Origin of the sequence: Sulfurimonas sp. NW15 (assembly GCF_051132285.1) — a bacterium.
GTDB lineage: Bacteria > Campylobacterota > Campylobacteria > Campylobacterales > Sulfurimonadaceae > Sulfurimonas > Sulfurimonas hydrogeniphila.
In genome coordinates this window covers 1,604,930-2,066,302 of sequence record NZ_CP093237.1, presented here as the reverse complement: position 1 = coordinate 2,066,302, position 461,373 = coordinate 1,604,930, and the positions used below count along the sequence as shown (strand labels likewise).

General features: G+C 37.3%; 471 protein-coding genes, 13 tRNA genes, 6 rRNA genes and 1 CRISPR repeat array (2 of these 491 only partly in view). Of the genes, 291 read left to right on the top strand and 199 right to left on the bottom strand.

Annotated elements, in window-relative coordinates:
* The 5 genes in view from maf to MLC52_RS10630 are tightly spaced (each overlapping or abutting the next) and all read left to right on the top strand, a layout consistent with a single transcriptional unit that may run on beyond the window.
* A protein-coding gene (gene maf, locus MLC52_RS10650) for a septum formation inhibitor Maf (protein ID WP_346389649.1) crosses the window boundary here: on the top strand, window positions 1-149 show its end. It extends 409 nt beyond the left edge of the window; only the last 149 of its 558 coding nucleotides appear in the window; its start codon lies beyond the left edge, outside the window; its stop codon occupies window positions 147-149.
* Entirely contained in the window at window positions 149-1,165 is a 1,017-nt protein-coding gene (locus MLC52_RS10645; RefSeq protein ID WP_346389648.1) for a GGDEF domain-containing protein, read from the top strand. The genes maf and MLC52_RS10645 overlap by 1 nt, the downstream gene beginning before the upstream one ends.
* Window positions 1,162-2,259: an aminotransferase class I/II-fold pyridoxal phosphate-dependent enzyme gene (locus MLC52_RS10640; protein WP_434580379.1), complete on the top strand. Its 1,098-nt coding sequence runs from the start codon at window positions 1,162-1,164 to the stop codon at window positions 2,257-2,259. The genes MLC52_RS10645 and MLC52_RS10640 overlap by 4 nt, the downstream gene beginning before the upstream one ends.
* A complete protein-coding gene (locus tag MLC52_RS10635; RefSeq protein ID WP_346389646.1) occupies window positions 2,256-2,945 on the top strand; it encodes an ATP-binding cassette domain-containing protein in 690 nt (229 codons plus the stop codon). Before MLC52_RS10640 ends, MLC52_RS10635 begins: the two co-directional genes overlap by 4 nt.
* Window positions 2,942-4,939, top strand: coding sequence for a penicillin-binding protein 1A (locus MLC52_RS10630; protein ID WP_434580377.1), 1,998 nt, complete (start codon window positions 2,942-2,944; stop codon window positions 4,937-4,939). The genes MLC52_RS10635 and MLC52_RS10630 overlap by 4 nt, the downstream gene beginning before the upstream one ends.
* Here MLC52_RS10630 and leuA read toward each other — a convergent pair.
* Window positions 4,936-6,594, bottom strand: a complete 1,659-nt coding sequence (gene leuA / locus MLC52_RS10625) for a 2-isopropylmalate synthase (RefSeq protein ID WP_434580375.1) — start codon at window positions 6,592-6,594, stop codon at window positions 4,936-4,938. The genes MLC52_RS10630 and leuA overlap by 4 nt on opposite strands.
* 132 nt (window positions 6,595-6,726) lie before the next feature.
* On the opposite strand from leuA, the gene MLC52_RS10620 reads away from it, so the two are divergent.
* A complete protein-coding gene (locus MLC52_RS10620) occupies window positions 6,727-6,936 on the top strand; it encodes a hypothetical protein (protein WP_434580373.1) in 210 nt (69 codons plus the stop codon).
* A gap of 50 nt (window positions 6,937-6,986) precedes the next feature.
* Here MLC52_RS10620 and glnA read toward each other — a convergent pair whose 3' ends face one another.
* The 3 genes from glnA to MLC52_RS10605 all read right to left on the bottom strand — a co-directional run bounded on the left by glnA (window position 6,987) and on the right by MLC52_RS10605 (window position 12,016).
* Window positions 6,987-8,417 (bottom strand): type I glutamate--ammonia ligase, encoded by a 1,431-nt coding sequence (gene glnA / locus MLC52_RS10615; protein ID WP_151899515.1) that lies wholly within the window; start codon window positions 8,415-8,417, stop codon window positions 6,987-6,989.
* Between the two features lie 126 nt (window positions 8,418-8,543).
* A complete protein-coding gene (locus MLC52_RS10610; RefSeq protein ID WP_434580372.1) occupies window positions 8,544-10,304 on the bottom strand; it encodes a GGDEF domain-containing protein in 1,761 nt (586 codons plus the stop codon).
* Entirely contained in the window at window positions 10,304-12,016 is a 1,713-nt protein-coding gene (locus MLC52_RS10605) for a lysophospholipid acyltransferase family protein (RefSeq protein ID WP_434580371.1), read from the bottom strand. The genes MLC52_RS10610 and MLC52_RS10605 overlap by 1 nt, the downstream gene beginning before the upstream one ends.
* Before the next feature lie 133 nt (window positions 12,017-12,149).
* Between MLC52_RS10605 and MLC52_RS10600 the strand changes: the two genes are divergently transcribed.
* A complete protein-coding gene (locus MLC52_RS10600; protein WP_434580370.1) occupies window positions 12,150-13,433 on the top strand; it encodes a diguanylate cyclase in 1,284 nt (427 codons plus the stop codon).
* Window positions 13,430-15,616 (top strand): sensor histidine kinase, encoded by a 2,187-nt coding sequence (locus tag MLC52_RS10595; protein WP_434580368.1) that lies wholly within the window; start codon window positions 13,430-13,432, stop codon window positions 15,614-15,616. The genes MLC52_RS10600 and MLC52_RS10595 overlap by 4 nt, the downstream gene beginning before the upstream one ends.
* On the opposite strand, the gene MLC52_RS10590 is transcribed toward MLC52_RS10595, so the two are convergent.
* The 6 genes from MLC52_RS10590 to pstS all read right to left on the bottom strand — a co-directional run bounded on the left by MLC52_RS10590 (window position 15,613) and on the right by pstS (window position 21,394).
* Window positions 15,613-16,992 (bottom strand): ATP-binding protein, encoded by a 1,380-nt coding sequence (locus MLC52_RS10590; RefSeq protein WP_434580366.1) that lies wholly within the window; start codon window positions 16,990-16,992, stop codon window positions 15,613-15,615. The two genes, MLC52_RS10595 and MLC52_RS10590, sit on opposite strands and share 4 nt — an antisense overlap.
* A complete protein-coding gene (locus MLC52_RS10585) occupies window positions 16,993-17,652 on the bottom strand; it encodes a phosphate signaling complex PhoU family protein (protein ID WP_151899519.1) in 660 nt (219 codons plus the stop codon). It lies immediately after the preceding gene.
* A gap of 25 nt (window positions 17,653-17,677) precedes the next feature.
* Window positions 17,678-18,460, bottom strand: coding sequence for a phosphate ABC transporter ATP-binding protein PstB (gene pstB, locus MLC52_RS10580; protein ID WP_434580364.1), 783 nt, complete (start codon window positions 18,458-18,460; stop codon window positions 17,678-17,680).
* Between the two features lie 17 nt (window positions 18,461-18,477).
* Window positions 18,478-19,284 (bottom strand): phosphate ABC transporter permease PstA, encoded by an 807-nt coding sequence (pstA, locus tag MLC52_RS10575; protein ID WP_151899521.1) that lies wholly within the window; start codon window positions 19,282-19,284, stop codon window positions 18,478-18,480.
* The gene (pstC, locus tag MLC52_RS10570; RefSeq protein ID WP_151899522.1) at window positions 19,281-20,234 is read right to left on the bottom strand and encodes a phosphate ABC transporter permease subunit PstC; all 954 of its coding nucleotides are present in this window, start codon (window positions 20,232-20,234) and stop codon (window positions 19,281-19,283) included. Before pstC ends, pstA begins: the two co-directional genes overlap by 4 nt.
* A gap of 155 nt (window positions 20,235-20,389) precedes the next feature.
* Window positions 20,390-21,394 (bottom strand): phosphate ABC transporter substrate-binding protein PstS, encoded by a 1,005-nt coding sequence (pstS, locus tag MLC52_RS10565; RefSeq protein WP_346389637.1) that lies wholly within the window; start codon window positions 21,392-21,394, stop codon window positions 20,390-20,392.
* A 225-nt stretch (window positions 21,395-21,619) separates the two neighbouring features.
* On the opposite strand from pstS, the gene MLC52_RS10560 reads away from it, so the two are divergent.
* From MLC52_RS10560 to MLC52_RS10530, 7 genes are all read left to right on the top strand, one after another.
* Complete coding sequence (locus tag MLC52_RS10560) at window positions 21,620-22,948, top strand: hypothetical protein (RefSeq protein WP_434580361.1); 1,329 nt, start codon at window positions 21,620-21,622, stop codon at window positions 22,946-22,948.
* A 143-nt stretch (window positions 22,949-23,091) separates the two neighbouring features.
* Window positions 23,092-24,072: a fatty acid desaturase family protein gene (locus MLC52_RS10555; protein ID WP_434580359.1), complete on the top strand. Its 981-nt coding sequence runs from the start codon at window positions 23,092-23,094 to the stop codon at window positions 24,070-24,072.
* Between the two features lie 51 nt (window positions 24,073-24,123).
* Window positions 24,124-25,053, top strand: coding sequence for a branched-chain amino acid transaminase (locus MLC52_RS10550; protein WP_418640696.1), 930 nt, complete (start codon window positions 24,124-24,126; stop codon window positions 25,051-25,053).
* 252 nt (window positions 25,054-25,305) lie between these two features.
* Complete coding sequence (locus tag MLC52_RS10545; RefSeq protein ID WP_151899527.1) at window positions 25,306-26,391, top strand: prohibitin family protein; 1,086 nt, start codon at window positions 25,306-25,308, stop codon at window positions 26,389-26,391.
* 2 nt (window positions 26,392-26,393) lie between these two features.
* Window positions 26,394-27,074 (top strand): bifunctional phosphoribosyl-AMP cyclohydrolase/phosphoribosyl-ATP diphosphatase HisIE, encoded by a 681-nt coding sequence (hisIE, locus tag MLC52_RS10540; RefSeq protein ID WP_434580357.1) that lies wholly within the window; start codon window positions 26,394-26,396, stop codon window positions 27,072-27,074.
* 7 nt (window positions 27,075-27,081) lie between these two features.
* Window positions 27,082-27,594: a DUF2393 domain-containing protein gene (locus MLC52_RS10535; RefSeq protein ID WP_434580355.1), complete on the top strand. Its 513-nt coding sequence runs from the start codon at window positions 27,082-27,084 to the stop codon at window positions 27,592-27,594.
* Window positions 27,591-28,139 (top strand): DUF2393 family protein, encoded by a 549-nt coding sequence (locus tag MLC52_RS10530; protein ID WP_346389633.1) that lies wholly within the window; start codon window positions 27,591-27,593, stop codon window positions 28,137-28,139. The genes MLC52_RS10535 and MLC52_RS10530 overlap by 4 nt, the downstream gene beginning before the upstream one ends.
* On the opposite strand, the gene MLC52_RS10525 is transcribed toward MLC52_RS10530, so the two are convergent.
* On the bottom strand, window positions 28,136-29,095 hold the full coding sequence (locus MLC52_RS10525) for a TIGR01212 family radical SAM protein (RefSeq protein ID WP_151899531.1): 960 nt from the start codon (window positions 29,093-29,095) through the stop codon (window positions 28,136-28,138). The genes MLC52_RS10530 and MLC52_RS10525 overlap by 4 nt on opposite strands.
* The gene (gene purF, locus MLC52_RS10520) at window positions 29,095-30,450 is read right to left on the bottom strand and encodes an amidophosphoribosyltransferase (RefSeq protein ID WP_418640691.1); all 1,356 of its coding nucleotides are present in this window, start codon (window positions 30,448-30,450) and stop codon (window positions 29,095-29,097) included. Before purF ends, MLC52_RS10525 begins: the two co-directional genes overlap by 1 nt.
* A gap of 156 nt (window positions 30,451-30,606) precedes the next feature.
* On the opposite strand from purF, the gene MLC52_RS10515 reads away from it, so the two are divergent.
* Window positions 30,607-31,410, top strand: a complete 804-nt coding sequence (locus MLC52_RS10515; protein ID WP_418640690.1) for a J domain-containing protein — start codon at window positions 30,607-30,609, stop codon at window positions 31,408-31,410.
* Between the two features lie 9 nt (window positions 31,411-31,419).
* Here the strand turns inward: MLC52_RS10515 and MLC52_RS10510 are convergent, their stop codons facing one another.
* The 13 genes from MLC52_RS10510 to MLC52_RS10450 all read right to left on the bottom strand — a co-directional run bounded on the left by MLC52_RS10510 (window position 31,420) and on the right by MLC52_RS10450 (window position 44,419).
* Entirely contained in the window at window positions 31,420-32,337 is a 918-nt protein-coding gene (locus MLC52_RS10510; RefSeq protein WP_434580352.1) for a DUF234 domain-containing protein, read from the bottom strand.
* A gap of 144 nt (window positions 32,338-32,481) precedes the next feature.
* Complete coding sequence (locus tag MLC52_RS10505) at window positions 32,482-32,673, bottom strand: hypothetical protein (RefSeq protein ID WP_434580351.1); 192 nt, start codon at window positions 32,671-32,673, stop codon at window positions 32,482-32,484.
* A 94-nt stretch (window positions 32,674-32,767) separates the two neighbouring features.
* Window positions 32,768-34,537, bottom strand: coding sequence for a hypothetical protein (locus MLC52_RS10500; protein WP_434580349.1), 1,770 nt, complete (start codon window positions 34,535-34,537; stop codon window positions 32,768-32,770).
* 12 nt (window positions 34,538-34,549) lie between these two features.
* Window positions 34,550-34,975, bottom strand: coding sequence for a hypothetical protein (locus MLC52_RS10495; RefSeq protein ID WP_434580348.1), 426 nt, complete (start codon window positions 34,973-34,975; stop codon window positions 34,550-34,552).
* Window positions 34,965-35,873: an SAF domain-containing protein gene (locus MLC52_RS10490; protein ID WP_434580347.1), complete on the bottom strand. Its 909-nt coding sequence runs from the start codon at window positions 35,871-35,873 to the stop codon at window positions 34,965-34,967. Before MLC52_RS10490 ends, MLC52_RS10495 begins: the two co-directional genes overlap by 11 nt.
* 11 nt (window positions 35,874-35,884) lie before the next feature.
* The gene (locus MLC52_RS10485; protein WP_434580345.1) at window positions 35,885-36,721 is read right to left on the bottom strand and encodes a type II secretion system F family protein; all 837 of its coding nucleotides are present in this window, start codon (window positions 36,719-36,721) and stop codon (window positions 35,885-35,887) included.
* The gene (locus MLC52_RS10480; RefSeq protein WP_151899540.1) at window positions 36,718-37,653 is read right to left on the bottom strand and encodes a type II secretion system F family protein; all 936 of its coding nucleotides are present in this window, start codon (window positions 37,651-37,653) and stop codon (window positions 36,718-36,720) included. The genes MLC52_RS10485 and MLC52_RS10480 overlap by 4 nt, the downstream gene beginning before the upstream one ends.
* Entirely contained in the window at window positions 37,653-39,218 is a 1,566-nt protein-coding gene (locus tag MLC52_RS10475; RefSeq protein WP_434580343.1) for a CpaF family protein, read from the bottom strand. The genes MLC52_RS10480 and MLC52_RS10475 overlap by 1 nt, the downstream gene beginning before the upstream one ends.
* Complete coding sequence (locus tag MLC52_RS10470) at window positions 39,209-40,402, bottom strand: AAA family ATPase (protein ID WP_434580342.1); 1,194 nt, start codon at window positions 40,400-40,402, stop codon at window positions 39,209-39,211. Before MLC52_RS10470 ends, MLC52_RS10475 begins: the two co-directional genes overlap by 10 nt.
* Entirely contained in the window at window positions 40,402-42,273 is a 1,872-nt protein-coding gene (locus MLC52_RS10465; protein WP_434580340.1) for a hypothetical protein, read from the bottom strand. The genes MLC52_RS10470 and MLC52_RS10465 overlap by 1 nt, the downstream gene beginning before the upstream one ends.
* A gap of 13 nt (window positions 42,274-42,286) precedes the next feature.
* Window positions 42,287-42,562, bottom strand: coding sequence for a hypothetical protein (locus MLC52_RS10460; RefSeq protein WP_434580339.1), 276 nt, complete (start codon window positions 42,560-42,562; stop codon window positions 42,287-42,289).
* Window positions 42,559-42,960, bottom strand: coding sequence for a prepilin peptidase (locus MLC52_RS10455; RefSeq protein WP_151899545.1), 402 nt, complete (start codon window positions 42,958-42,960; stop codon window positions 42,559-42,561). Before MLC52_RS10455 ends, MLC52_RS10460 begins: the two co-directional genes overlap by 4 nt.
* 190 nt (window positions 42,961-43,150) lie before the next feature.
* Window positions 43,151-44,419, bottom strand: a complete 1,269-nt coding sequence (locus MLC52_RS10450) for a Y-family DNA polymerase (protein ID WP_434580338.1) — start codon at window positions 44,417-44,419, stop codon at window positions 43,151-43,153.
* Between the two features lie 101 nt (window positions 44,420-44,520).
* On the opposite strand from MLC52_RS10450, the gene MLC52_RS10445 reads away from it, so the two are divergent.
* From MLC52_RS10445 to MLC52_RS10345, 21 genes are all read left to right on the top strand, one after another.
* Complete coding sequence (locus MLC52_RS10445; protein ID WP_188110025.1) at window positions 44,521-44,679, top strand: hypothetical protein; 159 nt, start codon at window positions 44,521-44,523, stop codon at window positions 44,677-44,679.
* Complete coding sequence (locus MLC52_RS10440) at window positions 44,680-45,150, top strand: hypothetical protein (RefSeq protein ID WP_346389622.1); 471 nt, start codon at window positions 44,680-44,682, stop codon at window positions 45,148-45,150. It begins immediately after the preceding gene.
* Complete coding sequence (gene nfo / locus MLC52_RS10435) at window positions 45,150-46,040, top strand: deoxyribonuclease IV (RefSeq protein WP_434580336.1); 891 nt, start codon at window positions 45,150-45,152, stop codon at window positions 46,038-46,040. Before MLC52_RS10440 ends, nfo begins: the two co-directional genes overlap by 1 nt.
* Before the next feature lie 94 nt (window positions 46,041-46,134).
* Entirely contained in the window at window positions 46,135-47,418 is a 1,284-nt protein-coding gene (locus MLC52_RS10430) for an OmpP1/FadL family transporter (protein ID WP_151899549.1), read from the top strand.
* An 8-nt stretch (window positions 47,419-47,426) separates the two neighbouring features.
* The gene (locus tag MLC52_RS10425) at window positions 47,427-49,163 is read left to right on the top strand and encodes an ATP-binding protein (RefSeq protein ID WP_434580334.1); all 1,737 of its coding nucleotides are present in this window, start codon (window positions 47,427-47,429) and stop codon (window positions 49,161-49,163) included.
* A gap of 248 nt (window positions 49,164-49,411) precedes the next feature.
* Window positions 49,412-49,801: an NAD(P)H-quinone oxidoreductase subunit 3 gene (locus MLC52_RS10420; RefSeq protein WP_151899551.1), complete on the top strand. Its 390-nt coding sequence runs from the start codon at window positions 49,412-49,414 to the stop codon at window positions 49,799-49,801.
* Complete coding sequence (locus tag MLC52_RS10415) at window positions 49,783-50,292, top strand: NuoB/complex I 20 kDa subunit family protein (protein ID WP_346389619.1); 510 nt, start codon at window positions 49,783-49,785, stop codon at window positions 50,290-50,292. Before MLC52_RS10420 ends, MLC52_RS10415 begins: the two co-directional genes overlap by 19 nt.
* A gap of 1 nt (window position 50,293) precedes the next feature.
* Complete coding sequence (locus MLC52_RS10410) at window positions 50,294-51,100, top strand: NADH-quinone oxidoreductase subunit C (protein ID WP_418640680.1); 807 nt, start codon at window positions 50,294-50,296, stop codon at window positions 51,098-51,100.
* A gap of 13 nt (window positions 51,101-51,113) precedes the next feature.
* Entirely contained in the window at window positions 51,114-52,355 is a 1,242-nt protein-coding gene (gene nuoD, locus MLC52_RS10405; RefSeq protein ID WP_151899554.1) for an NADH dehydrogenase (quinone) subunit D, read from the top strand.
* Window positions 52,355-52,579, top strand: coding sequence for an NADH-ubiquinone oxidoreductase subunit E family protein (locus MLC52_RS10400; protein ID WP_151899555.1), 225 nt, complete (start codon window positions 52,355-52,357; stop codon window positions 52,577-52,579). Before nuoD ends, MLC52_RS10400 begins: the two co-directional genes overlap by 1 nt.
* Window positions 52,580-52,588: 9 nt before the next feature.
* Entirely contained in the window at window positions 52,589-54,625 is a 2,037-nt protein-coding gene (locus tag MLC52_RS10395; protein ID WP_151899556.1) for an FAD-dependent oxidoreductase, read from the top strand.
* A 12-nt stretch (window positions 54,626-54,637) separates the two neighbouring features.
* Window positions 54,638-56,881: an NADH-quinone oxidoreductase subunit G gene (locus MLC52_RS10390; protein WP_434580332.1), complete on the top strand. Its 2,244-nt coding sequence runs from the start codon at window positions 54,638-54,640 to the stop codon at window positions 56,879-56,881.
* Window positions 56,881-59,367: an NADH-quinone oxidoreductase subunit G gene (locus MLC52_RS10385; RefSeq protein WP_434580331.1), complete on the top strand. Its 2,487-nt coding sequence runs from the start codon at window positions 56,881-56,883 to the stop codon at window positions 59,365-59,367. Before MLC52_RS10390 ends, MLC52_RS10385 begins: the two co-directional genes overlap by 1 nt.
* Window positions 59,368-59,370: 3 nt before the next feature.
* Complete coding sequence (nuoH, locus tag MLC52_RS10380; protein ID WP_151899559.1) at window positions 59,371-60,360, top strand: NADH-quinone oxidoreductase subunit NuoH; 990 nt, start codon at window positions 59,371-59,373, stop codon at window positions 60,358-60,360.
* Between the two features lie 11 nt (window positions 60,361-60,371).
* On the top strand, window positions 60,372-60,989 hold the full coding sequence (gene nuoI, locus MLC52_RS10375; protein ID WP_346389614.1) for an NADH-quinone oxidoreductase subunit NuoI: 618 nt from the start codon (window positions 60,372-60,374) through the stop codon (window positions 60,987-60,989).
* Window positions 60,990-61,001: 12 nt separating this feature from the next.
* The gene (locus tag MLC52_RS10370) at window positions 61,002-61,568 is read left to right on the top strand and encodes an NADH-quinone oxidoreductase subunit J (protein WP_151899561.1); all 567 of its coding nucleotides are present in this window, start codon (window positions 61,002-61,004) and stop codon (window positions 61,566-61,568) included.
* Window positions 61,565-61,873, top strand: a complete 309-nt coding sequence (gene nuoK / locus MLC52_RS10365; RefSeq protein ID WP_151899562.1) for an NADH-quinone oxidoreductase subunit NuoK — start codon at window positions 61,565-61,567, stop codon at window positions 61,871-61,873. Before MLC52_RS10370 ends, nuoK begins: the two co-directional genes overlap by 4 nt.
* A gap of 3 nt (window positions 61,874-61,876) precedes the next feature.
* Window positions 61,877-63,796, top strand: a complete 1,920-nt coding sequence (gene nuoL / locus MLC52_RS10360; RefSeq protein ID WP_151899563.1) for an NADH-quinone oxidoreductase subunit L — start codon at window positions 61,877-61,879, stop codon at window positions 63,794-63,796.
* A 3-nt stretch (window positions 63,797-63,799) separates the two neighbouring features.
* On the top strand, window positions 63,800-65,359 hold the full coding sequence (locus MLC52_RS10355; RefSeq protein WP_151899564.1) for an NADH-quinone oxidoreductase subunit M: 1,560 nt from the start codon (window positions 63,800-63,802) through the stop codon (window positions 65,357-65,359).
* Window positions 65,359-66,867 carry an NADH-quinone oxidoreductase subunit NuoN gene (gene nuoN, locus MLC52_RS10350; RefSeq protein WP_434580327.1) on the top strand — a complete coding sequence of 503 codons (1,509 nt, stop codon included), beginning with the start codon at window positions 65,359-65,361 and terminating at the stop codon, window positions 66,865-66,867. The genes MLC52_RS10355 and nuoN overlap by 1 nt, the downstream gene beginning before the upstream one ends.
* A gap of 32 nt (window positions 66,868-66,899) precedes the next feature.
* The gene (locus MLC52_RS10345) at window positions 66,900-69,254 is read left to right on the top strand and encodes a tetratricopeptide repeat protein (RefSeq protein WP_434580325.1); all 2,355 of its coding nucleotides are present in this window, start codon (window positions 66,900-66,902) and stop codon (window positions 69,252-69,254) included.
* A gap of 1 nt (window position 69,255) precedes the next feature.
* Here MLC52_RS10345 and dapB read toward each other — a convergent pair whose 3' ends face one another.
* From dapB to trxA, 7 genes are all read right to left on the bottom strand, one after another.
* Window positions 69,256-70,023: a 4-hydroxy-tetrahydrodipicolinate reductase gene (gene dapB, locus MLC52_RS10340; RefSeq protein ID WP_434580323.1), complete on the bottom strand. Its 768-nt coding sequence runs from the start codon at window positions 70,021-70,023 to the stop codon at window positions 69,256-69,258.
* 37 nt (window positions 70,024-70,060) lie between these two features.
* The gene (locus MLC52_RS10335) at window positions 70,061-71,314 is read right to left on the bottom strand and encodes a hypothetical protein (RefSeq protein ID WP_434580321.1); all 1,254 of its coding nucleotides are present in this window, start codon (window positions 71,312-71,314) and stop codon (window positions 70,061-70,063) included.
* The gene (locus tag MLC52_RS10330) at window positions 71,314-71,538 is read right to left on the bottom strand and encodes a hypothetical protein (protein WP_434580319.1); all 225 of its coding nucleotides are present in this window, start codon (window positions 71,536-71,538) and stop codon (window positions 71,314-71,316) included. The genes MLC52_RS10335 and MLC52_RS10330 overlap by 1 nt, the downstream gene beginning before the upstream one ends.
* Window positions 71,528-71,968 (bottom strand): hemerythrin domain-containing protein, encoded by a 441-nt coding sequence (locus MLC52_RS10325; protein WP_346389608.1) that lies wholly within the window; start codon window positions 71,966-71,968, stop codon window positions 71,528-71,530. The genes MLC52_RS10330 and MLC52_RS10325 overlap by 11 nt, the downstream gene beginning before the upstream one ends.
* Before the next feature lie 10 nt (window positions 71,969-71,978).
* Window positions 71,979-72,920 (bottom strand): thioredoxin-disulfide reductase, encoded by a 942-nt coding sequence (trxB, locus tag MLC52_RS10320; protein WP_151899571.1) that lies wholly within the window; start codon window positions 72,918-72,920, stop codon window positions 71,979-71,981.
* The gene (locus tag MLC52_RS10315; RefSeq protein WP_230973293.1) at window positions 72,917-73,330 is read right to left on the bottom strand and encodes a hypothetical protein; all 414 of its coding nucleotides are present in this window, start codon (window positions 73,328-73,330) and stop codon (window positions 72,917-72,919) included. The genes trxB and MLC52_RS10315 overlap by 4 nt, the downstream gene beginning before the upstream one ends.
* A gap of 86 nt (window positions 73,331-73,416) precedes the next feature.
* Complete coding sequence (gene trxA, locus MLC52_RS10310) at window positions 73,417-73,737, bottom strand: thioredoxin (protein ID WP_151899573.1); 321 nt, start codon at window positions 73,735-73,737, stop codon at window positions 73,417-73,419.
* Window positions 73,738-73,869: 132 nt separating this feature from the next.
* Here trxA and MLC52_RS10305 point away from each other — a divergent pair, with 132 nt between their 5' ends.
* Complete coding sequence (locus MLC52_RS10305) at window positions 73,870-74,313, top strand: globin (RefSeq protein ID WP_434580316.1); 444 nt, start codon at window positions 73,870-73,872, stop codon at window positions 74,311-74,313.
* Here MLC52_RS10305 and MLC52_RS10300 read toward each other — a convergent pair.
* Complete coding sequence (locus MLC52_RS10300; RefSeq protein WP_346389606.1) at window positions 74,310-75,089, bottom strand: histidinol-phosphatase; 780 nt, start codon at window positions 75,087-75,089, stop codon at window positions 74,310-74,312. The genes MLC52_RS10305 and MLC52_RS10300 overlap by 4 nt on opposite strands.
* Before the next feature lie 73 nt (window positions 75,090-75,162).
* Between MLC52_RS10300 and MLC52_RS10295 the strand changes: the two genes are divergently transcribed.
* The 9 genes from MLC52_RS10295 to recG all read left to right on the top strand — a co-directional run bounded on the left by MLC52_RS10295 (window position 75,163) and on the right by recG (window position 86,468).
* Window positions 75,163-75,852, top strand: a complete 690-nt coding sequence (locus MLC52_RS10295) for a chemotaxis protein (RefSeq protein WP_434580314.1) — start codon at window positions 75,163-75,165, stop codon at window positions 75,850-75,852.
* On the top strand, window positions 75,849-77,147 hold the full coding sequence (locus MLC52_RS10290) for a peptidase U32 family protein (protein WP_434580312.1): 1,299 nt from the start codon (window positions 75,849-75,851) through the stop codon (window positions 77,145-77,147). Before MLC52_RS10295 ends, MLC52_RS10290 begins: the two co-directional genes overlap by 4 nt.
* A gap of 36 nt (window positions 77,148-77,183) precedes the next feature.
* Window positions 77,184-77,681 carry a 5-(carboxyamino)imidazole ribonucleotide mutase gene (gene purE, locus MLC52_RS10285; RefSeq protein WP_151899578.1) on the top strand — a complete coding sequence of 166 codons (498 nt, stop codon included), beginning with the start codon at window positions 77,184-77,186 and terminating at the stop codon, window positions 77,679-77,681.
* 24 nt (window positions 77,682-77,705) lie between these two features.
* Window positions 77,706-78,185 carry a DUF3972 domain-containing protein gene (locus tag MLC52_RS10280; protein ID WP_151899579.1) on the top strand — a complete coding sequence of 160 codons (480 nt, stop codon included), beginning with the start codon at window positions 77,706-77,708 and terminating at the stop codon, window positions 78,183-78,185.
* The gene (locus MLC52_RS10275; RefSeq protein ID WP_434580310.1) at window positions 78,182-79,039 is read left to right on the top strand and encodes a damage-control phosphatase ARMT1 family protein; all 858 of its coding nucleotides are present in this window, start codon (window positions 78,182-78,184) and stop codon (window positions 79,037-79,039) included. The genes MLC52_RS10280 and MLC52_RS10275 overlap by 4 nt, the downstream gene beginning before the upstream one ends.
* 40 nt (window positions 79,040-79,079) lie before the next feature.
* Entirely contained in the window at window positions 79,080-79,967 is an 888-nt protein-coding gene (gene glyQ / locus MLC52_RS10270; RefSeq protein ID WP_434580308.1) for a glycine--tRNA ligase subunit alpha, read from the top strand.
* A 153-nt stretch (window positions 79,968-80,120) separates the two neighbouring features.
* Window positions 80,121-83,969: a hypothetical protein gene (locus MLC52_RS10265; protein ID WP_434580306.1), complete on the top strand. Its 3,849-nt coding sequence runs from the start codon at window positions 80,121-80,123 to the stop codon at window positions 83,967-83,969.
* 15 nt (window positions 83,970-83,984) lie between these two features.
* Complete coding sequence (locus tag MLC52_RS10260; protein ID WP_434580305.1) at window positions 83,985-84,539, top strand: outer membrane beta-barrel protein; 555 nt, start codon at window positions 83,985-83,987, stop codon at window positions 84,537-84,539.
* Window positions 84,540-84,656: 117 nt separating this feature from the next.
* Entirely contained in the window at window positions 84,657-86,468 is a 1,812-nt protein-coding gene (gene recG / locus MLC52_RS10255; RefSeq protein ID WP_434580303.1) for an ATP-dependent DNA helicase RecG, read from the top strand.
* A gap of 138 nt (window positions 86,469-86,606) precedes the next feature.
* Here recG and hpf read toward each other — a convergent pair whose 3' ends face one another.
* The 5 genes from hpf to MLC52_RS10230 all read right to left on the bottom strand — a co-directional run bounded on the left by hpf (window position 86,607) and on the right by MLC52_RS10230 (window position 93,616).
* A complete protein-coding gene (gene hpf, locus MLC52_RS10250; protein WP_151899583.1) occupies window positions 86,607-87,140 on the bottom strand; it encodes a ribosome hibernation-promoting factor, HPF/YfiA family in 534 nt (177 codons plus the stop codon).
* Between the two features lie 68 nt (window positions 87,141-87,208).
* Window positions 87,209-87,667 carry a hypothetical protein gene (locus tag MLC52_RS10245; protein ID WP_434580302.1) on the bottom strand — a complete coding sequence of 153 codons (459 nt, stop codon included), beginning with the start codon at window positions 87,665-87,667 and terminating at the stop codon, window positions 87,209-87,211.
* Window positions 87,643-88,554, bottom strand: coding sequence for a type II secretion system protein (locus tag MLC52_RS10240; protein WP_434580300.1), 912 nt, complete (start codon window positions 88,552-88,554; stop codon window positions 87,643-87,645). The genes MLC52_RS10245 and MLC52_RS10240 overlap by 25 nt, the downstream gene beginning before the upstream one ends.
* Window positions 88,554-89,180 carry a type II secretion system protein gene (locus tag MLC52_RS10235; RefSeq protein ID WP_434580299.1) on the bottom strand — a complete coding sequence of 209 codons (627 nt, stop codon included), beginning with the start codon at window positions 89,178-89,180 and terminating at the stop codon, window positions 88,554-88,556. Before MLC52_RS10235 ends, MLC52_RS10240 begins: the two co-directional genes overlap by 1 nt.
* Complete coding sequence (locus MLC52_RS10230) at window positions 89,174-93,616, bottom strand: hypothetical protein (protein WP_434580297.1); 4,443 nt, start codon at window positions 93,614-93,616, stop codon at window positions 89,174-89,176. Before MLC52_RS10230 ends, MLC52_RS10235 begins: the two co-directional genes overlap by 7 nt.
* A gap of 229 nt (window positions 93,617-93,845) precedes the next feature.
* Between MLC52_RS10230 and MLC52_RS10225 the strand changes: the two genes are divergently transcribed.
* The 4 genes from MLC52_RS10225 to MLC52_RS10210 all read left to right on the top strand — a co-directional run bounded on the left by MLC52_RS10225 (window position 93,846) and on the right by MLC52_RS10210 (window position 97,983).
* A tRNA-Phe gene (locus MLC52_RS10225) sits at window positions 93,846-93,921 on the top strand.
* A 343-nt stretch (window positions 93,922-94,264) separates the two neighbouring features.
* Entirely contained in the window at window positions 94,265-95,002 is a 738-nt protein-coding gene (locus MLC52_RS10220) for an outer membrane protein assembly factor BamD (protein ID WP_418640661.1), read from the top strand.
* A gap of 18 nt (window positions 95,003-95,020) precedes the next feature.
* On the top strand, window positions 95,021-97,438 hold the full coding sequence (gene lon / locus MLC52_RS10215) for an endopeptidase La (protein WP_346389594.1): 2,418 nt from the start codon (window positions 95,021-95,023) through the stop codon (window positions 97,436-97,438).
* A 92-nt stretch (window positions 97,439-97,530) separates the two neighbouring features.
* Window positions 97,531-97,983 (top strand): YaiI/YqxD family protein, encoded by a 453-nt coding sequence (locus MLC52_RS10210; protein WP_151899592.1) that lies wholly within the window; start codon window positions 97,531-97,533, stop codon window positions 97,981-97,983.
* Between the two features lie 7 nt (window positions 97,984-97,990).
* Here the strand turns inward: MLC52_RS10210 and MLC52_RS10205 are convergent, their stop codons facing one another.
* Window positions 97,991-98,248: a hypothetical protein gene (locus MLC52_RS10205; RefSeq protein ID WP_346389593.1), complete on the bottom strand. Its 258-nt coding sequence runs from the start codon at window positions 98,246-98,248 to the stop codon at window positions 97,991-97,993.
* Between the two features lie 77 nt (window positions 98,249-98,325).
* Between MLC52_RS10205 and MLC52_RS10200 the strand changes: the two genes are divergently transcribed.
* Genes MLC52_RS10200 through MLC52_RS10185 form a run of 4 tightly spaced genes read left to right on the top strand, consistent with a single transcriptional unit; the run spans window position 98,326 to window position 100,730 of the window.
* Complete coding sequence (locus MLC52_RS10200) at window positions 98,326-98,781, top strand: low molecular weight protein-tyrosine-phosphatase (protein WP_418640660.1); 456 nt, start codon at window positions 98,326-98,328, stop codon at window positions 98,779-98,781.
* Window positions 98,781-99,704 (top strand): cysteine synthase A, encoded by a 924-nt coding sequence (cysK, locus tag MLC52_RS10195; protein WP_151899595.1) that lies wholly within the window; start codon window positions 98,781-98,783, stop codon window positions 99,702-99,704. Before MLC52_RS10200 ends, cysK begins: the two co-directional genes overlap by 1 nt.
* Window positions 99,697-100,278, top strand: coding sequence for an aminotransferase class IV family protein (locus tag MLC52_RS10190; protein WP_434580295.1), 582 nt, complete (start codon window positions 99,697-99,699; stop codon window positions 100,276-100,278). The genes cysK and MLC52_RS10190 overlap by 8 nt, the downstream gene beginning before the upstream one ends.
* A complete protein-coding gene (locus MLC52_RS10185; RefSeq protein ID WP_151899597.1) occupies window positions 100,272-100,730 on the top strand; it encodes a hypothetical protein in 459 nt (152 codons plus the stop codon). The genes MLC52_RS10190 and MLC52_RS10185 overlap by 7 nt, the downstream gene beginning before the upstream one ends.
* An 8-nt stretch (window positions 100,731-100,738) precedes the next feature.
* Here the strand turns inward: MLC52_RS10185 and MLC52_RS10180 are convergent, their stop codons facing one another.
* Window positions 100,739-101,641: a LysR family transcriptional regulator gene (locus MLC52_RS10180; protein ID WP_151899598.1), complete on the bottom strand. Its 903-nt coding sequence runs from the start codon at window positions 101,639-101,641 to the stop codon at window positions 100,739-100,741.
* A 127-nt stretch (window positions 101,642-101,768) separates the two neighbouring features.
* Here MLC52_RS10180 and MLC52_RS10175 point away from each other — a divergent pair, with 127 nt between their 5' ends.
* The 25 genes from MLC52_RS10175 (at window position 101,769) to rrf (MLC52_RS10055) (ending at window position 126,054) form a co-directional block, all read left to right on the top strand.
* Window positions 101,769-103,817 (top strand): ATP-dependent helicase, encoded by a 2,049-nt coding sequence (locus MLC52_RS10175; RefSeq protein ID WP_151899599.1) that lies wholly within the window; start codon window positions 101,769-101,771, stop codon window positions 103,815-103,817.
* Window positions 103,814-104,635, top strand: a complete 822-nt coding sequence (gene truB, locus MLC52_RS10170; protein ID WP_346389588.1) for a tRNA pseudouridine(55) synthase TruB — start codon at window positions 103,814-103,816, stop codon at window positions 104,633-104,635. Before MLC52_RS10175 ends, truB begins: the two co-directional genes overlap by 4 nt.
* The gene (csrA, locus tag MLC52_RS10165; protein ID WP_151899601.1) at window positions 104,629-104,862 is read left to right on the top strand and encodes a carbon storage regulator CsrA; all 234 of its coding nucleotides are present in this window, start codon (window positions 104,629-104,631) and stop codon (window positions 104,860-104,862) included. The genes truB and csrA overlap by 7 nt, the downstream gene beginning before the upstream one ends.
* Before the next feature lie 7 nt (window positions 104,863-104,869).
* Window positions 104,870-105,652, top strand: coding sequence for a 4-(cytidine 5'-diphospho)-2-C-methyl-D-erythritol kinase (locus MLC52_RS10160; protein ID WP_346389587.1), 783 nt, complete (start codon window positions 104,870-104,872; stop codon window positions 105,650-105,652).
* A gap of 94 nt (window positions 105,653-105,746) precedes the next feature.
* The gene (locus tag MLC52_RS10155; protein WP_151899603.1) at window positions 105,747-106,172 is read left to right on the top strand and encodes a hypothetical protein; all 426 of its coding nucleotides are present in this window, start codon (window positions 105,747-105,749) and stop codon (window positions 106,170-106,172) included.
* Window positions 106,173-106,267: 95 nt separating this feature from the next.
* On the top strand, window positions 106,268-106,720 hold the full coding sequence (smpB, locus tag MLC52_RS10150) for an SsrA-binding protein SmpB (RefSeq protein WP_151899604.1): 453 nt from the start codon (window positions 106,268-106,270) through the stop codon (window positions 106,718-106,720).
* Window positions 106,720-107,586, top strand: coding sequence for a M23 family metallopeptidase (locus tag MLC52_RS10145; protein WP_434580292.1), 867 nt, complete (start codon window positions 106,720-106,722; stop codon window positions 107,584-107,586). Before smpB ends, MLC52_RS10145 begins: the two co-directional genes overlap by 1 nt.
* Before the next feature lie 10 nt (window positions 107,587-107,596).
* Window positions 107,597-108,205, top strand: coding sequence for a tetratricopeptide repeat protein (locus tag MLC52_RS10140; RefSeq protein WP_346389584.1), 609 nt, complete (start codon window positions 107,597-107,599; stop codon window positions 108,203-108,205).
* The gene (locus MLC52_RS10135; protein ID WP_151899607.1) at window positions 108,202-108,924 is read left to right on the top strand and encodes a Nif3-like dinuclear metal center hexameric protein; all 723 of its coding nucleotides are present in this window, start codon (window positions 108,202-108,204) and stop codon (window positions 108,922-108,924) included. Before MLC52_RS10140 ends, MLC52_RS10135 begins: the two co-directional genes overlap by 4 nt.
* Window positions 108,925-108,971: 47 nt before the next feature.
* A complete protein-coding gene (locus tag MLC52_RS10130; protein WP_346389582.1) occupies window positions 108,972-109,685 on the top strand; it encodes a zinc ribbon domain-containing protein in 714 nt (237 codons plus the stop codon).
* Between the two features lie 2 nt (window positions 109,686-109,687).
* Window positions 109,688-110,854 carry a lipid IV(A) 3-deoxy-D-manno-octulosonic acid transferase gene (gene waaA / locus MLC52_RS10125; RefSeq protein ID WP_346389581.1) on the top strand — a complete coding sequence of 389 codons (1,167 nt, stop codon included), beginning with the start codon at window positions 109,688-109,690 and terminating at the stop codon, window positions 110,852-110,854.
* 14 nt (window positions 110,855-110,868) lie between these two features.
* Window positions 110,869-111,603, top strand: a complete 735-nt coding sequence (locus MLC52_RS10120; RefSeq protein ID WP_151899610.1) for a pseudouridine synthase family protein — start codon at window positions 110,869-110,871, stop codon at window positions 111,601-111,603.
* A gap of 59 nt (window positions 111,604-111,662) precedes the next feature.
* Window positions 111,663-113,018 (top strand): signal recognition particle protein, encoded by a 1,356-nt coding sequence (ffh, locus tag MLC52_RS10115; RefSeq protein WP_418640658.1) that lies wholly within the window; start codon window positions 111,663-111,665, stop codon window positions 113,016-113,018.
* Window positions 113,019-113,288: 270 nt separating this feature from the next.
* Window positions 113,289-113,510: a 30S ribosomal protein S16 gene (gene rpsP / locus MLC52_RS10110; protein ID WP_151899612.1), complete on the top strand. Its 222-nt coding sequence runs from the start codon at window positions 113,289-113,291 to the stop codon at window positions 113,508-113,510.
* A 2-nt stretch (window positions 113,511-113,512) separates the two neighbouring features.
* Complete coding sequence (locus MLC52_RS10105; RefSeq protein ID WP_151899613.1) at window positions 113,513-113,749, top strand: KH domain-containing protein; 237 nt, start codon at window positions 113,513-113,515, stop codon at window positions 113,747-113,749.
* A 13-nt stretch (window positions 113,750-113,762) separates the two neighbouring features.
* Window positions 113,763-114,278, top strand: a complete 516-nt coding sequence (gene rimM / locus MLC52_RS10100) for a ribosome maturation factor RimM (RefSeq protein WP_230973295.1) — start codon at window positions 113,763-113,765, stop codon at window positions 114,276-114,278.
* The gene (gene trmD / locus MLC52_RS10095; RefSeq protein ID WP_434580289.1) at window positions 114,279-114,980 is read left to right on the top strand and encodes a tRNA (guanosine(37)-N1)-methyltransferase TrmD; all 702 of its coding nucleotides are present in this window, start codon (window positions 114,279-114,281) and stop codon (window positions 114,978-114,980) included. It begins immediately after the preceding gene.
* Window positions 114,981-115,113: 133 nt separating this feature from the next.
* A complete protein-coding gene (gene rplS, locus MLC52_RS10090; RefSeq protein WP_151899616.1) occupies window positions 115,114-115,473 on the top strand; it encodes a 50S ribosomal protein L19 in 360 nt (119 codons plus the stop codon).
* 146 nt (window positions 115,474-115,619) lie between these two features.
* Window positions 115,620-116,723, top strand: coding sequence for a M20 family metallopeptidase (locus tag MLC52_RS10085; protein ID WP_434580285.1), 1,104 nt, complete (start codon window positions 115,620-115,622; stop codon window positions 116,721-116,723).
* Window positions 116,724-116,732: 9 nt separating this feature from the next.
* Complete coding sequence (locus MLC52_RS10080) at window positions 116,733-117,647, top strand: ATP-grasp domain-containing protein (RefSeq protein WP_151899618.1); 915 nt, start codon at window positions 116,733-116,735, stop codon at window positions 117,645-117,647.
* A gap of 32 nt (window positions 117,648-117,679) precedes the next feature.
* Complete coding sequence (locus tag MLC52_RS10075; RefSeq protein ID WP_346389576.1) at window positions 117,680-120,268, top strand: M14 family zinc carboxypeptidase; 2,589 nt, start codon at window positions 117,680-117,682, stop codon at window positions 120,266-120,268.
* A gap of 488 nt (window positions 120,269-120,756) precedes the next feature.
* A 16S ribosomal RNA gene (locus MLC52_RS10070) occupies window positions 120,757-122,277 on the top strand.
* Window positions 122,278-122,418: 141 nt separating this feature from the next.
* Window positions 122,419-122,494, top strand: a tRNA-Ala gene (locus MLC52_RS10065).
* 290 nt (window positions 122,495-122,784) lie between these two features.
* Window positions 122,785-125,677, top strand: a 23S ribosomal RNA gene (locus MLC52_RS10060).
* Window positions 125,678-125,938: 261 nt separating this feature from the next.
* Window positions 125,939-126,054, top strand: a 5S ribosomal RNA gene (gene rrf / locus MLC52_RS10055).
* Together the 16S, 23S and 5S rRNA genes with 1 tRNA gene alongside form the textbook arrangement of a ribosomal RNA operon.
* On the opposite strand, the gene aat is transcribed toward rrf (MLC52_RS10055), so the two are convergent.
* Genes aat through MLC52_RS10035 form a run of 4 tightly spaced genes read right to left on the bottom strand, consistent with a single transcriptional unit; the run spans window position 126,050 to window position 130,461 of the window.
* A complete protein-coding gene (gene aat / locus MLC52_RS10050) occupies window positions 126,050-126,742 on the bottom strand; it encodes a leucyl/phenylalanyl-tRNA--protein transferase (RefSeq protein WP_434580282.1) in 693 nt (230 codons plus the stop codon). The two genes, rrf (MLC52_RS10055) and aat, sit on opposite strands and share 5 nt — an antisense overlap.
* Window positions 126,742-128,919 carry an ATP-dependent Clp protease ATP-binding subunit ClpA gene (gene clpA / locus MLC52_RS10045; protein WP_434580280.1) on the bottom strand — a complete coding sequence of 726 codons (2,178 nt, stop codon included), beginning with the start codon at window positions 128,917-128,919 and terminating at the stop codon, window positions 126,742-126,744. The genes aat and clpA overlap by 1 nt, the downstream gene beginning before the upstream one ends.
* Before the next feature lies 1 nt (window position 128,920).
* Window positions 128,921-129,220, bottom strand: coding sequence for an ATP-dependent Clp protease adaptor ClpS (locus tag MLC52_RS10040; protein WP_151899622.1), 300 nt, complete (start codon window positions 129,218-129,220; stop codon window positions 128,921-128,923).
* A 5-nt stretch (window positions 129,221-129,225) separates the two neighbouring features.
* Window positions 129,226-130,461, bottom strand: a complete 1,236-nt coding sequence (locus MLC52_RS10035; protein WP_151899623.1) for an aminotransferase class I/II-fold pyridoxal phosphate-dependent enzyme — start codon at window positions 130,459-130,461, stop codon at window positions 129,226-129,228.
* A 120-nt stretch (window positions 130,462-130,581) separates the two neighbouring features.
* On the opposite strand from MLC52_RS10035, the gene MLC52_RS10030 reads away from it, so the two are divergent.
* The 4 genes from MLC52_RS10030 (at window position 130,582) to MLC52_RS10015 (ending at window position 131,660) form a co-directional block, all read left to right on the top strand.
* A complete protein-coding gene (locus tag MLC52_RS10030) occupies window positions 130,582-130,809 on the top strand; it encodes a hypothetical protein (protein ID WP_151899624.1) in 228 nt (75 codons plus the stop codon).
* A gap of 7 nt (window positions 130,810-130,816) precedes the next feature.
* Complete coding sequence (locus MLC52_RS10025) at window positions 130,817-131,035, top strand: hypothetical protein (RefSeq protein WP_151899625.1); 219 nt, start codon at window positions 130,817-130,819, stop codon at window positions 131,033-131,035.
* 66 nt (window positions 131,036-131,101) lie between these two features.
* Window positions 131,102-131,178 (top strand) — tRNA-Arg (locus MLC52_RS10020).
* Window positions 131,179-131,354: 176 nt separating this feature from the next.
* Window positions 131,355-131,660 (top strand): hypothetical protein, encoded by a 306-nt coding sequence (locus MLC52_RS10015; RefSeq protein ID WP_151899648.1) that lies wholly within the window; start codon window positions 131,355-131,357, stop codon window positions 131,658-131,660.
* A 59-nt stretch (window positions 131,661-131,719) separates the two neighbouring features.
* Here MLC52_RS10015 and MLC52_RS10010 read toward each other — a convergent pair whose 3' ends face one another.
* The 36 genes from MLC52_RS10010 to MLC52_RS09835 all read right to left on the bottom strand — a co-directional run bounded on the left by MLC52_RS10010 (window position 131,720) and on the right by MLC52_RS09835 (window position 161,832).
* Complete coding sequence (locus MLC52_RS10010) at window positions 131,720-132,847, bottom strand: leucine-rich repeat domain-containing protein (RefSeq protein WP_434580277.1); 1,128 nt, start codon at window positions 132,845-132,847, stop codon at window positions 131,720-131,722.
* Window positions 132,840-133,955 (bottom strand): AAA family ATPase, encoded by a 1,116-nt coding sequence (locus MLC52_RS10005; RefSeq protein ID WP_434580275.1) that lies wholly within the window; start codon window positions 133,953-133,955, stop codon window positions 132,840-132,842. Before MLC52_RS10005 ends, MLC52_RS10010 begins: the two co-directional genes overlap by 8 nt.
* A gap of 219 nt (window positions 133,956-134,174) precedes the next feature.
* Window positions 134,175-134,531 carry a hypothetical protein gene (locus MLC52_RS10000; RefSeq protein WP_151899651.1) on the bottom strand — a complete coding sequence of 119 codons (357 nt, stop codon included), beginning with the start codon at window positions 134,529-134,531 and terminating at the stop codon, window positions 134,175-134,177.
* Window positions 134,528-134,863: a hypothetical protein gene (locus MLC52_RS09995; protein ID WP_434580273.1), complete on the bottom strand. Its 336-nt coding sequence runs from the start codon at window positions 134,861-134,863 to the stop codon at window positions 134,528-134,530. Before MLC52_RS09995 ends, MLC52_RS10000 begins: the two co-directional genes overlap by 4 nt.
* Window positions 134,860-135,432, bottom strand: coding sequence for a leucine-rich repeat domain-containing protein (locus MLC52_RS09990; RefSeq protein WP_434580271.1), 573 nt, complete (start codon window positions 135,430-135,432; stop codon window positions 134,860-134,862). The genes MLC52_RS09995 and MLC52_RS09990 overlap by 4 nt, the downstream gene beginning before the upstream one ends.
* Window positions 135,413-135,781: a hypothetical protein gene (locus MLC52_RS09985; protein ID WP_434580269.1), complete on the bottom strand. Its 369-nt coding sequence runs from the start codon at window positions 135,779-135,781 to the stop codon at window positions 135,413-135,415. Before MLC52_RS09985 ends, MLC52_RS09990 begins: the two co-directional genes overlap by 20 nt.
* A gap of 1 nt (window position 135,782) precedes the next feature.
* Entirely contained in the window at window positions 135,783-136,028 is a 246-nt protein-coding gene (locus MLC52_RS09980) for a hypothetical protein (RefSeq protein ID WP_151899655.1), read from the bottom strand.
* Window positions 136,029-136,039: 11 nt separating this feature from the next.
* Window positions 136,040-136,264 (bottom strand): hypothetical protein, encoded by a 225-nt coding sequence (locus MLC52_RS09975; protein ID WP_151899656.1) that lies wholly within the window; start codon window positions 136,262-136,264, stop codon window positions 136,040-136,042.
* A complete protein-coding gene (locus tag MLC52_RS09970) occupies window positions 136,257-136,490 on the bottom strand; it encodes a hypothetical protein (protein ID WP_346389934.1) in 234 nt (77 codons plus the stop codon). Before MLC52_RS09970 ends, MLC52_RS09975 begins: the two co-directional genes overlap by 8 nt.
* 334 nt (window positions 136,491-136,824) lie before the next feature.
* Window positions 136,825-137,034, bottom strand: a complete 210-nt coding sequence (locus MLC52_RS09965) for a hypothetical protein (protein ID WP_434580266.1) — start codon at window positions 137,032-137,034, stop codon at window positions 136,825-136,827.
* 120 nt (window positions 137,035-137,154) lie between these two features.
* A CRISPR array of direct repeats spans window positions 137,155-139,043; the repeat unit is 36 nt; unit sequence GTTTCAATCCCCTTAAAATCGGGTCAATGTTGTAAT.
* A 109-nt stretch (window positions 139,044-139,152) separates the two neighbouring features.
* The gene (locus tag MLC52_RS09960; protein WP_434580264.1) at window positions 139,153-139,530 is read right to left on the bottom strand and encodes a hypothetical protein; all 378 of its coding nucleotides are present in this window, start codon (window positions 139,528-139,530) and stop codon (window positions 139,153-139,155) included.
* Complete coding sequence (gene cas2 / locus MLC52_RS09955) at window positions 139,527-139,811, bottom strand: CRISPR-associated endonuclease Cas2 (RefSeq protein WP_434580262.1); 285 nt, start codon at window positions 139,809-139,811, stop codon at window positions 139,527-139,529. Before cas2 (MLC52_RS09955) ends, MLC52_RS09960 begins: the two co-directional genes overlap by 4 nt.
* Window positions 139,798-140,031: a hypothetical protein gene (locus MLC52_RS09950; RefSeq protein WP_151899673.1), complete on the bottom strand. Its 234-nt coding sequence runs from the start codon at window positions 140,029-140,031 to the stop codon at window positions 139,798-139,800. Before MLC52_RS09950 ends, cas2 (MLC52_RS09955) begins: the two co-directional genes overlap by 14 nt.
* A complete protein-coding gene (gene cas1, locus MLC52_RS09945; RefSeq protein ID WP_434580260.1) occupies window positions 140,009-140,893 on the bottom strand; it encodes a CRISPR-associated endonuclease Cas1 in 885 nt (294 codons plus the stop codon). Before cas1 ends, MLC52_RS09950 begins: the two co-directional genes overlap by 23 nt.
* Window positions 140,890-141,159, bottom strand: coding sequence for a CRISPR-associated endonuclease Cas2 (gene cas2 / locus MLC52_RS09940; protein WP_151899675.1), 270 nt, complete (start codon window positions 141,157-141,159; stop codon window positions 140,890-140,892). Before cas2 (MLC52_RS09940) ends, cas1 begins: the two co-directional genes overlap by 4 nt.
* A gap of 1 nt (window position 141,160) precedes the next feature.
* The gene (locus MLC52_RS09935; protein WP_434580258.1) at window positions 141,161-141,844 is read right to left on the bottom strand and encodes a macro domain-containing protein; all 684 of its coding nucleotides are present in this window, start codon (window positions 141,842-141,844) and stop codon (window positions 141,161-141,163) included.
* Window positions 141,845-141,857: 13 nt separating this feature from the next.
* Window positions 141,858-142,457 (bottom strand): DUF4433 domain-containing protein, encoded by a 600-nt coding sequence (locus MLC52_RS09930; protein WP_434580257.1) that lies wholly within the window; start codon window positions 142,455-142,457, stop codon window positions 141,858-141,860.
* 74 nt (window positions 142,458-142,531) lie between these two features.
* The gene (locus MLC52_RS09925) at window positions 142,532-143,488 is read right to left on the bottom strand and encodes a WYL domain-containing protein (protein ID WP_434580255.1); all 957 of its coding nucleotides are present in this window, start codon (window positions 143,486-143,488) and stop codon (window positions 142,532-142,534) included.
* A gap of 2 nt (window positions 143,489-143,490) precedes the next feature.
* Window positions 143,491-144,270: an MYG1 family protein gene (locus MLC52_RS09920; RefSeq protein ID WP_434580253.1), complete on the bottom strand. Its 780-nt coding sequence runs from the start codon at window positions 144,268-144,270 to the stop codon at window positions 143,491-143,493.
* 57 nt (window positions 144,271-144,327) lie between these two features.
* Window positions 144,328-145,548 carry a TIGR02221 family CRISPR-associated protein gene (csx2, locus tag MLC52_RS09915; RefSeq protein WP_434580251.1) on the bottom strand — a complete coding sequence of 407 codons (1,221 nt, stop codon included), beginning with the start codon at window positions 145,546-145,548 and terminating at the stop codon, window positions 144,328-144,330.
* Window positions 145,549-145,625: 77 nt separating this feature from the next.
* Complete coding sequence (locus MLC52_RS09910) at window positions 145,626-146,939, bottom strand: RAMP superfamily CRISPR-associated protein (protein WP_434580249.1); 1,314 nt, start codon at window positions 146,937-146,939, stop codon at window positions 145,626-145,628.
* Window positions 146,936-147,811: a type III-A CRISPR-associated RAMP protein Csm4 gene (gene csm4 / locus MLC52_RS09905; RefSeq protein WP_151899682.1), complete on the bottom strand. Its 876-nt coding sequence runs from the start codon at window positions 147,809-147,811 to the stop codon at window positions 146,936-146,938. Before csm4 ends, MLC52_RS09910 begins: the two co-directional genes overlap by 4 nt.
* Before the next feature lie 2 nt (window positions 147,812-147,813).
* Window positions 147,814-148,446 (bottom strand): type III-A CRISPR-associated RAMP protein Csm3, encoded by a 633-nt coding sequence (gene csm3 / locus MLC52_RS09900; RefSeq protein ID WP_434580247.1) that lies wholly within the window; start codon window positions 148,444-148,446, stop codon window positions 147,814-147,816.
* A 1-nt stretch (window position 148,447) separates the two neighbouring features.
* Entirely contained in the window at window positions 148,448-148,843 is a 396-nt protein-coding gene (gene csm2 / locus MLC52_RS09895) for a type III-A CRISPR-associated protein Csm2 (protein WP_434580245.1), read from the bottom strand.
* Window positions 148,840-150,360, bottom strand: a complete 1,521-nt coding sequence (cas10, locus tag MLC52_RS09890; protein ID WP_434580244.1) for a type III-A CRISPR-associated protein Cas10/Csm1 — start codon at window positions 150,358-150,360, stop codon at window positions 148,840-148,842. Before cas10 ends, csm2 begins: the two co-directional genes overlap by 4 nt.
* A complete protein-coding gene (gene cas6 / locus MLC52_RS09885; RefSeq protein ID WP_434580243.1) occupies window positions 150,357-151,178 on the bottom strand; it encodes a CRISPR system precrRNA processing endoribonuclease RAMP protein Cas6 in 822 nt (273 codons plus the stop codon). Before cas6 ends, cas10 begins: the two co-directional genes overlap by 4 nt.
* Before the next feature lie 207 nt (window positions 151,179-151,385).
* Window positions 151,386-152,729, bottom strand: coding sequence for a reverse transcriptase domain-containing protein (locus MLC52_RS09880; protein WP_434580241.1), 1,344 nt, complete (start codon window positions 152,727-152,729; stop codon window positions 151,386-151,388).
* A gap of 275 nt (window positions 152,730-153,004) precedes the next feature.
* Complete coding sequence (locus MLC52_RS09875) at window positions 153,005-154,486, bottom strand: DnaB-like helicase C-terminal domain-containing protein (protein ID WP_434580240.1); 1,482 nt, start codon at window positions 154,484-154,486, stop codon at window positions 153,005-153,007.
* Window position 154,487: 1 nt separating this feature from the next.
* On the bottom strand, window positions 154,488-154,778 hold the full coding sequence (locus MLC52_RS09870) for a hypothetical protein (RefSeq protein WP_151899690.1): 291 nt from the start codon (window positions 154,776-154,778) through the stop codon (window positions 154,488-154,490).
* Between the two features lie 731 nt (window positions 154,779-155,509).
* Window positions 155,510-156,703: an AAA family ATPase gene (locus tag MLC52_RS09865; RefSeq protein WP_434580238.1), complete on the bottom strand. Its 1,194-nt coding sequence runs from the start codon at window positions 156,701-156,703 to the stop codon at window positions 155,510-155,512.
* Between the two features lie 138 nt (window positions 156,704-156,841).
* On the bottom strand, window positions 156,842-157,963 hold the full coding sequence (locus MLC52_RS09860; RefSeq protein ID WP_434580236.1) for an AAA family ATPase: 1,122 nt from the start codon (window positions 157,961-157,963) through the stop codon (window positions 156,842-156,844).
* Window positions 157,964-158,100: 137 nt separating this feature from the next.
* Window positions 158,101-159,159 carry a penicillin-binding transpeptidase domain-containing protein gene (locus MLC52_RS09855; protein ID WP_434580234.1) on the bottom strand — a complete coding sequence of 353 codons (1,059 nt, stop codon included), beginning with the start codon at window positions 159,157-159,159 and terminating at the stop codon, window positions 158,101-158,103.
* A gap of 216 nt (window positions 159,160-159,375) precedes the next feature.
* A complete protein-coding gene (locus MLC52_RS09850) occupies window positions 159,376-159,780 on the bottom strand; it encodes a hypothetical protein (RefSeq protein WP_434580233.1) in 405 nt (134 codons plus the stop codon).
* A gap of 329 nt (window positions 159,781-160,109) precedes the next feature.
* A complete protein-coding gene (locus tag MLC52_RS09845; protein WP_346389834.1) occupies window positions 160,110-160,406 on the bottom strand; it encodes a nucleotidyltransferase domain-containing protein in 297 nt (98 codons plus the stop codon).
* Window positions 160,375-160,848: a hypothetical protein gene (locus tag MLC52_RS09840; protein ID WP_346389835.1), complete on the bottom strand. Its 474-nt coding sequence runs from the start codon at window positions 160,846-160,848 to the stop codon at window positions 160,375-160,377. Before MLC52_RS09840 ends, MLC52_RS09845 begins: the two co-directional genes overlap by 32 nt.
* An 18-nt stretch (window positions 160,849-160,866) precedes the next feature.
* The gene (locus tag MLC52_RS09835) at window positions 160,867-161,832 is read right to left on the bottom strand and encodes a helix-turn-helix transcriptional regulator (RefSeq protein WP_434580231.1); all 966 of its coding nucleotides are present in this window, start codon (window positions 161,830-161,832) and stop codon (window positions 160,867-160,869) included.
* A gap of 410 nt (window positions 161,833-162,242) precedes the next feature.
* Here MLC52_RS09835 and MLC52_RS09830 point away from each other — a divergent pair, with 410 nt between their 5' ends.
* The 15 genes from MLC52_RS09830 (at window position 162,243) to MLC52_RS09760 (ending at window position 170,703) form a co-directional block, all read left to right on the top strand.
* Window positions 162,243-162,863 carry a porin family protein gene (locus MLC52_RS09830; RefSeq protein WP_346389837.1) on the top strand — a complete coding sequence of 207 codons (621 nt, stop codon included), beginning with the start codon at window positions 162,243-162,245 and terminating at the stop codon, window positions 162,861-162,863.
* A 61-nt stretch (window positions 162,864-162,924) separates the two neighbouring features.
* Window positions 162,925-163,000, top strand: a tRNA-Arg gene (locus MLC52_RS09825).
* 155 nt (window positions 163,001-163,155) lie between these two features.
* The gene (locus MLC52_RS09820; RefSeq protein ID WP_151899706.1) at window positions 163,156-164,388 is read left to right on the top strand and encodes a tyrosine-type recombinase/integrase; all 1,233 of its coding nucleotides are present in this window, start codon (window positions 163,156-163,158) and stop codon (window positions 164,386-164,388) included.
* Entirely contained in the window at window positions 164,385-164,924 is a 540-nt protein-coding gene (locus MLC52_RS09815; RefSeq protein WP_151899707.1) for a hypothetical protein, read from the top strand. Before MLC52_RS09820 ends, MLC52_RS09815 begins: the two co-directional genes overlap by 4 nt.
* A 228-nt stretch (window positions 164,925-165,152) precedes the next feature.
* Entirely contained in the window at window positions 165,153-165,329 is a 177-nt protein-coding gene (locus MLC52_RS09810; RefSeq protein ID WP_151901481.1) for a helix-turn-helix domain-containing protein, read from the top strand.
* A gap of 1 nt (window position 165,330) precedes the next feature.
* Window positions 165,331-165,597, top strand: coding sequence for a hypothetical protein (locus MLC52_RS09805; protein WP_151899708.1), 267 nt, complete (start codon window positions 165,331-165,333; stop codon window positions 165,595-165,597).
* Window positions 165,598-165,601: 4 nt separating this feature from the next.
* The gene (locus tag MLC52_RS09800) at window positions 165,602-166,243 is read left to right on the top strand and encodes a hypothetical protein (RefSeq protein ID WP_151899709.1); all 642 of its coding nucleotides are present in this window, start codon (window positions 165,602-165,604) and stop codon (window positions 166,241-166,243) included.
* A 99-nt stretch (window positions 166,244-166,342) separates the two neighbouring features.
* Window positions 166,343-166,762, top strand: coding sequence for a hypothetical protein (locus MLC52_RS09795; RefSeq protein ID WP_151899710.1), 420 nt, complete (start codon window positions 166,343-166,345; stop codon window positions 166,760-166,762).
* Between the two features lie 85 nt (window positions 166,763-166,847).
* A complete protein-coding gene (locus tag MLC52_RS09790; RefSeq protein WP_434580227.1) occupies window positions 166,848-167,084 on the top strand; it encodes a hypothetical protein in 237 nt (78 codons plus the stop codon).
* A gap of 15 nt (window positions 167,085-167,099) precedes the next feature.
* On the top strand, window positions 167,100-167,420 hold the full coding sequence (locus MLC52_RS09785) for a hypothetical protein (protein WP_151899712.1): 321 nt from the start codon (window positions 167,100-167,102) through the stop codon (window positions 167,418-167,420).
* A complete protein-coding gene (locus tag MLC52_RS09780) occupies window positions 167,417-167,845 on the top strand; it encodes a hypothetical protein (RefSeq protein WP_434580225.1) in 429 nt (142 codons plus the stop codon). Before MLC52_RS09785 ends, MLC52_RS09780 begins: the two co-directional genes overlap by 4 nt.
* 4 nt (window positions 167,846-167,849) lie before the next feature.
* A complete protein-coding gene (locus MLC52_RS09775; protein WP_151899714.1) occupies window positions 167,850-168,419 on the top strand; it encodes a hypothetical protein in 570 nt (189 codons plus the stop codon).
* Window positions 168,420-168,767 carry an HNH endonuclease gene (locus tag MLC52_RS09770; protein WP_151899715.1) on the top strand — a complete coding sequence of 116 codons (348 nt, stop codon included), beginning with the start codon at window positions 168,420-168,422 and terminating at the stop codon, window positions 168,765-168,767. It begins immediately after the preceding gene.
* Between the two features lie 139 nt (window positions 168,768-168,906).
* On the top strand, window positions 168,907-169,530 hold the full coding sequence (locus tag MLC52_RS09765) for a P27 family phage terminase small subunit (protein ID WP_151899716.1): 624 nt from the start codon (window positions 168,907-168,909) through the stop codon (window positions 169,528-169,530).
* Between the two features lie 252 nt (window positions 169,531-169,782).
* Window positions 169,783-170,703: an esterase-like activity of phytase family protein gene (locus MLC52_RS09760; protein WP_434580224.1), complete on the top strand. Its 921-nt coding sequence runs from the start codon at window positions 169,783-169,785 to the stop codon at window positions 170,701-170,703.
* Here the strand turns inward: MLC52_RS09760 and trpA are convergent.
* Window positions 170,700-171,440, bottom strand: coding sequence for a tryptophan synthase subunit alpha (gene trpA, locus MLC52_RS09755; protein WP_434580222.1), 741 nt, complete (start codon window positions 171,438-171,440; stop codon window positions 170,700-170,702). The two genes, MLC52_RS09760 and trpA, sit on opposite strands and share 4 nt — an antisense overlap.
* A gap of 1 nt (window position 171,441) precedes the next feature.
* Entirely contained in the window at window positions 171,442-171,843 is a 402-nt protein-coding gene (locus tag MLC52_RS09750) for an Hpt domain-containing protein (RefSeq protein ID WP_151899719.1), read from the bottom strand.
* A gap of 80 nt (window positions 171,844-171,923) precedes the next feature.
* Between MLC52_RS09750 and panB the strand changes: the two genes are divergently transcribed.
* The 3 genes from panB to MLC52_RS09735 are packed head-to-tail and all read left to right on the top strand — an operon-like array spanning window position 171,924 to window position 174,781.
* Complete coding sequence (gene panB, locus MLC52_RS09745) at window positions 171,924-172,715, top strand: 3-methyl-2-oxobutanoate hydroxymethyltransferase (RefSeq protein ID WP_418640645.1); 792 nt, start codon at window positions 171,924-171,926, stop codon at window positions 172,713-172,715.
* Window positions 172,715-173,728 (top strand): Holliday junction branch migration DNA helicase RuvB, encoded by a 1,014-nt coding sequence (gene ruvB / locus MLC52_RS09740; RefSeq protein WP_151899721.1) that lies wholly within the window; start codon window positions 172,715-172,717, stop codon window positions 173,726-173,728. Before panB ends, ruvB begins: the two co-directional genes overlap by 1 nt.
* The gene (locus MLC52_RS09735; RefSeq protein ID WP_418640643.1) at window positions 173,729-174,781 is read left to right on the top strand and encodes an AI-2E family transporter; all 1,053 of its coding nucleotides are present in this window, start codon (window positions 173,729-173,731) and stop codon (window positions 174,779-174,781) included.
* On the opposite strand, the gene MLC52_RS09730 is transcribed toward MLC52_RS09735, so the two are convergent.
* Both MLC52_RS09730 and waaC read right to left on the bottom strand, forming a co-directional pair.
* Complete coding sequence (locus MLC52_RS09730; RefSeq protein WP_434580219.1) at window positions 174,772-175,653, bottom strand: lipid A biosynthesis lauroyl acyltransferase; 882 nt, start codon at window positions 175,651-175,653, stop codon at window positions 174,772-174,774. The two genes, MLC52_RS09735 and MLC52_RS09730, sit on opposite strands and share 10 nt — an antisense overlap.
* Window positions 175,643-176,647, bottom strand: a complete 1,005-nt coding sequence (waaC, locus tag MLC52_RS09725; protein WP_434580217.1) for a lipopolysaccharide heptosyltransferase I — start codon at window positions 176,645-176,647, stop codon at window positions 175,643-175,645. Before waaC ends, MLC52_RS09730 begins: the two co-directional genes overlap by 11 nt.
* A 68-nt stretch (window positions 176,648-176,715) precedes the next feature.
* On the opposite strand from waaC, the gene MLC52_RS09720 reads away from it, so the two are divergent.
* The 7 genes from MLC52_RS09720 (at window position 176,716) to MLC52_RS09690 (ending at window position 182,841) form a co-directional block, all read left to right on the top strand.
* Window positions 176,716-177,621 carry a PDC sensor domain-containing protein gene (locus MLC52_RS09720; protein ID WP_151899725.1) on the top strand — a complete coding sequence of 302 codons (906 nt, stop codon included), beginning with the start codon at window positions 176,716-176,718 and terminating at the stop codon, window positions 177,619-177,621.
* The gene (gene hisH / locus MLC52_RS09715) at window positions 177,621-178,232 is read left to right on the top strand and encodes an imidazole glycerol phosphate synthase subunit HisH (RefSeq protein ID WP_151899726.1); all 612 of its coding nucleotides are present in this window, start codon (window positions 177,621-177,623) and stop codon (window positions 178,230-178,232) included. The genes MLC52_RS09720 and hisH overlap by 1 nt, the downstream gene beginning before the upstream one ends.
* A gap of 20 nt (window positions 178,233-178,252) precedes the next feature.
* Window positions 178,253-178,963: a 1-(5-phosphoribosyl)-5-[(5-phosphoribosylamino)methylideneamino]imidazole-4-carboxamide isomerase gene (hisA, locus tag MLC52_RS09710; RefSeq protein ID WP_418640640.1), complete on the top strand. Its 711-nt coding sequence runs from the start codon at window positions 178,253-178,255 to the stop codon at window positions 178,961-178,963.
* A gap of 69 nt (window positions 178,964-179,032) precedes the next feature.
* Window positions 179,033-179,407, top strand: a complete 375-nt coding sequence (locus MLC52_RS09705; protein WP_151899728.1) for a chemotaxis response regulator CheY — start codon at window positions 179,033-179,035, stop codon at window positions 179,405-179,407.
* 26 nt (window positions 179,408-179,433) lie between these two features.
* Window positions 179,434-180,240, top strand: coding sequence for a 50S ribosomal protein L11 methyltransferase (locus tag MLC52_RS09700; protein ID WP_230973297.1), 807 nt, complete (start codon window positions 179,434-179,436; stop codon window positions 180,238-180,240).
* A 2-nt stretch (window positions 180,241-180,242) separates the two neighbouring features.
* A complete protein-coding gene (ftsH, locus tag MLC52_RS09695) occupies window positions 180,243-182,219 on the top strand; it encodes an ATP-dependent zinc metalloprotease FtsH (protein ID WP_346389844.1) in 1,977 nt (658 codons plus the stop codon).
* Window positions 182,209-182,841: a phosphatidylserine decarboxylase gene (locus tag MLC52_RS09690; RefSeq protein WP_434580212.1), complete on the top strand. Its 633-nt coding sequence runs from the start codon at window positions 182,209-182,211 to the stop codon at window positions 182,839-182,841. Before ftsH ends, MLC52_RS09690 begins: the two co-directional genes overlap by 11 nt.
* Window positions 182,842-182,852: 11 nt before the next feature.
* Here the strand turns inward: MLC52_RS09690 and MLC52_RS09685 are convergent, their stop codons facing one another.
* The 7 genes from MLC52_RS09685 to MLC52_RS09655 all read right to left on the bottom strand — a co-directional run bounded on the left by MLC52_RS09685 (window position 182,853) and on the right by MLC52_RS09655 (window position 189,559).
* Complete coding sequence (locus tag MLC52_RS09685) at window positions 182,853-185,192, bottom strand: tetratricopeptide repeat protein (RefSeq protein WP_434580210.1); 2,340 nt, start codon at window positions 185,190-185,192, stop codon at window positions 182,853-182,855.
* Between the two features lie 393 nt (window positions 185,193-185,585).
* Window positions 185,586-185,777 (bottom strand): hypothetical protein, encoded by a 192-nt coding sequence (locus tag MLC52_RS09680; protein ID WP_151899733.1) that lies wholly within the window; start codon window positions 185,775-185,777, stop codon window positions 185,586-185,588.
* 86 nt (window positions 185,778-185,863) lie between these two features.
* Entirely contained in the window at window positions 185,864-186,757 is an 894-nt protein-coding gene (locus MLC52_RS09675) for a hypothetical protein (RefSeq protein ID WP_434580208.1), read from the bottom strand.
* 57 nt (window positions 186,758-186,814) lie between these two features.
* A tRNA-Met gene (locus MLC52_RS09670) sits at window positions 186,815-186,891 on the bottom strand.
* 67 nt (window positions 186,892-186,958) lie between these two features.
* A complete protein-coding gene (locus tag MLC52_RS09665) occupies window positions 186,959-187,177 on the bottom strand; it encodes a cold-shock protein (RefSeq protein ID WP_151901482.1) in 219 nt (72 codons plus the stop codon).
* A gap of 211 nt (window positions 187,178-187,388) precedes the next feature.
* Window positions 187,389-188,639: a serine--tRNA ligase gene (serS, locus tag MLC52_RS09660; protein ID WP_434580206.1), complete on the bottom strand. Its 1,251-nt coding sequence runs from the start codon at window positions 188,637-188,639 to the stop codon at window positions 187,389-187,391.
* 8 nt (window positions 188,640-188,647) lie between these two features.
* Window positions 188,648-189,559 (bottom strand): methylenetetrahydrofolate reductase, encoded by a 912-nt coding sequence (locus MLC52_RS09655; RefSeq protein WP_346389848.1) that lies wholly within the window; start codon window positions 189,557-189,559, stop codon window positions 188,648-188,650.
* 27 nt (window positions 189,560-189,586) lie between these two features.
* Here MLC52_RS09655 and serB point away from each other — a divergent pair, with 27 nt between their 5' ends.
* From serB to MLC52_RS09640, 3 genes are all read left to right on the top strand, one after another.
* Window positions 189,587-190,243 carry a phosphoserine phosphatase SerB gene (serB, locus tag MLC52_RS09650; protein ID WP_434581634.1) on the top strand — a complete coding sequence of 219 codons (657 nt, stop codon included), beginning with the start codon at window positions 189,587-189,589 and terminating at the stop codon, window positions 190,241-190,243.
* Complete coding sequence (locus MLC52_RS09645) at window positions 190,237-190,536, top strand: hypothetical protein (RefSeq protein ID WP_151899738.1); 300 nt, start codon at window positions 190,237-190,239, stop codon at window positions 190,534-190,536. The genes serB and MLC52_RS09645 overlap by 7 nt, the downstream gene beginning before the upstream one ends.
* A 66-nt stretch (window positions 190,537-190,602) precedes the next feature.
* The gene (locus tag MLC52_RS09640; RefSeq protein ID WP_193150379.1) at window positions 190,603-190,941 is read left to right on the top strand and encodes a cytochrome C; all 339 of its coding nucleotides are present in this window, start codon (window positions 190,603-190,605) and stop codon (window positions 190,939-190,941) included.
* Here MLC52_RS09640 and MLC52_RS09635 read toward each other — a convergent pair.
* The 4 genes from MLC52_RS09635 to rpsF form a co-directional block, all read right to left on the bottom strand.
* A complete protein-coding gene (locus MLC52_RS09635) occupies window positions 190,938-192,674 on the bottom strand; it encodes a hypothetical protein (protein ID WP_434580203.1) in 1,737 nt (578 codons plus the stop codon). The genes MLC52_RS09640 and MLC52_RS09635 overlap by 4 nt on opposite strands.
* Before the next feature lie 99 nt (window positions 192,675-192,773).
* The gene (gene rpsR, locus MLC52_RS09630) at window positions 192,774-193,037 is read right to left on the bottom strand and encodes a 30S ribosomal protein S18 (RefSeq protein ID WP_151899741.1); all 264 of its coding nucleotides are present in this window, start codon (window positions 193,035-193,037) and stop codon (window positions 192,774-192,776) included.
* A gap of 26 nt (window positions 193,038-193,063) precedes the next feature.
* On the bottom strand, window positions 193,064-193,624 hold the full coding sequence (locus MLC52_RS09625; RefSeq protein WP_346389851.1) for a single-stranded DNA-binding protein: 561 nt from the start codon (window positions 193,622-193,624) through the stop codon (window positions 193,064-193,066).
* Window positions 193,625-193,654: 30 nt separating this feature from the next.
* Window positions 193,655-194,101 carry a 30S ribosomal protein S6 gene (gene rpsF / locus MLC52_RS09620; protein ID WP_434580201.1) on the bottom strand — a complete coding sequence of 149 codons (447 nt, stop codon included), beginning with the start codon at window positions 194,099-194,101 and terminating at the stop codon, window positions 193,655-193,657.
* A 231-nt stretch (window positions 194,102-194,332) separates the two neighbouring features.
* On the opposite strand from rpsF, the gene MLC52_RS09615 reads away from it, so the two are divergent.
* From MLC52_RS09615 to MLC52_RS09600, 4 genes are all read left to right on the top strand, one after another.
* The gene (locus MLC52_RS09615) at window positions 194,333-195,373 is read left to right on the top strand and encodes an HD domain-containing phosphohydrolase (protein WP_434580199.1); all 1,041 of its coding nucleotides are present in this window, start codon (window positions 194,333-194,335) and stop codon (window positions 195,371-195,373) included.
* Window positions 195,345-198,494, top strand: a complete 3,150-nt coding sequence (locus MLC52_RS09610; RefSeq protein WP_434580198.1) for a transporter substrate-binding domain-containing protein — start codon at window positions 195,345-195,347, stop codon at window positions 198,492-198,494. The genes MLC52_RS09615 and MLC52_RS09610 overlap by 29 nt, the downstream gene beginning before the upstream one ends.
* A 63-nt stretch (window positions 198,495-198,557) precedes the next feature.
* Window positions 198,558-199,550, top strand: coding sequence for a divergent polysaccharide deacetylase family protein (locus MLC52_RS09605; RefSeq protein WP_434580196.1), 993 nt, complete (start codon window positions 198,558-198,560; stop codon window positions 199,548-199,550).
* Between the two features lie 7 nt (window positions 199,551-199,557).
* Window positions 199,558-200,334 carry a DNA-processing protein DprA gene (locus MLC52_RS09600; RefSeq protein WP_434580194.1) on the top strand — a complete coding sequence of 259 codons (777 nt, stop codon included), beginning with the start codon at window positions 199,558-199,560 and terminating at the stop codon, window positions 200,332-200,334.
* On the opposite strand, the gene MLC52_RS09595 is transcribed toward MLC52_RS09600, so the two are convergent.
* Window positions 200,324-201,199, bottom strand: a complete 876-nt coding sequence (locus tag MLC52_RS09595; protein WP_151899748.1) for an AraC family transcriptional regulator — start codon at window positions 201,197-201,199, stop codon at window positions 200,324-200,326. The two genes, MLC52_RS09600 and MLC52_RS09595, sit on opposite strands and share 11 nt — an antisense overlap.
* Window positions 201,200-201,325: 126 nt before the next feature.
* Between MLC52_RS09595 and MLC52_RS09590 the strand changes: the two genes are divergently transcribed.
* Complete coding sequence (locus tag MLC52_RS09590; RefSeq protein ID WP_434580193.1) at window positions 201,326-202,780, top strand: acetyl-CoA carboxylase biotin carboxylase subunit; 1,455 nt, start codon at window positions 201,326-201,328, stop codon at window positions 202,778-202,780.
* Between the two features lie 11 nt (window positions 202,781-202,791).
* Here MLC52_RS09590 and queA read toward each other — a convergent pair whose 3' ends face one another.
* Genes queA through hemW form a run of 4 tightly spaced genes read right to left on the bottom strand, consistent with a single transcriptional unit; the run spans window position 202,792 to window position 206,191 of the window.
* A complete protein-coding gene (gene queA / locus MLC52_RS09585; protein ID WP_434580191.1) occupies window positions 202,792-203,820 on the bottom strand; it encodes a tRNA preQ1(34) S-adenosylmethionine ribosyltransferase-isomerase QueA in 1,029 nt (342 codons plus the stop codon).
* Entirely contained in the window at window positions 203,813-204,664 is an 852-nt protein-coding gene (gene tatC, locus MLC52_RS09580) for a twin-arginine translocase subunit TatC (protein WP_434580190.1), read from the bottom strand. Before tatC ends, queA begins: the two co-directional genes overlap by 8 nt.
* On the bottom strand, window positions 204,657-205,076 hold the full coding sequence (gene tatB / locus MLC52_RS09575) for a Sec-independent protein translocase protein TatB (protein ID WP_151899752.1): 420 nt from the start codon (window positions 205,074-205,076) through the stop codon (window positions 204,657-204,659). Before tatB ends, tatC begins: the two co-directional genes overlap by 8 nt.
* A gap of 59 nt (window positions 205,077-205,135) precedes the next feature.
* Window positions 205,136-206,191 (bottom strand): radical SAM family heme chaperone HemW, encoded by a 1,056-nt coding sequence (gene hemW, locus MLC52_RS09570; protein WP_346389859.1) that lies wholly within the window; start codon window positions 206,189-206,191, stop codon window positions 205,136-205,138.
* A gap of 77 nt (window positions 206,192-206,268) precedes the next feature.
* Here hemW and MLC52_RS09565 point away from each other — a divergent pair, with 77 nt between their 5' ends.
* The 5 genes from MLC52_RS09565 to folP are packed head-to-tail and all read left to right on the top strand — an operon-like array spanning window position 206,269 to window position 210,251.
* A complete protein-coding gene (locus MLC52_RS09565; RefSeq protein ID WP_151899754.1) occupies window positions 206,269-206,739 on the top strand; it encodes an RNA pyrophosphohydrolase in 471 nt (156 codons plus the stop codon).
* Window positions 206,740-207,951, top strand: coding sequence for an aspartate kinase (locus MLC52_RS09560; RefSeq protein ID WP_151899755.1), 1,212 nt, complete (start codon window positions 206,740-206,742; stop codon window positions 207,949-207,951).
* 8 nt (window positions 207,952-207,959) lie between these two features.
* Window positions 207,960-208,508, top strand: coding sequence for a HobA family DNA replication regulator (locus MLC52_RS09555; RefSeq protein ID WP_151899756.1), 549 nt, complete (start codon window positions 207,960-207,962; stop codon window positions 208,506-208,508).
* Entirely contained in the window at window positions 208,495-209,115 is a 621-nt protein-coding gene (locus MLC52_RS09550) for a DNA polymerase III subunit delta' (RefSeq protein WP_434580186.1), read from the top strand. The genes MLC52_RS09555 and MLC52_RS09550 overlap by 14 nt, the downstream gene beginning before the upstream one ends.
* Entirely contained in the window at window positions 209,112-210,251 is a 1,140-nt protein-coding gene (folP, locus tag MLC52_RS09545; protein ID WP_434580184.1) for a dihydropteroate synthase, read from the top strand. The genes MLC52_RS09550 and folP overlap by 4 nt, the downstream gene beginning before the upstream one ends.
* A gap of 5 nt (window positions 210,252-210,256) precedes the next feature.
* Here folP and MLC52_RS09540 read toward each other — a convergent pair whose 3' ends face one another.
* The 8 genes from MLC52_RS09540 to MLC52_RS09505 form a co-directional block, all read right to left on the bottom strand.
* Complete coding sequence (locus MLC52_RS09540) at window positions 210,257-210,802, bottom strand: peptidylprolyl isomerase (RefSeq protein WP_434580182.1); 546 nt, start codon at window positions 210,800-210,802, stop codon at window positions 210,257-210,259.
* An 11-nt stretch (window positions 210,803-210,813) separates the two neighbouring features.
* Window positions 210,814-211,200, bottom strand: coding sequence for a peptide-methionine (R)-S-oxide reductase MsrB (gene msrB, locus MLC52_RS09535; RefSeq protein WP_151899760.1), 387 nt, complete (start codon window positions 211,198-211,200; stop codon window positions 210,814-210,816).
* A 132-nt stretch (window positions 211,201-211,332) separates the two neighbouring features.
* A complete protein-coding gene (locus tag MLC52_RS09530) occupies window positions 211,333-211,617 on the bottom strand; it encodes an HU family DNA-binding protein (RefSeq protein ID WP_151899761.1) in 285 nt (94 codons plus the stop codon).
* A 59-nt stretch (window positions 211,618-211,676) separates the two neighbouring features.
* Complete coding sequence (locus MLC52_RS09525) at window positions 211,677-211,910, bottom strand: hypothetical protein (RefSeq protein ID WP_151899762.1); 234 nt, start codon at window positions 211,908-211,910, stop codon at window positions 211,677-211,679.
* A 4-nt stretch (window positions 211,911-211,914) separates the two neighbouring features.
* The gene (locus MLC52_RS09520) at window positions 211,915-212,154 is read right to left on the bottom strand and encodes a helix-turn-helix transcriptional regulator (protein WP_151899763.1); all 240 of its coding nucleotides are present in this window, start codon (window positions 212,152-212,154) and stop codon (window positions 211,915-211,917) included.
* 201 nt (window positions 212,155-212,355) lie between these two features.
* A complete protein-coding gene (locus tag MLC52_RS09515) occupies window positions 212,356-214,035 on the bottom strand; it encodes a flagellar assembly protein A (protein WP_434580180.1) in 1,680 nt (559 codons plus the stop codon).
* 3 nt (window positions 214,036-214,038) lie between these two features.
* Complete coding sequence (locus tag MLC52_RS09510; RefSeq protein ID WP_418640596.1) at window positions 214,039-214,689, bottom strand: hypothetical protein; 651 nt, start codon at window positions 214,687-214,689, stop codon at window positions 214,039-214,041.
* Between the two features lie 34 nt (window positions 214,690-214,723).
* Window positions 214,724-215,365 (bottom strand): hypothetical protein, encoded by a 642-nt coding sequence (locus MLC52_RS09505; RefSeq protein ID WP_151899766.1) that lies wholly within the window; start codon window positions 215,363-215,365, stop codon window positions 214,724-214,726.
* A gap of 95 nt (window positions 215,366-215,460) precedes the next feature.
* Here MLC52_RS09505 and fbaA point away from each other — a divergent pair, with 95 nt between their 5' ends.
* On the top strand, window positions 215,461-216,540 hold the full coding sequence (fbaA, locus tag MLC52_RS09500; RefSeq protein ID WP_151899767.1) for a class II fructose-bisphosphate aldolase: 1,080 nt from the start codon (window positions 215,461-215,463) through the stop codon (window positions 216,538-216,540).
* Here fbaA and MLC52_RS09495 read toward each other — a convergent pair.
* Complete coding sequence (locus MLC52_RS09495) at window positions 216,537-216,884, bottom strand: hypothetical protein (protein WP_151899768.1); 348 nt, start codon at window positions 216,882-216,884, stop codon at window positions 216,537-216,539. The genes fbaA and MLC52_RS09495 overlap by 4 nt on opposite strands.
* A 51-nt stretch (window positions 216,885-216,935) precedes the next feature.
* Here MLC52_RS09495 and cmoA point away from each other — a divergent pair, with 51 nt between their 5' ends.
* Window positions 216,936-217,646, top strand: coding sequence for a carboxy-S-adenosyl-L-methionine synthase CmoA (gene cmoA / locus MLC52_RS09490; protein ID WP_434580177.1), 711 nt, complete (start codon window positions 216,936-216,938; stop codon window positions 217,644-217,646).
* A 3-nt stretch (window positions 217,647-217,649) separates the two neighbouring features.
* On the opposite strand, the gene MLC52_RS09485 is transcribed toward cmoA, so the two are convergent.
* A complete protein-coding gene (locus tag MLC52_RS09485; protein WP_346389865.1) occupies window positions 217,650-217,904 on the bottom strand; it encodes a hypothetical protein in 255 nt (84 codons plus the stop codon).
* A 25-nt stretch (window positions 217,905-217,929) separates the two neighbouring features.
* Window positions 217,930-218,571, bottom strand: coding sequence for an endonuclease III (nth, locus tag MLC52_RS09480; RefSeq protein WP_151899771.1), 642 nt, complete (start codon window positions 218,569-218,571; stop codon window positions 217,930-217,932).
* Between the two features lie 62 nt (window positions 218,572-218,633).
* On the opposite strand from nth, the gene MLC52_RS09475 reads away from it, so the two are divergent.
* The 3 genes from MLC52_RS09475 to MLC52_RS09465 are packed head-to-tail and all read left to right on the top strand — an operon-like array spanning window position 218,634 to window position 222,354.
* Window positions 218,634-220,598, top strand: a complete 1,965-nt coding sequence (locus MLC52_RS09475; protein WP_434580175.1) for a response regulator — start codon at window positions 218,634-218,636, stop codon at window positions 220,596-220,598.
* Window positions 220,599-220,656: 58 nt separating this feature from the next.
* Window positions 220,657-221,487 carry a peptidylprolyl isomerase gene (locus tag MLC52_RS09470; RefSeq protein ID WP_151899773.1) on the top strand — a complete coding sequence of 277 codons (831 nt, stop codon included), beginning with the start codon at window positions 220,657-220,659 and terminating at the stop codon, window positions 221,485-221,487.
* A 6-nt stretch (window positions 221,488-221,493) separates the two neighbouring features.
* A complete protein-coding gene (locus MLC52_RS09465) occupies window positions 221,494-222,354 on the top strand; it encodes a 1-aminocyclopropane-1-carboxylate deaminase (protein WP_434580173.1) in 861 nt (286 codons plus the stop codon).
* Between the two features lie 41 nt (window positions 222,355-222,395).
* Here the strand turns inward: MLC52_RS09465 and MLC52_RS09460 are convergent, their stop codons facing one another.
* The 6 genes from MLC52_RS09460 to MLC52_RS09435 all read right to left on the bottom strand — a co-directional run bounded on the left by MLC52_RS09460 (window position 222,396) and on the right by MLC52_RS09435 (window position 227,449).
* Window positions 222,396-222,710 (bottom strand): PIN domain-containing protein, encoded by a 315-nt coding sequence (locus tag MLC52_RS09460; protein WP_434580171.1) that lies wholly within the window; start codon window positions 222,708-222,710, stop codon window positions 222,396-222,398.
* Window positions 222,711-222,712: 2 nt separating this feature from the next.
* The gene (locus MLC52_RS09455; RefSeq protein ID WP_434580170.1) at window positions 222,713-224,338 is read right to left on the bottom strand and encodes an IS1634 family transposase; all 1,626 of its coding nucleotides are present in this window, start codon (window positions 224,336-224,338) and stop codon (window positions 222,713-222,715) included.
* A 183-nt stretch (window positions 224,339-224,521) separates the two neighbouring features.
* A complete protein-coding gene (locus tag MLC52_RS09450) occupies window positions 224,522-224,920 on the bottom strand; it encodes a PIN domain-containing protein (RefSeq protein WP_346389868.1) in 399 nt (132 codons plus the stop codon).
* Window positions 224,920-225,168: a hypothetical protein gene (locus tag MLC52_RS09445; protein ID WP_346389869.1), complete on the bottom strand. Its 249-nt coding sequence runs from the start codon at window positions 225,166-225,168 to the stop codon at window positions 224,920-224,922. The genes MLC52_RS09450 and MLC52_RS09445 overlap by 1 nt, the downstream gene beginning before the upstream one ends.
* A 145-nt stretch (window positions 225,169-225,313) precedes the next feature.
* Window positions 225,314-226,570: a hypothetical protein gene (locus MLC52_RS09440; protein ID WP_346389870.1), complete on the bottom strand. Its 1,257-nt coding sequence runs from the start codon at window positions 226,568-226,570 to the stop codon at window positions 225,314-225,316.
* A 42-nt stretch (window positions 226,571-226,612) separates the two neighbouring features.
* A complete protein-coding gene (locus MLC52_RS09435; RefSeq protein ID WP_346389871.1) occupies window positions 226,613-227,449 on the bottom strand; it encodes a DUF2806 domain-containing protein in 837 nt (278 codons plus the stop codon).
* Window positions 227,450-228,005: 556 nt separating this feature from the next.
* Here MLC52_RS09435 and MLC52_RS09430 point away from each other — a divergent pair.
* From MLC52_RS09430 to MLC52_RS09390, 9 genes are all read left to right on the top strand, one after another.
* Complete coding sequence (locus tag MLC52_RS09430; protein WP_346389872.1) at window positions 228,006-230,582, top strand: ATP-dependent Clp protease ATP-binding subunit; 2,577 nt, start codon at window positions 228,006-228,008, stop codon at window positions 230,580-230,582.
* 69 nt (window positions 230,583-230,651) lie between these two features.
* The gene (rpmH, locus tag MLC52_RS09425) at window positions 230,652-230,786 is read left to right on the top strand and encodes a 50S ribosomal protein L34 (protein ID WP_013327469.1); all 135 of its coding nucleotides are present in this window, start codon (window positions 230,652-230,654) and stop codon (window positions 230,784-230,786) included.
* Window positions 230,774-231,112, top strand: coding sequence for a ribonuclease P protein component (gene rnpA / locus MLC52_RS09420; protein WP_418641414.1), 339 nt, complete (start codon window positions 230,774-230,776; stop codon window positions 231,110-231,112). Before rpmH ends, rnpA begins: the two co-directional genes overlap by 13 nt.
* Window positions 231,093-231,416, top strand: a complete 324-nt coding sequence (gene yidD, locus MLC52_RS09415; RefSeq protein WP_434580169.1) for a membrane protein insertion efficiency factor YidD — start codon at window positions 231,093-231,095, stop codon at window positions 231,414-231,416. Before rnpA ends, yidD begins: the two co-directional genes overlap by 20 nt.
* A gap of 3 nt (window positions 231,417-231,419) precedes the next feature.
* A complete protein-coding gene (gene yidC, locus MLC52_RS09410; protein WP_434580167.1) occupies window positions 231,420-233,030 on the top strand; it encodes a membrane protein insertase YidC in 1,611 nt (536 codons plus the stop codon).
* Entirely contained in the window at window positions 233,030-233,902 is an 873-nt protein-coding gene (locus MLC52_RS09405) for a Jag N-terminal domain-containing protein (protein ID WP_434580165.1), read from the top strand. The genes yidC and MLC52_RS09405 overlap by 1 nt, the downstream gene beginning before the upstream one ends.
* A 3-nt stretch (window positions 233,903-233,905) precedes the next feature.
* Window positions 233,906-235,243 carry a tRNA uridine-5-carboxymethylaminomethyl(34) synthesis GTPase MnmE gene (gene mnmE / locus MLC52_RS09400; protein ID WP_434580163.1) on the top strand — a complete coding sequence of 446 codons (1,338 nt, stop codon included), beginning with the start codon at window positions 233,906-233,908 and terminating at the stop codon, window positions 235,241-235,243.
* 2 nt (window positions 235,244-235,245) lie between these two features.
* On the top strand, window positions 235,246-235,662 hold the full coding sequence (ruvX, locus tag MLC52_RS09395) for a Holliday junction resolvase RuvX (protein ID WP_434580161.1): 417 nt from the start codon (window positions 235,246-235,248) through the stop codon (window positions 235,660-235,662).
* 74 nt (window positions 235,663-235,736) lie between these two features.
* Window positions 235,737-238,238 carry a bifunctional diguanylate cyclase/phosphodiesterase gene (locus MLC52_RS09390; RefSeq protein WP_434580159.1) on the top strand — a complete coding sequence of 834 codons (2,502 nt, stop codon included), beginning with the start codon at window positions 235,737-235,739 and terminating at the stop codon, window positions 238,236-238,238.
* Here MLC52_RS09390 and MLC52_RS09385 read toward each other — a convergent pair.
* Window positions 238,222-238,959 (bottom strand): hypothetical protein, encoded by a 738-nt coding sequence (locus MLC52_RS09385; RefSeq protein WP_418640584.1) that lies wholly within the window; start codon window positions 238,957-238,959, stop codon window positions 238,222-238,224. The genes MLC52_RS09390 and MLC52_RS09385 overlap by 17 nt on opposite strands.
* Window positions 238,950-239,600: a hypothetical protein gene (locus MLC52_RS09380; RefSeq protein ID WP_151899786.1), complete on the bottom strand. Its 651-nt coding sequence runs from the start codon at window positions 239,598-239,600 to the stop codon at window positions 238,950-238,952. Before MLC52_RS09380 ends, MLC52_RS09385 begins: the two co-directional genes overlap by 10 nt.
* Window positions 239,601-239,756: 156 nt before the next feature.
* Between MLC52_RS09380 and ilvC the strand changes: the two genes are divergently transcribed.
* From ilvC to MLC52_RS09280, 20 genes are all read left to right on the top strand, one after another.
* On the top strand, window positions 239,757-240,779 hold the full coding sequence (gene ilvC / locus MLC52_RS09375) for a ketol-acid reductoisomerase (protein ID WP_151899787.1): 1,023 nt from the start codon (window positions 239,757-239,759) through the stop codon (window positions 240,777-240,779).
* Window positions 240,780-241,280: 501 nt separating this feature from the next.
* Window positions 241,281-241,928, top strand: a complete 648-nt coding sequence (bioD, locus tag MLC52_RS09370) for a dethiobiotin synthase (protein ID WP_418640581.1) — start codon at window positions 241,281-241,283, stop codon at window positions 241,926-241,928.
* 21 nt (window positions 241,929-241,949) lie between these two features.
* The gene (locus MLC52_RS09365; protein WP_346389881.1) at window positions 241,950-242,819 is read left to right on the top strand and encodes an aspartate carbamoyltransferase catalytic subunit; all 870 of its coding nucleotides are present in this window, start codon (window positions 241,950-241,952) and stop codon (window positions 242,817-242,819) included.
* The gene (locus MLC52_RS09360; protein WP_434580156.1) at window positions 242,816-243,754 is read left to right on the top strand and encodes an aminodeoxychorismate synthase component I; all 939 of its coding nucleotides are present in this window, start codon (window positions 242,816-242,818) and stop codon (window positions 243,752-243,754) included. The genes MLC52_RS09365 and MLC52_RS09360 overlap by 4 nt, the downstream gene beginning before the upstream one ends.
* The gene (locus MLC52_RS09355; RefSeq protein ID WP_230973299.1) at window positions 243,751-245,067 is read left to right on the top strand and encodes a sensor histidine kinase; all 1,317 of its coding nucleotides are present in this window, start codon (window positions 243,751-243,753) and stop codon (window positions 245,065-245,067) included. Before MLC52_RS09360 ends, MLC52_RS09355 begins: the two co-directional genes overlap by 4 nt.
* A 165-nt stretch (window positions 245,068-245,232) precedes the next feature.
* A complete protein-coding gene (locus tag MLC52_RS09350; RefSeq protein ID WP_151899792.1) occupies window positions 245,233-246,216 on the top strand; it encodes a transaldolase in 984 nt (327 codons plus the stop codon).
* On the top strand, window positions 246,213-247,403 hold the full coding sequence (locus MLC52_RS09345) for a type IV pilus twitching motility protein PilT (protein ID WP_151899793.1): 1,191 nt from the start codon (window positions 246,213-246,215) through the stop codon (window positions 247,401-247,403). The genes MLC52_RS09350 and MLC52_RS09345 overlap by 4 nt, the downstream gene beginning before the upstream one ends.
* 56 nt (window positions 247,404-247,459) lie before the next feature.
* Window positions 247,460-247,996, top strand: a complete 537-nt coding sequence (locus MLC52_RS09340; RefSeq protein ID WP_151899794.1) for a 50S ribosomal protein L25/general stress protein Ctc — start codon at window positions 247,460-247,462, stop codon at window positions 247,994-247,996.
* A 7-nt stretch (window positions 247,997-248,003) separates the two neighbouring features.
* The gene (gene pth, locus MLC52_RS09335) at window positions 248,004-248,558 is read left to right on the top strand and encodes an aminoacyl-tRNA hydrolase (protein WP_151899795.1); all 555 of its coding nucleotides are present in this window, start codon (window positions 248,004-248,006) and stop codon (window positions 248,556-248,558) included.
* On the top strand, window positions 248,552-249,628 hold the full coding sequence (locus MLC52_RS09330; protein ID WP_346389885.1) for an LptF/LptG family permease: 1,077 nt from the start codon (window positions 248,552-248,554) through the stop codon (window positions 249,626-249,628). Before pth ends, MLC52_RS09330 begins: the two co-directional genes overlap by 7 nt.
* A gap of 53 nt (window positions 249,629-249,681) precedes the next feature.
* A complete protein-coding gene (gene lysA, locus MLC52_RS09325) occupies window positions 249,682-250,893 on the top strand; it encodes a diaminopimelate decarboxylase (protein WP_188110035.1) in 1,212 nt (403 codons plus the stop codon).
* Window position 250,894: 1 nt separating this feature from the next.
* A complete protein-coding gene (locus MLC52_RS09320) occupies window positions 250,895-251,683 on the top strand; it encodes an HAD-IIA family hydrolase (protein ID WP_434580153.1) in 789 nt (262 codons plus the stop codon).
* The gene (gene pheA / locus MLC52_RS09315; protein WP_151899798.1) at window positions 251,683-252,765 is read left to right on the top strand and encodes a prephenate dehydratase; all 1,083 of its coding nucleotides are present in this window, start codon (window positions 251,683-251,685) and stop codon (window positions 252,763-252,765) included. Before MLC52_RS09320 ends, pheA begins: the two co-directional genes overlap by 1 nt.
* Window positions 252,762-253,856, top strand: a complete 1,095-nt coding sequence (hisC, locus tag MLC52_RS09310; protein ID WP_151899799.1) for a histidinol-phosphate transaminase — start codon at window positions 252,762-252,764, stop codon at window positions 253,854-253,856. Before pheA ends, hisC begins: the two co-directional genes overlap by 4 nt.
* Window positions 253,857-253,875: 19 nt before the next feature.
* On the top strand, window positions 253,876-255,585 hold the full coding sequence (gene fliF, locus MLC52_RS09305) for a flagellar basal-body MS-ring/collar protein FliF (RefSeq protein ID WP_151899800.1): 1,710 nt from the start codon (window positions 253,876-253,878) through the stop codon (window positions 255,583-255,585).
* A 2-nt stretch (window positions 255,586-255,587) separates the two neighbouring features.
* On the top strand, window positions 255,588-256,616 hold the full coding sequence (fliG, locus tag MLC52_RS09300; protein WP_151899801.1) for a flagellar motor switch protein FliG: 1,029 nt from the start codon (window positions 255,588-255,590) through the stop codon (window positions 256,614-256,616).
* Between the two features lie 3 nt (window positions 256,617-256,619).
* Window positions 256,620-257,399: a flagellar assembly protein FliH gene (fliH, locus tag MLC52_RS09295; protein WP_151899802.1), complete on the top strand. Its 780-nt coding sequence runs from the start codon at window positions 256,620-256,622 to the stop codon at window positions 257,397-257,399.
* A gap of 1 nt (window position 257,400) precedes the next feature.
* Window positions 257,401-259,224, top strand: a complete 1,824-nt coding sequence (dxs, locus tag MLC52_RS09290) for a 1-deoxy-D-xylulose-5-phosphate synthase (RefSeq protein ID WP_418641413.1) — start codon at window positions 257,401-257,403, stop codon at window positions 259,222-259,224.
* Between the two features lie 72 nt (window positions 259,225-259,296).
* A complete protein-coding gene (locus MLC52_RS09285) occupies window positions 259,297-259,728 on the top strand; it encodes a DUF4395 domain-containing protein (RefSeq protein ID WP_434580150.1) in 432 nt (143 codons plus the stop codon).
* Window positions 259,728-260,132 carry an RrF2 family transcriptional regulator gene (locus tag MLC52_RS09280; protein ID WP_434580148.1) on the top strand — a complete coding sequence of 135 codons (405 nt, stop codon included), beginning with the start codon at window positions 259,728-259,730 and terminating at the stop codon, window positions 260,130-260,132. Before MLC52_RS09285 ends, MLC52_RS09280 begins: the two co-directional genes overlap by 1 nt.
* On the opposite strand, the gene pgeF is transcribed toward MLC52_RS09280, so the two are convergent.
* A complete protein-coding gene (gene pgeF / locus MLC52_RS09275; RefSeq protein WP_434580146.1) occupies window positions 260,129-260,851 on the bottom strand; it encodes a peptidoglycan editing factor PgeF in 723 nt (240 codons plus the stop codon). The genes MLC52_RS09280 and pgeF overlap by 4 nt on opposite strands.
* A gap of 46 nt (window positions 260,852-260,897) precedes the next feature.
* Here pgeF and ovoA point away from each other — a divergent pair, with 46 nt between their 5' ends.
* From ovoA to MLC52_RS09255, 4 genes are read left to right on the top strand one after another with little or no spacing between them, the layout of a single operon-like run.
* Window positions 260,898-262,997, top strand: coding sequence for a 5-histidylcysteine sulfoxide synthase (gene ovoA, locus MLC52_RS09270; RefSeq protein WP_434580144.1), 2,100 nt, complete (start codon window positions 260,898-260,900; stop codon window positions 262,995-262,997).
* Complete coding sequence (locus tag MLC52_RS09265) at window positions 262,982-264,178, top strand: pyridoxal phosphate-dependent aminotransferase (protein WP_346389892.1); 1,197 nt, start codon at window positions 262,982-262,984, stop codon at window positions 264,176-264,178. The genes ovoA and MLC52_RS09265 overlap by 16 nt, the downstream gene beginning before the upstream one ends.
* The gene (locus MLC52_RS09260; protein WP_151899808.1) at window positions 264,171-264,392 is read left to right on the top strand and encodes a hypothetical protein; all 222 of its coding nucleotides are present in this window, start codon (window positions 264,171-264,173) and stop codon (window positions 264,390-264,392) included. The genes MLC52_RS09265 and MLC52_RS09260 overlap by 8 nt, the downstream gene beginning before the upstream one ends.
* Window positions 264,393-264,818: a hypothetical protein gene (locus MLC52_RS09255; protein ID WP_434580142.1), complete on the top strand. Its 426-nt coding sequence runs from the start codon at window positions 264,393-264,395 to the stop codon at window positions 264,816-264,818. It abuts the gene before it with no gap.
* Here MLC52_RS09255 and MLC52_RS09250 read toward each other — a convergent pair.
* The gene (locus MLC52_RS09250) at window positions 264,793-264,966 is read right to left on the bottom strand and encodes a uracil-DNA glycosylase (RefSeq protein ID WP_434580140.1); all 174 of its coding nucleotides are present in this window, start codon (window positions 264,964-264,966) and stop codon (window positions 264,793-264,795) included. The two genes, MLC52_RS09255 and MLC52_RS09250, sit on opposite strands and share 26 nt — an antisense overlap.
* 81 nt (window positions 264,967-265,047) lie before the next feature.
* Between MLC52_RS09250 and MLC52_RS09245 the strand changes: the two genes are divergently transcribed.
* Window positions 265,048-265,743, top strand: coding sequence for a dUTP diphosphatase (locus MLC52_RS09245; protein WP_434580139.1), 696 nt, complete (start codon window positions 265,048-265,050; stop codon window positions 265,741-265,743).
* 3 nt (window positions 265,744-265,746) lie between these two features.
* Window positions 265,747-266,319 carry an ABC transporter ATP-binding protein gene (locus tag MLC52_RS09240; RefSeq protein WP_346389894.1) on the top strand — a complete coding sequence of 191 codons (573 nt, stop codon included), beginning with the start codon at window positions 265,747-265,749 and terminating at the stop codon, window positions 266,317-266,319.
* Here MLC52_RS09240 and crcB read toward each other — a convergent pair.
* From crcB to MLC52_RS09205, 7 genes are read right to left on the bottom strand one after another with little or no spacing between them, the layout of a single operon-like run.
* Window positions 266,309-266,698 carry a fluoride efflux transporter CrcB gene (gene crcB / locus MLC52_RS09235; RefSeq protein WP_151899813.1) on the bottom strand — a complete coding sequence of 130 codons (390 nt, stop codon included), beginning with the start codon at window positions 266,696-266,698 and terminating at the stop codon, window positions 266,309-266,311. The two genes, MLC52_RS09240 and crcB, sit on opposite strands and share 11 nt — an antisense overlap.
* Window positions 266,667-267,365, bottom strand: coding sequence for a lysophospholipid acyltransferase family protein (locus tag MLC52_RS09230; protein ID WP_434580137.1), 699 nt, complete (start codon window positions 267,363-267,365; stop codon window positions 266,667-266,669). The genes crcB and MLC52_RS09230 overlap by 32 nt, the downstream gene beginning before the upstream one ends.
* On the bottom strand, window positions 267,343-268,389 hold the full coding sequence (locus MLC52_RS09225) for a hypothetical protein (RefSeq protein WP_151899815.1): 1,047 nt from the start codon (window positions 268,387-268,389) through the stop codon (window positions 267,343-267,345). Before MLC52_RS09225 ends, MLC52_RS09230 begins: the two co-directional genes overlap by 23 nt.
* The gene (gene purQ / locus MLC52_RS09220; RefSeq protein WP_346389896.1) at window positions 268,386-269,060 is read right to left on the bottom strand and encodes a phosphoribosylformylglycinamidine synthase I; all 675 of its coding nucleotides are present in this window, start codon (window positions 269,058-269,060) and stop codon (window positions 268,386-268,388) included. The genes MLC52_RS09225 and purQ overlap by 4 nt, the downstream gene beginning before the upstream one ends.
* Window positions 269,060-269,299, bottom strand: a complete 240-nt coding sequence (gene purS / locus MLC52_RS09215) for a phosphoribosylformylglycinamidine synthase subunit PurS (RefSeq protein WP_151899817.1) — start codon at window positions 269,297-269,299, stop codon at window positions 269,060-269,062. Before purS ends, purQ begins: the two co-directional genes overlap by 1 nt.
* A 3-nt stretch (window positions 269,300-269,302) precedes the next feature.
* Window positions 269,303-270,016 carry a phosphoribosylaminoimidazolesuccinocarboxamide synthase gene (gene purC / locus MLC52_RS09210; RefSeq protein ID WP_151899818.1) on the bottom strand — a complete coding sequence of 238 codons (714 nt, stop codon included), beginning with the start codon at window positions 270,014-270,016 and terminating at the stop codon, window positions 269,303-269,305.
* A 5-nt stretch (window positions 270,017-270,021) separates the two neighbouring features.
* On the bottom strand, window positions 270,022-271,332 hold the full coding sequence (locus tag MLC52_RS09205) for a S41 family peptidase (protein WP_151899819.1): 1,311 nt from the start codon (window positions 271,330-271,332) through the stop codon (window positions 270,022-270,024).
* Window positions 271,333-271,442: 110 nt separating this feature from the next.
* On the opposite strand from MLC52_RS09205, the gene MLC52_RS09200 reads away from it, so the two are divergent.
* The 10 genes from MLC52_RS09200 to MLC52_RS09155 all read left to right on the top strand — a co-directional run bounded on the left by MLC52_RS09200 (window position 271,443) and on the right by MLC52_RS09155 (window position 281,500).
* A complete protein-coding gene (locus tag MLC52_RS09200) occupies window positions 271,443-271,958 on the top strand; it encodes a shikimate kinase (protein ID WP_151899820.1) in 516 nt (171 codons plus the stop codon).
* Entirely contained in the window at window positions 271,951-272,385 is a 435-nt protein-coding gene (locus MLC52_RS09195) for a thioredoxin family protein (protein WP_151899821.1), read from the top strand. Before MLC52_RS09200 ends, MLC52_RS09195 begins: the two co-directional genes overlap by 8 nt.
* Window positions 272,385-273,674: a histidinol dehydrogenase gene (hisD, locus tag MLC52_RS09190; protein ID WP_434580134.1), complete on the top strand. Its 1,290-nt coding sequence runs from the start codon at window positions 272,385-272,387 to the stop codon at window positions 273,672-273,674. Before MLC52_RS09195 ends, hisD begins: the two co-directional genes overlap by 1 nt.
* A 261-nt stretch (window positions 273,675-273,935) precedes the next feature.
* Complete coding sequence (locus MLC52_RS09185) at window positions 273,936-274,571, top strand: 4Fe-4S dicluster domain-containing protein (RefSeq protein WP_151899823.1); 636 nt, start codon at window positions 273,936-273,938, stop codon at window positions 274,569-274,571.
* Entirely contained in the window at window positions 274,571-275,494 is a 924-nt protein-coding gene (gene nrfD / locus MLC52_RS09180; RefSeq protein WP_151899824.1) for an NrfD/PsrC family molybdoenzyme membrane anchor subunit, read from the top strand. Before MLC52_RS09185 ends, nrfD begins: the two co-directional genes overlap by 1 nt.
* A 13-nt stretch (window positions 275,495-275,507) precedes the next feature.
* Window positions 275,508-278,783 carry a molybdopterin-dependent oxidoreductase gene (locus tag MLC52_RS09175; RefSeq protein ID WP_346389897.1) on the top strand — a complete coding sequence of 1,092 codons (3,276 nt, stop codon included), beginning with the start codon at window positions 275,508-275,510 and terminating at the stop codon, window positions 278,781-278,783.
* 78 nt (window positions 278,784-278,861) lie between these two features.
* Window positions 278,862-279,512: a TorD/DmsD family molecular chaperone gene (locus tag MLC52_RS09170; RefSeq protein ID WP_346389898.1), complete on the top strand. Its 651-nt coding sequence runs from the start codon at window positions 278,862-278,864 to the stop codon at window positions 279,510-279,512.
* Window positions 279,509-280,609, top strand: a complete 1,101-nt coding sequence (locus tag MLC52_RS09165) for a 4Fe-4S dicluster domain-containing protein (protein ID WP_434580131.1) — start codon at window positions 279,509-279,511, stop codon at window positions 280,607-280,609. The genes MLC52_RS09170 and MLC52_RS09165 overlap by 4 nt, the downstream gene beginning before the upstream one ends.
* The gene (locus MLC52_RS09160) at window positions 280,606-281,031 is read left to right on the top strand and encodes a hypothetical protein (protein WP_346389900.1); all 426 of its coding nucleotides are present in this window, start codon (window positions 280,606-280,608) and stop codon (window positions 281,029-281,031) included. The genes MLC52_RS09165 and MLC52_RS09160 overlap by 4 nt, the downstream gene beginning before the upstream one ends.
* A gap of 10 nt (window positions 281,032-281,041) precedes the next feature.
* Entirely contained in the window at window positions 281,042-281,500 is a 459-nt protein-coding gene (locus MLC52_RS09155) for a hypothetical protein (protein WP_346389901.1), read from the top strand.
* On the opposite strand, the gene MLC52_RS09150 is transcribed toward MLC52_RS09155, so the two are convergent.
* The 3 genes from MLC52_RS09150 to MLC52_RS09140 are packed head-to-tail and all read right to left on the bottom strand — an operon-like array spanning window position 281,493 to window position 285,104.
* Complete coding sequence (locus MLC52_RS09150; protein ID WP_346389902.1) at window positions 281,493-282,644, bottom strand: hypothetical protein; 1,152 nt, start codon at window positions 282,642-282,644, stop codon at window positions 281,493-281,495. The two genes, MLC52_RS09155 and MLC52_RS09150, sit on opposite strands and share 8 nt — an antisense overlap.
* Window positions 282,625-284,196, bottom strand: a complete 1,572-nt coding sequence (locus MLC52_RS09145; protein ID WP_418640561.1) for a vWA domain-containing protein — start codon at window positions 284,194-284,196, stop codon at window positions 282,625-282,627. The genes MLC52_RS09150 and MLC52_RS09145 overlap by 20 nt, the downstream gene beginning before the upstream one ends.
* Entirely contained in the window at window positions 284,193-285,104 is a 912-nt protein-coding gene (locus MLC52_RS09140) for a VWA domain-containing protein (protein WP_434580128.1), read from the bottom strand. Before MLC52_RS09140 ends, MLC52_RS09145 begins: the two co-directional genes overlap by 4 nt.
* A gap of 45 nt (window positions 285,105-285,149) precedes the next feature.
* Between MLC52_RS09140 and MLC52_RS09135 the strand changes: the two genes are divergently transcribed.
* Entirely contained in the window at window positions 285,150-285,506 is a 357-nt protein-coding gene (locus tag MLC52_RS09135) for a c-type cytochrome (RefSeq protein WP_188110038.1), read from the top strand.
* Window positions 285,507-285,613: 107 nt separating this feature from the next.
* Here MLC52_RS09135 and MLC52_RS09130 read toward each other — a convergent pair whose 3' ends face one another.
* Window positions 285,614-286,111, bottom strand: coding sequence for a redoxin domain-containing protein (locus tag MLC52_RS09130; RefSeq protein WP_151899836.1), 498 nt, complete (start codon window positions 286,109-286,111; stop codon window positions 285,614-285,616).
* Window positions 286,112-286,175: 64 nt separating this feature from the next.
* Here MLC52_RS09130 and MLC52_RS09125 point away from each other — a divergent pair, with 64 nt between their 5' ends.
* The gene (locus tag MLC52_RS09125) at window positions 286,176-286,688 is read left to right on the top strand and encodes a nitrous oxide reductase accessory protein NosL (protein WP_346389904.1); all 513 of its coding nucleotides are present in this window, start codon (window positions 286,176-286,178) and stop codon (window positions 286,686-286,688) included.
* 21 nt (window positions 286,689-286,709) lie between these two features.
* Here MLC52_RS09125 and dnaK read toward each other — a convergent pair whose 3' ends face one another.
* Both dnaK and grpE read right to left on the bottom strand, forming a co-directional pair.
* Window positions 286,710-288,596 carry a molecular chaperone DnaK gene (dnaK, locus tag MLC52_RS09120; RefSeq protein ID WP_151899838.1) on the bottom strand — a complete coding sequence of 629 codons (1,887 nt, stop codon included), beginning with the start codon at window positions 288,594-288,596 and terminating at the stop codon, window positions 286,710-286,712.
* 108 nt (window positions 288,597-288,704) lie between these two features.
* Window positions 288,705-289,235, bottom strand: coding sequence for a nucleotide exchange factor GrpE (grpE, locus tag MLC52_RS09115; protein WP_151899839.1), 531 nt, complete (start codon window positions 289,233-289,235; stop codon window positions 288,705-288,707).
* Between the two features lie 192 nt (window positions 289,236-289,427).
* Here grpE and MLC52_RS09110 point away from each other — a divergent pair, with 192 nt between their 5' ends.
* Entirely contained in the window at window positions 289,428-291,449 is a 2,022-nt protein-coding gene (locus MLC52_RS09110) for a hypothetical protein (RefSeq protein WP_434580125.1), read from the top strand.
* Here the strand turns inward: MLC52_RS09110 and MLC52_RS09105 are convergent.
* The 7 genes from MLC52_RS09105 to MLC52_RS09075 are packed head-to-tail and all read right to left on the bottom strand — an operon-like array spanning window position 291,441 to window position 298,977.
* Complete coding sequence (locus MLC52_RS09105) at window positions 291,441-292,019, bottom strand: ComF family protein (protein ID WP_151899841.1); 579 nt, start codon at window positions 292,017-292,019, stop codon at window positions 291,441-291,443. The genes MLC52_RS09110 and MLC52_RS09105 overlap by 9 nt on opposite strands.
* A 10-nt stretch (window positions 292,020-292,029) precedes the next feature.
* On the bottom strand, window positions 292,030-293,820 hold the full coding sequence (gene lepA, locus MLC52_RS09100) for a translation elongation factor 4 (protein WP_151899842.1): 1,791 nt from the start codon (window positions 293,818-293,820) through the stop codon (window positions 292,030-292,032).
* A gap of 8 nt (window positions 293,821-293,828) precedes the next feature.
* Entirely contained in the window at window positions 293,829-294,755 is a 927-nt protein-coding gene (locus tag MLC52_RS09095; protein ID WP_151899843.1) for a ribose-phosphate pyrophosphokinase, read from the bottom strand.
* A 59-nt stretch (window positions 294,756-294,814) separates the two neighbouring features.
* Entirely contained in the window at window positions 294,815-295,222 is a 408-nt protein-coding gene (locus tag MLC52_RS09090) for a Fur family transcriptional regulator (RefSeq protein WP_434580122.1), read from the bottom strand.
* Window positions 295,223-295,260: 38 nt separating this feature from the next.
* Window positions 295,261-296,229 carry a DNA polymerase III subunit delta gene (holA, locus tag MLC52_RS09085; RefSeq protein WP_151899845.1) on the bottom strand — a complete coding sequence of 323 codons (969 nt, stop codon included), beginning with the start codon at window positions 296,227-296,229 and terminating at the stop codon, window positions 295,261-295,263.
* Window positions 296,222-298,168 (bottom strand): RNB domain-containing ribonuclease, encoded by a 1,947-nt coding sequence (locus tag MLC52_RS09080; RefSeq protein ID WP_434580121.1) that lies wholly within the window; start codon window positions 298,166-298,168, stop codon window positions 296,222-296,224. The genes holA and MLC52_RS09080 overlap by 8 nt, the downstream gene beginning before the upstream one ends.
* 5 nt (window positions 298,169-298,173) lie before the next feature.
* A complete protein-coding gene (locus MLC52_RS09075) occupies window positions 298,174-298,977 on the bottom strand; it encodes an HDOD domain-containing protein (protein WP_151899847.1) in 804 nt (267 codons plus the stop codon).
* Window positions 298,978-299,121: 144 nt separating this feature from the next.
* On the opposite strand from MLC52_RS09075, the gene MLC52_RS09070 reads away from it, so the two are divergent.
* From MLC52_RS09070 to MLC52_RS09055, 4 genes are all read left to right on the top strand, one after another.
* Complete coding sequence (locus tag MLC52_RS09070; protein ID WP_151899848.1) at window positions 299,122-299,448, top strand: hypothetical protein; 327 nt, start codon at window positions 299,122-299,124, stop codon at window positions 299,446-299,448.
* A 12-nt stretch (window positions 299,449-299,460) separates the two neighbouring features.
* Complete coding sequence (gene greA, locus MLC52_RS09065; protein ID WP_151901487.1) at window positions 299,461-299,985, top strand: transcription elongation factor GreA; 525 nt, start codon at window positions 299,461-299,463, stop codon at window positions 299,983-299,985.
* A 62-nt stretch (window positions 299,986-300,047) separates the two neighbouring features.
* Entirely contained in the window at window positions 300,048-302,264 is a 2,217-nt protein-coding gene (purL, locus tag MLC52_RS09060) for a phosphoribosylformylglycinamidine synthase subunit PurL (protein ID WP_418640554.1), read from the top strand.
* Between the two features lie 76 nt (window positions 302,265-302,340).
* Entirely contained in the window at window positions 302,341-302,928 is a 588-nt protein-coding gene (locus MLC52_RS09055) for a DUF302 domain-containing protein (RefSeq protein WP_151899850.1), read from the top strand.
* Here the strand turns inward: MLC52_RS09055 and MLC52_RS09050 are convergent.
* Window positions 302,925-303,902, bottom strand: coding sequence for a 6-phosphofructokinase (locus MLC52_RS09050; RefSeq protein WP_434580120.1), 978 nt, complete (start codon window positions 303,900-303,902; stop codon window positions 302,925-302,927). The two genes, MLC52_RS09055 and MLC52_RS09050, sit on opposite strands and share 4 nt — an antisense overlap.
* 90 nt (window positions 303,903-303,992) lie before the next feature.
* Here MLC52_RS09050 and purH point away from each other — a divergent pair, with 90 nt between their 5' ends.
* The 3 genes from purH to MLC52_RS09035 all read left to right on the top strand — a co-directional run bounded on the left by purH (window position 303,993) and on the right by MLC52_RS09035 (window position 306,922).
* Window positions 303,993-305,531, top strand: a complete 1,539-nt coding sequence (gene purH, locus MLC52_RS09045) for a bifunctional phosphoribosylaminoimidazolecarboxamide formyltransferase/IMP cyclohydrolase (RefSeq protein ID WP_434580119.1) — start codon at window positions 303,993-303,995, stop codon at window positions 305,529-305,531.
* Between the two features lie 104 nt (window positions 305,532-305,635).
* Window positions 305,636-306,532, top strand: coding sequence for a DnaJ C-terminal domain-containing protein (locus tag MLC52_RS09040; RefSeq protein ID WP_434580117.1), 897 nt, complete (start codon window positions 305,636-305,638; stop codon window positions 306,530-306,532).
* 15 nt (window positions 306,533-306,547) lie between these two features.
* Complete coding sequence (locus tag MLC52_RS09035; protein WP_151899854.1) at window positions 306,548-306,922, top strand: heat shock protein transcriptional repressor HspR; 375 nt, start codon at window positions 306,548-306,550, stop codon at window positions 306,920-306,922.
* 5 nt (window positions 306,923-306,927) lie between these two features.
* Here MLC52_RS09035 and murA read toward each other — a convergent pair whose 3' ends face one another.
* Window positions 306,928-308,190, bottom strand: a complete 1,263-nt coding sequence (murA, locus tag MLC52_RS09030; RefSeq protein ID WP_434580115.1) for a UDP-N-acetylglucosamine 1-carboxyvinyltransferase — start codon at window positions 308,188-308,190, stop codon at window positions 306,928-306,930.
* Window positions 308,191-308,500: 310 nt separating this feature from the next.
* Here murA and MLC52_RS09025 point away from each other — a divergent pair, with 310 nt between their 5' ends.
* From MLC52_RS09025 to MLC52_RS08915, 23 genes are all read left to right on the top strand, one after another.
* Window positions 308,501-309,865 (top strand): IS4 family transposase, encoded by a 1,365-nt coding sequence (locus tag MLC52_RS09025; RefSeq protein ID WP_434580113.1) that lies wholly within the window; start codon window positions 308,501-308,503, stop codon window positions 309,863-309,865.
* Between the two features lie 56 nt (window positions 309,866-309,921).
* Entirely contained in the window at window positions 309,922-310,353 is a 432-nt protein-coding gene (locus MLC52_RS09020; RefSeq protein ID WP_151899856.1) for a hypothetical protein, read from the top strand.
* Window positions 310,346-310,909, top strand: a complete 564-nt coding sequence (locus MLC52_RS09015) for a hypothetical protein (protein ID WP_434580111.1) — start codon at window positions 310,346-310,348, stop codon at window positions 310,907-310,909. Before MLC52_RS09020 ends, MLC52_RS09015 begins: the two co-directional genes overlap by 8 nt.
* Window positions 310,903-311,604, top strand: a complete 702-nt coding sequence (locus tag MLC52_RS09010; protein ID WP_151899858.1) for an exonuclease domain-containing protein — start codon at window positions 310,903-310,905, stop codon at window positions 311,602-311,604. The genes MLC52_RS09015 and MLC52_RS09010 overlap by 7 nt, the downstream gene beginning before the upstream one ends.
* Window positions 311,605-311,608: 4 nt before the next feature.
* Window positions 311,609-311,983: a hypothetical protein gene (locus MLC52_RS09005; protein ID WP_151899859.1), complete on the top strand. Its 375-nt coding sequence runs from the start codon at window positions 311,609-311,611 to the stop codon at window positions 311,981-311,983.
* Window positions 311,973-312,572, top strand: coding sequence for a 16S rRNA (guanine(966)-N(2))-methyltransferase RsmD (gene rsmD / locus MLC52_RS09000; RefSeq protein ID WP_434580109.1), 600 nt, complete (start codon window positions 311,973-311,975; stop codon window positions 312,570-312,572). The genes MLC52_RS09005 and rsmD overlap by 11 nt, the downstream gene beginning before the upstream one ends.
* A gap of 36 nt (window positions 312,573-312,608) precedes the next feature.
* A complete protein-coding gene (locus MLC52_RS08995) occupies window positions 312,609-313,655 on the top strand; it encodes a flagellar basal body P-ring protein FlgI (protein WP_151899861.1) in 1,047 nt (348 codons plus the stop codon).
* Complete coding sequence (locus MLC52_RS08990) at window positions 313,655-313,963, top strand: rod-binding protein (protein ID WP_434580106.1); 309 nt, start codon at window positions 313,655-313,657, stop codon at window positions 313,961-313,963. The genes MLC52_RS08995 and MLC52_RS08990 overlap by 1 nt, the downstream gene beginning before the upstream one ends.
* A gap of 76 nt (window positions 313,964-314,039) precedes the next feature.
* A complete protein-coding gene (locus MLC52_RS08985; protein WP_151899863.1) occupies window positions 314,040-314,246 on the top strand; it encodes a flagellar biosynthesis anti-sigma factor FlgM in 207 nt (68 codons plus the stop codon).
* Between the two features lie 23 nt (window positions 314,247-314,269).
* Window positions 314,270-314,698 carry a hypothetical protein gene (locus tag MLC52_RS08980; protein ID WP_346389917.1) on the top strand — a complete coding sequence of 143 codons (429 nt, stop codon included), beginning with the start codon at window positions 314,270-314,272 and terminating at the stop codon, window positions 314,696-314,698.
* Window position 314,699: 1 nt separating this feature from the next.
* On the top strand, window positions 314,700-316,580 hold the full coding sequence (flgK, locus tag MLC52_RS08975; protein WP_434580104.1) for a flagellar hook-associated protein FlgK: 1,881 nt from the start codon (window positions 314,700-314,702) through the stop codon (window positions 316,578-316,580).
* A gap of 4 nt (window positions 316,581-316,584) precedes the next feature.
* Entirely contained in the window at window positions 316,585-317,382 is a 798-nt protein-coding gene (locus MLC52_RS08970; protein WP_418640547.1) for an ABC transporter permease, read from the top strand.
* An 11-nt stretch (window positions 317,383-317,393) separates the two neighbouring features.
* On the top strand, window positions 317,394-318,437 hold the full coding sequence (locus MLC52_RS08965; RefSeq protein WP_418640546.1) for an AI-2E family transporter: 1,044 nt from the start codon (window positions 317,394-317,396) through the stop codon (window positions 318,435-318,437).
* A 61-nt stretch (window positions 318,438-318,498) separates the two neighbouring features.
* Entirely contained in the window at window positions 318,499-319,065 is a 567-nt protein-coding gene (locus MLC52_RS08960) for an anthranilate synthase component II (protein ID WP_151901488.1), read from the top strand.
* Window positions 319,062-320,255 (top strand): hypothetical protein, encoded by a 1,194-nt coding sequence (locus MLC52_RS08955; RefSeq protein WP_434580101.1) that lies wholly within the window; start codon window positions 319,062-319,064, stop codon window positions 320,253-320,255. Before MLC52_RS08960 ends, MLC52_RS08955 begins: the two co-directional genes overlap by 4 nt.
* Before the next feature lie 87 nt (window positions 320,256-320,342).
* Entirely contained in the window at window positions 320,343-321,683 is a 1,341-nt protein-coding gene (locus tag MLC52_RS08950; RefSeq protein WP_151899869.1) for an ATP citrate lyase citrate-binding domain-containing protein, read from the top strand.
* A 9-nt stretch (window positions 321,684-321,692) separates the two neighbouring features.
* Window positions 321,693-323,507: a citrate/2-methylcitrate synthase gene (locus MLC52_RS08945; RefSeq protein ID WP_346389922.1), complete on the top strand. Its 1,815-nt coding sequence runs from the start codon at window positions 321,693-321,695 to the stop codon at window positions 323,505-323,507.
* A 91-nt stretch (window positions 323,508-323,598) separates the two neighbouring features.
* A complete protein-coding gene (locus MLC52_RS08940; RefSeq protein ID WP_434580098.1) occupies window positions 323,599-324,309 on the top strand; it encodes a prepilin-type N-terminal cleavage/methylation domain-containing protein in 711 nt (236 codons plus the stop codon).
* 445 nt (window positions 324,310-324,754) lie between these two features.
* A 16S ribosomal RNA gene (locus tag MLC52_RS08935) occupies window positions 324,755-326,275 on the top strand.
* 141 nt (window positions 326,276-326,416) lie between these two features.
* Window positions 326,417-326,492, top strand: a tRNA-Ala gene (locus MLC52_RS08930).
* A gap of 290 nt (window positions 326,493-326,782) precedes the next feature.
* Window positions 326,783-329,675, top strand: a 23S ribosomal RNA gene (locus MLC52_RS08925).
* 256 nt (window positions 329,676-329,931) lie between these two features.
* A 5S ribosomal RNA gene (gene rrf / locus MLC52_RS08920) occupies window positions 329,932-330,047 on the top strand.
* 116 nt (window positions 330,048-330,163) lie between these two features.
* On the top strand, window positions 330,164-330,847 hold the full coding sequence (locus MLC52_RS08915; RefSeq protein ID WP_434580097.1) for a uracil-DNA glycosylase: 684 nt from the start codon (window positions 330,164-330,166) through the stop codon (window positions 330,845-330,847).
* Here MLC52_RS08915 and MLC52_RS08910 read toward each other — a convergent pair.
* The 8 genes from MLC52_RS08910 to MLC52_RS08875 form a co-directional block, all read right to left on the bottom strand.
* On the bottom strand, window positions 330,822-331,769 hold the full coding sequence (locus MLC52_RS08910; protein ID WP_434580095.1) for an endonuclease/exonuclease/phosphatase family protein: 948 nt from the start codon (window positions 331,767-331,769) through the stop codon (window positions 330,822-330,824). The two genes, MLC52_RS08915 and MLC52_RS08910, sit on opposite strands and share 26 nt — an antisense overlap.
* 53 nt (window positions 331,770-331,822) lie before the next feature.
* Window positions 331,823-333,775: a M3 family metallopeptidase gene (locus MLC52_RS08905; RefSeq protein ID WP_434580093.1), complete on the bottom strand. Its 1,953-nt coding sequence runs from the start codon at window positions 333,773-333,775 to the stop codon at window positions 331,823-331,825.
* A gap of 12 nt (window positions 333,776-333,787) precedes the next feature.
* Window positions 333,788-334,876, bottom strand: a complete 1,089-nt coding sequence (locus MLC52_RS08900; protein WP_151899875.1) for a trypsin-like peptidase domain-containing protein — start codon at window positions 334,874-334,876, stop codon at window positions 333,788-333,790.
* 3 nt (window positions 334,877-334,879) lie between these two features.
* A complete protein-coding gene (locus tag MLC52_RS08895; protein ID WP_151899876.1) occupies window positions 334,880-336,193 on the bottom strand; it encodes a hypothetical protein in 1,314 nt (437 codons plus the stop codon).
* A 23-nt stretch (window positions 336,194-336,216) separates the two neighbouring features.
* Window positions 336,217-337,857, bottom strand: a complete 1,641-nt coding sequence (locus MLC52_RS08890; protein ID WP_434580091.1) for a protein kinase domain-containing protein — start codon at window positions 337,855-337,857, stop codon at window positions 336,217-336,219.
* 58 nt (window positions 337,858-337,915) lie between these two features.
* Window positions 337,916-338,707, bottom strand: a complete 792-nt coding sequence (locus MLC52_RS08885) for a formate/nitrite transporter family protein (protein WP_151899878.1) — start codon at window positions 338,705-338,707, stop codon at window positions 337,916-337,918.
* A 74-nt stretch (window positions 338,708-338,781) separates the two neighbouring features.
* Window positions 338,782-340,704: a ferredoxin--nitrite reductase gene (locus MLC52_RS08880; protein WP_434580089.1), complete on the bottom strand. Its 1,923-nt coding sequence runs from the start codon at window positions 340,702-340,704 to the stop codon at window positions 338,782-338,784.
* Between the two features lie 20 nt (window positions 340,705-340,724).
* Entirely contained in the window at window positions 340,725-342,005 is a 1,281-nt protein-coding gene (locus MLC52_RS08875; protein WP_151899880.1) for an MFS transporter, read from the bottom strand.
* A 214-nt stretch (window positions 342,006-342,219) separates the two neighbouring features.
* Between MLC52_RS08875 and MLC52_RS08870 the strand changes: the two genes are divergently transcribed.
* From MLC52_RS08870 to MLC52_RS08810, 13 genes are all read left to right on the top strand, one after another.
* A complete protein-coding gene (locus MLC52_RS08870) occupies window positions 342,220-342,834 on the top strand; it encodes a hypothetical protein (RefSeq protein WP_151899881.1) in 615 nt (204 codons plus the stop codon).
* Entirely contained in the window at window positions 342,831-344,519 is a 1,689-nt protein-coding gene (locus MLC52_RS08865) for a cbb3-type cytochrome c oxidase subunit I (protein ID WP_434580086.1), read from the top strand. The genes MLC52_RS08870 and MLC52_RS08865 overlap by 4 nt, the downstream gene beginning before the upstream one ends.
* 166 nt (window positions 344,520-344,685) lie before the next feature.
* On the top strand, window positions 344,686-345,291 hold the full coding sequence (locus MLC52_RS08860; RefSeq protein WP_434580084.1) for a hypothetical protein: 606 nt from the start codon (window positions 344,686-344,688) through the stop codon (window positions 345,289-345,291).
* Window positions 345,269-345,772, top strand: coding sequence for a hypothetical protein (locus MLC52_RS08855; RefSeq protein ID WP_434580083.1), 504 nt, complete (start codon window positions 345,269-345,271; stop codon window positions 345,770-345,772). The genes MLC52_RS08860 and MLC52_RS08855 overlap by 23 nt, the downstream gene beginning before the upstream one ends.
* Before the next feature lie 174 nt (window positions 345,773-345,946).
* A complete protein-coding gene (locus tag MLC52_RS08850; protein ID WP_434580081.1) occupies window positions 345,947-347,512 on the top strand; it encodes a DmsC/YnfH family molybdoenzyme membrane anchor subunit in 1,566 nt (521 codons plus the stop codon).
* The gene (locus MLC52_RS08845; protein ID WP_151899886.1) at window positions 347,509-349,800 is read left to right on the top strand and encodes a molybdopterin oxidoreductase family protein; all 2,292 of its coding nucleotides are present in this window, start codon (window positions 347,509-347,511) and stop codon (window positions 349,798-349,800) included. Before MLC52_RS08850 ends, MLC52_RS08845 begins: the two co-directional genes overlap by 4 nt.
* 69 nt (window positions 349,801-349,869) lie before the next feature.
* The gene (locus tag MLC52_RS08840) at window positions 349,870-350,478 is read left to right on the top strand and encodes a GGDEF domain-containing protein (RefSeq protein ID WP_346389022.1); all 609 of its coding nucleotides are present in this window, start codon (window positions 349,870-349,872) and stop codon (window positions 350,476-350,478) included.
* A 66-nt stretch (window positions 350,479-350,544) separates the two neighbouring features.
* Window positions 350,545-351,255: a UMP kinase gene (gene pyrH, locus MLC52_RS08835; protein WP_151899887.1), complete on the top strand. Its 711-nt coding sequence runs from the start codon at window positions 350,545-350,547 to the stop codon at window positions 351,253-351,255.
* 19 nt (window positions 351,256-351,274) lie between these two features.
* Entirely contained in the window at window positions 351,275-351,496 is a 222-nt protein-coding gene (locus tag MLC52_RS08830; RefSeq protein WP_151899888.1) for a DNA-directed RNA polymerase subunit omega, read from the top strand.
* Window positions 351,497-351,515: 19 nt separating this feature from the next.
* Window positions 351,516-353,654: a RelA/SpoT family protein gene (locus MLC52_RS08825; protein WP_434581633.1), complete on the top strand. Its 2,139-nt coding sequence runs from the start codon at window positions 351,516-351,518 to the stop codon at window positions 353,652-353,654.
* Window positions 353,655-353,673: 19 nt separating this feature from the next.
* Entirely contained in the window at window positions 353,674-354,873 is a 1,200-nt protein-coding gene (gene tyrS, locus MLC52_RS08820) for a tyrosine--tRNA ligase (protein ID WP_434580078.1), read from the top strand.
* 1 nt (window position 354,874) lies between these two features.
* Window positions 354,875-355,966 (top strand): nitronate monooxygenase, encoded by a 1,092-nt coding sequence (locus MLC52_RS08815; RefSeq protein WP_151899891.1) that lies wholly within the window; start codon window positions 354,875-354,877, stop codon window positions 355,964-355,966.
* A 6-nt stretch (window positions 355,967-355,972) separates the two neighbouring features.
* The gene (locus tag MLC52_RS08810) at window positions 355,973-357,358 is read left to right on the top strand and encodes an N-acetylmuramoyl-L-alanine amidase family protein (protein WP_434580076.1); all 1,386 of its coding nucleotides are present in this window, start codon (window positions 355,973-355,975) and stop codon (window positions 357,356-357,358) included.
* Between the two features lie 14 nt (window positions 357,359-357,372).
* On the opposite strand, the gene MLC52_RS08805 is transcribed toward MLC52_RS08810, so the two are convergent.
* The 3 genes from MLC52_RS08805 to MLC52_RS08795 are packed head-to-tail and all read right to left on the bottom strand — an operon-like array spanning window position 357,373 to window position 361,074.
* On the bottom strand, window positions 357,373-358,452 hold the full coding sequence (locus tag MLC52_RS08805) for a DHH family phosphoesterase (protein WP_434580074.1): 1,080 nt from the start codon (window positions 358,450-358,452) through the stop codon (window positions 357,373-357,375).
* Window positions 358,453-358,462: 10 nt separating this feature from the next.
* Window positions 358,463-360,649, bottom strand: a complete 2,187-nt coding sequence (flhA, locus tag MLC52_RS08800; RefSeq protein WP_434580072.1) for a flagellar biosynthesis protein FlhA — start codon at window positions 360,647-360,649, stop codon at window positions 358,463-358,465.
* A 20-nt stretch (window positions 360,650-360,669) separates the two neighbouring features.
* The gene (locus MLC52_RS08795) at window positions 360,670-361,074 is read right to left on the bottom strand and encodes an RrF2 family transcriptional regulator (protein ID WP_151899894.1); all 405 of its coding nucleotides are present in this window, start codon (window positions 361,072-361,074) and stop codon (window positions 360,670-360,672) included.
* A gap of 162 nt (window positions 361,075-361,236) precedes the next feature.
* Here MLC52_RS08795 and rpsO point away from each other — a divergent pair, with 162 nt between their 5' ends.
* Entirely contained in the window at window positions 361,237-361,512 is a 276-nt protein-coding gene (gene rpsO, locus MLC52_RS08790; RefSeq protein WP_151899895.1) for a 30S ribosomal protein S15, read from the top strand.
* A gap of 63 nt (window positions 361,513-361,575) precedes the next feature.
* On the opposite strand, the gene kdsB is transcribed toward rpsO, so the two are convergent.
* The gene (kdsB, locus tag MLC52_RS08785) at window positions 361,576-362,292 is read right to left on the bottom strand and encodes a 3-deoxy-manno-octulosonate cytidylyltransferase (protein WP_418640534.1); all 717 of its coding nucleotides are present in this window, start codon (window positions 362,290-362,292) and stop codon (window positions 361,576-361,578) included.
* Window positions 362,293-362,347: 55 nt separating this feature from the next.
* Between kdsB and MLC52_RS08780 the strand changes: the two genes are divergently transcribed.
* The 35 genes from MLC52_RS08780 (at window position 362,348) to MLC52_RS08610 (ending at window position 388,355) form a co-directional block, all read left to right on the top strand.
* Entirely contained in the window at window positions 362,348-363,043 is a 696-nt protein-coding gene (locus MLC52_RS08780; RefSeq protein ID WP_434580070.1) for a tRNA1(Val) (adenine(37)-N6)-methyltransferase, read from the top strand.
* On the top strand, window positions 363,031-363,411 hold the full coding sequence (locus MLC52_RS08775) for a YkgJ family cysteine cluster protein (RefSeq protein ID WP_151899898.1): 381 nt from the start codon (window positions 363,031-363,033) through the stop codon (window positions 363,409-363,411). Before MLC52_RS08780 ends, MLC52_RS08775 begins: the two co-directional genes overlap by 13 nt.
* Window positions 363,404-364,699, top strand: coding sequence for a hypothetical protein (locus tag MLC52_RS08770; RefSeq protein WP_434580068.1), 1,296 nt, complete (start codon window positions 363,404-363,406; stop codon window positions 364,697-364,699). The genes MLC52_RS08775 and MLC52_RS08770 overlap by 8 nt, the downstream gene beginning before the upstream one ends.
* Window positions 364,696-365,499: an indole-3-glycerol phosphate synthase TrpC gene (gene trpC, locus MLC52_RS08765; RefSeq protein ID WP_151901490.1), complete on the top strand. Its 804-nt coding sequence runs from the start codon at window positions 364,696-364,698 to the stop codon at window positions 365,497-365,499. Before MLC52_RS08770 ends, trpC begins: the two co-directional genes overlap by 4 nt.
* Complete coding sequence (locus tag MLC52_RS08760; protein WP_151899900.1) at window positions 365,486-365,836, top strand: hypothetical protein; 351 nt, start codon at window positions 365,486-365,488, stop codon at window positions 365,834-365,836. The genes trpC and MLC52_RS08760 overlap by 14 nt, the downstream gene beginning before the upstream one ends.
* 3 nt (window positions 365,837-365,839) lie before the next feature.
* Window positions 365,840-366,943 carry a succinyl-diaminopimelate desuccinylase gene (gene dapE, locus MLC52_RS08755; RefSeq protein ID WP_346389039.1) on the top strand — a complete coding sequence of 368 codons (1,104 nt, stop codon included), beginning with the start codon at window positions 365,840-365,842 and terminating at the stop codon, window positions 366,941-366,943.
* On the top strand, window positions 366,940-367,371 hold the full coding sequence (locus tag MLC52_RS08750) for a DUF255 domain-containing protein (RefSeq protein WP_434580065.1): 432 nt from the start codon (window positions 366,940-366,942) through the stop codon (window positions 367,369-367,371). Before dapE ends, MLC52_RS08750 begins: the two co-directional genes overlap by 4 nt.
* Window positions 367,349-367,741 carry a RidA family protein gene (locus MLC52_RS08745; protein WP_151899902.1) on the top strand — a complete coding sequence of 131 codons (393 nt, stop codon included), beginning with the start codon at window positions 367,349-367,351 and terminating at the stop codon, window positions 367,739-367,741. Before MLC52_RS08750 ends, MLC52_RS08745 begins: the two co-directional genes overlap by 23 nt.
* A 97-nt stretch (window positions 367,742-367,838) precedes the next feature.
* A complete protein-coding gene (gene rplU, locus MLC52_RS08740) occupies window positions 367,839-368,147 on the top strand; it encodes a 50S ribosomal protein L21 (RefSeq protein WP_151899903.1) in 309 nt (102 codons plus the stop codon).
* A 19-nt stretch (window positions 368,148-368,166) separates the two neighbouring features.
* Window positions 368,167-368,424, top strand: a complete 258-nt coding sequence (gene rpmA, locus MLC52_RS08735) for a 50S ribosomal protein L27 (RefSeq protein WP_151899904.1) — start codon at window positions 368,167-368,169, stop codon at window positions 368,422-368,424.
* Window positions 368,425-368,573: 149 nt separating this feature from the next.
* Window positions 368,574-369,674 carry a GTPase ObgE gene (obgE, locus tag MLC52_RS08730; protein WP_434580061.1) on the top strand — a complete coding sequence of 367 codons (1,101 nt, stop codon included), beginning with the start codon at window positions 368,574-368,576 and terminating at the stop codon, window positions 369,672-369,674.
* 4 nt (window positions 369,675-369,678) lie between these two features.
* Complete coding sequence (gene proB, locus MLC52_RS08725; RefSeq protein WP_346389015.1) at window positions 369,679-370,440, top strand: glutamate 5-kinase; 762 nt, start codon at window positions 369,679-369,681, stop codon at window positions 370,438-370,440.
* Between the two features lie 2 nt (window positions 370,441-370,442).
* Window positions 370,443-371,357 carry a methionyl-tRNA formyltransferase gene (fmt, locus tag MLC52_RS08720; protein ID WP_434580059.1) on the top strand — a complete coding sequence of 305 codons (915 nt, stop codon included), beginning with the start codon at window positions 370,443-370,445 and terminating at the stop codon, window positions 371,355-371,357.
* Window positions 371,338-371,973 carry a biotin--[acetyl-CoA-carboxylase] ligase gene (locus tag MLC52_RS08715; RefSeq protein ID WP_230973304.1) on the top strand — a complete coding sequence of 212 codons (636 nt, stop codon included), beginning with the start codon at window positions 371,338-371,340 and terminating at the stop codon, window positions 371,971-371,973. The genes fmt and MLC52_RS08715 overlap by 20 nt, the downstream gene beginning before the upstream one ends.
* Window positions 371,970-372,752, top strand: a complete 783-nt coding sequence (locus tag MLC52_RS08710; protein WP_151899909.1) for a ParA family protein — start codon at window positions 371,970-371,972, stop codon at window positions 372,750-372,752. The genes MLC52_RS08715 and MLC52_RS08710 overlap by 4 nt, the downstream gene beginning before the upstream one ends.
* Entirely contained in the window at window positions 372,752-373,600 is an 849-nt protein-coding gene (locus MLC52_RS08705) for a ParB/RepB/Spo0J family partition protein (protein ID WP_346389012.1), read from the top strand. The genes MLC52_RS08710 and MLC52_RS08705 overlap by 1 nt, the downstream gene beginning before the upstream one ends.
* Window positions 373,601-373,684: 84 nt before the next feature.
* A complete protein-coding gene (locus MLC52_RS08700) occupies window positions 373,685-374,107 on the top strand; it encodes a FoF1 ATP synthase subunit B' (RefSeq protein ID WP_151899911.1) in 423 nt (140 codons plus the stop codon).
* 9 nt (window positions 374,108-374,116) lie between these two features.
* Window positions 374,117-374,629 (top strand): F0F1 ATP synthase subunit B, encoded by a 513-nt coding sequence (locus tag MLC52_RS08695; protein ID WP_193150191.1) that lies wholly within the window; start codon window positions 374,117-374,119, stop codon window positions 374,627-374,629.
* 1 nt (window position 374,630) lies between these two features.
* Window positions 374,631-375,164 carry a F0F1 ATP synthase subunit delta gene (locus MLC52_RS08690; protein WP_151899913.1) on the top strand — a complete coding sequence of 178 codons (534 nt, stop codon included), beginning with the start codon at window positions 374,631-374,633 and terminating at the stop codon, window positions 375,162-375,164.
* Between the two features lie 23 nt (window positions 375,165-375,187).
* Window positions 375,188-376,705: a F0F1 ATP synthase subunit alpha gene (atpA, locus tag MLC52_RS08685; RefSeq protein WP_151899914.1), complete on the top strand. Its 1,518-nt coding sequence runs from the start codon at window positions 375,188-375,190 to the stop codon at window positions 376,703-376,705.
* A gap of 10 nt (window positions 376,706-376,715) precedes the next feature.
* Window positions 376,716-377,606 (top strand): ATP synthase F1 subunit gamma, encoded by an 891-nt coding sequence (gene atpG / locus MLC52_RS08680; RefSeq protein WP_151899915.1) that lies wholly within the window; start codon window positions 376,716-376,718, stop codon window positions 377,604-377,606.
* Between the two features lie 11 nt (window positions 377,607-377,617).
* Window positions 377,618-379,012: a F0F1 ATP synthase subunit beta gene (gene atpD, locus MLC52_RS08675; protein ID WP_151899916.1), complete on the top strand. Its 1,395-nt coding sequence runs from the start codon at window positions 377,618-377,620 to the stop codon at window positions 379,010-379,012.
* Window positions 379,013-379,039: 27 nt separating this feature from the next.
* Window positions 379,040-379,432, top strand: coding sequence for an ATP synthase F1 subunit epsilon (gene atpC / locus MLC52_RS08670; protein ID WP_151899917.1), 393 nt, complete (start codon window positions 379,040-379,042; stop codon window positions 379,430-379,432).
* 7 nt (window positions 379,433-379,439) lie between these two features.
* Window positions 379,440-380,006, top strand: a complete 567-nt coding sequence (locus tag MLC52_RS08665; protein WP_346389011.1) for a MotA/TolQ/ExbB proton channel family protein — start codon at window positions 379,440-379,442, stop codon at window positions 380,004-380,006.
* Between the two features lie 4 nt (window positions 380,007-380,010).
* Entirely contained in the window at window positions 380,011-380,403 is a 393-nt protein-coding gene (locus MLC52_RS08660; protein WP_346389010.1) for an ExbD/TolR family protein, read from the top strand.
* Window positions 380,396-381,112: a TonB C-terminal domain-containing protein gene (locus tag MLC52_RS08655; RefSeq protein ID WP_434580055.1), complete on the top strand. Its 717-nt coding sequence runs from the start codon at window positions 380,396-380,398 to the stop codon at window positions 381,110-381,112. The genes MLC52_RS08660 and MLC52_RS08655 overlap by 8 nt, the downstream gene beginning before the upstream one ends.
* Before the next feature lie 3 nt (window positions 381,113-381,115).
* The gene (tolB, locus tag MLC52_RS08650; protein ID WP_434580053.1) at window positions 381,116-382,366 is read left to right on the top strand and encodes a Tol-Pal system protein TolB; all 1,251 of its coding nucleotides are present in this window, start codon (window positions 381,116-381,118) and stop codon (window positions 382,364-382,366) included.
* 72 nt (window positions 382,367-382,438) lie between these two features.
* The gene (gene pal / locus MLC52_RS08645; protein WP_151899921.1) at window positions 382,439-382,996 is read left to right on the top strand and encodes a peptidoglycan-associated lipoprotein Pal; all 558 of its coding nucleotides are present in this window, start codon (window positions 382,439-382,441) and stop codon (window positions 382,994-382,996) included.
* A 9-nt stretch (window positions 382,997-383,005) separates the two neighbouring features.
* Complete coding sequence (locus tag MLC52_RS08640) at window positions 383,006-383,911, top strand: tetratricopeptide repeat protein (protein WP_418640528.1); 906 nt, start codon at window positions 383,006-383,008, stop codon at window positions 383,909-383,911.
* 75 nt (window positions 383,912-383,986) lie between these two features.
* Window positions 383,987-384,511: an FKBP-type peptidyl-prolyl cis-trans isomerase gene (locus tag MLC52_RS08635; protein ID WP_151899923.1), complete on the top strand. Its 525-nt coding sequence runs from the start codon at window positions 383,987-383,989 to the stop codon at window positions 384,509-384,511.
* Window positions 384,459-385,262, top strand: a complete 804-nt coding sequence (locus MLC52_RS08630; RefSeq protein WP_230973305.1) for a Fis family transcriptional regulator — start codon at window positions 384,459-384,461, stop codon at window positions 385,260-385,262. Before MLC52_RS08635 ends, MLC52_RS08630 begins: the two co-directional genes overlap by 53 nt.
* A complete protein-coding gene (gene fabD / locus MLC52_RS08625; RefSeq protein WP_418640527.1) occupies window positions 385,259-386,197 on the top strand; it encodes an ACP S-malonyltransferase in 939 nt (312 codons plus the stop codon). The genes MLC52_RS08630 and fabD overlap by 4 nt, the downstream gene beginning before the upstream one ends.
* A 1-nt stretch (window position 386,198) precedes the next feature.
* A complete protein-coding gene (locus MLC52_RS08620; RefSeq protein ID WP_434580050.1) occupies window positions 386,199-386,921 on the top strand; it encodes a nitrilase-related carbon-nitrogen hydrolase in 723 nt (240 codons plus the stop codon).
* A 2-nt stretch (window positions 386,922-386,923) separates the two neighbouring features.
* A complete protein-coding gene (locus MLC52_RS08615) occupies window positions 386,924-387,616 on the top strand; it encodes a 5'-methylthioadenosine/adenosylhomocysteine nucleosidase (protein WP_346389004.1) in 693 nt (230 codons plus the stop codon).
* Window positions 387,617-387,632: 16 nt separating this feature from the next.
* Entirely contained in the window at window positions 387,633-388,355 is a 723-nt protein-coding gene (locus MLC52_RS08610) for a tRNA 2-thiocytidine biosynthesis TtcA family protein (RefSeq protein WP_346389003.1), read from the top strand.
* Here the strand turns inward: MLC52_RS08610 and MLC52_RS08605 are convergent.
* On the bottom strand, window positions 388,339-388,842 hold the full coding sequence (locus tag MLC52_RS08605; RefSeq protein WP_434580048.1) for an RDD family protein: 504 nt from the start codon (window positions 388,840-388,842) through the stop codon (window positions 388,339-388,341). The genes MLC52_RS08610 and MLC52_RS08605 overlap by 17 nt on opposite strands.
* Window positions 388,843-388,928: 86 nt before the next feature.
* On the opposite strand from MLC52_RS08605, the gene MLC52_RS08600 reads away from it, so the two are divergent.
* Together MLC52_RS08600 and MLC52_RS08595 are read left to right on the top strand one after the other, a co-directional pair.
* Window positions 388,929-390,980 carry a TonB-dependent receptor gene (locus MLC52_RS08600; RefSeq protein ID WP_434580046.1) on the top strand — a complete coding sequence of 684 codons (2,052 nt, stop codon included), beginning with the start codon at window positions 388,929-388,931 and terminating at the stop codon, window positions 390,978-390,980.
* Entirely contained in the window at window positions 390,974-392,317 is a 1,344-nt protein-coding gene (locus tag MLC52_RS08595; RefSeq protein ID WP_434580044.1) for a PepSY domain-containing protein, read from the top strand. Before MLC52_RS08600 ends, MLC52_RS08595 begins: the two co-directional genes overlap by 7 nt.
* Here MLC52_RS08595 and MLC52_RS08590 read toward each other — a convergent pair.
* The 6 genes from MLC52_RS08590 to ileS all read right to left on the bottom strand — a co-directional run bounded on the left by MLC52_RS08590 (window position 392,310) and on the right by ileS (window position 401,499).
* A complete protein-coding gene (locus MLC52_RS08590; RefSeq protein ID WP_434580042.1) occupies window positions 392,310-394,796 on the bottom strand; it encodes an EAL domain-containing protein in 2,487 nt (828 codons plus the stop codon). The two genes, MLC52_RS08595 and MLC52_RS08590, sit on opposite strands and share 8 nt — an antisense overlap.
* Before the next feature lie 80 nt (window positions 394,797-394,876).
* Window positions 394,877-396,322 carry an IMP dehydrogenase gene (gene guaB / locus MLC52_RS08585; protein WP_346388998.1) on the bottom strand — a complete coding sequence of 482 codons (1,446 nt, stop codon included), beginning with the start codon at window positions 396,320-396,322 and terminating at the stop codon, window positions 394,877-394,879.
* Window positions 396,323-396,387: 65 nt separating this feature from the next.
* On the bottom strand, window positions 396,388-396,738 hold the full coding sequence (locus MLC52_RS08580) for a hypothetical protein (RefSeq protein ID WP_230973306.1): 351 nt from the start codon (window positions 396,736-396,738) through the stop codon (window positions 396,388-396,390).
* 84 nt (window positions 396,739-396,822) lie between these two features.
* On the bottom strand, window positions 396,823-397,230 hold the full coding sequence (locus MLC52_RS08575; RefSeq protein WP_193150172.1) for a hypothetical protein: 408 nt from the start codon (window positions 397,228-397,230) through the stop codon (window positions 396,823-396,825).
* A gap of 51 nt (window positions 397,231-397,281) precedes the next feature.
* Entirely contained in the window at window positions 397,282-398,622 is a 1,341-nt protein-coding gene (gene gatA / locus MLC52_RS08570) for an Asp-tRNA(Asn)/Glu-tRNA(Gln) amidotransferase subunit GatA (RefSeq protein WP_418640520.1), read from the bottom strand.
* Window positions 398,623-398,730: 108 nt separating this feature from the next.
* Window positions 398,731-401,499 carry an isoleucine--tRNA ligase gene (gene ileS, locus MLC52_RS08565; protein ID WP_346388996.1) on the bottom strand — a complete coding sequence of 923 codons (2,769 nt, stop codon included), beginning with the start codon at window positions 401,497-401,499 and terminating at the stop codon, window positions 398,731-398,733.
* Window positions 401,500-401,613: 114 nt separating this feature from the next.
* Between ileS and MLC52_RS08560 the strand changes: the two genes are divergently transcribed.
* From MLC52_RS08560 to MLC52_RS08530, 7 genes are all read left to right on the top strand, one after another.
* Window positions 401,614-402,702, top strand: coding sequence for a CinA family protein (locus MLC52_RS08560; RefSeq protein WP_434580040.1), 1,089 nt, complete (start codon window positions 401,614-401,616; stop codon window positions 402,700-402,702).
* Window positions 402,703-402,776: 74 nt separating this feature from the next.
* Window positions 402,777-402,852: transfer RNA gene (locus tag MLC52_RS08555), tRNA-Lys, on the top strand.
* A gap of 15 nt (window positions 402,853-402,867) precedes the next feature.
* Window positions 402,868-402,943, top strand: a tRNA-Val gene (locus MLC52_RS08550).
* Between the two features lie 254 nt (window positions 402,944-403,197).
* Window positions 403,198-403,274, top strand: a tRNA-Asp gene (locus tag MLC52_RS08545).
* Between the two features lie 32 nt (window positions 403,275-403,306).
* Window positions 403,307-403,382: transfer RNA gene (locus MLC52_RS08540), tRNA-Glu, on the top strand.
* A gap of 28 nt (window positions 403,383-403,410) precedes the next feature.
* Window positions 403,411-403,486: transfer RNA gene (locus MLC52_RS08535), tRNA-Val, on the top strand.
* 253 nt (window positions 403,487-403,739) lie between these two features.
* A tRNA-Asp gene (locus MLC52_RS08530) sits at window positions 403,740-403,816 on the top strand.
* A gap of 139 nt (window positions 403,817-403,955) precedes the next feature.
* Here the strand turns inward: MLC52_RS08530 and MLC52_RS08525 are convergent.
* Complete coding sequence (locus MLC52_RS08525) at window positions 403,956-405,038, bottom strand: glycosyltransferase family 9 protein (RefSeq protein WP_188110043.1); 1,083 nt, start codon at window positions 405,036-405,038, stop codon at window positions 403,956-403,958.
* 92 nt (window positions 405,039-405,130) lie between these two features.
* Between MLC52_RS08525 and MLC52_RS08520 the strand changes: the two genes are divergently transcribed.
* The gene (locus MLC52_RS08520; RefSeq protein ID WP_188110044.1) at window positions 405,131-406,843 is read left to right on the top strand and encodes an ABC transporter ATP-binding protein; all 1,713 of its coding nucleotides are present in this window, start codon (window positions 405,131-405,133) and stop codon (window positions 406,841-406,843) included.
* Between the two features lie 9 nt (window positions 406,844-406,852).
* Here the strand turns inward: MLC52_RS08520 and MLC52_RS08515 are convergent, their stop codons facing one another.
* The gene (locus MLC52_RS08515; protein ID WP_434580038.1) at window positions 406,853-407,965 is read right to left on the bottom strand and encodes an FtsW/RodA/SpoVE family cell cycle protein; all 1,113 of its coding nucleotides are present in this window, start codon (window positions 407,963-407,965) and stop codon (window positions 406,853-406,855) included.
* Window positions 407,966-408,018: 53 nt separating this feature from the next.
* Between MLC52_RS08515 and MLC52_RS08510 the strand changes: the two genes are divergently transcribed.
* The 8 genes from MLC52_RS08510 to MLC52_RS08475 all read left to right on the top strand — a co-directional run bounded on the left by MLC52_RS08510 (window position 408,019) and on the right by MLC52_RS08475 (window position 416,200).
* Entirely contained in the window at window positions 408,019-408,993 is a 975-nt protein-coding gene (locus MLC52_RS08510) for an RluA family pseudouridine synthase (RefSeq protein WP_418640516.1), read from the top strand.
* Entirely contained in the window at window positions 408,941-410,326 is a 1,386-nt protein-coding gene (locus MLC52_RS08505) for a fibronectin type III domain-containing protein (RefSeq protein ID WP_434580036.1), read from the top strand. The genes MLC52_RS08510 and MLC52_RS08505 overlap by 53 nt, the downstream gene beginning before the upstream one ends.
* Window positions 410,326-411,498, top strand: coding sequence for a tRNA (guanosine(46)-N7)-methyltransferase TrmB (gene trmB / locus MLC52_RS08500; protein WP_346388991.1), 1,173 nt, complete (start codon window positions 410,326-410,328; stop codon window positions 411,496-411,498). Before MLC52_RS08505 ends, trmB begins: the two co-directional genes overlap by 1 nt.
* On the top strand, window positions 411,491-412,162 hold the full coding sequence (locus MLC52_RS08495; RefSeq protein ID WP_151899943.1) for a cell division ATP-binding protein FtsE: 672 nt from the start codon (window positions 411,491-411,493) through the stop codon (window positions 412,160-412,162). Before trmB ends, MLC52_RS08495 begins: the two co-directional genes overlap by 8 nt.
* Complete coding sequence (locus tag MLC52_RS08490) at window positions 412,149-412,961, top strand: cell division protein FtsX (protein WP_418640514.1); 813 nt, start codon at window positions 412,149-412,151, stop codon at window positions 412,959-412,961. Before MLC52_RS08495 ends, MLC52_RS08490 begins: the two co-directional genes overlap by 14 nt.
* Entirely contained in the window at window positions 412,961-414,187 is a 1,227-nt protein-coding gene (locus MLC52_RS08485; protein ID WP_346388989.1) for a murein hydrolase activator EnvC family protein, read from the top strand. The genes MLC52_RS08490 and MLC52_RS08485 overlap by 1 nt, the downstream gene beginning before the upstream one ends.
* A 40-nt stretch (window positions 414,188-414,227) precedes the next feature.
* On the top strand, window positions 414,228-415,700 hold the full coding sequence (gene thrC, locus MLC52_RS08480) for a threonine synthase (protein WP_434580032.1): 1,473 nt from the start codon (window positions 414,228-414,230) through the stop codon (window positions 415,698-415,700).
* Window positions 415,701-415,789: 89 nt separating this feature from the next.
* Window positions 415,790-416,200 (top strand): hypothetical protein, encoded by a 411-nt coding sequence (locus tag MLC52_RS08475; RefSeq protein ID WP_151899947.1) that lies wholly within the window; start codon window positions 415,790-415,792, stop codon window positions 416,198-416,200.
* 12 nt (window positions 416,201-416,212) lie between these two features.
* On the opposite strand, the gene MLC52_RS08470 is transcribed toward MLC52_RS08475, so the two are convergent.
* Window positions 416,213-416,971, bottom strand: a complete 759-nt coding sequence (locus MLC52_RS08470; RefSeq protein WP_434580031.1) for a pyrroline-5-carboxylate reductase — start codon at window positions 416,969-416,971, stop codon at window positions 416,213-416,215.
* 66 nt (window positions 416,972-417,037) lie between these two features.
* Here MLC52_RS08470 and MLC52_RS08465 point away from each other — a divergent pair, with 66 nt between their 5' ends.
* The 5 genes from MLC52_RS08465 to MLC52_RS08445 all read left to right on the top strand — a co-directional run bounded on the left by MLC52_RS08465 (window position 417,038) and on the right by MLC52_RS08445 (window position 420,920).
* Window positions 417,038-418,270, top strand: a complete 1,233-nt coding sequence (locus tag MLC52_RS08465) for a glutamate-5-semialdehyde dehydrogenase (RefSeq protein WP_151899949.1) — start codon at window positions 417,038-417,040, stop codon at window positions 418,268-418,270.
* Complete coding sequence (locus MLC52_RS08460) at window positions 418,267-418,914, top strand: Crp/Fnr family transcriptional regulator (RefSeq protein WP_434580028.1); 648 nt, start codon at window positions 418,267-418,269, stop codon at window positions 418,912-418,914. The genes MLC52_RS08465 and MLC52_RS08460 overlap by 4 nt, the downstream gene beginning before the upstream one ends.
* Before the next feature lie 86 nt (window positions 418,915-419,000).
* Window positions 419,001-419,348, top strand: a complete 348-nt coding sequence (locus MLC52_RS08455; RefSeq protein ID WP_151899951.1) for a hypothetical protein — start codon at window positions 419,001-419,003, stop codon at window positions 419,346-419,348.
* A gap of 8 nt (window positions 419,349-419,356) precedes the next feature.
* Window positions 419,357-420,595 (top strand): hypothetical protein, encoded by a 1,239-nt coding sequence (locus tag MLC52_RS08450; protein WP_418640509.1) that lies wholly within the window; start codon window positions 419,357-419,359, stop codon window positions 420,593-420,595.
* A gap of 22 nt (window positions 420,596-420,617) precedes the next feature.
* Window positions 420,618-420,920: a metal-sulfur cluster assembly factor gene (locus MLC52_RS08445; protein WP_151899953.1), complete on the top strand. Its 303-nt coding sequence runs from the start codon at window positions 420,618-420,620 to the stop codon at window positions 420,918-420,920.
* 10 nt (window positions 420,921-420,930) lie between these two features.
* On the opposite strand, the gene MLC52_RS08440 is transcribed toward MLC52_RS08445, so the two are convergent.
* The 4 genes from MLC52_RS08440 to ahbA are packed head-to-tail and all read right to left on the bottom strand — an operon-like array spanning window position 420,931 to window position 422,793.
* Window positions 420,931-421,224, bottom strand: a complete 294-nt coding sequence (locus tag MLC52_RS08440; protein ID WP_151899954.1) for a hypothetical protein — start codon at window positions 421,222-421,224, stop codon at window positions 420,931-420,933.
* Complete coding sequence (locus MLC52_RS08435; RefSeq protein WP_269138907.1) at window positions 421,221-421,355, bottom strand: hypothetical protein; 135 nt, start codon at window positions 421,353-421,355, stop codon at window positions 421,221-421,223. Before MLC52_RS08435 ends, MLC52_RS08440 begins: the two co-directional genes overlap by 4 nt.
* Window positions 421,356-421,371: 16 nt before the next feature.
* Window positions 421,372-421,776: a hypothetical protein gene (locus MLC52_RS08430; RefSeq protein ID WP_418640507.1), complete on the bottom strand. Its 405-nt coding sequence runs from the start codon at window positions 421,774-421,776 to the stop codon at window positions 421,372-421,374.
* 12 nt (window positions 421,777-421,788) lie between these two features.
* Window positions 421,789-422,793, bottom strand: a complete 1,005-nt coding sequence (ahbA, locus tag MLC52_RS08425) for a siroheme decarboxylase subunit alpha (protein ID WP_434580026.1) — start codon at window positions 422,791-422,793, stop codon at window positions 421,789-421,791.
* A 135-nt stretch (window positions 422,794-422,928) separates the two neighbouring features.
* Between ahbA and MLC52_RS08420 the strand changes: the two genes are divergently transcribed.
* From MLC52_RS08420 to MLC52_RS08400, 5 genes are read left to right on the top strand one after another with little or no spacing between them, the layout of a single operon-like run.
* Window positions 422,929-423,495 carry a precorrin-2 dehydrogenase/sirohydrochlorin ferrochelatase family protein gene (locus MLC52_RS08420; protein ID WP_434580024.1) on the top strand — a complete coding sequence of 189 codons (567 nt, stop codon included), beginning with the start codon at window positions 422,929-422,931 and terminating at the stop codon, window positions 423,493-423,495.
* Window positions 423,495-423,872, top strand: coding sequence for a hypothetical protein (locus MLC52_RS08415; protein WP_151899957.1), 378 nt, complete (start codon window positions 423,495-423,497; stop codon window positions 423,870-423,872). Before MLC52_RS08420 ends, MLC52_RS08415 begins: the two co-directional genes overlap by 1 nt.
* Window positions 423,873-423,903: 31 nt before the next feature.
* Window positions 423,904-425,106 carry a cytochrome-c peroxidase gene (locus MLC52_RS08410; RefSeq protein WP_434580022.1) on the top strand — a complete coding sequence of 401 codons (1,203 nt, stop codon included), beginning with the start codon at window positions 423,904-423,906 and terminating at the stop codon, window positions 425,104-425,106.
* Window positions 425,103-426,908 carry a multiheme c-type cytochrome gene (locus tag MLC52_RS08405; protein WP_434580020.1) on the top strand — a complete coding sequence of 602 codons (1,806 nt, stop codon included), beginning with the start codon at window positions 425,103-425,105 and terminating at the stop codon, window positions 426,906-426,908. The genes MLC52_RS08410 and MLC52_RS08405 overlap by 4 nt, the downstream gene beginning before the upstream one ends.
* Window positions 426,901-427,284 (top strand): thioredoxin family protein, encoded by a 384-nt coding sequence (locus tag MLC52_RS08400; protein ID WP_434580019.1) that lies wholly within the window; start codon window positions 426,901-426,903, stop codon window positions 427,282-427,284. Before MLC52_RS08405 ends, MLC52_RS08400 begins: the two co-directional genes overlap by 8 nt.
* A 20-nt stretch (window positions 427,285-427,304) precedes the next feature.
* Here the strand turns inward: MLC52_RS08400 and MLC52_RS08395 are convergent, their stop codons facing one another.
* Both MLC52_RS08395 and MLC52_RS08390 read right to left on the bottom strand, forming a co-directional pair.
* The gene (locus tag MLC52_RS08395; protein ID WP_151899961.1) at window positions 427,305-428,198 is read right to left on the bottom strand and encodes a glycosyl transferase; all 894 of its coding nucleotides are present in this window, start codon (window positions 428,196-428,198) and stop codon (window positions 427,305-427,307) included.
* A 55-nt stretch (window positions 428,199-428,253) separates the two neighbouring features.
* Window positions 428,254-428,601, bottom strand: coding sequence for a hypothetical protein (locus MLC52_RS08390; RefSeq protein ID WP_434580017.1), 348 nt, complete (start codon window positions 428,599-428,601; stop codon window positions 428,254-428,256).
* 65 nt (window positions 428,602-428,666) lie between these two features.
* Between MLC52_RS08390 and MLC52_RS08385 the strand changes: the two genes are divergently transcribed.
* Both MLC52_RS08385 and MLC52_RS08380 read left to right on the top strand, forming a co-directional pair.
* Window positions 428,667-428,861, top strand: coding sequence for a hypothetical protein (locus MLC52_RS08385; RefSeq protein ID WP_151899963.1), 195 nt, complete (start codon window positions 428,667-428,669; stop codon window positions 428,859-428,861).
* Between the two features lie 13 nt (window positions 428,862-428,874).
* Window positions 428,875-429,354: a tetratricopeptide repeat protein gene (locus tag MLC52_RS08380; RefSeq protein ID WP_151899964.1), complete on the top strand. Its 480-nt coding sequence runs from the start codon at window positions 428,875-428,877 to the stop codon at window positions 429,352-429,354.
* Here MLC52_RS08380 and cobA read toward each other — a convergent pair.
* The 10 genes from cobA to MLC52_RS08330 form a co-directional block, all read right to left on the bottom strand.
* A complete protein-coding gene (gene cobA, locus MLC52_RS08375) occupies window positions 429,351-430,085 on the bottom strand; it encodes a uroporphyrinogen-III C-methyltransferase (protein WP_151899965.1) in 735 nt (244 codons plus the stop codon). The genes MLC52_RS08380 and cobA overlap by 4 nt on opposite strands.
* Window positions 430,078-431,184 (bottom strand): cytochrome D1 domain-containing protein, encoded by a 1,107-nt coding sequence (locus tag MLC52_RS08370; RefSeq protein WP_346388980.1) that lies wholly within the window; start codon window positions 431,182-431,184, stop codon window positions 430,078-430,080. The genes cobA and MLC52_RS08370 overlap by 8 nt, the downstream gene beginning before the upstream one ends.
* Window positions 431,184-432,305 (bottom strand): radical SAM protein, encoded by a 1,122-nt coding sequence (locus tag MLC52_RS08365; RefSeq protein ID WP_434580014.1) that lies wholly within the window; start codon window positions 432,303-432,305, stop codon window positions 431,184-431,186. Before MLC52_RS08365 ends, MLC52_RS08370 begins: the two co-directional genes overlap by 1 nt.
* On the bottom strand, window positions 432,305-432,613 hold the full coding sequence (locus MLC52_RS08360) for a c-type cytochrome (RefSeq protein ID WP_151899968.1): 309 nt from the start codon (window positions 432,611-432,613) through the stop codon (window positions 432,305-432,307). The genes MLC52_RS08365 and MLC52_RS08360 overlap by 1 nt, the downstream gene beginning before the upstream one ends.
* Window positions 432,614-432,820: 207 nt before the next feature.
* Window positions 432,821-434,458, bottom strand: coding sequence for a cytochrome D1 domain-containing protein (locus MLC52_RS08355; protein ID WP_346388979.1), 1,638 nt, complete (start codon window positions 434,456-434,458; stop codon window positions 432,821-432,823).
* Window positions 434,459-434,515: 57 nt separating this feature from the next.
* A complete protein-coding gene (locus MLC52_RS08350; RefSeq protein WP_188110045.1) occupies window positions 434,516-434,668 on the bottom strand; it encodes a hypothetical protein in 153 nt (50 codons plus the stop codon).
* Window positions 434,669-434,677: 9 nt separating this feature from the next.
* Window positions 434,678-436,126 (bottom strand): cbb3-type cytochrome c oxidase subunit I, encoded by a 1,449-nt coding sequence (locus tag MLC52_RS08345; protein WP_346388978.1) that lies wholly within the window; start codon window positions 436,124-436,126, stop codon window positions 434,678-434,680.
* Window positions 436,116-436,769: a c-type cytochrome gene (locus tag MLC52_RS08340; RefSeq protein WP_151899971.1), complete on the bottom strand. Its 654-nt coding sequence runs from the start codon at window positions 436,767-436,769 to the stop codon at window positions 436,116-436,118. The genes MLC52_RS08345 and MLC52_RS08340 overlap by 11 nt, the downstream gene beginning before the upstream one ends.
* A 42-nt stretch (window positions 436,770-436,811) precedes the next feature.
* Window positions 436,812-437,138, bottom strand: coding sequence for a hypothetical protein (locus tag MLC52_RS08335; protein ID WP_151899972.1), 327 nt, complete (start codon window positions 437,136-437,138; stop codon window positions 436,812-436,814).
* Window positions 437,139-437,369: 231 nt separating this feature from the next.
* On the bottom strand, window positions 437,370-438,350 hold the full coding sequence (locus MLC52_RS08330; RefSeq protein WP_434580010.1) for a response regulator: 981 nt from the start codon (window positions 438,348-438,350) through the stop codon (window positions 437,370-437,372).
* 108 nt (window positions 438,351-438,458) lie between these two features.
* Between MLC52_RS08330 and rsmH the strand changes: the two genes are divergently transcribed.
* From rsmH to MLC52_RS08305, 5 genes are all read left to right on the top strand, one after another.
* Entirely contained in the window at window positions 438,459-439,385 is a 927-nt protein-coding gene (rsmH, locus tag MLC52_RS08325) for a 16S rRNA (cytosine(1402)-N(4))-methyltransferase RsmH (RefSeq protein WP_434580008.1), read from the top strand.
* Entirely contained in the window at window positions 439,382-439,660 is a 279-nt protein-coding gene (locus MLC52_RS08320; protein WP_151899975.1) for a hypothetical protein, read from the top strand. Before rsmH ends, MLC52_RS08320 begins: the two co-directional genes overlap by 4 nt.
* A gap of 9 nt (window positions 439,661-439,669) precedes the next feature.
* Window positions 439,670-442,771, top strand: a complete 3,102-nt coding sequence (locus MLC52_RS08315; RefSeq protein ID WP_434580006.1) for an efflux RND transporter permease subunit — start codon at window positions 439,670-439,672, stop codon at window positions 442,769-442,771.
* Window positions 442,772-442,773: 2 nt separating this feature from the next.
* Complete coding sequence (locus MLC52_RS08310; protein WP_418640498.1) at window positions 442,774-443,211, top strand: globin; 438 nt, start codon at window positions 442,774-442,776, stop codon at window positions 443,209-443,211.
* A gap of 64 nt (window positions 443,212-443,275) precedes the next feature.
* Window positions 443,276-443,352: transfer RNA gene (locus MLC52_RS08305), tRNA-Ile, on the top strand.
* A gap of 250 nt (window positions 443,353-443,602) precedes the next feature.
* Here MLC52_RS08305 and MLC52_RS08300 read toward each other — a convergent pair.
* From MLC52_RS08300 to MLC52_RS08275, 6 genes are read right to left on the bottom strand one after another with little or no spacing between them, the layout of a single operon-like run.
* A complete protein-coding gene (locus tag MLC52_RS08300; protein ID WP_151899978.1) occupies window positions 443,603-444,277 on the bottom strand; it encodes a HesA/MoeB/ThiF family protein in 675 nt (224 codons plus the stop codon).
* Window positions 444,277-445,092: a carbon-nitrogen hydrolase family protein gene (locus tag MLC52_RS08295; RefSeq protein ID WP_346388975.1), complete on the bottom strand. Its 816-nt coding sequence runs from the start codon at window positions 445,090-445,092 to the stop codon at window positions 444,277-444,279. Before MLC52_RS08295 ends, MLC52_RS08300 begins: the two co-directional genes overlap by 1 nt.
* A complete protein-coding gene (gene xseB / locus MLC52_RS08290; RefSeq protein ID WP_151899980.1) occupies window positions 445,089-445,277 on the bottom strand; it encodes an exodeoxyribonuclease VII small subunit in 189 nt (62 codons plus the stop codon). Before xseB ends, MLC52_RS08295 begins: the two co-directional genes overlap by 4 nt.
* Window positions 445,270-446,376, bottom strand: a complete 1,107-nt coding sequence (gene metX / locus MLC52_RS08285) for a homoserine O-acetyltransferase MetX (RefSeq protein WP_151899981.1) — start codon at window positions 446,374-446,376, stop codon at window positions 445,270-445,272. Before metX ends, xseB begins: the two co-directional genes overlap by 8 nt.
* A gap of 51 nt (window positions 446,377-446,427) precedes the next feature.
* Entirely contained in the window at window positions 446,428-447,693 is a 1,266-nt protein-coding gene (locus MLC52_RS08280) for an O-acetylhomoserine aminocarboxypropyltransferase/cysteine synthase family protein (RefSeq protein WP_434580002.1), read from the bottom strand.
* A 3-nt stretch (window positions 447,694-447,696) separates the two neighbouring features.
* Window positions 447,697-448,146 carry a hypothetical protein gene (locus MLC52_RS08275; protein WP_434580000.1) on the bottom strand — a complete coding sequence of 150 codons (450 nt, stop codon included), beginning with the start codon at window positions 448,144-448,146 and terminating at the stop codon, window positions 447,697-447,699.
* Between the two features lie 73 nt (window positions 448,147-448,219).
* Here MLC52_RS08275 and MLC52_RS08270 point away from each other — a divergent pair, with 73 nt between their 5' ends.
* Together MLC52_RS08270 and MLC52_RS08265 are read left to right on the top strand one after the other, a co-directional pair.
* A complete protein-coding gene (locus tag MLC52_RS08270) occupies window positions 448,220-448,930 on the top strand; it encodes a YebC/PmpR family DNA-binding transcriptional regulator (RefSeq protein WP_151899984.1) in 711 nt (236 codons plus the stop codon).
* A gap of 12 nt (window positions 448,931-448,942) precedes the next feature.
* Complete coding sequence (locus MLC52_RS08265; RefSeq protein ID WP_151899985.1) at window positions 448,943-449,521, top strand: YigZ family protein; 579 nt, start codon at window positions 448,943-448,945, stop codon at window positions 449,519-449,521.
* Here MLC52_RS08265 and MLC52_RS08260 read toward each other — a convergent pair whose 3' ends face one another.
* The 12 genes in view from MLC52_RS08260 to era are tightly spaced (at most 11 nt apart) and all read right to left on the bottom strand, a layout consistent with a single transcriptional unit that may run on beyond the window.
* On the bottom strand, window positions 449,522-450,769 hold the full coding sequence (locus MLC52_RS08260) for a type II secretion system F family protein (protein ID WP_151899986.1): 1,248 nt from the start codon (window positions 450,767-450,769) through the stop codon (window positions 449,522-449,524). It abuts the gene before it with no gap.
* Window positions 450,766-452,502 (bottom strand): GspE/PulE family protein, encoded by a 1,737-nt coding sequence (locus MLC52_RS08255; RefSeq protein WP_151899987.1) that lies wholly within the window; start codon window positions 452,500-452,502, stop codon window positions 450,766-450,768. Before MLC52_RS08255 ends, MLC52_RS08260 begins: the two co-directional genes overlap by 4 nt.
* Before the next feature lie 8 nt (window positions 452,503-452,510).
* Complete coding sequence (locus tag MLC52_RS08250; RefSeq protein ID WP_151899988.1) at window positions 452,511-453,056, bottom strand: hypothetical protein; 546 nt, start codon at window positions 453,054-453,056, stop codon at window positions 452,511-452,513.
* Window positions 453,053-453,877 (bottom strand): CDC27 family protein, encoded by an 825-nt coding sequence (locus tag MLC52_RS08245; protein ID WP_434579998.1) that lies wholly within the window; start codon window positions 453,875-453,877, stop codon window positions 453,053-453,055. Before MLC52_RS08245 ends, MLC52_RS08250 begins: the two co-directional genes overlap by 4 nt.
* Window positions 453,870-454,676, bottom strand: a complete 807-nt coding sequence (locus MLC52_RS08240; RefSeq protein WP_434579996.1) for an AAA family ATPase — start codon at window positions 454,674-454,676, stop codon at window positions 453,870-453,872. Before MLC52_RS08240 ends, MLC52_RS08245 begins: the two co-directional genes overlap by 8 nt.
* A gap of 3 nt (window positions 454,677-454,679) precedes the next feature.
* The gene (gene mshL, locus MLC52_RS08235; RefSeq protein WP_434579994.1) at window positions 454,680-456,320 is read right to left on the bottom strand and encodes a pilus (MSHA type) biogenesis protein MshL; all 1,641 of its coding nucleotides are present in this window, start codon (window positions 456,318-456,320) and stop codon (window positions 454,680-454,682) included.
* 9 nt (window positions 456,321-456,329) lie between these two features.
* A complete protein-coding gene (locus tag MLC52_RS08230; RefSeq protein WP_434579993.1) occupies window positions 456,330-456,776 on the bottom strand; it encodes a hypothetical protein in 447 nt (148 codons plus the stop codon).
* Complete coding sequence (locus tag MLC52_RS08225) at window positions 456,776-457,408, bottom strand: hypothetical protein (protein ID WP_151899993.1); 633 nt, start codon at window positions 457,406-457,408, stop codon at window positions 456,776-456,778. Before MLC52_RS08225 ends, MLC52_RS08230 begins: the two co-directional genes overlap by 1 nt.
* Complete coding sequence (locus tag MLC52_RS08220; protein ID WP_346388967.1) at window positions 457,405-458,940, bottom strand: hypothetical protein; 1,536 nt, start codon at window positions 458,938-458,940, stop codon at window positions 457,405-457,407. Before MLC52_RS08220 ends, MLC52_RS08225 begins: the two co-directional genes overlap by 4 nt.
* 11 nt (window positions 458,941-458,951) lie before the next feature.
* Window positions 458,952-460,244: a M99 family carboxypeptidase catalytic domain-containing protein gene (locus MLC52_RS08215; RefSeq protein ID WP_434579991.1), complete on the bottom strand. Its 1,293-nt coding sequence runs from the start codon at window positions 460,242-460,244 to the stop codon at window positions 458,952-458,954.
* Window positions 460,245-461,243: a L,D-transpeptidase family protein gene (locus MLC52_RS08210; RefSeq protein WP_434579989.1), complete on the bottom strand. Its 999-nt coding sequence runs from the start codon at window positions 461,241-461,243 to the stop codon at window positions 460,245-460,247.
* Window positions 461,227-461,373, bottom strand: partial view of a GTPase Era gene (era, locus tag MLC52_RS08205; protein ID WP_151899997.1) — the 3' portion only. 738 nt of this gene lie beyond the right edge of the window; 147 of the gene's 885 nt are visible here — the last part of the coding sequence; its start codon lies off the right edge, out of view — the gene reads right to left on this strand; the stop codon is at window positions 461,227-461,229. Before era ends, MLC52_RS08210 begins: the two co-directional genes overlap by 17 nt.

Below are 461,373 nucleotides of genomic sequence, written 5' to 3'. Positions count from 1 at the left end.
ACTTAGAGAGCGGAGAGTGGCGAGGCAAGGCTGGTGCCTGTATGGTAGAAGGGTTTTGCAAGCCCTACATCAAAGAAGTCAGAGGCTATGAGAGTACGGCAATGGGACTTTGTGTCGAAGTGCTGGAAACTTTTATGGAGCAAAACTGATGTATTTTTATAAAAGATACAGTTTTTTTATTAATATACTGCTGGCATATCTCTTCGTACTTTTTGTCACATTGCAATTAAGTCTGGTTTGGAATGTTATTCTTGTCACACTTTTGTTTATGGGTATCAGTATTCTGTTTTATCGCTATGCCAAGCAAAAACACTATTATAAAAGTATCATTGACAACTCTACAAATATTGTCATTGTCAGTAATGAAAAAAAGCTTGTTTCTGCAAATAAAACTTTTTTTAAATATTTCAAAGGCTATAAAAATATAGAAGAGTTCTCACAAAAACACCATTGTATATGTGAATTTTTTGAAGAAGAAGAAGGATATATCGGCGCTGTAAACAATGGTCTGGGTTGGATAGAATATATTGTCAAAAATTCTGAGGTATATCACAAAACGAAAGTCAGGATTTACGACAAAGAGTACTATTTTGCTATTTCTGCTTCGGTTCTTGACAAAAAAGACAATCTGTACGGAATTATACTGTCCGATATAACCGAACAGGAAAACTATAAAAAAGAGCTGGAGATTCTGGCTGTAAAAGATTCACTGACAAAGATCGGCAACCGGCGTTTTTTTCATAAAAAACTGGATGAACAGATTTTGCTGACACAGCGCTATCACCATCCGTTTTCGCTGATTATTTTTGACATAGATTTTTTTAAAAAAGTCAATGACAACTATGGGCACGATACAGGCGATAAAGTACTGGTAGAATATACAAAGTATATTGCTTCTATGTTGCGCGATACCGATATTTTTTGCAGAATCGGCGGAGAAGAGTTTATAGTGATCCTGCCAAATACTACGAAAGACAAAGCGTATGCCCTGGCACAAAAGATAAGAGAAAGTGTCGAAAAATACAAAGCTGTTCTGCCTATTACCATGAGCTTTGGTGTTGCAGAGTATGAAAAAGGCGACGATGATATTTCTCTGTATAAAAGAGTTGATTTGGCTCTTTACAAAGCAAAAGAAACAGGAAGAAACAAGGTAGTTCTTGGATGAATTTTTATGCTAAAGAGCTCAAAGCTCTTCAAAGAGCAGGGCGTTATCGGACACGTGAAATTGTTAACAACACCCTGCATGATTTTGCCTCAAATGACTATTTGGGACTTTCGCACAACAAAGAACTTCATACGCTTACATGTAAAGAATTAGCAGAGTATCCGCTCAATAATCCCAAGGCATCTATGCTGATAAACGGCTATCATCAGATACACAAGGATTTTGAAGAGGCTTTATGTGAAGCAAACGGCTTTGAGGCAGCAATAGTGCTTGGAAGCGGATTTAATGCAAATATTGCCTTGATTGAATCGCTTGTCCGTCGCGGTGATACGCTTTTTATGGATGAACTGTATCATGCCTCAGGTGTTTTGGCTTCCCAGTTACATAATATAGATGTAGTTTTTTTCAAACATAATGATATGCAGGAGTTGCAAAGCTTGCTAAAACATTCAACTGCCAAACGAAAGATCGTTGCAGTTGAGGGTATTTACTCGATGGACGGTGATTTGTGCGCAAAAGAGGTTTTTGATATATGTGATGAAGAGGAAGCGATTTTGATAGTTGATGAAGCGCACAGCAGCGGAGTAGTCGGAGACAAACTGATGGGTGTTTTTGATTATTACGGTATTGCCGTAAAGCAAAACCATATTAAAATGGGAACGCTCGGAAAAGCCTATGGCAGTTTCGGTGCTTTTATACTCTCATCAGAACATATATCACACTATCTTTTAAATCGTGCAAAACCGATTGTGTATGCGACTGCTCTCTCTTTGTATGATACACTGTTGGCGCATAACGGACTGAAATATATTTTGCAAAACAGTGAAACACTGAAAAAAGAGATAATGCTTCGCCAAACAATAGTCTCCCAAGAGTTAGGCTTACATGTAAAGGGTTTGATTGTGCCTGTTTGTATAGGAGACAATAGACAGGTCATAGATATTAAAAACAGGCTGTTGAAATCCGGTTACAGTGTGGGGGCGATACGCCAGCCTACGGTTGCTTCTGCAATAATTCGTCTGATTGCAAGACTCGGTGAAAAGAGTGATACGCTCAGACTGGTTTGCAAAGAGTTGGCAGGAATAGAGTCATGAAAATGTCCAAACTCAAAATTATCTACAACAATAAAGCCCTGGTGGACATCTCCTTTGACATTTCCTCTTCATTGGCATTAATAGGGCAAAGCGGCAGCGGAAAAAGCCTGACAATCAAGGCGCTTCTGGGGATGCTGCCCAAAGAGATGAGAGTAGAGCTTGCAGATAATTTTGATTTTGAACTCATAGCAGGAAAAACCCTCTCTTTTGTGCCGCAGAATCCTTTTACAGCACTCTCTCCACTGACAAAAATCAAAAAACAGTTTTTCAGTGAGCCAAAAAGAGTCAGGGAACTTTTTGATGAAGTCGGTCTGCATTACGATTTGCTCGAACGCTTCGCCCCCGAACTCTCAGGCGGACAACTTCAGCGTGTTGTCATTGCAATTGCGTTAGAATCAAAACCGAGGTTACTTTTACTTGATGAACCGACAACCGCACTTGATCCCCAGACAAAAGAGGTGATACTTCAGCTTTTAAAAAAGTTGCAAAAAAAAGAGCAGTTTCAAATGCTTTTTGTGACACATGACATAGCTTCTGCCAAGGCACTGTGCGAAGATGTTGCTATTATAAAAAACGGAAGAATAGTTGAAAGTGGAAAAATGCGTGAAATAATAGAGAATCCGCAACAAGAGTATACAAAAATATTAATAGAGGCCAGTTTTGCCAACAGGAAATTCAGAACATGAAAAAACTACTAAAAAGAACATTTGTAACCGTACTGATTTTAGGGTTTTTCTCACCCTTTATAATTCTTGGCTATTACCTGGTAAGCTATGATTATGATATCTCCTCCTTAGTAGACTACAAACCAAAACAGACAAGCAGAATATATGACAAAAACGGAGAAAAAATAGCAAATATTTTTGATAAACAGCATAGATATTATGCCTCTTTTAATGAGATTCCTCCAAGGGTGATTGAAGCACTTGTTGCCATTGAAGATACAACCTTTTTTGAACATTCCGGCGTTAATTTTGATGCAATTTTTCGGGCAGTTATCAAAGATATCAAAGCAGGAAAGATGGTTGAGGGTGCCAGTACGATTACGCAGCAGTTGGTAAAAAACAAATTATTGACCCGGGAGAAAAAACTTTCACGAAAAATAAAAGAGTTGATATACTCTTTTAAACTTGAAAATGCACTGACAAAAGAGCAGATTCTGGAACGGTATTTAAATGAGATCTATTTTGGGCACGGATATTATGGCATCAAAACAGCTGCAGACGGGTATTTTCACAAGAAGCTCTCTGATTTGACACTTAAAGAGATAGCAATACTTGTAGGTCTGCCAAAGGCGCCAAGTACCTATGCGCCTACAAAAAACTATGATATTTCCATGGGCAGAGCCAATCGTGTCATCACAAGAATGTATACACTTGGCTGGATAGACGACGCAACATACAAAAAGGCATTGGCTGAAAATCCGGTAGTATATAATGATACACTGACACAAAACAGAGCCCCTTTTGTTGTGGATGAAGTTGCAAGAAGATTCAGAAATATGGGAATTGATGACTTAAAAACAGGCGGATATGAAATATATACAACGATTGATTTGAAACTGCAGAATATTGGAAGAAAATCACTGCAGTATGCGTATGACAAAGCTTTAGAGAGAATTGAAAAATACAAAGAAAAAGAGGCACAGGAAACAGAAGACAAAACCTTTAAAGTCCAGGATGTCAATGTGTCACAGCTTAACGGTGCTTTGGTTTCTCTTGATTCCAAAACAGGGGATATTTTGGCACTGCTTGGGAGTGTAGATTATAAAAAAAGCTCTTATAATCGTGCTACTCAGGGCAGGCGCCAGCCCGGTTCCGCTTTTAAACCTTTTATATATCAGGTAGCTATTGATTTGGGATATTCGGGTGCTACAAAACTTGTTGATATTGCCCAGACATATGCCTATGAAAAAAATGGTGAGGAGATGAAATGGCAGCCTAAAAACTATGAAAAAAACTATAAAGGTCTCATTACTCTCAGAGAAGCACTTATTCATTCAAGAAATTTAGCGACTATCAATCTTGTAAATGACATAGGCCTGTCACAGTTGCTGCGGGAACTGAAAAAATTTCATATTAAAAATCTGCCAAATGACCTCTCTATCGCTCTTGGAACCATGTCAATGTCACCGCTTGAACTTGCACAGTATTATACGTCATTTTCAAACTACGGGATTCAGGTAAAACCTCACTTGATTACAAGTATTGACCAAGGCGGCAGTACTGTTTATAAAAAAGAGGATGTTTCTTATTATATAACGGCTCCGACTCAGGCTTTTATAATGACGACGATACTGCGTGATGTTGTCGCAAGAGGAACAGGACGAAGAGCAAGAGTGCGAGGCATAGAAATTGCAGGAAAGACAGGAACAACAAATAATAATATAGATGCCTGGTTTGCCGGCTATTCCCCTACTGTTGAGACGGTTGTCTGGTTCGGCAATGATGACAATACACCGATGTATCACAAAGAGACAGGAGGACGGGTTTCGGGTCCCGCCTTTGCTTATTATTTCAGAAATCTTTTGAAACTCTACCCTCAGATAAAGCGAAAATTTGATGTGCCTGAGGGAATTATTGAAGTGAAAATCAATGGAAAAAAAGAGTATTTCAGTGATATCTCAAAGCCGCCAAGAAGTGATTACAGTGATGAAACAGAATCTGAACTTCTTTTTTAGCCAAAGGTTCTGTTTAAAGCACAAAACATGGCTTTGATTGAGGCTACAGTGATGTCGTTGTCTATTCCGACACCAAAACGTGAGAGTACCTCTTTTGTCTGAATTTCTATGTATGCTACTGCCTGTGCACTGCTTTTGTCACCACACGAGTGTTCCGAGTATGACTTAACAGTAAAATCATTTTTGTACTTTTGCATCAGTGCATTCTTGCAGGCATCAATCGGTCCGTTGCCTTCGCCCTCAGATGTAATGACATCTCCATTGTATTTGTACGTTAAGGTACATGTAGCCTTCCCGTTATCTGAGGAGAGTGTAAAGTCTACAAAAGAGATATGCTCTTCAATATTGAAATAGGTATTTTTAAAAACTTCCAATATCTCTTCGGGTTCCAGTTCTCGTCCTTTTTCATCACTTAATGCCTGCACGGCACGACCGATTTCAGGATGCATGGCTTTTGGCAAATGGTAGCCGTAATTGTGTTCGAGTATATAAGCCACTCCGCCTTTTCCCGATTGTGAGTTAATACGGATGATACTTTCATACGTCCGTCCCACATCAGCCGGATCTATCGGCAGATAAGGCACTTCCCAAAAAGGGTCCTCTTTTGCCTGCTGATAGGCAAGCCCTTTGTTAATGGCGTCCTGATGGGAACCGGAAAATGCCGTATAGACAAGTTCTCCGACATAGGGGTGTCTCGGGTGTGTCGGCAGTTCTGTACATGTTTCGACAACTCGCACCACTTCGTTGATATCCGAAAAATCAAGCCCCGTATCTATCCCCTGGGAGGTCATATTTAAGGCAAGGGTGATGATGTCTACATTGCCTGTCCGCTCTCCGTTGCTCAAAAGTGTTCCCTCGACTCTGTCTGCCCCTGCCAAAAGTGCCAACTCTGTTGCAGCGATGGATGTGCCTCTGTCATTATGCGTGTGCGTCGAGATGATGACATTTTCACGATTATCCAGGTGTCTGCCCATCCATTCTATCTGGTCTGCATAAATATTAGGCGTCGCCATCTCTACTGTTGCAGGAAGGTTTATAATCACCTTTCTGTTTTCGTTTATTCCCCAGCGAGCCGTTACGGCATTGGAAATCCGTGCCGCAAAATCCAACTCCGTTCCCGTAAAACTCTCTGGAGAATACTCTAAGAATATTTCTCCGTTATGATTTGCTTCATATTTTTTGACCAAATCAACACCCTCCAGGGCAAGGTCAATAATTTCATCCTGTGTTTTTGAAAACACTATTTTTCTCTGGGCAACCGAGGTTGAATTATACAAATGTACCGTTGCTTTTTTTACGCCTTCCAAGGCTTCAAATGTTTTGGCAATCAAATGTTCTCTTGCCTGCACAAGTACCTGAATGGTCACATCATCCGGAATGAGATTGTCATTGACGAGTTTGCGCAAAAAATCAAATTCTATTTTGGAAGCAGAGGGGAAGCCCACCTCTATTTCTTTGAAACCGAGTTTGAGTAAGAGTGCAAATAATTCAAGTTTTTTCTTCATATCCATAGGATTGATAAGTGCCTGATTGCCATCGCGCAAATCGACACTGCACCATATCGGTGCTTTGGTTATACTGTTGTCCGGCCATTTTCTGTCTGGCAAGTCTATTTTCGGATAAGGCTTGTATTTGCCTTTAGGAATATTCTTCATAAAGAATCCTTGTTCTTGAATTATTTAATAGCTGCACTCTTATACAGGACTATTATGTTTGCAATTATATCGAATTTTTGATTTAATGGGCTTTTATTTGGAACCCGTACTTTCTATGCTAACGCATGACTTGTGAGAAAAACTAAATTTTTTTCTGCAGTGCGGGCTGAGAGTGTCATAAAAGTAGCAACAGTCGGCACTGAAGTACCGATTCCGAGCAGAGGGGTGTTGCTTTTTGGAACCCATCCTTCAGTGCGGGCTGAAAGTGTCATGAAAGTAGCAACAGTCGGCACTGAAGTACCGATTCCGAGATATTTTGTCGGAACCCATGCTTTAGCATAGAAAGTACGGGTTCCGAAAAAGCTTAGAACATATAGCCTAAGCAGAAACGCTTAGCACTGGTAGGTAGTTTTGAATTCGTATGCAGTCGGGCGACCTTCGTCCGGCCATACATCACGTTCAAATTTATAGTGCTGGTATGCTTCTATAAATTCAGATGTAAATACCGGCTTTAAGAATTCGTTGTCTGCAATAAGACCTTCTAATGCTTCACGAAGTGTGTGCGGCATTTGTGGAATGTTTTTTTCACGAATTTCATCAAGAGAAAGTTCAAACAGGTCTTCATCCATCGGACCGACAGGGATTGTAGCATGTTTGATACCGTCTAGTCCCGCCATCATCATTACAGCAAAAGCAAGGTAAGGACAAGATGAAGAGTCCGGGAATCTCATTTCAATACGTGTTGCTTTTTCACCTGCACCATACGGAATACGACAGGCAGCTGAGCGGTTTTGAGAAGAGTAAGTCAAAATGCTTGGTGCTTCAAACCCAGGAATAAGACGTTTGTATGAGTTTGTTGACGGGTTTGTAAATGCAGCAACTGCAGCAGCATGTTTGAAAATCCCGCCTGCATAATGAATTGCCATTTCACTTAGGTTTCCATAATTGCCTTCTTTATAGAAAAGGTTTTTGCCGTTTTTCCACAGTGACTGGTGAACATGCATTCCGTTTCCGTTGTCACCATATAATGGTTTTGGCATAAATGTAGCAGTTTTACCGTTGAGGTGCGCTATCATTTTTACAACATATTTGTATTTTTGAACATTGTCACCAGCAGTGATGATGTCACCGAAAACGATACCGATTTCACCTTGACCCTGGGCAACTTCGTGGTGTCCAAGAACAACTTCAAGACCAACCTGCTCTAACACCTGCATCATTTCAGCACGCATGTCTACCATAGAATCTGTCGGTGCTACAGGGAAGTAACCGCCCTTTGTTCCCGGTCTGTGACCTGTATTGTACATTTCGTCATATCCGGTGTTTGAATTCCATTCACCCTCTTCTGTGTCTACTTTGAATCCCATCTCATTGATATTGTCAACAAATTTAACATCATCAAAGATAAAAAATTCATTTTCCGGACCAAAGTATGCAGCATCAGCTATTCCGATCTCTTCAGCATATTTAAGTGCTTTTTTTGCGATTGAACGCGGACATCTTTCATATAATTCATTTTTGTAAATGTCATATACATCACAGATAAGAATCACAGTAGGATCGGCAGTAAAAGGATCAAGAAATGCAGTCGGAACATCTGCTTTTAAAAGCATGTCCGATTTGTTAATCGGTTGCCAGTTTTCGACAGAAGAACCGTCAAACGGGAAACCGTTTTCTAAATTTTCTGCATTTACTGCACTGTAACGGTATGTAAGGTGGTGCCATGAACCTTTAATATCACTAAATCTCAAATCTACAAATTGTACATCATTTTCATTACAAAATGTAAAGAACTCTTCTATGTTATTAACGAATTTTCCCATTAATTATCTCCTGAATTTTATCTGCATGTAGTATATCTTATTAAAACAAATTTATAACTTTGAGAATGATGAAAATATAATCAATTTCTCAGATTTGTTTCATATTGTGATAAAAATGAAAGTTTTTTAAATCAAAGAACTCACAGCAAGATGTTTTGGCTCATTTTTTGCAACTTTTTTTTGACAGGAGAGAATTGTATTTATACTCTCTTCACTTATGCATGATTTTTTCTCTGGAGTGATAAGCAAGGAGGCACTTGTTGTGAGAAGCGGAAACCTGCATGTTTGCTCTTTTCTGTTTTTGGAAATGATATAGCCATTCTCTTTATCTTTTTTGTTATAAAATTCTTTTGCCGAGGAAGCAAATTTTTCCAAAATATTTTCTATCATTTTCATGTCAAAAGAGTTATGGGTAAAATCTTTATTCTCCCAGGCAACAAAAAAGTCATCACCTCCTATATGGGCTTTGAAAACATCTTTTGGCAGTTCTTTTCTCATAATATCTGCAAAAAGCTGAATAATCCTGTCACCGTTTCGAAAACCGTACACATCATTAAAGGCTTTGAAATTGTCGAGGTCAAAATAGCACAGAAGATAGGATGCTGAGGATTGGGATACTTTGTATATGTATTTTTCAATCATTGTGTTTCCGGGAAGTTTTGTAAGCGGATTTTGGTCTCTGGCCTGAATCATGTTTTCCTGATGCATCATGTTGATAATTGCTTTTGCGGACAAAAATCCATAATAGCCTGAGTTTTTTGTAATAATAATGCCTGAAGATTCAGGATTGTTCGCAAAAAGTTCTATAAGGGTAGTGGTGTTGCTGTTGATATCTGCATGCCCGCAGGGGTGAAGCAGGTTTTCCAGTTTTGAGTTATTCTGTTCATTTAAGAGTAAAGACATGCCGTAGGGAGAGTAAAGAAACTCTTTGATGTCAGATTCAAGCAATATTCCCACAGGCTCATTTTGGGAATTTACAAGAGGAACAATGGGAACACTCTGATTCTTTTTAAAATACTCTATGACCAGATTCATTTTTGTTTTAAGTTTTAAAGGCTGAATTTTGTCTATATTGTTTTTCAGTAAAATATTTTTGTCACTTATCCGTCTGTCGAACTTTATAATGTCAATGATATTTGTGTATTGCTGATAAATTTTTTGTGTATTTTTTGTAGGTTTCTGAATAAGATAGCCCTGTGCCAAATGGCAGCCGATGTCTTTACATGTAAGGTACTCTTCTTTTGTCTCAACACCTTCGGCAATCACCTTAATGCCCAGTTGAATGGCAAGATGTGTGATGTTGCGAACCATAAGCTTTTTTTTCATATTGGTCGCAAGTCCCTGCAGAAAAAATCTGTCAATTTTGATGATATCGGGTGTGGAATCATAAAAAAGTTTGTATCCGGAATAGCCAACACCAAAGTCATCTATTGCAATGGAAAAATCTTCATTTTTATAATGCTGGAGTATTTTTTCAAGGTCAAATTCACTGGAAATTTCCTGTCTTTCCGAAATTTCAAAACAGAGATTTTCTTTCTTTATATTGAGCTCTTTGAGAATTTTTGTTGTATTTCCTGTAGAAAAATTTTCCATTTCCAAAACCCGGTTATCCAGATTATAAAAGAGCTTTATGTTCTTATAGCTTTGTATCTGTGTGTATTTTTTTAAAGCTTTTTCTCTCAGTGCCAAATCAAAAGAGTACAAAAGTTTCTCTTTATAAACAGCATCAAAGAGTGCAAAGATAGATTTAAATCCGACATCCTGAAAATTTCTCAACAGGGCTTCGACACCGTAGAGTGTTCCTGTATGGATATTGATGATAGGCTGAAAAGCCACATCAAGAATTTTAAGATTGTTTTTCCAGTGTTGGGTGAGCTCATTATTCATTATTTTAGATATCTCTTTTTTTGGGATTCTTTTATTTTTGAAATGTCGACGATTATAAAGCTGTCTATACAGTTGGAAAAATCACTGTCTATGTTGTAGGCGCAAAATTGTATGCCGCCTTTTTCACACAGATCGGCATACTGCTTGTAAAGCGTTGGAATATTTGTATTGATACTGCCAAGCGCTTTTTTGAGTGTTTTGAAATTCTCTTTGTATTCCGGTGCACTGAACTCTTTTTTAAGATTTGCCATGAGTGTTTCATCTGTTTTAAAGTTGTAGGGATTTTTTGCCCTGACAAGATTTTGTCTGTCTTGAAAGTTTTCATCATAAAAGTATAAAATCATATCTTTGGCTGTTTTGGCATAACTTTCACTCAGTGAAACCGGACCGTACATGTAACGGATATGCGAATTGTTTTTGAGATATGCACCTATGCCGTACCACAAATAATCAAGCGCCCGGGAACCCCAGTATTTTGGCTGGACAAAACTTCTGCCGAGTTCTATGGCATCAGGGAGGTAAGACAAAAATGCTTCGTTGTAGTCAAAAAGTGTTGTTGTATAAAGGGCATCAACGCCAAATTTTTTTATGATATCCGTACATTCGGCTATACGGTATGCCCCGACTATTTCAAGATCTTCCTCATCCCAGAGTATAATGTGTTTATAGTATCTGTCATATTTGTCTATATCTCTTTTTTTGTTGATACCCTCTCCGACTTTGCGAAAGGAGAGCTCTCTGAGCCGTCCTATTTCATTGATGATAATAGAGTTGTTGTCATTGCTGCTGTAGAGATAAATTTTTTTTCCGTCTTTTGTCTCTCCGAGCAGTTGTGATGATTTTAACTCTTTTTTGAGATCCCGTCTGTCTTCGGGATGGGCAATTGCTTTTTGGGTTTCAAAATAGCTCTCATTTCTTTTGAGGGCATACAGATGTTTTTTATAGAGTTTGAGGAGTTTGTCCTTTTGTATCCCCTTTGGCGTGATGTTTTCATAAGGAATGAGTTCGCCTACAATCATCTCAATAGCTTTGTGTTTTTGTTTAAACATTTCGTGTGCAAGAAGCAGGGCTGCAAGTTTTTTGTTCAGCGCTGATACGGAGTAAAAGGTTTTGGAATTCTTCCCTCCTATAAATACGGGAAGTATAGGAGCATTGCCTTTTTTGGCAAATTTTAAAAAACCTTTGTGCCAAACCTTGTCTTTTATTCCTGTCGGAGTAGCCCGGCTTACTTCGCCGGAAGGAAAAATGATGACAGCCTCTTCTGCATCAAGTGCCGCATATACCTGTGTAACGGCTTCTTTTTTTTGCCGTGCTTTAAAATTGTTGACATTGATTAAAATATTTTTTATGGGAGTGATGACTTCTAAAAAATCATTTGCAACAACTTTTATATCTTTTCTGATATTACTGACAAGTTTGATAAGTGCGAGTGCATCCAAAGAACCAAGCGGATGATTGGCAATAATGACAACGCGTCCGGAGGAAGGAATGTTTTGAAGATCCTTGTCGGAGACGGAAAAATCAAAGTTGAGGTATTGCAATGCTTCGTCAATAAACTCAAAACTGCCCAAATGCCTGTTCTTTTTGATAAATTCATTGATTTGTTTCTCATGGACTACAGAATCTGCAAATTTTGAAATTGCACCTTTGATCACCCTGGAGTTTTTAAGTTTGGGGTATTTTTTTATAATCATTTTTTCAACATCAATCATACATACTCTTTTTTGTATTGCGTTGAAAAATTATAGTAAAGAGAGGTTACACAGAGATTACATTTTTCCTTATATATAATTCAAGATAATTCTGTATACTTAATTTAGTGGAAAATATTGAAAAGGGATGCTCATGCCTGAATATGCAAAACAGATAAGGATTTTGTATGTAGAAGATGAAGATGACGTGCGCGAAGGCTATGCCCGTGCACTCAAACGGATAAGCAAAAAATTATATACAGCCAACAACGGTATTGTCGGACTCGAATGTTTTAAAAAGTATCAGCCTGATATTGTTGTAAGCGATATTAAAATGCCTAAAATGAACGGTCTTGATATGATTCGGGCTATAAAAGAGATGGACGAGGATGTAAAGGTTATATTTACAACAGCACACAGTGAAAGTGCCTATCTGCTGGAAGCGATAGAGTTGCAGGTGGAGGGGTATCTGCTTAAACCTGTGCAAAAAAAATCCTTAACCGCTTTGATAGAAAAACTTGCCAAAAATATCATTATTGAAAAAGAGTATGAAGAACAGAGAGAAATTCTGCAGTATATTATAGATTCTGAAAACAGTATGTCTGTTATTGCAAATATTGAACATGTCAGTTTTGCCTCAAAATCTTTTTTGAAATACTTTGGAGTAGAGAGTGTAGAAGAATTTAATGAAAAATTTCATTCTATTATTAACATTTTTTCAAATGAAGAGGACAGTATCAATACGAAAAACATACAGGCTTTCTTGGAAAAAGGCAGCAGTCTGTATGATTTTATAAACTCTTTGAATGAGACACAGAGAATTACAACGATTGTAAACACTAAACATGAGAAAAAATCATTTTTGGTCAATATTTCCAAGATTAATGAAACACAGTTTCTGATGAACTTTACAGATGTAACTGAAATAGAAAAACAAAGAGAAGCCATTACAAAAAAAGCCAACCATGATATGCTTACAGGACTCTATAACAGGAACAAGTTTGAAGAGATTTTTGCGTATGAGCTTTCTCAGGTCAAAAGATATGGCTATCCCCTCTCTTTGGCTATAGCAGATATAGACCATTTTAAACTTTTTAATGACAGATACGGACACCTGGTTGGGGATGATATTTTGAAACTTGTCGCCAATATACTGACTTCGTGTACCCGAAGTGCCGATACTATAGCAAGATGGGGCGGAGAAGAGTTTGTTATGCTTTTGCCGCAAACAGCACTTAATGACGCACAGCTGCTTCTTGAAAAATGCAGAAAAAAAGTTGAAGAACTTCATGCTCAGGAATATGGAAAGATTACACTGAGCTTTGGTGTCACTGCTTATAAAAAAGGGGATACGCTCAAATCAATGCTCCAAAGAGCGGACGAAGCTTTATACAGTGCAAAAGAGAAAGGAAGAAACCGGGTGGTAAGTAAAAAATGAAACAGAAAATAAAATTTTTACTTTTATTTTTACTTTTGTTTGTGGTAAGCCAGTACCTGAACAACTATCATAAAAACCACTTAATTCAAAGAGAGCTCTCTTCGGTTCTCAGGCATTTGAAAATAAATTATGAAATAGTAAATGAGACAGACAAGGCAGATGCAGCCTCTTTAAATGCCTTTGTGTCTAATGATGCAACGGTTTTGCGTATATTGCAGGAGGCTTTACATGTAACGGAGGCAAAAAGAGAGTTCCTGCGTAAAGAATTGTATCAACATTTGAAAAAGCAATACAGTGAAATTCGAAAACGCGGTGTTTTACAAATGCAGTTTGTATTCCCGGACAATGTCTCTTTTTTACGCATGCACAAACCGGACAGATACGGGGATGATTTAACAGGTATTCGCTATACTTTTGAGTATGTCAATAAAACACATAAAGCGATTGCAGGGTTTGAGCAGGGGCGTATTGCGCATGGTTTTCGTAATGTTTTTCCTTTGTTTGACGGGGGAAAGTATATCTGTGCCTATGAAATATCTTTTTCCTCAGAATCTTTTCAAAACAGACTTGCCAAAGTAAACAGACTCTACACACATTTTTTGGTCAATAAAAAAGTATTTGATGTGAAATGGTATAAAGACAAAGAATTTTTAGCACACTATAAAACAAGTATAGAATCAGATGACTACATGTTTGTTTATACAAAAGGGGTTCGACCACAGTATCTGCAGTATTTGAAAGAAAATATTATTCAAAAACATCAGCAGGAGATAAAAGAAAATATGCAAAAATGCAAGGCTTTTTCTTTGTATCAAAAAACAGGAAAAAGTGTCAAGGTTGTCTCTTTTTTACCTGTTAAAAATGTAAAATCAAAGCAGACAGTAGCCTATCTTGTGTTATATGCAGATAATTCAAATATTCAGTCTATTTTGTACAACTTCAAGCTTATCAGTCTGATTTTGCTTTTAGGCTTGTTTTTGCTTGTGTATCTTTTTTATCTACAGTTTATTCGAAAAAAAGCACTTAAAGAAACAGCTCAGGAACAACAAAAACTCCTGGAACTTTTTGACAAAGGAGATATTGCTCTTTTTAGATGGCAAAATGATATTCACTGGAGTGTCGAATATGTCTCAAACAATGTTGCCTCTTTGACAGGATATACAAAAGAGGCGTTTGTAAACGGTGAAATCGAATATCCTGATTTGATAGATGCAGAGGATTTGCAAAACGCCCTCCATGAACTTACAGAAGCATTTGAAAAGAATTTAGATATTTTAAAACATCAGCCATATCAAATCACGACAAAAGACAAAACAAAAAAATGGGTAGAACAGACAACGCTTTTTATTCGTGATAAAAAAGGGAGAATAACGCACTTTTTAGGCTATTTGATAGATGTCAGCAAAAGACAGAAACTTGAGACACAACTGCAACAGCTCAATGAACACCTCATAGAAGAGATAGAAAAACGTACAAACGAGATACTGCAAAAAGACAAAATGCTCCAGGAACAGGCAAAGCTGGCTGCGATGGGGGAGATGGTCGGAGCCATAGCGCATCAGTGGAGACAACCGCTGAATTCACTCAATATCAATATTCAAAATCTTGATGATGATTATGAGGAGGGTTTAATTGACAAAGAGTTTATAGATGAATTTATTGACAAACAGACACAGACAATAAACTTTATGAGTCAAACCATAGATGATTTTAGAAACTTTTTCAGAGTCGATAAAGTCAAACAGGATTTTTGGGTAAAACAGAGCATTGAAAACACTCTTTCTTTGGTAAATGCACAGTTAAAAAGTCACAATATTGAAATATCACTGCATGGAGAGGATTTTATGCTTCATGGGCTTGAAGGTGAGTTTCAGCAGGTTATTCTCAATATTATATCCAATGCAAAAGATGCCATTGTCCACAACCGTAAAGAGTATGGAAAAATAGACATTATACTGAAAAACAAAAAGATAATTATCACAGATAACGGAGGCGGAATACCGGAGGAAATTATAAAAAGAGTGTTTGAACCCTACTTTACAACAAAAGAGCAGGGTATGGGTACAGGTGTAGGACTCTATATGTCAAAGATAATAATTGAACAAAATATGGGCGGACATTTACATGCAAGCAATACAAAAGAGGGAGCTGAATTTATCATCGACTTTACGCAGGAGAGTTAAAAGACAATAGTAAAACTGGAGCCTTCATTCAGTTTGCTTCTGATGACAAGTTTAAAGTTGTGCAGCTGAATGATATTGTTCACGAGAAAGAGTCCCAGACCCAAAGAGTTGTTCCATCGGTTCGAGTGGACTCTGTAAAATTTGTTTGTAATGCTTTGCAAATCTTTTTCAGAAATACCTATTCCTGTATCAATAACTTCGAGTGAATTTTGACTGATATTGACTATGACTTCATCTTCGGAATATTTAAAAGCATTTTCTATCAGGTTTGTAATGACAATGCCAAAAAGTGTCGGATCAATCTCTATGGCCAGGGTTTTGTCTCCATTGACAATAATTTTTTTGTTTTTATAATGCAGTCCCAGGTTTTGTGCTGTTTCTTGTACCAGATTATATAAATTTACTTTGCGTGTATTTAAAGCCTGGTGCCCGCCATCAAGTTTCATGGAGAGTCTGAGGGTATCTATAAGCTCACTGAGTTTTGTACCGTTTGTATAGATTTTTGTAAGAAATTTTTTTCGTATACTCGGGTTGATGTTTTCATCATCAAGAAGTGTCTGTGAGTAGCCGTTTACAACCGCGATAGGGTTTTTAAACTCATGGGATATCGCAGAAATAATATCATCTTTTTGTTCATTGAGTTTTTGGAGTTTTTGCGTATATTTTGTTTTTTGTTTCTCTTTTTTGACAAGAATCTGTGAAACTTTTGTAAGCAGGTTTGTTATATGGGAAAATTCCTGGGAAAAGTCAGATTTTATATAGGTATCTTTTTTCTTTTTTGTCAAAGATTTTAAAAAGTCCACTATTCTTTTTGTTTCATGTTGAATCTGTATATTTATTCTGTAGGACATGTAAAGAACGATAAGAAAAAAGAGCAGTAAAACAAAGGCTATTTTAATGCCAAGGTTGATGATTTCACTGCGGACACCTTTGATTTCACGTGCAACCCGTACATAGAGAACTCTGCCGTCGATGGTGTATTTTTTTGCCACATACTGCAGATCTTTGTCAAGGGTATGTGAGTGGCGTATGGTGTAGCCGTGTTTTTCCCTGTTTGCCTGTACAATTTCGTCTCTGTATTTATGGTTGTCCATAGTATCTTTGTCTTTGTCAGATTCTGCCAGGATATTGCCCTCTTCGTCTATAATAGTTAGGCGCAAATGGAGCTGTTTTTTTACCTTTTTTGCAAGTGCATCAAGGTCTGTGTCTTTGTTGATAGTGAAAGAGACAAGCTCAGTGGCTTGCATAAGTGCTTCTTTTGAAGAGTGAAGATAAAATTCATATACCCAATAGTAGACTATAGCACTCACTATTAAAAAGAGTGCTAAAAAGAGTGCTAGAAACTTCTCTAATACTATTTGGGAAATTTTTTTCATTTAATTGTGGATGTTTCCACCGATCTTGATATATACCAGCAGGTTTGCCACGCTGATTGCCCTGCTGGCGATTTTTTCACTTTTTCGAAGTGCTCTGAGCATCTTGTGATATTTTTCAAAGGTACTCGAGCCTTCGGCCTGTTCTACAAGCTTTCGTTCTATCATTTCATACAGGTCATCAACTTTGTTTTCCTCGATAAGTACCTCTTCATACATCTCCTGAAGTTCATCCATGTCATCAACATTGATCATTCTTACTGTTGTTGTAATGGCTTTGACCGTTGAGGTCTGCATCAGGCTTGCATATTCGTTAATCTCTTTGACGTCAAGGTCTTTGCATACATCAGTAAATCCCCGTATGAAACTTCTTGTATTGGAGCATGCGCGTGAGAGTTCATTGCTTATTTTAAAGTAGGCAACAACCTGTCGCAGGTCTCTTGCTTCGGGTGTATACAGAGCAAGGACTTTAATGATTGCATTGTCAATTTCATCCGCTTTTGCCGTAATGTTTTTGATGCTGTTTCTTGCATCATTAAAGGTTTTTTCATCGCAGTTTTGTAATGCCTGGAGAATGAGTGTATTGGCAGTTACAAGATTTTCTCCGATATGTGTAAGTTTTTTTCTTATTTCATCGAGGCTTGTTCTAAATGTAGGTAACATTTTTGACTCCTTTGTTTTTTATAATTTATCCGAATCTACCTGTGATATAGTCTTCTGTTTTTTTCTCTTTAGGATTTAAAAAGATGTTTTCTGTTTTGTCAAATTCTATCAAATCTCCAAGGTACATAAATGCAGTATAGTCACTGATACGCGAAGCCTGCTGCATATTGTGTGTCACAATTGCAATGCTGACATCTTTTTTCAGTTCCACCAGCAGTTCTTCAATGGCACTTGTTGAGATGGGGTCAAGGGCGGAGGTCGGTTCATCAAAAAGAATGACTTCGGGTTTGACTGCTACTGCGCGGGCAATGCAGAGTCTCTGTTGCTGTCCGCCTGAGAGTCCCATTGCAGACTTGTTGAGCCTGTCATGGACTTCTTTCCATAATGCACTGCCCTTGAGTGCTGTCTCTACGCGGTCGGCAAGTTCACTTTTGTTTTTGATGCCTGCAATTTTCAATCCGTAGGCAACATTGTCAAAAATACTCATAGGAAAAGGTGTCGGTTTTTGAAAAATCATACCGACTTTTTGGCGGAGTTCTATAAATTCATTCTCTTTTTTAATTTCAAGAATATTTTGATATTTTCCGGTTGCTTCATTAAGTAACTCAATCTTTCCGTCATATTTATTACCGGGATACAGGTCATGTATACGGTTCATAGAGCGTAAAAGTGTTGATTTTCCGCAACCGCTCGGACCGATAAGAGCAGTAATTTTATTTTTCTCTATGGATAGATTTATATTTTTTAAAGAGGGTTCGTCGGCCCCAGGATAGGTAAAAGAGAATTTTTTAATATTCATTACAGGCATAATTTTTGTTTCCTTAGTTATTTGTGTTTGTTTCTTGTGATAAATCGACCCAGCAGGTTGATAACTAAAACCATCATTGTCAGTATAAATGAAGCAGCCCAGGCAAGATCACGACTCGACTCTTCAGGTTCATTGGCAAGATTATAAATACTGACAGTCAAAGAGGGAAAACTCTGTGTGAGATCGAGACTGAAATAGTTGCTTGTTTCACTTGTAAAGAGCAGCGGTGCCGTTTCACCGGCAATTCTTGCAAATGCCAAAAGAATACCTGTCATGATTCCCACTTTTGCGGCTTTTATAACGATGTCCAGGATAACACGGTATTTTGATGCACCAAGGGCAATACCTGCTTCTCGTAACTCCTTGGGGACAAGAGAGAGCATAGAGTCTGTTGTGTTGATGATGATAGGAACCATCATAATGGTAAGCGCTAAAATACCGGCAAATCCGTTGGCTCCTCCATAAGGGGCAACGGCTATGGCATAGACAAAGGCTCCGATTACAATAGAAGGTGCGGACATCATGATGTCACTCAAATCCCGAATCAGTTCCGGATATTTTCCTCTTCCGTATTCGCGTATATAAATACCTGCAAGCATTCCCAGCGGTATTCCTATAGCACCTGCCAAAGAGGCAAGAACAAGCTGCCCCACCAAAAGATTTCTGAGTCCCCCGTCAACAAGGTCATTGAGAAAGAGGCTTAAATGAAGCGAAGAGAGTCCTTTGATAAAAAGGACGGCAAGAATCCATCCTAAAAAACCAATGCCTATAAGTGCAGAAGTTACCGAAAGTGCCAAAAAGATTTTGTTTAGCAGAAGTCTCATAATTTAGCCTTTTTCAAAAAGTAAAATTTGGCAACTGAAATGATGATAAAACTCATTACAAAGAGAATCAGACCCAGATAAAAGAGTGCACTTTCTCCCAGTCCGCTGGCTTCGCCAAAGTTTACAGCCATAGCAACAGGAATGGAGATGGTAGGGTCAGTAATCTTTTCAGGCAGTGAATAGACTGCTCCAATCAAAAATGCAACAGCCATAGTCTCTCCCAAGGCGCGTCCGAGTGCCAAGATGATAGAGCCTATAATACCAACCTTTGAGTAGGGAAATATAATATCTTTGACCACTTCAAATTTTGTGGCACCAAGCGCATAGGCAGACTCTTTGAGGACATCAGGGGTTGTATTCATACTGTCACGGGTGATGGCTGCCATAAAGGGAAGAATCATAATGCCAAGAACAAGTCCGGCGGTCAACAAAGAGACCTGATAGCCGCCAAAGGTATCGGAGATAATGGGGGCAAAATAGTAGAGCCCCCACATACCAAAAATGATACTCGGAATTGCCGCCAAAAGTTCAATGGCCATACCGACAAACTTGGAGATGTTTTTTGAAGCGATTTCAGCCAGAAAAACAGCAATACCCATAGCAATAGGCAGTGCAAAAGAGAGGGCAATAAGCGTAGAAAGAATTGTTCCGACTATCGGAACAAGTCCGCCATAAAGTGTTTTTGTCTGAGACTCTTCATCTTCATCAAGAATCATATCATCTTCATCCTCGATGGCATTTTCATCTGCGATGTTTACAGCAGTGTTTATTGTGCCGGCAGCACTCTCCACAGGAACCTCTTTGTTCCATGTCGGATCAACAAGAAAATGGAGTCCAAACTCTTCAATGGCGGGCTTTGCAGCGCTAAAGAGAGTGATAAATATGCCAATAAGTATAACGAGCACAAGAGAAGCACTTGATAAAGAGAGCTTTTGAAATATTTTTTCCATATAAGAAAACCCTAGAGTAAATTTATTTTGATATTATATTGTAATTTCATTACAAAGAGATTACATTAAGGAAAGAAATTTATGCTACACAAAAAGTGTAACATAAAATAAGGAGAGAGTGAAATTTGAAATTTGTTTTTTTTTGAAGAAAGAGATTATCTAATCCCTTTTTCTTCCCAGTATTTTCTGATTTTGTCTGTAAGTGCGTCCGGTAATGGAACAAAACCTAAACTTTTTGCAATTTCTTGACCGTTTTTGTATGACCAGTCAAAAAATGCTGTTACTTTTTTATCCATTTCAGGTTTTTCAGCAGGCACCAGGATAAATGTAGCAGCTACGATAGGATAAGAGTCGGCACCTTTGGGATCGGCAATAATAGAGTAAAAATCTTTTTTGGGATCCAGGTTTGCTTTTGCAGCAGCTGTCTGAAATGCTTTTAATTCAGGTTTGATATAGTGCCCTTCTCTGTTTTCAACCGAAGCCATTACAATGCCGTTTTTCTGTGCATCCGCATAGTCGATGTATCCGACAGAGTAGGGAGTCTGTTTGATAAGACTTGCCACACCTGTATTTTTGTTTCCACCGATATGTTGGTTGCCAGGCCAGTTCAAAGATTTTTTTGCACCGTATGTATGTCGCCACTCTTTGGATACTTTGCTTAAAAAATATGTGTAGTTGAATGTTGTTCCCGACCCGTCTGCACGGTGAACAAATGTTACTTTTTCATGTGGCAGTTTCAATCCTGCGTTTGCAGCAGTGATCAACTTGTTGTCCCAGTATTTTATTTTCCCTTCAGAGATTGCAACGATTGCACTTCTGCTGAGTTTCAACTCAGAAACACCCGGAAGATTATAGCCCATTGTGATTGCACCGACAACACCCGGAAACTGATAAAGGTTGTTTTTCTTAAGTGTTTTAGGTGACAATGGTTTGTCTGTTCCTGCAAAATCAACCTGTCTTGCTTTCGCATCTTTGATCCCTTTTGAAGAACCTTTTGAAATATAGTCAACTTTGATACCAGTAGCTTTATAGTAGGCTTTTGTCCATTTTTGATATACCGAATATGGAAAAGAAGCACCACTTCCTTTGAGTACATCATTTGCACTGAGTCCGCCTGTAAGAACTGAAGCTACAAGAGCTAACTTGATTACTTTTGTCATCTGTTACACCTTTTTAATTTTAGTTATGAAAGTATAGACTTTTTTTATTACACTAAGGTTACAAAACGGCAAAAACTTTGTGACAAACCTCAAGAGTATTGTCACTTGAATTGTTTTGTATCATTTACAATTATAGTATAGGGTTGTTGCCTGTTGCCGTTTTGTAACCTTTATGTAACCTGGATATTTTATACTTCCGCCAACAAAACAAAAAGGAATTCAAAAATGAATAAAATCGTTTTATCAGCCTTAGCTGCTTTAACCCTCAGTTCAGTTGCTGTAAATGCTAATGAAATCAAACTGTATCAAGATGCTAACGGACAAGTATTTACACAGCCTGCACCGGACAGAACACTGTTGGATACAAACAGTCTTGGAAATACAAAACAAAATATTACTATAGTAGACAAGAAATCTCCAAACTTTTTATTAGGCAAGCAGACGCATATTAATATGAAATTTGTTGCACAGGACAATCCTGATATGTGGCTCAAAGCAGGTGTGCGTATTCAGGGTACATTTGAAAACAGAAGTGTGGAAGATTTGGCAACAGGTGCGACAACAAGTTATTATGATGCTTATTTGAGACGCGTTCGTTTTGAAGTGGCAGCGGGTTTTAACAAGTATGCTTCTTTTACAATGGATGTACGAAATGACAAAGCGAACTATAAAGACAAGGGAGAGCAGTCATTCAATGTCGGTGATGCCTATGTAAAAATCAAAAAACCTTTTGGTTCGTCACTGGTCAACTTTAAACTTTTCCGTGCAAAAATTGATATCTCCCGTACCGAAACGGTAAAATCAGCGCGCGTGCTACACTTTGACCGTCCTCATGTAGCGGATGAAGCGGCACAGTACATTACACATAACCGTCGTGGTACAAATGCACAGGTTTACGGTAACTGGAACAAGAAAGTACACTATCAGGTAGCTATAGGTGACGGTGTCTACTCTGGCAAACTTCATGATGCTTCGGGTGCAACTTTTGGCGGCAGTAATTTTATGCAGAAGAACTTCTTTTATGGTGGTAAAATTGTTCTTTCTCCGTTTGACGGCTGGGAAGAGAAAAAAAGAACTGAAAGTTACTTTGGGCAGGGAAAACACTTTGAAGTGGGTGCCGGTTACTGGGTAAGTCCTGATATTCAGTACACAACAACAGGTGGTGTAAATACTTCAGTGGATCACAAACTGTTAAATCTTGAAATGTCAGCACACTACAAAGGTGCTTTTGTTCAAGCAGAATATTTTGACTTTGACGGTGTTGCAAAAGACTGGGCGAGTACGACAAGAGGAAAATCCAACGGCTGGTATGCAACCGGTGAATATGTTTTTGCAGACTATGGTTTTGTTGCTCCCTTTGTCAGATATGAGTCTTGGGACAAATTTAAAGATTTGGACGGTTACGATTTGACATCCAAAATAGCCGGTGTAAACTGGTATTTAATGGGGAACTCAATCAAAGCCGGATTGACATTCCAGGAAGACAAATATGGTGCAAACATAGGAAACGAGAAAGAACGCAGAATAAAAGTTACTTCTCAGTGGTTCTTCTAAAAACAGATTTCAAATTTCATTTCTCCTTTTTTACATGTAAAGCATCACCGCTTTACATGTAACTTCTTTCTATTTTCTATTTTTTTAAAATCACAAATTTCATTTTATGCTATAATAAATAAATTTTAACAAAGTGAGTAAAAATGACGAAATCTTCGTATGATTTTGATGAATTAAAATCAAAAGTCCGTGCTTTAGGTCTTTTAGAACGTGTTCCTGTGAGAGGAAGCCTTGAAATGACAGCGATACTTTTAAGTATGGGAATTGTTTATGTGATACTTTTTTATCACAAAAATCTCATTGACAATTCTTTTGCAGCAGCTGCAGGTCTTGGTCTGTTTATGTCTCTGGTTTTTACGCGTGCCGTTTTTGTGTCGCATGATATTTTGCATACACAGTATTTTAAAAACAAGCGTCTGTCTTTTAAACTGAGCTATCCGTTTTCAGCGTTTATCCTTTCGAACTCCTCTTCCTGGTGGGATTTCAAACACAATGTCAACCATCATACCTGGTGCAATATTGTCCAAAAAGATGTTGACATATTGGCATTTGATGGAGCATTTACAAACAACAAAGGCAACAAAACATGGCTTCGCAAGAGCAAATATCTTGTTTTTTGGGGTGCTATGTTCTTTATGTATCCTGCTTTTATTATACAGTCTTATAATTTTGTCATAAAACGTAAAAAATGGGGTGAGCTTGGATTGATGCTTTTGCATTGGCCTGTAATCTGGGGAAGCGTTTTTTATTTTTTACCTCTGACTCAAGCATTTACTGTTTACCTGACACTGAATCTTACACTTTCTGTCTGGCTGGCATTTGGTTTTATAACAAACCATCTTGGCTGTGAAGTATTTGACAAAGAAGTGGGCGAAAAACTTTCATGGATGGAGTTGCAGATGCGTACCTCACGCTCTTTAAAAGGCGGGAAATTTGTACACTGGTTTTACGGAGGATTAAATACCCAGATAGAGCATCATCTCTTCCCAAAAGCACCCAGGTTCAATCTGCTGAAAATCCAAAAAATGACAAAGGAATTTGCACAGAAAAAGGGTATTGCCTATTTTGAAACAACACCGCTGCAGGCGTATGTACAGATAAACAATGTACTCAAATCCTATTAGGTAAATAGCAATTTAGATAAAATATCACCAATTAACAATTTGGAGATTTTAATGGACGCAGCCAAATATATTTGGATGAATGGAAAATTTGTTGCATGGGAAGATGCAAAGGTACATGTACTCACACATACAATTCACTATGGAAACGGTGTAATTGAAGGAACAAAAGCTTATAAAACTGACAGAGGGTATGCGATATTTCGTTTGAATGATCATACCAAAAGACTCAAAGAGTCGGCAAAAATGACACTGATTAATATTCCTTATACTGTTGAAGAGTTAAACATTGCACAGATCGAACTCATCCGAAGAAATGAATTTACCGGGGACAATGTCTATCTTCGTCCTTTTTCGTTTTTAGGCTATGGTATTATGGGGCTTTACCACAAAGACGCACCGGTTGAAACAGCTGTTGCCGCCTGGGAATGGGGTGCTTACCTTGGGGAAGAGGGTATGCGTAAAGGCATTCGTCTGAAAATTGTCTCTATGACACGCCCGGCAAACACATCCAATATGGGAAAAGCCAAAGCAACTGCAAACTATTTGAACTCCCAAATGGCAAAATATGAAGCGATTGACTGCGGATATGATGAAGCCTTGCTTCTGGATGATGAAGGTTATGTTGCAGAAGCAAGCGGGGCCTCGTTTTTCATGATAAAAGACGGGGAGATTATTACACCGCCAAGTGATAACGCCTTAGCTTCCATCACACAAAAAACTGTCATTGAAATGGCTGAAGACCTTGGATACAAAGTGACTCGACGCCGTATCACAAGAGAAGAGGTCTATGTGGCGGATGAGGCATTTTTGACAGGAACGGCTGCAGAAATCACGCCTGTTGCTTTGGTTGACGCCAGAGAGATAGGCAGAGGTTCCCGCGGGGAGATTACGGCAATTATTCAGAGCGGGTATTTTGACATTGTATTTGGTCGCAACAAGAAATACGAACACTACCTTACTTATGTAGATGAGATAAATTAAGAAGACTTTCGGAACCTGGACTTTCAATACTAAAGCATAACTTAGAGAAAACTAAATGTTTTCTGTAGTCCGGGCTGAGAGTGGCAAGAAAGTTGCAATAGCCGGCACTGAAGTACCGGTTCCGGGAAACAGCCTGTATTGGAACTCATTCTTTAGGGTCAATGCCCTTCAGTTAAGCGGTTTTTTCGGGACCCGTACTTTAGTGCGGGCTGAGAATGGCAGGAAAATTTAAAAAGTAAAAAAAGGAATACAATGGCATCAGATATGAATGACTATTTTAACAAGAAGAAAAGTGAAGGCGGAGGATTTAATAACTCTAACTCAGGCGGTGGCAGTGGTCCAAAAGGACCTCAGATGCCAAATTTGAATTTTAATTTTGGCGGGGGGAAAGCAGCACTGACATATTTCTTGATTGCTGTTGCTGTGATGCTTGTTCTGGCAAAGCCGTTTATTATTATTCAAGAGGGTGAACGGGGTATTTTAAGTACAAACGGAAAGTATCAGGACCAGGCACTGCTTCCGGGACTGCATTTTATTATTCCTGTGATTCAAAAAGTATATACGGTGGATACGAAGGTCCGTATTATCAACTATGCATCACGTGTAGAAACAAATTCAAATGCTTCGGGGATTATTTCAAAGCCTGCCATTACAGTGCTTGACAAACGTGGTCTGCCTGTCTCGATTGAACTGACTGTTCAGTACAGACTCAATGCACAGTTTGCCGCACAGACAATCTCAAACTGGGGATTCAGCTGGGAAGACAAAATAATCAATCCTGTTGTTCGTGATGTTGTGCGTAATGTCGTAGGAAAGTATGATGCCGAATCTATTCCTGTTATGCGTAATACAATTGCAACTGCGATAGAAGACGGCATACGAGAAAGTATCAAAAGTCTGAAAAACTCTCCGGTAATCCTGCAGTCAATTCAGCTTCGTGATATTATGTTGCCGGAAAAAGTAAAAGCACAGATTGAGAGAGTACAACTGGCTAAACAACAGGTACAACAGGCAGAACAGGAAGTACAGCGTGCGAAACAAGAAGCACTCAAACGTGCCGCAGAAGCTCGCGGTATCGCTGAAAAAGCAAGAATTGAAGCACAGGGTAAAGCAGATGCCGTAACGATTGAAGCAGATGCCAATGCCAAAGCAAATATTTTAATTGCAAAATCATTGACAACGAAGCTTTTACAGCTTGAACAGATGAAAGTACAAAACAAGTTTAATGATGCACTCAGAGTCAACAAAGATGCAAAAATATTCTTGACACCGGGCGGTTCAACACCAAATATCTGGGTTGATACAAAAAATATTCAGCAAAGAACGACGGCACGATAAGCATGCAGGAAATAGTCAATAGAGTAGATTGGGAGAAGCAGGAGCTTCTGCCTGTCATTGTCCAGGACAACACGACCAATGAAGTGCTGATGATGGCCTACATGAATAAAGAGGCGTTGGAACTTTCACTCAAAACAAAGCAGGCACACTACTTTTCAAGAAGCAAACAGCGTATATGGAAAAAAGGCGAAAGCAGCGGACATATACAGGAAATCGTCTCTTTTTTTATTGACTGTGACAATGATACGCTCCTGATAAAAGTCAATCAAAACGGCGTGGCATGCCATACCGGACGAAAATCATGTTTTTTTACAGAGCTGCAAAGCGGTGAGATTACTTCTGAAGTTGAGGTAAATACCGAGGCTGCATACGGTGTTATTGATACACTCTATCATACGATTCAAGAGCGAAAGAGTGCAGACCCTGCCACTTCATGGACGGCAAAACTCTTAAGCAAAGGGGAAAATACAATTTTGAAAAAAGTTGTTGAAGAAGCCGGTGAATACTGTTTTGCACATAAAGACAATGATGAGAAAGAGATGGTGTATGAAGCGGCAGATTTGACCTACCATATGCTTGTGGCGCTCGCTTCTAAAAATATATCACCAGACAGAATAAAACAGGAGCTTGCCCGTAGATTTGACATGAGTGGCATCGCTGAAAAAAACGCAAGAAAAGAGTAAGTAAAATATGAAAGAGAAGCTGTTGGCATTTATTCATGGATTAATAACGTATGATTATATCCTTTTTGGTATGTCATTTCTTCTTTTTCTTCTTTTTATTATTCTTGCACTTCTCCTTCGAAAAAAGATAATTCTTGCGATCTTTTTTGTTCTTTTTGGATTTGCAATACTTCTTCTCGGTCCTACGCTTGGTTATATCGAGATGCACAAATATCTTTTTAAAAATTCTGTCCAGTTGCTTTCGCAAAAAAGACTTCATTTTGTGGAGGCTTTGGTGGTTAAAGGAAGTATCACAAATGAATCCAAATTCGATTTTTCCGAGTGTAAAATCACTGCAAAAGTCTACAGGGTTACAAAGAACAAGTACAAAAACTATCTTTTACGATTAAAACCATTTCAAAAAATGTCGATTCTGGAACCTGATATAGCACAAGGGCAAACAAGAGAGTTTAAAATTATCATAGAACCGTTTGCATATAAAAAAGACTATAATGTATCTCTGGAGGGAAATTGTAAATGACACTCTTTAATTACTGGCACTATATAGTTTTCTTTGTAATCTTTTTACTGAGTATTGCCGGTATAGTGAGTGCAGTGAAACAAAAAAACAAAAAACTAGTCTATTCTATGATATTTTCTATTATTTTGGTGACTGTTTTTATGGCTGTTTTTTCTGTTATGATTGTTGATAAGTATACGAAAAAGGTGCAGTTGGAAAAACTGCACAACAAAAGGCTCTTGAGCACGGAAGAGATAGCCTATTACGGTATTGTTAGAAATGTCGGAAAATTTCCTGTAGGAAAAGTGACTTTTGAAATAAAACTGGTCAACAAAGGGCATGCAACAGGAAATGTAAAAGGCGGGAATTTTTATAAACCCAGCGGTTTTATGGACTTTTTTTCCGGAGGTTTTGGAATGGGATCACGCAAACCGCAAACCGTTACGAAAAAGTTTGTTGTTGCCAGAAATCTCAAACCCGGTCAGGCAAAGGCATTTAGAGTATACTTCAGATATCCGCCCTATTTCAGAAGTACTGCGGAATTTGCAAAAGCATACGGGCATTAATACTTTAGACCGACTTTTTTAAGTGCGGCGTTAATATTTTTTATCTGTTGGTTCTTGTTGCGGCACCATTTTGGAGCTAAGAGGGAATCATCATCAATGCCTGCTGTCACTCTTTGGACATTGACATTTTTGGGTTTCATCAGAAGAGATTTTACAAGCACATCAAGATATTCCTGCTCACTGATTGGGGTAAACTCTCCACGGTTAAATTCATTTGCCAAGGCAGTGCGTTTTACAACATACAGAGGGTGATATTTTACAGAATCAATTCCCCATGAATAAGCGGCTTTAGAGGTCTCAAGCATCATTTCCTGCGTTTCTCCCGGAAGACCAAAGATAAGGTGCCCGCAAACATTCAGACCTGCCTCTTTTGATTTGATAATCCACTCTTTAACATTTTCGCTGTCATGCCCACGGTTGATTTTTTCCAGTGTTTCATCATATACAGACTGAATGCCAAATTCAATCCAGATCTCTTTATCTTTGGCAAGGCCTGAGAGGTAGGCAAGTGTCTCTTCTGTGATGCTGTCAGAACGTGTGCCAATGCTTAACCCTACCACGTTCTCAAAAGAGAGCGCTTTTTCATAGAGTGCTTTGAGGGTTTCAAAAGGGGCATAGGTATTGGTAAATGATTGAAAGTATACAAGAAATTTTTTTGCGCCATACTCTCTTTTCTGGCGTTTTGATATGGCATCAAACTGCAGTTCAAGCTGTTTGAGTTGTTTTTGCAAAAAAGGATTCTCTTTTGATTCAAGATTTAAGTGAAATCCTTTGAGCTCCACAACGGCATCAGTACTGGCTGAAAAAGAGTCATTTTCGCAAAATGTACAGCCTCCTTTGGCCACGGTTCCATCAATATTCGGGCAGGTGAAGCCGGAAATATTGATGCCAACCTTGTGTACTTTTACACCAAATTTGTTTTTTAAATAATTACCGTATGTATAAATTTGTTCCATTAAACGATATATTTTCCAGTAAAACAGGCTGTACAGTAGATATCCTGTGTCGCATTCACACTTCTTAAGAGTGATGCTTCATCCAGATAGGCCAAAGAGTCGGCTTCTATAAAATCACAAATTTCCTGCACACCCATATTTGCAGCGATTAAATTCTCTTTGCTTGGTGTATCAACACCGTAGAAACACGGATCGGTAGTCGGAGGAGAAGAGACACGCATATGGACTTCTTTTGCTCCTGCTTCTTTCAGCATTCTGATGATTCTTCTTGAAGTTGTACCTCTGACTATAGAGTCATCTATAACGACAACTCTTTTGCCTTTGATAATGTCTGTCATAGGAGAGAGTTTCATCTTCACTTTTAAATCACGCATCTCCTGTGTCGGTTCTATAAAGGTACGCCCTATGTAGTGATTGCGCATAATTCCCATTTCATAGGGAATTCCACTCTCCTGTGCATAACCGATTGCAGCAGGTACACCACCATCAGGCACAGGGATAACCAAATCGGCTTCAACAGGCTGAATTTTTGCCAGCTCTTTTCCCATCTCTTTTCTGCATTCATATACAGATTGTCCGAAGACAGAAGAGTCAGGACGGGCAAAATAGACATATTCAAAGATACAGTGTTTTGGTGTCGGTTCAAAGATTTTTACACTTTGAGGGGCTTTGCCTTCTTCAAAAATCAGAAGTTCTCCCGGTTCCACATCACGGACAAAAGTAGCCCCCACAAGATCAAAGGCACAGGTTTCACTTGCCACAATATAGCCGCCGTTGGCCAAACGCCCAAGACTTAAAGGTCGAAATCCGAAACGGTCACGCATAGCGAACATTTTGGTTCTGCTTAAAAAGACAAGAGAAAAAGCACCTTCTATTTTTTGAACAGCATCTATAATTCTGTCTAGAAGTTTGTCCTGCTCACTTTTGGCGATAAGATGAATAAGATTTTCAGTGTCCATAAATGTCTGAAAAATTGCACCGCGTTTGATCAGTCTGGCACGTACTTCATCAGCATTTGTAAGGTTACCGTTGTGAACAATTGCCATCTCACCCAAATCGTATCTTGCAAATACAGGCTGTGCATCAAGAATGGAATCATTTCCCGCTGTGGAGTAGCGGGTGTGGCCTATAGCGCTTGATCCGCTTAAAGTAGCAAGTTTGTCTTCGTTAAAGACGCTCATGACAAGTCCGCGATCTTTGATAGTATGGAGTTTTTCTCCGTCAGATGAGCTGATACCTGCTGCTTCCTGTCCGCGGTGTTGGAGAGAATGAAGAGAAAAGTAGGCTAACTTTGAAGCCTCTTTATGACCAAAAATCCCAACAACAGCACACTTTTCATTCATATTTTCGCGCAATTTTTTTCCTTGATAAGTTGTAATTAAATTATGATGCAATTATACTCAAAATATCTATAAATATTCTCAAAGCTGTCTTAATTAATAGATATAATTTATTTTCAAAGTGGAACTGTTTTTGCTATAAATTATATATTTTCAAAAAAGGTAGGATATATGGAAATTGTTTTGCGCAATAATCTTATTCTTATCACTACAGGGTTTGATACCTTAAATACAAGTTGGATGAGAGAATTTTTAAATCATCATGCCCGTGGTATGCTCTTTTTACCTAAAGCTGTACTTGTATTTCAAAATCAGTCATTAACGCAGGTCAGAGAGAATTTCATAAGAGAGTTAAGTGAGTTTCATGCGAAAACACATGATTTCAATCATGAATTTTTCTTACGTTCCATGTTAAAGTTTGGCAATCAGCCGATTAAAATAGAACTCAACAGGATGGAAGAGCCTGAAACTATAAAAGTACATCTCTATGCATATGATAAAGATACGGTGCTTATTTCACTGGACAGTCCGAATTCATGGGTGCTCAACTATATGCGCTCACAGCTTGAAGTGTATGTGGAGCGGGGAACAGATATTTCTTTGGTGGTGGATGTCAGTGATTTTAGGTCAAAAGCAAGGCTGGAACGTGCTTTAAACAAGCGTCATATCTTGCATTATCAGATTCAGTATACCTATGACAATCATTTTATGTCCAAACTCTACTCGGATTTTGCAAATTTTTCTTTCGGAGATTTATGCAAAGCCTCTTTTGATGAAGAGAAAAAACATTTTTATACGATTTTAGAATGTCCGATCGGTGCTTCGCAGGATGCTTTGAAAAAAAGCTATAAAAAACTGACAAAAGTTTATCATCCGGACAAAATTTTTCATGAAAGTCCTTATCTGGTAGAACATTACACACAAAAATTTCAGCTGCTGCAAGAAGCGTACCAGGCACTGCGTGTTGTCAGTTAATTATACTTTTTACTTGAGAGAGCGTTTTTTAAGCAGTGCCTGAAAGTCCTCGCTGCTGTAAAGTGCCAGACCTGCACCGCTGAGCTGGGTGAGTTCTTTGGAGAACCCCCGTTTTGAGAACAAAACGATTTGGGTCGGTTCAATCCCGAGTTTCTGGCATTTGTCCCGTATTTTATGCAGCTCTTTTTTGTTGATGATGTGGTTTGTCCATTTGCACTCTCCGACATAGATACGGCCGTTTTGTGTGATGGTCAGAATGTCTATTTCTATTTTTGCATCCCAGTAGCTGCCGCTGCTGCGTATATGTGCGTCACGAAGATGATAGTTCAGCAGGACTTCGGAGAGTTCTTCGTATACCAGGCTGGTATAACTGTTGTGGCGCAGGGTAAAATCTTTGAAAAAGGCATCATATTTCTGTGCCTCAATCTCTTTGATATGGGGTATGACAAAGTAAAACCAGAACCTGACAAAAGGGTGGGTAAAAAGGACTTTGTGTGATATGCGGTGGCGTGCCTCTTCTCTTTTTAGCTTTATGTTTGGATATTTGTCTCGAGGATGCTCTTCCCGTGAATATTCTAGTTGAATCAGGCCCTTTTCCTGCAAAAAATTGAGTGCCGCTCCACCGTTGGCATTGTTGAGTCCGGCTTTGTTAAAGGCAGAAAAGATACGTCTGTCTCCTGTTGCAAGGGCTTTGAGAAGTTTACGGTTGAGGGTATTGTTGAGAGTGAGTTCTCTCATCTGTGCATCTATAGCTTCAAAATTGTCCAATACAAGCAGCCGGAGTAATTCTTCAATAGGCTTTGTCGTGTCAATTTCCCAGTCAAGTCCGCCAAATACTGCGAAGTAGGAGATCTGCGTCTCCATATCATCGGGGTAGTTTTTAAAATAAAAAGAGCGAAACTGCTCAAGAAGTTTTGTCTTTGTCATATGTTAATTGTAACATATTTTTGGAAGTGATGCTTTCGCCTCGCCTTTATGGTTTGTAAGTTAAGTAACTTTTTCGGAACCCGTACTTTCTAAGTTACGCTTTAACGTTTAAAACCTAGGTTCCGAAAAACTTTGTTAAGTATATTATGGTACAGTAATATTTTGATCTGCTAGCAGATTTGCTGAAGTCTTATCCGTAATAGCCTTTTTGGCTTTCCCTAAATATGTATCTACACCTGCTACCAATCCAACACCGACAATTACTAATAAAAGAGCAACTAAAACACCGCTCAGACCTTTTTGTGACTTAATACGTTTGAATAGATTTTTTATCATATTCTCTCCTTCTTTGTGATAAAGTTGTGATAAGTATATCACTTTTATATAAGAAAAGCAAATAATATTTACTTAAACCAATTATTAACCTAGCTTATAGTGTTTTTGTGTATTTTTGTGAAATCCATACACTTGTATTTACATCTTTACATGTACGGTAACAGTCCTGTTTTACTTTTAACCAGCTTGCACCGTTGATTGTTTTGGAGATGTCTGATGTAAACTTATGCCCTTCTTTCCAAACATTAACACGCTTTCCATTTACAGGTTTTTCTCTGAGAAATATCTTTTTCGCATTGACAGCATAGGTTTGCAGAGAAGGTTTTGTCTCTTTTTTTACTGCTGTTTCTTTCTTCTTTGGCATTGTCATTGTAAGTTCATGTGTCTTTTGTGCTGCTTTTTGTGTTTTTTGTGCTATCTTCTGTTGTGTCTGTTGTGTCTGTTGTGTCTGTTGTGTGGCATTCTCTTCCGGTGGAGTTTGCAGACTTTCTTCTTCATCTATTATAATCGGAGCGGGAAATGAAATATGTGATACTTCTGATGGTGCCGTTTCTGTAGTGTTTTGCTCTGTATCGGGAGTTTTTTTCGGAGTGTCAGTCACCTTTGCATGAAAAACAGTACTTTGCGCTTTAAAATTTTTGTAAAAGTCAGTGTCATCTATCTCTTCATTGGCATCCACAATCTCAGGGACAAGTAAAAAGATCAAATCTGTTGTGTTTAAATTTTCAACTTTATGCTTGAAAAGCTCGCCCAGGAAAGGAAGATCTCCAAACAAAGGGATTTTTTCTTCACTTTTGGAATTTTCACTGTGCAGGCGACCACCCAGGGCTATAACCTGCTCAGATTTTACAACGACATTTGTCTGAATGTTTTTACTGATAAAAGAGGGAATGGAAATGCCGGCTCCAAGAGCAACATTATTGGCAGGATTGGTATCTATGGCACTGTCTTGAATATCCACGTTTATATGCATATAGCCCTCTGTCTGCATAAACTTGCTTGTGAGTGTAAGTTTGAGACCATACTCTTTTTCTGTCACCTGAATGGTGGGTGCCGTTCCTGTGTTTTGTATAATACCTGTCGGGATATAAAGCTCCCCGCCTACGCGAAAGGTTGCATTTTTGTCTTCTGTTGTAATGAGCACCGTGTCATCAAGTATATTAGCAACGCCTTTTGTCTGTAAAAAATTGAGTGTAGCAAGAACGGATTTTCCGGTTGCTGTTGTAAAATTTCCCAGGTTGTCAAGTAAAAAACCACTAAATGTTGCAGAGTTTGCAGCACCCGCATTGGCTGTTGCATTGACATATTTGTTGAAAAATCCCAGTCCGGTAACACCACCTAAATCTTTTGCTCTTTGGTTGTCTACGGCAATGAGGTAGAGTTTTGTACGAATCATTTTGTTGACTCTGCGTGTTTTTGTCAAATCCATCAGTTTGTCTGTATCTACACCGCCTTTTTTCAAAATCTCATAAATTCTTTTTTTGTCATGCGGATCTTTAAATACACCGGTGATGACGGCAGAGTCGTTACCGACCATACTGAGTGAAAGATTCGGTTCAATGATATTGATCATTTTTTGAATATAGCCGAGATTCTCATTCACATAGACATGATAATTTTCTATGGAGTTGTCCCTGTAAATGATAAGAATAGAGGTGTTGCCTGTTTTTTTACCAAATATTTTAAGCAAACTTCCTTTTGCCGTACTCTCCAAAAGAGAAACGTTAATATTTTCTCTGTTACCGACAATGAGTTTTTTGATCTTTTTTTGCAAGGGTAGGACCTGGTACTCATTGTTAAAGACAAGAATGTCGTTTGCAAAAAGATGCAGACAGATTCCAAGATATAGTAGTATTTTTTTCATTTTTTCCCCTTTTTATTGGCAGGTGCCGGTGATTGATATGTTTTGATCATGATACGAATAGGTTTGCATCTGTGTACTTAAGGTTTTGTTTTTAAAATAGGGACCGTTATGGGTATATTTTATGGTTACAATGACCTGACCAGGCAAGGTTGCATCGGCCGGAGCAGAAAAGCTTATGGTTGTTCCTTTTGGACACAGTCTGCTTCCTACTTCTGTATCGAGTGTTGCATTGAGAGTATTGCTTCTGAGATCCTGTTCGCTGTCAAGTACGGTAGAGGTCTGATTGGCTATGAGTTTGAGTTTGTAATCCTCTTGCATGACACTCCAGTAGTCTGTCATCAGTGTTATGATAAATGCCAAAGTCGGTAGAACAACAAGCAGCATCGCCATAATCTGGCCCATACCGAATCCATTGCGAAAATTATGTTTAGTTTTCATAGGATATTTTCACTCTTTGTACATGTTTTTTTCTCTGTTTTTTTCTCTGTTTTTTAAACATTTTTCTGTCTACAAGGAGAAGTTCTTTTTGTTTTTGCAGCTTGACGTTGATCTCTTTGGGTGTTTTTATCATCCATAACTGCCCTCCGTAGTTGTGAAGATTATAGACTCGCTTACTGTTAAGCGCCTGTGTTTTATAGTAATACGCCAAAAAGTTTTTAATCTCTTTTGGTGCCATTTGGAATATGACAGTATCTGCCTTGGTAAGCATTTGCTTTTCATTGTAACTGAGAAGTTTTGTCTGTCTGTTCCCGTTGATGACAAAGGTATCTATCTTTACATGTAAAGCGACATATTTTGTATAAAAGAGATCTGGAGTTTTTTTGTTTGCAGAAGGAATGGCACAGGCTATATCTACAAAATCTCCCGAACGCAGAGATGTGTCCTGGTTTCTAAAAAGAGAGAGTGCGACTGAGAGTGTGTCTTTGGTGACCTGCTGTGGTGCTTCTGTCTTTTGAGGCTGTACCTGTTTTTCTTTTTTCTTTTGCTTTTTCGCCTCTGCTTCCTGCTCGGTTTTTGGCGGTGTCGCAACAATCTTTTCAGGACGTACAGGTTCCCCTTTGTAGATATCTACATTGGCATATCGGCCTATAATCTCCGCGTCTGTCAAAGGATTAAAACTGATATAGCTTTTGGCAAGATGTGCTTTTTTAAGTGAATCTGCATTAATAACATCCCCTTTGTGTATGTTTTTTGCCGCAACAAAAACTTCAACTTCTGCTTCTTTGTGCTCTTTTGTCTTTCCCTGTTTGAGGTATAAAAGCAGTGCTACGGAGGAGCTAAAAAGCACCAGTCCGACCATTATTCCCATGATTATTCTTGTTTTTCTGTTTTTCATATTACTCCCTTTTAAAATCCCGGCATTAAGGCATCTGCTGCCATTGGAAATGCTATCATTGCGATGACTGCCGGTAAGATGAATATAAACATGACCAGCGTAATGCCTATATTCATCGTTGCGGCTTTTTTCTCTATGTTTAGCATTTCCATTGATTTAAGCTCCTGCGCCTGATTCTCAAATATAGATTTGACACCGATTCCTGTTTCCTCGGAAAGTCGCATAAATCCGACAATAGTGGCAATTGCATCACTTCCTGTACGGTTGACAAGATTTGTAAACGCTACATCGCTTGAGTATGTTATAAACTCGTTTTTAAACTTTTTAGACTCACTTAAGAGGTCTGGACCTAAAACACTTGCACCTTCTGTTGTTACTTTGTCTATGGCATTGTTGAGTCCTCCGCCCCCTTCAAGAATGATAATCAGCAAATCTATAAAGATAGGCAAATCATTTTCTATTCTTTTGATTCTTGCCTTTATCTGTTCTTCAACATATACATAGGGCATAAATATTGCTATGGCAACACCTGATAGAACTAAAAAAAGCTCAGTTAAAAAACTAAAATCCATAATAAAAATCAGCGATATCAAAGAGATGCCTGCCAAAATACTTGCAAATACTATTTCATTAAACTGTTTGCGTGTAAGTCCCGCTCTTTGAAGCTTTAATTTAAATTCTGCTTTTTTTGCACTGAAATTGTCAGTGATAATTATGTCATCTTCTTTGGCAAAAATGGCGCTTAAAAGTCTCCTGTGCTTATAATGCACATAAGCATACAAAGAGAGGAAAAAAGCGATAATGCCAAGAGAGATGAAAAGAGTAATGTATGAAAACAGTTCTATCATTTGTGTACCCTTGTCAATACTTTATTGATCATTATGCCGGTAAATACCCAAAGAGCAATACCCAAAAGCTGAAATCTTCCGTATTGGGATTCCATAAAGTACTGATGCAGTTTTCCGTCAAAGTTCCCATTCAGCGAAAAGTATAAAAAGATGGTAATTAAAACAACGACATATGAGCCTACACTGCTTTCTCTTGTAACAACATCTACTTTTTCCTGCATTTTTTCTCTGTAGCTGATCGTTTTTTCAACCTTTTCCAAAGTATTGGAAAACTGTCCGCCGCTCGCGCGCCCTATTTTAATCGCCAAGGCAAAGATACGGAGTTCTTTGGAATGGATAAACTGGTTTAAATTGTTAAAAGCCTCCATCTCTCCGATAGTATTTTTTTCCTGGAAAAATTTTGCAAATATGTCACGAAAAAGCTTGGACCCTGAAACTGAAACTGACTTGCTGAGTGCCTGTTCAAACCCAATACCGTTTTTCATCATTTTTACAAGCACTGAAATGGCAACGGCAAGTGCTTTGTTGAATTTCTTTTTTCTGTTGTCTATAATGGCACGTAAAATCATGTAGAAGATGAACGAACCAAAGGGGATACCTATAAGATACCCGCTCCAGTGGCGTAGAAAAAGTGCAAAGAGAGACCCTGCCAGGAGAGAAAATGCGAAAAAAACAAGAACAAAAATGTAGGGAGAAAAATGAAATCCCGCCTGAAGCATCAGAGCGTTTATTTTGTTTTTCAGCGTGTTTTTGCTTTCTAAATGTTTTTCCCGTAAAATGTCATCTTCATCTACATCCACAAGTGATATGACATGCTTGATGTAATTAATGTGTTTTGTCCGTTTATACTCTGCCAAGAGAATATAGCCAAGTGCAGTAGCACTGCTTGTGATGACAAAGATAAGTAATATGTCTATTTGTAATTCAGTCATTATTTTAGGTTCGGCCATCTTTCTAATATGCTTTTGCTTGAGATATAGGAGGATTGTATAATCTCAGACATATAGTTTGTTTTCCATCCGCACATTCTTTTTGGATGAAACTCCTTAAGCTCGTTTGTAAGCATCTCTTTGCTGACAACATAATCATTGTCAAAGATACGGCTCTCCATTGTGACACCGTTTTGCATCATCTTTAATATAGCACGCGAAGAACCTGAAATTGCTTTGAAATTTCCGCTTGAATCCATTGGATTGTCACTGTTGGCATTGCGTTGAAATTCAAACAGGTCCAGCATGGAAACGACACCGTTTTCTTCTATGCGTTTTTCCGGTTCAGATATTTTGACGATGCGTCTTGTTCCGTCGGGAAAACGGACGATTTGTATTATCAAATCAACAGCAGAGATAATTTGTGAGCGTACAAAGGTCATATTTGCCGTAGGACGTGCTTCTAAAAACATATTTTCAATTCTTACAATTGCCTCTTTGGTGTCATCCGCATGAATTGTTGTCATAGAACCCGGATGTCCCGTGTTCATGGCATTGAGCATCGTGACAATTTCTGGACCTCTGCACTCCCCGACAATAATACGTCGTGGACTTGAACGCAAAGCCGTACGTAACAGGCTCTCAATCGTGATCGCTCCTGCACCCTCTTCGTTTGGCGGACGTGCCTCAAAGGAGCGAATTGCATGGCAGGGCATTTGCGGTTTCATCTCTTTTGTATCTTCTATGGTGAGCAGCTGGTCGCCCTCGTCTATAAAACGGGTAATGGCATTTAAAAAAGTTGTTTTTCCGCTTGATGTACCGCCGGAGACAACAATGTTAAGTTTGCCTCGTATGGCTTTTATGAGAAAATATGCCATTTTCAAATCAATCATATTTGAGTCTATCAAGGTTTCAAAAAGCAGAGGAATCTCGCGAAATTTTCTCACAGTGACATAGGAGCCGGGATTGCCGTCGCTGTCAAGGTTTGCAGAAACAGGCGGTATTTGTATCTCTATACGTGAGCCGTCAGGCAGTTTTGCAGAGGCAATAGGGTGTGACTCATCGATTTTTCTGTTTGAAGCCATGAGCATTCTGTTAATAAAACGGCGCAAATCTTCTTCATTCCTGAATTTAAACGGTGTTGCTATAGTCTGGCCGTTGTAAATAACATCAATATAATCTTTTGTGTTGACCAAAATATCATTGAGCCCCTGTCCTGCAAGACGCATAATCGTTGAAATCGGACCGTAGTTGAGCAGATTGTCTATAACAAAGTCGGCTATTTCCGTTTTAAGGGCAGGTTTTGGCAAAGTAAACTCAGAGATATGTTTGATGACAACTTCCCGTATCATTTTTTCTGTAAGTTTTCCGTTAATATTGAGTTTTTCGACAAAAGCATCATATATAGAACAGGCAAGCTGAAAATACTCTTCATTTCTGTAAATCAGCGGGAAACAAAACTCAGAACAGAGGTTCTCTTCAATATGTACAGTTGAAGCAGTACTCTTGATCTGTACATTCTCTTCAGTGCTATTGTGCCGTTCTTTGATTTTTTCTTTTAGAGCCATCGTTTCACCTTGGACCAGAAAGAGTGTTCGCCTTTGTGGGCATTTTCATACAAAGAAGCATCATGAATAAAAAAGTTTTCTCCAAACTCTTTGAGCTTTAGCATAAAAGGCGAATCCGGGTATTCGTCGCAGACAAGTTGCGCTTCATTCCAGCACTCTCGTAAATGAACAGCATCATTCGGCAAGGCAAAAGCAATTTCAAAGTTGTGTTTTAGGCCTTTTGAGAGTATCTTTCTTGCCTCCTCCTGGGTAACACTTCCAAAAGAGTCTGAACGGTTGGCTATGATGTGTGTTTTGGAGTACCATCCGCTTTTGTCAATGATATCTATATATGTTTTTAAAATAGACATGGAAGGAATGGAAAATTCGGTAATGACAAAAATATTGTCTGCGATCTCTTGAATATCTATCTCTAAATCGACATCTTCAAAAACCCCGACATCTATAATGATAAAGTCAAATTTTTCTTTGATAAACATGATAAAGTTTAAAAACATCTGTATGTTTTCAGGTTTTTCCAGCTCTTCTCTGTCTGTATGTTTTTGTACACCCGGCACAAAATAGAGGTTGTCATTCAGCTTTTCCAAACCGTTTTCAAAGAGTTCCTGCATATCCAGATTTTGCACACTAGATATGTCAACTATGGTTTTTTTAGGCTGCGGATAATTAAAAAACAGGTTAGAAACAGCTTTTGTGTAGGCAAAATCAAGATATAAAACATTTTTGTCTGGATGGTCCTGTGCCAGTGTTTTTGCAAGATTCATAGAAATTGTTGTTGTACCCACGCCTCCGCTGATACCTGTAAATACAGATATGTTACTGTTTCCGCGTCTTTGTTTTATAATGCTTTGTGACTTGATGATGAGGTTTGTGATAAGTCCCGAATTGGCTTCTTCTTCACTGAGGTATACATCTACACCGATTTTTCCTGCCAGCAGAGAAAATTTTGTATCATTCTTGCCTATAACGATCATATAAATATTATTGTTAAAATGGATATCTTTAATTTTTTCGATATCTTCAAGACTTTCAACTCTGTAAAGCAGTACCACATCGCGGTTTTTGCTTACAGCATAAAAACTGATAAAATCATTGATGGAGTTAAAGTTTTTGACATCGGTAAATTCGTCTTTTAGATCATTGTAGCACTCTTTGTCGACCTTTGATACATAGGCTATTATCATTAATGCATTCCTCCGTTTTGACTGTTACTGTTTTGGTTGTTGTTTTGGTTGTTGTTTTGGTTGTTGTTTTGATCATTTCTGTTCTGACTGCCTCGTGAGACTTTAATGATTTCAAACTCTGTTGTTGTTCCTGGAGTGGATGCGTTAATATCTTCAATGTCTATTTTTTTCAGATGGAGAATAAGTCCTTTGTGTACTTTTTCTTTGTATTCGACAACGCTCCAATCATCATCTCGTAATACTTTGTCAACCTGTGCGTCATACTCTTTTGTTGATTGTTTTCCATATAAGACAAAGCTGACAATATTCTCAACGTTCTCAAAGAACCGTCCAAATAAACCTTTCTTTTGCTTTCCTTGATTTCTTTTACACCAGTTTAGCCAGTCGTTTGTTGAAAGGTTGACGATGTCATGTGTTGAATACGAATGTTTCTCCTGCGTTACATTTAATTCATCGTATTGACTCGAAGCAGTTGCCCAACCGAACAAACCGGAATTCATATCAAACTCCGTATTTGTTGTGATACCTTCCGTAAACGTTTTTTTATCGTTGGTCCAGTTTAAAAATCCAAATAGACTTGCCGTATGTTTGACCGTACACTGCTGCACTTCTGTGCCGTAAACACTCTCAATGCCTAAAAGTTTAAAATAATCAAACCCTTGGACGATTCCATTTTCTACCCGCATAAATGTGAGCGGCATGTGATTTACAAAATCAAAATTAACACTGACGGTCTCTGTGAGATTTTTTGAATTTTCTCCAAAGAAAAAACGAAACATGGAACCCATCATGTATGTCATAGGTTTGAAAATTTGTCCAAGAAGACTTATTTTCCCGGTATTTGGATCAATTTTTGGCTGTACATAATTTTTATTGTCGAGTTTACTTGCTAGTGCTAGGAGTGTTGTTTCTGTATCTTCTAAAACCGAATTAGATTGTATGCTGTTTCCAACGATATCCTTACCAAATAAACTTGTATCGTTTCCAAAAAACGGCATCCATTGACTCATACCAAAGAAATTTTGAAATTTACATGTAAGGCTGTTTGGGCTAAAAGTAAAAAATATGCCGTCACATCCTGTGATATCATTTATCATTAAAGCATTATAATCAAGCAAAGAGGGCTGTTTTGTAGTAGAAGCCTGATTAATGCTAGTTGTATCAATGTTAGATTCTTTTTTTATTCTATAACTTTGCTGTAGTCCAAAAATAATGTTTGCCATATATCTGTTTCTAGATTCTATTTCATCTTGGGTTAAAGCATCTACTATCGTAGTGTCGTTTTGCGGAGAAAAATATGTTTTTATTAATTTTACCATATAACCAAAAAAAGTTCTTGGTTTTTCATTGTTATAATCATTTGTATTGTCATCCTGGTAATATTTGCCGTCTCGAAAAACATCCAAAGCATAAAAAGCATCATCATGGTCAGGATCATAGTTTTGTGCGGAATCAAAAGGAATTCTATATTCACCAGTAGGCAAAATTTGTCCCATGGCATCTTTTTGCAGTTGGGGATTAGCTAAAGTTCCATCATTAATCAAAAACGGTTTTTGCCCTGAACAGCCTTCTTCCGGTAGCCCGCCGTCTTTACATGTAAAGACATTTTCTATTGTAAGTTTTACATTTGCGGCAGTTGCAATATTTGTAAAATTGGACTGGTCCTGTGCGGCATCTGAAAATTTTCCCCAAAAATTGTTGATTTTAAAATTTTGCGTATTGATTTTGACATTCTGGTACATAATCTTGTCACCATAGTCATTTTGCACGTCCTCTTCTTCATACGGTGTCTGCAACGTCACATTTGTTGTTGTCTTCGCCGAGAGTACCAGCGTCAGTACAAACAGACTTACAAGTATGATTTTTCTCATTTTTTCCCCTTTTTTAGTTTTCATCTATGTTGTTTAACACCATAATATTATGAATGTATTGACTCACTTTTTCATTCAACTGCGCATCGGTGAGACTTCTGTTTGCATCATAAAGCTCCTGCTTCTTTTGGCAGGCTGCAATAATTAGACGCTCCTGCGTATGCTGCAGATTTTCCAGCTGATTTACTTTATGCAGATTGTCATTCTCTCCGCCCATAAACCAGATAAACCAAAACAGCAGCATAATTGCCAGGAACAATGGTACCAGTGCTGCAGAACCTCTTCTCATAATTTTCCTATTGTATAACTCAGTATTGCGGCAATGCTCATAGCCGGAGCAAAGCCATAGCTTTTCTTTTTCAGAGCAGCTAAAATCACAAGATGTATCAGCCCTGAAAATATGATAAAATACCCAACCTGTGACAAACCTACAAAAAGGGCACAAAAGGCACCAAATCGTAAATCACCGCCGCCAAAAGCCATATTTAAAATAACAGGGATGATAAATATGACAAGTACAATCAAGACCGCATATAAATCATACACAGACAGGTCTGCATCCCACCATTTTAAAATAACCAACACTGCAAATGCCGGAAGTATAATTCTGTCCGGAATAACTCTTTTTTTACTGTCAATATAAGAGAGAACAGAAGCAATAACTATAAAATAAACAAATATAATCATCACATTCCCCACACTCTTTTTTGATATTTTTGTGATATTTGAGCTATTGTATGGAAGAGAAGCTTAAATTAATTTGAAGTATGTGAAAAACAATGAATTTTAGTACAAAATAAGAAAAAATAATGATAATTGTTACTTTTCGAAGTAGTTTTTGTTTTTTTAAATATAAGTTTAGATTATGATGTTGATTTTAGAGTTCACTTGCAAATCTGAGGGCATCCATACCGTACTTTTCACGCAGTTTTTGTGTCTTACATGTAAGCATATACATTTTTCTTTCTTCTTCAAAGCCTAAAAGTGAGAGCTCTTTTTTTGAATCTCTCGTAAAGCTTGAACAGTTGATACTCAAACGAATGACACAAAGACGCTTGTGAATGTCAGCCGCATGAAAAAGAGAAATGCATAAGGCATCAAACTTTTTTTCGGTAAATATTTCTGCCTGAGAGATGTTTTTATGAGATTTTTGATGCATTTCATAGGCAATACCCAAATGAAAAACAGTGGGAATTACCTGAAGTTTTATAATGGCAAAGCTGAGATGTCTGGCAAGAATGTGCACCCGTCTGAGCAGTTCTGCTCTGTCATAGAGCGGATCAAAAGTTCTGGATATTCCGATGGATTTTCTTTGATGGGTCGTTTTAATCTGCGCATCACTTTCTCCGTTGACACGTTTATAGAGCTCTTTTGCATACGGTCCCCATGACTCCAGAGTTCCCCGTCTTTTTCGCAGTTCCCCGAGTGTTTTGATTTGTGCACTGTGCAGTTTGTTTTTCATACTTTTGCCTATGCCTGCGAAATCTTCTACTTTGATGGGGTTGACAAATCCGTCAAATTCGTATTTTGTAATCGTTTTGCATCCAAAAGGTTTGGCATAGCCTGTTGCAAGTTTTGCGATGTAGCGTGTGGATGCGGCACCGATGGAGACAGGAAGCTGGAGCTCTTTTTTGATTTCATGGCGCAAGCTGTCTATAAACTGTGGTATCTCTTCATCATCTATCCATCCGCTTACATCTCCGTAAAATTCGTCAATAGATGCCTGCTCGACAAGCGGAATTTTGCGTGTTAGAAAGTCATGGAGTCTGTGAGAAAGCTCCTGGTACAAAGACATATTTGGTGCTTTGATGATGAGATGCGGACAGAGTTGCAGAGCCTGTCGAATACTCATGGCGGTTTTGATGCCATAGGCACGGGCTTCATAACTTGAAGTTGTGAGAATACCGCGGATACGTCCGTCTTCGTCCTGAAAACTTTTGAGATCATCCCCGTTTTCATAGGCTTTATAAAAAGTCGGTACAAACGAACCGGAATTTTCAAAATTGACTCTCTGGTTCTTTGCGTCTTTGGTAAATATTTTTGTATCGCTTCTTCCGCCGATGGCAACAGGTTTGTGTTCCAAAGAAGGCTCAAGTATACGAGCTGCACTGACAAAAAAGCAGTCGATGTCAATATGGATTTTCATAATTTAATATTAGCAGAGAAAAAAGAAATCTTTTAAAAGTATTGCAAATTGACAAAAATATATTATAATTTCATCAAATTATTTTAATAAGGAAAGCGGATATGGCACAGGTACCCGAAGATATAGGATGTGAAAATAAAGAGTGTATAGCAAAAGACGAGTGTAAAAGACAGGTGATAGCAAAAAACGGTACAGCACGAGAAATCAGAGAATTCGGCGGCACTGCAACAAAAAAATGCGGTAAGTTTTTAGAAAAATAGATGAGATATTTTTTAGCGGTTTTTATACTTCTTCTCTTTGGGGGATGCAGTATAAAAAACTATGAACATACAAAGGCAAAAATAGTCATTATAAAATCTCCAAGACTAAAGTTTTCTGACATAGGCTATATACGGCACAGCAAAGATGCGATAGAACTGGAACTTTTTGTTGCGGGGCATGTGCTTCAGCGCATTCATATAAATCATCTGATCTGTGTGAATGAGGGATGTATGAGCAAAAGCAGTTTTAATCAAGAGTATTTGTCTGGTGTTTATCCTCCTTCTTTGCTGCAAAACGTAATATTGGGGAAAGAAATATATGACGGTAAAAACAGCTTAAAAAAAGATAACGGATTTATACAAAATATAAAAACTTCAGATGTAGATATAAAATATAGGGTAAACTCCCGAGAAATTTATTTTAAAGACAAAAAAAACCATATACTCATTAAAATTAAGGAACCAAACTGATGACAGGCCATAAATATGTAGGCGCACATGTAAGTGCAAGCGGCGGTGTGTACAATGCACCGCTTAATGCCAAAGCCATAGGTGCAAAAGCCTTTGCCCTTTTTACGAAAAACCAAAGACAGTGGGTTGCAAAACCTCTTGACAATGAGACGATACAAAAGTTTAAAACTGCTTTGCAAGAGAGCGGAATTTTACCAAAACATGTACTGCCGCATGACAGTTATTTGATAAATCTGGGGCATCCCGAAGCTGATAAACTTGAAAAATCACGCGTGGCTTTTATAGATGAACTGGAGCGCTGTGATGCTTTGGGACTAGACAAACTGAACTTTCACCCCGGCAGCCATTTGGCGAAACTTACCAAAAAACAAAAAGAAGACAAGGCCCTTTTAGAGGAAATCGAAAACAAATGTCTGGATGTGATAGCCGAGTCCATCAATCTGGCACTTGATAAAACACAAAATGTCAAAGCAGTCATAGAAAATACGGCAGGGCAGGGCAGTAACCTTGGGTATAAGTTTGAACATCTGGCATATATCATAGACAAGGTAGAAGACAAATCAAGAATCGGTGTCTGTATAGATACCTGTCATATGTTTACTGCGGGTTATGATATACGCACGCGTGAAGCCTATGAGAGAACATGGAATGCATTTGGTGAGATTGTCGGCTTTGAGTATCTGAGCGGGATGCATCTGAATGATTCAAAACCGCCTTTGGGGAGCAGAGTGGACAGACATCACTCACTGGGCAAGGGTGAAATCGGACTGGATGCGTTTAGATTCATCATGAACGATGAACGCATGGATGATATACCGCTTATCCTGGAAACGATAGATGAAACGATATGGGCTGAGGAGATAGCACTTTTATACTCGTTCCAGCTCTAAGCCGGCACTAAAGTGCGGGCTTTGTGTCTTTTATAGATATTTGAGGAAAAATAAGATAGTATTGTCCGCAGAAAATATCAAAAAGAGAAAAAATATGAAAAAAACAGTGTTTATGTCATTGATGGCAAGTTCGATAATAATGGCGGGCGGATATAAAATTCCGGAAACTTCTACAAACTCAGTTGCTCTTGGGGGAGCAAATATTGCCCATACAAAAAATGCCGATGCTGCATATGACAATCCGGCAAATATGGTTTTTATGGATGATGCACAACATGCAGAAGTGGATTTGATGTATGTAGGGTTAAGCTCTACAAACTTTAAGGGAACTTACGCAAAAACACTTACAGGCGCAGAAGAACTCAATTCGGAAAAACAGACTTTTATTCTTCCTTCACTCCATTATGTCTCTCCAAAACTTGGTCAAAACGGTGTGCGTGTCGGTTTGAGTATCACTGTGCCTGCCGGACTGAGCAGACAATGGGAAGAGGGTTCTGCCAAACTTGTTTCTCAGGAGTTTACATTAAAGATTGTAGAAGTGAGCCCAAGTGTTGCGTATAAAATTACAAACACCCTGGCATTGGCATTTGGTTTTAGAGCGGTGCATACAAGCGGGGTTGTAAAAAGCAGTGAAAGCGCAATTGTCAATGCATCTCCTTTGGCAACATCCTATATCAGCCGTGATCTTGAAGGAAGCTCTTTGGATTTCGGGTATAATCTCGCCCTGGCATACCACCCGACAAAAGCACTGGAACTGGCTGCCACATACCGTTCGAATGTAAATTTGACGGTAGAAGGAAGCGCGAGACTCTCATCAACGGCTGCATTGGGAGGAGCCATTCCTGCAGGTTCATATAACGGTGAGGCAAGTGTGAGTATTCCTCTCCCTGCAACATTGATGCTTGCCGGAGCTTATACATTTGAGAAGACAAAAACAACAGTAGAAGTTGTTTATGAAAAAGCATACTGGTCTGCCTATAAATCTCTTGATTTTGAGTATGACGGATCACTTACAAACCCGGTTTTGATTGCTGCCTTTGATAATCCCAAACCTAAAAACTGGAAAGATACAAACACATTTCGTTTGGGTATTACGCAGGAGTTGGACAAGGTAACTTTACGGGCAGGTGCGATTTATGATGAAACTCCAACGCCGGAGTCTACACTCAATTTTGAATCACCGGGAAGCAATGCATACTCTTTTTCATTTGGCGGACGTTATCAAATAAATGATAGTATGGATATAGGCTTGTCAGCATTGTACTCCATAAAAAAAGACAGAACAATTTCTGGAACGACGAATATAAACGGACTGGACGGTACATTCAGCAACTCTAGAGCGCTGCTTGTTTCAGCCGGTTTAGGGTATAAATTTTAAGGAAATAATTGAAAACACTAGTTAACTTTTTAAACGAAAAAGAGATTGAAAAATCGGAGATATTTATCCATCTAAAATGCAGTATCAATGAAGCAAAGATACTGCAGTATATTGCGCACAGGTATATGAAAGGACAGGATGATGTACTTGTCCTAGATTTGCTGCAGGATTTGTACAAAAGTGAAAACTATGAACATTTGGTACATTTAAGAGAACTGAAAAGTCTGCTTGAACTCGGTTGGCTGCATCAGCAAAGCTTTACTCCTGTAAAAATAGCGGATGTAACACCGCTTGAACTTTTAAACACTGCAGTAGGGCTCACACCTGCTTTTTTAAAACTCTTACAGGACGGCACACTGGATTTGGATTTGCCTGAAGTAAAGCCCTACTCTGACCATCTTGAGTACCTGCAGGATCAGTTTTTCCGGATTGAACTCTATCAGAAAATGAGTGTGATTCGTCAAAATGTACATGAACATTCTCTCGGTATTGACAGACTGCAAAACAAACTCGAACTGCTTGAAAAGCGCATTGAAGAGCGGGTAAAACAGAGCTCTGAAAATCTTGTGTTGGACAAATTTTTCAAACAGAAGAAAATGAGCAACTATGAGCAGGTAATTTTTATTGCACTGCTTCGTGAAGAGTACGGATCGACTGATTCTTCTTTGCGGGAGATGAATACGTTGATAGATTTGATTTCGCTTGATGAGTATGAACGTATTAAAAACCGTTCATTGTTAGAAGAGGGCTCAAACCTTTTAAGCAATGGGATTATAGATTATGAAGAGATGCTCAATCCTTTTGGCGGAATCAGCCGTTCTTTCTATATAGTAGACGATGTCTTACAAAAAATTATTCATCCGCAAAAAACAAAAAAAGTAACACGCTTAAAACTGAATGCTTTGGTAGAAGAACAGGATATTTTTGAACTGGTAGAACCTGAGACTTCTTTGGATGATGTCGTGCTTAATTCCAAAACAAAAGAGACGCTTGAAAACCTGATGAAACAGGTAGATAAAGAAGTTGTGAGCCGCCTTGTAAAATGGGGTATAAAAGATAAAAAAAGTGGTATAGATGCCAGAATAATCTTTTACGGACCTGCAGGGACAGGAAAAACAATGACGGCATACTCTCTGGCAAAATCACTCAAACGCCAGGTTTTGGCCTTTGACTGTTCTAAGATTCTTTCTATGTATGTAGGAGAGAGTGAAAAAAATGTCCGTAAAATCTTTGATACTTTTTATGAATTGAGCGAAAAAACAAAAACAGAACCTATACTGTTACTCAATGAAGCAGACCAGTTTTTAGGTGCTAGAAGCAGCGGTAATATCACAGGCTCGGATCAGATGCACAACCAGATGCAAAATATCTTTTTGGAACAGATTGAAAATTTCAGAGGAATGCTCATAGCAACAACCAACCTGCTCGAAAACATCGATAAAGCCTTCTCAAGACGATTTAATTACAAAATCGAGTTTAAAAAACCGGACAAAGAACAACGGGTACAGCTTTGGAAGAAAATGTTACCAAAAGAAGCACCTTATGAGGACAACTTCAATGTTGCAGCGCTTGCAGAATATTCTCTTACCGGTGGACAGATTAGTCTCATAATCAAAAACACAGCCTATAAAGTCGCTGTGCGGGAGAATCCGCTCTTTACGCTTGATGACTTTATTGATGAAATCAAGCGTGAAAAAGATGCGAACTTTGACAGTGAGAAATCTATGGGATTTTTAAACAAATAATTTTAAAGCTTCTTTTAAACTAACAAAATATTTACTCGTATCAGTGTTGCGATAAGTGACATTTGGTATGAGTTGTCTTCCACAAAACTTTTTTTTAATATTCATTTTGCTATAGTGCAGTAACTGTTTTTTCTAGTAACAAATGAAAATAGGTTTGTAACAAAAACCGTTTTTCATCGTTAGAAAACAAATATAAAAATCAGTTATATTTTTAATAAATATAACTTTTAAAATAAAAGGTAGGTTATATGGAGCATATAGTGACTTCAAATCCGTATTTTGGGGTATTTGTACTTTTTGTTATAACATTTGGTGCGTTTATTACAACGACTGTCGTCGCCCGATTGGCGAGTCGTGCATTGGCACGTAAAGACAGTGAAAAAATCAAACTTTCAGTGTATGAATGTGGACCTGAAATTACTAAGCAGCCAAACAGGGTATCACCGCAGTTTTATCTGTTTGCATTGCTTTTTTTGCTTTTTGATGTGGAAATAGTATTTATGTTCCCTTGGGCAGTAGATTTTAAAGTGCTTGGTTGGTTCGGTTTTGCTGAAATGATAATGTTTATATTGTTATTGGCAATAGGTTTTGTATATGCATGGAAAAAAGGAGCGCTGGAATGGCACAACATAAAGTAAATTATACACAGGACGGTGGTTTACCGATAGCACTGACAAGCGTGGATAAAATTGTAAACTGGGGACGTTCTAATTCTCTATGGGCACTAACATACGGTCTTGCATGTTGCGGTATTGAAATGATGGCATCAGGTGCTTCACGATTTGACTTTGACCGTTACGGAACAATTTTCCGTGCGAGTCCCCGTCAGGCGGATGTTATGATAGTTGCCGGTACACTTACCAAAAAGCATGCAGAGTTCATCAAACGTCTGTATGACCAGATGACCGAACCGAGATGGGTAATATCAATGGGTTCATGTGCAAATACAGGTGGAATGTTCAATACCTATGCGACAGTGCAGGGATGTGACAGAATTATTCCGGTTGATCTGTATCTTCCCGGTTGCGCACCGCGTCCGGAAACACTGCAGTACGGTGTAATGTTGTTACAAAAGAAAATTCGTGCAAACAAAGCAGGCAATGCACAAAAAGCTAAAAGGTTACTGTAATATGAGAGCGTATAAACCTAAAGACAATGTACAGGCAAAGGCATACTATACAGACAGATTTTATGTAGCGCCGCAGGTACCGAAAACAGCGGTAGAAGAAGATGCGGTTTTTGCTGCAGATTTAGAGGCGATTCAAGCAAAATTTGAAGTGAAAGAGGCCTATATTCAAGTGGAACAAATGGTCGTATACATCAATGCGCATGATATTTACGGTGTGCTTGAATTGATGCGTGATGAGTTGGAATATACACAGCTTTCAGAAATGTCTGCTATTGACTGGCTGGCAAAAGATGATACATTCGAAATTTTTTATCAGATGCTTTCCATGACAAAGCGCAAACGTATCCGTGTGAAATATTTCATTAAAAACGGAGAGGCTGTTGACAGTGTTGAAAAGCTTTTCAGAAGTGCTGACTGGAGTGAACGTGAAATGTTTGATATGTTTGGCATTGAAGCGAACAACCATCCGTTTATGAAAAGAATTTTAATGCCGTATGACTGGGAAGGCTACCCTCTTTTGAAAACATATCCTCTTGAAGGGGATGAATTCGCAGCATGGTATGAAGTAGATAAAATTTACGGAAAAGAAGCACGTGACATCATAGGTCCTGAACTTCGCGATACTGCAAGAGTGGACAGATACGATTCTGAGCGTTTTGCACGTCTTGGACATGAAGTTCCAAAGGGTACAAAAATTACCGGTGACGAGCCGGCAGTTACGCATTCGTATCAGGAAGAAGGCGGCGTTTTCCTCATCAAAAAACTTGATAAAGAGTCATCAGTAGTTATTGATGATCCGCAAAGATAAGGTGGTATAAAATATGGCACAGGTAAAAAACAGATTAACACCGTTTTTTGAAAATATAACATTTGACAGAGATGACAATGAACTAATATTAAACTTTGGTCCACAGCATCCGTCTGCTCACGGGCAATTACGTTTAATGCTGCATCTGCAACAAGAACAGATTGTAAAAGCACATCCTGATATCGGATACTTGCACCGCGGTATGGAAAAAATGGCTGAAAACATGATTTATAACGAGTTTATGCCGACGACAGACCGCATGGACTATATCGCATCATCTTCAAACAACTACGGATTTGCTCTGGCTGTTGAAAAACTTATCGGGCTTGAAGTCCCTCGCCGTGCAAAAGTTATCCGTATGCTGCTTTTAGAAATCAACCGTCTGATGTCTCACCTTTTCTGGCTGGCGACGACGGCACTTGACATCGGCGCTATGACGGTTTTTCTTTTTGCATTCCGTGAAAGAGAATACCTGATGGATATTATCGAAGGCTATTGTGGTGCACGTTTGACACATGCAGCAATTCGTATAGGTGGAGTCCCTCTCGATCTGCAGGATGGATTTTTACACCAGCTCAGAGTATTTTTAAATAAACTGCCGCAGAATATCAAAGATTATGAAGACCTTTTGGACTCTAACCGTATTTGGCTGATGAGAATGGAAGAGGTGGGCGTGATTTCTACAGAGATGGCACTTTCATGGGGCTGTACAGGTCCAATGCTCAGAGCTTCAGGTGTTGCATGGGATATTCGTAAAGAAGAGCCGTATGAACTTTATGATGAAGTGGAGTTTGATGTTCCTTTTTCAGACAAAGGTGACAACTTTGCCCGCTACCGTATTTATATGGAAGAGATGCGTCAAAGTGCGAAGATTCTGTACCAATGTATAGAAATGTATGAAAAATGTGAAAAAGACGGTCAGACTGACTTGATGGCACATGCACCGAAGTATATTTCGGCACCGAAAATCGACATAATGACACAAAACTACTCATTAATGCAGCATTTCGTTCTTGTAACACAGGGAATGAGACCGCCGGTCGGTGAAGTGTATGTTCCTACAGAATCACCAAAAGGTGAGCTTGGATTCTACATCAATTCCCAAGGCGGTCCGTATCCGTACAGACTGAAACTGCGTGCGCCTTCATTCTGGCATACAGGAATCTTAACCGACCTTTTACCGGGTCACTATATTCCGGATGTTGTATCAATAATCGGTACAACGAACATAGTTTTCGGGGAGGTTGACAGATAATGAAACGATATGATTTAAGACATTTAAAAGATAATTTTGAACCTCGTATGAAAGAGATTTTAGAAGAAAAACACAAACCGACGGAGACGTTGATATTTCTTTTTGAAATAGGAGATTTTTCTCCGATCCAAAGAAGTGCTGATTTGGTAAAAGAGTGTGGGTATGAACTGTATAACTCATTAAAATTTAACGAAGTCGACTGGACTATCGTAGTGAAAAAATAGGGATTGAATGTGAGCAAAGTATATTTTTCTACTTGGAATGGTGAGCTTGTTAACAATATCGGCAAACCACAAGAAGAGTGGGAAGAGTCAGCTTATAACTTACCGGCACAATATGATGATCACCGTGATTCAAAAGCTTTTATCGGCTGGGACGGTGTTTCGTTGTTTCATGAGGATGTGGATGTTATTCGTTTAGCGATGGAATATGCTGCACAGTATCAAGTCTATTCAGAAGCATGCGGAAGATGTGCTCCTGGAAGATGGGGTGGCCGTATTTTATATGACCAGCTTGATAAAATTGCTCGTGGTGAAGGTGAATTGGCTGATTTGGACCACTTAAAAGAGATTGGTAAAAGTATGCAGATAACATCCAAGTGTGAGATTGGGAAAACAGTTCCAAATCCTATTTTGGACTTAATGACGCATTTCGAAGATACATTTCTGGAGTGTATCAATGAAAAGAAAAAATCAAAACATTATGATGAAAAAATCGGCTATATAGCAAAAATAACAGCACCGTGTACGGATGCCTGTCCTGCGCATGTTGATATACCCGGATATATTGAAGGTGTCAGAGACTTGCGTTTTGACGATTCCCTGGAAGCAACACGCCAGACAATGCCGCTTGCACATACCTGTGGACGTGTCTGTCCGCATCCGTGTGAAGATGCCTGTCGAAGAACCAATCTTGATGAGCCTATTTCAATTATGGCACTCAAACGCCTTGGTGCAGACTGGGAAACAGACCATGAATATGAATTTTTTCATCCGATGGAGAAGAAGCCGCCGATTGACAAAAAAGTTGCTGTTATCGGTGCAGGTCCAGCGGGACTGACGACTGCGTATTATCTTGCTGCAGAAGGCATAAAAGTCGATGTATATGAGGATCTCCCTGTTTTAGGCGGTGAAGTGGCTGTGGGTGTTCCTGAGTACCGTATGCCGGTTGACAAATACAATCAGGATATAGAATGTGTCCGCGATATGGGTGTGAACTTTATCACAAATTCGAGAATCGGTGCCGACGATATGCGCAGATTTGAAAAAGAGTATGATGCAACGATGGTGGCTGTAGGGACAAGGATCTCCAAAAAAGTCCGTTGTGAAAATGAAAGACCAGAGATTAAGGGTTACTGGGGCGCTATTGATTTTCTTGACCGTGTGAATCTGTATGAAAAATACGGCATCACCATTCCTAAAGAGGTGCAGGAAGAGAATCTGCTTACTACAGACTATGTGGACCTGACAGGCAAAACCGTGGTCTGCGTGGGCGGCGGATTTACTTCAATGGATGTTGTACGTTGTGCAATTCGGGCCAATGCCAAAAAAGTCTATATGATATACCGTCGTGATGAAAAAACCATTATACGCAATACAACCTATGAAGAGTACCATGAAGCGGTTGAAGAGGGTGTCGAGTTTCTGTTTCACTCCGCTGTAAACAAAATTACGACAGATGAAAATGACATTTTACGAGAACTTCTGATTGACAAGTTTGAGCTTGTTCCTGATCCAAACGGCGGACGTGCACAGCTTGTAAAAATAGAGGGTGAATCCTATACCATTGAAGCAGACTATCTGATTCCTGCTGTTTCTCAGTCGGCTGATTTGGATTTACTGCCTGAAGAGTGGGACATTGAGATGACTTCATGGGCGACTATTAAGACAAACGGCAAAGACTATATGACATCACGCAAAGGTATTTTTGCCGCAGGTGACTGTGAATACGGTCCTATGACGATTGTCAATGCGGTCGGTCAAGCCAAACGTGCGGCTTCTGTTATGGCCCGATATGTACAGACCGGTGAAGTAAGCTTGACTGATGATGAGATTATGGAAGATCATCTTGTAAAACTGAAAGTTTATGATAAAAAAGAGAAAGTTACCGGCTGGTTGCCGGGTCTTCCTCGTGAGCACTCTTCTGTTTTGGATGTTGAAGTGAGAAAGCATAATAATGCGGAAGTAAATCTTGGTTTCACACAGGAACAGGCTTTAAGTGAAGCTGAGAGATGTATGCGTTGTTATTATATAGCAATGGTACAGGCATAAGGGGAGTCGTAAATGAGTAAAATTATAAATTTTAAAATTGACGGCAAAGATGTTACAGCAGTAAAAGGGGAGACAATTCTTCAGGCTGCGAGAAAAAATGATATCTATATTCCTACTATGTGTTATATTTCAAAAACGACACCCTGTGCATCATGCCGTATCTGTTCTGTCGAGGTAGAAGGTGTAGATGGGCTTGTTCTCTCCTGTAACACACCTCCGACAGAGGGTATTGAAGTCAGAACAAACTCTGCCGAGCTTGAGCTTGAACGTACAAATATCATGAAACTCTATGATGTAAATCATCCATTGGAGTGTGGTGTTTGTGACAAATCCGGAGAATGTGATCTGCAAAATATGACTTTGGAGTTTGGCGTAGCACAACAGGAATTTTCTGCAAAAGACCAACTCAGAAAAGTGGAACACTGGGGACTGATTAATTATGACCCAGCATTATGTATTATGTGCGAAAAATGTGTACATGTATGTAATGAAGTTATAGGCGATGATGCTATTGAAGTAAAATTCGGCGGATACTCTTCTGTGATTATCCCAAAAAATGCGGATACACTGGATTGTACTTTTTGTGGTGAATGTATTGCAGTCTGTCCGGTCGGTGCTTTGGTAAGCAGTGATTTCCAGTACTCTGCAAATGCATGGGAACTCTCCCGTATTCCTTCAACATGTGCCCACTGTTCTGCCGGTTGTGCTTTGGAATATGAAACACGCCACGTCGGTATCAACGGTGAAGATTCTATTTACAGAGTGAAAAACAATTATGAATTCAATTCATTATGTGGAGCAGGGCGTTTCGGATTTGATTTTGAAAATCGCGCCTCTAAAGACGAAGAAGCATTTAAAAAGGCAGTTGAAGCCATTCAAAATGCAAATGCTATACGCTTTTCTTCAATTATTACAAATGAAGAGGCACATATTTTACAGCTTTTAAAAGAGAAACTTGGGATAAAACTTTTTAATGAGGACGCAAGACTGTATGCTGAATTTATGAAATCTTATTCTTCAGTAAGCGGTAAACTGCATCACAGTGCTTCGATGGATGCCGTCAAACAGGCCGACGCGATTATTATTATCGGCACACGTTTGGCGACGGATAATCCGATGGTACGCTATGCTGTGCGAACAGCATCCCAGCATAATGGTGCAAAAATAGTATATGCGCATCCGCTTGAAGATGCGCTTATGAAAAATACCGCTACACAGTTTATGAAATATGAAGTGGGTACAGAAGAGGGTGTCATGGCACTTTTGGCAAATGAGCTTCTTCAAAACAGTGATGTGGACGAACAAACCAGATCATTTTTAGATGATTTGGATTTGGGCTACCTTGAAGCTGAAAGCAATGTGGGCGATGATGAACTTAAATTAATGACGAAGTCATTCAAGCGGGCACAAAAGCATGTACTTATCATCGGAAGTGATGTATTTGCACATAAGCGTGCAAAAAATATTGCGAAACTTGCAGCTTTGATTGAAAAATATACTGAATTTTCATTACTGATTATTCCTGCAGAAGTAAATACTGCAGGGGTTGCCCTTACATGTAAACTCGACACTGATGAAAATATAGGCAACATTGTTGCTTATAATGCAGAAGGTGACTTTATAATGTCATCTTTAAAAGATTCAGATTTAGCGATGCCGGCACTTAATCAAGTGGAAGGAACAGTTGTCAATGTTGACAATCAGGTACTTCCGTTGAATGTGGCACTTCCTTTTGAAGGATATACTTTGAATGATATAGCAAATGCTCTTGGTCTGAAAAAAGAAAATACTATTGACTATACAAAAGAGCTCGACACATCAAAAGGTTTTAAAGCAATTGCTTTTGATGATTTGGAGAATTTTTTAACACCTTACGGTGAAGACAAAAGGGGCTATATTTTAGATGAAGTTGTCTGTGAAGCAGATTCAGAAATAGCACCGATTGAAGAGTTGCCTGAGTTTAACGGAAGTGTAATTTATAATTGTAACCCTGTTTTGCAGTTTAATGCGTTTACAAATAAAACACATCAGTTGGAAAAAGACACAACATTAAGAGGCTCGGCTCAGTTTGCGGCAGCTGCAAAGATTGCAGATGGTGATGTAGTTGAAATAAGCTTTGCATCAAGAACAATACAAAGAGTTTTTAAACAAGATGAAGAACTAAAAGGAACTATAGCACTCAATCCTACCTTCGATTTAGGTCAGGATTTTAGCAGATATAGATTTGAAAAATCCAAAATAGCGAGAGTAATATAATGAGTGAAATTACCATAAACATTGACGGAAAAGATGTTCAGACAAAAGAGGGTGAGTATTTGTTAAATGCTGCCCGTGCAAATGACATATTTATTCCTGCAATATGTTATTTAACAAGATGCAGCCCGACTCTAGCCTGTCGTATATGTCTTGTTGAAGCAAATGGAAAACAGGTATATGCCTGTAATGCAAAAGCAAAAGAGGGAATGCAGGTAGTAACATCGACTGAGTCTATAGAAAAAGAGCGCAGAATCATCATGGAAGTATACGATGTGAACCATCCGCTTCAGTGTGGTGTATGTGACCAGTCAGGTGAGTGTGAACTGCAAAATTATACACTTGAGATGGGTGTTGATTCACAACATTATTCCATTAAAGATGTAGACAGAAGTTCTCATGACTGGGGACATTTACACTATGATCCGGGCCTTTGTATCGTGTGTGAACGTTGTGTTACTGCCTGTAAGGATATGATAGGTGACAATTCACTTAAAACAATTCCGCGCGGTTCTGATCCTATCAATGCAGATTATAAAGAGAGTATGCCAAAAGACGCATATGCAATGTGGAACAAACTCAACAAGTCTGTCATTGGTTTGACAAACGGAACTGATGTTCTTGACTGTACCTCATGCGGCGAATGTGCAGCAGTCTGTCCGGTCGGAGCACTTGTTGATACCCAGTTTATGTATAAGTCCAATGCATGGGAGTTAAAACAGGTTCCTGCAACCTGTGGACACTGTTCTGCGGGATGTCAGATAACTTATGATCTGAAACATACAAGTATTGACAATCCTGAAGATAAAATATACCGTGTTATGAACGAATGGAACTATGTTTCACTTTGTGGTGCAGGCCGTTACGGATTTGATTATCAAAATGCCGGTGTTACAAAAGACGAGACTGCATTTGCAAATGCAGTAGAGGCCTTTAAAAAGGCAGATACAATAGCTTTTACATCTACAATTACCAATGAAGAAGCCTACCTGCTTCAAAAAATGAAAGAAAAATTCGGATACAGACTTGTCAATCCGGAAGCAAAAGCATTTCAGGATTTTTTAAACAATTATGCACAAATCAGTGGACATAAACTCTATAAAGGCGATCTGGAAAAAGTGCATAGTACAAACTTTATAGTCTCTGTCGGTTCGGCACTCAAAACTGACAATCCAAATGCACGCTATGCATTAAATAATTCGTTGACAGTAAAAAAAGGCGCAGGAATTTATTTTCATCCTGTAAAAGATCCGATTATCGAGGGTATAGGGAAGTCTATCATGACAGTTGCCCATGCTCCTCTTCAAGAAGAAGCAGCATTATATCTTCTGCTTGATCTTTTTGCAGACAAATCAAAACTGCCTTCTGATATTGTGGACTACCTTGCTTCTTTTCATTCACAAAAAACCGTTACAGTTGAAGAAGTTGTGAAAGAAAAAGTTGTGGAACTTGTCAAAGAGACAAAAGTCAATGAAGAAACAGGGGAAGAAGAAGAAATTGAAGTAGAAAAAACCAAAATGGTTTCTACAAAGATTGCAAAAGAAATAGAGATTGATGATAACAGACTCTTGGAAATACTTGGTCTTGATGATAGTTTTATGCAAACACTTGAAAAGAACCTGAAGAAAAAAGAGACTTTTGCGCTTATGGTTGGACCAGATTTATATATGCATCCAAATGCAAAAAACCTGGCTCGTCTGGTTGCTTTGCTGGAAAAATACTCAGCTTTTGAAGTTACCATGATTCCAACACTTACAAACTCATTGGGTGTAGCGCTGATCTGTGACCTTGATGATGAGAAAGGCTCTTATACGGTTGCGTACAATACTGATGGCGATTTTGTACTCTCCGGGCTTGGCGACGGTGATTTGGATATGCCGGCGATCAATCAGCAGGAAGGAACATTGACATCTGTAAACAAACGTGTCAACCCTACAAATGCGGCTATCGGATATGAGGGATATGAATTAAACGATATTGCAAAAGCGCTTGATTTTGAAGCAGAAAATATTATAGATTACACTGTAGAACTTCCTGTTGCGAGAGGATTTAAAGCAGAAGAATTCGATAACCTGCCAAATCATTATGAAAATGACGGTACAGAAGTAAGAGGTTATGTGTTAGAAAATGTAGCAGTAGAGGCCAGTGAAGATGAAAGTGTAGAAAAATTCAGTGAAGATAAGTTAGAAGGGTGTATAATCTATTTAGCAAATCCTGTAAGACAGTTTACGGAATTTACCTACAAGACAACAAATCTTGACGAAGTAAGCGGTATTTACATGAGTGAAGAGTATTTATCCAAAACTGATTACAATGAGGGTGATACAGTCACAGTGAAAACTAAAAAAGGTGAACTGACTGCAAAAGTTGTGTGTGACAATAAAATTGCAGGTGATATAGTGGTTTTACCTACATTTGATAAAAAATTAAACTCAGAAGCACTCTTTGACGGCTACCGTTTTAGTACAGCTTCAATCCAAAAGGGGTAATATATGGATACAGCATATTTAATTGAAACGATCATAAAAGTCGTTGTAATTCTACTTATATTTTCTGCATTGGCAGGTATCGGTACATATTTTGAGCGGAAGATACTTGCATTTATGCAACGTCGTTTAGGGCCGATGTATGTCGGACCATACGGGTTGTTGCAGGTGGCAGCAGACGGTATAAAACTTTTTACAAAAGAAGATATTATTCCTACAAACGTAGTGGGTCCGGTATTTAAAATTGCACCTGTAATTACTGCGGCAACTGCATTTATGGCAGCAGCAGCGATTCCGTTTTTTCCACAATTCACAGTGTTCGGTTATACAGTACATCCTATTGTAGCTGATTTGAATATCGGTATTTTGTATATTCTGGGTGTAATGGCAGTCGGACTTTACGGACCTTTGCTTGGCGGTATGGCTTCGGCAAATAAATTTTCCCTGCTTTCAGCAGCGCGTACGGCAGCTGTTTTCATCTCTTATGAAGTTGTCAGCGGTTTAGCTATTCTGGCGCCGATTATGATGGTGGGTTCTTTGTCTCTGATTGATTTTAACAATTATCAGGCAGGCGGTATCAGTGACTGGATTATATGGTCTCAGCCTGTAGCCTTTGTTTTATTTTGGATCGCGGCTTTTGCTGAAACCGGACGTACGCCGTTTCACCTGATAGCAAATGACCATGAAATTATTGACGGTTTTGGAACAGAGTACTCTGGAATGAGATGGGGTCTTTTCTTCATTGGCGAGTATGCAAATATGTTCTTTATCTCCTTTGTGATTCCTCTTATCTTTTTAGGCGGATACGGTGACGGAAGTATGCTTGGCGCATTGGGGCTGATAGGAAAAGTGGCATTTTTCTTTTTCTTCTTTTTGTGGACAAGAGCTGCCTGGCCGGATGTAAGACCGGATCAGTTGATGTGGTTGTGTTGGAAAGTACTAATGCCATTGGCCGTGATTAATGTTGTAATCACCGGCTTTGTGATGATGTTTTAAGGGGATAATGAATGAAAATGGAACAATTTAATGATAGAAATGTAGCTGACAACGGTTACTTTTTAGTTGATATTGAAGATTATCCTACTGATGGTTGGGGTAAATTTAAACGTGTCGTAAAAAGAACTTTCAGAGCCGAACTTTTTGTAGGTTTATGGGTAGTGCTTCGTGAAATGATCAAGTTTGATATTCATACGGTACAGTATCCGCAGGAGAAACTGCCTATAGGTCCTCGTTATCGTGCCGTGCATGAAATGAAAAGACTTTGGGAAAGTGATACTGAACGTTGTATCGGATGTGGACTTTGTGAAAAAATCTGTATATCTGACTGTATTCGTATGGATACAAAGATAGATGAGAATTCACGAAAAGAAGTAACCGAATATACAATTAATTTAGGGCGTTGTATTTTTTGCGGTTACTGTGCGGAAGTTTGTCCTGAACTTGCTATTACTCATGGCGGAGAGTATGAACAGGCATCAGAACAGCGTGAGCATTTTGTTGACTATGCGTATATGTTGACGCCACTTGACAAAATGAAAGCCGGAACTCAAATGGAGTTTGAAGGTTTTGGTGCGATTACACCACATGAAGATGAGCGTGTTAAAAAAACACCTCTAGCATATTAAGGAGTTTGGATTATGTTTGAAGCGGTAGCATTTTACTTGTTTGCATTTCTGACGATAACGATGTTTTTCATCACAGTAACAACATCACAGGCGTTATATGCATTAAGTGCATTGGCAGCGGGAATGATTTTCATATCAGCATTTTTCTTTATTCTGGGTGCTGATTTTTTAGGTGCAGTGCAAATAATTGTTTACACTGGTGCAGTAATGGCTTTATATGCTTTTGGTATGATGTTTTTTGACACGACAAGAGAAGTTAAAGAGAAACAGGGAAACAAATACATTATCGTCGGACTCTCAACACTGGCAGCAGTTCTGGTAGTTGTTATTTTTGCAGCGCCGATGGTATCTGAAAATATTGTTGCTCTTTATCCGGCAATTGAAGGAGTAGGCAATACTCAAGAAGTAGGACTGATTTTATTTACAAAATATCTAGTACCGTTTGAAGTGGCTGCAATTATGCTGCTTGTTGCAATGGTAGCAGGTATCGTCCTTGCAGGGAAGAAAATGGATCTTTCAATTACACTGATGAATGATGCTGAAATTGAAGAACAAAATAACACAAAGGTACTTTCATGATGGAAATAGGTTTAAATCATTATCTTGTTTTATCTACTATTTTATTTGCTATTGGTTTAGTAGGTGTTATGCGTAGAAAAAACCTTCTTTTACTGTTTTTTGCAACCGAAATACTCTTAAATGCAGTTAATGTTGCTTTTGCAGCAATTTCGCATTATTATGGCGATTTGACTGGTCAGATGTTTGCATTTTTCGTAATTGCTATTGCAGCTTCAGAAGTTGCAGTCGGTCTTGGACTTCTGATAGTATGGTATAAACGCCACAGTTCAATTGACTTAGATGCGTTAACAGCGATGAAAGGATAAAGAATGGAAAAATATTTATACATAGCACTCTTTGCTCCGCTTGTAAGTTCTTTGTTTTCAGCGTTGTTTACAGCGACACCAAAGAAACTGTTTACGGGTATTGTTGCCAGTCTTATGATATTGACATCATTTGCAGCAAGTACAGTCCTGTTGATTTATATACTCAAAGGCGGAGAGCCTGTACATGTAGAGATGATGACATGGATGGCAACCGGAGATCTTTACATTCCTTTTGGTTTTGTTGTTGATCAGATTTCGGTAACTATGATGATGGTTGTTACCTTGGTTTCGACTATCGTACATATTTACTCTATCGGTTATATGGATCACGACAAAGGTTTTAACCGTTTCTTCGCATGGCTGTCAGCATTTGTGTTTTCAATGATGGTTCTTGTCATGAGTGACAACTTCGCAGGACTTTTTATAGGCTGGGAAGGTGTTGGTCTGTGTTCATGGGGTCTTATCGGTTTTTGGTATCATAAACAAATTGCCACATGGGCAGCCAATGAAGCGTTTATCATGAACCGTATCGCCGACCTTGGTATGCTTATCGGTATCTTTTTAGTCTATTGGAATACAGGTACACTGCAGTATGATGAAGCATTTGCCGTTATGCCATTGCTGGATACTGCCACATTGACATGGATAGGTATATTTTTATTTATCGGTGCAATGGGTAAATCAGCACAGTTTCCTCTGCATACATGGCTTGCAGATGCGATGGAAGGGCCTACTCCTGTATCGGCTCTTATTCATGCGGCAACAATGGTTACAGCGGGTGTTTATCTTGTAGTGCGTTCGAATGAGCTTTACAGTTTGATTCCTCATGTCGGATTGTTTATTGCTTCACTTGGTGCATTTGTGGCATTGTTTGCAGCTTCTATGGCCCTTGTGAATCGTGACATGAAAAGAATCATTGCCTACTCTACACTTTCTCAGTTAGGGTATATGTTTGCCGCAGCAGGTCTTGGTGCTTACTGGGTTGCACTTTTTCACTTAATGGCACATGCGTTCTTTAAAGCACTGTTGTTCCTTGGTGCGGGAAATGTAATGCATGCGATGCATGATGAACTTGATCCGTTTAAGATGGGTGGACTGAAAAAAGTAATGAAGTGGACATGGATTATGATGACAATTGCCTCATTGGCTTTGGCGGGAATCTTTCCTTTTGCAGGATTCTTTTCCAAAGATACGATTCTTGAAGCGGCATTTGCTGAGCATCACTTTGTGATTTACGGTGTACTGCTCTTTACGGCAGGTCTGACAGCATTTTATTCATTTAGACTTGTGGCACTGATCTTTCACGGTGAAGAACGTTACAAGATATTTGGTATTCATCCGCATGAAGCCTATAGATTTATGCTGATTGCAATGAGTCCGTTGCTTATTCTTGCTATGATAGCCGGAATTTTTCAAGAACCGTTCTTTGGCATGATCGAAGAAATTTTACGTGCGCATGAGTATCATATCCATTCCCATACAACACTATGGATTATGTTGGTCGGTACGCAGCTTTTTGTAGCACTTGCTATTTTGTATGCATATAAAAAATATGCTTCATGGAGCAGTGTTCCGGATGGCACAAGTCCGATAGAAAATTCATTTATCTATAAACTGCTGTTTAATCAGTACTATATTCCGTATTTTTACGAAGAGTACCTTGTAAAACCGTACAGAGAGGCTTCTGAACTTTTCTGGACAAAAGTAGATATGAAAATTGTGGATGCTACTGTTGACGGGATTGCAGGTATTGTGTATGGTACCGGTAAGAAAACTAGGAAAATGCAAAGTGGTAACTTATCTACTATGCTTAAATGGATGGTAGCAGGTTTAGTTGGTCTGCTCTCACTCGCTGTGGTGTTTGGGCTTGCAGCAAGATATTCTGATGAGATTGTACTATTCTTATCAGCTCTAGGAGTTTAGTATATGTTAGATCATATTTTATCGTTATTAATTTTCTTTCCGGCACTCGCAGCCGTATTTGGTTTTATGATACAAAAAGAGAGTATGCGTGCATACGGTATCTCTGTCGCTGCTATAGAGTTTGCACTTTCACTGTGGCTGTGGTATGTATTTGATGGCAATGTGTCCGGAATGCAGTTTATGGAGAGTCTGCCGCTTGTTCCTTCTTTTGGAATCAATTATATACTTGGAGTGGATGGTATATCTTTGTTTATTGTTATTCTTGCAGCTTTTTTTACTATGATAGGAATAGCCAGTTTAACAGATACGCCTAATGTAAAATATATGATTATTACATTGTTGTTTTTACAAATGACAATGGTCGGTGTTTTTGTGGCACTTGATGCAATAGTCTTTTACATTTTTTGGGAACTTTCGCTTGTACCTATGCTTTATATCATCGGTGCATGGGGCGGACCGTTGCGAATATATGCCTCTGTTAAATTTTTCCTGTATACTTTTACAGGTTCGCTTGTGATGCTTGTCGGTATGCTTTTTATGGCATATTTTTACTATCAGGCAACAGGTGTCTGGAGTTTCGCTATTTTAGACTGGTACAGACTGATTTTACCAGAGTCTTTCCAGCTTTGGCTTTTTGCAGCATTTTTTATCGGTTTTGCTATTAAAGTACCGATGTTTCCGTTTCACACATGGTTACCGTATGCGCACGGACAGGCACCGACTATCGGTTCTGTTATCCTTGCAGCAATTCTGTTAAAGATGGGAACATACGCGTTCATTCGTTTCTCTTTACCAATGTTTCCGGATGCTTCGGCATTTTTTATGGTTCCAATCGCAATCATCGCAATTATTATGATTGTGTATACTGCTATGGTTGCCTATGCGCAAAAAGACATCAAGCAGGTTGTTGCATATTCATCGATCTCGCATATGGGTGTTATTATTCTGGGAACATTCGCACTGAATGTGGAAGGTATCTCGGGTTCAATCTTTTTGATGATAGCACATGGTGTTGTTTCGGGAGCTCTGTTCCTGCTCGTAGGTGTTATTTATGACAGACGCCATACGAAGATGATGAGTGAATTTGGCGGCTTGGCACAGGTGATGCCAAGATATGCAACAATATTTGGTCTGATGTTAATGGCTTCTGTCGGAATGCCTCTTACAATCAACTTTGTAGGTGAGTTCTTGTCGCTTCTCGGATTTTACCAACAGTCTCACATTTTGACACTTTTAGCCGGAACAGCGATTATTGTCGGTGCCATCTATATGTTGGCAGCATACAAAAAAATGTTTTTTGGTGAGGTAACAAAAGAAGAGAATAAAAATCTTAAAGATGTCAATAAAAGAGAATGGGTTGCCCTCCTGCCACTTGGAGTAATTACCATATGGCTGGGTATATATCCCAAACCTGTGTTGGAACCGATTAACAACAGTGTGAAATCAATTGTACAGTTAATGCACAATAAAGCTACAACAGAATTAGGTAAAGAAAGAATTCCAAATTTAGTGAAACCTAAAGTTGTAATTATAGAAAAAACTATTATAGAGGAGGTTCACTAATGTTAGCGCCGATAAATATTTCAATGGAGTCGTTAAATGTAATGACTCTGGCGCCTATGCTGATACCGGTAGTAGGTGCATTGTTAATCTTAGTGATTGATGTTATCAAGGGTGGGCTTCACAAATCACTCTACGTCGTACTGAGCCTGCTCTTTTTGGCAATGGACTTTTTCTCTTTGCTTGATGCCTCAGAGATTTTTACCCAAAACGGTACAGTACTTGGTATGTTTGATGTAATGCTGATAGACGGTCTGGCTTTGTTGGCTCAGTTTATTATCGTTATAGCATCAATGCTCTTTATTCCGTTGGCTTTGACAAACAAACGCTTTCATGAGTTTTCCTATCCTGAGTTTTTTGCACTCTTTTTGTTTATGATTGCAGGTTTCCAGTTTATGGTTGCTACAGATAATCTGATCTTGATATTTGTCGGTTTGGAAACAGCATCTTTGGCATTGTACACGCTCATAGCTATGCATAACCGTGACAAATCTTTTGAAGCTGCTGTGAAATACTTTACAATGGGTGCCTTGGCCGCAGGTTTCTTCAGTTTCGGTGCCATGGTCTTTTATGCATTGACGGGTTCGGTAGAAATTAATAAAATTGCCTTGGTTCTTGCTGCAAACGGGTATGCTGACATTGGATATGTCCTTGTAGGTGTTTCGTTTTTGCTGGCAGCCTTTGCTTTTAAATTATCACTTATTCCATTTCATACATGGGCTCCGGATGTGTATGAGGGATCTTCTGCACCAATGGCCGGTTATATGTCAATCGTACCAAAAATAGCTGCTTTTGTCGTGGCTATGAGATTCTTTGAATTTTTAGTCCACAGTGGCATTATATGGCTTGATATTGTTTTATATGCCTTTGTCATTATTACGATGACAGTGGCAAATATGTGGGCACTGGTGCAAACAGATGTAAAACGTATGCTGGCATACAGTTCAATTTCGCATGCAGGTTTTGTGATGGCTGCTATTTTAATAGGAACGACACAGGCAAACAGCGCACTCTTTTTATACTGGGTTCTGTTTACATTCACAAACCTCGGGTCGTTCTCAATGCTATGGATCTCCCGTCAAAAAAGCTTACCGGAACATCAAATGTCAGACCACTCGTATGACAAATTTGCGGGGATGATTAAAACCGCACCGGTACCGGCAATGATTATGGGACTGTTTATGCTGAGCTTGGCAGGAATCCCTCCGTTTGCACTGTTTTGGGGTAAAATCTATCTGATCAGCTCTGCGGTAACAAGCGGTTATACAATCCTTGCACTTATTATGGCACTAAACTCAGCAATAGCAGGGTATTACTATTTAAAACTTATTGTATATATGTTTATGAAAGAACCGGTTGTCGGTGCGAGCGGACAGATATATGTTGCCAATGCGACATTGGCGCTCAAAACTATTATCGGTATAGCAGCAGTAGGAACTATATTTGCTTTTGTTGCTATAAACCCGCTTCTAGAGTTTATTACAGCTTTTGTATATAACAGTGGATATTAATAGTCTAAAATCTTAAACAAGGGGGAGAAAATTTGCTAAAATGGATACTCCTGGCCTTTGTTCTTACAAATTCTTTTGCACTTGAAATTTCCATAGAGAGTGCAAAGGACAACTTCATAAAATACTCTACACTTGATATTCGAAACACTGAACGCTTTACATGTAAAGAAATTAAAAACGATCTTGATACAGTTTTGGAAATTCGATGTATTTTTTTAAAAAGACCAGTGCGAAAACTTAAGCATATTCAAAATGATTTTTTTAAAGTAAATACAGTTTTTAAAGATGAAAAATTTATTGTTACAATCAAGCCTTTTTACAAAATAAAATTGATTCCGGAAATATTTGATCTCACAAAAGACAATGAAGTTTTTAATGCAAATGTAACATATTCAGACCATTGGAGTGTTCTAGGGTACAAAAAAACATTTCCTTTGTTTAAGCAGGAGGAAGCCTCTTCACTTGCATTGGATTTTCCTTTTTACCTTGACAAAGACAAACTGCCGTATGTAGGAAGTCTGGACCTGCAGGGAAACCCGGTATATATCAAAAATGTAGAAGATGTGAAAGAGTACTTGAAAATAAAAAAGTATTATAAACACAAAGAGTATGAAATGTGTCTTGAAAGTATAAATGACATATTGAATGATTATCCAAATACGCTTTTTAAAGCAGAGCTGCTCTATTATAAAATTAAAGTGTATGCAAAAATAAAAGACTGGGATAATGTAGTAAGTGCAGCAAAAGAGTTTTTAAGAGAATACTCTTCTGATGAGAATGTTGCAGAGGTCCTTTCCCTGGTAGCAAAAGCATATGCCAAACTCGGTGAAAATTCAAATGCTGACTACTTTTATGACCGATTGTTTACAGAACATCCAAAAAGTAAATTTACACAACTGGGATATATATACAAGGGAGAGATGCTTGAAGAGTCAGGTGGTACAAAACAAGCGCTAAAGTATTATAAAAAAGCATTGTATGAGACGAAAGATTTAGAGGTGGCAGCAAATGCCGCATACCATTTAACCTCTTTGTATCTTTCTTACAAGCCAAAAGAGGCTTCGCAGTATGCGATGAAAATTATTCAGGCAGATCCTGGCTTTTTTATGGAAGATTTTAAAGCATCACAAAAGATGATGGAGGAATTTGCAAATCAGGGGTATTATAAAGTTGCTGCAGCTATAGCCGATACTTTGCTGCAGGAGATCGATGCCACATATGATGAATATGAAGAGTTGCTTAAAAACAAAGCTTTATGGCTTGCTCAAACAAAAGAGAAAAAGAAGGCTCTGGCTGCTCTCAATGAATATTTGAAAAAGTTTCCTGACGGAGACTATGTGGATGCTGTTCAGGTTGCCAAAGACGCACTCTTTTTTGAAGTTTCTGATTTAAATACAACAGCAAAACTGGCAGAATTTGACAAGCTTATTCAAGAGTATCAAAACGATACTATAGGCAAACGCGCACTGTATGAAAAAGCAAAATTACTTTTAAAAGAGGGAAAATACAAAGAGGTGCTCTCTTTAAAAAAATCCCTGGAATCTCTGGATGGGACAGAGTATAAAGATATCCAAAAAATTATACAGGATGCTGCTATCGGAGAGATGAAACAGTCTCTGCGTAAGAAAAACTGTAAACAGGTTTTAATCATATCAAATGAATATAACATTACGCTTTCGGATAAATGGGATGACGGTATATATGAATGTGCAATGAAAGGCGGAGATTTTCAGCTTTCAAAAAGTATAGCACGTAAAAATTTAAAATCCAAAGATTTGGATAAGCGAAAAAAATGGCTCTTTCGCTACATAAAAGTTGATTTTGCTACGGGAAATTACAGTGATGTACTGGATGCAGCCAAAGATTTAATTACTTTGATAGAAGATGACAAAAATTCAAAATACAAAGAGGTTTACAGATATCTGTTTGATACATATGAACGATTAGAGCAAAAAGAGAAGATGATTGATGCAATGGCAAAAATCGAAGAAATCTTTGGCCTCGACTATAAAGATATAGAACGTTATGTTGCAATGGTAACACTCGGAAACGAACGACATGATGACAATTTGATAATAAAATATGCAAAAAAAGTAATGCAGATACAGAACAAATCAAATTCCTATGCGCAGAGTCCTTATGTGGAATTTGCACTGTACCAGGCATATATGGATAAAAAAGAGTACAACAAGGCTTTGGAAGTTATAAAATCATTGGATAAACTGGGATTAAGGCCTACATTACGTGCACGGCAAAAATATCTTTTAGGCAGTGTACTTGATAAACTATGGAGAGATGATGCAGCGAAAAAAGCATATAAGGAAGCAATAGCCGCTGACCCAAAATCTTCCTGGGCCAAACTGGCAAAAAGTGCATTGGAACTTTAAATTAAAGTTCCAAACAATCACTGATGCTGTAGAGACCGGCTTCTTTGTCTGCAAGCCATTTTCCGGCACGAAGGGCACCTTTAGAAAAAGTATTTCTTGAAGTTGCTGTATGGTTGAGTTCTATAAATTCTCCGTCATTGTAAAAGCCGACGGTATGGCGTCCTACGATGTCACCGCCACGCAGAGCCATAACTGCTATTTCATCTTTGCTTCTTTCGCCGATGTTCCCGTCTCTGCCGCTGATGCGTACTTTGTCAAGATCCAATCCTCTTGCGGCTGCTGCTGACTGGCTGAGTGTCAATGCCGTACCGCTTGGCGCATCTTTTTTGTGTCTGTGATGCATTTCTACAATTTCTATATCAAATCCCTCAAGGGCTGCTGAAGCCTGATAAACAAGTTTGTTCAGAAGTGCTACACCCAGGGACATATTTGTGGCATAAAGCACTGGCATGCGCTCACTTGCCTCTTTTAAAAGATTGAGTTGATGTGTATTGAGTCCTGTTGTTCCGATGACTAACGGTTTGGGAGTTTTCATTGCTTCTTCCAGAAGTATCTCACAGGCATCCGGTAGTGAGAAATCTATAATAATATCAGCCGCATGCAAAAATGCCTGCATATCAGAAGTAACCAGAACTGAAGGATCTATGGAAAAATCAAGTGAATTTCTGACAAATACTGTACTCAAACTCATTGCATCTGTTGTTTTTAAATCTTCTATTAAAAGTCTGCCAACTCTACCGCTCGCACCGAATATGCCTACTTTTATCATAATATATCCTCATTTTTTTTCTTATAATAGCAAAATATTACTCAAATACTACTTTCTTTTTCATATACTCATTGTAATACTTTTGCGCTTTGAGTATATTGAGCAGGAGCAGCAGGGACGAAAAGAAAAAGAGTATAGCAGCGGGTATTAAAAAAATACGCGAATAAGCCGTAAAAAGAAAAAGAAAAAAGGAAAGATAGTACAAATTGATCTGATACTGCATCTTTTTTTTTGGTATTACATTGCCCATTTCCGCATCAAAAACCATATTTGAACTTAAATGAAACCAGGTCAAAAAAGGGATGATTTTATAAAGCATTGCATTGATTAGGGCATATACAGCGCCAAAGAGAGTAAAAAAACCAATAGCAAAAGAAAGGTTTACATGTAAAATATTTGCACCTGTAAAAAGGAGAGACGCAAGAACAGCATTGCCCATGGCAAAATACCAAAGCTGGATGCTGGCATCTTTTCTTGCCCGTTTTCTTTTTCGTAAAATTTGTATACTCAACAGAGCAAAAATGATGACTGGTACGCAAAGCAGTATCTGTGTTAAAGTGAGAAGCAGCATTTTTTCTTGAAGTTGTGCATATGCAAATAAAAGTAAAAATACAAGTTGTGCAGGATAGAGTCTTTTTTGTAAAAATATCGGAAACTCTTTTGCAACAAAAAACATAGGAATAATTTTATATGATACGGAGACTATAAGTAAAAAGACCCAGCCAAAAAGCATAAAAGCAATATGAGTGTTTCCATAACGCAATGTGTCAACAAATCCAAAATGTCCAAGCAGTGCCAAAGCTCCAAACAGAGCTGCTGCAAAAAGAGCTATAAAAGAAGCTGCAAAATTTTGTACCAGCGTGTTTTTTTCCTGGCTGAGCAAAACTGTTTTAAAAGAGAGTATTGCAAAATAGAAAAATGTTCCGCTCAGCACTGCTCCTGCAAGATAGAGCAAGAGTGGCGTATTTGTGAGAAATCCAACAACAAAACTCAGAATTCCTGCATTTAAAGCAATGTGAACGATTGTTGCATTTTTTATGACATTTGTATAGGGTGTTGCCAGCATAACAGGCAACATTTGAAAGAGTGAGCCGAACATGACATGTGTGATAAAACCCAGAGTCAGCAGATGTGTCAAAGCAATAACTTCATAATCAAACCGTGAACCTATAGAAAATCCGTAGATTACAATGGCTACTGAAAGAAGTATAAGATAAAAGGCACCACTGAGATAAAATTTTATTGGAATTGCATAAGGGGGTGCCTGTTCAAGACTCAGACCTTGAAACATTATTTATAGATCCTCATTTCAAACTCATTTTCATTTTCTTTCATAATTTCATATTGCAAACCAAGGGACAAAATGTTTTGAAAAAGCATTTGAGGGTTCATCCGATGGCGAAATATCAGCACTTCATCATCCTGTAAAATATTAAGAGCATTGATGGCTTCTACCAGAGGGTAGGGCGCTTCAAGCTCACTGACATCCAGAATAATCTCTTTTTTAGTTTTCATAGTTTTGTAGTTTTTGAACGATTTCTTCTGCATTTTCTGCCAGGGCACTGTTCATCATGGTATAGAGCATCTGCTCCTCTTTGAGATTGTGCTGTTGCAGGAGAATATTCATGGATTCTCCAAGAGAAAAAGCTCTTTCTTTGTCTTTGGCATTATAGGCTTCATCCATTTTTTCAAAGAGTGACTTTGCCTGTGCATGCTCCATTCGCATAACATTTGTCGGTCCCATACTTCCCATCCCTGATTTTTCTTCAAGCATAGGAAAAAGATACTCCTCTTCCATTGTGAAATGCAGGAGAGTTTCATTTTTAAAGGCTGAATATTTGGAAAGAGCTTCGTCAAACTCTCCGCTTTCAAGAAAATCTTCTGCCTGAGTCAAAAGATGATCACACTCTCTGTGTTTACTTGTCATAAAATCTTTTATAGTCATATCGGTACTCCTAATTTAGTAATTCATCAACATATGAAATGGCAGAAAGCGCAGCAACAGCGCCGTCTCCGGCTGCTGAAACAACCTGTTTCGGTGCTTCTATCCGTATGTCACCCGCAGCGAACAGTCCAGGAACAGAAGTTTTCATGCTTAAGGTTACAATAACCTGTCCCTGCTCATTCACATCACACAGATAAGTTCCGTCTTCTTGGATAAGTGTCTGATTATTGACATTGTTCCCCACAAACACAAAAACACCGGGAACCTGTATATCTTTTATATTTCCATCTTTGTCTTTGACTTTCAATCCGTTTACTCCGCTTGCATCGCCATAAACTTCATCAGGAACAGAGTTGAGTACAAGTTCTATTTTTTCATTTTCTTTGACTCTTTTTACTGTATTTGGTGCTGCACGAAAGCTGTCGCGTCTGTGAACAAGATAGACTTTTGTGCATATTTTTGCAAGGTATAAGGCTTCTTCAAGAGCAGTGTCTCCGCCTCCTATCACTGCCACTTCTTTTCCTTTGTAAAAAAATCCGTCACAGGTTGCACAGGTACTGACCCCTTTGCCAAAAAATTCGTCTTCTCCCCTGAAACCTGCACGGCGGGGAGAGGAACCGGTACAAACAATAACACTGTGTGCCTCAATGCTTGTTCCGTCTGATTTGAGTACATGAAAGAGATCGCCATCTTTTGTTATACGGTTTACTTCTGCCATATCATGTTTGAGTCCAAATCTTTGACACTGCTCGGGCCATGGCATCATCAGATCCATTCCGGTTATCTCACCTGTTACGCCCGGATAGTTTTCTATTTCGGAACTCTGTGTAATCTGCCCGCCAGGCATACCTTTTTCAAACATTGTAACATTTTCAAGTCCGCCGCGTGTAGTGTATAGTCCTGCAGTAAGACCCGCCGGTCCCCCACCTATAATTGCACAGTCTAAAGTCATGATTTTATCTCCTCTAATTGGTCTAAATTGTCAAGCTTACGTATCATACTATTTTGCTTATAAAGGGAATCTTTTATTCTCTTTATGAAAAAAATAGATGGTGAGTTGTAGATATTGAAGCGCTGTATGAATTTTAAAGATGTGTTGGTCCCACTTCTTAAAAAAGTAGTTGTTTTTGTGTTTTCCCGGACCCTGTTATAGTAGTCAATGGCAAGTATCGGCAGGTTTAAATCTAAATTTGCAAGTCTGTTCATTGTGTGTTTATCTCTTGAAGAATAAAAAATGACGATATACTCTTCACTTACTGGCGTGAAAACATCATTTTTTTCATAATAAACGAACTCTTTAAAATTAATAAACTTATACTCTGAAAATTTGTAGTTGAAATAGGCAAAAGCGCCTGCTATCATTGCAGCACCAAAGAAAGATGCTAGAAGAGTGGAAAGAGAAAAGAGGCTTTTGCCTCCCTTTCCGGCCACTTTTGAAGTCCTTGAGATTACGCTAAAAGAGCGTCAAGTTTTTCTGCAAGAGCCTGTTTTGACTGTGCGCCTACGATTTGGTCTACCATTTCACCGTTTTTGAAAAACATAATAGTAGGGATTGAACGAATACCGAATTTTACAGCAATATCCTGCTCTTCATCAGTATTGACTTTACAGATTTTAGCTTTTCCGTCATAATCTTCCGCCAATTCTTCAATAACAGGAGCAATCATACGACACGGCCCACACCATGGCGCCCAAAAGTCTACCAGAGATACACCCTCTGCAAGAGTTGCTTCAAAATTTGCACCAGTTAGTTCTATATATTTACCCATTAGTAAATCCTTTTTATTTTGTTTGTTATAAAAGTATTATACAAGTGCTATCATTAATCCAAACTTTAAATTTAGTTATAGCAATAATTTGTATAATTCTCTATAATGAACTACATGTAAAGGAAAAAAGTTTTGAAGTTAGAAATTACAGCTGGAAAAATTGATGTACGACCTCCTGTGGCAAAGCCTCATCCGGGTTTTTTTAATGAAGTGGGAGAAGAAAGGTTTAGAAAACTGGTGTTTGAACATTATGAATCCATCAAGAGCAGTGATATTGCTTTTTTATTTCCTGTATTTGATGATGATGATTTTGCAGAGGCACAAAAACATGCAGCTGATTTTTTGATAGAAATTTCAGGTGGTCCTGATTATTTTACACAAAGCAGGGGAGAGCATCAAATGGTTGGGCGTCATGCACCCTTCCGCATAGATGAAAATGCGCGAAAAGTCTGGCTGGAACTTTACATTCCGCTTTTGAATGCGCTTGCAGAAGAAGGTATTTCTCCCAGATATATAGAATCTTTTTGGAACTATTTGGATCTTTTTTCTATGTGGGTGGTGAATACGAAAAGCTAAAACTGTAAAAACCTTCGCTCTCTGTTTATAAAGTAAGCACACTCTGAATAGCCGATATCTTTGGCAAGCTGTGTGACTTCTTTGTCAAACATAGCCACCTGTTCGGGTTTGTGGGCGTCAGAACTGAAAGTGATAGGTATATTGAGTTTATATGCCTCTTCAAGGAGTTCTTTTGAGGGATAAGCCTCACCGACAGGCTTTCTGTAGCCGGCTGCATTGATTTCCAACACCATGTCGGCATTTTTTATGGCATGCAAAGCATTTTTTGCTATCTCTTTGATGTCTTGCGTCGGCATAAATTTAAATACTTTTATAAGGTCCAGATGTCCGACAATGTCAAATAGTCTACTGTTGGCCATAGCCTCGACAGCATTGAAATATTTCTGCCATATCAGATTGATATCTTCATTTTGGTACTCTCCTATAAACTCCGGATTGTCAAAACCCCATTCGTCTATAAAATGTACAGAACCAATGAGGTAGTCAACATCGGCAGTGAGCACTCTTTTGTCCATATGCCCCTCAAGGTAGTCAACTTCATAGCCAAGCAAAACAGTAATTGTATCAGCATACTTTTTCTTTGCATCAAGAATGTCTTTTTCATATTTTTGCATCTCTGAAAATGACATTCTGTATTTTGGATCAAAGTCCATAGGCGCATGGTCGGAAAAGCCAAATATTTTCGTATTGTTCCTGATGGCAGCATTGATATACTCGTCTATTGTGCCCTGGGCATGGTTACACAATGGTGTATGGTTATGGAGGTCTACTTTCATATTTGTTCTCGTATTATATAATTTATGCTATTATAGTGTGAATTAATAAATTATTCAATTACGGAGACTGTTTATGACGCAAGAAGAACTGGACGCCTTAATGAGCGGTGGTGTGGATATGGATGATATGTCTGAAGAGGATGAGCATACCCAAGATGATGAAAATTCGCAGGACAAGGAAGATGAATCTTCCAAAGACCCGATAACAGCAGGCATTGAAGCAGCCGAACTTCCGCTTCCTGCGACAAATGAAAACAAAATGGTGCATCAGCTTGACGATGTTACCAAAGAGAGTGAAGAAAAAGCGAGTGAGATTTTTGATATTATTGACAATATCAGCAGCAATTTGATGGAAAAAGAAGAAAGTCTCAATACAGTAAGTGAAATTCTTCATTCAAATATAGAATTGTTTACAAAATTGTGTGAAAAATTCCCTGATGTGCAAACCTTCCAAACACAGCTGGAAAAAAATGAAACAGCTCTGAATGAAATCAACGGTGTCATAGAAGTTTTGCAAGAGAGCGGAGACGCTATCATGAGTGTTATGGATATCATGCAGTACCAGGATATTCACAGACAGAAAATTGAGCGGGTTATCAATGTCATGCGTGCATTGTCAAAGTATATGAATACGCTCTTTGAGGGTAAAATTGATGATGACAAACGTGTCTCTTCCGCCATACACATTGCGGGAGACACGCACAACGAGCTGGCTTCTACAGATGACATAGAAGCGCTTTTGGAACAGTTTTCAAAACAATGAATAATAAAAAAGTAGAATTGCTTTCCCCCGCAGGAACCTTGGAAAAATTAAAAATTGCACTAGATTTTGGTGCAGATGCCGTATATGGCGGAGTCAGTCATTTCTCACTGCGTATTCGCTCCGGAAAAGAGTTTAGTTTTGAAGATTTTGAAGAGGGTATCAAATATGCTCATGAACGCGGAAAAAAAGTCTATGCAACAATAAACGGATTTCCATTTAATTCCCAGCTTGATTTACTGAAAAAACATATTGTGAAAATGGGTGAACTGGGGCCCGATGCTTTCATCGTAGCGACACCGGGTGTGTTGAAACTGTGCCATGATTTGGTACCCGATATGCCTCTGCATCTCTCAACACAGGCAAATGTTATGAATGTACTTGATGCACAGATTTACCATGAAATGGGTGCGACACGCATTATTACTGCACGAGAAATTTCTCTACGTGACTTAAAAGAGATTAAAGCGGCTTTGCCTGACTTGGAACTAGAAGTTTTTGTGCATGGTTCTATGTGCTTTGCCTACAGCGGGCGCTGCCTGATCTCAACCCTGCAAAGCGGGCGTGTGCCAAATCGCGGAAGCTGTGCCAATGACTGCAGATTTCCTTATGAAATATATGCGGCAAATCCGGAAACAGGTACGCTTTTCAAGCTTGAAGAGGACCCGGGTGTCGGTACCTACATTATGAATTCAAAAGATCTGAATTTGGCTTCACACATACAAGAGATTTTAGACAGCGGTGCTGTGGATTCCATAAAAATAGAAGGACGTACAAAAACAGCATATTATGCAGCCACTACGGCAAAAGCATACAGAATGGCAATAGATGACTATTATGCAGGAAAGATTGACAGTGAACGGTACCAGTATGAACTGCAGTCTCTGCAAAACCGAGGATATACGGATGCCTATCTTGTCTCTCGTCCATTTGAAAGACATGATACCCAGAGCCTGGACTTCACCATGCAGCTTGGCACGCATCAGGTCAGCGGTGTTGTCAATGCCGAGGGCACACATTTTTTATGTAAATACAAAACATTTCCCGGTGATGAGATGGAAGTCGTTTTTCCTTTGGGCAGTGAAGTGGAAAAGGTTGATAACGATATAGGCTCGACATATGAAAGAGATGGGAAATTTTTTATGAAACTCAAACAGCTTAAAGCACAAAACGGAAAAATCTGGGAAGAAATTCACAGCGGCAATGTCAACCCTATAGAGTTGCCGACAAAATTTCCGCCCTATACATTCTTTAGAATACCGGCGAGTGCAGATATGAATACAGCTCCAAAAAAATAATGCAGAGTGTTAAAATTAAAAGAAAGGTAAAATAATATGAAGTTTGTATCTATAGTAATAGGCTCAAAAAGTGATTATGAAGTAATGAGATCGTGTTCTGACACATTAGAGGCATTTGGAGTTAGTTATGAGATGGTTATCTCATCAGCGCATCGTTCCCCTGAGCGTACAAAAGAGTACATAGAAGAAGCTGAAAAGAAAGGTGCGCAGGTCTTTATAGCTGCAGCAGGCATGGCTGCCCATCTTGCAGGTGTATTAAGTTCAAAAACCATCAAACCTATAATAGGCGTACCGATGTCAGCATCTGCACTGGCAGGCATAGATGCACTGCTCTCAACTGTGCAAATGCCTGCAGGTATGCCTGTTGCTACTGTTGCGATAGGCAAGGCAGGGGCTATTAATTCGGCATATCTGGCTATGCAGATACTGGCGCTTGACAATGAAGAACTCAGTATAAAACTCAAAGAAGACCGTATTGCAAAAGCAAAAAAAGTTGAGATGGATTCTTTAGAGATAGAAACTATTATAAAATAGCTACAGCAAAAGAGAGGTTTGGCAATGAAGTGGATGAGTGATGAGGAATACAGTCAACTGACGGGATTGGATATAACTTCTATTGAAGATTTGATTGAGAGGGGCAAATTAAGTGTAAAAATTGAAGACGGCATTCGTTACATTGATCCGTCAAAAGGTGCGACAGAAGCCGTTGTGCCTGCCAAACTTAAGGAACTTGCGAAAAAAAACACCCATGAAATGCTTGTTCAGCCTGAGTTCGTTGAAAAAACCATCGGGACTATCATCAATCTGCATGAAAAAGTTTTGGATGCAAAAGATGAAACACTCGAAGCCGTCCGGGTGGAAAATGAGTTTTTACGTGAAGCATTGGCTTCTTTGCAGGAACTGTATGATGAAGACAGAAAAACTATACATACTCTGCAAGAACAGCTCAAACTCTCACAGCAGGAAGTTGAATTTATGCGCCGCAAATATAAACTTATGTGGAACAAGGCTATTGATGAACATACTGGAAAAGCATGACCATAGATAATGAATGTGTCGGATGTATCATTAACCAAAGTGTGAAAGTCGCTGATGCAATTAGTGCAGATGAAACTTTAAAAAATAGACTCAGAACAACTGTGGAAAGCATGAGTAAAGATTTTTCTTTTTCAAAAACTCCTCCGGAAATTGCTGCAGATGTGTATGAAAAAATGTCAGAGATTGCAGATAAAAAAGACCTGTATGATGAGGTCAAAGAACTCTCAACAAAAAAAGCCCTGTCCTTTATTCCGTTTTTAAAAGAAAAACTCTTTACATGTAATGACAAACTTTTGACAGCCACAAAAATTGCTGTAGCAGGCAATGTTATAGATTTGGCTGCTCAGGTAGAATTTGATTTGCAGGAAGAACTTGAGAAAATTTTTCATACAGAATTTTCTCACAATGATTTTGAAGCGTTTGCAAAAGTATTGCAAACTGCAAAAAACATTGTAATTCTTGGCGATAATGTCGGCGAACATATTTTTGACTATTTGTTTATAGAGACTTTACAGGAACTCTATCCAAAACTTACATGTACTTATATGGTACGGGGTAATCCTATAATCAATGACGTTACATGTAAAGAGGCAAAAGAAGCCGGCTTTGAGAAACTCTGCAATCTGGTTGACAGCGGTGTCAATACTCCGGGATTTGTTTACGAACGTGCTGCAAAAGAGGCACAAAAGCTTTTTGATGAAGCGGACTTGGTGATAAGCAAGGGCATGGGAAATTATGAATGTCTCAGTCCAAGCCACAGAGATAATATCTGTTTTTTGCTCAAAGTAAAATGCAATGTTGTTGCCAACTCATTAGGCAAAGAAGTCGGTGATATAGTTTGTAAAATAGTTTAACTTAGCTATAATTGCAAAATTAATAAAATGAAGGCAAAAAATGATTACTTTTAGCGAAATGTTACTCAAATTACAAGAATTCTGGATGAAACAGGGGTGCAATATTGTACAGCCTTACGATATTCCTGCCGGAGCAGGGACTTTTCACCCTGCTACATTTTTGCGCTCACTCGATTCTACGCCCTGGGCAACGGCGTATGTCGCTCCCTCTCGCCGTCCGACAGACGGAAGATACGGAGAAAATCCCAACCGTCTAGGTTCCTATTACCAGTTTCAGGCACTTATAAAACCTTCGCCGGATAATATTCAAGAGTTGTATCTGCAGTCTTTGGAGTATCTGGGACTTGACCTGGCAAAACATGACATTCGTTTTATAGAGGACAACTGGGAGTCTCCGACACTCGGTGCATGGGGACTTGGCTGGGAAGTATGGCTTAACGGTATGGAAGTGACGCAGTTTACCTATTTTCAACAGGTCGGCGGGATTGAGTGTGATCCGGTTGCGGTTGAAATTACATACGGAACGGAGCGTCTGGCAATGTATTTGCAAGGCGTTGATACCGTCTTTGACATCGTGTGGAATATTGCACCAGACGGCAGTAAAACGCTCTATAAAGATGTGCACAAAGAGAGTGAAATCGAGTTTTCAAAATACAACTTTGAAGTAGCCGATACAGAAATGCTCTTTGCTGACTTTAATGCAAAAAGTGAAGAGTGTCTGAGAACACTTGAAGCTGGACTTCCGCTGCCTGCTTATGATTTATGTATGATGGCATCAAATACATTTAATGTTTTAGACGCAAGAAAAGCAATTTCACAAACAGAAAGACAAAACTATATTTTAAAAATTCGAGAACTTTCAAAAGGGTGTGCAGAACTTTACAAAGCACAGGAAGAAGAACGCAACAAAAGAGTCCATGCAAAGTAAAAAATGTAAAAACTTTTTAAAAGCTTAAATCTGACAGTGTAAACGTATCATTAAGTTACACTTGAAAGAATAAAAAAATATTTTAAAAAGTTATATTGAATTAAATATAATATAATGTTATTATAAATGAATTCTATGAAATAAAGGTTTAAGATGAATATAATAAAGATTTTTATTGCTTCAATGGTTTTGATATTTACAATAAGCGGATGTCAGGGTACTAACAGTGATTCCAGCGCTACAACAGCAGGTAATACCACTACAAACAGTACTAATACAACAACGTCAGTAGTATTAAACAAATTGACAATCAACCCTGATAATATTATCGTTACATCATCAAATTATACAAAAAATATAATTTTAGATGCCTACACGAATCAAAATACCAAAAATGTAAATACAACACTTTTGGTAAAATATCCTGCTGATATCATAAACAACAACATAAATGTCGGTTCTCTTCCTTCTCAAGTGAATGTAGTTGATGGTGAGGCCAATTTTCAATATACAGGACCTACAGATATAGTCGATACCATTAATGCCTTACAAGCAGCTGGACTCTCTAGCCTGGTTTCGCTAAATTTATATGACGAAACAACTGGTGTAAATGTAAATTTAGATCTTAACCTTACACAAAACAGTATTAAATATAACCTGGTTTCAGTACCGACAGGTTCAAAAATAACACAACCGAATCAATCAATTGCGATAGATGTTTATTTGGAAGATGATACAACCAGTATTAAAAAGCCAGTGGCTGATGAAAAAATTATAGTAGATTATTTTAATGGAACATTGGGAACGATGAACAGTTTTAGTGCAATCACGGATGCAAACGGACATGCTGTATTTAATTATACATCACCCGCTACATTAAAAGCTGACGGGCAAGATTATAATCTTACATTTAGAATGAGTAATGATACAACAGTTTTACACACTAGTTTGTTAACAGTCGATACGACACCGCCGCCGGAACCAGATTACAGCAATTATACATTATCTGTAGTTCCATCGGCAGTGACAATAACAGAGGCATCCCAAAGTAAAACAATAGATCTTTATTTGGAAGACAATAATTCAAGACCAGTGGCAAACGAGACAATATTATTGGATTACTTTGACGGTTCAAAAGGAACAGCGAACAGTTTCAGCGCAGTGACCGATACAAACGGACATGTCACATTTAACTATACAGCCCCAAGTTCAATAGCAGACGGTACACTCTTGACTATGACATTCAGGGGAAAAAACACTACATTAAACACTGTAAATACAGTTGTAACAGTCGATACGACACCGCCGCCGGAACCAGATTACAGCAATTATACATTATCTGTAGTTCCATCGGCAGTGACAATAACAGAGGCATCCCAAAGTAAAACAATAGATCTTTATTTGGAAGACAATAATTCAAGACCAGTGGCAAACGAGACAATATTATTGGATTACTTTGACGGTTCAAAAGGAACAGCGAACAGTTTCAGCGCAGTGACCGATACAAACGGACATGTCACATTTAACTATACAGCCCCAAGTTCAATAGCAGACGGTACACTCTTGACTATGACATTCAGGGGAAAAAACACTACATTAAACACTGTAAATACAGTTGTAACAGTCGATACGACACCGCCGCCGGAACCAGATTACAGCAATTATACATTATCTGTAGTTCCATCGGCAGTGACAATAACAGAGGCATCCCAAAGTAAAACAATAGATCTTTATTTGGAAGACAATAATTCAAGACCAGTGGCAAACGAGACAATATTATTGGATTACTTTGACGGTTCAAAAGGAACAGCAAACAGTTTCAGCGCAGTGACCGATACAAACGGACATGTCACATTTAACTATACAGCCCCAAGTTCAATAGCAGACGGTACACTCTTGACTATGACATTCAGGGGAAAAAACACTACATTAAACACTGTAAATACAGTTGTAACAGTCGATACAACCCCGCCGCCGGCTAAAATCCATTTAGAAAACAGTATTCTTGACATAAGTAGTAATGCTCAAACCGAACAAATCAAAGTTTTAGCTTTTGATGAGAATAATCAATCATTACAGACAGGTTCTATTTTTGTACGTTACCCAAGTGAAATTGTTGATCAAAATATCAGTGGTGGTAAATTTAATGAAAATGAAGTGAATATAGTTAACGGTGAAGCTATTTTTACCTTTGTAGGTCCAGATCCTTTAAAAGCTATGAATTCTTTAGATTTTACTTTTGTATACAAAGAAGATACCAATGTTACAGCAAGTTTGACAGTCAATTATAAACCAGCTGTACCTACTGTGATTTTAACAGATAACAATGTGACTGTCACAACCAACAGTCAAATTGTAAATATAGACGTAAGGGTTATATCTGAAGACAATACACCATATTTGGATGGAAATGTGAAAATATTTTATCCAGACGATGTGAGAAGTGGCCGAGATATAGGTGGTTTTGCAAGTTCAACTGTAGCTGTGTCAAATGGAATAGCAAATTTTGTATATACAGCACCAACTAGATTAGACGAGAATACTTCAGATATTGTCTTTAAATTCTATCATGAAGCCAATCCCTTGGAAGCAAAAACATTTACTGTAAAAATTGCCCCTGATGCAAATCAAACGGTTTTAAACAGCTATTTACTGAAAAGTACTCTTTCGGATGCAAATGCTACAATTGGAATTAGCAGTAGTAAATTAATGTCATTTTTTATTACTGATGACAGCAATACTCTTGTCCCTGATAGTAATGTGACATCTATTACTATTGAAATGCTAAATCCAATATTGGGGCAAATAGAGGATACAAAAGGCAACTCTGGCAGTAGTCTGACAATAGCAGACAAAAACAATGTGACTGTAAACCTTCAGACAAACACTGTTTCGGGTATTCTTCCATTAAAAGTTACAGCAGTTTTTACAGACTCAAATAATAATCAGCAAACATTAACGAAAGTTTTTAACATAGTTGTGCTTTCCGGTCCTCCGAGTGCTATCAGTTTTTCATACGCCGGAACAGATTCGCAGTCAAAACAAAATGATGCCAAGATGATAGAACACTGGGTTATCACGGTTACAGACCGATATAACAATCTTGTCAATACAAACCCTGCCGTTTCAATGGGTGCAATTGTCGGGTATGTTCAAAGTTCTCCATTTACAGCTTCTAACGCTGGAAATTATATTTATTATGAGCCTAATGAAGTAAACGGAACGCTCAGCAGTACCAATAATAATTTTACAACAACTGCAAATGTATTTGACAATGTGGATCAGACAAATGATTATTTAGTTACTTTCGGAGACGGATATACATATAATGCTTCAGGAAAGTGGGATATTAACACAAACAACAGCAATACATTGGATCTAAAAGATACCTATGAAGGGAATGATACTTCGAACTTGGGCTTTGCGGTAGGGCATAACTACAGACAGGACACTTGCGAATTTGGAACAGAATGGGTTGCGAATGTTTATCCGCAAGATGCAGGAAACTATGTTATTGACAGTACCGGAAGCATGCGAATAAATGTAGAATATGACTATTATCTTGTAGGAAAAGATGTTGTCCTTTGGGCAAACCTTATCGGAAAACAATATGATAACAATACTACTGTAAAGATAGGAGAGGCCCGTAAGATTACGCTTAGAGGTACGGGACTGGTTAGTCCTAGTTTTGCGTATTCAACAGGGTTTCAAGGTCTTGTTCACCTACCTATCATGATAAATGACACTTCTGAGTATTATAAAAATGCAAATTTTTCTGCAACTATTATTATAACTGGTGTTGATGTAAATTGGACAGTGGTTGGAACTTCAATGGATTTAGGTTCAAATGGACAAAATGTTAATATTAAACCATATACTGATGCCACTATGTATTCGTGTAATTATGGTGGTGTAGCATATGTTGATATTAATTTCACAAGTCCTTCTCTAATTAGCGGAACAGTGAGTTTGACAAATCTTAAAATAATGAATGAATTTTAACAACAAAGGAAAAAAATGAAAAAAAGAGTAAAAAAAATAATATTGGCACTGTCTTTGGTTTCATGTGCAGCTATGGCGGACGATACACAGTCTCTTGTTGGTCTTGAAGGCGGATACAGCAGTGTAAGTTATGAACAGAATACGCCTTATAATAATGATACCTACAAACTTGGAAGTGCCGGAGTTAAAGTCGGTGCACAAAATGAAAACTATAGAATATTTGCTGGTGCTCGTTATTATAATTCCAAAAATTTTGATTATATGACGACCTTTGGAGTTGAGTTGCAGTATCTTATAAATGTATCTCCAGCTGTTAATTGTTTTATTGGTTTAAATGCAGGAATAGTAAATATTGGTTTTACAAGAAATAATTTTTCAAGAACGATATCAGATAATTATTATGGTGGAGATTTAGGATTAAATTTCCATATTGCTGAATCAATGGATTTGGAATTAGGTTTACGGGTTATGGATATTGAAGCTGAAAATACGCAAAACAATATCACTTATAAATTTAATACTCTGGTTTCCGGATATGGCAGTATAATTTATAAATTTAAAATGAATTAGATCCTTTGAAAAGGCCAATGAACTGATTCGTTTTTCATAATATGTCATTTTGTAATAATATTGATAGTTTGTAATTTATTAATATATAATTTTTAAAATGAATTGTATGGGGAAATTATGAATTTATCAAAGGATGAAGAGGTAAAGTTTCGTAAGCTTGGAATTAATTCTGTTTTGGAACTTGCCTTGCTGGTGCCTCATACCTATGAAGATTACAGACTTCATGAAAAATTACTTCCACAAAAAGCACAGCTCATAGATGCGACGGTTGAGTCTGTCTATAAAGCCCCAAATTCTATTCAAATTACTTTTTTTGCACACAATCTCGGGCATACTGTTCAGGGAGTGCTTTTTCGCCCCAAACCTTACATGTTACATCAGTTTAAAGTAGGAGAGAGGGATTGTTATTACGGTGTTATAGACTGCAAGCAGGGGCACTGCAGTATGAGTATGCCAAAAAAAGTCTCTAAAGTGGGGATGATTACTCCAAAATATAAAACGGCACTCAGAAGCGATGTTATGCAACGGCTTGTACAGAATTGTCTTACTAAAGAAAACCTGTTACATGTAAAGCTGCGTGAAGATATTGCCGAGGAGCTGTTAGCACTCCATTTTCCAATAGATGAATTTTTACAAAATAAAGAGTACAGTGAAAAAACACGCAAGGCATTAAAATACACGGAACTTTTTTCCTATATGCAGATGTTAGCTGGAAAAAGACGTTATTTTGAATCACTCTCTTCACAGGCAAAAGAGTATACGCCATGGAGTAAAACGCTCCCTTTTGTGCTGACAGAAGAGCAGTTGAAAGCTATAGAAGATATTTATCAGGATTTGAAAAAAGATGTAGCGGCAAAACGGATGGTTGTCGGGGATGTGGGGAGCGGTAAAACAATGGTGATTCTGGCAGCTGCCTATATGAATATGCCAAACCGATCTGTCTTAATGGCTCCGACAACGATTTTGGCAAATCAGCTCTTTGAAGAGGCACAAAAATATCTTCCTCAACTCAAAGCTGCACTTGTAACAAATAAAACAAAAAAAACAGACTTGAGTCCTTATGACTTTATCATAGGAACGCATGCGCTTCTGTATCGAGAATTGCCGCAGGCTTCACTGATTATGGTGGATGAACAGCATCGTTTTGGAACTCTACAAAGAAATATGCTTGAAAAATTAGTGACAGAACAGGCATTAAAACCGCATTTTATACAGTTTTCAGCCACTCCGATTCCAAGAACACAGGCGATGATTGAGAGTGCACATATAGATGTCAGCCTCATTACTACTACGCCTTTTACAAAAGATATTTGTTCAAAAGTCATTCACAGAAATGATTTTCAAGCATTGCTCTTACATGTAAAGGTGGAAATTGCAAAAAACAATCAGGTTTTACTTGTCTACCCTTTGGTGGAGCAGAGTGAAGCTTTTGATTATCAGAGTATAGACGAGGCACGGGGTTACTGGGAGAAAAATTTTAAGAATGTTTATGTGACTCATGGAAAAGACAAAGACAAAGAGCAGGTACTGCTTGATTTTAGAGAAAAAGGCGACATATTGATAGCGACTACAGTTGTAGAAGTGGGTATATCTTTGCCTCGTCTGAGTACGGTAGTAATAGTTGGAGCAGAGCGTTTAGGGCTTTCAACGTTGCATCAGCTTCGTGGAAGGGTGAGCCGTACCGGTTTAAAAGGCTACTGCTTTTTATATACAAACAAAAAAAAGTCTGAGCGTTTAGATGAATTTATACATACCAAAAGCGGATTTGATATAGCAAATTTGGATTTGAAGTTTCGAAAGAGTGGTGATCTGCTCAAAGGAATTGTACAAAGCGGGAGCCGGTTTAAATGGGTGGATTTTGCGCAAGATGAAGAAATAGTTAAAATGGTAAAAAAAGATTTAAAAGCTGTTTCTAAACCTAAGTGTTAACCTGGGTCTTAGTCTTTAAAGACACAAAGCCCGCACTGAAGTACGGGTTCCGAAAACCCCTGGAACCGGTACTTCAGTGCCGGCTGTAACAACTTCTTTGTTATTCAAAGCCCGCGCTTGAAAGTACGGGTTTCGGGTTTAATAGAGCCCGAATTTTTTGTTCCCCATTTTAAAAAGAACACGTGTTTTGTTTTCATTGTCTAAAAAGATTTCAAATGTTTTATCACTGTTTTTAAGATCTTCTAAAACATCTTCGACTTCACGAGGCTTGTAGAGTTCAAGTTCTACCGGAATGATTTCATCTTCCATTGCCTCTGCAGCAGCTTTTACATCGACTTCTTCCGCTTTGACTTCATTTAAACCGACTTTTTGATGGTCTGTTACTTTGTCATGGAGACGGCGAAGTGATTTTTGTGCTCTGTTGGTTGCAAGGTCAATAGCAGCATAGGCATCCTCATCATTTTGCTTGATTACTATAGTATTTTTATGTGCAAGATTGATGACAAACTCAACAATAGCGTGTTCTTTGCCCTTTTTTGTCTGTGTAGAGACAACAACATTTACCGAAATAATATCTAAATTAAATTTTTTTAGTGTTTCGATAGAAGCTGAAATATGCTCTTTTAAAGCATCAGTAAGTTCTACATTTCTTCCTGTCATGCTGATATTCATGATTAAATCCTTTTTTATTCTATTGGAAAAAAATTATACCATTAAAAAGTTTAATAAAAAGTACGAATCTATAATTTTTGCAGAGTTCTTTTGAAATATCTGACAGGTTCACTGGCAACTGTTGTATCGTTTACATCTACTGTTATGTCCATAAGCACAGAACCGTTTTGTTCGGGTGTTGTGACAGTGGTATATAGAGTGCCTCCGTTTGCTATGCAAGAAGCATTAGAATCATAAATATAACGCAAATTGATTGTTATATTGTAGAGTGTGTCTTGTGTGAATGTTGTATTTAAATCAGTACAGGGGGGATTTTGAGAAATTCGCAAAAGTGTATACTCTGCTGCACTGTGCGCAAGAAGTACAGACTGCTCATACAGATAGACATCGGTCGTGCGTTTGGTTGTTTGGGAAGTAAGAGAAATGGCTAAAGCCATTATGGTTGCAATAATGACAATAACGGCAATCGCCATAATCATGGCAATACCTGAACGCTTCCTTTTTAAAATACTGTTTTTTCTTTGCATAAAGAGTACTCCTCAATCAAATTTGTTTTCGTGCATACCTGAATCTTCATAATAGAACCGATTGCCGTAAAACGAAATGTACTCACATTTTGCATAAGTAATGATTTGTGGAGGCTGTCATTGTTGTCATCATATTGTTCTCCCTGCCATGGCTGATAATTGTGATATAGATATAAATTACCCATTTTTGTAGTTGAATTATAGTCCTCCATAGCTACGGCATAGGCAGTCCACGCTAATTTGTAATACTCGTAAATATTGACACCGCTGAAGTCTGTACCTGTAGAAGATGTAAACTGTGTCGGTTGTCCGGCTACACTTTGGACAGGGTGCATAGCACCTTTTTGGGCATTTATTATCGTTGTACTTGTATCCCATCCATAGCCGGTACGGATGTCACTGTCTGCCCCTGTAAAGAAGATGGCGCTGTCATTTATTCCTGCAGTACCACTTGAGAGTATAGCAATCAAAGTATTTGTTTTTGTGGTATTAGTCTCCGGAGATACCAATGTATTGCTGTTTCCTGCATCCAGATCTATAATGCCACTCCAATTAGGAGTGGTATCTGAAATACCGCGAAAGCCGTCCGTATCACTGCCAATCCATTCTAACACTGCATACGTTTTTGAATTATTTACGTCTCCGATCGGATCAAAATTTTTATTTGCTTCTCTGGCAATCACAGAATCCTTTATGCGACCTTCGAGCCGTTTTGCTATGAGTTCAACCGCAGCTTCACTGTTTGACTGGAGTTCATGATTTATTTTTGAAAATATAAAACTGTTATAGGCCTGTGCCAAAAATTCCACGCCGAATTTTCCTATAATTCCCATAATGACAATGACAAATACTAATTCAAGCATAGTAAAAGCAAAACGATTCTTCATTAATAGGACCTTTTGTAGTAGTCTATGCCGCCGATATTTGCAACATAGGTAAACAAAGAAGTAACAACATTACCTTCTTCATCTTTAACTGTAATGGTTAATTTTTTCATATTAGGTCTTTGAATTCCGTCAAATACAGGGTTGTTGTTGATGGCAAGTGAAGAGTTAAAGTCTTGCTTGTACCCTTCCTGCCCCGGTGTTAAGTTTAAAAATATATTTCTGTATCCATGTGCTTTGTCTTCAACTGCATCAACGTCCGGGTTGGTATTGGAATGGAGTGCTGTTTGATTTAAATTGTTTAAACATTTTCTATGAAGCGGTTCCAGAATATGTCCGGGTTTTAATCGGTAGCGTTGACTGGATTGATTGTTTTCACATAAGCCGTCGAGGTTTATAACCTGACTGACAGTTGTACTTGCGTTTTCATCTATGGAAGCTTCGTCCCATTGGGCAGTTGTTGCTTCATTGAGTTCTGTTGCTGCTGCAAAAATGGCTTCTTGCAGCAGATTTGAATCAATTCCTTTTGAAATGGACTGATTCATCATTGGCAAAGAGATGACAGTAATTGCAATCACGACGATGGCAAAAATAAGCTCTATGAGCGTAAAAGCGCTTTTTTTTACCACATAAGTCTCCTGTTGGTATTATCAGAAGCATTTTTATTGGTTGTGGCATTTGTTTCATATATGCCGGCCCAGTTTGCATTAGGATTGACAAAGTCTACCTGAAACTCATTGGTTACGGCATTGGCATTGTATTTGTTATAAATGAGCCAGCCTGAGGCATTGTTTTCCATTGTTGCCTTGTACGGATATCCGCTGCTTCCATTGTAGTGTACTCCAATATAGTCAGGATGATTTCCGTTGGCTTCTCTGGTAATACTTACATTTACACCATTCTTTTGCACTGTGGCTGTTTGTGCAGCCGTTCCTGCATCGCTAGTATGGTTGGTATTGACAAACCAACGCGGATCGTCTGTTGATGTTGAACTGTTCCCGTCTTGAAGTAATGATTTGTTACATGTAGCTCCGTTGCAGAATACTTCATAGTATACAGAAACATTGCCGTCAGAACCTAAAACAGTCTGTCTCGGTGCATTTGTACGCCCGTAATAGTGCCTGACGGGTATTGTCGAATTTAAATCTTTAATCCCTTTTGTTGTCTTGCTGTTTATAAGGTCAGCATTAAAAGTACAATCAGCTACCGCATTTGTACAGTTGACCTGATACTTTATAAAGGTGAGTGTTGTCGGATTGACAGCAGTGTCTTTTTCTCTCACATAGTTCATATTTAAGCGTGTCTGCATAGTACCGTTTAAATTTTTAGGAAAATATGTTTGAACAGTTTGAATGCGTATGTCATTAGACTGCAGTGCGGGATTTGTTTCTGTAATATTAATATCCAATGCATTTATAATATTGCCACTCGAATTAATGTCATGAAAACGTATTCTGTAGGGAACATGATTACCGTTTGAGTTATTCAGGTCTCTGTTGCTTGTAGAAATGTTTATATCCAAAGGTACTGCATAACATTGGTCTACAAAGTTTGAAAGGGTGGCATTGTTTTCACCTAAAGCTGTAATGCTCCCGTTTAAATGGTAAGACATATTCTCATCCAGTGTATTGTTAATGTCTGCCATATAGATATACGGTGTGGTGCCTGGAACAGGGGTGAACAGCAAGCCGATAGTAGGGGTAACAGCTGTTCCTCCTGCAATTGCATTGAGATCAAATCTGTAAGGGTGATAAAATACAAGCATATCCTGAAAATCTTGAGGAATATCATCGATACGATAATCCGAAGATATGTCACAACCATTCTTGGAAGCAGAACTTTCATCTTCGACTGCAGATGAGTTTTGTATACAGTCCGCTCCTGTTTGAAAATACGGAGATGTATGATGATCAAGATAAAGAGAATCAACTGCTGTCCATTTTGTATCAATAATATGAAGTTTGTATTGTCCAACATTGTTCCATGTTATGTTCGTTTCTGCAACACCATTGACAAAAGGATGTTCGAGTGTAATATTGCTTTCATCGTTACAAACAAGTGAAGAAGTTCCCTGCCATGTCATATTGGCATCCAGATTACTTGTGGTATAACCGGGGACCGGTGTATTGTTAAGATGGTCCGTTGCATTCATGGTCAAGAGGTAATTGTACCCCGCAGCCAAGTGGGCAGTTTTTATGTTGCTGCCGTTATTGTCTATGATAAAACTTTTTTGTGACGGATTTGAGTGATTATAGTCTGTAAATTTAAAAGAGTAACTTTCCGGGCGAATGGCAAAGTTGTCTCTTGAACAGATGCTTTTCGTATTGTTGTTTTCATCTGTATAAATAATTCTAAAGGCCGCATTTTGAGAGGCTTTGGAAAAGACTGCTGCAGTACGCATTGCATCTTTATCAATACTGACGGTTGTATCATTAATATTAAAGTGTGTGCTTACAGGCGTGCCTATTACAATACTGTTGTCAGGATCTGTACAGGTTGCATTGGTATAATGAAAACCTGACATATTTACCATTGTAATATTGACATCCTGTGCCTTGCTGACAGCTTTTGATTTGTTTAAATCATTGGGATCCATTGATTCTAATAAAAAGTTCCCCACTCTGTTGACGACCTGTGTTGGAATATTAAAATAATAGTAAGGATCATCACTCTTTGTTTCTCCGGCTTGAACAATATTGAAAATATCCGGAACCGGTTCGTAGCCTGGAGTCGGCTGGCAAGGATCCATGTCACTTAATTTAGTGCTGTATGTCCCTAATCCAATACCGTCAACCGTCAAATCATAGCGAAACTCTATGTCAACCGGTACTTCTGAAAGAGTACTTTGATTCAGGTTTAAACTATAGTAGAGATAAAAATAATCCAAACTTCCAAAGCTACCAACAGGGATGTTCTTAACATAACTTTTGTCCGATGCAATATCTAAAATATTATCATCAATATTCGTCACAGTGGTGTCTGTTTTAGCTATTTTTGTAGAGTTTAAATGATAAACGGCTTCTTTAAGGTTTAGTATATCTATGTTCAGGTTGTTAATAGTAGTGTCAGAATTTTCTCTGTTTCTGAAATAGACTTTAAGGTCAAGTGGTGTACTTTTGTTGAAAGTTCCATCAATAAGTGCAGGTTTGATACTTGGTGCCGTAGTATAGTATCCGTTTTGTCCATAGGTGTAGTCATAACAGATATCAAGGGTATAAAGGTTTGTTGTGAAAACAAACATACTAGGGTAGTATGAATCTCCACTTGATGTAAAGCGTACTGTAGCACTGGTGTCTTTGTGCCCTAACAGGTCTGCTCCGGATGTACCGATATCTATATTTTGAATATCTATACCAAAATTGTTTGTTAAGCTTGGCTCTTTCTCAAATCCGCTGGTGTGCGAGTATATGGCATTATTGGAGTTTCCAATTTGAGAGCCGTTAAAATAGAGTTTATCTCCAGTATAGGCGAGATCCCCTTCCCCTGCAAAGAAAGAAAAAGTAGAGTTGATATCTCCTGCTTTTGGGGTTAAAAAACCACTAAGGTTTATTGAAACATCTCCCTCTTGTAAACATCCATCCCATCGACTATAATCAGCACATGATATATTCGTATAGCCATCAAACACAGTAATGTTACGAAAGCTTTCACTGCTGTCTTTATATATTACAACAAGTGTCCATGCTCCAAAATAGCCCAAGTTTGATGTATCTTTTCCTTCGCTAGCCTTGATATTTGCACCTGTCCACCAGCCGTTTATCTCACTCCCTTTTTTTCCAATGAGAGCATTGACGGTACTAAAGGTTGAATAGGTGTATCCATCCCACTGTAAGGAATCAATCACTTCCGGATACAGCGGGAAAAGAGTGTTATCCGGTGCTATAAGGTACATTGGCTGAGAATTGAGGTCTGCTCGAACTGTTTCTAGGGATTCATTTGTATATCCTTGTGCGTAAAACCCTGCCCATACAACCTCTGCAGTATCCGGAATACCGCTTATTTTTGCTTTTGAAGCATTGGTGAAACCATCTATCTCTTTAATGTAACTTAAAGTAGTGTTATTGTTTGGATCAGAGGTTTCCTTGCATTGACCATTACTGTCTTTTTCACACAGAACAGTGTTCCCGATGATTTTGACATTACCTCGAATATTTCTGGTGTCATCCGGATTTCTAATGGTAAAAGGACGACCATCTGAAGTCTCGTTTGTATCACTTTTGCATTGTGAAAGTTTTCCACTGTATGTCGTGCCGTCTTTCGTATATGTTGCCAATAAATCATAATCGTTACTGTTTAAAAAACTAAAGAGTGATTCAACATAAGCACTTTTTGAATTGTTTGATATAAGTGTTTGTAAATCATATGTGACACCACTGTTAAAGGCTGTAAAAGTATTGAAAAAACTCAAATCACTTGTTTGTGAACATGTTTCACTGCCGTCACCATCTAAAACATCACAGTTTGAAAAAGCTGAAAAAAGCGAATCAGATGCCAGAACTACCTGTACATCAGATAAATCACCATTTGAAATATTTCTGATAGGAATAGTTGTTTTGCTGAGAACATTTATAAATCCAAAATTTAGTCCACTGACTGAGATACTGTCATAGCATATATCATCACTGATAGAAGGGGTAAGAGATAAATTTAGTTTAAAGTTATCACTAGAATTCACGTAGTTTCTTATTGGCAAGTAATAAATAGTGTCTTTTACTACATCATAGGTTATAGTGATATTATCATTGTAAGAAGTGTCAGATGCTATATAGTTGTCTTGATTCTGACAGTTGGTAAGATTATCATAAAGCCAAGCGTCACTGTCATAATTCATATTGTTGGTAGTAATGGTTAGTACACCACTAGAAGCTGGTTTAAATTTATAATATGAATAGTAGTAATAAGAGTGCCTAGATCTCCCAGCACGATTATTTAAAATTTGATCCGTCGAACTGTTTATGCTTATTTCAATTGCATTGGAACAACTATCACCATCATCAGAAAAAAGAGTAGTGATTGAAAGTGTTAAAAATAGAAATATAAAAATAAGTTTCTTGTTATATGGCATACTTTTTCCTTATATTGCGAAAGTAAAAAAAAGCGCACCCAAAATCAGGGCTCACCCTCTCTTTTTACTTAATCTTACTTAATTGTAGCACTTTTTTTCAAGATTATTCTGAAACAGCTGTAAAGGAGATTGATTTTGATAACTTTTTGATGTGAATTAATGTTTGTCTTGTCTGTATAAGCTCAAATTTAGTAAGCGTCTGATAATATTTCATTTCTTTTAAACAAATGGCCTGTTAGCTCAGTCGGTAGAGCAAGTGACTGAAAATCACTGTGTCCTTGGTTCGATTCCGAGACAGGCCACCACTCCTATTTATTTTCAACTGTATTTTTTATCTGTTTTCTAATTTATTGTAGGTACACACGTAGTACAGTTTTTAGTATTTCATCATCGACACTATCGTATTCATAGGCTATAAAATTTCTAGCGGCATTTATCTCTCGTAAATCTTGTTTATCAATTTTTAAAAGTAGAGATAGGCAGGATAAATTAAAATTAAACAGATTTTTTGGAATCCGTACTTCAGTGCGGGCTTTGTGTTTTGTTTATACATAAACTTAATTATAACAAAATATTTCCTATTTAATCCCTATTATATAACTTTTGGATAAAATAACATTCAATTTAATTTAATTAGGATATTTTCATATGAAATCAAAATTCTCTTTTGTATTTGCTCTCTCTTTTATCATTTTATTTGCTTCGTGTTCAAAAGAGGTGGAGGAATACAACAAGCCGGCTGTTTACTGGTATGGCAAAATTGTGGAGTCTATTTCATCCGGAAATATTGACAAAGCGGATGACTATTATTCCTCTTTACAGGGGGAACATATCGGGTCACCTCTTTTGCCTGAGGCAACCATGATTCTTGCAATTGCGCATATGCACAATGAAGAGTATCTGCTTACTGAACACTTTTTAAATGAATATGTCAGAAGATATGCAAATGCCAATGAGAGAGAATTCGCGGAATTTTTAAAGATTAAAGCAAAATATATGGCCCTTCCAAATCCAAGACGTGATCAAGGGCTTATACTTGAGGCCATAAAAAATGCAAAAACATTCAAGCAAAATTATCCGCACTCTATGTACTACTCTTTGGTGGATACGATGCTGACAAATTTATATCTTGCTGATGCCTCTTTAAACAAGGAAATTGTCGATTTGTATACCAGGCTTGACAAGCCGGAATCGGCAGCATATTATCGCACCTTAAGAGTAGAACCGTGGATAAAATGGGATGAAGTTGAGCGTGCAAAAATACCATGGTACAGAGAAATATTTGAAGGAGACGGTACATCCAGCTGGTATGCTTTTATGATTCCGGATACACAGAGTGTCGTCTCTAGAAATACAGTTAAATCAGACAATAATAAAACAAAATAATATAAGGAAACTATATTTATGAAATTAAGCAACTACGGAGAATTTCCTGCTGACATCCCGGTGATAGCAGAAGATGAACTTTTTTTATATCCTTTTATGATTTCACCACTTTTTTTAAGTGATGAAAAAAATATTAAGGCGGCAACAAAGGCCATTGAAAACAATTCTTTGGTGATAGTCTGCCCGACAAAACCAGGACATGAAGGTGAAAGAGAGTATGACGCGCTGTATGACGCAGGTGTGGTAGGTTCAATTATGCGAAAGGTTTCGCTTCCTGACGGACGGGTCAAAGTACTTTTTCAAGGGCTTGCCCGTGCAAAATCTTTATATAAAGTTGCAGAAGATCCGCTTATAGCCCATGTAGACGTGATGCAGTCAACAGAGGTTGATTCTTTAAAAATTGATGCAATACTTGAAGTCGTGCGTGAAAAAGTGAGAGCTTTGGCTGCTGTAAGTAACTACTTCCCGCCTGACCTTTTGCGAACCATAGAAGAAAATCATGATCACAACCGTATCATTGATCTGATATGTTCAACAGTAAAACTCAAAAAAGAGCAGGCTTATAAGCTTTTTGTAGAAACTGATACAGAAAAAAGATTTTTGGATCTTATCGATCTGTTGATTGATGAGATAGAGGCAAACAAGCTTCAGCGCGAAATTCGTTCAAAAGTACATACACATATAGAAAAAGTCAACAAAGAGTACTTCTTAAAAGAGCAGCTCAAACAGATTCAAAAAGAACTCGGAACGGACACATCCCGAGAAGAAGAGATAGAAGAGTACAGAAAAAAGCTTGAAGCCAAAAAAGAAAAAATGGGAGAAGATGCCTACAAAGAGATAAGCAAACAGCTTGAACGATTTGCACGTATGCACCCGGATTCTTCGGATGCTTCTATGACGCAGACATATCTTGACTGGGCTTTGGATCTTCCTTTTGGCGATTTGGCAAAAAAACCGCTTCGCATAGAGAGTGTGGAGGAACAGCTCAACAAAGACCATTTTTCGCTAAAAAAACCAAAAGAGAGAATCGTAGAGTATTTTGCTGTAAAAGAATTGCTTGAACTTCGCGGTGTTTCAGCGAAAAAAAGTGCTGGAGCGATATTGTGTTTTTCGGGTCCTCCGGGTGTCGGAAAGACTTCTTTGGCAAACTCAATAGCAACAGCACTCAAACGTCCGCTTATCAGAATAGCACTGGGCGGTCTTGAAGATGTGAATGAATTGCGCGGACATCGCCGTACCTATGTTGGGGCTATGCCGGGACGTATAGCACAGGGGCTTATAGATGCGAAAAAAATGAATCCTGTGATAGTGCTTGATGAGATCGATAAAATTACCCGCTCACAAAGAGGGGACCCGACAGCGGCTCTTTTAGAGATTTTGGATCCTGAACAAAACAGCGAGTTTCGCGATTATTATCTGAATTTTGATTTGGATCTGAGCAATGTAATTTTTATAGCAACAGCAAATGATGTCGGGCGTATTCCTGCTCCTTTGCGTGACAGAATGGAATTTATCACCTTAAGTTCATATACACCGCAGGAAAAGTTTGAGATAGCCCGTCGTTATCTGTTGCCGCAGGAGATTAAAAAACACGGACTCAAAAAATCTGAACTCAGTATTTCAAAACCGGCGTTAAAAGAGCTGATACACAGTTATACACGTGAAGCAGGTGTGAGAAATTTACGCCGCCGTATAGCTGAAATGGCGAGAAAAGCAGCTATGGAACTGCTAAAACACAAAAATGTTGCAAAAGTATCAGTGACACTGAAAAACTTAAAACAGTTTTTTGATAAAAGTGTCTTTGAGATTGAAAAAACAGACAAAGTCCCTGTTATCGGTGTAGTCAACGGCCTGGCATGGACAGCAGTAGGCGGAGATGTTTTACGAATAGAGAGTATCCGCATCAAAGGCAAAGGCAATCTGCAGCTTACAGGCAGTCTGGGTGATGTTATGAAAGAGTCTGCAAGAATTGCCATGAGTGTTGTAAAAACACTTATAGACAAACGAAAGCTGAGAATTTCTCAAGACAATATTCCGCTGACCTTTAAAGAAAAAGAGGAGATTATAGAGGTTGATCCGAGTGAGGTTTACAAGCGGTATGATTTACATGTACATGTACCGGACGGCGCAACGCCAAAAGACGGACCGAGTGCGGGTATAGCTATGGTAACAGTTATATCTTCCATACTCGGCTCCTATAAAGTGCGCTCAGATGTCGCTATGACAGGAGAAGTTTCATTAACAGGGGATGTTTTGCCGATTGGCGGATTAAAAGAGAAGCTTATAGCTGCATATAAAGCAGATATGACTAAAGCTCTGATTCCTGCAAAAAATTATGAAAGAGATTTGGAAGATATTCCAAAAGAAGTAAGAGAAGCACTTGAGATTGTACCGGTCAAACGGGTAGAAGAGGTATTAAAACAGGTTCTTGTATAGAACCTGAAAAATCCAAATTTATAATTACATGTAACGATACGCCCTTTTTGAATGTTTGTTTATTTGTTATAATGTTTAAAAAGAGAAATATAATGCTGAGAATATATATAGACGGGGATGCCTTTCCTAACCTCTTAAAACCGATTATTTTTCGTCAAATAGAAAAGTACGGCATAAAAACCTGTGTGTTTGCAAATAAAAAAATCAATATTGGAAAATCAAAAAATATAGAGTATGTCATTGTAGATGCAGGTGCAGATGAGGCTGACAATAAAATTGTACAAAAAGTACATTCGGGGGATTTGGTTATCACTGCAGATATTCCCTTGGCGGACAGAGTTATAGATAAGAATGCCCATGCAATAGATCACAGAGGCGAACTTTACAGCAAAGACAACATCAAACAGTATCTTGCAATGCGGAATCTCATGGAGAATATCAGAGAAATGGGAGAGATGACGCAAGGTCCGAAGCCTTTTGGTTCAAAAGATGCCGAACTTTTTGCAAATCAGCTAAACATGTTTTTGCAAAAACATATGCGATGACACTGTTTTAGATTTCGTCATTTTTCCAGGAAAAAATGGCATCATTTAAACTTTCAAATCCACTTTCTTTGCCGATAATGAAAATTTCATCAAAAACATAACAGGTGACTCGTGTATTTGGTTCAAGCAAGAATACGGCATATTCTTCATTCTCTTTTTGATTGACAGATAAAACACGCATGTCATCAACTATATCTCCAACCTGTGGCGTTACATCAAACTCAACATTAAGTAATTTTTTGCCGTCGCTACTGTAGATTGCCATGATTGCCTCTATTTTTTTGTATAATAAGTATTGCTTTAAAATTGCAATACTTATTATACTCAAAGAATAGGAAATATATGAAATCCGTTATATTTGTATGTCTTGGCAATATCTGCCGTTCCCCGTTGGCAGAGGGGATTGCCAAAAAAATAGCACAAGAACATAAAATAGATATAAAAATAGACTCTGCAGGGACAGGAGACTGGCATATCGGCGAACCCCCATGTGAGGGTTCAATCAAGGTGGCACAAATGCACGGCATAGATATCAGCCATCTTAGAGCGAGACAGTTTACAAAAGAAGATATTGATGTATATGAGTTGATAGTTGTACTTGATGAAAACAACAGGCTGCATGTCAAGAAACTGGGTGCCAAAAATATACAAAAGCTGGGATGCTTCGCATTTAATTGTCAGGATGTTCCGGATCCGTATTTTTTTGACGGATTTGACGGATTTTTAGAAGTCTACAAAATGATAGAAGTTTGTGTAAATAATCTTTTTAGTGTAAAATTACTTCAAGAGGAAAAATAATGAAAATTGCAAAAAATATAACTGAATTAGTAGGCAACACGCCATTGGTAAGGCTGAATGAGGCATCAAAGCTGACAGGTGCTACGATATTGGGAAAATGTGAGTTTATGAATCCGACAAGTTCGGTCAAAGACAGAATAGGATTCAATATGATCCGCAGGGGTATAGAATCAGGACGTATTCAAGCAAATACAACGATTATTGAACCTACAAGCGGAAATACAGGAATTGCTCTGGCAGCCAACTGTGCAGCTCAAAATTTAAAACTTATTTTAACTATGCCTGAGTCTATGAGTGTAGAGAGAAGAAACCTGCTCAAGGCTTTAGGCGCTGAACTGGTACTGACTCCGGCTGCAAAAGGGATGAACGGAGCCATTCAAAAAGCACTGGAAATTCAGGAAAATACACCGGACTCTATAATTTTACAACAGTTTGAAAATCCGGCAAATCCGGAGATACATGAAATCACAACGGCACAGGAAATCCTCCGTGATACAGAGCAAAATCTGGATGCTTTTGTGGCAGCTGTAGGGACGGGAGGAACGCTTAGCGGAACTTCGAAGGTCTTGAAAGAACATATTGCAGATATTGCTGTTTTTGCAGTAGAGCCTGAAGCTTCGGCAATTCTCTCAGGAGAGAGCCCGGCTCCACATAAAATTCAGGGAATAGGCGCAGGTTTTGTTCCTGCAATTTTAGATACCTCCTGTTACAGTGAAGTGATAAAAGTGAGTAATGAAGATGCCATAGCAACAGCCAGAATGTTGGCAAAAAAAGAGGGATTGCTTGTAGGTATATCTTCAGGAGCAAATGTATATGCTGCCATGCAGGTGGCTTCACGGGAGGAATTCAAAGGCAAAACGATTGTGACCGTTTTATGTGACACGGGAGAAAGGTACTTAAGTACAGAACTTTTCAGTGAATAAAATTCAATATTTAGAAACAATCAAAGCAGTTGATGCAAAACTGTTTCATCTTGCATACCATCAAAAGCGGCTTGAGAAAACAGTTGGGCATTCCGGCATTATATTACAAGATATTTTACATCCTCCCGCATCAGGATTTTTCCGGTGCAGGGTTGTCTATGATGGCGAAGAGTACAGCATCACATACCATCAGTATAAAAAAAAGAGTATTCAAACCCTGAAACTTGTTTTTGATAATGAGATAGAGTATTGTAAAAAATATTATGACAGAAGCAAAATAGAGAAGCTGCTGGAAAAAAAATCTTTTTGCGATGACATACTTATTGTAAAAAATTCTCTTATTACAGATACATCCATTGCCAATATCGCTTTTAAATATAAAGATGAATGGATAACACCAAAAAACCCTTTGCTTCAAGGAACGACCAGAGCAAGGTTGCTCGAGAGCGGGAAAATCAGAGAAGATGATATATCCGTAGAGGATTTAAATCATTTCGAGCAGGTTGCACTGATGAATGCTATGATAGATTTTGATATAATACCAAATGAAAACATAAGGGATATAATTTGTTAGAAAATATAATACAAGACAGAGATTTTGCACACTTAATGAAAAAAAATATTCAGGAGTTGATTGTTCTGCTGTTTGAAAAAGAGCAGAATTTCGGTATTTTATGTAAAATTGAAGATGTGAGTTTTGCACCGGCACTACCGGAAAGTATAAACGCTGAGTTTCGTCCGTTGACACTTTTCTTTTTAGCAGGATATACATTTGAGACTGCCAGAATAGAGGATGATATTTTAATTTTTGAGGCAGGTTTTGGCAGTGAAAATTTTGGAAGTGTTGTACATGTACCCTTGCTGAGTATTTTACAGATTATTATCGATGAAACTCCGGTTTTGATTAATATATCTGCATATAAAGAGGAAACAAAGAAACAAGAAGCTGATATAGACGAAAGCGGAGTGAAAAACTCCATGGCATCTTTTCTCTCAAATCCGGAAAACTCCAAGTTTATAAAATAAGACGCTATCTACACTCTGTTAAGCGAGAGCAGATAATTGACTACGTTGTCTACAAAAGCATCATGTTTTCTGTCTTTGAGATAGGCTATGTAAAAACTTCTTGTAATTTTATGGTTTTTTAGTCTGGCTTCATAAAGTTGGCCGTTTTCGATTTCTGACTTGATGACATGACGGGACATAATAGAGACAAGAGGTCGTTCTGCATTCTTGTCTGCATGTAAAATAGACTCCTTGATGGAAGTCGGACTGGCAAGAACACCGATAACATTGAAATTATTACACTGCACTCCCATCTCTTCAAAAACTTCTGATGTCAGTTTTCTTGTGTGGGAGTCCTCATTGCGACAAATCCAGTCGAAATCGAGTAAATCATCTGCACTGAGATGTTTTTTCATCGGCTGGTTTGAAAAAACGACCAATTCATCTTCCACCCATTCTCTGTAAATGACACCATCTCTGAAAACAGGAGATTCGATGAGTGCGACATCTATTTTTTTATCTTCAAGCTGGTCAATAATGTTTGAAGAGAGATCCACATTCATAAAAACTTCATTGTTGATGCGTTTTTTTATTTCACTGAGATAATTCGGAAGCACATAATTACCGATTGCAAAAGAAGAACCCATGACAAAAGTGAACTCTTTGTTGATTATTTTTAACAACTCTTTTTCACTGCTGTGTATAGCTTTTTCAAGTCTTAAAGCGATTCTGTAGAGATCTTCGCCCTCTTTTGTGAGGATAATTCCGTTTTTCTTTCTATCAACTATTTTTGTATCAAGATAATCTTCAATGAACTTGATTTGCTGCGTGACAGCGGGCTGGGAAATCCCAAGTTTTGCTGATGCTTTAGAGAAGCTTTTCTCTTTTATAACCATCAAAAAAGTATGTAATTTCGCAAAATCTTTTAACATAATAATTCCTATAAGTATCAATAATAGTAAAATTATAACTCATAATTATAATTATTGCAATAGTTTTGTAATAATTTATGACATTTTAGCTATAATAAGTAGAAATACAACTTAGTAGTGAACATATATGGAAAAAATTTTTAATCATTTAAATGAGTCTCAAGCAGCAGCAGTAAAGCAAACAGAAGGACCTGTCCTGATTCTTGCAGGAGCGGGAAGCGGAAAGACGACAACAATTATTTCACGCTTGGCGTATCTTATTGAGGTTGTGGGTATTCCCGCTTCAAATACACTTACCCTGACATTTACAAACAAAGCTGCAAAAGAGATGAAAGAGCGTTCTCTCTCTATGATAGAAAATGTCGCCTATCCTCCTCTTCTTTGTACCTTTCACAAGTTTGGACTTCTTTTTTTAAAATTCAATATACATCTTCTGGGCAGAGCCAATAATTTTGTTGTGATAGATACAGATGATAAAAAGAGAATCATTAAAAAAATAAATTCTGAGCTGCCGACACCGCTTATCGCGAGTGAAATTTCCAGATACAAAAACTCTTTAATGAGTCCTGATGATGCCTACAAGCAGACTGAACTGTTCAGTTACAAGCAGATTGCCGAAGTTTTTGCAGAGTATGAAAAATATTTACTGGAAAACAATCTTGTTGATTTCGATGATCTCATCGCGCTTACCTATAAACTTTTGGATGAAAATCCTGAGTTGGCAAAGGCTACTTCGCAGAAATATCAGTACATTATGATTGACGAGTACCAGGATACAAACGAACTGCAGTTTAAGCTGTTACAAAAACTTTGTACAGTGCATAACAATTTGTGTGTAGTCGGTGATGATGATCAGAGTATATACGGCTGGCGTGGTGCGCATATTCGCAATATTATGGAGTTTGACCAGGATTTTTCAGGCACACATGTCTTTAAACTCGAAGAGAATTACCGTTCACGTGCGCCGATTTTAAAAGTTGCCAATGCGCTTATCGAGCACAACCGGTCCCGTTTGGGAAAAAAGCTCATAGCAACGCGTGGCAACGGGGATGATGTGACAACACTGAATTCTAATGATGAAAACGAAGAGGCAAGAAAAGTTGCCGCAAAAATACAAAAACTGCTTGAGAGCGGAGTACGTGCCAGAGAAATAGCTATTTTGTACCGTGTCAATGTTCTGTCACGTTCTGTAGAAGAAGGCTTGAACCGTTACGGGATTAACTATAAACTTGTGGGTGGTTTGCGATTTTATGACCGGGCAGAGATAAAAGATCTTATTTCTTATATCAGGGTGATTACAAATCATCATGATGACTTCTCCCTGAAACGTATAGTCAACAAGCCGAAACGCGGACTGGGCAAAGCAAGTTTGGATAAAATTGAACTTGCAGCTCAGAAAAAGGGAACTTCTATTTATGAATATATCACTCAGGCATCCATGGAAGAACTTGAAGGCTTGGTCAGAAAGAAAAATGCTGCAACGCTCAAAGAGTTTGCTAAAAACATTCAAGAGGTTGCCGGTATTGCGCAGGCGTCTACCTATGAGTTTATAGATGCTTTGGAAGAAACTTTTTCTTTGAAAGATATTTACAAAAACATGCAAGACTCACAGGAAAGAATTCTCAATATAGATGAGTTTTACGGTCTTTTTAGAGATTTTGTAAAAAAATCACCACAGAGTTCTTTGGATGAGTTTTTAAACGAACTGACGTTGCAAAGTGAGCAGGACCAGGTGGAGGGGGAGAGTATCTACATGATGAGTATACATGCCTCCAAAGGTCTGGAGTTTGAACATGTTTTTGTCATAGGAATGGAAGAGGGCTTTTTGCCACTGACAGGAGACGGAAGTGATTTGGAAGAAGAGAGACGACTTGGGTATGTTGCGTTTACCCGTGCCAAAGAGACCTTGACGCTTTGCCATGCCGGGAGCAGATTTTACAAAGGACGCAGAAGTGATTTGGAAAAAAGCCGTTTTTTCAATGAAGCCGGACTTTGCAAAGGCTCTTTAAAGTGTGAAAAAAACACAGCATTTAAAAAAGGTGATCTGGTACGGCATAAAATCTTTGGAACAGGGCGCATTATCGGTGTGAGTAAGTCGGGAAGAGAGTTTAAACTCAAGATTAATTTTGCAGGAACAAAACGCGATATTCTTGCATCATTTGTAGAGAAGTTATGAATCGTCTTTTTGTTGCATACAAACCTTCGGGAGTAGGCTCAAACAAGTATCTTTACAGTCTGAAAAAAAAGTATAACAATAAAAAAGCAGGTTTTGCCGGAACACTGGATCCTTTTGCCAAAGGCGTGCTTTTGGTAGGTTTTGGCTCACATACGAAACTTTTTAGATTTTTGAACAAAACACCTAAAAGATACAAAGCGACTTTGTGGCTTGGTGCAAAGAGTGATACCCTTGATACAGAGATGATCGAAGAAGTTGTACTTCCTGAACCTTTACATGTAAAGGAGATTGAAGCGGTGCTTTTGTCTTTAGAGGGGGAATTAGAGTATAAACCGCCGATTTTCAGTGCAAAACGGATAAACGGACAGCGAGCGTATGATTTGGCACGTGCGGGAAAAGAGGTTGTTCTCAATACTGTCAACTCAACTGTTTATGAAATGAAACTGATTCACTACTGCCATCCCTTTGTGACCTTTGAAGCAAGTGTCAGTGAAGGGACTTATATACGTTCTCTGGGAGAGATGATTGCGCATAAACTTGGTATAGCGCATGGAAGTTTAAGTATGCTTGAGCGACTGAATGAAGGACAGTTTGTTTATGAGGATGAAAAAGCCTTGAATATCAAAGAATCTTTAAACATTCCCCAGAATTACTATTTGGGTGAAAGTGATAATGTAAAGTATGGAAGAGTTCTTGCTTTAGAAGATTTAGAGTTGCAGGATGACGGCACATACTGGCTGGATAATGGCGAAAGCATCTCCATTATTACAGTAAATGAGGGCAGAGTAAAATATGAATTAGGCAGGATAGAATGTTAGTACTTGCAAGAAAAGCAGATGAATCTATAGTTATTGGTGAAAATATTGTTGTAAAAGTTATCTCTGTAGAAAACGGTGTCGTAAAACTCGGAATTGACGCGCCAAAAGAGATTTCCATCATTAGAAATGAGCTTATCGAAGAGGTCAAAGCGAGTAACAAGGCGGCTTCTTTGGGGACTGTAGACGAAAATGATATTCTGTCTTTGAACAAAATACTGGGAAAATAAAAAGCGGATGAAAAAGTATAAGGCCTATGCCAAAGTAAATATTTTTTTAAAAATAACAGGCAAGAGAAACGAGTACCATGAGATAGTCTCTCGATTTATGAAAGTCAATGATTTGTATGATGTCCTCTCCTTTGTATCAAAACAAGATGTTCAAGCCAAAGCAAATGAGTTTAAAATAATTGGTGATTTTGATTGTGATACAAAACAAAATACCATTTATAAAGCATATGTAGCCTTGAAAGAGGCTACATCAAGCGCTGCACTTGAAAAACTTATGCAAACGTATGCGGTGGCTGTTGAAAAACACATTCCCGCATTTGCAGGTCTTGGCGGAGGCAGCAGTGATGCGGCAACGTATCTGAAAATGTGCAATGAAGTACTGCATTTGGGTCTGAGTCTCAATGAACTCGCACAAATAGGTTTACATGTAGGGGCGGATGTGCCGTTTTTTATTTATGGATACAATAGTGCCAATGTCAGCGGAATAGGGGAAGTGGTAGAAGCCTTTGAGGAAACACCGCTCTCATTTGATATGTATACACCCAAGATACAAATCAGCACTCCAAAAGTCTATAAAGCATACAGAGAAAAATTTTACAGACCCATAGACGGATTTCAAGCCGATGCATTGAAAAAGAAATCTTCAGTAGAAATCTTGCAGGAACTCGATGCAAAAGAAGCAAATGATCTTTTTGCGCCTGCATTGCAGGAGTATACAGAATTGGAAAAACACTATAAAGAGGGCTACTTCTTCAGCGGCAGCGGCAGCAGTTTTTTTAGAGTAATTTAATAGTTTGCACCATTTTATTGGCATAAGAGAGTGTTTTTTGTCAAAGTATTCAATATTATGATACAATAAAAATTGTCAAAATAAGGGGGGCAAGATGAGAAAATTATTACTAATAAGTGTGTTTGCATTGACGTTGTCAGTTACTTCTGCATCAGCATATAATCTTAAGTCAAATATGATACTTTTAAACACAGAATTACGAGAAGTTCAACAAGGCTTTATAACTAGTGATAAAGAGGGTATAAAAGTTTCGATTGAACGGTTTGCAAAACACGCCAATGATTTATTGGCTGATAAAGAAAAATTTGAGGAGATGCTTCCTAAAAACAAGAAGCATAAAGCCAATGAAGCGATTATGAGTGCACAGATTATTGCACATAATGTTCAGATTATATTAGACGCTATTGCGAATAAATATAACCAGTCGGGTAAACTTCGAAGAGAAGAGTCTCAAAGAGCTTATACCTATATTGAGCATGCCTGTTTTCGCTGTCATAATATAGTTCGCGACGAAAACTAAAACAATAAACATCTCTTTAACAATCCAAACCTTAATGAATGCATGCTAAAATAGCAGAAATATTTTAGGCTATACAGTTTAGAAGGAAGTGGATTATGGGTGAAACAATAGCAAAAAACAAAAAAGCGTATCATGATTATTTTATTGAAGAGAAGTTTGAAGCAGGGCTGGTTCTTACAGGGAGCGAGGTCAAAGGCATACGTGCGCATCGCGTTAATCTTAAAGACAGTTTTATCCGCTTTGTCAACGGAGAGGCTTTTTTGTTTAATGCGCATATCGGCAGACTCGAGACGACGCACCATTATTACGGGCACGAAGAGCGCGGGGCAAGAAAGCTGCTTCTGCACAAAAAAGAGTTAGAGAAAATGCAAAAGGCTGTAGCACGTGACGGGTATACCATTGTGCCTTTGCAGCTCTATTTTAACAAACGCAACATTGCAAAACTGCAAATTGCCATAGCAAAAGGAAAACTGCTGCATGACAAAAGAAATGATCTAAAAGAGAAAGACCAAAAGAGAGACATTCAAAGGGCGATGAAGGATTATTAATGAAACTTTTGCTTTTTTTGTGCTTTTTTGTCTCCTCTCTTTTTGCTTTACATGTAAAGATAGTCAATGATGAGGTAGGTAACGGCAAGACAGTACTGGTGAAGTTTGCAAAAGAAAAAGGCATTGAATACAAAGCACTCTTTTTTGAAGAAAAAAAGATAAAAATTTTTCCGAATCCTTTGAACAGGAGTGAATATTATGCCTTGATTCCCGTCTCCTACTACGACAAACCTGCTCAAAAAACCGTGAAAGTTATTTATCTGCAAAACGGGATAAAAAAGCACAAAGAGCTTTCTCTTACAATCAAAGATGCAAAATACAAAAAAGAAACCATCCGTGTAAGCGCTTCGAAAGTAAATCCGACGCTGCCCAAGATAAAAAAAAGAATCGCAAAAGAGTACAAGGAAGCTATGAAAATTTATCATACAATAACAAACAAAAGCTATATGCATTCAGATTTTATCTTGCCGGTGGAGAGTAAAATTACAAGTGCTTTTGGTACAGCAAGAATTTATAACGGAGCCTTGAAAGGGTATCACAGCGGGACGGATTTTCGGGCGAAAACAGGCACACCGATTAGAGCGTCCAATGACGGAAAAGTCGTTTTGGTCAAAAAAAGATTTTATTCGGGAGGCACTGTTGTCATTGATCACGGTGAAGGCATTTATACCTGTTATTTTCATATGAGTAAATTCAATGTCAAAACAGGTCAGCTTGTCCAAAAAGGAGAACTTTTGGGCTTATCAGGAAAAAGCGGCAGGGTAACAGGTCCTCATTTGCATTTTTCAGCTAGAATTGCCGGTGTACAAGTTGATCCGTTGCAACTTATAACATTACTTAATAATAATTTAATTTTAAATAAATAGGAAAACAATTATGACACTTTTTCAGTTACTTATGCTTGGAGCCTCTGCTTTTTTTGCATACAAAATTTACGAACATATACAAACACTTAAAGATCCGCAGGACCAACAGCACACAGGTGCTCAGGGTGAACGAAGTGCTGAGGCATTTTCCCCTTTTGATGCCTCCTCTTTGGTGGAAAAAGCCGATGAAGAGATGCAAAAGGGAGATTTGCAAAAAGCGCTTGCCATTTACAGCGAGGCAAATATTAAAGATCCAAAGAACCCTGAAACACTCTTTAAAATGGGTTATACACTTGCACAGCAAAACAGGGATGATGAGGCTATGGAGTATTACAAAGAAGCGTTGGAACTGGACCCGAACAATACCTATATCCATCAGGCGATGGCATCCCTGTATAGAAAAGCGGGTGAATATGCGAGTGCAAGAAATCATCTCAACAAGTCGCTTGAAATTGATGCCACAAACCCTATTACCTACTATAATTACGGGAATCTGCTTGTTGATATGAAGCATTTTGATGAAGCAAAAGGAATGTATGAAAAAGCGATAGAACTTGACCCTGAATTTAAAGAAGCAAAAGAGGAACTGAAAAAAATCAAGAAGGGAGAATCGCTGTGAAAATATTGGAAATATACAAATATCTCAATGAGCTTTCTCCTTTTGATATTCAGGAGTCATGGGATAATTCCGGTCTTTTGATAGGTGATTTCAAAGATGATATTTCAAAAATTGCTTTGAGTATTGATGTAGATGAAAAACTGATTGATTCTTTGGATGAAAATACGCTGCTTATTACGCACCATCCTATTATTTTTGGCGGACTCAAACAACTTGAGTTCTCTAAATATCCTGCAAATTTGATTCAAAAAATGATTAAAAAAAATATTTCAAATATTGCGATGCATACAAATTTTGACCAGACACACTTAAACGAATATGTTGCAAAAGAGATACTCGGATACGAAATTTGTAAAAAAGACGGTTTTGTTGCATACCTGGAAGTGAATGAAGATTTTGATATATTCGCAAAACATGTTTCAAAAGCATTTGGACTTAAATGTGCAAGAACAGTTAAGTGTGCGCAAAGAGTAAAAAAAGTGGCCCTGACAACAGGATCGGGATGTTCTTTGATGAAGAGTCTGGATGCTGACTGCTTTTTGACAGGTGATGTAAAATATCATGATGCAATGGAGGCAAAAAGTATAAAATTGTCTTTAATTGACATCGGACACTATGAAAGTGAGTACTTTTTTGCACAAATTATGCAAAAGCATTTGAAAATTTTAGGTTTAGAAGTTATAATTGCATCATCAGAAAACCCATTTACATATATTTAGGTCTAATAATACAGGTAATGGTAGAAGTAAACCCCTAAAGGATCCCAATGAACAAGCACTTAAAACAATTAATCGATCTGTCAATTATAGATAAAGAGATAGACGCATTTGAACCTCAGATTGAAGAAGCAAATGCAAATTATGAAGCGGCTCTTGCAAAAACAAAGAGCATAGAGTCAGATATTGAAAATTTAACGAATGAAATCAAAGACGAAGAAGTTAAAAAAGCAAAAAACGAACTGCATCTCTCGGAACTTTCACAAAAACTTGAAGAGAATGTAAAAAAAAGCTCTGAAGTAAAAACAGAACGTGAGATGAAATCGCTGCAGCTTGAAGAAGAGATTGCCAAAGAGCAGGTCACATTTGCAAATGAAGAGATTCAAAGACTTGAAAAAATCATTGAAGCAAAAAAAGAGCAGATTGAAGCTGCAAAAAATGCTCTGGAAGAGTTAAATGCAAATTTGGAAAGTGTAAAAGCTGATGTAGATACAAAACTTGAAAAAATACACAAAGAGAGACAAGAGGTTTTCAAAAGAAAAGAGACTCTTTTGTCAGATATCAATCAAAAAGGGCTTGCTTTTTATCAAAAAATCCGTCGTTGGGCAAAAAACACAACAGTGGTTCCTGTTGAAGAACAGGCATGTATGGGATGCCATATGATAATAGGCGATAAGGTTTATGCTGATGTCATAAAAGGTGAAGATATCACTACATGTCCCCACTGCGGACGCATCCTTTATGTGAAAGTTAACGAAGAGTAGGCTTGAAGCCGTTTTTCCTTTTCTATTATGTACTGAGTGTAATGCTGTTTATAACAGCATTGCCTCTTTTGATATTGCTTGCTTTTAAAAAAAAATACAAAGAATCAATTCCTGCACGTTTTTTTCTTTTTAAGAACCCTCCGTTTCGCAGTACAAATGCAATTTGGTTTCATGTCTGCTCTTTAGGTGAAGCCAGAGCCCTTAAACCGCTTCTGGATCTATTGGCAAATAAAAAGATACTTGTGACAACGATTACACAAACCGGACACAATGAAGCAAAAAAATATAATGCAGAGGTACGTTATCTTCCGTATGAAATGTATCTGCCGTTTTGGGTCAAACCGCAGAAAAAGCTTATTGTACTTGAGGCAGAATTTTGGTATCTGCTCTTTAGCATAGCGCGTTCACGCGGTGCAGAAGTTATTTTGCTTAATGCCAGAATTTCAGATAAAAGTGTCAAAAAATATATGAAGTTTGCCTGGTTTTATAAAAAACTTTTAGAGAATGTAGATATGGTCTATGCTCAAAGCGAAAGTGACAAAAACAGATTTTTGGCCTTGGGTGCAAAACACATTGAAGTGATTGGCAATATAAAATTGGCAGGTGAAATCAAAAAAACAAAAGAATACGAAAAGCCCGATGCGGAAGTAATTGTAGCTGGAAGTACCCATCCTGGTGAGGAACAAAGCATTTTAGAGGCATTTTTTGCCTATGAAAAGAGCAAAGAGGCAAAACTTGTAATTGTTCCCCGTCATCCGGAACGTTTTGCAGAGGTATATAGCTTAATGGAACGATACGGCAGGCAAAATAATGCCACTGTTTCCCGTTTTTCAGAAGGAAAGAGTTTTGCAGGTGATTTGATTTTAGTCGATATGATGGGTGAACTCAACAATATTTATGCCATCAGCGACATAGCCATATTAGGGGGTGCTTTTAAAAATGATGTCGGTGGGCACAATCCGCTCGAACCGGCTTATTTCGGATGTAAAATAATTACAGGAAAGCATTTTTTTCACCAAAAAGAGTTGTTTAAATATGTCCATCACGTGCAGTATGTTGAGCCGGATGAAATAGCCGATGCACTTGAGATGACAAAGGAGTTGCCGCCTTCAATGGTAGAAGAGCAGATAAACCTGGAACCCGTGGTTCAAAAAATATTAAAAAATTAAAAGGAGCTGGTAAAATGGCAACAGAAAAAGCGTATAAATTATTGGCACAGCAAGAGGGAATTTCCAATTCCAATGCAAAGTCTATGATAGACAGAGGACTTGTGTATGTCGGCAACAAAAAAGTGATGATTGCCCGTGGTGAAATTGATGAGCGAACGATATTCAGAGTAGAAAAAGTAGAACACGTTAAGCCTATTTTTGAAAATGATGACATTGTTGTAGTCGATAAGCCGGCACATGTAAACTCGGACGAGATAGAGCGTCAATTTAAACCGGCGGTACTGTTGCACAGACTCGACCGCGAAACAAGCGGTGTTTTAATGCTTGTAAAAAATGAGGAATTTCGTCAGCGTGCTATCAAAGAGTTTCGTGATGACAAAGTCTACAAAGAGTATATCGCCTGGGTTGAGGGAATAATGACCGAGCCGATTGAAGTAGACAAAGCAATTACTACACAGAAAAAAAACAACAAAGCCTACTCAAATGTTTCTCCAAAAGGAAAACCGGCGAGAACGGAGTTTTTTCCTGATATTGTCAGTGCCAAAAAAACAAAAGTCAAATGTATTATTCACAATGGGCGCACACATCAGATAAGAGTCCATGCACGTTATATTGACCATCCTATAGTCGGTGACGAGCAGTATGGCGGGCGTCGTGCAAAACGCGTGATGCTCCATGCCCATAAAGTCAGACTTCTTGGAATGGAGTTTGTGGCAAAAGAGCCCAAAAGCTTTGTTACATTTGAATAATTAAGAAAAACTTAGTTACAATTTCGAAAAAATTTATATAGAATAAAAGAGGTGTTTTCATGTTCGGTACTTTAACAGATTCGTTTACAAATGCAATAAAAAAGATTCGTTTTCACGATGATGACAAGGCACTCTCCAAAGCACTCAATGAACTGAAAAAAAATCTTTTAAAAGCGGATGTCAACCATAAAGTCGTCAAAGAACTGATTCAAAAAGTACAACTGCGTACAAAAGAAAAAGGGATAGGCAAAGACCAGTTTCTTGAAGCCTTACGTGAAACTCTCAACGAACTCTTAGATGTAGGCGGCAACCGAGGATTCGTCTTTGCTCCCAACCCTCCGACTGTGATTTTGATGACAGGACTGCAGGGGTCTGGTAAAACAACTACAACCGGTAAGCTTGCAAATTATCTTAAAAACAAAGGCAAAAAAGTACTTGTTGTTGCAGCTGACTTGCAACGTCTTGCCGCGGTAGAACAATTACGCCAGATTACCGCACAAATTGAAGTTGAATTGTATGAAGATGAAGCAACAAAAAATCCTGTAGATGTTGTACAGTCTGCATTAGAGTATGCTGATTCCAAGATTTTTGATGTTGTGCTTATAGATACGGCCGGTCGTCTGGCTATTGATGAAGAACTTATGGATGAGCTTGAAAATGTAAAAAAAGCGGCAAATCCTGATGAAATCTTTTATGTGGCAGACTCTTTGACAGGGCAGGATGCCGTACGCACAGCAACGAGTTTTAAAGAAAAAATCGGGATTGACGGCGTAATTCTTTCCAAGTACGACGGAGATGCAAAGGGCGGTGTTGCTTTGGGTCTTTCATCTCAGGTACAGGTACCGCTTCGTTTTATCGGTCTGGGTGAAAAAATGGAAGATTTGGAAGTCTTTTTACCGGAGCGTATTGTCAACCGTCTGATGGGTTTTGGTGATGTAGAAGGACTTGCGGAAAAAGTAACGAATGTTATTGATGAAAAACAGGCGAAAAAACTGACAAAAAAAATTCAAAAAGGCAAATTTAACTTTAATGATTTTTTAGAACAGATGGAACAGATGAAAAAAATGGGAAGCATGAGTTCTATCATAGGAATGATTCCGGGCATGGGCAATATGTCCAAAGCGATTAAGGATTTTGATTTTGAAAACTCCGGAGAGCTTAAAAATATCAAAGCCATGGTTGCTTCAATGACAAAAAAAGAGCGAGAAAACCCCGACCTGTTAAATAACTCAAGAAAGCAAAGAATTGCAAAAGGGTGCGGCCTTGATATCGTTGAAATAAACAGAATGATCAAGCAGTTTAAAAATGCAGGGAAAATGGCAAAGAAATTTTCCGGCAAAAACGGTATGAAGCAGCTTCAGTCGATGATGGGTCAGGCAGGCGGACCAGGAGGTATGGGTGGCCTACCAAGATAGAGATTGTAATTTAAGAAAAAAGTGGATATAATTCCATTTCAAATAAATCTTTTTAAACAATACCTCTGTGATAAAAAGATTTGTAGCCTGTTTACCGGTTACATGTGTACATCCAACTATAGAGATGGTAAGAGGGAAGCAAAATTATTTAAGAGAAAAAAGACTCTTCTGCATTTATACCTTCCCAAAAAAACTTAGCATTTATAGTAATAAACTCTCAATATGTATACATGTAACCGGTAACAGGTAAATAAAAAAACAGGAAACAAAATGACAGTAATTAGACTTACTCGTATGGGAAGAAAGAAAAGACCATTTTACCGTATCGCGGTAACAGACAGCCGTAAACGTAGAGATGGCGGTTGGATAGAACTTATCGGATATTACAATCCAATGACAAAAGAGCTGAAAGTTGACAATGAAAGAGTTGATTACTGGTTGGGTGTCGGTGCTCAGATGAGTGATCGTGTGAAAAAGATCACTGGTCGTTAATTATGATTGCTGATTTTGTCGCACAATTTGCAAGACTGATAGCATCACACCCCGATGATATCAGAGTTGAAGTTCAAGAGGGCGATGAAATAACAGAAATAGTTCTCTACGCAAACCAGGCAGATATAGGGAAATTAATAGGAAAAAGCGGTAAGATGATTGGTGCTATTAAAACTGTGATTTCCGGATGTAAAGCAAAAGATGGTGTGAGTTACCGTATCAATGTCGAAGCAGTCTAGTAAAGAAAAGTTGTTGCATATAGCAACGATTGGTAAAACTGTCGGCATTCATGGAGATATGAAATTGCATCTTAAGTGTGATTTTCCTGAACAGTTTGTTAAGGGAGCCACTTTTTTAATCAATAAAAGTGAGCGCATTACTTTAAGTGATGTTGATTTGAATCGTGGATTGGTTCGCATTAACAGCATTGCAAATCCTGAAGATGCCAAAAAGTTTACAAATGCAAAACTTTTTACCACCTACGAAGAGACAAGAAAAAACTGCCATTTGGAAGAGGGTGAGTATTTCTGGTTTGATTTAGAAGATTGTGAAGTCTATGAAGATGGCAAATGTCTTGGCAGAGTAAAAGAGATAGAGAGATTCAATACTACCAATTATTTAAGTATTGTTACGGATGCAAGTTTAGTCGAAAGCGGTTTGGCCAAGAGCTTTTTGGTTCCTTTTATTGAACCGTTTAAAGTGGAAGTTGACATTGAGAACAAACGCATCACACTCAGTGGTGCTGTTGATATCCTGGAAGCTTCTTGAATGCGCTTTACTTTTGTTACTCTTTTTTCTGCTCTGATTGAAGGCTATTTTAAAGATTCGATTTTGAAACGGGCCATTGAGAAGGATATCATAAAGATAGACTATTTGAATCCTCGGGATTACTCAAAGAACAAACACTCTAAAGTTGATGATACGGCAGTAGGCGGCGGTGCGGGAATGGTAATGAATCCACAGCCGCTTTTTGATGCACTGGATGATTTGAAAAATAAAGATGAAAATGTTCATATCATTTTTTTGACTCCGGTTGCCAAACCTTTTGTACAGAATGATGCAAAGCGTTTGGCAAAGAAAACCCATATAGCTTTTGTGAGTGGAAGATATGAGGGAATAGATGAAAGAGTTATTGAAAAATATGCGGATGAAGTATTTTCAATCGGTGACTATATTCTGACCGGAGGCGAACTGGCCTCACTGGTACTTTGTGATGCCATAAGCAGAAACAAAGAAGGTGTTCTCGGAAATGCCCAGTCTTTGGAGATTGAGAGCTTTGAAACGCCGCTTTTGGAAGCACCGTCATTTTCAAAACCACAAAACTATGAAGGTTTAAGTGTTCCATCAGAATACTTAAAGGGAAATCATAGTAAAATTCGCTCACTAAAATTAGCCTTGTCTGAAGCAAAGACCAAATTCTTTAGACCAGAACAGCTATTAAAGCACAAATCGGAAGAACGATTACGCTAAATCGCACCAGTGCGATGGGCTTTTCGCCGAGAAAAACAAAGTGTTAACGTAGAGAAAGGAATTATTTCCATTCTCGTTATAAATCAAATGGAGGGTTTCCTTCATTTATGAAATAAATTAAGGATCTAGTCTTATGAGAAATAAGTATATTGAAAACTTTGAAAAAGCACAAACTGCTGAGAAAAATATTCCAGATTTTCGTGCCGGGGATACTGTAAATTTAGCAGTAACAATTAAAGAAGGTGACAAAACTCGTGTACAAAACTACGAGGGTGTTTGTATAGCTAAGCGTGGTCAGGGAACAGGGCAAACTATTACAGTACGTAAAATCGGTGCTAACGGTGTTGGTATTGAGAGAATTTTCCCAGTTTATTCTGACTCAATCAATGAAATTAAAGTGATTCGTCGCGGTCGTGTTCGTCGTGCGAAACTTTTTTATCTTCGTGCACTTGCCGGTAAAAAAGCCCGTATTAAAGAACTTAGAAGAAAATAATTCTTCTAGGCTCTTGCCTTCTTCATATTTTATAACATTCCCACATTACACATATTTTTTAAACTCCGTAAAAATTAATCTAACTTTTTAGCATAAATAAGAAATTCATAGTATAATCAATAAAAATAGACATTATTTGGATAACAATGAACTACATAGCAGACTTAAAAAAGGTCGTAGAAATAAATTCCTATACAAAAAACACAGAAGGTGTGAACCTTGTCGGTGAAATTTTTGATGAATGGTTTGGGGCATTGGGTTTTGAAACTGTCATTTACAAACGCAACAATGTCGGTGATCATCGTTATTACAAGTCTTTACATGTAAAGAATTCTCCAAAATTACTTTTGCTCGGACATATTGACACGGTTTTTCCTCCCGGAAAATTTGAATATTTTACAGAAGATGACACCTGGGTATACGGGCCGGGTGTATGTGATATGAAAGGCGGCAATATTGTACTGCTTGAAGCACTGCGCCAGCTTACATGTAAAGGCGTGAAAATTCAAAATATTGATATTCTTTTGGTCAGTGATGAAGAGACTGGGAGTGATGATTCCAAATATCTGACTGCTGAACTTGCCAAAGAGTATGCGTATTGTTTTGTGTATGAAGCGGCGGGTGCGCATTTGGAACTTGTAACCGGACGAAAAGGTGTAGGAACTTTCTTTGTTGACATAGAGGGCAAAGCAGCCCATGCAGGCAATCATTACAGTGAGGGCTGTGATGCAAATTTAGAACTTGCATACAAGCTGCAAAAACTTGTGCAGTTGACAGACCTGGACAAAGGTACAACCGTTAATGTCGGAAAAATTATGGGGGGAATAGGGGCAAACACTGTCTCTCCGCAGGCACAATTGGTTTTTGAATTGAGATACAAATATTCTGCTGAGAAAGAGAGAGTGTTGAAAGCCATAGAAAAGATTGTGCAAACCTCTGTTGTTGATGGCGTAAAAGCAACATTAAGCGGTGGTATACAAAGAGATGTGATGCAGACAACAGAGGATTCAATCGCTCTACTTAAAAAAATAGAAAAGATTACACAACAGCAGATATCCGCAGAAGAAAGAGGCGGTGTGAGTGATGCAAATATTGTCAGCGCATGTGGTGTTGTGACACTTGATGGTTTCGGACCGTTTGGTGACGGAGATCATACAGTAAAAGAGCGGGCGAGCAAGGAGAGTTTTGTCCGTCGCATAGAGATGAGCAGAAAGCTCTTTGGGTATTTTATAAAAAATTTAAAATTTTAGGGGATGTCAATGAAAAAAAGAAAAATCGGCATGTGGTTATACAAGAATGGCGGCGGAGATAAAATAGCAAAAAAAATAATTAAAAAACTCAAAGAAAGAAACATTGAAGTATTAAACGATATTAATTTGCGTCATGCGATTGCAAAAAATGCGCATATACTCTATCACGGAAAAGAGTATCATGGAGAAAAACTTGATACACTGGATCTGTTTTTTTCCTATAATGCAGGGGAACAGACACAGTATCAAATGTACCTGTATCAGGCATTAAACCGAATTATTCCGATGATTAACTCTTATGAGTCTTTTGCTTTGACAGAAGATAAGTTTCAGACCTCGTTTGTTCTGAGAAACAGCGGTGTGAAAACAGCTGATTATAAGCTGTGTCATCGGGATGATGGGCATGAACTTAAAAAAATCATTAAAAAATGGGACAAAATGGTCTACAAGCCTACTGATGGCTGGGGTGGTGTGGGACTTACCAAAATCGAGAATGAAGCAAGCCTGGATATGCTTATGCCTTTTTTAAATCAGATGGATCTGCGCTATTTTTATGTAGAAAAATTTATTGATTATGACAATACGGATTTCAGAGTTGATATTGTTGACGGAGAATTTGTTTCGTGTTACGGAAGAAAAGCCAGCGGAACTGACTGGCGTACAAATGTGACAAGCGGCGGCAGTGTTTTTGTACGTGAAGCAAATGACGAAGTTGTCAGTATTGCAAAAAAAGCATGCAAAGCAACAGGTGTGGATATTGGTGGCGTAGATATTATTTATGACAGAGAAAAAGAAGAGTATATTGTTTTGGAAGTAAACGGTATTCCCGCTTTTGCTACTCCTGAACAGGAAAAAATGGGATTAAACTTTAATGACAAAAAAATTGATTTAATTGTGGATTTAATTGACAGAAAAACGAAGTAAGAGTATCATTTCAAAAAAATGAAGGCAATGGCTTGAGACAACAATATAGTTCATATGATGAATGTATAAATTTTTTTAATTCTGCTCAAAAGAGACATCCAAATCTTGTTAAAGTAGAAACAATAGGACAAACATGGGAAAGCAGAGATATCATTGCTGTCTCAATTACTAAAAATGTAGAGGCACATCTGAAAAAACCTGCACTTTTTTACACAGGTACAATTCATGCAAGAGAATGGATTGGAATAGAACTTTCTCTTGCTTTTGCAAAATATATTTTAGAACATATTGATTATGAACCACAACTTAACAAAATATTGGACAATACAACACTCTATATGGTCCCCTGTGCAAATCCGGATGGTTTCGAATACTCAAGAAACCATTTTTCTTTTTGGAGAAAAAATCGGAGAAAAAATCCTGACGGAAGTTATGGTGTTGATTTAAACAGAAATTTCAGTGTAGGTTTTACCCCGAACAAAAATTATACTTCGAATGTCTACTCTGGTCCGAAACCGTTCAGTGAACCGGAAACCGCAGCCATTAGAGATTTTATACTCGAACGCAAAAATATTACAATTGCTTTGGACTACCATTCTCAGGGCAATGTATTTTTTCCTGCACACAATTTTATTCATGAAGATGCGGAGGATGCTGTTGACTTGAATCTTCTGGCGGGAAATATGGCAGAAGAAATAAGAAAAGAGTCTTCTCGTGAATACGGCATTCATATGGGAAAACCGCCTGTGCATCTCATTTCAGGAAGCGGACGCGAGTTTTACTATTCTCAGGGAATCCTTTCGCTAGTAGCAGAAGTCGGAACGAGAAACATCAGTGACTATATTGAGAATATGAGTGAGAATATCCAGGAAAATATTCCAGCTTTGATTATGGCTCTCTCCGAAGTAAACAATTACAAAAAAGAAAACAATTTACAACGTGTTGAAAATTTTGTGGCAACAGGCATTGGGGCAAAAGAGGTAGAACTTAGCTGGGAGTATATAGAAGACGAAACAATTTATTTTGAAATTTATCGTTCAACAAAACTCAAAGGGTTTGCGCAGGCCTCCAATCGAATTGCCATGACAAAAATGAAAAGTTTTACAGATTCCAATTTAAAGAGTTCGACAAATTATTATTATTATATTCGTGCGGTCTGCAAGGACAAGTCAATTAAATCACCTTATGCTCAGCTTGTTGCGGTAAGAACAAAACCGGCTGAAAATATGTTTTCCAAAATTTTATATCCCATTGCAAGCAAAATAGGATATGTCGGAGAAAAGACACAAAAGAACAAAGATCATTTTGGGAACAATTCTCTGTTTGTCGGAATTTCAGAACAAAAAGGGGAGTGTTACGGAGTGTGTGGATTTTCCTTAATGACAATTCCGGAAAATGCGATTATTACAGCAGCAAAAATTTCATTTTATCCGATGAACCGGGTTGCTGTACAGGTTGAGCGCTATGGTCAGTGGCGGGTTGGACAGATGGATGAGCGTACAATAGACAAAATAGACAGTTTTGATGATATAAAAAATGCAAAAATGCTTTCTTATATAGATCGACCAACCTCTTCACATCAATTGGCTCAGGGTATATGGAGAGAATATCAATTTGCAGAACAGGAAATAAAAGTTCTTGAAAAAGCTTTAAAAAGACGAGAAGCATATTTTAGAATGCAAGGACCGACCTCTTTGCCGCTTGACAGGTCTTCTCAGTTGATGCAGTGGGATATCGGATATGGAAAATTCAGTGGAGGATTAACCTACAGACCAAAGCTTGATATTTCGTATACCATACATGAAGCAAAACTGGATATTCAATCTTCTTATGAGTTTACAGTCAATCATGACAATATAAAAGATAATGCGCTTAAATCCGGATATGACGCAAGTGGCAACCTGAAATATGCATGCATTGAATTTGATTTATTGAATTTACCGGATATGGAAAATACCGTAGTATCTGATGCGTATATAGATTTACAGGCATATCAGGTGAATGCAAAAGAGAATAATTTACGTTTTCATATAGAACTGGTGGAACCGATTACAGGTGAAATTACCTATGAGAAGATAAAAAACCGAAACATTATTGAGAGAATCGGATATGACGTAAGTATTACAGAGATCAAGAGATCTTCAAAACAGAGATTTGTTTTTGATACATATGCAATTCAGGAAATGCTTGAGTTGGCAAAAGAAAAGAAGAAAGCCTTTTTTGTAATTTCCGCTTCATCAGAAACTGAGATGTCCAAAAATGCTGATGTAAACTGGATAGACAATAAAAAAATAGATAAACCGGTTTTAACTCTGGATTACATCCGTAAAAGGAAAAATCCGCCAAAACAGGTAGAGAACTTACGGGCAAGTATGGAAAACGGAATAATAAAACTGCAGTGGGAAAGTCCTGAAGACGATGGCTACAGAGGTGTGATTGTTGTAAAAAACAGATTCAAGGTTCCATGCTCTCCTTATGATGGACAAAAACTCTATGGCGGCAGTGATAATTATACGTATGATAATTTTGGTGATTTGAATGTTCATAAATATTATGCAGTATTTTCATATGATGATGTTCCAAATTTTTCTGAACCTGTATATATTGAAGTAAACAGTTAGAAGTTTGTTTGAGTCAAACTTCTATAAAAAGTAACAAATAAAAAACTTCAAAAACTTTTTAAAAAACCCACCAAACATTAAGCAGTCTCTAAGCAATACTCCCCTATAATTCCCATCCACAAACAGAGAGACCTGATTTAAAAGGCCTGAAGAGACTTCGAGTAGAAGCTTTTAAAAATGTTTGAGATCATTGAAAACTAAGCAAGTAAGAGACTTTTTAGCTTTAGAGTTAAAGAGATAAATTACTTAGAAATAACTAATAAACAACAACCGTCTATTCTATTTTGAAATCCATACAGGCTTGCCTGTATGGTTCCCTTAATAGTAATAGATAACTATTATTCTGTGCTTGAAATGGCACAGAACATACAACAGTCTAGTAATAGAACCTTAAGCAGTTTTATTAAGACTTAAAATAACAAAGCCAATGATTTAATAATCTTGGGCAAAAGATCAGTAATAAGTTTACTTATCTTTCTGTAATAACAATTATGGAGAGTTTGATCCTGGCTCAGAATGAACGCTGGCGGCGTGCTTAACACATGCAAGTCGAACGGTAACAGATGGTAGCTTGCTACTATGCTGACGAGTGGCGCACGGGTGAGTAATATATAGATAATGTGCCCCTTGGACCGGGATAGCCATTGGAAACGATGATTAATACCGGATACTCCTTCTTATCACAAGATAAGTCGGGAAATGGATTCCGCCAAGGGATCGGTCTATATCCCATCAGCTAGTTGGTAGTGTAAGAGACTACCAAGGCTATGACGGGTAGCGGGTTTGAGAGGATGATCCGCCACACTGGTACTGAGACACGGACCAGACTCCTACGGGAGGCAGCAGTGAGGAATATTGCACAATGGGGGAAACCCTGATGCAGCAACGCCGCGTGGAGGATGACGCATTTCGGTGTGTAAACTCCTTTTATATGTCAAGAAAATGACGGTAGCATATGAATAAGCACCGGCTAACTCCGTGCCAGCAGCCGCGGTAATACGGAGGGTGCAAGCGTTATTCGGAATCACTGGGCGTAAAGGACGCGTAGGCGGGTTGGCAAGTCAGATGTGAAATCCTACAGCTTAACTGTAGAACTGCATTTGAAACTGCCGACCTAGAGTATGGGAGGGGGAGATGGAATTAGTGGTGTAGGGGTAAAATCCGTAGATATCACTAGGAATACCGAAAGCGAAGGCGATCTCCTGGAACATAACTGACGCTAAGGCGTGAAAGCGTGGGGAGCAAACAGGATTAGATACCCTGGTAGTCCACGCCCTAAACGATGTTCACTAGTCGTCGCTCTGCTAGTCAGGGCGGTGATGCACTTAACAGATTAAGTGAACCGCCTGGGGAGTACGGTCGCAAGATTAAAACTCAAAGGAATAGACGGGGACCCGCACAAGTGGTGGAGCATGTGGTTTAATTCGAAGATACGCGAAGAACCTTACCTAGCCTTGACATTGAGAGAACCTGCCAGAGATGGCGGGGTGCCCTTTTGGGAGCTTGAAAACAGGTGCTGCACGGCTGTCGTCAGCTCGTGTCGTGAGATGTTGGGTTAAGTCCCGCAACGAGCGCAACCCTCGTCCTTAGTTGCTAGCAGGTTAAGCTGAGCACTCTAAGGAGACTGCCTTCGTAAGGAGGAGGAAGGTGAGGACGACGTCAAGTCATCATGGCCCTTATGGCTAGGGCTACACACGTGCTACAATGGGGCGTACAGAGTGTTGCGATACCGCGAGGTGGAGCTAATCACTTAAAGCGTCTCTCAGTTCGGATTGGAGTCTGCAACTCGACTCCATGAAGCTGGAATCACTAGTAATCGTAGATCAGCAATGCTACGGTGAATACGTTCCCGGGTCTTGTACTCACCGCCCGTCACACCATGGGAGTTGATTTCACCCGAAATCGGGAAGCCAACCTTCGGGGGGCTACCGCTTACGGTGGAATTAGCGACTGGGGTGAAGTCGTAACAAGGTAACCGTAGGAGAACCTGCGGTTGGATCACCTCCTTTCTAGAGTAAAGAGCACTCATTCGATTGAGTGGCTCAACACAAGAAAATCTCACACGAGAAATAGTTTATTGGTTGTTTCAAAAGTTACTTACTTGCTTAGTTTTCAGTGATCTGTGTTCATTTGAATTACGATTATAAAATGGGGAATTAGCTCAGCTGGGAGAGCGCCTGCCTTGCACGCAGGAGGTCAGCGGTTCGATCCCGCTATTCTCCACCATTTTTGAGAATTTGCACTTGAAAAATCTACTTACGTACAAAAGTACGCTACGCAGATTTTTCAAGCACAACTTCTTCAAAAATCAAACAAGTTTTAAATTAAATATAAGTTCTTAAAGTCATAAGAATTTATATTTGGTTTAAAAACCAAACGATCATTAAATTACAATTGTTAAAGTCAACAACTTTAATTATAGAGATATAATTAAAAACTAAATAACTACAATAACAGATCATTCATCTTGTTTAATGTATTCATACATTAAATAAGGTAGTGAACGCAACATAGAATAAAAAGATATTAAGGGCCATAGGTGGATGCCTTGGCTAGTAGAGGCGATGAAAGACGTACTAGGCTGCGAAAAGTCTCGGGGAGCTGCCAAGAAGCTTTGATCCGGGAATTTCTGAATGGGGCGACCCAGCACGGAGCGATTCGTGTTACCACCTTCGGGTGGGGCGAACCTAGGGAAGTGAAACATCTCAGTACCTAGAGGAAGAGAAATCAAACGAGATTCCGAGAGTAGCGGCGAGCGAAATTGGAATAGGGCGCATACATTTAGCATATTTGTTAGCAGAACATTCTGGAAAGGATGAGCATAGAGGGTGATACTCCCGTAAGCGAAAACATTTATGTGGAACTAAGGTATGGAACGAGTAGGTCGGGACACGTGTTATCTTGACTGAATATGGGGGGACCACCCTCCAACCCTAAATACTACTACTAGACCGATAGCGAACAAGTACCGTGAGGGAAAGGTGAAAAGGACCGCGGTGAGCGGAGTGAAATAGAACCTGAAACCTATGGCTTACAATCATTCGGAGCACTATTAAATAAGTGTGACGGACTGCCTTTTGCATAATGAGCCTGCGAGTTGTGGTATCTGGCAAGGTTAATCGAACGAGAAGCCGTAGCGAAAGCGAGTCTTAATAGGGCGACATAGTCAGATGCTGCAGACCCGAAACTGAGTGATCTATCCATGAGCAGGTTGAAGCTGGTGTAAGAGCCAGTGGAGGACCGAACCCGTAGAAGTTGAAAATTCTTGGGATGACTTGTGGATAGGGGTGAAAGGCCAATCAAACTCAGTGATAGCTGGTTCTCTCCGAAATATATTTAGGTATAGCCTCGAGCATTAGCGTATAGGGGTAGAGCACTGACAGGGCTAGGGCTGCTTACCGCGGTACCAAACCCTATCAAACTCCGAATACTATACGTGTAACCTCGGGAGTCAGGCGTAGGGTGATAAAATCCTATGTCGAGAGGGGAACAACCCAGACTAACAGCTAAGGTCCCAAAGTTTTATCTAAGTGGAAAAGGATGTGGAGTTGCTGTGACAACCAGGAGGTTGGCTTAGAAGCAGCCATCCTTTAAAGAAAGCGTAACAGCTCACTGGTCTAGCGATTCTGCGCCGAAAATATAACGGGGCTAAGATAAACACCGAAGCTTTAGATTTACAGTTTACTGTAAGTGGTAGGAGAGCGTTCCATTCAGCGCTGAAGGTATACCGGTAAGGAGTACTGGAGCGGATGGAAGTGAGCATGCAGGCATGAGTAGCGAGAAAAGAAGTGAGAATCTTCTTCGCCGTAAACCCAAGGTTTCCTACGCGATGCTCGTCATCGTAGGGTTAGTCGGGACCTAAGTCGAGTCCGAAAGGGGTAGACGATGGCAAATCGGTTAATATTCCGATACCGACATTACATCGTTTGAGTGATGGGGGGACGCATAGAGTTAAAGGGGGTCACTGATGGAATAGTGGCTCGAAGGACGTAGGTCGTAGCGTAGGCAAATCCGCGCTACATGAGACCGAGATCTGACAGGCTGGTCAATCTTTTCGGAGAGCGACCAGAACCCTTGATACTGTCGTGCCGAGAAAAGCCTCTAAACGAGATGTAATGTTGCCCGTACCGTAAACCGACACAGGTGGGTGAGATGAGTATTCTAAGGCGCGTGGATGAACCCTTGTTAAGGAACTCTGCAAACTAGCACCGTATCTTCGGTATAAGGTGTGCCCTAAGTGTTATGGGATTTACTCCCAGAAGCACTGACGGGTCGCAGCAAAGAGTCCCTCCCGACTGTTTACCAAAAACACAGCACTCTGCTAACACGTAAGTGGATGTATAGGGTGTGACGCCTGCCCGGTGCTCGAAGGTTAAAAGGATTGCTTAGCTTCGGCGAAGGCATGAATTGAAGCCCGAGTAAACGGCGGCCGTAACTATAACGGTCCTAAGGTAGCGAAATTCCTTGTCGGTTAAATACCGACCTGCATGAATGGCGTAACGAGATGGGAGCTGTCTCAACAAGGGATCCAGTGAAATTGTAGTGGAGGTGAAAATTCCTCCTACCCGCGGAAAGACGGAAAGACCCCGTGCACCTTTACTATAGCTTGACACTGCTATTGGGATATTCATGTGCAGGATAGGTGGGAGCCGTTGAATCCAGGACGCCAGTTCTGGAGGAGGCATCCTTGAGATACCACCCTTGAATATTCTGATAGCTAACTCCGTACGATTATCTCGTGCGAGGACAATGTCTGGTGGGTAGTTTGACTGGGGCGGTCGCCTCCTAAAAAGTAACGGAGGCTTACAAAGTTCGGCTCAGAAGGGTTGGAAATCCTTCGTAGAGTATAATGGCATAAGCCGGACTGACTGTGAGACATACAAGTCGAGCAGAGTCGAAAGACGGTCATAGTGATCCGGTGGTTCTGTGTGGAAGGGCCATCGCTCAAAGGATAAAAGGTACGCCGGGGATAACAGGCTGATCTCCCCCAAGAGCTCACATCGACGGGGAGGTTTGGCACCTCGATGTCGGCTCATCGCATCCTGGGGCTGGAGCAGGTCCCAAGGGTATGGCTGTTCGCCATTTAAAGCGGTACGCGAGCTGGGTTCAGAACGTCGTGAGACAGTTCGGTCCCTATCTTCCGTGGGCGTAGGAACGTTGAGGAGAGCTGACCCTAGTACGAGAGGACCGGGTTGGACGTGCCACTGGTGCACCAGTTGTCCTGCCAAGGGCATAGCTGGGTAGCTACGCACGGATGAGATAACCGCTGAAAGCATCTAAGCGGGAAGCCAACTCCAAGATGAACGTTCCCTGAAGTACGCTTGAAGACTACAAGCTTGATAGGCTGGATGTGTACGCACAGCAATGTGTTTAGCTGACCAGTACTAATAGTACGTTTGTCTTTTTACCAAGTTCTTAAATGAACACAATTGCTTCACTACCTTATTTAGTGTATATATACTAATAAGAGATATGTTAGTAGTTATTTGGAACCGGTACTTTAGTGCCGGCTGTTGTTGATTTTACCAATTCTAACTTAATGAGCAATCATTAACTCACTCAACTGGTCCTTGTAAGATCAGATATAAGTATATCTGGCACTAAATGCCGATACTCCCGTCGCTAAAGCGTAAGTGGAGTATTTACCGATATCTTTATATCTGATCTTGTCTAGGTGGCTATAGAGAGAGGGAAACGCCTGGCCCCATTCCGAACCCAGAAGCTAAGCCTCTCATCGCTGATAATACTGCAGGTTTCACTTGTGGGAATGTAGGTCGCTGCCTAGTTGATCAGATTTTTATCAACAATCCATTCATTTTTTACAATATCCATATTTACTTTATACAAACGTTCAAGATAATAATCTCTTGAAACTTCTTTTGCTCCTAATGATTTAAGATGTGGTGTCGGTACCTGACAGTCAATAAAATCATATCCCCATACTTTTAAATGTTTTACCAATACCGCATATGCAGCTTTTGACGCATCACTGACTTCTGCAAACATTGATTCTCCACAAAACACTTTTCCTATTGTCAATCCATACAACCCGCCTACCAGTTTGCCATCAAGATAACTTTCAACTGAGTGAGCTATACCCATGCCGTGCAAAACATTGAATGATTCTGCCAGATCTTTATTTATCCATGTACCATTTTGATCTTTTCTTGCAACAGAAGCACATTTATGCACAACTTCTTGAAATCTGCTATCAAATGTATATTCAAATTTTTTCAATTTTTTTTTCAATGAACGTCTTAGTTTAAAGTCATCAAGCTCCATAATAAGACGCGGATTCGTTGACCACCACAGTATAGGGTCTTGCTGTGAGTACCAGGGGAAAATACCATTTTGGTATGCTTTTAATAATCTAGAGGGATTTAAATCTCCTCCCCATGCTACTATACCTTCTTTGTTCGCATCATGGGGATCAGGAAAGGAGAGTGAATAATTGTCAAGCTGCGGCAAATACATTAAGCTTCTTCGTATACATTCTCTAAAGTGTCATTTTGTATTATCACTTCTACTTTTCCGCCATTTTTAAGTTTTCCGAATAAAATTTCATCACTGAGTTTATCGGTAATATTATTTTTAATATACCTTTTAAGCGGTCTGGCTCCCATTTCCGGTGAATAGGTTTTCTCAGCAATAAATTTTATAACTTTATCGGAAACAGTTACAATTATTTTTTTCTTTTTTAACTCTTTATTGAGTTCTGTTATGAATTTTTGTACAATTTTTTCGACTATTCCATGACTCAATTGCCCAAATTCTATAATAGCATCTAATCTATTTCTGAATTCCGGAGTAAAAAATGATTTTAGTTCTTCGTTTTTAGAAATAGATTCATCTTTATTGAATCCCATAACATTTCTGGCCTGAGCTCCAATATTTGATGTCATAATCAGTATAACATTCTGAAAATCGGCTTTGTAGCCATTATTGTCAGTGAGTGTTGCGCTGTCCATTATCTGTAGTAACACATTTATGAGTTCAGGGTGTGCCTTTTCTATTTCATCAAGCAGTAAAACTGTATAAGGATGCTTTTTGATGGCTTCTGTAAGCAGTCCTCCCTGCTCATATCCTACATATCCAGGAGGCGCTCCTACCAAACGGCTGAGAGCATGTTTCTCCATATATTCGCTCATATCAAATTTTTCAAAATTGATCCCTAAAATTTCACTTAATGCAATTGCCAGTTCGGTTTTTCCAACACCTGTCGGTCCTGAAAACAAAAATGAAGCTATGGGTTTGTTCGGAGGTGTTAGTCCTGCTTTTGATATTTTAATAGCTTTTGTCACCATCTCTACAGCTTTTTCCTGACCAATAACTCTTTGTCTGAGTTTATCTTCTAAATGTTGCAAAGATGCCGTTTCATTATTAGATATTTTTGAATTGCTGATACCCACAATGGATGCTATAGTTTTTTGAATATCATTTGCGGTTACTTTTTCTTTTTTTCTTTTTTGAAGATGAAATGATGCTGCTGTTTCATCAATTAAATCTATGGCAATATCTGGTAAAAATTTGTCAGTAATGTAGCGTTTAGAGAGATCTACTGCTGTTTTTAATGCCTTGTTTGTATATTGCACAGAATGGTGTTTTTCATATTTGCCTTGAAGTCCCTTGAGAATGAGATAGCTTGTTTTTTTCGATGGTTCATTAACATCTATTTTGGAAAATCTTCTGCTGAGTGCCTTGTCTTTTTCAAACCCGTTTCTGTATTCTGCAAAAGTTGTAGCTCCCATACATTTTATTTCGCCTGAAGCAAGAGCAGGCTTGAGTTGATTGGCTGCATCCATTGTTCCGCTCGTGCTTCCTGCTCCTATAAGTGTATGGATTTCATCTATAAATAAAATTGCTTTAGGTTCACGTTTGAGTTCGTCCATAACACCTTTGAGGCGTTTTTCAAAGTCTCCTCTGTACTTTGTTCCTGCAAGCAATGCCCCTAAATCAAGCGCATAAAGATTGGAGTCTTTGATTATGTCAGGAACATCATTCGCTGCAATACGCAGAGCCAGTCCTTCTGCTATTGCTGTCTTTCCAACGCCTGGTTCACCTACAAGTACAGGGTTGTTTTTCTTTCTTCTGCAAAGTATCTGTGTGACTCTTTGAATTTCATTATCTCTGCCTATTACAGGGTCAATTTTTCCTTCTTTGGCTTTTTCTATAAGGTTTATTGTGTATTTTCGTAAATTAGACTCTTTTTCTTCTTCATCCTGGTCTGTGTCAGGATGTGAAATTACTTCCAATATATCCAGTTTTGTTATTTGGTATTTATTGAGCAAAGCATAGGCAAATGTATGTTTCTCTTCAAAAAGAGTTGCCAAAAGATCCCCTATATCCGCATTCGTTTGACCGGATGACTGAACATGGCGCACCATCTTATCAATCAAACGGGAAAGCGCTACGCTTTCATAAGGGTCCTGTATTATATCGGCAGGAAGTGTTTCCATATTTTTTTTGATGTATTCGCCAAGTTCTTCTTTCATTTTTGACACATTCCCGCCACATGTTTCTATAATTGATGCGCCCTCATCCGAACTTAACAAAAGGTAAAATATATGCTCAATTGTCAGGTATTCATGGTGGAGCTGTTTTGCAAATATTACAGATTTTTGAAATATATCATTGAGTGATGAGCTTATCATGTTATTCTTCCTCCATTGTGGCTTTTAGGGGAAAGCCGTTGTCTTTCGCTTTGCGACGTACTTGCTTAAGCTTTGTCTCTGCGATTTCATATGTGTAAACACCACACAAACCTCTGTTTTTTTTATGTACTTCAAGCATAATATCCTGCGCTTCTTCATATGTTTTATGAAAAATTTCCATGAGAATATCGACTACAAAATCCATAGGCGTATAATCATCATTGAGTAAAAATACAAAATATTTTTTTGGATATTTCAGTATTGTCTGTTCATCTATTTCTAAGTCTGTTTTTGTTGCCATTTTTTCTACTTTGCTGCTTGAATAAAATCATTTATAATTTCTACCGGGTTTTCAAGTCCGATAGAAATTCTAATAAGACCGTCGGTAATTCCAAGAAATTCTCTGGTTTTTTCGTCAAAATCACTGTATATAGTTGATGCCATATGCAGGGCGAGTGTTCTTGAATCGCCTATGTTTGCAGTAATTGTTGCTATTTTTGTTTTACGTAAAAAGTCGTATGCACGCTCTTTGCTTTGCATATCAATTGTCAAAAGGGTTCCGCATCCATATTGAAAATCTTCTTTATACCGTGCATGGTGAGGATGAGACTGAATACACGGATGGTTTACCGCTATACCATGTTTGGCAAGTTCCAGGGCCACTGTTTCAACACTTTTGACTATTCTTGGAAGTCGGAGTGCCAGTGTTTCGAGTCCGAGTAACGTTTGATAGCTGGCATGTGCATTTGCGCTCATTCCCAAGTCTCGTAAAGCCCGTTTTTTTGCATTAGGTATGAGAGCCGTTTTCCCCGCTCCTTTGATAAACTTTTCAAGGAATGCGTAACGTTCTGTCTTAAATTTGTCAGCATTTTCATGTATGGCGCGAAAAACCACACAACCGCCTAGTGCAGAGGAATTTCCAGAGATGATTTTCGTAGTTGAATAAACCGTGATGTCAGCACCAAGAGCCAAGGGCGAAACACTTAAGGGAGTAATAGTGTTGTCAACGATGAGCGCTACATTTGATTCATTCGCAATTGCAGCGATTCTTTTAATATCAGGAAGCCTCATATTCGGATTACCGACACTTTCTAAAAAAATTATTTTTGTATTTTTGTTTATGGCATTTTCTATGCTGTCAAATTCGTCAACATCAAAAAAGTGAGTTTTTATACCAAATCTGCTGAGAGTTTCATCAAACAGTGCGTATGTCCCGCCAAACAATCCGCCTATGCTAATGATTTCATCTCCTTGAGAAAGCAGGGACATTACGGCAAGAGATGTTGCTCCCATCCCTGAGCTTGTTGCAACAGCTCCAATACCACCATCCATCTCTGCCATGATTGATTCAAGTTTTGCTGTTGTTGGGTTGCCCATTCTTGAATAGAGAGGCTTTTTTACACTGCCATTGAAAATCCCTTCTGCTGTTTCCGGACTTCCATAAGAAAAAGAAGCTGAGGATACTATACTCGGAGAGACCGCTCCTTCTTTACTTCCGATACTTTGTACAAATTTTGTGCAGTAGTCTTCAAATTTATTCATATTTCATGCCTTTTAATTATCTATAAATTATAGCAAATTAGAGATAATATTTATCCTATGTACTTTAATTATGTTAGAATTCTAAAGAAGAAATTTATTAATTAATATTAGGAAACGCAAATGGATAATCAAACAGCTTTGAATAAACTCAGTGAAAAAGTTTCAAGTATTCTTGAAAAATATCATACGCTCATAGATGAAAATGAGAAGATGCGAAATGAAATCGTGACACTCAAAGCAGATTGTGCATTGAAAAATCAGGAAATTGAAAGACTGCATGAAGAAAATGCTCAAAAAGATATAGAAATAGAAGAAATTGTAAATAAAATCGAAAGTATTTTAGGTTAATAATATAATGAGTAAAAAAATTGGACTACATATCGGAGGCCGCAGATTTGATGTTGATGTGGAAGATAAATTTGCCAATTTTTTACAGAAACAGATGATGAAAGATTTTAACATGGAAGGAAACAATGATATTAAAGTTTTACTCCAGGCATATGTACGAAAAAACCATGAATTGTATTTGCAAAATCAAAAAGTAGAAGAAATATTAGTAAAAATTGAAGATTAGACACTGTTTTATAATTATATAAGTTATAAGTGATATAATTTCAGCCTCTCAATCAGAGAATGGTGTGCGCTCGTAGCTCAGCTGGATAGAGCACTGGTTTGCGGTACCAGCGGTCACATGTTCGAATCATGTCGGGCGCACCATACTTAAACTTCCTCACCTATTTAACCAATAAATTTTAATGGTATGTTATTCAGTATAACTCTTCTCAAATAAAAATAACACTTGATGTCAGAATTGGCATAAGAATTTATTAATTGACAAAACTTGTCCATCTAATTTCCTATAATCCTTACACTTCAAAAAAAGGAACAAGAAGATGAAAAAAATAATAATAGGTGCAGTTTTGGCATCAACAATGGCATTGGCAGGTAGTTACACTTTAGCTCCAGATGGTAGTTATGTTAGCGGGGATACTGCAACTTTAGCTCCTGACGGCACATATGCAGGAGGTAATAGTGCAACACTAACCCCAAATGGTTCTTATGTAGGGGGTTCGAGCAGTACTATGACGCCAAATGGTAATTATGTAGGTGGATCAACAAGCACTTTGGCACCTGATGGCTCTTATGTTGGTGGTAACACTGCAACTTTGGCGCCTGACGGTTCTTATGTAGGGCAATGATTTTTAGCATAGCTTTTATTGCTATGCTCATATAAAAGTTCTTTGTATGCAAAAATAAGCTATCGTTGCGGCACCCAATTCTCTTTCACATCACCAAACTCTTCTTCTTTATCAGTATGCAGAAATTTTTTTACCATCTGCTCAATATATCTATCCATTTTTTGGTACTCTTGTGCAAACTCTTCATGTGAAATATACTTGACAAGAGGTTCTTGTTTGTAGCGATGGGTGATTATTTTCATCTGCTGTGCCTCTTGAATATACTCATCATGGCGGCTTATAACTTCAAAGCCTTCTTTTAACAGCTTTTTGTTGGGTAATGTGTCAATTATATATACTGTTTCTGAATATTTTATCTTGATATAACCACGGGAGATAAGCTTGTCTATAGATGCTGGGAGTACATCTAATTCCCTTTTTCCATAATTAAAAGCTTTTAGCTTTGGTAAGTGACATAGATCTTCTCGTATCTCTGTAAGCGAATCACATATAAGCACTTCTAAGTTTTTTAGATTTGCTATCTCTGATGGCAGTTTTTTGATTTTAGTTGCTTGCATATTTAACTCTCGTAGATGTTTTAATTCGCACAGCGATATAGGAAAATTTACAAAAGGGATTCTACACAAACTTACCTCTTCAAGCTCCGGGAATTGTTTGATAAAATCTAATATACAAAGCCTTTTAAAAGACTGTATAACGAGCTTTTTAAGGTTATGCAGCGGTTTTTGCGATATTGGCAAAATCTCAAGGTCTAAGCAATTCTCTAAAACAAGCATTTCCAAACCTGGTATCTCTACAAGACAAAGCGGTAAAGATTTAACATGAGTACAGGCAGCTATAACAAACTCTTTTAAATTGGTTAATTGTCCAATCTCTTCGGGAATCATTTTTAGTTTCAGTGAAATGAGCTTTAAACTCTGCAGCTTTTTCAATCTTGTAATTTCAAGCGGCAGAGCTTCCAATAGATAAACAGTATCTATAGTGAGATCTTTGAGGTTTTGCAGATACTCTATCTCTGGTGCTATAAAGCCGTCTAATTTTTTTGATGCTTCAAAGCTGATCTTTAAAGTTTCAAGTGAGAGCAGTTCCTCTTTACTTTTTCCTATAAGGTCATCTATTTTATACTCGTCTGCCCATGCTAAAAGCTTCTCTGTCCAAGTTTGTTCGTTGTGTGATGTCTCATTCATAAAATTGCTCTTTGTTGTATCTAATGGTATGTGTTGTATTTCCGGGATTTGGCGCTAAAAAGAGTGCCTCTGCAAAAAGTTTTTTAAGAATTTGCCGAATGGAGCGAACACCCAGATCACTTTTTGATGCATACTCGGCTATTGCATGAATAACTTTATCCTCTATCTCAACATAATCTCCATGAAAATTGATTTTGTCAATAAACTCCTGAAGTGGTGATGCGGCACTTTGCGTTAAAATCTTGTAATAATCCTCTTGCGTGAGCGGATAGAGATTTACGATTGTATGCATTCTTCCAAGCAACTCCTTTGGAACATCTTCTTCATAAAGATCTTCAAGGCTAACCCCTTTGCGTTTTTTATTGTTAGGGATATCATTGTTATGTAAAAATCCCATATTTTTGCCTGAACTGCTCTGCTCTTTTTTATCAAGTATCCATTGAAAGGCACCGCCTAAGATAAACTGCATTTTATGTGTAGAAAGTGCAGTGGCTTCACTGCCATTATGCAGGTCCTGTTTAGGAATATTTACTGTGGTACCCTCTATAAATCGTAAAAGCTGATGAGAAACTTCCGAACCGTATTCATCATTGTCCGGATGAAACAGTTTGTCCATCTCATCGAAAAAAACAACACAATGCTCTGCTTTTTTTAAGTCATTTTCTGCTTTTTGCAGTATATCAGCCGCGAGTTTTCCTATATTGTACCCAACTATCCCTTCTGAAACCATGCTTGATGTATCTACATGTATATAGACAGTATCTATGAGTTTGCACGCTTCTTGCACTATAAAAGTTTTTCCTGATCCAGTCGGACCAATCAGCATAACAGGTCCACTTGAATCTGTCCCGTTTGCATCAAGATAGTACATTTTGAGGCTATGGTAGTAGAGTGCTACAGCTATCTCTTTTTTTGCATCATCTTGTGCAATGACAAGCTTGTTAAGATGCTGCAGTATAGATTCCGGAGTGTGTTGTATTACTTGATTTGTTGTTTGAGATGTTCTTATAATGGTAGTTCCTGGATTTTTTTTGGCATACTCTTGTGCAGAGAGCGGATTAGAAAAATAAATTGATTCGCCAACAACTTGAAAACACGCATTGTTCATTCTTTGCCCCTCTGTCATAAATTCTAAAAAGTATAACAACAATAATGGACACATTATGTCTTTTTTGTTGATTTGAAATTTTTAGAATCAATAAAAGAGCTAATACAATAACTATTTACAAATAGCATCCTTTATCGCATCATAGCTCTCAAGTGCAGCATCTCCGCCTCCGCCAACACGGATAACAACTATTTTTCCTTTTGCATTGTTTTATTCCTTTTATTTTTCGATAAGAAAAACGGTAATGCCATACTCTTTGGCAATGAGTTTTAATCGCTTTAAATAACGACGCTCTTTTTCTCTATTGATAATGAATCCTACTGCAGGTTTTTTCCCTGTCATTTTTGCATAGTAAAGTGACTGTCCTATACTCTCTGCCCATTTTTTTGCAAAATCTACCTCTATGGCATACTCAGGTGTTAAACAATCAACCCGTGTTCTGTCTTTGAGGGTGTATTCCATTATACCATCCATCTTCTTACAAAGCTTAGTTTGGTAGTAGCGCTCATGATGCACCTGTGTATCTGCACAGCCAATAAATAACCATGAAAATATGACAACAGCTATAAGCTTCATATTTTCTTCCTAAGTGAGAGTTGTTGGATCTTCTCCTCTAAAGCTTTTTCTCGCTGCTCTTTTTTATACTCTTTCCACTCCGTTTCAATCTCATTGATAAGTTCTCTTTTTATAGCGGCTGTTGCTACTACAACTTTTGGTGCATTCTTTATAGCACAACCGGTTGCACTGAGTGTGAGTTTTGTGAGAGATGCCCCAAAACGAAAGAGACTCTTGGCAACATCCCTTTTCTTTTTCTTCTCATCAACCATGTTTTCCAGGCACTTTGCAAAATCTGAAAAAGTTCCTTCTGCTTTTGAAAGCAACACTTCGCAATCACTTCTGTTTTTCATGACAAATCTCCTATAAACGGGAATGGTTCATCAAGCATCACACAGCATTGGGTCTCTTTTTGAAGCCTTTGTATAAGGTCACTCTCATAAAGAGTTGTTTGTGTCATCTGAAGATAGAGCAGATTTTTTAACTCCAACAACTCGTTAGGAAGCTCTTGTAAAACATGGAGGTTTCTGATATCTAAAATCTCTAATTTTTGAAGATTTTTAATATCTGCAGGAATTTTCTCTATGGGATTGCCTCCTGCAATATGATTTCCGAGTGTCAACTCTTTGAGATTACCCATGCTCCAAACCCACTGCGGAACTTCTTCTATATAGTTTCCAGCCAAATTGATATGTTCTAAAGTTGTGAGGTAGCTCAATGCAGATGGCATTTCTATTAGCAATGAGTAGCTTAAGTCCAACTCTTTGATGGTGTATAAATCTTCAATGCCCCAAGCAATAATCCCTTTTTTTAACCAAAGGTCATATTGATATTTACTGCCGCCTTGAAGGGATCTTTCATAGAGTGCCTGATCAAGATCTTTGAAAAAATCGATTACTATTTCATATGATTTCGTTATCATGTTTTGCCTTTACATATTTTTCCATGATCTGTTCACTCTGCGTGAGTAACTTTTCCTTTGAGAGCAAATGCTCTTTTTTGGAATCGGTTTTTTCTTTTGAGAAAGGTTGTGAAGCCATAGTGAAAATCCGGATAATTTTTAAAACTATCAGCCACAAAAGAGCAAATACAATTACCCATTTAATGAGCAACATAAAATATGCCACACTCTCCTGAGAGACACTTATGAGGTCATTCATAATCAGACTCACAAGGAGCAATACAACGCCATAAAGTATGAGCATGCCGATATGACTTTTTGCTTTTTTGTAAAAGTTCGCCAAATAGAGATATTTTAATATTCGCAACATCTTACACCCCCGCTATCAATGAAATAGCCACAGCAAATGCAGCTCCCACACCAAAACCTTTGAGGGATGTCTGCATATCTTTTACCTGAGCTGCTACAAGTGTCTCTATATCCTCATCACTCACTTCATCAATCTCAATCCCTTTTTCTTGAAGCTTGTTTTCTACTTCCATATAGGCTTTTTCTCGCAGAAGTGTCTCTAAACTCTTTTTCCCTTTGCTATAAAGTTTTTGTGTTTTTTCCAGCATTGCCAACTCCTTTATATACCAGTAACTAGGCTAATCAAAATTCCAATTCCAATCCCAGCACCCACTTTTTTGCTGTCACTTTTTAGAATTTTTATCTCATCGGCTATAAGCTCTTTAAACTCTTCTTCATCTAATAAAGTATAGTCAACTCCCTGCTTTTGAAGTTTTTTGATGATATTTTGGCGAGCAAACTTTTTGATTTCTTTGTCAAAGGTTTGTTTCGTTTGATTAAACATGAGCTTCTCCTTTTGGAACAATGGTGATGAGCGTATTTGCTCTATAGATTGCTTTGTAGTTTTCAAACCCGGGGAGGACAAATGGTTTGGCATAGGATGAAACCACAACATTTTGAAGCAGTTTTTCCAAGTATCTTATAGAAAAATTTACATCTCTGTATGTATAAGTGGATTTTCGCATGACTCTTTCTAAAAACCGTTGTGCTGCGTGTACTGTAACTTTCATCTGCTATCCTTTTTGTTTTGATAATAGCAGTATATGAAATATTATGGTCGTATTATGTCTAGATAGTCATTTTATTTCTAAGAAAATGTTTTTCATATTTGAAGAGTAAAAATATAAAATCAGTATTCAATTTTGAAGTTTTTTCTAGTGTAGATTTTTTTACTTTTTATAACTCTGCTAACAGGGTTAAAACCCCAAGTTATTCTTTTTTTTACTTTTGATATTTTTACTGTAGTTTTCATGAATTATCCCTATAAATATTTTAGAAATGATATGAAATTATTTGGACTTATTTTGTCTTAACATAAAGTTTTTACTTTAATAATAAATATCACTAATCAAATCCAGGTAACTTTCCATCTATAAAGGATTGTTTGTTTTTTATATCACCAATAATTTTTTCTAAATTTTTATTTGTCAAAATCATAGTACTGCTATTCTCTTTTATTAACAGTCTGTTTAGATCAAACATAGGATTGTTGTTGTCAATATTGTCATTATACATAACAGCACATGTAATATTGTACTTTTTTGCATCTCCCATGGCTAATCTAGCGCCACTGTCTAGTTTTTTATTATGTATGTTCCATCGACTTGCTGAATCTTGTGCATAACTTGCAATTAAAATTATAGGGTTCGTTTGACACGCGCTCCAGCTCTTTTAGTTTCAATCCCCTTAAAATCGGGTCAATGTTGTAATTTGATGCCTACATGGCATCCAACCCACGATGGTATCGGTTTCAATCCCCTTAAAATCGGGTCAATGTTGTAATCGCAAGGCTCAAGGCCTTGGGTATGCTAGTAAGAGCGTTTCAATCCCCTTAAAATCGGGTCAATGTTGTAATCGGTAACGACAAACCAGCAGTCAACCCTATATTAGGTTTCAATCCCCTTAAAATCGGGTCAATGTTGTAATTAAACTACTTGCCTCATAAATAGTCATAGCACTATGGTTTCAATCCCCTTAAAATCGGGTCAATGTTGTAATATCTGGGAACTGATCAACATGATCAACCCAGGTGATGTTTCAATCCCCTTAAAATCGGGTCAATGTTGTAATAGTTAGTAGACCAATACATAACAAGTAACCCACGATGGTTTCAATCCCCTTAAAATCGGGTCAATGTTGTAATAAAGGATATAAAATGTGTAACACAAATGTAATAAATGTTTCAATCCCCTTAAAATCGGGTCAATGTTGTAATAATGCCGAGCAGTGTCAGTCGCAGAGTTGAAAGGTTTCAATCCCCTTAAAATCGGGTCAATGTTGTAATACGCTTAGAAAAACAACTAAGAAAGCTGTAATAGGTTTCAATCCCCTTAAAATCGGGTCAATGTTGTAATCTGAAGACGATCCAGGGTATATGTTTAATCTATAGTTTCAATCCCCTTAAAATCGGGTCAATGTTGTAATGCAAGAACCAAAAACTTGCCGACCTCATAGCATCAGTTTCAATCCCCTTAAAATCGGGTCAATGTTGTAATAAGATGGGGCATATGTAGACAGCTTAGCATTAGCTGTTTCAATCCCCTTAAAATCGGGTCAATGTTGTAATAGGCGCCAAGTTCACTACTGAGCCAGTAGGTGGTTTCAATCCCCTTAAAATCGGGTCAATGTTGTAATTGCCAAACTATAGCACCGACTTCTTAGTGGGCATAGGTTTCAATCCCCTTAAAATCGGGTCAATGTTGTAATTACCAGCATGAGCTTATCTCTCACTAACTTATACAGTTTCAATCCCCTTAAAATCGGGTCAATGTTGTAATCATGTATTTAGGTTTAGTAAGAATCAACGGTCGTAGTTTCAATCCCCTTAAAATCGGGTCAATGTTGTAATTAGAGGAGAAATAATAGTAGTAGGGGGCAACCCTTAGTTTCAATCCCCTTAAAATCGGGTCAATGTTGTAATATAGGTGGCAACCCTTACTGTAATAGTAACATAGAGGTTTCAATCCCCTTAAAATCGGGTCAATGTTGTAATATGGTAAGTATAGGTGGTTCAGTAGAGCAAGACTCTTGTTTCAATCCCCTTAAAATCGGGTCAATGTTGTAATGATAGCGTCAGCTATATACTACTTATAAGTCCTGAGTTTCAATCCCCTTAAAATCGGGTCAATGTTGTAATTGGTAAAGAGTTTATCAGTATTGAATTGGCAGTAGCGTTTCAATCCCCTTAAAATCGGGTCAATGTTGTAATTGGCAATAGTAATATTGCCAGACGGTACGGTGTTACGTTTCAATCCCCTTAAAATCGGGTCAATGTTGTAATCTAAAAGTATCGCTAGAAGTGCGGTATCGGTAAGTTTCAATCCCCTTAAAATCGGGTCAATGTTGTAATTTGAAAAAACTTTTTAGACTTGGACTAGAAGAGGGGTTTCAATCCCCTTAAAATCGGGTCAATGTTGTAATTCCAGGACTGTTCCTCCGAGAAAGAGAATTAAAAAGTTTCAATCCCCTTAAAATCGGGTCAATGTTGTAATTGTAGAAGGCAGTCGTACTGCTACAAAACAAGAAGTGTTTCAATCCCCTTAAAATCGGGTCAATGTTGTAATCTATCAAAGCCCCAATAAACAGGGCTTTTATTTCTTAAAAAAAACTTTTATAAAAAATAACAATAATATTTCAAAAAACTATGTTTTGCGAGTATTTATTATATCCAAATTATGCTGAATGTTTGTTGTTTTTTTCCATATTGTAAGCATATTTGTATACCATATAGGCTTCACTTCTTGAAAGCAATTTCAAATCTTTTTTATCATATAATAAGCCTTTAAAGTCAATACCTATTTTTTTGCCATTATATTCAAAAGTAGGATAAATTTTGTTTATAACATCCGCTTTCATTTTTTTTCTAAATCTATTGATGAAATCATAGAACTCTCTCTTGCTACTTGTATGCACTTGTTGATTGGACACATTTTTTTGATTTTCTAACATATTTCTTATCTCTTTTAATTCTGTTAATATTTGTTCTGCCCATTTTGGAATTTCTTCAGATTCACCACTGAAGATAGTATCAATTTGTTTATATATATTCATGCATCACCCTTTATAATATTTGGTTGTTTAAGGTCTATTGCACTTTTAAGGTGCAAAGATGAGCTTTTATCAACTTTGTATATTCTTACATCATCATACTCTTCATCTATAATTTCTTCTAAAATTTTAGCAATCTCTTTAATCTCGTTTGTTGTTGTATCCATAAGATAAAAAATGGACTTTTGTATGCGAATTGAAACTTTTTCTAAAACTTTTGCAACTTTTGCTAATCTTTTGGAATCTGCTATATCATAACAGACAAGAGCATTAAATTTCTTCATATAGTTTCACCTCTCCTAAAAGATTGCCATATCTATCGATGAAAAATACCTTGAAAATAGATGAAAGTTTTAAACATTCAGATATAGAGATATTTAACAGTTTATTGATATATAAACTTTTTATGTATCTATATGCTATGACATTATCATCCACTATCATATAGTTTTGCTTTACATGTAACTTTGTTTTCGAGTTTTTAATTACAATTATTTGTTTCATTTATCATCTTTTTTAAATTGGCTATTTCATTATCTAATTTTGGTTTAAGAGTATCTACAAGTTCAACAAACTCGCTCCAAACTTTTTTTCTACCCTCATATTTTAGATAAACTCCACCCTTTTTTGTAAAATCTTCCAGTGTTAAGGTATTATGTTTAAAAACAGATAGAACAGCTTGATTTATTGCTGAACGAAAAAGTTCCAATATATCTGAAGATAGAGCATTGTGTGAACGAAATGGAGTGTGCAAATACCCCATAGCAGGCTCAAAACCATAACTGAGCAGTTTTACTGTAATAATGTTGTAGTAGAGTGAATACCAATATGACATCAAAGCATTTACAGGGTCTTGTGGTGGTTTTTTACTTCGTTTGCCTTTATGATATTCACGAGGTAATATGTTAAAAAATTCTTGAAAATATAACCTTGCAAATGAACCTTCAATACCCATTATCGCATCTATTTGAGTTGCATTTTTTAACTGCTCTAACTGAAATTTTATATCTATATTTTCTACACCATTGACTTCTAGTTGCTCTTTATGTGAAATTAGTTTTTGTGTTATAAAATATTTTGCAAATTCTATTTTTTTATCAAGTGAAGTATATTGAGCTAATTTTATATCACCGTTTTTTGTATTTGCACTGCTTGTGAGACTGAAGCTATCATTATTGTATGAGATTATGAGTATAGATATATTTTCTTTAGTCAATTTTAGTATATCTTTTGTATGGAGTGTTGCTCGATGATTGAGTATGAGTATATCCATAAATCTAAAAGGGATGGTTTGTTCTTCAAATTTTATAGCATTGTTTTGGATTTGAAGTGTTATGTCTTTTTTATCTATTATGGCTATTTTCATAGTATGATGACTCCATTTTTTTCAAATGCTACCTGTTTTGCTTTACCAAGCAGTATGGTTTTATTTGCAACTTTTACTATGTTTACCTTGTCTTCATCTTCTAAAATATCCTCTAACTCTTTTATGAGTGAAGTCATTAGAGATTTATCTAGTGGTGCTTCCAAGGCTGATTTCTGACCACCAAGTGCATATGAGTATGCAATTTTTTTAATTTTTGGTAATCGTTTTTTGTCAAATATATCATATATTATGAGAAAATTTTGCATCTTAAAAGTCAAAAAGAGTTTTTTCTTTTTTGTAATTATCTATATATATAAATAATTTTTCTAAAGATCTATCTCCAACCCCTTTGACTCTTAGCAGTCCACTTAGTGAATTTATCTCTGGAATTTGTAGTGCATTTTTTATCTTTTTGAGTATATCTGCTCTTATTTTTGATTCTTTTTTTATAACATCTTCTTCTAATGATAAAAATATATTCTTAAAATTATTATACAAATCATCTTCTGCTGTTGGATCAAAGTGCCATATTTCCACATCAATGTCGCATTGACTTAAATATTTTGTCATAATTTCAAGGGATTTTTCAGGTTTTAAACCACCTTTGTCGGCTCCAAGTAGCGGAAAAGCTATGGATGTAATCCCTTTTTGTTTATAAGTTGCTACAAACTTTTCTAAACCTTTGGTAAGATACTCCTCTTTAGACGGAAATTTCCAATCTTTTTTTGTTGGAAAATTGAGTATATTTTTCTCTTTGCTTTTGTATATCCAGAGTTTTCCTATTGTTATTTGTTTATTGTCACAAAGAGCTTGATATTTAGTGAACATATCATGGTGTCGCAGTCTAAACTCATAAGCTATTCCAGCTCCCATAATACCTACACAGTTTACTGTATTTACGATTGTTTGTGCTTTTGTTGTAAAAATATTTCCTTTTTTTTCTGTGACCATTTTTGACTCCTTTTTAGTTAAAAAACATATCTGGTTTTATCATAATCTGAGATTCTTTTAAAGCATATCGTTGCATAATATAATTTTTTTGTGTATGATTTTTTACATAAATACCTAAAAGATTTTGTATACCCACTTTATTATAGACTAGCACTTCAGCCATCATTGTTTGCTTTACAATTTCTGGTTTGTTATTCCAATGCTTACTCCATACTAAATTCCAATCTATTTGTTGTAAGTCATTTACATCATAAAAAAATCTAACGCCATTTGTCGCAGCATTTCTATCTGTAATGATAGTTTTCTCAAAATTCAAAAGTTTATTGCTAAAAGCAAGCACAACTATGTCTTCATTTTTGTTTTTCCACATCATAGCATTGCGAGGATTAAAGTAAAATGGAACATAATCATGAACATTATGATAAAAAATAGCCTCATTTTTATCTCTTCTATTATTGACTTCTCTATTACTGATGTCTCTTTTTTTGTAAGGATTGTTATGTGAGAGGAGTCCATATTTAAAAATAGAATCAAGATTATCTATATGTGTCATATGTTTAAGTGAACCAATTTGAAATCTTTTTAAAAGTTCTTTTGTTAGCATTTTGTTCATCTTCTATCCTTTGTTTTGATAGAAGAAGTATAGAATTTTAAATAGACATTAATTGTCTAGTTGAAAAGATTGTTTTATTTATTAGATAAATTTTTTATTCCATTTTGAAGTTTTTTTTCATAAGCCTCTTTTAACTCTTGTGGTTCAAGTATGATCAAGTCAGGCAGCCATTTTTGAACAAATGGGAGAATCTCTAACTCTTGTGTATATGTAACACTAAAGAGTATGCTACCATCTGCCAACTCCTCTAAAAATGTTTGAAATGTTAGAAACTTTTTCATATCTTTTTTGAAGTATTTTGCTATGGGTGTTAAGGCTTTTAGTGTGGCTACTTTTTTCTCTACACCGTACAGTGTCATAGAGTTTTGCACTTCATTTTCTAAAAAGTTTAAATGTTTTTGCACTGATGATGGCTGAAAATGTCCTACTTTTGACCCAAAATCAACTCTTTTTATAAAACTTATACGACCAAATCTAAGTTTATCTTCACTATCTGCATAGGCAACATACCAATTGTTGTCCATAAAAACAAGTTTTAAACACTTGAGGTTGTCATACACTGTTTCATCATACATAAAGGTAAGCTTTGCATACTCTCTTGCTTCTATGATTCTTTTTAGTCTTGAAAAGCTTTGTTTTGATTCTAAGTTGCTTATATCTTCAAAAGGGGTATTTTTAAACATATATAGATGTTTGTCTTTTTTTGTAAGTTTTTCTAAATCTTTAAATATTTCGGGATCACCCTCATGAGCCATCTGTAAAAGCCAACCTATTTCTTGAGAATTTTCAAAGGCTTCTGTAAAGATGTCTATGGGTTTTATAAGTTTATAAATATTTTTTTTACCATTTTTAGATTTTTCTATATTATCAAAATGTTGTTTTAACTCATCTAATAACCTTCCAAGCTGTTTAGGACTTAGGTTTAATTCATAGAGTAGCACTTCATCATACGCATCAAGTGTTTTGTTCTGTCGTCTTTCAAACTCTTCTAATAAAAATATATATTTTTCAAATGTTGATATTTGTGCCATGTCTATATCTTTCCTTCTAAATATTCACTCATTGTTTCTCTATCTTTTGCAACTGCAAAAAAACCAGCACTATGTACAAACTCCATACTTCCATTTTGTGGTAGTCTTCTAGCATTTAACTCAAATGAACCAACTTTTTTTGGTGCAATTTTTATCTTGTAACTTCCATCTGCTTCATCTTGCCAAACTACTGCTTTTATATGTGGAGTTTTTTCTCCATTTATATAACTTGACCAATGTTTAGTAAACTTTTCTAACTCCAAGATAGAGCTATTAGCGTTAAATAGATATGAGTTTGCTACTATCTCTTTTGCTTCATATATCTCATCTTGTGCATCTTTTAAAGATTTTAAAATCCTCTTAGCAAACAAAACTGCATCTCTAAATGCTTCATCTTGTTTTGGTGAGTTTATATCATCACTATTAAAACATCTAATAAGACTAGAGTATTCAAAAGGCTCTGCTTTTTTTACACCTGTATCGTTAGCATCTACCAACTTTATAAGTTTCGAGATTTTAGGATACTCTTTTGCAACTTCTAAATAGTCCCAAATAAGTCCAGCACTACTTTTGCCACCACTATATTGATGATGATCAAAAAACTTCACACCATCAAACTTTTGTCCAATATCTATAACCATATCAAACTCACTAAAATCTTTAGTATTGTGTTCTACTCTCTTTACTACTATCTCATCATCACTAAAAAGCTCTAGTAATGCTATGGCTGTTATCTCATCTGAATGAAATATACCATTATGTGTAGATATATATTTTTTCATATGTCTAGTTTCCTTTTTATGGAAGTATAGAGAAAGTTTTAGACATAAAGTGACTAGCTATTTATCAAAATACTTTTCAAATAAATCAATAAAATATGAAAGCTTTTTAATATCTTGATTGACCTTATCTTTTCTATTATCTAGTTGATGCACTATACTATGCCGTATAGAAGATAAACTATCTAAATTTTCATTTTTATTATCTTTATTTTCTAAAAATTCTATATTGTAAGGGTAATCTACCCTCCCTTTTATTTTATCTCTTACATCTTTATCAGAACTATCTAAATTTGGTTCTTTTAATTCACAAGTTTTTGTTACAACAGCTTCAAACAAAGCCATATAACTAAGTGCATAATTATGATTTTTAAAAAACCATTTTGCTAATGCAAACTGAAAATCTGATTTTTTATCATAATTTAATTCATCTATAATTTTAATTATCTCAGGTGCTAAAAGTTTTACAATTTTATTTGAAGAAGTTTCAATACTATTTAATTTTTTATGTGCTGTTTGAATGAATTGTTGCATAGCCGACATATTTGCGATATTTATTGTATTATTCAAATTTACAAAAGTATTTTTTACTTGTTTTTCTAAAGAGTTATCTTGTTCAAGAAGTTCTATTAAAGCATTAAAGTCTCCATATCTTTTAATAGCTTCTATAGATTTTATCCAATCTTGCAATTCTAATAATATTTTAATATCTACTATAGGTGTAATACCATCTTTATTTTCATAGCTATACTCGTACATTCCATAATATACTGCTTTAACAGTAAAGTTTTTATCTGATACAGATGAAGCAAATTGTGTCATAACATAAGACATTAAAGATAAAGAACGAAAAGAGTGTGTTATGTCTAAATAAATTTCATCTCCATCTTCAATAAATTTTGAAATTTTAATGAATTTTTCAAAATTGCTCCATATCTCATTCTCATTTAATCCATAATCAATTAAAAATGGTTTGATCTTAAAATCAGTATCTTTTTCGATCTCTTTTAGAAGTGCTAAAGTTGTTTCTCCTAATTCTTTTTTATCGTATAACTCTTCATGAGTTTCACTGTTATCACCATCAAAAACAATATATGCTTCATCCCAAATAGATTTTATAGTACCTATTAAAAATATCTTGTCTAAATTTATATGTTCATCTATTGCTTTAGCTATAAAAGATGTTTCATAAACTTTGTCGTCTAATCTATATTTTGCTTTTTTGTAAGAACCTTCCTCTTTTCTTCCTGTACCTAACGAACTAATTAAAATTTTTGCCATTTTTTCATCTCCTAAATTTTTTTAATACAAAAACCAAAATAACCATAAAGGCAATTAGTGATTATAAAATGTCTAATTTATAAGCTTAACATCTCCATAATTTTTAAAGTTCTTTTATAAGCTGATTTTTTCTTAGGTTTGTCCCAAACTTTTTCTTCTATCATCTTTGATTTCACAAACTCTAAAGCTTCTTGCTTAAACTCATCTATTTGTTCATTTTCAATAGCTTGAAATACAACAACAGACTCACTTGCATTTTTGTCTGGATAGTTTTCTTTTAGCTCAACTATAAATCTTTCAAAAGGTGTCATGCTATTTAACTCTTCTTCTATTCTTATAGCTTCCTCATTTAGCCTTTTTTGTTCCTCTTCTAACTCTTTTTGCTTTGCTTCTTCTTTGGCTTTTAGTTCCTCTTTTTTTTGTTTTAGAATTTGTTTTATATTATATTGTTTATGAGATAGTTCATCGAAATATTTTTTCTCATTTTGCTCAATAGTTGCTAATGAATTTTTATACTCATTTTCACTAATTAGTTCAATATTTACCCAACCAAAAGGTGAATTATCTTCAAAAAGTGTATGTGTGGCAATTGGTTTATCATAAGTATTTAGAATATTATGCCCGTCATCTACCATAAAAGCTTTACCGCTAAATTTTCCAACTCTTGCTACAAAACTACTGTTTGTAGTTTTAAAGTAGCTGTTTTCTCTACTGTTTTGATTGAAATATTTTTTAAATTTTTCTATGATTGTATTAAATTCATAAATTGTTTTTATACTAAATATAAAATTAGAGTCATTATCTACAACCTCTACAATTTGAGGTATATCACTTCTTGCTTCTTTGTTTGGATTTTTGTGTTTTCTGTAACTATATCCTATTTTTACATTTGCATTTAGTGAAATTGTATCTGAAATAATTAACTTTTGTCTTACACTATTTTCAACTCTACCACTTCTATCCGGATATATTTTAAAAACAGTATCTAGCATACCTTTTATGCTACTACCTGGTATAATTGGAGTATGAATATTTACATTTTTAAAGGTTTTTTGTATTTCAAAAAGGTTTTTATTTTTACTGCCATCTTTGTTTCTTATAGTTTTAAATTTTGCCTCTACTTTTTTAGATACTTTTACTTTTGAAAATGCTATCTCTTTTACTTTTGATTTAATCTCATCTTTCTTATAAAAATCTATTATTTGCAAATAATCATCAAGCTTTGATAAAAATGAATTTTTTGTTATTAAATCTAAACTTTGCATAAACAACATCTCATCAAACTCATACAAATAGCCATCATCTATGATGAAATTTGTAGGTTCATAAACTTCACCTGTTCCTACATGTAATGGTGTTAGAGCTGTTAGTTTTAAGTAGTAAGTCTTCACAAAATCTCCTTTATAGGTATAACCATGCTATATCCCTGATGAACAGTATTGTTGTGGGTAGATATACCTTTTATAGCTTTGCCTACAAACTCTAAGTTTGTTTTATCTTTAAAGTTTATAACTGCCTTAGTATCTGCTAAAATAATTGGCTTTTTAAATGGATTTGTGTTTGATAATTCTGCTCCATGTTTTCCAAACCTAGTAAATGGCTCATAATAAACATTTTTTGCATTTATGCCATTTAAAACAGATGGTGATAATGTCATAAATGTTTTTGAAGTAGTGTTTAGTTTTATCTCTTCAAACTCACCTATAGTAAATCTTCCTTTTCCAATAGTAGCTTTTTTGCCATAACCCATTTGAGAAACAGTATTTAAAGAAGTTTCTAACTCATCTAATGAAAAATTATCATCAATTAAAAAGTATATATCTTTTTTAGAGAAATACGCTTCAGTAATAGAGTATGGGTCAAATCCATTGCCCGTTGTGTTGGTTCTGTAATTTATAGCAGTTTTAACACTACTTTGAGTTTGGTCTTTATTATCGACCTGTATATCTGTTTTTGCTTTTTTATAGTTCCCATTTTGTAACTCATCTAAAGTAAGCCAGATTTTCTTACGATTTTGTTTTTTTAAATTGCCATCTTCTTCTAAAAGTAAGCTTGGCATATTTGGTTTTGGTAAGTATCCACTTGCAAAACCATCAGATACAATTAAAAAAGGATTTGTTTCATAGTTATTTAATAGTTTATTTAGTCTATCTTCACTAAATTGATACCTTATGGCCCAGCAGATCTGACCAAATAGAGTATCACCTTTTAGAGTTGTAGCAAAATTTGATGTTGGAGTTATGGTAGTTTTATAAAGTATCATAACTAATCCTCTATATGAAATTTTACTCTACCATAACCACGACTTCCACTACCACCAAGATAATCATTTGCTACCAAATCAAGCCCCTGTTTTACCATAGATACGAGCTCATCTCCATTATCATCATCTAGCACTTTTACTCTTATATCAAAATCAAACTTCACCCCTGCAGGCACCCTTTCTGTTTGTCTTGGGTTAGATGCAGTTCCTGTTTGTCTATCTATAACATTTTCATACTTTGCTTCACTAAGTTTTAACTCTTTATCTACTGTTTCTTGAGAGAGTGAACAATCTCCCACACTTATGCGAGTTATACCAAAAGCACACTCCTTGTCTCCAAAAAGTTTAAGTAGATTCTGAGCATAATTTTTTTTGGCATCATCATTAAAGATACTATCATTTAAAAGTTTAGAACTAAATGGATTGCCGTCACCAATTCCTACAACTCCTATATGCCACTCTAAAAGGCTTCTCATCTTACCTTTTAAACTACTTCCTGGAATATATGGTTTATCTGTATTTATATCTTTTATAACACCATTATCAATTCCACCTATTTTCATAGTATCATCTCCTCCACCTATGTGAAGACCGCTAAGTAGTTCGATTTGACCTTTTATATTTACTATTTTCATCTTATTTTCTCCCTTCTAAACTTTTGTGAAATCCTACAACTGCTTCAAAAAATAGTTTAAAAATATCTAGTTTATCTTTTGAATTTACCTGCTTTATACAGCTCTCCATCATATCTACAAATGCTTTATTTACTAAGTTTCCACCTGCACTTTTTCTTGTACTTGCATAGGCTACTTTTGAGTTTAACATCTTTACAAATGGTAGTAAATCTGTTTTAAACTCATCTTCACTTAAATCTTTTGACTTTTGTTTTAAATCTAAAACTTGATCATAAAATTTTCTTATTTGAGTATTTTGCACTCCACCTCTTCCTGTGCCAATATCGTTTGCCCATTTTTTTGCAGTTTCATTAAACAGTTCAACATCTTTTTTATAATCTAAAATTATATTGCTCATACTTCTCTCCTTTTATAAATAAATTCATTTAAAAACATCTTGCTCTCCTTTGGATTTTTCTCTATCATCTCATCTAAAACTTTTAACAACTCTAAATGCTCTTTACCTACATTTCTCATAAATGTATAGTTTAGTTTTGATTTCCACATAGTATTTTTGATATTTTTTTGTATATTTTTACTCATATCACAAAGCTCTAAAAGTCTATATAAAAACGAAGTGTTATTTACAACTTTTTCAAACTCTCTAAAACTATTTTGCAATTTATCATACACTTTTAAGTAGCTATCCCACTTAACTGTTTCACCAAATAGTGAGATTGCATTTTTATCTTCATCTATCTCTTTTGCACTCTCTAAAAGCTCCTCTGTATGGTTTGCTAAATAACTAATAGGGGTAGATGGTTTTGCTAAAGATATACCAAAAGATATACTAAGCTTACCTTTTATGAATTTTTCAAAATCTTTATGAATTTCTCTTGCTAATTTTAAAACCTCGTCCCAACTTCCAACTAAAAACAGGTCATCTCCACCTGCAAAAACTGTATATGTATTTTTATAGTTTTCTCTCATAAGTTTTGGAACATATAAAGAGAAAAAGTTATCTAGGGTTTTTGAAAAAGTATCAAAATTTTCAAAGCTATCTGTTACATCACTATTTTGTAGAAAATTACCCATGCTATCAACATCAGCTTTTAGTATAGCTAAAGATCTTACTCCACTCTCAAGCTCACTACAACTATTTTTAGCCAAAGTCTCAAAAGTAGCTGGGTTTTTACCATCTTTTAAAATATAAGATTTTAATTTTTTATCTATGAGTATGGTTGTAGAAAAATCTTTTAGATAATCTACTTTATAGTTTGTTTGCTCTTTTAGAGTTAAAATTCTTCCAAGCTTTATAAATTCATCACAAATTTTACAATTATCTGTAATCTTTTTTCGTATGTTACAAATAGAACATAAGTTGTGATTGTCTATATTGTTATCATAATTTAGCACAAATTCATCTCTTGAGATGAGTGAGAATTTACTAAATTTTTGCATCTCAACTTCATTTGCTATTTTTGTTCTAAGTGCTTTATATCTTTTTTTATCATTAAAATCATCTTTACTACATGTAACACTACAAATATTCATACCACTAAGCCCATAAAAATTAGCTATGAAGTAGTTATTTATCTTTTTTTGAATATTTTGCAATATAGCTTCATCTCTTATGGGTGAAATTATTTCAAACTTACCAGCATTTGAAATTAAAATATAGTCCTCGTCTATGCCTAATTTATGGCATATATATTTTGCAATATACTTTGTAAAAACTTGAATAAAAGCAGATTTTGCTCTTAAAACTTTACTTGCATTTTTAGCACTTAATCTTTCGAATATAAACTTTTGAATACCATAAAAATCCCCACAAATTATAAACATATCATAATCTAAAAGATGTGATATTTTTTTAGTTTCATTTTTAACTATATTGTCAAAATTTTCATCAAAATATTTTTTATATATACTCACTTACTCTCCTTAATTTCAATCTTGCCAAGCCCAAAGACTGTACTTTTTCCAACACCTACAAGTTCGCCAATTCTTAAGATATTGTACTCTTCTTTTGTTAAGCCTTCTATGGCTATCTCACCTATTAAGCCATCAAGGTTCATAGTAGTTTTTTGTCGGTTGCTTCTTCTGGTTAGTTGTTTATAGTTTAACCCTTTTTTTACTATTTTACCCTTCATCTTGTAAGGAAATTTTCTATAATCTTTTCCCAAGAGTTTCATCTGCCTTTGATAGATTGAATTGATTATATCTTTTAACTCTATGTTATCATCTCTTAAAAATCTATTGTTCTTTTTAATCCTTAAAGGTGTGATGAATTTGATTAAAACATCTTGGTAATAATTTTCTATTGTAAAGGTTTTTGTGTAGTTTTGTGGAAGTTGGATTGTGCCATTTTTGTTTATGAGAGTATTATTTACAAATATATCAAAATTGCTAAATTTTAATCTGTCTCGACCAAGTCCAACTTCACCCAAAAGTTTAATAAAAGCCGAAATTACATAAGGTAGTTTAGAAACTGCATCTTCAAAAAGATAAAGATTGAAATCATAATAATTCAAACCTAACTCAAAATCAAACCTATATGAATGAAAAGAGTTCTTTTTCTCGTAAAAGTCATAGTAGAGACAACTATCTTTTGCAAAACAGCCATCACATGTAAAAGAAGGATTTATACAAACAACTTTTTTAAGAGCATACCCAAATGCACCACGAAGTTGTGAACCTATAAAATATGGAGGTTTTGCATTTATAATAATAGATAATTTTGTAAAAATCATAATATTTTCACAATAACTTTATTTAAAGTGATTTTTTGTTTTTTCCATTGCATAATATATTATATCTTTTTATTATAAAAATAGTTTAAATAAAGTTTAAAATATTATACAATAGTTAGTTATTTAACACTTTATAAACTTTTTAAGGTTGTACTCTATTGTAACTAAAAGCACCATATCTTGATAGATTTTTTATATACTCGTATTTCAATAAAATTCTACATCATTTTTTAAATCTATTATCACTTTTTTTATTTCTTTATCAACATTAAGCGATAATAGTCCTTCTGTATTAAGTCTTATCTTTGATATTTTTACACGACTTTCTTGGTCTGGATCTTCAAATTCATCACCTTTTGTTTTTGTAAAGTTTGGAATGTAGCTTTTTGAATCTAATTTTTCTACGTTGTAACTTTTTAGAAAATAGTATGTTTTAGTAAACTTCTTGATTTTTTTCTCATCATACTCTCTGTGAAATCTTTTAAAGAGTTTTTTTGTAAAATCATCTAATGAGTAGAGTAAAGTAAGATTGTCTATTTGTCTGAAAAAATATATCCAGCCATATTGTTTGTTTTTGTAAACACAGCCTGATATCTTTAGATTTAATTCTCTATAAAGTGTGGCATCATCATTTTTTATATTTTTGTAAAATACCCCAACAATTCTTTCCCTGAGTCTATCTACTGAGCTTTCTCTTACAGATATTTTATCTTTAAAAAACTCAAATCCCAGGTATTGAAATTTATCTTCTTTAAGTGAGCCGACAGTTGATTTGTTACTGTGAGTTTTTATCTCATGCATAGTTAGTTTCAACAACTTCATTTGTTCAGATATTTCAGAGATTATCTTCTCTACATCATCTTTATTGCAAAATATTAAAATATCATCAACATATCTAAAATATTTTAAGTTGCTTTTTGCAACAAATATTTTGTCTAAATCACTTAGATATATTTGAGATAAAATACTTGAAATAGATAAACCTTGAGGAATGCCTTTTCCATTTGTTTCATTCTGTTTGTTCTTTCTTCTTCCTTTGGAGATAGTTATCTGTTTTATGGCTTTGTTTACAACATAAATCGCTTCTTCATCGTTTATGTAACTTTCCATTTTTTCAACCAAAATCGCATGGTCAATATTTGGGAAAAAGTTTTCAATATCTACTTTTATAAAACTATCATACTGCTGTAGTTTTAAAGTTTTTATAATCTTTGAAACTTTTGTGTTTACATTATCATCAGATATGCTATCTTTAATTTCATCTTTTAAAAATTTTTGCAAGGCAGCAAGAGTCAATCTGTCTCTGTTAGTTGGTATAGATATTATTCTAGGATTTGAATCTTGACCTTTTAGTATGAGTTGTTCTTTGTAGGGAGAAAATTTATATGTATGATTTTTAATTTTTCTTTTTATGATATTTATTTCATCATCTATAATATTACTAAATTTTTTTGTAGAGATTCCATCTGTTCCTGTTATTTCACTGTTCTTTATTTTTTTTTCAAAAATCTTGTGAAGTGCTTTGCTTTTTAAATACTTTTTAAATTTCATTTAATCTCCATTTAGCAAGCAAAACATATAAAGTTTTCTATTTTATACCTAATAATAAATATTAAGCTTATTATATCTAAATGCCTAAGCATTAATTTTATCTATTTATATCTCTGATTAAACAGAGATCTACCAAATCAAAAGATAAGGTAATATGTTTTGCTTAATGTAATTATACATTACAAGGTTGGTCATATTTTGTCTAAAATTATATTTTATGGAAATGTTAACTTCTTATCTTCTTCTAACAGTTGCATATTCAAATCAAAACTATATTAAGTCATCATTTCATAGGTAATATTTTCCAAATTTCTTTCACAGCTTTTTATTGTAAGATTACCTATAGATCTAGCAATAGTATTATTTTCTATAGAGATAAATTCAATTTTTCTAAGATGCACAAGTTTTGCTAAAAATTTAAATACTTCTTCTGATAATAATCCACCATGGATAACAACTTCTTGAAGTGTATATATATTTTCTATAATTGTAATGTCTTTATTTAACAAATTTCCATCTATACTTAGATATCTGAGAGATAGTTTAGAAAAGTTTTCAGGAATAACCTTGAGTGTAGGATTGTTACTAATATCCAACTCTCTTAAATTATGCAATCGATCTATATCTGCAGGTAATGATTCAAGATGGTTGTTAGCCAAAGACAATATAGCTAATTTTTTTAGTTTGTATATATTTGGAGATATAGTTCTAACAGTATTGTTTTTTAATATTAATTCTTTTAGATTTACAAGAGAAAACACATCTTCAGGAATATTTTCTATATCTTTTTTATCAACATATAAAATCGATATATCTTTTATAATTTCTTTTGATAATCCAGATGAATAACAAAAAGTTGCATTCATTTTTTGTAATAGAGACATTATCTCTTTATCATGTATCATTATTTTATCATCAAACTCAAAAGAGAAAAATTTTCCAGTCTCAAATTGAAATACAAAATTTAAAGTTGAAGTTCCATATATATTTTTAATAATTGAAATAGTAACATCTGGCTCCCGTTTTTGGATATAACAATTATTTGGCTCTTTGCCTTGCAACAATGCGTTTTCCTCTTTAGTAAGTGCTATATCTTCTTCATAAAACTGGGGAATATATATCATTATAATTGTATTTGCTTCCATTTCAATATAATTATTTTGAATATCTCTGATGTATGGTCTTTTATTTATTCTATTCTCTATACTTTTATCTAACTGTGACAGCAATATTATGGGTAAGTCTAATTCAATTGCCAATTTTTTAAATTCTCTTGCAAGATTTGAATTATTATGATTTTCAATAAGTTGAAAATAATCTATTACAATCATCTTAATATTGTTCTTTTCTACCATTTTTTTAGAAATTTTTTTAATATAATCAAATGTGATGTATTTTGAATCATCTATATACAAATTATTGATACTAGCTCCAAATTTTTCTATCTCTTTGATTAAAAAATCTGTGGCATTTTTTAAATTATTTAATGGAATATTAGTTGTCATACTAATTATTTTTTTTAACAATTGAATCTTTGTGAGATCTAATGAAAAATAGAGTACATTGTTGTTCTGCTGTATATTTTCTAATACACTACTTAGAATGAATGATGTTTTTCCAAAACCAACCCTTGCAGCAATTACATTTAGCTCTTTATTTCTAAATTTATTAATCCTGTTATCCAGTTCATTGAACCCAGTTGTTATCCCAGTATCTTCGCTATTTATAACAGAAAGTTCTTTTTTTAATGTTTTCATTTTATTTATAATTCAACTGCTTTCTAAGGATAGTTGGAACATCATAATCTATATCTTTTGCATTTCTTTTTTTCCTTCTTAAAGAGACATCACCTATAATTGGTTTTCTTATCTCCAATATTGTCTCTTTGGAGATATTGCCATAAGCAATTAATATCTGCTCTAATGTTGTACAATACCCTTTTATATGCGCTAAATCAACGTTGTCAGATCCAATTGCTAAGCACTCTTTATATTCAATATACCCAAGTTTTAAACTCTCTAGTAACTCTTCTGTTGATATTTGTATCACTTTCCTCTCCTCTAATGAATAAATTTTAATGTAAAACTATTCTTCTGTGCTATATTAGATCAGTTTTTTTATGATAGATGTGATTATACTATTTTTTTAAGCATTTCTTTTATATCTTCATAACTCTCTAAGGCTGAAGCTCTTCCAACTTCAGGATTCATACCGGCACCTTTACCATCCGTTATATTCTTACCGATTTGGAGCTTATGTTTGGCATTTGAATGAACTAGGAGTCTGTGTTGATGACTATTATTTAAGTATCTAACTAATATGACTTTGTTAAATATAGTTTTCTTCCTTTTTTTATTTTGTGGTAGTATAGAATTTTAGATGGTCATATTTTGTCAATTTTTAATTATTTTGAGAGTATCGTATATAATGTGTTCTGTACTCTCCTTCGGTAACATTAAAAAGAGCTTCATTCCAAAATTTAAATCTGAAGTGCAATTTTTTTAGAATTTGAAAATAAAAAGTTGTAAACTTAGATTTGAAGAGGTTAAATGTTAAAATCTTACTTCAAATTCTAACCACAGAATATAGGAGAAGTAAAGATGAGTTATAAACATTTAACCATAGAAGAACGATACCAAATATAAGCTTATAAAGAGGTAGATTTTTCTAAAAGTGAAATTGCTAAAAAATTAAAAGTACATCGTATTGTTTTAGAAATAATATGAAAAATGTTAGACTTATTTTGTCTATAAATTATCTTTTATAGATTAAAGAGCATCTTAGTATAAAAACCCAAACAACCATATGGGCACTCTGTTTCCACTACCCACTTCTATATCATCGGCTACGATAAAAGAGTTTGGTATATCCTTTATCTGTTTGTATTTTTTGTTTTTACCACCCACTTCCAAAGTGTATTTTTCATCTACAAGCAAATCACCTTTTTTTGCTGCTTGGATGGTGTGAGCTTGGCTCAACATACTTGCGACAAAAACCTCTCTGAGTGTGCCTGTGTTGTTATGGCTGCAGTAGGCATAATGTAAGTTTGTATTGTTTAGGTAGATTTTATCTGGTTTGACAAAGATGTTATCCCCTTTTGATGCAGGTTTTAAAGTGGTAAATATTTTTGCACGACTGAGATACTCTATAAACCTGTAAAGCCCTTTGTAGTTGTCTTTCATATCCATTTTTGCTAAAAGCTCTTTGATGTTTGGAGTGTATGGGTGTGATTCACAGAGGAGTCGTACTAATTTTTTTAGATTTTGTACACTGCTGTAGTCTATAGGAAAAATGGAAGGGATGTCCACTTCTATAACGGTATTTATTGTCTCATTGAGTCTGATGAGATAATCCTCTTTATCTTCAAAGTAAAAGGGATAGTAGCCACTTTTGATATACTCTCTAAAAAGTAGTGTGAGATTGAATTTTTGTAAAAGTTTGTACGCTATATCTATATGATTTGTCAAAATATCTTCAAGTGCAAACGCGGGGAGTTCGATGCCTTTTTCTAGCTCTACAAACTCTCTAAAACTTAAACCATACACACTGTAAAGTCTTGCCCGTCTGCTAAGGTCTGCTTTTGCATTATTTATACTTAATGCACTGCTTCCACTAAAGATAACTTTGAGACTTAACAAGTCATAAATCTTTTTTAACTCTATCTCAAAGTTTTTATATTTGTGTATCTCATCGATGATGAGCACTTCACCTTCCTCTTTACTAAAAGAGTTGGCTACTTCAAACAGGGATGGAATGGTTATGATATCTGCACTGATGTAGAGTTTTTTAGAAAATGGCAAATCAAGCTCTTTGAGGTACTGCAAGAGGTAAGTAGTCTTCCCAACCCCTCTAGCCCCTACAATACCAACAAGCTTTTTATCAAGATTTATAGTTTTATGAAAATATCTTTTATATGTGAAGTTGTTATTTTCAAAAAGTTTTCGCTGATACTCTCTAAGTTCATCCAACTGCATCTGAGAACCTTTTTTTGTTTTATTGTATCTAAATTGGACTTATAAACCTAATTTAGTTATATTTTTTTGGAAATGTTTATCTAAATCAATCTCATATATTTCTTTTAATAATGCTATTTCTTCTTTCATTTTACTTTCTCAACCTATCGTTTCTAACCAATACTTCATAAATGGATCTACAAGGTAGTACCTGTCATCTTTTTTATCGCATATATCTTTTTTTAAAAGTGCTTCAAGTGTACTTTTTAGTGTTGTTGCACTGAAATTAAACTCTTGCAGATGATCGTTGCTATAGAGATTAAGCCCATCAACATGAACGATGTATTTTAATGTATTTTTTTGATTTGGAGTTAAACTTGACCAGATAAAACTATATAAATCATACTCTCTTTGTATGATCAGCTCTAAACTCTGTTTTAAAATATCATCATCTGCATTTTGAGATGTTTTTTCCCATATCATCGACATTATCTGTTGCATATAGTATGGAAAACCATCTGTTATATCAAAGACTTGTTTTATGTATCTTTTTTCTATCTCTTTGTTAGTCTGTTTAAATTTATTCTCTATAAAAACTATCCACTCATCTAATTTTATCTGCTCTATATGAAAATGTTTTACAGATTTGTAAAAGGCTCTTGAATTGTCGCTAAACATCTGGTTCAGTATGGACTTTTTGCTACCACTAAATATATACGAAACTTCTCTTGAGTGTGATTGTAAGATGGTTCTTAGCTTTTTTTCAAACTTTAATTGCTCTATCTCTTGAAATTCATCAAAGATTACTACTACTTTTTTATTAAACTTTTTAGCATATATTGATGGTAAGTTCAAAACATCTTCTAAAGTTTGATTTTGCTCTTTTTTACTAATTGAAAGAGAGTAGGAGATATTACCCGTCTCATTTATACTCATAGTAACATTTGGTCTTATGTTTAATACCTCTTTTATATTTCGTAAAGCTTTTTGGGTGTTGTTTTCAAAACTATTGATTATGAGATTAAAATATTTTTGTATAAACTCATCTATGCTCGATACACTAAAAAGGTCTATAAAAATAACCTTATAATCTTTTTGCTTATCTAATTTATGTTTCAATTTTTTTAGAAGCGATGTTTTACCAAATCTTCTTGGAGCATAAAGTAAAAGATTTTGCCCACTAGATACATCTTGTGCTAACTCCTGCAACTCTTGAACTCTATTGCAAAAATCATCATCATATACTTCATTCCCATAGTAAAATGGATTGGGTGTTTTCATATTAGACCTTTTAATATTATAGTAATTAGTATTATACCTTTTAGTATAATTTAAGTCAAATAAAAAGTTTTCTTTGATACTCTCTAAGTTTATCTAACGCATCTGAAAATTTATGATTCAGATACCTATTTTTTTTATTAAATCAATATCTCTTGCACTAAAATATTCAAAACATCCTTAAATGCAACAGCAGCAGTCTCAGATGCATACTGACTTGTTTGAGGTTCTTGAACAAGTACAGCTATTGTATAACTTTTTTTATTTCCATTAACAAATCCGACAAAGGAGCAATTGTACTCTTTGATGTATCGCCCATTTTTCGCAACATGAGCAGTACCAGTCTTTCCGCCTATTTCTAAGCCTTGCGCCTTTGCATTTTTACCTGTACCTTTTTCTACTGTCTCTATCAAAATCTTCTTTACTGCATTGGCAGTTTTGGTATCTATCACTTTTTGAGGTTTTTGTGCTGTGCTACTGGCAACTATTCTAGGTTTTATGAGTATGCCATCATTGTTAAAAACATTGTAGGCTTGCAGGAGTTGCAGAAGATTAACTTTTACTCCATATCCATAACTGGTAGTCGCTTTATAGATTTCATATTTCAAACGCTTACTATCAGGAATAAAACCACCGTTTTCACCACGCAATCCATCTATGGAATGTTGTGTAAAACCAAACTTTACAAGCCCGTCGTGATAATCTTGTGCGGGCAACTTCTGTGCTATTTGTACTATACCTATATTTGAAGAGTATATCACTACATTTGCAGCACTCAGCCAATCAAATGGATGATGGTCAGTTATAGTTCTTCCTTTAACCTGATAACGCCCTTGGTGTCCATTAATAAGATCATCTGGAGTAATAAGTTTTTTCTCTAATGCTAAAGAAAATACAACCGGTGCCATAACAAACCCAGGTTCATATGTGAGATTTGCTATGCGGTTTTTTGGAAAATCTTTCACTACATTACTGTTAGAATCAGCCAAACTAAGAATCTTTCCTGTTTTTGAATCCATAACAGCTACTGCAACAGCCTTTGCCTGAAACCTCTTTTTCATAGATTGTGTGAGAGATTGTAGTTGTTTTTGCAGTGAGGCATCAAGTGTGAGTGGTATCACTTTTGTAACAGTTACATTCTCTCTTGCGCTAATAATAGAAGCCAAGAGTAAAAGTAGAACGAATATATTTTTTTGCATAGTGAAAATCCTTTTTTAAATTTTGTTCGTATTTATAGCCTAAAATGGATTTTCATCATCCATATCCATATCTTAGAACCTTTGAGAATATCTTATCTCTATATCTCTTGTGCGATTTCCCACCAATATGATTTTGTTGTACATTTTGATTTTCCTATTTGTTTACGATGATATAGTATTCTTTACTATGGAGAGATATTGTCAAGAAAGTTGTTTTTATTGCTGAAATACGATGTTGTTTGTATATATGCTCTCATTACAAGATTGATATTTTTCATAAAAACTATGTAACATTATTTTATTTGCTTTTATGTTTCGTTCATGAAGCTTATCTTCTTTTTCAAAATATGGAATGAGTTCCTGTGCATGGTAAAATATCGTTTTGTCACATATCTCTTCTATATGTTGCCACACATTTACAAATATTTTTCTACTAACACCTTCCCAATAAATACAAGGTTCTATACCAATTACATTTACACATTTATCCATATCTTTTGCTATTTGAGCCAATACTTCTGTAATCACGATAGTATACATTCCTCTGATTTGCAGGAGTAAAATGTTTTGTTCATTTACACTTTGCAAATATTTTGTAATCTCATTGCCATATTCTTGCATAGTTACTTCAAAAACTTTTTTTGGAGCTGGAAAACCAGCACCACCACCTGCATAAGAGTGCAGGTCTAAAATTTCTGTTGCTTTTATGTCAATACCAAATTGAGTAATATCAATAGCTTGATCTTCTTTATATGTCAGTCCAAGTATACCTAAGATTAAGTATACCTAAGATTTTTGTGATACAGGGAACTCTAATTCTAAAATAGTGTGTTGAGCAAGATAATTTAGCATGTTTGTTTTTCCTTATTTGTATAATGAGGAGATTGTAACAGGAAAAATAGGCATACTATGTCTATAAGATATATTTGTTATAGTCTTGAGCAAAAAATTTATGAAAGCAAGATACCTTTTTTTCTAATTTCCTCTTTTAAAAGTTCACTTGCACTATTAAGATGTATCAAATCAATTGGCAAATCTAAATCTTTAAGCAAAAGGTATTTAAAAAATTGCACTTTCGCTTTTTTAAAACCATCTTTTGAGATGTTTGCATCAACTGCTATATCAAAATCACCTCCTGCTTTTGCATCATCTATTCTGCTTCCAAAAAGTATGAGTTTACATACTCCAAAAGCCTCTTGTGAAGCTTTTTGAAACTCATTTTTGAGGTAGTTCGATACTCGCATCATATCTCCTTATAAAGGCAAAAACTTTAAAAACAACATCTTCTAAAAACACAAATTGCTCTACACAATATTTCAGATCATTTAAAGCCTCTTGAAGTTCATCTGGATAATCATGTTCTAAATCATTTCTGACATTTCTAAACTCTATCCATCTGTCTAAAGAGATAATCTCCTCTTTTTCAACGAGTGTCAATACCTCACTCATTTTAGAATAACTAATACCTGCACTATCAAGTAAACTTGAAAAAACTTTTGCTCCAAGATAGTCTTGCAGGGCAGAAAACCGTTTTAAATATGCCTCTAAAACAGCTTTTTGAGGAGTATTCAGATAAAAAAACTGCTCCTTAGAAAAATCAAATTTCATTGTTTCAATAAACTCTTTATACTCTTTGAGTGCATCATAGTGTTTTTTGACTTTTTGAAGTTGCCTGTGTAAAACATTCATACGATTTCCTTTGAAGTATTATAGCAAATATGCTCTTACATCAGTTTCAATCTTCTCTCTTAAAGAATCAGGTGAAACAACTTTCATATGTGGAATCCACTTTTTTACAAGATCTTCTATCTCCATCTCCTGTGTTACCGTAAATGAGAACAATATACTTCCATCATTCTTTTGCTCTATAATCTTTTGAGAAGGTAAAAATTGTTTCATCTTGAAATATTTTGCTTTCTTTGGGCTTACTTCTACCACTACCTCTATAAGGTGTTTTCTAAAAGATGGCGTATATTTGGGGTAGGGGGTTTGTATGGTTTTTACAAAGTCAACTATATCTGGATTATGATGAAATGTTTTTTTATGAAGCACAATATCTGTAATATTTGTAACTCTAAAAATACTAAAAGGATATGCCTCATTTGCATTCTCACCCACAAGATAAAAGTTTTCATTGATAAAGAGAATTTTATAAGGTTTGAGCTCATAGCTGTTTTCCCCTTCGGATTCTTGTTGTGTGATGGTGATATATTGCTTGTATGTGATTGCTCTCTCCATCTCACGCAGAAGCTTGACATCCTGTTTCTTTGTTTCAAAAGGTTTTGTGACAAATTCATAACACTCTTTTGATTTTTGGATTTTTGTATTGATAATTTTCTTATCATTCTCATCTATATTTAAACTCTCTAAAATATTGTTTCTTTGTGCAATATTAAAAGTCTGTACCATTAAAGCTAAGGTGTCTTGATCTAAAAAGTTGTTAAAGATCTCTTTTGTTATCGCTTTATAACATCCCTTTTCACCCTTGCCACCGCGAATAAGATCAAAACTCTCAGGAAAATACTCTTTGATTACATCAAGATCTCTACGGATTGTTTTTTCACTTTTTCCAAACCACATTGCATCGTTTTGTAAAACATCAATACAAACTTTTTCTCCACTGTTAAATCTTTTTAAAAGTTCTAAAACTCTCGCTGTTTGATTGGTTGTCATAACACACCTTCAAATTGTTTTAGAAAATTATAACCTTATTTTTGGTCATATTTTGTCTAATGGTGATATGAGTAAGATTAAACCCAGAAAAAACTATATCTTTTTCTGGAAAAGATAAGAAGGAATTGCCCTAATGAAGCTCTATGATAAGGTATTTAATTTTATTGCTGGTCATGGTAGGGGAGGTGGGTATATTCTCCAAGTGATTTATTTGAAAATTAATCCTTGCCAAGCATCAGGAATGTCTAATAAAGCATCTTTAATGCTTCTTAGACTGCATCCGTTAAGAATCTGTTTGGAGTGACCTTGTTTTTGCATTGATTTTCGTAATGTATCCATTGCAACTTGGCGGATAAGCTTTATTTCTATAAAAAAAGATTACAATACGTTTATAATTCTAAGGAGAAACAATGAAAATACGAAATCTTTTATGTCTGAGTGGAATGCTTCTGCTTTCTACAACACTCTTTGCCGGCGAAGTTCCTGAGGAAGCGGATGCTTCTCGCGCACATATTGAGGCAAAACACCATGAAGAAGGAAACCTTTATATCGTTGCCAAAGGACTGTTGAGTTTAGGTGACAATTATACGGAAGAAGCAAAAGGCACAGAACCTGAAGCGATTTTAAAAGGTGACACCGGACAGGGTTTCGGAATTGATTTGGGATATAGACTGGGCTATGGTTTTGCTACAGAATTTGATTTTTCATACACACATACTACGGTTACAAAATCTGTTGTTGGTGAGGCAGATGTAAGTGCGGGAGCAGATTATTACAGTTACGGTATAGATTTGCTGTACGGATATCATGTAAATGAGGAAATTGTTCTTTTTGGAAAAGCAGGATGGGAAATTGAGAAAGAAAAAATCAGTGCTTTTGGTATTGACGGAACCAATGACGGATTTACCTATGCTGCCGGAATGGAATACGGTCTCTCTTCGCATTGGGCACTCATAGGAGAGTATGAAGGCTCTTTAATAGACGGTCCGCGCGGAAATAACATTTTTGCCGGTGTCAGTTATACTTTTTAAAACATTCAGACAGTATCTGTGAGCAGAATCTTTCTGCTCATATAAAAAAATACTGTTTCTTCTCCTTATCGCTTAACTGGATAAAGCAGTCCCCTCCTAAGGGATAGCTCGTGGTTCGAGTCCACGTAGGGAGACCACCTATCAATTTAATGCAATCCAATAAATACATTTTAACCCCTAAAATACGAACTTTTAAGTACTTATTCTATAAAATACAAACAACTGCAATATAATACAATTAACAAATTTAAGGGATAACTTTAGGGATTAGTGGTAATATACTGTTATCCTTATGAAAAGAGTTATCCCTATGGCACGAAAAACGACACCTTTAACAGATACAGAAATAAGCAAAGCAAAACCAAAAGCAAAAGAGTACAAGCTTTTTGATGGTGGAGGACTTTATCTCTCTATAAGCCCTAAGGGTGGTAAATGGTGGCGATTAAAATACCTATTTGAAAACAAAGAGTATAGAATATCTTTAGGTACCTATCCAAGCACACCGCTAAAAGAAGCAAGAAAACAAAGAGATGAACTAAAAGAAAAAATAGCTTTAGGGATAAATCCAAGTTCAGAACGAAAAGCAGAAAAGTTATCCCTTAAAACAAAACAAGATGAAGCAAAAAACACTCTTAGTCATGTAGCTGATGAGTTTTTTATGCAAATTATAGAGAGTGTTACACCTAAGTATCATAAGAAGTTGAGAAGTTACTATGATAATCACGTGAAAGCCCCGTTAGGAACAAAACCAATCAAAGAGATACAAAGGGTTGATATTTTATCAATTGTTGATACAATGCAAGATAAGGGTATATTTGAAAGCACAAAAAAAACAATAAATCTTTTAGAGAGAATTTACAAATATGCAATAGTTAGGGAGTATGTAGAGCATAATATTGTTGCCGATTTTGATAAGAAAATAGTTATCAAGAAAAGGGCAGTGAAACATCATGCATTTTTTAAAGATGATAATATGATAAAGATACTGTTAGAAGCTGTAAATAATTATCAAGGCGAGATAGTTACAAAGTATGCTTTAAAAATTATTCCATATTTAGCAGTAAGACCGATAGAGTTGAGATCGTTAAGATGGGAGTATATCAACTTTAAAGATAATCTCATAACAATACCAGCTGATAAAATGAAGATGAGAAAAGAGCACTTAATTCCTATGACTTCAACAGTTAAGAAGATGATACAAGAGCTACAAGAGTTCACAAGTGATAAGCCATATTTATTTGCAAACGCAGTCTATAAAGATAGATACATGAGTGAGAACACGATTAATGTAGCACTTAGACGAATGGGATTTAGTAAAGATGAGATAGTATCTCACGGTTTTAGAAGTATGTTTAGCACTATTGCAAATGAAAAAAGCCCTTTTAGTCGTGATGTAATTGATACGCAATTAGCTCATAGTGTAGGAAGCAGTGTAAGCCAAGCATATAACCGTGCCAAGTATCTTGATGAGAGAGTGGAGCTTATGCAGTGGTGGAGTGATTATCTTGATGAGGTGCAAAGATGATAACACAATGGATTAAAAAAATTTCAGAGCAATATAATTTAATAGACTCTCTTGTACTAAGGAGTAATGATTTTTATAGTTTAAATTCAAAAATAAAAGATATTCAAAAAAGAGAAATCTTTATAGTTCCGCCAGCAGATATAAATAAAATTGCAAATAATATCACTAAGTTAGCGGATAGAATTCCAGATGTCAGGAAAGGCTTAGATGTTTTAAATAAAACAGCAGCAGGTGCTTTTTTTTGGGAAGATGAACAAGAACAAGCTGAATTTGTTATAGAACTTATAAAGTTAAATATTTTAGTTAGAAATATTAGTAAAGAGATAGGGCTTGATAATGCGATGAAAATACAGTTTTATTATGTTATTAAAATATTTAAACATTATCTTAATATTAAAAAAAGAGTTCCATTAGAAAAGTATGCAAATATCTCTATTACTTTGATGTTTGGAGAGTTGAAAGAGCGACAATATAAAATTACAAATGATATTTTAGAAAAAACTTGCATAAATATCACATTTAGATACTACAATTAAAATCAATTTCTTAAATATTTAAATACACAGCACACACTACATACTTTAAAACTTAAACTTACTTAAGCTTAGATAACTCCTTGTTTAAGCTTTGTAGTAAATCACACTCTCAAAAAAAATATAATACATTACAAATAAGTTTAAACAAATACATCAAAAAACTATAATTGATGTATAGCCACCCTTTGGCAAGGGCGAACACTTTTAAGAGTGTTTGGAGTTATTACAATGGAAAAGCGATATTACAGAGCTAAAGAAGTAGCGGTGTATTTAGGCGTATCAATTACAACAGTATGGAACTATGCAAAAGATGGGAGATTAACTCCTAAGAAGTTATCTAATCACGCAACAGTTTTTGATATTAAAGAAGTAGAAACACTTTTTGATAATGTAGAGGTGGCTTAATATGAAAACTTTAAGTCATAAACTACACATATTAAAAACGCTACTTGAAAGTGATGTAAAACTCACGGCTACAGACTTTAGCTATGTATCAAATGCAAATCAATACTTTTGTGAATTGGAACTTCAAGGGCTGATAAAAAGCGAATGGGGCAAAAAAGGAAATGCAAAAGTAAAACTTAGATATGTGCCAAATGAGATAAGAGAAAAAGCGAGTAAATTTCTCTCAACTCACATAAAATCAAATGAAGCCCAGAACGGCAAAGATTGACTCAATGAACTTTAGTAGCAAAAACTTAGAAGCATATTTTATCAATGATGATTATATCATAGAAACAGTCAAAAGCATAGGTGTATTCAATCCTGATGCCTGGTTGGAAGCATTTAAAAAGCCTCTCACTAAAAACATAGTGGAAGCTAAAATCTTGCATACATCAACAGGCTTGACGCTGCCTATCAAACGACACAGCAGAAGCCAGACAAAGCAAACTTTAGAGTTTGCAGGGCTACACAGTTACAATGAGAAATCAAAGCTTTTAAGTGAGCTACTAAGCAGTTTATTGGAGCATATACAAAACGAGCAGGTCACACGGCTTGATGTAGCGATAGACTTCAAAGGAAAGATACCGAACAGAGTGATAAAAAAACTTTGTGAAGATAGAGATCCTCTTAGAAGATGGAATACGACCTACTACAAAAGCAAGAGTGAAAAAAAGCAAAACTATTATATGAATATCAAGACTTATTCTAAGTCAAACAAAGAGAAACTTAGAGAAGAAATAAATAGGCTTGAGTTTGTATTTATGAGAGATTATCTCAAAAAAGTACAGGTCAAAGATATTGAAAAATCTTTTAAAAGAATTGCAAAAAGTATAAAGAAATTTAGCGGTCTTGATGTGCAAATCTCATACCTTTAAGTTATATACTAAGAAATTCTTGCAAAACATCCACTTAAGCCCAAGAAATAGGGCTTTATCGGGTGTTAAAAACTGAACACAAAAAAAGGACAAAAAAAGATGAAAAATACAGCAGTAAAAACAAAAGAAAAATATGAGAGAAAACTTGCAAAAGCGATCTCTAAAAGTGGCGGGATTACTCTTACAAATAATGGTGCAAATATTGACTATGTTTCACTTGCAGAACCAAAAGGATTATATGCAGTCGATAACTTTGATATTGAACTCGTAGCAGTAGAAGCAATAGTGCAGGAAGTATCAACAGGCAAAGTTTTTGCATTTAACGAAGAGTTTGGAGTGATGGGCATAGAGTTTGATTTTATGGGGAGTAAAGAAGATTGTTATAAATATCTACTTGATGATGCAGGAGAGAGTAAAAAAGAAAATCTGGCAGAAACAATTGCAAGTATCTATTTTAATGTTCACAAAGGCAAAGAGAAAATATACCCAAATGAGGTTATTAAGTTTGAAGAAGTGTAGCAAAGAGTAAATACATACAAATCTACTTCTAAGTTTAAATAATGGCTTAGAGGTACTTTAAATGCAATATTACAAGGCAAAAACAATGAACGACAATAGCCGAATAAGACCGTATATTGATACAAGGATTGTTATCCTGCTGGAACGGTTGAGAGAGATACAAGGCGTATCAGTTGGCAAAATATTAACGGCTCTTCTCTATGAGTCAGAAACATTTAAAACGCTGATTGAAAATTATTATGATGCAACAGATAAAGAACTGAAAAAGATATTTTTAGGACTACCCTTTGATGCTGATAAATGTAAGAATAAACAATCTTAAAAAAGGACAGAAAAAATGGATAAAAATTTAGTGATGATGGCACTCAAAGAGATACCACGCATAAGTAAAAATCTCAATAATGGCAATGATGATGCAAAATCAGAGATGCGAGTAATAATTGCCGCATTAAAAAATGCACAGCCTGAACAGGGAATGGCAATGGCAATGGCAAGTACATCATTTTTATTAAAAGCAGTTGAGGGAAGACCTATAAGTGAGGATATGGCACGAACTATAAAAGATAGTGCCTTAAAAGAGTTGGCTTGTAAATTCAATTGTGAAGCTGATTTTAAAGATGAGAATAAAATACAAATGTTAAAAGGACTTTTAAAATGAGTGAACACAGAGAAATAATCGCAGCACTTCAAAAAATACCGAGCTTGATAAAAGAGTTTAATAAGCTTGATAAGTCAATCGCTGGTACAGATGAGAAGAAAAAAGCATTATCAAAAGAAGATTATCAACTTCTTATATTGAATTTCGATGCAAAAGATGCAAGAGGTACAGGCTTAAAAGCAAAGATATTGAGAACAGGACACGAACTATCAAGTGCAAAACCTGATTTTAATTTGTCGTGTCAAAACATCAACGCTCTGCATAACTATGTGAAAGTCATTGGTAAAGATGCGATGAGTGAGAGAGTCTCAAAACAATTAGAGTTGTCGGAGTTGTTGGAAGTTCAAAAAGAGTTTCAATCAATCAATGATTTTTTAGATGATGCAAAGATAAAAGCATTAAACACATACTTAAAAGGGAAATAGAAAAATGACTTACAGAGAAGCCGCAACTTACACAAACAGAAGCACGATAGAGATTAAAACAGAGTTTGAGGACATCCTCGAGGCATTAGAAGAAGCAGGGATTAAACAAGAGATTACAATAGAGTTGTTAGATTTTTGGCTCAATGGAAGCGTACTTGTAAATTATGATATTTATCTCACACGGCTTGATGCTGAAAAGCTATTGAAAGATAAGGGAATTCCGACACGACACATAAGTCAGGCACTAAGAAGCGATGCACTTGATAAGTATGTACTCTTTAAAAATGTTTGTTTGAATTTTATCGGAGAAGAGCTTACAGCAGATTTTAAAACTCTTATACTTGATCCGATTAATGAAATGTATGTGAAGCCCTATGAAGCAAGCAAAGCACACAAAGCGAAACAGCTCAAAGTTGCCAGAGATTTAATAGTGAAGTTCAAGCCAGACTTAGGCAAAGCTATTGAACAGCTGCGAGGATTAGATCCTCATACAATAGCGGGAACTTTTGAAGAGACGATCCTCTTAAAGATGGAACAGATGCAGCACTTGATTATAAATCAGTTGGAAGCATAAATGCCAAGCATATCAAGAAAGATATGTGGCAAGCACGGCATCTATACAGGTGCCAAGTGTAGTGAGTGCAAAGCTGAAAGAGACAAGCACTACAACAAGACATCAAGAAACGAAGAGGCAACAGCCTTTTACAACTCTACCAAGTGGAGAAAGGTTAGGAAGCAGGTACTTATTCGAGACGGTGGCGTGTGTTGTGTTTGTGGTTGTGCAAATCAAAAGATGATAGTTGATCACATCAAAGAGATTAGTGACGGCGGGTGCAAACTATGTTACGACAACTTAAGAACGGTTTGTGTCTCATGTCATAACACAATCACAGCTGAAAATAAGAAGAACAGAGGACAATGAGAGTACACGGGGGCAGTATAAAATTCTGGGAAACTAAAGGCTGTTGTTTATCGAACATACAGTCACGAAGAAAAGAACTTGAAATTTCAAAATATTTGAAAAGGTAACATAAATAATAACATATAAGGAGGCTAAGAAGATGCACACGCAAAAAGAAGCTTTGATTATCTTAAATTGTAGCAAGATGACTCTATCAAGATATGTGAAAGAGGGTAAACTTGAAAGAGTGAAAAATGGAAGACGCACTTATTATGATGAACACGAAGTGGCGGTGCTTGTTAAAGAGATAGAGAACAAAAGAAGCAAATATCGAACAGACCTGCCCAAAAGAGAAAAGAAGAGAATAGAGCTACCTGCTGAAGTTAAAGAAGTATGTAGAAATATTGCATCCGCTGATAATTTAACAAAAGTTGGATATGAGTATCTTGCAGAAACAACATCATACTTGCAAAAGCTTAATTTGTACGAAGAGTGCGACAAAGAGATAATAGTCTTATATGCTCTATCTGTTCAAATGTATCATAAATATTTGCATTTAGCGACAGAGGCACAATGTACTTTTGTTAGCGATACAGGGGCGATTACATTACATCCTTATTTTAAAGTATTGCAACACCACGAGAAGATGATGTTAGCTTACGGCGATAGATTAGGACTTAATCCACTTGCAAGACAAAAGCTTGAACTAAAAAAAGACAATCGGACAGAGAAAGAGAAACAAGAACAAGAATTAATGGACTCTATTCTGTTTGGAGATGATTAATCTTTAAATAATCATAGTAGGTTTGGCAACCTACTACCTACTACACAAAACTACTCACATATAAATAAAATCCAAGTTATGCTAAAATACACAAATAACTGCTATAAGAAAAAAATAAATAAATTTAGTCACATTGATTTTTAGGGATAATTTTAGGGAGTATAATATTTAACAATTAAGAAAACTCCTATAAATAGGCATTATATTAACTTCTTTGGTTTCACGTAGGGAGACCAAAAAAAGGCAAAACTTTTGAAATACTTTTTCTTTGCTTTATTGTTTTTTTTACAACTTCATGCACAAATTACTGCGTATAAAATTACCCCAGACAATACTTTACATGTAACAAAACAAAAAATAAAAATACTTGATGCAAAAGTGCTGCTTTTTCAAAAGAAAAAAGGGATTCCTCTTCATGAAATTTCAGATCTTGTGTATGAAAACGGGTTTGTTTATTTTGTCAGTGACCAGGGATATTTATATAAATTTTTCATAAATATTCGAAAGAATAAAATCAGCAGTTTGCAATATCTGGATGCCTATGTTTTGAAAAATAAAAAAGGGCAGACGTTAAAAAATAAAAAAAGGGATGCGGAAGGTTTGGCACTTTGCAAAGACAGACTGCTGGTATCGTTTGAGAGAAAACAGCGTGTTGTTTGGTACTCAAAAAACGGATTGAAAATAAAGAAAATAAAAATTCATAAAGATCTGCAAAACAAAAATAATTATGCCAGTAAAAACAAAGGGCTCGAAGCCGTTACATGTAATGACAAATATGGTGTTGTGACGGCACCGGAACTGCCGCTGAAAAATACAGATGTAAAATATCATACACTTTATACGAAAGATCAAATATTTAAATTCAGTGCTGGTGGCAGTATAGTAGGCATGGAGTTTTTTTCAGAAAATACTGTTTTGGTACTGCTGCGTGATTTTAGTTATTTGACACGCAGACGGGTAACTGCTTTGATGAAAGTATACTTAGATACATGCAGTGAGTTCAGAGTGTGCAAAAGTGAAGTTTTAGCTAAACTTGACTCCTCAAACGGTTGGAAACTTGATAATTTTGAAGGCTTGACACATATGTATGCAAACAAATATTTGATGGTCAGTGATGACAATGAGAATATGCTGCAAAAAACACTTTTGGTGCTTTTTGAAATAAAGCCCTAAGTGTTGATTTTATCTTTAATCACTTTTGCAAGTTCACAGCATTGAGTGATTTTTTGCGTATAGTTTATATCATTATTGAGTAAAATTTTTACAAAAGCACTCCCGACTATGACCCCGTCAGCACCTTGCACTTTTTCTTTTGCTGTTTTTTCGTTTACACCGAAACCTACATATACGGGTGTTTGTGTGTATTTTTTGATAGAGTGCAAAAAAGGCTGCAGATCTTCTGCCGTACCTGAGCCTGTAATACCGGTGTAAGCAACCATATAGATGAACTTTTGCGCATCGCTGACAACAGTCTGTATCCTCTCTTCGCTGTCTGTGGGGGCAACAAAAGAGATGTTTGCAATACCGTTGCTTTGAAATAAATCTTTGTATGTCAACGCCTCTTCATGGGGAACATCCGGAATAATCAGTCCGTTTATGCCAAGTTCTTTTGCCAAAGGAATGAGATTTTGCATGTTTTGCTGGTAAAAACTGTTGAAATAACCCATCCAGAGTGTATCTACCTGAGGGGCAATCTCTTTGGAAATTTCAAGCAAATCTTTAAATTTAAATCCAAGTTCAAGTGATTTGTGATTTGCTTTTTCTATGAGAGGACCATCAGCTACAGGGTCTGAAAAAGGAACACCGAGTTCCAAAGTGTCGACACCGCTTTGTGCAAGGGCGAGACTCAAGTCAACTGTAAAAGATTTTTCCGGATAGCCGGATGTTATGTATGCTACTAAGTTTTTCAAATTATTTTTCCAAGTCAGGGATTTTTAATAAGGAGTATTTTATTTTACTGAGTTTGTTGTTCTGTCTCAAGTCGTCATTCCAAACAGCAAACATATCACTGATATTTAACAGCCAGTCTGTTGTTTCATCACTGACAGGCGGTTTTTTTTGACGTAAAGATTCAAGCTCATCTTCAACAAAAGCAGCCAGTTTATTCATTGGTATGATTTTCAAATAACCGCTTGCTGATTTTATATTATGAAATACACGAAAAAGTTCATTGACACTTCTTTCGTACATATTGGGTTTTGAAAGGTCAAGAATCATAACTTCCATGCTCTCAACCATCATAGCATAGTGATCCAAAAACTCATCAATAATTTCAAAATCAAAGTTTTCTTCTAAATCACTTCTTACACCCATAAAATAATTCTCCTGTATAGTTCAGATTATAGCAATTTTTGGCTAAAATACATCTATATAATATAATAAAGAGTTTTAAAATGAGTAAAAAATTAACGATAACAGCTATAAAAAAAAGAAAGGGTGAAAAGCCTTTGGTAATGATAACGGCCTATGACGCACTCTTTGCAAAACTGCTCGAACCAAGTGCAGATATGATTTTGGTTGGTGACAGTTTAAATATGAGCTTTGCAGGCCGCAATGATACAATCAGTACCACATTGGAACAAATGATTTATCACACAAATGCCGTTTGTAAAGGGGCACCAAACAGTTTTGTGATTTGTGATATGCCTTTTGGAACCTATACATGTAAAGAAGATGCTTTACGTAATGCTATAAAAGTTTTTCAAAAGACACCGGCAGACTGTGTGAAGATAGAAGGCGGAACAGACAAAGCAGAGATTATTCAACATTTGACAGAGAACGGCATTGCAGTATGTGGACATATAGGACTTTTGCCACAGTCGGTAAGAAGTGAAGGCGGATACAAAGTCAAAGGGAAAAGTGCTGATGAAAGAGAACAACTCCTCAAAGATGCCAAGGCAGTTGAAGAAGCAGGTGCCTTTTGTATGGTGATAGAAGGAACAAAAGCCGAGGTTGCAAAAGAAGTTGCACAAAGTGTGACGATACCGGTTATAGGAATAGGTGCAGGTGCTGATGTAGACGGCCAGGTTTTGGTATTTTCTGATATGTTGGGATTTTTTGAAGAATTTACTCCAAAATTTGTAAAAAAATATCTTGATGGGGCCACTCTGGTTAAAAAAGCTTTGCAAGAGTATGCGGATGAGGTTGTGAACCGTAAATTTCCGACAGAGGAACATATATACTAATGGAAAGAGTTGTAGATATTGAAACTTTTTCTCTTGAAGAAGAGAGCAGCGAAGTTACATTACGTCCTGATGCCTGGAGTGAATATATAGGGCAGGAACAGATTAAAAAGAATCTTGCTGTTTTTATAGAAGCTTCAAAAAAAAGAGACGAAGCACTTGATCATGTTTTGTTCTACGGACCTCCGGGACTTGGTAAAACAACTTTAGCCTTGATTATCGCCAATGAAATGAATGCAAATATTAAAGTGACAGCCGCACCGATGATAGAAAAAAGCGGTGATTTGGCAGCAATTCTGACAAACCTGGAAGAGGGGGACATTCTCTTTATCGATGAAATACACAGGCTCTCTCCTGCCGTTGAAGAAATCCTATACTCTTCTATGGAAGACTATAGAATAGATATTATCATCGGCAGTGGTCCTGCTGCACAGACGGTCAAGATTGATTTGCCTCGATTTACGCTTATAGGAGCGACAACACGGGCGGGAATGCTTTCAAATCCATTAAGAGACAGGTTTGGTATGAGTTTTCGCATGAATTTTTACAATCAGGAAGAACTGGCAAAAATCATTGTGCAGGCATCGAATAAGCTCGAATGCCAAATCATTCATGAAGCGGCTCTGGAGATTGCAAAAAGAAGTCGTGGAACACCACGTATTGCCCTGCGTCTGTTGCGTCGCGTGAGAGATTTTGCGGAAGTTGCCGATGAAAAAAATATAAATCATCAGCGTACCCGATATGCATTGGATGAACTGGGCATCAATTCACACGGTTTTGATGAAATGGATCTGCGTCTGCTGACGCTTTTAGCAAGTGCCAAAGGACGTGCAATGGGGCTGAGCACTATCGCGGCAGCCTTGAGTGAAGATGAGGGAACGGTAGAAGATGTTTTGGAACCGTATCTGCTTGCAAACGGTTATTTGGAACGGACAGCAAAGGGCAGACGGGCAACACCCGCAACCTACGATGTCTTAAATATGTCATGTGTAAATGAAGACGGGACACTTTTTTAGATGAAATCACAATATTTTATAGCTGTTTTGTTTGCTACTTCTTTGTATTGGATGTATCTTCTGTATGAACCTTTTTTGCTTGTGATGACTATTGCCGCTTTATTGGCAATTTCTACGGCTACGATCAATAACTATTTTGAAGAGTTGTTTTCCTCTCGTTTGTTGGCGGCATTTGTATCAAGTCTGCTGCTTGCCATGCTCTTTTTTGCACCGCTTGGTTACTTTTTGGCAACACTCACAATCAAGCTGAACAATTTGGAGCCGAGCAGTTTGCAAAATATAGAACTCTATATAAACGGGCTGATTACCAATCCACCGAAATTTCTGCTCTTTTTAAAACCTTATCTTGCAGATTCTTTAAAAGGAATAGATATCAACAGTTTGACTACAAATGCTTTACATGTAGCTGCAAAAATTGGAACATTCAGTGCAGGTTTTGTAAAAAATGCTTTTTTGGTCATTGTTTTTTACTTTTTTGCTTTGTATAACGGTTCTACAATTGTAGAGTTTCTCAAACGTGTTGTCCAGATGTCTGTTGAAGACAGTACTTTACTTGCACGGGAACTCTCCGCTGTTATGAGTGTTGTTTTTTATTCCATCATCGCTACGGCAATGTTTGAAGGTGCACTCTTTGGTATAGCAGTCTCTTTTATGGGCTATAACGGCCTGCTCTTTGGCATTATGTACGGATTTGCTTCTTTACTTCCTGTTATAGGAGGAATTTTAATGTGGCTTCCGTTTATGATTTATGAATTTTCGGTAGGACATAATGCAAATGCTGTTTTTATAGCACTCTATTCAATTATTGTGATTTCCATTATAGCAGATACTTTTGTGAAGCCTTTGATAATTAAGGAGATAAACAATCGACTGCTCAAAGAGAGTGATGCACAGCTCAACGAACTTGTTATTTTCTTTGCAATTATTGCAGGGCTGACAACTTTCGGATTTTGGGGAATGATTTTAGGGCCTGCAATAACAGCTTTTTTTCTTGCAATTTTAAAACTTTTTGAAGCCAGAACGCAAGAGTGTGAAACAAAAAATCAGGTATAAATTTCGGGTTTGTCGTTTTTCCATCGACGATGGAGCCAAAACCAAAACTTTGGCTCTTTTTTGATGATGGAAGTGAGCCAGTCGGCTTGGAGCTGTGTTGCTTTTTGTATATCTTCTTTTTCATTCTCTGTTTTATCAACTTTTATCTCATCAGCTATAATTATTGTGTAATTTTCTTCATCATCAGTTCGTATGTGTACGGGCACTATGGCGGCATTGAATTTGCGTGCCAAATAAGCAGGCGTTGCCGTCATACGCAGCGGTTTGCCTAAAAAATTCACCATAACACCCTCTTTCTCATTGATATTGGTATCTATTAAAATCCCGCTGGCTTTTCCCTGTTTTATAAGGCGTATAAGAGGTTTGACAACATTTGTTTTTTCAAGATTGGTGTTGCCAAATCTTGCTCTTGCATCGAGCAGCCATTTTTCATAGATTCTGTTTTTGAGCTTTTTGTAAACAGGAGCAATGGGTTCTACATGTAAAGCAAGTCCTGCCGCACCAAGTTCCCAGGCACAGTAATGCGGAGTCACATAAATAACGGCACGGCCTTCTTTGTGAATTCTCTCAATTTCTTTTTTATTTATTACTGTAATTCTCTTGGCAATTTCTTCTTTACTCAAATGGCGCATTTCCATAAGGTGTAAAAAGTTATAGAACAGGTTTTTAAAACTGTACCGTGTAATTTTTTCAATTTCTTCTTCACTCATTCTGTGGTCAAAAGCATAGTTGAGGTTTTGTTTGACAATACGGCGATATTTTTTTGATGTTTTATAGCCGATAAAGGCCAAAAATGTAAAAAATGCTTTGCGTGCCTTATGCGGCACTAGCATTAAAATATGTTCAATGACGAGGAGGAAATTATAGCCCATTAGTTAACAGCTCCTTTGCTTTTTGTGTGACATCTTCAGGACGAATTTCTTTAATGGAGAAGTCATTTTTATTAATTTTAAGAATATTTACCTTTGAGGGTGATTTGAGTGCTGTATTTTTTGGCGTTTCGTAAATCATTCTCGTGGTAGTCGGACCCAAAAGTGTAATGGAGGGAATATTTTGCGCCCATGCCAGATGTGTCGGACCGGTGTCATTCCCTATAAGCAGATCCATGCTCGATATAAAAGATACAAGTTCTCCCAATGTGAGTTTTGGTGCCAGTTCGGCATACTTGGAGTGTTGCACAATCCACTCAGCATCCTCTTTTTCAGATGCATTGCCCCAAATAATGTAACACTGCTCCTGGAGTCTATTGCAAATGTCCGCAACAGACTCTTTTGGATAAATTTTTGAAGGCCAGGAAGCGCCTATCACAAAGGCAATGTTTTTTTTCTCACGTTGCAGTGAAAATTCTTTTGTTTGTGAAAAAACGGGTTCTTTGTTTAAAATCATAGCATCCGTAATCTCAAATCCGAGAGCGTCAGCAACAACAAAGCAGTTGCGCTTTATAACATTTTCTTCATACGGGACAGAGGAGGTCGTTTTATAAAAAAGTGCGGCCAAAGATTCACGTATTGAATTTTTATCAAAACCATGGGTATTCTTCCCTATGATTCTGGCAACTGCTGCTGACTTTAAAAGTCCTTGCATATCTATTATAATATCATAATCGGGCAGCATAGAGAGCTCAGCGAATGTTTTTTGTAGCAAGGAAAAGCTTTTTGTCTTTTTGAGTTTTTTTAGATTGACAGTGTGAACTGTATGCAGGTGTTTGTTGTTTTGTAAAATATCTGAAAAAATCTCTTCACTTATCCAGTCTATTTTTGCATCAGGATACTCTTTTTTGATAAACTGCAATACAACTGCACTGTTGATTATATCTCCGAGTGCGGAGAGTCTGACAATAGCAATATTTTTAATATCTTTTTTCATCAATGACATTATACCAATAATAGTAAATCTTTGATATAATTCAAATAAATTAAGAAGGAGTGACTTGTATGGTTCCTATAGATATTCAACATTTTGCCGAAGGCAGAACAAAAGCCAGAGCATATTTTTGTTACCTTTTTTCAAAGAATATTCCCAATAGACTTCCTTCTTTAAGTGAAGATATGATTATGCCGAGACTGCTTAAAATAAAAGCAGATCTTGAAAACTGTGAGGGAGTGTATCTTCTTGACCACAAGGGTGTACAGGTAAGTCCGACTTTTACAAAAGATGATCGGATAGATGATGATATAGGAAAGATTCGTGCTGACCGTGCATACTACTATCGTGCAGTCAGAGAAGGCAGATGTACGATTACCGATCCATATCCGTCACTCATTACAGGTGATTTGACTGTAACGGCATCAGCGCCTATATTTGATGAAAACGGTTCGCTCAGGTATGTGGCATGTATTGATATGCCGCTTGAAGAAGTGTTGAAAATTGCACATCTCAATAAAATGGATATATTCTTTGGAGAATTTTTCAAGTGGACTTATGGTGCTTTTGCATTTGCTTTGGTGGCTATAGCACTTTTGCTTTTCGTAAAAGGGATAGAGAGTTTTTTTGAATATGGAATTTCAATAGGTCATTTTCAGATTAAAGATGTTTTTGAAGCAACAATTTTGCTTACACTCTCTTTGGCAATTTTTGATCTTTCCAAAACCCTTATTGAAGAGGAGATATTAGGACGCTATAAAGAACATGACATAGCAGGCCCGCACAAAACGATGGTCCGCTTTTTGGGTTCTATCATTATTGCACTTTCCATTGAAGCATTAATGCTTGTATTCAAGTTTGCAATTACGGATCCAAACAAGCTGATCTATTCTATGTATATTATTGCGGGTGTAGGTATTCTGATAGTCTCTTTGGCAATATATATCAAATTTACAAAATTAAAGATAGATGAATAATGATAGCAATAATTGATTATAACATGGGAAATTTGGCAAGTGTGAAAAATGCGTTTGCCAAGCTTGGACAAGAGACAGTAGTTGAGAGTAATCCTGATAAATTTAAAGAGTATGACAAGCTGATATTGCCCGGTGTCGGTGCTTTTGGTGATGCGATGCAGCATTTGCATGAACGGAATATGGTAGAGTCCATAAAGGAATTTGCAAAGAGTGACAAACCGATGCTTGGAATTTGTCTCGGAATGCAGCTTTTGTTTGAAAATTCCGAAGAGTTTGGAAAACATGAAGGGCTCGGGCTTATAAAAGGCAGTGTTGTAAAGTTTGATACGAAAAAATTCAATGAACCTTTGAAGGTTCCGCATATGGGCTGGAACAGAATGTTTACAAAAGAGCATCCTCTGTTTGCAGGACTGGATGATGAGCATTATCTGTATTTTGTACATACATACCATGTTGCATGTAAAGATGCCAATGACATTATCGGAGAAACATATTATGGCTATAAATTTACTTCTGCCGTTGCTCACGGTAATATAATGGGAATACAGCCCCATCCTGAAAAAAGCCATAAAAACGGTTTGAAAATTTTAGAAAATTTTATACAACTGTAAGAGAAAAGGAAGAGAGAAATATGACATTATATCCGGCAATAGATTTAAAAGACGGCAAAGCAGTCCGTTTGACAAAAGGTTTGATGGAGAGTGCGAAAATCTACTCAAACGAGCCTTATGAATTAGTGAAAAAATTTGAAGAAATGGGTGCGGAGTGGGTGCATCTGGTTGATTTAAACGGTGCATTTGCGGGAGAGCCTAAAAATCTTGAACAAATCATCAAAATTCGTCAAAACTCAGATGTAAAACTTGAACTTGGCGGTGGTATTCGTGATGAAGCAACGATTCAAAAGATGTTGGATATCGGAATTGACAGGATTATTTTAGGTTCTATTGCGGTAAAAGATCCTCAGTTTGTAAGAGATATGGCGGCAAAATATCCCATCGCAGTAGGCATAGATGCCATAGACGGATATGTGGCAGTCGAAGGCTGGGGCGAAGTCAGTACCATGCGTGCGACTGATCTGGCAAAAGAGTTTGCAAATGCCGGTGTAGAGGCGATAATATGCACAGATGTCGGCAAAGACGGTACACTCAGCGGCGTCAATGTAGATTTTACACTTGATATCGCAAGAGCCGGTAAAATAAGCACAATTGCAAGCGGCGGTGTGAAAGATGAAGATGATATAAAAGCTTTGATAGCCACGGGTGAAGTGGATGGTGTTATCATAGGAAAAGCTTATTATGAGGGCAGGTTGGATTTAGCCAAAATGTTTAAATTGGTAAATTAATAGCAAAACAAACAGAATTTTGCTATTATTAGATATAAATTATGCAAAATATTATGTAAAGGATTTCAATTGAAATTACTTGTTGTTGATGATAGTTCTACAATGCGCCGTATTATAAAAAATACATTGGCTCGACTTGGTTATAAAGATGTACTTGAAGGTGCAGACGGTGTTGAAGGCTGGGCGCAAATGGACGCAAATCCTGATATTGATATGCTGATCACAGACTGGAATATGCCTGAGATGAACGGGCTTGAGCTTGTCAAAAAAGTTCGTGCGGATGAGCGCTTTAAAGATACACCTATCATTATGGTTACGACTGAAGGTGGAAAAGCAGAGGTTATTACAGCACTTAAAGCCGGAGTAAACAATTATATTGTAAAACCGTTTACGCCTCAGGTTTTAAAAGAAAAACTTGCTGCCGTGATGGGTGTATCTGAGTAATGCAAGAGCATTACTACGAATTAGTAGTGAAAGTCTCTTCACATCATGAACTCTTTGCAGATTTTTTGGCAGATACTTTACCGATCGGGTTTGAAGAGACAGACAACGGATTCATTATAAGAAGTGAAGAAGAACTCGACACTATAATGTGGGGGATTGAGCAGTTTGCAGAGGCCTTACAAAAAGCACTCGGCAAATCTGTAGACGTAGAGTGTACACAAAAAAAACTCCAAAACAATGATTGGGTAGAATCTTATAAAAACAGTATAGAGCCCCTTGTTATAGATAAATTTTACATCCATCCTACATGGAATGACAATCATCCAAACCTGATAAACATAGTAATAGATCCGGCGCTTGCTTTTGGTACAGGGCATCATCCGACAACTGCTTCTTCTTTGCGCGCAATTTCTCAACATGTGAAAAAGAATGACAGAGTTTTGGATGTAGGCTGCGGCAGCGGTATACTGGGCATTGCAGCTATGAAACTTGGAGCTGTCGTGGATGCTTGTGATACGGATCCTGTATCGGTCGAAAATTCTATAAAAAATGCAAAGTTGAATAATTTGGAATTTCACTCCATATGGGAAGGTTCTGCTTCAAATTTGGATGAAAAGTACACTATAGTCGTGGCAAACATAGTTGCAGATGTGTTGACTTTTATTGCAAATGATCTGAAAAAAGCAATGGCAGAGGACGGAATCTTGATTTTATCAGGTATACTGAATAAGTATGAAGAAAAAGTTCTCAATGCTTATAAAGACTGTAAAATAACACAAAGAATAGCCCAGGACGAATGGGTTACATTAGTTTTAAAAAGAGAGAAAAAATAAAAATGGCAGATAACGAAAACAAAAACAACAATAACAACTTTTTTAATCAAAATCCACTGATAACATTTGCAATATTTTCAGTAGTAGTAATTTTGTTGTTTAAAGTAATGGTTGGAGAAGGTGCCGGCAACAGTTCTGTGATGGGAACATCAACAACAAGAATTAAGCCGGTTGACTATTCAGAGTTTAAAGCGCTTGTGAAATCAAAAGCAGTAAAAAAAGTTGAAATAGGCCAGACATATATCAGGGCTATATCAACAGACGGTTCAAAAATCTACACAACAAGAGTTGTCAAAGGGGACAATGAACTAATAAAGCTTTTGGACAAAGAAAAAATCGACTATACAGGCTTCAGTGAAACAAACTGGTTTACCGAGATGTTTGGCTGGCTGTTCCCATTTTTGATTATCATTGCCATCTGGATGTTTTTTGCCGGCCGTATGCAAAAAAGTATGGGTGGGGGACTGCTCGGAATGGGAAATTCCAAAAAGCTGATTAATTCGGAAAAACCGGATACAAAGTTTGATGATGTAGCCGGTGTGGAAGAAGCGAAAGAAGAGGTGCAGGAGATTGTAGATTTCTTGAAATATCCCGGTCGTTATGTGGAAATCGGTGCAAAAATTCCAAAAGGTGTTTTGCTGGTCGGAAGTCCCGGAACCGGTAAAACACTGCTTGCAAAGGCTGTTGCCGGAGAAGCGGAAGTACCTTTTTTCTCAGTCAGCGGCTCGAGTTTTATAGAGATGTTCGTCGGTGTGGGTGCTGCGCGTGTAAGAGATCTGTTTGAACAGGCTAAAAAAGATGCGCCGAGTATTATATTTATAGATGAGATAGATGCTATCGGTAAAAGCCGTGCAGCCGGCGGTGTTATGGGCGGAAATGATGAACGGGAACAGACACTCAATCAGCTTTTGGCAGAGATGGACGGTTTTGGAACAGATACGCCTGTCATAATTTTAGCTGCAACCAACAGACCGGAAATTTTAGATCAGGCACTGTTGCGTCCCGGACGTTTTGACAGACAGGTCCTTGTTGACAAACCGGATTTTGAAGGGCGTGTCAAAATTTTGAAAGTACATGTAAAGAATGTCAAAATAGACAAAGATGTGGATTTGGAAGAGTTGGCCCGTTTGACAGCGGGACTCGCGGGAGCAGACCTGGCAAATATAGTCAATGAAGCAGCACTGCTTGCGGGAAGAAAAAGTCAAAAAACAGTGAAACAAAAAGATATGTATGAAGCGGTTGAGCGTGCCTTGGCAGGACTTGCTAAAAAATCTCGCCGTATCAATCCTAAAGAGAAAAAAATTGTTGCTTACCATGAAAGCGGACATGCTTTGATGGCAGAGACAACAGACGGAGCAAAAAAAGTTTCCAAAGTCTCTATAGTGCCTCGTGGTTTGGCAGCACTTGGTTATACACTGAACAAGCCTGAAGAAAACAAATATATGATGCAGATGCATGAACTGTGGGCAGAAGTAGATACTCTGCTTGGCGGGCGTGCTGCCGAAGAAGTATTTATCGGTGAAATTTCTACAGGTGCGGGCAATGACCTGGAACGTGCCACAGACATTATAAAATCAATGGTTCAAACATACGGGATGAGTGATATTGCAGGACTTATGGTGCTTGAAAAATCCCGTCAGTCATTTTTGGGCGGTCCGCAGCAGGCGACACGTGAGTACAGTGAAAGAATGGCAGAGGAGATGGATGAATACATCAAAAAGTCATTGGATGAGCACTATAAAGCCGTTGTCAACCGCTTAAAAGAGTACAGTGGGGCGATTGAAGCAATGGTTGCACTGCTTTATAAAAAAGAGAATATTACAGGGGACGAAGTCAGAGAAATTATTATAAATTTTGAAAAAGAAAATGGCATAGAGTCTAAAGTTGTAGAAAACAGCGAGAGCATTGAAGAAGAGCTAAAAGCAGATGCCACCATGACAGACACCGAGAACAGTGACGGAAAAAGTGATGAAAAATAACCTTTTTATTATAAGCAAAAACGGGTATAAATATATTTTTTATGCTTTGCTTGCCGCCCTGGTATTTGGGCTTTTGGATTTAGAGTTTTTTTCATTTTCTGCTTTTGTTCTTGCACTGTTTTTTATGTACAGTTTCAGAAATCCGGAAAGAGAGAATACTTTTTTGGATGACAAAGCCGTAGTCTCTCCTGTTGACGGCACTGTAAAATCTATAGATACACTTGAAAGCGGTGAGTATGCCTACAGAATAGTTATAGAATCAGATTACAGAAATGTCGGTATATTGCGGATCCCTTTAAGCGGACGTCTTGAGAATGTCAAAACCACAAGGGGGGCAAGAACATCAAAAAAATCAAAGCTCTTTTATGATTTAAATGAACGTGCAGAACTTTTGTTTGTAGATACCCATAACAATAAAATAAAAGTTCTCCATAGACTCAAGCAGAGTTTTGCGCCGATTGCTATAGAAATCCCAGTCAGAGAAACCTTGCACAAAGGGACAAGATACGGGTTTGCAACGAACAGTGTTACCGAACTGTATCTTCCAAAGAATTTCAGACTGGACACTAAAGTAAACAATGAAGTCCAGACAGTTCACTCTCTAATCGGTTATTTTACTTAGAAAGCAGTTTATTATCCATTGGGATGCTCTTTCATAAACAAGAGTTTGTCTGTATCGATATTAAATTCAAAATATTCTGATTCGAAGCTGTCATCATCTATTTTTTGCAGTTGAATGGCTGCTCCTTCATTGTTCTTGATCTCCATATACAAAAGGGCGAGTGCATATCTGGCTTCATAAAAATTTTCATTTTTCATTTTTGACAACTCAAGCAATGCTATTGCATTGGCATGATGTTTGGCCGCAGTTGATGCAACAGCTCCCAAATAGAGTGTATAAGCATCCTGTACTTTCAACTCGTCAATTAAATGATTGTAATGGGTATAGGCTTCTTCAAAGTTTTTATTATACAGGAGTGTCAAAGCCAAAGCACTTTCTATGTCCTGTATATCAGTATCTTTTGTCTGTAAAACATACTTTAGCTGCTCTTGTAGGTAGTAAAGCCTTCCGGTGATTAAATGTTCCTGTATATATGTGTATCTTGTAATGAAAGGGCCGTAATATAAATCAGTATAGGTGAATTGCTGAGTGTTTAAGTATTTCAAGACCTCTTCTGCGTATTTTGGTATGCTATACCCAGTAAAATGCGTATCTATATAGATCATATGCGGCAGGATATCATGAGGAAAGATGACTGTGAGTTTGGATGCAGCAGATTTTGCTCTGTCCAAATTTTTTGTTTTCATTCCAATAAGTACCTTGAGCATAAGATACAAAGGTCTTTGTTTGTAGTCTTTGTCAAGCCATTCAATTGCTGAGAGATAATCATTGTCGTTGATATGTAAAAGAGTATTGTACAAGTCAATCTCTTCACTGCTGTTTTCGCCGGAGAGGGAATCTTTCAAAATAGATTCCAGTTTTGTGTAATCTTTATTTATAAGTTTACTGGTCATGACAGCATAAACACCGGAAAGATAGTTTTTGGCATCTAAGTGATAGGAACGTAAAAAGTGTTTGTTTGCCTGGAGCATATCTCCCATTTGTGCATAGGTCAAGGCTAAATTATAGTGTAAAATAGAGTGTTTGGGCTGTATTTTAACAAGTTGCTGCAAATCCTGGTTTGCCTCTCGAATTTTTAAAGAAAGAGCCTTTTTAATGGCTTTTGTTATGCCTATATCAACATTTGATGCAGAATAGCTTTTTTTCAGGTATTGCTGGGCAGATTGGATATTGTCAATATATATATTTGCATTTCCTTTTCTAATGTAGCTGATTGTCTGATTTGCATTAAAAATTTTATAGGGTGAAAAATAAAATATTTTCTGAAAATTAAGAAATTTTGAATTCTGAATTTTTTTCCTGTAGAGGGTTTGAGCTTTTTGGGGGTCAAATAAAGCATCTTTGAGTTTGACACTTACCGGATAAATCTTATAAATTTTTTGCGGATATTCATCTGTAACTTTTTTGAGTTGTGATGCCGCTTTTTTTGTATGTCCTGCTTTAAGGTTTATATAACTGCGTGCCAATTTTGCCCTGAGTGGCTGATTGTTTTTTGCGATAGCAGTGTTGAGATGGTCAATTGCAAGATTAAAGTCACCTATCCGCGCATACAGCAGAGCCAGACTGAAATCATCTACCTCTTCATTTATTTTTTCCAAAGCATCAATTGCATCATAGTTATTGTTATACAAAGCATTGATTTTCGCGCTTAAATGATTTTGTATAACCGGATATGCAGGATGATCTGTATTTTTGAGAGCATTTAAAGCACCAAGATAGTTTTTGTTATAATAGCTTATAAGGGTATAGTAATATGAGTACAAAGGCGAATTGATCTCATATGGCAAATAGGCATAAGCCAGGTCGATGTAGTATTTAAAACTGGATTGATCCTTTACATGTAATGAACATACTGCCGCATTTATAGCGCTTACACATCTTTTCTCATCATTGAGTATCGCATTCTGAAATGTTTTCAATGCCAGTGCATACTGCTTGTTTTTCATTTGGGCAACACCAAGATTGTATTGTGAGATGGCCTGCGAATAGTAGGCAATATTTTCATAAAGAGCCAGAGCTTTTTCTTTTGCGCCTGTTGCATAGAGATAATTTGCTTTGGCAATCATATTTTCAAGTTTACTCTGTTCTATAACGGGAGCTTTTGCTTCTTCAAGCTTGTTTTCCAGGAGACTGAAATTGTCAACTTTTTTTGTAGAGGATTTTTTTATCAGCAAGAGTGCAGTAACAGCAATAAGCAACACAACAATAACAGCTATTCCTCCAAAAAGAATGATTTTTTTCTGTTTGGATTCTTCATCATTTTCATCAAGAAATTCGTCAGTTTGCTCATGCGAATGTAATACTGCATCGCTGTCTTCTATGATTATTATCTCTTCTTGTGCATCAGCCATTGACTACCCTGTTAAATATTGCATCTTTTGTATTGAATAAGCAAAAAAAGTACCAATGCTCTGATCTCTCAAACAATATCATTATATCTTATATTTAAGGAGTATTATAGCAGTAACTACCTGATTTGATGCATACATGTAATGTATGAAGCGAGGTAGATTATGAAAGAAATTATTTCAATATACAAAAAGCAATATTTATTAGACTTCTTGCATAACCTATCATTTAACCACAAATCCTCTATTTAAAATCGCTTTGAGTGATTATGAACAAATGATACATGCATTTTATCTGATAGCAGGGGTAGGTATCATGGTTGCAGTACTGAGTCTTTTTATATTTGTGGTGCGTTATTCAAACACGAAAGAGTAAATAAAACTCTTTCGCCTCTTTTAGCATTGTGTTGGGTCTTTGAGACAAATTTGTCTTTGTTTTTCTATTTTTGCTTTTTTCATTTGTAAACTTGATCCTGTTGCTACATCATTGAGAACAAAGGCAAAAGATACAAGATATAAAAAGGAAAATCCGCCAATTAAAGCAATGATGACATAAATGTTGAAATATTTTGAGAGTCTTTTTTTCATAGCGTCCTCCTTAAAGGATATGCTACTATCTTATTGCAAAGAAACTTAATAGTTATAAATAATTTTAATATAATTGCAGTTCTTAATTAATCTCTTTTACTGCACTCCTGCAGAATATGCTTAATGATTGCATCATAATCAAGGTTAAGTCCTGCTGCAAAAGTTTCAATAAAGGAGCTGTTTTTGTCAGTAATATCAGGATTGAGATTTGTCCGCATAAAAAAACACTGACCGCTTTGGTTTGTTCTTATACTGATTTGCCCAAAATCTCTGATACCAAGATCAATATAGGCATCTATTGCAAGATTTTCAACACTCTCTTTGATTGTTTGGTCTTCAATATTTTCCAGAATTTTTTTATTTCCGTTGTTTGATCGTAAAACCTTTGCAGTGGAGATCAGCATAGCATCTTCTTTTGTTTTTATGATGGATACAAGATAGTCTTCTCCATCGAGATACTCTTCAATCAAAACAGGAACATTATATTTATTAGAAAGAGAAGAAACACTTTTTTCAAATTCGCTGAAACTATTGACAGTAAAACATTTGTTTTCTTCTTGACATTGCAGGGAACGGGCAGGTTTAACAACCAGGGGATAATTAATAGGTATGTCGTAATCACGCAAATATTTTTCTGCATCGGCAATAAAATATCTTGATGTACTGATGCCTTTTTCTTTAAGATAGGATTTTGCCAGTTCTGTATCTGCATCAAAGAGCAAAGCTTTTTTATCTGAACCGGTAAAGTTGATATTGTGTTTTTTGAAAAATTCACAGAGCCAAATTTTTTCTCCGTCTTCAGTGACAATATTGTTAAGAGTAAGGATAGCCAAGTGAGGTTTTCTTTGTACTGTCTGGTGTAGGTCTTGTATGGTGTGGCATTCATGAACTTCAGCAGTATATCCGAGGGATGCTATAGCATGTAAGATGGTATTTTCTTGTAAATGTTCATTTCTTGCTGTTATGATTTCTATATTCACTACTGCGTATCCTTGGTAAAATTAACTGGCTACATAAGTGTTGTAATTTTTGTGATTTGGTTGCGGAAGCAAGATTTGAACTTGCGACCTTCGGGTTATGAGCCCGACGAGCTACCGAACTGCTCTATTCCGCGATATTTGAGTCTAAAGTGGATGTTAAAAAGAGCAGACAGTTTTGATAAACTGCCCGCTGTGAAGATGTTACAGACCTGTAACGTTTTCTGCTTGTGGACCTTTGTCACCCTGACCGACTTCAAAAGTTACTTTTTGACCTTCGTCAAGTGAAACACGAGAGTGTCCGTTGTCATTAATTTGACGATAATGTACAAATACATCTTTGCCGCCATCTTCTACTTCGATAAATCCGAAACCTTTGTCGCTGTTGAACCATTTAACTGTTCCATTTTGTAATGTTGCCATTGTAAATCCTTGTTTGTTTGAGTACATCAAATTTCTTTGATGATAAAAATCTAATATAAAGTTTTTCTTTTAGGTGAATGTACTGGAAACAAAGAAGTTATCAATATAAAGCAATCTAAAGATGTAACTAGAATCATCTTTTCTTGTTGGAAGTATATCTTAAAAAAAATTTAAATGCAAGGAATGTGAACAATTCTTTTTTGTAAAGTATTTACATCCCTAGATAAGGATGTAAAACTTCAGGAATATTTATGCTTCCGTCTTCATTTTGAAAGTTTTCCATAATGGCTACAAGTGTGCGGCCAACGGCAAGAGAAGAACCGTTGAGGGTATGTACGAGTTCATTCTTTTTCCCGTTTTTAAAACGGATTTTGGCACGTCTTGCCTGAAAGTCTCTTGTATTGCTTACAGAAGAAATTTCACGGTATTTGTTTTGCCCGGGCAGCCATACTTCAAGATCGATTGTTTTAGCCGCGGAAAAACCCAAATCTCCTGTACACAGAGTTACCAGTCTGTGCGGTAATTCCAAAGCAGTGAGTAAATCAGAGGCACATGTGACCATATTCTCAAAAATTATATCGCTTTCACCCGGTGTAGAAATGCTTACAAGTTCTACTTTATGAAACTGATGCTGGCGTATCATGCCTCTTGTGTCCCGTCCTGCAGCCCCGGCTTCTTTTCGAAAACATGAAGTATAGGCAGTCATTGTTTTTGGCAGTTCCTCTGTTGTGAGTATCTCATCCTGATAGAGATTTGTAAGAGGAACCTCGGCTGTAGGAATGAGGAAAAGCTCAGGATCCTCTACTCTGTATAAGTCATCTTCAAATTTTGGAAGCTGTCCTGTTCCTTCAAGGGCTTTTCTGTTGACAAGTGCAGGAACGCTGACCTCTTCAAATCCGCGTTCACGGTTAAAGTCAAGCATAAAGTTTATAAGTGCGCGTTCCAGTCTTGCACCCATGCCAAAGCTGACAGAAAAGCGCGAAGTTGCCAGTTTGACACCGCGTTCAAAGTCTATCCAGCCGTTTTGTTCTGCCAGTTCCCAGTGCTCTTTTGGGGTAAATGAAAATTCCCTTGGTGTGAGCACTTTTTTGATTTCGACATTGTCATCTTCATCTTCGCCGTCTGGCACATCATCATCAGGCATATTGGGTATAGCCATTGCAAGCGCTTCGAGTTCTTCTTGACGAAGGCGTTGCACTTCCAAAGCATCAGCAATACGGATTTTATTTTCATCGACTTTTTTCTTCAGCTCTGAGACATCTTTGCCTTCACGTTTGTATACACCGAACTCTTTGCTCATAGCATTTTGCGCAGCCTGAAGGGTTTCAAAGTGGGCTTTTGCCTCTTTGAGTTCTTCAAATTTTATTTTCACTTTTTCCAAAAGCTTTGCATCAACGCCTTTGCGCATCAGTTTTTTGCTTATACCGTCAAAATCTTTTTGCAATAGTTTTAAATCAATCATTTTATTCCTTATACTAATATGTCTTTGGCTATTTGAAACTGGTTCGCTGTCATCAGGTGAATCTTAGGATGGAGCTGCTTAAGCTCTTCAAAGAGTTTTTTACTAAGCTCAAATCCCACTTTATACTCCTCCTCTGCACCTTTTGTATTTGCCTCTCGGAGTTTGTCTATCCAGCAGGGAGGGACGTTGATTCCCGGTACATGGGATGATAAAAACTGTGCAGTGCGCAGCTTCGTGATAGGAAAAACTCCTAAAATAAGTTCTGCATTTTTATTTTCACGGCAACACTCTTTGTTTGCTTTTTCTTTGAGTTCCAAAAGCTGTTTTGCATTTTCAACATCATATACCGGCTGTGTTATGATACCTACTGCTCCATGTTTAATTTTCTTTTGCATCTTTTTTTGGAGTGTTTTTGGGTTTTTTGCATAGGAGTTGACAACTGCAAAGGGGTGTATCTGTTTTGGTGCAACATTAAAAGGTTTTGCCGCATAATCCATACCGGAGTTTAAAGCGGCAATGATGTCCAGAAGCAAAGAGCTGTCACCTTCAAAAACACCTTTTGTATTGGGTTGGTCAGAGATGGTGGCAGGGTCTCCTGTGAGTGCCAGGATGGCTCTGATGTCAACTTCGTTTGCCCCGAGCAAATCAGACTGCAGGGCAATTTTGTTTCTGTCGCGCATACTCATCGTTGCAATAACAGGCTTGTGAAATCTCTCTTGGAGCAGTTTGGCGGCAAAAAGAGCATTGTACTTGAGTTTTGCCAAAGGATTGTCTGTGGTGGAAAATCCATCGACTAAATCTGCAAGCCCGAGTGTTTCTATTTTGTCTATCGTCGGTGTAAAAGTTGCCGAATGCCCGGGTGTAGTTTCAAGAGTAATATATCTGTCGTTTTTTAATTTATGTATCAGTGTGTCAAACAAAAAAAATCCTAATTCGCTATAATTGCGATATTATATACAAAAGAGAGAAAATTTATGCTAAAACTTGCAGTATTTGACTTTGATTCTACATTAATGGACGGTGAAACAATTGATTTTTTTGCGGATGAATTGGGAATAGGCGAAGAGGTCGCCCGCATCACAGAAGAGGCCATGAGTGGAAGACTTGATTTTTTTGAATCTTTACAGCAAAGAGTAGGGCTGCTAAAAGGGCTGGATTATACAGTTGTTGAAAAAATAGCACATAATCTGCCTTATATGCCAGGAGCACGTGAGACCATAGCAGAATTGAAAAACAGAGGCATGAAAGTTGTCTGTTTCAGCGGCGGTTTCAGAACAGCGACTTCCTATGCAAAAGATATTTTAGGATATGATGCTGATTTTTCCAATGCTTTACATGTAAAGAACGGAAAGCTTACCGGACTTGTGGGCGGCGATATGATGTTTAACTTCTCAAAAGGCGATATGTTGGTAAGACTTCAAAATATTTTGGGTGTAAGCGAAGAAGAGACATTGGTTTGCGGTGACGGCGCAAATGATCTTTCAATGTTTGCCCATGCAGGGACTCGGATTGCTTTTTGCGCAAGAGAGATTTTAAAACGTGAAGCAAATATAATAATACAAACAAAAGATTTAACACAAATATTAAAGGAAATACAATGCTAGAGAGTACAGTGTGGAGACAATATCATAATGACAACAGTTTTAGAGAAAAACTTGCAGAGTTTTGTAGACTTGATACTGTAGATCTGATAGAAGATGACAAAGAACTTTATGCGGCGCTCAAAGCAAAATTGACAAAAAAAGAGCTGAAACTTTTTGCAATGGATACGGCAGGGATTGCTCAAGGGATAATTAAAAAAGAGTTTGCATATACTGATGAAGAGTTGGAAAAAGCAAAATTCAAGCTCTATAAAAAGTTAATTCAGGATAAAACAAGGCTCAGTTTCAGAGTATAGATTAATCTATAATTTATGAAGATGTCAGTAACATATCACAATGTTATAAGATGTAAAGGAAAGTAAATGAAAAAAATGACTTCATTGTTATTGGCTGCTGCAGTGGCCGGGTCTGTTTTTACAACAAGTGCGACAGCTGATGCAAGCAAAGGGCAAAGGTTTTATTTAAAAAAGCTGAAAATCTGTAAGAAAGACGGACTGAAAAATGGAGCTGTATTTGCGATAAAACATGACCGTAAAGGTTGGACTTCTTTAAAAGAGTCTGGAAAACTTCAAGAAGAATGGATGAAAATTTGTCCTCATGGCGTGAAAAAAATTAAGAAAATGAAAGAAAAAGATGTGAAAAACCTTTATGACTTTGTCTGGAAATATGCAGCAGACGGTGAAGTCCCGACCTGTGGTTAATGACGAGAGTGTTTGTTTAAAATGATTTTTAAACTTACTCTTCTTGATTTTTCTTTATGCTCTGTGTGATTGGTTATAATTCTATTTCTATAGTTAAGACCGCTCCCCTTTAAAATATGCGTTAAATATTTTTGCTTTGTCGGGTTTTGTACCAAGAAAAGCGACTTGAACGCTTCATAGGAGCGTTTCATAGAGAGCTCTTCATTGTTTAAAAATCTCCCTGAAAAGGTACTGTTTTTCCACTCGCTGGAAGTATGTCCATTGATCTCTAAAGTTTTTACCTGCATTCTGTGTGTATATAAAAAATTTACTAATTTTGTAAAAAATTCTCTAAAAAACTTTTTTTGCTGTTTGCCGAGTTTGTATTCTCCTGCCTTAAAATAAAGATTTTTAGCAGTAAATTCAATAGTTAGATCTTTTTTTATGATAACTTTTTTCGTGTCTATTTCTTTTTGAAACAACTGACGCAGCTGCGTGTAGAAATCCAGTGTGTTTCTTGCAATCTGGGCAATTGTAGCATCTTTGTTGAGTTTGAGAATCCACATATTGTTTTCATTGGAATTTTTGTCTGTATGTATACCGGCTACACCTACCTGGGAGTTTGCTAAAATGACAGCTTTGTTAAAAACATCATAATTTTCTCCTCCGTAATGTTCCTGTTTTAAAAGTTTCAGATTTTTGCTGATTATCATCGCCAGACCATCAGTATTGAAACTGTCCCGGACAAAGCCAACTCCAATTAATGTGCCGTCACTGAACTCCTTGAGATCGTTGATTTGGCTTGAGTATGTTGTACTGATTTCACTGTCAATCAAGATGTTTTTATATATATCAAATTTTACAAGGCGTATTTGCTTTTTGTGCATGGTATCTGTTTTGGCTAATGATATGACAAAATTATGATCTTTGAGCCTGAGTAAACTTACAGGTTCATTAAAACCATTGTCCGGAATCTCTTTGAGCCATATATTATCGCCGTTTTGGGTTAATCTTGAGATGTTGACAGCTGTTTTCATTTTTGTATGTGTTGTGCTGAGAACTATTATTGAACCGTCATCGGCTTCTGAAGCATCTATCCCCTGATCATCATACTGTGTGCCGTATTTTTTAGTCCACAGCAGATGTGCATCTTTGTCAAACCTGCTTATGCATACATCATCATTGCCCAAACCGCTTTGAAACATGTTGTCTTGCGTTGATCTGGAAGTAAAAGAGGTGCCTATTGCTAATACTCCGCCGTCTTTCAAGCTAACAAGTTTATGGATTGTATTATTGTTTTTAGTACCAAAGGAGACTGATCGCTGCAGATGCAAAGCAGCGTCGAGTAACACCAAGAGTTGTGACCCACCCATTGTGTATCCGCCTATAATATATCCATTCGCAGGTGTTTTTACAAAGGAGGCCGGTTTTGCAAATTGTGTAAGGGGAATGATTTTCGACTGTATGATTTGTGCTTTGTCATTCACTTTAATAAGTTCTATTTTGGCACCGTATTTATTTGAAATGTTCTGCAGGTATGCAAAAGGATCATTATATGTTTTGTCAGCATGTAAACTTTGTTTTTTGAAGTCATATGTAAAACCAAGAGCACTCAAGGTTCCGTCATAATTTTGGGTGATATCAACCAAACCTGACTGAAAAGGTTTATGAATAATGAGTGCAAAATCATCAGATGTTTTTGCATGAAGCAAAAAATTATGGAATATCAGTAAAATAAATAAAGTTAGTTTCATAGGACTGCTTTTTTAGATAAACTATAGCAATAAATATTCCTAAGTGGTGTTTGTCGGGAAAGTTTAAGGGATGAAGTGGTGCAAAAGCACCAGGAAAACCTATTTCAGGTTTTCAAATGGTGCAGTTACAACTTGCTTACGGCTTACAGTATAAGGAACTAAAGCTGCTGCACGAGCACGTTTGATTACTACTGTAATCATATCTTGGTGACGTTTACAGTTTCCTGTTAAACGACGTGGCATAATTTTATATCTTTCTGATAATGAAAAACGTAAACTTGCTACTTCTTTGTAATCCATGAAGTCAACTTTTGCTTCACAGTATTTACAATATCTTTTTTTGTATTTTCTTTTTTCTGACATGGTATACCCTTTGTATCTATTTTTTTCTAAAACGGAATTTCATCTTCATCTATATCAATTTCAGGAATAGAGCTGCTGCTTGGCATTTCACGACTCTGAGACGCTGCTTGATTGTTATTGTAACTGTTTTGCTGCTGTGGTGCCTGGTAACTTTGCTGTTGTTGCACAGGCGGCTGTTGATACCCTTGCGGTTCTCCCTGTGCAGGTGCGCTATATCCACTGTTTTGTTGTGCCGGTGCATTATAACCGCCGCCTTGGTTGTCACCCTTGGAATCAAGCATTTGCATAGTTTCTACAATAACAGAATGTTTCGATCTTTTTTGTCCATTTTGGTCAACCCACTGTTCAAAGTTTAATCTTCCCTCAACAAGGATTTTACTTCCTTTTCTGAGGTATTGGTTTGCAACTTCTGCACTTCTTCCGAAGAATGTGATATCTACAAAACAGACTTCCTCTTTCTTTTCTCCATTGCTGGTGAATTTACGGCTTGTAGCAATTGCAGTTTTTGCAATTCCCATTCCCCCTTGAGAATATCTAAGTTCGATATCACGCGTCAAGTTACCAACTAAAATTATTTTATTGAACATAAGTTTTCCTTCATTTTATAGCGAATGCTATTACTCAGCTGCTGCTTCTGTTACCGGAGCTTCTGTTGCTTCTTCTGCTTTTGGAGCTTCTTCTGCTTTTGCTTCAGCTGCAGGAGCCTCTTCTGCTTTTGGAGCTTCAGGTGCTTTGTTTGCTTTTTTTACAAGTTCATTCCATGCTTTTATTTCACGGTTTGAATCATATTTGATCGTTATAAATCTTAAAAGGTCTTCGTTGATACGGAAACGTCTTTCAATTTCAGCGATTGCAGCAGGTGCTACTGAGTAGTAGATTACATAGTAGTAACCACGTTCGTTTTTTTCAATTGGGTATGCTAATTTTCTCATTCCCATAGCGTTTGTCGCTGCAATTTCTCCACCGTTTGAAGTAATAACTTCTTCAACTGCTTTGACGCTGGCCTGGATTTCTTCTGCAGTAAAAGTAGGTTTTACGATTACTAGGTTTTCGTAGTGTCTCATATAGTATGATCTCCTCTTGGTATTGCCTAATTCTAGGCTTTTGTTTCCCTTTCGGATCTGAATATAGTGCCAATTCTGACATTACAAAGAGAAAGGAACTCGAAATTATACATAAGTTTTGCTTAAAAAAAGCAAATTGAATATATTTATCTTCTTTTAAGTGGTTCTTTATTTGTTTTTAGTTTAAATAGATTAATTTAAATTATACAGTATGAAGGGCATGATGAGAGTATGAGTTATAAAGTTTTGATTGTGGATGATGTGATAGAAAATATTCAGGTAGCGATGAATATTCTCAAAGAAGAGGGGTATGACTTTTCATATGCCAAAAACGGGGAAGAAGCTTTAGCCCTTCTGGATTTTAATAATTTTGATTTGGTACTGCTTGATATTATGATGCCTGGTATAGACGGATATGAAGTATGCCGACGGATGAAAAACGATCCAAGACTCGTAGATATTCCTGTTGTCTTTTTAACTGCAAAATCAGATATAGACTCTATGACCAGAGCATTTGAAGTAGGCGGGGTGGATTACCTTACAAAGCCTTTTCATGCGAATGAGCTTCTGGCCCGAACAAAAACACATCTTGAACTTTATACTGCAAAAAAAATACTTCAAATTCACAACTTGTCTTTGCGGACAAAATTAAAAGAGGAACAAAAACGTATATACAGTGAACTTGAAGAGAATCAGAAGGAGATGATTTTTATTTTAACAGAACTTGTTGAATCTGTATCGGATGAGACAGGCAGACACATAAAACGTGTGGCGGAGTACAGCAGACTTTTGGCACAGTATCATCCTGCTGTTTCGGAGGGAGATGCTGATGTGATTTATCATGCAAGTCCTATGCATGACATTGGGAAGATGGGCATTCCTGAAAATATTTTGCACAAAAAAGGTTCCCTCACAAAAGAAGAATTTGAAGTGATGAAAACGCATACTGAAATTGCCCATAAATACCTGAAAATCTCAAACAGAAAACTGATGAAAGCGGCAGATATAATTGCTTATGAACATCATGAAAAATACAACGGAGCGGGCTATCCTCGCGGGCTTCAGGGCAGAGATATTCACATATTTGCCCGTATTGTAGCCTTAGCGGATGTGTTTGATGCTTTGACACATAAAAGGGTCTACAAAGATGCCTGGAGTATAGATGATGCAGTCAATTATATACAAGAACACAGTGGAGATCATTTTGATCCGGAATTGGTTGCTATTTTTAAAGAACATCTTGATGAATTCATTGCAATTGCACAGGATTAGTTTTCTTTTTTTTGTATTTTTCTATACTTCGGCTCTTTTTGGAGTTACATTTTCTTCGCAGGAAAAAGAGTGGATAAAAGAGCATCCCGTCGTTCGTTTGGGAGCAGATTACAGTTGGCCTCCGTATGAATTTGTAGATAAACAGGGAAGACATACAGGGATTGCAGCTGATTTTTTAAAGCTCATAAGCCAAAAAAGCGGTTTGACATTTGCTGTTACATCAGAAGTTTGGGCTGATGTTATGCGCGATATGAAAGCAGGAAAATTTGACGGTCTGAGTTGTGCGGCAAAGACACCAAAAAGAGAAAAATTTTTAAAATTTACAACACCCTATGTTGAGATGCCCTTGGTTATTGTTACACAGGCTACGCGGCAAGATATAAAAAACATGGATGCACTGAATAACAAAACGGTTGCGGTAAACAGGGGCTCGTATCTGCATGAATGGTTGCAAAAAAACTATCCGAATATTCATCTTTACCTTACCTCCTCAAACCGAGAGTCTCTCAAAGCACTCTCTTTTTCAAAGGTTGATGCCTACATAGGCAATATTGCAGTGGCTTCTTATATAATGAAACAGGATTATCTTTCAAATTTAAAAATTGTAAATAATGTTCCGGGAATGGATACAAAAGTTTCTATTGCTATAGACAAAAACAAGCCTGTGCTGTTTGCAATAATAGAAAAATCATTACAGGATATCAGTGATAAAGAACGGCAAAAAATTACAGATAAATGGTTTGAGGCTTCTCAAACAGATACAAAAGTCTCCCGGAGTTTGCAATGGAGTGAGAAAGAGCAAAGGTGGTTGCAACAGCACAAACAGATTACTCTGTGTATAGAACCTGACTGGATGCCTTTTGAAGCTTTTGACAAAGATGGAAAATATATTGGCATCAGTGCCGAATATTTTAAAGAGTTTCAAAAAAATATTCCTGTTCCCATAAAAGTAGTCCGGACAAAAACATGGAGCGAATCACTTCTTTTTGTACAAAACGGGAGGTGTGAAATACTCTCTTTGGTTGCAAAAACGCCGCAAAGAGAAAAATATCTGCACTTTACAAAGCCGTATCTGCATACTCCTTTGGTAATTGCCACAAGACCGGATGTTACCTATATCAGCAGTATGGAACAACTCGAAGGTAAAAAGGTGGCAATAGTAAAAGACTACTCTTTTAACGAAAGCTACAGACAAAAATATCCAAAAATAGATTTTATTGATGTCAAAAGCATAACGGAAGGGTTGCAAAAGGTGCAAAATGGAGAGTTGTTCGGTTATATAGGCACGCTTATAGGTGTTGGCTATCAAGTGCAGACAAAATTTCCAAACCAGTTGAAAATATCCGGACAATTGCAGGACACTCTTTCGTTCAGTGTGGGTATAAAAAAAGATTTGCCGGCACTCGCATCTATTTTTGAAAAAGTAATCAGCGCAATAAAAGAAGAAGACAGGCACAGAATAGAGTCACGCTGGATAGCTGTAGAATATGCACATGGCTTTGATTATAAACTTTTATGGAAACTTCTGGCCGGTGTTGTTTTTATCATTGCTGTTTTTGTCTATTGGAACAGAAAACTGGCATTAGAGATTAAAAAAAGAGAAAAAGCACAGGAAGAACTTTTGCAAACACAGCACAGGCTGCAAATAGAAAAAGACAAGGCCGAAGCGGCAACAAAGGCAAAATCTGAATTTCTTTCAAATATGAGCCATGAAATTAGAACACCGCTTAATGCTATTATCGGCTTTTCGGATATACTCAGTGAAAAGATACAGGATCCAAAGTTAAAAAGCCATATAAAAACTGTGAAAAATGCAAGTCATACGCTTTTGACACTTATAAATGACATACTTGACCTTTCCAAGATAGAAGCAGGAAAACTGATTATAGAGACAAAACCGACAAATCTCTTTGCATTGGCTGATGAAGTGGGTTCTATCTTTGCAGTTGAGGTGGAGAGGAAAAATTTGGATTTTGTAGTACATGTAAACACCAACATTCCTAAAAGTCTGTTACTCGATGAAGTACGCATACGCCAAATTTTACTCAACCTGATAGGAAATGCAATCAAATTTACGCAAAAAGGTTTTGTAAAGTTAAGCGTAAAAGCATTTGATATTGATCAGCATCTCTCAAAATTAAACCTGGAGATTTCTGTCGAGGACAGTGGTATCGGTATACCAAAAGAGCAGTTGGCAAAAATTTTTAATGAGTTTGAGCAGATGGACGGACAGGATACACGCAAGTTCGGCGGTACAGGACTTGGACTGAGTATATCAAAACGTTTGTGTGAAATGATGGGAGGCAATATTTCTGTAGAGAGCCAAGAGAAAAAAGGGACTGTCTTTAAAGTGCACCTCTATAATGTAAGCATAGCATCAATAGCAGAGAATGATGCACAGGACGATATTCGTATAAAAAATTTAAAAAATATAAAATTTAAAAAAGCAAAAATACTGGTTGTTGATGATATTGAAAGTAATCGTGATTTGATAGTGAAAATTTTTGAAAACACTGCAATTACAGTGATAACGGCAAAAAACGGTTTGGAAGCGATAGCGCTTTGTAAAACAGAGCAGCCGGACTTGGTTTTAATGGATATAAAAATGCCTGAGATGGATGGCTATGAAGTGACAACTGCATTGCGAAAAATCTCCAAGTGTCCTGTTATTGCATTAACAGCTTCGCTTATGGAAAATGAGCAGGAGTACAAAGATACCCATTTTGACGGTTTTTTACGAAAGCCTGTTTTGAAGTATGATCTTTTTGTGGAATTAAGCAAATTTTTGGCAGTTGATGAGGCGGAAATGCCTGATAAGCCAGATAAAGAGGTATTTGAACTCAGTGAAAAAGCAAAACAAAACAGTGCTGAGATACGAAAAACTATAGAAGAAGAGATACAGACTCTTTATAAAAAAGCACTGCAGACGCATAGCTTTTCTGATACAAAAGATTTTAGTAAAAGACTTTGTACCCTGGCAGCAGAGTATGATATAAAACCTCTTGAGCAGTATGCATTGCAACTTCAAGAGAGTATAGAAGCGTTCGATATCAAAGAGCTTGAAAAACTGCTTTACCGTTTCGATACCACTGCCGAAGATCTATATGACAAACTGCAATAAAATTAAGATTTTTATTTTTTTAGGATATAGTTTCAATAAATTTAACTTTAAGATGAAGAGTAGATGGCAAAAAGAAAAAAAAGAACAAGAAGAACGAAGAAAAAAACCGGTTCTTCTTTATTAAAATATACAGCATGGTTTTTAGCACTGACAGCCCTTGTTTTAATATCTTTAATTACAGGGTATTATTTTGGAGCAAATGATGGAAAAATGCATAAAAAAGAAAAGTCAATAACAAAGCACAAGTCAGCACAAACAATTCCAAAAGCACCAGCTGTAAGTGTAAACAAAAGACTGCAGGAGGTACTGAAAAAAGAGACAAAAACATACGTTTCCGCAGCACATGAAATAGATAATGAAACCCTGGCAAACCCTCCAAAGCAAAAACCGAAAAAAGTGCAGATTTATACATCAAAACCGAAATTGGCTATCATCATAGATGATATGCAGACCGCATCTCAGGTAAGAGCCGTAAAACGTTTGCATCTCAATGTTACTATGTCTTTTCTGCCACCACGTGTAGCAAGACCCGACTCTGCGAAACTTGCATCACATGAAAAGTTTTATATGGTACACTTACCGATGGAAGCAATGCACTTTAGTGCTGAGGAACCGCATACTCTCCGCATACATGATTCTCAGCAAAAAATCTCCGCAAAAATAAAAGATATTAAAAAACTGTTTCCAAAAGTCGCTTATATCAACAATCACACCGGCAGCAAGTTTACATCAAATGAAATAGCAATGAACAGACTGGTTTTTGCTCTAAATGCAAACCATATACGCTTTATAGACAGCAGAACGACTGCTAAAACAATGGCGCCAAAAGTACTGAAAAATTTCGGACTGAAATATGTTGCGCGCGATGTTTTTTTGGATCATCACATGGACAAGCCATATATATTAAAACAGATAAAAAAAGCTATTGCAGTTGCAAAGGCACATGGTAGTGCCATTGCAATAGGCCATCCTCATAAAAATACACTGCAGGCACTCTCTGAATCTAAGGCTTTGTTTAAAGATGTTGAGTTAGTGCAGATAAATAAAATATATTGACTTTGCAATGCAGCAAATAAATTTTCATATACCCGAACTTGATGCTATGAAGCACTATCCGGAGAAACTTTTTTACAAAGGAAACAGTGAATTATTGCATAAAAAGAAAATTGCAATTGTAGGAAGCAGAAAACCAAATCAATATGCAAGAGAATTGACACACCGGCTTTCTCACAAACTTTCTTTAGAGGGTGTCTGCATAGTAAGCGGCGGTGCTTTGGGCGTTGATGCCATTGCACATAAGGCTGCCGGTGCAAAAAACACCATTATGGTTGCAGCAACAGGACTTGACAAGCGCTATCCTGCAATCAACAAAAATATTATTGCAGATATTGAGACAAGCGGTTTGGTACTCAGTCAGTTTGAAGAAGGGACTCCTTCTCGCAAATATCATTTCCCTTTGCGAAATGAAATAGTTGTTGCTTTGGGAGATGTGCTTGTAGTGACTTATGCAGATTTTAACTCAGGAACGATGCGCAGTGTTGAGTATGCTTTGAAAATGGGAAAAGAGGTATATGTTTTACCACATCGTATAGGAGAGAGTGAAGCGACAAATAATTTACTTGCAAAAGCAAAAGCAAAAGCTATTTATAATCTAGATGCTTTTGTAGCAGAGTTTGCAGGGTTTACATGTAAAGAAGTGGCTTTGGATGAGTTTTTGTACTATTGTCAAAGCAATCCGACCTATGAGGACGCTTTGCAAAAATATCCGACAAAAATTTTTGAAGCAGAACTGGCCGGAACCGTAGAGATAAAAAATGCAAGAGTCTATCTTAGTAACTGATTGATAAATAAAGACTGATGTCAAACTTATTGTCTTTGGATAAATACTTGTTTTTTTTATAAACGACATAAGGGGGTTTTGTTGTGGTTTCATACTCATTTTGCGGCAGCCAGCTGTGATATACCCAATGAATAAATTTCAAAAAGTCTCCGGATTCTCCCTGCAGATCAAATTTCGCGTACACCCCTCCTGAGATTTTAAAGTTTGGCAATCTGTCATTCACGGTAATATTTGGATCCTCATTGACGATGCAGGCAACATATTGGCACTCGTCAAGCGGTGTAATTGCCGGATTGTCATGCAGAAGTGCAATCTCTTTGTAGTTGGTGAGATTGTTGCTAAACACCCATGTTTGGAGTTTTTGCCAAGTCTGTTTTATGCTGTCGTTATATCCTCTGTGTCTTATGTAGTATGCTGAAAGTTCAGGCATCTTCACAATTTCAGGTGTAATGGTATGAAACTGTGCCTTTGATTTTGTGGCTATTAAAGACTGTTTGAGGATTTTGCTCGAATACTTTTTGTAGCCCCCTTTTCGCCACTCTTTGGGTGTCATGGCAAAGCGGATTTTAAAAGCGCGTATAAAAGAAGTCTGCGAAGAGTATCCACAGGAGTTTGCAACTTCGGATATTGTGGAGTATTTGTTGGTTAAGAGCAGATTGGAAGCTTTTTGCAGGCGTATGGATTTTATACTTTCATATATATTTCGGTTGAATATCTCTTTGAAAATCTTATGCATGTAAAATTTATTGATTTTCAGGTTTTGGGCAAGTTCATCCATATTGATATCTGTATCTATATTGGTATAGATGTAATACATAATATAATTGGAGATTTTTATCTTTTTTTCTAAAGTTGTTTTTTTCATAATTCTTATTATAGCAAAATTAGAAAATAAAAATTACAAAAATAGATAACTTTAATGCCAATTAAAGTATAGAGATAATTTTTTTAAAACTTTATAATACTGCAGTTTAAAATATTGGAGAATCACATGAAGCAAAAAATATCTAAAATGTTGATCGCAAACAGAGGCGAAATAGCGCTGAGAATTATTCGTGCGTGTAAAGAGTTGGAAATAAAAACAGTCGTTGTGTTTTCAGAAGTTGATGTGGAAGGCGTCTGGGTTGCCAAGGCAGATGAATGCTATCCTATAATGGGGAATCCTATTGAAGCATATTTGAACTATGACAGAATAATTTCAATGGCAAAAAAAGCAAACTGCGATGCCATACATCCGGGATACGGATTTTTATCTGAAAGTGCTGAATTCGCCAGAGCCTGTGAAGAGAACAGTATAATTTTCATAGGTCCCAAACCAGAGCACATTGAACTTTTTGGTGACAAAATGGCTTCCAAAGTTGCGATGAAAAAAATCGGTGTTCCTGTCTTAGAAGGGACTGACACACCGGTTATAGATGTTAAAGAGGGTGAAAAAATTGCCAAAGAGATAGGATTTCCTGTAATTATCAAAGCTGCATTCGGCGGCGGCGGCAGAGGAATGAGAATTGTCAAGCAGGCAAAAGAGTTTTCTAAAATGTTTGAATCTGCTACAAATGAAGCGGTGAAATATTTTGGAAAAGGGGATGTTTTTATAGAAAAATATGTTGAAAATCCTCGTCATATCGAAGTCCAGATTGTTGCTGACAAATATGGCAATATTGTGCATTTGGGAGAGAGAGACTGCTCGATTCAGCGTCGTCATCAAAAAGTTATTGAAATTGCACCGTCGCCACTGCTTAATGATGCGGTTCGCAAAGAACTCTACAGAGTTTCCATCAAAGCAATGTTCAGACTGGGGTATGAGAGTGTCGGAACAGTAGAGTTTTTGGTTGACGAACAGGATAATATTTATTTTATAGAAATGAACACCAGAGTGCAGGTGGAACATCCTGTAACTGAAACGATTACAGGTGTGGATATTATACAGAGAATGATAGAGATTGCCGGCGGAGACAAATTGAAATTTTTACAAGAAGAGATACAGTTTCGAGGCTATTCCATTGAATTTAGAATCAATTCTGAAGATCCGCAAAACAACTTTATGCCGACTGCCGGTACGGTTACAAAATATCTGACACCTGGAGGACCGGGCGTGCGTCTTGATACAAGCCTTTATGCAGGCTATGAATTGCCTACATGTTATGATTCTATGCTTGGAAAACTCATAGTCTGGTCTCTGGACTGGGAGGGTGCTGTGAGAAAAGCCAAAAGAGCACTGGATGAGTTCTATATTGAAGGATTCAAAACAAATATTGTTCTTCACAGAGAAATTGTACGGGATGAAGAGTTTAGAGCAGGAAAATTTAATACAGGCTATTTGGATTCCAAAATGGAAAAATTCAATCTTGGTGCAGTCTCTCTTCTTGCTGATGAAGAGAAGAAAGTCTCTTTTTTAAGCAGTATTATCAAAAAAATCAAAGAGAATAATTTAATTACAAGAAGCTGAAACAGCGGTGCTTAGAGAATAAGCATCGCATCGCCGTAGGAGTAAAATCTGTATTTTTCCTGTATCGCTTCAGCGTAAAGCTGATGCGTTTTATCAAGCCCGACAAAAGATGCAACGAGCATAAGCAGTGTTGATTTTGGCAGATGAAAATTTGTCAAAAGATGATTCACGCGTAAGGGTTTGTTGTTTGGATGTAAAAATAGATTTGCTTCACCCCTCATTTGTCCTTTGTGTCTTGCATAAAATTCTATAGTTCTTGTTGATGTTGTTCCAACACTCAAGACAGGAATATCAGAATCCAAAATCTCTTTTGCTTCCTTTGAAATATCATAGTACTCCGAATGCATTGGATGGTTTGTAATCACTTCAGCTTCCACAGGTTTAAAAGTACCGCTTCCTACATGTAAAGTAATATAGGCATGCTTGTGTTTTTGACAAATTCTTTTATGCTGCTCGGATGTAAAATGCAGCGAAGCGGTAGGTGCGGCAACGGCTCCTTCCTGCGAAGCAAATACGCTTTGGTATTCATCAGCATCTTCATCCTCATCTGGTCTTTGAATGTAGGGAGGAAGAGGGATATGCCCTATTTTGTCTATCACAGGAAGCAAATCTTCAAACCGTAAGAGTATGCTATTTTGGTAAAAATTGACTTCACGACTGCCGTCCTCATTTAATTGTGTCACTTTTGCCATGAGATTGTCATCAAAAAATATCTCTGTGTCTCTCTTCACTTTTCCTCGAATATATACATTGATATTGTGTGCAGTAATGGCTCTGTTTATGAGAAGTTCTATTTTCCCGCCACTCTGTTTTTTTCCAAAAAGTCTTGCTTTTATAACTTTTGTATCATTAAAAATGAGAGCACACTCCGGAGAAAGAAAGTTTTCAAGATTATAAAAAAAGGTGTGTGTAATTGTGTCCGTGGCTCTGTCGTAGACTAAAAGTTTTGCATGATCACGGGGAGAAGCAGGATAGTTTGCTATAAGTTCATCAGGAAGAGTGAAGTCATAGCTTGCAGTGAGTAACTCCTGGTTACTCATCTTTGTCCTTTTTGTCTGTAAGCTCATCATATTCATCATGATGCTTAACACTTAAACTGCTTTCATCTTCTTCCTCTTCATCATCATCTTCTTCTTCTTCTTCCAAAGGCGGGGCAGGGTTTACCATTTTCACTATCAAAATAGAAAGCAGATAGAGTATCACAAGCGGACCGGCCATAAGCAGCTGTGTTAACACATCCGGTGGAGTCAGCAGGGCTGCAACTATAAAAATAATAATGATTGCATATTTGAAAAATGCCGTCATCTGTCTGTCATCAACAAGTCCGAGAAGTGCCAAAAAGTAGGCAAACACAGGCAGTTCAAAAGCAAGACCGAAACCAAACATGATTTTTGTAAAAAATCCGACATAATCCTCGATGTTAATAAGCGGAGTAAATTTAAATGAACCGAAGGTAATGAGGAAGTCAAATCCAAAAGGTGTCACAATATAGTAGGCAAAAAGAACACCCACAAGAAACATAACTGTACCACCGACAATAAAAGGAATGATCATCTTTTTTTCGTGGGCATAGAGTCCAGGCGCGATAAAAAGCCAAATTTGCGAAAGTATAATAGGCAAGGCTCCGACAATCGCTGCAAAAAAGGAAACTTTCAATGCGACAAAGAATGCGCCGCCAACCTGTGATGTGGTAATCATACCGTTTGCCGCATTGACAGAGACTTTGCCGACTTCTGTCAGAGCATCATTGAGTGGCTGTACCATCCATGTAAGTATAGGTTCATGGAAGTAAAACATGACAAAAAACATAACTATTAAACTTGCTGCTGAAATAGCCAGCCTCTTTCGGAGTTCTACAAGGTGCGGTCTTAATTCATCAAACATTTTTATTTTCTTCTTCTTTCTCTGTATTTTCTTTTTCTTTCTCTTTCTTCTTTTTCTTAAAAGTCACTTCCTGCGTCTCTTTAGGTGCTTTTTCGATTGTATCTTCATCATCTTCTAAAAGATTGTCTGTGAGGTTTGTAAGTTTTGCACCGGCCTGCGCAGGAATGTCTGTAACTTTGTTCAGGCTTTCGCTGGCATTGAGAAGCTCTTGTTTATAAGCAAGTGCTTCCTGTTTTATCTGACTTAAATTCATCTCTTCTTCAAGGGAGTCTTTTACTGTTCCTATCGTGTTTTTAACGTTTCTAAAAAATTTAGCAATTTCGACCATTGTACTAGGCAGTTTGTCCGGACCTAGAAATAAAATAGCGACAACTGCTATGAGTAGCATCTCTGTAAAACCCATACCAAACATATTCAGCCTTCATAGTTTATTGATAGTGAGATTTTATCCAAAGAATCATTAAAAAATCTTCAAGAGGTCAAAAAGAGCGCAATTTCATCTGCCAAAAGGTAATCTGTGTTGTATAAAATATTATTTTTTAACACGATTTTGTTTTCATTGAGCAAAATTTCTGCTTTTTGCCGTTCCTGTGCATTTAATATATCCTGATCTACGCCGACAACAGAGCGCAGACCCAAAAAGATCTGTTCGAGTCTTTTGTCTTCTCGTGTGAGTATCTCTTGTCTGATTGACAGAGGATCGCTGATATATGCTTCTATATCAGTTAAGGGATAAAATCTTGTTAGTCCAAGTTTGCCGACAGCTCCGGCTCCGGCACCGATATAGTCTTTATATTGCCAATAGCCAAGATTGTGAAGAGATTGATAGCTTCCAAAATTGCTTATTTCATACTGTGAAAACCCATGCTTTTGAATCTCTTTGAAAATCCATTTTGTAAGTGAGAGCTGTTCACTTGACATTTGAGGACGGTTTTCAAAGGCCGTACCCTCTTCAATCATTAAGGCATAGGCACTGATGTGATTGATTGGCAGAGACAGCGCTGTTTGTATGTCATGTGAAAGAAGTTCTTTTGTATCACCCAGGGTAGCATAAATCAAATCCAATGAGATGTTTTTAAAGCCGACAGCAGAGGCATTGTGAACAGCATCTGAAGACATCTGCGGGGTATGTGCTCTGTTTAAAATTTTGAGTTTTTCCTTATCAAAAGTCTGCGTTCCGAAGCTGATACGGTTCACTCCGAGAGTATACATGCCCTCAAGCCACTCTTTTGTTGCAGAGTTGGGATTTGCTTCACTGGTTATTTCTGCGTTTTTCACAAGATAGGGATTAAGCAGGTCGAAAATTTCTTCATAAAGCTGCGGGGCAACGGTTGAAGGCGTGCCTCCTCCTATAAAAACAGTTTCTATAGTCTCTTTTTCTGCCTGAAATCTTTGCAATTCATACTGCAGCTGTTTTTTAAGGGCATACATGTAATTCTCTTTGAGGTGAAACTTGTCAACATAAGAGTTGAAAGCGCAGTAAGAGCATTTGGAATCGCAAAAAGGAATATGAATATAAACTAACATAGTGAAATTATAGCCGGATAAACTTATTTTAATTGCTATTGCTGTATAATCGCGTACAATTAAATACAGGTGCTTATATGAGTAAAGAAGAAATATACCGTCCCAATGTTGCTATGATAATCGTCTCAAATGAGTATCCGCAAAAAAAAGATGTTTTTATCGCACAAAGAAATGATTTGACTGACATTTGGCAGTTTCCACAGGGTGGCATTGATGAAGGCGAAGAGGTCAAAGAGGCTCTTTTCCGTGAAATGGAAGAAGAGATAGGGACAGACTCTGCTGAAATAATAGCAGAATATCCAGAGTGGATTTCTTATGATTTTCCTCCTAAAATTGCGAGTAAAATGAAGCCGTATAAGGGACAGACACAAAAATATTTTTTACTCAAACTCGCAAAAGATGCCAAAATAAACCTAGATACAAAGCATCCCGAGTTTATAAACTATAAATTTGTGGCAATAGAGGATGTTTTAGACTTTACACCGCATTTTAAGCAGTCTGTATATGAAAAAGTTATAAATCATTTTAAAAGAGAGGGGCTGTTGTAAATGCTAATAGTTCAAAAATTCGGTGGGACCAGTGTTGGTGATTTGGAACGCATACAAAATGTAGCGAATCGTGTGGCAAAAACAAAAGAAGCCGGGCATGATGTAGTAGTTGTTGTTTCGGCAATGAGCGGAGAAACAAACAAACTTGTTGGATATGCCGAACATTTTTCAAAAAATCCTGCCCGTGCAGAGATGGATATGCTTTTGAGTTCAGGTGAAAGAGTGACATCGGCACTCCTCTCTATTGCACTGCAGGAGATGGGAATTGATGCTGTTGCAATGACGGGGAGAAAAGCGGGTATTGTAACTGACAAGCAGCATACCAAAGCGCGTATTGAAGAGATTGATCCCAAAGCTATGAAAAGTGCGTTGCAAAGTGGCAAAGTTGTTGTAGTTGCCGGTTTTCAGGGAGTAAACACAGACGGAGATGTCACAACACTCGGACGTGGAGGAAGCGATCTCTCAGCTGTTGCTATCGCAGGTGCATTAGAAGCTGACTTATGTGAAATTTATACGGATGTGACAGGTATTTTTACAACAGATCCGCGAATTGAACCAAAAGCAAAAAAACTTGATAAAATCTCTTATGAAGAGATGCTTGAACTTGCATCATTAGGCGCAAAAGTATTACAAAACCGCTCTGTAGAACTGGCAAAAAAACTCAATGTCAATCTCGTAACACGAAGCAGCTTTTGCGATGATGAGGGAACATTAATTACAAAGGAAGAAAATATTATGGAAAAACCACTAGTAAGCGGAATTGCGTTAGACAGAAACCAGGCACGCATCTCTTTAATGGGTGTCAAAGACAGACCGGGCATTGCTTCTGATATTTTTAATGCATTGGCAGATGCCGAGGTAAATGTGGATATGATCATTCAGAACAAAGCGGTTGATGATACAACAAATATTGACTTTACTGTACCTGTGAGTGATCTGCATGATGCAAAATCTGTTGTAGACACCTTTGTACAAAGCGGTGAAATCAAAGATGATTCTTATAATGAAGATATCTGCAAGGTTTCTGTAGTGGGTGTTGGTATGAAATCGCATGCCGGTGTTGCTGCCAAAGCCTTCTCGACGATGGCAAAAGAAAATATCAATATCAATATGATTTCAACATCAGAAATAAAAGTATCCATGGTTATAGACGAAAAGTATGCAGAACTTGCGGTGCGATCTCTGCACAATACCTATGAGCTAGACAAATAAGTACTTACATGCCGGATTTTGCACAATGGAGCCTGGATGCCATAAGAGAAAAGGGCGGCAGTCTCAGCTGGCTTGAAGAACACCGGTTTGAGTGGTCTAAAACAACTGCATACGCATTGGAACAGATTCTTAATGGCAAAACAATTATTCTAATTACTGACGAAAAAAGAAAGTGGTTTGAAAATTACATTTTGAGTTCTTTAAACGGAGTATTGCTTGAACGCCCTATGATACCTATCATCAGCATTGACAACATTTATACCCATTACAACAGTGTAGGCAGTGGTGAAATGATAGATATTATAGACGATATGATTTCACTCTCTTTTAAGGGCGATTACTTTTTTTGGTACATCGGCAAAGGAGATGATAAACGCAGCGATATCGCCAAAAGAAAAGATGAAAGTTATTTTTGGATCTTTGATGAAGATTTCAACAATGCGTTTACACTCAAATCCTATGATACGGATTTGGATATCAAACTGTTACAGCTCTACAAACTTTTTGATGCTTCGTTGAATGCTGCAATGTTTGGAGAGGTTGATGCAAGTTCCTGATGCAATAAAAGGGCATATCCTCATTGCAAATGATGTGGAGGAAGCTGCTGAAAAACTGGAAAATGAACTGCAGGGCTTCCGGGTTGTAAAGTTTATAGAAGAAAATTTTAAAATTGAACATGCAAAACTTGTAACGGCTGAAGCGTACATCAGCGAAGCACAGACAAAGTATATCATCATCGCAGCTTTTGAGTTTACTGATGTGGCACAAAACTCTCTGCTAAAACTTTTGGAAGAACCGCCGGCAAATATAGAGTTTATTATAATCTCCCCGACGAAATCCAACTTGCTGCCTACCGTACGCTCACGACTGCCGATTTTAAAGAACCAGCTCCATCACAGTGTTATGGAGTTGGATATTACACTTGCACGACTTGACTATAAAGAGGTTTTTGCATTTTTAAAACAGCATGCCAGAGTCTCTAAAACAGAAGCCAAAGCTTTGGTTGAAGCGCTTTTTTACAGAGCAACTGTTATAGACAGGCTCATACTTTCTCCATTGCAGCTGGATAATTTTGACAAGGCCTACAGATTGCTTGATCTGAATTCACGGCCTCAAAGTGTTTTGGCAATGCTGCTTATGAGCTTTGCACAGGAGAGACAGTGAGAGTAGAAAAACTGTCAAATGAAATAAATATAAAAGATGCATTGCAAAAGCTTGGTGTTGATTCGGGCGGTATTACAATTTTGGCGTCAAAAGCAACAATGCATATTTTATATATATATGATTTGCATGTAGGGGCTGCCAATATTTTGAAACAGGATGCTCTCTCCATCGGGGCTGATTTGGCTGTTCCCCGGGGGACAGTTATCGCAGCAAAGCCAAAAGTTGACTGCATACTCATTGCGAATACAAAACAGCTGAAAGTTTTGGCAAAAAAAGAGTTGGCACAACCTTTTGGACTCAAAGAGTTAGCAAAAAAACTCAAAGAGTTTGCGCAGGTTCGTCAGCCGGATGCAGTAGAAATTATGGGTATTGTTAATGCGAATGATGACAGTTTTTACGCACAAAGCAGGCTCAAAGAAAAAGAAGCAATACAAACCATAGAGACTATGATTCAAGAGGGTGCAGATATAATAGATATCGGTGCTGTCTCTTCTCGCCCAAATGCTCCACATGTGAGTGTAAAAGAGGAATTGGCAAGAATAGAACCGCTTTTGAGACTTATAAAAGAAGAAAAACTGTATGAAAAGGTAAAATTCAGTTGTGACAGTTATGAACCAAAAGTTTTACAAAGGGCACTGGAGAGCGGTTTTAGTATTGTAAATGACATAACCGGTTTGCAAAACGATGAGGTATGCAGGCTTTGTGCGGCTTATAATGCAACAGCGGTAATCATGCATATGAAAGGAACGCCACAAACGATGCAGAAAAACCCCCATTATGAAAATGTTATAGAGGATGTATATGATTTCTTTAGCAAAAGAGTAGAAAAAGCTGAAAGTTTTGGAGTGAAAAAAATTGTGCTTGATGTAGGCATAGGTTTCGGAAAAAGAGTAGAAGACAATATAAGACTTTTAAATAGCCTTGAGCACTTTTTAACGCTGGGCAAGCCATTGCTGGTCGGAGCTTCCAGAAAATCCATGATAGATAAAATTTCACCTTCTTCTGTTGAAGAAAGGCTTCCCGGCACACTGACTCTTCATCTTGAAGCAGTAAAAAACGGTGCATCCATTTTACGGGTGCATGATGTCGCCCAGCACCTGCAAGCGCTTAAAGTTTTTAAGGCCTTGCATACATAAAGTATCTATTTTATGTATGCTTTGATTATTTCCTGACGTTCCAGCGGTCTGTCTCCGCCAGAACGCCCGGAAGTAGCGACATTGTTTAGTTTTTGCAAAGTTTGCATGGATTTTTGATCTGCAACCTTTCCAAAAATTGTATAGCCGCCGTTAAGCCATGGTGTCGGAGCTGTTGTGATGAAAAACTGACTGCCGTTTGTATTTGGGCCTCTGTTTGCCATTGCCAAAATACCGGGTTTGTCAAAAACAAGATTTGCTTTGAATTCATCCTTAAACTCTTTATGCCAGATGCTTTCACCGCCTCTGCCGCTTTCAGTCGGATCACCGCCTTGAATCATAAAATTGTGAATGATTCGGTGAAAAGCAACACCGTTGTAATAGCCTTCCTTTACATGTGTAAGAAAGTTCTCAACCGCCAAAGGTGCCGCATCTGGAAAAAGTTCAAGTTCTATATTTCCCTGTGTTGTTTGCAGGACAACATGCGGATTATTCTCAGTTGAAAACAAAAGAGTCGTATAGAGTAATACCAGTGCCAGTAAAATTCGTTTCATTAAAAAGCTCCTTATTCTTCTTCAAAGTCTAAACATACAGAGTTGATGCAGTATCGCAATCCCGTAGGCTCAGGACCATCAGGAAAAAGATGGCCTAAGTGAGCATCACAACTGCTGCATCTGACTTCTGTACGAATCATACCGTGTGACATATCCTTTATTTCAGTGACAGCCCCTTCAACAGCTTCATAATAACTTGGCCAGCCTGTTCCTGAATCAAATTTTGTACCTGATTCAAAAAGCGGGGCACCACAACAGATACATTTGTAAATACCATCACTTTTGTTATCATAATATTTTCCGGAAAAAGGGGCTTCTGTGCCGTTTTTTCGGCATACCGAAAAAGCTTCAGGACTCAGAATTTTTTTCCATTCATCTTCACTCTTTGTTATTTTCATTGAATTTCCTTATGCTTTTTGCGTAGTATAGCAAGTCTGTTTTGTATTTTATATAAAAGGAGGGTTTTGTTCAAAAATTATAGGGGAAAAGAAAGAATAGTACTGCTTCTCAAAAGCAATACTATTAAATAGTTATTTACCAGCTGCAACGCGGTCTTTAAGACCTTTACCTGCTTTAAACTTAGGAACCATTTTATCTTGAGTCGTATAAGTTTTATCTGTACCCGGAACTTTACCGGTTTTACCTTTTTGAAGTACTGCCGCAAAACTACCAAAACCAACAAGAGAAACATCTTCCCCTTTTACTAAGGCTTCTATTACTGCTTCAGTGAAAGCTTTAATTGCATTTTCAGCTTCAACTTTAGTTTTGTAGTTTCCGTGTTCTTGTACTAACTCAACGAATTGTGCTTTATTCATAAATTTACCCTTGGATTAAGATTTGCCCTGAAATAATTCAGCTACAGATACTTTATAGTTTATTTGCTTAAATTTTTCTTCTTTTTGGTGTATTTAAGAAGAAAATCTGAAATTTTTGTTTCTTTTAGTCCACATTTAGCCTGTTTTAAGAGCTTTTTGAAATTTAGAGTCGTTTTAGGCATCATAATTAAAGCTGATAAATCTTTGATTTTTTTGTATTTATTTGTTGATGTATGTATTGATAAAAACACATCTTCAAGACCATCTCTTTCATTTTTAGTCAGTATCCCCATTCCGCTACTCCTCTAATCTGTTGATTTTTCTTACAGCCCTGATAATTTCATCATCATCTAATTTACCTAACATTTTTATAACAGTTGCCGCAGCCTGTGGTTTGGCACGTCCCAGTTTCCAGTCCTGATATGTACGCATAGAAATCCCCAGACTTTTAGCCATATCTTTAAGGGAAATCTTTTTCCCATTGTATTGAGACTCTATTGAGTTATGGAGGATGTTAAATAAATCATTTATTTGCATAAAAAATATTATACGGAATAAATACTTAAATATACATTTTTTATAATATAAATTGATAATTATCGTATGATAAATATTGATTAATGTGTATTATATAATTTATATATATTATAATGATGTATTTAATGTATTTTGTATACGGATTACCGTATGTAAAGAGTATGGAGTTTTGAAGAATAAACAAAGAAAATTAAAAAAATACTATTTTTCTTCGATAACTATGGATTTTGCGACAGGGTGAAGGGTGATGATGTTTTCTTGTATTTCAAGATAAAAGGGAGGATAGAATTTTGCATCTGTTTTGTAGGCTATTTCATGGGCATTGTCAATAGTAAAGACAATGTTGTTTAAACCTTTGAAAGGTTCTTTGACAGTAATTTTTGCATTTTTGTAGGCGTTGTGTATTGCCTCTTTTTCTTTTTTAAGGCGTGTAATCTCTTTTTCCAGCTCTTCAACTTTACTTAAGTTGTGTCTTTTTGCTCCTTCTAATTTATGCCTGAGTTCCTTGATATCTTTGTCTATAAATTGCATTTTGCTTTGCACTATCGGGACATCACGGTAGTTTATTTTAAAGAGATTGTCTTCACCGGATACAAGCCGGACGGTAATAGAATTCGAAGCATAAACTTTTAGATTGTTTTTCACGTGCTTGATGGTAACATCCTGGGCGTAAACAGCACCCCCTATGGAAGCCTCAATTTCTACAGTGGTTGCATGTACCACACCGCCTTCAAGCAGAGAAATTTTCCCCTCATGGCATCGTAATGTACCTTTATGTCTGTTAATGGTTGCATATTTTGCATACTGGAGTGAGTCCTGGTGGGTAGCTCCCTCAATTTCAAGGGTTATCGCTTCAAGACGGCTTTTTGCTCCCACAAAACCGTTTACATGTATTCTCTCTGAAACAAGTGTCACCCCTTCTTTTATGGTATCCCTTGCTGTATCATGCTGTGTCACCACTATTTCAATATTATTGTCTTCGAGGTCTTCTACAAGGTCTTTGTGCTTTGTGATTTCACTGACTTTTATGCGATTGTCAACAAGAAGTTCTTTGCCGTCATAATGTACATATCCGCGTATTTTGCTTATATATTTTTTTGATGTTGCATTTTCCTCTATTCTAATAGATTTTTCATCAACATCTGCCTGTAGGTCATCCATGTTGTTGGCAAAATTTGCGTCTATATATTCACCAAAAGCATTGAGTCCGTTTTGTCCGTATACAGGCTTTTTATACTCAACAAGAAGTTCATTTTCATCTACTTCAATAACTTCGCCTGTATGTGCTTTTTCTTTAAACCAAAAAATAAGTTTACCCGGACGTGTGAGAACAGGCTCTATTCCTTCAAACAGAGGAATTTTGACACGTTTGACAAATTTGCCTGCATATATGTACTTCACTAAAATTTTCAGAGATTTTTTCATCTCTTCATCAAATATGTTCACAAGTATTTTATGATACGCTTTGATTTTGTTGCATTCTCTAAAGAGTATTTTTAACAACTCAACAGGCTGATGTGATTTATAGGGAATTTTTGAATCCGGTGACAGTATCAAAAAAGGATGTGTGAAAAATTTTGAAAAATCTATAGTATATTCAAGTTCAAGATCTCTTTTTTCTTTTTTCATCAGCGTGACAGTATAGCGCTGTTGAAATTCCACATGTTCATTGAGTATTTTTTCTTTATCTTTGTATTTTTCCTGTATCTCTTTGCTGTAAAGTTCAAAAGAAGTGCTGGCATTGCTTTTTATATATGTTTCTGTCTTGTTTATAACAAAGTCACATTCTGACGGAAGAATAAAATTTTCTTGCGCAAATGTCTGCAATGCTTCTTTGATATGACGGGTTTTTATAATTTTATGTTCTGTTTTTTTTGGCATTCATTAATACTCTAACAAATCACTGTAATCATACTTCGCAAAATCGAGGTAGAGTTTACCGTTTTGTTTAATGACTCTGATATCGCTGTCATACACGGCTAAAAATCTTTTTTTGATGATTTTTCTCTGGTAGGGCTCCAGATCAAGTGTTTTCAAATAGGTTTTGAGTTCAACAATCTGGTTGTCTTTTTCCACCTCTATGGTTTTTTGTGTTTGCGGCAAAGGTTCGACATCATGTACCGTGTTGCTGTTTTGGGCAAGAAGTTTTGTGTTGAGCAGTTCCAAAACCTGCTTTAACTGCTCGTCTTTTGTGGCATAAACTCTTTCTATTTTACTCATCTCATCACGGAGCATCTGCTCTTTGTCATTGATGAGTTTGTCTATTTTCTCTTCGAGTTGGACAATTTTAGCTTTGAGCTGCAGGTTCTCTTTTTGGTACAATGACAAAACCATGGCAACCGTTGTCCGTGGTTTTGCAGGCGGAGTGTTTTGCTGAGGTCTTTGTTGTGGTTGCGGTGAGGCTTCCTCGGGAACAATTATGTAAACAGTGTCATCTTCAACGATATAATTTAACTTTTTGCTGCGAAGTTTTGAACTGATCATCTCTTTTGACATTTTAAATTTTTTTGAATATTCATCGAGTGTAAATTTCATATACTGTCCTTTTTGAAACACCGGGTGTTAAAATTTAGAGGTGCCCTTTATAAATTGGAGGAATAATTATACCTGATTTTCTCAGCCATACACGGTATCCCTTTTTTTCATTGCCATGCTTGTCCTGAAAAGCAAAGAGGGTGGACTTTTTAAATTCTCTTTCCTGAAGAAGTTGGTTGTATTCTTTATGCACAGAAATGAAACGTTTAAAATTGTAATATGCTTCATGAGAGATCATTACCGTTGAAATACTGAAGTCTTTAATTTCCAAGTATCGGGCACAGTCATTGAGTCCTGTGCCTATAAAATTCTGATGCCCTAAAATGTCTGTAAATTTATTGATTCTCCCCGTATGCACTGCTATACGCAAGCCATGAAAATAGGAAAATTTCTTTGAAAGCTGCTCCGAAAAGTGATGAAAGCTCAGCCCTAAAATTGTTCCGTAGCCTCTGAACTTTGGTGTGAGTATGCAGTAAAATCCGTCTCCTGTCGGGATATACCCCAAAATAAGTTCTTCTACAGGAAGTTTTGCACTTTCAAGCAGACGTTGTATGATTTTTTTGTAACTGCGTGTCAAAAAATTGATGATTTCAAACTGTTGCTGTATGGTAAGCATTGAAAAATTAATGATATCTATTAAAACTATATCAGTATTGATTTCTTCACAAGCACTCATCTTTATGTATCCTTTGGGATTCTGATTTTAGCATAAAGTTCTTTTAAATGAACTATATATTATAATTGTAAAATTAAATTTTTTAGGGAATTATTATGAGTAATGGTGTATTGGATATTGTTAAACCCGGGGTCCTTTTTGGTGATGATGTTTTAAAAGTCTATGAATATGCAAAAGAAAATGGTTTTGCTATACCTGCTGTCAATGTTGTAAATACTGACTCTGTCAACGGTGTATTGGAAGCTGCTGCAAAAGCCGACTCTCCTGTGATTATACAATTCAGTAACGGGGGTGCTTCCTACTATGCAGGCAAAGGTTTAAGCAATGATGGTGAAAAAGCGGCAATTATTGGTGCGGTGGCCGGTGCGATTCATACACATATGATGGCAGAGGCTTACGGTGTTGCGGTGATTCTGCATACTGACCATGCCTCAAAAAAGCTGCTTCCGTGGATAAATGCTCTGCTTGAAGCAGGTGAGAGTTATTATAAAACACAGGGAAAACCACTGTTTTCTTCCCATATGCTTGATCTTTCAGAAGAGTCTTTAAATGAAAACATCGGTACATGTAAAGCCTATTTTGAAAGAATGAACAAAATCGGTATGAGCATCGAAATAGAGCTAGGCTGTACAGGCGGAGAAGAAGACGGTGTGGACAACACAAACATTGACAATGCACTTTTATATACCCAACCCGAAGAGGTGGCTCTTGCCTATAAAGAGTTGAGTGAAATTTCTCCAAATTTTACAATAGCCGCTTCCTTTGGAAATGTACACGGTGTTTACAAGCCGGGAAATGTACAGTTGACACCTAAGATACTAGACAATTCACAAAAATATATTCAGGAAAAACTGCATACAAAAGAGAAACCTGTCAACTTTGTATTTCACGGCGGTTCAGGATCTTTGCCTTCAGAAATCAGTGAAGCGATCAGTTACGGTGTTGTAAAAATGAATATCGATACCGATACTCAGTGGGCAACATGGAACGGCGTTCGTCAGTATATAGAAAAGTATCATGATTATCTTCAGAGTCAAATCGGAAATCCGGAAGGTGAAGACAAACCGAACAAAAAATACTATGATCCAAGAAAATGGCTGCGTGCCGGACAGGAAGGTCTGGTTGAGCGTGTTATTCAGGCCTATAAAGACTTGAATGCCATGAACAGAAACTAAGAGTGCAGTTTTTTGTGAATATCCCTGATACTTTTTGTATCAGGATTTTTTGTATAGTGTATATGTAACAGCTGTCTTAGTTTGTTTTCATTAAATCTCCAAAAATGCTCTTTGTCAAAATCTTCGTGTTTTGTGACCATTTCATGCAACTCTTTTTCTGTGAGTTCTCCATGACTGCCTTTTATGATTTTTAAAATCAAATCCATTAATTCTGTCTGTGCCTGAGGGGTTGTGTCATCATCTTTGAGTTGTTTTGTCGGCATAAATTTATACATTTTCCATGCACTCAGACCGAGACCGAGTAAAAAAGCAATCATCATCCAAGAAGAGAGTGAAAGTTCCATTAATATCCTTTTTTTGCTCAATTATAGGCTTATTTTGATAAAATTCCAGTTATGAATGATAAAGTATTTACAAAACCGATAAAAAAACAGTTTGAATTTGATGAAGAAGTGGCAGCTGTCTTTGATGATATGCTTGAGCGGAGTGTTCCTTTTTACAAAGAGGCGCAAAAAATTACAGAATTTTTTGCACTGAAAAACCTGAATGAAAATGGGAGAGTCTATGATCTTGGCTGTTCAACCGCATCAACACTGCTGAGTATTCACAGAAAACTCTCAAACAAGGCAGAGCTTATAGGTCTTGACAACTCTGAAGCAATGCTCACGCGTGCAAGAAAGAAATGTGAAGCGTATGGTGCCGACATAAAAGTTTGCAATGCGGATATACTGAGCTATGATTATAAAGAGGCAGATGTTTTTATCAGTAACTATACTCTGCAGTTTATTCGTCCTCTTGTTCGTGAAGAGCTGGTAAAAAAAATAGCCGTTTCATTAAAAAAAGAGGGTGTATTTATATTTAGCGAAAAAGTCATCTCTCATCATCCCAAACTTAACAAAGAGTTGATTGAATGTTATTATGATTTTAAAAAAACGCAGGGCTATTCCGAGTATGAAATCATGCAAAAACGCGAAGCTCTGGAGAATGTACTGGTGCCTTACAGTGAAGAAGAAAATATAAAAATGGCATTAAATGCAGGTTTCTCTCATTGTGAAGTACTTTTGCGCTGGGCAAATTTTGCTACTTTTATTGCTGTAAAAGAGTAGAACCTACCAGACGTTTTTTTCTGCTTTTGGCTGCTCTTTTGCACCAAAGAAACTTTTGACTTTTGCGCTGCTTTTTTTTATTTCTTTGCCCATTGTCTCATAGGTAATGATGTCATCATCTCCGCACTCTTTGTGATAATATCCCTGAAAATCGTAGTACTCTTTGCAGTCACTGTAGTATTTTGCAGAAATCCCGTGTTTGTTTAGACAGCCGTTAAAAAAAAGCATGAATAAAACTAATAAATATATGCGTATCATAATAATCTCCAAGCACTTTGCATACCTAAACTTTGAAACTCTCTTTTGTTCTGCAAAACTCTGTTAAAAAACATTCATCGCATTTAGGATTTTTGGCAGTGCAGATGTACCTTCCAAACAAAACCATTGCCTGATGGAGTACATGCAGGTCGGTTTTGAATTTTTTTACCAAAGTGGCTTCTGTCGCCTTGGCTGTTTTGTCATCGCTCAGACCAAGTCTGTGTGCGACACGAAATACATGGGTATCTACTGCCATTAGGTTCGCACCGGTATACTCTATCATCACAACATGGGCTGTTTTTTGTCCGACGCCTGCCAGGGTCTGCAGGTCTTTTTCATTCATTGGTATTTCACCGTCATACACTTCCGCAACACGTTTTGCCATGGCTATGAGGTTTTTTGCTTTGTTGTTAAAGAAGGAGCAGGTGTTAATAAGCTTTTTCACCTCTTCTATATCAGCATCTGCCAAATCTTGAGGCGTCGGATACTTTGCAAACAGGGCAGGAGTAATAAGGTTGACTCTTTTGTCGGTACATTGCGCTGAGAGTGCTACGGCAATTACCAGTTCATAGGCATTTTTATAATGCAGTTCTGTGACCGCATCACTGTAGCGCTCCATAAAGCGTTTTTGGATCTCTTGGATCTCTTTTTTTGTTGCTTTTTTCATAAATGTATTTTAGCAACTTATATGTTATAATCAAAGCAATGACTTTTAAAAAGGGGTAAAATATGGGCATATTTTCACTGTTTTCAAAACAAAAAAACACGCATGTGTATGATACAGGCAAAAAAAAGGAGACACTTTTTTCACAATTGGACAAAGATTTCTTTATTGAAGTGGCAGACAGCAGTGATACAATGATGCTCTATTTTTTACAAGGTGAAGGATGGATAGGTGCGAATAAAACTTTTTTCACTACAATGAATTATTTTGATATAAAAGATTTTAAAAGAGCCAATGAAAGTATTCGTGATATGTTTTTGAGTGAGAGTGAAGAGATTTTTACCGAGTCTGACAAAAGTTGGCTGGATTATATTAAAAAGTACAAAAGCGATGGTTACAGGGTAAATATGACTGATGCTAAGGGACAACTTCTCAGTATTGAAGCAAAGTGTCACAGGTATTCAAAAAACATGAAGCTGTATATTTTGGAATTAAAAGATGTTACAGAGTTGGAAAAAGCACGTTTACAGGTGAAAGAGGTTGAAAAGCTGAAAACAAAATTTTTGGCCAATATAGGGCATGAATTTAGAACTCCGATGAATGGTATTCTCGGATTTATAGAGCTGCTCAAAGAAACCAGTCTCAATGAACATCAAAATGAATACCTTGATATGATTGATTACTCTTCTAAAAATCTGATGAATAATATTGAAAGTCTCTTGGATTTGGCGCAGTTGCAAAGTGGGCGTCTTACAGTGGAGTCAGAACCTTTTAATCTTCTTGTCGCAATGGAAAAACTCATATATACATGTTTTGACAAGGCAAGCAACAACGGGGTACAGGTTATGAGTTTTATAGATCCGAAATTGCCACAGGAACTCGAAGGTGATGCAAACAAAATTTTGCAGGTTATGCGTTCTATCATTCAAAATGCAATTAAATTTACACCGCATGGCGGCAAGGTTATTATAGAAGTAAAACTTTTAAAACGACTCCAAAACGGAGCCTGTTCTGTCGGTTTTAGTGTCAAAGACAATGGTCAGGGGATGTCTCAAGAACAGATATCTCTTATGGATGAACCTTTTACCGCAGGCAGTCATGCAGATGAGAGACTCGGCATAGGATTGAGCCTCTCAAGCGGTCTGGTACGGTTGATGGGATCAGAATTACGTATAAAAAGTGAATTAGACAACGGTACCTACGTGAATTTTGTTCTTGATTTTAAAGCTTCAAGAGGGCAAAACTACAAAATGATGCCAAATAAAAAAGCAAAAGTGCTTTTACTGGATAAAGAAAAAGTTGATGATGCCAATTTCTTAACGACCTATTTGCGTTCTTTTGCTATTGATGTGACAAAATCTTCCGAACTCAATGCTGATATTTATACAGATATAGATGAGCTTTATGTGGTAGGTGACCAGGGTGATTCATCGTGGATACTGGATCTGGCGACATATAAAAAGCAGGCACCTGTTGTTTTTCTTTTGGATGAAGATGAAAAACTGCAAACAAAGATGACACACATTATTGATGAAGTGATAGAAAAACCATTGCTGGCCAGTGTGATAGCCAAACATCTGTATATGGCAAACAGCTACAAATATACCAATGAAGATAAAAATGAACTTACTCTCAAAGATAAAACCGAGGCTTTGGTTGTGGAAGACAATCTTATCAATCAGCGTCTGATAAAAATACTCCTGGAAGAGTATAACATAGATGTTTCTACCGCCTCTAACGGACTTGAAGCGGTAAAAATGTATAAAGAGAAAAAATATGACATTATATTTATGGATATAGATATGCCGTATATGAACGGGATTGTTGCAACCAAAGAGATTAAAGATATGATGCTCCTAAAATCACAGGCGCCGATTGTTGCCCTGACAGCAATGACAATGGAAGGGGACAAGGAGATGCTTTTGGAAGAGGGGCTTGATGATTATCTTTCAAAGCCGCTAACAAGAGACAAACTGGAGTATATTTTAGACAAATACCTTAAAATAAGCTATGAAAATGAATCTGTTTAATAACTATTAATATATTGTTATTAAACTTCTCTTTATCAATTTAGTAAGGAACTCTATAATGAATAAAATTACAATGCTATTATCTGCCCTGTTGTTGACAGGTTCAGTCGTCTGTGCAAAAACATTAGTGACAGTAAACGGAAAACCAATTACCCAAGAAGAAGTTGACCAGGAGCTGATGCAGGCGACACAGGGGCGTTTTAACCAGGTACCGGCTGATCGCCAGGCTGCATTCAGACAACAGGTTTTACAACAGCTTATAGGCAAAGAGTTGATTTATGATGATGCAAAAAAATCCGGTATCATCAACTCTGCGGAGTATAAGAATGAATATAATAAGCTTGAACAAAGAATGAAAAAAGAGCTTGCTATTCAGGTTTGGCAGAAGAAACTGCTAGACGGCATTAAAATTTCAACAAAAGAGTTAAAAGACTACTATAACAAAAACAAAGAAGAATTTAATGAAAAAGAGAGCGTGCATGCCCGCCATATTTTAGTAAAAACCAAAGAGGAAGCAGAAAAAATCATTGCGCAGTTGAAACATTTAAGCGGAGAAAAACTCAAAGAAAAGTTTATAGAGCTTGCGAAAAAAGAGTCAACAGGACCTAGCGGATCAAAAGGCGGAGATCTTGGATATTTCAGTAAAGGGCAAATGGTACCTGCTTTTAATGATAAAGTTTTTTCTATGAAAAAAGGCGAAGTGACATCAGAGCCGGTTAAAACACAGTTTGGATACCATGTTATTTATGTGGAAGACAAAAAACCTTCATTGACACGAAGTTTTGATGAGGTAAAAGCATTTATAGAACAGCGTCTGAAAATGGAAAAATTTAAAGCTGTTATGAAGAAAAAAATGGATGAACTGCAGAAAAAAGCATCTATTAAGTAGTTAGGCATGCAAAACTCTCCTCTTTCTAAAATTATTTTAGAAGAGAGAGAGTTTTTTGTCAAACGCGATGACCTCATTGACCCCTGTTTGGCAGGGAACAAATACAGAAAACTCTACACGCTCTTAAATACTCCAGACAACATTTATGATACGCTGATATCCTACGGCGGAACACAGTCTAATGCTATGCTGGCGTTGGCCGCCTTGTGTCAGAAAAAAAAATGGAAATTTCTTTACTATACAAAAAAACTCTCTGCAACACAAAAAGAGCAAGGCAGCGGAAACTATGCGCATGCGCTGAAATTAGGTATGCAGCATAGAGAGATAGAAAATGATTTTTATAAAGAGTTTATTGCTTCTTTGCGCTTACATGTAAATGCAAAAACCTGTTTTGTTGATCAGGGTGGCGCAGTACAGGAAGCAAAAACAGGATTGGAAGTTTTAGCGCAGGAGATACAGGAACAAAGCAGAGACTTACATGTAAAGGCAGTTGCAACACCTTCTGGTACAGGGACAACAGCACTTTTTTTAGCACTTGCTTTACCTGAGTACAGAGTTTATACAACACCCTGCATAGGGGACAGCAGCTATCTCAAAAAGCAAATGCGTGCTTTGGCAGAAATTCCGGACAATCTTGTTATCCTGGAACCAAAGAGAAAATACCATTTTGCAAAACCCTATAAGGAGTTTTATGAGATATACAAGGCTTTACATGTAAAGGGAATTGAGTTTGATTTACTTTATGCTCCGGCAATGTGGCAGGCACTTTTGGAACAAACTGATGAAAACATTATGTATATACATAGCGGCGGAGTGAGCGGTAACAAAAGTATGCTTGCTCGTTATGAGAAAAAAGGACTCATATAAACGGCGAAGCTGAGCGGCACGTTTAGGGATCCTCGTACTTGTTATAGCTTTGGTTTAAGTTCTAGGTTTTGTATTCTGTCAAAGTGCTTAATATTATTACTAATGAGAGTACAATCATTAGCAATAGCTATACTTGCTATCATTAAATCCATGTCAGCAATTATATTGCCATTTTTTTTCAATCTAGCTTTTTCTTTTGCAAAAACTAAACTTGATGCTTGAGTGAATTCTAATATTTTAAAATTTTCTAAAAAGGGCTCTATAATTTTTAAATTTTGATTGATTTTTGAAGAGTTGTATGCACCATAAATCAATTCAGTATAATTTATTCCTGACTTCCGCGATAAGGCACACATTTTCAATTTTCAAAAATATCAAGGATTTGCTTCTGAATCGGTGATGGATTTATAGGCAGTAATTCATCATCAATTTTTAAAGCTGTAATATGTTCAATAATTTTTCTTAGTAATTTCTGCGAGAACTTAAATCTGACATCATGCAACTTTAATCTTCTTTCAAACTCTTTGTAAACTGCATATGATACAAACGAAATAAGTACATGTGCTTTTATTCTCTCCTCAACGCGATGGTATATTGGCCGAATGCGTAAATCTGTTTTTGAGATTCTAAAAGCTCTCTCAACATCATACTGATTCTGATAATGTGCTATAACATCATTGGCATTGAGTGAAAAATCATTTGTTGCAAACCCTTTAATACCATCAAGTCTTTCATCTTGCATTACTTTATTTGGGTTGAGTTTGTATTTAATACTGCACTTCTCATCTATATCCAAATATTTTGCATAATATGAAAGCTTTAAATCACTTTTTGTAATATTTTTCTTTGAGAGTTTTGCTTTGATTTTCTCTAACGCTTTCTCTCTTGTTCTTTTATCTTTTTTTGCTCTTTTGGAGGAGTAGGTAAGAATCAGTTTCTGTCTGATAGGGAGTTGCTGTTTATTGCCAAATTCATCTATATAATTTATCGTTTTATCTATATCAATGGTATGGATAGTCCCATCATCAATAAATGTCAAATTTGCAATTTGCTCTTTGAGTACATTGTCAATATTTTTGATTTTATAGGCAAGGATATATTTATAACCGTTATTCTCTAAAAAAGCAATATTTGCATGGGTGAGCATCCCTCTATCCGCAACTACTATCGGTTTTTCTTTGAGTTGAAACCGTGTTTGAAACTTTTGAAGTATATCGATAAGGGTATGCCCTTCATATTTATTTCCCTCGTATATTTCAAAGCTCAGTGGATACCCTTCTAGAGTTGTAAAAAGACCAAGGAGTATTTGGGGACGGGCAAGTTTTCCCTCTTTGGAAAAACCGATTCTTCTTAAATCATCTTCACTCTCACTTTCAAAGTAGAGTGTTGTTACATCATAGAAAGTTACAGTGATAGTTCCTGACATCACTTTTTGGGTGTGTTCAAATACACATTGCTCTATTTGTGTCTTTATCTCCTCTTGATAGATAGTATCCAAGAAGCGATAAATTGTATCTGTTGTCATCTCTTGATGTTTGAAGTAGTCCAAATAGTGTATCAGCTCCAATTTGCTGCCGGGGTAAAGTATTCTTGATATTACCAATGAGCGAAATAAAAACTGTTTTTCTGAAACTTTACGAATGGATGTTGTTTGTAACTTTTCAAAAACTTTATTACACCCTATATCATCAAACAATCTCCCAAATATTAACTCATCACCAATAGGTATAAAATCTTGTGTTGTATATTCTGCAAGCAGCTTTTTTAACAACTCTTTTTTACTGTTAGTTTGTAAAAAATAGAAAAGATTATACTCAAGTTCATCAATACGCCCCAGTGCTTTTTGGTAAAGTTGCTCAATCTCATCTGGATCTTTACTGCTACCCAAAGTTTCAACTACTTTATAGCCTCGATTGCTTCTGTCAACAATATGAATACTGATACTTCCACTGCTATTTTTCTTTTTTCTGACTTTTAATCTCATATAAAATGATAACAAATTCTATGAATATATTCCCGAGGCACACAAATCGTGCCTTTTTATCCTCTGAAAGTACCTATTTTACGAGGTTAAGTTTTATTTAAAAAGTTATCGCGGAAGTCAGGAGAAAAAAGGACTCATATAAACGGCGAAGCTGAGCGGCACGTTTAGGGATCCTCGTACTTGTTATAGCTTTGGTTTAAGTTCTAGGTTTTGTATTCTGTCAAAGTGCTTAATATTATTACTAATGAGAGTACAATCATTAGCAATAGCTATACTTGCTATCATTAAATCCATGTCAGCAATTATATTGCCATTTTTTTTCAATCTAGCTTTTTCTTTTGCAAAAACTAAACTTGATGCTTGAGTGAATTCTAATATTTTAAAATTTTCTAAAAAGGGCTCTATAATTTTTAAATTTTGATTGATTTTTGAAGAGTTGTATGCACCATAAATCAATTCAGTATAATTTATTCTCGAAATATATAAATCATCTATTGGAATTTGAGATAGCATTTGAACAACTTCTTGTTTCCCTTTTAAAAAATATATTAATATATCACTATCAATTAAATATTTTTTCATTAAAGGTTTAACTCAAAGTCTTTAGAATTCTTATCTTCAGTAATACTTTGCAACATAGTATCAGCATCATTACTTTTTAATTTACCTGCAAACTGTAATAATTGATTATGCTTTAAATTATTTTGTTTTGAAAAAAAGATTATGGCTTTTTCTATTACTTCTGTTTTGGTTGTATCTAATTCTTCTGTTAATTGATTCAGTGTCATAATCACACTTTCTTCTAATCTTAAGTTAACTGCTCTTTTCATAGTCAATCCTTTATCTTTACAATATTGTACAATAATAATATAAATTTGTAAAGATAAAAATATTTAATTCCATTAACGGTTGAAGATAGCCGATAAATTGCCGCTAGGTAATTTATTGGTTACGAGGTTTTGTTGGGTATTTCGACTATAATCCATATGGCTTTATCTCATCTAAATGTACATCAGTTTTAGATAAACTATCCCATTTTAATTCTCGTAATAAAACTCGTTCAATTAAGATTTGCCATTCATCAGATAGTTGAAATAATTTATCTGTTTTTACATCATCACCATGTGCAATAGTATTTCTTATATCAATTAAATCTTGTATTGGTGATAAATCAAATACAAATATATTCATCTGCTTGATAAGTTCCTCTTTTAATGCATCTTTCTTCTTTTGAAAATTATTTTTTAATACTTTTTCAAGAATTGAATTCCAGAGAATTATTTTTGCATTAACTGAGTAGTCTATGCCTGAAAGATATGATAGTAACAGCTTTGTAATATATTTAATATTTTTCAATTCAATATTTTGTAAACTATTTTTCAAAAATCTTTCAAAAGCAGGTTTACTAATCAACCTTACTGTTCTTTCATCTTTATAAAAAGAAATTCTAGTATGATAATTTTCAATATAATTTGTACCTATTGAACCTTCACATTTATACCAATTTAATCTACGTCTTTCAGCAAATGATGTTAAAACTAATATCAAATCAGCGATAGGTTGAATATTTTTATAAAATGCCATCAATGAGTTAATAGGTGAATTAGGAATTATTTCTAGTATATTTGAGCTTTTTAATCCAATATATTTATCAGTAATTATAGACTCTATACCTAAATGCAATACTTCTTCTCTAATTTGGATACTAGAATTTATACTTCTTTGAACTTCACCTGTAAAATGTTTTATTGTAGAGACATTTGAGGATAATAATTTACTTTCTGATATAAAAAAACAAAATTTGCTTTCCTGTAATTCATCTTGTGTAGTTTGGGTTAATGCATATTTTGGAAAATTATATTTAACAAAAGCTTCATACCAATCTTCTGCGATAATTGTCATTTGTGAATTTGAAAAAGATGCTTTTTTTATTATATGACATTGATAAGGTGTACCTTCTAAGGTTGTTATATTGATTTTTATATTTATAGTATTAAGATGTTTTTTAAGTAATTGCTGAAAATACTTATACTCTTTGTAATCTTCAATAAGTAAATAAAAATGTGGCTCTTCGCCAATATCTTTTGGAAACCATAAAAGACATTTCATTTTTGTTTTTTTTACTGACTTTGTTCCAACAAATATTTCAGCAAAATGTCTTGTATACTCTTCAAAAGGCTTTTCTAAATAATTAATAATTACTCCTTTGTACCCAACGGTTTTCGTGAGCAATAATTTTTCCGCTAGGGTAAATTATTGGTCTCCTCGTACTTGTTATGTTTGTACTTCTTTAATTTCTAAACCTTCTTCTGATTTTTCTTTTATCATTTCTTCTGTATATTGAGTATTCTTTTTTATATTTAAAAGCCTACACAATTCTTCACCTGCAACTGTTAATTTTATTTGTTCAAATCTATATTCTTCTCTGTTTGGATTTTTACTATCTGTAATTTGGTATATCTTATCTCCCAAATGCCATATGGTAATGTTGATTTGAGGAATCTTTTTTAATATGCTAACCAAATTATCATTATCATAAATTAGCCCAGCATCTCTTAACAAAATAATTTGACTATATGTTAAACCAAATTTATCAAATGCAGTTTGATTTTTAAATTTGTATATTGAAGTATTATTACTTGTTAATGAACATGCTGTTTGAAAAATTTCTGCTTCATTTTTTGAAATATTAGAAACAACTTCCAATGTTCTTAAGCTAATTCTTCCTGGTTTTGATACTTCATTTGCAAGAATTTGAGACCAAATTTCTTGCATCTCATCACTAGATACATCTTGTGCTTTTTGAAAAAATCTCATTCTCCAATCATCATCAACTTCTTCATCTGTAACATTTTCATCTAAATGAGGAATTGATTTTTCTATAATTTCTTCAAGATTAATTTGGCGATTTATTTCCTGATTAACAACTCTATTTTGAACTCTTGAAAGTAATTCTAATTTTGCTTCACCTTCAATAAGAATTTTTTTTGCTTCAGCATCTGCTTCTTTCCTAATAGCACGAGGTTTGTATAGTGTCCCAATTCCTTTACTTGCAACTTCTACAAGTTTCGTAAGTGGTTTACTTAATCCTGTTAAATCTTTTATTTCCAAAATATATTACCTTTTATTTACTTCGTATAACGGGGGCGCGGGTGAATGACGGCGACATCTGAAAATTTATTTTCTGATGTTGTTGCTCATTCCTCCCGCTTGTTATCTGGCGCTGTGCGACAGATGACTAGCGGGTGTTCAACCCGTGCCCCCGTTATCCGGTCACGCAGTGAGCGGATAACTATTCTATCAACGAACATTATAACACAAATGACTCATATATTAAAAAATAAATAAACACCAATAATGTTAGTTTATTGGAAAATTTATTGTGGTTTGTCATGTTTTTGATGATTTATAAAAATAATGACTGTTATGCTTAAAAATAAAGTGTGCTTTTATTGCTGAATTGACTAATATTTGAACAAAGTGTTTGTTCCTTTAGGTAGGAGAGATTATTATGAGTGCTAAAAAATCTAATGAATGATTTTGTTTAACTTCCTTGACAAATAAAGACTCAGGTCGGTATAATTGTAACGCTTTGCAACTAAAGTAGCAAAATGATATTTTGCAAAAAGGTATACTTTCAGCATAAATAAAAAAAAAGGATTGAGAGATGAATAACATTTTTGAGAAACTAACACATAATATGACAGAGGCGATTGAGAGTGCGTTGTCTTTAGCTTTACATAACAAAAATCAGGAAGTGACACCGGTACACTTTTTGTGGGCACTTTTAACAAATTCGGATTCTGTACTGAACCAAATGTTTAACAAGTTGGGTATAGATAAAGTCGCAATGGAATTAGATATTAAAAGTATGGCAGAAAAACTGCCAAAATCTTCAAGTGTGACAAAAGAAAATATCAAACTTTCCCAGGATTTTGTACGAACACTTGAAAACGGTATAGGTCTGATGACAAAAAACGGAGATTCTTATCTTGCTGTAGATACATATATATTGGCAAACTTAAATACAGAGCCGTTTTCAACAATACTGCCAAAATATGTTGATGTCATGCAGTTGAGCAAAGAGCTTGAAGCAGCTCGCGGCGGTGCGAAAATTGATTCGCAAACAGCGGATGAAACATTAGAAGCACTTTCCAAGTATGGTATTGACTTGACAAAAGAAGCAGCGGAGGGAAAACTCGCACCGGTTATCGGACGTGATGAAGAGATAGCGCGAACAATGCAGATTCTGATCCGTAAAACGAAAAACAACCCAATGCTTCTAGGAGAGCCTGGGGTTGGTAAAACAGCACTGGTTGAAGGACTTGCACAGAGAATTCAAAGTGGCAATGTTCCAACTTCTTTACAGAACAAGCGTGTGGTTGCGCTTGATATGTCGGCATTGATCGCCGGTGCAAAATACCGTGGTGAGTTTGAAGACAGACTCAAAGCGGTTATAGATGAAGTCAAAGAAAACGGGAATATTATTCTGTTTATTGACGAAATTCATACTATAGTCGGTGCCGGAGCATCAGAGGGTTCAATGGATGCGGCAAACATCCTGAAACCTGCGCTTGCCCGTGGAGAATTACATACAATCGGTGCAACGACGCTCAAAGAGTACAGAAAATATTTTGAAAAAGATGCTGCATTGCAACGTCGTTTCCTGCCGATCGCTGTGGATGAACCAAGTGTAAACCAGTCACTGCAGATTCTTCGCGGAATCAAAGAGAGATTGGAAGCTCACCATAATGTCAGTATTGCAGACAGTGCATTGGTCGCTGCGGCAAAACTCTCTGACAGATATATAGCAGACAGATTCTTGCCGGATAAAGCGATCGATCTGATCGATGAAGCAGCAGCGGAACTCAAAATGCAAATAGAGTCTGAACCAAATGAACTGAGTGCTGCAAAACGCAAGCTCTCAGAGCTTATGGTTGAAAAAGAAGCACTGAAGATGGAAGAGACACCTGCGAATAAAAAGCGACTTGAAGAGATAGAAAAAGAGTTGGCTGATATTGAAGAAAAAGTAAGAAAACTTGAGTCTCAGTTCCAAACAGAAAAAGAGGTGTTTGAAAAAATCTCAGCTATTAAAGCTGAAATAGAAGCAAAACGCCGTGAAGCAGAGCTTGCAAAAAGCCGTTCTGAATTTAACCGTGCTGCAGAAATTGAGTATGGAGAAATTCCAAAACTCATTGAAGAAGAAAAAGCCTTAAATGAGCAGTGGAACAGAATGCAGGCAGAGGGAACTCTCTTGAAAAATTCTGTTGATGAAGAATCAATTGCTTCTATTGTCAGCAGATGGACAGGTATTCCTGTAAATAAAATGCTGCAAAGCGAGAAAGACAAAATCCTGCATGTGGAAGATGTGCTGAATGAAACAGTTGTAGGACAGTCACAGGCGACGCATGCTGTTGCTCGTGCTATTAAACGCAACAAAGCAGGTCTGAGTGATAAGAACAGACCTATAGGCAGTTTTATGTTCCTTGGGCCTACAGGTGTCGGTAAAACACAGACTGCAAAAACTTTGGCAAAGTTCTTGTTTGACTCTGAGGATGCGCTCATTAGAATTGATATGAGTGAATATATGGAGAAACATGCTGTGTCACGCTTGGTGGGTGCAGCTCCTGGATATGTCGGCTATGAAGAGGGAGGACAGCTTACAGAGGCTGTAAGAAGAAAACCTTATTCTGTTGTACTTTTTGATGAAGTGGAAAAGGCACATCCTGATGTGTTCAATATGCTTCTTCAGGTGCTTGATGACGGGCGTTTGACAGACAACAAAGGTGTTACGGTTGATTTTAGCAATACTATTATCATCCTGACATCAAATATTGCAAGTGACAAAATTATCACTCATTCAGGAAGTCCTGAACTTGAAGGCATGGTTATGGCCGAACTCAAAAAAGCCTTTAAGCCTGAATTTTTGAACAGACTTGATGAAGTGGTAATCTTTAATGCGCTTGGCAAAGAACAAATTAAAGGGATTGTCGATATATTCTTTAACGAGATTGTCAACAAAGTTAAAGAGAGAAATATTGAACTTTCTTTAAGTGAAGAGGCAAAAGAGTATATTGCAGAAGCCGGATTTGATCCTGTATACGGAGCACGTCCGCTCAAACGAGCATTGTACGAAATTGTGGAAGACCGTTTGGCTGACTTGATTCTTGAAGGTACAGTGAAAGAGGGCTCTCATGTTGAATTTACCGTTGTAAACGGTGAGGTGGAAGTTAAGGTTTCTTAAGAATCTTAACCACGCTTTAAGTAAAGTTTTTGTAAACTTCCGAACTTAAATCAGATAAGGATATGTCGAATGAAAAGAACATACCAGCCACACAATACACCTAGAAAGCGAACACACGGTTTTAGAGCCAGAATGGCTACTAAAAATGGTCGTAACATCATTAATCGTCGTCGTGCCAAAGGTCGTAAAAAATTGACAGTATAGGCGGATTCAACACACTGAAACTCCATAAAGAGTTTCAATATGTTTACAACAAAGGAAAAAACCAGCATTCTCAGAGTGTTGTCCTCTTTTTCCTTCCTCAACCAGGAGTACGCAAAGTAGGTTTTACCGCCACCAAAAAACTTGGCAATGCGGTAAAGCGTAATCGGGCGAAGCGTCGTCTTCGTGCGCTTTTTTGTGAGTACTCCTATTCACTAAAAGATGGTATCTATGTATTTGTTGCAAAAGCGGCAATCTTTGACGCACCATTTGAAAAACTCACCAATGATTTCCATAAAGTATTAACCCGTGCGAAAACTTTTACTTAAGCTTTTATGGTTCTATCAGAAATTTTTTACACTTATCGGCTATGGATCATGCCGCTATTATCCTACATGTAGCGAATATGCACGTATAAATTTCGAAAATAATTCAATTTCAAGTGCTTTTTACCACTCTTTTACTAGAATACTACGTTGCAATCAATTTTTTGACGGCGGAATAGAGTATCCACTCCTGGACAAACTCTCTTTAGAGCCCGCTAAACTTGAAATTGATACTGTAAAATATTGGTTGGTTCCAAATAAAAAAAACCGCTATTACATCATAAAAAATTTTTTATATAAAGGGTAATTTGTGTTAGACAAAATGTCACCAAACCAAAGACTGATAGTCGCCGTACTATTGTCAATAATTTTTTTCGTAGGCTATACTGCGATATTTCCGCCAAAAGAACAAAAGGTAGCAGAGAATGCTAAAACAGAAAATGCTGCGTCTTTAACAGATACACAGAACAAAGATGTTGCATCACGAGTAGAAGAGGCGTCAGGACATGCTGTATCTGAGTTAGAAAAAGCAGATAAAAGCATATCCAATACCATCGTTACAATTACAAACAAGAATTTTATCTTAAAAATTGACACGCTCGGACGTATCTCTTCAAAAGAGTTGCTTGAAGAAAAGTTCCGAAATGATGACAATCTGCACGCACAGGTTATTCCGGAATTTGGAACGAAACCGCTTTATATCCGTTTCAGTGATGATGCTGTTAATGATGAAGCTACAAAAGTGGCATATAGTGCAAATGTAAGCAGTGTGGAGCTATCCGACAAGCCGGTTACTGTTACGCTGACACAAAAGTTGTCAAATCTTACCGTTACAAAAGTACTGACATTTTATGCAGATGGGCATTATGATGCAAAAATATCTACATCGCAGGATGTCAGATATTATGTTTATCTGGGAGACAGACCTCAGGTTTCCAAAAAGCTTATGGCAGTTGCCGGTGCACTCATCTATACAGATGATGATGTTGTGCATATTATTGAAGACGGTGATGCCGAGGGCAGAAAAGTATTTCAGGGTGTAAAACTTGCATCATCATTTGACCAGTACACTGCGATTATACTCTATGGATTTAAAAAAGATACGAATGTCATCGTTGAACGCGGAAAAGATGACAACCCTGTTGTCTACTTTGAAGCAGGCAAAGAAGAGAACATACACGGATACATCGGACCAAAAGAGCATAAAGTCCTTAAAGCGATTGATCCGATGCTGACAAATGCTATAGAGTACGGCTGGTTTACTTTTGCTGCCAAACCTCTTTTTGCACTGCTTTCCTGGTTACACGGAATTTTTGGAAACTGGGGATGGGCTATTATTGCATTGACGGCAATTATCAGAATTGTACTTTATCCTTTGACATACAAAGGTATGGTTTCTATGCAAAAAATGAAAGAACTGGCACCGAAACTCAAAGAGCTCAAAGAAAAGTACAAAAAAGATCCGCAACGTCTCAATGCGGCTACGATGGAGATGTATAAAAAACACGGTGCCAACCCATTGGGCGGATGTCTCCCTATGATATTGCAGATTCCTGTGTTTTTCGCGCTTTACAGAACACTTTTGAATGCTGTTGAACTGCAGGGTGCGCCATGGATTCTGTGGATTAACGATCTGTCCCGTATGGATCCGTACTATGTGCTGCCGATTTTAATGGGTGCGTCTATGTTTTTACAGCAACGTATGACACCAAACAACTTTACAGACCCTATGCAGGAAAAAGTATTCAAATATCTTCCTGTCATATTTACATTTTTCTTTGTAACTTTTCCTTCGGGATTGGTGCTGTACTGGTTTACAAACAACCTGTTCTCAATTGCACAGCAGTATATTGTAAATCAGCAGTTCAAAAATGCCAAAGATGCAAAAGCGGCAATTGAAAAAAGCAGTGAGAAAAAGTAATGATTAAGATTGAGGCAGTAACCCTGGAAGGTGCATTCAAAGATGCAGCCACTGCACTGGACTGCTCTGTAACGCAGCTGGCTGTTGAAGTTGTACAGGCTCCAAGCAGTGGCTTTTTAGGCTTTTTTAAAAAGAAAGCCATAATAGTTGCAACAATAAAAAATGAGATTTCCAAAGAAGAAAAAGAACCGCAAAAGACTCCTCAAAAGGCTCCGGAAATTTTGCCGGATACAAATGATGATATACAACAGCATACAATGCTCAACGATACAATTATGCCTACGTCATTTGTAAGTGATCAGGATGAAGATGAACTCGAAGAAGATTTGGCGAGTGGGCTTGCATATACAGCAGACTATGATGATGAATATGATGACATAGCAATAGAAGAAGTGAGCGATACTCCAAATATAGAAACAATTGTTACAGAGGTTAAAAAAGACATTAACCAACTCTTTGCTCTTATCTGTTTTGACATAGAAAAAGTTGAAGTTTCAGCCTATGACAAAGAAACACTTTTGGTTGAGTTTAAGGGTGAAGATGCAGCACTTCTTATAGGAAAAGAGGGCTATAGATACAAGGCGCTCTCTTATATGCTGTTTAATTGGATTAATACAAAATATGGTTTGCAAATACGTCTTGAGATAGCAGAGTTTTTAAAAAACCAGGAAGAGTCGGTTGGGAGATACCTAACAAATGTTTATGAAAATATTGACAGAGACGGACGGGCACAGACAAAAATACTTGACGGTGTACTGGTACAAATTGCACTCAAAGAGTTGCGTGAACGGTATCCGGACAAATACGTAGTTATCCGTTCTACAAAAGACGGTCTGAAATACATAATCATTAATGATTATCACAACAACTAGACTATGAATGAAACTATAGCTGCCATTGCAACAGCAAATGGCATTGGCTCTATTGCTATTATTCGTCTGAGTGGTGAAAAAGCTCTGACAATAGCAAAACAGCTTACATGTAAAGAGAATTTCATCCCCAGACATGCCACACTCACAAATATTTACAATAATGAAAATGAGCTTATTGATGAAGCGATAGTTATTTACTTTCAGGGACCATACTCTTTTACTGCTGAGGATGTTGTAGAGATACAGTGTCACGGCGGTTTTATAGTTGCACAGAGTATTCTCAGAGCAACACTCAAAGCAGGGGCACGTCTTGCCAATGCCGGTGAATTTTCAAAACGGGCTTTTCTAAACGGAAGAATTGACTTGAGTGAAGCAGAAGCCATAGCACAGCTTATAGAAGCCAAAAGTGAAGATGCGGCAAAAATTTTGGCTTCTCAGATGAAAGGTTCTTTGAAAGAATTTATAGAGCAGGTCAGAGATGAGATTATTCATATTCTGGCATACAGTGAGGTTACTATAGATTATGCAGAAGAAGACTTGCCTCAGGATTTGGTAGCACAGATAGAATCAAAACTAGAGGAACTCTATACACTGCTCGAAAAAACCCTTATTGCCTCAAAGTCAAGAGAGGGATTGATGCAAGGGTTTAAGGTGGCTATTATCGGGAAGCCAAATGTTGGTAAAAGTTCACTCTTGAATGCCCTGCTTAATTATAACCGTGCGATAGTCAGTGATATAGCCGGCACAACACGGGATACAATAGAAGAACAGGTCAGAATAGGCACACATCTTATACGAATTGTAGATACTGCCGGTATTCGTGAATCAAACGATGAAATAGAGCGTATTGGAATACAGCGTAGCCTTGAGGCAATCCGTGAAAGTGATATTGTTATAGCTTTGTTTGATGCTTCGCGCGTTGCAGATGCACAAGACAAAGAAATAGTAAAACTTATTGCCTCAAACAAAGAAAAAAAAGAGATACTTGTTGTTAAAAATAAAATAGACCTGGAAGAAAAATTTGACTTGCCGGGTTTGGCTTTTGATTTGGCATTGAATTCCAAGAGTGATGTGACGGCTTTGGTTAAAAAGCTTGAAGAAATTATGGACTCAAACAATGTAAGTGATGAGATTATGCTTATCTCTGAGCGTCAAATTTCTGCAGTTGAAGCGACAATGCAAAATATACAAGAGGCTTTTGAACCGCTCAAGGATCAGGAATTGGAAATATTTTCTTTTCATCTCAATGAAGCTGTAAAGGCAATGGCAGGCATTACCCGTCCGTTTGAAAATGATGAAATGCTTGATAAAATGTTCGGCTCTTTTTGTCTGGGTAAATAGTTTTGAAATATATTGCAATAGATTTGGGGCTCAAACGTATCGGATTGGCATATTCAGCACATAAAGAGATCGTTACACCTCTTCCCGCCATTATAAGAAAAAACCGCAACCAGGCTTCACTGGAAGTAAAAAAAGCCATAAAAGAGTGGGAAGCTGATGCGGTTGTCATAGGCATTCCTCTGGGCGGGAGCAGTGAAGATGAGATGCGCAGACGTATTGAACATTTTATGAATCTGGTTGCTTTTGAGGGAGAAATCTTTTATCAGGATGAAGCCGGCAGCTCACTTGAAGCGGAGCAGATGATGAAAGGTAAAATAAAATATATCCGCGATGGTCGAGTGGACTCACTTTCAGCAATGATTATTTTACAAAGATTTTTACAACTTAAAGGCACCTCTAAAACCCCTGAGATATCTTAACATTCACAGCAATATTCCTACTGCTTTGCTATGGTATCAATGATATTAAAGCTTCAGTTTACTACAATATAACTATGTTAAATAAAACTATAACGTTTCAGAATATATCAGAATTAAAAAAAATGAAGCCTTTTGCTTCAGACTCTAAAACACTTATACAAATATTTTGTGCAAATAATAATCTACAAGAGATAAAAGAGATACAAAACTATTTTGCAACAACTTATCCCCAGACTACGATTATCGGGACAACAACAGATGGTGCCTTGCACAATACAGATATTTATATTGCATCAAAGCATGTTGTAACCTTTACGAAATTTGAAAAGACAGAGTTGAAGGCTATCCTTGTTGAGCATGCCGATTCTACACAAATGAGCTATATCTGCGGTAAAAAATTATTAAGAAAAATTCTTCGTCCCAATACAAAAGCACTCATCAGTTTTGCTGACGGACTCCACACAAACGGGGAAGAGTTCCTAAAGGGCATTAACAGTATTAATCCAAACATCGTAGTTTCAGGCGGGTTGGCCGGTGACAACGGAGAACTCAAAAAAACTTTTGTATTTAACAATAAGCATATTACTGAGAATGGAGCAGTCGGTGTTACTTTGAATTCTGATGCATTGAATGTTTTTACCCACTACAGTTTTGACTGGACACCTATAGGCAAGAAGCTTACAATTACAAAAGCAGTTAAAAACAGAGTATATGAAATAGACGGTATAAGCGCCGTAGATATGTATGCAAAATATATGGGCAAAGAACTGGCTCAAAATCTTCCTAAAATCGGTATAGAATTTCCACTTATATTTGAAAAAGACGGGGTGAACATAGGCAGGGCAGTACTGTTTAAACACGAAGACGGTTCGTTGACCTTTGCCGGCAATCTTGACGAGGGTGAGAAAGTCCGTTTTGGTGTAGGCAATGTTGATAATCTGCTAAAAAGCGGTGAATATCAGCTGGATAAAATATTTGACAGACTTCAATTTCAACCCGAAGCCGTATTTGTTTACTCCTGTATGGCAAGAAGACGTTTTATGGAAAAATATATAGAGTATGAATTAGAAGGACTCTCTACGCTTGGCGACATAAGCGGTTTTTTTACTTATGGAGAATTTTTTTCTAATCAAAAAAGTGATTTGCTTAATGAATCCATTACTCTGCTTGGTCTAAGCGAAAGCAATAAAACACTCGAGAGTGTTCACAGAAAAAGTGTTATACACAAAAAAGATTTCGCAGTGAGTACAGAATATGCCCTTGCAAACCTTGCAAACAGCGTATCGCAGGAGTTGGCTGAGTTAAATGCCGAACTTGAAAAAAGAGTGCAAAGAAGTGCGGAGTTTATCTACAAACAGGCATATTTTGATAAATTGACAGAGATGCCAAACAGATTGAGTCTGCTTCACAGGATAGATGAGTGTGTGGGTGAAACAGTTTTTTTGGTAAATATTGATGATTTTACTACTATAAATGATTTTTACGGGCATGCGGTAGGCGATACTGTGTTGGTGAAAATGTCGCAATATTTACATGAATTTACAAAACGTGAGGGAATGGAGTTATTTAAGTTACCTTCGGATGAGTTTGCCATTATTTCAAATAAAGAACAAACCTATACTGTTATTGAAAATACCATTCAACAGCTTATAAGTAATATAGAACAAAAAGAGTTTTTGGTAAAAGATCAGGTTATTCATGTTTCGGTGACTGTTTCAGCAGCATATATCAATGAGAAAAAAACCGGTCTGGCTAATGCCGATATGGTGCTTAAAGCTGCGAAAAAAGCGCACAAACCCTATTTGATTTTCAATAAATCTTTAGAACTTGCAAAAAAATATGAGTCAAATCTGCAAATGGCAAATGAGATTAAAAGAGCGATAGAGAATGATGACATTATTCCGTACTATCAGCCTATTTTTAGTATAAAAACAGGAAAAATTGAAAAATATGAAGCACTTGTACGCCTGAGAAAAGCTGATGGAAAAATTCTTTCTCCCTATTTTTTTCTTGAAATTAGTGAAAAAATAAGGCTCTACCCTCGAATAACCGAAATTATGATAGAAAAAACATTTTCTTTTTTTGCCGGCAACGGTTTGGACTTTAGCATCAATCTCTCCTTCAGTGACATATTCAGCGAAAAAATGCGAAATTTTCTTTTTGAAAAAATCAAAGAGTATAATATTGCAAAGCAGTTAACAATAGAAATTCTGGAAACACAGGAGTATACGAACGAAAATATCGTAAACGATTTTACAAAAGAAGTCTATGCATCAGGCGCATCTATTGCCATTGATGATTTTGGAAGCGGATTTGCCAATTTTCAATATATGACAAGTATTTCATGTGATTATATGAAAATAGACGGTTCGCTGATTAAAAATATTCATCAGGATCAAAATTCGCGCTTGATTGTCGAAACAATTGTGGTATTTGCAAAAAAACTTGGGAAAAAAGTCATAGCAGAGTTTGTGCACTCTGCCGAGGTGTTGGATGTTGTCAGAGAAATTGGTATAGAATATGCGCAAGGGTATTACCTTGGCGAACCACAGGAAAAGCTTATTGAGCCATTATGAAAAGATTATTACTTGGATGGGTTATTTCGCTGAAACGTTCTTTTAATTCTCTGTCAAAAGTCAAAATAAAGACATTTGTATTTTTTAATCCGGCATCTTGAAAATTCTGCAGTAAAACATCATCTGCCACATTTTTTCCATGATCACACTTTATAAAATTAAATGAGTTGAGTGTTTTGCCGTAATCATATAAATTTGCCTCCCATTCCGCTCGTTTAAGATAGAGGGAATCAGGGTTTGCTGCTAAAAAAATATTGGTATCAGAAATTTTGTAAGGCTCGATAATATCATTGAAAATCGAGGCAATACTTGAAAAATTTTCTATATCCCAAAAAAGATAACTTTGTTTGGCCTGTGATTTTTGTTTTTTGTTGATAAGTTTGAGCCTTTTTGTAATATTGAAACTTGAATGTGCCGTGTCGTTGATAATTTGAATACGCTTTTTTAACTGTTGGGCGTCATTTGTGGGAAAACCCAGAATTTCACCCAGGTTTATATAAAAATCCAGGTTCAGCAGCTCTTTTTCTGCGCCGCCTTTTTGATACTTTTTTAATTTTGCCAGTTTTGCATCACAAAACAGAAGGTTTATGCTCATTTTTTCATGATTCGCATAGGCCTGTTTTGTTTTAAAAAAAATATCTTTCGCTTCAGGAGTATCTGGAAACTCTATTGATCCTCTGTATTTATACTCTATAGTAATTTTTTGTTTGTTTAAAGACATTTGAAATACTCAGCTGCTTCTTTTTCATCGTCAGTAAGTTTCTCTGTTGTATATAAAGGATTTTCGCTCATTAATTTTTTAATCTCATTTTGACAGTAGGAAAAAAGAATTTCTTTTGCATGTGTGTTATCATCCAAAAAACCCAGTCCGCTGAATTTATACGGATCTTCCTGTTCTATGCACAGCAGTGTTCCCTCACACTCTTTTTCAAGGATATCAACAAGCGTTCTGTAGTTTATGTCAAATTCTGTTGCATTCCAGCCTATCTCTTCAAGTGTTTCATCGGCAAATTTGTCAACACCGTCGCCTGTTGTATCATCATAGGAGGCACGGGGTGTATTCACTCTAATCAACTCCTGCCAATTGGAAAATGCTTTTATAAGTACCTGCTGTTCATTTTCGGTGATTTGATAATTGTTACCAAATATTTCTGCAAGAGAAGGTGTTTTTGCCGATGAGAGTGCATTCATCGGCAGAGGTGTATGCCTGCCCTGATAAATGAGGATTTCTGTTTCGTTAAAAGGCGCATATTTTATTGCTCCGTCTATATTGATGCCGTACTCTTTTGCAGAGTTTATTGCTTTAAGCAGTTCCGATTTATCAACTGTAATGATTTCATTAAAAAGGTTGAATTTTTTCATTTTTTCTCCAAATTTTTTCATATTATACAGAGTATGAGATTAACTCAGATAATTTAACAGAAGTTATAAGTTTAGTATAATAAAAGTTTTACTATTAATAGAGTATAATGCGACAAATTTTTCAAGGGATATACCCATGAAGCTCAAGGAAATGTAATGGCATTAAATGTTTACTATGATAAAGATTGTGATATTAATATAATCAGAAGCAAAAAAGTTGCAATGATAGGATTTGGTTCTCAGGGGCACGCACACGCTGAAAACCTTAGAGACAGCGGTGTAGATGTTGTTGTCGGTCTTCGTAAAGGCGGCGCAAGCTGGGCAAAAGCCGAGGCAAAAGGATTTGAGGTCTTAACAGTTGCTGAAGCTACTGCAAAAGCAGATGTTGTTATGATTCTTCTTCCTGATGAAGATCAGGCAAGAATTTACAAAGAAGAGATTGAACCAAATTTAAAAGCGGGCGATACGATCGCTTTTGGTCATGGTTTTAACATTCACTACAAGAGTATTATTCCTGCTGCAGATATTAATGTTACTATGATTGCACCAAAGGCTCCGGGACATACCGTACGTTCTGAATTTGTACGCGGCGGTGGTATTCCGGATCTTATTGCTATTGAAAATGATCCTTCAGGAACTACAAAAGAGTTGGCACTCTCTTACGCTTCTGCAATCGGTGGCGGGCGTACTGCGATTATTGAAACAACTTTCAAAGATGAAACAGAAACTGACCTTTTTGGAGAGCAGGCTGTTCTTTGCGGCGGTGTTACTTCTTTGGTTCAAGCCGGTTTTGAAACATTGACAGAAGCCGGATATGCTCCTGAAATGGCTTACTTTGAGTGTCTTCACGAACTCAAGCTTATCGTTGACCTGATGTTTGAGGGCGGAATCGCTGATATGAGATACTCTATCTCAAACACTGCTGAGTATGGTGACTATGTTTCTGGCAAACGTGTTATCAACAAAGAATCAAAAGAGGCAATGAAAGAGATTCTCAAAGAGATTCAAGACGGCAGATTTGCAAAAGACTTTATACTTGAAGGTCAGGCCGGGTATCCTCGTATGAATGCAGAAAGAGCAAATGCCCGTGCTTCATTGATTGAACAGACTGGTGTAAAGTTACGTGAAATGATGCCTTGGATTTCAGCAAATAAAATTGTCAACCAAGATACAAACTAATTTTATTCTCAGCACTTGCCATTTGGCAGTGTGCTGATGATCATCTGCATATATTTTCATCATTTTTCCAAATATTTACAAACTTCTCTTTAAAAAGATACCCCTGTATATAGTCAACACCCATCTCTTGTGCTATTTTTAAATCATTGCTGTTTTCAATACCTTCACTATAATAGAACCGATATATTCTTTTATCTTCATGCTATACAAGAGACTTTGTGAGTGTATAAATTTTATTTTTTGAAAGATATGGATATCTCATAGAAAGTATTTTAACAATAGGACAAATGAGTTTAACACTTTTGTCATAAGCAGATTGCTGCAGCAGAGTCTGTATTTTTGATTTTAGTATTGTGTCTGACATAAGAAGCCTTTTAATGATAATTAGTATCAATTTTTGAAATTGTAGCATGCTCTTTCTTAAGTATATATTAATATCGATAGTGGTTATCAATATATAGTTTGGTTTTCTATGATATAATTTGAAAAAAGGAAATAGATTTGGCAAAACGTATTTTTGTAACAGCTACCAATACCGATATAGGCAAAACATATACTACAAAACTTCTACTGGAGTCATTTGCTTCGCGAGGTTTGCGTGTAGGTGTGATGAAACCGATAGAAACAGGTGTTGTTGATGGTTTTTATCCTGATGGAAGTGAACTTTTGACATTGGTGCAAAAATTAAATCCGGAGTTTTTGGGTTTACATGTAGAAGATATAGTTCCTGTATCATATGAACTTCCTGCCGCTCCTTTTGTCGCATCAGGCGGTACGGCACTTGATAAGAGCAGATTACATGTAACTGTGCAAAAGCTTGAGAAACTGTGTGATGTATTGATAATCGAAGGGGCGGGCGGATTATATGTGCCTGTGGATGAAAAATATATGATTATTGACCTGATAGCAGAGTTTGAAGCACCCGCACTCCTGGTAACACACTGCTCTTTGGGCTGCATTAATGATACTCTGTTGAGTAAAAAAGCTTTGGAAGATAAAAATATTGCGCATGTAGTTGGATTTAACTGCCGGGATCAAGAGGCTGGTTTTGATAAAATCAGTCGGCCTTATTTTGACAAAAGCGGATTTGGTGTGTTGAAAATTCAAGAGGATATTGACACTATAAGCCAACTCCTGTATAATTTGTAAATTATATAATTTAGGATAAAAATGCAGCATTTAATACGTACTGATGATTTTACAAAAGAAGAGATACAAAGGTTGTTGGCAGATGCAAAAAAATTCAGTGACGGCCGTTTTGAAAGAATTTTAGAAGACAAGATTATTATTACACTTTTTTTTGAAAATTCGACACGAACAAAAAGTTCGTTTGAAATAGCCGCAAAAAGACTCGGTGCTGAAATAGTGCATCTTGATGTTGCAAAAAGTTCTACAAAAAAAGGTGAAACACTTGTAGATACGGCAATGAATCTTGATGCTATGGGACCACATGCCATCATAGTCCGTCATGAAAATGCGGGTGTGCCCCAGATTCTTTCAAAGCATACCAAGGCTAGCATTGTCAATGCCGGCGACGGTGCCCATGCCCATCCTTCTCAGGCGCTTTTGGATTTGTATACACTCAAGGAGCACTTTGGCTCACTTGAAGGAAAAAAAATCGCTATTGTCGGAGATATTAAAAACTCCCGTGTTGCAAACTCAAATATAGAACTTTTAACACGTTTTGGAATGGAGGTGATTTTGGTGGCACCACCGCATTTTTTGCCAAAAACCCGTCTAAGAACAACTCATTATTTGTCAGAGATTATTGACGAGGTGGATGCTATTATGAGTCTTCGTACACAGACAGAGCGACACTCTTCGCAAAGTTACGCTTCGTTAAAAGACTATGCAAGCGATTTTTGTATAACGGAGGAACTCATTGGAGACAGAGAGATTATACTCCTGCACCCGGGACCAGTTCATCGAAATATCGATATCAGTGATGCAATGCTCGAAGATAAGCGTTGCAAGGTCTTGGAGCAGGTGAGTAACGGGGTTAATATACGAATGGCTATACTCAAAAAACTGATTGCATGAGTTTTGAGAAAATAAATGTTTTGGCAAAACAGAAAAAGCCGTTTTTGTTTATAAGTGACTTTAAAGGGGAAAATGTTGAGGTAATTCTTCTTGAAGACCTGGAAAAAGAAGATATAGAGTTTTGTATTAACGAAAAATACAGTTTCAAAAAACATTTGCATATTCTTCAGACTGATCCCATAAAATTTTCAGAGTATAAAAAAAAATTTGATGCTGTTATTGAAAAGATTAAATCAGGTGAGACCTATATCCTCAATCTTACCCAACAGACACCTGTAAAAACAGACCTTACTTTAAAAGAGATGTTCAGGGTGGCAAATGCGCATTATAAACTGCGATATAAAGATGAGTTTCTCTGCTTTTCTCCTGAAAAATTTATACAGATTGCTGACAATACGATTCATACCTTTCCTATGAAAGGCACTATTGATGCTGCCAAAGTCAATGCCGAGAAAAAAATATTAGCCGATGAAAAAGAGATGGCTGAGCATATTATGATAGTAGATTTGCTTAGAAATGATCTTTCCATGGTCGCTTCTGATGTTACAGTAGAGAGATTTCGTTATATACAGACAATAGAAGCCGGGGAGAAGAAACTTTTACAGATAAGCTCCCATATACGCGGTTCTTTACATGTAAACTGGCAGGAAGAACTCGGTACAATATTGCAAACACTTCTTCCGGCGGGGAGTATAAGCGGTGCACCCAAAAAAAGTACCGTCAATATTATTGAAGATATTGAAGGCTATGCCCGCGGATTTTTCAGTGGAGTATTTGGTGTGTTTGACGGGGACAGCCTGGACAGCGGTGTGATGATACGTTTTATACAAAAGAGTGCCAAGGGGTACTTCTATAAAAGCGGCGGTGGAATTACTTTGGACAGTGATGTACAAAGTGAGTATAAAGAACTGCAGGATAAGATATATTTACCATGAAAAACAAATTGTTAGAGAACTTTTTTACCAGTGGCTGGGATTTTAAAGAAGATGAAAGTGAATTAAAAAATAAATTTCAAATGGTGAATATTGTTTTTTTACTCTCTTTTGCCGGATTGATTTTTGGGATCAGTGCAAATATTCTCAGAGCAACGCCGGCGCTTATTCCTGTAGAAACTGTTTTATTGTTAAGTGCTGTTGGACTCATGTTGGCTTTACGTATCAATAAAAAGTATTTTAAAGTCATATCTTTTTTGATGACTCTGCAGTACAGTATACTGTTTTTACTCCTGGTTTATATGAGCAAGCCTGAAGAATTAAAACATATATGGATTTTTACCTACCCTATTATTCTTCTCTACTTTGGAAGTGACAGGTATGTGTTTTTTTGGGTTGCGGCAATGGTGTTTTTCTTGCTCATCGCACCGCTACAGCCTTTTGTACATGTATCGTATTCTCTGTTTCAGGTGACGTATATCTCTTTTGTGCTTATTCTTGTAAGTATCATTATCTATTTTTATCAAAAGCGTATGAATGAAGCGGCAAGTTTAATCATTGAACAGAAAAATATGCTCAAAAAGCAGCTGGATGAACTGACGAAAAAAGATAAAATATTGTCTGTACAGTCCAAACAGGCGGTTATGGGCGAGATGATAAGCATGATAGCCCACCAATGGCGTCAGCCTCTTTCAACTGTCACCCTCAATATATCAAATTTACAGATAAAACGCCTGTTGGGAAAAGAGATCAGAGAAAAAGAATATGAAACCGCTTTTGAAGAGATAAACAATACTATTGCCTACCTTTCGGCCACGATTGATGATTTTCAAACCTATTTTCATCCCAAAAAAGAGATAAACTCCATAGAGATAAACGAGTTGATACAAAAAGCGATTAATTTTACTAAACCGAGACTCAAAGAAACATATATAAAAATTTTATATATGCAAAAAAACAGTGCAGTTATCAATACATATACCAATGAACTTATTCAGGTACTGTTGAATATTTTAAATAACGCCGTTGATGAACTGATTGCAAGAGAGATTAAAGATCCGAAAATAATTATTCGTGTACAGAACCGGGGAGATGCCTTGCAGTTAGAAATTGAAGATAATGCGGGAGGGATAAAAAAAGAGCATATTGATTCTATTTTTGAACCTTATTTCAGTACAAAAGGCAAGAATGGGACAGGACTTGGCCTTTACATGTCACAAATGATAATGCAAAAACAGTTTCATACAACAATAGAGGTTGAGAGTGAAAATAACAGTACTGTATTCCATTTTACAGTACCAAAGAAACTAGCTTAATTTTAGATTGATTGGGTTATAATAGATGAATGGCACCTTTACTGCCATTAAGTTAAGAAAATTAATGCTTTCTCGGAACCGGTACTTCAGTGCCGGCTCCAATAAATACTTAACCTAATGGCAGTGAAGGTGTTCTTAAATAAATTACAAAAGAGCGGAGATAAAATGTATATAGAAGATTTGAAGTTTTCATTATGGGCTGATTTTATAGAAAGAGATTACCTGGACAAAGAATTTAAAGAACTTATAGACAAAAAAATAATCAATGGAGCCACTTCAAATCCGGCAATATTTAAGAATGCAATTTTAAGCTCTCCTGCATACAAAGAGCAACTTGCATCACTGGATGCGCTTTCTCCAAAAGAAAAATATGAAGCAGTGGCAATATATGACATACGAAAAGCAGCAGATATTTTAAAACCCTTATACGACAAAGGGGATGACGGATATGTCAGTATAGAAGTTGATCCTTTTTTGTGTGATGACGCACAGGCAACTGCTGCAGAGGGAAAAAGGCTTTTTAAGGCGATAAACAGAGAAAATGTTATGATAAAAGTTCCGGCCACAGAAGCTGGGTATGAAGCGATGCAGGCGTTGACATCTGTTGGAATCCCTGTGAACGCAACATTGATTTTTAAAAAATCCCAAGCCATATACTGTGCGCAGGCTTTTGAAAAAGGAAGTGAAATATATGGCAAAAGCGTGCCTACTGTTATCAGTATTTTTGTCAGCAGAATCGACCGGGCACTTGATATACTCTTAAAAGAAAACGGTATAGAAACAGGATTGACAGGCATATACAATACTTCTGTCATCTATGAAGAGATACAGAGTATGAATGTAGAGGGATGCAGGGCTCTTTTTGCCAGTACCGGAGTAAAAGACGACTCTCTGCCGCCCTATTATTACATCGAAAAACTGTTGGCGTATAACAGTGTCAATACAGCCCCTGTAGATACCATAAAAGCGTTTCATGCGCATAATGGTTCTAAAAAAGCAGCTTTGCCGATTGATAAAAAAATCATTAACAGACATTTTACACAGATAGAAGATACCGGTGTTAAAATGGATGAAGTACTGCAAAAGCAAATAGATGATGGTTTGGAAGCATTTAAAAAAGCATTCCAAGAGATATTGGAGGCATTATGAATACAGAGGTTGATGTCAGTAAGCTGACATTTGAGCAGTTAAAAAAAATACGCCTGCATCTGAAAAAAATGATTGAGGTGGGAGGCAGTGACTTACATGTAAAGGCCAATGCTGTAATTCGGGCAAGGATTAATGGAAATATTGTCCAGTTTTCCGGTGGTATTTTAACAAAAGAGGATGCCCTGATATTTGCAAAAGAACTTTTAAAAGGGCGTTTTGCCGAGTTTGTTGAAAAAAAAGAACTCGATTTGGTATATCCTTATGATGAAAACAACCGTTTCCGTGTCAATATATTTTTTCAGATGGACGGAGTGTCGGCAGTATTTCGTGTGATTCCTATCAAAATTCCTTCATTTGAAGAACTCTATTTACCGGATATTGTCAAAAGTTTTACACAAAGAGAAAGAGGCTTGGTTCTTGTGACGGGTGTGACCGGAAGCGGTAAGTCTACAACACTTGCAGCACTTGTCAATGAGATTAATCTTACTAAGAAAAAGCACATAATTACCATTGAAGATCCGATCGAATTTGTGCACAAGGACAGAAACTGTATCATCAATCAGCGTTCTGTAGGCCAGGATACCCTCTCTTTTGGAACAGCTCTGCGTGCAGCACTTCGTGAAGACCCTGATATTATTCTGGTAGGGGAAATGCGGGATCAGGAGACGATAAACCTTGCCTTGCACGCGGCAGACACCGGTCACCTTGTTTTTTCAACACTGCATACAGTGGATGCGAAAGAGACGATCAACCGTATAATTGCCCAGTTCCCGACAGATGAGCAAAATCGTGTGCGTCTTTCACTTGCAGGTGTTTTGCAGGGAGTAGTTTCTCAAAGGCTGATACCTACTGTAGACGGAAAGCGCCGCGCCGCTCTTGAAGTACTGGTACGGACTCCGACAATTGAAAAACTTATTTTGGAAAACAGAGATTACGAAATTCGTGATGCAATTGAAGCAGGAAAAGAGCATTACAAATCACAAAGTTTTGACCAGGCTATTCTGGATCTCTACAATGAAGGTGTTATTTCCAAAGAAGAAGCGCTTAACAATGCGACGAGTGCTTCTGATGTAGAACTGAAAATGAACGGACTTATAAGCGGGACAATGGCAGATATGGCTGAAGAAAATGAACTGCCAAAAGTTGAAATATCTTCTGACGATGATGATATTTTTGATTTAAAGTAAAGTTTAATCCATAAAACTGTATAATTGCGCCTATTTTAAAAGACAAAGGACTTCATATGTTAGAAGGTATAGTTAGAGAGAGTATTGGCAAAAAGGGCACAAAAGCGCTTCGCCGTGATGGTTATCTAATTGCGAATATTTACGGAAAAGGGCTTGAAAATATCAATGCTGCATTTAAAGAAAATGAGTATATCCGTACTGTTCGTAATAAAAACACATTGGCATTTCCTGTTTCAATTGATGGAAAAGAGATGCAGGTTGTTGTTCAGGCATATGAGTCTCATCCGGTAACAGGAAAACTTTTACATGTAGATTTAATGGTGGCACAGCCAGGTGTTGTAACACACTATATGGTTCCTGTTGAAGCGGTCGGTGATTCAATCGGTGTGAAAAACAAAGGACTTGTAAATATTTCAAAAAGACGTTTGAGAGTCAAAGCAAAGATTGAAGATTTACCAAAAGCAATTACAATTGATGTAACAGATATGGATATTGGCGACGCTAAGCTTATTCGTGACATCGAAGTAACTGAAAATGTACAATTTACAGATGCTGACCGTGTTGCCGTACTAAGTATTATCAAAGCTAAGTAGTAGCAATATGCTTATAGTTGGGCTGGGAAACCCTGGATCCGACTATGAGGCTACACGCCATAACATCGGTTTTATGGTTATAGATGAATTGATTCGTCGTCATAATGCCAGTAAGATTTCCTCCTCATCATTTCAAGGTGAACTCTATAAATTTCAAAATCATTTTTTATTAAAACCATTGACATATATGAATCTTTCCGGAGAATCTGTTGTAAAAGTAAAGCAGTTTTACAAAATCGAAGATGTCGTTGTAATACATGATGATTTGGATCTTCCCTTTGGTGCCTTACGTTTTAAAAAAGGCGGAGGACATGGCGGGCACAACGGTCTTAAATCAATAGATTCAAAAATATCCCGTGAATATGTCAGAGTAAGAATGGGCATAGCAAAACCAGCGCATAAGGGAGAAGTGGCCTCTTATGTATTAAGCCCTTTCAGTGCAACAGAACAAAAATGTCTGTCGGAATGGATAGATAAATGTTGTGATGCAGTGGAGTTTTTACTGACACATTCATTGGAAGAGACACGGTGCAAATACTCCCAAAAGGCAATGGAATGTTAGCATTCAGATATATTTCATGGCACTATATAAAATATTTTTTGATTATACTGACAGCTTTGGTTCTGTTTGTTGTCGGTTTTGACTATATGGGCAGTGCCCAGGATTTATCCAAGTCATCGGCAAACCTTATTTTGATTTATCTGGTGTACAAATCATTTTCTGCCATAGATATTTTACTGCCAATCGCACTGGTATTTGGAATGATATCTACAAAAATATATCTTATTCGCTCCAATGCACTTGTTTCATTCTTTTCTTTGGGATATTCAAGAGTAGATGTTTTGCGTCCCTTTGTTCTTGTTTCTACCGCTGTTATTGTTCTGTTTATAGCGCTGCATGCCTGGTCGAATTTTGCCAGAGCAGAAGAGTTTTCCAGAAATATTAAAAAGAATTCGCAATATTTAAGTCCCACACGCGATCTTTTTTTTGCGTACAAGGGAAAGTATATATATTTTTCAAAACTGCTTCCTTTGCAGGAAACTGCGAAGAATATTCGTGTGTTTAGTGTTACAAATGAGTCTTTAAAAGAAGTGGTTGTTGCCAAGTCAGCCAGATACATAGATAACTACTGGTTTATCAGGCAGGCTGATATTATTACAAAGCCTGATGATTTGTCTCTTGCCTCACCCGGAATAAAAGTCACTAAAGCAAAAGATTTGAAAATTTTAGAAGGGTTTCGCCCTAAAATGCTTGACCAGGTATATGAGGGAAAAGTGAACTTTACAATTATAGATGCCGTGGATGCTATGCTTTTACTGAATAAACAAAACATTAATACGGATAATATCAAGTCAGCACTTTATAAAATATTTATCTATCCTTTTTTTGTTCCGTGTCTCATTGTTATAATATTTTTCTTTGTCCCAATGAGTGTACGATTTTTGAATGTTTCTCTTTTTACATTTGGTGCAATCCTGGCAACGTTGCTCACCTGGGGAATTCTCTTTTTTCTGATAAAGCTTGCAAACAATAAAGTGATACCGAGTGAAGTCGGGATAGTTCTTCCTGTTGCGATATTGGCTCTATTGGCCTTTTTTCAGTGGTATAGACACAGAACACTACTGTCTTAGGCACTTCTAAGCACATTTTAGATAAAATCATCTAAAAAATATTTGGAATTTTTATGATTGATTTTAAAGCATTGGCAGATGAGTATGGAACACCCTTGTACGTATATGATTTTGATTATATGTCCGCACAGTATACAGAGTTAAAAGAAGCATTCAGGGGACGTAAGTCTATTATTGCTTATGCAGTAAAAGCAAATTCAAATTTAAGTGTTGTTCGTCATTTTGCAAAAATGGGCAGTGGTGCTGACTGTGTTTCTATTGGTGAAGTGCGTCGTGCTCTTTTGGCAGGAATTCCCGCATATAAAATTATATTTTCTGGTGTCGGCAAAAGTGATGAGGAGATACGTGAAGCGATAGAAAAAGATATTTTATATATCAATGTTGAAAGCGAAGCGGAGCTTGATCGGGTTGAGGCTATTGCAGAGAGACTGGACAAGCCTTCACGCATAAGTATCAGAGTGAATCCCAATATTGACCCGCAGACACATCCTTATATCTCTACCGGACTGCATGACAATAAATTTGGTGTGGATCTCTCAAGTGCTAAACGTATGTATATCAAGGCTAAAAATTCTCAATATTTGGACCCTGTCGGTATTCATTTTCATATAGGCTCACAACTGACACAATTGCAGCCGATAAGAGAGGCTGCCGAAATAGTTGCAGATTTGGTGCGTTCACTGCAGGCTATTGATATAGAGTTGAAGTTTTTTGATGTTGGTGGCGGACTTGGCGTCAAATATGATAATGAAGAGACGATAAAGCCCTATGATTATGCACAGGCCATTCTGGGGACACTCACTGCTCTTGACTTGACAATTTTGTGTGAGCCAGGCAGATTTTTGACGGCAAATGCAGGATACTTTGTGACGAGAGTTCTCTATGAAAAACAAAATGGTGATAAAAAATTTGTTGTTGTTGACGGTGCAATGAATGATCTGCTGCGTCCGTCACTCTATAATGCATATCATAAGATAGAAGCAATTACAGACAATAATGGTCCGGTGAGAGAAGTAGACATAGTCGGTCCGGTGTGTGAAAGCGGTGACTTTTTTGCGAAAAACTATCCTCTGCCGGAGCTAAAGAGAAATGATTTGCTTGTGATTCACAGTGCCGGTGCCTATGGATTTGGAATGGGGAGCAATTACAATACACGTGGACGAAGTGCGGAAGTCGCTGTTGAAAACTCCAAAGCAAGACTTATCAGAAAAAGAGAGTGCTTTGAAGATCTTATCTGTCTAGAACAAGAATTTTTAGTAGATTAAAATGTATTTTATAGATGTGCAGGGAACGCTTATCAGTGATGAAGACAAATCTCCAATAGATGGAAGCAGGGAATTTATACAAATGCTCAATCGTGAGCATATTCCTTATATGATCATAACAAATAATACAAAAAAAGCATCACAGAATTTTTTGGCATATCTAAACAGACTGGGTTTTGAATTTGACGCGACAAAGTACCTTGATCCTTTAATGCTTCTGGAATCCCGTGTCGAAAAAGAGGCTGTGGCTGCATATGGTGCAAAAGAGTTTTTACAAACACTGCAAAGCATGGGATACAAACTTGACTACAAAAACCCCAAAACCGTACTGATTGCCATAAAAGAGGATTTTTCTGCGGATGAATATGCACAAATGATAGATTTTTTACTTGATGGTGCGAAACTTGTCGGTATGCATGAGACATCTATTTATGCAAAAAATAACAGGCGCTATCCTGGAGTAGGTGCGATTTTGAAGATGCTTGAATTCGCGACAAGCTGTTCTTATGATGTTGTAGGCAAACCAAGTCAGGCATTTTACAATGAAGCACTTAAAAGAATTAAAAGACAAAACCCTGCCGCAGATTTTCAAAATATAACTATTATCAGTGATGATGTAAAAGGTGATTTGGGCGGAGCAAAAGAGCTTGGTATGAAAACACTCTTTGTAACAAGCGGAAAATATAAAAGTGCCGAGGAAATTGTCCCTTTTTTAAAAGAAGCAAATATCCCCGATTTTATATATAAAAATATGCAGGATATTTTAATCCGCCACAAGATGGAGCAATAATGAAAACTTTAGATGACTGTAGAGAAGCGATAGATGCGATCGACAATGAGATGCTTACACTGTTGAATAAGCGTATGAAAGTTGTCCAGAGAGTCGGAGAAATCAAAAAAGAGACCGGTGGCGCAATCTATAGACCAGAACGTGAAAAAGCAATTATTGACAGACTGGTTTCTTTGAATGAAAAAGAGGGCGGACTGTTAAATAACAAAGCGATAGAAGCAATATTTTTAGAAATTTTTGCTGTGGCAAGAAATTTGGAACTGCCGGAACGTATAGCCTATTTGGGGCCTGAAGGGAGTTTTACGCATCAGGCGGCTGAAAGCCGTTTTGGGGCTATGAGTGACTATCTTTCGTTAAATTCTATCGCTTCTGTATTTAAAACACTTGAATCCGGCCGTGCCAAATTTGCAGTTGTGCCTATTGAAAATTCCCGTGACGGAATTGTTGGAGAGACACTTGATCTGCTTGCAAAAAGTCCTATGAAAATTGTTGCAGAACTTTATATGCCGATTCACATGTCTTTTGCAACAAAGGCGGAAAAACTTGAGGATATTACAAAAATCTACTCAAAAGACAAAGGCTTTGGGCAGTGTCGGGAATTTTTAAATGAACATGGTTTGATCAATGTTGAACTGATCCCGGTAGAATCGACGGCAAAAGCAGCCATTTTGGCGGCACGTGAGCCAAATTCGGCTGCAATATGTTCTCATATTGCAGCAAAACTGTATGGACTTCCTACTCTGTTTGAAAACATTGAAGATGCCATAGACAATACAACGCGTTTCGTCATTTTAAGTGATTTTAAAAATTCTGTCAGCGAGAATGATAAAACTTCGATACTGGTACGATTAAAAGACGCTGTTGAAGCTGGTTCTCTGGTGCGTTTTTTACAGGATTTTGAAGAAGAGAAGATAAATCTTTCAAAAATTGAGTCTCGTCCCTCAAGAGACAAAGGTGGTTTTGGCTACTGGTTTTATATAGACTTTTATGGTCATATAGATGAGGAAAAGATTCAAAAAGTCATACAGAAACATAAAGACGAAGTCACTTGGCTTGGAAGTTACGTAAAGGGTGAAGAGTGAAATTTAATAAAAAACTACAAAATATCAAAACTTATGAGGCGGGCAAGCCTATAGAACTTGTCGTACGTGAATTCGGCATAGAACCAAAAGATATTGTAAAACTTGCTTCAAATGAAAATCCGTATGGATGCTCCCCCAAAGTACAAAGTGCCGTGGCAAAAATTCTACCGAATATGGCACTTTATCCTGATGACAGTATGCTTAAACTTAAAAATGCGTTAACAAAAAAATATGCAACAGAGCACAAAAATCTTATTATCGGCAGCGGAAGTGACCAGGTTATAGAATTTATTATGCATGCAAAAGCTGATGAAAATTCCAAAATACTGATGAACAGTGTGACTTTCGCAATGTATGAGATTTATGCGAAACATGTCGGGGCAGAGATTGTGAGAACTGCATCACAGGAGCATGATTTAGATGAATTTTATGGGCTTTATAAAGAGACAAATCCTGCGATAATTTTTTTGTGCACACCGAATAACCCGACAGGGGATGCAATAGATGCAGACAAATTGATGAAGTTTATAGAAAAAATCGACAATGATACTTTGGTTGTTGTAGACGGTGCCTATATGGAATATGCTGCATATAAAGACAAAAGTAAAAAAATCATGCCTCAAGAGTTGGTTGAAAAATTTGAAAATGTCATTTATCTGGGTACTTTTTCAAAAGCCTACGGACTTGGAGGCATGCGTGTCGGGTATGGTATTTCGTCAGAAAATATTATAAAAGAACTGTATAAACTGAGACCGCCTTTTAACATAACGACATTGTCGCTTGAAGCTGCCAGTGTTGCACTTGAAGATGAGGAATTTGTAAATAATTGTATCGCTTTAAATTTCCAGGAGATGAAACGCTATGAAGAGTTTGCAAATGAGCAAAAAATAGATATAATAGAGAGTTATACAAACTTTGTTACTTTATGCCTGAATAACACACAAAATTCGACAGAAATTTCTAATGCTTTATTGCGTAAAGGAATGATAGTACGGGATTTAAGTGGTTATGGGTTGAATGCAATTCGTGTAACTGTCGGAACAAAAGAGCAAAACAGCCGTTTTTTTGAACTTGCATCACTGTTATTATAAAATTTAAGATGGGAAGTTGATGGATTTTAAAGTACTTTTTTCGCAATTATCAGTTTTGTATGCAAAACTTACAAAACAGCAAAAAATGATTATAGCAGCTGCTGTAATAGGTATTGTTGCTTTTTTGATTTTTTTAGTTGTTTTTACTGCTAAAAAAACTTCACTTGACAGATATGAAGTACTTTTTGATTCTCTGACACCCTCTGAAGCTGCAAAAGTTGTAGAACAGCTTGACAAAGATAATATTCCTTATAAAATTGAAGCAAACAATGTTATCAAAGTGCCTCGTGATATTGTGTACAAAGAGAGGATTTCTATTGCCTCTTTGGGTATTCCAAAAAATAGAGGCGTGGGATTTGAACTTTTTGACAAACAGGAATTCGGTGCTACAAATTTTGATCAAAAAATCAAGCATCTGCGCGCATTGGAAGGTGAACTCTCCCGTACTATCAGTGCACTTTCCCCTGTAGAAAAAGCAACAGTGAGCCTTGCTCTGCCGAAAGAGACTCTTTTTGTCTCCAAACAGGTTGATCCGACAGCCTCTGTAATGGTGCAGCTGGTTGAGGGAAGGATGCTTACTTCCAAGCAAATCAGGGGAATTAAAAATCTTGTCGCAGCAGCTGTGCCAAAACTAAAACCTTCTAATGTAATGTTGATTGACAGTGACGGCGTAACACTTGGTGATGACGATGAAATGGCGCAGATGAGTGAACTCTCTATTGCTCAGCAAAAATATAAAATAAAAGAAGAGAAAAAAAAGCAGGAAAAAATCATTGATGTTATCGCACCTTTTGTAGGCGGCAGTGACAAGGTTGTGGCACAGGTAACCATAGAATTTGATTTTTCACAAAAAAACTCTACTTCCGAAAAATATGATCCTGAAAATGTTGTGCGAAGCGAACAGGTTAATGAAGAAAAAAGAGAAGGAAGTGCCCCAAAAGAAGTCGGAGGCGTTCCTGGAACTGTAAGCAACATTGGTCCGGTACAGGGACTTGCCTCAAATAAAATGGTGGAGAAATATTCAAAAAACTCCGGCACAACGAATTATGAAGTCGGAAAAACCGTCAGCACTACAAAGAGTCAGTTTGCAAGAATCAAAAGGATAACGGCTGCAGTTGTCGTTGACGGAAAATACAAACCAAAACTGGACAAAGAGGGGAATCCAACTGATGAGATGGAGTATGTGCCTTTGGATGCTGCGGACATAAATGCCTTAACCTCTCTTGCCAGTCGTTCTATCGGTATTGATCCTAAAAGAGGCGATCAAATCAGTGTACAAAATTTGCAGTTTGAAAGAGCATCTGTAAGCGGAGGGGCTCAGGGAGTCAACAAAGCTATTGCATTCAGTGAAACATATTTGGCTCCATTTTCCGGTTTGCTGAAATATCTGTTTGTGTTTATCCTGTTGTTTGTTTTGTACAAAAAAGTCATTGCTCCGTTTGCGGATAAGATGCTTGAAGTGTCAAAAGAAGAAGAAGAACTTGTTGCGCCTTCACTGGAACTGGATGAAGAAGAGGGCGATGATTTGGTCGAAAAAGTACAAAAAATGCGTAAAAAAGTTGAAGAGCAACTTGGTATGGGAAGTAATTTTAATGAAGATGACCTCAAACATGAGGTTATCCTGGAAAAAGTAAAAACTATGGCGGAGGATAGACCTGAAGAGGTGGCTTCTTTGCTGGAGGCTCTTTTGAGTGAAGAGTCTGAAGTTCCATCTAAAGAGAGGAAGTAAGTATGGCTACTTTAACACAGCAGCAACAGGCCGCACTTGATGAAATGAGTATGGCAGAAAAAATTGCCATACTTCTGCTGCAGTTGGGTGAAGACGCAACAGCGGCAATATTTTCAAATATGGGTGTTGAGGCTATTACTGAAATATCAAAATATATTGCAGCAAACAGAACTATTGACAAGGCAATAGCAACTGCTGTTTTAGAAGAGTTTCATGCGATATTTCAGTCGGGTCAGTATATGACATCAGGCGGTATGGAGTATGCAAGAGAACTACTCTACAGAACACTCGGTCCCGAAGAGGCAAAAAAGATTTTAGACAAACTCTCAAAAAGCATGCAAAATACACAAAACTTTGCCTATCTTTCAAAAATCAAACCACAACAGCTTTCAGACTTTATTATCAATGAACATCCACAAACAATTGCTTTGATTTTGGCACATATGGACCCTACTGAGGCTGCCGACACATTGCAGTATTTTCCGGATGATTTGCGAAGTGAAGTTGCGATGCGTATGGCAAAACTCGGAGACATTTCCCCTTCGGTCATCAAACGGGTTTCTGCTGTTCTTGAATCAAAACTTGAATCGCTTGCTTCTTATAAAGTAGAAGTTGGCGGAACACGTGCGGTTGCAGATATCTTTAACCGCCTTGGTGCAAAAAGCTCTAAAGCGACTTTGGCAAATATTGAGCAGGTCGATGAAGAGTTGGCAACACAGATTAAAGAGATGATGTTTACTTTTGAAGATATTGTGACTTTGGACAAGAATTCTATTGCAGAGATTTTAAAGGCTGTAGACAAAGCAGAATTGATGCTGGCACTCAAATCTGCTCCGGAAGAGTTAAAAGAGAAGTTTTTCTCTGCAATGAGTGAGCGGGCTCGAGAAGCCTTTGAAGAAGAGATGCAGTTCCTGGGAGCAGTCAAAATGAAAGATGTTGAGGCGGCTCAGAGAAAAATTGTGGAAGTGGTCAATCAGTTGGCTGAAGCGGGAACTATCCAAATGGGCTCCAGCGAAGAGATGATAGAGTAAAAAATGGCAACTATAATATCTGAAAATGAAATTAACGAGCATAATGTGCAAAAATACAGTTTTAAAGTTATTGCAATGGGCTCAAAAGAAGAGCAAAAAAAAGAAAATAAGGTATTTACACAAGAAGACAATCCAAAGGCAAGAGCTTCGGATGTTGATTCGAGTGCTCTGAGTACGAGTTCTAAAGATTCACTTATAGAGTCTTTAATGAAAAAAACAGATGAAATGTCATCAAACTTTATAAAATTGCAAATGAGACTCGAAGCCAAAGAAGAAGAGTTTCAAGAAGAACTGAAAAAAGCCAGGGAAGAGGCTTTTGCTGAAGGCTTGAAGGCCGGAGAGGCAAAAGCAAGAGAAGAGATTGACAAAACACTGCGTAGTAAACTCGAGCTTTTGACAAACTCCATACAAAAACTTGAAGAGAGTGCGAGTGAATTTGAAAAAGCTTTAGAAGGGATAAAGAACGAATTGCTGCATGCGGCCATAGACATTGCAAAAGAGGTTGTACAGATTGAAGTCAGTGAAAATTCCTCACAGATTGCTAAAAAACTCAGTGATGAGTTGATACAGGAATTACAAAATGCTTCTAAAATAACACTGAAGGTCAATCCAAAAGATCACAGCGCTATCGCAGAACATTTTACCAAACTTGAGCATGTAAAAGTTTTGCCTGAAAGTGCAGTAAGTGAAGGCGGTGTTATAGTTTTGAGTGATGCAGGCAATATTGATGCACAAATATCAAAAAGATTTGAGAGAGTAAAAAAGGCAGCTTTAAGTGAGTAGAATGAATATAAAAGAGAAAAGTATTAAAGAGCTTGAAGCTCTCAGTGAAGATATAAGAAAACGAATTTTGGAAGTTGTGAGTAAGAATGGCGGACATTTGAGTTCTACTCTCGGGGCTACAGAGATAATTGTGGCAATGCATAAAGTATTTGATTCTCAAAAAGATCCTTTTATCTTTGATGTATCACACCAGGCGTATGCCCACAAACTGCTTACAGGAAGATGGGAAGAATTTGATACACTCAGACAGTTTAAGGGAATATGCGGTTATACAAAACCAAGCGAAAGCAGCGATGATTATTTTGTGGCAGGACACAGTTCCACGTCCATATCTTTGGGAGTCGGGGCTGCCAAAGCCATAGCGCTTAAAGGTCAGCAAAATGAACGTATTCCCGTGGTGCTTATCGGTGACGGTTCTATGACGGCAGGTATGGTGTATGAGGCGTTAAATGAGTTGGGTGAGAGAAAGTACCCGATGATTATTATTTTAAATGATAATGAGATGAGCATAGCAAAACCTATTGGTGCAATCAGCAGAATGCTCAGCTCTGCCATGGCATCTCCTTTTTACCAAAGATTTAAAAAAAATACGGAGAGTTTTGTCGACAACTTTGGTGACGGTGCCAGATATATTGCAAAGCGCATGGAAGAATCTTTGAAACTCATTACTCCGGGTATACTCTTTGAAGAGATGGGGATTAATTACATTGGTCCAATAGACGGGCACAATATTGCACAACTTGTAGAGATACTCAAAACGGCAAGAAAACTCAATGAACCGGTTATAATTCATGCACAGACTCTTAAAGGAAAAGGGTATGAAATTGCAGAAGGCAAAGAAGAAAAATGGCATGGTGTCGGTCCGTTTGATCTCTCCAGCGGCAGTTCTGCCAAAAAAGCCGCAACAAAAAGCGCTACACAGATATATACCGAGTCTCTTCTTTCTTTATGTGAAAAAAATGAGAAGATTGTCGGTGTTACAGCAGCAATGCCAAGCGGTACAGGGCTAAGTGAGCTTATAAAAAAATATCCGACACGTTTTTGGGATGTGGCTATTGCAGAACAGCATGCCGTGACTTCTATGGCAGCACTGGCAAAAGAGGGATTTAAACCTTTTTGCAGTATTTATTCTACATTTTTGCAGCGTGCCTATGATCAGGTAATTCACGATACCTGCTTGATGGATCTGCCTGTTGTATTTGCACTTGACCGTGCCGGAATTGTTGGAGAAGACGGAGAAACCCACCAGGGTGTATTTGATGTCAGTTATTTGCGGACTATTCCAAATATGACACTGTTTGCACCTAGAGATGAGAAGAGTTTTCATCAGGCAATGGGTTTTGCCGCAAAATATGAGCATCCGTGTTCTTTGCGTTATCCAAGGGGTTCTTTTACAGAAACTGATTTGCCTGAGTCTGCACCTTTTGAACTTGGAAAATCCCAGCTTTTACAGACGGCAAAGAGCAATATTCTTTTTATCGGTTACGGAAATGGTGTCGGACGGGCATATCAAACAGCACAATGCATGAAGGAAGATGTAAGTATTCTCGATTTACGTTTTGTAAAACCGCTTGATGAAGAGATGCTCAAAGATTTGTCAAACAGGTATAACAAATGGTTTGTTTTTTCAGATACGGCAAAGTATGGCGGTGTCGGCTCTGCAATTTTAGAGTTTTTGGCAAAGGAGAATATTTTAAATATATCCGTTGTATCTTTTGAATACGAGGATGCATTTATCACACACGGCAATACCAGAGTTGTAGAAGAGTCTTTAGAACTCTTGCCTGAACAACTGGCAAAAAAAGTCATAAACCATAAACCTTAGTAACCTACTATGTTTACTTGACTTTAAGCGACTTCTTTATTATTATTCCAACAATCAATACAAGGAGTCGGCATGAGTCAAAAGTCCTGTCCTATATCATTTATCAAAGTTGATGCTAATATTGTCAGAATTAATGCATCTTATATTTTACTGCTTTTCAGTCTTTATCTTGGTACATCATCCAGGGGTATTGTGCTTTTTTTAATTGCAGATTTTATGATAAGACTTTTTATTGACAAAAACTACAGCCCTTTGTACTTCCTGTCTGCAAGAACTAAAGAGCTGTTACATGTAAAGAGTAAATTTGAAGATGCTGCGGCTAAAAGACTGGCTACATATTTTGGGTTGATATTTTTAGTATTTATAGTATTATTTGATCTATTGCATGCACAAATGCTGTTTTATATTATGAGTGGTGTTTTTCTTGTATGTCTGTTTTTGGAAGTTGCTTTTAACTACTGTCTGGGATGCAAAATGTATTATTTATATAAAAGATTTATGTAATGGTAGGAGTGTCTACAAAAAGCCTGTATGGTGTTGCAGCAATGCATGCGTTGTACAATTCTCCCAGAAACAAGCTGATGCAGATAAAAGAGATAGCTGCGATGACGCAAATTTCGCACGGTTACCTTGAACAAATTCTTTCAAGCTTGAAAAAGCACGGCTTTGTTGTAAGTATAAGAGGTGTAAACGGCGGGTATAAACTGGTCACAGATGCTTCTAATATTATCGTTCTAGATATTGTAGAAGCCTTGGAAGGAGAACTTTTTGTAGTAGGGCAAAATGTTGGAGCAAGTGTAGTGCTGGACTCTTTTTGGAAAGATATTCAGGAGAAAGTCCGTGCTGTTTTTCATGTAAAACTCTCTGAACTTGACAAGGCATATGCAACATATTTTTATGAAATTTAAAGCATAATAATCCCTGCAAATCTTCCGGTAGGGTTGTTTTTTCTGTAAGAATAAAATCTGTCAGAATGACAACAGTTGCAAATATCTGATATCTCAATATTCTTGGCTAAAACACCTGCTGCACAGAACTGTTTCTGGAGTATTGCTCTGATGTCCAGGTAGAATTTCTTTCCTTTTTTATCAACAGCATAACTGACTTCTTTCTCTTTTGCCTCTTTGTAAATCTGCTCATTTATTTTATAACATTTCTGACATATTGCAGGTCCGACGGTGACTAGAAGATCCTTCATATCTGATGCGAAACTACTGACAAAACTGTTAAGAACATTTTGAACAATATTTTCAAAGGCTCCCGCTCTGCCGGCATGTGCTGCAGCAATGACATTTTGTTTGGGATCATAAAAAAGGACCGGAGAACAGTCGGCTGCCATTACCAGCAGAGGGGTGTTTTTTTTATTTGTAATCACTGCGTCACAGGTAGGAGGATTGAAAAAGTTGTCGTTTTTATCAACTGTTTTTACAATATTTGAGTGAATCTGTTTCATGTGTACAAGTGTTTTATAGTCATAATGGAGTTTTTTTGCCAAAGTTTTATGATTTTGCAGTACATTTTTTGGATTATCCTGAACATGAAAGGCTAAATTCCCGCTTTCCTTACATGTAAAGGCATGTGTGAGTTTTGAGTAGTTGTTTAATAATTTACTTTGATAAAATTTCATATAATGATTATAACATAAGCCATGATAAATAGAAAAAGGAAAAATATTGAGTAAACTAAGTATGTACCCGGTCACACTTGATGGAGAAAATATTGAGAAAAAACGCAAAGAGATACGCGAGTACTTCCATAATACCTTTGATCTGTTTGAAAAAGTTTTTGAATTGTTGCAAGATGAGTCTGTGTTTTACAAGAAAAGCGAACCGACCCGTCATCCAATGATATTTTATTTTGGACATACAGCGACCTTTTTTGTAAACAGACTTGTAAGTATGCAAATAATTTATGAAAGAATAAATCCTGAATTTGAGTCTCTGTTTGCTGTAGGCGTAGATGAAATGCGTTGGGATGATCTGGACGAGTCACGCTACAGGTGGCCTGAAGTCTCTGCAGTGAAAAATTACCGGGATGCTGTTCGAAAACTGGTAGACAGATTGATCATGCAGTTGGAGTTTAGTTTACCGATAAAACAGGACTCACCAATGTGGATTATACTGATGGGGATAGAGCATGAGCGTATTCACATAGAGACATCTTTGGTGCTGCATCGTCAAATGCCTCTGGAATATATCAAAGATGTTCCTGAATTCAATATCTGTACACACTCTTCAGATGCGCCTCAAAATGAGATGATAACACTCAAGGGCGATACAGTTACTCTGGGAAAAGCCAAGAATCATCATCTGTATGGATGGGATAATGAATATGGCAGCTATGAAGAAGTTGTTAAAGATTTTCAGGTTTGTAAATTTCTTGTCAGCAATGGCGAATTTATGGAGTTTGTCAATGACGGCGGATATGAGACAAAAGAGTACTGGGATAAAGAAGGGTTGGTGTTTTTAGAAAAATCCAATGCAAAGCATCCTCATTTTTGGGTCAAAAAAAACGGAGTCTTTAAGTACAGAGCGTTAAGCAAGATTATAGATATGCCGCAAGATTGGCCTGTGGATGTGAATGCTCTTGAGGCAGAAGCATTTTGCAGATACAAAAGCAAAAAAGAGAACAAAGAGTATCTCCTTCCAAGTGAGGCAGAATATGAATTGATATATAAAAGAGCCAATCTTAAAGATGTTCCTGCCCTGCATGAGAGTCGTGCAAATATCAATTTTTATCATTATGCTTCCTCCTGTCCTGTTGATGAGTTCGGTTTTAACGGGATTTATGATGTTATAGGAAATGTATGGCAGTGGAGCAGAACACCGATACGCCCTTTTAAAGGTTTTGAAGTGCATGCGGCCTATGACGACTTTTCTGTGCCTACTTTTGATGACAAGCATGCTATGATACTCGGTTCATCATGGGCCAGCAGTGGAAACCTAATCATGAAACACTCTCGGTATGCATTTAGAAAACACTTTTTTCAAAATGCCGGTTTTCGCTATGTTATAACACAAAACAGCAAAGATGACCGTGGAGATATCTATGAGAGTGATGAACTTGTTTCACAGTATTGTGAATTTCAGTATGGTGACACGCATTTTGGTGTTGAAAATTTTGCCATAGCCTGTGCAAAGATTGCTGCAAAATATGCAACAAATACAACAAAAGCACTGGATTTAGGCTGCGCAACAGGAAGAGCCAGTTTCGAGCTTGCAAAAATATTTGACAAAGTTGAGGGTATAGATTTTTCTGTACGTTTCATTCAGGTCGGTTCCAAATTACAAGAAGCAGGCTATGTTGCGTTTACATGTAAGGAAGAGGGTGAACTCAGTATCAATAAAAAAGTGACTCTGCAGGATTTGGGATATGAGCAGTTGGCTGAGAAAGTCTCTTTTTGGCAGGGAGATGCCTGTAACCTGAAGCCTGATTTCACTGCGTATGATTTGATAATGGCGACGAATCTCATAGACAGACTTTACAACCCAAGACTCTTTTTGGACACGGTAGACCAAAGACTCAATGCCGACGGTATACTGATGCTTACCTCTCCCTATACATGGCAGGAAAGCTCTACAAAAAAAGAGTTTTGGCTTGGCGGATACAAAGATGAAAACGGGAATGCAGTCAGAACAATAGAGCGCCTGAAAGATATTCTGCATGATAAATTTGAGCTTTTACATGTAGAAGATTTGGAGTTTGTCATAAAAGAAACAGCAAGAAAATATCAACATACCGTTTCACAGGTAAGTGTATGGAAAAAGCGTTGAAGAAGTACAGTTTTGATACAGCCAGTGAACGTGAAGGCAGCAATGCGGAAAAATATGTTTTAAGAGAACAGCTTTTCGGTACACAGGATGTCCTTCCTGTATGGGTAGCAGATATGGATATAGATACACCACAGTGTGTTTTGGATGCTGTGAAAAAAAGACTCCGACATCCGGTGATGGGATATGAAGAGGTACCGGAGTCCGCATTTATGGCACAGATTGCATGGATGAAACAAGAGCATAATGTTACTTTTGCATTGGAAGATATGTTCTATTCCCATTCTGTTGTAGCATCGATGCATACTGCTATAGAGGCTTTTACAAAAGAGGGAGAGGGTGTTATCGTACAAACACCTGTCTATCCGCCTTTTTTCCACAGTGTTTTGCAATTAAACAGAAAACTTGTCAAAAATCCGCTTACATGTAACAAGCAGGGAAAATATGAATTTGATATAGAAGATTTGAAAGCAAAAATTGATGAAAATACAAAGCTTTTACTGCTGTGTTCTCCTCATAATCCTGTGGGAAGAGTATGGAAAAAAGAGGAACTTGAACAGATACTGGAAGTTTGTCTACAACATAATATTGTCGTTTTTGCGGATGAAATACATGCTGATCTGGTCTATGCACCATACAAACATACTCCGTTTGCCGCATTAGGCTCACGGGCAAAAGATATTACACTTACCGCAATTGGCGTAGGAAAAACTTTTAATATGGCAGGTTTTGCAATAAGCACAGTAGCCATCCCGAACAAAGAGCTGCGGGAAAAATTTAAAAAAGCATATGACAAAGTGCATTTTGCCCAAGGCTCATCTTTGTCACATGTAGCATTTGAAGCTGCCTACAAAGAAGCAAAAGAGTGGCTTAGAGCATTGAAAATTCATTTATATGAAAACTATTCAATGCTGAGCGCACTTGCAAAAAAGTATCCGCACTTTATAAAGGTAACACCGATTGAGGCGACCTACCTGGCATGGATTGATTGTCGCGGTATGGGCTTAAAAGACAAAGAGCTCCGTAGCTTTTTTATCAAAGAAGCAAAACTCGGACTTAATCCCGGTATCAGTTTTGGCAGAGAAGGCAGTGGGTTTATGCGCTTGAATTTTGCGCTCAGCTCTGCTAAAATGGCAGAGGTCGTTCAAAGACTTGAAAATGCATTGAGGAAAATAAGTGGCTGATATAAACTGGAATGAGTATAAAGAGTACAAAAGATACACAGCAAAAAATGACAATTTCGCAATATTGCTTGATTTCATTAAGAGTTATTATAACATGACAAACCCTTTTGAAATATTTGAAATACTTGTTCAGGATGAAACGGCAAAAATGATGCTCGATAAACGCAATATAACAGATCCGGAAAAACTGGAAAATTTTATGTTCCAAAACTAAATGAAGAAAGAGTTAAAAAAAATTACTGCGTTTATTCAAAAACATCATGTGATGAGCCTGGCAACAACAGACAGGGACCGACTTAGCGTTTGCAGCCTTTTTTATGCGTATGACACGAAGAGTCTCTCTTTTATCGTAGCAAGCAGTGAAGAGACATTACATGTAAAGCATATTTTAAAAAATCCGTTTATTGCAGGGAATATTTTACTTGAAACACAGGAAGTCGGAAAAATTGAGGGTTTACAGTTTCGGGGGGAAATGAAGCAACTGCAAAACAGTGCTTTGAAAAAACTTTATTTTAAAACCTTTCCGTATGCATTGGCAATGATGCCCAAACTCTGGCAAATAGAAGTGCATTATTTTAAATTGACTGATAACAGACTGGGTTTTGGAAAAAAAATTATTTACGAACCGTTTTCACTTTAAACAAGGAGCAATCAGCCCCACTGCTGTTTAAAACCACCATAGAGGGAATCTGTGCGGATTTAAATCCGTACGCTTTGCATCCATGCGGTTTTGATGCTTCCCAGGTTACATAATAGTATTCACATTTTCTACAATTAATTCTTTTCATAAATCTCTCTCTTTAAGTAAGTAATTCTAGCATATTAGATAAAATAAAGAAATGAATTTCTTCCAGATTAAAAGGAAACAGATGAATAATAAAATTTTTTTGATGCTGCAACTGCAAAATCAGCTCAACGATGCAACCAATGGTGAAGAGTGGACAAAAGGCATAACAAAAAACGGCAAGTCTATTAACTGGAAACGCTGTATATATATGGAGTGCGCAGAGATGGTGGACAGTTTTGGCTGGAAGCATTGGAAGAGTATAGATGTCGAGCCTGACTGGCAAAATCACCAGATTGAAGTTATAGATGTCTGGCATTTTATTATGAGCCTGGCAATAGAAGAATACAGTAAAAATTTACAAGGCGGCATCGAAGATATAGCGATAGACATATCAGCTTTGAAAGCACTCGGTGGCATAGAATCCGATACTGCAGCATTTGCATCGCAGGAGGATGTGATGCAAAAAATTGAAAATCTTATACGCATTGCTGTCTCAAAAGAGAGCATTGCTTTAGAAGAACTGGTATCAGAATTTTTTGATTTGGTCAGTATGAGCGGTCTGAATCTAGAGACGCTTTATCGTCTTTATGTAGGAAAAAATATACTCAATCAGTTCCGTCAGGATCACGGATACAAAGAGGGCAGTTATATAAAAATCTGGAAGGGTGAAGAAGATAACGTTGTGATGAAAAGAATATGGGAAGAGCACGCTGATGTGACTCCTGATGAGCTGTATAAAAAACTTGAACAGGCCTATCCTGCAGAAAGTGAGAGCTGATTTTTGCAAGATACTGTTTTAGAGATAAAAAATGTAAGCTTTGGCTATACAAACAAGAAGCCTCTTTTTGAAAACTTTTCACTGTGTTTAAAACAGGGAGAGTTAAAGGCTATAGTCGGAGAGAGCGGAGCCGGTAAAAGTACACTTTTTGAACTTATACTCGGAAATCTCAAACCACAAAACGGTACGATTAAAGTTTCAAGGGTGTCTGAGATTTTTCAAGATCCTTACAGTTCCTTTCATCCGAGTTATACATTATTGCACCAAATAAAAGATGTGGCATCTTTGGATAATCTCAACAGTTTGATGGAAAATATGAGTTTTGAGTATGATCTGCTTTTAAAACTGCCGCATGAACTCTCAGGCGGACAGCTTCAGCGTGCATCTATCATAAGAGCTATGCTTATGAAGCCGCAACTCCTCTTACTGGATGAACCGACATCGGCACTTGATAATGTGATTCAGCTTGAAGTGATGAAAATGCTTATAAAAAATCTTGACTCAATGGGAATGCTTTTGATTACCCATGACATGGACTTGGCATCCTGGTGCGCAGATGAGGTCATCAGGATTTGAAAAAATGGTTGATGAGATAATAACCGCTTCCCGCCATAAATACTGTTCCAAAAACATTCAGTGCCATATTTAAAAGCCCCAACGCGATACTCCCTCCTTCCAAAAGCAAAAAACTTTCAATGGCAAAGGTGGAATAGGTGGTCAATGCACCTAAAATTCCTGTTGAGAGAAAAGATTTCATATGGGGTGTTAAAAAAGTTGAATACATAAAATATGCCAAAAGCGCACCCATAATAAAACTTCCTATGAGGTTGACACCAAGTGTCCCAAAAGGGAGTTCATGCGGTACTCTGTGGGAAATAAGCCCGTTAATGTATGAGCGTAATACTGCTCCGATAAATCCGCCGCTACCTATTGCAAGTATTGTTTGCCAGCTCATGATCATATACCTTTTGCATTTTTTTTCTTAGTTCATTTAACCAGTCCGGATCATTTTTATCAGCAATAAAAGAGTCAAGAAAAACAACTTTTATATTTCGGGGAACATAATAAAAACGTTTCAGATCATAGCACTTTGCAGTCTCTATAAGAACGATAGGCTGCACTTTGAGCTTGTATTGATCTGCGATGACTTTGGCTCCTGACTTGAAAGGGAGCATTTTGGCTCCTTTTGAACGTGTGCCTTCTGGAAACATTGTAATGACTCTTTTCTTTTTCAGCCTGTCTTTGGCAGCACGAAGCAGTTTGATGAGAGATGTTTTGCTCTCCCTTTCTACTTCTATATCTTCTGGCATACTCATTGCCAAACCAAAAAACGGTACATCAAAAAGAGACTTTTTTGCAACCCATGTTATATCTTTATTTGTAACAGTCTCCAAAATACCGATATCCAAATCACTTTGGTGGTTTACTAAAAACATTTGTGCATCGGGGTCTTCTTTTCCTTCGACTGTTGTAGAAAAAAATGTAGTGAGCTTGATAAACCATGCTACTGCTTTTCTTGCATAGGGACGAGGTAAAATCGGATATAATATTATGGAAAAAGTCAGCCCTGTAAAGATAATAAACGTGGCATAAGCCCAACTAATATGAGCAAGTATCTTCATTTTTCACCCAGCCTATTTTATTGTTTTTCAGTTTTACTTTTATAAAGTTTCGCACCTGTCCTTCTTTCGTTAAATGGTATTGTGTTTGTGTTGTTTCAAATACAGTAGAGTTGTCTACCGGCAGCAGATAAAGAGGTGTACCCTCTTTGATACATACTTTTTTCTGGGGTATTGCCAGATAAATTATATAAATTAATGGTATGATAATAAAAATCAGATAGAAATATTTACGACGCACAAGAATTAGAATAAAACCTAAGAATGCCACAGCAGCCGCTATATACATCTTGATCGTATCATGTGACTGGTCTCGCGGTCGCAAGTCACTTTGTGTGGTAACACTGTCATCATTGACTATAATCGGGATTGTGACTAAAGCATAATCATTTTTAAGCAAATTAAAATAGGAAAAAGAAAAATTTTCTATTTTTTTGTCAATAATAACAAAATATATAATCTTCCCTTCCCTGTAGTTACCGGAAATTGATTCAAGTCCCTGCTTGTATACATGTTTAAAACGGATTTCATTCAGATCAGCGTTTTGTGCTGAGGCAACAAATATAACAATGTTGTGTGTATCGTCATACACTGTTGTTTTATACTCTTGAACAGTAAAACTATTGGCTATGATATTGGAAAAGTTTTCCCCGGGATTGAGTGTAATTACATTAAGGTTCGGACCTTGAAGCGTTGTGCTGTTGTAATCATGGGGTGCCATTAAAAAAGCTTCAATATCGGGAAGTTTTGCCTGTTTTTGTGTTGCCTGCATATGAAAAGTATCAAAATAATACTTTCCTTTTTGCACTCTCTGGGGTGCTTCATCAAGGATTTTGATACCTTGATGATTTGAAAATTCATACAAAACATCATCAAAGTTTTTTACTGTTGAGAGTGTTTTGTAAGTTACGGGAAATATTTCACCTTTAATAACTCTTGTCGGAATTTCATCGTAGCTGAGATAAATCACTTTATTTGCAAAAAGTGATGTGATGAAAATGAGAGCAATTAAAAGTGCTTTGATCACGACGCTAAAAATCCTTCTAGCATTTTTATTCCGTCATCGCTTCCCAAGAGAGATTCCATAGCGCGTTCTGGATGCGGCATAAGGCCAAAAATATTTTTTTCTTTATTGCAAACACCTGCAATGCCTGCAACACTTCCGTTAGGATTTTGTATTTCACCGTTTGCGTCAGTGTATTTCAAAAGTATTTGTCCGTTGGCTTCAAGCTCTGCCAGACCCTCGTCATTTATGTAATAGTTTCCGTCATGGTGTGCTATTGGTATATTTACAACATCGCCGGTATGCAGTTTTTTTAAAAAAATATTGTCACAGTTTTCTACACGAAGATGGTGATGTTTTGAAATGAAGTGCAGCCCTTCGTTCCGCTTCAGTGCGCCGGGAAGAAGTCTTGCTTCTGTTAAAACCTGAAAACCGTTACAAATACCTAAAATTTTTCCGCCATTTTCTGCATACTCTTTTACTGCAGACATAACAGGGCTGAATTTCGCAATAGCACCGCTTCTGAGGTAATCACCATAGGAAAACCCTCCTGCTACTACAAGCAAATCAGTATCTTCGGGTATTGTTGTAGATTTGTGCCATACTATCTGTGTTGTCGCACCAAGTTTTTCAAAAGCATACTGTGTATCATATTCACAGTTCGTTCCCGGAAATTGTAAAATAGAAACTTTCATTATACAAGCTCTATAGTATAGTCTTCAATTACGGTGTTTGCCAAAAGATCTTCACACATTTTTGTCACATCAGACATTGCTTTTTCTTTATCTGTTTCATTAATTTTGAGTATGATCTGTTTGCCTACACGAACATCTTCAACATTACCAAATTGCAGAGAGTTAAGGGCATGATGTACAGCTTTTCCCTGCGAGTCTAATACGCCTGCTTTTAAAAATACATTTACTATTGCTTTCATTTGTTATTTTCCTAAAATTCTGTTTAATACCTGCTCGTAAGCTACTGTAACGCCACCTAGTCCTTGTCGGAATCTGTCTTTATCCATTTTTTCACCACTTTGTATGTCCCAAAAACGGCAGTTGTCCGGTGAAATTTCATCAATGAGAATGATATTTCCCTCTTTGTCTTTTCCGAATTCAAGTTTAAAATCAACTAAATTCAAACCTTTCTGAGCAAAATAAGGCTTTAAAATATCATTTACCTGTCGAGCCATACGGCGAAGTTTGTCAAGCTCATCCTGAAAATCAACCAGTCCAAGAATCAGTGCATGCTGGTCATTGAGTTTAGGATCACCAAGTTCATCATTTTTGTAGTCAAATTCTACAAGAGTAAAAGGAAGAACTGTACCGTCTTCAATACCAAGATTGCGGGTAAGACTTCCTGTTGCAATATTGCGAACAATGACCTCTATGAGAATAACATCAACTTTTTTATGAAGCATGTGATTGTCATCAAGCATTTTCACAAAATGGGTAGGAATGCCATTCTTTTCCAAGAGTTTGAACAATTCTGTAGAAATTTTATTGTTCAGTGCTCCTTTTCCGACTTCGCTGGATTTTTTTTCGCCATTAAATGCTGTTAAGTCATCTTTAAATTCAGAAATGACTAAATTTTCATCTTCTGTCGCGTAGAGTTTTTTTGCCTTACCTTCGTAAAGTAATTCTTTTTTTTTCACGTTTTTTATCCTTTCATTATAACAAGAGCTTTTATGATGTCAACGGCTTCTTTGAGTTGAATGTCTTTGTTGAGCATTTCTGGCGTAATTATATCTTTTTTATCTTTTTTATCTTCTTTAGTCTCTTCTTTTTTCCCGTCAACTTTTTCAAGTTCTTCCTGCAGATGTTTTTTCAGGTCTGCTTCTTTTATGGCAAACTCATTTTTATGTGTTTTAAGCTCACCTGGAATAACGACTACGTCAGGCTTCACGCCTACCGCCTGAATGGTTCTTCCGCTTGGGAGGTAGTATCTGGCAATAGTAAGTTTTATTGCTTCTGTTTTTGTAATAGGCAGGACAACCTGTACACTTCCTTTGCCAAAAGTGTTTTCTCCTACGAGCACAGCGCGTTTGTGGTCTTGCAGAGCCCCACTGACAATCTCGCTGGCACTGGCACTTCCCCCGTTGACCAAAACAACCAAAGGAACCTTTGTCAGAGTGTTTGAGGCATGAGCGCTGTAGGTTTTGTTTTCAATTTTTCGTCTTCCTTTTTGGGAAACTATCACGCCGCTGTCTACAAAAGAGTCAACCAGACCTACTGCCTGGTCAAGTAATCCGCCAGGATTGTTTCTTAAATCTAAAATAATACCTTTAGTGGAAGCTTTGCGTTTATTTATCTCTTTCGTAACATCTTCTACAACTTTTTTGTCAAAACTGGCAACGCGTATGTATAAAATATCATTATTTATTACTTTTGCGTGTACAGATTCTATTTTGATTATATCACGGACAATATGGATAGAAAGAGGCTTGAGTTCTCCCTCTCTGACGATGAGCAAATCAATAGGTTCTCCGACTTTTCCCCGCATAAGGGATACCGCTTCATCTATGGTCATGCCAATAGTAGATTTGTCGTCAATTTTTAAAATTATATCACCTGCTTTGAGCCCTGCTTTATCTGCCGGTGTTCCGTCAATAGGGGATATAACTGTGAGTGCACCGTCTTTCATACCAACAGTAATTCCCAGCCCGCCAAATTCACCTTCTGTCTGTACTTTTAATCGTTTGTAATCTTTTTCTGTCAGATAATTTGAATGGGCATCAAGATTTTTCATCATACCGTCAAGTGCTTTGTCTATAAGCTCTTCTATCGTTACATCATCAACATCATATTGTTGTACTATGCTGATGACTTTCGTGAATTTCTCCAAAGCCTGAAGTCTAGAAGCCTGTGCATCTTTTATGGAACTCTCTGCAAATAAAGAAGAAGAAAGCATAAGCGCTATTGATGTCGCAACCGATGCAAATCCTAGAGTGATAAACTTTTTGTTTTTCATAATAAACCTACTGTTGATTTTTTAAAGAAGATATTATACCAACAGTTGATAAATGGAAAACTTTTATGCTAAATATGATAAAATCATTTTAAATTTGTATGGGATATCAAATGAAAAACATTGTACTAATAGGTTTCATGGGTGTAGGCAAAGGAAGTATAGCGCGCGAAGCGCTCAAATATTCTTCGTATATGACGATAGACACTGATGACATTATAGAAAGCATGGAAAACAGAAAAATTAAAAAGATATTTGAAGAAAACGGTGAAGAGTATTTTAGAAAACTGGAAAAACGGGTTGCAAAATGGCTGGAAACAAGTGTACATGATACGCTCATTTCTACCGGCGGCGGTTTCTACAAACAGACAAATTTACAAAAAATAGGTACAATTGTTCTATTGGATTCTCCTTTTGATGCTATCATTAAACGATTAAAAGAACACCCCAATGCAACAAGAAAATTGAAAAAAAGACCGTTGCTTGCTGATTTGAAAAAAGCAAAAAAACTTTATGATGAACGACGACCTCAGTATCTGAAGTTGGCAGATATCATCATAGATGTTACTGGAAAATCAGCACAGGAATGTGCAAAAGAACTCTTAAAAAAGGTAAAAAAACATGGGTAAATTATTATTGGTACTGGCATTTGTATTCACAACATCTCTGATGGCTGATGAGATACACTGGGCAAAAGACTATCAAGAAGGGATGGTTCAGGCACAAAAAGAGCATAAACCTGTTCTTTTTATTATTTCAAGTCACTCTTGCAAATACTGTCTGCTTCTTGATAAAACAACACTTAAAGATGAAAAAGTTGTGCAAAAGATAAATAAAAATTTTATTGCTGTTCGTTCATGGACGGACAAAAGAGATTATATTCCGGCTGTACTGGCACAAAATACTCCGGGCCTTCCGGGAATATGGTTTTTGTTACCAAACGGTGATCCTATGTTTCAGCCACTTTTGGGATATGCAAAAAAAGATGTGTTTTTACAGGCATTAGAGATAGTGCAAAAAGAATTTAATACAAATCAAAAGAGAGTGAAAAAGTAATGATATTTGTAAAATCCAGTGATAATGATTTTGATGGAAAGTTTGAAGAACTTTTAGCGCGCGGAAAGATGGATATTGCCCATGTAAGCGGCATAGTAAATGATATTATTGAAGATATAAAAACAGATAAAAATCTGGCTTTGCGATCACATATCAGTAAGTTTGACAACTGGACACCAAAAAATGATGCAGACTTGAAAATAACGACTGCATCTATGCAAAAAGCCTATGAAAATATTGACAAAAAGCTTAAAGATGCCCTGCATCTTGCCTATGACAGAATAAAAGCATATCATGAAAAGCAAAAACCGAAATCATGGTTTGATACAGAAGCAAACGGAACGATTTTGGGACAGCAGGTGACTCCGGTTGAGAGTGCAGGGCTCTACATTCCGGGAGGAAAAGCAGCTTACCCCTCATCTTTGCTTATGAATGTTATTCCTGCGCAGGTTGCAGGTGTTGAAAATATTATTATCTGTACGCCGACACCGGATAATGAACCAAATGAGCTTTTACTCGCTGCCTGTCATCTTTGTGGTGTGAGTGAGGTATATAAAGTGGGTGGTGCAAGTGCTATTGCCGCAATGGCGTATGGAACCGAGACAATACCGAAAGTGGATGTTATAACAGGACCCGGAAATATTTTTGTGGCAACTGCAAAAAAAATGGTTTTCGGTGAAGTCAATATTGACATGATAGCCGGGCCAAGTGAAATAGGTATTTTGGCAGATGAGAGTGCAAAGGCCAACCACTTGGCTATAGATCTGCTTTCTCAGGCAGAACATGACGAAATGGCAAGTTCTATTTTGATTACACCCTCGCAAAAACTGGCCGATGCTGTAAAAGATGAAATCGAAATATGGCTAACAAAACTTTCACGCCAGGAAATAGCCAGAAAATCCATAGAAGAAAGAGGGGCAATCATCGTAACAAAAGATATGGATGAAGCCGTTGATTTGATGAACAAAATAGCGCCCGAACATCTTGAAGTCGCTACGATGAGCCCTTTTGAACTTTTGCCGTATATCAAGCATGCCGGAGCAATATTCTTGGGACACAACACACCTGAGGCTATAGGCGACTATGTTGCAGGACCAAACCACACGCTTCCTACTGGGGGTACAGCAAAATTTTATTCACCGCTTGGTGTTGAAAATTTTATGAAAAAAAGTTCTATTATTTCATTCAGTAAAAATGCTATCAATGAGATTGGAGAAGAGTGCGCTTTGATTGCAAATACAGAAGGATTAACGGCTCATGAACAGTCTGTCCGTGTTCGCCTAAAATAAATAATTATCTGATTATAATATATTAGTTATAAAATTTTATTTTATAACTAATATAAATCTTTGAAATATTAATTTTCCCGATATACCCATTACAAAAAAATTATCAAAAATATATCACTCTTTTATTACTTCTTTAAGGTTCATGCGTTAATATATCTACAGTAAAAAAAGCCTGAAATGCCGTGCATAAGGGCTTCTTTTAGTGTTAATAAGTCGTAGTTATAAATCTTAAAAAAGCCACTGAAGGCCAAAGGAGAATATATGCAATTAGGTTTCCTAGTTGATTTACACCTGTGTATGGGTTGTAAAGGTTGTGAGATCGCATGTAAAGTGGAAAATGAAGTTCCGCTTAGTACATGGAGACTTCGTGTTAAATATGTAGATGTGGGAACTTTCCCTGAAACTAAGAGAACATTCACCCCTCTTAGATGTAATCATTGTGAAAATGCACCATGTGAAAGAATTTGTCCGGTATCCGCTCTTCACTATATTGAGAATGGTATTGTAAACATTGATAAAGAGAGATGTATCGGCTGTGCCGGTTGTGTAATGGCCTGTCCGTACGGTGCAATATACATTGATCCTGAAACGCAGACTGCTGATAAATGTACCTACTGTGCACACCGTATTGCATCTTCGATGATGCCGGCCTGTGTGGTTGCATGTCCGGTAGAAGCAAATATTTTTGGTGACTTGGAAGATCCTGCATCAAATATTTCAAGATATATTCAAGATCACAGAGATGTACAGGTTCGTAAACCTGAGAAGGGAACAAATCCTCATCACTATTATGTCGGAGCAGGACAAGCGAGTCTTAATCCTCTTGCATCAAGAAGAGAAGAAGGGTATAACCTGTTTAACAATATTACAACACTTCCACTAGGGGGGCATCACTAATGGTACATGAAACTTTAGCAGCAACAAATGCTGTAGTAACTCTAGATGTTGCAATTCCTGATATATTCTGGGGTTGGTATGTAACAATGAATATGTGGGCAAAAAGTATCGGTACCGGTCTGGTATTTATGCTTTTTCTTTTATTAAAGAAAAATCCGAGTGAAATGAACGGACTGCGAACGCCGGTTATGATTGCTTCTTTTATCTTTATGAATATTTTCCTGGTTTTCACATGGTTGGACCTGCATCAAATGTGGAGAATGTGGCATATATTCTTTTATCCTCACTGGACATCAGCAATTACAGTGGGTGCCTGGATGGCAACACTCTTTGTAGGTCTTGAATTTGTCATGATTGCAGTAATGATCAGAAAAGAGAAATGTTTGCTGACAAAACAGCCTACCGCCTTTTTTGATAAAACACTTTTTTGGGTAACGCTGCTGGCAATTCCAGTAACACTTTATACTGCCGGTATTATGGCTGAAGCAACAGCAAGAGAATTATGGCAGATGCCGACAGAATCAGCACAAATGATTTTGGCAGCAACACTTTCCGGTTCTGCGGCAATTATCCTTCTCGGCGGTTCTAAATTAAGCGACGAAACGAAAAATTTCTTTGGAGCGATTTTAGGATTAAGTGCTTTAATGGCATTTATTATTTATATGTCAGAGTATATTTTCGGTGCTATGAAAGCTGAAGAAGTTGCAGCTATCTTAGGCTATGTTAAAGGCGATGGTGAGTATGCTACAATGTTCTGGATTGGACAGTGGGTTGCATATATCTTACCAATGATACTGGTTGCGCTTTCACGAGTAAGTAACAGTAGCAGTCTTTTAAACCTCGCAGCTATTTTAGCTATCGTAGGTCTGTGGGTAGTGAAGCATGTTTGGCTAGTTATTCCACAATTATTACCAATGAGTTAAGGAGAAAGTATAAATGTATTTACAAAGTAGAAGAACATTTTTAAAAGGTGCTGCATTCAGCGTAGCTGGTGTAGCTATTGCTAAAGGGGTATTTGCAACAGATGCAATTGCCGAATCTGTTAGCCAAAGTAAGTTTACAAACACTCCTGATACAATTTCTTTTTATCCTGACCAATCAGAGTGGGACAATTTTGCGGAGCTCGACGGAGATGACTGGAAACGTGGCGGTATCGAACGCCATGGCGTCCGATCTGCCGACAATCCTGACGGTATCCAGGTAAACAACTATACAATTGTTCCAACAGTCTGTTCAAACTGTGAAGCGGGTTGTGGTCTAACTGCATGGGTTAACAAAGATACTATGACGGTAAGAAAGTATATGGGTAACCCATTACACACAGGTTCTCGAGGCAGAAACTGTGCCAAAGGGTATGCTGTAACTTCTCAAATGTACGATCCTGATCGTATTCCGTTTCCTATTAAACGTGCGCCGGGTTCAAAACGTGGTGAAGGAAAGTGGGTTCGTGTAACATGGGATGAGGCAATGGCTGCTATCGGGAAGAAAATGCATGACACACTTGCAAAAGGTGATGAGATTTCTAAAAAATCTATCATGTATCATGTCGGTCGTCCAAACGAAAACGGCTTTGGTCCGCGTGTTCCGCAATCTTTAGGAATTGACGGATACAATTCACATACCAATATCTGTTCAGCAGGGGCTCGTCAGGGAACTATCCAATGGGCAAATGATGACAGAAACTCACCGGATTGGGCAAATGCAGATCTGATATTCTTACAGTCTTCACATGCAGCAGATGCGGGTCACTATTTCCAACAGTCAGCCGGTTTGATTGCTGAAGCGCGCAAACGTGGTGCAAAAATGGTTGTTATTGACCCTAGAATGAGTAACTCAGCGGGTATGGCGGATTTATGGATTCCGTGTTGGCCGGGAACAGAAGCAGCACTTTATCTATATTTGACAAACCGTATTTTAAATGAAAAGAAAAAAGACGGGTCAGATATTGTAAATCATGAATTTGTAAAAGAGTGGGTTAACTGGGACAGACTGATGGCCAACAAAGATTATCTGCAAAAGATGATTGGATACGGATATATCTCTAAAATGCCAAAAGATGACAGTTATGAGTCTTTTATAGAAGTTGCAAAAGAGTTGTACGCTCCGTATACTAAAGAGTTTGTTGTTAAAGAGTGTAAACTCGAAGGTATGGAATATAAACTGGATGAACTGTGGGAGATGTTTGTACCTGCAGGAGCTAAAGTTGCTACATATTTATGGCGTGCAGGACCAATCGGTCACCGTGGTGGCTGGATGAATACACGTGCAGGTTTCCTGCCTCTTGTTTTTGTCGGAGCTATGCGTGGAGATATCGGTGGAGTAGGTATGCACCACTGGCATGAAATTTCAGTTGCAGGAAAAGGTGACAAAGCCACAGTTGCAGGAAAACACCCTGAAAAAACTGATGCATGGAATGAAATTGCATGGCCGCCGGAGTATCCTATTTCAACATATGAGATGGGTTACATGATGCCACAGATTATGATGGATGATGCATGGCATGAGAAATGGACGAAACGCGGACTGAAGATTCCTAAATCTATGGCTGTTTATGTTCCAAGAATGCACAATCCTTTATGGATTAATCCGGATGGATTCAGATGGATAGAAGCACTCAAGCGTGAAGATAAATTTGAATTGTCATTTAACCTCTCTCCTACCTGGTCTGAAACAAACTGGTACTGTGATTATGTACTTCCTGTTGGACTTGCGGGTGAGAGAAACGATCAACAGTCAACGCCTTCAAAACCGGAACAGCGTATAGAATTCCGTCAGGCGGTTCTTCGTGTTGCTGCTGAAAAATCAGGTTGGAAAGCAAAAAGACCGGAACGTGCTACACTTGAAGCACACATGAAATTCGGTCTGGGTGAAGTATGGGAAGAGAGTGAATTCTGGCCAAATCTAATTGTAGATTATGTAGATCCGGATGGTTCATTGGGCATCAGAAAATACTGGGCAAGTAAAAAAGATCCGTCCCGTGCGGTAACTGTTCCTGAGTATTTTGATGCGGCGATGAGTCTTTTACCGAAATTAAAAGCCGAAGCGACAAAACTGTATGCAAAAGAAGAGTTCCCTGTTTACAGCTACATGAGAGATCATGGTGCCTGGACAGAAAAAACTGATGTATACAAGCCTCAGGAAGAAGAACTTGAATTTGACGGAACATATTACCATGCACACGGTCATAAATATTCCAAAGACGAAGTTACCAAGGATGAATTCGGTGCATTATGGGTACAAGACGGAAACTTCAAAAAATCTATCGGTGCTGAAATTGACGGAGAACTTCGTGAAGGTTTCCATACATTGAGTAAAAAGCTTGAATTTTTCTCTGAGTGGTTGGCTGAAGAATGGAAATGGCCGGAGTATGCTATTCCAATTTATCCGAGAAATGATGCAGAGAGCGACAAAATGGTACACCTTGTAACACAGGTTCACCATAAGCATATGAAAGCGGACAATGAATTTGCACTCAATACGATTTATCGTCTGCCGTACAATATTCATACGCGTTCTGTGAACTCTAAACACTTGATGGAGATTTCACAAAACCACAATCCTATTTGGATCTATACAAAAGATGCTGAAAAACTCGGTATCAAACGCGGAGATGCAGTTAAAGTACAAATACAGGATACTCTTACAGGTATTAAAAGCGGTTACTTTATTGCAATGGCTGTGCCAACTGAAGCAACACGTCCTGGTGTTCTTGCATGTTCACACCATGCAGGCCGCTGGAAACTCAAAGACTCTGTAACTATTCCGGGATTTGAGCATCAGCTTGGTATTATGAGTTTGGGTTCTCCTAAATATGAAATGACTGATGACGGAAAAGTCGGAACAATGAAACCGACTGAAGGTATCAAACCGCATCATGCATGGCAGTTTAAAGAGTACAACAAAGATCTTGACAATATCTGGTGGGATGGACTCAGTGGTGCATGGCAAAATGCGGTAGCCCCTTGTCATCCGGATCCTATTGCCGGAAACCACGGCTGGCACCAAAAAGTTATCATTACCAAAGCAGGTGCTGATGACAAAATAGGTGATATTAAAGTGAACTATGAAAACAACTTTAAAGTGTATCAGGCATGGAGAGATCAGTTGACTCGTCCGTTGACTGCGGCAGACAAACTACGCCGTCCATATCATATTAAACGTCCGGTGAAACCAAGCCAAAAGGCTTATGAGTTCAATATAAAAGACGTTTAACAACAAAGGTAAAGCCCACTTCAAGTGTGGCTTTACTATACTTCTAATATAAGAAAATTTCCAAAAGGCACATTTTTAATGAATAATGATTTAAAACAAGAGCAGATTGCAAGAATAAATTTGTATGCACTTATCTCAAGAATAATGATGAGTGAAATTGATGAAGGGCTATTAAAATCAATAGAAGAAGACGAAAATATGCTCTCTTTTTTTCCAACATTCAAAGAATGGAAAAAACGAAAAGAGCTTGATTCAAAAGATTTGATAGAAAGATATCTGAATGTTGATTTTACTAACCTTTTTTTACTCCATCTTATTCCGTATGAATCATTTTACACGAGAGATGATCAGATGCTTGAAACAGGTGGCGACAATCCTGTACAGGCCATTTTTAATGCTTTTGAATTTAATGTACAGCTTGACAAAGCACGGGTTATGGCTGCTGACCATATAGCGATTGAACTTGAGTTTATGTATGAACTCTGCAGAGCAGAGCTAAAGGCACTTGAAGAGGGGAACTCTAAAGTGGCACAGGAGATAGCACAGATTCAGTACGGTTTTATGCGAGACCATATTTTGGAGTGGGCGCCAATGTATCTGTTAAATGTGAAAAGTGAAGCAGGCACGGCTTTTTATTTTGATGCGGCTGATTTGGCTTTGGAGTTCATTATGAGTGACTTTGAATACCTCACAGAATTAAAAAACAGCGGATATAATCACCAAGCATGAGCCTTTTAACTTTAGATGTCAGCAAATGCGTGCATACTTCAAACAAGTTTGCAATATGTGACAAATGTGTGCAGGCATGTCCTGTTCAAACAATTCATCTGGAAAACTCTGCAATCTTTTTTACACCGAGTGAATGTGTTGGATGTGGAGGCTGTAATGCAGTTTGCCCTACTGCGGCATATACACTGGATGATTTTAACCCAATGAATTATATTTTCCAGTTTTTAGAAGATGAAAAGAGTGTGCTTACATGTAAGGACGAAAATTTCCCCTGTATAGCCTCATTGAGTGTTGAAGAGTTATTGAGTGTTGCATTGATATCTTCAGAAAAAATTACTTTGGATGTGGGACCCTGTGCAGAGTGTGAAATAGCAAAAACAAATCTTGCTGTTATAAACAACAGAGCAGAAGAGGTGAATTTCCTGCTTGAAGCGATGCAACAGGAAAAAAGCCTGAATGTTGCAGCATTGAATTTTGAAATAAAAAAAGAAAGTGATACTTTAAGCCGGCGTAAACTGCTCTCAAAAGAGGGTGTCAAAACTGCAATATCCATCAAGCAGCAACTCCAAAATGAAGTTGATGCGAGTGATACGAATGTAAAGACACATACAGTTACAGCAAAAGATATTATGAAAATCAAAGAGAAGAATATACCGGACAGGCGAAGTCTGTTGCTTATGGCTATGAAACGTGCCAAAGTGCCTGAAATGTATCATACGATTTCTGTAGAGGACATCTCATTTATTTCACAAAAGGATCTGGATGAGACTACATGTACCAATTGCCAGATGTGTTACAGAATTTGTCCGACCGGTGCTCTGAGCTCAGATCACAGAGGCAGTAAAATTGATTTTAATCCGCTCGCCTGTGTACAGTGTCACAGCTGTCATGATGTCTGCGAACCGCATTCTCTCACACTGAGAAAAACATTTTCGCTCAGTACTTTTTTTGAACCGAAAATTGAAACCCTGGTGCGTTTTGACATTAAAAGATGTGATGAATGCGGGAACTTTTTTGCCTATCAGGGTGGAGAGAAAATCTGTAACAGATGCAGGATTGAAGAAGAAGAAGCAAAAGAACTATGGGGGATACAATGAGTGAAAGAATGGCAGAAGTCGAGACAATGAATGCTGATGACGGGATCAAAAAAGAGACAAAGCTCTTTGGGCTTATTGCTGAACATGCCAGTCCAAACAGACTGTTTATTTTACTTAACAAAGAGATAAAAGCAAATAATGCCGATGCCATGATGATACCGATGAATATACGCGAAGATGATTTTTATTATACACTTTCAAATATGAAAAAGTCTCATGTCAACGGTGCATATATAGCAGAAGAATATCAGGAGAGTGCAGTAGAACTGCTGGATGAAGCAGATGAATTTGTACAGGTGTATAACAAGTGTGATTTTGTTTTAAGAGACGGTGAACGACTGATCGGAACGTATCTTGAGAAAAACAGTACATTGCTTGGCGAAGATTTAGCAAAAGAAATATTTGAAAAATATATAAGATAGGAAGACAATTATGGATATAAAAGATTTAAATGAATTAAGAAACGAATTTGAAATGATGCAAAAACAGGCAATGCAGGCTGCCTGTGATGACGGAAGCTGTGCAGAAGATGAGTATGAAGACTATCCAGACTATTTAAAGGCCATTTATGCAGAGATTATGCCTCCGGCAAAAAGCGGTATCTATTTTTCAAGATGGGATTTAAAACGCATAGCAGCTGAACTGGGCGAATCTTTTGCCATAGATGTACGTGAGAGAATGTTTAAAAATTTCATGCAGTGGATTGCTACACCCGAAGACATGCAGGCTGTTGTCAATGAATTTAAAAAACACATGGATATGAAATGTGATTTGTATCAAGAATATATGCAAAACTATCCGGCAATGAAAGAGATTTTCGAACCGAAAATTCAAAAAGCGGAAAAAGCAAAAAAATATCTTGACAAAGTCTATATCGAGTTTTTTACTTAAGCTTTTTCAGTATCTCTTTTTTTATTTTTCCGAGATTGAGGGGATGTTTTTTATGAATATCCGCCTCAAGCTTTGCAATCTCCTCATCTAAACCTCTGTTTTGATAATTCATTATTAAGAGCAAGAGCAATTCTTTTGCATCTTTTGCGCGTTTAATATCTGCAAACTCTTCTTCTTGTTTTTTGGTAAAAAATGATTTTTGACTGATTTTTGCGGTGAAAAATCCGGCTAAAAAAATCAGGGTATAGATGAAAAAAGTTTTTATCTGCGCAAAATTTATCCATGCTTCATTTTGTGGGGCATTTGTTTTGTCTAACAAGAGTGCAGGATTTGTTTTTTTTACTTTGACTTTATATGCTTTTGTATGGAGTGTGTAATAGCTGTTTTTGCGCGGGGAATAAACTTCTAACGCAAAAGAGGGGATTGTAAAATTATCTGCCGCGCTGAGGGCATATATATATTCTGTATTGATAATATACCCATCTTCTGTAAGCCTGGAAAGTTTGTCTTTTCTTTTTGAAAATATGCTTACATTTTCAATTTGCGTATTGAGGATATTCAATGCTGTTTCTTTGTAACCCGTACCGGAGAGTATATAATGCAGATTGACAATCCCGTACTGGTCAATTTCATCGGTGTCAATTGTAGAGCTGATTTTAAAATCTCCTACCAGGTCAACATGTTTTTTAAATTTTTCTACCTTGAGTGTTAAAGGTTTGAGCGCTATTTTTGTATCATAGGTGCTGATGGCTATACTGTCATCATGGTCATCAACATAACTTTGTTTGACAGCTTTGTCACTGGCGGTGCGAATAATAAAATCAAAATTTACATGCAGTGTTTTTGCTTTGAGTGCAAAGAGAATAAACTTAAAGATTGTCTTCGTGTTGTGGTAGCCTTTGTCCTGTATGCTTTTTTGTAAAAGTTTTACTTCATAATCAGGGCTTTTTTGCACATTAAAGGAAAAAAACATATGATCACTGTGGTTTTTCTGTTCCGCCTGAAAGGTAATGAGCAGAGGTTCTTTGATGTGGACACTTTTTTTATTGGTTGTAAGTTTGTAGGTTGCCAGCTGGCCTGCACCAAAAAGTGAGACAGTAAAAAGTATAAAAAGCAAAAATATCTTACCAAGGGTGTTTTTCATTTGTATATCCTTTGTTTATGAGTTCATAAGCTCTGTATCCCAGCTTGTATTTTGATTTGTTTTTCTTCTTTACATGTAGAAGATTTTGGTTCTCTTTTTTCTTTTTGCTGTTTTTTCCGCTGCCGCTGCTTTTTTGTGAAGCTTTTTGCTGTGAGTTGGACGATGAGGCACTTTTGTTTGTGCTTTTTTTCTGCATTTGTTTTTTATCGTCTTGCTTTTTGCGCTGCCTGTTGGTTTTTGGAAGCATTTGTCCGAGATTTTTTTCATCCTGAAGTCCCAGTTTATACAGAAGGCTGAGATTGTAAAAAGCATCTTTGTCAAATCCAAGTGCCAATGATTTTTGGTAGTAGCGTATTGCTCGGCTGTATTTTTTCAAGGCAACAGCACAATTGCCGAGATTGTAAAAAATATTTTGTTTGAGTTTTGGATCAGTGGAACGTATTTGTGAAAAAAGTTCTACAGCTTTTTTGTAATTTTTTGCTTTGCAATAGGCAACTGCACTGTTATAGTAGCTTGCAGGGGAGGGAGAAAGCTTGAGAAACTCCTGTGCAGCAGCTGCATAGTTTTTATGCCTGTATGCCTGATTTGCTTTGTTGTGATGGTAAAAATCCAAGAGCGAGGCCGCATGAACAGGGTACGGCAGAATGATAAAAGGCAGAAGAACAAAGAGTTGGTGCAGTTTTGTTACAGCAAGAAAGAAACTAAGCAGCGCTATAAAAAGCGGAAAAATAAAAAGTTCCCGGTAGCTGAGTACCTTTGTCGTTGATTCAACAGCAGTATCCTGTTCTTGAAGATCGCTGATGATTTCCTTTGATATATCTGCATCTGTGTCTAATTCATAATATTTTCCTCCGCACTCCTGTGCCAACGGTTTTAAAAGTGGATTTATTCTTGAAATTACAAGATTCTCGTTATTATCCAAAATAGGTTTGTTGTTCTTTTTCAGTGTGGTTCCTTTTGTTGAACCTGTTGCAACGATATAGGGAATGATGCTATTTTTTTTACATATATCTACGAGGCTGGCAAGATCTTTGTCCTCGCCCCCGTCAGTGAAAATAATGAGATTTTTTTGTTTATAGGAAGTCTTGGCAATACTTTGAAACAAAGAGAGCAGGGAGGTTCCTTTTGTTAATATATATTTTGGCTCCAGAGAGTTGAGTGCCATCATACTGATGGTACTGTCTGTTGTCGGAGGTGAGATGAGCATGGCATTGGAGGTGAATGCAAAAATACTGAACCGATCCTGATTCAGTTGCCTAAGCAAAGAGGCAATATTTTTTTTTGCCACTTCATAGCGTGTTGGCTTCAGGTCATCCGCCTGCATTGAAAAGGATGCATCAAGGGCTATAATATAATCCTGTGCATCAAATTTTTGCTCGATCGGTTTGTTTGTAATGACCGGTCGACTGAGTGCGATGAGCATAAAAAACAGAGAAAGGTAGAGCAGGTTCTTTTGCTTTTTTGTCTTTTGCTGTGTCTCTTTTATATCATTCTTATAGTAAAAATACAGTGGAATCAGAAAAGAAAGAATCCAGGGATACAAAAGTGTCATAAAACTTCCTTTTTCTGTTTTGTAATAAGATAGAACAGCAGGAGCAATGCCAAAGTAAGCGGATAGATAAAGAGATTTTGTTTATGAAGATAATGTTTTGATCGAATGGCACTTGGTTCGAGTTTGTCTATTTCCTGATAAACTTCTTGCAGCATCTTGACATCTTTAGCCGCAAACATTTTTGCACCTGTGTTTTTTGCTATGAGTTTGAGAAGATTGGCATCAAAAGAGGAGGTGTCTCCTATACCTATGGTATAAATTTTCACATGCTGCTTTTTTGCCCTTTGTACCGCCTCTTTTACAGAAACAGCACCACTGTTCTGATAGCCGTCTGTCACTAGAATAATCACTTTTTCTTTTGCTTTTCCTTTTTTGAGGATTTTGAGTGCAGTTGCCAGTCCTTCTCCTATAGCGGTACTTTCTCCTGCAATGCCCACATCAAAAAAATCCAGTAAAAATGCAACACTCTTCATGTCATAGCTCAAAGGAATGGCAGGATAGGCATAGCTTCCAAATATTGCTACACCGACATTGTCGTTGTAACGTTTGGATATAAATGAAGCTAAAAGTTCCTTGAGTGCATCAAATTTTCTTTTTTGCGGATTTTCTGAGTCAAATCCACTCTCCGCCATGGAACCGCTGGTATCAAGAGCAAAAACCAAATCTCTTCCTTTTCGCTTGGAAGAACTTTTTTGGTCATATACAATTGGTGAGGCAAGTGCAAAAATCATAGAGGAGAGAATCAGGGAATAGAGCAGTTTTTCTTTGTTGATGAAAGAGGTTTTTTTTGAAAAGAGATGTATGTGCGGGAAAATAATTTTTTTGAGCGTAAGAGGACATTTATATATGCAGATTACCAAAAGTAAAAGGATGAAAACATAAGGATATTCAAAGGTAAAATTATTCAATTTGTCACTACTTTTTGATACAATTATAGCAAAGAGGAGATGAGAATGAGATTTATTTTTTTATTTGTTATCCTGCTAACGAAAATATATGCAGATTCAGATGCTTACAATCGTGGTGAAATGCTTTTCTTTGCCAATGCCTGCTCAAGCTGTCATGGACCATCTGCCGAAGGAAGCAGTACCTATCCGAGACTTGCAAACAAAAAAAGCAGTTACCTGAAAAAGAAACTGATTGATTTTCGCGCAGGAAAGGCCAGCAGTGTTTCACAGCAGATGATGGCGCAGTTTGCGAAAAAACTGAGTGATCAGGATATTAACGATTTATCCTTTTTTCTTTCCAATCACAAAGAAGTCCCTGTTGAAGATGTACAGGACGATATACTGGGCGGATTTGGTTCATAAATCTGTTCCGGTACAAATAGATCCTGCAAATACAAAAGAGTACATAAAAACCATACGGGGAATTGGATATATGATGCTTTAGTGTAAGCGTGTTTGAGACGCTACATCTATTTTTCTGCCCACAGCATTCTTAGATAGAGCCCCGGCGTTGAAGTGTATCCAACCTCACTAAATACCAGTTTTTTGTGTTTGTCATAAATAAAAGTTGTCGGAAATCCGGAAATATGAAATATTGAGGAGAGTTTTCCATTTTGGTCGTTGACAACTTTGAAAGTGTAATTATTTTCATCAAGATATTTTTGAAGCTTTTCATCACTCCCTGACTTCACAGCTATGGTAATGACTTCAAAATAGTGCGATAAAAATTCTATATTTGAAGCTTCAAGCTTACATGTAGGACACCAGCTAGCCCAAAAGTGTACTAAAACCGGTTTGTTTTTTACTACTTGATATTCTTGATTATTTATAAGTTTAAAGCTGTCAACAGTTAAGGGACTCTGTGATAAATCCTGACTTCTGTACAAACTTAAAGCATTTGCAAAAAGAGTCATCGTAATCACAAAAAAGATAATTTCTTTGAGGTAGTGTTTCATTTTTTTTAGCATAAGACAAGCTTAACACTATTGTAATAATAAACTGATAAAATGCTAAAAAAATAAAGGAAAATACATGGTTAAAGCACTACTTGTTTCACTGTCTCTCGTATTGATGACGGGATGCAGCACTTCATTGCACAAAGCAACTCCTCATAAAACAAAAAAAACGGTGCATAGAATGTTCCAAAGTGTTTCTAAGGAAAAAGCTGTTTTGTTGCAAAAAGGAAAGCATAAAGAATCTTGCCATATATGCGGCATGAATTTGGTAAAGTTCTATAAAACAAATCATGCGGCAAAAGAGAATGGGATAACACATCAGTACTGTTCTATTCATTGTTTGACAAAAGATATTAAAGAAGGTGCTGAACTGGAAAATCCTCAAGTTGTTGATGTGAGTTCTTTGAAATTTGTTCCTGTAACAGAAGCTTATTATGTTGTTGGAAGTAAAAAACCCGCTACAATGAGTAGAATAAGTAAATATGCATTCAAATCTTTAAAAGACGCACAGGCTTTTCAGGCCCAATATGGTGGGAAAATAGTTGATTTTTATTCTGCCTGGCAAATAGCCAGGAAGGATTTTAAATAAGAAGGGGTTGAGACAGAGTGTTTACTCTATCTCAGCGTCGATAACATCGTCATCGTCTTTTTTCTTTGCTGCATCTGCTGCTCCGGCTTCACCGCCTTGCTCTTTTTTATACATCTGCTCTGCCATTTTATGGCTTGCTTCTGTAAGTACTTTTACTTTCTCTTCAATTTGCTCTTTTGTAGAGTTTTCATCTTTTAGAACATCTTGAAGATCCTTGATAGCCGCTTCTATTTTTGCTTTTTCGTCAGCTGCAAGGTTGTCTCCCATCTCTTTCATTGATTTTTCAGTTTGTGCAATCAATGCATCTGCCTGATTTTTGAGTTCAACAACAGCTTTTCTTGCTTCATCTTCAGCTTTATGTGCTTCTGCATCCTGAACCATTTTTTCAATCTCTTCTTCGCTTAATCCTGAAGCACCTGAGATTGTAATTTTTTGCTCTTTACCAGTTCCCTTGTCTACTGCTGAAACTGTCAGTATTCCGTTGGCATCAATATCGAACGTAACCTCAATTTGAGGTACACCACGCGGTGCCGCCGGAATATCAGTCAGTTCAAACAGACCTAAAGATTTGTTGTCTTTTGCAAATTCTCGCTCACCCTGCACAACGTTAATGCTAACAGCCGGCTGGTTGTCTTCTGCAGTTGAGAAGATTTGAGATTTTTTTACAGGAATTGTAGTTCCTTTTTCGATAACTTTCGTTGCAACACCACCAAGTGTTTCAATACCAAGTGATAACGGTGTAACATCAAGTAAAAGAACATCTTTAACATCTCCTCGTAATACACCACCTTGAATAGCTGCACCTGCAGCAACAACTTCATCAGGGTTTACTGATTTATTTAACTCTTTGCCGTCAAAATAGTCAGAAACTCTTTTTTGTACCAAAGGAACACGAGTAGAACCACCAACCATGATGATCTCTTTGATGTCGCCTTTACTTAAATCTGCATCTTTCATTGCAATTTGAACATGATCCATTGTTTCATCTACAAGTGGTTCAATCATCCCTTCAAACTTAGCACGGGTAAGTTTTACAACCAAGTGCTGCGGACCTGCTTCTGTCATTGTGATAAACGGCAGGTTGATTTCTGTTTCTGTTGCCGAACTTAACTCTTTTTTCGCACTTTCTGCAGCATCTTTCAAACGCTGTAGGGCCATTTTGTCATTTTTAAGATCAATTCCGTGACTTGCTTTGAATTCACTTGCTAACCAGTCAACAATTTTGTTGTCAAAGTCATCACCACCAAGGAATGCATTTCCGTCTGTTGAAAGAACTTCAAATGTTCCGTCAGAAATTTCAAGTGTAGTTACATCAAATGTACCACCACCCAGGTCATATACCAAAACATCTTCATCAGATTTTTTCTCTAAACCATATGCAAGTGCTGATGCAGTCGGTTCATTGATGATACGAAGTACATTCAGTCCCGCAATAGTACCGGCATCTTTTGTCGCTTTTCTTTGGCTGTCATTAAAGTATGCCGGAACGGTAATTACAGCATCAGTAACTTTTTCTCCAAGATACGCTTCAGCATCTTCTTTTAGTTTTGAAAGAATTTTTGCTGAAATTTCCTGTGGTGTGTAGATTTTTCCTGCAACATCAACTGCTGCCATACCGTCTTTGTCTACAATCTTATATGTTACTTTTTCCTGTGCAAGTTTTGCATTTTCTTCATTCATCATAAGACCCATGATTCTTTTGACAGATGAAATTGTTTTTTCCGGATTTGTGATAGCCTGACGTTTTGCAGGGTCTCCTACTAAAACCTCTCCCTTGTCTGTAAATGCAACAACTGAAGGTGTTGTGTTTTTTCCTTCTGCATTTGGAATGATTTTCGCTTCACCACCCTCATATACTGCCACACATGAATTTGTTGTTCCTAAATCTATACCTATTACTTTGCTCATTTTTTCTTCCTTTTTTTAAGTTTAATTGAATTTTATATTTTTTAAAACAGTGTAATTGTACGCTCTTTTAAATTTTTTTTTTGCAACCTAGGTTGCATTTACTCAAAGCTAGTTTGCAACAACAACCATAGCTTCTCTCAATGGTCTCTCTTTATATTTGTAACCTTTTTGAAAGGTTTGGACAATCTGTCCGCTTTCAACTTCATCACTGTCAACACTCTGTACGGCATTGTGAATATTCGGATCAAACGGCTCTTCATGTGATACCATTGTTACACCGTGTTTTTCCAGTGCTGTAGTAAATTGCTTGAGTGTAAGTTCAATACCCTCTTTGAGCTTTTCTATAAGTTCCTGAGGTTCGGCATCTGCATTAGCAGACTGCAGGGCCATCTCAAGAGAATCCACTACAGGGATCATATCTTTTGCAAATTTTTCGTTTGCATATTCAACCGCAGTGTATTTTTCACGTTCAAGTCTCTTTTTAATATTGTCAAAATCAGCATGAACACGTGCATACTTGTCTTTTAGTTCTGCCAGTTCTTTTTGCAGTAAATCTAATTCGTTTTCAACTGCTTCAGCTTCAGCAGCGACTTCATCATTCTCTATTTCGTTATTATTTGTATTTTCTTTTTCAGACATAATGATTCATATCTCCTTTTTCTTGAAAAGATAACGTATTATACACATTGAGTGTAATAATGTCAAGTAATGGTTGTGTGATTTATATAAAATAACTTTAGTCACATCCTGTCAAGTTTGTTTTCATCTTCTTAAAACTGTAATGAAGCTTCACTTGAGTATTATTATACTACAAATTTATGGAGAAATATTATGAAATATTTAACTTGGTTCTTTATTGGCGTTGTAGGTATATTTATTTTCGTGTATGTCATACTCTTTACAGGCTTTGGCAATTCATTGATAAAACCCGCTATAGAGAGTAAAATCAGAGAAGAGACGAAACTTGATTCTAAACTAAAGGTTTTTTCTTTATCAATGAGTGATTTTCAAATAATTTTGCAATTAAATGAGAACAATACAATTAAAGCTGCAGGAACCTATTCGATTCTTTCAAAATCTTTTGATATACAATACAGTGTTGATTTAGGAGAACTGGCAACGCTGCAGCCTTTGACTGTAATGCAGTTGCAGGATGCCTTTTTTACAGAGGGAAGGGTACAGGGGAATGACAAACTGTTTACTGTTTTAGGAAAGAGTGATGTTGCCAAAAGTAAAACAGACTACAAAATTGTTATGACAGACTTCAGTCCCACTGCAGTTATTGCCAAAGTAGCGCGTGCCGATTTAGCCTCTTTACTGCATATGATCAATCAAAAACCGTATGCGAGTGCCCAGGTGAATCTGAATGTCAATTTTACAAACATTACGCCGCATCAACTTGACGGTGATATTCTTCTTGTTACAAAAAATGGAAAATTAAACGCAAGCGTGATGAAAAAAGATTTCAATATTACTATTCCTCCAACAGCATTTGCAATGAATTTGGATGCAAAGCTCAAAGGCGATGCAATTGATTATAGATATAATCTCAATTCTAACCTTGCCAAAATGACATCGCAAGGCAATATAGTTCCGGCACCGTTACATGTAAAGGCAAAATACGCATTACATGTAAAAGAGCTGGCTGTTTTAAAACCGATAACTTCGGCTGATATAAGAGGAAAATTAAATCTCAACGGAACAGTAGTCGGCAATAAAGAAGAAATGATTCTCAAAGGAAAAAGTGACTTGGCTGCTTCAAACACAGCATTTACAGCAACACTGCATGATTTTGCACCCAAAAGCATTGAAGCGGATATAAAAGGTCTCAAGCTTCAAAAACTGCTTTATATGCTCAAACAGCCTCATTATGCAGATGCGCTGTTTACCATGCATGTGAACATCAGCAATGCTGATCCGAAAAATCTGCAGGGTGTTGTGACATCTCAGATTACAAAGGGGCTGGCAGACACAAGGTACATTACCCAAGCGTATAAATTTAAAAGTATGATGCCAAGAACAAAGTTTCATGCTGAAACCCATACAGTACTCAGTAAGAATATCATTGACACGAAATTAAATTTTTCTTCAACGCTTGCGAATTTTGTGATTAAAAAAGCACGTTTTGATACAAAAGAGGCTTCTTTGCAGACGGACTATACCGTAAAAATTCCTAATCTTGAGCAACTCTATTTTGCAACGCAACGGCATCTCAAAGGTGCTTTGGCTGCCAATGGAATACTGAAAAAAGCAAAAGATTTGGATTTTACACTTTTTTCAAATATAGCCGGCGGCAAACTTGATGCAAAACTGCACAATGATGACTTTGTTGCAAATTTAAAATCACTGCAGACTTTGGATGTTCTTGATATGCTGCTGTATCCTAAAATATTCAAGGCCTCTGTAGACGGAAAATTTCTTTATAATCTCGCAGATGAAAAAGGTGACTTTAAAGGATTGCTTTTCGATGGTACGTTTATGCCTAACCAGGTACTTGACTTGACAAAAAAATATGCACATATAGACCTGTATAAACAGCGTTTTAAAGGAGATGTAGATGCAAAAATAAAGAAAGAAAAAATTGTTGCCTCGTTGGATTTAAAGTCAAATACATCTTCCATTGTGGCAAAAAATACAAAAATTGACACAAAAGCCAATACAATTGATGCAAAAATTGATATTAATGCGAACGGCAATCCTTTGAGTGTTACGCTAAAAGGAAATATCAACAGACCGAAAATCGGGGTAGATGCAAAGCAGATTATCAAAAAGGAGGCAACAAAAGCGATTAAAAAAGAGATACAAAAAAGAATAGGAAAAGATGTCGGAAATCTGTTGAAAGGATTATTTTAGACTTACATCAGTCAGGGTAAGGCAAAAACTGACGGTTTGGCCCTGTTCTTCAACTTTTGTACAGGCCTGTGCAAGTGTTTGCCCTGTTGTGATAATATCATCAACTAAAATGATACTCTCATCATCTTTGAACTTTTTCAGTTGAAAGTTTCTTGGATTTTCCTGTCTGAATTGTTTGCTTTTACCCGAATACGAAACACTGTTTTGTGCCCGAAGTTTATTGTAAAGCGGACGGATATTGTATGTTTTAAGTGCATGGTTTAACAGTGCTGTGTGCGAATAGCCACTTGTACTTTTGTCATCTATTGCCAAAGAGAGATATTTCTCTTTTGTATGAAATTCTTTGGCAAATTTTTTAAAGCTGAGTTTTGCTAAAATAGTATAAATATAAAAACCGATATCGGTATGTTTCGTAAACAACAGTTCTTTTATCTCCTCATATTTGTAAAAAGAGAGGATGTCGGTACCGTTAGGGAGTTTTCTTCTGTAAAGAGCAGGGGAGAGAAAGTTTGTCTGGCAGGCGGAACATATGTGTGTAAAAGTATAACTTTCACACACTATACATTTCATAAAATCTGCTTTAGTCCATTTTTAAAACAGACATAAAAGCCTCTTGCGGCAGCTGCACCTTGCCTATGGATTTCATTCGTTTTTTCCCTGCTTTTTGTTTTTCAAGGAGTTTGCGTTTACGGGTAATATCTCCACCGTAACATTTGGCAGTAACATTTTTTCCCATTGACTTGACTGTTTCCCGGGCTATGACCTGATTGCCCAGTGATGCCTGTACGGCTACTTCAAAAAGCTGACGGGGAATAAGCTCTTTCATATTTTTTACAAGTGTTCGCCCGCGAGAAAGCGCAGAGGTTCGCGGGACAATTACACTGAGCGCATCCACGACCTCTCCGGCAACTTTGACATCAAGTTTGACAAGGTCGCCCTCTTTGAATTCGGTCGGTTCATAGTCAAAAGAAGCATAGCCTTTTGAAATGGACTTGAGCGTATCATAAAAATCCACGACTATTTCATTCATAGGTATTTCATACTCAAGCATTACTCTTTCTTCGTTGAGATAGGTCATTTTGTTTTGGATACCTCGTTTTGAGACCAAAAGATTCATGATATTCCCTAGATACTCACTGGGGGTTATCACTGTGGCTTTCACATAAGGCTCTTCGATTCTGTCAATATGATTGATTTCGGGCAATTCTGACGGGTTTTGCACTTTTACCATCTTCCCGTTATTAAGGTACACATGGTAGACAACCGAAGGGGCTGTGGCAATTAGATCAAGTCCGAATTCTCTCTCCAGACGCTCTTTGATGACTTCCATATGCAGCATACCCAAAAAGCCTACACGAAAACCAAAACCGAGTGCTATAGATGTTTCAGGTTCATAAGAGAGGGAGGAGTCATTGAGTCTGAGTTTGTCAAGTGCATCTCTTAAGTCTTCAAATTTGTCGGTATCTATAGGGTAGAGTCCGGCAAATACAAAAGGTTTAGCAGGTTCGTAATCTCCAACCGGTTGGGCAGTGGGATTTTTCGCATCAGTGATGGTATCACCGACACTCACCACACTTACCTCTTTAAGCCCTAAGACTACAATGCCGATTTCACCACTCTTTATAGCCTGTGTTTTGATTTTTTTCAAAGGATGCGGATATAATAAATCAAGGACTTGATGCTCTTCACCGTTTGACATCAGTTTAATCGTCTGATTTTTTCTAATTTCTCCGTCAAAAACACGTACAAGTGCCAGGGCACCAAGGTACTGGTCAAACCAGGAGTCATAAATAATTGCTTTGGTAGGTGCATCCGGATCACCGACAGGTGCCGGAATTCTCTCAACAATGGCATCAATAAGGTCACGAATCCCGACGCCTGTTTTTGCACTCACAAGGACAGCATCTGTGGCATCAATACCTATAGAAGTTTCTATCTCTTCGGCGACTTTATCAGGATCGGCGGCAGGAAGGTCAATTTTATTAATAACGGGAATGAGTTCAAGGTCGTTGTCAAGCGCCAAATAGACATTGGCAATTGTCTGTGCCTCAACACCCTGTGCGGCATCAACGATAAGCAGGGCTCCGTCAGAAGATGCCAAAGATTTACTCACTTCATAAGAAAAATCAACATGACCCGGTGTGTCTATAAGATTGAGAATATAATGTTCCCCGTCTTTGACATAGTCAAGGCGAACGGACTGTGCCTTGATGGTAATGCCGCGTTCCTGTTCTATATCCATGGTATCCATCATCTGTGTACCCATTTCTCTCTCGGTAACAGAACCGCACTCTTGTATGATTCTGTCAGCCAAGGTGCTTTTTCCATGGTCAATATGGGCAATGATTGAGAAGTTCCTAATATTTTTCAATGATACTCCTATGCAAAAAGACTGTTCACACTCTCGTTGTGATAGACTCTGCGAATTACTTCGGCAAAAAGTGGTGCAACACTCAAGACTTTTATTTTTGAATGAGGTTTTGATTCTAAGGTATTGGTTATAATGAGCTCATCAAGCTCACCGTTCTCAAGATTCTGGTAAGCATTTCCACTGAGAACACCGTGTGTAGCGCATGCCATCACAGAAACAGCTCCTTTGTTCTTAAGAGCAGTGGCCGCTTTGACCATTGTTCCTGCCGTGTCAACCATATCGTCTATCATAATAACATCATGTCCCTCGACATTTCCGATGATATTCATGACTTCACTTTCATTTGCTTTTTCACGGCGTTTGTCAACGATAACCATTTCAAGACCCATTCGGGATGCAAAGTATCTCGCACGCGCAACCCCGCCGATGTCAGGAGAAGCAATAATAGGATTTTTGAGGTTTTTGCTTTTTATATACTGCTCAAAGGTAATAGAACCGTAAAGATTGTCAACCGGAATATCAAAAAATCCCTGAATCTGTCCGGCATGCAGGTCTATAGTTACGACTCTGTCTATGCCGGCAGTTTCATAGAGGTTTGCTACAAGCTTAGCCGTAATCGGGACACGGGGAGCCGCCTTTCTGTCTTGTCTCGCATAACCGTAGTAGGGAACAACAGCGGTAATACTTGAAGCTGATGAGCGTTTGAGGGCATCAGTCAAAATTAACAGTTCCATAAGATTGTCATTTGAGGGAGCACCGGTTGACTGTACGATAAATACATCACGACCACGGACAGATTCTGCAATCTGGACCGAAATTTCACCGTCGCTAAACTTTTTAACATCAGCTTTCGCTAAGGGAATATCTAAAATACTACAAATTTCTTTCGCAAAATCAACACTGGCAGATCCTGCAAAAATTTTATAACCACGCATAGGAGTTCCTTCTTGGAAAAATTAATGTTGTATTATACAGCAATTGTACTGAGTATATGTTAAAGTTCTTGGCACTTTTGACAAAGTCCGGATAAAACCAGGTCGGCTTTGTCAATTTTAAAATGAGAAGTCTGTGAAGCGAGTTGGGCAGTTTGTGACAGGTCCAGTACAATATCCTGAATTGTATGACATTGTCTGCAGATTACATGGGAGTGTGTTTCTTTTGTCAGTTCAAATACTGATTTCTCATTTGGAATTTTTACTTCCTGTATAAAAGCATTCTCCATCATAAGATTAATATTTTTATAAATAGTAGCCAGTGAGATAGAATTGAATTTTTTCAGCATGACTTCATACAGGTGCTCTATTGTCATGTGTCCATTGTCATGAAGTGCATTTGCAATTTCCAGTCTTTGCGGTGTTGCTTTTAAATGATGTTGACGTAATATATCTGTATAATTATTCATAATAGAATTATACACTACAAATATTTAAAAATAGTTTTCTAAAGCAGTTTTTGTAATCGGATTAAGCTGGAAAAGAGAATCGCGCTTTTGTCACCACTTGAACTTTTCATCTGAAGTTCACTGTTTAAGAGTAATTCATGCAGTTTTGCATATGTCTGCGGTTTTATTTTAATTGCAGCAGAGGCTTTTTGTTCTACCACAAAAGAGGGTGCAGGGTAACCTAAAATTTCTAAAGCATTAGGCGCACCGTTTATTCGGATATATATGTTAAACATATAAAGCTGTGTCAAATAGGCGGTAATTGCTGTAATAATTCTTATTTCATCTTCGCCATGTTCGAGTATATTAAGTAAATCAGGACGAAAATCTTTTTTGTCAAGCAGTTTTGTTATAAAGTCGTCAAGGTTGATACTTGCAAGTCCATATACCAGATTGTCAACATCTTTTGTTGTAATGGCTCTGTCATAAACACGAAACTTTTCTATTTCATTCGATGCAAGCGCAACATCTCCATTGTGAATTTTTAAGAGATGGGAAATTGTAAATTTATCAATATTGACATGCTTTTCTTGGGCAAGGGCATAAATAATATTTTGTGCTTCATACTCTTTTGGGTGAAAAAATCTTACACTCATGACATTTGTTTTGGCAAAAGCTTTTTTATTGTTGTAGGTTTTATGGTCTGATCCGTAATAGGCATAGACAAAAATATTTTCTGTATTTTTGTCACATAAGGATAAAAACAGATCAAGCTCTTTTTTGGGAATTTTTTTTTCGCTTTTTATGACAAGGATATTTCTGTCTCCAAAGAGTGAACCCTGCGAGAGATGTGCCTTTGCAGAGTTAAAATCATATTCGTCATGGTAATAGCTGAGAATATTTGCTTCTTCTATATTTGTCAGCATTTTTGTATACATATCTATCAAGAAGGTACTTTCTCCAAAAAAGATAAAGCTGTTGGAGATACTCTTGTTTTGTATATGTTTGTCAAACTCGTTTTTATACATTGTTTTCTATTTTCCCGACTACAGAGGCATATATTCGGGCTCTTGCTATATTCACTTTATCAATGCGAACAATGACATCTTCAAAAAGTGTTACATCCGCACCCGATGTAAAATGCAGTCTTGCACCTATGATTTTATCATGCAACTGGGCACGCAGTTCCGGATCTGTAGAGGTAATTCTTGCTTTAAACTCTTTGTGCAGGTTTTGTTCTGCCCATCTTGCATATTTGCGTGCTTTGTATTCGGACTCTATAATCATAGCCTCACGCTCTTTTTCACTGATAGCCATACTGAGTGATTCTATATTTCTTAAAACATAAGACTGCTCCTGTGTGTCGCCTCTGTTAATCGCTTTTAAAAGTCTGTGCACAATTAAATCACTGTACCTTCTTATGGGTGAGGTGAAATGGGTGTACTCTTTAAAACCCAGTCCAAAGTGCCCGACATTTACAGGGGAGTATCGTGCCTGCATCTGGGACTGAATAATCAGTGTATCCACTTCCGCTTCAATACCCATCTCTCTGGCCTGTTTTTGGATGGAGTCTATTGTTTCTTTGATAGTGTTTTTTATCTCTACATGTATGCCTATGCCGGCTAACTCCTGGTAAAGCTTCTGAAGTTTTGCCTGACTTGGCGGTTCGTGGATTCTAAAAAGCCCTCTTTTGTAACGTTTTGCCGCTTCTTTGTTTGCTAAGAGCATACAGTCCTCTATAAGTCCGTGAGAAGGTGTCTCCTGGGCAAGGGTTGTGGCGACAAGGTTTGTGTTTTCATCCAGAGTCATCTCTATTTCTGTAGAATGAAAGTCAAAACCTTCCTGCAGACGTTTTGCCCGTAATCTGTCGGTAACTGTTTTGAGCTTTTTTATCCAGGCAAATATCTCTGTTTCTTCTTCTGTTTTTGCCTGCAGCTTATTTTCTAAAAAGAGGTCAATCTCTTCATAGTTAAATCTTCTGTCAGAGTGCATAAGTGCCTCATACACTTCAGATTTTACGACTTCAAGAGTTTTTACATCAAGTTTGATTTCAAATACATAAGCAAGTCTGTCTACATGGGGTTGAAGGGAACATAAAGTTTCGCTGAGTTCTCTCGGGAGCATAGGAATAGAACGATGCGGCAGGTAAATAGAAAAACTTCTGTAGATTGCTTCGGTATCTATGGGACCAAAAGGTGTGACATATTCACTGACATCTGCGATAGCAACATAAAGGGTTGTGTTCTTGTCATCCCAGTAGATGGCATCGTCAAAATCTTTTGCAGTCACAGGGTCTATTGTACAAAATGTCAAATCTCTTAAATCTTTTCTTTTTGGATACTTTGAAGCATCAACAGGCTGAAAAGAGCGAGCGATTTTTAAAACTTCCTCATCAAATGCATCATGCTTGTTAAACTGGGCAAGGACAATTTTCTCATCAGATTTCGGGTCTTTGATGTTGCCTATTTTTTCCATGATTTTATTTTCATTGTTGTCAACTTTAAAAAGGTCACCCACTGCATAGTTATTGAGCTCTTCTGTTGACATCTCAGCACCGACGGGATACTCGGTTTTAAGATCAACTAAAGATTTGTGTCCCTCTTTTTCTATGATGTAGGCGACACTGTAAGTCTGTTCTTTTCCGACTATTTCTACTATTTTGGCACTCGGTTGTCCTCTGTGCCCTAAAAGTCTCTGAGCAATAACCAAATCCCCTTCATTGGCAAGTCCGAGATTGTTTTCATTGATATAGAGGTCTTTAATATTCTCGCCTATTACATGTAAATAGGCTGTTCCTTTTTGGACAAGTCCTAAAACTCCGGCACGGTATTTGGAATTGAATTTGTATATATTATGCTTGTGTGTCAGGTATTTTTTTGCAAGCCATTCGCGTACTACAGGAAGTTCCTCTTCCGTGATGTCTTGTTCATTGAGTCCATGAGTGAGTCGTATAAGTAGTGATTTCAATGCATTTAACTCTTTATATGTTCCAGGGCTTGATCGAAACTCTCCATATCAAGTCCGTATTTTTCTATTAACTCTTTTGCAGCTTGAATGCTCTCGTTTGTGATTACACCGTTTATAGGAACAGTGATACGAACTACATGAAGAATCTGTGCAGCTTTTTTATCTTCTTCCTTGGCTGCATCGGGGTTTTGACAGTTGCGTATAACATCAACAAGTCCCTCTTCAAATTTCCATTGTGCAAATATTGTAGCACTGACTTCAGGTGTATCTACACCTACAATCTCTTTTTCGGCAGCTTCAACATCCTGTAACTCCTGCATAACTGCTTTGAACTCTGCTTCTTTTTTGTCCGCTATAATCTGCTGTGCAATAAGTACTTTTCCGATTTCTACCAAAAAGGCAGCAGGGGATAAAATACCCATAAGCCTGTTTTCTCTTTTTAGACACCAGGCCGTAGTAAGCGCATGCTGTTTTTTTGAGAGTTCAGAGAACATTTCGTTTGTAATGCCGTAGGGCGACAAATCAAGATCAAAGCTTTTTTTCACGATTGAAGCTAATGCAAATCCGCGAACAGTACCCATACCAAAGAGACCGACTGCCTGACTGATAGCATTTATTTCTCTGGAGAAACCGTAAAGCGGTGAATTTGCCGCTTTAAGGATATCGGCTGTCAAAAGAGGGTCTTTTTCTAAAATTTTTGCCATATCATTAAATGTAGAGTTTGGATCTTTGTAAACTTTCTCTATTTGAAGAGCAGATTCCGGAAGTGGCGGGAGTTGCTTGATTTTTTTTAATATATCTTCAGTCATTTAATTTCTCTCTTGTTAAATATAGTCTTTGTAGTGTAATTATAGTCTCAATAGCTAAATACATACTGAAGTAATCATTTTTCTTGATGTTTGTTTACAAAAAACTGTTATTATTTTTCATAAAAATTTTAGAAGGAAACAGATATGCAAAATGATGCAATGTTGACGCAACTGCGATATGTACCAAATGAAGCTTTGGTGCAGCAACTCAAAAGAATTCAAAAAAATACTCCGGGATATGAAAAAATAGAGAAGCATATTTTGGATTTAAATGATCATCTCAAAGTAAATAATGCCTATGTCGCTTTATCCAATACAAAAGATTACTTTAAAATAAAAGTAGAGTCACCTACTCCTGAGTTAGCACAGGAAGCACATGAAAAGATAGAGCATTTCAGCAGAAAATTCAAGGTAAAAACAGACAAATTACCAAATAAAGAAACATATTATATTATAGGGTACGAGCATTAGGAACAGCAGTTGATGAAAGAACCTATGAGTATCGAAGGGTATGATAAACTTACAGAAGAGTTTAAATATCTGCTCGAAGTTGAAAAACCCAAGGTGGCGCATGAAAAACTTGTAGCTGCCGCACTTGGTGACCGAAGTGAAAATGCTGACTATCAGGCGGCAAAAGAGAAATTGCGTTTTATTGACAAAAGGCTTTTTTATCTCAACAAAATGATTCAAAACTCACAAATCATTGATCCCTCTTTACATGTACATGAACGTATTTCTTTTGGAAGTACCGTTACATTGGTTGATCTTGAAACCGATAAAGAAGAGGTGTATACTTTATGCGGTGTGCTTGAGAGCGAACCGGAAAACGGACTGATATCCGTTCATTCTCCTATAGCAAAAGCATTGCTTGGCAAAAGTGCAGGCGACGAGGTCAAAGTCAGGTTGCCAAATCAGATAAAAGAGTATGAAATTGAAAAAATAGAGTATAAAAATATCTTTTCTCTGAAAAAGAATATTCGCACAAAAAGTGATTTTTCTTTTCATTAAAACAACTTTTACCATTGCTTGGATATAATTCATTTTTAAAAACCAATTTTTAGGAAACCCCCGTGAGCCAACAATTACAAAACATTGATGAACAGTTAGCCAACCATAAGCTTTCGCAAGAAGACTATATACATATTAAAGAGATCTTAGGACGTGAACCGAATTTGGTTGAATTAGGTATATTTTCAGCCATGTGGAGTGAACACTGTTCGTATAAGTCTTCCAAAGTCCATTTAAAAGGGTTTCCTACAAAAGCACCATGGGTTATTCAGGGACCTGGTGAAAATGCCGGTGTTATTGATATTGGTGATGGATATGCGGCAGTTTTTAAGATGGAGTCACATAATCATCCGAGTTTTATAGAACCCTATCAGGGCGCGGCAACCGGTGTCGGCGGAATTATGCGTGATGTTTTTACAATGGGTGCCCGTCCTGTGGCAAACTTGAATGCACTGCGTTTTGGCAATATTTTGAACAAAGATGATATTTCCAAGCATCAGCGTTATTTGGTGCGCGGTGTCACTGAGGGAATCGGCGGTTACGGCAACTGTATGGGTGTTCCGACCATCGGCGGTGAAACCAGTTTTGATGAGTGTTACAACGGAAATATTCTTGTCAATGCTTTTACTCTGGGAATTGCAAAAAGTGACGAAATATTTTACGGCAAGGCAGAGGGGACAGGAAATCCAGTCCTTTATGTAGGTGCTAAAACAGGTCGTGACGGTCTTGGCGGAGCTGTTATGAGTTCGGACAGTTTTACCGAAGAGAGCAAATCTTTGCGTCCGACGGTTCAGGTAGGGGATCCTTTTACCGAAAAACTGCTTTTGGAAGCATGTCTGGAGCTTTTTAAAACGGATCATGTCATCGGAATCCAGGATATGGGAGCTGCCGGACTTACATCTTCTTCTTTTGAGATGGCGGGACGTTCAGGTTCGGGAATGATTATGCACCTTGACAAGGTTCCTGCGCGCGAAGAAAATATGACTCCTTATGATTTTATGCTCAGTGAATCGCAAGAGCGTATGCTTTTGTGTGCCAAAAAAGGTTCAGAACAGGCTATTATCGATATTTTTGAAAAATGGGATCTGGATGCTGCAGTTATAGGCGAGGTAACAGATACCGGAAAAATGGAGCTTTTTTGGCATGGAGAAAAATGTGCTGAGGTTCCTGTTGACCCTGTTAGTGAAGAAGCTCCGGAACTGAACCGTCCTATGAAAAAACCTGCTTACCTTGATGATATTCACAAAGTAAGTATTGATGATTTTGACAGAGTGTCAAATCAGGAAGCGTTTGAAAAACTGACAAAATCTATGGAAGTAGTTGATAAATCATGGATTTATACACAATATGATTCTATGGTACAGACAAATACTGTTAAAAACGGAGGCATGCTTGATGCTTCCGTCATCCGCGTAAAAGAGAATAAAAAAGCTTTGGCAATGTCAGCTGACTGTAATGTGCGTTATTGTTATATAGATCCGAAAATGGGAGCAGCGGCAGCGGTTGTTGAATCCGGGCGTAATGTTGCCATGAGCGGAGCAAGACCGTTGGCAATTACCGACTGTCTTAATTACGGAAATCCGGAAAACCCTGAAGTTATGTGGCAGTTTGGCCAAGGCTGTTTGGGTATAAAAGAAGCATGTGCAGAGCTGACAACTCCGGTCATTGGCGGAAATGTTTCTCTTTATAATGAAACAAACGGTGTTTCTGTTTTTCCAACGCCTTCTATTGCAACCGTAGGTGTGAATGATGATGAAAACAATGTGTTAATGTCAAGTTTTCAATCTGAGGGAAATGCGCTTTATCTGATAGGCGAAAGCAAATCAGAATTCGGCGGTTCTTTATATATGAAAGAGCTTTACGGTACTGTTGCCGGAGTTATACCTGAAATTGACTACAAGAAAGAGCTTGCACTTTGGGATTTGGTTATAGAAGCAAACAAAAAGCATTTGCTGGAGTGCGCAAAAGATGCAAGCAGCGGCGGTGTTGCAATAGCATTAGCGAAAATGGCAGCCACAAGCGGACTTGGCTGCGATGTAGATATGAGTGTTGCTGATGATCGGGATATCTTTGCAGAAAGTATGAGTCGAGCCATTATTGAAGTAAAGTCTGAAAACTGTGAAGCTTTTGAAGCGATGCTTGATGAATCAATGTCTGTTGAAAAAATTGGAACAGTCGGCGGAGATACTGTACGAATAAATGATGTAAATATGAGTATAAAAAGCCTCAAAGAGAATTATTTTACTACTTTTAGAAAAATAGTTGAACAAGATTTATAGTAATAGCAAAATCTTATAAAACTTTAATCCGTTTAGGTATATAATAATCACGAAAATATCACAAAGGAAAAGATAAATGAGAAAAAACATAATTACTGCAATAATTGCACTGAGTGTTGCATTTTTTGCAACAGGATGTTCTACAATGCATATGGGCTGGGTGGCAGTTACGAGTCAACACAAACTTGACGACAAAGCTATGGATGCGTATGATGAAATGTTTACAAAAGTTGCAAAATACGGTGACCCTGCACGTGCAATGATGAAAGAGTGGAAGGTTGAAGAAGGTGTGAGCGGTGATGATGTAAAAGAGTCAATAGCTGCACTTACTGAAGAGTATAACATGAGACTTACAGGCTATGTTAAGATGTATACAAAAGAGGATGCAAAACCAAATGAAGTGGCAGAAGCAAGAATCTGGTCTTTGTGTAACCTTACGACTGCAAAAATATTCTTGAATTATTCACGTTATTATGGTGGTTTTATGCCATGTAGAATTATGTATGTTCGTTATGGTAATGGAGACGCTTTCTTAATCAGTATGGATATGACTCTTGCAATTCATGGCGGATACCCGTTACCTCCAAAAATGCTGGAAGCTGCTTTAAAAGTAAAAGACGCAATGGAAGGAATTCCTGCTCGTGCTGCACAAGGTGATTTCTAGTCACCTGTTGCTTCTGGAGAGTTTATAAATTTTATAAGCTCTTCATCTAACTGATAGGGTGTATTCACAACCGCATCAATCTCTTTATACCTGAACCCCTCTTTTGTATAACAAACAATAGTTTCGTTTTTATTATCCAGCAAAGCATCTATCGCATACGTAATAAATTTATATGCCATAAGTCTGTCTTTTACTGTCGGATTTCCTCCGCGCTGCAGGTGACCAAGTACATTTACTCTTGATTCAATGCCGATTTTTTCTTCAAACCATCGTGCTATCTCTTCAGAATCCTCATTTATCCCCTCTGCTACAATAGCAATAAAATATCTTCGTCCGTTTTGTATCTCTTGTTTGAATTTTTGCTCATACGCGTTTAAATTATAGGCTGTTTCAGGAATTAAACAAAGCTCAGAACCGGATGTCAAATGAGATACAAGTGCAAGGTAACCGCATTTGTTTCCCATGGTCTCAATAATGAAAGCCCTTTTGAAAGAAGATGCCGTATCTCTGATGGAGTCTATTGAGAATTTTATCATATTGAGTGCCGTATCTACTCCTAAACAGTAGTCTGTGCCTGAAATATCATTATCAATAGTAGAAGGAATACCGCAAAACTTTATGTTATGCTCTTTGTAAAACTGATGTAAACCACGAAAAGAACCATCTCCCCCAAGCACAATAAGCATTGTTACATGTAATGCATCAAGGTTTTGTTTTGCTATGTTTCTATACTTCTCCTGCATAAATCTTTTGCTTCTGGCACTTCCTATTTTAGTGCCTCCACGGTTAATAATGCCCGAAACATCACAATAACTCGCTTTATGAATATTGTTGTCAATCAGTCCTTCGTATCCGTCATACACGAAGTAGGGCGTTAAATTATTTTGTAAACTGTATTCAACAAATCTTTTCAATGCCGGATTCATGCCGGAGACATCTCCGCCAGAACAGAGTATGGCAATATTTTGCTTCATTATAGCTTCCTTAAATTGTTTTTTTAAGTTTACCATCTTCTAAACTCTATTTGGATAAAATAGCAGTAATATTTTAAATCAAGGCGTCAAATGAAAAAAAGAGCATTAGTAAGTGTAAGTGATAAAAACGGTGTTGTAGATTTTTGTAAATCATTGGTAAAAAATGAGTATGAGATAATTTCTACCGGCGGAACATACAGGTTGTTGAAAGAAAATGGGGTGGATGCTATTGAAATTGATGAGATAACAAAGTTTCCCGAATGTTTTGAAGGGCGTGTGAAAACTTTAAATCCTTTTGTTCACGGTGGGATTTTGCATCGTCGTGACAAACAGTCACATTTGGACCAGGCAAAAGAGCTTGGGGTTGAAGCGATTGATCTGGTATGTGTCAACCTTTATCCGTTTAAGGAAACAATAGAAAAAACGGATGACTTTGATGAAATTATAGAAAATATTGACATCGGCGGTCCGGCAATGGTTCGCTCGGCTGCAAAAAACTTTGATGCTGTTCTAATTGTAACAAATGTACAAGATTATGACATCGTTATTGATGCGATTGAGAATGAAAAAAATACAAAAGAGTTTCGCCGCGGTTTTATGATTAAGGCGTATGAACATACTGCAGCCTATGATTCAATGATTGCAAACTACATGAATGAACGTTTCAACGAAGGTTTCGGCGAAAAACAGTTTATTGTAGGCAATAAAGTAATGAACACTCGTTATGGTGAAAATCCTCATCAAAAAGGTGCCCTCTATGAATTTGACAAACATTTTTCAAATAATTTTAAGACACTCAAAGGCGAAGCAAGTTTTAACAACCTAAATGATTTAAACGGTGCGGTTAAAATTGCAGCTGCCTTTGGGGATGAAAATGCTGTTTGTATCTCAAAACACGGTAATCCCTGTGGCTTTGCAATTAAAGATACATTACTCGAAGCATATACAGAAGCACTCAAATGTGACCCTGTATCTGCTTTTGGCGGTGTGGTTGCCGTTAATGGCACAGTTGACAAAGCATTGGCAGAAAAAATGAATGAAATATTTATTGAAGTGATTATAGCAGGACGTATTACCGAAGAAGCACAGGAAGTATTTGCAGCAAAGAAAAGAATTAAACTTTTTGAGATGGGTGCGGAGAAGTTGATTTTGGCAAATGATACAAAAGATTTTAAACATATTGACGGCGGATTTATTTTTCAGGACGCGGACAGGGTGCAGGATGATGAAGTGAAAAATGCAAAACTTATGAGTAAAAATGCAGCAACACCTGAAGAGATGAAAGATCTTGAAATTGCCTATAAGGTAGCATCCCTGACAAAATCAAACTGTGTCGTTTATGTGAAAAATTCCGCAATGGTTGCTGTCGGTATGGGAATGACCAGCCGTGTAGATGCTGCACAGTGTGCGCTTAAAAAAGCAAAAGATATGGGGCTTGACGTAACAGGCGCAGCCCTTGCCAGCGAAGCATTCTTTCCGTTTCGTGACTCTATAGATGCAGCCGCGGCAGCAGGAGTTAAAAATATTATAGAACCAGGAGGCTCTATTCGCGACGAAGAAATAATAGCTGCAGCCGATGAATTTGGTATGAGTCTCTACTTTTCAGGTATCCGCCACTTCTTACATTAAATCTATCAAGGTTCCTTTACCTTGATTGACATACACTCAAGTAATATGATATAATTCCACTAATGAGAATCTATGAATAATTAAATAAGTTAGAAGGAATAAATATGAGCAAATCATTATACGAAACATTGGAAGTATCTCCAAATGCAAGTGAATCAGAAATCAAAAAAGCCTACAGAAAGTTAGCCCGCAAATACCATCCGGATGTTAATAAGGATCCGAGTGCGGAAGAAAAATTTAAAGAAATAAATGCAGCCTATGAAGTGCTGAGCGACAAAGAGAAAAAAGCACAGTATGATCAGTACGGTGATGCAATGTTCGGTGGTCAGAATTTCCATGATTTTTCTCAAAGTCAGGGTGGAAATGTAGACCTTGATGAAATACTGCGTCAGATGTTTTCCGGTGGCGGCGGATTTGGAGGTTTTAGCGGTGCAGGAGGCGGAGCCTCTGGCTTCAGCAGTTCCGGATTTGGCGGAGGGCAACGCTATCAAGAACCAAACCTTGATATAGAAGCAAATGTAACCATCCCGTTTGCCGTAGCAATCTTAGGCGGCTCTCACTCTGTTTCTGTAAACGGCGAGCGTTTTGACATCAAAATTCCTGCCGGTGTAAAAGACGGTGAGAGAATGCGCGTCAAAGGCAAAGGCCATGCACAAAACGGCAGAGTCGGAGACCTCTTTTTGCGCATACATGTAGCACCGAGTCCGGAGTATGAGAGAGAGGGAGATGATTTAGTCAAAACTATTGATGTGCCTTTGTATGCGGCACTTTTTGGTGACAAAATATCTGTACAGACTCTGGAAAAAGAGATTAAACTTAAAATACCGCAAAATACGAAAAACGGACAGCGCTTTCGTGTCAAAGGCATGGGGGCTATGAATCGTAAAACGAAACAAAGAGGTGATTTGTATCTAAAAGCAAATATTGTATTGCCAAAAGTTGAAGATCTGGATCCTGAATTAGTAAAAATTATGAAAGAAAAATTACCAAAGACAGTATAAAAGGAGGGTATTGCTATGCACCATTATGATGAACCAGTCTATTTAATAAGCATTGTTGCAAAAATATTAGATATACACCCTCAAACTCTACGACAGTATGAGAGGGAAAACTTAATAAATCCATCTCGTTCTGACGGACGAATACGACTCTACTCGCAACGGGATATAGATAAAATTAAATTAATTTTGCGATTGACACGTGAACTGGGTGTGAACCTTGCAGGTGTGGATATTATTCTTAATTTGAAAGAAACAATAGATGCAATGGAAAAAGAGATAGCAGAACTTCGTCACGAAGTTGAAGTAGTCAAAAATGCACATTCTGTTGCTCCGGAAAAGTCACTTGTCACGAAAAAGAGTTTATATGAGATGATAGTTTTTAAAGAGTAGAAGATCTACTCTTTGAGTCTTTGTATATTGGCACCGACCTGGTAAAGTTTTTTCTCAAGTGAGTCATATCCACGATCCAGGTGGTAGATGCGGTGTACATGTGTTTCTCCAGTTGCAACAAGTGCAGCGAGAACCAATGCGCTTGATGCACGTAAATCCGTTGCCATGACATCAGTCCCACACAGATTGCTTTTTCCACTCACTGTTGCAATATGACCGTTTAATGTTATATCTGCACCCATACGCTGTAATTCACTGACATGCATAAATCTGTTTTCAAAAAGTCGTTCTTCTATAATTGAAACACCGTCTGCCTGTGTTGCAAGTGCCAAAAACTGTGCCTGCATGTCTGTTGGAAATGCGGGATATTCCTGTGTGACAATTTTAACAGGTTTGATATGCGCGGCAGGGTGAATTGTAATTGTGGTGTCTGTGAGGGTAAAAGTACTGCCCATCTCTTCGAGTTTGGATAAAACTGCGCCCAAATGTTTCGGTTCAACATTCGTCAATGTGAGTTGCGATTTTGTAATGGCCCCCGCACAAAGGTATGTTCCGGCTTCTATCCTGTCCGGAATGATAGAAAACTCATTGATATTGAGCAGTTGTCCGTCTGTACCGTGTATTTCGAGTATTGCTGTGCCTATGCCGTTGATTTTCACGCCGCTGGCATTGAGTACTTCGCATAATTGGACAACTTCAGGTTCTCTGGCTGCATTTGTAATCGTTGTTACCCCCTTGGCAAGAGCGGCGGCCATAACAATATTTGCAGTACCTGTAACGGTGACTTTGTCAAAAATTATTTCACATCCGTGCAAGCCATTTGGCGTTCTTGCTTCGATGTATCCTGCTTTAATAGCTATTTTTGCACCCATCTGTTCCAAGGCTTTAAGATGCAGATCAATTGGACGCTGTCCAATTGCACATCCTCCGGGTAAAGAGACTTCACAATGCCCAAAACGTGCTAAAATCGGTCCTAAAACCAAAATAGAAGCACGCATGGTTTTTACTATATCATAGGTGGCTTTTGTTTCGTGTAGATCAAATGTATTGACGATAACACTTTCTTGCGAAAATTCACAGGTTGCACCAAGATTTGACAGGAGTTTTAAAAGCGTTTTTATATCTACAACCTGTGGTAAATTTTTCATATGTACACTGTTTTTGGCCAGTATGCACATAGCAATAAGAGGTAGAGATGCATTCTTTGCACCTGAGATATTTATAGTACCTTCGAGTGAAGCACTGTTTTTTATTTTTAAATAATCCATAGGTCTCTTTGTATTTTCATAAATTTTATAATTGGCATTATATCTAAGGGCACCTCTAAAAACCCTGATATATCTCAACATTATAGCAAAAGTGCTAATGCAAGGCAAAACTATGCAGGAGCTACGAGTAGCTTCTCTTTTTGGTTTTGAGGTATATCAGGGTTTTTAGAGATGCCCTGATTAATATGATTACTCAACTTTCGCACATAGATTTCAATAAATTTACGAACTTAAGTTGAGTCTAAAAGCCCATAAATAGCCACTTTTTAGTATAATTTTGTTCCTACAACATCATTATAAAGGCTATTTTATGGAGCTTGCAAATTATATCAATTATGCTATGAAGAGTTTATTAAAGAATCCAATACTTGAAGTGCTTCAAGAGATAAAAATCACAAAGATTTTAAAGCAAAGTAACTTCATAAAAAGAGAAGTTGGATATCCACCCTTTCAAATAATTCTGCATTTTCTCTATATGCTTGTGATGCAGAAACGCCAATCAAGCTTTATCAAACAGAGTGAGAGTGCATTTGGTAAAGATGCCTACTATCGATTTATAAAAGAGAGTCGTTATAACTGGCGAAAACTTTTACTCTTAAGCACAACAGCACTTTTGCAAAAGATAAAACCACTGTATAAACAGGGTGAACATCGTCTGCTTATTATTGATGACACAGTAGAGCCAAAGAGAGGCAAACTCATTGAAGGTAGCTGCAAATATATATGGAGCAATAAAGAACACCGAACCATCAATGCACTCAATATAGTATCTCTCAATTATGCAGATTCACATTCAACTTTTCAACTTGACTTTTCTTTTCGGATGAATGATAGCAGAAGAAAAGATATATCAGAGTTTACAACAAAACTTCATCACAGAAGCAACGCTCATCAGCGAAAAAATGAGATTACCAAAGGTAAAAACATCCTTGCAATTGAGATGCTCGAGCGAGCCTTAGATAACGGTGTAGAAGCTGATTATCTCCTTATAGATAGTTGGTATGCTAAACCAAATTTTATTCAACAGGCAGAGAATTTAGGTATGCCTGTGATTGCAAGATTGCCGAACAACAACCTCATTTGGAATTTTAAAGGTAAAAATAAAACTCTCAATACGATCTATGACAGTTTAAAAAATATCCGCCACAAACAGAGTGGCAAGCACGGTAAAATTTCTTACAAATACTTTGATAAAATTGTAGAGCATGCTGTTTTAGGCAAGGTGAAGTTGGTATTTCTTCATACAGGTAAAGATTTACTTGTTTTTATCTCTACAGACTTGCAACTCTGTGCTAAAGAGATTTTAGCAACTTATAAAAAGCGATGGAATATTGAACAAGGCTATAAAGACTTACGAAACCTCTTTGGTTTGGGTCAAGAGGAGAATAGAATCTATGAAGCACTCATTGCAAAAATTACACTCTCAATGTTTGCATATAACATTGTAAGCTATATCAACCGCTTAAAACATGAGCCTCAAACACTTGGGGAACTCTTTAGAGATTTAGAATGTGAACTTGAATCCTTGGCAATATCGATGCAACTTTTTATAAAAATACTCACAAAAATCTCTGAAATACAAAATGTTGTCAAGGACAATAAAAATTTCTTACAGATTATCGCTGTTCTCAGTGCTTATACACAAAAAGAGTTAGGTTTTATGTGCGAAAGTTGAGATGATTATATAAACAGTTTATTTTTGATATACTTAATTTTTTAAAGGATTTACACATGAGTTCCGCATTAGACAGATTGAAACATTTAACAAATAAAATTTCCAGTTATGAGACGGCGAGAAAGCAAAATTTAAAAATATTACAAAAGCTGTTTGGGGAGTTGGATATAGACAAAAAAGTAGCAAAATTTGAAGATTTATTTCATTTTAAAGCTGTGAACCTTTCGGGTGTATCGCTAAATGAGGAGGATCTTGGTACAATTAAAAAAGGAAAATATTTACAGATTTTAGCAATTCATTATGACAAAAACGCAATACAAAAAAGTAAAAATATCTCTTTGGCCTATTTTGGAAGAGTTGAGAATGTTGCCACTGAACTAAAAGAGAAGGTAGTGGAATTTGTCATTCGCTACAGGTTTGAAAAAAGTTTTATGACACTTGAACATTATCATGATATGCTAAATAGATTCGGGCAGGAGAATGAGTAGATTTTATTTTTTTATATGGTTGCAGTGGGCGGTAAAACTGACATTGTATACAGCGTTGCTGACTTTTTTTATTGCTGCTTTTATAACACTGGTAATATATATAAGCCAGGGAACAACAGGTACATTAGACAATGAAATAACAAGGGCACTTTTGACTATATTTAAATTCTGGTTTATGGTGTCATGGAATTTTGCGCTTTTGATTGTTTTATTTAGAAGTCTGAAATATATTTTTAATAAATGCATAAAAGGGTATGTGTTTGTCCTGTTAGGTTGTCCCAAAGAAGAGACGAATGAAGAAACAGGAGAGATTATAGATGAGATTGGATATGGTGATTTGTTGAAAGTATGGCGAAAATGGTTTATGCTGATGATATGGACAGTTGCAGGAGAAATGATTGTGGCAGTGATTGTTATGAAGCTTTTTAGCTCATATGAGAGCGTGTTTACATGGTTTAATATGTATGTTCTGCATATATTTATACTAATTGCCGGTTTTTTTTCTTTCATTGTCCTCAGTGTAAAATGTAAAAAAGTTCAGGTAAAAAAATGTTGATTTTTACAGATGTGCAGACTACAGGGATTGAAGCAGGCGATGTTGTGTGCTCCGTTGCATTATTAAAAGATGAAAAGGTATTTTACGAACTTATAAACGAAGGAAAAAAGATACCGCCGTCAGCTTCAAGTATTCATCATATTACAAATGAAATGATCAAAGATAAAAAGCTTTTTAAAATGACGCAAGTATATGAAATATTACAAAAAAACAATACTTTTGAAAATACTTTAATTGCACATAATGTACAATTCGTTTTGGAAAAATTTGCTGTTTCGGGTCTGCAATGGCAAGGAGCTGTAATAGATACATTAAAAGTCACAAAACATCTTATCAAAGAGTGCGAACAGTTTTCATTGCAGTTTTTACGCTATGAACTCAAGCTGTACAGACAAGAGAATGCGCTTAAACAGCAGTATGGAATTAAAGATGCTTTATGCTCCAATAATGCACTCAATGATGTATTTGTAACAAAATTATTGTTTGAATATCTGCTTGAGTATGCAACAGTAGAAAAGATGAAAGAATTAAGTTTTCAAAAAGTGCTTTTAGAAAAATTTCCCTTTGGAAAATATATGGGAAAATATATAGAAGAGATAGTCCAACATGATATTAATTATGTGAACTGGATGTTGTGTCTGGAAGATTTGGATGAAGATTTAAAGTACTCGCTTGAGTATTATTTGAGAGGATAGTTTTATGAAAGTAGCTGTTGAATGCCAGTCTCCGCTTTTGCAAAAGTCATTAGAACTTTTTTTGGCAAAGTATTTAAGTTCATCAAAAAAAAGTGACATAATCATTCGTGATGAAGAGTGTTTGAATGAGAGCCGATGTTTTTATATTTCAACGAAAGAAGGAGCAGACTTATTGAAACCTTTTTCAAAGTCACAGCTTATTTTGGCCTTGGAAAAAAAATATAATGAACTCTATCCTGAGAGTACAAATACTCAGCCTGAAGATGAGAACACGAGTGAGAGAATGAACTTTGAAGTATTGGAAAAAAGAATTGAGTTGTTAACAAAAGAGTATCAGGAAAATATTCTAAGAGCGGTGAAAGCATTTTATGAAAAGTAAACAACTGAGCAAGAAGATTATTGCAGGAAAATATAAGGGAAAAAAACTTTTGCTCCCGTCAAAAGTCACTACACGAAGTTCCAAGTCTATAGTTTTGGAATCTTTTTTTAATACTTTACAGTTTGATATAGTTGATGCAAACTTTGTTGAAGTTTTTTCAGGAAGTGGATCAATAGGTCTTGAAGCACTCAGCCGTGGTGCAAAAAAAATATACTTTATGGAAAAAGACAAAGAAGCATTAAAAACACTTCAAAAAAATATTTCACAGACAGACCCGTCTGCCTGTGAAGTCTTTGCCGGAGACAGTTTTGAAAATATTGAGTTAGTTCTCTCAAGACTGAAAAAATCGAATGAAGATGCATTCTTCTACATTGACCCTCCGTTCAGTATCCGTGAGGGTATGGAAGAGATTTATGAAAAAACTATGAAACTTATAGAAAAACTGCCTGCCTTACATGTAAAGATGATTATTGTAGAACATATGAGCGGTCTGAAGATTCCTGAACTCTTAGGCATATACAAGGTAAAAAAATCAAAAAAATTTGGGAATACTACGTTAACATATCTTACAAACAATAATATGGAATAAAATTTGCTGGTTTATCTTTACATGTAAGGATTGCTAATGAAATTTATTTTACTGTTTATACTTTTTTTCTCTACTCTTTATGCTACAAAGATATCGGATGTGTCAAATATTGTAGGAGTAAGAGACAATCAGGTTATAGGCTATTCCCTTGTCGTCGGATTGAAAAAAACCGGAGACGGGACTACCTCAAGGTTTACTCTTCAGTCTATCTCCAATATGCTTCGTGCAATGAATATAAACATGGACCCAATTGACATCATGTCGAAAAATGTTGCTGCTGTTGTGGTAACTGCTACTATGAAACCTTTTGCCAGACAGGGTGATAAAATGGATGTGACCGTTTCTTCTATAGGAGATTCAAAATCTTTAGAAGGGGGAACACTTCTGATGACACCTTTAAAAGGGGTTGACGGAAAAATTTATGCTTTGGCACAAGGAGCCATCAGTATAGGCGGACTGAACACAAGAGGTGCAGGAAATGCGTCACACCCTACTACAGGAATTGTTTTTAACGGAGGGATAATTGAAAGAGAAATCAATATTGATCTGTTTCATCAAAAATATGCAACATTATCTCTTAAAGAATCAGGATTCAGGAATGCTGTTGGAATTCAAAAGGCAATTAATGATTATTATCATACACAGTTAGCAATAGCTATGGACTCAAGAAGTATAAAACTGAAATGTCCACAAAATCGTTCTATGATAGAGTTTTTGGCTGAGGTTCAGGAGATCGACATGGATTATCATCCAAAAGATAAAATCATAATAAATGAAAGAACAGGAACAATTGTTGCTGGAGTAAATATAGAACTCAAACCGGTAGTTTTAACACACGGAGATATTACGATAAAGATTGTTGAACAGAAAAAGATTTCAAAGCCTGCAGGTTCAATGAGTGTTGATAATAATCTGGTTATCGGTTTAAACGAGAATGAAGTCTATACCAAAGAGGGAACAACAACAGTGGCAAATCTTGTAAGATCTTTGCAAAAACTCGGAGCTTCACCAAAAGATATTATATCTATACTTGAAGCGATGAAAAGTGCAGGGAGTATATCTGCAGAATTGAAGGTGATATGATGAGTTACTCAATGAATGCTGTCAATGCCCAGGCACAAATGGCTACAGCGAATAAAGCAATACCCAGGATTGACGAAAAGGTGCAGGATAAGGCTCTGAGAGAACAGACAGATGCTTTTGAAGCCGTTATAGTAAAAATGCTGATGGATAATGCGATGAAAGATGATAAGAATCTTTTTTCATCACAAAATGATCCGGGAGATAAAATATATAAATCAATGTACAGAGATGAGCTTTCTAAAGCAAGTGCCGGAAGTTTCGGATTTTCGCAAATGCTTTATGATTATTTATCTCAAAAGAATTCATAAAATCAACTTAATAAGTTCTGGTTATTGCCGATATAACAATAGCAATAAAACAAACTTATTATATAAAGGATGAATTATGATTTCAAAAGTAAATAATTCAGTGTTGGGGAGTGCCTATGTGAACAATACACTTTCAAACACACAAAAAAAAGAGAATACTTCAGTAACTGCTGTGGAAAACAAGAGCAGCAAAGTCGAACAACTCAAAGAGTCTATAGACTCAGGACAATACAAAGTAGATTTGTCTGCATTATCTAAAAAAATGGCAGATGAGTTACTTTAGAAATAAACTAACAGGAGAATGGCATGTTGAGTCATCATTTGCAGAGCGCTTTACAGGATTTAAAAGATTTAATTTCAATAACAAAATCAGATATCAAAGATATCCAAAAAGCGCAACATGACCATCAGTTTGAAAGACTCTCCATAAAAGAAGAAAAACTAAAAAGCTTTGAAGCAAAAAAAGCAATGATAGATTACGAAATTTCTGCGTTAATTACATCCCATCCGGATGTTGAACTTCCCCAATTATTAGATGAAACACAGCATCAACTATTGGATGAATTAAAACAAAGCTTGTCAGAACTCAGAACAGTGAATAAACAGTATGCAAAGTTAGTAGTTGTCGTGAGTAATTTATACAATACCTTCCTGGAAAGATTAGTACCGACAGAAATGCAGGGGTACAACAAGGTTGCATCCAAAGACTCTACAATATTGGAAGTAAGGGTTTAAAATGGCTTCAATTTTTAATACACTCAGCATCGGATACAGCGGATTAAGCGCAGCACAAGTCGGAATAAATACAACAGGAAACAATATAGCAAATGCGGAAAATGAAGGATATACCCGTCAAAGAGTGATCACTTCAGCTGCAAATCCTTTGATTACGAGTGCAGGAAATGTTGGAAATGGCGTTGAAATCCAGGATATCAAAAGAGTATTTGACAATTTTGTGTTTGACAGATACAGCAGTGTTTCTGCAGATAAAGAATACAGTGATTTTGAAAGACAAACACTTGAAGAACTCTCAACATATTTTCCTGAAATAGATGGTGTCGGAATTAAAGCGGACCTGGCCGAATACTATAATATGTGGCAGACTTTTGCTGATAATCCAAATAATGATTCCATAAAAGTTGCATTGGCAAAACAGACCGAAACACTGACACAGCATATAACCCAAACACAAAACCAGGTTTTAAATTTACAAATGCAGGTAAATGACCAGCTTGATGTTAATATTACTGAGGTAAACAGTCTGGCTCAGCAGTTGGCAGATCTTAACAAGTCCATTGATGTTGCTGAAGCGGGTGGAGGATACACTGCAAATGATTTACGGGATAAAAGAAATGTTATAGAAAGAAGTTTATCCAGATTGATAGGCGCTGAAGTAAATCAAGGACAGTTGGAATCAAATATTCAGATAGATTCCAATTCAAATACAAGAACCGGAAGTTATACACTTAGTGTTAACGGTTTTAATCTTGTTGACGGCAGTACATATCATCCGCTCACTATTGAAAAAGGGAATAATCCGTATGGATTTTATGAACTCTCCTATGAACGACAGGACGGTACACTTATTCCTATGGAAGAAGAGATAACCAATGGAAAGATAGGAGCAATTTTCAATCTGAGAGGTCGGGCTGTTGATACAACAAGTGGTATGCCGACAGATGGTGTATTGCAAAATGTTGTTTCAGATCTTGATGCTTTTGCCAAGGGCCTCATAGAATCAACAAACAACCTGTATGCAAAAAGTGCCAGATCCCGAATGGAGTCAAATAACATTAATATTAATCCGGCAACTCCTTTGGTGACTTCCCCTTTAAATATCAATCCCGGTTCTTTTGATGTGGTAGTGTATGATATAGATGGCAATGAGGTGGCAAAAAGGACGATAAACATTGATGCTGCAACCTCTATGTCAGGTATCAGTGGTTCCAACTCAATTGAGGGGCAAATCATCGCAAATAAAGATGACAACAGTGATGCAAATGCCAATAATGATGTTGATGATTATATGATCTTTAATTATGCACCAAATGCGAATGGTGATATAAAACTTGAACTCAGCATGAATACAGCTGCCAATTCGCAAGGCTATACATTTGCCGTTGTTGACAACTTACCTGATAATACATTTGCATCAGGAACAAATTTTGCAGGTGCTATAGGGCTTGGTTCCTTTTTTGAGGGGACTAATGCAAGAGATATTCGTCTCAATACACAATACAGGAATAATCCGACACAATTACATGCTGGCTATTCATCCAATGCAGGTGATAACAGAGTCGCTCTTGATATGGTTCAGCAACAGTTTGAATCCTATAAATTTCAGGTAGGAAATGAGCAGTATGATACGACAACATACGGGATGTTTGATATTACCAGTACCTATGTAGGCATCTCAACAAATTCAGCCATAACAAGGAATGAAACTGTTTCTACGCAATTTAATGCGACAGAGATGGAATATAATTCTATTACAAAAGTAAGTATTGATGAAGAGATGACAAATCTCATCAAGTATCAGACTTCTTACGGTGCTGCCGCAAAAGTGATTACTACTGTTGATCAAATGATGCAGACACTTTTAGGCATTAAACAATAGCTTTATGCCTAAATTCAGTATATTTATACTCATCTTTATTTTCCTGTTTTCGTTTTTCGGATCACAACTATACCATGCCAGCCCCTATGCTTTAGATGCAAAAGCAATTTTGTTGGCGCCTTCCTTGATGCACCCTTTAGGCACGGACAGGCTGGGAAGGGATATATTGGCTCGCCTTATTGCCGGAGGAGAAGTTTCTCTTGTTATTGGGGCAGGGAGTGCTTTTGTCGCTTCTTTTATTGGACTGATTCTGGGTTCGATGGCCGGATATTTCAAAGGAAGCGTGGACAGGATCTTTGTCATTACAGTCGATCTTTTTTTGACATTTCCGACATTTTTTTTACTGCTTGCATTGGTCAGTTATGTCAATGCCTCTGCTTTGGTTCTGATTGTTATTATATCAATTACAGGGTGGATGACAACCGCCAGGCTGATACGCTCTGAGAGTTTTAAAATTACTTCCCAGCCTTATATTAAAATACTCAAGATCGCAAAGGTAAATACATTAAAAATTCTTTTAAAATATTATGCCCCTGTTTTGGCTCCGATCTATTTTGTAAGTTTTACTTTCGGCGTGGGCGGTGCTATTTTGGCAGAGTCAGGATTGAGTTTTTTAGGATTGGGAATTGTCGCACCTCAGATGAGCTGGGGGACAATTTTAAGTGGAGGAAAAGATGTTATTGACATTGCCTGGTGGGTGAGTTTTTTCCCAGGTTTAATGATTTTTTTAGTCACTTTTTCACTTATTAATATTTCAAACTATTTACAGCAGATTACAAATCAGCAAGAGATTCAAAGCTAAAGGGAAAACGTATGAAAGAGCATAAAATAGGCTATTATTTTATCGTTATGGCAAGTGTGGTGATTGTCCTGGCAGGCATAAAAAGTGCATCAGTCATTATTATTCCGTTTTTACTCTCTTTGTTTATTGCAATTATCCTCTCTCCTTTGTATAATTATTTTAAGTCAAAGTCGATACCGGATATTGTGTCTGTTACTTTGGTAATAACAGTCTTTATTCTGTTTTTGGCGCTGATTGCAAAACTTGTGGGTAATTCAGTGCATGATTTTAGTGCCAATATTGATACATATGCACAAAAACTTGCGCAATATTATCAGCTTATTTCACACTATACCGCTTCTTTCGGTATAGAAATTTCAACTGAGGATATAGCAAACCTGATAAATATGAAACAGGCAATGAAATTCGCAACAAGTATTATTCAAAGTATGGGTGCTATGTTTACAAATGGTTTTATCATTATTTTAACAGTGATATTTATGCTGCTTGAATCACAATATTTTGTAAAAAAAGTGGAACTGGCTGACGGACATCAAGAGACAATGGCTCATATAGAAAGAATTTTTTCTAAAATAAAAAACTATATGGTACTCAAAGCACTCATCTCATTGTTTACCGGTGCCATCATATGGATGAGTCTCTATTTTTTAGGTACAGATTATGCCTTTTTATGGGGAGTATTGGCTTTTATGTTAAACTTTATCCCAAATATAGGTTCAATAATTGCAGCCATTCCTGCAGTTTTAATTACTTTAGTGCAGCTGGGAGGCATGAGCGCTTTGGCAGTCATGGTGTTGTACACTGTGATAAATATAGTCATAGGCTCTATTCTTGAACCTAAAATTATGGGAAAAGGTTTAGGACTGTCCACCCTGATAGTTTTTCTTTCACTCATGTTCTGGGGATGGCTTTTGGGCATAGTAGGCATGCTTTTGTCAATTCCTTTAACAATAATGGCAAAGATTATTTTTGATGCCAATCAAAATACACAATGGATAGGCGTCCTGCTTGGAACAGGTGACAATATTGCATTGAATGAAGAAACTAATAAGTAAAATACAAGAGCAATATAGCTATACTACAAAAAAATATATAGATTACTCAGTAGGAAAAATTTTGATATTAATGATAGATAATTATGACAGTTTTACATACAATATTGTTCAGTATTGCAGGGAACTTGGAGCGGATTTAAAAATTATACGCAATGATGAGATGAGTGTGCAAGAGATAGAAAATCTTCATCCGGAAAAAATTATAATTTCTCCCGGACCGGCTTCTCCTGATGAGGCAGGTGTAACCTTGGAAGTGATAAATTATTTTCAGGACAAATTGCCGATTCTTGGTATATGCTTAGGGCACCAGAGTATTGCACAGGCTTTTGGTGCAGATATCGTGCGTGCCAAAAATATGATGCACGGTAAAACATCAAAGATTAAACACTCTACATGTAAACTCTTTGACACTCTGCCGGATGAATTTACGGCAACACGTTATCATTCTCTGATAGTCGATAAAAAGAGTATACCGGAGAGTATCGAACCGACAGCCTTCAGTATGGATGATGATGAAATAATGGCACTAAAAATAAAAGATAAAGATATTTACGGCGTGCAGTTTCATCCTGAATCTATAATGAGCGAATACGGACATGAAATTATTGGAAATTTTCTAAAATTATGAAATATCGAATCATCTTATTCCTGATACTTGGATTGGATGCATCTATTCTTATTTTTCAAACTACGCAAATTTCCATCTCTCCCTCTGAAGCATCACTTTTGTACGGAGATGCTTCCTTCTTACAGCAATTAGTGAAACTCTCATTAAAAATATTTGGACAAAATGATTTTGCATTACGGTTTGTGATGATACTTTTACATCTTTTAAGTGCATGGCTTTTATATGCGATTTCTGCAAAATACTTGGCATTAGAGAGAAACAGGTTATGGTTAGTAACAGTATTTGTACTTTTACCTGGGGTTGTCAGTGCTGCTCTTGTCATCAGTCATGCCGGTTTGATTATCTTTGGACTGTTTCTGTACATATATTTGAGTCAAAAACTGAATGATTATTACTTGAATATTCTGTTGTTTTTGTATGCACTTTTAGATGCGGGTTTTGTTTATTTGTTTGTAGGACTTGCAATATTTTATTTATTTCAAAAAAATAAAATATTGTTTTTATACAATCTTTTTCTCGCAGGTTTGTCTGTTTATATCTATGGTTTAAATATATCCGGTGTGCCGAGTGGTCATTTTTTAGACACAATCGGAGTTTACAGTGCTATTTTTACCCCTGTTATATTTATATATATTTTTTATACGCTGTATCGTGGTTACCTTAATGACGAGAATGACCAAATATGGTATATAGCATCAACTGCTTTATTGTTTTCTTTACTCCTGTCATTTAGACAACGTGTCGAACTTGAGTTATTTGCACCTTATCTGATTTTAGCGCTGCCTTTGGCGGCGAAAACTTTTGCACATTCATACAGGGTGAGACTGACAAACTTCAGGAAAAGATACAGAGCAATATTTGTGTTGGCCTTTGTATTTTTAATTTTTAATACCCTAATTGTAATGTTTAACAAAGAACTGTATTTACTTTTAGACAATCCAAAAAAACATTTTGCATATAAAATGCATATTGCCAAAAAACTTGCAACCGAGTTAAAAGCAATGAATATATTGTGTGTGAAAACCAACCAGGATATGCAGAAAAGATTAAAATTTTATTTTATTGATAAATGTGATGAAAATGTTTTACAAGAACTAAAACCTCATTCAAATATTAAGAGTGATGTTACTATACGTTACAAAAATAAAATACTGTATAAGGCTAATGTTACTAAAATAAACAATAAATAAATCTATTTAATGGTTAATATAAACCAAAGATATTTGTTGGATACTTTATGCTAGAATAGTCCACAAATATCAAAATAGGGAGTTTCTATGGCTCAAAAAGCGATACGAGAATATGACGCGAAGTCAATTTTAGCAAAACATTGGAATAAATACTTTCCAGATTTCACTTATGCATACGAGACGGTTCTGGTAACATCAGGTGCGGAACTGCTTGAAGCTGCAAAAGAAAAACCATGGTTAAAAGAAAAACCATTAGTTGTAAAACCGGATATGCTGTTTGGTAAACGTGGTAAAAATAACTTAGTGCTTTTTAAAGATCAAAAACCGGGTGATGTTACTTTAGAAAAAGCTGCAGCATGGATTGACGAAAAAGCGAAAGAAGATGTGGCAGTCTATTTTTCATTTGAGGGAGATACTCCGACAGGTGAGCCAAAAGTAGACAGATTGACTCACTTTATTGTTGAGCCGTTTACTCCGCATGATCAGTCTGAAGAGTATTATATTTCAGCAACTGTGGTAGGAGATGAAGATGTTCTCTACATGTCAGCTGAAGGCGGTATGGAAGTTGAAGAGGGATGGGATGAAAAAGTTACCGAAGTTGCATTCCCGATTACTGCTACAGAAGAAGAGATCGCCGAGAAAATAAAAGCAAATATTCCTGCAGACGTAAAAGAAGAAGATAAAGAAAATTTTGCAAAATTTGCAATCGGTTTCTTTAAAGCGTATCGTGAACTAAATTTTGCATACCTTGAAATTAATCCATTTGTTATGCAGGGAACAAAAATTGAGCTTTTAGACATGGTTGCAAAACTGGATGATACTGCCGGATTTATGATGGTAGAAGAGTGGGGTGATGTTGAGTATCCAACTGCATTTGGTATGGAAGCAAAATCTCCGGAAGTTGAAGCAATCGAGGAAGCAGATGCAAAAACAGGTGCTTCACTCAAGCTTACATTACTGAAGCCTGAAGCTAGAATATGGACTATGGTTGCCGGTGGTGGTGCTTCAGTTGTATACGCTGATACTATTGCTGATTTTGCAGGTATTGAAGATTTAGCGAACTATGGTGAATACTCAGGTGGTCCAACTACGGGTGAAACAAAATTTTATGCTGAAACACTTCTTGATTTAATGACAAGAGAAAAAGATCCTCAAGGGCGTGATAAAATCTTAATCATTGGTGGAGCGATTGCAAACTTTACAGATGTTGCAAAAACATTTACAGGTATTATTCAGGCTTTTGAAAATTACGCCGATAAAATGAAAGATGTAGGTATAAAAATTTATGTCAGACGTGGTGGTCCAAACTATGAAAAAGGTTTAAAAGACATCAAAGAAGCTGCTGACAGATTAGGTTTAAACATTGAAGTATATGGTCCGGAAACACATGTAACAGACATCGTGCGTATGGCATTAGAAGAGAAGTAAGGAGAAAAGATGGGAAAATTATTTACTAGAGATACACAAGCAATTTTTTGGAATAACAACAAAACTGCTATCCAGAGAATGCTTGACTATGATTACACAATCAAAAGAGAAACACCATCTGTTGCGGCAATTGTTGCACCTACGAGTTCAAACAAATTTGAAAAGTTTTTTTGGGGTGCGGATGAGATTATGGTCCCTATTTACAAAAGTACAGCAGAAGCAAAAGCTGCTCAGCCGCAAGCTGATGTACTTTTAAACTTTGCATCATTCAGAACGGCTTATGATGTAACAATGGAAGCCTTAAACCTTGGCGGCTTTAAAACAATCATGATCACAGCTGAGGGAATTCCGGAAAGACTTGCCCGTGGCATGAATGCCTATGCAAGAGAACTCAATGTAACTGTTATAGGACCTGCAACTGTTGGTGCTATTGTTCCGGGTGCATTTAAAATTGCCAATATCGGTGGTACTATTGAAAATATTATCAACTCAAAATTGCACCGTGCAGGTTCATGTGGACTTGTGACACGCTCTGGTGGACTTTTTAACGAACTTTCAAACATCATTGCAATTAATGCTGACGGTATTGCAGAAGGTGTTGCTATCGGTGGTGACAGATTCGTAGGATCAGTTTTTATTGACAATTTATTGCGTATGCAAGAAAACCCGGATGTAAAATATATGATTTTACTGGGTGAAGTCGGTGGTACAGAAGAGTATAAAGTAATCGAAGCAGTAAAATCCGGAAAAATTACTAAGCCAATTATTGCATGGTGTATCGGTACTATTGCTAAGTATTATGATTCCGGTGTTCAATTCGGGCATGCTGGTGCTTCTGCAAATGCTGAGCGTGAAACTGCTGAAGCTAAAAACAAAGCGATGGCTGAAGCTGGTATACATGTACCGGCTACATTTAACGATTTACCGGCAACTATCATGGAAGTTTATGATGATTTGAAAACAAAAGGCATTATTGGGGAAATTGAAGAACCTGAAATCAATGTTATTCCTAAAATGCGTCGTTCTAAAAACTTTATCTGTACTATTTCTGATGACAGAGGGGAAGAGGCTACATATGCAGGCTTTCCTATTTCATCTGTTGCGACTCCGGATACAGGTAAAGGCATCGGTGATGTTATTTCACTTTTATGGTTTAAAAAACAGTATCCAAAATGGGCGACAGATTTTATAGAAACAGTTATAAAAACAGTAGCAGACCACGGTCCTGCGGTTTCTGGTGCGCATAATGCAAAAGTAACAGCACGTGCAGGTAAATCAGTTGTTGAATCACTTGTAACCGGTTTATTGACAATTGGTCCGAGATTTGGTGGTGCAATTGACGGTGCGGCAAAATATTTTAAATATGCTGATGATAACAATCTTTCTCCAAAAGAGTTTTTAGCATATATGAAAAGTGAAGGCGTACCAATTCCAGGTATCGGTCACCGTATTAAATCTCTTAAAAATCCGGATCTTCGTGTTACGGGTCTTATGAATTACGCAGCAGAACATTTTCCAAGTACTCCACTGCTGGATTATGCAAAAACTGTTGAAGCGTTAACAACATCAAAAAAAGAGAACCTTATCTTAAATGTTGATGGTACTATAGGTATCTTAATGGTTGATATGTGGAGAGCACTGGGATACTCTGAAGAAGAAATCAATGAATTTATCGAATCAGGTACTCTCAATTCATTCTTTATAGTTGGTCGTTCAATAGGTTTTATCGGGCATGTTCTTGATGAAAAACGTCTTGCTATGCCAATGTACAGACATCCGATGGATGATATTCTTTACGATGTAAAAAAAGCAGAAAAAATTTAATTATTCTGCATGAGACAAAGAGGTTACTCTTTGTCTTATCTTCATTCCTTTCCCCCCCCTTTTTTTTATTCTATTTTGATATACTACACTCATGAAAAAAGCTTTTACTCTTTTAGAAATTGTTTTTGTGGTGGTTGTAATTGGTATATTGGCAGCAGTTATAATTCCGCACACCAAGACCAATCCTTTACAGGAAGCAGCTATACAATTGGTTTCCCATATAAGGTATACACAACATTTGGCAATTATTGATGACAAGTTTGATGCGAATGATCCATACTGGTTTAGGCAAAAGTGGCAATTGGCATTTTCCACGGCTGCCGGAACAAACTCTTACATGATATTTTCGGATTCTCCTGCCAAAATTGGTGGAGCGTATGATGGTAATCCAAGCGCGAACAATACATATACTGATGTGGAAGTAGCACAAAATCCGCTAAAAAAAGGTAAGTATTTGATTGGTGTTGCAAATAATAATTTTGACAATTCTGAAACAAAACATCTTTCAAAAGAGTTGGACATAGGCAAGAAATATGGTATTGCTGCTATTACAGTGACAGGAGGAAGCACAGGCTCAGGAGCAAGAAGAATCTTGTTTGATCATATAGGCAGACCATACAGAGGGAATACAAGTTCAACTTCTATGGTTGCTTTAAATTCTGCTGTTGATAGAATTGCGACATCAGCAATTTATATAAAGCTTTGTTTGGATCTTTGTATTAATCCAAAAACGAGTGCGAATAACAGGAATGAGATTGTAATTAAGATAGAACCGGAAACCGGGTATGCACACATATTATAGCTATAGACGTGAAAAAAATATTAAGAAACAGTAACTTCAAAAACTTTTTAAAAAACCCACCAAACATTAAGCAGTCTCTAAGCAATACTCCCCTATAATTCCCATCCACAAACAGAGAGACCTGATTTAAAAGGCCTAGAGAGACTTCAAGTAGAAGCTTTTAAAAATGTTTGAGATCATTGAAAACTAAGCAAGTAAGAGACTTTTTAACTTTAGAGTTAAAGAGATAAATTACTTAGAAATAACTAATAAACAACAACCGTCTATTCTATTTTGAAATCCATACAGGTTTACCTGTATGGTTCCCTTAATAGTAATAGATAACTATACAGTCTAGTAATAGAACCTTAAGCAGTTTTATTAAGACTTAAAATAACAAAGCCAATGATTTAATAATCTTGGGCAAAAGATCAGTAATAAGTTTACTTATCTTTCTGTAATAACAATTATGGAGAGTTTGATCCTGGCTCAGAATGAACGCTGGCGGCGTGCTTAACACATGCAAGTCGAACGGTAACAGATGGTAGCTTGCTACTATGCTGACGAGTGGCGCACGGGTGAGTAATATATAGATAATGTGCCCCTTGGACCGGGATAGCCATTGGAAACGATGATTAATACCGGATACTCCTTCTTATCACAAGATAAGTCGGGAAATGGATTCCGCCAAGGGATCGGTCTATATCCCATCAGCTAGTTGGTAGTGTAAGAGACTACCAAGGCTATGACGGGTAGCGGGTTTGAGAGGATGATCCGCCACACTGGTACTGAGACACGGACCAGACTCCTACGGGAGGCAGCAGTGAGGAATATTGCACAATGGGGGAAACCCTGATGCAGCAACGCCGCGTGGAGGATGACGCATTTCGGTGTGTAAACTCCTTTTATATGTCAAGAAAATGACGGTAGCATATGAATAAGCACCGGCTAACTCCGTGCCAGCAGCCGCGGTAATACGGAGGGTGCAAGCGTTATTCGGAATCACTGGGCGTAAAGGACGCGTAGGCGGGTTGGCAAGTCAGATGTGAAATCCTACAGCTTAACTGTAGAACTGCATTTGAAACTGCCGACCTAGAGTATGGGAGGGGGAGATGGAATTAGTGGTGTAGGGGTAAAATCCGTAGATATCACTAGGAATACCGAAAGCGAAGGCGATCTCCTGGAACATAACTGACGCTAAGGCGTGAAAGCGTGGGGAGCAAACAGGATTAGATACCCTGGTAGTCCACGCCCTAAACGATGTTCACTAGTCGTCGCTCTGCTAGTCAGGGCGGTGATGCACTTAACAGATTAAGTGAACCGCCTGGGGAGTACGGTCGCAAGATTAAAACTCAAAGGAATAGACGGGGACCCGCACAAGTGGTGGAGCATGTGGTTTAATTCGAAGATACGCGAAGAACCTTACCTAGCCTTGACATTGAGAGAACCTGCCAGAGATGGCGGGGTGCCCTTTTGGGAGCTTGAAAACAGGTGCTGCACGGCTGTCGTCAGCTCGTGTCGTGAGATGTTGGGTTAAGTCCCGCAACGAGCGCAACCCTCGTCCTTAGTTGCTAGCAGGTTAAGCTGAGCACTCTAAGGAGACTGCCTTCGTAAGGAGGAGGAAGGTGAGGACGACGTCAAGTCATCATGGCCCTTATGGCTAGGGCTACACACGTGCTACAATGGGGCGTACAGAGTGTTGCGATACCGCGAGGTGGAGCTAATCACTTAAAGCGTCTCTCAGTTCGGATTGGAGTCTGCAACTCGACTCCATGAAGCTGGAATCACTAGTAATCGTAGATCAGCAATGCTACGGTGAATACGTTCCCGGGTCTTGTACTCACCGCCCGTCACACCATGGGAGTTGATTTCACCCGAAATCGGGAAGCCAACCTTCGGGGGGCTACCGCTTACGGTGGAATTAGCGACTGGGGTGAAGTCGTAACAAGGTAACCGTAGGAGAACCTGCGGTTGGATCACCTCCTTTCTAGAGTAAAGAGCACTCATTCGATTGAGTGGCTCAACACAAGAAAATCTCACACGAGAAATAGTTTATTGGTTGTTTCAAAAGTTACTTACTTGCTTAGTTTTCAGTGATCTGTGTTCATTTGAATTACGATTATAAAATGGGGAATTAGCTCAGCTGGGAGAGCGCCTGCCTTGCACGCAGGAGGTCAGCGGTTCGATCCCGCTATTCTCCACCATTTTTGAGAATTTGCACTTGAAAAATCTACTTACGTACAAAAGTACGCTACGCAGATTTTTCAAGCACAACTTCTTCAAAAATCAAACAAGTTTTAAATTAAATATAAGTTCTTAAAGTCATAAGAATTTATATTTGGTTTAAAAACCAAACGATCATTAAATTACAATTGTTAAAGTCAACAACTTTAATTATAGAGATATAATTAAAAACTAAATAACTACAATAACAGATCATTCATCTTGTTTAATGTATTCATACATTAAATAAGGTAGTGAACGCAACATAGAATAAAAAGATATTAAGGGCCATAGGTGGATGCCTTGGCTAGTAGAGGCGATGAAAGACGTACTAGGCTGCGAAAAGTCTCGGGGAGCTGCCAAGAAGCTTTGATCCGGGAATTTCTGAATGGGGCGACCCAGCACGGAGCGATTCGTGTTACCACCTTCGGGTGGGGCGAACCTAGGGAAGTGAAACATCTCAGTACCTAGAGGAAGAGAAATCAAACGAGATTCCGAGAGTAGCGGCGAGCGAAATTGGAATAGGGCGCATACATTTAGCATATTTGTTAGCAGAACATTCTGGAAAGGATGAGCATAGAGGGTGATACTCCCGTAAGCGAAAACATTTATGTGGAACTAAGGTATGGAACGAGTAGGTCGGGACACGTGTTATCTTGACTGAATATGGGGGGACCACCCTCCAACCCTAAATACTACTACTAGACCGATAGCGAACAAGTACCGTGAGGGAAAGGTGAAAAGGACCGCGGTGAGCGGAGTGAAATAGAACCTGAAACCTATGGCTTACAATCATTCGGAGCACTATTAAATAAGTGTGACGGACTGCCTTTTGCATAATGAGCCTGCGAGTTGTGGTATCTGGCAAGGTTAATCGAACGAGAAGCCGTAGCGAAAGCGAGTCTTAATAGGGCGACATAGTCAGATGCTGCAGACCCGAAACTGAGTGATCTATCCATGAGCAGGTTGAAGCTGGTGTAAGAGCCAGTGGAGGACCGAACCCGTAGAAGTTGAAAATTCTTGGGATGACTTGTGGATAGGGGTGAAAGGCCAATCAAACTCAGTGATAGCTGGTTCTCTCCGAAATATATTTAGGTATAGCCTCGAGCATTAGCGTATAGGGGTAGAGCACTGACAGGGCTAGGGCTGCTTACCGCGGTACCAAACCCTATCAAACTCCGAATACTATACGTGTAACCTCGGGAGTCAGGCGTAGGGTGATAAAATCCTATGTCGAGAGGGGAACAACCCAGACTAACAGCTAAGGTCCCAAAGTTTTATCTAAGTGGAAAAGGATGTGGAGTTGCTGTGACAACCAGGAGGTTGGCTTAGAAGCAGCCATCCTTTAAAGAAAGCGTAACAGCTCACTGGTCTAGCGATTCTGCGCCGAAAATATAACGGGGCTAAGATAAACACCGAAGCTTTAGATTTACAGTTTACTGTAAGTGGTAGGAGAGCGTTCCATTCAGCGCTGAAGGTATACCGGTAAGGAGTACTGGAGCGGATGGAAGTGAGCATGCAGGCATGAGTAGCGAGAAAAGAAGTGAGAATCTTCTTCGCCGTAAACCCAAGGTTTCCTACGCGATGCTCGTCATCGTAGGGTTAGTCGGGACCTAAGTCGAGTCCGAAAGGGGTAGACGATGGCAAATCGGTTAATATTCCGATACCGACATTACATCGTTTGAGTGATGGGGGGACGCATAGAGTTAAAGGGGGTCACTGATGGAATAGTGGCTCGAAGGACGTAGGTCGTAGCGTAGGCAAATCCGCGCTACATGAGACCGAGATCTGACAGGCTGGTCAATCTTTTCGGAGAGCGACCAGAACCCTTGATACTGTCGTGCCGAGAAAAGCCTCTAAACGAGATGTAATGTTGCCCGTACCGTAAACCGACACAGGTGGGTGAGATGAGTATTCTAAGGCGCGTGGATGAACCCTTGTTAAGGAACTCTGCAAACTAGCACCGTATCTTCGGTATAAGGTGTGCCCTAAGTGTTAGGAGATTTACTCTCCAAAGCACTGACGGGTCGCAGCAAAGAGTCCCTCCCGACTGTTTACCAAAAACACAGCACTCTGCTAACACGTAAGTGGATGTATAGGGTGTGACGCCTGCCCGGTGCTCGAAGGTTAAAAGGATTGCTTAGCTTCGGCGAAGGCATGAATTGAAGCCCGAGTAAACGGCGGCCGTAACTATAACGGTCCTAAGGTAGCGAAATTCCTTGTCGGTTAAATACCGACCTGCATGAATGGCGTAACGAGATGGGAGCTGTCTCAACAAGGGATCCAGTGAAATTGTAGTGGAGGTGAAAATTCCTCCTACCCGCGGAAAGACGGAAAGACCCCGTGCACCTTTACTATAGCTTGACACTGCTATTGGGATATTCATGTGCAGGATAGGTGGGAGCCGTTGAATCCAGGACGCCAGTTCTGGAGGAGGCAACCTTGAGATACCACCCTTGAATATTCTGATAGCTAACTCCGTACGATTATCTCGTGCGAGGACAATGTCTGGTGGGTAGTTTGACTGGGGCGGTCGCCTCCTAAAAAGTAACGGAGGCTTACAAAGTTCGGCTCAGAAGGGTTGGAAATCCTTCGTAGAGTATAATGGCATAAGCCGGACTGACTGTGAGACATACAAGTCGAGCAGAGTCGAAAGACGGTCATAGTGATCCGGTGGTTCTGTGTGGAAGGGCCATCGCTCAAAGGATAAAAGGTACGCCGGGGATAACAGGCTGATCTCCCCCAAGAGCTCACATCGACGGGGAGGTTTGGCACCTCGATGTCGGCTCATCGCATCCTGGGGCTGGAGCAGGTCCCAAGGGTATGGCTGTTCGCCATTTAAAGCGGTACGCGAGCTGGGTTCAGAACGTCGTGAGACAGTTCGGTCCCTATCTTCCGTGGGCGTAGGAACGTTGAGGAGAGCTGACCCTAGTACGAGAGGACCGGGTTGGACGTGCCACTGGTGCACCAGTTGTCCTGCCAAGGGCATAGCTGGGTAGCTACGCACGGATGAGATAACCGCTGAAAGCATCTAAGCGGGAAGCCAACTCCAAGATGAACGTTCCCTGAAGTACGCTTGAAGACTACAAGCTTGATAGGCTGGATGTGTACGCACAGCAATGTGTTTAGCTGACCAGTACTAATAGTACGTTTGTCTTTTTACCAAGTTCTTAAATGAACACAATTGCTTCACTACCTTATTTAGTGTATATATACTAATAAGAGATATGTTAAGAAGTTATTTAGTATGACGGAAACAAGGTTTTAACCTTGCCTTTTAGGCTTTTAAGCCAATTAGCCCAGACTGAAGTCTGGGTTCCGAAGAGTTTGTTGACTTTAACAATTGATATTACTCAACTCTTAACTGATATAAGATCAGATATAAATACATCAGTCAGATGTCTTTATATCTGATCTTGTCTAGGTGGCTATAGAGAGAGGGAAACGCCTGGCCCCATTCCGAACCCAGAAGCTAAGCCTCTCATCGCTGATAATACTGCAGGTTTCACTTGTGGGAATGTAGGTCGCTGCCTAGTTGATCAGATTTTTTCTTACTCTTTAACTATTTTATAATCATTGATACTCTTTACATCTAACGACTAATCTTATCCATAGTATTATTTTTATATAATTGTAAAAAAATGGAAAGAGAATGTTATTGGAAAACGGGTGGAAAAATTTTCTCAATGATGAAATTCATAAAGAATATTTTATCAAACTTCTTAAAAAAGTATCTTTGGAATATAAATCAAAAACTGTATTCCCCAATTTTGAAAATATATTTAGAGCTTTTAATTTAGTAAAGCCTTCTGAAGTAAAAGTTGTAATTATAGGACAGGATCCATACCATGGAATAAATCAGGCTACCGGTCTTGCTTTTTCTGTTTGTCCAAAATGTAATATTCCACCTTCGCTAAAAAACATATACAAAGAGTTAGTCGATGATATAGGTTGTAAATATCCGAAAAACGGGGATTTGACACAATGGGCAAAAGAGGGAGTTTTGTTGATAAATGCTGTTTTAACTGTTGAACAGGGGAAGGCAAATTCTCATAAAGATTTTGGCTGGCAAAAGTTTACCGATGCAGTTATCAAGAAACTCTCTGATGAAAAAGAACATTTGGTTTTTATATTATGGGGTGGACCGTCACAAAAAAAAGAATTTCTAATCGATACAACAAAACATTGTATTATTAGATCTCCTCACCCTTCTCCGCTCTCGGCATACAGAGGTTTTTTTCATTCAAAACCTTTTTCCAGAGCAAATGAGTATTTGATCAAACATAAGAAAAAGCCTGTTGAATGGTGTCTCAGTGCAGAACAAACTCTGCTATGACAGGCAGATGGTCTGAATAGCCTTTCCCTTTGTGACGTCTTAATTTGCTCCTGGTTGTCTGCCATCTGTAAATCTCTTTTCCTTTAAACAAATAGGGCTTTTCAAAAGCAGCGATACTATGTGGTTTATAATCAATGCCTTTTTTATCAAGAAGTGCGGCTGTGACTAAAATACTGTCCATTGCTTCTTTTTTGCCTCTATAGATATAGCTGTATCTTTTTTCTAATTCAGTGTCATACCATAAGTTGTAAAAATCATAAGGTGCCAGATGTATATTTAGTGATGAATTCTGATACTTTATAGTACCCAGTATATGATTGATACCTGTTATTCCATCTGTGTCATTATGTTTTCTTTTTCTTTTAAAAATTTCATACTCTTCATAATCAGAATTAAAATCACCAAGTGCAATTATATTTTTATTTTTTCCCAGTTCTTCAATTCTTTTTCTGAGTTTTTTTGCAGAGACTATACGCATGCTTTCCGGACCTGCTTTTGATTTCCAATGATTAATTAAGATATACAAATCTTCATTGCCTATTTTAAATTTCACTTCTAAAATATTTCTATATCTGTAGGAAGATGTGACAGCAATTTCATGTGTATATACAAACGGAATTTTACTCAAAATGGCTACTTTGATTGTTGTAGATTTTAAATTGGCAATTTTATAGTACTGGTAATAAACTCCTTCTCTTTTTAAAGTATATCGTAGATCTTTGAGTGCCTGAAGAGATTCTATCTCTTGGAGTCCAATGATATCGGGATTGATATCTTTGATGACTTTTGCAATATTTTTAAGTTTTTTTCTATAATTTTTATCATTCCAATTTGATTTTGCATAAGGAATATATTCTTTATACTCATGTCCGTTTCGTTGCAAATCAAAAAGATTTTCAACATTATATGTTGCAATTTTCAAAGTTGTTTCTCCATACATTAATGTGATAAGCAGAGTTAAAAGAAAGAATACTCTCACTTTATTATACCGTTGAGTCTTAATAGTTGCGTTGTATCGGCATCTCTTCCCATCAGTTCATGAAAAAGTTCTTGCATATTTTGTGAACCGCCACGGTGCAAGATGATATTTTGATATTTTTTTGCTGTAGGGGAATTGAAAATATTTTCATCTACTACGGTGTAAAAAGTATCTGCACTCAGAACTTCGGCCCATTTGTAGCTGTAGTATCCTGCAGCATACCCACCTGAAAATATATGTGAAAATCCGTTTTGGAACTTGTTGTATTTTGGCGGTTTTATCAGTGCGGTTTTTTCTCGTATGGTGTCAAGCAGATTTTGCACTTCATCTCCCTTGTAAACTTTAGTATGCAGTTTAAAATCAAAGAGTGAAAATTCCAATTGTCTGAGCATACCCATTGCAGATAAAAAGTTTTTACTTTTTACGAGTTTATCTATCATTTCATCTGAAATAGTTTCATTTGTTTCATAGTGTTTTGCAAACATTTTGAGAACCTGAGGCTCATAAGCAAAATTTTCTAAAAACTGAGACGGAAATTCAACAGCATCCCATTCTACTCCATTGACACCGCTTACTTCATTTTCATTTACTTCACTCAGGATATGATGCAAAGTATGTCCTGTTTCATGAAAAAGAGTGACAACATCATCATGACGAAGCAGTGAAGGATTTGTATCATTTGATGGAGGAAAACTGCATACTATAAAGGCTGAGGCCAGCTGTTTTTTGCCTGCTTCATCTATGCAGTGTGTTTGCCAGTTATGCATCCATGCTCCGCCCCGTTTTGATTCTCTTGCTTCTAAATCAAGATAGATACGGGCTTTGAGTATGTCATTTTCATACACATCATAGGCATAGGCTTTTTCATGCCACAATTTTTCTTTCACCTGTTTACATGTAACATTAAAAAGCTTATCCAAGAAAGTAAACATCCCTGCAATAACATTTTTTTGTTCAAAATAAGGGCGATACTCCTCTTCATCTATGTCATATTGCTCTTTTTTTAATATTTCTGCATAGTAAGAGGTATCATGACTCTCCAGTTTGTGTGGAGCGATATTTTGAAGTTCCTGCAGTTCATTTTTTGCCTGGGGAATTGAATTTTCAAGTAAATTTTCTAAAAACCCTAAAACACTTTTTGTATCTTCGGCCATTTTTGTAGCAAGAGAAAGTTCTGCATAGTTTTTGAACCCTAAAAGCTGACTCATCTCCTGTCGCAGTGCCAACAGTTCATCAATTATTTTTGCATTCTGGGGTGCGCGTGAAACATAGGCACGGTAGAGTTCCTCTCGAATTGCTCTGTTCTTTCCATAGGTCATATAGGCTATGTATGATGGCATTTGCAGTGTCAATTTATATTTTACAACGCCATCGTCTTCAAATTTGGCATTTTCTATTTCACTTTTTGGCAAACCTTCTATATCTGCTTCATCAGTAATTATATATTCGTAGGCATTTGTTGCATCAAGCAGGTTTTGAGAAAAGTTATTGGAAAGTTCACTTTTTTTCAAGTTTATTTCCTGGAGCCTCTGTTTTGTTTTTTTATCTAGATGGGCACCGCTTAATTCAAAATGTAAAATATTTAATGCTAAAACTCTTTTTTGTTCACTGTTGAGGGATGTTTGTTCTTTTTGCATTATTTCTTTATATGCATTGTATATTTCAATGTTTTGTGAAAGCTGTGTCGAATACTCTGTAATAAGAGGGAGTGCTTCTGTATAGACCTTTTGTGTTTTTTCAGAGTTGTTTACCGCATTGAGATGAGACAGGGGTGTAAAAAACTGTTCAAGATACTCATCCATCATCTCCAGTGGTTTGACAAAGTTTGCATAGGTTTTTTCTTTTTGCCCAAGTAAGGTTTCTATCTTTTTGTTATTTTTATTGAGATGTTTTTGCAGTTCTTCTATAAAAGTATCCAAGTCACAATCAAATTGTAAAAATTTTGTCATCTATGTTTTCCTTTAGTCCTCAGTGTCTTTTTTCTGTCGCAGAGCACCGTATTTGTTTATGAGAATATTATCATACTTATTTGCATCTTTGATTAACTTTTCTATTGCAGTTTTTCCTTCTTCTTTTGTTAAGGAGGAGTCTACAACCAGATAGGAAAGATATACGCTGTTTTCATTGATAGAAAACTGTAAATAGGAGAGTTTGTTGTTCTCCTGGAGCAAAAAATCATACATCTTTTCAATATTTTCTTTGGGAATACCGCAAAGCTTGGCATCTCCTATAATAATGCCGTTTTCATAATAGTTTATATTGATTCTTGCAGTTCCCTTGTCTATTCTCCAGGATGATTGGCTTCTTCTTGCCAGGGTAACATTTATGCCCAGGGACTCCAGTATATCTTCTATGAGTTTTGTCGGGCCTATAGGTGTGTAGCCTTTTCGTCTGAGTCTGGCTATTTCAAGTTCTGCTCCACATTTTGGGCAGTAGTCATTTTTTATATCTTTTTCTTGGATAAGATTTTTGCACGAAGGGCATTTAATGACATTTTCTACTCCGAGCTGTTTAAAAGCGGTGAGTGCATCTTGAAGATAATGTACAGGGAGTGCAAAACCCAAATTATTTGCATTTTGAATAATGAAAGTATTGACTCCTGTAACTTCCCCTTTGTCATTTAACAGAGGACCTCCGCTGTTTCCCGGGTTAATGGCAGCATCAATCTGAATATATTCAAGGTCTCCCATAAGTCTGGCTGCACGGGAAACAATTCCCTCTGTCGCTGTATAATTAAGACCGTAAGGGTGCCCAATGGCTATGGTGGTATCACCGTTTTCTACGTTGGTTTTGGCAAGTTTAAGCGGGTTTTTTGGTTGTTTGAATTCATATTTTATAAATGCCAAATCATAATAGGGGTCATCATAAATAACTTTTGCAATACTTCGCTCAAAGTGCTCTGCTTTGATTACAACTTCTCTCAGCCCCGAACATACATGCGAATTTGTAATAATAAGATTATCTATAATAAAACCTGTTCCGCTGCCATAGGGTGTCATTATCTGTATAATATTTTCAATGTAGGTTTCTAAAAGAGTTTGCGTATTCATTTGCTAGGCCTCATGAAAATCCAGATTTTTTAATGCACTGAAGTAACTGTTTGAAAAATCATTGAGTGAACTGAAATCAAGTTCATCACCAAAAGCGCTCAGCAGTTTATACTGATGTCTGTACCTGGAAACTGTTTCGTCAATTTGAGAGATTATCTCACTTTCTAAAAACTGGTTCTTTTGCGTATCATAATATCCTTTGCATCCCAGCGCATTCATATACTCAGCATAAATGACACAAATATAAATATGGAGTAATTTTCTGGCCGCAGGGTTCAATCCGTAGTTATACAGAGCATACAAGGCTATATAACTGTAAATGGTTGGTATGATTTGAGGATGGCGGTTGTTTTTGTACCATCTGAGCTTTATAAGTGATTCTTCTATAAAGTCAACAAACTCATCATAAGAACTTTTTTCAATTTGGCTGAATGTGTATTTGGCTTCATAAAAGTTTTGACTGAAGTCATCAAAATCAAGCTTTTCAAGACTTAAAATATATTTTGCAAGTTCCGCATTTTTTACTTCTGGCAGTGCTTCTTCATCTGCAAAATAATTTTGAAGTTTTTTTGTCATTTTTTGATAGATTTTAGACTTTGGTACCAAAAGATAGTCAATTTTAAATAAAAAGTTTAGATATAGAAATGCCTGCATACCTATACTGTCCTCTGCCGGCAATGTCTGTATTTTTGCATTAAGCTCTTCTGTCCAAATATGTAAATACTTATACTTTACATGTAACTCGGCAGTGTCAAGTTTTTGAATGTGGCCGATGTCCTCTAACTCTTTTTGTTCGAATTCACTAAGCATGTGTTCTTTGTCGTAATCTGCATTCAGTGCCAGTTCTCTTAAAGGATAAAAAGCTTTCTTGGGGGTCATAGTAATATTGTCAAGACTGAGTTTTAATTTAATATGGTCGCCGTCACTGCAGTAATTTACATAGGTAAACTGGTAATTTCTTTCAAGTGCGTAGCGTTTGAGTGCAACATTTGCATTTTTTGCCTTGACCATAGTCACTTCGGCGTAGAGTTTTTTGTTTGTTGTGAAGCCGTTGATCTTTGCACTGCCTTGATACAGGATAAACTTCAAAGACTCCTTTTCCCGGGTGAGTATAATATTTTGATTGGGAAGACCGTTTTTGTAATTCATCAGAGAGTTGAAAAAGAATGTATAGGCATTTAAAATTTCTTTTTTTTCAAAGGCTTCGTAGGCTTTGTTAAAGAGTTCTTCTTCATTTTCTGCGATATCTGCATGAATACCTCTTCCAAAGCTTTTTGAACAATAGGACTTTGGCCGGAAAAAGTGGAACCAGTTCATAAATTTCCTTTTAGGGATGCCCTTTATTTTAATACCAAATAGATAAGTATAAAGTTTATAACTGTCATTATAGTAAAAGCCCTCTTATAAAAGAGTAAGGGTGATTTTTCAATGAGTGGTGCATTTTTAATAAAGTAGGGTTTTACCTTCTGCGGATGTGTAAGTTCATATTTCATCTCAGAGTAATGCTCATACCTTTGGTCTTTTTGAAGTGCAATAGCACGCATGATAACACTGTCAAGCCAATCAGGTATATTTGAATTGTAATAACTCGGTTTTTTGGCTTCTTTGAATGTCGGGTTTTGAAAGGGTTCTATCTCGCCGTAAGGGTATTTCCCCGTAAGACTTAAATAGAGTGTCACACCAATGGCAAAAATTTCGCTTGTTTCACTTATGGACTCGCCTTGAAATCGTTCAGGTGCCAAAAAACTCGGTGTACCGGCGCGGGACTCTTCTGAAAATATCTCTGTAATACTGCCAAAATCAATAACCTTGTATTCAGTATTATCATCGTCAATTTTGGCAATCATGATATTGTTTGGCTTGATATCACCGTGTACAAGATCATATTTAAGTAAAAACTGAGACATGTTTAAAAGTGTTTGCGCAAGTTCCACAGCATCATCTATCGTTACATGTAAGTGTGATGCCAGGTAATTATTTAAATCTTCTCCATCAAAGAGCTGCATAACATAGTATCGGGCACTTCTGTTTTTTGGAATGACAGCCTTTGGGAAAAACTTTGCTTTGAGACGTTTGGCATTCCATGCTTCTTTGACAAACAGATCTAAAATCTGATTATCTTCTTTGGATTCAACCGGTGCAAACTTTATAACATATTGCTTTGTTTTTTTACTTGCAAGCCAGGTTCTTTCATTTTGTATGAGAGGTTTTTCAAGTTTATAGCCGTCTATGGTCTGACCTGCTTTGAGTGACCGTGGAATATCCAGTTTTTGCTGTTTGAGTATCTCTATCTCATCAGCATTCAGTACTTCCAACACAACTGCTGTTGTATCATCAGGAAGATGGTCTTTTGTATGGTTACTTGCTCGCTTGACAAGAGCAATAGCTCCTTTTGAAATATTGTCTTTTATTTCATTTTCAGAAAGTACATTGTACAAACCATCGCTGCAAAGAAGAATTTTATCATTTTTCTGAATAATATTTTCAAAATAGTAGGGTTCTACATCCTCACTGATACCAATAGCCTGAGTCAGGACATTTTCATATCCTTCTTCTTGCATGGCATGGTCAGATGAGAGCTGTGTCAGTGAAGCATTTCTGAGGAGATATACTCTGCTGTCTCCGACATTTACGCCGTATAAACGGTTTCCTTCTATAACAACGAGAGCAAGGGTTGTGATAAGTTCACTGCGTTCATAATTGAGTTGTGATTCTTTATAAAGAATTGTATTTATGGAATTGATAAACGTTTTTATAGATTTTTCGATTGACCATGACTTTGGGCGAATCTTAAAGTTGTTTATAAGGTAGGAAGTCACTCTTTTGGCTGCTTGGGCACCTTCTTCAGCACTGCCGACACCATCACAGACTATGGCAACACTCAGGTTGCCGATAGTTGCCATATCATAAAAATCATCTCCAGTCAGTTCTTTGGTCTTTGCAAGTGAGAACCCGGAAGTTTTAATATTACCTTTTGCCATATTGCCCCTTTACATGTAAAGTAGATTATAGCAAAACGGCATTTATTTTAAAGAGTTTTTATGCCTGATTTTTTCTATGTGTGTAATATAAAGCCATACCTGTACAAATCGCTCCGCCAACAATATTTCCCAAAGTTACCGGAATTTCATTCCACAGCCACCACTGTGACACACTTACATTTGCACCAAGCATTATGCCTGCAGGAATAACAAACATATTTACAACGGCGTGTTCAAACCCCTGTCCAAAGAAAGTAAGAATCGGGAGCCACATAGCTGCAATTTTTCCTATTGTTGTTGTAGCTGTCAATGCCATAACGACACCCAAAGACACCATCCAGTTACAAAAAACAGCTTTTAAAAAGACGGTATAGATACCGTCTGCACCTATTTTTTCATATCCGATTGTTTTTGCTTCTGCAATATGCTTAATCATGTCTATGACAGGAGATGATTCCACATGTCCGAATTTTGTAGCAACCAGGCTGTAAAGAGCTGCAAAAAGCAGGCTGCCCAGCAGATTTCCTGTAAAGACCCAGAACCAGTTTACAGAGAGTTTTGCGAACCCGATTTTTTTGTCAAACAAAGATGTCGTCAATAAAGCAAAACTTCCGGTTACAAGCTCCAATCCCAGCAAAACAATCATAACAAAACCGACAGGGAAAATAAGCGCTCCGACAATAGGCAGATGTGTCTGAGTAGAAGCAACAATAGCCAGGGTTGTAGCAACCCCAAGAAGAGCACCCGCAAGGGAACCGCGTATCAATAAATCTTTTACACCCAATCCTGATTTGTATACTCCGGCTGTTACCATTCCATCTACAACTATCTCTGGTTTTACATAACTCATATGAATTCCTTATAATTTTATTTAATAAGTATAGCTTAAATCTGTATACTTAATAGGTTTATAATGATTAATTTTTAATCATTGTCAGCCAAGTTGATTAATGGAAGCAGTTCAGAAAAAACAACGGCTCTTTTTGCTTCAACATCCAGCATCTTAAAAACAAGTTCATTGATGTTCTTATCAATATCGGAAACTATTTTATTGAGAGGTATCAGTTTTTCTCTTGGATTTTCATTTGTAAATCTGTTGTATGCCGTATACGGTTCTTGTTTGGAGAGAGCAAAATAGAGCTTACGGCCAAGTTCAAAAAGTTCAAACTCTTCAATATGTCCTGTTTTTGGAATTTTATTGATATTTAAATCAATAGCAATGTTTTTTAATCGTAAATAAGCTTGGAGTTGCATATAAAAACCGAGATATGCATGAGAATACTGTGCTAAAATTCTGTCATGAAATGCTTCAAATGATTCGTTTTTTAAACGCAGTTTTTTATATTCTAATACAAGAGTCTCAACAAAGTATTTAGAAAATTTCAGTGGAGCAGATTTGATAACGGTATACCCGTTCTTCCCCTCACTGACGATTTTTCCGCCTATGGTTATGTGGACACCGTCCTCGGTTTGTCCTTTCACTTTTGCTTTACAGCCTTCAAAACCGATGTCTCCTATTTCATGCGTTCCGCAGCCTTTGACACAGGCAGACCAGTACATTCGTACTCTCCCTGATTCAAGAGGAACGGCCTTACTTAAATATGCAGCCATTTCTATAGCATCCTCTTTGTTTTCAATAACGCCAAATGCACAGTGTTTGGTTCCTGCACAGGCGACAAGGTTGTTAAAGTAAGGCGTGTTTATATTTTTATATTTTATAAAAAAGGGATCTTCTAAAAGTGCAGCCGTGTCTTTGACACCTAGAATGTAGATATTTTGTTCAACACTGAATCTGATTTCGTTATTGCCGTAATTTTGGCTTAACTCGGATACTTTTATCAGATCGCTACCTGTAAATATTCCCGAAGGTACAATAATCTGTACTCCAAATGAACCGTCTCGAAGTTGGATTTTTCCGTGTTCTGAGTCTACAGGATCTATTTGTGTCATTGTGTCACCGGCGGTGGCAAAATTTACGCCTGCAACATCACGAATGGCTGCAGAAATTTCAGCCATGCCGACAGCCTCAATGAGAAAGTGCAGTCTGTTTTTGTTTCTGTTGTCACGGAAACCATACTTTTGAAAGATTGCTATAAGTGCACCGTAGGCCTGTAAAACTTCTTCTTCGTTTGCCAAAAATATGTCTGCATTTTTTGCAATCATACCGACTCTGCCGCCAAGAAACATATTGTAACCGTATACTCCGTCTTTTTGTGCAAGTACGAGAGAACAGTCATGTCCAAAAACATTACATCTGTTTGCGAGGGAGCCTGAAATCCCGGTATTGAATTTTCTCGGCAGTGTTGAGATCCAATCCGGATTTTTTAAAAATGTTTTTTCGATTTTTTTAAGTAAATCATACGAAGGAAGCACATTGTCAAAACCGTCTTTGTCAAATGGGTCTGTGACGATATTTCTAAAGTTGTCCACACCTGTCTGGTAGGAGGTGAGTCCAACTTCTTCAAGTCCGTTTAAAACAGCAGGCATATCTTCGATATTTAAAAAACGAAGTTCAATTTGTGCTCTGGTTGTGATATCAATATAATCCTGACCGAAATTTTTTGCAATTTCTCCGATTTTTTTTGCCTGAATTGCGTTGAGGTGTCCCCCTGCAACTCTGACTCTCATCATAAACTGCTTCGGCGTGAGACCGTCTTTGTCAAAGATCCCAAAACATTTCAAAAAATATTTTTTGTCTTCATCCTCAATTGCATCATATCCCTCTCGTGCATACTCTGTTATCTTTTCAAAAGCCTCCATAGGATTTTTAAGGTTTTTGACTGTTTCGATTTTATTAACTTTTTTACTTCTAGCTTCATATGCTTTTTCTAATACTTGTAATTGCAAAATATTCTCCATTTTCTCATTTATATTCTTCCGCCGGCTGCAACGCCCCAGGTTGTTCTCCATCGTGTTTTTACCAAACTTATTCCCATGATAGCTACAAGTACAACACCGGCAAATATCATAAAACCAGCCGAATAGCCGTCAAAGGCACCTTTTGACCATCCAAGCGTTTTAATAAGGGCTGTACCCCCGAGTCCGCCGGCTGCACCGATAATCCCCGTCATGATTCCAATATCTTTGCCAAATCGCTGAGGCACAAGTTGAAAAACTGCCCCGTTCGCCATGCCAAGGTTTGCCATTATTGCAAAGAGTACTGCAATTGCAACCCAAAACGGCAGAGTAACAGTTGCATTTACAATTGCCAATGCGGCTACAATACCAAAAAAGATATAAAGTGATTTGACACCACCCATTTTATCTGCAACAGCACCACCGACAGGTCTCAAGACTGCACCGGCAAAAATTGTAAGCGCTCCAAAATAACCGGCAATGACTTTAACATTGGGTTCATTAAATACACTGAGTCCAAAACTACTCATATCTGCTTGATAGGTGTTCATAAGATAAACTTTCATATATCCTGCAAATCCGACAAATCCTCCAAAGCTTACTGCATAAAAGAGGTTAAACCACCAAGTGTCTCTGTCACGTAAGAGTTTGGCATAATCTTTGAGTTTTTTAGGACGGGGCGTGTAAACCTCTTTTGGTGCATCTTTTGCCAAAAAGATGTATGTTACAAAGATTAAGGTTGATAATGCTCCACCAACTAAAAAGACTGCCTGCCACCCCCAAAGTTCTGCTATTTTTGGAGCAAACATAAAGTCAACAACAACACCAATATTGCCGGCACCTGCAATTCCCAAAACGACTCCCTGCAGTTTTGGCGGATACCACTGTCCTGCCTGTGGCAATGCAACCGCAAAAGAAGCACCTGCAAATCCGAGACCGACAGCTACAATCAGGAGTTCATTATAGGTAATGGTCTCTCCTCTGAAATAGGCGTAAAACAGCACAGATATAACAACTGCCTGACTCATAAGCGCTGTTTTTTTCGCACCGAATTTATCAACACCGAATCCAAGTACAATACGAAGCAGTGCTCCTGCCAAAATCGGAATAGAAAGCAGTGTGGCTTTTTGTGAGGCACTCATTATAAATCCGTGCATTGCCAATGATTCACTGATTTCTGTTGCCAATGGGCCTAGCATGGTCCAGACCATAAAGCTAAAATCAAAATAAAGAAAAGCTGCAAAAAGTGTTTTTGCATCGCCTTGACCTTTGAGGGCTTTAAAACTTGCCATATTATACATTCTCCAATGAAATTTAATAGTGTAATTATAGTGAAAAATATTTCCGATTTAAAAATATTATTGATTAAAAAGTAATCAATTTAGAATTTTCAAAAGATTAGAAATTATACAATTTTCATATTAAAGAGTGATTTTCTTGATATATATCAATTTTATCAATTCTCGTTTTTTATACAATTTGTGAAAATTTAAGGAGAGCATTATCATGACATTTACAAATTCGGCTGAATTGTTGTCTTTTCACTGGGTTGCTTACTCTATATATGCTGCAATGATTATTTCTGTTGTTGCATGGTTTGGGTATAACCTGACAAAAAAAGATGCCAAGTCAGTTTTTCGTATTCCATTTTACTGGTATATGGCATTTTTGGTTGCAGGCGGTGTGGGACACCATATTTTTACATACAATACAATTCCGTGGGTGTCACAGGATATTGACAGACATAACATCAAACCGGATGCAAAGTATGAATTTGAGATTAAAAATCATAAGTGGCTGGGTTTGCCAAAACAGATAGTTATACAGTGTGGACAAACGGTTGAGTTTGATGTACACAGCAGAGATCTGGTGTATGGGTTTGGACTCTTTCGTCAAGACGGTTCCATGGTGATGCAGATGCAGGTCAATCCCGGCACGGATGTCAACGGTATCCTGGACTCCAATGATATTTTATGGACATTTAATCATAACGGTGTTTTTGATTTAACATCCACTGAATATTCCGGACCCAGACAGTACAGCGAAGACGGTAAAGATTTAATGCTGGTGAAAGATTTCGTTAAAGTCGTAGGCTGTAAAGATAATGGAGGCATTCAATGAGTTATATAAATACATTAATAAATGGTACAAATTTTGACCATAAAGGCTTAAATGCTTTGCAAAAGGTAACACTCAGACCGGTTGTTATGGCATTTTTATTTTACGGACTGGTCGCTTTGGAGGGTATGATTATGAGAATGGTTGAGGTCGGGCATGTGCCGCTCAATCCTCTGCCTGAGCAGTTTTTTCATCCGGAACATTTCTTTTCCATCATGACGGTACACCCGATTGTCGGTATATTCGGTTCGACCTATCAGCTGGTCTTTGGTGCTTTTACCTTTTTGGTGCCATATCTTACGAAAAAACCGCTTTACAGTGTAAAACTTGCCAACTGGACCTGGATATTGATTACTTTAGGGACTGCTTTGGCATGGATAGCCGCATTTGTATGGCAGTATGCACCGTTATATACATTGTACTGGCCGCTTCCTGCCGATACACACCAGTTTAATGTTGTTGGCGGTATTGTCTTTATTCTGGGTGTAGCATTAATTATGGTTGGAACTTTAGGCTTTATCTACAATATATATGCAACAATTTTTGCGCGGGTAGGTATTCATAAAAACAAGACAACAAAAGAACTTTTAATCTCAGGATTTGGTATAGACGGATTTTTAAATCTTATCAACAAGCTGAGAGGAAAACAGCCTTATACAAAAGAGCCGGCTTTGGCACTTCCTGTTGTGGCAATCTTCCGCGGTACGGTAGATACTTTCTTGGATGCACTGGTGATTTTGGGTGCAGGTATTTTAATCCTGGTTTATTTGGTTTTTGATGCAAGCGGACATGCACTTGATGTCACGGCGATTGATGCCCTTTTGTACAAGAACTTTTTTTGGTGGGGGCTTGATTTGGTTGCGGATGGTCTGGTTCTGATTTATGTGGCAGGTTCGTGGTATTTGCTTGCCACATTAATCACCGGACAAAAGCTTTTTATGGAAAATGTTGCCCGTGCGGCGTTAATGCTTGAGCTTTTGGTTTCCTGGATGGTCTGGTCGCATCACCTTCTTGGTGATCAGGGACAACCTGAAATGATGAAACTTATCTCCGGTGAGATGGTGACTGCCTTTGAACTGCTGACCCAGGGACTGGCACTCTTTATTACCCTTGTGACACTTTGGAAGGCCCGTCCTCTGAAAATGACTATGGAACTAAAATATCTTCTCGGCGGACTTGTAGGGTTTGGTCTGGCTGTGCCTGCTGCAATTATCCAGGCAGATATGGGGATGAACAGAGTGTTGCACAATACACAGTGGATTATCGGTGCGCATGTGCATATTGCTTTGATTGTCGGATTGTATATGACACTCTATTCGGCTCTGTATGTTTTATGGCCATTGGTAACAAACAACACAAAACTCTATTCTCACAAACTGGCAAATACACATTTTTGGCTGCATCTTATTGGCGGTATCGGTATGGGCGCATTTATGGGAATGGCAGGACTTGACGGGATGCTCCGTCGTCACCTTTATGTGGATGGGCAGTTTAATCCAGACATGATATTCGCCGCTATTTTTGGAACGATGCTGCTTGTCGCCTGGGCAGTATTCTTATACAATATTATTATGAGTGTGGGTATCAAAGGCTTAATCGGTATATTTTTGCCTGCAAAAGATGCAACGGCTTCTTATGGGATAGAAGAAGAGTTGGAACCGGCAGATGATCCGGCATTTGCGCAGTAAAAGTTTCATATTTTTTTCGGAATTCAGACAGGGCTTAGTCTTTAAAGACACAAAGCCCGTACTAAAGTACGGGTTCCGAACAGATTGCAAACATAATAGTCATGTTTGGAAAGTTTTAAGATTTAGAATTTATTCAGTAAGAGATTAAAATAATAGGAAAAAACAGTTGATAAACTTAGACCGAGTTGCACGTGAAATCAAGACTATAGGACTGTACGATTTGGTTTTGCAGGATGTGCAAAGAATTACCGGGAAAAACAGAGTAAATGAAGAAGAAATTCTTCAGATATTAGAGAAAAATCCGGAAATTCTGCAAGATTACATGCAGACAAATGTCGAATACAATTTGAGCAATATCCATCTCAAAGATATCAATGTACAAAATCTCAAAGATGAATGCAAACAAGAAGCGCAAACCTTTAATGAAAATCTGGCAAAATTGCGTGTCTTGGAAAAATATACACTTGATTTTGAACAGAGTGCCACGCTTGTCATCATTTTTTCCATTGAGTTTTTTGTTCTTTTTTCTGTGCAGTATTTTATAGTATTGCTAAATCTCAAAGCGTGGCAATGGTGGATATATACACTCTTTGCCTCCTCTGTTGCTTTTGCCTACTGGTATGGTAAAAAGCAGAGCAGACTGTATGCAAAAAACAAACAGCGTTACGAAATGCTTTATCTGCAGACATTACAACTCTTGGAAGCACTGGAAGAAAAAGAGTGTATCAAAAAAGAGGACTTGTTGATTCATGAGTGTGAAGAACATGTCTAAAACAATCAGTGTTGATTATATTTGGAACAAAGAACTGGCGCTGCAGACAAGCAAGCTTTTTTATGATTATGATATGCGTCATTCTGCCAAAAGATATATAGGCTGGTTTTTTGTCGCTTTGGTGCAGTTTGGTATTGTCGGTGCTTTGAAGCATGAAAGTTACGGTATTTTGTATCTTTCAACCTTTTTGGTCTTTTACTGGTATTTTGGAAGATGGTTTCTGCGAAAAAGAATGTTGTTAAATTTTTACAAAAAAAATATGCCTCAAGATACACAAGTGCATTTTATTATTGACACAGAAGGCTTGCATAAAGATAAAAAGCGCATTCCCTGGGAAGAAATTACAAGGATAATAGAACTTGAAAACGGGATTTTGGTGCAAAGCCTGCATGATACACTTTTTTTTCAAAATTCTGCCTTTGGATCTGTTGATGAACGCAAAGAGTTTTTGGCGCTGGCCAAAGACAAAGGAAAACGCTAATGCACTATTTTTTTATTGGAGCAGTAAGCCTTTTTGTCATAGGATTGCTTATTGTCGGGGCAGTTATGGACAAAGAGGATATGGAAGGTGATGATTAAAAATTAAACAAAGAATTATAAAAATATTCATTTGCATAGAGTATAATTTCATCACTATTATATGGAGATACCTTACATGCAGACACCTTTAGAAAATTTTATAGAGTATAAAGCCGATACAGGGATGCAATGTGGGAATTACTCTATAGATATACCGCCGTTAAAAGAGGGGGAACAGTACCGTTTTCATTTTGATGCTGTTGCCTGTGTCGGGTGTCGGTGCTGTGAAGTTGCCTGTAACGAACAAAACAACAATCCTGCCGATATAAAATGGCGTCGTGTCGGGGAGATGGAAGGCGGAGATTTTCCGGCTTTTACCCAGATGCTCAATTCTATGAGTTGCAATCACTGTATAGATCCTGAATGTCTCACAGGCTGTCCGACGGAATCGTATATAAAGATAGCCGAAACAGGCATAGTCGTGCATGATGACGATACCTGTATCGGCTGTCAGTACTGCACATGGAACTGCCCGTACGGTGTTCCTGTTTTTCATGAAGAGAGAAATATTGTTACAAAATGTCATATGTGTCATGAACGGCTTGATGTCGGAGAGTCTCCTGCCTGTGTGCAGGCCTGTCCTGCAGGAGCTATTGAGATTGAGGTTGTCAATGTCAAAGAGTGGCTGGAACGTGACATAGACGAACAGGCAAACATGCCGTTTTTGCCGGATGCACGCATAACAAATTCTACAACGCGCTACACGCTTCCCGAGAATCTGCCGGATGATATGAAAGAGATGGATGAACACATCTTAAAACCTGCACATAAAGAACTGCCTCTTGTTTTTATGACAGTTTTGACGCAAATTTCACTCGGTGGGTTTTTGGCGCTCTTTTTAGGAGACTTTATGAGTCTGTTTGGATTTGAGAGTACCAACTGGATTATGGCACTGCTTGTGATGCTTCCCGCGGCAATCGGGCTGCCTCTCTCAGCCTTGCACCTTGGGCGTCCGTTTTTGGCGATGACAGCCATGAAAAATATAAAAACCTCGTGGCTCTCCCGCGAGGCTTTGGCTTTGGGTGTTTTTACGGGGCTTATGAGTGCTGTGGTGGCAGTATACTTTTTCGATATCTCCAATATATTGCGTTTATTGCTTGAAGCACTGACTTTAGCTGTGGGAATCTATGGAATTTATGCACAAAGTATGATTTACCGTATTCGTGCCCGTCCTTCCTGGAACAGGATTACAACGAACTTCAAGTTCTTCGGTGTGGCATATATCGGAATCTTTTTCGTTGCATTTATCAGCTCCGTATCAAGCGTGCATGAAGCGATTATTCCTTTGACGACCTTGGGTATGCTCGGTGCTTTGGCGCAGCTTTTTTTCTCTTATGAAGATATAAGAACACTTGATGCCAAAGAGAATGCATACCAACTGCAACGGACAAAAAGACTTTTAAATGAAAATTTTCATAAGCTCAAAATGATTCGTTTCGCCACGTTGATACTCGGTGGTGTGGTACTGCCGCTGTTTACTTTGGTCTTTGTAAGCGCTTCGTTACATGTAACGGCTTCTGTGATGCTTTTTTTGGCAATCATTATTGCCTTTGTGAGTGAAATAAGTGATAGATTTTTATTTTATACCACGGTTGTTCCTCTTGGAATGGCAGGTGGATTTTTTGTAGGGAAACAACGATGATAAGTAAATTAAAAGATTTTTTAGGGTTTGATATAAAAGAAGAGAAATACAAACTCTCGCATGATGAAACATTCGGCATGATAGCTGATGCAAAAAAACCCGATAAATGGGTCTTTTCAACCTGTGGATACTGCGGGGTCGGCTGTGGACTTTACATCGGTGTCAAAGACGGTAAAGCTGTTTACACAAAAGGCAATCCAAAACATTTTGTCAATCAGGGAACACTCTGTCCAAAAGGTTTGAGTGAACATCAAATGCTTAACTCTCCCCATAGAATTCAAACCCCGTTGATAAAACAAAACGGTGAGCTGAAACCTGCAACTTGGGATGAAGCCTTCACGAAAGTAAGCAGTGAATTTAAGAGAATTCAAAAAGAACACGGAAACAAAGCCGTTGCTGTCATTGGCACAGGGCAGTTTTTGACAGAAGAATTTTACACTTTGGGTAAATTTGTCCAGCTTGGTCTTCGCACAAATAATTATGACGGCAATACAACCTTGTGTATGGCATCTGCTGTTATGGGTTACAAACAGTCTCTTGGCAGTGACGGTCCGACAAGCTCATATGAAGATTTTGCACTTGCCGATACTATTTTTTTGGTGGGAGCCAATATTGCGGACAATCATCCGATACTTACCTTACATGTAAACAAAAACCCAAAAAAGAAAGTCATCGTTATAGACCCCAGGGCCTCGAAAACATCCCAAATGGCAGATGTGTATGTGCCTGTAAAACCGCGTACAGATCTGGCGCTTTACAACGGTCTGGCTTACATTGTGATGGAGCAGGGATGGGAAGATGAAGGTTATATAAAAGCAAATACAAACGGATACAAAGAGCTGAAAAAGCATTTGCAGGATTATCCGCCCCAGGAGGTGGCAAACATTACAGGCATTGATGTCAAAACCCTGTATGAACTCGCACGTGAATTTGTCTCAAGTAAAAGTGTTATCACCGGTTGGACAATGGGTGTGAACCAGTCTTTTATGGGAACAGATACTGTCAGTGCCATCATTAATCTGCATCTTTTGACAGGGCATATCGGTCGAGAGGGAACGGGGCCTTTTAGTATAACAGGGCAGTGTAATGCGATGGGAACACGTGAGACAGGGTTCACTTCATCTCTTCCGGGATACAGAAACTTTGGGGATGAAAAGGCTTTAAAAGAATATGCGGAAATTGTCAATGTTCCTCAGGAAATTATTCCGCGTGAACGTGGCTATAAATATGCCGAAATTATTGATGCCATAGACAGAGGTGAAATAAAAGCACTTTGGATAACGGCGACAAATCCGCTGGTTAGTTTTGTCAATCAGGACAAACTGCGAAAAACACTGAAAAAACTTGATTTGCTGGTCGTGCAGGATGCTTTTTTAGGCGATACGGCACAAATAGCAGATGTTGTTTTCGCTGCTGCGACCTGGGGTGAGAAAGAGGGCGTTTATACGAATTCTGAACGTCGCTGCAACAAGGCGAACAAAGCAGTAGAACCGATAGGTGAGGCAAAAAGCGATTTTGATATCATTCTTGAATTTTCAAAATATTTTGAAGGTGTGAATGAAATGCTTTTTCCAAACTGGAGCCAGCCTCGTGATGCTTTTGAGGAGTGGAAAAAAGTCTCAAAAGGACAGTTGTGTGACTACAGCGGTATGAGTTATGAGCTTATAGAAGAGTTGGGCGGGATTCAATGGCCATGTAACGAACAGTTCCCAAAAGGGAGTAAAAGACTCTACACCAAAGATATTCCTTTTAGAACATCCGATAAAAAAGCAAAACTTGTATGTGTGCAATGGCATCCGATGGCAGAGCCTGTAAGCCCTGAGTTTCCCGTTATTTTAAACACTGGAAGGACAGTTGAGCAGTGGCATACACGAACAAAAACAAGAGATATAGCAATTCTTGACAATTTGGCTCCTGAAGCCTGGGTGGACATAAATCCAAAAGATGCGGTCAAACTCAAAGTAAAAAGCGGTGACAGAATGAGTCTTTCATCTCCAAGGGGGCGCATTGATGATGTTATTGTACGGGTGACATCAAGTGTACGCGAAGGCACGGTATTTGTCCCGTTCCATTTTAATGAACAGCTTGTCAATACGTTGACTAATGAAAGTTTTTGTCCAAAGTCAGGGGAACCTAATTTCAAACAAACGGCAATACAGCTTCACTCAGAAGAGGTACCGGAGGGTCTGATACTTGAAGAGGAACAATCAAGCGGAGCGATTGCACATCACAAGGTCGTTTATGAAGGGGTTGCCTATAAAGAAAAAGAGGTGCATTTGCAACAATAGAAGTTATGTTATAATTATTTACGGGTCCTTTCAAATCCCGTTAAGTTAAACAGTCCAAAAACTTCAAAAATGGCGGTCATAATTATGCAGGAATGTGAACTGTATCAATACACTCTTTTTACAGGCAGTATACTTTTGCTTGCAAGTCTGTTTTTTAATATCAAATACAGAAAAAAGATAAAAAAACGCTTGGAAGATGAAAACAGACTCATAAAAAATGCCTACTATCATCCTGTCACCTCTCTCCCAAATAAAGAAAATGTTAAAATAGTAATTTCTGAACAGATACAAAGAGCTTTGCGACATAATAAATCTTTTTTGGTTATGGTAATAAAAATAAAAAATTTTCATGAAGTTCAGCTGCATTCCAAAGTGCTGGCAGAGGAATTTATGCTTGAAGCAAGTAACAGACTGCTGCAAAGTACACGGAGTGAGGATATAATCGGACATATCAGTGATGACTCTTTTATAATTGTTTTTAATGAATATTTACAAGAAGAAAATTACAGGAGAGTATGTCAAAGAGTAGAGGAATCATTTGCACAGGCTCCCGAACTCAATACAAAATATACTATAGATTTTAAGGTTTCCATAGGTACATCTGTGTATCCGGATGGGGCTGCAAATCCGGATGCATTAATGGAAAAAGCGAGAAAGGCTGCAATTGATAGAGATTGAATAGTTCAAAGCAAAACAAAAGCCAATTTTAAGTATAATTCACGGATTTTATAAAAAGGTATATGCATGGCAAACAAACGTGTTTTAGTTAAATTTTCGGGTGAAGCTCTTGCTGGAGAAGCAGGTCATGGAATCGATACAAAGATTTTAAAGTATATTGCCCAGGAGATTAAAACTCTTGTTGATGCAGGTATAGAAGTCGGTATAGTCATTGGAGGCGGGAATATCATTCGTGGTGTGACTGCTGCCCAAGACGGAATTATTAAGCGTACATCCGGAGATTATATGGGAATGCTTGCAACTGTGATAAACGGTGTAGCAATGCAGGAGGCCTGTGAGCATGCCGGAATGCAGGTACGTATGCAAACCGCTATAAAAATGGAACAGATTGCTGAACCGTATATTAATCGTAAAGCGACACGCCATCTTGAAAAAGGACGTGTTGTTATTTTTGCAGCAGGGACGGGAAATCCGTTTTTTACTACAGATACGGCAGCAACACTTAGAGCTGTTGAAATCGGTGCAGAAGTTATTATCAAGGCCACAAAAGTTGACGGTGTCTATGACAAGGACCCTGCCAAATACCCGGATGCGGTGAAATTGCCCGAACTGACCTATGACCAGGCATTGCAGGATCATATAAAAGTTATGGATGATACCTCAATAGCACTGGCAAAAGACAACAGTCTGCCTATTATTGTCTGCGATATGTCCAAGCAAGGTAACTTATTGGATATTTTAAATGGCAATATGAGCAACTGCTCAATAGTAAAATAAACTAAAGGAAAAACAGAGAATGAAAGTTGAAGAATTAACAGCGAAAGTTTTAGATGAAAATCCAAGTATGGATAGATATCAACTGGCAATTGCAGTTGCAAAAAGATGTGATGAACTGGAAAACGGTGCTCCAAGCAAATTAAATGTCAATACAAGCAGTATCAAGTCAACTGATTTGGCGCTTATGGAAATAGCTGAAGGACTTATTAGAGTCAAAGGCTTTAGCGACAAAGAGAAATAAGTTTTTGCCTTTGAGTCAAATGGATATAGAACAGGTTAAACACATCAATGATGTTGAATCTGCAATAGCTTATCTTTTTTCTCAAATACCCCAAAGTGAACCACTTGAAAAAGCATTAGACTTTTCTATAAAAGCACACGAAGGGCAGTATAGAAAAAGTGGTGAAGCTTACATAATCCATCCCATTTTAGTAGCCTCCATTGTTGTTTCTATAACAAATGATGAGTCGATGGCTATTGCTGCCTTATTGCATGATGTAGTTGAAGACACTCCTGTTACTATTGAACAGATAGAAGATTTGTTTGGTAAGGATGTTGCCCATTTGGTGGAGGGACTTACAAAAATAGATACGATTAGAGATCATGAACTCATTCCCTCCAATTCTGATGAAAAGCTTGTTGTATCGGCACTCTCTTTTAGAAAAATGCTTATTGCCAGTATTCATGATGTACGGGTGCTTGTTGTCAAACTGTGTGACAGACTGCACAATATGCTCACCCTTGATGCCTTGCCCGCTCACAAGCAAAAACGAATTGCCGAAGAGACATTGGTTGTGTATGCCCCTATTGCACACAGATTGGGGATTTCATTTTTAAAAAATATACTTGAAGACTTAAGTTTCGGCTATTTGTTTCCCAAGGAAAAGCAGGAAATAGAAAATTATCTTCAGACAAACTATCATGCAATTGAGATGAAACTTGATGCAATCAAAGAATCAATAATGAAGATTCTTGTGAAAAATGGCTTTTGTGAAGATGATTTTGAGATTTTGTCCAGAATAAAACATAAATATTCTATTTATCTGAAGATGCAGAGAAAAGGTGTGAGTATTGATGAGGTGCTGGATCTTTTGGCTGTTCGGATTCTTACAAAAGACCCTGTAAAGTGTTATACGATTTTGGGGCTTATTCATCTTAATTTTCGTCCGCTTGCCTCACGTTTTAAAGATTATATTGCTGTTGCAAAAGACAATGGATACCAGACCATTCACACAACTGTTTTTCATGATGCTGCAATTTTTGAAGTACAGATTCGAACCTATGATATGCATAAAACTGCTGAACTCGGAGTTGCCGCACACTGGAAATATAAAAGCGGCGGCAACAATATCAAGCTGGACTGGTTAGACAGTCTGCAGTACCAAAATGAGTCTGTAGAGGATTTTTATGCATTGATAAAAAATGATTTGTATTCTGAAGACATTTCGGTTTTTTCTCCGTCCGGTGATGCTTTTACCCTTCCCCGCGGAGCAGTGGCACTTGATTTTGCTTACGCTGTACACTCGGAAGTCGGAAACAAAGCTGTGAGCGCTTTAATCAACAAAACAAAAGCCTCTTTAATGAGCGAACTCAATAATGGTGATATAGTAAAAATTATTACCGGAGATGAAATTGTTACAAGATGTTCCTGGATTGATGCGGTCAAAACATCAAAAGCCAAAACAAATATGAAACTAAACTGCAATGCAAGAATACGCGATCTTAATGCAAAAGTGGCTGTGAGTATTGTTGCAACTGCAATGAAGCTGAATTTCGCGAGAGTGCAGGAATGGTTTTTGAAACATCATTGTGACAGTGTGACCTCTATTCCTAACGACATAGAACATTTTAAGAATGTTATTCATAAATATATAGTAGAAATCAGTAAAAACAACAGATTTAAAAAGTTTATTTCCCGACACAGATTCAAACTCAAAGGGTATGAAATTGCAGGTATTGAGATATTCTCTACAACAAACATTACCGATATAGTGTTTGATTACTGCTGTCATCCTAAACACGGGGATGAAATTATGGGATTTTTGGATAAAACAAAGGTGCATGTTCATCACAAACTGTGCAACAATGCTACAAAAATGCTCGATGCACATGATCCGATGGTCTTTGTCCGCTGGAAGCAGGAAAAAATTTACCGATACAAACTGATTGCCTCTTTGCATAATGAAAAAGGTGCTTTGGCTGAGTTTTTAAGTTTCCTGGTTAAATTGGATGTGGATATCAATGCAATTGAGCTGGGCAAAGAGAGTGCTGATTATATTAAGTACTGTGAGCTTGTTTTTGAGGCAAAAGAAGCTGATATTAATTCACTTCGTGCTAAAATAGAGTCTAAAATAAAAGTTGTCAATTTGGTGAGAACTGATGATGCTTATAAAAATTAAATAAATATAGAGAGAAAAAATGATAGATGAAGCTTTAAGAGAGATAAACAGAGGTTGTGCAGAGATTATTGACAACGAAAGAATAGAAAAACTTTTAAAAGCTTATTTTCAAGAGGGAAAGACATATACGGTAAAAGCCGGTTTTGACCCGACTGCACCGGATTTGCATCTTGGACATACTGTTCTTTTGCAAAAACTTGCAACCTTTCAGAAATATGGTGCAAGAGTACAGTTTCTTATAGGAAGTTTTACGGCAACAATTGGTGATCCGACAGGGAAAAATGCCACACGAAAAGTATTGTCAAAAGAAGATATAATCAAAAATATTGAGAGTTATACGACACAGGCTTTTAAAATTTTAGATGAGAATAAAACAGACATAGTCTACAATGATGACTGGCTGGGAAAAATGAGTGCAGCTGATTTAATAGCGCTTGCCTCAAATTTAACAGTGGCACGTATGCTGGAGCGTGATGATTTTTCAAAAAGATTTAAAACAAATGTCGCAATTGCCACAAGTGAGTTTATGTATCCGTTGTTGCAGGGTTATGACAGTGTACACTTGAAATCTGATATAGAAATAGGCGGAACAGATCAAAAATTTAACCTTTTAATGGGAAGACAGCTGCAAAAAGTATATAATATTAAGAAACAGCAGGCTGTTTTAATGATGCCTATTCTCGAAGGTCTTGACGGTGTCCAGAAAATGAGTAAGTCTCTGGGAAATTATATTGGTGTTTCAGATGAACCAAATGATATGTTTGGTAAAGTTTTAAGTATATCCGATGAGCTGATGTGGAGATATTTTGAGCTTTTGAGCGATAAAAGTCTTGATGAGATTGCAGCACTTGAGAGAGCAGTAAAAGAAGGAAAATTACATCCGAAAAAAGTAAAAGAAGACTTGGCATTGGAAATCACAGCGCGTTTTCATGATAAAGAAGCAGCACAAAATGCAAAAGAAGAGTTTGACAAGGTCCATTCAAAAAGCCAAATTCCAAGTGATATTGCAGAGTTTAGCTGTGAGGGACCGATTTGGATTGCAAAAGCTTTGGTTGACTGCAAGATGGAACCCTCAACATCCCAGGCCAGAAGAGATATCAAGCAGGGTGGTGTTAAAATAGACCAGAAAAAAGTATCTGATGAAAAGTTGGAATTGTCATCAGGAGAGTACCTGTTACAGGTTGGAAAAAGAAAATTTGCAAAGTTAAAGGTTAAATAAAATGAGTTTCAAGTCTTTAAAAATTGGTAAATATGAGATTGAAAAACCAATAGTACAAGGTGGTATGGGCGTTGGGATCAGTTGGGATCAGTTAGCTGGTACTGTTTCAAAAGAAGGCGGACTTGGAGTTATCAGTTCTGTTGGAACAGGTTACTACAAAGATAAAGAGTTTGCAAAAAAACTGGTAGCAGACAGGCCTTTGAGCGAAGCAAACTTTTACTCAAAAGAGGGCTTTACCGAAATAATAAAAAATGCCAGAAAAATCTGTGGCGACAAGCCTTTGGCCGCAAATGTTTTGTATGCTATCAATGACTACGGACGTGTTGTTCGCGATGCCTGCGAAGCCGGTATCAATATTGTAATAACAGGTGCAGGGCTGCCGACAAATATGCCGGAGTTCACAGAAGGCTATCCTGATGTAGCGCTTGTACCTATTGTATCCTCTGCAAAAGCTTTGAAAATTATTTGTAAAAGATGGCAGAAGCGCTATAACCGTCTTCCTGACGCAGTTATTCTTGAAGGTCCCAAAAGCGGTGGGCATCAGGGCTTTACATACGAACAGTGTTCAATGCCTGAATATCAGTTGGAAAACCTTGTAAAACCTGTTGTAGAAGAAGCAGAACAATGGGGCGGCATGCCGGTAATTGCTGCAGGTGGTGTTTGGGACAAAAACGATATAGAAGCCATGATGGAACTCGGTGCGAGCGGTGTTCAAATGGGAACACGTTTTATCGGTACTTATGAGTGTGATGCGCATGCAAACTTTAAAAAAGTCCTTCTTGATGCAAAAGAGGGTGATATTAAACTGATGAGTTCTCCTGTGGGATACCCTGCACAGGGAGTTGTGACAAATCTCACTCATATGGTAGAAAAAAGAGAAGGTCCTGCAATTAAGTGTATTTCAAACTGTGTTGCACCGTGTAACCGGGGAGAAGAGGCTAAAATTGTCGGTTTTTGTATTGCAGACAGATTAAGTGATGCTTATGAGGGCAACCTGGAAACAGGACTCTTTTTCTCTGGAACCAATGGCTATAAACTAAATGAAATTATTACAGTAAAAGAACTTATTGACAAGCTTATGCATGGTGAATAATACTGTATGGTAAAAGTTTTTGCTCTCATACTTTTTTTTATTACTGTTTTACATGCTGTCAATGATCAGGAGATTTTAAAAAGGGCAGATTCTTTTTTAAAATCTTCGAGTAAAAGCAATCAGTTTCGTGCATATAATGATTATAAAAATCTGTATTTAAGAGCATTGTTGAACGGAGATAAAAAACTTAAACACTCCGCTCTAAAAGGGATAATCTCCAGTGGACATAAATTACATATTGATGTAAAAAGATATGAACAGGAGTATAAACACCTCTCCCCTGCGTCCAGAAAAAATTACAAAGCAAAAAAAAACATTAAAGTCACATCTTCACATAAATTAAAATCAGTTCGCTTTTATAATAAAAGACTGGTATTACAGTTTGATAAAAATCTTCAAAAGAAACAGGTGAACTATTTTACGCTCAATGATAAAAAAAAGAGCATCTATAAATATGTTTTTGATATACATGCTTCCATGTTGAAGAAGTCAAATACTCTCAAACAAGAGGGGGTTGATAAAATTAAACTGGCACAGTACAATCCAAATACATTGCGGTTGGTTATTCAAAACAAAACTCCTTTAAAAATCCGTTTTTTCAAAAAAGGCAAAGAGCTTTCTATAAAAATTATCAACAAGTCAGTAAAAACAAAGAGTGTTGCAGTATTTAACAAATACAAGAAAAAGTCACCCAAAAGACTCGACAGAAATAAAATCATAGTCATAGATGCGGGGCATGGCGGAAAAGACCCGGGAGCCATAGGATACAGAAAATACAGAGAAAAAATTGTGGTCTTAAGTATAGCAAGAGAGTTAAAGCGTATACTTCGTGCAAGAGGTTTTACAGTGTACATGACACGCGACAGTGATCGCTTTATAAAATTAAGAAACAGAACAAAATATGCAAACAGAAAAAATGCAGATATCTTTATCAGTATCCATGCCAATGCAGTTGGACGCAAAGATGCCAAAAAAGTTTGTGGACTGGAATGCTATTTTCTTTCAACATCCCGTTCAAGCAGGGCAAAAAAAGTGGCAGAAATGGAAAATTCGGCAGATTTGGATGAGATGGACTATTACGGAAAGCAAAGCTTTTTAAACACAATAAATTCACACAATATTGTTGCATCGAACAAGCTGGCAATTGATCTGCAAAGAGGGGCGTTAGCAACACTCAAAAGCAGATATAAGAATGTGAAAGATGCAGGGGTCAGAGAAGGACCGTTTTGGGTGCTTGTAGGGGCACAAATGCCTTCTGTTCTGGTAGAAGTCGGATTTATAACACATCCGACAGAAGCCAGACGGCTTGTAAGCAGAAGTTACCAAAAAACAATGGCACAGGGGCTTGCCAATGGAGTGGAACGCTATTTTATAAACTCTCAAAAAAGATAAAGCAGCCTTGAGGCTTAGTCCTCTTTTTTATATTCCAAATCCCCGGCAACAGCTTCTTTGTCGTTGATGACTTTTTCAATCTGCTGTTTGACTTTGTCATAACGGAACTGCTCTTTGAATCCCATAATTCTTCCTCCGGCAGCATTTGGGTGACCTCCGCCGTTTGCCCACTCTTTGGATATCTGTGCAACACTTACCTTGTCGCTTGCACGCAGACTCATTGTTCCCCGATAGCTGACATCCACAATGAAATCATATTCAGGGTAGGCTGTTAAAAATCCGTTGCCGACTATGGAGGTGTTTCCTATTCCATAACTCAGGTAGCCTCTGTATCCCTTGTAATAGATTGTTTTTTCACTTCTGGCTTTGCCCATAAGTTCAACGACATACCGTGTGGCAAGATTGTCGAGTGTATCATCTTTGTCGCGTTTGAAAAAATTCTTTTTTAAAGAGTGGATTTTTTCATCAAGTAAAATAGGAGCATCAGGTTCATGAATGAATTTTGCCGCTTCATGCAACAGTGTGAGTTTGTAGTTTGAATCTTCATCAGGAAACATAATTCGGTTGAGCTCTTTTGTTTCTGTCACAAGACGCATACAGACTTTCCCGTATTCAAAATTGTCATGTTCTTCCTGTTTCCATAAATCTACTGCATTAACAACATCAACATACTTCTCCATCCATGCAGGTTCGTTGAGCTCAAAGTGTTCTTTTGCATAGTCATAGGTGATTTTTGTAGCGCAGCGGCTGGTATCAAGATAGTACCATTCATGTTTTTTTGCACTCTCTTCCCCGCTTCCATGGTGATCAAGAAGTTGTAATTTGACATCAAATGCACCGTCATTCATTTTTTTTACTTCATGGCTGAGCCAACGGGATTCATCCGCTGTAAGATTCAGGTCCGTAATAAGAATGTAAGCTTTTTCTTTTGCTTTTCTGATGTTTTCCAGCATAAGGTCGAGCTTTTGTTTCACTTCTGCTCCGTAATTGGAGTTGTAGTTAAATCTTTTGTACGGTGTGTACTGCATGACCAGCTGGCAGCTGTAGCCATCCAAATCAATGTGTGAAAGATGATGAATAGTTCTGTTTTTCATTTGTACCCTTTTAATTATTTGTTTCTTGTGTTTGAATTGAAATAGAGCCCATCACTTCAAATGTAGCACTCGAATCAATTTCTGCATGAGAGAGTGTTACAACATCAAGAGAAAATCTCTCAAATATTTCTGCAACACTGCGACGGATTTGTGGATCGACGATAATAATAACAGGGGAAATCCCTTTTTGCAGTAAGTCTGCAGCCTTTGTGCTTGTTGCCTGAATCAGGGCATTTATTTCTCCTACATTGAGCATGAGGTTCCTCACACCGTCTTGTTCTTGTGATTTTTGCAGTAACAACTGCTCAGTCTGTGTATCAAATGTCAAAAGGCGTATCACCCCGTCATCCCCTGCATACATTTGGGTAATGACGCGAGAAAGTCTGGCTCTTACCTGTTCTGTTATAAGGTCAACATTTTTTGTGTATTCGGCAATATCTGCAATTGTCTCTAAAATAGTAAGCATATCTTTGAGCGGAATTTTTTCATGCAACAGTGCTTTGAGAACTCTTTGAATAAGACCGATAGAAGCCACTTTTAAAACGTCATCAATGATTACAGGATAATCATCTTTTATTTTATCAATAAGTGACTGTACTTCTTGACGGGTTAAAAGCTCTTCGGCATTGCGTTTGATGAGTTCGCTCATATGTGTGGAGATGACTGTAGCAGGATCAACAACGGTGTATCCGTTGATAATGGCATCTTCTTTTTGTTCCGGTGCTATCCACAGGGCGTCGAGTCCAAAAGCAGGTTCTTTTGTCGGTTCTCCCTGAATCTCTCCTGTAGCCATACCGCTGTCCATCGCAAGAAATTTATCAGGCATGATCTCACCCTCACCAATGGCAATGCCTTTAAGCAGTACCTGATATTGGTTAGGTTTGAGATGTAAGTTGTCACGTATTCTGACCTGCGGCATTAAAAATCCATAGTCATTTGCTATTTTTCTTCGCATGGAACGGATACGTTCAAGCAAATCACCACCCTGGGAACTGTCAGCCAGTTTTATAAGTTGATATCCCAAAGTCAATTCAAGCATTTCTACTTTGAGTATGTCATCAAGCGCATTTTCCTCCTCTTTTGCAATTTCTTCGTTCGTTTTTTTCGGTTTGATTCTCTCTTTCTCTTTTTCTGTCTCTTCTTTTGTCTTGACACCAAGGAGATTCTCAACATCCAAAATGGAAAGTTCCCCTTTTTCATATTTGTAGATAGACCACCCAAGCAGGGCGAATATTATTCCGACAAATCCCATAGAAGCAGTAGGCAGGCCAGGAACAAGAGCAAACAGGAGCATGATAAAGCCGACTATCATCATAATCTTTGCATTTCCGATCATCTGTGAAATAGTGCCTTCGGCAAAATTGTCACCGTCACTTGAGGAACGGGTAATGATAATACCGGTTGCAGTTGAGGTAATGAGTGCCGGAATCTGGCTGACAAGACCATCCCCGATTGTAAGGAGTGTGAAGGTAGAAGCGCTGTCTGCAACGCTCATATCGTACTGAAAAACACCGATGAGAAAACCGCCGATGATATTTATAAGAGTAATAATAATACCTGCAACAGCATCGCCTTTGACAAATTTTGAAGAACCGTCCATCGCCCCGTAAAAATTGGCATCCTGAAGAATTTCTGCACGGCGTTGTTTTGCTTCGGCATCATCAATGAGTCCTGCATTTAAATCCGCATCAACCGCCATCTGTTTTCCGGGCATAGAGTCAAGTACAAAACGTGCTGCAACTTCTGCAACCCTTGTGGAACCTTTTGTGATAACCATAAAGTTTATAAGAACCAAAATGGAAAAAACGATAATTCCGATAACATAGTTTCCCCCGACAACAAAATCACCAAAACTTGTAATAACATCACTTACCTGTTCCGGCCCCTCATAACCGTGACTTAAAATCATTCTGGTTGTCGCAATGTTGAGTGAAAGCCTAAAAAGGGTGAGAATCAGTATAAGTGTCGGGAAGGTAGTCAAGTCTGTCGGTTTTGGTACATATAATGAAATAAGCAAGATTAAAACAGACAAGGCAATTGAAATTGTCAGCAAAACATCCAATATCGAAGAAGGCAGAGGAACAATGATAATGGCGAGTATTGCCATTACAAAAAAGACAACACCAAGATCACGTTTGCCTAGTAAAAAGTTAAGGGAGGTTCCGATTTTTTGTTTTGTTGTCAATTTTCTTGCCAAGTGTCAGTGTCTCACCAAATTTAGTCGTCGAGTAAGTCTGCCAAAGTCAAGTTTGCCAAAAACAAATCTATTTTCCCCTGGAGTTTGTGTAAAAAAGGCCATATTGTACATGTACTGGCTTTTTCGGAAGGACAGTCTTCCAAAGAGGGAGCACACTCAAAAACAGTAGGTGCTTTGCCTTCTACGCAGGACGCGACACTAAGCATATTGATATCTTTGGGATCTTTGTTGAGTGCAAAACCACCATTGACACCTTTGTATGAGTTTAAAATCTGCGCTTTTGCCATAGACTGAAGAATTTTTGCCAAAAAACTTTTGGAGATAGAAAGCTCTTTGGAAAGAGTATCACTGTCCATTGGCGCTTCTGCTTTGCAAAGCAGTATAAGTGATAAGATGGCATATTCGCTGGCACGGGTTATAAGCATGTATTTACTTTCATTATTTAAACTTTTAAAATGATATTATATCCAAAATTACTGCTGAAATAAACAAAAATAAAATTTAAAGAAAAGTTTTGCTATAATCACGCTTCAATTCTTCTGCATTGTGCATTTGAGTTAGATTATTATACCTATCAGGAGGCTATTATGGCTTTAGATTCGGCTAAAAAACAAGAAATAGTTGCGAAATACGGTCGCAGTGAAAATGACACTGGTTCAAGTGAAGTTCAAATTGCACTTTTAACTGAAAGAATTAAAGAGTTAACAGAACACTTAAAAGTTTTCAAAAAAGATCACGCATCTCGTTTGGGATTACTGAAATTAGTTGGTCAGCGTCGTCGTTTGATGAAATACTTCAAAAGAAAAGACAAAGACGCCTATATGAAACTCATCGAAGATTTAGGCATCCGTGACAATATCTAAGTTTTAAACTTTTTCTTTAAAAGTCCCTTTTAAGGGACTTCTTCCTTACATGTAAACTAATTTTTATAAAAAAATCTCAATCGCCCTTTGTAAATCATCTTTTGTATCTATACCAAAACCCGTACTCGCCACTTTGACCATAGCTATATTTTTTCCATGGTATATTGCACGAAGCTGCTCTAGTTTTTCTATGTCTTCAACAGGGGCATCAGGGAGTGAACAAAACTCTTTTAAGCTTTTTTTAGAAAAACCGTAAATACCGATATGTCCGAAATAGACAGCTTCTCCGCTTTGATTGAATGGTATTTTAGCACGGGAAAAATAGACGGCATTGCTGTTTGCATCGAGCACAACTTTGACGAGATTGGAATCCTCTGCCGCTTGTGCATTAACAGCGTTGTAGCAGCTTCCCATAATAAAATCTTTTTTTTCTTTTTGCAGTTCTTTGAGTTTTTGTATAAGGGACTCAACAACATCAGGCTCTATAAAAGGTTCATCTGCCTGTACATTGATAATAAGTTCTTCATCCGATAAATTTAAAATAGTGGCACATTCATGAATTCTGTCCGTACCGCTTTTATGTGTTGTGGATGTCAGCATAGCTTTGATTCCATGCTTTTTACATGTAGTAATGATACGTTCATCATCGCACGCGACAACTACATCATCCAAATGTGATACTCTTTGTGCCGTTCTTACCACCATAGGCAAGCCTCCTATGTCTGCTAAAACCTTTTGCGGAAACCGTGTGGATGCCAATCTTGCCGGAATAATAATCATATTAATCTGCCCTTATGATATAATTGCAATATTATAACCCAAGGGACTTTAATTCATGCTTCTTTACCAACCGGATTCTGGTTACTGCTATAACAGCGACTCTCTTTTTTTGTACGATTTTATCAACTCTTTTCATCCCAAAGGGAAAGTTTTGGATGTAGGTGCAGGTTGCGGAGTGGTAGGACTGCTTGTTGCAAGAGACAATGAAAAAATAGAACTTGAAGCAGTGGAAAAGCAGGAAGTTTTCAGGCATTTTTCAAAAACGAATGCCCGAGTCAACAAAATAGCGTACAGACTGCATGAGTGTGATTTTTTGGATATGCAAGAAGTGCAGAAATATGACTATATTATTTCGAACCCGCCGTTCTATCCGGCTGGTGTACAAAAAAGCCAAAATGAGATATTATTTAATGCACGCTATAATGTACACCTCCCCTTAGAGAAGTTTTTTAAAAAGGTGTCGCGTTTGTTGCGGCCACATTCACATTTTATATTTTGTTATGATGCGACACAGTTTGGAAATGTCTGCGTTGAACTTGAGAGAGTCAAAATGAAGATAGTGGATGTGCAGTTTGTCCACCCCAAAATTGACAGGAGTGCATCACTTGTAATGATACATGCAAGAAACGGTTCAAAGGCAATGATGAAGGTCTGGCCTCCATTGATAAGTTTTGAGGGAGACAATCCTTCACAAAAAGTACAAAACATTTATAAAAAAGCCAATACACAGAGTATAAAATGTCAAATATAATAAAAAAAGAAAATTATCCTTATGCTTTTGATGCCAGTGCATGTGCTGCATGCGAAGGCAGATGCTGTACAGGGGAGAGTGGTTATATATATGTCACTAAAAATGAAATATTTGCAATTGCAGAAGTTTTAGCAATGGATGTTAATGAATTTGCGTTAAAATATCTCTTTAAGAAAGGGTATAAATACTCTATCAAAGAAAATAAAATTAATGACTCCTATGAATGTGTTTTTTATGACAGAAAAACAAATGGGTGTAAAATATACAGTGCCCGTCCAAATCAGTGTAAAACATTTCCTTTTTGGGATTATTACAAAACCAGAGTTGATGAGCTAAAACTTGAGTGTCCAGGAATAATAGATGATTAGAATTCTCCTTTTAGTAACAGTGTCGCTGTTTTTTGTTTCATGCTCAACGCATCCCAGACCGATAAGTTCAAATGAAAAAGCTTTTGAGGGTGAAGATCTCTATATTATGCTTGCGTTAAATGCTGAACTTACAAAACATTATGATGTGGCGGCAAAGCGTTTTGAAGAACTTTATGACAAAGCATCCAAAAAAGAGTATCTGTATCGCTCTTTGCATAACTATCTTTTGGCAAAAAAGAATGAAAAAGTGATTGAAAAAGTTGATGAAATAACAGAGGGTACTTTCTCTGATCCAGCGCTTATCCGTCTAAAAATCATTGCTTTGACGGAAATGGGAAAACTCGATTATGCAAAAAAACTCTCAATCGCACTTGCAAAAAAAACACAAAAAGCAGAGGATTACCTTTTAGCCAGTGATGTGTATATCAAAAACCAGGAATTTGATGTAGCTTTAAAGTATCTTAACAGTGCGTATATGAAAGAGTATAACGAAAAAATACTTGATAAAATGGCAATTATTCTGTATGTTAATCTGCACAGGAAAAAAGATGCGATTGCCTATCTTGAGACACATACACGCATGCACGGATGCTCACAGCTTATTTGTAACCGTTTGATCGGAATTTACAGTAATGAAAACAATATTGAAGGTTTGCTCTCTGTATATAAAAGACTCTACAATTTAAAAAAAGACAAATCAGTCGCACAAAAAATAATCCGTATATATGCCTATAAAAGAGACTATGTCAAACTTATTGACTTTTTGGAAGAGACACATGCAGATGATACGGTACTTTTAGAACTCTATACGACAGGGAAAAATTATGCAAAAGCAAGTGCTTTGGCGCAGAAACTTTATGAAAAAAGCGGGGATATAAAATATTTGGGACAAAGTGCTGTTTATGAGTATGAAGCACACAGCAAGAAAATGACAAAAAAGCTTTTGGCATCTATAGTAAAAAAGTTGACAAAAGTTACCAAAGAGACAGATGAACCACTCTATCTAAACTATTTGGGCTATATTCTGATTGATCATGACCTGGATATCAAAAAAGGTATGTACTACATCAAAAAAGTATTAAAAACAAATCCGGATTCTGCATTTTATCTGGATTCCCTGGCATGGGGCTATTATAAACTGGGAAAGTGTGTTGAAGCGAAAAAAGTGATGGACAGGGTAGTCAATATGGAAGGCGGAGACAATCCTGAAGTACTCTTACATGTAAAGAAAATAGAGGCATGTTACAAAAAGAGTTTAGAACACAAAAAGGGGAAGAAGAAAAAATGATTTTAGATGATATTATTAAAAAAACAAAAGAAGATCTGATACAAAGAGAGAAAGAGTTTTCTCTGGACTGGTTAGGACGTTCTCTTGCATTCAATGCCAGACAGCCGCGTGATGTAATTCCGTTTTTAAAAGCTACAGAGGAAGACCCGTACAGAATTATTGCTGAGGTGAAAAAGGCCTCGCCTTCAAAGGGTGTCATTCGTGAAGATTTTGATCCGCTCGCCATTGCTCAGGCCTATGAACGGGGAGGGGCAAGTGCTATTTCTGTTTTAACGGAACCGCACTTTTTTCAAGGTTCTCTTGATTATCTTGCAGGTATTCGCAGATATGTTTCTGTTCCTCTTTTAAGAAAAGATTTTATTATTTCAAAATATCAGGTACTTGAAGCTCTGGTTTTTGGGGCTGATTTTATTTTGCTTATTGCAGCAGCTTTAAGCAAGAAAGAGCTCAAAGATTTGCTGGGCTATGCAAGACACTTGGGATTGGAAGTTTTGGTTGAGGTGCATGACAAAAAAGATTTGGTAAAAGCTATTTATGCCGGGGCAGATATTATCGGAATAAATCACAGAAATCTGCAGACGTTTGAGATGAATATGAACCTTTGCTATGAATTGATTCCTTTAATACCAAACGGAAAAATTATTGTGGCGGAGAGTGGCATATACGAGCATGGACAGCTTGAAGATTTAAGCAAAGCAGGGGTTGACGCATTTTTGGTCGGTGAATCATTAATGCGGCAAGAAGATGAAGAGTTGGCAGTAAAGAAACTGAAATTCGGAGAAAATTATGAAAAAAAATAAAATTATTATTCTGCTTTTTACACTCACAGTGTTCTTTTTGAGCGGATGTACGCAAGAAGCACAAAATAAAATAGGACGCTCTATCCAAAACTGGACAGGAACAAACGGTGTGCTTGATATTTATATGGGCGGCAAACTGGTGCAGAGATTTATCAAAATTGACAAACTTACCACAGCGACGAGTACAGACGGAAATACACCGAGAAACTACCGCTACGGGTATGGTTATATAGATACTAACAGAAATTTTGTAGTTGATAAAGGGGAGAAAAAAGTCTACTTTGAAATCAGTAATTATTCAACACCCTATGTGTTTTATGAAAACCCAAAGAATTAAATGATGGATGTGATTCAACTTTTTAAATATCTGATCAACTCAAAAAGTGAAACACCGGATGATGGCGGTATTTTGAATTTTGTTGAGGATTATCTTCCCGGTTTTGAAGCGATAAGAATTGATATTGAAGATGTTAAAAATCTTTTTATCTATAAAAGATTTTCCGAGGGTGAGCATCTCTGTTTTGCCGGGCATGTTGATGTTGTTCCTGCAGGAAAAGGATGGGATACAAACCCGTATGAAGCCGTGGAAAAAGGGGGCTATATATACGGACGGGGCGCACAGGATATGAAAAGCGGACTCGCCGCTTTTATTCAGGCTGTAAAAGATACGAAAAACTTTAAAGGCACGCTCTCTTTGCTTTTAACTTCGGATGAAGAGGGTGAAGCAACGAACGGTACGGTCAAAGTACTGGAATATTTGAAAAAGAACAATATGCTTCCGGATGCCTGTGTGGTTGCAGAGCCTACATGCGAAAAAGAGTTTGGCGATGCCATAAAAGTGGGACGCCGCGGTTCTATTAACGGGTACCTTACTCTTAAAGGAAAACAGGGGCATGCAGCTTATCCCGAAAAAGCGATAAACCCCATACACCAAATAGCAAAAGTTTTGGGTGATATGGCAGGTGTTGATTTGGATGAGGGAGATGAGTTTTTTGCACCTTCAAAGTTTGTCATTACCGATATTCGTTCCGGTATGCAGGTGACAAATGTTACACCCAATGAGCTGAAAATGATGTTTAATGTGCGCAACAATACAAAAACCACACAAAAAGAGGTAGAAGAATTTGTTGCCAGACATTTACAGGGATTGGACTATGAACTGCGTCTGACACAAGGTTCCTATCCTTTTAAAACAGATACGGATACGAAACTTGTCAAAAAAATAGACACGGCTATAGAAATGGTTACATGTAAAGTGCCAAAACACTCTACGGCAGGCGGAACAAGCGATGCAAGATTCATTGCACCTCTTGGTATAGATGTGGTTGAGTTTGGTGTAAAAAATGACACCATTCACTCGATAAATGAGAGAACAACACAAAAAGAGGTGCAAGATCTCTATAGCGTTTTTAAAACGCTTATCAGCGAGTGGAACAGGCAGTGAAATCTCTTTTTGTGCTGCTCTTTTTCAGTGTCACTCTTTTTTGTGCACCGCTTCAGTGGAGTCATGACTATTTTAAAGCATTGTCAGATGCAAAAAAAGAGCATAAGCTTATCTATGTGTTAATCATTTCTGACACATGCGGGTGGTGCAAAAAATTTGAAAAGACAACTTTGCAAAATACAAAGATTAAAGAGAGAGTTAATAAAGAATTTGTTACTGTTTTACTCTCAAGAGACAGACATGCAATACCGAAATTTTTGAAAACATCTCCTGTTCCAAGACACTATTTTTTGGATGAAACAGGAAAAATACTGTATGCATCTTTAGGATACAGAGACGAAGAGATGTTCAATGCATTTATGGACAATGCCCAGGAACATTATGAAATACTAAAGGATGAAAACTATGAAACAAGTAAAGACAGATAAAGCACCTTCGGCAATAGGACCCTATTCACAGGCAATCGTGGCAAACGGAATCGTTTATACATCAGGACAGATTGCGTTAACGGCTTCAGGTACAGATGAGCTGCTTCAAGAAGATGTGTCAATTCAAACAGTTGCAGTTTTAAAAAATCTTCAGGCAGTTTTGGAAGAAGCGGGAAGCTCTTTACAGGATGTGGTAAAAACAACAATTTTTTTGGCAGATATGGACTCGTTTGCCACAGTCAATGCAATATATGAAAAAGCATTCGGTGAACATAAGCCGGCACGCGCAACAGTAGCGGTAAAAACACTGCCTAAGAATGCTTTGGTAGAAATAGATGCCGTGGCATTAGTGACAGACTACTCTTTTTAAGTGGTATTTCTTTTTGTTTAATCAAGACTTAAAGCTTGAATGGGTATAATTCCGGACTTTTGTAGAAATACAAGCTAAAAATATGTAAGGACCATAGATGTACGCAATTATTAAAAATGGTGGTAAGCAGTATAAAGTTCAAGAGGGTGATGTTTTATCATTGGATAAATTATCTCTTGACACTGGTGCTACGGTAGAGATTAAAGAGGTTCTGGCTGTGAATGCCGGAGAGCTTAAGATCGGAACTCCTTTTGTAGAGGGTGCAGTTGTAACTGCTGAAGTTATTGCAGAAGGACGTGACAAGAAAGTTGTAATTTTCAAAAAGCGTCGTCGTAAAGATTCTAAAGTAAAACGTGGTTTCAGAAGAGACTATACTCGTGTTAAAATCACGAAAATAGCTGCGTAATAAATTAAGGAGATAAGTAATGGCACATAAGAAAGGTCAGGGTAGTACACAGAATAATCGTGATTCGGCTGGTAGAAGACTTGGTGTAAAAAAATTTGGTGGAGAGGCTGTAGTGGCCGGTAACATCATTATTCGTCAAAGAGGAACAAAAGTTCATCCAGGCAAAAATGTAGGTATGGGAAAAGATCATACTATATTTGCTTTGGTTGACGGTGTTGTTGCGTTTGAGCGAAAAGACAAAAAGCGTCAACAAGTTTCCATTATACCTGCTGCGTAATTTCTACAGTATAAAACCTCTTGTTTCCATCATATCCGATGGAAACATATTCCACAAAGAAAATTCAAAATATTTAATAAGTTACTTTATAATTCATAGTATTTTCTTAAGTATTTACAATGGCATAAAGCCATAAAAAGGATTCACGAATGTTTACAGATAGTGTCGAATTAACAGTTAGTTCTGGAAAAGGCGGGCAAGGGTGTGTGGCTTTTCGCCGTGAAAAGTTTGTACTCAATGGTGGTCCAAACGGTGGCGACGGCGGAAAAGGCGGTGATATATGGTTTAAGTGCGACAACAATACGCATACACTTTCACACTTCCAGAGAAAAATGCATATAAAAGCTGAAAACGGCAAACCCGGCGAAGGTTCAAACTGTACCGGAAAATCAGGGGCAAAAAAAGTCATTATTGTCCCACCCGGAACACAGATTATTGACCAGGAAAGCGGTGAAGTTCTTTTTGATATGGTTGAAGACGGACAGGAAGTGAAATTTCTGCAAGGCGGAAAAGGCGGACTCGGCAATACACACTTTAAGTCACCGACAAACCAAAGACCGACGTATGCACAGCCCGGTGAAAAGGGTGAAACGAGAAATATCAAGCTTGATTTGAAACTGATTGCAGATATCGGACTGGTCGGTTTTCCAAATGTCGGAAAGTCTACGCTTATTTCTACTGTGTCCAATGCAAGACCTGAAATTGCAAATTATGAGTTTACAACATTAACGCCGAAACTCGGTCAGGTAAATATCGGAGATTATGAATCATTTGTTATGGCAGATATTCCCGGAATTATCGGCGGAGCGCATGAAGGCAAGGGCCTTGGAATCGAATTTCTTCGTCATATCGAAAGAACAGAGATATTGCTGTTTATGATAGACTTGGCATCGTACAGAGATCTCAAAGAACAGATAGAGGTACTCAAAGACGAAGTAGCTTCTTTTTCACAAAAGTTGGGCACTTCGCGATATGCAATAGCATTAACACGAACAGATATAGTGCCTCAAGAAGAAGTTTCCCAAAAAATCGCCGAATTTATCAAGATGCTTGATCTTGAGTCCAGCAAGGGAAGTGAATTTGATTTTGATGAGGATTTGCCTTATTTTATTCAGGAAAGTGTTGATGAAACATTAGGGTATGATAGAGAAAAACCTTATTTTGTTGTGCCTATTTCTTCCGCGATTAACAAAAATATTGAACCTTTAAAGTACGCACTCTTTAATTTAGTACAGCAAACAAGGCAGTAATTCCATGCGTGTTGTAGTCAAAGTAGGCAGTGCCGTTTTAACCCAGGATGGCAATATAGCACTTGATCGTATGCGTTCTCTCGTAGAATTTCTAAGCGAGTTAAAAAAAGAGCATGAGGTGATTTTGGTCTCTTCCGGTGCAGTTGCGGGTGGTTATACCGAGCTGAAACTCGATAGAAACAATATTGCGAACAAACAGGCTTTAGCCGCAATAGGCCAGCCTATTTTGATGAATAAATATGCGAACAAGTTTTCAAAATACGAAATACTGACAGCACAGGTGTTAGTGACTGCTGCAAATTTGAATACTCCTTCTGATATTAAGCGTGTGCGCGCAACTGTTGAAACACTTTTGCAAAACAGTGTGCTTCCTATTGTCAATGAAAATGATGCAACGGCAACAGATGAACTTGAACTTGGTGACAATGACCAGCTCTCAGCATATATAGCAAAAGACATGCAAGCCGATATGCTTGTGATTCTTTCAGATATTGATGCCTATTATGACAGCGATCCAAGAAAAAATCCTGAGGCAAAAGCATTCAAAACAGTAAACAAAATCAGTGAGGAAGAACTGCATAAAGAAGTCACTCCAAACAATGTTTTTGCTACAGGCGGTATCGTTACGAAACTCAAAGCCGCAGAATATCTTCTGCAGGCAAACATAGATACATTTCTTGCCAGTGGTTTTGATTTAAGTGATGTGAAAAGTTTTATGCTTGAAGGTTCCCACAAGGGCGGTACTCTCTTTACATGTAAAGGTTAGCAATGAAAAATATAATATTTATGGGGACACCTGAGTATGCCCAGAAAATTCTTCAAAAAGTAATAGCAACAGAAGATATAAATGTTGTTGCCGTCTATACACAGCCTGACAAACCTGTCGGGCGCAAAAAAGTACTTACGCCTCCTCCTGTGAAGCTTACTGCGCAAGAGCATAACATTCCGCTCTATCAGCCAAAAAAACTTCGGGATGAGGAAACTGTAAAAGAGATTCTTGAAATTCCCTGTGATTTTATAGTAGTGGCTGCATACGGGCAGATTTTACCACGAGAAATTTTAGATCATGCACCCTGTATCAATCTTCACGCTTCGGTGTTACCGCAATATCGCGGAGCAAGTCCGATACAGCAAACCTTGTTAAACGGTGACAAGACAACCGGTGTAACTGCCATGCTTATGGAAGAGGGGCTTGATACGGGTGACATTTTAAAAATCGAAAAAGTCTCTGTCAGTGAGGAGATGATGGTTGAAGAGTTGTTTGAAAAGCTTACACAGACTGCTGCTGATATGACGATAGATGTGCTGCGCAATTTTCATACATATACGCCCAAAAAACAGGATGATGCGCATGCTTCTTATTGTAAAAAAATAACAAAAGCAGACGGTGCAGTTGTCTTTGACAATGCGCAGGAGATTTATAACAAATACCGTGCTTTTACACCATGGCCGGGAATTTATCTTGCAAGCGGACTGAAACTAAAAGAGATACAGCTTGAAAAAAAAGATGAAGAACATGCTGATGCCGGCAAAATAACTGCAATAGACAAAAAAAGTATTGTCGTTACATGTAAGCAGGGGGCTCTTCGTATTTATAAGGTACAGCCACAGTCAAAAAAAGAGATGGATGTTATCTCTTATATTAACGGGAAAAGACTCGGACTTGAAGATACATTACTATAATACACTGCCATCAACGCAGCTTTTTTTAAAAGAACAGTTGAAAAACAAGAAGCTGACTGCTCCTGTGGCTGTGGTTGCAGATATTCAGACAAAGGGAATCGGCAGTCGAAACAACGAATGGAGTTCCCAAAAAGGAAATCTTTTTTTGTCCTTTGCACTCGATACAGAACAATTGCCTCATGATTTAAAATTAGAATCTGTGTCACTGTACTTTTCTTATCTGCTCAAAGAAACTTTATCTGAATTTGGTTCAAAAGTTTTTTTAAAGTGGCCGAATGATTTTTATATAGGTACAAAAAAAACAGGCGGAATGATTACAAACAGAGTAGACGATACACTTGTCTGCGGTGTGGGAATAAACCTTGTAACAGCACCACAGGGCTTTGCATCATTGGACATTACGCTCAACAGAAAAATATTAATTGCAGCATATTTGAAAAATATAGAAAAAAAGGTTTTATGGAAGCAAGTTTTTAGCAAATATAAGTTAGAATTTGAAAACAACAAGGAGTTTTTTACCCATAGTGATGGTAAAAAAATATCACTTGAGTCTTGTGTACTCGAGAGTGATGGCAGTTTGAATATAAATGGTGAGAGGATATACAGCAGGCGATGAGTGAAGTAATAGTAATTGCAAATCAAAAGGGCGGAGTAGGCAAAACGACTACCGCTGTAAACTTGGCAGCGTCACTTGCTGTTGCAGAAAAAAAAGTGCTTTTGATTGACTCAGATCCGCAGGCAAATGCCACGACATCATTGGGCTTTCACAGAAATGATTATGAGTTTAATATTTATCATGTGCTTATAGGTACAAAAAAGCTCAAAGAAATTATTCTCAAATCAGACCTGCCTACGCTGCATTTAGCACCTTCAAACATAGGTCTTGTGGGAATAGAAAAAGAGTATTATGATGCAGACAAAGCCAAAGGGCGTGAACTTGTTTTGAAAAAAGCGATTGCCAATGTACAAAAAGAGTATGATTATATTATTATAGATTCTCCGCCGGCGCTTGGTCCGATGACAATCAATGCACTTTCAGCGGCAAACTCGGTCATTATTCCGATACAGTGTGAATTTTTTGCACTTGAAGGGTTGGCACAGCTTCTCAATACTGTCAAGTTGGTAAGAAAATCAATTAATCCGAAACTTGCGGTAAGAGGCTTTCTTCCAACTATGTTTTCATCACAAAACAATTTGTCCAAACAGGTATTTGCAGATTTGCGTCAGCATTTTAAAGGCAAACTGTTTAAAGATGCTGCAGATAAATATATAGTGGTACCGAGAAATGTAAGACTTGCAGAATCTCCGTCATTCGGAAAACCTGCAATTTTGTATGATGTAAAATCAAGCGGTTCTATTGCATACCAAAATTTAGCACAGGCGATTATACGATAATGAAGTCACAAAAATTAGGCAGAGGGCTGGACGCTCTTCTTGGAGAAATAGACGAAGCATATGAAAATGAAGGAAGCCAGTATGATGCTGTATTGGAGATTCCGCTCAAAGATATCCGACCGAATCCTTTTCAGCCAAGAAAATCCTTTGACGAAACTGCCCTTCTGGAACTTGCCGAATCTATAAAAAATGACGGACTGATTCAGCCTATAGTTGTAACAGAAGATATTGACGGCTATATCTTAATTGCAGGAGAGCGGCGACTACGCGCCTCAAAGCTTGCAAAACTTAAAGAGATACGGGCAGTAGTTCTCAACTCTGATGAACAAAAAATGCGGCAATTCGCGTTGATTGAAAATATTCAAAGAGAAGAATTAAATGCTGTAGAACTGGCAGAAGCATATACAGAACTTATAAAGCTGCATGATGTAACACATGACGAACTTGCCAATATTATTCATAAAAGCAGAACCCATATAACAAATACTCTGCGTCTGCTGCAGCTTGCTCCAAAGACACAAAAGGCACTGGTTGAAAAAAAGATTTCAGCAGGACATGCAAAAGTAATGGTTGGGTTAAATGAAAAAGACCAGCAGCTGATACTCAATTCGATTATAGGGCAGAAACTGAGTGTACGCGAAGTTGAAGCTATGATAAAAAACATGAAAAATGTAGAGCCTGCACCAACTGAGTCTGTCAAAAAGAGCGATGCCGATTATGATTTTACACAGATAAAAGAAAAATTCAGTGCACTTGGATTCCATGTAAAGGCTTCTAAAAATAAAATAACCGTCAGTTTTGCATCACAAGATGAAATTGATGAATTTTTGACACATTTTAGAAACTAATCACTCAAATAACAAATTTATACCTCCATTTAACTATCGTTTCAATTTTATAATAGTATAATCACGCAACTTTTAGGAGGTGCTATGTTAGATATAAATCCAATACTACTTTTGGCTACATTTGTTGTATTTGTTTCCCTTATAGCCGTTCTGAACAGTTGGCTTTATAACCCATTACTTTCTTTTATGCAAAAGCGTGATGATGACATTAAAAAAGATCTTGAAAAAGTAGGATCAAATGACAATGAAATCAATGAGCTCAAAGCAAAAGCAGAGTCAATAATTATGAATGCCAAGCTGGAAGCTGCGGCCCTAAGAGAAAAAGTTATCGCGGATGCTAAGGAATTAGCTGACAGTAAGTTAGAATCAAAACGTGCTGAACTCGCGGCAGAGTATTTAGAGTTTGAGCAATCACTTGCAAAATCTAAAGATGAGTTGACTTCTGACTTAATGTCACAAGTTCCGGTATTTAAAGAAGCTGTAAAAGCTAAATTTAGTCAGATATAAAGGTGTAATGTGAGTAGAATTTTAGTATTAATGCTAATGATATCAACTTATGCATTGGCATCTGGGCACGAGCATGCAGGAACAGACATAGTTCAAAGAACTGTAAACTTTCTGTTATTTGCCGGGCTTGTTTGGTATCTAGTTGGGGAACCTGTAAAGAATTTCTTTGCATCAAGAAGTCAGGCAATAGCTGACGAATTGAAAAAGGTTCAGGAAAAGCTGAATGAATCAATCGCTCTTAAAAAAGAGGCATTGGCAAAAATTTCTGAGGCTGAAAAGTTTGCTGAAGAGTTGGCGATTGTTTCTAAAAAAGAGAACAAAATTTTGAATGACACGATTATTGCACAGGCAGAAAGTGATATTGAAGCTATGGTGAAAAAATTTGCTCTCAAAAAAGAATTTGAAGAAAAGAAAATGATTCGCAGTGTTGTTGAAGATGTCATAAAAGAGACATTGAAACAAAGCAGTGATAGTTTTGACAGAGAAACTATGGCTAATATCATTTTGAAAAAGGTTGCCTGATATGGAAGAACTGATTGCAAAACGATACATAAAAGCTTTAGGTATGGGTTCTGACTTAGCATCTATGCAAAATATGACAACAGTATTTTCTGCCTTGGCAGAGTCATTTAAAAATGACAAGTTTGTCAGTATTATTGCTAACCCAAGCATAAAAGCTCAAGAAAAATCAAAGATTTTGTTAGAGGCGGTAAAAAGTGCCAACTCTGATAAAATCAATAACTTTATCAAGCTGTTGGTAGAAAACAAACGTATCAATATTATTCCGGCAATTGCACAGGAATTGAAAAGTGATTTGGCAAAAGCGGCTAAAACTTATGAAGGTGTTATTTACAGTGATACAGATATCAATTCAAAAGTAATAGAAGAATTGAGTGCCGGCTTAGGCAAAAAGTATGATGTAACTATCAGCCTGACATTTGTTAAAAATGACTTTAACGGTATAAAAGTAGAAGTAGAAGGTCTTGGTATAGAAATTAATTTTTCTAAAGACAGAATAGACAGACAAATTATAGAACATATAATAAAAGCAATTTAACTTTCAATGAGAGGAGAACAATAGTGGTAGCAAAAATTCAAGCTGATGAAATCAGCTCAATAATTAAAGAGCGTATCGACAACTTTGAACTAAGTGTTGATATCAATGAAACAGGTAAAATTGTTTCTTATGCCGATGGTGTTGCGAAGGTTTACGGACTGAGCAATGTTATGGCAGGAGAAATGGTAGAATTTGAAGAGGGAACAAAAGGTTTGGTTCTAAACCTGGAAGAGAGCAGCGTTGGTGTTGTTATTCTCGGTTCTGGTCCTGAACTTCGTGAGGGAATGAGCGTGAAGCGTTTGGGAACACTTCTAAAAGTTCCTGTAGGGGATGCCCTTCTTGGCCGTGTTGTAAATGCACTTGGCGAACCGATTGACGGTAAGGGTCCGATTGATACTACAGAAGTTCGTTTTGTAGAAGAAAAAGCACCTGGAATTATGGACAGAAAATCTGTACATGAGCCACTTGCAACGGGTATCAAAGCAATTGATGCACTTGTTCCGATTGGTCGCGGGCAACGTGAACTTATCATCGGTGACAGACAAACCGGTAAAACTACAGTTGCGTTAGATGCAATCATCAACCAAAAAGGCAACGGTGTTGTATGTATATATGTTGCCATCGGTCAAAAAGAGTCAACTGTTGCACAAATCGTTCGTCGTCTGGAAGATCACGGAGCAATGGAATATACAATTATTGTATCTGCTACTGCTGCTGAAGCTGCTGCACTTCAATTTTTAGCTCCGTATACCGGTGTTACTATGGGTGAGTATTTCCGTGACAATGCAAGACACGGTTTGATTGTATATGATGATTTGTCAAAACATGCGGTTGCATATCGTGAAATGTCACTGATTCTTCGTCGTCCTCCGGGTCGTGAAGCATATCCTGGTGATGTTTTTTATGTTCACTCTCGTTTACTTGAGCGTGCTGCAAAAATGTCTGACGAAAACGGAGCCGGTTCTTTAACTGCTCTTCCTATTATTGAAACACAGGCCGGAGACGTTGCGGCATATATTCCTACGAATGTTATCTCTATTACCGATGGTCAGATTTTCTTGGAAACTGACTTGTTTAATTCAGGTGTTCGTCCTGCGATCAATGTCGGTCTTTCAGTATCTCGTGTTGGTGGTGCTGCGCAAATTAAAGCTACAAAACAGGTGGCAGGTACATTAAGACTTGATCTTGCATCATTTAGAGAACTGCAGGCATTTGCCCAGTTCGCATCTGATCTTGATGAAGTTTCACGTAAACAGTTAGAGCGTGGACAAAGAATGGTTGAAATTCTAAAACAGGGGCCTTTTTCACCACTTCCTGCTGAAAAACAGGTTGTTATTATATTTGCCGGAAATGAAGGTTTCCTGGATGATATGGATGTATCAAATGTTGTTCGTTTTGAAGCAGAACTGTATCCGTTTATAGAAGCATCATATCCTCAGATCTTTGAAAATATCAGAAGTACTAAAAAAGTAGATGATGAAACAAAAACACTATTGATGAAAGCACTAGAAGAGTTCAAAGCCAGCTTTGTAGCTAACTAAGGAATAACTTATGGCAAACTTGAAAGATATTCAAAGACAGATTAAGAGTGTTTCAAACACTCAAAAGACGACTCGTGCGATGAAGCTTGTATCGACTGCCAAGCTTCGCCGTGCAGAAGAACTTGCAAAACGTTCTCGTCTTTATGCTCAAAAAATGAATCAGGTCATTGCCGAAATAGCTGGACGCATAGAATGCAACAGAGTTGGAGGGTTGGAAAATCGCTTTTTTACAGCAATTGAAAACCCAAAAATGGTTGACATTATTTTTGTAACTGCAGATAAAGGTTTATGCGGCGGTTTTAATATTCAAACAATTAAAGCTGTGAATAAACTTCTAAAAGAGTACAAAGAGAAAAAAGTAAAAGTGCGTTTACGCGGAATCGGTAAAAAAGGGATAGAATACTATAAGTATAATGAAGTTGAAATGTTTGATACTGTCATAAACTTAAGTTCTAAGCCGAATAAAACGAGATCTGATGAATTTATAAAAACTTCTATCGAAGATTACAAAGAGGGTAAAACGGATGCTGTTCATATTATTTATAACGGCTATAAAAACATGATAACACAAGAGTTACATGTAAACAATGTTTTACCTATTGATGTAAATGATTTTGATTGTAAAGAAGTAGAATCAAAATCAATGATGGAAATTGAAGCAGAAGATGAAGATAAAATGCTTGAGTCTTTAATTGAAAAATATGTAAATTACAATATGTACTACTCTTTGATTGATTCAGTTGCTGCAGAGCATTCTGCACGTATGCAGGCTATGGATACAGCAACGAACAATGCAAAAGAGATGGTAAAAAGTTTAAATGTACAATACAATAAAGCGCGTCAAGCCGCTATTACTACAGAGCTGATAGAAATTATCAGTGGTGTGGAGTCTATGAAATAATGGAGAAAAATATGATTGGAAAAATTAGCCAGGTAATGGGTCCTGTTGTTGATGTTGATTTTGATGGTTATCTTCCAGTAATTAACGAAGCAATTGAAGTGAATGTTAATTTAGAAGGTAGTGAACATCGTTTGGTATTAGAAGTTGCAGCACACTTAGGTGACGGTCGTGTTAGAACGATTGCAATGGATATGAGTGAAGGTTTGGTTCGTGGTATGGACGCAAAAGCTACAGGTGCACCGATCAGTGTTCCGGTTGGCGAAAAAGTACTCGGTCGTATCTTTAACGTAATTGGTGAAACAATTGATGGAGGAGAGCAGGTTACTGATGCTCCAACATGGTCAATTCACCGTGATCCTCCACCATTGGTTGATCAGTCAACAACTACAGAGATGTTTGAAACAGGTATTAAGGTTGTTGACTTGCTTGCTCCATATGCAAAAGGTGGTAAAGTCGGACTCTTCGGAGGGGCTGGTGTCGGTAAAACAGTTATCATCATGGAGCTTATCCACAATGTTGCACACGGGCATGACGGTCTTTCTGTATTTGCCGGTGTCGGTGAGAGAACTCGTGAAGGAAATGACCTTTACTACGAGATGAAAGAATCGAACGTACTTGACAAAGTTGCACTGTGCTACGGTCAGATGTCTGAGCCTCCAGGAGCACGTAACCGTATTGCGCTTACAGGTCTTACTATGGCTGAGTATTTCCGTGATGAGAAAAAACTTGATGTATTGATGTTTATTGACAACATCTTCCGTTTTGCACAGTCAGGTTCAGAGATGTCTGCACTTCTTGGACGTATCCCTTCAGCTGTTGGTTATCAGCCGACATTGGCTCGTGAAATGGGTGCACTGCAGGATCGTATTACATCTACGAAAAACGGTTCAATTACTTCTGTACAGGCAGTATATGTACCTGCAGATGACTTGACTGACCCTGCTCCGGCTTCAGTTTTTGCCCACTTGGATGCAACAACGGTTCTTAACCGTAAAATTGCGGAAAAAGGTATCTATCCTGCGGTTGATCCATTGGATTCAACTTCAAGACTGCTTGATCCGCAAATTTTGGGTGAAGAGCACTACAATGTAGCTCGCGGTGTACAGCAAACACTTCAAAAATATAAAGATTTGCAGGATATTATTGCGATTCTTGGTATGGATGAACTTAGTGAAGATGACAAAAATGTTGTTGAACGTGCCCGTAAAATTGAGAAGTTTCTTTCTCAGCCATTCTTTGTTGCAGAAGTTTTCACTGGTGCTCCAGGAAAATATGTTAAACTTGAAGACACAATTGCAGGTTTCAAAGGCATCCTAAACGGTGACTATGACCACATGTCTGAAAGTGCATTCTATATGGTCGGAAATATGGATGAAGCTATTGCTAAGAATGAGAAAAATAAATAAGCATATTGCTTAAGACAAAGGACTGTAATGGATACATTTAAACTTGAAATCCTAACGCCTGACGGTGAAATCTATAATGGTAAAGCTGTCAGTGTTGTTCTTCCTGGAAAAGAGGGAGAGTTTGGTGTTCTGGCAGGTCATGCATCTCTAACTACATTGTTAGAAGCTGGCGTGGTAGATATCGAAAAAGAAGATAAATCAGTCGAGTCTATTGTTGTTAATTGGGGTGTTGTTCAAGTTGATGAAGAAAAAGTTGTTATTTTGGTTGAAGGTGCTGCTGCAATTCGCGGTGAAACTGAATCTGAGATTGCGCAGGCACTTGATGCAGCAAAAAAACTTATTAATGAAATTGCAGATTCAAGCACTGCTATCGCATCAGTATCAGCAAAAATAGAATCTGCCGCACAAAAGTTAATATAGTAACCGTATGATTAATAATTTAATAGATTTTTATCTAAAAAGCCACCCTGTGACTCTCGGAGTATTGCTACTGCTCTCTTTATACTTTATAGTATTGAACTGGGTGTTTTTTTACCGCTATTTTTCTCTTAATAACTGGCTTTCTCGTGAAAGTGCTTCTCTTGAATCACTTTTACTTGGAGCTACTACTGTAAATGAAAACTCTTTTTTAAATAATTTTATAAAAACCAGTAATGTTGTTTCAAAAGAAGTTTTAGGACTCGGTATGCTTGCTGCGACAAAAGAAGCGACAAAAGGACTTTCTGTACTTTCTGTTTTTGCTTCTACCTCTCCTTTTATCGGACTGTTTGGTACAGTTGTTTCTATTTTAGATACATTTTCTCATATCGGACAAAACAGCGGAGGTATGTCAATTATTGCCAGTGGCGTTTCGGATGCATTAGTGGCAACCGCTTCAGGTATATTTGTAGCCACATTCGCCTATACATACCATCAGGTTTTAAAAAGAAAGTCATATGAACTTATAAGCTATCTCCAAATGCAAAGTGATGCGATTTTAGCACGTAAGGCGTAAAACAGTGCTGTATGATTGGGAAGAAAAACCAGAGCTCAATATTACTCCCCTTGTGGATGTAATGCTTGTATTGCTTGTCGTTTTAATGGTTATCGCTCCAAATATTATATATGAAGAAAATATAAAACTGCCGCAGGGCTCAACAACTGAGCAACTCTCGAAGATTCCTCCTGTGCATATAACAATAGACAAAGACAGAAATATAAAAGTCAATAAAGACAACTATCTCTTAAATGCTTTTATGGATAACTTTTCATTGTATGCAAGAAAGTTAAATAAAAAAGCAACTGTATTAATCAGTGCAGATAAACGTTTGGACTATGGTATAGTTATGTCAGTGCTTGCTGCGGTTAAACAGGCAGGTTTCACTGAGGTATCTTTAGCTACAAATGGATAACAACAGCCGTTATTTTTACATAAGTGGCTTTTTGTCACTCTTTCTTTTTGTATTTTTTTTATTCTCATTTCTTTATATGATGTTTCATGCTTCCAAAACAAAAGCATATGGCTATAAAAAAGAAAATTATATTTCTGTTTCAATTAATGTCACAAATACAAAGCACCCGACGAAAAAGAAAAGTTCCAAAACAGTTCCCGCAACTAAAAAAGTTGTAAAAAACATAGATATCAATAATCTGTTCAGTGATGTATGGACAAAAAAAATAGACAACAATGTAAAAAAAGTTAAAAAAACTGACAATAAAAGACGGATAGAACAGATTACAAGAAAAATCAGGCCCACAAAACAAGAAGACAGAGAGTCTGTCACACAAAAGATCAGTACACTTCAGGCAAGTCATGACCCGTCAAAAAGTGAAGCAACATCTGCTGCGAATGAAGTTAATGAATATTTGGCTAAAATTCAGGATATTGTTTATCAACATTTTAATGTGCCGCAAAACAGTGAGGGCAACAGTGTAAAAACAGTAATCGAACTTGACCCTTTTGGTAAACTTATTGATTTTAGAATACTGAGTTATTCTAAGAATGAAGCACTCAATGAAGAAGCAGACAGGATTAAAGAACGATTAAAAGATGTTGTATTTCCTGTTAACCCGAAAAACAGACCGAGCAGAACGATTGTTATATTAATTTCTAAGGAGTAGATTTTGAAAATATTTTTTTCTTTGTTCATTTTAATCAGCCTTGCTTTTGCAGGTGATGCAACTATAGAAGTAGTGAAAAAAGCAGACTCTTTGCCTTCTTTGGCAGTTGAAGATGCGTCGATCAGCTATGATGACACATTCAAGCTGCGTTTTTTTAAATCTTTGGTAGCAGATTTAAATGTTATTTCTTTATTTAATGTTGACAGACATCACAGGTTTGCCGATTTTGATGATACAAATGTACTTGTTGCCAATAAAGATATGAATTATGTTTTGCGCTATAAACTGTTTGAGGATGACAACAAAGCTTTAAATATTGAAATGACTCTGTTTCACCAAAATGAAGTAGTCTTTTCAAAACGATACAGAGTAAACAACAAAAAAATCTATATGTTTATATCTCATGCAATGGCTTATGATATCAATGAGTTTATGGGTGAACCTTCTGTTGGATGGATGAAGAGAAAAGTTATATTTTCCCGTATAGTTGCGCCTAAAAAAAGTGAAATCATTATTGCGGACTATACACTCTCTTACCAGCATGTAATCATCTCAGGCGGATTGAATATCTTTCCAAAATGGGCGAACAAAGCACAGACCGCATTTTATTATACATCTTTGGATTCTTTTGAACCTACTTTGAAATATGTTGATATTAAAACTGCAAAAGTGAAAAACATTATATCTTCTGACGGGATGATGGTATGTTCAGATGTCAGCGAAGACGGAAAAAAGCTGCTGCTCACAATGGCAAGAGACGGTCAGCCGGATATTTATCTTTACAATACAGAGACAAAAAAATATAAAAGAATTACCACATACAGCGGAATAGATGTAAACGGACAGTTTATGGGAGATGATAAAATTATTTTTATTTCATCCCGTTTAGGCTATCCCAACGTGTTTTCCAAAAGATTGGACAACGGGCTTGTGGAACAGCTGGTTTATTATGGAAAAGCAAACTCTTCATGCAGTGCGCAAGGACATTATGTAGTCTATGAGGCCCGTGAGAGTTCAAATGCTTTTAGTGCAAATACATTTAATCTGCATCTTATCTCCACAGAGACCGATTTTATTCGCAGGCTCACTGCGACAGGAGTGAATGAGTTTCCAAGGTTTTCCAAAGACGGTGATGCGATTATATTTATAAAAAACTACAAATCGCAAAGTGCCATTGGCATTATTCGGCTGATGCACAATAAAAACTATCTTTTTCCTCTAAAATCAGGAAAAATACAATCTATGGACTGGTAAAGTTTTAAGTGTTCATCACTTATTACATTTTTTTGGTATAATATATCAATTTTAAAAGCAAGGAAATAAATAATGAAAAGTATAGTTCTCTCAAGTGTTGTAGTAGCACTTTTGGTTTTCAGTGGTTGTAGTACAAAAGAACCGGCAGTCGACACAAAGACTGAAGAAGTCACAGCACCGGTAGCACAAGAAGTTGAAGAAGTGATGACTGAAACTGTGACAGGTGAAAATGCGGAAATTAGTTCATCTTCAAATACACTCAACAGCAATCAGTTAAGTGCCAGTGCAATTGAATCAAAATTCCCTACAGTCTATTTTGATTTTGACAAGTATAACATTAGACCTGACATGCAGGAGAAAGTGGATACTGCAGCAGAACTTGGAAAAACTACTGCAAAGTCTTTTAATATAAAACTTGAAGGCAACTGTGATGAGTGGGGAAGTGATGAGTACAATTTTGCACTTGGACTCAAACGTGCAAACAGTGTAAAAAAAGCTTTGGTTGCCGAGGGCATTGACGCTTCTCGTATTTCTATGGTCAGTTACGGAGAGAGTAATCCTGTATGTACTGAGCACACAAGAGAATGCTGGGCTAAAAACCGTCGTGTAAATTTCAAACTTTTACCATAAGTTTTATAGATGAAAAGTAATATACGCATTTTATTACTTCTTACTTTTGTCTCTTCTTTATCGTTTGCTTCTGAACCTTCTGCGTTCGGAGCAGGCGACTTGACCGCACCGACACCCTACGGACTTACTCAAAGTGAAAAAGTTATTTTGCAAACAAAAGATACTTTAAAAAAAGTTGCCATAAATACAAAATCACAAGCCAGCAAACTTGATTCATTGCGTGAAAGGGTAGACGGTATACAAAGTGTTGTAGAGAATCTGAGTGTACGCTCTCATGAAAATAAGCGAGAATTACAAAAATTCAAAGAGCAAAACAGAGTAAATCTTGACAATATTCATGAGTTTCAAACCAGGCTGGCTGAAAAAGTACAGAAGAATCAAGATGAGATAGCAAAACTGCAAACTATGATCTTTGAGCTTTCAAAAGTCGTAGATAAAATAAATGCCCAGTATGTAAGCAAAGATACATTCAATACTCTTGTAAAAGATATCAATGATTTTAAAACATTGATTGCAAAAGAGATGCAGTCTAGAAAAAACAGTGTGAAACCGGGCAAAATAAGCAGTGCGCAGTTATACAACCAGGCAAAAGCAAATTTTGACAAAAGATACTATACAAAAGCGATTCAAAACTATAAAGAACTCATTAAAAGAAAATACAAACCGGCCTATGCACATTATATGATAGGTGAGATGAACTTTAAAAGAAAAAATTATGCAGAGGCAATTTCATATTTTAAAAAAAGTGCTTCTTTGTATGACAAAGCTTCGTATATGCCAAAACTGTTGTTACATACTGCAATTGCGATGGATAAAACAGGAGACAAGGCACATGCAAAGGCATTTTACAATGCTGTAATTGCAAAATATCCTCATTCAAAAGAAGCAAAAGAGGCTAAGAAACATTTAGACTAAACTGGGGTAAAAGATGCTTTTCAGCAATAATATAGATTATTATGATAAAATCCCAAAAAAATAAAAGGTAAAATAATGGCAATTCAAGACAATCAAATTGTATCAATGGAATATGAAGTACGTGATGGCGATCAAATCGTAGACAGTAACAAAGGTGGAGCTCCATTGGTATTTATGTTCGGAAAAGGACAAATTATTCCAGGACTTGAAAACGGAATCAAAGATATGAATACAGGTGACAAAGCTGACATTTTAGTTAAAGCAGCAGATGCCTATGGTGAATATAATGCAGATGCAACGCAAGAGGTTCCAAAAGAGCAGTTTGCCGGAATTGATTTAACTGAGGGCATGACTCTTTACGGTCAGGGTGAAGATGGCGGAACTGTGCAGGTTATAGTGAAAGAAATCAAAGATGATACTGTTGTCATTGATTTTAATCATCCTCTTGCAGGAAAAGATTTAATGTTCACTGTTGCCATTAACAATGTAAGAGATGCCTCTGCTGAAGAAGCAATGACTGGTGTTCCGGAAGAAAACAAACCTTCTGATGAAGAGGGTTGTTGTGGAACAGGTGGCGGCAGCGGTTGTGGATGTAACTAAATTTCTAACTGCCTGTGAGGCTTCCTCCCAGGCTAAAAAGACAGCGACTCTTTTAAAAACACTTACGGTAAATGCACTTATTACAGGTGAACACGGTGTTGGAAAAAAGACCTTGGCTTCTTTTATTCTCCCTGATGCATTTATAATTGACGCATCTAATTTTGATGAGCTGCTTCTTTCGTTAGAAAACACACAAGCTATCATAATCACAAATCTTGACAATTCACCCAATATTGAACGTTTGGTACAGGCTGTAAAAGAAAACAATGTAAGAGTTATAGCAACGGCAAAAGACTCTTTTTCCCACCGGGCAATTGATGAACTTTTCAGTGTGAAGTTTAATATTCCTCCTTTACGAGAGAGAATGGAAGATGTCAAAGCATTAATCGAAAAGTTTGTGAGCGAAGCTATTGTGTTATTTGGTGAGTGCAGTAACTTTGACGTAAGTAATTTTAAGCCTGATTTGTCCCAAAATGCCATCTCTTTAAAAAGACAGGTGATGATAAATTATTTACTTCAAGATATTCAAGACAGTGAGCTAATGGACATTATTGAACATTATCTTTACGACAAACTTGGTTCCAAGAGTGATTACAGAAACTATTTGTATCTTTATGAAGTACCGCTTCTCAAAGCAGGTCTGCATAAGTTTAAATCACAGGTACAGTTAGCTGAAAGTCTGGGTTTAAACAGAAACACATTACGAAAAAAGATAACAGAAAATAAAAAATATATAGAAGGAAAAATATGAAAAAAATAGCTATGATATTTGCAGGACAGGGTTCTCAGGCAGTTGGTATGGGAAAAGATTTTTATGAAAATTCTGAAACTGCACGCGAAATGTTTGATAAAGCCGGTGAAAGAATCGGTGTGGATTTTAAAGAACTTATTTTTGAAGAAAATGAAAAACTGGGACAGACGGCCTATACACAGCCGGCAATTTTACTTGTTCAGATGATAGCATACAGACTTTTCAAAGAGGCCTGTCCCGACACTAAAGCCGAACTTTTTTTAGGACACTCTCTGGGTGAGTTTTCTGCTTTATGTGCAGCAGGTGCCATTGATTATGTAGATGCCGTAGAACTTGTGCATAAACGCGGTGCTTTTATGCAAGAAGCCTGTGAAGGAAAAAATGCCGGTATGATGGCAATTGTCGGCCTTGATGACGCAAGTGTGGAAAAAATCTGCAGTGATGCACAAAACGAAGGCAAACAGGTATGGCCTGCCAACTATAACCAGGACGGACAACTTGTAGTTGCGGGAAATAAAGAAGACCTGGCATCACTGGAGCAGACTTTTAAAGAAGCAGGAGCAAAACGAGCCTTGCTTTTAAATATGTCTGTTGCATCACACTGTGATATACTGGCACCTGCACAGGAATCTCTTGCCGAAATTATGCAAACACAGATACAAGAGAATTTTGAAGCCCCTGTGATTTCAAATGTGACAACAAAACCCTACAGTACAAAAGCGGAAGCAGTTGACCTTTTAAAAGAGCAGCTTGTAAAACCGGTAAAATACAAACAGTCAATTCAGGCAATAGCGCCTGAAGTTGATCTGGCCATAGAATTTGGCAACGGAGTTGTACTAAAAGGTCTTAACAGAAGAATTGCAAAAGAGTTGAAAACACTCAATATATCAGATATGGCATCATTACAAAAAGTGAAAGAGGAAATTTGCTCTTAATATGAGAGTCACACTTGCACAAACTTCACCGAAGTTAAACCGTACAAATATTACCGAGGCAGTTGTCTGGATAAATGATGTCAAAGAAAGTTCAGATCTTATAGTCTTTCCTGAACTCTCTTTAAGTGGGTATTTGCTTCAGGATAAACTTTTTGAAGATGCCTATTTGCTTGAAGAACTGAGTGTTTTTGAAGAGTTGAGCGAAGATATTGATATTGTTGTCGGCGCAGCACTCAAAGACGGGAATGTTTTTAGAAATACAGCACTGTACTACAGCGGCGGAAAACTTCTCTCCAAACATATAAAAGTACACCTGCCAAATTACGGAATGTTTGAAGAAGCACGCTATTTTGAAGGCGGTGACAGATTTGAATCATTTGTTGCGGGGAGAAAAAAAGTTTCGATGCTCATCTGTGAGGATTTGTGGCATACCAGTGTGCATGAAGAACTCACCAGCCTTGATCCGGACTTGATTATCGTTCTTGTGGCATCCCCGGCTCGCGGATTTAATGAAAAATCTTTGGATATTCAAGACAAATGGTATGGAATTATCAGCAATGTTGCAAAAGAGTGCCGTGCAGAGCTTCTTTTTGTCAACCGTGTGGGATTTGAAGACGGACTTGGCTTTTGGGGCGGAAGCTGTATCGTTCAAAAAGAGGGCAAAAGAGTGCATCAGTTGCCACTGTTTGAAAAATCAATACAGACATTTACAATCGAGGAATAAATATGACAATAGCAATAATGGGTGCAATGCCTGAAGAAATCGCACCGATTTTAGAAAAATTAGGTGAATACAAAACGACTGTATATGCAGGAAACAAATATTATGAAGCAAATTACAAAGGCACAGATCTTGTCATAGCCTATTCAAAAATAGGAAAAGTATTTTCAACATTGACGGCAACCACCATGTGTGAACATTTTGGAGCGCAAAAACTTCTGTTTTCAGGTGTTGCCGGAGCAATATCGCCAAAGCTAAAAGTAGGAGATTTGATTGTAGCTACAAAACTTGCCCAACACGATCTTGATATTACAGCCTTTGGACATCCTTTTGGATATGTGCCAGAGGGTGCTGTTTATGTTGAAGCAGACAAAGAACTGACAGCCCTGTCAAAAGAGGTTGCAAAAGAGATGGGCAAAAATGTCCAAGAAGGTATTATTGCAACGGGTGATCAGTTTGTAGCAGATGAAAAAAGAAAAAACTGGATTGGAGAGACGTTTCATGCAGATGCACTGGAAATGGAAGGGGCAAGTGTTGCTGTTGTATGTGATGCTTTGGATGTGCCTTTTTTTATTCTTCGTGCAATAAGTGATGCGGCAGACATGGATGCAAGTTTTTCTTTTGATGAATTTTTAGAGACCAGTGCTGTGGAATCCGCTGAATTTATTATGAAAATGGTTGATAAACTTGTCGGTTAAACTTTCCAAAAAAATTATGTCAAAACTCGGTAAAACAAATGCCGAGTTTTCCTTGATAGAAGAGGGGGACAAAATTCTTGTCGGACTCAGCGGAGGTAAAGACTCTCTGACAATGATTCATGCGATGAAAGAGCAGCAGCGCCGGGCCCCTTTTGCCTTTGATTTTATTGCCGTTACCGTAAGCTACGGAATGGGTGAAAATTTTGACAAACTCTCCGCACATTGCAGGGAATATGGTATAGAACATATAGTAAAAGAGACCCAGACCTATGATTTGGCAAAAGAAAAAATTCGCAAAAATTCTTCCTTTTGCAGCTTTTTTTCCCGTATGCGGCGAGGGTATCTTTACAGTGTTGCCAAAGAACTGGGATGTAACAAGGTTGCACTTGGCCATCATATGGATGATGCGGCAGAGAGCTTTTTTATGAATTTTATTTACAATGGACAGATGCGCAGTCTTGCTCCGAAATATACAGCCCAAAACGGGCTTGTTGTGATTCGTCCTCTGATTCAGATGCGTGAACGTCAGCTGCGTGCTTTTGTGGAAGACAACGGCATAGAAGCCATAGGCGATGAAGCCTGTCCTGCCATGCGTTTTGATGTCAAAATGCCCTATGCAAGAGCACAGATGAAAGAGATGCTCTCATCAATGGAAAAAGAACACCCTCAGCTTTTTACTTCACTTAATGCTGCTTTTAAAAACATCTCAGTCGATAGTTTTTTTATGAGTGAGGAGTAGCATCTTCATCATAGATTACAATGGTTCCGGCAATTAAATCATGCAGTCCTCTTTTGTCTTTTCGAAAAGCCACCATCAAAAACCCGAGTCCGAACAACAGTAATGAGGGGATATAGGCCAAAGAACGTGTAATCGCCTGTTTGTTGTTTATATCTTTACATGTAAAGGCGTCAACTATCTTTACATGTAGAAATTTTTTCCCGGGGGTCGCTCCGCGCCATTTTTCCCAAAAAAGAATTGTTACAAGCAAAACTGAAATCTCAAAAACAAATTCCCATGTTAAAGAGGTATGGGGCTGTTGGTCAAGAGCATGTATATTCCCGTTCATTGCCATTTGAATATTGTGTTGGTACTGTACAAAATCAAACCAGTTGCCATCACTTACAAAATAAATAATGATACCTACAGGCAGAGCCAAAAAGAGCGTATCAAAAAATGAAGCAAAAAAGCGTATCCAAAACCCTGCATATCTAATATTTTTTTTCATACCCTAAAGATAGCGTAAAAAATCTTACTTAATACTAATGTAACACTTTTTCTATACACTTTTACATATTTTGCGGGAGAAATGTAATGAATAGAAAAATTTTGTTTTTATCTTTGTGTGCATCGTTGGCATCAGCAGAGAGTGTGGTAGAAATCAGTCCTGTCAGTGTGATAGCAACAGGTGTGAAAGAAAGTGTTTTAGAACAGCCTCTGAGTATAAGCACGAAAGGGGAAAAGGAGATAGAGCTTGATCAGGTTATATTTCAAAAAGACCTGCTCAACTCCCTTTCCGGTGTGCGTATTGAACAAACCGGTTCTGTTATCGGACATATGACATCCATTCGTATGCCTGTGAATACCGGTCCCTATTATCTCTTTATGCAGGACGGAATCCCTGTGCAGTCAAGCGGTTTTTTCAATCATAACGGGCTTGCCTATACTACATTTCAGAGTGCTTCGTCTGTTGAAGTGATAAAGGGAGCAGGAACTGCTTTGTATGGATCCGATGCCGTTGCTGCCACCATTGATGTACAATCCTTGAAAAAACCTTCAAAAGAGAAGGTTGTTTTACTCAAAGGTATGGGCGGAAGCTACGGATACGGCCTTGGAAGTGCGGAGGTGAGTGATGCTATAGACAAAGAGAGCGGATATCGTGCAAATATATCTTATATGCACAGTGACGGTTGGCGGGAGCATACAAAAACTGACAGAGTTGAGTCCAATTTTCGTTATGACAAAAGAGTGAACGACGATAATGATATAAAAATTATTGCAAATTTTTCTAAAACTGTGGCACAACAGGCTGACAGCTTTAATAACTATGCAAATATAACAAACGGCTCAACGGCTGCAAGTGATGATCCGAATTATTATACAGCCTTGCAAAAAACAGATGTAGAGAGAAAGTTTGACTATGCGAGGGTCAGTGTTGAACTGAATAATTACAGGTATAATGATTTGGAAATTTCTCTGATTCCGTATCTGCGTTACAACAGAAACAGATATGTTGCAACCTGGGAAACAAATCTTCCAAGCAATGATAATGAAATTTATACCTTTGGCCTGCAACAGAGAAATACTTATGAAAAAGAATGGGGGAAAATAGTTTTTGGCTTTGATACAGAATATACACAGTCTTCTCTGAAATACAATCAGGATTTTGATATTACAACGACAGGATGGGGCGGTGCTACCTATCTTACAGGGGCATTGTATGATTATACGGTAAATTATTTTGCCATAGCCCCTTACATCCACACAGAATACAAACTGTGGAGTGCCCTGATTGTGAGTGCCGGCTTGCGATATGACTATAACAGTTACAGTTATGATAATAAACTCGCAGATAACAGTTATGACGCCTCGGGAAGATATTACAGACCTGCAGACAGAGATGACAGCTATAATTATCTAAGTCCCAAACTGGCTTTGAGTTATTTTCCTGCGAAGGATTTAAATCTTTATGCACGGTATGCAAACGGTTTTAGAATTCCACAGGCAACACGTCTGTATTCTGTAAAGGCAGGATACGAACAGATAAACCTTGATCCCGAAACATCAAATACCTACGAGATAGGATTAAAAAAATCTTTTTCCAAAAAGACATCTTTTGAATTGGCAGTCTATTATATGACTATAGAGGATACCATCATACGAGATAGAAATACCGGCGGTTACCGCAATGGTGGCAGTTCTATACACAGAGGGGTAGAAGTGACACTCAAAGAGGAGATATCTCGGGAACTGGAGACGGCAGTTGCATATACCTATACAAAACACAATTATGACAATGATCCTGTTCTTGGCGATAATGAAATGGCAGGAGCACCGAACAATATAGCAAATGTACGTCTTTTTTATATGCCGGACGCTCTCAAAGGAGTTACCCTGCAGGGCGAATGGCAATATGTCGGTTCCTATTGGATGGATGATGCACATACGGTTGAGAAATATGACGGATACAGTATCGGCAATGTTAAAATGAATTATAACTACTCAAAGAGGGTAAGAGTTTTTGCCAAAATTACCAATATTACAGATAAAAGATATGCTGTCAATGCTCGGTATGCCTACGGAAGAGAAGACTATACACCCGGTGATCCAAGACAGTTTTATGCGGGCTTAGAGTATAAATGGTAAAAATCTATAAACTTCATAAAATTGTCGGATTGAGTTTTGCCGCAGTATTGGCTCTTTTGGCTTTTACGGGATTTTTACTGGATCATGACAAATGGAGTTTTTTATATACGATAACTTTCAAGAGTGTGCCGCAAAAGAGTATGGAGGCGGACAAAAGGCTTTTTGAAGCGTATTATATTGATAAAAAAAACCCCGGTACTGTTATAGCGGGCGGTAAACGGGGTCTGTTTAAAAGCACGGATGCAGGAAAGCATTTTGAAAAAATCAGTTCTCTGCAGTGTAATGCGATAAGGGAGCAGAAACACACACTGTACATAGCAACATCGCAGGGCGTATACTGCTATGATTTTAAAAAACTGACACCGTTGGTCCTTAAAAACAGATATATAAGCTCCTTGGCCTTATATGAAAATAAACTGGTAGCGGTTGAAGAGAAAGAGAGAGTGTATGTAGTAGATATAAAGAGTAGAAAAGTTACAACAAGCACAGAAATACTTCTGCCAAAAGAAGCACTGCAAGAAGATATAAAACTTTCAAGATTTATACGGGATTTACACTATGCAAGAGGACTTTTTGACGAAGACCTTTCTCTTTTTCTCAATGATTACGGGGCACTGGTTTTATTATGGCTCAGTATAAGCGGATATATCATTTGGTATTTGATACGCTCTAAACAAAAGGCACAGTTTGCAAGAAAAATGATAAAAACACATGCAAATATTTTTGTTATTTTTTCTATATTCCCTCTTTTTATTTTATTGACAACCGGAATTTTTTTAGATCATGCGTCAGCACTTGGAAAATTTATGAAATCTGTGACAATTCCACATAAAGTTTTACCACCAATATACAATACTCTAAAAGCTGACATCTGGGCTGTTGACTACGACGGGAAAGTGTATAGAATAGGGAATCGTTACGGTATCTACAAAAGTAGGGATTTAAACAAATGGCAATTGGAAAACAGAGGTTTTGCGTACAGAATGATACGAAGAGGAAAACTCCTGTATGTCAGCGGAATGGGAGCCCCCAACCGTATTTTGGATGCAAAGCATTTTGAAATTTTAAAAAATGCACCGCATATGTTCCGTGACATTATAGAAAAAGAGAACAGAGTAGAATATTTCAGCCCTGTGCAAAAGAGTGTAAAGTTACCACAGTTTCATGAGGCAACACTCTACTCTGTACTTTTAACACTGCATGATGGCAGTTTTTTCGCTTCCTGGTGGATATGGGTAAATGATGCAGCTGCTTTGTCTTTACTGTTGCTGCTGGTAAGCGGATTTCTACGATGGAGACACAAAAGAAAGCATTTCAAGTATCTTTTCTTTAAGTGAGCCCATAGTACTTTGGAGCCTGCGGTTCTCCATAGTAATAACCCTGTAGAAAATCGACTCCAAACTCTTTGACAAGCAGCGCCAGTTCTTCTGTGCTGACAAATTCGGCAACGGTACGAATATCAGCCTGTTTGGCATACTGTATAATCCCCCGTACCATATTGTTTATATTTTCATCTTTATTGAGCTGTGTTATCAGTGAGCCATCGAGTTTTATATAGTCAAGATGCAGTCTCAAAATATTTGTAAAGTTGGAATAGCCCGAACCAAAATCGTCAATAGCCACTTTGCATCCGTATTTTTTTACAAATAAAATAAAGGCTTCGACAACAGCATAATCGTCAATATCTTCTGATTCGAGTATTTCAAATGTAATTCTTTCCCCTCCGTATTTTTCCAAACGGTTTTTTATATAATCAAGCATAGAGGCAGAGTTGAGGTTCTCATAACTGAGATTGATAGAAATTTGAATATTGTTTTTTGCATAGACATTAAATACTTTTTGCATCATCTGTCGTGTAAAAAATTCAAATGTTTTATCTTCTTTTGCCGCATCCAAAAAGTAATAAGGCGAGATAATTTCACCGCTGCTTGTCTGTATTCTTGCCAATGCTTCATATTTGACAGTTTTTCCGCTTTTTGCCTCTATAATAGGTTGAAAATACGGAATGATGTCACCGTTGTAAAGTGCTGTTTTATAGACTTTAAGTCTCTGAATTTTCTGTGCTTTTTCATCTTTGAGGGACTGTCTGTTTTTATAGATTTTGTATTTTTTTTGTGAAATAAGTGCTTCTTGCAGTGCAATGTTTGCATGTGCCAAAACAGTATCTATACCGTAGGCTATACCTGCTGTAAAGTCAGCCACTACAGATTCATTGCTTTCATTTTCCTCTGCTTCAGTCGGAAGCAGTAAAGAGTGCTGCATTAAAAGTAAATACTTCTCAAAAAGATTTTTATTTGTAATTAAAAATGCGAATTCCTGCAAATTAAGATTATATAAGGTCACTTCTTCGTCATGGACTATATTATGCAGTTCTCTGGTTTTTTGTCTAATGATATCCTGGACAACAGCATTGCCGTAAAGGTCTTTTAACACATTCAGCTGGTTTACATGTAAAATTATCAGCATCGCCTCTTTTTTAAGCAGAGAAAGATCTTCATGCAGTGCGGTATGATTTGGAAGTTTTGTAAATCTATCCAGGCTTTTGAGATTTTTAATGGCATATTCGTTGACATCAAGCATCACAGTGTTTTTTTGCGCTTTATGCAGGTTTTCATCGGCTATGCTGTATAAATCATCACAGTTAAGATAAAATTTTGACGTATCAAGATTAATGCCACCTACTGAAAGATGTAAGGATTTTAGAGTATTCAATTCAAGAATATTCTTTGCTGTATCATTTATATATTCATCTTCTTTGTTGTGCACAGTCAGAGCAAATTCATTGTGTGCTATCCGAAATAATTCAGAATTTTGCGGGTTTTTGAGTTCTTGTAAAAAATGAGATACCTGCAGGATTGTCTCATCTTCAATGGGTTCATCATCGATTTTAATCAGTAAGAGGGCAAACAATTCCTCTTTCCAAATGGCACGCTTGTATTCTGTTTTGAGGTAGTTATGAAAGTATTGTTTGTTATATAAAGAGGTAATCGGGTCAAGAGTAGAAAAATATTCCAGTCTTTTTTGATAGGTGATGTCTTTTAACAAAGAGGTATAACCGATGATGTTTTTGCTTTTGTCATGCAAAGGTGTAATAACTGCATGTACCCAATACTCTTCACCTGTACTTTTTGTATTTTTTAAATCACCTTCCCAGGTATTATTGGCAGAGACAGTCTCCCACAAATTTTTTATGGTTTCTCTGTGGATATCATGGTTTTTAAAAATACTGTGATTTTTGCCAAGTATTTCTTCTTTTGTGTAGCCTGTAAAATCCAAATAGGCCTGCGAAATATTTGTTATATTTCCATGAATATCCGAAACTGTCAAAAAGATATTTTCATCAATCATTTTCTCTTTTTGCAGTAACAAAAATGCTTTATTTTCCAACTCCTGTACAAGGAGAGATTTTTTTGCAAGTTCCAGTAGGGCAAGCAGTGTATCATCTGTATTTTTAAGAGGTTCACTGATATATTTGTCTATTCCTAAACCGATAGCCTCCGGAAAAAAATGAGAGCTTCCTTTTTGTGTTATAAGGGCAATAACCTGATTTTCATGCTGTTTTTTAATCTCTTTTGCCAGTTCTATGCCCTGGGAGTTTGTGAAATCCAGGCTAAGGACAACTATATCATAATATTTACTGTGTTTGGAATAGTATGTTTTATAAAGAGAAAGCGCCTCTTTGACATTATCACTTACCGTTACATGTAAAGAAAGGTTTTGCAGGAGAGAATGAATTTTGTTTCTTACCGAGAGTCTGTTCTCGACATATAAAATTCTTAAATCTGTGTACTCTCTTACATCTTGCAGAAGGTTCATACTTTAATTCCTCAGTGTTATAATCTATTATATATTATAATACATTGATTGAACATTAAAGTATGTATTTAAAAATTTAACTATACGTGATAGTTCGGTGCCTCTTGCGTGATAATGACATCATGGACATGAGATTCTTTGAGTCCTGCTGATGTGATTTCAACAAATTCTGCCTTGTCCCAGAAAGCTTCAATGCTTTCACTGCCGCAGTAGCCCATAGCGGAGCGTAATCCACCCATCATCTGATGCACAATTCCGGCGATTGAACCACGAAAGGGAACACGTCCCTCAATTCCCTCGGGAACAAGTTTGTCAGCGGCTGTACCTTCCTGGAAATATCTGTCATTGCTTCCTTTTTGCATAGCCCCGATAGAGCCCATACCGCGGTATGATTTGTACTGACGTCCCTGAAACATTATCGTCTCACCCGGAGACTCTTCCGTACCCGCTAAAAGAGAACCTGCCATAATACAGCTTGCACCGACAGCAAGTGCTTTTGCAATATCGCCGGAGTATTTGATACCTCCGTCTGCGATAACAGGCACACCGTGGGGACGGGCGACTTCCGCACACTCATCTATGGCGGAAATTTGTGGTACACCGACACCGGCAACGATACGTGTTGTACAGATTGAACCGGGACCAATTCCCACTTTTACAGCATCGGCGCCTGCTTCTATAAGTGCGAGTACCGCTTCTTTGGTTGCAATGTTCCCGGCAATTACATCAACTTCCAAAGACTCTTTAATCGCTTTGACAGTATCTAAAATACCTTTGGAATGACCATGTGCAGAATCCAGAACAAGAACATCCGCACCGGCATCCACAAGGGCTTTGGCTCTGTCCATCTGACCGACACCGATAGCCGCGCCAACTATCAGACGACCGAAGGCATCTTTGTTCGAGTTTGGATACTCTATGCGTTTTTTGATATCTTTGATGGTTACGAGCCCTTTTAAAAAGCCTTCATCATCTATGATAGGGAGTTTTTCTATTTTATGTTGGTGCATTATATCAGCGGCTTCATCCAGAGAGATTCCTTTTTTTGCAGTAATGAGCGGCATTTTTGTCATTACTTCGTCTGCACGTTTTCGCATATCTTTTTCAAATCGCATATCACGGTTTGTTAAAATACCAAGAAGTTTGTTATGTCCGTCTACAACAGGAACACCGGAGATTTTAAACTCTTTCATCAAGGCTTCTGCATCCGCTAAAGTAGCATCCGGGTGGACATAAATCGGATCAATGATAATGCCGCTTTCAGATTTTTTTACTTTTTTGACCTGTTTGCACTGTGTTTCGACATCCATGTTTTTATGAATAATTCCGATACCTCCGAGTCTTGCCATTGCAATAGCCGCACGGTATTCTGTGACTGTATCCATAGCAGCCGAAACCATAGGAATTTTAAGAGTGATATTACGAGTGAGTTTTGTCTCAAGTGAGACCTCTTTAGGAAGTACTTCCGAATACTGTGGTACTAAAAGTACATCTTCAAATGTCAGGGCGCGTTTACGAATTCTCATGGGGTATCCTTTTGCAGAGTATAAAATTAATTATTAGAAATTTTTGCATTATACCTCTTTTGTGGTTAAAAAGAGGTAAAATCTAAAAACATAAACTGGGAAAGTAAAATGATAATAACGACAAGAACAAAAGGGAAAATATGGCTCTTGAATACCCATGGCTGTATACCGAAAAATACCTGATTGACACCGCGAAAACCAAGCCAAAGACCTAAAAAGGCTTTGATTGAAAGAGCTATCTGAAAACTGCTTAATCCATCAGGGGAAATTTTTCCAAAAACCTGTGAAAAAAGATACATTCCCGAAAGTACAGCAACAATAAGAGCCTTGGGTACAACTTTTCGTACATGTATCATAATGGCTTCACGTGCCTTTTTATGTTCTTCTTCCGTTAATGACTGTTTCATCTTTGCCATAAAAAGATTATCGGTAAAGAGAAATCCTCCGTAAATAAAAACAGCAAAAATATGTATGGTATGAATGATTGTATATGTGATGACTTATCCTTTTTTAGGTGTTTTTCTAAAGAGATGATAGTTCTCAGATTCGAGCATATCTTCAACATAACTTGCTACACATTTTGTACAGTTTGTCCATATTCCCGAGGGCAGTCTGACTTCGAGCTTTTTCTTTTCCCGGAGTTTAATGATTTTTTTAGGACTCAATACTTTTGTGACAGGGGCAAAATCAACATCTGTCAAATCTATATCATCTTTGTAAAAAATCGTCTGTTTTTTGAAATTTCCCCAGCCTGGTATACCGTCTTCTGTATAGGGAACCTCATGCCCGTTTTTAAATTTTACCATCATTTTGTAATGAGAATCTTCAAAAACCTGAGAAACCTTTCCCCGGCCAAAAACCAAGCCGTAGAGTTTGTCTTTTACTTTTACATTGTCAAAATATGCCATTTTACTTCCTTTTTTAAAATAGTAGCAAAAAATTATCTCATTGTCATTACATTATTTATAGGCAATCTCTTTTTCAAGGCTCATAGCACCGTCAAAGAGTGTCTGCTCTTCATAGGCGTTTGCTATAAGCTGCAGTCCGACAGGCATCCCTGCTGCATTTTTCATTATTGGCAATGAAAGGGCAGGCAGACCTGCAAGGTTGACACTGATTGTATAGATATCACTCAGATACATCTCCATCGGATTTGCAAGTTCTCCGAATTTTGGAGCAACATTCGGAGCAACCGGAGAGAGAATCAAGTCAACATCGTTAAAGATTTTTGCATACTCCTCTTTTATCAAATGGCGTGTTTTTTGTGCTTTTACATAGTAGGCTTCATAGTAGCCGCTTGAGAGCACAAAATTGCCAAGCAGGATACGGCGCTTGACTTCATCCCCAAAACCTTCGCTTCTTGTTTTGTAGTAGGTCTCTTCTAAATTTGCACCTTCAACACGGTTGCCGTAACGTATACCGTCATATCGCCCGAGATTGGTTGTTGCTTCTGCTGTAGCCGTCACATAGTATGCAGAAATGTCATATTTTGCATCCATCATCTCTTTTTCAACAATGGTGTGCCCCTGTGCCTTGAGTGCTTCAACTGCTTTGCTGTAAGCCTCTTTCACATCATCACTCGCATTTTCTATATACTTTGGCAAAATGGCAATAGTGAGTTTTCTTTCAGGATTGAGATTGTCACTGACTTTGTCATCTCTCATGGCATTTGTTGAATCTTTGACATCACTCCCACTGATAATGTCATACAAAATAGCAGCATCTTCTACATTTTGTGTCATCGGTCCGATTTGATCCAGACTTGAAGCATAAGCCCCCAAACCGTAACGGCTGACTCTTCCGTAAGTCGGTTTCATGCCTACGATACCGCAATACGCTGCGGGTTGGCGAATACTTCCGCCTGTATCACTGCCAAGTGCAGCTATAGCCAAACCCGCTCCAACTGCAGCGGCACTTCCTCCCGAACTTCCACCGGGAACATGTTCAGGATTGACAGGGTTAAGTGTTTTGCCGTAGCAGCTTGTCTCAGTTGTCGAACCCATGGCAAATTCATCCATGTTTGTACGACCAAAAGGGGAGAGCCCGGCAGCTAAAAGTTTTTCTATGACAGTGGCATTATAAGGCGCAATATAGCCTTGCAAAATTTTTGAAGCAGAAGTAACAGACCACTCTTTGACCTGAATATTGTCTTTAATGGCAACAGGCACGCCCTCACCAAAAGTATTTACATCTATATAAGCATTTAAATCTTTGTTTGCTTCTATTTTTGTTTGTAATTCATCTTTAAATTTATTAAGTTCATCTTTGCTCATTGCAAGCGCTTCTTTTAATGTAATCACTAACTTTCCTTTTTAAATTTTTTAACAGCTAAAATACCTATGCCAATCATAACAAATACAGCAAGTATGGTTGTTCCGATAAATGTTGTACTAACGGGCTCACTGTAATTAATCATTGACTACGCTTTGGCATCTTTTACAAAGGCACTCCTCTGCTTCAGCCTGGTATTTCCAGCATCTTGGACATTTGTGCAGTGTGGCTTTTGCGATGCTGAAGGTGTCTTCATCAACTTTAAAGCTGGCTATAATCTCTTCTTCTGGTTTGTCTTCAAAAATTCCGGAAACAACAAACCAGTCTTCTGCATCGGTACTGTTCATCTCAAGGACAGTTTTTGATTCTGTGTAAATGACAAGTTCAAGGGTGTTTTTGATGATTTTTTCTTTTTTGAGTTTATCAACTTCTGCGCCGAAACCTTCACGGGCTTTTACCATATACTCAGCATCAAAAGGTATGTCACCGGCTTCAATTTTTTCATAGGTCATGTCAAAAATATCTTCGGCATCACCTTTGATGATGGCAGGGGCATTGTCTACTATCTCATCTGCTGTGTAGGTTATAACAGGAGCCATAATCAAAAGCAGTGTTTTTGTAATGATTGCCATTGCACTTTGGCTTGCACGTCTTCTCGTAGAATCTTTAGCATTACAGTAAAGATTGTCTTTTGTCATATCGATATACATGCCGCTGAGTTCGTTAACAATAAAGTTGTTGAGTGTGCTCATACCGTTGACAAAGTTATATTCACTAAAATGTTTATGTACTTCATCAAGCGTGTTTTGTGCAACATTTAAAATCCATTTATCCAAATCACCCATATCTTCGTATGGTGTCAGGTTCTCGAGGTCATTGATATTGGCAAGCATAATTCTAAAGGTGTTTCTCAGTTTACGATAGTTTTCAGAAGTCTGCTTTAAAATCCCCTGAGAAATTTTCAAATCACCCTGATAGTCTGATGAAGCAACCCATAGGCGTAAAATTTCACTGCCGTATTCTTTTAAAACTTTCTCGGGTGCGATGACATTGCCTTTTGACTTGGACATCTTTTCACCTTTTTCATCTACTGTGAAACCATGCGTCAATACACCTTTGTAGGGTGCTTTGTGCTCAACCGCAGAAGATAAAAAGAGTGATGACTGGAACCAGCCGCGATGTTGGTCAGACCCCTCGACATACAAGTCAGCAGGGTAGTCTCCCGCATCATAATTACGGGATTTCAGTACCGAATTCCAGGTAGAACCTGAATCAAACCATACATCCAAAATATCTGTTACTTTTTCAAGCTCTTCGGGCTTGTAACCGCTTCCCGGGTAGAGAAGCTGTGCGATGTCCATAGAGTACCAGGCATCACTTCCCTGCATTTCAAATATCATGGCTACAAAGTTGAGCACCTTTTCATCAAGTAAAACTTCACCAGTCTCTTTTACTCTGAAAAATGCAATAGGAACACCCCAGTCGCGCTGGCGGGAAATACACCAGTCAGGACGATTCGCAACCATAGAAGTCAAACGGTTTTTTCCGGTTTGCGGTATGAAAAGTGTTTTTTCAATCTCATCAAGGGCAATGTTTCTGAGTGTCTTCTCCTCGTCTTGCGGTTTTTCATCAACAGAGATAAACCATTGTTTTGTAGCACGATAGATAAGCGGTGTATGACTTCTCCAGCAATGCGGATACGAGTGCATAAATTTGCTTACATGTAACACGTTCTCACCCATCATCTCAATGATGTCTTCATTTGATTTAAAGATGTGACGCCCTACAAAATCCTGCGCATTCGGAATCAAAGCATCACGCACAACAGTTGCATCATAACATCCTGTTTCATCCACAGGCATAACAACTTCAAGGTCATATTTCAGTCCGACACGGTAGTCATCTTCACCGTGACCCGGAGCGGTATGCACACAACCTGTACCATTGTCAACTAAAACATGCTCCCCTAAAACAATACGGGAATTTCTGCCATTGAGCGGGTTGATGGCGTTGAGGTTTTCAAACAGAGTCGCATCAAAAGTTTTGGCGACACCGCCTTTGAGAATGCCGTCTTCAACCAAAGCATTCAATAGTTTTTTTGCAACAATATAACCCTCAGTTGTAAGAACATACTCTTCTTCAGGGTTTAGCGAAATCCCCGTATTTGCAGGAATTGTCCATGGTGTAGTCGTCCAGATAACCGGTGCTGCTTTTGTTTCTTTGTCCAGTCCGAGTTTTTCTTTGGCTTCATTGCTGAGTTCAAATGCTACAAAAATCGAGTAGTCTTCTTTGTCCTCATATTCAACTTCGGCTTCTGCCAGTGCAGTTCGTTCAGCCCATGACCAAAAGACAGGTTTGCTGCGCTCAATCAAAAGACCTTTTTTTGCAACACTGCAGAGTGTTCTGAAAATATTTGCTTCAAATCTGTAGTCCATTGTCACATACGGTTTTTCCCAGTCAGCAATAATTCCAAGTGTCTTAAACTCTTCTTTTTGAATGTTTACAAACTTCGCAGCATGTTCGCGGCAAAGTTTTCTTATCTCGGCAGTTTCAAGCTGCTCTTTTTTCTGTTTTCCGCCAAGCTTTTTTTCAACCTGCTGCTCAATCGGCAGTCCGTGACAGTCCCAGCCCGGAGTAAAACGGACAGATTTACCGTTGAAATAGTTGTTTTTGATGATAATATCTTTGAGAATTTTATTGAGTGCATGACCTATGTGAATATGCCCGTTTGCATAGGGAGGACCGTCATGAAGGGTGAAGTGTTTTGCACCGGCACGTTTTGCCTTCATTTTATGATAAACTTTCTTTTTGTCCCATGCAGCATAACGCTTCGGTTCATTGTTTATTAAGTTGCCTCGCATGGCAAACGTAGTTGTTGGTAAAAGTAGTGTGTCTTTGTAGTCCATTGAAACCTCAAAATATTATTATAAATTTTTGCAGTATACCTTTTAAGTGTTTAAAACCTAATAAAAGTGTTATAATAAGCCAAATAAAATTCTTCAAACAAGGCTGTACAGAGTATGAAAACACATCTGATAATCATTGGAAATAAATTTGTTTATAACAAATCGTTACAGGAATATATTTTGCGGGATATTGAAAAAAACAGTGGTTTTATAGATAATATAACTTATTTTAAGGACAGTGACAACTCCTTTTTTCTTTATCTTGAAGAAGAACTCCATGCATCCAACCGGGTTATTATCGTTACATGTAAACAAAACTTTTCAACTGTCGGAAAAGTGATATGCACTGCAACCAGTGATAATCAGATTTTAAAAGAGGGGATGCTCATACCGCAGAAAGCTTCATTGTTTGCGGAACGTTCCTATCTTTTGGAATTTCAAAGCTCTTTGATAAATGTAGTACAGATGGATGAAGGACAAAAAATGCCCGAATTGCTTTTGAAAAATGAAGAGATACGGGCAACCATACATATATTTGAAGAAGACAAATCCACTATAGTGACAATTTTGACTCCAATCGCACAAACATATGAAGTCAATATTGATGTAACACAGGAGGTGCAAGGGTGGCACAGAGTAGATGTGACGAGTAACAAGTACGGGGATATTACCAAATTTATTCATGCAGCAAAAAACCTGTTGCCTAAAAAGCTTATTGCATCATCAAATATTATTGAGTATATCATAGAAAAACTTTCACATTCAGGAAAAAAAATAACATTTGCCGAGAGTTGCACAGGAGGACTGCTCAGTTACTTTTTTACAAAACACAACGGCGCATCAAAAATTTTAGAGGGAGGCTTGGTAACTTATTCCAATACACTCAAAGAAAACTGGTTGGCGGTTGATCATGACATACTTGAAGAAAACGGTGCAGTCAGTGCCGAAGTTGTCAGAGAAATGAGTGAAGGTGCACTCAATGTCAGTGGAGCAGATTATGCTTTGGCAGTAAGCGGAATCGCCGGAGACACAGGAGGTACACAATTTAAACCGGTCGGTACGGTGTATATAGGTGTACGAAGTAAAACGCAACACACTGAGAAGCATCTGCATTTTCACGGTGACAGGAATTATGTGCAGGAACAGAGTGCCCTTATGGCAGTAAAAATGTTGCTTTTGCTTGATAAAGAGACTTTTTTCTAAATTTAGGAGAAAATATCTTGACAATTAAAATCTATTTGTCTATAATTTCGACCTCTTAACAATAAGAGGCAAATGTCTTGTTAGCTCAGCTGGTAGAGCACGTCACTTTTAATGATGTGGCCGATGGTTCGAATCCATCACAGGACACCATTTATTTTATTGAATGGGCGCTTAGCTCAGTTGGTAGAGCGCTACCCTTACAAGGTAGATGTCACTGGTTCGAGTCCAGTAGTGCCCACCATTTTTTGATTATTTGCACTCAAATTTTTAGTTCACGTACTTGAGTACGCTTCACTAAAAACTTAAGCACAACTAATGCAAAAAACAAGTTTTTTCTTACTTTAAAAAAGAAAATGTGACAATTTTTTTATAAAATTCTTGATTTTTGTTTTAATCAAGGCAGGTTCTAGAGTGAAAGAGGAGCATAGTTATACTATGTGACGATTGAGCGAAAGGTTCTAACGCCGAGTAAAGCAAAAAGCATAATTTTAGGTTGCGGTGGTAGTTCAGTTGGTTAGAATACCTGCCTGTCACGCAGGGGGTCGTGGGTTCGAGCCCCATCCACCGCGCCATATGTTTTAATAACCTTGTTATTGAAGAAAGTGACCCTTTCGTCTAGTGGCCAAGGACACTATCACTTCATGGTAGTAACAGAGGTTCAAATCCTTTAGGGGTCGCCATTTTAATTGGTGTTTGAAACATAATTTTGGGCGCTTAGCTCAGTTGGTAGAGCGCTACCCTTACAAGGTAGATGTCACTGGTTCGAGTCCAGTAGTGCCCACCATTTTTTGATTATTTGCACTCAAATTTTTAGTTCACGTACTTGAGTACGCTTCACTAAAAACTTAAGCACAACTAATGCAAAAAACAAGTTTTTTCTTTCTTTAAAAAAGAAAATGTGACAATTTTTTATAAAATTCTTGATTTTTGTTTTAATCAAGGCAGGTTCTAGAGTGAAAGAGGAGCATAGTTATACTATGTGACGATTGAGCGAAAGGTTCTAACGCCGAGTAAAGCAAAAAGCATAATTTTAGGTTGCGGTGGTAGTTCAGTTGGTTAGAATACCTGCCTGTCACGCAGGGGGTCGTGGGTTCGAGCCCCATCCACCGCGCCATTCTCTTTTCATTCATTCAGTATACTTATTCAATCATCAAATTCTGTTTTCACATCATCTATTCAAATGTATATTAATACTGTTACGTTAAACAGTTTTTTCGGAGCCCGTACTTCACTGCGGTGGCATTGAGACTCAATTAGTCCGGACTGACAGTACTGAGAAAGTCAGTTGTAATGTGTGCAACATCCCCGGGTGAGAGTTTTTCTATGTTTATGGTTCTGTTCTGTTTTCCCAAAGCACCGTAGACTTGAATATCTGTCTTGTTGAAAAGTGCCAAAACTTTTGCACCTGAAGCGACTGCAAGATGCATAGGTCCTGTGTCCGCACTGACATACAGATCACATGCCTGAAAAAACGCCCCTAAAACTCTTAAATCTTTGTTGGCATATTCCAAAACTTTTTCGTTGAGTTTTGTAGGAATATCGGGTGAAAGGATATCTATGATAACAATATTCTCATCAAGTTTAAGGAGTGTATCTACCCATTCATTCCACCATTCATCACTTATTTTTTTGTCAAATCTTGCATTTCTGAAGATGGCTATAACCTTTGTATCGGTATCAATGTTGTTTACATGTAACAGTGAAAGCAAGTCTTGCTTTGCCTTTTCTTTCTCCTCTTGTGTCGGTTTTATATCAAGCGTTGGCATTTTTTTGGGAAAATCAATTTTGAAAAACCGTAAAAATTCCAGACTTTCAAGTCCCATATGCCTGTAGGTCTTTAAGCCTCTTTCTTGAATATGTGTGAAATTTGCCCAGAGTTTGTCACTTGCGAAGCTGGCTTTGTATTTTGCTCTTGTGAGTGCCGTGACGATTTGGGCACTGGTGGAACCACCGGAAATATTTAACGCAATATCATACTGTTTTGTTCTGGCCTGTTTGATATAGGCAAACATTTCAAGCGGATGCAAAAGCAGTTTTCGGGGGATGTCTATGACTTTGTCAACATTTGGCAGAGGTTCAAGAATTTTTCCGGCAAGTTTCATACCGACAATGATGTCTATTTTGGCATTTGGCATCTCTTTTGAAAGTTCGTTGATAAGAGGCGTTAAAAAAAGCAGGTTCCCTATTCGGTAATTTGGCCGTATTATGACAATGCTTTTGATGCGCTCTTTGTCAATATATTGAGCAGGCTGTGATTTGTGAGAAAATAAAGAAAGCACACCATTGAGAATACTCGAGAGTTTTTTTCTTAGGGTTACATGTAAAGGATATTTCATAGGAATCTTTGTTTTTTTTGTGTAATTATAGCCAATTAACATTTATATAGGATAGTTAGTGTAAAATGTCATATTAACTTAACGGAGTGCATTTGAAAGAGATTGTTAAACGGTTTTGGCCTTATATAAAAGAGTATAAACTCTACTATTTGCTTGTCATTTTTGGTGGGTTGCTCATTCTTGTGTCAACTGTGGGAACTGCACAGATTATGAAGCCAATGATGGATGATATGTTCATTAAAAAAGACAAGACAATGCTCTACATTATTCCTCTTGGGCTTATTGCCATTTATGTGACAAAAGCGATTGGAAAGTATATTCAGACAATTTTCATGGAGTACATCGGACAGAGTATTGTGACCCGTTTTCGTGAAATACTTTTAGACAAAATGATTCATCTTGATATGGCATTTTTGTATGCAAACCGGAGCGGAGAGCTTATTTCTCGTGTGACAAATGACATAGGCCGAATTCAGTATTTTGTTTCAAATATGCTTCCTGATATGTTTCGTGACCTTTTAACGGTTATTGCACTCGTGGGGTACATTGTCTATCTCAACCCTTTACTCTCTTTTTATACACTTATTGTTGTGCCTTTGATTATTTACCCTTTGATGCTTATTGCCAAAAAACTCAAAAAATATTCACACCGTTCCCAGAGTAAAAATGCCGATTTGGTATCGCGTTTGACAGAAGTTTTTAACAACAGTGAAATCATTAAAGCCAATGCAACAGAAAAATTTGAAGTCTCCCGTTTCAGTGTAGAAAACTGGAACTTTTTCAAGATAAATATGAAAGCCATTTATGTCGGTGCCCTTGTTTCGCCTATTATGGAGATCATAGCAGTTTCAGGACTTGCCATGGTCGTGTATGTCGGGGGTAAAGAGGTTTTTGACGGTAAAATGACTGTTGGTGAGTTTACAGCATTTATCACGGCAGTAGGACTTGTATTTGAACCGATTCGCAAACTTGGCGGAACCTATTCGAAAATTCAGGATGCGCTTGCGGCAAGTGAGCGTGTTTTTGAAATCATAGACAAAGAAAACAGTGTCGTCGAGGGTACAAAAGAGCTCAAAGAGGATATTAGGAAAATTGAATACAAAAATGTTGTTTTGCAGTATGAAAATATCAATATATTAGATGGTATTACTTTGACAATCAACCAAGGAGAGCATATTGCTCTTGTAGGGGACAGTGGCGGGGGCAAATCTACTTTTATGAATATGCTTTTGCGTTTTTATGATCCCGACAGCGGAGAGATTCTCATTAACGGCATCAATATCAAAGAATTCAAGCAAAAGTCACTCAAACATCATATTGCACTTGTTTCACAGCGTATCTACATTTTTCAAGACACCCTGGCTGCCAATGTTGCCTACGGTGAAGAAAGTATAGATGAGGCAAAAGTCATAGAAGCTCTGAAACTGGCGGATGCCTATGATTTTGTGATGCAGCTTGAAGAGGGTATCTATACTATGATGAGTGAAGCAGGGGCAAATCTTTCAGGTGGGCAGAGACAACGCATTGCCATTGCCAGAGCAATATACAAACATGCTTCACTGCTGCTTTTTGATGAAGCAACATCGGCACTGGACAATGAGAGTGAAAAACGTATACAAAAAGCACTTGATGCCTACACGAAAGATAAAATCACACTGACAATCGCACACCGTCTCTCTACAATTGAGCATGCTGACAAAATTTTGGTACTGCAAAAAGGGCTTATAGTGGCGAGCGGTACACATAAAGAGCTTTTAGAGTGTTCTGCTGTGTATCAAAGACTGGCGGGAGAACTGAAAAAATAGTCTGTGAGACTATACAAAGCTTTTTGTCCCACCTTTGTCATACATATCTTTGTATCGGAATGTGATGAGATTTTGCATGATGGCAAACAGTATCATAAAATTTAAAAAACTGCTGCCTCCGTAGGAAAACATAGGCAGAGGTACGCCGACTACAGGGGCATAGCCTATAGTCATGGCAATGTTGACACCCATATATATGAAAATCATAAAAGAGATAGCGACAGTTACAACTTTAATATAGTAGTCATTGTTAAATATACTCAGACTCAAAAGATGCAGGATGAGCATAGCATAGAGTAAAATGAGTGCTAACGCTCCTAAAAAGCCGGTTCGCTCAACAACAAAGGCAAAAATAAAATCACTTGTGGCGATAGGCAAAAATTTCATCTGTGTCTGTGTCGCATTCTCTTTGTCTTTTCCTGTCCATCCGCCAGAGCCTATAGCGATGATAGACTGCTGTACGTGATACGATGGTTTTTCACTTAAAAAATCTGTAATTCTCTCTTTTTGATAATCATGCAGCATAAATTTATAGGCAAGCGGGGACAGAATCAAAATTCCTGCAACAATAGTGGCTATTATTTTCCAATAAACACCTACATAAAACAAAACGCTATAGCCTATAAGCAGTAAAACAAGGGCTGTACCCAAATCCGGTTCTTTTGCAATAAGAACAAAAGGGAGCAGTATGTAAAAGCTTATGCGTAAAAAATCTTTGAGTCTGTAGCCTTGTTGAGGAGGAGGATTTTTATGTATAAGATAGGCAAGCATTAAAATAAGCGCAGGTTTTACAAATTCTGAGGGCTGTATGGTGGCATTGATGAAGGGTGTTTCTATCCACCTTTGGGCTCCAAGGCGTGAGTGTCCGAAAAGTTCTACTGCAAAAAGCAGGGCAATATTGCCCCAGTATATAAAAGGGATAAGCCAGCTCATCCGTCTGATAGGCAATAAAAATACAACCAAAAAAGCCAAAAGTGCAACACCGACATAGGCAAGCTGTTTTTCAGCAAGAGCAGGGACAGCTTCACCGATGAGCCAATGAGACATAATTATCAAAGGAATGATAAGAATGATGGAAAAAAAGTCAAATTGTGATAAAATACTCTTATCAAATCTCCACAAATTTGTAACTCCAAAATAAAATTATTATGATTGTATCATAAAGGCTGTAAAGAATGATAAACACACAAGAATACAAATGCGTAAATCCTGAACGACTGGATACTTTTTTGACTGCACAGATAGGACAGACCCGTTCGCAGATAGCAGGACTGATCAAACATAAATGTGTCTTTGTCGATGGAAAAAAAGTTCCCCGTCCGGGTGTAAAACTTAAATCAGGACAGACAGTCAGGGTAGAATTTCCTGAGGCGAAAGAGGAAAAAGCACTTGATGTAGATTTTGATGTTGAAATTTTATATGAAGATGATGACGTTCTGGTCATAAACAAGCCAAGCGGAGTAACGGTCCATCCTGCACCGAGTGTCAAAGAAGCAACCCTGGTTGACTGGCTCAAGCACAAAGGTATCAGACTTTCTACTATAAGCGGGGAAGAGCGTCACGGTATCGTGCACCGTCTGGATAAAGGAACGAGTGGCACAATGGTTGTTGCCAAAAACAATGCTGCCCATGAATTTTTGTCAAAACAGTTGCAGGACAAAAGTATGGGGCGTTACTATATAGCTGTCATAGTGCCCCCTCTAAAAGAAGAAATTACCACAATAGAATCAAACATAGGCAGAAGTGCCCATAACCGTTTGAAAATGGCATCCGGACTGGAACATGCAAAGTATGCAAAAACGATGTTTAAACATCTGGCTTTGAGTGAAGATGAACAGACACAGCTTATAGCCTGTAAGCTTTTTACCGGAAGAACCCATCAGATAAGGGTACACCTTGAGAGTATGAACCGTCATATTTTGGGGGATCATATCTATGGATTGAGCCCAAAACAGGAGAACTCGGAACGTATTTTGCTGCATGCCTATATGATTTACTTTATTCATCCTTCAACAAAAGAAAAGTTAACTTTTCAAGCAGAGTTTGATGCTATAATGCGAGAAACAATTTATAAAAAATTTGATACGGAGATTTTAAATGAAGTTATTGAGCCTGAGTACATTATGCGCAGTTTCACTGCTGATTCTTAGTGGCTGTCAGGGAATAAGCCCGCTGCCAAAGAAAAAAGTTGCTATAGACTCTACGCTGCCTGTTGTAATGCTTACAAAAAACGGAATCATGCGTGATATGAAAACGGTAGCCTTTGAATGGAAAAGTATAAAAGATCCGCGTGTAAACGGTATTTATGTCTATAAAAGAATTCTAGGGAAAAAAGCCACAAAAGAACTGGATTATTATGACCGTATAGACAATAGATTTAAAACACATTATCTTGATGCAAAGAATGAACCAGGTACAAAATACAGTTATGCTTTCAGGGTGGTTTCCAAAGATGCCCAGGGCAAACTCAGTAAAGTATATAATGTCAGCACTCTCCCTGTCCTGGAATCTGTAGCCTGGATACACTCCATTGCCGGACTTCCTCGAAGTGCGAAAATTATATGGAGACCGCATGAAAATCAACGGGTTGCATCCTATATAATTGAACGCCAGAGTGTTGAAGATGAATCATTTAAAAAAATTGCAATACTGAAAGGGCGCTTGAATGCCGAGTATATTGATGAAGGTTTAAAAGACAATGCCGTATATCTGTACAGAATTCGGGTAAAGACCTATGATGGAATTGTTTCAAAACCTTCACAGATTGTAAAATCTGTAACAAAGGCACTGCCAAAAGGTGTAGAACATATAAGTGCAAGCAAAAATTTGCCAAAAATGATAAAAATCAGCTGGTCTGCTTCAAAACAAAAAGATTTTCATCAATACTATTTATACAGAGGCGAAGACATAGACAGCTCTTTTGAACTGATAGCCAAACTGTATAACAACAGCTTTACAGATCATATTAACAAAGACGGGCAGGTTTATTTTTACAGAGTCAGTGTTGTGGATAAAGACGGGCTTGAAAGCGAACATGATAAAAATACCGTTATGGGGATGACACTGCCAAAGCCTGATGCTCCTGTTATTACCTCAATACAGCTTACTGATTCAGGAGTAGAACTTTCCTGGAAAACTGCAGACGCAAGAATCAAATCTTATGAAATTGTCAGAAAGCGCCAGATAGGCTGGTTTAAAGAGACAAAAAAAGAGTATAAGAATATTCATACAAACAGGTTTATTGATACAAACATTGCTGCAGACAGTATGTATGCATATACTGTTTACGGTATAGATGAAAACGGTATAGTTTCAAAACCGAGTACTGAAGTCAAAATAAAAGTTGGTGCATTTACCAAGGTGGTAGATGGAGAAAAGAGTTCGCCGGTGAAAGAGGTTCCTGTCAAAACTTACACAAAGGATACAGACAGCACACAAGAGAAAGTGACTCCTGTAAAAGATTTAGATTTAAACGAGATTTAATGCCACATTTACATATAGAAAAATTTAAACAAATTGATTTTCCAAAGCTTTGTGATGAGGTGAGTTTTAATTTTATTGCATCAAATGTTTTGCATGCCGATGAAAAACTCATTGCAACAACTGTAGAAGGTGAAGATTTTTTTCTTTTGGTTAAAGAAGAAGAGAACAGAAGCCTGCTCAAAACTGACAAGCTTACGCGTCCCGCTTCCATACACAATGTACATAAAGCACTTTTGGCATATGCAAAAGCTGCAGGGTTACATGTAATCGCTTCAAATGTACCCCAGGCACCGAAGAATATACATCTGCAGGAAGTAACGGCACTCAAAAAAATAGAATATTTTGCCAATGAATTTCCACAGGACAAAGAGGTCCGCATTGAAGTAGGCTTTGGCTCTGGACGGCATTTGCTGCATCAGGCAGCAAAGAATCCTGATGTGCTCTTTATAGGTTTGGAGATTCATCGTCCTTCCATAGAACAGGTACTCAAACAGAGCGTTATACAGAAGCTGGATAATTTACTTGTGCTTGATTATGATGCGAGGCTTTTTATGGAGCTTGTTCCTTCAAATATCGTCGGGGCTATTTATGTGCATTTTCCTGTTCCGTGGGATAAAAAACCGCATCGCAGAGTTATCTCAACTTCTTTTATCCAAGAGGCCCGTCGTGTATTGAAAGTTGGCGGGACTTTGGAGCTTAGAACAGACAGTGAAAACTATTATGTGTACTCTTATGAAACCTTTATAGCATTTGACAAAACAACACTGCAAATTAACAAAAACAAAGATATAGCCATCAGTTCAAAATATGAAGACAGATGGAAAAAACAAGAAAAAAACATTTATGATGTGACAATGATAAATGATGAGTTTTCTCAGGAATTGGCTATTGAAGGTGACTTTACTTTTACAAAACCCGGCTTGAGTGTGGAAGAAATCATTGCACTGCATAATAAGACTTTTCGTTTTGAAGGCGGTTTTATACATTTTGAACGTGTATACAGACTCAAAGAAGGGGTTATGCTGCGTTTGTCAATGGGGAGTTTTGACAGACCGGAACATTTGTATCTTATTATCAATAATGAAGAAGTTTTTTACTATCCAGAGTACCCATTAAAATCACGCAGTAATCTCAAAGCACACAAAGAACTGAACAAGGTGTTACATGGATAAAGTTATTATTGCTCAAAACCTTTCTCTTGCTTATTCCAAAGATGAAACCATTATAAACAAAGCAAATTTTTCTATAGACTCGGGAAGTTTTGTTTTTATAACCGGAGCAAGCGGTAGCGGAAAATCAACACTGTTAAAGTCACTCTATGGTGCGCTCAAACCCATAGAGGGAAGTCTTGTTGTCGGAGGTGTTGAACTCAAGGGTGTTTCAAATGCAAAGCTGAATTTTTTGCGAAAGCATCTCGGCATTGTCTTTCAGGACTATAAACTTGTAAAAGAGTGGACGATAGAAAAGAATATCATGCTGCCGCTGATTATAAACGGCTATGAAAAAAGTATCACACAGAGTCAGGTTGACTCTCTGCTTAAGCATGTAAGACTGCAGCATCAAGTGGGGAAGTATCCTTTAGAGCTCAGCGGCGGAGAGCAACAGCGTGTAGCCATGGCAAGAGCCTTGGCACATAATCCGATTTTGATACTTGCCGATGAGCCGACAGGTAATCTTGATGATTACTCTTCACAGCTGATCTGGAATCTTTTAGAAGGTGCAAATGAGCAGCTTAAAACTACTGTTATTGTGGTCACACACCATATTCCTGAAACAATGAAGGTTGATTACAAGCACTATCATATAGAATTCGGAGAGGTACATGAAGTCATTTAAAAACCATATCTCTCTTGTCATTGCTCTTGTAAGTATACTGTTTTCATTGCAGATTTTTACTATAGTAGACAGATCTATCAATGCCTATAAAGAGAATCTGGCAAACAACTATTCACTTGTGGTCGTCAGTCAAAAAACATTGCAGCCAAAAGAGTTGACGGATAAAATATCAGCACTCTCTTCTGTCGAACAGCTTTCTCCTGATGAGATTATAAAAAAACTCAATACCGGGATAAACAAAAGAAATATAGAACTGTTGAAAATAACATTGCCGAAATTTTATAAATTTAAATTAAAAAGATATCCGACACCTGTTGAGTTGCAAAAAATAAAAAAAGAGCTTTTAGCATACCCGTATATTACAAAAGTGGAAACTTTTTCAAATACACATGACACAACCTATAAACTGCTGCTGCTTTTTAAAAATGTCATATCTGTTTTGGCTGTATCTATTTTGCTTGTTACGATACTTTTAATATTTAAAGAACTTCGCATATGGCAGTTCAAACACAATGAAAGAATGAATATAATGGGATTGTTCGGTGCGCCTACATGGTTGCGTTCAGCAGTTTTGTTTCGGCTTTCCATTGTTGATGCATTTATAGCTTTTGGTATTTCATTTATAGCTTTTTCCTATTTTGCCTCAAGTCCGTGGGTAAAAGAACAGTTTGCAAACATAGGCATATCTGTTGTGATTTTTGACAAAGTGTATGATTCACTGATTATGCTTGGTGTTTCTATAACAGTCTCTATTTTACTGGCAGGTTTTATAGTTTTAGGGCATAAAGAAGAGGTCTGATGAGAGCTGTATTATTTTTTTTACTCTTTATATGCAGCAGTGCTGTATTCGGATCAACAGCAATAGATAAAAAAATAAACAAAACAAGTTCTGCGCTGCAGTCTTATACGAAGAACTATTCTGTACTTAATGCGAAAATGGCACAGACGGCCAAAGCTATCATCAAACAAAAAACAGAGTTGGCAAAAAAAACGCGTTATCTCAAACAGTTGGAAAAAGAACTCTCTCTCAAAGAGAGCAGTCACAGTGAGAATATACAACAGTTGAAAATTTTAAAAAAATCCCAGGAAGCACTTCAAAAAAAACGACAAAAACTCGAAGAGGATCTGATTTTTGTTATAGCCAAAACTGTCTCTTTATCAGTTGTTCTGGAAAAAGAGTATCCTGAAAACGAAGAAGCCATCATGGAGTTTGAAGTTTTAAAAGCTATGCTGAAAGCTTCAAAAGACAAAGCAAAACTTTTAAGCAGAAAATTTTTTGAAAATGAAAAAAATATAGATTTAATCAGTTTACATGTAAGTTCACTCGAAGTGGCAATCGCAAGTATAGATCAAAAAAGAAAAGAAGTAATCCGAAGAAAAAAAGAGAACAAAAAAGCGTTAAAAAAACTGACTTTGGCAAAAGAGTCCTACAAAAAAGAGTTAAAAAGTCTTATCAGAAGGCAAAATGCTTTAAAAAGGACTCTTTCTAAGCTTAATCTTATAAAAATAGATGAAATTAAAAGAGCAAAAGAAGAAAAGATGAGAAAACTGGCTTTTGCAAAACGTCAGAACAAACTTGGAAAAAATCTGCCAAAAGTAAAAAAACACGGCAGCAGTTATCAGGCAATAAAGACAATCAGGTACAGAGGACGAAAAACGATTGCTCCGCTTAATGCGTATACAATTACAAAAAAATACGGTACCTATACAGATCCTATTTACGGTATAAAGATATTTAATGAGTCTATCTCTTTAAAACCAAAATATCCTAATGCAAAAGTAAAAACTGTTTTCAACGGTAAAGTGATTTATGCGGCAAAGACAGCGGTTTTAGACAACATTGTGATTGTCGAACACAAAAACGGACTCCATACGATTTATGCAAATCTTTCACAGATAGCACCAAATGTCAAAAAAGGGAAAAAGATTGCCAAAGGTGCAACAATCGGCAGGGTTAAAGATGAACTTGTTTTTGAAGTCACACAAAAAACAAATCATATTAATCCGATACGTTTATTTCAATAGATTTTGATATAATTGCAAAAATAAAAAACAGAGAAAAAATATGAACTTTATTCAAACACGCGGCGTAGATAAGAAAAAGCCGCAAACGGTTACCTTTTCGGAAGCAATATTGAGTCCTATAGCATCTTTTGGCGGTTTATATGTCCCGCAAAATCTTCCTGCTCTCGGAGAAGAATTTTTACAAAAGCATTTGAACTCTTCTTATAAAGAACTTGCAGCAGATATGTTGGATCGTTTTGAAATAGATATAGCAAAAGAAGTGATTGATGAGGCACTGAGTCTGTATGACAAATTTGATGATGCATCCAATCCTGTCCCTGTTGTAAAAGTCAAAGAAAACCTCTATATCAGTGAACTGTATCACGGGCCTACTCGCGCATTTAAAGATATGGCACTGCAACCCTTTGGTGTAGTTCTTTCTTCTATCGCACAGAGATTAAATGAAAATTATTTGATTTTAGCTGCAACAAGCGGAGATACCGGTCCTGCGGCACTTGAAACTTTTAAAAACAAAGCAAATGTAAAAGTTGCATGTCTCTACCCGGATGGCGGAACAAGTGATGTGCAGCGTCTGCAGATGGTGACAGAAGATGCACTAAACCTAAAAGTCATCGGGATAAACGGTGTTTTTGATGATGCACAAAGCGCTTTAAAACGTTTACTGGCTTCACAAAGTTTCAAGAATGCATTGCAAAAAAAAGATATGAAACTCTCAGCAGCAAATTCAGTCAATTTTGGACGTATAATATTTCAGATTATTTATCATATTCACTCTTATCTGGAGCTGGTTCGTCAAAATGCAGTCACAATGGGTGAAAAAGTGTATCTGAACGTCCCAAGCGGGAACTTTGGAAATGCTCTTGGGGGATATTATGCCTGGAAAATGGGTCTGCCTGTTGAAAAAATCATTATTTCATCAAATGAAAACAATGTGCTTACGCGTCTGATTCGTGACGGGAAATATGATTTGAGAAATTGTGAAGTTATCGGTACGACATCACCTGCTATGGATATTTTAAAGTCATCAAATGTTGAAAGAGTTTTGTTCGATCTGTTTGGAGAAGACAGAACAAAAGAGTTAATGCAAAATCTTGAAGAAAATAATTTCTATGAATTGACAGCGGATGAACTTACAAAGCTTCGTGAGTGTTTTGATGCTGATTTTTGTACAGGAGAAGAGGGTAAAAAATACATCAAAGAGACTTTTGAAAAATATAACTATTTGATGGATCCGCATACGGCTACATGTATGAAATCCTATGAAACATGTTCAAAACCTGAGATTAAGACTATTGCCTATTCGACAGCTGAGTGGACGAAATTTTCTCCGGTAATTGCAAATGCACTGACAGGAGAGATTGATATGAAAGATATTGATGCGTTAGAATCAATATCGAGAGTGGCAAATTTTGAAATTCCAAAGATGATACAAGAGTTGTTTACAAAACCGATAGTGCAAAAAACAGTGATAGAAAAAGAGGAAATAGAAGAAGAGATACTTAAATTTTTATAACATTTTCAAAAAGTGATAAATCATTATTATTAACAGTTTAAGTTGTCATTAACTATTAAAGATGTAAAATAACTTTAATAGGAAAAATTATGAATAAAACAACAACTGAGGATAAGTTAAAGCAGAAGCGGAATATGCTTTATTACAATCAGCTGATACTGAATGAAAGACGTGCAAAGTCTTTTCATGGAAGAAAAGCAAAAACAGCTAAAAAGCGTACAAGTTTTGGTTCTCAAAAAGTCGATTTTAAAGATTATCTGTTTATTCCCGAACAATGGGAATTCGTTGCATACATACTCTATTTTGTCGGTATCCCCTATACCGTTGGAGCTTTGTTTTTATTTTTATTTATAGCAAATGCAAATTGGGAAAGCTTTCAGTTACTGAATCTCAATGCATTTCCTGTAGTTTGGCTGATAGGGTATGAAATAGTCTCTGTCTGTCTGTTGATCTGGATTATGATTCTGTATTTAACCTATGAAGCAGAAGACGGGTATTAAAGCAGCCCAGTCTTACAGCTTCACTGCTTTTTTATAGGCTTCTTCTATTGCTTGGATGCAGGCATTGCGAACATTTCCTTTTTCGAGTGCAGCATATCCTGCTGCTGTTGTTCCTCCCGGGCTCATGACACCGTCTTTAAGCAGTGCAGGGTGTATTTCCTGGATAAGCTCTCCAAAACCGTCAAACAAACCACGCATAATAGCCATGGCATCTTCGCGTTTGAGTCCCTGCTTGACTGCTCCGTCGCTTAAAGATTCTGCAATAAGTGCAAGATAAGCAGGACCGCTGCCGGCAAGAGCTGTTGCTATGTCTATTTCTTTCTCGTTTGCCAGCCATCTTGTTGATCCGATAGAATTAAAAAGCGTTTGTGCTTCTTCTTTATAGGCGGTATCTCCTGTAAGTGTTGTTATGGATTTTCCAACACTCGCCGCAAGGTTTGGCATAGCTCTTACAACTGCAGATGTGTTAAAATGATCTTTGAGTTTTTGAATGCCTGTTCCTGCCAAAACCGAATAGAGTACCTCTGCTCTGCCTTGCAGTTTTTTTGACACTTCTTCTACATTTGCCGGCTTTACACACAGGAGAATATTTTTATCTTCAATATTAAAATTATCAAGAAGAGATTTCTTTACATGTAAACCGAGTTTTTCTTCAAAACTGTCTAACTTTTTACGGTCTCTTCCAACTACTTCTATTTTGTAACTGTTTTTTAAACCTTTGGCAATGCTGAGTGCCATATTGCCATTTCCGATAAATGTAATTGTTTTCATACAAGTCCTAAATGTTTTATGGTAGTATAACATTATTAAAATAAAGTCTAAAAAATGGGTGAGGATATGGAACAATTTTTAAAAGAAGCAAAGACTGCGAGTAGAGTATTTAACAGTTTGAGCGGACGTGATAAAAACAAAATACTACATGAAATGGCAAATGCTTTACGTGCCAATACTATGGATCTTATAGAAGCAAATGCTATTGATATGCTTGAAGGTGAGAAGAACAAATTAAGTTCTGCATTGATGGACAGACTTTTTTTGGACGAGGAGAGAATAGAGTCCATGGCAAAGGCTGTAGAAGAGATAGCTGCACTCAAAGAACCGGTAGGACGCGTACTTGACGGGTGGTTGACTGAAGATGGGCTGAAAATAGAAAAAGTGAGTATTCCTATTGGGGTTATCGGTATAATTTACGAATCACGCCCTAATGTTACGAGTGATACAGCTGCTCTTTGTTTTAAGAGCTCAAATGTCTGTGTCCTTAAAGGCGGCAAAGAAGCAGAACGCTCAAACAAAGCAATCGCAAAAGTTTTAAAAGCAGTCTTGGAAAATCATGATTTGCCGACATCTCTTATATCTTTGATTCCGGACAGTTCCCGTGAAGGTGTGGCCAAACTTATCAAAATGGATAAATATGTAGATCTGATTATTCCTCGCGGAGGAGCAGGGCTTATAAAATTTGTCAGTGAAAATGCAACGGTAAGTGTTGTCAAACATGACAAAGGGCAGTGTCATACCTATATAGACAAGGACGCAAATATTGAGAGCGCTGTAAAAATTGCATTGAATGCAAAAGTACAACGACCGGGTGTCTGTAATGCTATGGAGACACTGTTGGTAGACAAAACAATAGCAAAAGAGGTACTTCCTCTTTTAAAAGAGGCGTTTGACAATGCAAATACACAATTAAAGGGCTGTGTGCAAACTCAGGAAATAATCAGTGTTGCAGAGGCGACAGATGCCGATTATGATACTGAGTATTTGGCAAATATTTTAAATTTGAAGGTTGTTGAGGGTGTCAACGGGGCAATTGAGCATATAGTACGTTTCGGCTCAGGACACTCGGAAGCTATTGTTACTGAAAATATCACTACAGCAGAGAAATTTTTAAACAACATTGATGCAGCGGCAGTTTATGTCAATGCCTCTACCCGTTTTACAGACGGAGGCGCTTTTGGCTTTGGTGCAGAAGTGGGAATCAGTACAAACAAACTCCATGCAAGAGGGCCTATGGGAATAGAAGGGTTGACAACGTATAAATACAAAATTTACGGAAGCGGGCAGATAAGATGATGTTGACAATTGACGAATTAAAAAGTATTGTTTTTTTTGAAAATCTCAATGAAAAAGAGTTGAAACTGTTACTTTCAATCACAAGAAAGAGAAGTTTTTCTCAAGGTGAAATTCTTTTTTATGAAAAAGACAAAGCACAGCATCTTACGATGGTGCTTGAAGGTGTTGTGAAAATTTATAAAATAGATCCAAAAAACAATGAAATTATTCTGCATCGGTTTAGACCAAAAAGCATGGTGGCCGAAATGGCGGTTTTTGAAGGTATTCCTTATCCTGCTTCTGCTGCTTTTGAAAGTGACGGGAGTGTTTTAGAGATAGACTTTGAAAAATTCAAAGAGTATTTTCTTGGAAATCAAGATATCTCTTTGGCTCTTTTTAAATCACTGACCCAAAAAATCAAGCATCTTGACAATGTGATAGCCTTGAATGTTGTTCTGGACTCAACGGCAAGAGTTGCAAAATATATTTGTGAAAATGACGAGGCACTGAAGATGAAAAACAATCAGCTTGCACAATATCTGCACATGACTCCCGAGACACTCTCGAGAATACTGAAGAAATTTACAAAGTTAGAATTTGTAAAAAAAGAGGCAAGTTCATACAAAATTACAAACAAAGAGGCATTAACCATCCTTTTTGAGTGATTTTTCTCTTTTTATTGATATTGGTCAACCTGTTATTACGCTTTCTTGATTACAATCATGAAATCTTATAAGTAAAAGGATTGATAATGTCACATATACCCAATGAAGCTGAAAAAATAGTTGTTGACGGCGCTACCGTTGATTTTTATAAATTGCAAAAAGATGGAGAAAGTACCTATTATTTTGATACATCAAAAGAGGGGCCGCCACACCCAATGGTAAATGCAATGGCAGGCTTGGCTCTTATAAAAGGAACTAATGACACTTTGGTGATGATAAACCATAAAGCACCGGGAGGACTTTTTGCAAAACTTGAAGATGATGTGAAGTATGATATACAAGAGCTGGATGACGGTTTGGTAAAAGTTGTTTTTTCATATAACAAAGATGCTGCAAGTGAATCTGATTTGACACAGACAAGTTGTGGCGGTTGAGTTGAGTAATGGTAAAAATATCGCAGGACTTTGCACCGCCGTTTAAACTGATAGCTCCTTTTTTCCTGATAGGGAGCCTGTTTTATTTTTTTGCATCAGTCTATCTTTTTTCATTTGATGCTGCAAATCTCTCTTTTGTCAACCCGGATATGATGGCATTTGTACATCTGTTTTTATTGGGTTTTGTCATGATGGTGATTTTTGGTGCAATGGCACAACTGGTTCCGGTTGTTCTTGAAGTCGGACACTTTGGTGTAGAACTTTTTTATGCAATTTGGCCGTTGCTGCTCACGGGTACACTGCTCATGGTGTTCGGATTTTTGTATTTTCCCGCGCTGCTGCCTTACGGCGGTGTGACTGTATTGATATCTATGCTGATATTTGTAGGCGAAATTTTTTTAACAATATTTAAAGTCAAAAAATTAACTTTGGTGATGAGCAGTCTGCTTATTTCAAACACTTTTTTGTTCTTCGGAATAATTTTTGGGCTTTTAATGGCACTCTCTTATGCCGGAACAGTTTCTTTGGATATTGCATCCTTGCTGAAGGCCCATGTCTATGCGGTTTTAGGCGGTTACATTGCGATAACCATTATGGGACTCTCTATTGTGCTTGTTCCTATGTTTACGCTCTCACACAGCTTTTCTTTGAAACCGTTAAAGATTTCTTTGATTATGATGAGTATGGCTGTTGTGAGTGTTGTCATATCTTCATTTTTTAAGATAGATATACTGGCCTATACCGGCTATGCTTTGGCAGCTGTTTCGATGATCGTCTATTTCTATCTTATCTATATAATTTACAGTACAAGACCAAGAAAAGAGAACGATATCTATGCGGTCTCTTTGATGTTCTCTTATATTTCCATGTTGGTTTCCATTGTGATTGTCGTGTTTTATTTTCTGACACAAAAAGAGGAATTTTTACTGGCCTCTATGTGGCTGTTCTTTTTTGGATTTTTTGCTTTTTTGATTACAGGGCATATTTACAAAATAATTCCGTTTTTGGTCTGGTTTGAAAAGTTTTCACCATTGGTAGGGAAACAGAAGGTTCCGATGCTGGCAGATATGGTACCGTACAAAAGTTCGCAGGCTCAGTTTGTATTTTGTGCAGTCGGTGTTGTTTTGATTACCATCGCAATACTTACAAAAGGTGATGCATTGCTGCATGCCGGTGCTTCTTTTCTTTTTATAGGAACATTGGCATTTATCAGAAATGTATTTTATATGATAAATTTTAAAGCATAAAATTTTAGAAGAGGAGAATTACATGTATACAAAAGATGAATTATTTCAGGCAATTTCAACGGTTATAGATCCGGAAGTAGGTTTTAATCTTGTGGAAATGGGTCTTATCTATGATGCCAGTTGTGATGAAGAGGGGAATGCTAAAGTAGTCATGACGCTTTCAACAAAGGCCTGTCCTATGCATCAGATGATTTTGCAATGGGTAAAAGAAGCAGTAGAAAAACTGCCAAATGTAAAAAGTGCTGATGTAGAAGTTGTCTGGGAACCGCAGTGGAATATTTCCATGGCTGATGAAAATGTCAAAAAAGCACTGGGTGCTGCCTGATTGTATGAGCCTACTCTTGAGGCTCATGTTTTAAATAACTGTTTTTTATCAGTATCATTTCATATACCGAAACTTTTGGCATCGCTTCGTCTATAAGTCGGTCTGTATCTTTATATTTACCCTGCATTCTTTTTATATCATCATAGGCTTTCGGCTTGACTTCACTTGTTGCAACAGAAATAACAGCAGCCCATATAAGAATAATGGCAATCCATACTATTTTTTTAGCACCGGCATACACGCCTAAAAAATGAAAGATAATTGTCAGAACAATTCCAATACTCAACAAAAATGTCAAACTCATAAATGTATCCTTTCTCCTTCTGGGGTAATTGTAATATTTGCATCTTTAAACATCTGATCTCCAAAATCTTTGACACCCAGGGTTCCCAGCAGCATTAAAATGACAACTAAAAACAAAAAAATGACAGCCATACCATATCTTTTGAGTTTACTTATCATTTTCAGTCTCATCTTTTGGGGCAATAGGTGAATAGTCTACGCATCTTGCCGTATGAAAATCTCTGATAAAATCAGGATTTTTGAAGTAATCACCATCAAGTCTCCATCCAAGCTTTTTTGAAATCAAAACAGATTGTGAAATGGTTCTTCTCATCTTGTTTTCACAGATAACAGTCTTGCCTTCATTAAAGATTTCTTTGACACCCTGCATTCTTTTGGTAGTTACAAAATAATGAATACCTATCATAATGGCAAATATGGCAAATATACCAGACATTCCTTTTTTAAAGGCACCTTTTGGCATAAAATCCCTTGTTGTGACAAAGGCGGTAATGGCCAAAAAAAATATTCCTATTACAATATATGCAATTTCCAGTTCAAAAAATCTTTCCATTATATTTCTCCTTTATGCAACTGTAGCATGTTTTTTTTCCCATTCGGCAAATTTGGGTGTGAAATACTCAATTCTTACCTTTTTAAACTCTTTTGATGAGTACAGAGGCATGTAGTCTTTTGATTCTATCTCCTGTGCCATCTCCGCAATCATGGCATTTGTCTCTTGGGTCGTTTTTCCGTGGACCATTGTAAAGAGATTATAGGGCCAGTTTTTGTATTTTGGACGCAGGTAGCAGTGACTTACGGCAGAAAAAGCCGCTGCCTTTGCACCTATGGCATCGCCGAGTGTTTCATCAATATCCCAGACAACCATGGCATTTGCATTAAAACCTGCTTTTCTGTGGTTTAATATGGAAGCAAACCGTCTCATGACACCGGCTTTCTGCAACTCCTGCAGGGTATTGAAAAAGGTTTCGTAGTCTATATCAAGATCATTGATGATATCAGCAAACGGTTCGCTGACAAAGTCAATGTCATACTGTACTCTCTGAATAATTTTATGGTGTAAAGGTGTCAGTTCTATATCTTTATGGACAACTTTTTTTACCTCTTCTTTTTTTTCGTCTTTTCCTGTCGTATTGAGTTTGACATTGATCTTAAAAAGCTTCAGGGTAGGCAGAACAATATAATCATCTGCCTCTGCAAGGCTGGCAAGCGTTTGTATTGTTCTTTCTAAACCCAAAACAGAATCAGGTGCAACTGCCATGGTAAACCAGATGTTAAAATCATGGTTTCTTTCGTAGTTATGCGAAACACCGGGATGGGCATTGATAATCTTTACGGCACTGTTGATTTTTTCTTCGGGAATTTTAAACGCAACCAGAGATGATTTGTACCCCAGGCGTTTTGTGTCAAATATGGCGGAAGTCTGACGTATGATATTTGCTTTTTTTTCTGCTTGCAATATCTCTAAAACTTCATCTTCTCGCATACCCAACTCATCAGCAATCACCTCAAAAGGTTTTTGTACCAACGGAAACTTTTTCTGTATTCTTGAAAGTATCTCTTGTTTCATCTGTATTACTTTATATTAATTTTTAGCATAATGATTGTATCTATCTTTATCTAAATTTAAATTGATATTTGTCAAGAACTTTATGTCTGTATATGTTATGATTAGATTACAAAAACTTAAGTAAGGGTATTTGGAATGGCTTATTTTCCGGCATTTTTAAAATTAGACGGTAAAAAAATTCTTATAGTAGGTGGCGGAAATGTTGCGTATGAAAAGTTGGAACATCTTCTTGATTTTACAAAAGACATACATATCATTGCAAATGAATTTTCACAAGAGATGCTGCAACGTATACAGGAAGAAAATCTTGTGTATGAAAAGCGTAAGTACACAAAAGGTGATATACGGGAGTTTGCTGTTGTAGTGGTTGCTGTGGACAGTATTGCACTGCAGGCGGAGATATTTGAGGAGTCCAAGCAGTACAATTGTTTGTGTAATGCTGTGGACTCAGTGGCCTATTGTGATTTTATTTTTCCTTCGTATGTAAAAAAAGAGGATCTGATTATTGCAATATCAACTTCAGGTGCTTCTCCTGCAATGGCAAAACATTTAAGAAAGTATCTGCAAAAGATGATTCCAGGTGGAATTTCGGAGTTTTTGCAGGAGATGAAAAAACTGCGTAAAAGTTTGCCCAAAGGAAAAGAGAGAATGAAAATGCTTGATGAAAAAGCAAAAAAATATATAGAAAATTGGAGTCAGTAATGAATGCTAAAAAAGGATTGTTTTTAGGGATGTTGTTTGCATTTTTTGCACTTGGGTTTATAGCGATACAAAAAGCTACCCCGGATACAAAGCCGCACAGAATTTACAAAGAGATTAAAGTCTACAGTCCGTATAAGTTTGAAAAAACAATCGGGGGTCTTGCCATTGTAGATACAAGAACAGGGACCAAAGAGAAACCGGATGCGGCAGATTCATTGTACCGTATGGATGAACTGGACCAGAAGTGGGGAAAAAAACATTTGAAAGTTATCGGAAATGATGTTGTCGTCCTTGGTGATGCAAATCAAACAGTGAGAAAAATCTATATAGAGACAAAAGAAGAAAGAGACTGGCTGAAAAAGTTTTTTGGTATCTAATCTTATATTCGTTTTATAAAGGGAGTGCATTATGCTACGTTTGACTTTCCTGGCAATTTTTATTATTGTTGTATGGATAGAACTGCTCCCTTATATAATCCCAAACAAACCAAAAGAAATTTACAGTGATGAGAAACTTCGGGAAATTGCCTTAAGCAGAGGCATGTCTCCTATACCAAAAGAGTATAGCGGCTTTTTAAAACTGCTTGATTCCAAAGAGAACCCGATAACAAAAGAGAAAGTTGCCTTGGGCAAAAGTTTGTATTTTGACAAAATACTTTCTCAGGACACATCAGTCAGTTGTGCTTCTTGTCATATGTTGGGTGAAAATCCGCACAATAAAAAGCAGTTTTTAGATGACCTGACTCGTCCGCAGGCCAAAACTGACTGTATGGTATGCCATATAAAAGATCAAAGCGGCAGTGACAGACTTGCAACTGCTATTGGTACAGAAGGAAAAACCGCTCCCAATCATTTAAATACCCCTACAATCCTAAATTCTGCTTTGGCAAAATACAGAATGTGGGACGGGTCTGCAACAACTTCAAAATCTGCTATTGCTCCGATGATACATGGCAAATATACAATGAATTTATCAACGCAAGAGGTCGAAGAAAGAGTCAAAAAAAACAATGCATATAAACAAAAGTTTGACAAAGTTTTTGAAGACGGAGTGACTTTTGAAAATGTGTGTAAGGCTTTGGATGTATATCAGAAAACGCTGCTTACCCGAAGTGCCTATGACAGATTTTTAGAGGGTGATGACTCTGCTATGAGTGAGGAGGCAAAAAGAGGTTTCAGAAATTTCATTCAGCTTGGATGTAAGGGATGCCATACCGGTATAACGGTCGGAGGACAGACAATTCAAAAGTTTCCGACACGCAATTATAATCATATCATAGATGTAACGGGAATTTTCAGCACAGAGTTTATCGGTCGTGATGTAGCTGCTTTTGATTTCAATATCAAACCCTACAGCAGATATCCATTTGAAAATAAAGGCGGCTTTTTGGGAAAAAACAATGAACAGCTTTTTCGGGTACCTGTTTTAAGAAATGTAACGAAAACATCTCCCTATTTTCATAACGGAGCCGTATTTGATTTACGGGAAGCTGTCCGTATTATGGGGAAATATCAGTTAAGCATGGAGTTAACAGAGATACAGATAGATGAAATCGTAGCATTTTTAAAGTCACTTGAAGGTGATGTTGTCGAGTATAAGGAACTGCAATGAAAATTTTATATATAAACCTTGATATTCTCTTTATGTTTGTCAGTGGAATTTTGCTGATGAACTATTTTTCGCTGCAATGGTCCTATTTTCGAGTGATAGAATTTCTTCACATTTTTGGTTCTGTAGTCCTTACACTGTTTTTTGTGCTTCCTTTTTTATATAAGCATATTTATGAGAGTATGATAATTATGAAACACAAAAGCAAAAGCGGATTGGCATTTGCTTTTGTGTTTGTGTTTTTGCTCGTCAGCGGAACGTACCTGTTCTTGATAGGCAACAGAGGCGGTGATATCTATGGTATTATCTCATACTATATACATCTTTATGGCTCTTTTGTCTTGCTGTTCTTTTTTGCACTGCATCTGAGAAAGTTTTTTGCAGTAAAAAAAATGACAGCTGTTCTTCCTCTCTTGCTGATATTCTTCCCAAACTATGCCTATTCAAGTTCAGAGAAACTGACAAATATCATCTTTACAGACGGTGCAAAACATCACCACAGCATAGACTGGACAAACTCCGTTACATGTAAGGCCTGCCATCCGGCTGTCTTTCAACAATGGGCGGATTCAAACCACAGGCATCTTGCCGATTCCAATCCATACTATATGGTGCTTGAAAATTTAGCCGAAATGGACAGAGGCAAAGAGTTCAGACAATGGTGTATGGGTTGCCACAATCCGAGTGCCGTGAGTATGCATCAGGAAAGAACTACACATTTTATGCAAGACAATATTATGCCGGAACCGCTTTTTACCAAGGGATCAAAAAATCTGATAAATGAATTTGAAAAACATCCAAACAGACTTGAACAGGGTGTTTCCTGTATTGCATGCCACCGTATAACAGATGCAAAGCCGACGGGAAACAGTTCCTACAGTCTTAATCTTACAAAAAGAAAAAAATATCTGTATGAAGATGCGCATGCAGATATGAAAGTCTGGATCACGCAGAAGCTTATCAATGCAAAGCCAAAGGTTCATAAACAGGAGTATATGAAACCTTTATACAAAAAAAGCGAGTATTGTGCTTCTTGTCATAATGAGTTTCTGCCGCATAGCGGGAAAAAAGTTGTCTCAACGTACGAACAGTGGAAAAAATCACCCTACAACAATCCGAAGAAGCCAAAGGAGCACAAAGAGTGTATCGACTGCCATATGACCTATTTGAAAAACGGAAAATTCTCTCCGCTTGAAGGCAGGTCAACTCTCGGGGGAAAACATAAAAAGGATATCAAAGTACACTATTTTGCAGGCGGAAACCATTTTCTTGCCGGCTTGAAAAACAAAGAGAATGAGTCTCAGTCCATACAGCTTTTAAAAACATCGGCAAAACTGGATGTGAAACTTGACAAAGGGGTTTTGTCTGTAGGTGTAAAAAATGTGGGGGCTGGACACAAACTCCCGACAGGCGCGGCAGATTTTCGGGAACTCTGGCTTGATATAACAGTAAAAGACAAAAGCGGAAAAATTGTTTTTAGCAGCGGAAAACTGAATAAAGAGGGAGAGATTCAAAAAGGTTCTGTCATTTTCAACAAAGTATTTGGAGACAAAGAGGGCAAACCGGTAGGATTGTTTTTTTGGCGATATGAAAAACTGCTCAAAGATACAAGAATCCCTGCAGGCAAACGGGTTGTAGAAAAATTTTCATTGCAAAAAGAGCTGCAGTATCCTTTACATGTAAACATAAAGCTTAACTTTAGAATTTATCCGCAATGGGTGACAAATATTGTCAAAGCGGCATACCCGCAACTTCCGGATCCGCCGGTAATTACAATAGCAGATCTGGAAAAAGATTTTGATTAGACTTCTTGTATTGCTTTGTTTCTTTTTCATGGAGGGAGAATCATTTATACTTGAAAACTCTTACAGCAATGCCCATCAAAAAGCTGTTCAGGAAAATAAAATACTGATGGTCTATCTGACAAAAAAACACTCTGCTGCCTGCAATAAAGAGCTTTTTAAAATTATCAACAGCAAAAAAGTTTCATCGCTTATTGAAAAATATGCAGTTTTTGTTATAGTCTATCAAAAACAAAAAGAGAGTTTTCCTATAGAAATGCTCTATACTGTGCAATATCCAACGCTCTTTTTTCTTGACGAAAATGAGCTCTTTCGCTGCAAGGCATTGCGAGGACATATGAAACCCAGTGATATAGCCGGGTGTTTAAAGCAAAAGTAGATGTTTACTCCTTGATGTTTTTATTGCAAAGCTTCAAAAGCATCATCAATTGTTTTGTATTGTTGGGCTATAAAAAGATAGACTGCGGCATTGAGTTTTGCCAGTTTTAAATATTCATCAGAAGGGTTGTTAAGTTGTTCGAGTGAGTCTGCAAGAGTGATCTGGTCCCAGGATTTTTTATAATGTATGCCGTAGTATTGCGGGTCTATAATGATCTCTTTGACTTCATCTGTTTCAATCATCCAAAGGCGTCCTTTGCTGAAAAGTTCCGGTGTTCCTTCATTCCCCTGAATTAAGGCAAAACGTTCATATCTGTCTGCAAAAATTTCAACATATTTCTTGACATAAGGTTTGTGAAAGACGCCTGTAATGGCATATTTGCTGTTTGCAGCTTTTGGAAGTTTCTCTATTGTATTGAACCCGCTTCTGAGTCCCAGTTTGTTTCTGATATCTGTCAGCTTATGGAGTTTGTTGCAATACTCTTTTCTGTCAAAATATTTAATATTTGGATGAAGATCTATCTCCTGGCATATATTTTTAGTGGTGATACCATCTTTTGCCGGCTGTTTTTCATCTCCCATAATGACAAGTTTCAATGCTGTCTTTTCTAACATTTGCGCAACCAGAGGAAATATATACGGATTTTTTGCTTTACCGTCAAAAGGGTATCCCAATTCTATTGAATCCGGAATATTCTCTTTGCGGGTATATTCGTCACATGCGCTTAAAGCTCCTCGGAACTCCTCTGTCGTTTCAGGCTTGAGTCTCCATCCAAGCAGGAATGCGGCAATTTGTTCGCTTGGAACACTCTGGTTCAAAACCTGCTCCATCATATCTTTGCTTTCTTCAAAGCTTAAATCTCTGTTGCCTTTTGGACCGGTGCCTACCGCATGTATATATTTAAAAAAATCCATTCAATACCTTTTGTTTTTTTCTTGCATCAAGTGTATCAAAAGTATATAAATATAACTACTCTTCTGTCGCTTCAACCTCTTTTTTTATAGCTTCTTGCAAATCAGCGTCTTTTGGTGAGATATTAAAATAATTTTTTGCAAAAGTAATGGTAACTGCTTTCATTTTACCATTTTCTTCTTTTTCTCCGATAAGCATATTTTCTTTAAACTCAGTGATTCTCCAACCGTTTTTTTCACCGGCTTCGCGAATGAGAGTATGGACTTTTTTGAGTGGAATCTCATGTTTGAAGTGTGTGAAATCAGCTGTTTTTACATCTTCGGATGATATTTTTGCTGTTGAGCAGGCATTGAAAAGCAGAGTGCTTAAAAGTATCGAAATCGTCGAAATTATGATTTTTTTCATAGTAACCCCTTTGTTATATGATATAATAATAATTATAAAGAAAAATTTAATTTCGAGGAATTTTGATGACACTTCACGATGTTATGATTATTTTGGTGCTGACTTTCCCAATGTTTATTTTTACAATCTATCCGGCAATTCGACTCAGTGATTATCTGGAGGCACATCACGGGATACAAGAGTCTCAAAAACGCTCTGTAATGTTAGCGGTAACATTTTTGGGTGCCCTGTTTCTCTCCTCTTTATTGTATTATATATGACAAAAGGAATTGTATGAAAAAATTACTTTCTATACTGTTGCTGAGTGCATTGTTATACGGGTCAGATGCTGCTTTTGAAGCCTTTCATGCCGGAAATTATAAAAAAGCATTTTCATTGTTAGACACAGAAGCGAAGCAGGGGAGTATCAATGCAACCTATAATTTGTCGCTGATGTATTACAACGGGTATGGAGTAGAACAAAATATCTCTAAAGCAGCCGAACTGTTAGAACGTGCGGCAAAAGCGGGGCATAAAAAAGCGCTGCAAAATGTAGGCCGTATTTATATGCAGACAATGAATTTTGACAAAGCCGCAGAGTGGCTGAAAAAAAATGCAAAAGAGGGTGATACCAAAGCCTGTTATCTGTTAAGTGAAATCTATGTTACACAAAACAAATTCAAAGAGGCAAAGAAATGGGCCCAAAAGGCTATAGACGCAGGAAATCCCGAAGCTGCACTCTTGTATAAAGAGTATAAGTTACAAAACTATTAGTGATGAAACCAGTCAAGCTGTTTTCTGAGTGTAACAACTTTTCCGACTATAATGAGTGCGGGAGTTGGTACACCTTCTGCTTTTTGCACAATATCACCGAGTGTTCCGACAACAACACTCTGGTCTTTTGTCGTACCGCGTGAAATGACAGCGCAGGGATAATCTTCAGGCTTGCCTACTTCTATCAGTTTTGATGAAATTTTAGAAAGATTATGCAGTCCCATTAAAAATACGATGGTGTCATCTGTTTTGAAATTTTCCCAGGCAATCTGGGACTCTTTTTTGTTTGGGGATTCATGCCCTGTAACTACTCGAAAACTCACGGCAATGCCACGGTGAGTGACCGGAATGCCGGCATAGGCAGGAACGCTGACTGCAGAGGTGATGCCGGGAATAATTTCGAATTTTACACCTCTTTCATGCAAATATGCTCCCTCTTCTCCGCCGCGTCCAAAGACAAAAGGATCTCCGCCTTTTAAGCGGACAACTACATTGTGCTTGAGCGAGTTTTGGTAAATAACTTCATTTATCTCTTCTTGAGGAAGTGTATGCCTGCCGTCTTCTTTGCCGACATAGACAAATTCACATCCGTCTTTTGTCATTTCTAATATTTCCGGATTTGCCAAACGGTCATATATGATGACATCGGCCTCACCGATAACTCTGTGTGCTTTCATTGTTAACAGCTCAATATCTCCGGGTCCGGCACCGGTTAAATAAACTCTACTCATTGTTTTTTTCCTCATAAATAAAAATACCTGAAGGCTTCTTGATGGTAAAAATTTCGCGTTTTAACCACCATCCTTTTGTATTTATTACAGCGATTTTGTTAGCATCATTGACAGAAACATACAGATAAGGTTTTTCCCGGGACCATCTTACATGTAACACCTTGCCGTCAAACTGAAATCTTTTAATGACTTTGAGTGTTTTTGTATCTATGATTTGAATGATCGGAAACTTTTTACCGCTGAATGTCACAGCCAAATATTTTTTATCCGGTGAAAGGGCAGTAAAAACAGGCATTCCTTCAGTTTTAATAGCTGTAATAAATTTAAATTTTGGAGTAAAGACAAAAACTTTGTTGTCTCCCACCGCAGGAATGAAGATTTTAGAATGGCTCACTGACCAGAAACCGAAATGCGGTACTTTTAAAACCGGTTCTCTTTCTCCCAACTGTAATGGAATTTTTTTAAATTTCATGGTATCCAAGTTGAGTTCGCCTATCCAGGGACTGTTGAAAAAGCCGTTGACATATTTATTGCCATCAAGTAAAGCGTCAAAAGGCATAATTCCCACATCTTTAAACTCTTTGTAGAGAACAAAATGCGGTTTGCCTTTGCCTTTGTTTGTGTCTTTGTAAACGGCAATCGTGTCTTTGTCCATCTCTGAAAAAACAAGATAGTTTTTATAGATTTTTATACCAACATTGCGTGAACCGGTTTTGAGCTTTTGTATGGGCTGCAGATTACGGGATAAAATATCTACACTTTTGTCATCATAGTTGGCAACGGCGACATAGTTTTTGTTAATGACAAACCCTATGGCACTTTTGCTTGTTTTATATTCGGAAAGTTTTTTTTCGCTGACAGGATTAAATCTTATAATATAGCCGTCGCGGGAGATAAGATAGCCGTCCTTGCCATAAAACTTCATAACACCATGATTCATATTGTGCATATGCTCCATATGGTTTCTTGGGAGCCCGTCTTCTATGACTGCTACCGAATTACTCTCTCTCTCAACAACAAAGACTTTTTCATGTGCACTTGCATTTACATGTAAAGACAAGGCTGTTAATACAACTGCTAAAATTTTTCTTATTTTCATTATACTGTCTCTCTTTCTTCTTGGGTTAAATAACAGGATGGATCTTCACTCCACAGGTTACCTGTTATTGCATACGCACGTGCGCGACTGCCGCCGTTACATATATCTATCTGCTTACATGTACTGCAAATACCGCTGATTTGTTTTCTTGGATGAATTCTCAGCTCATCCAATAATGCTCCGTTTTGCCAGATATCACCAAAGTCCTGATGAATAATGTTGCCTACTATAAGCGGGAAGAACGGGTCAGGACGCACATCGCCTTCGCTGTTTATGTTGAGGAGTTTTCGACCTGCGGAGTTGCCGCCCCATTTTACAAGTCTTTGTCTCATTTTATCTTTAAGTTCCGGATACTTTTGTGCAAACTTATTGAGAAATGCAACCGCATCCATCTCCATATTTCCGGTCACTATTTCTATGTCACGCCCTGTTTCATAATACTCAAATGCTTTGTTAAGTATAAAATCAACCGCTTTTTTTCTCTGCTCTTTTGTCAAATCCATTTTCAAGTTATCAAGTCCCCGTCCAGAGTAGACTAAATGGGAAATATATATTTTTGGAATATTGTGTTTTTCGACCAAATCAAAAATATATTCCAAAGAATTGATGGTGTCTTTTGTCATAGTAAATCGAATACCGACTTTTGCGCCTGTTTCATTGGCAAGCAAAACAGATTTTAATGTTTCTTTAAAAGCCCCTTTTAGCCCTCTGAAGTAATCATGTGTGGCTTCATCACCGTCTATACTCACACCGACATAGTTAAAGGTATCGGTAATTCTTTTTATATTGCCCTTTGTAAAATAGAGCCCGTTGCTTGAGAGGTAGGTAATGATACCGTTTTCTTTGCAAAAATCGGCGATTTCAAAGAGGTCCTTTCTTGTTAAGGGCTCACCGCCTGAAAAGATGATAAATTTTACACCATTGGCTTTCATCTCCAGGATGGTTTTTTTAATCTGCCCAGTTGTGAGGGTATCTACTTCATCCAAGGTTGATTTTGAGTAACAGTGCAGACAGGAGAGATTACAGCGGTTGGTAAAGTTCCAAATGGCGATACTGCCGTCTAAAATCCTCTCTTTTTTTTCTTCGACAACGGAGGCGATAAGATTTGACAATCGAAACATTATTTTTTACCTTTATAAGAGAGAATATAGTCACTGATGGCATCGAGCTCTTGTGCATTGAGATGAAGCTGTGTCATAACAGTTCTTTTGTAGCCAAAAGCTTTGTACATTGATTTTGGAGAAGCGATATAGGCTTCTATTTCAGATTTTGTTCTTTTTGCGGCAATTTGGGAAAACGGAGGACCAAAGGCCATTGCTGTTTGATGATGGCATCCCCAACAGTAAGTTTGAAAGACTTTTTTACCATCTGGCTTTTGTGCAAAAGCCACAGAGCAAAAAAGTAAAAAAAGAATAATCAGTTTTTTCACTCCATCTCCCTTTTTTAAGAACTGTATATTGCTTATATTGTAGCGAAAATTTACTTGAAATTTTGCTTATAAATCCCAAAAAACAGGGAAAAATTAAATAAAAAGCTTAGATATATAATTATAAAAAAATATTATGAAAAAAAAGATGATTTATATCAAGTAATGAGAGGATTTCTCCCAAAAAAGGGAGAAATATAAAAGTAGAGTCTACGCGCCAGGAATAGACTGTCTGTGTTCGATAGAATATGTAAACGTCGGTGTTGTCAAACCTTCTATATATTTAACAAATTTACCGGTTTTCGCTTCATAAATACCGATACGACCGGCATTCCACTCTGAAACCATTGTCCAATGACCATGATTAGCAGGTTCAGCATGTAAAATACGAGGAATAATTACTTTGCCTTTTTTATCTTTAACAGTAGGGACTTTCCAACTGTAAAGTGTTTTATGCGTTACAGGATCTGTAATAGTTCCTTTTTTTGTACCGACTGTCAAAATTCTATCAGTCTCTAATGTTTGTTTGTTGATAAGGTAGATTTTATTCCAGTTATCTGGACCGCCGAGTACACAATCAGACCAGATAAACGGTGTATGCTCACTTGTACCGACAAATAGACCGCCGCCTGCAGTTCTTACATGTGCAACAACATCCCAGTTGCTGTCCCAAATAACTACATCACCGACATTCATACTGTTTGTCGCATAGAGTTGACCGTATCTGTCATTATACCATGATGAACCTTGACCTGGATGCGGCTTGCTTCCCGGACCTGTGTATACTTTGGCAACCAAAGATTTTGTTTTAAAGTCAACTACACCCATTACATCACTTCCTTGAGAAGCTTGCATTAGGTAACGGCCTATTTCTTTTCCTTCATTTTCAAAACCGTCATGCAGGATTTTACCGATATTTGGAATATCTCCGACAATTGGGAAGTTTGGTTTAGAATAATCTATAATATAGACATGCCCTGCATCTTTGAGTGCAAATGCAATATATGGACCGTATGGAGTATCATAGATACCTGCTACACGAGATGAACCGATATCTCCGTCCATATTAATTACAGATGAAGTTGGGTAAACTTTTAACGGCTCAAGTGTCATTGCATCCATTAAAATTGCACCGCCCGGAACATAGTTTCCTGCCATGAGGTATTTTCCATCAGGTGAAACTGCTAAACCACGAGAATCGGAACCGACTTGTACCTGTGCAATTTTTTGCTGACCTTTTGATGCAAGGTCAAACATAGTGACTAAACCCGAACGAGAGATTGAGTATGCATAACGAGGCTGACGTTTGTTTGTTACTGTTACGTGAACAGCGAAACCTGCAGGGTGACGTGAAAGTATTTTACCACTTGTGCCATCGATAAAAGTAACTCTTTCTGCATCACGTTCTGTAACAAAACAAATATCCGTAACATGTTTTACATCCACTGCATGCGGATATTTTTTTAATAGCTTTGCTCTATCATTAAGTTTTTTCCAGCCTTGTTTTACCGCATCGAGCGTAAGGACTTCTATTTTTTTACCTTTGAAATGCTGAAGATAATCCACCATTTTTTGTGCATCTGCTTGATTCATTTTATTTGCAAATGCAGGCATTGCAGTTCCGGGGCGACCATTTAAAATAACTTCAGCCAGATTGTATGCATTTTTCTTTTCTAATTTTGCAGGACGTAAATCCGCACCGACGCCCCCTTCATGATTTGGACCGTGACAACCCTGACACTCTTTTTCGAACATTTTCTCAACATCCATATGCGAAGTACCCGCAAACAGACCTGAACTGACAACTGCAAACGCTGCAGCTGATATAACTAATTTACCTAATCTCATTTTATTTCTCCTTCTAAAATATGATTAGATATTGACTCAATAAAGAGTCAATACCGACTAGTTTTCATTTTCCAAACGTTTCTTCTCCTGAAAATAGATCCAAATCATTGGAAGTATTATTATAGTGTGCAGAAAAATTGTTAAGGTCAAAGGACCTTGGTTAAGCCAACCGAAAAAACTCGGGTTGACATCTGTAAATGGTTCAAACATTGTATCTCCTTATCTTTCGTGTACTGGATTTTTACCAGTTGTAAGTAAATCTTTTGCCAAGAATATGAAACCTGTGAATGTAACAACACCCATAATGAGTCTCCAATCCATTGCTTGAGAAAACCACATTCCGCTTTGACCGTCAAAATATCCTGCCCAGGTAGCACCCATTTGTGCACGAGAAACAAGAACCTGTACATATCCTGCAATCGTAAGTGCTACGGTCATGCCGACTACCCCACTAACTATCAGGCTAACAGCCCATAGAGATGCTTTGGTATGTTTCATAACTTTTATACCGTTTGTACCCTGTACCGCAATATACATCATACCGACAAGGATAGTCGCATAGGCTCCAAAGAAGGCCAGGTGACCGTGTGCCGAAGTAAACTGCGTACCGTGAGTATATAGGTTTACCTGTGGCAGTGTATGGAAGAATCCCCAAATACCGGCACCAAGGAAGTTACCAAAGGCATTAAGGACAAACCATGTGAATGCCGGACGATTGGTAATAACAGATTTTACATGATCTTCATCTGTATGTTCATTTGCCATTTCTGCACCTTGCGTTTTACCCCAGTCATATAGAACGTGAATAAACATAGCTACAAGCGGTAACGGTTCAAGTGCACTGAATAATGCTCCGATTTCCCACCAGTACTCAGGTGTTCCAATCCAGAAGTAGTGGTGTCCAAGTCCAAGAATACCTGAACCGAAAAGCATTGCAACTTCTATCCATAACCACATTTCAACAACTTTACGGTGCGCACCAATCATAGTAATAAGACCGTAAGCCGCAATCGCGCCAACGAAAACTTCCCAGGTAGCCTCAACCCATAAGTGGATTACCCACCACCACCAGTACTGATCAACTGAAATATTGTCCGTAAAGAACATACCGGCCAAATAAAGACCTGCAAAGGCAATCATATCTGCCATAAGAACGGTGACAATTCCTGTCTGTTCCCCTTTCATTCCTGTTAAGAAAAGATTTCCGACAAATCCAAGAGCTACAACGACAATGCCCCAGTCAGCCCAACGAGGTGCTTCAATATATTCACGACCCTCTGTAATAAACCAGATTGTTGTTGCATCTGCAGGACCTACCTGAATGAACAGGTATACAAGTACAACGACAACGATTGCTGCTGCAAAAATCCAAAACAAAAGCTTTCCGATTTTGATACCGACTGTTTCAATTCCTGTCTCATCCGGCAGTAACCAGTAAACAGAACCAAACATTGCAAAGACCATCCAAACAACGAGTGCATTAATATGTATAATTCTGGCAATTGAAAAGTCCAGAACGCCATATAAAAAACCAGGCATTACATACTGAATCGCTGCCACTAACCCGAAAAGTAATTGGGCGCCAAAGAGAATAGCTGCAAATGTAAAGTACCATGTTGCCAACTGTTTTGATTCACTTCCGACACCTGTTAAATATTTACTTGCCATGAACTGCTCCTTTTATTTTTCCAAAGTTTCTTGGGAAGCCATTTGTGTCAATAGATGACATATGTTTCAAGAAAGCAACTAAACCTTTAGCCTCTTTTGCTGTGATACCTAAGTCCGGCATCATACGGGCATGTGTAGGATACTGGTCCGGATGCATAAGGAATTCAGCCATCGCCTCTTCTTTTGTGTTTTTCCCCGTTAAAGCCTGCATCGCACCATCTGGTCCCCATGCAGGGTCCAACCATGCTTTTGTTAAATCTGGTGCGTAATAAGCTCCGTTTCCTAAAAGAGTATGGCAATCCATACAGTTTTTGGCCTGTGAGCCCAACTTGCCTAAGTGAAGTAAAGCCCCGGCTTCTTCTTCAGAATAGTCATCTCTACCAAAGAACTTTTCTTTTTCCCCAATCACAGGAATTTCATGACCACGTTTTGCGCTCATTTCATACGTGATTTTGTAATTTATAACGGTAGGTCCTGGAACCCTCTTCGTCACCTTGTTTTGTAGATCCTGATCATTTCCCATTGCAATCTGAGCTGACGTATCAAACGTTAGCCAAATTAAAAGAACTGATGCAAAACCTGTAACCCACGTTGCTGTTCTTCGCCAGAAACGATTGTCACTCCATACAGATTTATTAGCCACTGTATCCTCCTATAAATTTATTGTCAAAATATATATTAACAATCAGTGTTCATTTTCTTCATGAACCTGATTTTGCATATAATAAACAGCAAATGGAAGTAAAAACAATCCAATTGCTGCGACAACTAAAGCTTTTGCAGTAAATTCCCCGACATGCATTAAACTTCCCATTAAATACAAACAATAGGCAGTCAATACCCAAAACATGTATGCAAAAAGCATACTCCACGGTTTTAGTAGTTTAACTTTTACTGCAGTATATATACCAACATAAAATCCTCCAAAAACTAACACAAGTGCTGACGATACAAATATAGTTAGAAAATCATCCAACGCAATTTCCGGTCTGATTATAGATGGATCGATCATTTTACACTCCTTAAACTCTGTTAATATTTTAGAATCATATGTATTCTAGTCTTTTCTGATACCAATAATATTGATATAAATCAATTTTATTGACTAACATAATGATTTTATCTTATTTTTATAATTAGTGTTACATTAGGTGAATGAATTTTGTTATTTATTTAAGGAATTATTTATATGTGTAGATTGGTAATAGTTTTTCTTATATGTAAGTTGCTTAGGCTTATCCCGTTACTTACATGTAAGAAAATAATTCTCAATGCTTTGGATAAGTTCTTGAACTCTTTTCTTATATAAAGTAAGATCGCTACTTTCATTTTTGGCTATTTTGTTTTTAATATCGTTTGCACAGGCAGTTAAAGCATCCGCCCCAATATTTGCAGAGACACCGATGATGTCAAGTAACAGACTGTCAGCCTGATCTGTTTTATTGTTTTTGAATAAAATTTCCAACTCCTCTGCTGAGTTGCTGTAGGCGACAAGAAACTCTTTTAAAATATCATGGTAAAAACCACTGTCATTCCCGCATACCTGCAATCCTCTGTGTGTATCTAAAGTTGGTAAATCCGAAGAATTCTCTTCAGCAGAAGAGATTCTGCTTGAGTAATGATACAAAATATCATACAACGCACCGACCTGCAAAGGCTTTTCAAGATGTTCATCCATACCGGCTTCTTTCATTTTTCTAATGTCATCACTTGCCGTATCTCCACTCAGTGCAATGACGGGGATATGATTGTTCTGCGGATCATGTCTGATAGCTCTGGTGGCTTCAAACCCGTCAACTCTCGGCATATGCGCGTCCATGAGTATAATGAGAAAATTTTTGTCTGTTTTGAGGATGTCAAGTGCTTCCTGTCCGTCATTTGCCACAACAACTTCTATACCGCTGTCTCCAAGGACTCCAAGGATTACTTTTTGGTTGATGAGATTGTCTTCGGCCAAAAGAATTCTTTCCCCGGCAAATATTTTAAAATCTTCTTTTGTTATCTTTGCATGCCTTGGCACAGAATGTTGTATTTTTTTTTCTTGAATCTTTTTTTGTGGTGTTGCAGTACTTTGTCCACTTTGCTCTGCTTTGAGTGCTTCTTCTTTTTTAGCCGCTTTTGTGTCAGCTTCTGTTTTGTTTTTTCGTTTTATTCCAAGATAAATGAGTATGAGCAGAAATATAGCTGCCAGAGCAAGTAACTCATTTTGATACTGTAAAACCATAAGAAGACCCTTTTTTTGTTCTTGGAGTAAATCATACAGTATAAAAAATTAAACCTAAATCAAATTTGCTGTATAATCACTAATAAATTTCTATTGACAGGGTGTCTTTTGCAAAATATTCCACATGTTCCGGTTTTATATAAAGAGGTTGTCGAAGCTTTTAAAGATTTACAAGAGGGTATAGTGATAGACTGTACCATGGGGTACGGCGGACACTCCTGTATGATACTTGAAGCCAATCCAAATATAAAACTCATAGCAATTGATCAGGATCAGACCGCTATAGACTTTTCAACAAAACGTCTTGAACAATACGGTAAGAGAGTAAGTATAAGAAAAGGCCGTTTTTCAAATGTGATGCAAGAAATTTTGCAAGAGGTTGATCCCGGCGAAATTAAAGGCATTCTTGCAGACATAGGGGTATCTTCTTTGCAGCTTGACCAAAAAGAGAGGGGCTTTTCGTACGAGAGTGAGACACTTGACATGCGTATGGACAAAGAAGCACCACTGAGTGCTTTACATGTAGTGAATGAATATGCTAAAAGCGAACTTGAAAAAATACTTTTAGAATACGGAGAACTCAGAAACTATAAAAAAATTGCAAATGCTATTGTGCAAAACCGTCCTTTTGTTTCTGCAAAAGAGTTAAGTGAAGCCGTCAAACCACATATGCCAAGAGGCAAGAAAATTCATCCTGCAACACTTTTGATGCAGGCAATCCGCATAGAAGTAAATGATGAACTCGGTGAACTCAGATCACTGCTCAAGAGCATAGAAGAAGCAAAACTGCCGGATGCAAAAGTAGCAATAATATCTTTTCACTCTCTTGAAGACAGGATTGTTAAAAGAGAGTTTTCCAAATGGTCCAAATCATGCATATGTCCTCCTGAGGCATTTCGCTGTACATGTGGAAACAATAATCAGTTAGGAAAGATTTTAACGAAAAAACCGATTACGGCTACAGATGAAGAACTCAAAGAAAATGTCAGGAGCCGCAGCGCAAAAATGCGTCTGTTCCAAATGGGTGAAAAATGAGTGAAAAGAACGAACTTTTAGATGAACTTGATAATCTGGTCATATCAAAACAAAAGTTAGGTCTGAACTATTTTTTATATATGTTGCTGGTGTTGACATTTATAGCCATGTTTGCATTTCCTAAAATTTACATTACAGAGCAAATTTACTTTAAAAGCAGAGATATTGCAAAACTCAAAGTAGAGTATGATACGCTCAAAGAAGAAAACAAACTCATCCGTGCTTCTGTTGAGTCGATAAAATTTAAAAATCAAATACTAGATACTCTCTTTTAAGGAACAGCAGTGATTCGTAAGTTTATAGAATTTGCTATAGAAAAACCACTTTTAAATCATATACTATTACTCTTTATTTTTATGCTCTCCATTTTTGCGTATATCAATATACCCAAAGAGATTTTCCCTCCGATGAATATGGATAAAATAACCATAAAAGGCGGTTATGCCGGAACATCGGCTGATATTTTGGACAAAATGGTTGTACAGAGTATTGAAAATGATTTGCAGAATATTGATGCACTTGAAGATATAAAAAGCAGTATCAAAAACGGTTCATTCAGTATCAGTGCAGACATTAAAAACGGTTCGGACAATATTACGGTACTCAATGATGTCAAAGATGTAGTGAGCAGTGTAAAAAAAGATTTGCCGGCGGATATGAATGAGCCTGTTGCCAAAATCAAAACACATGCATTTCCCCTTGTTCTTATAGCTCTCTCCGGAGATGTTTCTAAAGAAACATTGCTAAAACATGCAGATGAACTCAAAACAGAATTAAGCAAGTTTAAAGATTTGAGCGACATTACAATTCGTGGTGATGCCGATGAAGAGTTGGATATACAGCTTAATCCGCAAAAAATAAGAGCTTACGGACTCTCCTCAACACTGGTTGTCGCACAACTCTCCAAAATAAGTTCGATTTTCCCCATAGGCACTATCAAGCAAAAAGCAAATCATCTTTATATTTCTACATACAACGGTGAAAAGACACAAAAGGCGGTTGAAAATACACTGATTGATGTTGGTGGAAAAAGAGTTAAAATCGGCGATATTGCAGAGGTTTCTTTCAAGTTGAGTGATGAGGTGGAACTCTCCCACTATAATGGGGTACGAAATATTTCAATAAATGTCACAAAGAGCAAAAACGGCAATGCCATTGCTTTGGTAAAAGAGATACGAGAACTTTTAAAAAAACAAGAAGCAAAACATCCTGATTTGGATTATAACATCTATACAGATACTTCTGTATGGATTAAAAACCGCCTCAATACCGTCTTTTCAAATATAATGTTTGGTTTGATGCTTGTTTTTTTGGCAATGCTGATTTTTATCAACAGAGGTATAGCCTTTGTTGTTGCACTCGGTATTCCTGTAAGTTTTATGATAGGGCTTATTGTAACAGAGATATTGGGAGACAGTCTTAATATGCTCTCTCTTCTGGGAGCACTGATTGCGCTTGGAATGCTCGTTGATGAGGCAATAGTTGTAGCCGAGAACATCTACAGGCACCTTGAAGAGGGGATGGATAGAAAAGAAGCGGTCATAACAGGTGCGGCAGAAATGTTTCCTGCCGTACTCACGGCAACGCTTACAACAGTTTTTGCATTTTTACCTATGCTCTTGATGACAGGTGAAATGGGAATGTTTATTAAGATAATTCCTATAATGATAACGGTCCTTTTACTCTCTTCACTCTTTGAAGCCTTTTATTTTCTTCCTTTGCATGCACATGACTTTTTGAAAGTCTCCAAAGAAGGGAGTTTTACAAAACGATTTTGGCAGAAAATGCATGACTGGTACAGTACAGCCCTGCATTTTCTTTTTAGAAGAAAGTTTCTCTCTTTGAGTGTTATTGTTGTGAGCATTGTTTTACTTGAATTTGTAATGATTAAAAATGCAAAATTTCAGCTTTTTCCGGATTTTGACAATACTCAAATATATGTCTATGGAAAGGTCAATATTAACAATGAACTCAAAGATACGGAAAAAATTGTAACAAAACTGGAGAATATCATCCTTCAAAATATAAATAATGAAGATGTCTCCTCTGTAACTTCTGTTATCGGTTTTAAAATGGATGCCAAAAACAGAGCCGAACTCGGTGAAAATATGTTTCATATATTTATAGATTTACACGAGCGTGCGCCTGAGAATTTTTTTGATACATACATCAGTCCTTATCTCTCTATAGAATACAACCCTGGAGTACAAACACGTAAAAAAGATGCAAAAGAGATAGCAAAAGAGATTAAAGAAGTATTGAAAAATCAAAAATCAGCTTTTGAAGAACTTGTTGTGAAAGTACCTGGCGCAGGGGTGATAGCACATGATGTCGAAATTGGTTTGAGTACAAAAAATGCCCAAAGTGTTGTACCCTATCTGAAAATTCTTGAAAAAGAACTCGCAGGTATCAAGGGTGTTTACAATATAGCGGATGATGCAACGCTCGGTGAGAAAGAATTAAAGTTACATGTAAACAGATATGGTCAGGAACTGGGCTTTACCGAACAGGATGTTTCAAATGAACTGCGGGCATATTATCTTAAAGGGGAATACGGAAAACTTTTTAATGACCAGGGCTTGGTGCGTATACGACTTGACAGCAATGTAAATAAAGAGATACGTTCCATACATACAATTGAATTGCAGGTTCCGGGATCAGACAAATATGTTGCCTTAAAAGAGATATGTGATTTTGAGTATATACAAAGCTTTGTAACGCTTAAAAAAGAAAACGGCAAAAGAGTACGCAGTGTTTATGCTTCTACAGACAAAAAAATTATAACATCATCCGAACTCATGAAAAAACTTCAACCGACACTGCAAAAGTTTAAAAAAGAGGGCATTGCTGTAGATATCAAAGGAGAAGAAAAAGAGAATAACAAAAACAAAAGAGAGATGATGCAGTCGGCGCTTATAGCAATATTTTTAATTTTTATTACTTTGGTGTGGCTCTTTGATTCTATAAGAAAATCTTTAATTGTTATCAGTACAATTCCTCTTGTACTTCTGGGTGTTTATGTGGGACACTGGATAATGGGGCTAAACCTGACTATGCCGGGACTCATAGGTATAGTAGGGCTTGCAGGTGTTGTTGTCAATGACGGGCTTATCATGGTAGATTTTATAAAAAATGCCAAAAATACAGAAGATCTGATGAAAAGAGCGCAAACACGACTCAGACCGATTCTTTTGACATCGCTGACAACTGTACTGGGGCTTTTAACACTTATATTTTTTGCATCAGGTCAGGCAAAAATACTCCAACCGATGGCAATATCTTTGGGGTATGGTATCGCATGGGCGACAGTGTTAAATCTGTTGTATGTCCCCTTGCTTTATGCTGTTGTATATAAAATCAAACCACCTCAAGCAAACAAAGGATAAAAATGAATTTAGAAATAAGTCAGGCACAGTTTGGTGTAAGACCACCGGTGACAAAACCAATACCGGAGTTTTTACTGGAAGTAGGGGAGGAAGGCATCAGGGAACTGATTTCCAAACACTATGATGCAATAAAACAGAGTGATATTTCTCATCTTTTTCCTCAGGATGATGTGGAATTTGAAAAAGCAAAAGTGAATTCGGCAGACTTTTTCATTCAAATATGCGGAGGACCGAAGTATTTTAATCAAAACAGAGGGGCACCGCAAATGGTAGGTCGTCACGCACCGTTTCGCATTGATGCAAAAGCACGTCAAACATGGCTGGAACTCTATAAGCCGCTCATTGAAGAGCTAAAAGAAAAAGGGGTGACAGAAACATCACTGTACTCATTTTGGAGATATTTGGATATATTTTCCATCTGGATGATAAATACGCAGTAGTAACCGCATAATAAGGATTATATAAGGAAGCTCCTTGTATAATTCCGACCTACCAACAATAAGTGGGTTCTTAGCTCAGTTGGTTAGAGCTCTCGGCTCATAACCGAGCGGTCGAGTGTTCGAGTCACTCAGAACCCACCACTTATAAACCCCCTAAACAACGAACTTTAAATTTGAATTGGTGTATTGTTCTTTCAACAAAATTTTTCAACACTCTTGGAACTATTTTTTTATGCTCTGCCAATTTTTATTTTTTGGTTGAAATAGATTAGCAGGTTATCAGTTAACCCTACCTTTCAACTTACTTTTAAAAAATTGCACTTGATATTAGAATTGGCGGGTTAAAATAAGGGGCAAACATAACATTTTTCGTTCCCTCTTTTGTTTGTAACTAATCCGCTGTTGGCAATCCGAATTTCTGAGTAATCAATTCTCCTTCTTCATTAAAAAAAAGATAATAAAGTAAATCTTTCTTTACATGTAAACCCGCCAAGAATCTCAAAGCAAGGTTTGCCTGCAGAGATGCTATGTGCATCACAATCGGTGCTGCAATACCTGCGGGTGTTTTTTGTACAATTTTAAAGGCGTCATTAAAAGATGATTTGTCAAAAAAACAGACCTGTCCGTGAAATGCTTCTACACTTCCATAAATCCAGGGTGTATTGACTTTTTTTGCATACGTGTTAATATCCCCGCGTGTAGGAAGATTATCTGTGGCATCTAAAATGAGATCCACTGTAATGTTTTTTTTGCTCCACTCTTCAAAATTACACTCATGGGAAACAGCTTTTGTGAAGGGACATCGCTGTTGTATAATTTCAGCATTTATTTTTGCTTTGTTCTTCCCTTCATCTCCTAGTTTAAAAGCGATTTGTCTATGAATGTTATGCAGACTGACTTCATCAAAATCTATAATGTGGATTTCTCCGATTCCTGTTGATCCCAAAGCAAAGGCAAGCGAAGAACCAAGCCCTCCTGCTCCAACAATTGCTATTTTTTTTGTTTGAAGATTTTTTTGTGTCTCTTCTCCCCAAAGTTGCACCTGTCTGTGAAAATACTCCATCATTATAAATCCTTTTTTGTAAGTTTTAATGCTCTCTTGCTGATAGCTTCTTTAAATCCCCATGTGCGACGAGAGCGCACTACCTCTGTATGACTCATATCAACTATCATTAACTCTTCAGTATTTCCCAAATGGTTTAAAACTTCCGCATTCGGGGATGCCAATATAGAATCACCGTAAAATTTCCATACAAACTCTTTGTCCTGATACTCACCGATTCTGTTGGCTCTGAGTATATACATATTGTGTGTAAATGCTCTTGTGAGTATTAATGCTTTCCATCTCTCATAAGAGTCAAAAGTTGAAACGCTCGGTACAAGCAAACAGTCTATGTTTTTATTTCTAAGTTTAGCAAAAAATTCATCAAAATGAAGTTCAAATCCGTTCATTACCGCAAATTTGAAGCCGTCAATTTTAAAAACCATAGGGGAGAGCAGTGGTGCAAGTGCATTTGCAAAGAATTTTTCTTCATTCCAGTGGGCATAGTTAATAAGGATTTGCTGATTGTAGTAAGAGGCAGATGTTGGAGAAAACTTTGCAATACATTTGTAAATCTTATCTTTTTTGACAATAACCAAGGGAGCGATTATTGTTATACTGTATGTTAAAGAGAGTTCTTTGAGGATTTTAATCTGATGGAGTGCCTGCTCTTTTATCATAGAGACAGACATCTGTTCGAGTTCTTTGAAAAAAGGATTGAGAACGTATTCACCAAGAAGTAGGACTTTGACGCCTTTTTTACTGGCTACCCGAATATAGTTATAAAGTTTTGTAGAACTCATTCCCTGTGCATTGAGCTGTAAAACTGCCGCTCTCATTGCGTAGTTTTTAAATTTTGAATTTTGATTTGAGCTTCTTCAAGCATTTTTTGTGCTTCGGCCAACTCTTTCATGCCTTTTTCATAGGCTTTTACACTTTCTTCAAGTGTAATCTCGGGGCTCATAAGTGTTTCCAAAATTTCTTTGGCATTTTGGAGTTTTTTTTCAAATTTTTCTTTAGCCATTGAGTGCATCCTTTACATTGTTTTCAAATTTATCAAGCTCTACCAAAAATGCGTCATGACCATAGTTGCTGTCAATATCTATATAATCATGATTTCTGTTTCCTATTTTTTTGAGTATCTGTGCCATTTCTTGCATTTCAGTGTTTTTAAACAGCAGATCATTTTTAAAACTTATCAGATACAGAGCAGAGGTTATTCTTTTAAGTGCTTCATCCAGCGAGTCAAATCCTCGAGACAGGTCATATATGTTAATGGCTTTTGTGATATAAAGATAGGACAAGGGATCAAACCATTTTGTAAAATTGTACCCGTTGTATTCCAGATAAGACTCTACCTGAAACTTTCCAAAAAGCTCATACAGCCCATCTGTGAGTTTATACTCTCTGCCAAATTTTTCACGCATTGATTCTGGAGACAAAAAGCTGATATGCCCCGCCATACGACCGACTGCCATCCCGGAGAGTCCCTGTTCTTTGAGAAGATTCGGATCATAATATCCCTGTTTGAAATCAGGATCATTGAGAATGGATTCCTGCGCAACTTTGTTAAAAGCTATTGCCCATGGCTGTGTTGCATGTGTTGTTGCCATTGCAATAATTTTGTTGGCAAAGTTTGGATAGTGTATGGCAAACTGCAGTGCCTGCATACCGCCCATGGAACCGCCGATTATTGCATGTACTCTGTGAATATCGAGCCTGTCAAACAAAATACGCTGTGCTTTTACCATGTCTTTTATGCTGACAACCGGAAATTTGTAACGGTAGGGTTCGTGATGGGGGTACTGCATGCTCATAGGACCTGTGGAACCAAAACAGCTGCCTATGACATTTGAGCATATTACAAAATATCTGTCAGTATCAATGGCTTTTCCCGGACCGATAAAGCCATCCCACCAGCCGGGTTTTGCATCATCTTCATACAGTCCTGCAGCATGATGTGAACCGGTAAGTGCGTGACAGACAACCACTACATTGCTCTTCTCTTCATTAAGTGTGCCATAGGTTTCATAAATAATATCATACGGTTCTAAAATACGCCCGCTTTCAAGATAAAGCGGGTTTGTAAAATGTTCTGTATGCGTTTGCAGGTTTAAAGACAAGGTGATTGCTCTCCGAAAATTAGTAACAGTATTTTAGCAAAAGAGTCTTAATTATGCTTCAAGTGCCTCTTTCATATCTTCAATTAAATCTTTTGGACTCTCCAAACCACAGGAAATTCTAATCAGACCTTCAGGAACACCACAGGCAAGCAGCTCTTCATGTGAGAGTTGCTGGTGTGTTGTCGAAGCAGGGTGCGTAATAATCGATTTTGAATCACCGATATTGACAACAAGTGAATAGAGTTTTGTGGCATTGACAATTTTTGTTGCTTCATCAAAATTTTCAACCTCAAAACTGAGCAGTCCACTGCACAAACCGTCTTGAAAGTATTTTTGGGCATTTTTATAGTTAGGATTACTTTTTAAGCCAGGGTAGTTTACTTTTTTTACTTTAGGATGTGATTCTAAAAATTCTGCCAGTAAAAGTGCATTTTTTGAATGTTCTCTCATGCGTAAGGGAAGTGTTTCCATTCCTTGAATAAAGAGCCATGAATTAAACGGAGAGACAACAGCACCCAAATCACGCAAAAGGGAAAGACGGGCGCGAAGTGTGTAGGGAGGAAGCCCGACATCTGTGTAGACAAGTCCGTGGTATGAAGCATCAGGTTCATTAAAATGAGCATATCTCGGATTGTCTTTGAGTTTTTCTGCAAGATTCTTTCTCTCAACCATGATTCCGCCTATGGCAAGCCCCTGACCTGTAGTATATTTACTGGCACTGTGTACAGTAATATCTGCTCCAAACTCAAAAGGACGGCACAAAGCAGGGGTTGCAACTGTATTGTCAACAACAGTTAAAATATTATATTTGTCTGCAATGGAGGTAATTGCCTCTATATCCGCAACATCAATGCTCGGATTAGTCAATGATTCAAAAAAGACTATTTTTGTATTTTCATCAATAAGTGCTTCTATCTCTTTGGGTTGATGCACATCAAAAAATCTGGCTTCTATGCCAAAACGTTTGAGTGTATGCGTGCTGAGCGTCAAGCTTCCTCCATAAAGCTGCTTGGCGCAAATAATGTTGTCTCCCGCCTGGGCTGCATTGACAATTGCAAAAAAGATTGCACTCATACCGCTTGCTGTAGCAATGGCTGCTTCACCCTCTTCAAGTGCTGCAAAACGTTTTTCAAAAACATCCGTTGTAGGATTGTTAAGACGTGTGTATATGTTGCCGAGTTCTTTTAATGAAAAAAGATTCGCAGCATGTTCTACATCACGAAACTCATAGGCAGTTGTCTGATAAATCGGAACCGCCATAGTCCCTTGCGTATCTTTTTCATATCCGGCATGGAGTGCTAATGTTTGTATATCCACAGGTTATCCTTTGTCATTGAGTGTTTCATCTTTAATTTTTTGTAAAAATTCTAAAATATTTTCCTGGTAGGCCAAAGTGTCCGTATCATAAGTATACTGGAGTAGTCTGCGAAGTGAATCGATATCTATTTTATGTGCGTATCTGGGAATTATTTTCAACTCTTTTTGTATGTTTAAAACAAGTGCGTCAATATTTAAACCATTGTTGTCTTGTACTTTTTTGACAAGTTCTTTTGTTGAAAGCATCAGAAGATTTGCTCTGTTAGTATCTTCTTTGTAGAGATCCAGTCCAATATTTTTTATAAGGATATAGCTTTCCACTGTTGCTTCTTTATTGGCTGCAATTATCAGGGCAAAAATTTTTGCACGAAATTCCAATGAACCGTGATGATGTACAAAGAGTTCGCGAAAAGCACTGAAAAAATGATGTTTTAATCTAAAACTGAGCCTCATTAATCTTCCTTGTGTCGTATTATACACCTAAAATGGTATAATTTCAAAAATAATCGGAATAAGGAATTTTTTTATGGGTAGAGCATTTGAATATAGAAAAGCATCAAAATTAAAAAGATGGGGAGCAATGTCCAAATTGTTCCCAAAACTTGGTAAAGTTATCACAATGGCGGCAAAAGAGGGTGGATGTGATCCTGATATGAATGCTAAGCTTAGAACTGCAATTTTAAATGCAAAAGCTGAAAATATGCCAAAAGACAATATTGATGCGGCTATAAAAAGGGCGACTGCCAAAGACAGTGCCGATATGAAAGAGGTAAATTTTGAGGGAAAAGCGCCTCACGGTGTACTGCTTTTTATTGAGTGTGCAACTGATAACAACACAAGAACAGTAGCAAATGTCAAAAGTATTTTAAATAAGAACGGTGGAGAAATGCTTACAAACGGTTCTTTGGAATTTATGTTTTCGAGAAAAGCTCTTTTTGAATTTCCACTTTCAGAAGATATGGATATAGAAGAACTGGAACTTGAACTTATAGATGCAGGGCTTGAAGAGATAGAAACAGAAGACGGAGTTGTTTTAGTGACAGCTGACTATACAAGTTTTGGTACGATGAATGAAGCACTGGAAAAAATGGGTGTAGAAATTACAAAAGCAACACTTGAGCGAATTGCAAATACTCCGATACAAATCAGCGAAGAAGAGCAGGCTGATGTAGATAAAATTTTAGAAAGACTCGAAGATGATGAGGATGTTCAAAAAGTTTATACCAATTTAGCGTAAAATATACTTTACATGTACTCTATAAAAGAAGAGTATGCAAATACTCTTGAAGTGAAGCAGTCAAAGTTTATTGCTTACCTGGTGCCATACGACAAATATGAAATGCTGCTTCATAAACTAAAAGAAGAACATCCTAAAGCACGGCATTTTGTAACGGCATACAGATACCTGAATAAGTATGATCAAACAGTTGAACACTCAAGTGATGACGGTGAACCTTCCGGAACATCGGGAAAACCCTCTCTGATGGTTTTGCAAGGACAGAAACTTATCAATACTGCCGTGATTGTCGTACGCTATTTTGGCGGTACAAAGTTAGGAACGGGCGGATTGGTCAGGGCATACAGTGATGCTGTGAATTTAGTAATTGAAAAAGCAGAGCTGTATGAGTATAAAAAAGAATTGACGCAAAAAATTGTTTTTGATTACAGTGATGTGCGCTTTATAGAGTATGAGTGCAAAGAGTTTGCTGTCACTGTTTCTCAAAAAGAGTTTGATGAAAAAGTCTCTTATACGGTTACAGCCAGTGAAGAAAATATGAAAAATTTTCTTTCCAAAACTGCCAGAGTAGCAACTGTTAGTGCGGTGTAGCTATCTTCTTCCCTGCACCGCATTGCCCATATCCCACATTGGCAAGAAAATACCAAGTGCCAGTAATATAACCATAGAAGCTATAATAAGCAGCATAATTGGTTCAATGGCTTCACTTAAACCGTCTATAATGGCATCAAATCGCATCTTATAGTATTCTGCAACTTTTTTAATCATCGTATCAAGGGTACCACTGTCTTCTCCGGCACGAATCATCTGAATAATCATATTTTCAAAAAGTCCTGTTTCCTCAAGTCCTTTATTCAGTGTTCCTCCTTTTTCTACAGTGCTGATGACTGATTGGAGTTTTCTTTTGAGAGGAAGATTGTCTACCATTGCTGTGGCGGTGTCAAGAGCTTCAGCTATTGGAATTCCGGCACGGATAAGTTCAGAAAATACAAGGGTAAATCTACTTAAAGTTGCAAATTTAATAATATTTTTTATGAGATAAACTCTCAGTAAAAATTTATGCCAACCGTATCTTATATGTTCATAATTGTTGATAAGATATTTGAATATTAAAAATGCTACAGCCAATCCGGCTAAAACATAGGGGCCGAAGTTATTGAAAATATATTCAAGTTTTAAAAGAATAACTGTCGGCAGAGGCAGTTCGGCATGAAGTTCTTCAAATATAGCTTTAAACTGAGGGACAACGTAGGATATTAAAACTGTAAACGCTATAGCCATGGCAATCATGACATTTCGCGGGTATGCCATCGCTTTTTTAAACTTTACAACATTGGCCCGTATCTCTTCAAGCATATTTGCCAAAGAGTATAAGGCTTCATCCAGATTACCTGTCTTTTCTCCGAGTTCGACCATCGCAATTGTAAGATTTCCAAGTTCATACCGGAAGTTCTGCATGGCAGATGAAATGGAGTGTCCTGCATTGATATCTTCTGCAATTTTTGAAAAAACACTCTTGAGGGCTTCGTCTGTTGTTGCATTTGCTATCTCTGTCAGAGAATCATGGATGGAAATACCGGCATTTGTCATAACAGCCAGTTGCCGGATAGCAGCAATAAGAGCATCAGGTTTGATTTTTCTTTTTTTTATATTTGATAAAAAATTTGTTTTAAATCTTTTAAGTTGTACTTCAAGAGGCTCCTGCGCTTCTGAAACCTTGATGATGATACCGGAAAATTTCAGTTTGGCATAACTGTTTGCTTCTTTTTTGTTTTCAGCATAGAGTCCAATCTCCTCTTTTCTTCCTTTTGTTAAAACAGTGGCTATAAAATACTTCATCCCTTGGCTACCTTTAATATCTCTTCTATGCTGGTTATTCCGTCAATTGCTTTTTGGATACCATTTTGAAAGAGTCCGACAAATCCCTCTTTTTTTGCCTGTTCAAGCATCTGTTCTTTTGATGCACCTTTGGCAATCAAAGAAGAGAGTTCTTCTGAAATATTAAGTACTTCACAAATCATTTCTCTTCCCATATATCCTGTATCTGAACACTCTTTACACCCTCTGCCTTTGTAAAAGATTGTCCCTTCGGGCACAACCCCGTCTATCTCTTCCAAAACGGATGCTGAAAGTGTGTCTTCTGCTTTGCAGTGTCTGCATATCTTTCGTACAAGTCTTTGTGCCTGAATGGCTACAAGTGCACCACTGATGAGGTAGTGTTCTATTCCCATGTCGGCCATTCTGGGTATTGCACTGATTGCATCATTTGTATGAAGCGTAGATATAACCATATGACCGGTAAGTGCTGCTTTTATGGCAATTTCGAGAGTCTCCTGGTCTCGAATTTCACCAATCATAATTTTATCCGGATCTTGTCTTAAAATTGACCTGAGCGCATCAGCAAAACTCAAACCTACTTTTGCATTTACCTGTACCTGTTGAATAAGATTCATTCTGTACTCTACGGGGTCTTCAACAGTAATAACTTTGTCTTCAACATTTCTCAGCTCATTTAATGCACCATATAAAGTAGTTGTTTTACCACTTCCTGTAGGGCCTGTAACCAGAATAATTCCATAAGGAGTTTTGAGACCCTTGAGCAGTTTTTGATAGCTGTTGGCGTCCATCCCGGCATCTTCCAGTTTTACAAGCGCTTTTTGTTTGTCTAAAACACGCATAACAATTGATTCGCCATAAAGAATGGGCAGTGTTGATATACGAAAATCATACTCTTTTGCCCCTACAGAAGTTGAAAATCTGCCGTCTTGCGGCTTTCTTTTTTCAGCTATATCCAAATTTGCAAGCAGTTTGAGTCTTGATGCCAGAGGCGGATAGATGTCTTTTTCGAAAATAAACATTTCTGTGAGTTTTCCGTCAACACGTCCACGAACCACACAGTTTTTTTCAGTAGGTTCGATGTGGACATCACTTGCCCGTGCATTAATACATGTTTTTAAAACAACATCTATGAGTTGTAAAATAGAGGAGGCCTCTTGTTGCTCCTCAATAGAACTGATGGAATTTAGTTCATCACGTATTTTTTTGACCAGATCTTTAATACTGTCTTTGAGACTGATCTTATAGAGATAGGATACAATTTGTTTTTTTGTTGCCAAAGCAATTTTAAGAACTTTTCTTGGAAAGAGTCTTTGGACAGCTTCTTGTGCATCCATGTTTAAAGGATCACTAAAAGCGACAGTAACACTCAGATCATCCTGTGAAACAGGAATAGCATTATGTTTTTCAAGTTGGTTCAGAGGCGCTTTTTCAATGAGATTGTAATCCATATCAATCGAATCAAGATCAACAAAAAGAAGATTCAGCTCTTTTGCAAGCCTTTGCAGGACTGCTTTTTCTTCTATATAATCATAATTGTCTATAATGGAGAGATCATAAACACCTTCTCTTATTTGTTGCACAATAAATCTTACAAGACGATCCATAGTCATGAATCCGGAAAGTGTGATATCTCTGAGAATTAAATTTTCACTAATTCCTTTTGCCAGAAGTCTGTCAACCTGGCTTTTCATAATTGAGCCGTTGGCAAGTAAATCAGTTGTTATTCTATCCACAATAACTCCTACCAGTATATGTGACGTTTTAAAATTATTGTATCATAATATTCTTCAATAATCATCTTGCTTATTCTGTCATCTTTTGAAATATAGAGTTTATAGCTTAGTTTTTTATCTGTCGGATCATTGAACAGATAAAAGGTTCTGGGTTTGTGTTTTCCAAGTTTTACATATAAATCAAAGACTTTTGACAATATATAATCTGTTGATGGCAAAACATATTGAGATAATTCATATCCGTCGATAAGGGCATGGTATAAAAGTTTCTTTTGCATCAAAATAACTGCAAAATAGGCTGAGTTTGCACGAGCTTCTTTTGAAAACTTCAGCATTGTTATTGGTATTGACAATCTGTCTATATAGTCTGAATGTAAACAGCCAAATGCATATAAACTGACAAACTCTTCATCTTTTTTATATCTTTGAAAATTGTTAAAACCTATGGTGCAGACCTCTTCATATTTTTTATTTTGATATAGAGTAAATAAATTTTGTTTTATATTATAGGCATAAAGGTTACATGTAACCATGATTAGCAGTAGTAATTTCATCTGAATTTTCCTGATTTGATTTCATTTAAGAGAATTTCTGCATTACTTGAGTGTGAAACTTTTATATATTCCTGTAGTGTATGGATTGCTTTGTTTTTTTGGTGAAGCTGCATAAGAGATTTTGCAAAAACAATCCAGCTTGCCTCAATATTGGAATTAATCTGATTTGTAATCAGTGCATAATTATATGCCTGTTTGTAGTTTCCAAGTTCATAATATTTTTTTGCGACAAAAAGACTCAAAGCAGGGTTCTTGTTCTTTTTAAAACGCTTGATAATTTCAAAAATATCATTTTGGGTCTCTTTTCTTTGGATAGTGATACTGATTTTTTTCTCTTTTTTTATTGAAGGCGATTTGACTGAGATATCTTGAACAGCTTCTGTAACTTTTCTTTCTTTGAAATGCTTGTGCTTTGTTTGTTTATATCTGTATTGTGGTTGTCTTACTTCATGTTGAATGTTTTTCATAAAATTCATTGATGGCTTGAGTGTTTGGAAAGAGGTTTCTTTTGTTTTGTCTGCGACAACTGTTTTAGGTTGTGCTGTTACTGGTTTTGGCTGTACAGCTATTGGCGCAGGTTGTTTTTTTATCGGCTTGACTTTTACTGCTGACGGTTGGTTTTTTGGCGGAAGAATTGATTTTTGAACTGTTTTTTTTGCTGTTACAGGCTTTTTTTGTGATTCAGCTTTACTGTTGGCTGTATAAAAGTAGTAAACAGCAGGAACAATCGCGAACAAAACAATACTGACAATGAAGTAAGGTAAAAATGATTTTATTTTATAGATTTTCCAACGTTTCTCCAAATCACGAATATTAAGCATTGATAAGTCCTGTGTGTATGGCAGCCATTTCAATGAATTTGTTGGGAATATGTGTAGTACTTAATGAATAATGACTGTTTTGTTCATAAGTATGATAAATGTCAAAAAGAGTATAAAGCAGTTTATTGGTATCTCTGTGATTCCCCTGTGTAAGTTTGTAGATATTATTTACTGTTTTAGTGTGAAACATATTTGCTGTATCAAAACAGTTTGCTTTCATAAGTTTTTTTTGTATATAAATCTTGAGTTCTGCTTTTGATGCATTTTCAAGTTCAAAAGTTTCCCAGATTCTTGTTTGAAAATGCTCTTTTGCGATGAGATCTTCTTTTTCTGTTTTGTGCAGGGTTATAACAAATTTAATACATCTTGTGTCTGATAAAAGTCTTATTTTTTCCATTAAAACTTCAGAATAGAGCTGTGCTTCATCAAGTAAAACAATTGGTACCTTCTCAACAGCTCTCTCTTTTACAATTTTCATAAACTGCGTTAAGTTTAAGGTGTCATTATATTGGATGTTGAAAATATCCTGAGCGAGGACTTTATAAAATTCTGTTTCATCTAAAATAGGTGTTTCATAAAGATAGATATCGCACTCTTGCACTAAATCATCATAGAGTTTGCTCAGGAACATACTTTTTCCGGTTCCCGGTTTTCCAAAAAGAAGTACCATCTTTAATGGTTTGGATATAGAGTCTTTTAAGGATTTATAGATTGTGGAAACTCTGTCTAGTTGTATATAGTCCTTGGCATTGACTGTATCTAAGAAAACATTTTTTGAATTTGCAAAGATACTCTCCATATGTTATTTACCTTCTTCCTTGTCATCAGTCTGATTCAGTTTTATCTCTTTTTTCTTTTTTGAGGCCATTTCCAGTGTAAGTAATTCGTCGCTCAGTCCCTCATAACCTAAATCACTTAAAGAGATTGAATCTTTTTCTTTATGGATAATATGCGGTTCAATAATTATGACAAGTTCTTCAACTGTTTTTACCATTTCTTCATGTTTAAATAAATTACCAAGGAACGGAATACTGCCTAAGATTGGAACCTGATTTGAATTATTTGTGTTTTTGGAATTTATAAGCCCGCCCAAAATAATTCTGTTGCCGTCTTTGACAGTTACAACTGAAGAGAGTTGACGGCGGTTTAAATCCGGCGGCATATCTCTTCCTGTATTTGGTGTTTGGGAGATATCTGTTGTTGTTTCTGAGAGAGAGGGATTTATTCTCAGAGTAATTGTTTTGTCATCAGAAATTTCCGGAGTAATTGTTAAAAGAACACCGGCAAAGACAGAATTGACCAAATCGGTTTGGGTCGTAGCAGCGACTCCGCCGCCTGTTCCCTGTTGGTTGGTTGATGAGAGGATTTTATAAAAATACTCTGTCCCTGCTGTAATAAGTGCCGGTTGGTTGTTTAAAGTAAGAACTTTCGGATTCGATATGGAAGTAACATCTCCCTGTGTTTTTAAAAATTTGATAACCTCTGTCAGTTGTCCGCCGGCACTCATAGTAAAAAGTTGTGATGCACCCGCGCCTGTAGCAGCGGTATCTGTAATAATTCCATTGGCAGGTATTGTTGTACCGATATTGTTATAGTTTGCTGTACTTGCAGAGAGTTTGACATTTTGCAGAGCATACAGCTGTTTCCAGTCTATACCTGTTGTTTTTCCCTTGCTCATGGTAACGGAGAGCAGTTGTACATCAATCAGTACCTGGAGTTTTACCTTGTCTTGTAGTTTTTTTAGATAATTTTCAAAACGTTTGAGCTGTTTATCTGTAGCTGTTACAGTTATCAGACCTGCATTTTTGTTTATAATTGGAGGCGTTGCTTTGTAGATGTCATTTGGACGGTTGAGAATACTCTGAAACTCTGTATCAAGTTGCTCCCAAAATTTAACTTCATCAGAACTTTCGATTTTTACACCTGTATCTGATGTAGAATTGCCTCCGCCGGTTCCTGAGTTTCCACCGGCACCTCTTTGAGAATTGGAAGATCTGCCGCCGCCACCGCCAGCTCCTCCTCCCTGTTGTTGTGCATTTGAGGAAGAACTGAGCGTGACATCTGTACTGCCTGTGCTTTTTCTTTGTGAAAGAATATAGTCTATGTTGAAAACTTTTGTTGTTAAATAAGATATTCTTAAAAGGTTGTTTTCAAGAGTATAGGAAAGGTTATGCTGTGTCAATATAATATCTAACACTTCATCAATCGTTAAATTCTTTAAGTTTGTTTTATTCAGTTTGGTTTTCAGGAATTGTTCGGCATGAGGATCAGTTACTATGATACTGAAACCACATTCATCACTCAATTGTTCTACAAAGTCAATGATTTTGGTATTTTTTGCAGAACTGATACTAAAAAGCTCATAAGAACAATCTGCAAAGCTGGTTGTTGAAAGCATCGCGGTCATTATTGTTGCATAAACCGATGTTTGTATAAATTTCATTTGAGATCCCTACTTATTATAGATTTTTATTTTTTTACTTTTACTTTTTGTTGAAAGCAGAAGTTTTTTATTTTTTCGAACTAATAGAACAGAATTTCTACCGACTTTAATCAATTTATAACCATAAATATATTTACCCTGTTTATACCATTTTCCATTAATCATTGCTGATTTGTTTAAGATGGCATCAAGCCTGAAATGCACAGTGCTGTGTTGCGTGACTTTTTTGTAGTTTGCATGCGCACCAAATACTGTTTTTTTGGTTATTTTGTTTTTTTTGGAATCATTTTTCTTGTGTAAAAAAATAAAAGGATCTTTTATCCTTGCAATCTCTTTTTCAGAAACTCCGATTCTTGGTGGTTTAATGGCTTCAATCTGCTCATCAACCCATGCCAGATTGTTGGAAAAAAGTTGTGAAGTCAGAAGGAGCATTAAAATCAAGTAGAATTTTTTCATTAGTATGTAATCCCCCATACAGATATATTTAAATCAGAAATCAACGCCTGATCAGCTTTTATATCAAAGTTGTGTATATCAACGACCAGTTCACTCTGCTCTAATGAATTGATAAACTTCAAGGTGTTTTTATAATTCGCAGTTGATTCAATTGTAATATCGAGTATGTGCCCAAAAGAACTCTCATTTTTTGCATATTTGTTTGTCAGAGTAAGCAGTTTGACATTATATCTTTGTGCATTAGTCGCTATGGAATCAAGATATTCACCCCATGCCCGTTCATCATATATTAAAGATGAAATAGTTTCAATTTTACTTTTTATATAAGAGTTGGTATCTTTTATGACAATTATCTCATTGTTTATGTTCCTGATTTCTTTTTCAAGCTGTAGAATTTTTGATTCTGGATTATGCTGCAGAAATGTTTTATCGGCATTTATCTTTGTCTGGAGATTTTGCACACTGGCTCTTGTCTGTGTGAATTTGTCAAAGGAACTGTCCCAGAACAGAAGGTATGCAAAGGTAAAAATGATACCGACAACCATCAGGTAAGTCATATAGATGTCTTTTTGGGTTTTGTTTTTAAAAGCTGCATCTATTCTATGGAGATAGTCTTCAAGATTTATTTTCATAATATACGCACCTTTAATTCACTGAAGTATTTATTTGTTTTTTCATCAAAGACAATCTCTTCAAGGATAAACTTGTATTTTCCTTCATAAATCTTAGTGAGATATTCAACAAGTTGTGTAATCTTTCTGTCATTATTGGCAACTAAATAAAAAGTCAGTGTTTTTGTTTTATTATCTTCTGCATACTTTGCTTCTTCAATCTTTACACCATACTTGTTTAAGTTTTTAGTGAACATTGTCAAAAGTTTTGCTTTCATGGGATAATCAACTTTTACTTCATGAATTTTCATAAGAGTGTTTTTTTTCTCAGAGTATTCTGTTTTTTCTTTGGCAAGCAATTTCAATGATTTTTCTTTGTCTGCTTTCCTGTTTTTAATAGTGGCTTCTCTGGTTATTTTGATATTATGAATCTCTTTATATTTTTGTTTGAGCAGATCTTCTTGCAGAGTCTGTGCATACGTAAGTATCCAGTATGTTATAGGGTACGCAAACGCAAGAGCAAAGGAAGCAAATATTAAAATTATAAGTTTGCCGCTTTCTCGTTTGATGAATTTCGGCGGTCGTCTGTAATCAGTAAAATTGCATTCATATATTTCATCTTTGGGCAGTGTTGTATAAATATGCATAAGTGCATGAAGCTGATCAACATATTCATCTTCGGTCTCAAAACCGTAATCAAATTCAAATTCACTTGACTTTATGTTTAACTCAACTTCCAGCATTTCATAAAGTTTTGTTACAGTGGGAAGCTGTGCTCCTATATATACATGCTCAAATTTTTCAATATCAAATGCTCTTTTTGCATAGGTGAGAATATCATTGATATTTGCAAACAATTCTTTATAAAGACGAATAAAAAATTCTTTGTAATCGCTTGTAGTTTCTTTAAGATTTTCTTTTGAAAAAAAGTATATAAATTCGTTATATTCAATTCTCTCACCATACAGTTCACAAAAACGCTCATGCATTTCTACAAGAGAATATTTTAAAGATTTGGTATAAACAAATTCCTTGTTGCCGTAAATAGTCAAAAATGCATCATTTTCCTGAATATATATAAAACAGTGTACACCGTTACTGTCGATGAGTTCTTTTGTATAAAGTGATTTGATTAAAAGAGGCGAAGGAATGATGACATCAATATATTTTACTTTTTCAATAATTTTTATAAAAGTATTGGTTATGTCCAAAGGGTCTACGATAAAGACATGAAAATATCTGTTTTCTTCATCTAATGTGTCAAATGATTCTATGTACCGAATTTTATACTCAACTGCCTGATCAAGGGCCAGTTCATCATATGCTTTGTTACTGATAGCATCAAACAAATCTTCCTCAGGAATATTTTTACTGATTGCAATCTGGGCAGTTATAAATTCTTTTGTACTGATATATGAAATTACAAACTGATCTTTTGAAAATTTTGGACTTGTTGTTTCTGTGATGAAACTTGATATTCCACTAAAGTATGTCTCTTTGTATGGATTAATTGATAATACACTTGAAAAAGAGTGCTGTGTTGATGTATTCATTAACTATAATCCTATTTAAAATGAACCAATAACATGGAACAAAATTCATCATTTTTGTAAAACTCAATCCTGTATGTTTTGTTATTGTTATCAACTGAATAGTGTTTGTTTAACTCTTTTAAAGATATATTTATCTGACTCTCATCTACTCTGTTTTTTTTATAATAACCTATAACATTCACACGGTGTTTTTTACTCTTGACGATTTTAAAATCGTCACTTACATAAAATTCTGAAGCTTTTGGCAAAGAAACTTCGTTATTGTCTATAACAATTGTGTATTTTTCGGGACAATAATCCGACATTTTAAAATATTGGGGTTTGAGTGTAGTTACTAACTTATTCCCGATATATATCAAATATCTGCCTTGTTTTCTTTTTACTTCTCCCAACGGATGGGAGAAATAAAACTCATTACTTTTTGATTTTATCGGAATATAGCTTAAAGAGTTTTTTATATCATTCAAATTTAACAAAATATTGTGATTTATTACTAATGTTCCATAGTTTTTTATTATATTCGTGATTTGTGCTGCATTTAATTCAAAGTCGCGTTTGTAGGCGATTCCCATTATTTTCATATATTCTTCTATTGCCAGGAGTTGATAAAAGACTTTTTGGGACAAGCTGGAGAGATTTTTACTTGTCTCAATGGCAAATGCCGGCTTGTCATTTGTAACAGCAAAGTAGGTAAGAGAAAGCTGCATTGCCTCATCTTCATACTTTGTATTGGTGTTTTTTACATTGAAACTGTGATGCTTTTTCAGGAGTTTTTTATTGATATTGTTTTTGACTGTTTCTGCAATAGTGTTTAAGTCGCCAAAAAGCTGTTTTTGTTGGAGTCGGCACTGGTCAATAACACAGGTCTGTCCCCAGGCATTCGGATTAAATATACTGCCTTGGTTCTGCTTACGGTAAAAACCATGTCCGTCGTGTAAATTTAAGACTAAAGAAACTTTTTTTGAAAGTATTATTTTTTTGACTTCTTGGATGATTTTTCTGTCTTTGTCATCTTTTTTGATATGTGAAAACTTACGATTCATATCACCATGAATGCCACGTTTGTTAGCCATAATACTTTCTTTGTTCAAGTTTGGAATAATCCATAAATTCTTAGATGTTACAGTGTAGTGTGTGGCCAATATTGAAGCTGCAAAATATCCGCCGGGTTCATTACCGTGAATTCCGCCTATAACTAAAAGAGTGGTGTTTGAGTCACTGTTTTCTTTTTTGATAAGCTGAATATTTGCATTGAGAACAGATGAAAAAAGAAGTGCCAGGCATATATTGAAAATCAGAGACATTTATTTCTCTGTTATAATGCTGAATTGATTGTTTTGTAAGCGTACAATTAATATCTTTTTTCCATGAAAAGAGAAACTGTCGGATTTGTACTCTTCGTTAAAGGTTATCTTATATAAGTTTTCAATATTGGGATATGCAATGATGTTTATATTGCGAAACAGTATGATTTTATTTTCATTTTTGCTAAAAACTCTTTGCTTGTATTGCTTGAATTTTTCAAGATTCATACCGTCAAATCTTTTAAATTCCTGTGCATAGAAGTGAAGATAATCTTCCAGATTATTATAAAGCCAGGAATAGCGCCATGCGTACAGATTGGATAAAAGCAGTGCCAGGGTCTCTTTTGATACAGTATTGTTGCTGCCTGTATCTTCTTTTATAATCAATACTGTTTTTTTGATATCAATATTTTTATTAAGACATTCTATGCTTTTGTTATTGATGGCAATACACCCTTTTGTAAATTCGTCTCTTTCCTGATTGCTTGGCAGTCCGTGAATCCAGATACCCTGTCCAGTTTTTCCTTTGTATCTGTCATAGAGGTTCGGATAGGAAGTCACAAATGCCATTGGACCGTAAAAAGAGTCAACTTTTGATAGCTTTTTTACAATATCATAAACGCCAACAGGTGTTTTAAGGTCGCCTTCTCTGGTTTTGTCTCCTTTGAATTTTCCCGTAAAAGCACTGTACTCTTTTCGCAGCCTGTATGTGTTGTTGCTGTCTCTGGAGTAAATTAACAGTTCTGATTTTGATTTGTTACACAGTAAAATATTTGTATAGGATTCAATATAGCCAAATTGGGTGTCTTTGTTTTTGAGAAACTCCTGCCAATAATTTTTATCACTAAGGCTTTTATCCAACTCTTTTTGAATATTTTTAATGCCATGCAGTCGATAGTTTGTTAAAATGTCATTGTTTGAAGCAAACACAGCAGTTGAAAAACAAAGTGTACAGATAATACTTATAACAAAAAAGTAAAACCTATTGCCCATGGTCATATCCTATCTCTTTGAGGAAATTTTTGTCTTTTGTCCAGCCTTTTTTGACTGTTACCTGAAGGTTCAAATAGGCTTTTTTCCCACTGAGTCTTTCGATTTTTTCTCGGGCAGATTTGCCTATTCGTTTGAC

Coding starts and splice junctions, on each gene's coding strand:
- MLC52_RS10645 (WP_346389648.1), top strand. CDS start 149: ATGTATTTTTATAAAAGATACAGTTTTTTTATTAATATACTGCTGGCA.
- MLC52_RS10640 (WP_434580379.1), top strand. CDS start 1,162: ATGAATTTTTATGCTAAAGAGCTCAAAGCTCTTCAAAGAGCAGGGCGT.
- MLC52_RS10635 (WP_346389646.1), top strand. CDS start 2,256: ATGAAAATGTCCAAACTCAAAATTATCTACAACAATAAAGCCCTGGTG.
- MLC52_RS10630 (WP_434580377.1), top strand. CDS start 2,942: ATGAAAAAACTACTAAAAAGAACATTTGTAACCGTACTGATTTTAGGG.
- leuA (WP_434580375.1), bottom strand. CDS start 6,594: ATGAAGAATATTCCTAAAGGCAAATACAAGCCTTATCCGAAAATAGAC.
- glnA (WP_151899515.1), bottom strand. CDS start 8,417: ATGGGAAAATTCGTTAATAACATAGAAGAGTTCTTTACATTTTGTAAT.
- MLC52_RS10610 (WP_434580372.1), bottom strand. CDS start 10,304: ATGAATAATGAGCTCACCCAACACTGGAAAAACAATCTTAAAATTCTT.
- MLC52_RS10605 (WP_434580371.1), bottom strand. CDS start 12,016: ATGATTGATGTTGAAAAAATGATTATAAAAAAATACCCCAAACTTAAA.
- MLC52_RS10600 (WP_434580370.1), top strand. CDS start 12,150: ATGCCTGAATATGCAAAACAGATAAGGATTTTGTATGTAGAAGATGAA.
- MLC52_RS10595 (WP_434580368.1), top strand. CDS start 13,430: ATGAAACAGAAAATAAAATTTTTACTTTTATTTTTACTTTTGTTTGTG.
- MLC52_RS10590 (WP_434580366.1), bottom strand. CDS start 16,992: ATGAAAAAAATTTCCCAAATAGTATTAGAGAAGTTTCTAGCACTCTTT.
- MLC52_RS10585 (WP_151899519.1), bottom strand. CDS start 17,652: ATGTTACCTACATTTAGAACAAGCCTCGATGAAATAAGAAAAAAACTT.
- pstB (WP_434580364.1), bottom strand. CDS start 18,460: ATGCCTGTAATGAATATTAAAAAATTCTCTTTTACCTATCCTGGGGCC.
- pstA (WP_151899521.1), bottom strand. CDS start 19,284: ATGAGACTTCTGCTAAACAAAATCTTTTTGGCACTTTCGGTAACTTCT.
- pstC (WP_151899522.1), bottom strand. CDS start 20,234: ATGGAAAAAATATTTCAAAAGCTCTCTTTATCAAGTGCTTCTCTTGTG.
- pstS (WP_346389637.1), bottom strand. CDS start 21,394: ATGACAAAAGTAATCAAGTTAGCTCTTGTAGCTTCAGTTCTTACAGGC.
- MLC52_RS10560 (WP_434580361.1), top strand. CDS start 21,620: ATGAATAAAATCGTTTTATCAGCCTTAGCTGCTTTAACCCTCAGTTCA.
- MLC52_RS10555 (WP_434580359.1), top strand. CDS start 23,092: ATGACGAAATCTTCGTATGATTTTGATGAATTAAAATCAAAAGTCCGT.
- MLC52_RS10550 (WP_418640696.1), top strand. CDS start 24,124: ATGGACGCAGCCAAATATATTTGGATGAATGGAAAATTTGTTGCATGG.
- MLC52_RS10545 (WP_151899527.1), top strand. CDS start 25,306: ATGGCATCAGATATGAATGACTATTTTAACAAGAAGAAAAGTGAAGGC.
- hisIE (WP_434580357.1), top strand. CDS start 26,394: ATGCAGGAAATAGTCAATAGAGTAGATTGGGAGAAGCAGGAGCTTCTG.
- MLC52_RS10535 (WP_434580355.1), top strand. CDS start 27,082: ATGAAAGAGAAGCTGTTGGCATTTATTCATGGATTAATAACGTATGAT.
- MLC52_RS10530 (WP_346389633.1), top strand. CDS start 27,591: ATGACACTCTTTAATTACTGGCACTATATAGTTTTCTTTGTAATCTTT.
- MLC52_RS10525 (WP_151899531.1), bottom strand. CDS start 29,095: ATGGAACAAATTTATACATACGGTAATTATTTAAAAAACAAATTTGGT.
- MLC52_RS10515 (WP_418640690.1), top strand. CDS start 30,607: ATGGAAATTGTTTTGCGCAATAATCTTATTCTTATCACTACAGGGTTT.
- MLC52_RS10510 (WP_434580352.1), bottom strand. CDS start 32,337: ATGACAAAGACAAAACTTCTTGAGCAGTTTCGCTCTTTTTATTTTAAA.
- MLC52_RS10505 (WP_434580351.1), bottom strand. CDS start 32,673: ATGATAAAAAATCTATTCAAACGTATTAAGTCACAAAAAGGTCTGAGC.
- MLC52_RS10500 (WP_434580349.1), bottom strand. CDS start 34,537: ATGAAAAAAATACTACTATATCTTGGAATCTGTCTGCATCTTTTTGCA.
- MLC52_RS10495 (WP_434580348.1), bottom strand. CDS start 34,975: ATGAAAACTAAACATAATTTTCGCAATGGATTCGGTATGGGCCAGATT.
- MLC52_RS10490 (WP_434580347.1), bottom strand. CDS start 35,873: ATGAAAAACAGAAAAACAAGAATAATCATGGGAATAATGGTCGGACTG.
- MLC52_RS10485 (WP_434580345.1), bottom strand. CDS start 36,721: ATGATAGAACTGTTTTCATACATTACTCTTTTCATCTCTCTTGGCATT.
- MLC52_RS10480 (WP_151899540.1), bottom strand. CDS start 37,653: ATGACTGAATTACAAATAGACATATTACTTATCTTTGTCATCACAAGC.
- MLC52_RS10475 (WP_434580343.1), bottom strand. CDS start 39,218: ATGGCTCTAAAAGAAAAAATCAAAGAACGGCACAATAGCACTGAAGAG.
- MLC52_RS10470 (WP_434580342.1), bottom strand. CDS start 40,402: ATGATAATAGCCTATGTATCAAAGGTCGACAAAGAGTGCTACAATGAT.
- MLC52_RS10465 (WP_434580340.1), bottom strand. CDS start 42,273: ATGAGAAAAATCATACTTGTAAGTCTGTTTGTACTGACGCTGGTACTC.
- MLC52_RS10460 (WP_434580339.1), bottom strand. CDS start 42,562: ATGAGAAGAGGTTCTGCAGCACTGGTACCATTGTTCCTGGCAATTATG.
- MLC52_RS10455 (WP_151899545.1), bottom strand. CDS start 42,960: ATGATTATATTTGTTTATTTTATAGTTATTGCTTCTGTTCTCTCTTAT.
- MLC52_RS10450 (WP_434580338.1), bottom strand. CDS start 44,419: ATGAAAATCCATATTGACATCGACTGCTTTTTTGTCAGTGCAGCTCGT.
- MLC52_RS10445 (WP_188110025.1), top strand. CDS start 44,521: ATGGCACAGGTACCCGAAGATATAGGATGTGAAAATAAAGAGTGTATA.
- MLC52_RS10440 (WP_346389622.1), top strand. CDS start 44,680: ATGAGATATTTTTTAGCGGTTTTTATACTTCTTCTCTTTGGGGGATGC.
- nfo (WP_434580336.1), top strand. CDS start 45,150: ATGACAGGCCATAAATATGTAGGCGCACATGTAAGTGCAAGCGGCGGT.
- MLC52_RS10430 (WP_151899549.1), top strand. CDS start 46,135: ATGAAAAAAACAGTGTTTATGTCATTGATGGCAAGTTCGATAATAATG.
- MLC52_RS10420 (WP_151899551.1), top strand. CDS start 49,412: ATGGAGCATATAGTGACTTCAAATCCGTATTTTGGGGTATTTGTACTT.
- MLC52_RS10415 (WP_346389619.1), top strand. CDS start 49,783: ATGGCACAACATAAAGTAAATTATACACAGGACGGTGGTTTACCGATA.
- MLC52_RS10410 (WP_418640680.1), top strand. CDS start 50,294: ATGAGAGCGTATAAACCTAAAGACAATGTACAGGCAAAGGCATACTAT.
- nuoD (WP_151899554.1), top strand. CDS start 51,114: ATGGCACAGGTAAAAAACAGATTAACACCGTTTTTTGAAAATATAACA.
- MLC52_RS10400 (WP_151899555.1), top strand. CDS start 52,355: ATGAAACGATATGATTTAAGACATTTAAAAGATAATTTTGAACCTCGT.
- MLC52_RS10390 (WP_434580332.1), top strand. CDS start 54,638: ATGAGTAAAATTATAAATTTTAAAATTGACGGCAAAGATGTTACAGCA.
- MLC52_RS10385 (WP_434580331.1), top strand. CDS start 56,881: ATGAGTGAAATTACCATAAACATTGACGGAAAAGATGTTCAGACAAAA.
- nuoH (WP_151899559.1), top strand. CDS start 59,371: ATGGATACAGCATATTTAATTGAAACGATCATAAAAGTCGTTGTAATT.
- nuoI (WP_346389614.1), top strand. CDS start 60,372: ATGAAAATGGAACAATTTAATGATAGAAATGTAGCTGACAACGGTTAC.
- MLC52_RS10370 (WP_151899561.1), top strand. CDS start 61,002: ATGTTTGAAGCGGTAGCATTTTACTTGTTTGCATTTCTGACGATAACG.
- nuoK (WP_151899562.1), top strand. CDS start 61,565: ATGATGGAAATAGGTTTAAATCATTATCTTGTTTTATCTACTATTTTA.
- nuoL (WP_151899563.1), top strand. CDS start 61,877: ATGGAAAAATATTTATACATAGCACTCTTTGCTCCGCTTGTAAGTTCT.
- MLC52_RS10355 (WP_151899564.1), top strand. CDS start 63,800: ATGTTAGATCATATTTTATCGTTATTAATTTTCTTTCCGGCACTCGCA.
- nuoN (WP_434580327.1), top strand. CDS start 65,359: ATGTTAGCGCCGATAAATATTTCAATGGAGTCGTTAAATGTAATGACT.
- dapB (WP_434580323.1), bottom strand. CDS start 70,023: ATGATAAAAGTAGGCATATTCGGTGCGAGCGGTAGAGTTGGCAGACTT.
- MLC52_RS10335 (WP_434580321.1), bottom strand. CDS start 71,314: ATGTTTCAAGGTCTGAGTCTTGAACAGGCACCCCCTTATGCAATTCCA.
- MLC52_RS10330 (WP_434580319.1), bottom strand. CDS start 71,538: ATGAAAACTAAAAAAGAGATTATTCTGGATGTCAGTGAGCTTGAAGCG.
- MLC52_RS10325 (WP_346389608.1), bottom strand. CDS start 71,968: ATGACTATAAAAGATTTTATGACAAGTAAACACAGAGAGTGTGATCAT.
- trxB (WP_151899571.1), bottom strand. CDS start 72,920: ATGACTTTAGACTGTGCAATTATAGGTGGGGGACCGGCGGGTCTTACT.
- MLC52_RS10315 (WP_230973293.1), bottom strand. CDS start 73,330: ATGATAGCAGGCGCTTTTGCCTATTTCAACTACAAATTTTCAGAGTAT.
- trxA (WP_151899573.1), bottom strand. CDS start 73,737: ATGGGTAAATATATAGAACTAACTGGTGCAAATTTTGAAGCAACTCTT.
- MLC52_RS10300 (WP_346389606.1), bottom strand. CDS start 75,089: ATGAAAGTAGACCTCCATAACCATACACCATTGTGTAACCATGCCCAG.
- MLC52_RS10295 (WP_434580314.1), top strand. CDS start 75,163: ATGACGCAAGAAGAACTGGACGCCTTAATGAGCGGTGGTGTGGATATG.
- MLC52_RS10290 (WP_434580312.1), top strand. CDS start 75,849: ATGAATAATAAAAAAGTAGAATTGCTTTCCCCCGCAGGAACCTTGGAA.
- purE (WP_151899578.1), top strand. CDS start 77,184: ATGAAGTTTGTATCTATAGTAATAGGCTCAAAAAGTGATTATGAAGTA.
- MLC52_RS10280 (WP_151899579.1), top strand. CDS start 77,706: ATGAAGTGGATGAGTGATGAGGAATACAGTCAACTGACGGGATTGGAT.
- MLC52_RS10275 (WP_434580310.1), top strand. CDS start 78,182: ATGACCATAGATAATGAATGTGTCGGATGTATCATTAACCAAAGTGTG.
- glyQ (WP_434580308.1), top strand. CDS start 79,080: ATGATTACTTTTAGCGAAATGTTACTCAAATTACAAGAATTCTGGATG.
- MLC52_RS10265 (WP_434580306.1), top strand. CDS start 80,121: ATGAATATAATAAAGATTTTTATTGCTTCAATGGTTTTGATATTTACA.
- MLC52_RS10260 (WP_434580305.1), top strand. CDS start 83,985: ATGAAAAAAAGAGTAAAAAAAATAATATTGGCACTGTCTTTGGTTTCA.
- recG (WP_434580303.1), top strand. CDS start 84,657: ATGAATTTATCAAAGGATGAAGAGGTAAAGTTTCGTAAGCTTGGAATT.
- hpf (WP_151899583.1), bottom strand. CDS start 87,140: ATGAATATCAGCATGACAGGAAGAAATGTAGAACTTACTGATGCTTTA.
- MLC52_RS10245 (WP_434580302.1), bottom strand. CDS start 87,667: ATGCAAAGAAAAAACAGTATTTTAAAAAGGAAGCGTTCAGGTATTGCC.
- MLC52_RS10240 (WP_434580300.1), bottom strand. CDS start 88,554: ATGAAGAATCGTTTTGCTTTTACTATGCTTGAATTAGTATTTGTCATT.
- MLC52_RS10230 (WP_434580297.1), bottom strand. CDS start 93,616: ATGCCATATAACAAGAAACTTATTTTTATATTTCTATTTTTAACACTT.
- MLC52_RS10220 (WP_418640661.1), top strand. CDS start 94,265: ATGAAATCAAAATTCTCTTTTGTATTTGCTCTCTCTTTTATCATTTTA.
- lon (WP_346389594.1), top strand. CDS start 95,021: ATGAAATTAAGCAACTACGGAGAATTTCCTGCTGACATCCCGGTGATA.
- MLC52_RS10210 (WP_151899592.1), top strand. CDS start 97,531: ATGCTGAGAATATATATAGACGGGGATGCCTTTCCTAACCTCTTAAAA.
- MLC52_RS10205 (WP_346389593.1), bottom strand. CDS start 98,248: ATGGCAATCTACAGTAGCGACGGCAAAAAATTACTTAATGTTGAGTTT.
- MLC52_RS10200 (WP_418640660.1), top strand. CDS start 98,326: ATGAAATCCGTTATATTTGTATGTCTTGGCAATATCTGCCGTTCCCCG.
- cysK (WP_151899595.1), top strand. CDS start 98,781: ATGAAAATTGCAAAAAATATAACTGAATTAGTAGGCAACACGCCATTG.
- MLC52_RS10180 (WP_151899598.1), bottom strand. CDS start 101,641: ATGTTAAAAGATTTTGCGAAATTACATACTTTTTTGATGGTTATAAAA.
- MLC52_RS10175 (WP_151899599.1), top strand. CDS start 101,769: ATGGAAAAAATTTTTAATCATTTAAATGAGTCTCAAGCAGCAGCAGTA.
- truB (WP_346389588.1), top strand. CDS start 103,814: ATGAATCGTCTTTTTGTTGCATACAAACCTTCGGGAGTAGGCTCAAAC.
- csrA (WP_151899601.1), top strand. CDS start 104,629: ATGTTAGTACTTGCAAGAAAAGCAGATGAATCTATAGTTATTGGTGAA.
- MLC52_RS10160 (WP_346389587.1), top strand. CDS start 104,870: ATGAAAAAGTATAAGGCCTATGCCAAAGTAAATATTTTTTTAAAAATA.
- MLC52_RS10155 (WP_151899603.1), top strand. CDS start 105,747: ATGAGAAAATTATTACTAATAAGTGTGTTTGCATTGACGTTGTCAGTT.
- smpB (WP_151899604.1), top strand. CDS start 106,268: ATGGGTGAAACAATAGCAAAAAACAAAAAAGCGTATCATGATTATTTT.
- MLC52_RS10145 (WP_434580292.1), top strand. CDS start 106,720: ATGAAACTTTTGCTTTTTTTGTGCTTTTTTGTCTCCTCTCTTTTTGCT.
- MLC52_RS10140 (WP_346389584.1), top strand. CDS start 107,597: ATGACACTTTTTCAGTTACTTATGCTTGGAGCCTCTGCTTTTTTTGCA.
- MLC52_RS10130 (WP_346389582.1), top strand. CDS start 108,972: ATGAACAAGCACTTAAAACAATTAATCGATCTGTCAATTATAGATAAA.
- MLC52_RS10120 (WP_151899610.1), top strand. CDS start 110,869: ATGGCAACAGAAAAAGCGTATAAATTATTGGCACAGCAAGAGGGAATT.
- ffh (WP_418640658.1), top strand. CDS start 111,663: ATGTTCGGTACTTTAACAGATTCGTTTACAAATGCAATAAAAAAGATT.
- rpsP (WP_151899612.1), top strand. CDS start 113,289: ATGACAGTAATTAGACTTACTCGTATGGGAAGAAAGAAAAGACCATTT.
- MLC52_RS10105 (WP_151899613.1), top strand. CDS start 113,513: ATGATTGCTGATTTTGTCGCACAATTTGCAAGACTGATAGCATCACAC.
- trmD (WP_434580289.1), top strand. CDS start 114,279: ATGCGCTTTACTTTTGTTACTCTTTTTTCTGCTCTGATTGAAGGCTAT.
- rplS (WP_151899616.1), top strand. CDS start 115,114: ATGAGAAATAAGTATATTGAAAACTTTGAAAAAGCACAAACTGCTGAG.
- MLC52_RS10085 (WP_434580285.1), top strand. CDS start 115,620: ATGAACTACATAGCAGACTTAAAAAAGGTCGTAGAAATAAATTCCTAT.
- MLC52_RS10080 (WP_151899618.1), top strand. CDS start 116,733: ATGAAAAAAAGAAAAATCGGCATGTGGTTATACAAGAATGGCGGCGGA.
- aat (WP_434580282.1), bottom strand. CDS start 126,742: ATGTATTTGCCGCAGCTTGACAATTATTCACTCTCCTTTCCTGATCCC.
- clpA (WP_434580280.1), bottom strand. CDS start 128,919: ATGATAAGCTCATCACTCAATGATATATTTCAAAAATCTGTAATATTT.
- MLC52_RS10040 (WP_151899622.1), bottom strand. CDS start 129,220: ATGGCAACAAAAACAGACTTAGAAATAGATGAACAGACAATACTGAAA.
- MLC52_RS10035 (WP_151899623.1), bottom strand. CDS start 130,461: ATGAATAAATTTGAAGACTACTGCACAAAATTTGTACAAAGTATCGGA.
- MLC52_RS10030 (WP_151899624.1), top strand. CDS start 130,582: ATGGATAATCAAACAGCTTTGAATAAACTCAGTGAAAAAGTTTCAAGT.
- MLC52_RS10025 (WP_151899625.1), top strand. CDS start 130,817: ATGAGTAAAAAAATTGGACTACATATCGGAGGCCGCAGATTTGATGTT.
- MLC52_RS10015 (WP_151899648.1), top strand. CDS start 131,355: ATGAAAAAAATAATAATAGGTGCAGTTTTGGCATCAACAATGGCATTG.
- MLC52_RS10010 (WP_434580277.1), bottom strand. CDS start 132,847: ATGAATGAGACATCACACAACGAACAAACTTGGACAGAGAAGCTTTTA.
- MLC52_RS10005 (WP_434580275.1), bottom strand. CDS start 133,955: ATGAACAATGCGTGTTTTCAAGTTGTTGGCGAATCAATTTATTTTTCT.
- MLC52_RS10000 (WP_151899651.1), bottom strand. CDS start 134,531: ATGAAGCTTATAGCTGTTGTCATATTTTCATGGTTATTTATTGGCTGT.
- MLC52_RS09995 (WP_434580273.1), bottom strand. CDS start 134,863: ATGAAAAACAGAAGTGATTGCGAAGTGTTGCTTTCAAAAGCAGAAGGA.
- MLC52_RS09990 (WP_434580271.1), bottom strand. CDS start 135,432: ATGATAACGAAATCATATGAAATAGTAATCGATTTTTTCAAAGATCTT.
- MLC52_RS09985 (WP_434580269.1), bottom strand. CDS start 135,781: ATGTTGCGAATATTAAAATATCTCTATTTGGCGAACTTTTACAAAAAA.
- MLC52_RS09980 (WP_151899655.1), bottom strand. CDS start 136,028: ATGCTGGAAAAAACACAAAAACTTTATAGCAAAGGGAAAAAGAGTTTA.
- MLC52_RS09975 (WP_151899656.1), bottom strand. CDS start 136,264: ATGTTTAATCAAACGAAACAAACCTTTGACAAAGAAATCAAAAAGTTT.
- MLC52_RS09970 (WP_346389934.1), bottom strand. CDS start 136,490: ATGAAAGTTACAGTACACGCAGCACAACGGTTTTTAGAAAGAGTCATG.
- MLC52_RS09965 (WP_434580266.1), bottom strand. CDS start 137,034: ATGGGAGATGCAAAAAAGTACAATATTACATGTGCTGTTATGTATAAT.
- MLC52_RS09960 (WP_434580264.1), bottom strand. CDS start 139,530: ATGAATATATATAAACAAATTGATACTATCTTCAGTGGTGAATCTGAA.
- cas2 (WP_434580262.1), bottom strand. CDS start 139,811: ATGAAGAAATTTAATGCTCTTGTCTGTTATGATATAGCAGATTCCAAA.
- MLC52_RS09950 (WP_151899673.1), bottom strand. CDS start 140,031: ATGAAACAAATAATTGTAATTAAAAACTCGAAAACAAAGTTACATGTA.
- cas1 (WP_434580260.1), bottom strand. CDS start 140,893: ATGAAAATAGCCATAATAGATAAAAAAGACATAACACTTCAAATCCAA.
- cas2 (WP_151899675.1), bottom strand. CDS start 141,159: ATGCAAAATTTTCTCATAATATATGATATATTTGACAAAAAACGATTA.
- MLC52_RS09935 (WP_434580258.1), bottom strand. CDS start 141,844: ATGGTCACAGAAAAAAAAGGAAATATTTTTACAACAAAAGCACAAACA.
- MLC52_RS09930 (WP_434580257.1), bottom strand. CDS start 142,457: ATGAACAAAATGCTAACAAAAGAACTTTTAAAAAGATTTCAAATTGGT.
- MLC52_RS09925 (WP_434580255.1), bottom strand. CDS start 143,488: ATGGCACAAATATCAACATTTGAAAAATATATATTTTTATTAGAAGAG.
- MLC52_RS09920 (WP_434580253.1), bottom strand. CDS start 144,270: ATGAAAAAATATATATCTACACATAATGGTATATTTCATTCAGATGAG.
- csx2 (WP_434580251.1), bottom strand. CDS start 145,548: ATGGCAAAAATTTTAATTAGTTCGTTAGGTACAGGAAGAAAAGAGGAA.
- csm4 (WP_151899682.1), bottom strand. CDS start 147,811: ATGATACTTTATAAAACTACCATAACTCCAACATCAAATTTTGCTACA.
- csm3 (WP_434580247.1), bottom strand. CDS start 148,446: ATGAAAATAGTAAATATAAAAGGTCAAATCGAACTACTTAGCGGTCTT.
- csm2 (WP_434580245.1), bottom strand. CDS start 148,843: ATGAGCAATATAATTTTAGATTATAAAAAAGATGTTGAACTGTTTAAT.
- cas6 (WP_434580243.1), bottom strand. CDS start 151,178: ATGATTTTTACAAAATTATCTATTATTATAAATGCAAAACCTCCATAT.
- MLC52_RS09880 (WP_434580241.1), bottom strand. CDS start 152,729: ATGAAATTTAAAAAGTATTTAAAAAGCAAAGCACTTCACAAGATTTTT.
- MLC52_RS09875 (WP_434580240.1), bottom strand. CDS start 154,486: ATGAAAACATTAAAAAAAGAACTTTCTGTTATAAATAGCGAAGATACT.
- MLC52_RS09865 (WP_434580238.1), bottom strand. CDS start 156,703: ATGCAGTTGGATGAACTTAGAGAGTATCAGCGAAAACTTTTTGAAAAT.
- MLC52_RS09860 (WP_434580236.1), bottom strand. CDS start 157,963: ATGAAAACACCCAATCCATTTTACTATGGGAATGAAGTATATGATGAT.
- MLC52_RS09855 (WP_434580234.1), bottom strand. CDS start 159,159: ATGCAAAAAAATATATTCGTTCTACTTTTACTCTTGGCTTCTATTATT.
- MLC52_RS09850 (WP_434580233.1), bottom strand. CDS start 159,780: ATGCAAGAATATGGCAATGAGATTACAAAATATTTGCAAAGTGTAAAT.
- MLC52_RS09845 (WP_346389834.1), bottom strand. CDS start 160,406: ATGATGCGAGTATCGAACTACCTCAAAAATGAGTTTCAAAAAGCTTCA.
- MLC52_RS09840 (WP_346389835.1), bottom strand. CDS start 160,848: ATGAATGTTTTACACAGGCAACTTCAAAAAGTCAAAAAACACTATGAT.
- MLC52_RS09835 (WP_434580231.1), bottom strand. CDS start 161,832: ATGACAACCAATCAAACAGCGAGAGTTTTAGAACTTTTAAAAAGATTT.
- MLC52_RS09830 (WP_346389837.1), top strand. CDS start 162,243: ATGAAAATACGAAATCTTTTATGTCTGAGTGGAATGCTTCTGCTTTCT.
- MLC52_RS09820 (WP_151899706.1), top strand. CDS start 163,156: ATGAAAAGAGTTATCCCTATGGCACGAAAAACGACACCTTTAACAGAT.
- MLC52_RS09815 (WP_151899707.1), top strand. CDS start 164,385: ATGATAACACAATGGATTAAAAAAATTTCAGAGCAATATAATTTAATA.
- MLC52_RS09810 (WP_151901481.1), top strand. CDS start 165,153: ATGGAAAAGCGATATTACAGAGCTAAAGAAGTAGCGGTGTATTTAGGC.
- MLC52_RS09805 (WP_151899708.1), top strand. CDS start 165,331: ATGAAAACTTTAAGTCATAAACTACACATATTAAAAACGCTACTTGAA.
- MLC52_RS09800 (WP_151899709.1), top strand. CDS start 165,602: ATGAACTTTAGTAGCAAAAACTTAGAAGCATATTTTATCAATGATGAT.
- MLC52_RS09795 (WP_151899710.1), top strand. CDS start 166,343: ATGAAAAATACAGCAGTAAAAACAAAAGAAAAATATGAGAGAAAACTT.
- MLC52_RS09790 (WP_434580227.1), top strand. CDS start 166,848: ATGAACGACAATAGCCGAATAAGACCGTATATTGATACAAGGATTGTT.
- MLC52_RS09785 (WP_151899712.1), top strand. CDS start 167,100: ATGGATAAAAATTTAGTGATGATGGCACTCAAAGAGATACCACGCATA.
- MLC52_RS09780 (WP_434580225.1), top strand. CDS start 167,417: ATGAGTGAACACAGAGAAATAATCGCAGCACTTCAAAAAATACCGAGC.
- MLC52_RS09775 (WP_151899714.1), top strand. CDS start 167,850: ATGACTTACAGAGAAGCCGCAACTTACACAAACAGAAGCACGATAGAG.
- MLC52_RS09770 (WP_151899715.1), top strand. CDS start 168,420: ATGCCAAGCATATCAAGAAAGATATGTGGCAAGCACGGCATCTATACA.
- MLC52_RS09765 (WP_151899716.1), top strand. CDS start 168,907: ATGCACACGCAAAAAGAAGCTTTGATTATCTTAAATTGTAGCAAGATG.
- MLC52_RS09750 (WP_151899719.1), bottom strand. CDS start 171,843: ATGGGTGTAAGAAGTGATTTAGAAGAAAACTTTGATTTTGAAATTATT.
- panB (WP_418640645.1), top strand. CDS start 171,924: ATGAGTAAAAAATTAACGATAACAGCTATAAAAAAAAGAAAGGGTGAA.
- ruvB (WP_151899721.1), top strand. CDS start 172,715: ATGGAAAGAGTTGTAGATATTGAAACTTTTTCTCTTGAAGAAGAGAGC.
- MLC52_RS09735 (WP_418640643.1), top strand. CDS start 173,729: ATGAAATCACAATATTTTATAGCTGTTTTGTTTGCTACTTCTTTGTAT.
- MLC52_RS09730 (WP_434580219.1), bottom strand. CDS start 175,653: ATGGGCTATAATTTCCTCCTCGTCATTGAACATATTTTAATGCTAGTG.
- waaC (WP_434580217.1), bottom strand. CDS start 176,647: ATGAAAAAAGATATTAAAAATATTGCTATTGTCAGACTCTCCGCACTC.
- MLC52_RS09720 (WP_151899725.1), top strand. CDS start 176,716: ATGGTTCCTATAGATATTCAACATTTTGCCGAAGGCAGAACAAAAGCC.
- hisH (WP_151899726.1), top strand. CDS start 177,621: ATGATAGCAATAATTGATTATAACATGGGAAATTTGGCAAGTGTGAAA.
- hisA (WP_418640640.1), top strand. CDS start 178,253: ATGACATTATATCCGGCAATAGATTTAAAAGACGGCAAAGCAGTCCGT.
- ftsH (WP_346389844.1), top strand. CDS start 180,243: ATGGCAGATAACGAAAACAAAAACAACAATAACAACTTTTTTAATCAA.
- MLC52_RS09690 (WP_434580212.1), top strand. CDS start 182,209: ATGAAAAATAACCTTTTTATTATAAGCAAAAACGGGTATAAATATATT.
- MLC52_RS09685 (WP_434580210.1), bottom strand. CDS start 185,192: ATGGCTGATGCACAAGAAGAGATAATAATCATAGAAGACAGCGATGCA.
- MLC52_RS09680 (WP_151899733.1), bottom strand. CDS start 185,777: ATGAAAAAAAGACTCTCAAAATATTTCAACATTTATGTCATCATTGCT.
- MLC52_RS09665 (WP_151901482.1), bottom strand. CDS start 187,177: ATGGCAACATTACAAAATGGAACAGTTAAATGGTTCAACAGCGACAAA.
- serS (WP_434580206.1), bottom strand. CDS start 188,639: ATGATTGATTTAAAACTATTGCAAAAAGATTTTGACGGTATAAGCAAA.
- MLC52_RS09645 (WP_151899738.1), top strand. CDS start 190,237: ATGCTAGAGAGTACAGTGTGGAGACAATATCATAATGACAACAGTTTT.
- MLC52_RS09640 (WP_193150379.1), top strand. CDS start 190,603: ATGAAAAAAATGACTTCATTGTTATTGGCTGCTGCAGTGGCCGGGTCT.
- MLC52_RS09635 (WP_434580203.1), bottom strand. CDS start 192,674: ATGAAACTAACTTTATTTATTTTACTGATATTCCATAATTTTTTGCTT.
- rpsR (WP_151899741.1), bottom strand. CDS start 193,037: ATGTCAGAAAAAAGAAAATACAAAAAAAGATATTGTAAATACTGTGAA.
- MLC52_RS09625 (WP_346389851.1), bottom strand. CDS start 193,624: ATGTTCAATAAAATAATTTTAGTTGGTAACTTGACGCGTGATATCGAA.
- rpsF (WP_434580201.1), bottom strand. CDS start 194,101: ATGAGACACTACGAAAACCTAGTAATCGTAAAACCTACTTTTACTGCA.
- MLC52_RS09615 (WP_434580199.1), top strand. CDS start 194,333: ATGAGTTATAAAGTTTTGATTGTGGATGATGTGATAGAAAATATTCAG.
- MLC52_RS09610 (WP_434580198.1), top strand. CDS start 195,345: ATGAATTCATTGCAATTGCACAGGATTAGTTTTCTTTTTTTTGTATTT.
- MLC52_RS09605 (WP_434580196.1), top strand. CDS start 198,558: ATGGCAAAAAGAAAAAAAAGAACAAGAAGAACGAAGAAAAAAACCGGT.
- MLC52_RS09600 (WP_434580194.1), top strand. CDS start 199,558: ATGCAGCAAATAAATTTTCATATACCCGAACTTGATGCTATGAAGCAC.
- MLC52_RS09595 (WP_151899748.1), bottom strand. CDS start 201,199: ATGAAAAAAACAACTTTAGAAAAAAAGATAAAAATCTCCAATTATATT.
- MLC52_RS09590 (WP_434580193.1), top strand. CDS start 201,326: ATGAAGCAAAAAATATCTAAAATGTTGATCGCAAACAGAGGCGAAATA.
- queA (WP_434580191.1), bottom strand. CDS start 203,820: ATGAGTAACCAGGAGTTACTCACTGCAAGCTATGACTTCACTCTTCCT.
- tatC (WP_434580190.1), bottom strand. CDS start 204,664: ATGTTTGATGAATTAAGACCGCACCTTGTAGAACTCCGAAAGAGGCTG.
- tatB (WP_151899752.1), bottom strand. CDS start 205,076: ATGTTTGGTATGGGTTTTACAGAGATGCTACTCATAGCAGTTGTCGCT.
- hemW (WP_346389859.1), bottom strand. CDS start 206,191: ATGTTAGTTTATATTCATATTCCTTTTTGCGATTCCAAATGCTCTTAC.
- MLC52_RS09565 (WP_151899754.1), top strand. CDS start 206,269: ATGAGTAAAGAAGAAATATACCGTCCCAATGTTGCTATGATAATCGTC.
- MLC52_RS09560 (WP_151899755.1), top strand. CDS start 206,740: ATGCTAATAGTTCAAAAATTCGGTGGGACCAGTGTTGGTGATTTGGAA.
- MLC52_RS09555 (WP_151899756.1), top strand. CDS start 207,960: ATGCCGGATTTTGCACAATGGAGCCTGGATGCCATAAGAGAAAAGGGC.
- MLC52_RS09550 (WP_434580186.1), top strand. CDS start 208,495: ATGCAAGTTCCTGATGCAATAAAAGGGCATATCCTCATTGCAAATGAT.
- MLC52_RS09540 (WP_434580182.1), bottom strand. CDS start 210,802: ATGAAACGAATTTTACTGGCACTGGTATTACTCTATACGACTCTTTTG.
- msrB (WP_151899760.1), bottom strand. CDS start 211,200: ATGAAAATAACAAAGAGTGAAGATGAATGGAAAAAAATTCTGAGTCCT.
- MLC52_RS09530 (WP_151899761.1), bottom strand. CDS start 211,617: ATGAATAAAGCACAATTCGTTGAGTTAGTACAAGAACACGGAAACTAC.
- MLC52_RS09525 (WP_151899762.1), bottom strand. CDS start 211,910: ATGGGGATACTGACTAAAAATGAAAGAGATGGTCTTGAAGATGTGTTT.
- MLC52_RS09520 (WP_151899763.1), bottom strand. CDS start 212,154: ATGCAAATAAATGATTTATTTAACATCCTCCATAACTCAATAGAGTCT.
- MLC52_RS09515 (WP_434580180.1), bottom strand. CDS start 214,035: ATGCCAAAAAAAACAGAACATAAAATTATAAAAACCCGTCATATCAAA.
- MLC52_RS09510 (WP_418640596.1), bottom strand. CDS start 214,689: ATGAAATTTACACTCGATGAATATTCAAAAAAATTTAAAATGTCAAAA.
- MLC52_RS09505 (WP_151899766.1), bottom strand. CDS start 215,365: ATGAGTGCTTGTGAAGAAATCAATACTGATATAGTTTTAATAGATATC.
- fbaA (WP_151899767.1), top strand. CDS start 215,461: ATGAGTAATGGTGTATTGGATATTGTTAAACCCGGGGTCCTTTTTGGT.
- MLC52_RS09495 (WP_151899768.1), bottom strand. CDS start 216,884: ATGGAACTTTCACTCTCTTCTTGGATGATGATTGCTTTTTTACTCGGT.
- cmoA (WP_434580177.1), top strand. CDS start 216,936: ATGAATGATAAAGTATTTACAAAACCGATAAAAAAACAGTTTGAATTT.
- MLC52_RS09485 (WP_346389865.1), bottom strand. CDS start 217,904: ATGATACGCATATATTTATTAGTTTTATTCATGCTTTTTTTTAACGGC.
- nth (WP_151899771.1), bottom strand. CDS start 218,571: ATGAAAAAAGCAACAAAAAAAGAGATCCAAGAGATCCAAAAACGCTTT.
- MLC52_RS09475 (WP_434580175.1), top strand. CDS start 218,634: ATGGGCATATTTTCACTGTTTTCAAAACAAAAAAACACGCATGTGTAT.
- MLC52_RS09470 (WP_151899773.1), top strand. CDS start 220,657: ATGAATAAAATTACAATGCTATTATCTGCCCTGTTGTTGACAGGTTCA.
- MLC52_RS09465 (WP_434580173.1), top strand. CDS start 221,494: ATGCAAAACTCTCCTCTTTCTAAAATTATTTTAGAAGAGAGAGAGTTT.
- MLC52_RS09460 (WP_434580171.1), bottom strand. CDS start 222,710: ATGTGTGCCTTATCGCGGAAGTCAGGAATAAATTATACTGAATTGATT.
- MLC52_RS09455 (WP_434580170.1), bottom strand. CDS start 224,338: ATGAGATTAAAAGTCAGAAAAAAGAAAAATAGCAGTGGAAGTATCAGT.
- MLC52_RS09450 (WP_346389868.1), bottom strand. CDS start 224,920: ATGAAAAAATATTTAATTGATAGTGATATATTAATATATTTTTTAAAA.
- MLC52_RS09445 (WP_346389869.1), bottom strand. CDS start 225,168: ATGAAAAGAGCAGTTAACTTAAGATTAGAAGAAAGTGTGATTATGACA.
- MLC52_RS09430 (WP_346389872.1), top strand. CDS start 228,006: ATGAATAACATTTTTGAGAAACTAACACATAATATGACAGAGGCGATT.
- rpmH (WP_013327469.1), top strand. CDS start 230,652: ATGAAAAGAACATACCAGCCACACAATACACCTAGAAAGCGAACACAC.
- MLC52_RS09405 (WP_434580165.1), top strand. CDS start 233,030: ATGATTAAGATTGAGGCAGTAACCCTGGAAGGTGCATTCAAAGATGCA.
- mnmE (WP_434580163.1), top strand. CDS start 233,906: ATGAATGAAACTATAGCTGCCATTGCAACAGCAAATGGCATTGGCTCT.
- MLC52_RS09390 (WP_434580159.1), top strand. CDS start 235,737: ATGTTAAATAAAACTATAACGTTTCAGAATATATCAGAATTAAAAAAA.
- MLC52_RS09385 (WP_418640584.1), bottom strand. CDS start 238,959: ATGTCTTTAAACAAACAAAAAATTACTATAGAGTATAAATACAGAGGA.
- MLC52_RS09380 (WP_151899786.1), bottom strand. CDS start 239,600: ATGAAAAAATTCAACCTTTTTAATGAAATCATTACAGTTGATAAATCG.
- ilvC (WP_151899787.1), top strand. CDS start 239,757: ATGGCATTAAATGTTTACTATGATAAAGATTGTGATATTAATATAATC.
- MLC52_RS09365 (WP_346389881.1), top strand. CDS start 241,950: ATGCAGCATTTAATACGTACTGATGATTTTACAAAAGAAGAGATACAA.
- MLC52_RS09360 (WP_434580156.1), top strand. CDS start 242,816: ATGAGTTTTGAGAAAATAAATGTTTTGGCAAAACAGAAAAAGCCGTTT.
- MLC52_RS09355 (WP_230973299.1), top strand. CDS start 243,751: ATGAAAAACAAATTGTTAGAGAACTTTTTTACCAGTGGCTGGGATTTT.
- MLC52_RS09350 (WP_151899792.1), top strand. CDS start 245,233: ATGTATATAGAAGATTTGAAGTTTTCATTATGGGCTGATTTTATAGAA.
- MLC52_RS09345 (WP_151899793.1), top strand. CDS start 246,213: ATGAATACAGAGGTTGATGTCAGTAAGCTGACATTTGAGCAGTTAAAA.
- MLC52_RS09340 (WP_151899794.1), top strand. CDS start 247,460: ATGTTAGAAGGTATAGTTAGAGAGAGTATTGGCAAAAAGGGCACAAAA.
- pth (WP_151899795.1), top strand. CDS start 248,004: ATGCTTATAGTTGGGCTGGGAAACCCTGGATCCGACTATGAGGCTACA.
- MLC52_RS09330 (WP_346389885.1), top strand. CDS start 248,552: ATGTTAGCATTCAGATATATTTCATGGCACTATATAAAATATTTTTTG.
- lysA (WP_188110035.1), top strand. CDS start 249,682: ATGATTGATTTTAAAGCATTGGCAGATGAGTATGGAACACCCTTGTAC.
- MLC52_RS09320 (WP_434580153.1), top strand. CDS start 250,895: ATGTATTTTATAGATGTGCAGGGAACGCTTATCAGTGATGAAGACAAA.
- pheA (WP_151899798.1), top strand. CDS start 251,683: ATGAAAACTTTAGATGACTGTAGAGAAGCGATAGATGCGATCGACAAT.
- fliF (WP_151899800.1), top strand. CDS start 253,876: ATGGATTTTAAAGTACTTTTTTCGCAATTATCAGTTTTGTATGCAAAA.
- fliG (WP_151899801.1), top strand. CDS start 255,588: ATGGCTACTTTAACACAGCAGCAACAGGCCGCACTTGATGAAATGAGT.
- fliH (WP_151899802.1), top strand. CDS start 256,620: ATGGCAACTATAATATCTGAAAATGAAATTAACGAGCATAATGTGCAA.
- dxs (WP_418641413.1), top strand. CDS start 257,401: ATGAATATAAAAGAGAAAAGTATTAAAGAGCTTGAAGCTCTCAGTGAA.
- MLC52_RS09285 (WP_434580150.1), top strand. CDS start 259,297: ATGAGTCAAAAGTCCTGTCCTATATCATTTATCAAAGTTGATGCTAAT.
- MLC52_RS09280 (WP_434580148.1), top strand. CDS start 259,728: ATGGTAGGAGTGTCTACAAAAAGCCTGTATGGTGTTGCAGCAATGCAT.
- pgeF (WP_434580146.1), bottom strand. CDS start 260,851: ATGAAATTTTATCAAAGTAAATTATTAAACAACTACTCAAAACTCACA.
- MLC52_RS09265 (WP_346389892.1), top strand. CDS start 262,982: ATGGAAAAAGCGTTGAAGAAGTACAGTTTTGATACAGCCAGTGAACGT.
- MLC52_RS09255 (WP_434580142.1), top strand. CDS start 264,393: ATGAAGAAAGAGTTAAAAAAAATTACTGCGTTTATTCAAAAACATCAT.
- MLC52_RS09250 (WP_434580140.1), bottom strand. CDS start 264,966: ATGAAAAGAATTAATTGTAGAAAATGTGAATACTATTATGTAACCTGG.
- MLC52_RS09245 (WP_434580139.1), top strand. CDS start 265,048: ATGAATAATAAAATTTTTTTGATGCTGCAACTGCAAAATCAGCTCAAC.
- crcB (WP_151899813.1), bottom strand. CDS start 266,698: ATGAGCTGGCAAACAATACTTGCAATAGGTAGCGGCGGATTTATCGGA.
- MLC52_RS09230 (WP_434580137.1), bottom strand. CDS start 267,365: ATGAAGATACTTGCTCATATTAGTTGGGCTTATGCCACGTTTATTATC.
- purQ (WP_346389896.1), bottom strand. CDS start 269,060: ATGAAAGTTTCTATTTTACAATTTCCGGGAACGAACTGTGAATATGAT.
- purS (WP_151899817.1), bottom strand. CDS start 269,299: ATGAAAGCAATAGTAAATGTATTTTTAAAAGCAGGCGTATTAGACTCG.
- MLC52_RS09205 (WP_151899819.1), bottom strand. CDS start 271,332: ATGAAAAACAAAAAGTTTATCACTCTAGGATTTGCATCGGTTGCGACA.
- MLC52_RS09200 (WP_151899820.1), top strand. CDS start 271,443: ATGAAAAACATTGTACTAATAGGTTTCATGGGTGTAGGCAAAGGAAGT.
- MLC52_RS09195 (WP_151899821.1), top strand. CDS start 271,951: ATGGGTAAATTATTATTGGTACTGGCATTTGTATTCACAACATCTCTG.
- hisD (WP_434580134.1), top strand. CDS start 272,385: ATGATATTTGTAAAATCCAGTGATAATGATTTTGATGGAAAGTTTGAA.
- MLC52_RS09185 (WP_151899823.1), top strand. CDS start 273,936: ATGCAATTAGGTTTCCTAGTTGATTTACACCTGTGTATGGGTTGTAAA.
- nrfD (WP_151899824.1), top strand. CDS start 274,571: ATGGTACATGAAACTTTAGCAGCAACAAATGCTGTAGTAACTCTAGAT.
- MLC52_RS09175 (WP_346389897.1), top strand. CDS start 275,508: ATGTATTTACAAAGTAGAAGAACATTTTTAAAAGGTGCTGCATTCAGC.
- MLC52_RS09170 (WP_346389898.1), top strand. CDS start 278,862: ATGAATAATGATTTAAAACAAGAGCAGATTGCAAGAATAAATTTGTAT.
- MLC52_RS09165 (WP_434580131.1), top strand. CDS start 279,509: ATGAGCCTTTTAACTTTAGATGTCAGCAAATGCGTGCATACTTCAAAC.
- MLC52_RS09160 (WP_346389900.1), top strand. CDS start 280,606: ATGAGTGAAAGAATGGCAGAAGTCGAGACAATGAATGCTGATGACGGG.
- MLC52_RS09155 (WP_346389901.1), top strand. CDS start 281,042: ATGGATATAAAAGATTTAAATGAATTAAGAAACGAATTTGAAATGATG.
- MLC52_RS09150 (WP_346389902.1), bottom strand. CDS start 282,644: ATGAAAAACACCCTTGGTAAGATATTTTTGCTTTTTATACTTTTTACT.
- MLC52_RS09145 (WP_418640561.1), bottom strand. CDS start 284,196: ATGACACTTTTGTATCCCTGGATTCTTTCTTTTCTGATTCCACTGTAT.
- MLC52_RS09135 (WP_188110038.1), top strand. CDS start 285,150: ATGAGATTTATTTTTTTATTTGTTATCCTGCTAACGAAAATATATGCA.
- MLC52_RS09130 (WP_151899836.1), bottom strand. CDS start 286,111: ATGCTAAAAAAAATGAAACACTACCTCAAAGAAATTATCTTTTTTGTG.
- MLC52_RS09125 (WP_346389904.1), top strand. CDS start 286,176: ATGGTTAAAGCACTACTTGTTTCACTGTCTCTCGTATTGATGACGGGA.
- dnaK (WP_151899838.1), bottom strand. CDS start 288,596: ATGAGCAAAGTAATAGGTATAGATTTAGGAACAACAAATTCATGTGTG.
- grpE (WP_151899839.1), bottom strand. CDS start 289,235: ATGTCTGAAAAAGAAAATACAAATAATAACGAAATAGAGAATGATGAA.
- MLC52_RS09110 (WP_434580125.1), top strand. CDS start 289,428: ATGAAATATTTAACTTGGTTCTTTATTGGCGTTGTAGGTATATTTATT.
- MLC52_RS09105 (WP_151899841.1), bottom strand. CDS start 292,019: ATGAAATGTATAGTGTGTGAAAGTTATACTTTTACACACATATGTTCC.
- MLC52_RS09095 (WP_151899843.1), bottom strand. CDS start 294,755: ATGCGTGGTTATAAAATTTTTGCAGGATCTGCCAGTGTTGATTTTGCG.
- MLC52_RS09090 (WP_434580122.1), bottom strand. CDS start 295,222: ATGAATAATTATACAGATATATTACGTCAACATCATTTAAAAGCAACA.
- holA (WP_151899845.1), bottom strand. CDS start 296,229: ATGTATAAAAACGAGTTTGACAAACATATACAAAACAAGAGTATCTCC.
- MLC52_RS09075 (WP_151899847.1), bottom strand. CDS start 298,977: ATGACTGAAGATATATTAAAAAAAATCAAGCAACTCCCGCCACTTCCG.
- MLC52_RS09070 (WP_151899848.1), top strand. CDS start 299,122: ATGCAAAATGATGCAATGTTGACGCAACTGCGATATGTACCAAATGAA.
- greA (WP_151901487.1), top strand. CDS start 299,461: ATGAAAGAACCTATGAGTATCGAAGGGTATGATAAACTTACAGAAGAG.
- MLC52_RS09055 (WP_151899850.1), top strand. CDS start 302,341: ATGAGAAAAAACATAATTACTGCAATAATTGCACTGAGTGTTGCATTT.
- MLC52_RS09050 (WP_434580120.1), bottom strand. CDS start 303,902: ATGAAGCAAAATATTGCCATACTCTGTTCTGGCGGAGATGTCTCCGGC.
- purH (WP_434580119.1), top strand. CDS start 303,993: ATGAAAAAAAGAGCATTAGTAAGTGTAAGTGATAAAAACGGTGTTGTA.
- MLC52_RS09040 (WP_434580117.1), top strand. CDS start 305,636: ATGAGCAAATCATTATACGAAACATTGGAAGTATCTCCAAATGCAAGT.
- MLC52_RS09035 (WP_151899854.1), top strand. CDS start 306,548: ATGCACCATTATGATGAACCAGTCTATTTAATAAGCATTGTTGCAAAA.
- murA (WP_434580115.1), bottom strand. CDS start 308,190: ATGGATTATTTAAAAATAAAAAACAGTGCTTCACTCGAAGGTACTATA.
- MLC52_RS09025 (WP_434580113.1), top strand. CDS start 308,501: ATGGAGCTTGCAAATTATATCAATTATGCTATGAAGAGTTTATTAAAG.
- MLC52_RS09020 (WP_151899856.1), top strand. CDS start 309,922: ATGAGTTCCGCATTAGACAGATTGAAACATTTAACAAATAAAATTTCC.
- MLC52_RS09015 (WP_434580111.1), top strand. CDS start 310,346: ATGAGTAGATTTTATTTTTTTATATGGTTGCAGTGGGCGGTAAAACTG.
- MLC52_RS09010 (WP_151899858.1), top strand. CDS start 310,903: ATGTTGATTTTTACAGATGTGCAGACTACAGGGATTGAAGCAGGCGAT.
- MLC52_RS09005 (WP_151899859.1), top strand. CDS start 311,609: ATGAAAGTAGCTGTTGAATGCCAGTCTCCGCTTTTGCAAAAGTCATTA.
- rsmD (WP_434580109.1), top strand. CDS start 311,973: ATGAAAAGTAAACAACTGAGCAAGAAGATTATTGCAGGAAAATATAAG.
- MLC52_RS08995 (WP_151899861.1), top strand. CDS start 312,609: ATGAAATTTATTTTACTGTTTATACTTTTTTTCTCTACTCTTTATGCT.
- MLC52_RS08990 (WP_434580106.1), top strand. CDS start 313,655: ATGAGTTACTCAATGAATGCTGTCAATGCCCAGGCACAAATGGCTACA.
- MLC52_RS08985 (WP_151899863.1), top strand. CDS start 314,040: ATGATTTCAAAAGTAAATAATTCAGTGTTGGGGAGTGCCTATGTGAAC.
- MLC52_RS08980 (WP_346389917.1), top strand. CDS start 314,270: ATGTTGAGTCATCATTTGCAGAGCGCTTTACAGGATTTAAAAGATTTA.
- flgK (WP_434580104.1), top strand. CDS start 314,700: ATGGCTTCAATTTTTAATACACTCAGCATCGGATACAGCGGATTAAGC.
- MLC52_RS08970 (WP_418640547.1), top strand. CDS start 316,585: ATGCCTAAATTCAGTATATTTATACTCATCTTTATTTTCCTGTTTTCG.
- MLC52_RS08965 (WP_418640546.1), top strand. CDS start 317,394: ATGAAAGAGCATAAAATAGGCTATTATTTTATCGTTATGGCAAGTGTG.
- MLC52_RS08955 (WP_434580101.1), top strand. CDS start 319,062: ATGAAATATCGAATCATCTTATTCCTGATACTTGGATTGGATGCATCT.
- MLC52_RS08950 (WP_151899869.1), top strand. CDS start 320,343: ATGGCTCAAAAAGCGATACGAGAATATGACGCGAAGTCAATTTTAGCA.
- MLC52_RS08945 (WP_346389922.1), top strand. CDS start 321,693: ATGGGAAAATTATTTACTAGAGATACACAAGCAATTTTTTGGAATAAC.
- MLC52_RS08940 (WP_434580098.1), top strand. CDS start 323,599: ATGAAAAAAGCTTTTACTCTTTTAGAAATTGTTTTTGTGGTGGTTGTA.
- MLC52_RS08915 (WP_434580097.1), top strand. CDS start 330,164: ATGTTATTGGAAAACGGGTGGAAAAATTTTCTCAATGATGAAATTCAT.
- MLC52_RS08905 (WP_434580093.1), bottom strand. CDS start 333,775: ATGACAAAATTTTTACAATTTGATTGTGACTTGGATACTTTTATAGAA.
- MLC52_RS08900 (WP_151899875.1), bottom strand. CDS start 334,876: ATGAATACGCAAACTCTTTTAGAAACCTACATTGAAAATATTATACAG.
- MLC52_RS08895 (WP_151899876.1), bottom strand. CDS start 336,193: ATGAACTGGTTCCACTTTTTCCGGCCAAAGTCCTATTGTTCAAAAAGC.
- MLC52_RS08890 (WP_434580091.1), bottom strand. CDS start 337,857: ATGGCAAAAGGTAATATTAAAACTTCCGGGTTCTCACTTGCAAAGACC.
- MLC52_RS08885 (WP_151899878.1), bottom strand. CDS start 338,707: ATGAGTTATGTAAAACCAGAGATAGTTGTAGATGGAATGGTAACAGCC.
- MLC52_RS08875 (WP_151899880.1), bottom strand. CDS start 342,005: ATGGCAAGTTTTAAAGCCCTCAAAGGTCAAGGCGATGCAAAAACACTT.
- MLC52_RS08870 (WP_151899881.1), top strand. CDS start 342,220: ATGACATTTACAAATTCGGCTGAATTGTTGTCTTTTCACTGGGTTGCT.
- MLC52_RS08865 (WP_434580086.1), top strand. CDS start 342,831: ATGAGTTATATAAATACATTAATAAATGGTACAAATTTTGACCATAAA.
- MLC52_RS08855 (WP_434580083.1), top strand. CDS start 345,269: ATGAGTGTGAAGAACATGTCTAAAACAATCAGTGTTGATTATATTTGG.
- MLC52_RS08850 (WP_434580081.1), top strand. CDS start 345,947: ATGCAGACACCTTTAGAAAATTTTATAGAGTATAAAGCCGATACAGGG.
- MLC52_RS08845 (WP_151899886.1), top strand. CDS start 347,509: ATGATAAGTAAATTAAAAGATTTTTTAGGGTTTGATATAAAAGAAGAG.
- MLC52_RS08840 (WP_346389022.1), top strand. CDS start 349,870: ATGGCGGTCATAATTATGCAGGAATGTGAACTGTATCAATACACTCTT.
- pyrH (WP_151899887.1), top strand. CDS start 350,545: ATGGCAAACAAACGTGTTTTAGTTAAATTTTCGGGTGAAGCTCTTGCT.
- MLC52_RS08830 (WP_151899888.1), top strand. CDS start 351,275: ATGAAAGTTGAAGAATTAACAGCGAAAGTTTTAGATGAAAATCCAAGT.
- MLC52_RS08825 (WP_434581633.1), top strand. CDS start 351,516: ATGGATATAGAACAGGTTAAACACATCAATGATGTTGAATCTGCAATA.
- tyrS (WP_434580078.1), top strand. CDS start 353,674: ATGATAGATGAAGCTTTAAGAGAGATAAACAGAGGTTGTGCAGAGATT.
- MLC52_RS08815 (WP_151899891.1), top strand. CDS start 354,875: ATGAGTTTCAAGTCTTTAAAAATTGGTAAATATGAGATTGAAAAACCA.
- MLC52_RS08810 (WP_434580076.1), top strand. CDS start 355,973: ATGGTAAAAGTTTTTGCTCTCATACTTTTTTTTATTACTGTTTTACAT.
- MLC52_RS08805 (WP_434580074.1), bottom strand. CDS start 358,452: ATGAAAAACAGAACTATTCATCATCTTTCACACATTGATTTGGATGGC.
- MLC52_RS08795 (WP_151899894.1), bottom strand. CDS start 361,074: ATGCTTATAACCCGTGCCAGCGAATATGCCATCTTATCACTTATACTG.
- rpsO (WP_151899895.1), top strand. CDS start 361,237: ATGGCTTTAGATTCGGCTAAAAAACAAGAAATAGTTGCGAAATACGGT.
- kdsB (WP_418640534.1), bottom strand. CDS start 362,292: ATGATTATTATTCCGGCAAGATTGGCATCCACACGGTTTCCGCAAAAG.
- MLC52_RS08780 (WP_434580070.1), top strand. CDS start 362,348: ATGCTTCTTTACCAACCGGATTCTGGTTACTGCTATAACAGCGACTCT.
- MLC52_RS08775 (WP_151899898.1), top strand. CDS start 363,031: ATGTCAAATATAATAAAAAAAGAAAATTATCCTTATGCTTTTGATGCC.
- MLC52_RS08770 (WP_434580068.1), top strand. CDS start 363,404: ATGATTAGAATTCTCCTTTTAGTAACAGTGTCGCTGTTTTTTGTTTCA.
- trpC (WP_151901490.1), top strand. CDS start 364,696: ATGATTTTAGATGATATTATTAAAAAAACAAAAGAAGATCTGATACAA.
- MLC52_RS08760 (WP_151899900.1), top strand. CDS start 365,486: ATGAAAAAAAATAAAATTATTATTCTGCTTTTTACACTCACAGTGTTC.
- dapE (WP_346389039.1), top strand. CDS start 365,840: ATGGATGTGATTCAACTTTTTAAATATCTGATCAACTCAAAAAGTGAA.
- MLC52_RS08745 (WP_151899902.1), top strand. CDS start 367,349: ATGAAACAAGTAAAGACAGATAAAGCACCTTCGGCAATAGGACCCTAT.
- rplU (WP_151899903.1), top strand. CDS start 367,839: ATGTACGCAATTATTAAAAATGGTGGTAAGCAGTATAAAGTTCAAGAG.
- rpmA (WP_151899904.1), top strand. CDS start 368,167: ATGGCACATAAGAAAGGTCAGGGTAGTACACAGAATAATCGTGATTCG.
- obgE (WP_434580061.1), top strand. CDS start 368,574: ATGTTTACAGATAGTGTCGAATTAACAGTTAGTTCTGGAAAAGGCGGG.
- proB (WP_346389015.1), top strand. CDS start 369,679: ATGCGTGTTGTAGTCAAAGTAGGCAGTGCCGTTTTAACCCAGGATGGC.
- fmt (WP_434580059.1), top strand. CDS start 370,443: ATGAAAAATATAATATTTATGGGGACACCTGAGTATGCCCAGAAAATT.
- MLC52_RS08710 (WP_151899909.1), top strand. CDS start 371,970: ATGAGTGAAGTAATAGTAATTGCAAATCAAAAGGGCGGAGTAGGCAAA.
- MLC52_RS08705 (WP_346389012.1), top strand. CDS start 372,752: ATGAAGTCACAAAAATTAGGCAGAGGGCTGGACGCTCTTCTTGGAGAA.
- MLC52_RS08700 (WP_151899911.1), top strand. CDS start 373,685: ATGTTAGATATAAATCCAATACTACTTTTGGCTACATTTGTTGTATTT.
- MLC52_RS08690 (WP_151899913.1), top strand. CDS start 374,631: ATGGAAGAACTGATTGCAAAACGATACATAAAAGCTTTAGGTATGGGT.
- atpG (WP_151899915.1), top strand. CDS start 376,716: ATGGCAAACTTGAAAGATATTCAAAGACAGATTAAGAGTGTTTCAAAC.
- atpD (WP_151899916.1), top strand. CDS start 377,618: ATGATTGGAAAAATTAGCCAGGTAATGGGTCCTGTTGTTGATGTTGAT.
- atpC (WP_151899917.1), top strand. CDS start 379,040: ATGGATACATTTAAACTTGAAATCCTAACGCCTGACGGTGAAATCTAT.
- MLC52_RS08665 (WP_346389011.1), top strand. CDS start 379,440: ATGATTAATAATTTAATAGATTTTTATCTAAAAAGCCACCCTGTGACT.
- MLC52_RS08655 (WP_434580055.1), top strand. CDS start 380,396: ATGGATAACAACAGCCGTTATTTTTACATAAGTGGCTTTTTGTCACTC.
- pal (WP_151899921.1), top strand. CDS start 382,439: ATGAAAAGTATAGTTCTCTCAAGTGTTGTAGTAGCACTTTTGGTTTTC.
- MLC52_RS08640 (WP_418640528.1), top strand. CDS start 383,006: ATGAAAAGTAATATACGCATTTTATTACTTCTTACTTTTGTCTCTTCT.
- MLC52_RS08635 (WP_151899923.1), top strand. CDS start 383,987: ATGGCAATTCAAGACAATCAAATTGTATCAATGGAATATGAAGTACGT.
- MLC52_RS08630 (WP_230973305.1), top strand. CDS start 384,459: ATGAAGAGGGTTGTTGTGGAACAGGTGGCGGCAGCGGTTGTGGATGTA.
- fabD (WP_418640527.1), top strand. CDS start 385,259: ATGAAAAAAATAGCTATGATATTTGCAGGACAGGGTTCTCAGGCAGTT.
- MLC52_RS08620 (WP_434580050.1), top strand. CDS start 386,199: ATGAGAGTCACACTTGCACAAACTTCACCGAAGTTAAACCGTACAAAT.
- MLC52_RS08615 (WP_346389004.1), top strand. CDS start 386,924: ATGACAATAGCAATAATGGGTGCAATGCCTGAAGAAATCGCACCGATT.
- MLC52_RS08610 (WP_346389003.1), top strand. CDS start 387,633: ATGTCAAAACTCGGTAAAACAAATGCCGAGTTTTCCTTGATAGAAGAG.
- MLC52_RS08605 (WP_434580048.1), bottom strand. CDS start 388,842: ATGAAAAAAAATATTAGATATGCAGGGTTTTGGATACGCTTTTTTGCT.
- MLC52_RS08600 (WP_434580046.1), top strand. CDS start 388,929: ATGAATAGAAAAATTTTGTTTTTATCTTTGTGTGCATCGTTGGCATCA.
- MLC52_RS08595 (WP_434580044.1), top strand. CDS start 390,974: ATGGTAAAAATCTATAAACTTCATAAAATTGTCGGATTGAGTTTTGCC.
- MLC52_RS08590 (WP_434580042.1), bottom strand. CDS start 394,796: ATGAACCTTCTGCAAGATGTAAGAGAGTACACAGATTTAAGAATTTTA.
- guaB (WP_346388998.1), bottom strand. CDS start 396,322: ATGAGAATTCGTAAACGCGCCCTGACATTTGAAGATGTACTTTTAGTA.
- MLC52_RS08580 (WP_230973306.1), bottom strand. CDS start 396,738: ATGGCAAAGATGAAACAGTCATTAACGGAAGAAGAACATAAAAAGGCA.
- MLC52_RS08575 (WP_193150172.1), bottom strand. CDS start 397,230: ATGGCATATTTTGACAATGTAAAAGTAAAAGACAAACTCTACGGCTTG.
- ileS (WP_346388996.1), bottom strand. CDS start 401,499: ATGGACTACAAAGACACACTACTTTTACCAACAACTACGTTTGCCATG.
- MLC52_RS08560 (WP_434580040.1), top strand. CDS start 401,614: ATGAAAACACATCTGATAATCATTGGAAATAAATTTGTTTATAACAAA.
- MLC52_RS08525 (WP_188110043.1), bottom strand. CDS start 405,038: ATGAAATATCCTTTACATGTAACCCTAAGAAAAAAACTCTCGAGTATT.
- MLC52_RS08510 (WP_418640516.1), top strand. CDS start 408,019: ATGATAAACACACAAGAATACAAATGCGTAAATCCTGAACGACTGGAT.
- MLC52_RS08505 (WP_434580036.1), top strand. CDS start 408,941: ATGAAGTTATTGAGCCTGAGTACATTATGCGCAGTTTCACTGCTGATT.
- trmB (WP_346388991.1), top strand. CDS start 410,326: ATGCCACATTTACATATAGAAAAATTTAAACAAATTGATTTTCCAAAG.
- MLC52_RS08495 (WP_151899943.1), top strand. CDS start 411,491: ATGGATAAAGTTATTATTGCTCAAAACCTTTCTCTTGCTTATTCCAAA.
- MLC52_RS08490 (WP_418640514.1), top strand. CDS start 412,149: ATGAAGTCATTTAAAAACCATATCTCTCTTGTCATTGCTCTTGTAAGT.
- MLC52_RS08485 (WP_346388989.1), top strand. CDS start 412,961: ATGAGAGCTGTATTATTTTTTTTACTCTTTATATGCAGCAGTGCTGTA.
- thrC (WP_434580032.1), top strand. CDS start 414,228: ATGAACTTTATTCAAACACGCGGCGTAGATAAGAAAAAGCCGCAAACG.
- MLC52_RS08475 (WP_151899947.1), top strand. CDS start 415,790: ATGAATAAAACAACAACTGAGGATAAGTTAAAGCAGAAGCGGAATATG.
- MLC52_RS08470 (WP_434580031.1), bottom strand. CDS start 416,971: ATGAAAACAATTACATTTATCGGAAATGGCAATATGGCACTCAGCATT.
- MLC52_RS08465 (WP_151899949.1), top strand. CDS start 417,038: ATGGAACAATTTTTAAAAGAAGCAAAGACTGCGAGTAGAGTATTTAAC.
- MLC52_RS08460 (WP_434580028.1), top strand. CDS start 418,267: ATGATGTTGACAATTGACGAATTAAAAAGTATTGTTTTTTTTGAAAAT.
- MLC52_RS08455 (WP_151899951.1), top strand. CDS start 419,001: ATGTCACATATACCCAATGAAGCTGAAAAAATAGTTGTTGACGGCGCT.
- MLC52_RS08450 (WP_418640509.1), top strand. CDS start 419,357: ATGGTAAAAATATCGCAGGACTTTGCACCGCCGTTTAAACTGATAGCT.
- MLC52_RS08445 (WP_151899953.1), top strand. CDS start 420,618: ATGTATACAAAAGATGAATTATTTCAGGCAATTTCAACGGTTATAGAT.
- MLC52_RS08440 (WP_151899954.1), bottom strand. CDS start 421,224: ATGAGTTTGACATTTTTGTTGAGTATTGGAATTGTTCTGACAATTATC.
- MLC52_RS08435 (WP_269138907.1), bottom strand. CDS start 421,355: ATGGCTGTCATTTTTTTGTTTTTAGTTGTCATTTTAATGCTGCTGGGA.
- MLC52_RS08430 (WP_418640507.1), bottom strand. CDS start 421,776: ATGGAAAGATTTTTTGAACTGGAAATTGCATATATTGTAATAGGAATA.
- ahbA (WP_434580026.1), bottom strand. CDS start 422,793: ATGAAACAAGAGATACTTTCAAGAATACAGAAAAAGTTTCCGTTGGTA.
- MLC52_RS08420 (WP_434580024.1), top strand. CDS start 422,929: ATGGCTTATTTTCCGGCATTTTTAAAATTAGACGGTAAAAAAATTCTT.
- MLC52_RS08415 (WP_151899957.1), top strand. CDS start 423,495: ATGAATGCTAAAAAAGGATTGTTTTTAGGGATGTTGTTTGCATTTTTT.
- MLC52_RS08410 (WP_434580022.1), top strand. CDS start 423,904: ATGCTACGTTTGACTTTCCTGGCAATTTTTATTATTGTTGTATGGATA.
- MLC52_RS08405 (WP_434580020.1), top strand. CDS start 425,103: ATGAAAATTTTATATATAAACCTTGATATTCTCTTTATGTTTGTCAGT.
- MLC52_RS08395 (WP_151899961.1), bottom strand. CDS start 428,198: ATGGATTTTTTTAAATATATACATGCGGTAGGCACCGGTCCAAAAGGC.
- MLC52_RS08390 (WP_434580017.1), bottom strand. CDS start 428,601: ATGAAAAAAATCATAATTTCGACGATTTCGATACTTTTAAGCACTCTG.
- MLC52_RS08385 (WP_151899963.1), top strand. CDS start 428,667: ATGACACTTCACGATGTTATGATTATTTTGGTGCTGACTTTCCCAATG.
- MLC52_RS08380 (WP_151899964.1), top strand. CDS start 428,875: ATGAAAAAATTACTTTCTATACTGTTGCTGAGTGCATTGTTATACGGG.
- cobA (WP_151899965.1), bottom strand. CDS start 430,085: ATGAGTAGAGTTTATTTAACCGGTGCCGGACCCGGAGATATTGAGCTG.
- MLC52_RS08370 (WP_346388980.1), bottom strand. CDS start 431,184: ATGAAAATAAGAAAAATTTTAGCAGTTGTATTAACAGCCTTGTCTTTA.
- MLC52_RS08365 (WP_434580014.1), bottom strand. CDS start 432,305: ATGTTTCGATTGTCAAATCTTATCGCCTCCGTTGTCGAAGAAAAAAAA.
- MLC52_RS08355 (WP_346388979.1), bottom strand. CDS start 434,458: ATGAGATTAGGTAAATTAGTTATATCAGCTGCAGCGTTTGCAGTTGTC.
- MLC52_RS08350 (WP_188110045.1), bottom strand. CDS start 434,668: ATGTTTGAACCATTTACAGATGTCAACCCGAGTTTTTTCGGTTGGCTT.
- MLC52_RS08345 (WP_346388978.1), bottom strand. CDS start 436,126: ATGGCAAGTAAATATTTAACAGGTGTCGGAAGTGAATCAAAACAGTTG.
- MLC52_RS08335 (WP_151899972.1), bottom strand. CDS start 437,138: ATGATCGATCCATCTATAATCAGACCGGAAATTGCGTTGGATGATTTT.
- MLC52_RS08330 (WP_434580010.1), bottom strand. CDS start 438,350: ATGGTTTTACAGTATCAAAATGAGTTACTTGCTCTGGCAGCTATATTT.
- MLC52_RS08320 (WP_151899975.1), top strand. CDS start 439,382: ATGAGTGAAAAGAACGAACTTTTAGATGAACTTGATAATCTGGTCATA.
- MLC52_RS08310 (WP_418640498.1), top strand. CDS start 442,774: ATGAATTTAGAAATAAGTCAGGCACAGTTTGGTGTAAGACCACCGGTG.
- MLC52_RS08300 (WP_151899978.1), bottom strand. CDS start 444,277: ATGATGGAGTATTTTCACAGACAGGTGCAACTTTGGGGAGAAGAGACA.
- MLC52_RS08295 (WP_346388975.1), bottom strand. CDS start 445,092: ATGAGAGCGGCAGTTTTACAGCTCAATGCACAGGGAATGAGTTCTACA.
- xseB (WP_151899980.1), bottom strand. CDS start 445,277: ATGGCTAAAGAAAAATTTGAAAAAAAACTCCAAAATGCCAAAGAAATT.
- MLC52_RS08275 (WP_434580000.1), bottom strand. CDS start 448,146: ATGAGGCTCAGTTTTAGATTAAAACATCATTTTTTCAGTGCTTTTCGC.
- MLC52_RS08270 (WP_151899984.1), top strand. CDS start 448,220: ATGGGTAGAGCATTTGAATATAGAAAAGCATCAAAATTAAAAAGATGG.
- MLC52_RS08265 (WP_151899985.1), top strand. CDS start 448,943: ATGTACTCTATAAAAGAAGAGTATGCAAATACTCTTGAAGTGAAGCAG.
- MLC52_RS08260 (WP_151899986.1), bottom strand. CDS start 450,769: ATGAAGTATTTTATAGCCACTGTTTTAACAAAAGGAAGAAAAGAGGAG.
- MLC52_RS08250 (WP_151899988.1), bottom strand. CDS start 453,056: ATGAAATTACTACTGCTAATCATGGTTACATGTAACCTTTATGCCTAT.
- MLC52_RS08245 (WP_434579998.1), bottom strand. CDS start 453,877: ATGCTTAATATTCGTGATTTGGAGAAACGTTGGAAAATCTATAAAATA.
- MLC52_RS08240 (WP_434579996.1), bottom strand. CDS start 454,676: ATGGAGAGTATCTTTGCAAATTCAAAAAATGTTTTCTTAGATACAGTC.
- mshL (WP_434579994.1), bottom strand. CDS start 456,320: ATGAAATTTATACAAACATCGGTTTATGCAACAATAATGACCGCGATG.
- MLC52_RS08230 (WP_434579993.1), bottom strand. CDS start 456,776: ATGAAAAAATTCTACTTGATTTTAATGCTCCTTCTGACTTCACAACTT.
- MLC52_RS08225 (WP_151899993.1), bottom strand. CDS start 457,408: ATGAAAATAAATCTTGAAGACTATCTCCATAGAATAGATGCAGCTTTT.
- MLC52_RS08220 (WP_346388967.1), bottom strand. CDS start 458,940: ATGAATACATCAACACAGCACTCTTTTTCAAGTGTATTATCAATTAAT.
- MLC52_RS08215 (WP_434579991.1), bottom strand. CDS start 460,244: ATGTCTCTGATTTTCAATATATGCCTGGCACTTCTTTTTTCATCTGTT.
- MLC52_RS08210 (WP_434579989.1), bottom strand. CDS start 461,243: ATGACCATGGGCAATAGGTTTTACTTTTTTGTTATAAGTATTATCTGT.